The organism is Mammaliicoccus sp. FSL K6-3158 (assembly GCF_038005105.1).
Lineage (GTDB): Bacteria > Bacillota > Bacilli > Staphylococcales > Staphylococcaceae > Mammaliicoccus > Mammaliicoccus sciuri.
In genome coordinates this window covers 1,499,455-1,960,827 of sequence record NZ_JBBOSL010000001.1, presented here as the reverse complement: position 1 = coordinate 1,960,827, position 461,373 = coordinate 1,499,455, and the positions used below count along the sequence as shown (strand labels likewise).

The following is a 461,373-nucleotide window of genomic DNA, read 5'->3' as shown; positions in this document are numbered from 1 at the left end:
GATGTGCCCTGAATACGAACTTGTGACTAAATTACATCCAAGCATTACTTCACATGATTCAGATCCGAGAGATATACAAGATCTAGTTGAAATGGCAGAAATCATCATTACAGATTATAGTTCATTAAGTATTGAAGCCGCACTATTAAATAAGACGATTATTTTCTATAGTTATGATGAAGCAAAGTATGATGAAATGAGGGGACTCAATCAACACTATTATGAAATGACGAAAGAGAACAAAGCTTATGATTTAGCAACACTTTATAAACTTGTGAATCTGAATAAAATGAATAATAAAATTAAACCAATGTGGCATCAGTATACAAACTTTGATGCAACTCAAAAGTTAGTTGATTTTATAAACAAAGGAGCTTAACAATATGGAAGTAAGTGTTATCATCCCTATTTATAATGCAGAAAAAACAATAGAGCAAACCATTGAATCAATTAAAAGTCATTATGAGCATGAAATCATTTGTATTAATGATGGATCTAAAGATAATAGTGCAGAAGTTATTAGCAAAATTAATAATCCTAATATTGTACTTGTAAATCGAGAAAATAAAGGTGCTGCGGCAACGAGAAATGAAGGCATTAGTATCGCAAAAGGTAAATATATTATGTTTTGTGATGCAGATGATAAATTAGGTGAAGGTATTATCGACAAGATGATTGATGCGATAAAAAGAAATGATACAGATATCGTTGTCGGTAAAGTTTCTCATTTAATTGGTGATCAGATTAGGCCGATTCAAACTTACAATGATTTAAAAGCTGTGGATCATACGACATTAAACTTAACACCAGAAGTTACGCAGTCTATAGGTCCTTATGGTAAATTGTATAAACGTGAGATATTAGAAAATATTAGATTTGATGAAGATATTACTTTTTGTGAAGAGCATACCTTTAATTTAAAAGCTTGGTCAAAGAGTCGTATTACAATATTAGATGATCCAGCTTACTTATATAACATAGGCATTGAAGATTCTATAGTAGCGACAAGTTACAAAAATATTGAAAAATATTTAAATGATGCCATTGAAGTTAGAAAAAGAACAATGGACATTTTAAATGGTTTAAAAGAAAAAGTGAGTAACTACTATAGTTATAGAATGGATTATCTCATCATATACTTTTTAATTCGAAATAATTTTATGAAAGTAGAGAACTTAAATCATGTTATTGATCCAGCGATAAAGTATTTAAAAGTCGTTCAACAACTTCAAACGAATAGTGTGATAGACTTGAAAGAGCTCGTATTAACAATTGCTGCGAATTACAATTATGAAAGATTTAAAGAAGTGGCAAGTAATTTAGATGTGCAAATTGATAAAAAAGCTTATCGTTCTTATAAATTTAAGCTACTGAAACTAAAGACAAAAATGAACTTAAGAAATATCAGAAATAAAAGTAAAAAAATATCTCATTAAATATTATAAAATTTTAAAAACTACTAACAACTGTAAAATGTTGTTAGTAGTTTTTTGTATTATGTATATGAATTTATAATTAAAATCAATATTTACACTAATTAAATATTTGTTACGCATACTTTACATCGGTTAATTGTTTGATATAATTTATAATTGCATATCACACTAATATAAGATGGAGTTTAAAAATGAATAAAAATATGATTGATATAGAAAGAAAATTTAGACCTGAAATTGAAGGTTTAAGAATTATTGCGGCTTTATTAGTCGCTATTTACCACATTTGGTTTGGTAAAGTATCTGGTGGGGTAGATGTTTTCTTTGTTGTATCTGGCTTCTTGATTACAACATCTATTATATCTACAATCAATAAAACTGGAGAATTTAAGTTTTGGCCATACATATCTAAATTAATGAAGCGGTTATTTCCACTAGCATTTATCATTATATTAGTCATATTGGTATTAAGCATATTCTTCTTACCATCAACCATTTTTGATAAGACAATGAAAGAAGTCGTTTCATCTATGTTCTATTATCAAAACTGGCAATTGGCATTGAGTAATACTGATTATTTAGATGCACAGCAAATGAAAAGTCCACTTGAACATTATTGGGCAATGTCTATTCAAGGGCAATTCTATATCATTTGGTTCTTATTATTTACAGGTGTATTGTTCCTAATAAAAAGATATGATTTATCAAATGGCAAAAAGTTAGTCAATTACTTACTTGGTTTTATATTTGTTGTGTCATTTGCATACTCAGTTTATTTAACTGCTGTAAATCAACCTTTAGCATATTTTATTACGTTTACAAGAGTGTGGGAATTTGCATTAGGTGGTTTACTTTGTATTAACTTAAGCAGAATTAAAATTAGTAATTTAACAGCTGAAATTATTGGATGGATTGGTCTTATAGGGTTAATTTTAACAGGAGCAATATTTGATGTATCAACGATGTTTCCTGGTTATATCGCTTTATGGCCAATGACTTGTGCATTACTGATTATTTTATCAGGTAATAAAGATACTAAATACGGTGTTAAGAACTTCTTATCTATGCCGATCATGATTAAACTTGGTGGGGTTTCATTCGGAATTTACTTATGGCACTGGGTATTACTATCATTCTATAAATACAATATTTCAGAAACACCAGGTATTATTTCAGGAGTGCTCATTATTGCATTATCTATTGCACTTTCATTCATTACGACAAAATATATTGAAACACCAATTAGAAGTGCAGAATTAAATAAAGTAGCATTCAAGAGAATTGGTATCATTGCACTAGCTAATATTATTCTAATCGCTGGTTTAGTTTCTCATAATGCCTATGTAAAAATGTCTGACGACAAAGCGCTAGCATTGAAAGATTATCCAGGAGCATTAGCTGCAACTTCAAAACAAAAAATTAAAGAAAATGATCCTAAGCCTGAATTCGCCAATGTGTTTGATGATTTGCCACAATCACACATAGACGATTCTAATCAAGGTTTAAAAAAATCAGATTTAAAAATTGGTACTTATGGTAAGAAAAAGGACTACAAAGCAACAATCGCTTTAGTAGGTAGTTCACATTCTGAACATTGGTTAGGAGCAGTTATTGAAGCGGCTAAAGAGCATGATTACAGAGTGATTAATATCACGAGATCAGGTACAAGATTCTCTACTGGTTATGATGATAATTCATTAAAAGGACAATGGGTTAAAAATGTGGAAAACTATTTAAAGAAATCTGATGATATTGATTTAGTGTTGTCACATGTTACAGCAGCTGACTCAAATAGCGATAAGATTCAACAACAAATGGTAGATGAATTATTAAAAGTTAAATATGATTATAATATTGAAGTAATGGCAATAAGAGATATTCCGAGATATGAGTTTAATGTTTCAGAAGAACTAGAAAAATCTGGTGAAAAAGAAACAATTAAACTTATGAATAAAGGAAATAATCAACAAGACTCTTCATATTGGAAAAAACTATCAGAAACAAACAAAGATTTACCAAAATTCGATCCATCTGAATACTTTAAAGTGAATGGTGAATATAGACCTATTATAGGTAATATTGTCGTGTATCGAGATATGGACCATATGACAAATACTTATTCAGAAACTTTCGGACCTATTTTAGGTAAAGAAATTAAATCTGTCGTTAAAAAATAGAGAGTGGACTTTGTCCACTCTCTATTTTTACATTTTTTGTTTAAGTATATCTTTAAAAATATGCTTTAACATGTTCTCCGTATCACTTTGATAATGATCTTTTAATACATTACTTGCAATTGAAATGATATATTGATCGTTAGAGTATGTCACAAAATCATTTTGAAAGAATATACCTCTATATCTTTGATGATTAGGATATCTGTAAAATCCATATCTATAAGAACTTGGATATATATGTGTATCAATTTGTGAAAGTAAAATATCAGTAGATGATTCATTTAATATTTGTTTCATTTTGAATTGATTAACAAGCTTTGCCATATCATCTGTAGAAATGTATATATTTCCAGCACCATCGTATTTATCGAGAGTTGCTGGATAGAAATATTTGTATTGATTATTTTTTAATTTATAACCTTTTACCATATACTGTTGGTGGTTATTAGAGTCATAACGAGCTGTATATTTTAAATGAACTTTCTTAATAATAAGTTCATTAAGATTTTGCTTAAATGATTTATGCGTAGCATTTTCTATAACTTTAGCAATCGTGATATAGTTTGCATCGTTATAAAAATATTTATGATAATTTTGAGGTACAACACCATTAAACTTAATACGCTCTATAGCACCATTTAAACCTTTAACAGTAGGTGGGAAGTTTGCTTTAGCTAAACCACTTCTATGTAACATTAAGTCTTTAATAGTGATAGGATATACATTCTGGAAATTAGGTATATATTTATTTACATTGTCATTTATATTAATAACGCCTTGTTCTTCTAACTCTCTCAACATTAAGCCTGTTACAAATTTGTTAGCTGATCCAAGAAGATACATTGATTTATCATCATTTTCCACACCATTTTCAATATCTCTAAAACCATATGCTTTACTCATTACAGAGTAGTTATTTTTGTAAATAGTTATATTGCCATTAAAGCCTTTAGATTTTAAGTATTTATCTATCTCATCGAATTCGTTAAAATCATTAGTTAATGTTTGTTTCTCATGATTTTCTTTATTCTGAATTTGCTTTTTATGGATATGAGTCTCTGTATGTTCTTTTTTATAGTATCGTATTTGATATAAATCTTTAAATATGACTAAAAGTAAAGCAACGATTATGCATAATATAAGTTTATATATGTTCTTCATGATCTTCTCCTGATGTTTTTTACATTATATTACCATGAATGCAAAAAAATTACATTTAATGTCATAAAAATAGAACACATATTTGTGTCCTATTCATTACCGTAAAGCTCTTTTTTAATTTGAGTTGTTGAAATACCCTCAGTTCTCTTAAGATATATCACTTCACAATGATCTTTTAGGAAGTCAAATTCACCTTCCCAATCGTGACCCATTAAAAATGTATCTACTTTAAAGTTCTTTACATCATCTGTTTTTTGTTCCCAATTATTCTCTGGAATAACTAAGTCAACATATCTAATAGATTCTAACATCATTTTTCTTTGTTCATAATTATAATATGACTTTTTGTTTTTTAACTTATTGAATTCATCTGTTGATAAAGCAACAATTAGATAATCTCCATATTGTTTAGCTCTTCTTAAAAGCTCAATATGACCATAATGCAGTAAATCATATGTTCCATAAGTAAGTACTCTACGCATTTCTTCACCTCATTATTTTATATGTTTAATCTTAATATATATAGGAACTATTGTAAATAGTTTGAAAAGTTTGTAAATTCAACTTAAAGGGTGATGGTATAAAAATTAATTTTAAAAGCTATTTTACAACATGTTGTATAGTCATTAGTTTAAATTTATAAATCAGTAGTGTATTATAATAGAATATGTTAATTTAGTGTAAATTATGAATTAGAGGAGTATTTATGGAAGATAAATTATTTCTGATGACAGAAAACTCATTTAAAAGTACGATTACATATTTTAATAATAAGGAAGAAATTGATAATACAAATAAAGAGAAACTACTTTTTTATTTTAACAAAGTTTTCAATCCTCTATTTCCTTATAAATTTGACTTTATACTAAAAAATAGAAATGGTTTGTCAATTTTGTTAAAAAAAATTAATTATAATACATCTAAAAAAAGTGTATTTCAATATATGGAGATTAAAGCTATGAAGCGTGGGGAATATAAATATAGTTATATGATTTCCCAATTTCGTAAACATTTATCTACAATTCGTTCTAAACATTATACTTCAGATATATTCTCAAGCAAAATAGAAAAAACAATTGTATATGAATCGTTTAATGGTAAATCATTTACAGATTCTCCGAGAATGCTTTATTTATACTTAAGTGAAAATCTACCTAATTATGAGCATATTGTAGTAACTGACAATCAGCAATTAGACAAAGAACTAAGAGCTTTAAATATTGCTACTGTTGAGAAAAATTCAAAGCAATATTTCAAAATCTATCAAAAAGCTAAAGTGTGGATTGCCAATACGAGATTGTCATCACAGATAGAAAAGAAAGATAATCAACTATATATTCAAACATGGCATGGTACACCTTTAAAGAAATTAGCTAATGATCAAACGGTTATTTCAATACCAGATGTCACGCTAGAAGAGTATCTTTATGGCTTTAATAAAGAAACAAGTAGATGGGATTTCCTCATATCACCAAGTGAAACTGCAACTGAACGATTTAAATCTGCATTTAATTTAAAAGAAGAACAGATGTTGACTTTAGGTTATCCAAGAAATGATGATTTAGTTCAGTTAAATGATGAAAAATATATTAAGCAGCTCAAACAAAAATATGATATTCCCTCTAATAAAAAAGTAATACTGTATGCGCCAACATGGAGAGATAATGATCGTACAGATGTTGGTAAATACAATTTTAAACTGAAGCTTGATTTAGATGCTTTTAGTAAAGAGTTATCGAATGAATATGTATTACTCATTAGAGCGCATTATTTAGTATCAGAACATCTAAACCTAGAAGATTATAAAAATGTGTATGATTTATCAGATGCTAATGACATTAATGAATTATTCTTAATGAGTGATGTATTAATCACAGATTATTCGTCTGTTTATTTTGATTATGCGAATCTACGAAGACCAATCTTATTTTTTGCATATGATAAAGATGAATATGCAAATGATATTAGAGGATTCTATTTACCATATGAATCAGACTTACCAGGACCTGTCTTTGAAACAAGTGAAGCACTAATTGATTATATTAAATCAATGCAATATGAAGACATACCTCAATCAGATACTTATAAAACATTTAATCATAAATATAATCATCTTGATGATGGAGAAGCAACTAAAAGAGTAAGTGAAAAAATCATTCGTACTCTAGATAAAGAAAAGGAGTTTCATGAACTATGAAAATATTAAATATTTATCAAGAAAGTGAATTATTAATCTTCGAGTTTGATCAAACATTAGATAATATTAAAAATGTTTATATAAAAAATGAATTTGATGAAATAATGGTTCCACAATCAAATATCAAAAATCAATTTAAAATTAATTTAAATGAAGTCTTGGAGAAATTTTCACAATATGATAGAGAAACAATCTTTATTCTACTTGAGCAATCTGATGGTATTACGCAATCCATTCAAAAAATAAACATAAAAAAATATGAATATTATATTCAAAACTTCGAAACAATCATTAATGGTGAAACGACTATTACCCCGTATATTACTAAAAATGGCATTATTCAATTTACATTAAAGCCAGAATTGCCAGTTTCTACTTATTTTGCTAGAAGACATATAGATAAAATTGTCATAAATAATAAACAAGCCTTTTTAAAAGGAAAGTTCTCGATTCAAAATTCAACACTCGAATATGCTCATTTAAGAATCACTTCAAGGTTAAGTGAAAATGTAATTGAGATACCATTAGAGCCTACTGTATTTAATGTATATCAGAAACTAAACTCTACAAGTTATGATTTTGAAATTGATATTTTAAATGAACTTAAGCAGTATTTAGCAAATGACTTTGACTCAGAAGATATTATTGATATCTTCCTAAATATAAAAGTAAAAGAATTTAAAAATGTAATTGATGTAAAACTAGGTAATCCTAGAATTATGGTAGAAAGGTTTGCTAAAGGCGAAGTATCAATTGATCTTGGTCAAACAGTAAAAACAGCTATACCATATTTCACTATGAAGGGTAGAAACTTATCGTTTAGAATTAATGAATACGCAAAAGAAGATTATGAAGCATATAAAAAATTAATGAACGACTATCCAACATTAATCAAAAATAATCTGAATAAAAATAAAGTTTGGGTAATTGGTGAAAAATCATATAAAGCTCAAGATAACGGTTATCACTTCTTTAAATACATGAGAACTGAGCATCCTAACGAAGAAGTATATTATGTTATTGATAAAAATTCTGAAGAACGAAAAAATGTAGAACCATACGGAAATGTTATTGATTTTAAATCAAAAGAACATTTCGAAGTTATGATCAAAGCAGATGTAATTTGCAGTACACATCACACAGAATTATTATTCCCAAGTCACGAAGCAAGTTATGTAAAAAAAATTAGAGCTAAACGTGTCTTCTTACAACATGGCGTGTTAGGTGCTAAAAACTTAACGCAAATTAATGGTAAACAACTGAAAGACTTTAACGTTGATATGTTTATAACAAGCTCTAATCGAGAAAAGCAAATCGTTAATAGAGATTTATTATTTGATTCGTATCAAGCGAAAGTTACGGGTCTATCAAGATTTGATGAATTATTTAAGGAAAACGTAGAAGTTAAAAATCAAATCTTAATTATACCTACATGGCGTGACTGGATAACAAATATTAATAGTCTTCTAGAATCAGATTATCTACAAAATTATAATGACTTATTGAATAGACCAGAATGGAAAACAATTGCCCAATCAAAAAACGTAGACATCATATTCTGTTTACATCCAAATATGCAAGCATTTGTTGAGTATTTTGATATACCTGATTACATTAAAGTCATTAGACAAGGTGAAGTAGATGTTCAATTACTTATTAAAGAAAGTAAATTGATGATTACAGACTATTCAAGTGTTGCATTTGACTTTAGTTTCTTAGAAAAACCAGTTATTTACTATCAATTTGATAGAGATAGATTTATCGGTAAATTACCATCACACTTAGATCTTGATAAAGAACTGCCTGGTAGAATTGTTGATAATGTAGAAGCTGTAATAGAAGCTGCAAGCCATTATGTTGATAACGGCTTCAAGAACGAACAACAAATTATCAATAAAGCTAATAACTTTGTAGCATATAAAGATACAAACAATTCACAGCGTATATATGAAGAAGCTAAATCATTTAAACGCAGAAATATCATTAAAGATGCATTGAAATATGACATTCTTTCACAGCATGTATTTAAACGATTCAGAAGACATAAAAAATACTTTGATATTATGTCTTATATGAATAAATTCCTTGTAAGATTCGGAAAGATGGATGAAAAATTAATCGTGATAGAAAGTAATTTAGGTAAACAAGTTACAGATAGTCCTAAAATGATTTATGATCAAATTAAAGCGCTCGATAAAGGTTATAAAATTGTTTGGGTATCTAATAAAATTTACCCATTCGATGATGAAAATGTTATAACAGTGAAACGGTTAAGCCCTAGTTATTATAAATATTTATCAATCGCTAAATATTGGATTAATAATCAAAACTTCCCTCATTATATTGAGAAAAAGAAGAACACAACATATATTCAAACATGGCATGGTACGCCATTGAAAAAAATGTTAAATGATGTCGATGACTTTAAAGGTAGAGATGAAGGCTATATTGACAGAATTAATCGCTCAGTTTCACAATGGGACTATTTAGTTTCACCAAGTCCATACGCAACAAGTTGTTTTAAATCTGCATTTAATTTTAAAAAAGAAATGCTAGAAGTGGGCTATCCACGTAATGATATCTTCTATGAAAATGAAAGTGATATTGAAGAAAAACAACACATTATTAAACGTAAACTTTCAATTCCTAAAGATAAAAAAGTGATATTGTACGCGCCAACGTTCAGAGATGATGAAGTATCATCTGCGAAAAAACATTTAATTAATTTAAAATTAGATTTACATCAAATGAAAGAAAAACTTGGAGACGAGTATGTACTTCTCTTAAGACCTCATATCATTATTAGTAATAATATTATTATCGATAAATCATTAGAAGGTTTTATTTATAATGTTGCGAGCTATGAAGATATTAGTGACTTATATTTAATTAGTGATATTTGTATTACAGACTATTCATCTGTAATGTTTGATTATGCTAATACTCAAAAACCATTACTCTTCTTCACATATGATTTAGAGCATTATAAAGATAATTTAAGAGGATTCTATATGAACTTCGAAGACGAAGCACCAGGACCATTATTAAAAGACAATGAAAGTTTAATTGATGCTATTCAGAATATAGAAACGGTTAATGAATCATATAAAGATAAATATGATAAATTCTATGAAAAATTCTGCTCATTTGAAAAAGGAACAGCAACGAAACAAATAGTCGATAAATTATTTTAAATAAACAAAAAGCAGAACTGACGCTGTAATTGTGTATCAGTTCTGCTTTTTTTATTTATTTGTTAACTTTAAAGAAAGGTTTCCATTTATAGTAGGGTAGAAAATACCATTTTTATCTGTTAAATTGATTTTTTTGTCATAACCAAATTTAATATTTAAATGCTTAAATCCATCATATACGATGATACAGTTGTAAATTGCTGCTGGTTTATTATTGATTTCAATTTTAGGTATTGAGATGGTTAAGAGGTTATCTTGTACATCTATATTCTCAATAACGATATCATCTTTGTAAACTTTTCGAGACATAAGAGACAAGTTACATATTTTGTCAGTATCAACACCGTCTATTTCAATTTGTATTTTAATGGATTTGTCTAATTCAACTATATTTAATAACGTTGACTGTTGAAATGGTATTGTGAATCTTTCATTAGCATCAGTTAATAATGTCTGTTTTTGTTGCTTTTGAATGATTTTAGGTTGTTTTTTCAGCCAAGTAAAGAATTTCATAAATGACTCATAATCATTATTTTGAATAAACTTAATTGCGTCTGTATATTCTTGACTGATTGTTTGAATGATATCAGCTTTTATATATGATTGATTGAAAAGTTCATTCAGTTGTTTAAAATAATGAACTTGTTGCTTTTTATCACTATTTAGGAATACATGACTATTACAACTTTTCAGTAGATCATATTCTAAAAAACGATTTAACAATCGAATGTTTTTAGAGTTTGATTCTTGTTCTAGTAAATGATGAATAATTTCTAAATCTGAAGCACGTTTTTCATAGAAATCTACACCTCTTGTAAGTGACTCATTAGATGTTGTTCTGTCAATGATTGAACAATTATCTGTCAACGTAGATACATTATTAATATAAGGACTTAAATATGTGAAAAACATTTTGTCTTCCCCAAAATGTAAGTTTTCTGGGAACTTTATATTGTGTTTTTTAATATGACTCAGTTTAATAAATTTTGATGGCGGACCAAAGTGATTATATATATATGGGATGTCATTGATGTTATAATTATAACGATTATTATTACTCATAAATCTGGCATGTACTGTTAAAGAATGGTCATTTTGGCGTAATGTTCTACCAACAATCATGTCTGATTTAAGTAGTTTATCGTCATTAGCAATTCTTGCTAATATATCTGTTGCTAAATAATCATCTGCATCTAGAAAATAAATATATTGACCTGTTGCTTCTTCAATACCGATATTACGAGGTTTTGAAGGACCACCTGAATTTTCATCTAAAATGATAAATTTGATATTTTTAGCTTCATAGTTTTGAATTAAGTTTTGAGTATTATCTGTAGAATGATCGTCTACAATGATGATTTCGTAATATTTTTTATCTAGTGATTGATTTAATATTGAATCAATTGCACGTTCTATTTTATCTTCATTATTATATGATGTGACAATAATAGAAAAAAGCTTTTTACTTTTGAATAACATAAGTTAACTCCATTCGTTAAAAAATCAAATTGTATAAGCAATGTGGCATATTTGTCTCACATTGTTTATATAATGTAATATGAATAAATAAAGAAGTCAATTTATTGTATTAACTTAAAATATATGAGGTGTAAAATGATTAAAATTATAAATATTCATGACCAGCATAATTTGGAAAAATATATAATTGCAGAATGTCGTGAAGAAAATCATATTATTTTAATAGATAGATATACGCAAGTTAGGGAAGAAGTGTTGAACAATTTAGAGTTGGATAACCAATCTTATATGGTTGATTATACAAACAGCGGTTATTATACAAACGATAGTAGATATATGGGGAAGGCATTTATTACTGTTGCTGATTGGTTTAATAATATTACGCTTCAACCAAATATTATTTTTAAGAAAGATGAGCTATTATGGCTAATTTCTAATTATAAGTGGGAAACAATATTTGATATTACATTGAACGCAATTTTCCACTTGGATGAAATTAAGATTGATCCTCACGTTATTTTTGATTATGTTCATCAAAGTAAACCAAGTGCAAATTGTTTAGCAGCATTTAAAAATGAAAGTCTCAGTTATGAAGAAAAATTCTATTTAAACAAATTTGCACTTTTAAATGGTATAACGCCATTATTTAAGGCGAAAGAGACAAGGCTTCCTTCTATCGCAAGAACAATTGATAAAGTCATGTTAAAATCACAATTTCAATTACCTAAAATTGCGTATCAAAAATTAAATCATACGGCACTACAAAAACAAATGAAGGCAATTAATATTTATGACAAAGATCAAACGAAAATAAAGCCACATATTGTATTTTTAGGTTTCGATTATGGTTACAGAGGTAATTCAAAATATTTATTTGAGTATTTAGTAAAACAACACCCTAAATATACTGTTTACTTTATTACGGACCAAGAAAAGGGTGATCACTTTGTGTCACCATCTCATTCTGATACGAAACAAATTATAGAAGAAGCTAATGTAGTGATACTTGAAAGCTACTTGCCAGATGATTTTAAACCTAATGGTACGATCATTCAGTTATGGCACGGTACACCTTTAAAACGACTATTTTTAGATAGCAAAGAACCTAAACAAAATATTGATATTTATAATTATAGAGCACGTAAATATAATAAGTTAATTAAACAAGATTATTTTATAACAGATGTAGAATCTATAAATAATGTATTTAAATCTGCATTTCCATTGGAAGAAACAGAAATTGTTGCATGTGGTTATCCTAGAAATGAATATTTATTAGAGCAACACTCAAATTCAAATGAAATAAATAAAATCAAACAGCAGTTAAATTTAAATACTGAAAAGGAAACAATTCTGTATACGCCGACTTGGAGAGATAATCAAGAAGAAGAATTTTTATTAGAATTTACAGATGAGATGAAAGCGAAATATAACATCATTTATAAATATCACGAAGAAGATCATGCTAATAAACAGCATAATTATATCGATACAAGACAGTTTGAAACACAACAATTACTACTTGTTTCTGACATTGTAATCAGTGATTATTCTTCAATAGTATTTGATGCATTAACTATTGATAAAAAAGTGTACTTATATACACCAGATTTTAATAATTATGATTATAACCGTGGTTTGTATAAAGAAGTTTATGAAACTATCAATGATAATCAATATTTTGAACAGTCATTATTGTTTAATGCAATTATGAATGACGATTATCATACGATTAGTGATCAATTTATCAACAAAAATAATCAGTCATACGAAACTATCACGCAATTGATAGAACAAGCTATGGACTGAAAAGGGGGATTTATATGAAATCTTTTACATTTTTAGTGCACAATATTTATCATATGGGTGGGACGACGAAATCGATTTCTAATCTGGCAAATAAATTAAGTGAAAAAGGTCACTCTGTTAAAATATTGTCAGTATTTAAAGCGAGTGATGAACCTTATTTTAAGTTGCATGAAAATATTGAAATTCAACCCATTATTGAATATAACAAAACTATCAAAGGTTTAAAAAATATATTTGTAAATAGAATCAATAAATATACACCTTTTTTGAGTCCTAAAATTATTCATCCGTCTGAACCTGGACTTCATCAATTTTCAAGTTATATTGAGCAACAAATTGTTAAAGCCATTCAGAATGTGAATGCAGATATTATTGTAGGTACACGTGCAAGTTACAATATACTTGTTAGTAAATATGCAAGTCAGTCGGTATTTAAAATTGGTATGGAACATATGTATTTACATGCACATGATGAGCATTATCAAAAAGATTTACTTAAAAGTTATGAACAACTTGATTTAGTTACGACATTAACTAAAGAAGACCAACAAGATTATCAACAAGGTTTAACTCACACTAAAGTAATCATTGTTCCAAATATACTAAAAGAAACTCAATATAACGTAGATAAGCAAAATACAATTGTTGCTGCAGGTAGATTTGAGCATGAAAAAGGGTTTGATTTGTTACTAAATAGTATCAATTTAATTCAAGACACAATGCGAAAATACCAATTTCAATTAGAATTATATGGAGATGGACAAGAAAAAGAACAATACCACCAATTGATCAATCAATATAATATTCAAGATATTGTGAAACTTAAGCCTACTACAAACGCATTATCACAAGTATTAGCTGAAAGTAAGATTACGGCTGTTCCATCTAGAGTTGAAGGATTTGGACTTGTTATATTAGAGGCTATGTATCAACGAAATGTAGTTATCAGTTATAAAGGATGTTATGGTCCTGAATTTCTAATTGAAAATGAGAAAAACGGTTATTTAGTAGACTATCAAGATGCTAAACAATATGGAGAGCAACTTGCAAATGTCATTAAAAATTATCATCATCATGATGTTCAAAATGTCATTCAAAAAGGTATAGAAAGAAGTAACGATTTCGACGGTGATGTCATTTATGAGCAATTCATGAAAGATTTATACAAGCACTTTAAATAAGATGCAATCTCAATCTCTAACAAGCTAATTGTTAGGGATTTTTTAATAGGGTGTTAAGATATTGTAAATATTAATTAATTGTCTTTCTTATAAATATCCTTATATATATACTTACAACTGTATAATACTTAAAGGAGATTTTAATATGCAGACAAATCCTATTAATCTAGACAAAAAATTTAGACCTGAAATTGAAGGGCTAAGAGTCATTGCAGCATTATTAGTTGCAATATATCATATTTGGTTTGGGAAAGTGTCTGGAGGCGTCGATGTATTTTTCGTTGTTTCAGGATTCTTAATTACTACTTCCATTATTTCAAAATACAATAAAACAGGGTCATTTAAATTTATACCTTACATAACAGGATTAATTAAAAGATTATTTCCTTCTGTTATAACAGTTTTACTTGTAACAGTTATCTTAAGCTTTTTCTTATTACCAGAGTCAATACTAGGCAAAACGATAAAAGAAATCATTGCTTCATTATTTTATTATCAAAATTGGCAACTCGCTTTATCGAGTACAGATTATTTAAATAAAGATCAAATGAAGACACCAGTTGAACATTTTTGGGCAATGTCGATTCAAGGTCAATTCTATATTATTTGGTTTGTCATCTTTAGTTTGATTTTTATGTTATATAAAAAATACACCAACTTAAAAATTATTAATGTAATTAACCTTTGTTTAGGTACATTATTTATCGTTTCGTTGTCGTATTCTATTTATTTAACGCACGTCAATCAACCTTGGGCATATTTCCATACATTTACAAGAGTTTGGGAATTCTCACTCGGCGGATTATTAGCAATCAATCTTAATAAAATTAAAATTAACCGTTTAGTAGCAAGTTTGATTGGATGGTTAGGTTTAATAGGCTTGATCTTAACAGGTATTATTTTTAATGTATCAACAATGTTTCCCGGGTTTATTGCATTATGGCCAATGTTATGTGCCGTATTTATACTTGTTTCCGGTAACTATGAAACTAAATATGGTGTTAAGGAATTCTTAGGCTCGTCTATCATGGTAAAGGTTGGAGGATTGTCATTTGGTTTATATTTATGGCATTGGGTGATTTTATCATTTTATCAATATCATAATAATGAACGACCTGGAATTGTATTAGGTATTTGTATGATTTTACTATCATGGTTATTATCATATTTAATGACACGTTATATTGAAAAACCAATCAGATCAGCATCTTCTAATAAAATTGCATTCAAAAAATTAGGCATTGGATTAGCGATACAGTTATTGGCAATCGCATCTTTATATTTCGTTATTTTTAATAATCCTTTTGAAAAAGAAAAGGTAGCATTGAGTGAAAATTATCCCGGTGCAATGGCAGTAGAAAAGCATGTGAAAGTTAAAGAAGATGTAGAAGCGATACCAGAGTTTTCAAAAATCAGAAATGAATCACCTGATTCTACAAGAGACAAAGTTCATCAAAAAATAGGTGAATCAAAAGTTCTAGTAGGAGAGTACGGTAAAAAAGAAAACTATGATAAGACAATTGCCTTAGTAGGGAGTTCTCATGCACAACATTGGTTAGGCGCACTACAAAAAGCAGCTGAAGAAGGAAATTATAGAGTATTAAGCATGACGAAAAGTGGCTGTGTATTAACAACGAAAGACAGTGACCAAGATTGTACCGATTGGAATAAAAATTTAATTAAAGAACTTGATAAGCAAGACGTTGATTTAGTTGTAACAACTGCAGATTCAAGTACAGATGTAAATGGACAAATCGATCCATTACAATTAAAACAATATCAAAACATTACAAATACAAAAACACCGATTATGGCAATAAGGGATAATCCAAGATATGAGTTTAATGTCCCAGAAACTTTAGATAAATTTGGAGAACAAGAAACGATTCAGAGGATGAATGCTAAACAACACTTACCAAAAGTATCTAAATGGGAACAACTTGATCAAAAGCCAGAAGATACTAAATATGTAGACTATACATCGTATTTCAAAGTAAATGGGAAATTTGCACCAGTTATTGGTAATGTAATCGTATATATGGATAAAGGACATATATCTAATAGTTACTCCAAAACATTTGGTCCTAAAATAAAGCAAGATATCGAACAATACTTTAAAGAACTCAATCATTAATAAAAAAGTACCTTAATCATATGATTTTATATGATTGAGGTACTTTTTTACAAGAAATATTGAGCAATTGTAAATAATGATAAAAGAGTGTAAACCCTTCCTTAAGTATCTGTTAAACGACTGTTTATTGTATTCATAGAAGTTACAATATATTTAACATTACGAAAGTAATAGCTTAACAATTAATTATTAAAGGATGGATATAATATGAAATTAACTACTATTGGTTTAGGATACATTGGATTACCAACATCAATTATGTTTGCGAAACATGGTGTAGATGTTGTAGGTGTCGATATTAATAAAGAAGCAGTAGATAAATTAAATAATGGTCAAATTCATATTGAAGAACCTGGTTTACAAGAAGCTTATGAAGAAGTGTTAGCTAAAAATAAATTTAAAGCAAGTATGCAACCTGAAAAAGCCGATGCATTTATCATAGCAGTTCCAACACCAAATAATGATGATCAATACGAATCATGTGATATTTCATTAGTAATGGGTGCAGTTGAATCCATCGTACCATTTTTAGAAAAAGGTAATACTGTAATTGTAGAATCTACGATAGCACCAAGAACAACGGATGACCATGTTAAACCATATCTTGAAAGCCAAGGATTTGAAATTGGTAAAGATATATTCTTAGTACATTGTCCTGAAAGAGTGTTACCAGGAAAAATATTACATGAACTTATTCATAACAATCGAATTATTGGTGGTATAACGCCAGCATGTGTTGAAGCAGGTAAACGTGTATATGGAACATTCGTACAAGGTGAAATGATTGAAACAAATGCTAAGACAGCAGAAATGAGTAAGTTAATGGAAAATACTTACCGTGACTTGAATATTGCGCTAGCAAATGAACTTGCGATGGTATGTAATCATTTAGATATTAACGTATTAGAAGTTATTAAGATGGCGAACAAACATCCACGTGTGAATATTCACTTACCAGGTCCAGGTGTTGGTGGTCACTGTTTAGCAGTTGATCCATACTTTATTATCGCTAAAGATCCAGAAACAACGAGTCTCATTCAAGAAGGTAGACGTATTAATCGTTCAATGCCTCAATATGTGATTAATGAGTCTAAGAAAATATTAGAAACTTTAAATGGTCATAAGGTTGTTGTATTTGGATTAACTTATAAAGGTGATGTAGACGATGTCAGAGAATCACCAGCATTTGATATTTATAATGATTTGAGAAAAGAAAATGATATTCAAGTAGAAGCATATGATCCACATGTTGAGCTAGGATTTGTCCAAAAAGATATTCAAAAAGCAGTTAAAGATGCGTCTCTTGTATTGATTTTGAGTGACCATTCAGAATTCAAAACTTTAGTAGATCAAGATTTTGAAGGTATGAAAGACAAAGTCATTTTCGATACGAAAAATGTTGTTCAATCACAATTTGAGCAAGTTAAATATTACAACTACGGTAATTTATATACTTTCGGAAAAGATATTGCACTTTCATTTAATAAGTAAAGATTGAGGGGTCTTCATATGATAGACGTTAAAAGTCCAATTATTCAAAGCGGATTGAGCTTTCAAATTATTTTAAGAGAACCAGAAAATCAAGAAATATTTGATGTAGATGATGATGAACTTACAGTCGGCTATGCGTCTGACTATTTAAATAAAGCATTAAAAGTTATTTCTGTAAAAGTGATAGAAAGTGAACTTTACGGATTAATTGTGAGAGGTACGAATATTATAGGATGGACAAGATTAAATCATTCTATCAAATTAATTTCGAAACCTATTGATACGATAAGAGTGGATTTACGTCATTTCTCTACACCACAAATTAATAGAGAACTAGGATTTAAAGTTGATTATAACTTGTTGTTTAAAGAAAAGAACTTTTCATCTAGAGCATTGTATTTAATTGAAGGTGAAGTGTTAGAAGCTGTATTTAATAAAGGAACATTTACAGGGTTTGTGCCTACGAAAGATATAGATAGAGCAATTCCTATTAATAAAAAAGTATCAATAGAAGAATCTACAGTCTTTTATCAAGATAGTGCATTGCACAAATCAATCGATTTATCATTGGATGAAGAACAATTTGATTTCAATAACGTCTCGATTGATATGGTGTTCTTAAAGGCAGAATCGGTAAGGATCATTATTAAAAAGAAAAAATATTGGATTAGCTTAAATGATTTAGAAGATAAAAGTATTATTAAAGATTTAGAAGCTAAGCAATATGAAAATTATAACGAGTTAACACTAGAACAGCTGGATATGATTACAAACTTTCAAGAAGAAAGAAAAGAGTCAAAATCTGCAATTGTTCGTTTGATAAACGAAAATATCTCATTACAAAAAACAAATAAAAAAGAAGAAAAAGCGCAGTATGAAAGACTATATATGAATTTGAAAAATTCTAAATTAGGAAAGATTCAAACGAAATACTGGAGTTGGAGAAATAGGAGGAAATCATAATGTCTTCAAATATGCCAACAAATATCAATCAAAAAAGTAATATCGAATCCACTAAAGAGGCGTTAGTTAATTTTGATGATAAAACAAAAGTTGAACAATTAGAAGAAGTATTAGATATTGTTGAACAAGATTATATGTATGGACTATATAAATTAAAAAAGGTTAAAGATCATACAAATCATCATAATTACTATAAAAAAGTAGCAGAAGAATCCAAATTAGATTTCCTTGAAAATCACCAACAACATTTATCAAAACTTGTGAATTCTGATACGTCACGTGTATTTATTAAAAATAAATACAAAGTTGGTCTCATTGCTGATGAATTTTTATATAACTCATTTAAAGATATAGGTAATATCGTTTATTTAGATAGTGAATTTACGGATTTAAGTAGAGATATGGATGTTGTGATTGTTGCGACAGCATGGAGAGGTATAGACGGAAGTTGGACAGGGTTAGCTTCAGTAAATAGTGAGAAGCGAAGAATGCTTATTGAAGGCATTCAAAAGGCTAGAAAGTTCAATATACCAATCGTCTTTTATTCTAAAGAAGACCCTGTCAATTTCCATTTATACAAAGATATCGCGACAGAATGCGATATTATCCTGACATCTGCTGCTGAAGTGGTAGAAGATTATAAAGAATATTGTCAAAATGATAAAGTACATGTACTTCAATTTGGTATTAATCCTCATTACCATAATCCAGTAGGTACGAGAAGTCCATATAATAAATCATTTAAAAACGATGTTATTTTTGCAGGAAGTTGGACTGAGAAATATCCTGTTAGAAACCAAGAATCTGCAAGAATCTTTGATGAATTGATTAATAATGAAAATGACTTAACAATTGTCGATAGAAACTTACCGTTAAGAAGAAGACGTTATCAATTCCCAATGAAATATATCCCATACTTAACAATGCCAATTGATCACGAAGAACTAATGAAATTGCATAAAGTATATAGATGGGCTGTAAATGTCAATTCAGTAAAATATTCAGAAACGATGTTTGCGAATAGAATATTTGAATTGCAGGCTTTTGGGAATTTAATCTTATCTAACTATTCAGTAGGTGTTAATAATCAATTTCCAAATGTATTTATGATTAATCATAAAACAGATGTGGCACCAATCATGAACCAATATCAAGAATATGAAATAGAAGATATGCAGGCTAAAAGTATACGTAGTGTGATGAGAAATTGTACGACGTATCATCGTTTAGATGAAGTCCTATCATATATTGGCATTAAACCGACTCAAAAAGCATCACAAATTCTCGTAATTGTTGATGCATTAACGGATAAAATGAAAGACATTCTATATCGACAATTACATGTTCGGTTTGATGTTATAGAAGCTCAAGATACAATAGAAGATGTATCACAATATGATTTTATAACTTATATGAAAGATTCAATTGAATATGAGGAATACTATTTAGAAGATTTATTAACAGCATTTAAATATGTAGATGTTGATTTTGTTACGAAAGATAAACAGCATGAAGCACATCAATTTATTGAAAATGCACAAGATAAATATGTAACATTGTATCATAAAAATATATTCGATTATCAATTGAATATCACACAGTCTCAAAATGGCTATAATTTAGATCAATCAGAAATTTATGATGTATCTTTATATGGTCAAAATAACCGCAAGAAAAAATTAAGTGTTATTATCCCAATTCATAATAATGGCACTTATTTAGAAGACAAGTGTATGAGAAGTTTAAGAAGATCTTCAATATTTAAAGAAATGGAAATTATATTCGTAAATGATGGTAGTACGGATTCTGAAACGATATCTATTATTAATCGATTAAGAAGACGATACCCAGATATCGTTTACTATGCATATGAAGAAGGGTCAGGCAGTGCTTCAAGACCAAGAAATAAAGGTGCTGAACTTGCCTCTACAGATTATATTACTTATTTAGACCCTGATAACGAAGCTACTGGTGATGGATATGCAACTTTATTAGAAGAAATCGAATCGAATAAGGATGTCGATATGGTTGTCGGTAATATTATTAAAGAAGATAATAAGCGCAGAGCATTGTTTAATTATGCTGGTACAGTGATGAAGTATAACGACGGAAAATTATTAATTGAAGATCCTAAAAAATATATGAAAAAATGTGGTTTACGTGCTCAAAGTATTCAAGCTTTAATTATTAAATCACAAATTATTAAAGATAATCATATTCGAATGATTGAAGGTGCTGCTGGCCAAGATACTTTATTCTTCCAAGAATTAATGATTCATTCTAAAAAAGTACAAGCTGTAACAGATGTTATTCATATGTATTATGCTGCTGTGTCTGGATCAGTTACAAATTCGATTTCTAAGAAGCTATTTGATAAATATTACACGTTAGAAATTGAAAGAATTCCATTTTACGAAAAACATGGATTACTAACATCCTACTTAGAACATAGATTTAATTTTTACGTTAAAGGCTGGTATTTACCAAGATTAGAAAAAGTAAAACCGGAAGAAAGAAAAGAAGCGGTAGAACGATTTTTAGAAATATATAGTTTGTATGATCAATATAAACGTCCAGAAGACCATGATTTAAATCAATATGTTGAACACCTAAAACAAGAGGTTCAGCAATAATTACGTGATTGATATAAGGGGGTGTGTATGATGGATAATATATTCATAAATTTTAACAAAGCATATATGATCGTTCCTCGACAAATTTCAATTGAAGATAAAAACTATCGTCAATATGTTCAATTCACTGACTTTACGATTTATTTTTCAAATGATTTAAGTTCTTATGTGTATACAAAGAATGACATCAAAGTAGTCATATTAGGTCATTTTGTGCATACGAAACATGTCGACTTGAAATATCCTGAAATATGCGCCCAATTATTATCTCACGAAATAGATTCTTATGATTTTCTTGAAGAGATGAGTTTTTATAATGGCAGGTATGTTATGTTGATAGAGTATAATGGACGTTTGCTGCTGTATAATGATGCAACGTCATTTTTATCATTGTATTATCATGCGTCTCATGATTTATATGCTAGTCATTCTGAATTAGTGAATCAACTCGTAAAATTATGTTTTGATATGACTTGTGAAAGAATCGCACATAAGTCATATGGATTTTTAGACTATAGTAAATATAAAGATGTTTATAAATTCAATGCCAATACAAGATTTAATATAACAGACCATTCAATTAAAAGAATTTATCCAATCAACCCATGTGTTAAGAAATCAGCAGAAGAAGTATATAGAATCGTTAACCATGAAATTGAAGCAGCGGTTGATTATTTATTTCGATTTAATCAAAAAGTGATTTGTTCTATCACTGCTGGTCATGATTCTAAAGTATCATTATCTTATATTAAAGAACATATCAATGATGTGAATTTCTTTACTTATACAAAAAATATAGATGAATTAGAACATGAACAAGCTGCACATATTTATCGTATAGATGAATATATTTCTCAAAAAATGGCATATAATTTAAATTTAAAGCATACGCTTTTTAATATGGATCAACTAACAGTCAATTCAAATTTGATTGATAGATATCATTTATATGAAACAGATCATAGTATTCATTTAATCAATTATTATCATGAGAACAGGTCGTTTAATCATTGTATACATTTAAAATCTACTATCTTTGAACTTGCTAAAAGTATTATTCCGAAGCGGATACAAAGAGCAGACTCATTTTTACCGTATGAAAATGCAATCAAAAAATGGGCTAAAGATTTTCCAGTGGATCAATTATCTCACGATTATTTATTAGAATTTGTTAAAAGAAATGAGCTCTATAAGACCATTGAATTAGGTTATCATCCTTATGAAACGTTGTATTTTGAATCTAGAATGAACGGTTGGCATAGCTGTATTGTTCAAGAAAGTGATGATTATTTAGATGTGTTTAGCTTAATCAACACGAGGCATATCTTATTTGAATTCATGAGTATTAATCAGGAAGATAAACAAAATCAAATGTTACATAAGTTGATGATTAAACATCATTGGCCAATATTAAATTATTTTCAAATCAATGAAATTAACACTTTAGAGGATCGATTAATTCAATTAGAAGAAGATACAAATAGGGATGTTGAGAGTTTGACTCACGTTATGATTCAAACTGAAGATTTCTATCAAATTATACAAAATGAAAAAAAGTTATTTCGTGCATTAACGCCTAAATTTAGTTATGACAATCAAAAGAAAATGATTTTGACGAATACTGAGGATTACAAGATTAAACTTGAATTGAGAACATTTTATCATAATAAAAATGGCAGAGATACAGTGTATTTTGATATAGAAAGTGAGTCAATCGACTTAGTAGATTTGAGTAAAAACAATTTAGAATTGACGATAGAACCACAAACATCTATTACAATTTCTGTCTATGCAAGTAAAAAAATTGAGAAAACATCATGGATCAGCGCTTCACAATTTGAACTTATTGAAAAATAAAAATCAAGTAGGTCGTTATATATGAAGATAGTTACTGAAATCTTTAAAGAACAATTTAATAATTTACCTAAAATTTTTAAACTTGCAATTTATAATATGAAAAGTCAATATGCCAATCATTATCTTGGTGTATTTTGGAATATATTACAACCCATCTTACAAGTTGCTGTATATTATCTTGTGTTTGGTTTAGGGTTAAGAGGAGATGCAAGTGCACAAGTAGTAGGGGTACCATTTTTAGTACATCTTATTTCAGGTTTGTTTCCTTGGTTGTTCATATCACAAGGGATCAATACAGGTGCATCTGCTATTCAAGGCAATGTAGGACTTTTATCAAAAATGAAGTTCCCATCTTCAATATTTATTTCTATAGCTTTAACAAATAATATGATTAATTTAATGATCACATCAGCCATTTTATTTGTCATATCTGTCATTAATGGATATGTACCATGGTGGCATTACTTTTGGTTTATATACTTTTTAGTCGCATCTTATGCAATTATTTTTGGTATTTCATTAATTATGAGTACATTAATTATTGTTATTCGCGATACTAAAAATTTACTACAAAATGTTATAAGAATGCTATTCTTTATGACACCTATCTTTTGGGCGATGGAAGAAGCACACGGTATTTTACAAAGGTTAGCAAGCTTAAATCCATTTGCATATTTAGTAGGTGTTTATCGTACAGCGTTTGTGCATGGTAATGTTTCCGTGTACGGACAATGGCATGATCATTTATATTTTTGGCTTTTAACAATTATATTATTATTAATAGGTTCATTGGTTCATTCAAGGTTTAAACGAAAATTACTAGACTACTTATAGGGTGTTCATAATATGACAAAGAAATTATTAATGATTTCACAAAATTTTTATCCAGAACTTGGGTCTGCCGCAAATCGAATGAAAATGATGTTCAAAGCTTTTCGTTCAAGTGGTTCAGACCCGACAATGTTAACGACCGAGCCAACATATCCTAACCAAAGTCTATTTGAAGATCAATCTTATTTTACAGATTCATTTTTAAATAAATTAGAAAAGAAGAAAATTATTCGAATGAAAATGCATGGTAATAAGCAAAATAGTAATTTTATCATGAGGTTAGTATATTATATAGAACAATATGTCAGATTAAGAGTCTTCTTGAAAATGCATAATGACGATTATGATATTGTGTATGTTTCTAGTCCAAATATATTTCTAGCTTGGGCGACGTTATTTTTTAAAAGTGCGAAACATCCGACATATGTGTTAGAAATTAGAGATTTATGGCCAGACAGTGTAAATGGATTAAAGCATATTAACATAAGTTTATTTATGCCACTATTAAAATATTTAGAGAAGAAAATGTATAATTCTGCAGATAAAATTGTCATTAATAATGAAGCATTTAGGTCACATATTCAGAAGCGATTACAGCGAAAAGTACCCATATTTTATTTGCCAAATGGCATTTCAAGAAATGAACTGATAACTGAAGAAAAATATAATGATTTTAGTGTTATTTATACAGGAAATATTGGGTATGCCCAAGATGTAGATAAACTTATTTCAATATGCTTAGCTTTAAATGATAAACAAATCAATGTTACAGCGATTGTTTATGGTGTGCAAGCTGACAAGTTTAGAAAAGCTGTGAGAGATTGTAAGTATATTCAAGTGAAAAAACCGATGGATCGAACAGCTTGTTTAACTGAAATATCTAAACATCATATTTCACTTTCAATTTTAGAATCTTCAGATGTGTTTATGAATGTGATGCCTGGAAAAATTGTAGACGCAATTGGGGTTGGAACACCTCCTATATCTAATATTAGTGGTCCAACTGAAGCAATCATTCAAAAATATAATCTAGGATTTGCAAGAAAACAAGCTTCAATAGATACAATCGTAAACGAAATTGAATCATTAAAATATGATGAACAAGCTTTATCCATTAAAGCAAGAAATGCACGTGAATATCGTGATGAACACCTTATATGGGAAGATAATATTGAAAAGCTTATGACATTTTTAAGAAAAGGTGATAGAGATGACAAATAATTATAAAATAAAATGTGAAAATGTCTCGAAAGTTTACGACTTAAATGTAAACAGAAAAGATAAGCTGCTATCTTTATTTACTTTTGGATTAAGTTATAAATCTAAACCTTACTATGCATTACATGACATATCATTTGAAGTAGAAGAAGGGACATCTGTTGGCATAATCGGATTGAATGGGTCAGGTAAATCAACTTTATCTAATATTCTAGGTGGAGTCGTTGAACCTTCTTCCGGAACAGTTTATACAAATGGTAAGCCGTCGCTGATTGCTATTGGCGCAGGGTTAAATCCTGAATTTACAGGTGAAGAAAATATTCATTATAAATGTTTAATGCACGGTATGACACAACGAGAAATAAATGAAAAATTTGATGATATTGTTCAGTTTAGTGAACTTGATGAATTTATTTATCAACCTTTAAAATCGTATTCTAGTGGTATGAAATCAAGATTAGGCTTTGCAATTGCAATTCATACAGATCCAGATATTCTTATTGTCGATGAAGCATTGTCAGTAGGTGATGAAACTTTTTCTAATAAATGTATAGATAAAATGCACGATTTACAAGAACAAGGTAAAACAATATTTTTTGTATCCCATTCAGCAGGACAAATTAAAAAAATGTGTAAAAAAGCGATTTGGATACATTACGGTGAGATGGTAGCGTATGGTGAAGTCAATGATATCGTGGCTAGGTATGTTAATCTCATTCAGAAAGTAAAAAAGAAATCGAAAAAAGAACAATTAGAATATAAACGTATTAAAATCCAACAACAACGTAATAAAGAAGTTGATGATTCAGTCATAAAAAAAGAAAAAAGACCAACAAGTTTATTAGCGATGATTGGGATAATGAGTGTGGCTTGGATATATATACTGCTATTCCAAGTAGGGATACTATAAATTGCATGGAATGAGGTTATCAGATGAAAAAGGTCACAATGTTTGTATGGAATCATTTTACGAATGATGCAAGAGTCAATAGAGAGTGTACAACTTTAGCGGATAATGGTTATGACGTAAATTTAATTGCGATAAATGACCCAAAAAATACTGCTATTTCAGCTTATGAAGAAATATCTAATACATTTAAAGTTCATAGAGTGAAGAGATATCCATGGTTATTGCAAGCTTATCAAGATCATGGCAAGAAATTCTTATTAGTAGTAGCTGGTGTCCAAATTGTTATTATACCAAGTCTTTTCTATATAAGTTTCACATTAATGGCAGCTTATCTGTTATCACTCGTGGTTGCTGCAGGTATGATAAAGTTTAAAAAAATAAGAAAATGGTTTATAAATGGTGCAATTATTACGAGAATGATTGTAAAAGGTTATATACAAAATGCTGATATATATCATGCAAATGATTTAAACACATTACCTCAAGCTATCGTATGTTCTAAATTACGCTTAAAACCAAAACCTATAATTTATGATAGCCATGAAGTTCAATCAGACAGAACGGGTTACAATCCAAAGACAATTAAGCGTATTGAGTCGTTCATGTTAAAATTTGTAGATCAAATGATTGTAGAAAATCATACAAGAGCAAAATACAATGAAGATATATATGGATTCTATCCAAAAACATTGTATAACTACTCAGAGAAATACAATATTGAAGAAAAGCCACAAATCAATTTACATAAGAAAATAAGCATCAATGAAGATGAGAAAATTTTACTTTATCAAGGCGGACTCCAACAAGGAAGAGGTCTTGAATTACTTATTGAAGCAATGGATGAAATTGAAAAAGGACATTTACTATTTATCGGTGGAGGGAAGTTAACACAGACTTTAAAAGAACAAGCCGAAGCTTCCAAACAAGCTGATAGAATTCATTTCTTAGATAAAGTACCATTTCAAGAATTACCATCATATACTCGTGAAGCATACCTTGGATTCCAAGTGTTGCAGAATATTTGCTTCAACCACTATTCAGCCAGTTCAAATAAATTGTTTGAATATATGATGGCTCACGTACCTGTTATTAGTTGTGACTTTCCAGAAATTAAGAAAGTAGTAGAAGAAACCAATACCGGTTTAGTTGTGGATTCACATAAAGCTTCAGAAATAGCTAATGCTGTGAATCAACTTGTAAAAGATACAAGCTTAAGAAATCAATTAAGTGAAAACACTAAACAAGCAAAAGAAATCTATAATTGGAATAATGAAAAATCAAAATTACTCGAAGTTTATAATCAATTTGTTCCAATAGAGCATCCAATAACTCAAGTTCATACAAAATAAAGAATGGTCTACCATGCCACGGCATCGTAGACCTTTTTCGTTGTTTGAAGTAGTTACCATTTATATTTAGTAACTTGTTTTTTGTAAATATTGGGATTACAATAATATAATTAAGATAGTAACGGTAAAAGGAGTAATTCTAAGATGTACATTAAAAAGAGTATAGAGCGGGTAAGCAATTTTATTGAAGTAGGTAATGAACGAGAAGCAATGATGTTACTAAGAGATTTAGAAGCAAATGTCGTGAGATATGATTTTGAAATTATGGGAGACGGATTCAACAAATTTGCTGAATTATACGTATCACAAAAAAATAGGAAAAAAGCAATCGAAATGTACCAAAAAGCAATCCTATATTATAGAGAAGTCGGAAACCAAGAAAAAGTATCCCAAGTCAGTCGTAACTTTGAAAACCTGATCTTGTAGTGTTGGTTGAGGTAAGTAAGGAAAAAACTACATATATCTTTAATGAAGGAGCTTATATGGAAAAGCAAATATTATTTCTTTCTGGTTTAGGCAGTCATAGATTATTTTTGAAAGATTTAAATAACCAATTGATAATATGAATTTAGTTCAAATTGATCTGCCGGGTCATGGTTTGAATCTAGATGTTATCGTTAATGATTTAAATGAATTAGTAGAGTGGTTTAAAACAGAGATAAAAATTTATGATAATGAAGAACTGACAATAGTTGGGCATTCATTAGGGGCGGATTTATTATCATATATAAGTATCAAGGTTCCACAAATTAAAAATCTTATATTATTAGACGGTGGATTATTTAATCTTGAAGACCTAGAATACAGTAGTGAGATTGAAATTAAAGATACTAAAAATCATTTAGAAAACTTTCAATTCAAGAACTTGGACGACTTTATAGAATCAGAAAAAGATGCATATAAAACATGGAATCAATATTTATTAGAAGCATCAACTACAAAGATGACTTTCAATTTAAATAAACAAGTTTATGAACTTAATATTAATGAACATTCAATCCTAAAATTATTGAAAATAAGAAGACAAATCAACTTACCGACCTTCAATCAATTACTAGACAGAAATATATTGGTTTTATTACCACAAGAACAGGAACAATTCATATTAGACATGAAAATTAAGAATATACCTTCACATATACACTGTAAAACAATCTCTGACAGTGGCCACGATATTTATATAGATAACCCTGTAAAAGTAGGAAAAGAAATAAAAAGTTGGCTAAGTACTATAAATGTATGAGGGAGGTAATTAAATGATAACCGATTCATTTGATATACAAGGGAAACCAATTGTACATTTGAGTGACTTCTATGGTGAACAACAATTCAAAGTTGAAGTATGCTTAATTACATATTCTAAAGAAATATACGATGCTATTTTAAGAGAAAATAAATGTGAAAAAATAGGTGAAATCAATGCCTCTAATGGAGCATTTCCTATATATCAGTTCATTTATAAAGGTAAAGCAGTAGCATTTTATCTATCTGCAATTGGTTCAACGCTTGCTTCTCAATATTGCATGATATGTAATTGGGTAACTGGTGCTACAAAATTTGTAATGTTTGGATCAGCAGGTAGTCTTGATAACGAAAGAACTTTTAATAAATTTATCATACCTACACATAGCTATAGAGATGAAGGAATGTCATATCATTACGCCCCTCCGTCAGACTATATTAAAGTGAAGAATGCTAATAAAGTAACTGAAGTATTTAATAAATTAGCATTACCATTTATTGAAGGTAAAGTTTGGACAACTGATGCTGTACTTAGAGAAACAAACATACAGTATAATAAAAGGAAAAAAGAAGGATGTATTGCAGTAGATATGGAGCTTGCTGGAGTACAAGCAGTTTGTGACTTTCATGGATTTGAACTATTTAGTTTTATAGTAACTGGTGATGTACTCTCTGAAGGTACATATAATGTTGATGGGTTAAAAGAAGCAAATCATAATATAGATAAATTTAATATTGCTTTGAATATTATAGAAGAACTTAACTTATAATATATGGAATATTACTAGCGCAATTAGGTTAAATCCCCCCTTACTTAAATTTTTAAGTAAGGGGGGATTTTATTTAGCAAGATAGGTGAAACAAGATAAATAGAAGGTCTGTATTTATCAAGACAGGTGAAACAAGATAAATAGGGGGTTTGTATTTATCAAGACAGGTGAAACAAGATAAATAGAAGCGTTGTATTTATCAAGACTGGCAAAACAAGATAAATAGGAAGATCGAACATTGCAAGTGGAGCGTGACTAGCAATATTGGAGTGTTGAACATTGCAAGTGGAACATGACTAGCAATATTGGAGCGTTGAATATTGCAAGACAGCCATGACTAGCAATGTTGAAGCCCCGAATATTGCAAGACAGCCACGACTAGCAACATAGAGCCCCGGAATATTGCAAGACGACCCAAACAAGCAACATAGCCCCTCAATAAAATCCCTAACCAACGAACCAGCCAACCAACTCTCAACTAATTCACACTCCATACCATTAATTCAATCTATCCAAAATAAAAAAGCTGTTAATAAAGTCTCTGACTTTATTAACAGCTTTAAATATATATAGGTTTTACATATGGGCGCTGTGTCCGCCAACCATAACCCAATAAGTACCGATTATTACTAATAAAGTAATAATTACTGCGAAAAGTACTTTGAATGCAGTTGCGCGTCCATCTGGTCCTTCTGTTAAATGCATGAACATTAGTAATTGAACTAATGCTTGTAAGAAAGCAAATCCAATAATGATTGATGTTCTTACTTGCAGTGACATGCCAGTGTATAACATGACATAAACAGCTACTAATGTTAGTACAATTGAGAATATTAAACCGACTGTATGTGTAACGACTGTTTTATTCATGATCCACTCACCATCCCTACAAGATAAACTAATGTAAAGATAAAGATCCATACAACATCAAGGAAATGCCAGTATAAACTTCCGATAAATACTTTAGGTGCATTGTGTTCATTTAATCCACGTGTAAGAATTTGGATTAATACACCTGAAATCCAGAATATACCTACAGTAACATGGAGACCATGCGTACCTAATAGTATAAAGAATGAAGACCAGAATGATCCTAATTGAGGTGTAACACCTTCATGTACATAGTGAGTAAATTCGTAAACTTCAAATCCTACGAATCCTGCACCTAAGATAAGTGTGATAATCATCCATACCATCATCATTTTGACATTTTCTTTACGCATGTAGTAAACACCGATACCACAAGTGTAACTACTTACAAGTAATAGGAATGTCATAATCATAACTAACGGTAATTCAAATAATTCTGGTGTAGTGAAACCACCGTATGAACCACTTTTCTGTAATACTAAGAATGTTGCAAATAATGTACCGAATAACGCAACCTCAGCAGTAAGAAAGACCCAAAATCCGAGTTTATTTAATTGGCCTGTTTCATTAACAGTATCAATTGTATTGTGGTGTTCATTACTCATCTTTATTGTCCTCCTTTTCCTGTAATTCTTGTTCACGTAATTCGCGTAATTTTGCTTCATTTTCTTCTAATTCTTCAGCATGAATATGGTAGCCGTAGTCTTTTTCGAAACTTCTCCAAACCATACATGCTAATACACCAACACCAAAGATAATTGCTGGTATATATGTTTCGAATACTAGGAAGAATCCACCGAATAAGAAACATACTGCCATCCAGAATCCGATATGTGTATTGTTAGGCATATGAATATCTTTATAATCTCTATCATCTAAATAGTGTTTACCATTTTGTTTCATTTCTACAAATGTTTCAGTATCATACCATTTTGGTGTAATAGCGAAGTTATAGTGTGGTGGCATAGCTGAAGCAGTAGCCCATTCTAATGTTCTACCTAAGCCATTCCAGTTGTCACCGTTTGCTTCACGTTTCGCTTTACCAAAGCTGTATACAACGTTCCATACTAGAGCTAAGAAACCAATACCCATCAAGAATGCACCGATTGTAGAGATGAAGTTTAATGAGAACCATCCATCTGCTTGAGTGTATTTATATAAACGACGTGGCATTCCATCTAAACCTAATAGGAATTGTGGTAAGAAACATAAGTTGAATCCTAAAGTAAATGTCCAGAATAACCATTGATTAATTTTTTCATTTAATTTGTGACCAAACATTTTTGGATACCAGAATATTAAACCTGCGAAACATGCGAATACAACACCAGCGATGATAACGTAGTGGAAGTGTGCCACTAAGAAATAAGTATTGTGATATTGATAGTCCGCTGCTGCCATAGCAAGCATAACACCTGTAACCCCACCTAATGTGAAGTTTGGAATAAAGGCTAATGAGAATAACATTGGTGATTCAAATGAAATTCTACCTTTATATAAAGTTAATAGCCAGTTGAATATTTTAACACCTGTTGGTACGGCGATTAACATTGTAGATATTGAGAAGAATGAGTTAACTAATGCACCACTACCCATAGTGAAGAAATGGTGAACCCATACGATAAAACTTAAGAATGCAATACCACAGATCGCCCAGACCATACTTTGATGTCCAAATAATCTTTTTCTAGCAAAAGTAGGGATAATTTCTGAGTAAATACCGAAAGCCGGTAATACTAGAATATAAACTTCAGGGTGACCCCATACCCAGAAGAAGTTAGCCCATAACATTGGCATACCACCATTAGCAACTTCAAAGAAGCTTGTTCCCATTAAACGATCAAACGTCATTAAAGCAAGTGCGACAGTTAAAATAGGGAAGGCTAAGATGATTAATAATGATGTAATTAATGTTGTCATTGAGAACATTGGGATTTGCATAAATTTCATTGATTTAGTACGTAATTTTAAGATCGTAACAAAGAAGTTAATACCTGTCATTAACGTACCAATACCAGCGATTTGAATTGCAATTAAGTAATAATTAATTCCTGTACCTGGACTGAAGTCAGTTGCAAGTGGCGCATAGTTTGTCCAACCAGCAGCTGGCGCACCACCAAGTACGAATGAAATATTAAATAATCCCATTCCTGCAGCAAATAACCAGAAACTTAAGTTATTTAACATAGGGAATGCAACATCTCGAGCACCTAATTGTAATGGTACAACAACGTTCATTAAACCGATTAAGAACGGCATTGCCATGAATATAATCATGATTACACCATGTGTTGTAAAGATTTCATTATAGTGCTGAGATTTAAGTAATGTATTATCAGGTGTCATTAATTGTAAACGGATAAGAAGTGCATCTACACCGCCACGGAAGAACATAATGATTGCAGATATAATATACATTACACCGATTTTTTTATGGTCAACTGAAGTTAACCACTCTGTATAAAGCCATTTCCATTTTTTATAATATGTTAGACCACCAACAACGCATATACCTGTTAATACAAGCATTACTTGCGCCATTGTTATCATCCAGTCACTTTGAACGATAAATTCATTCCATGGAAAATTCATTACTTGTCACCTCCATGGTTTTTATCTGAAGATTTTTCATCATCAGTTTTTGCATCTTCTTGCATTTTTTCCATTTCATCCATATGATGTTTCTCTTCTTTTTTGAAGTCACTGTCATATTTTTCGTTATTTTTAAGAATCATAGGTTTCATTCCATGACGGTCATAGTTAGGGTTTGTAACAGTCACTTTGCGTGCAGGTAATACTGGTTTTTCTGTTACACCTTCACTTTCATCATAGAAGTTTGGATCTTTTGGTTCATAGCGGAAACGTTTATAAGCATGGAAAATATATTCAGGATCCGCAGCAGGATCTACGTATGCTAGATGTGTTCCACTAAAAGTAAGTTCCTCATTCTTAGTTGTAGGTAAAATTTGATGATCGAATGTGTCTTGATCAATAGTTTTACGTTTTTGAGATTTAGAGACCCATTTATCATAATCTTTATTGCTTACAGCGTTAACATTAAATGTTTGTCTAGAGAAACCTTCACCATTAAAGTTAGAGTTTCTACCTTTAAATGTACCTGTTTCATTAGCTTGCAATGTCCAGTCCATTGTCATGCTTGTCATAGCGTACTTCTGTCCACCTAATTGAGGTACCCAGAAACTTGTCATTGTATCCATAGATTGTAATTTAAACAGAACTGGTCGACCTTCTGGAATCGTTACATGATTGACAGTTTCGACTTTCTCATCTGGATAACTAAAGAACCACTTAAAGCCTGCACTTGTTGCATAAATAACAACTGGATCTTCTTCTGACTTAGGTGCTTCTTCATAAGAATAAAGAGATTTAATTGTTGGTATAGCTAGAATCACAAGTATGATTACTGGAATAATAAACCATACAGCTTCTAAGACGAAGTTGTGATGCATCGTACCTGATGTTTCATTTTTTGTTTTTCTATATTTAATAATAAATATTAAAAACAAAACGGAGACCACTACAACTATTAAGACCATCATAATAATTGAAAAGATAATTAAGAAATGTTGATCTTCTGCCATAGGGCCTTTGGGGTTTAATACTTCTAAATTTGAACAACCACTAAGTAACATACCTAATGTTGACATGAGAAGTATTGACTTTAACTTTGCCACGTTTTTTACCTCCCAATTTTCTATATACCTATATATATGGCTAGACCTTAATTTTAAAGGATTTAAACATATTTACAAGGCTATAAAATAGGGTGTAAGCGTTATAATATAAAAATGTATTTAATTAACTTTGATATGACGGGTTTTTTCCTAATTGTTAAATTTTTGTGTACATTTTAAAAATATTTAAAAAAACGAAAAAACATCTTTAAATTGATAAAAACATTGAGTTTTCAGGTTATTAAGAATAGTTTAAAATATTTTTAATGTTCTTTAATGAGTGCTTAAATGAAATGAAAATTTAAAAATTACACTTTTGATAAATATAAAAAACAAACCAAATGAATGATGTCATTTGGTTTGCTAAATTATGATTATTTTACTGTAATTGTTCTTCCTTCAGCTGAGATATGACCGTCAGTATCTGATACGGCATAGCCAACTTTATATTTACCAGGTTTATTTGTATCTACTTCACCACTTGTAACAATATCAGAAGTTAAATCTTTACCTGATTTGTCTTTAGCTTTTACATCTTTTAATAAGTCAAATTCTTGACCTTTTTTAATTGTAATGTCTTTAATACCTGATAATTCAGGATTAGGTGCTAAATCAGCATCATTTACGTAAACGCCTCTTTTGTATGTGTAGTAGTAGCCATCAGAATCTTTAACGTGATAAGTGATATATTGTAAACCAGTTTTAGAAGTATCAATATCACCTTTAACAGTTACTTTATCAGTGATGTCTCCGTCTTTTTTGTCAGATGCTTTAACACCTTTCATCGGATCGAAGTGGTCACCTTGATAAACTAAATCTTTAGTTGGCACTGTAATAATTGGCATATTTTCATCTAAATCTTTAGTAGATGTCTTTTTGTTAGATGCTACTTCAGCTTTAGATTCATCTTTATCTTTCGTATCGTTGTCTTTAGAACCATTTAATGAACCTTCTTTGACAACATACACGTAATGCCATTTCGTTCTATACGCGCCATCAGAATCTGTAACTTTATATTGTACTTTGTATTTCCCTAATTTAGAAGTATCAACGTCACCAGTTACTTTAATCTTATCTGTTAAATCTCCATCTTCTTTATCATATGCTTTTATACCTTTTAATGAATCGTAGTCAGCACCTTTTTCTACAACGTCACCTTCGACACCTTTAATTTGTGGTAGGCTGTTTCCTGTAGCACTCGCAGTTAATGAAGGTGTCACAAGTGAAGCAGAAACACCAAGTACTGTAAGAGATTGTAATATTTTATTCATCATTTTTTATGTACTCCTTTGTTGTAAGCTATAAGGAAAGAATAACATGTCTCGTTTTTCATTTCCTTACTAAATGATATATTATCGTAATATTTTCACATTTACATCGACCTTTAGACCGATTTCCTGACTTAAAGTGTGTAAAGAGTGTCTTTTAGGGTGTTTTTAGGGATGATATCACTTAAATAATATTGATCAAGGGTACGTAAGTATTCAGTTAAAGCATGATTGAGTACACTTTTTAGTCCACAATTTAATGCTATTGGGCACGTGTTTGTTTCCATATTAAAGCATTCTACTAATTCAAAATGATCTTCAGTTTGTCTAACAAGTTTACCGATATTAATGTCGTTAGGGGACTGATTGAGGATTATGCCACCATTTCTTCCTCTTATAGATTTTAAATATCCTAACTTAACAAGTTGATGTACGACTTTCGTTAAATGATTTTTTGATATGCCATAAAAGTTTGAAATCTCTTCTATTTGAGATTGTTTATTTTGTTGGGCTAAATACATGAGGACACGTAAGGAATAATCCGTGTATTGGGTGAGCTTCATAAAGTTCAACCTCCTTATAATATATTAATTATACTTAATATGAGGGTTAAAAAACAATCAATCAATATATGTATTTTTGAAAGAGTGACAACTTTGTAAACTTTTTGGGAACTGTATTGAAAAACATTGTGAATTTTTTTACAATTAAACATGTATTTAAAATATATCTTTTAGAGGGGGACTTCTGATGTTATCAGAACAAACTAAAGAAATCGTAAAACAAACAGTACCAGTATTAGAACAATACGGAAATGAAATTACAAAAGTCTTTTATCAAAGAATGTTTGAAGCACATCCAGAATTATTGAACATATTTAATAAATCTAACCAAAAACAAGGTAAACAACAAACAGCTTTAGCACAAACAGTTTTAGCAGCAGCTAAACATATCGATCATTTAGAAGCAATCGTTCCTAACGTAAATCAAATTGCACATAAGCACCGTGCATTACAAGTTAAAGAAGAACATTATCCAATTGTTGGTGAATTCCTATTAAAAGCAATTAAAGAAGTTCTAGGCGATGCAGCTACAGATGATATTATGAATGCTTGGGAAGAAGCATATGGTGAAATCGCAGGCGTATTTATTCAAATGGAAAAAGCAATGTACGAAGCAGCAGCTTGGGATGACTTTAAATCATTTAAAATTACAAATATTGAAGACCAAGGTACTTCAATGAAATCATTCGAAGTTGAACCAGTAGATAACATTAAAGTTCCTGAACTTGTTGCAGGTCAATATATCACTGTACGTATTAAACCAACTAACGATGATAATTTAGCATTAAGACATTACTCAATTTACTCTGTAAAAAATGACGGTAAAATAAGATTTGCTGTTAAACGTGAAGGAGAAGGCGAGAAAAAAGGTCTAGTCTCTCATGATTTACATGATAAATATTCAATTGGAGATACTATTGAACTTTCAGCTCCAGCAGGTGATTTCAAAGTAGAATCAGATAAAGATAAAAAATTATTACTATTATCTTCCGGAGCAGGTGTTACACCAATGTTTGCTATGTTAGAAGATGAAGCATATAAAGGTAGAAATGTTCATTTCATACATGTAAATGAAGCAGAAAAAGACGTACCATTTAAAGAAGAAGTAGATGCATTAAACGCAATGAATGAAAATGTAGAAGTTACTTATCATTTAAAAGAAAAAGATGGATATTTAACAAGTAATGAATTAAGCAATTGGATTAATGAAGACGTCGACATCTATTTATGTGGTGGTATCACATTTATGGATACAATATTTGATGAGCTAGAAAAATTAAATATTGGCCAAGCAGATGTTCACTTCGAACCATTTGGTCCAAAAATGAGTATTACAAACGTATAATTTAAGTATTTAAAACACCATTCCGTTATGATCAGCATAATGGAATGGTGTTTTTTTATGTATAATGTTTTTCGAAGAGGTGATCATTTTGAAAAGTACAGGTGTTATACAAAATATCGAAATGGTTGATGGTAAGAAAGTAGATATTTTAATTGAACAAGGGATTATAAAGAAAATTGCTACACCAAATTCAATTGATGGCGAATTGTTGTTTAATGGTGAGCATTCATTTATTTCTTCAGGATGGATTGATTTGCATGTACATGGTTTTTCGGATTTTTCTCCTTATGGTGACAACATCGACGACATCGGTATTAAACAAGGTGTGACGACAATTGTTGATGCGGGAAGCTGTGGTGCAAATAGAATAGATGAACTATATTACAGAGCTCAATCGAGTAAGACGAATGTATTTTCATTTTTAAATATTTCAAGAATTGGTTTGGAAAGAATAGATGAGTTATCTAATTTAGATTGGATTAATGTTGAAGCATGTCATGATGCAGTTCATAAATACAAAGACATGATTATTGGATTGAAAGCTAGAATTAGCAGTAGTGTTGTAAAAGGTAATGGCATTACACCATTACAGAAAGCAGTTGAAATTGGTAATGATTTGAAATTGCCGATTATGACGCATATAGGATCTGCACCTCCTAAAATTGAAGATGTTATACCTTTACTTAGGAAAGGAGATATTATTACACACTTTTTGAATGGTAAAGAAAATAATCTTTTTGACAATAATGGCAATCCTTTAAATGTTTTAAAAGATGCAATTTCTAGAGGTGTGAATTTAGATGTCGGTCACGGTAATGCAAGTTTCTCATTTGAAGTTGCAAAATTAGCTCAAAAGCAAGACATTCATTTTAATACGATAAGTTCTGATATTTATAAGAAGAACAGACTAGAAGGACCTGTATTTAGCTTATCTAATGTTTTATCAAAGTTTATTAATTTAGGTTATTCATTAGAAGAAGTTATAAATGCAGTAACTATTAATCCAGCACATATCATAAATAAACCATATTTATCAGACTTCACTGAGGGTCAAGTTGCTAATTTGACAATATTTGATGTGATGGATAAAAAAGTAGATTTAATCGATTCAGATAGAAAAATATTAAAAGGTACAAAACTCATTAAAGAAAGAGGCGTATTAGCAAATGGAGCGTTCATTAAATTATAAATACGGATTAAAACAAGTCATTAATGCTAGTGGAAGAATGAGCATATTAGGTGTTTCATCACCAACAGATACGGTCATGGATGCTATGAAATTTGGTGGACAGAATTATGTTGAAATAGCTGATCTAGTAGACAAATCTGGACAGTACATTGCACAAAAAATAAAGGCAGAAGATGCTGTTGTCGTAAATTCAGCCTCCAGTGGAATAGCGTTATCTGTTGCTTCTGTTGTAACAAAAGGAGACAAAAGAAAAAGTCAACGCCTGCATAATCAAAGTATTGAGCAAAATGAAATCATCTTATTTAAAGGACATAATGTTCAATACGGAGCACCAATAGAAACGATGGTTTATTTAGGAGGTGGAGCTTTAGTAGAGGTTGGTTATGCAAACGAAGGAAAAGAAGAGCATATAGAGTCAGCTATTAATCAAAATACTGCAGCGATATTATTTGTTAAATCTCATCATGCAGTACAAAAAAATATGGCATCAGTTGAAGAAATATATGAAGTTGCACAAAAAAATAATATTCCATTAATTGTCGATGCAGCTGCAGAAGAAGATTTGGAAAAATACATTCAGCATTCTGATTTAGCAATTTACAGTGGGTCAAAGGCGATACAAGGACCAACAACGGGAATCGTTGCAGGTAAAAAAGAATGGATTAATTTTGTAAAAGTACAGTTACATTTTATTGGCAGAAGTATGAAAGTAGGTAAAGAATCTGTATTTGGCTTGTTACAAGCGATAGATGAATACTATGAAAAAGTTGATCATTCAAAAGTAGAGAAAGAAACGTTAACAAAATTAGATGCTTTAAATCAATATGATGGTATTAACGTCAGTATTGTACAAGATGAAGCGGGTAGAGAAATTTATAGAAGTCGCATAAAAGTAGATGATTCAATGATTAATTTAACTGCTGAAGAAGTTGTGAATAAATTAAAAAATGCTGAAACTGCAATTTATACAAGAGATTATGGTGTAAAACAAGGTCATTTTGATATAGATCCAAGACCATTAAAAGAAAATGAAATAGATACGATTTACAATACAATGGTACAAATTTTGGAAGGGGAAATATAATGAAAATACTAGATAGATTTTATAAAAATCGCGTTTCTTTAAACGTCTTGGCTAAAGGAAAAGAGAATATAGAAGAAATATATAAAACGGCAGAAGGAAATGTTGTAATCGGTGTATTATCAAAAGACTTTGATAATGTAAATGATGCTGTTAATGTAATGAAAGACTTTGGAAGCAATGTAGAAGATGCTATTTCTATTGGATTGGGCGCAGGCGATAACAAACAAGCAAAAGTCGTTTCTGAAATTGCGAAACATTACCAAGGATCACATATCAATCAAGTATTCACAAGTGTTGGCCAAACATTTGCTAATTCTGGTAATACAACATGGGTGAATTCATTAGTATCTCCTTCTGGCAAACCTGGATATGTAAATATATCTACTGGTCCAATTAGTGGTGCAGGTAAAGAACAAGCTGTCATTTCAATTAAAGCAGCAATTAATTTAATAAAAGATATGGGAGGATCATCTATTAAATTTTTCCCTATGAATGGATTGCAAACAATTGAAGAGTATAAAGCTGTTGCAAAAGCGTGTGGTGAAGAACAATTTGGACTCGAGCCAACTGGTGGCATCACATTAGAAAACTTTGAAGAAATTTTAGATATCGCTTTAAAAAATAATGTACCTAAAATCATCCCACATGTTTATTCATCAATTATTGATAAAGAAACAGGTATGACAAAAATAGAAGATGTTGAATGGTTAAATCATAAAATTAAAGAAAAAGTTGATTCTTATGAATAAAAAAATTGCTGCGTATGGTGAAATCATGATGCGGTTAACAGTCCCGGACCATCTTCTATTAAGACAAGCTGATAGATTAAATTACAGTTTTACTGGAACAGGTGTAAATGTTACTGGTTTAATGGCGCAATTTGGATATGAAACGAACTTAATAAGTGCTGTTCCCGATAATTCAGTTGGGACAGCTGCGATTAGTGCGATTAGAAGACTTGGAATAGATAGTCATTTCATATTAAAAAGAAATCAAAATCTTGGAATGTACTTTTTAGAAGAAGGATTCGGTAATCGTTCAAGTAGTGTGACATATACAAATAGAACTAAAAGTAGTTTCAATACAGTAAATATTTCAGACTATCCATTAGAAGATATTTTTAAAAATATAGATGTTCTTCATATTTGTGGCATCTCATTAGCAATGAACGAAATGATGCGACAGAACATTCTTGAGATCGTAAAAGCTGCTCGAGAACACAAGATACAAATCGTTTTTGATTGTAATTTTAGACCATCTCTTTGGGGTGAAGGTGGAAATGAAAAAGCTAAACCATATTATGAGTCGATTTTACATGAAGCGGATATCGTTCTCATGAATGAAAAAGATGCAATTAATACATTAGGTATGACGACAGATAAAGAAATAAAAGCAGAACAACTAGAGGATATATTACCTAAAGTATCAGAGAAATATCATATACCTATTATTGCAGGTACAAACAGAATCGTTAATAGTAGCAATCATAATACCATCAAGGGATATTTATTTAAAAATAATCAAATGTTTTATTCAAAAAATTATGAAGTCACAATATTAGATAGAATTGGAACTGGTGATGCATATACAAGTGGGCTTATTCATGCCGAATTAACTAACATGAGCCCACAGGATGTAGTAGATTTTTCAGCAGCTTCTTGTGCTCTAGCACATACAATATCAGGGGATACCCCTTTATATAATGTAGATGATATAATAAAAGTCATGAAAAACGAAATTAACGATATTGAGAGGTAATCATTTATGACGGTACTATCATCAGAAAAAGGACCATTATATTTACAAATTAAGCAAATAATTGAAGATAGAATTATTCATGGTATTTATACTGTTGGAAATAATATCCCTACTGAAACAGATTTTGAAAAAGAATTTAATGTGAGCAAAGTTACGGTAAGGGCAGCAATCAAAGAATTAGTTGCATTAGGTTATTTAGAAAAGAAAAGCGGTAAAGGTACGCGCGTTATTAGTCATAAACCATTTAATAAAGTTACAAAAAATAAAAACTTTACAGAAAAATTGGTTGAAGAAGGTAACGAAATTAAAAAAGTTATTAAAGATATCGCTGTCGTATCAAATTTAAAAAATAGTGAATTATATAACATGTTTGGCGAAAATGCCTACAAAATTACAAGAGTTTACTTATTAAATAATAGACCATATATATTATTCAATCATTATTTACCATATCCACTTCATAGTTTGAATGAATATGAAAAGCAAAAACAAAATAATGATTTGTCTATATATAAAATAATAGAAGAAGCGAATATAGAAATTATCAATACTGAAGATTCATTTTCAGTGAAAAAAGATATTACGGCTTCGGAATATTTAAAACTTGATCCATCTGTATCACTACTTGTTAGAGAACGTCAATCTTTTAATAAAAACAGTGAAACAGTTGAATATAGTATTGGTTACTATAATAGTGATTTGAAAAAGTATAGCATCAGCTTAAACAATTGATGCTTTAACTTTTGTGATTTAATGGTAGCGCTAACATTATAGGGGGAAAATAATGGATTCAAATATATATTTATTAATCATTACGCTACTGTCAATTATAATTGTTATTTTAGGAGTTGCTTTATGGAAATGGCATGCTTTTATTAGCTTAACTGTTGCTGGATTATTCTTAGCAATAATGGCAGGCTTGTCCCCAGAAAAAATTGTTACTGCTTATGAATCAGGAGTGGGTGATGTCCTTGGTCATTTAGTTGGTATTCTAGCATTAGGGACAATTTTAGGTAAATTAATGTCAGATTCAGGTGCAGGGATGCAAATTTCAGATTATCTTATAAAAGTATTGGGACCTAAGAAATTACCATGGGCGATGATGTTGTCTGGTTTTATTATTGGGATACCCGTATTTTTTGAAGTTGGAATTGTTATTTTATTACCGTTAGTCATATCTATTCACAAGACGACAAAAACAAATATATTATTGATTGCTATTCCTTTATTAGCCGGATTATCAATCGTTCATGGTATTGTACCACCACATCCAGGTGCCATGACAGCTATTGGAATTTATGATGCAGATTTAGGGAAAGTATTATTGTATGCACTCATTATTGCTTTACCAACTGCAATTATAGCTGGACCAATATTTGGTAAATTTATAAGCAAGAGATTAACTCCTGAAAATTCACCAAACATTTTAAAAGTCAATAATGAAACGACGAGTTTACCAAGTGTACCTGTATCATTCTTTATCATCGTACTACCAGTATTACTAATGCTATTATCAATCATCACACCATATTTAGGTAGTTTACCAAGCTTATTAAGAAACACCTTATTATTTGTTGGTAGCCCTGTCATTGCATTGTTAATTTCATGCTTTGTAGCTTTCTATTTATTAGGATTTAAGCAAGGTATGAATAGAAATACAATCAAAAGATTAGTAGAAGACTGTATTTTACCAATAGGTTCAATCATTCTAATAATAGGAGCAGGCGGAGGATTTAAAGAAATTCTTATTGAAACTGGTGTAGGAGAAACGATTGCTCAAATGACAGAAAATCTATCACTTTCTCCATTACTATTAGCATTTTTAGTTGCAGGTTTAATTAGAGTTGCAACAGGTTCAGCAACCGTTGCATTAACGACAGCAGCTGGCATAGTTTCGCCAATTATTCAAAATTTATCAGGAGTAAATTTAGAGCTGTTAGTAATTGCAACAGGTGCAGGATCATTAATGTTGTCGCATGTTAACGATGCAGGCTTTTGGATGGTAAAAGAATATTTAGGACTTAATGTGAAAGAAACTTTCAAGACATGGACCGTAATGGAAACGATGTTATCCGTAGTTGCCTTCTTAATAGCTTTCGCACTAAATAGTATCATATGAGTATTTTAATCGGAAAAAGTAGATGCTAAGATTGTGTTGTTAGGGATAAAATTCTGAGAAATGTCCCTTAATGAGTACCCTCTAATTACCACAAGTCAGAATAATGGAAGTTAGCACATTCCATCTTCCACATAAAACAAAAGCGGAACCGTCATCGGGTTCCGCTTTTTTCTATATTATCATTTTATTCAAGTCCGTTTTTCCATTTTTCAGCTAATAATGTATTATTCAATACCATAGTGATTGTTAATGGACCGACGCCGCCTGGTACTGGCGTGATTGCACTAGCTACTTCTTTAACGGCTTCGAAATCGACATCACCTTTTAATTTACCATTCTCATCTGGTGTGTTACCTACATCTATAATGACTGCTCCTGGTTTTACTAAGTCTTTTGTAACGAGGTGTACGCGTCCGACTGCACTTACGATTACATCTGATTGTTTTAAAACTTCTTCTGTATTTGTTGATTTTGAATGTAATAAAGTAACTGTTGCATCTTGATCAGTTAATAATTTACTGACTGGTTGACCAACAATATGGCTTCTACCGATTACAGCTACGTTTTTTCCTTTTAAGTCAATATCTGCATGTTTGAGAATTTCCATAATACCTAGTGGGGTACATGGGATAAATGTTCTTTCTCCAGTATATAATCTACCAATATTTATAGGATTAAATCCATCTACATCTTTGTCAGGATTGATTGCTTCTAATACTTTTGCTTCAGAAACTTGTTTTGGAAGTGGAACTTGGACTAATATACCACTTACTGAATCGTCATTATTTAATCTATCGAGTTCAGATAATACTTCTTCTTCAGTAGATGATTCATCCATATGTACAATTTCAGAAATCATACCAATCTTTTCAGCTGCCTTTTTCTTAGAATTAACATAACTCTGACTTGCGCCATCATTACCAACGAGTATAACGGTTAATTTAGGTATGATGTTATGTTCTTTTAACTTTTCTACTTCTGCCTGAAGACCCGCTCTATATGTCTTCGCTATTTCTCTACCGTCTAATATCTTAGCTACCATGAAAATTGCCTCCTATTAATAATCGAACTATATTGATTGATACAATGAAAATTATGCCCTTAATACGAACATAAATCAAACTTTTTTGTAAAAAATATATAAAATGTTCGTTTTTTTCATTGAAAATAGCATGATCAATTGTTATGCTATATCTGTAATATACACAGAAAAGATTAAATATTTCAACTATTTGAAAGGGTGACCTACATGAAAGTGGCAGTTATAATGGGTAGTTCTTCAGATTGGCCAATCATGAAAGAAGCATGTGATATGCTTGAATATTTTAATATCCAATATGAGAAAAAGGTCGTTTCTGCACATCGAACACCATTAGAAATGGTTGACTTTGCTAAAAATGCTACTGATCATAATATAGATATTATTATTGCTGGAGCAGGTGGGGCAGCACATTTGCCAGGAATGGTAGCTTCATTAACAACAGTTCCAGTGATTGGTGTACCTATTGAATCAAAAAGCTTAAAAGGTATGGATTCATTGTTGTCGATAGTACAAATGCCTGGTGGGATACCAGTTGCGACAACTGCAATAGGAAAAGCCGGATCTAAAAATGCTGGTATTTTAGCCGCAAGAATGATTGGTATGACAGATGAAAATGTAAGAAAACAACTCGTTAATTATGAAAAAAGTTTAGTCGATAAAGTGGAGGAAATGCAAAATGACTTATTATAACCTAGAATCAGGTGACATGATAGGTATTGTCGGTGGAGGTCAATTAGGTAAAATGATGGCTCAATCTGCTCAAAGAATGGGATTTCAAGTTGCCATTTTAGACCCTGACGAAGATTGCCCTGCAAGATTTGTAGCACACCAATTTATAAACGCTCAATTTTCGGATATAGATGCACTCAATCAACTTGGTGACATCTCTAAAGTTGTAACTTATGAATTTGAAAATATAGATGCAGAGCAGTTAGAAAAACTTTCCAACCAATTTAATATTCCTCAAGGGAGCCAAACAGTTGCTTTGTTACAAGATCGCTTAACTGAAAAACAAACATTAGAAAGTGCAAATGTTCAAATTGTACCGTTTATGGAAGTTAAGTCAACAGAAGACTTGAATGAAGCTATTGAAACAATTGGCTATCCATTTATTATAAAGACACGCTTTGGTGGTTATGACGGTAAAGGTCAGCTTGTCATTCAATCTAAAGAAGATTTAGATGAAGCTAAAAAATTAATTACTGATACACCATGCGTAGTTGAAAAATATCTCCCTCTATTTAAAGAAGTATCCATAACAGCTACACGTGATCTATATGATCATACAGTTTATTTTCCATTACAAGAAAATGAACATAGAAACCAAATTTTATATAAGACAGTTGTTCCAGCTAGAGTAGATTTAGAAGTACAAGCTATTCAAGAAGTCCAAAAAATTATGACGAAGTTACACTTTGTAGGAACGTTTACAGTTGAATTTTTTGTAACGGAAGAACATAAACTATATGTGAATGAAATTGCGCCAAGACCACATAATTCAGGACATTACTCTATCGAAGCATGTGATTACTCGCAATTTGATACACATATACTTGCAGTTGCAGGATGGCATTTACCGAAAAAGATTACTTTATTACAACCAGCAATCATGATGAATTTGCTAGGACAAGATGTGTTGAATTTACAAGAATTATTTAGTGAGCATCCTGAATGGCACGTTCATATTTACGGTAAAAAGGTCAATAAAGTAAATCGTAAAATGGGACATATTACAAAATTATCAACAGATTTAAATAAAGATGAAAACAAATTTAATCAATTATTTGAAGGGCGGAACGATTAATATGTCATTACTTTATGAAGGCAAAGCTAAAAGAGTATTCAATACGGAACAAGAAGGTATTTTGAGAATCGAATATAAAGATGAAGTGACGGCTGGAAATGGTGCTAAAAAAGATAAAATGCTTGGAAAAGGTCGTTTAAACAATTTAATCACATCGAAAATATTTGGAATATTGCGACAAAAAGGCGTTGAAAGCCACTTTGTAGAACAAATTTCTGAAACAGAACAACTTGTTAAAGCTGTAGAAATTTTCCCATTAGAAGTTGTCGTAAGAAATGTTGCAGCAGGCTCAATTTGTAAACGATTAGGTTTTGAAAAAGGACATGAATTTAAAGAACCTTTATTAGAACTATTCTATAAGAAAGATGAGTTAAATGATCCACTTATCACTGATAATCACGTGTCATTATTGAATATTGCCTCATCAGAAGAATTAGCAACCATTAAAAAAGAAGCATTAAAAGTAAATAAAATATTAAGTGAAATTATGGATGACATGAATTTAATACTAGTAGATTACAAAATCGAATTTGGCATAACATCAGATGGTGAAATTTTATTAGCAGATGAAATTTCTCCAGATACATGCAGAATTTGGGACAAAGAAACAAATGAAAACTTTGATAAAGATGTATATAGAGAAGATACAGGCTCATTAATCGATACTTATGAAACTTTCTACAAAAAATTGGAGGAACTATAAAATGAAAAAGATTGAATTGCATATTACGTTACAAGGTCAAGTATTAGATACACAAGGACAAGCTTTAAATAGAGCGGTACATGATTTAGGTTATGAACAAGTCAATGATATAAGAGTTGGTAAAGTTATTTACATGACTGTTGATGAAACAGATGATAATTCAATCAAGAATGTCGTTAATACTTTAAGTGAGAAGCTATTTGCCAATACGGTTATTGAAGAATATAGTTTTAAAATCTTAGAAGATAAGGAGAACGCATAATGAAATTAGCTGTATTAGTATTTCCAGGATCTAATTGCGATCGTGATATGTATAATGCTGCTAAACGTTCAGGTGTCGAAGCGGCATATGTAGACTATAGAGAAACTTCTCTTGAAGGTTTTGATGGTGTATTAATACCTGGAGGCTTCTCATTTGGTGATTATTTAAGATCAGGTGCAATGGCACGCGTAGCACCAATTATTAGTGAAGTGAAAAGACTTGCAAGTGAAGGTAAACCAGTACTTGGCGTATGTAATGGATTCCAAATCTTAACAGAGGTTGGTTTGTTACCAGGTGCACTGTTACATAACGACAGTCATTTATTTGTAAGTAGAAATGAATCGTTAACAATCGTGAATAATGAAACGAAATTCACACATCAGTATGAAAAAGATGAAACTGTCATTTATCCTGTTGCGCATGGTGAAGGTCACTATTATTGCACAGATGTATTATACGAAGAACTTGTTAATCATAATCAAATTATTTTAACTTACAATGATAATCCTAATGGTTCATACAAAGATATAGCTGGAATTACGAATAAAGAAGGAAATGTTTGTGGGATGATGCCTCATCCAGAACGTGCCATGGAAACATTACTTGGTTCAGATAGTGGCGTTAAATTATTTCAATCTATGATCGAAAGTTGGAGGGAACAACATGTCTAAGTTTTTAGAACCTAGTATAGAAGAAATTGAAAAAGAATATTTATATAGAGATATGGGTTTAACTGACGAAGAATATCAAAAGGTCGTAAGCATTTTAGGACGCAAACCGAACTTTACTGAAATAGGTATATTCTCGGTAATGTGGAGTGAACATTGCTCATATAAACATTCTAAACCATTTTTAAAACAATTCCCTACTTCTGGAGAACATGTCTTAATGGGTCCAGGTGAAGGTGCTGGTGTTGTAGATATCGGTGATAATCAAGCAGTCGTGTTTAAAGTAGAATCTCATAACCATCCTTCAGCAATTGAACCTTATCAAGGTGCTGCAACAGGTGTTGGCGGTATAATCCGCGATATCGTATCAATCGGAGCAAGACCTATTTCTTTATTAAATAGTTTAAGATTTGGCGAATTATCAAATAAGACAAACCGTAGATTGTTTAGTGGTGTTGTAAAAGGTATCGGTGGTTATGGAAACTGTATCGGTATACCAACAGTAGCAGGTGAGATTGAATTTGATGAAAGATATGATGGTAATCCACTTGTTAATGCAATGTGTGTTGGTATTATAGATCATGACAAAATTCAAAAAGGTACTGCTAAAGGTATTGGAAACCCAGTTATCTATGTTGGATTAAAAACGGGTAGAGACGGTATTCACGGTGCAACTTTTGCATCTGAAGAGCTAAGTGAAGCATCTGAAAGTAAAAGACCTTCTGTACAAATTGGGGATCCATTTGTAGGTAAAAAATTAATGGAAGCAACTTTAGAAGCAATTACTTATCCTGAATTAGTAGGTATTCAAGACATGGGAGCAGCAGGATTAACATCATCTTCTTCTGAAATGGCAGCTAAAGGTGAAAGTGGTATTCATCTGCATTTAGAGAAAGTACCAACAAGAGAAAAAGGCATCTCACCATATGAAATGATGCTTTCAGAAACACAAGAGCGTATGTTATTAGTAGTTGAAAAAGGTACAGAACAAAAATTCTTAGATTTGTTTGAACATCATGAATTAGATTCTGCCGTAATAGGTGAAGTAACGGATACAAATAGATTTGTCTTGTCTTATGAAGATGAAATATACGCTGATATTCCTGTGGAACCGTTAGCTGATGAAGCACCCGTTTATATTCTTGAAGGTGAAGCAAAAGAATTTGATCAAAATGATAATCAATATGATGAAATCAATGTTGAAGAAGTTTTCCAGAAATTAATCAATCATCCAACAATTGCATCTAAGCATTATGCATATGACCAATATGACCAACAAGTTGGTGCCAATACAATTATCAAGCCAGGTATTAGTGCTGGAGTTGTGAGAGTGGAAGGTACAAATAAAGCTATTGCTTCTACTATAGATGGAGAAGCGAGATATGTTTATAACAATCCATATGAAGGTGGAAAAATGGTTGTTGCAGAAGCATATAGAAATTTAATTTCTGTAGGTGCTAAACCATTAGCAATGACGGATTGTTTAAACTATGGTTCTCCTGAGAAGAAAGATATTTATCAACAACTTGCAGATTCTACTAAAGGAATGGCAGAAGCTTGTGAGGCTTTAAATACCCCTGTCGTATCAGGTAATGTTTCTTTATACAATGAAACAAAAGGGACATCAATTTTCCCTACACCTGTAGTCGGTATGGTTGGTTTAATTGAAGATGTGACGTATTTAAATGATTATCAACCACAAGTAAATGATCGTGTATTTATTGTTGGAGAAACAAAAGATGACTTTGGTGGCAGTCAGATTGAAAAGTTATTATTTAAAGAAGTTAATCATGAACCAAGTTCAATTGATTTATCAACAGAAGTAAAACGTGGAGAACAAATTAAAGATGCTATACGTTCAGGCAAAATTTCACATACGCAAGCAGTAGGTAAAGGTGGTCTTGCTATTGGACTTGCAAAAATAGCGACACACTTTAACTTAGGATTAGATGTGACGTTACCAGTAACAAATGCTCAATTATTTAGTGAAACTCAAGGTAGATATATTGTTGTCGTTAAAGAAGGACAATCTATAGATATTGATGATGCCGTTGAAATAGGTCGTGTTACTGATAATGCTCAATTTACGATTAAAAATGATGCTGCTCAAATTAAATACAATGTATCTGATTTGAACGAGCAATTGAAAGGGGCAATAGCTCAATGCATGATATCAAGAGTTTAAATGAAGAATGCGGCGTATTTGGTATATGGAATCATCCCGAATCTGCACAACTCACATATATGGGTCTTCATAGTTTACAACATAGAGGTCAAGAAGGTGCAGGAATTGTAACTTCAAACGGTTTCGAGTTAAAAGGTGAAAGAGGATTAGGTTTATTATCTGATGCCATAACGGATACACAATTAGAAGGTTTTAAAGGGAATCAACATGCAATAGGGCATGTAAGATATGCAACTTCAGGCAACAAAGGAATTGAAAATATTCAACCATTTTTATATCACTTTTATGATATGAGTGTTGGTGTTTGCCACAATGGTAACTTAGTCAATGCACAAAGTTTAAGAAAAGAACTAGAACAAGAAGGCGCAATTTTCCATTCTTCTTCTGATACAGAAGTGATTATGCATCTTATAAGAAGAAGTAAGGCTCCTACTTTCGAAGAAGCATTGAAAGAAAGTTTGAATACAGTTAAAGGTGGTTTCACATTTGCTTTATTAACTAAAGATGCATTATATGGCGCTGTTGACCCAAATGCAATAAGACCTTTAGCAGTCGGTAGAATGAAGACGGGTGCTTATATCATTGCTAGTGAGACATGCGCAATTGATGTACTTGGTGCAGAGTTTGTAAGAGATATTCATGCTGGTGAGTATATTGTTATAAATGATGATGGTATAAGAGTTGAATCATACACAAAGGAAACAACGACTGCAATTTCAGCGATGGAGTATATTTACTTTGCAAGACCCGACTCAACAATTGCTGGTAAGAACGTTCATGCAGTTCGTAAAGCATCAGGGAAAAAATTAGCTCAAGAAAGTCCGGCTTTAAATGCTGATATGGTAATCGGTGTACCAAACTCTTCACTTTCAGCAGCATCTGGTTTTGCAGAAGAAAGTCATTTACCTTATGAAATGGGTCTTGTAAAAAATCAATATGTCGCTCGAACATTTATCCAACCGACACAGGAATTAAGAGAACAAGGTGTACGCGTGAAATTATCAGCTGTAAAAGATATCGTACATGGTAAAAATATCGTGCTTGTTGATGATTCTATTGTGAGAGGAACTACGAGTAAACGTATCGTTAGAATGTTAAAAGACGCTGGAGCAAATGAAGTGCACGTACGTATCGCATCACCAGAATTCATGTTTCCAAGTTTCTATGGTATCGATGTGTCGACATCTGCTGAACTAATTTCTGCACATAAATCACCTGAAGAAATTAGAGATTATATCGGTGCAGATTCACTTGCATATTTATCAGTTGATGGCTTAATACGATCAATAGGGTTAGATAAAGACGTACCTTATCATGGGCTATGTGTAGAAAGCTTTACTGGTGACTATCCAGCAGGTCTTTATGACTATGAAGAAAGATATTATCAAAATTTAAGTCCACGTCAAAAAGCTTATTTAGCTAGTAATAAACAATACTTTGATAAAGAGGGTAATCTTAATGTCGAAAGCATATAAAGCATCTGGTGTAGATATTGAAGCTGGTTATGAAGCGGTCAATAGAATAAAGTCACATGTTCAAAGCACGATGAGAAAGGAAGTACTAGGTGGTTTAGGCGGCTTTGGTGCTGCATTTGATCTGTCACAATTAAATATGAAGAAACCAGTTCTTGTTTCTGGAACAGATGGTGTTGGTACAAAGCTTAAACTTGCAATTGATTATAACAAACATGACACAATTGGTATCGATGCCGTTGCGATGTGTGTGAATGATATTTTAACGACTGGTGCAGAACCTTTGTATTTCCTTGATTATATTGCGACGAATAAAGTAAATCCTGAAACGATTGAAGCGATTGTTTCAGGTGTATCTGTCGGTTGTAAAGAAACGAACTGTGCATTAATTGGCGGAGAAACTGCAGAAATGGGCGAAATGTACCATCAAGGAGAATATGATATCGCAGGATTTTGTGTTGGCGCTGTTGAAAAAGATGACTATATAGATGGCAGTGAAGTTGATGAAGGTGACGTCATAATTGGTATTACATCAAGTGGTATACATTCAAACGGCTACAGTTTAGTTAGAAACTTAATTAAAGAAAGTCAAATTAACTTAAATGATGCATTTGATGATGAGAGAACGTATTTAGAAACTTTTCTTGAACCAACAAAGTTATATGTTAAACCTGTTCTTGCGGTATTAGATAAAGTAAAAGTTAAAGGTATGTCACACATTACTGGCGGAGGATTTATTGAAAATATTCCAAGAGCTATTCCAGAAAATAAAGATGCACATATCGATGTTCAATCATATGAAGTACCACAAATATTCCAATGGTTAAAAGAGCAAGGAAAGATTGAAGCACAGGAAATGTATAATGTGTTTAATATGGGCATTGGCTTTGTACTTATCGTCAATAAAGAAGATGCACAAGAAACTTTAGATATCTTGAAAGCAAAAAATGAAGAAGCATATGTAATAGGTGAAATTTCAAACGGAACAGGTCAGGTCAAATTGACGGGGGTTCAATCATGATTAAAATAGCAGTATTTGCATCAGGAAATGGATCGAACTTTGAGAAAATAATGGAAAATATCGAAGCAGGTTATTTAGACCATATAGAGGTAACAGCATTGTATACAGATAACCCTAATGCTTTTTGCATAGAAAGAGCAAGACGATTTAATTTACCAGTTTATATCATTGATCCAAGAACTTACGATAGTAAAAAAGAATATGAAGAAGCACTACTCACAAGATTAGCTCAAGATCGTGTAAGTTGGGTTATTTTAGCAGGATATATGAAAATTGTCGGTCCTACATTATTAAAACAATATGAAGGTAAAATGTTGAATATTCATCCATCAATATTACCAAGTTTTCCTGGTAAGGACGCTGTTGGGCAAGCATTAGATTACGGTGTACGTGTTACAGGAGCAACTGTTCATTACGTTGATAGTGGTATGGATACTGGCGAAATCATCGATCAATTAAGCTGTAAAGTATATCCAGATGATACGAGAGAGACATTACAATTAAGAATACAGAACTTAGAATACGAATTATATCCACGTGTTATGAAAGAAATTATTCAATAAAGGAGTCTTTACAAAATGAAGAATGCAATATTAAGTGTGTCAGATAAAACAAATATAGAAGATTTCGCAAGCAAATTAATAGAAAATGATTATAAAATCTTTTCAACTGGTGGTACTAAAAAGGCACTTGAAAATGCTGGGATTGAAGTATATTCAGTTTCAGAGTTAACAAACTTTCCAGAAATAATGGATGGAAGAGTCAAAACTTTACATCCAGGTGTACATGGAGGGATTCTTGCAAATCGTTCTATTCCTGAACATTTAACAGCATTAAAAGAACAAGACATCGACTTAATTGATTTAGTAGTCGTAAATTTATATCCATTTAAAGAAACTGTCAAGAAAGAAGATGTAACAGAAGATGAAGCAATTGAAAACATCGATATCGGTGGACCAACTATGTTACGTGCAGCAGCAAAGAACTTCAAATTTGTTACAACAGTCGTAGATCCTGCTGATTATAACGAAGTCATTGAACGTATTGCTTCTGACAAACTTGATGAAAATTATCGTAAATCATTAATGGTTAAAGTATTTAAACATACAAATGATTATGACAATGCGATTGTTGAATTTTTTGGAAATACGTCAGAAACATTAAGATATGGTGAAAACCCTCAACAAAATGCTACTTTTGTAAAGACTTCAAATGAACCAAATACATTAGCTGGCGCTAAACAATTACATGGTAAAGCTTTAAGCTTTAATAACATTAAAGATGCTGATGCAACTTTATCACTTATTAAAAAGTTTGAACAACCTGCAGCTGTTGCAGTGAAACATATGAACCCATGTGGTGTTGGTGTAGGCGCATCAATTGAAGAAGCGTACGATTATGCATATGAAGCAGATTCACAATCTATTTTTGGTGGTATTGTCGCTTTAAATAGACCCGTTACAAAGGAATTAGCTGAAAAATTACATTCTATTTTCTTGGAAGTCATTATTGCGCCAAGCTATGACGAAGAAGCTTTAGAAGTCTTAACAGCGAAGAAGAATATTAGATTACTAGAAATTGATATGACTGAAACGCAAGACGAACAAGAATTTGTATCCGTATCAGGTGGATATTTAGTTCAAGATAAAGATAATGCAACATTAACGCGTGAAGAAATGAAAGTCGTTACAGATGTTGAACCAACTGAAGCACAATGGAAAGCGTTAGAACTTGGATGGAAAGTTGTCCGCTCAGTTAAAAGTAATGCTATTGTACTAGCAAACGATCACCAAACTGTTGGTGTAGGTGCTGGACAAATGAATAGAGTTGGCTCTGCAAAAATAGCAATTGATCGTGCAATTGAAATGAATGAAAATGTAGCATTAGCCTCAGATGGATTTTTCCCAATGGGTGACACTGTAGAAACAGCAGCAAAAGCAGGTATTAAAACAATTATCCAACCAGGTGGGTCAATTAAAGATCAAGATTCAATAGATATGGCAAATAAATATGGAATCAGTATGGTATTTACTGGAATGAGACACTTTAAACATTAGGAGGTCAATATGAAAGTACTTGTTATAGGATCAGGTGGAAGAGAACATGCGTTAGCTCAAAAATGTCAATCGTCTAAATTAGTAAATGAAGTCTTTGTCATTCCGGGTAATGATGCAATGGAAGAAGTTGCGACAATTGTATCGGATATTCAAGAAAATGATCATTTAGCTATAAAATCTTTTGTAGAACAAAACAATATTGAATGGGTAATAATTGGACCTGAACAACCTTTAATAGATGGTTTAACAGATGTATTAGAGGAAACAAATGCTAAAGTCTTCGGACCAAATAAAGAAGCAGCACAATTAGAAGGTTCTAAAGAATTTGCGAAAAAGATTATGGAAAAGTATCATATTCCAACTGCAGAATATAAGACAATCACAACAAAAGAAGAAGCAATCAATTATGTTGAGCAGTGCAAAATACCTATTGTACTTAAAAAAGATGGACTTGCAGCCGGTAAAGGTGTAATCGTTGCTTTAACACGTGAAGAAGCAAGGGAAGGCGTAGAAACTTTATATCAAACACCTCATGAAAAAGTAGTATTCGAAGAGTTTCTTGATGGAGAAGAATATTCAGTTATGACATTTGTGAATCAATCATATGCAGTTCCATTTGATTGTATCGCCCAAGATCATAAACGTGCATTCGATGGTGATAAAGGTCCAAATACAGGTGGTATGGGCGCATACTGTCCGGTACCACATATTACGGATGATGTATTGGAAGAAACGAATCAAAAAATCGCACAACCTATTGCGGATGCTTTGGTGAGTGAAGGCATTAACTATTTTGGTTTGATTTATATTGGCGCAATTTTAACAAAAGAAGGACCAAAAGTAATTGAATTTAATGCAAGATTCGGTGATCCAGAGGCACAAGTATTATTGACTAAATTAGATTCTGATTTTATTGAAATATTAAACAAGGTGTATCATAAAGAACCCATAACATTAGAATGGAAAGATGAAAGTGTTGTTGGTGTCGTATTAGCATCTAAAGGATATCCAGGTGATTATGATAAAGGATATTCAGTTGAAGGTTTAGAGCATGTAGATCAATATTTTGTGAGTGCTTTGAAGAAGAATTCAGCAGGCAAGTATGAAAATAACGGTGGACGTGTCATGATAGTTATCGGTACGGGTGATAATATTGAAACGGCTCAAAAACATGCATATGAACAAGTCAAACATATTAAAAGTGAACAATTATTCTATAGAAATGATATTGGGCATAAAGCATTAAAAGCATATAAATTATAATTAAAGGCTGAGACAACAAAGTTTGTCTCAGCCTTTTCATTGCGCTATATTTCATTCTTTTAGGGAAAGGTATGGTCAAATATAACGCAATGTTATCGAATATCTGAAATGTGTGTTATAGGTAAATAAATATTTAATAAATATGCAACAGCAACGAGTGCAATCGTCATTAAAATGAAATATGAATCATTTTTAGTGAAAGGTACCTTATAATAGAAAGTTCTTTTGCCGTTTGTGAATCCTTTTGCTTCCATTGCAACAGCTAACCTATGAGATTTTCTTATACTTTGACTTAACGTTGGAATGAGCAAATGGTGTATCCATTTTAAGGCTTTGCGGTTACTTTTATCTATAACTGCATAACGCATCTTTAAAGCTTGTCTTAACTGCATAAAAGAGCTAAACATAAGAGGTATCATGCGTATAGAAGCCATGAAAGCATATGCAATTTTAGGTTTGACTTTTAAATGTTGCATGAAACTATAAAACACATAAATGATTTGTGAAGTAAATGGTATAACCATGCCGTAAAACGAAATAACAAGTGTACGCATGGTTACGTGAATACCTCTTAAAAAGCTTTCTTCAGTAATATGAATAATGCCGAACTTGAAAATTGTTTCGCTTCCTTCACCATAAAAAATCATAAATAAGGAAGAAGTGAGTCCGAAAAATAAAGTGATTACAATGAGGATTAATAGTGGTAACCATCTCACACCGCTCATGATGATTAAATAAAGGAACATAATAATCGTTAAATAGAGCATGAAATCAAATTGATGAATAAATATCGCATAGAAAAATAGAGCGATACCTAATATAAGTTTCGTTAGAATATTGACATCATCAATAAATGTAGAGTATTTCTTCCAATTAGTTAACATGAGATTCACCACCGCTTACATGTAATTGCTCGTCTTTGATCGTCAATCTTCTAGTAGCATAACGATTAATGATCTCATTTTCATGTGTAATCATTAAGATAGTTTGACCATTTTGTACACGCTCATGAAATAATTTGATGAGTTCAAAGGTGTTGTGACTGTCTAAACCGAATGTTGGCTCATCCAGTAAAATAATTTCAGAATTTGTACTTAATGCAGTTGCGACACTTAATCTTTTTTTCTGTCCTATTGATAATTCAAAAGGGTGTTGGTCTTTCACATGATTAAGTTTTAGTAACGTCAACATGTCTTGAGTCTTGTCATGAGCTGTCTGTTTATCTTGATAAGCATAATTGATAAATATTTCATGATAAACAGATGTTTCGATGAATTGTAATTCTGGATTTTGATAAACGAAATACATATGTTTAGAAGCATCTTTTACTTTTTTGATGTGTTTATTCTTATAAAGTATTTGACCATTATATTTAATGAGCTGCATCATCGTTTCTAAAAATGTTGTCTTACCTGTTCCATTTGGTCCAGTTATTGTAAGCCATTCGCCACTTGAAATCGTTAATTCATCTATACTAAATAGTTTTTTGGAGCCACGTAGTACATCTAACTCCTCTATATTTAACAACGGATTGTGCTCAGTAGTCTGTTTAGTTAATTTTGGGGCATATCGCCATGAGTTAGGGTGCCATACACCGTATTCATTTAATATGTCTGTATGATGATCTAATATATCTTGAGGTGTACTATCATGTGTGATTTCACCATTTTCATTCATCACGATGACTCTATCAACATAATTCCAAATATAATCAACTTTATGTTCCACGATTACAACGGTTTGATTTGTCCAATGCTCCATAATCAAATCCCATAGTTGAGTCGTTGATTGATGATCAAGCATTGCTGTCGGTTCATCAAGAAATAACGTATTTGTATCTTGTAATAATATAGAAGCAATCGCTAATTTTTGTTTCATACCACCACTTAAACGATTGATTTTTAGTGAAGGGTCAGCATTTAAATTTACCTGTTTCATGGCATTTTTTATAAATCCGTCCATTTTATCAGGTTCGATGTTCATATTCTCAAGCACAAATGCTAATTCTTCTTTAATCTCAGGCATACAAAACTGCGTATCTGGATCTTGGAAAATAACACCCGGAAGTGAATCGATATTGATTGAATCTACTTTCATCGGTATGTCCATCGATCTCGGTATAATACCACTTAATATATTTAATAATGTACTTTTACCAGATCCACTTGGACCTAGTAACAGAACTTTTTCTTTATCATTAATATTGATGTTTAAATTTTTAAATATAATGCGTTCATCATCAGGATACTTTAGTCTTAAATTTTTTAGTGATAACAATTGAATAACTCCTATAATAAGTCATAATCTTTTTTAGATGCTGGTCTGAACAATTTCGTAACACCAGTTTGGTCAAGTGCTTTTACAATTGCATAGCCTAATGCACCCGCAACGATTGCACCACTTAAAATTCTAATCGTAAACATTAAAATAACATTCCATAAAGCAACGTCACCTAAGTAATTATAGAACCAATCAATTGGTAACGTAATAATACCTGCAGCCATTCCAGCTATTACTGCAACTGATAATTTTCTTGATTGATATCGAACAGCTAGGAAGATGATTTCACAAGCTAAACCTTGTAATAATGCATATATAAATGTTGGAATATCGAATTGCCCCATTACAATTGTTTCTCCAGCGCCAGCAGCAAATTCAGCAAGAATGGCAACACCAGGCTTTTGAATAATTAAATAAGTGACAATTGCTGCAATAAACCATACACCATATACAGATTGTTCTAAGTGTAGACCAAGTGGTTTTAAAATTTCATAAGGTATCCATAAGAACTTATAAATGATTGCAAACAAAGCACCAATTAATACAGTTACTAAAATATCTGATAACGTTAATCTTTTTGACATGTTAAATTCTCCTTTTATATAAAAAAATGTGCACTCCTATATCTAAATAGAAGCGCACAAAAATATTGTTATCATTTAAAAATGAATATTATATGATTTACGAACACTTTCCTACGCTAGTATCATCTAGATCAGGTACAAAGGGTTCAGACCTTTTCATGTCTGTCTCAGTTTCAAAACACCCCTAGTGCATTTATTAATTTGTTATCCATACGATAAGTCTTATTAATCTTTTTGTCAATAGTAAATCATAAAAATAAAATTAATTTCTTAAATAAATGATTTGTAAGTCATTAAAATAAATTCAAAATAAAATCGGGAGCGAAATCGCAAATTGTGATTTCGCTCCCGACTAGGCACGATAATGAAATTTATTTATTCGAATGTGTCTTGTATATTTTCTTTTGTTTCATCTTGACCTTTGTTGTTGTCTTGCTTATTTTCTTGTTCTTTTTTCTTAGCTTTTTCTGCTTCTTCTTTATGCTTATCATTATGAGTCATAATAACACTCCTTTAAAATTTATGATATTATTATATACCCAACTACATATAAGTTTTAAACTTCTTGCTAGTACTTGGGACTGATTTTCAATATAATTAAAGACAATTGAAAATGAAACAATTATAATGTTCAATGAGGTGAAGAACATGGCTATAAAGAAAAAAAGCTGGGAAGTTCATTTTAGTCGAATTATAGGTATATTTATTTTGATTACTGGATTACTTATACTTTTTAATGCACCACGTATTAAAGATTATAATATCAAGGATTCAAGTAATATCCATATCAATAATATTTGGGACTTTTTTGTAGCTTTTTTTGATGAATTAGTAAGAATATTACACCATTATATCGGTAACTTTCCAGTTATCGCAGCAATTATAGTATTGCTATTTGGTGTGTTTGTATTATTAGTAGGACGTACTTTAAGAAGAACGACGCATTACGATTATGATATTTCTATATTTTATATCGGACTCACAATTATTTTAATGATTGTTATTATGATGACCATGTTCCAAGTATATAGTTTTGCATCTTTCTTATTTATTATTCCATTTGCAATTCATGTGGGATATGTCGTTTATAAAAATGAACTGAATCCAATGCATCGGAAGAAACATTATTTATGGATTATTATTTCATATGGATTATGTTATTTCATTTCACAATTTGCAATGAACCATAATATCGATACTCAAAATGTAAAACCTATAGACGTTATGAGTGTAAACTTATTCTTCATACTGTTATGGTGTCTGAGTCAAATGTCAGTATGGATTAGTTTATATTTAAGAAGATCATTACCAGTAAGTGATGAAGACATTGAACAATTTCATGAAGAAAGATATTCAAGAGTTAAAAATAATCGCTTAACAAGAAAAATATATACTTTAGCAGAAGGTTTTTACCAAAAATTACAGAATTTCAAACAGGCTACTTTAGAAAAATTCAATTCTGAAGAGGCAATCGCTAAAAGAAAACGACGTAATGAAAAATGGAAAGAGATTATTAAAATCGAAGAAGACGATATTCCAAGATGGATGAGAAGACCGAAATGGTTAAAGAAAAGTTATATAGAATGGATAAGTACTGTAGTTTTATTCTTATTTACATTTATAGAGTTTAATAACCGTAATGGTTTATTCTTATCAGGTGAATGGAAATTATCTCAAATTCAATACGTTTTTGAATGGTTAACATTATTTATTTTGATGTTATTGATTATCTTATATGCATACTTCAATTACACGACAAATTATAAGAATAAAAATAATTTTGGCAAGTTGTTTGTCATTTCAGCATTATTCTTTGAAATTGCAACGACATTCTTTGTATCAGCAATTCAAACTTCACAATTTTCCGTGTTTATCACACCAATTTCATTTTTACTATTATTATTTGTGACACCTGCATTTATCATTCACTTGAAAAAATCATTTTAATATCATACACAAGATAGTTAGACACTTTATTGAGCAATATGCGCTTAATAAAGTGTTTTTTATTTTATAATTTACGTGAGCAATTGCTGTATTTAAAAGTTTAAATATGTAATAAGTAAACTATTTTAATGAATTTATTCAAAAAATGTATTGCGTGGAATAATCTTATCCTTTATACTAACTTTAGTAAGCGTTTACATATAAGGGGATCAAAACTTTCTGGGGGAAATTTTGATTAATAAAATTCGGTTAACAGAGTATTCTAAAGGGGAATACTCTGTTTTTTGGTGTTTTGAATAATATACGTTATAATATGTGAGACATTTCGAAAGGATGGCTAATATATAATGAAACAATTAATGCTCAAAAAAGGAAAAGAAGATAAATATTTAAGAGGATATCCACTAGTTGAAAAAGACGACGTTTTTGATATGCCTAATATGGATGAAGGTGAATTAGTCGCACTTGTTGATGCGGGTAAAAGATTTATTGCAACTGCATATTATGGTGAACAAAATAAAGGTATAGGCTGGGTATTATCATTAGACTCAACTGAAAAGATTGATCATAACTTTTTTGTAAAGTTATTTGATGAAGCAAAAAATGATAGAGCATATTATGAAAATGTAGATGGTATCAATGCATATAGATTATTTAATGCTGAAGGTGATGGAATTGGTGGACTGACAATTGATCATTATGACGGTCATTTATTAGTTCAATGGTACTCAGTAGGCATATATCGATTGAAAGATAGAATATTACCTGCAATTAAAGAAGTCTTTGATTATAAATCAATTTTTGAAAAAAGAAGATTTAAAGGCATGGAAACAGCGTCAGACTTCGTAACGGGTGAAGCACCAGAATTTCCGTATGTCATTGAAGAAAACCATATGTTCTATAATATTAATCTTGATGATGGACCTATGACAGGTATTTTCTTAGATCAAAAAGATGTTAGAAAAAAGTTAAGAGATCACTATAGTCAAGATAAAGATATATTAAATCTATTTAGTTATACTGGTGCATTTTCAGTTGCAGCAAGTGAAAATGCTCGATCAACTACAAGTGTGGATTTAGCTAATAGAGCTAGACCATTAACTGAAGCAAACTTTGGTTTAAATACAATGGATCTTAATCAGAACCACATATTTATTATGGATGTATTTGATTATTTCAAATATGCTTTAAGACATGGTTTAAGTTATGACGTTGTCGTTATTGATCCACCAAGTTTCGCACGTAATAAGAAAAAGACTTTTAGTGTTCAGAAAAACTATCCTGAATTAATTGAAGGTGCATTAGAATTATTAAACGAGAATGGTAACTTAGTGTTAAGTACAAATTCAAGTGCTTTCCCACAAAAAGCATTCAAAAAAATGATAAATCAAACATTAGATCAATTAGGTGTTGATTATACAATCTCTGATGTAATGGGATTACCAAAAGACTTCAAGAGTCATCCTCACTATAAACCAAGTAAATACTTGAAAGTCGTATTCGTACAAATAAATGGTTAAAATTTCCTAGTTCGGGTATATATTATTATAATAATGATTGAATATAATCGAACTGTGAGGAGAATGGAAACAATGGGAATTTTCGATAAAATTACGACAAAAGCAGGCAATAAAGCATTTGGTATACAAGAAATAAAGAAGCGTTCTGAATTACCAACTTCACAAGAAGAATTGTTAGAACGTAGAAAAAAAGCTAAAGAAATTATTCATAAGAAGTCATTAATGTCTTCAGCTGCAAATGTAGTACCAATCCCAGGACTTGGTGTTGGTATGGATATTAAATTAATGGGCGATATCATTGAAGATATTAATAAAATTTATGGATTAAGTCATAAGCAAGTTAATAAAATGCAAGATGATCTAAAACAAAAAGTTTTAACATCTGCTGCAATGAGAGGTAGCCAGTTTATTGGTCAAAAAGTAACGAATGCAATGGTAAAAGTTATTTTTAGATCAGTCGTAAAAAGAGAAGCGGCAAAACAATCAAGATGGGTACCATTAGTTGGACAAGCAGTTGCTGGTTCAATAAGTTATTATTTAATGAAAAAAATGGGCGAAGATCACATTAAAAAATGTGAAACAGTCATTCAAGACTTTATAGGTGAATAAAATTTTGATACGAAGCTAAGGCATTTTGTAATGTCTTAGCTTCTTTTTGTGTAATTTTTTTATGTTATATTTGCAATTATTCTGAAAACGCTTTATAATTAAAAATGTAAACTAAAGTTCGAAAAATAAACAAATGTTTGCGAGGTGAATTCAATGAATGAAAACGAAAAATTAATTCTTAACTTAATAAAAGAAAATCCTTTTATATCCCAACAAGAGTTATCAGATAAAGTTGGTTTGTCTAGACCTGCAGTTGCAAATATTATTTCAGGTTTAGTTAAGAAAGAATATGTTCAAGGGAAAGCATATGTATTAAATGAACAAAATCCAATTGTTTGTATTGGTGGGGCTAACATAGATAGGAAATTTCATATTACAGACGAATTAGTAAAAGGTACTTCAAATCCAGTTACCTCTGAAACTTCTATTGGTGGTGTTGCTAGAAATGTTGCTGAGAATTTAGGACGTATCGGTGAAGATGTTCTGTTATTAACGACTTCAGGTAATGATGCAGAGTGGCAACATATTTCAGATTTATCATCACCATTTATGAATGTGGATTATGTAGAGAAAATCTCTAGCGAATCAACGGGAAGTTATACAGCATTGTTAGATCAACATGGCAGTATGACGATGGGATTTGCAGATATGTCAGTATATGACAAAATTACGCCGGAGTTTATGATTAAGAACACATACTTACTTAATAAATCTAAATGTATTATTGCAGATTTAAACTGTCCTAAAGAGACGATAGAGTTTTTATGTTCATACGCTGAGAAGAAAAAGATTAAATTAGTCTTGATTGCAGTATCTGGACCTAAAATGAATCGTCTACCTCATAACTTACATGCGGTTGATTGGCTCATATTAAATAAAGATGAAGTTGAATCTTTCGTAGGTAAAGATGCACAAACAGAAGCGGAATTAATTCAATACATTGGTGAAATTAGATCACTTGGTGTGAAGAACTTAGTTGTGACATCAGGTAAAGATAAAATTATTTATGATGGTGATGAAGGACAACGTCAATTTGAAGTTAAAAAAGTAGATAATGTCGTTGATGTAACAGGTGCTGGTGATGCTTTTACGTCAGGTTTAATTTATGGATGGTTGAAATCATTTGAAATCGACAAAATTATTGATTTGGCAAAAGCAAATGCATCTAAAACAATTCAAACAGCTTATACAGTGAGACAAGATTTAGATAAAAAACAATTAATTAAGGACATGGAGGCTTTATAATGGAAAACTATATTCAATTTTCAGAAGAAGTAGAAAAAGCAAAAGAGGAAGGTAAAGCAATTGTTGCTTTAGAATCTACAATTATTTCACATGGTATGCCTTATCCTCAAAACGTAGAAATGGCACAAAAAGTAGAACAAATTGTAAGAGATAATGGTGGGGTACCAGCAACAATCGCAATTATTGATGGAAAGATTAAAATTGGATTGAGCGAAGATGAATTAGAATTATTAGCAAGTGCAGAAAATGTATCAAAAGTTTCTAGAAGAGATATCGCTGAAATATTAGCAACTAAGAAAATTGGTGCAACAACAGTGGCTTCAACAATGATTTGTGCGCAATTAGCAGACATTAAATTCTTTGTTACTGGTGGTATCGGTGGTGTTCATAAAGGTGCTGAGCATACAATGGATATTTCTGCAGACTTAGATGAACTTTCTAAAACGAAAGTAGCTGTCATTTGTGCTGGTGCTAAATCAATTCTAGACTTAGGCAAAACATTAGAATATTTAGAAACAAAAGGAGTACCTGTAGTTGGATATCAAACTGATGAACTTCCAGCATTCTTTACAAGAGAAAGTGGTCTTAAATTAAATACAAGAATTGATGAAGTAAGTACAATTGCGAAACTAGCAGAAGTGCAATGGGATTTAGGTTTAGAAACAGGTATTGTTGTAGCTAACCCAGTTCCAGAAGAGGATCAACTAGAACCAAGTTTCATCAATGGTATTATTGACAAAGCAGTTGCTAAAGCTGAAGAAGAAAGTATTCATGGTAAAGATTCTACACCATTCCTATTAGGTGAAATCGTTAAGCAATCTGAAGGTAAATCATTAGAAACAAATATTAAACTTGTTGAGCATAACGCTAGAATTGGTACACAAATAGCAGTTGAATATACGAACCTTCAAAATTAAAGAATAATCAGCTCAAATAATTGCATACTTATGTAATATGATTGAATTGTAAGTGGTTTTTTGATATTCTTTAATCGTATAGATAAAATTTGATTTTATACAAATTTAATATAGGTATCAGAAGGAGACAATAAAAATGGAACAAAATTCATACGTAATTATTGACGAAACGGGTATTCATGCTAGACCAGCAACAATGTTAGTTCAAACTGCATCTAAATTTGATTCAGATGTACAATTAGAATATAACGCTAAAAAAGTTAACTTAAAATCAATCATGGGTGTAATGAGCCTAGGTGTTGGTAAAGATGCTGAAATTACTATCTACGCTGAGGGTAGTGATGAGAAAGAAGCTATCGAAGCAATTACTGAAGTATTATCTAAAGAAGGATTAACTAAATAATGTCTGAAATATTAAAAGGTATAGCTGCATCTGATGGTGTGGCTATTAGTAAAGCATATTTATTAGTTGAACCTGACTTATCGTTTTCAAGCGAAAATATCAGCGATGTAGACGGCGAAGTTGAAAAGTTTAAAGCGGCTGTTAATCAATCAAAAGTTGAATTAACTCAAATTCGTAATAATGCTGAAAAACAACTTGGTGCAGATAAAGCTGCGATTTTTGATGCCCATTTATTAGTATTAGAAGATCCAGAATTATTAAATCCAATTGAAGAAAATATTCGCAATAACAAAGTAAATGCACCTACTGCATTAAATGAAGTATCAACAAACTTCATTACAATTTTTGAAAATATGGATAATGAATATATGAAAGAACGTGCAGCGGATATTCGCGATGTTTCTAAACGTATTTTGGCACATATTTTAGGTGTAGAATTACCAAACCCTAGTATGATCAATGAAAGCGTTATTATTGTGGGTGAAGATTTAACACCATCTGATACTGCGCAACTTAACAAAGAGTTTGTTAAAGGTTTTGCGACAAATATCGGTGGAAGAACTTCACACTCAGCAATAATGAGTCGTTCATTGGAAATTCCTGCTGTTGTAGGTACTAAAGATATTACAGATCGCGTAAACCATGGTGATAGTTTAATCATTGATGGTTTATCTGGTGATGTAATCATTAACCCAACAGATGACGAAGTTCAAGCATACGAACAAAAACAGAAAAACTTCTTAGCTGAAAAAGAAGAATTAGCTAAACTTGTTAATGATGAATCTGTTTCTAAAGATGGTGTTCATGTTGAATTAGCTGCGAATATTGGTACACCTAATGACTTAGAAGGTGTTAAAAATAACGGCGCAGAAGGTATCGGTTTATACCGTACTGAATTCTTATACATGGGTAGAGATAATATGCCTTCAGAAGAAGAACAATTTGAAGCATATAGCAAAGTTTTAAAAGAAATGGACGGCAAACGTGTTGTCGTTCGTACTTTAGACATAGGTGGAGATAAAGAATTATCTTATCTAAACTTACCTAAAGAAATGAACCCATTCTTAGGATATAGAGCGATTCGTTTATGTTTAGATCAAACTGAAATTTTTAGAACACAATTAAGAGCTTTATTACGTGCATCTGAATTTGGTAAGTTAAATATCATGTTCCCTATGATTGCAACTATTAAAGAATTTAGAGATGCTAAAGCAATCTTACTTGAGGAAAAAGAAAAATTAGTTTCTGAAGGTGTTAACGTTGCGGATGATATCGAAATCGGTATTATGGTAGAAATTCCATCTACTGCAGCACTTGCAGACATCTTCGCTAAAGAAGTTGATTTCTTCAGTATTGGTACGAATGATTTAATCCAATATACAATGGCTGCTGACCGTATGTCTGAGCGTGTTTCTTACTTATACCAACCATATAACCCTGCAATTCTTCGCTTAGTTAAGCAAGTAATTGAAGCTTCTCATAAAGAAGGTAAATGGACTGGTATGTGTGGAGAAATGGCTGGAGACAATACAGCAATTCCATTATTACTTGGATTAGGTTTAGATGAATTCTCTATGAGTGCGACAAGTATTCTAAAAGCTAGAAAACAAATCAAACAATTAGATCAAAAAGAAATGCAAGAATTAGCGAACAAAGCAATTAACTGTGCAACAGAAGAAGAAGTTGTAGAACTCGTTAATCAAATTCTTTAAAATATAAAAACAGAGCGATTATCTCTTAACTTTAAGTGATAATCGCTCTGTTTTTATATGTTATGCTTTCTTTCAGACATTAATGAGATTTCAAGGTGAATATCGCAATTTCAGGTGAGCAAAAAATTCTAATAGGAAGTCTTGTCATGCCTATACCTTGATTAACGTAAAGAAATTGTCTAGTTCTAATTTGATACAAACCTTGTTTATATACTTTTCCATAAGTTGGTGTATAAATAGCGCCAATCTTAGGAAGTCGAACTTGACCACCATGAGTATGTCCAGAAAGTACTAAATGGATGTTTGGATCTAATAATTTAACTTTATCTGGTTCATGTACGAGTCCGATTCGAAAGTTTATATGACAATTTGGTAATTGGAATGAACTGCTAAAATTAGGCAGACCAAAACATAAATCGTCAATGCCATTAATCTGAATATTACCGTCAGGTGTGTTTACGACGTAAGAACTGTTTAACAAGACTTCAAAACCGGATTTATTCATGATATCTAATACTGTATGAATGCCGTTTGAACCGTAATCATGGTTGCCTGGAACAAAAAACTTTCCATATTTTGATTGAACTGTACGAAATAAAGGTATAACTAGATAAGGGTCAAAAGAAATTTGAGCAATATCATCAAAACAATCACCTGTGAAACAAACAATATCTGCTTCTTGCTCATTGATAAGACGTACAAGTTGATATAAATTTTCTAAATTAGAATAATAACCTAAATGCAAATCTGTTATATGAATAAGTTTCAGATTTGATTTTAGGTTTGTATCAATAGAATGTTTGGTGATTTTAATTTTAGAGCTTGGAAATTGAATCTTCATTAATGAATGCCCAATGCTTTATTAAAAGATTCTATATCAACTTGATAAAAAACTTTTCCATTAATGAGAACAGTAGGTGTTGAAAAACTGTCTAGATCGATAAGTTCATTTTTAAACTGTTTGTTTTTTATATTTTTTTCTGTAAATGGAATTTCTTTTTCAGTAAAATATTGTTTTACAAATTGGCAAGGGGGACATTGGTCTTGTGTATAAATTGTAACTTCACTCATAGCTTTCACCTCAACTTTATATAGACATATTATAAATGATTTTTTAAAGCGTTCAACGATTAAGTCCTATTTTGCCATTAATTTGTCATTACTTTGTAAATGTTAAACATTTCACAAATGATTAAAGTGTTGTATAATAAGATTAAATTGTGATGTATATCACAAACGTTGAATGGAGGAATATTATGGATGCAGTAGTTATAAGTCGTTTACTAACTGCTATGACATTGGGGTTCCATATCATTTTTGCAACAATTGGTGTGGGTATCCCATTAATGTTTGCAATTGCTGAATTCATAGGTATTAAGAACAATAATCCTATGTATATTGCGATGGCAAAACGTTGGTCTAAAGGTTATACGATTACTGTAGCGGTCGGAGTAGTTACGGGAACAATTATTGGTCTACAATTATCATTATTGTGGCCATCATTTATGCAATTAGGTGGTCAAGTTATTGCACTACCATTATTTATGGAAACATTCGCCTTTTTCTTTGAGGCTATTTTCTTAAGTATTTATTTATATACGTGGGATAGATTCAAAGGTAAATGGACGCACTTTTTAATTACGTTACCAGTCATTATTGGTGGTACATTTTCAGCGTTCTTTATAACATCTGTGAATTCTTTCATGAATACGCCAAATGGATTCGATTTTATCAATGGAAAATTGATGAATATTGATCCAGTTGCAGCGATGTTTAATGCATCATTCGGTATTAGATCATTTCACGTTGTATCGACTGCGTTTATGACAGCTGCATTTATTTTAGCAAGTATAGCAGCATATCGTTTAATTAAGAATAAATTTATAGACGATAAAGAATATCATAAAAAAGCACTCAAACTTACGATGACAGTCGGTTTAATTGCGAGTTTACTTGCGATGTTAGCAGGAGATTTATCAGCTAAGTTCTTACATCAAGAACAACCTGAAAAATTAGCAGCTATGGAATGGCATTTTGAAAGTGAATCAAAAGCAGACCTTGTATTATTTGGGGTAGTAGATGAAGATAAACAAGAAGTAAAAGGTGCTATTAAAATACCTGGCGCTTTAAGTTTCTTATCTGATAGTAATTTTAATACTGAAGTTAAAGGATTAAACGAATTTAAGAGTGATGAAACACCACCACTTATCATTCACTATTTCTTTGATTTGATGGTATTCTTTGGTGTTTATTGTTTTGTCGTTTCAGCTTTATTTATTGTATTAAAATGGGTGAAAAAATGGTCACAATATAGTAAACCAATCTTATATTTAGCAGTATTAACCGGACCACTTGCAATGCTTGCAATTGAATTTGGTTGGTTCTTAGCCGAGATGGGTAGACAACCTTGGATATTAAGAGGTTACTTAAAAGTTGCACAAGCTGCAACAAATGCTGACGGACTAGCACTCGTATTCATTGCATTTGCAATACTTTATTTAGTTCTTGGTATTTCATCAAGTTATGTACTTATTAGAATGTTTAGTCACAGTAAAGCGACTGATGATGTAAACAAAATAATAGACAGAAAGGGTGAAGTATAATGGATTATCAACATATAGGTATTACAGTGCTTTGGCTCTTTCTGTTTGGTTACATTATTATTGGTGCGATTGACTTTGGTGCAGGATTCTTCGCATTTCACGCGAAATTAACGAAACAGGATCATATTATCAATAACTTAATTTCTAGATATTTAAACCCTGTTTGGGAAGTAACAAACGTATTCTTCGTATTCTTTTTTGTAGGAATAGTTGGATTCTTCCCAGATTCTGCTTATTATTTCGGGTCAACATTATTAATACCTGGGAGTATTGCATTAATTCTACTGACCATTCGTGGTAGTTTTTATGCATTTGAAAACTATGGACAAGATAGTAAGTTATCGTGGTTATTCTTATATGGTGGAACAGGTTTATTGATTCCAGCATCATTATCAACAATTTTAACAATTGCTGAAGGTGGCTATATAAAAGAAACAAGTGATGGTGTTCACCTACAATGGGTTGATTTATTATTAAGTCCATATGCATGGGCAGTCGTATTTTTAGCAATTATTTCTGTGTTATATATTTCATCAGGATTTTTAACATTTTATGCAAACAAAGCTAAAGATTCTGAAGCATATCATTTATTGAGACAGTGGTTCCTTATATGGGCAATTCCAATGATCATCATTTGTCAGTTCGTTTTCTTATCTTTAAGACAACATAATGAAACGCATTTTAATAATGCAGTCGGCAGTTATTGGTGGTTATTCGGTTTAAGTATTATATTCTTTCTCATTGCTGTTGGATTAATATACTTTAAAAAAGCACATGGTGTTGCTTTTATTATGATATTATTACAATTCGGTACAGCGTTCTTTGGATATGGTGTAAGTAAATTACCATATATATTAGATCCGTTTATTAATATTGATAAAGCAGTTGTGAACGATCAAATGGCATTAATGCTTGTAATCGTATTTATTTTAGGTTTACTTTTACTCGTGCCATCGCTTATATTATTATTAAGATTATTTATCTTTGATGCTGATTACGTTAAAGGTAAAAAATAAGATTATAAAGTATGGAGGCATATCATGAGTAGGGAGTATGTAGTTATAGGTTTAGGCCGATTTGGCGGAAGTATTGTAAGAGAGCTCAATGCTTTAGATATGGATGTAATGGCCATTGATGCAGATGAAGCAAGAGTGAATGAGTTCAGTGATATCGCCACACATGCGGTGATTGCAGATACAACAGATGAAGCGGTCATGAAAAGTTTAGGTATACGTAATTTCGATCATGTAATTGTTGCAATAGGTGAGAATATACAAGCGAGTACATTAACAACCTTAATTCTTAAAGAATTAGGTGTTAAAAAAGTTACCGCTAAAGCTCAAAACGATTATCACGCTAAAATTCTCAATAAAATAGGTGCGGATACTGTTGTCCATCCAGAAAGAGATATGGGTCGTCGTATCGCACATAATGTTGCTAGCGCATCTGTACTAGACTACTTAGAACTCTCTGATGAGTATTCAATTGTAGAAATTAAAGCAGGGGAAAGACTTGCTGGTAGTTCTATATTAGAATTGGATGTACGTGCAAATTACGGTATAAATATCATTGCTGTTAAAAGAGGTAAAGATATCATCGTAGCACCAGATCCAAATGAAAATATTGAATTTCATGATATTTTAATCGTGATAGGTCATGACAATGATTTAAATAGATTTGAGAAGAAACTTGTAAATGAGTAAAAAAACACCCGTAATTTTTAGAAATTACGGGTGTTTTTATGTTTTATTTAATTTTCATGATAATTGGTAAAATCATTGGTTTACGAGCTGTTTTTTCGTATAAATAAGGTTGTAAAGCTTCAGTAATTGTAGATTTAACGTGATGCCATTCTACTTTATCATTATTGTTTAGCTTTTCAATAACAGCTTTTTTGATTAATCGTTGTGCATCGTAAATTAAATGACCTGATTCTCTCATATATACAAATCCTCTAGAGATGATGTCTGGACCTGAGAGTAGTTGTTTCGTTTTGAAATCTATACTTACAACAACTATTACAAGACCTTCTTCTGAAAGGACTTTACGGTCTTTAATTACGACATTACCGATATCTCCAATTCCGCTACCATCAACAAATACATTTCCTGATGGAATACGGCCAGCATATCTTGCAGAATCTTTAGTAAGTGCGAGCACATCACCAATTTCATATACGAATATATTTTCTGGATCTACACCACAGTTTACACCAGTTTCACTATGTTTCTTAAGCATTCTATATTCACCATGAATTGGCATAAAGTATTTAGGCTTAATTAAACGTAACATTAATTTTTGTTCATCTTGTGAACCGTGACCTGAAGTATGAATGTTTGATAATTTACCGTGAATAACATCAGCACCAGCTTTGTATAAAGCGTTGATTGTTCTATTTACACTCTTCGTGTTACCTGGAATAGGTGATGAACTGAATACAACTGTATCATCTGGAATAATGCTGATTTGTCTATGTGTACCATTAGCAATTCTTGATAATGCTGCCATTGGTTCACCTTGAGAACCTGTACATAAAATAAGAATTTCATGTTTTGGAACGGTATTAATTTTGTTTGGTTCAATAAATGTTTCAGGTGGTACTTTAATATAACCCAATTCTGTACCAATTTTAATATTGTTCTCCATTGAACGACCGAAGACAACAATTTTACGATTGTATTTAACGGCTGCTTCAACAGCTTGTTGAACTCTATAAATATTAGAAGCAAATGTTGCAAAAATAATTCTACCTGAACACTTACGGAAAATCTCATCTACGTTTTGTCCAACTTCCTTTTCACTTAATGTAAAGTTAGGAACTTCGGAATTTGTAGAGTCTGATAACAAACATAATACGCCTTCTTCACCAAGTTGAGCCATTTTGGCAATATTTGCAGGTTTACCAACAGGTGTGAAATCAAATTTAAAGTCACCTGTATGAACAATTTTACCTTCTGGTGTATCTGCAATAATCCCGTATGCTTCTGGAATACTATGAGTTGTTAAATAAAATGAAATCTTGAAATGTTTAAATTCAAATACTGAATCTTCATCAATTTCATTTAATTGAGCAGTCTTCAATAAATTATGTTCTTCCAATTTATTTCTAATAAGACCTAAAGCAAGTGGTCCACTATAAATCGGAACATTCATTTGTTTTAATAAAAATGGGACACCACCGATATGGTCTTCGTGTCCATGAGTGATAAATAAAGCTTTCACTTTATGTTTATTTTGAATTAAGTACGTATAATCTGGTATCACGTAATCGATACCAAGAAGATCGTCATCAGGGAATTTAATACCTGCATCAATGACAATGATTTCATCTTGATATTCGAGGGCGTACGTGTTTTTACCAATTTCACCGAGACCACCCAGTGCGTATACGCCTACTTCATTTTTTTGTAAAGGCTTCATTTAGATTGTCTCCACATTAAAGTGATCAGATTTCTTTTCATATTCTAAATGAGCGCCCTCTAATTTTTGGACAAATTCGATATTGTAATTACGGTCAGATAAATATCTTCTTACTTGTTCTTCAGTTTGTCCTTCGAAATATTTTGTTTGTGTACTTTCACGTACGATTACTTCACTTTTGTCTTCTTGAAAAAATACTTTAAATACTGCCATTTATATAAATCCTCCTAGGTTAATTAACATAAATAAAGCCCTAGTTTTTAAGTCTAGGGTTTGTCAATTTCAAAATTTGATTCCCGTACATTTTTAAAAGTAATTATATGAAAATATATAAATACCTTTTTAATAAGTTCATTTTACATGAAAATTAGAGATAAATAAAGATATTTAACTAAATCTTTCATATATATTGATTATCAACTAGAATAGAGACAAGGAGGCGATGAAAGTTGAATAAGAAATTAATATTTTTTGATATAGATGGTACAATCTATGATGAAAACAAAGAAATTCCAGAATCAACTATTAATGCGATAAAAAAATTAAAAGAAGCTGGCCATATCGTCGCAATTGCAACAGGTAGAGCACCGTATATGTTTAAAGAAGTTATTAGAGAAACAGGTATTGATACTTTTGTTTCGCTAAACGGACAAATTGTTGTATATAATGGAGAAATTATTAGTAAATATCCATTAAATAAAGAGGAACTTACCAGTATAGTAGACAAAGCACACGCGAATAATCATCCACTAGTATTCTTCGGCGAAACAGCAGTGTATGCAAATGTAGAAAGTGATAACGACATTTCTGAAAGTCTTGGTACATTAAAGATGGATTATCCAGAATATCACAATACATATTATCTTGATCACCCAGTTTATCAAGCACTTATTTTCCATGCTGACGATGAAGATGACAAGTACGATAATCAATTCAATGCGTTGAAATTCTATAGATGGCATCCACTAAGTAGAGATGTAGTGCCAAATGATCGTTCTAAAGCAGAAGGCATAAAAGAACTCAGTGATAAATTAGGATTCCCATTAAGCGAAGTAGTTGCATTCGGTGATGGACCAAATGATGTAGAAATGATTACTGAAGTAGGGTGTGGTGTATCAATGGGTAATGCCGTTGACGCACTAAAAGAAGTTTGTGATTTTGAAACGAAACATGTAAGTGAAAATGGTATATACTATGCATGTATAGAATTAGGATTGATAGATGAATAGGATGTGAATTTTATGGATAAGGTCGAACGCATCATCAAAACAATCGATGCAGAAAAAAATAGATCTGACAAACAATTTAAAGGAATAGAATTTAATATTCGAAAAAATGAAGTTGTTATGATCTATAACTATGATGAAATGATTAATAACGTTAAACAAGATCCACATTACATTCGACATAACAAAGATCCAGAATGGTTAAGTTTGGATGAATTAACCGCTATTCAAAAAGCACTAAAAGAAAAAAACATTCATTTCATCGAACGAAGAGATGAATTTATGTAATGAATAAAATCATGAGACAGAAGAACAGTAATCTACAATTGGAAGATTGAGATTACTGTTTTTTATTGATAAAATAGAAATCATCGGGTGTGTAAGTTAGGGACATAATTCTGAGAAGTGTCCGTAAGAGGTGCAGTTAGGGACATAATTCCGAGAAGTGTCCGTAAGAGGTGCAGTTTCTAATTACCACAATTCAGAATAATGACATTAAAAAGAGCGAATACCGACTGAATGGTATTCGCTCTTTTGTCATCATACTTATTTAATTAATTTCTACTGCATCATCGAGTGGTTTGAATGGATCTTCTTCGTTAATATAGTCATAGAACATGATGCCATTTAAATGATCGATTTCATGTTGCAATACGATTGCTGGATATCCTTTGAATCTTTTCTTAAATGGATTTCCTTCTATATCATATGCTTGAATCGTTACTTTATAATTACGATGTACGAGTCCTGGTTTTGATTCATCTACACTTAAGCATCCTTCGCCACCATTTAAATATGCTTTTTGTACACTATGGCTTACGATTTTAGGATTGATAAGTTGAAGTTCGATTTGGTTTCCTTTTCCGTCATCTTGAATATATACTGCTAACATTTTTTTAGAAACATTGATTTGTGGAGCGGCAAGGCCTACGCCAGAACGTAATTTGTATTTTTTAGCAAGTTCTTCATTTTGAGAATTCTTTAGGAATTCCATCATTTCATTTAATGTTTCTTTATCTTCAGTCGATACTGGTAATTCTACTTCTTCGGCTCTCTTTCTAAGTGTTTCGTGGCCGTCACGAATAATATTTTCCATCGTTATCATTTACATGCACCTTCCTCATATAAAATATTATCAAAAACTGGTCATTTTTACATCTATTATTAATTGTATAAATAAAAAAAACAGAGTAACATATTGATAGGATTAAAAGGAGGAATTACGAATGATTGGCAAGAAATTTGTGACATTAACATTAGCGACTTCATTAATTTTAACAGCATGTGGTCAATCTAAAGAATCACTTGAATCTTTTTATAACAAAGTTGAAAAAGCAAATAAAGAAGAAAAAGTTATTGTTGATTTAAATGAGAAAATGACTAAGGCAGAAAAAGACAAAGTTAAAAAAATCGAAGCATTAAATAAAGCTAAAAATGATGACTTTAAAACAAAAGCGCAAGAATTAACTGACGGCATTAAAGATAGAGAAGAAATCGTAAAAGATGAAACGTCAGCAATGAAGAAGTCTAAAGATATTTATGAAACGTCTAAAAAGGACTATAAAAATATAGAAGATGAAGAACAATTAAAAGAAGCTAAAGAATTAAAGAATGCATTAGACGAAAAGTATAAGTTACATAACGAAGTGATGGATGCATATAAAGAGGTATTAAAAACGGAAAAAGATTTATTTAGTTATTTATCAAAAGACAATGCTACGCAAAAAGGTGCAAATGATCGTTCTTCTAAATTGACAGAAGTTAATAAAAAGACTGAAAAAGTTGTAACAGATTATCAAAATACTTTAAGAAAAGTCCAACAAGAAAAGAAAGATGTTTCAGCTATTTTAGATAAATAATTTGTATTAGTACAGCTAATATTATGTTTTAGTACAGTTACATAAAAACCTTTAATTAGTGGGGTTTTTAAGATGTTAGTATTTTTTATTTAACAGTAAAACAGTTTTGTGTTAGAATGATTAAGAAATGATTATTTAATATAGGGAAAGGTATGGTGAATTGAATGGCTCCGAGAAAAAAAGCCCAATTCGATGCAGTAGCGACTTTAAATGAAATAGAGTCTAAGTTTGAAATGGTTCAAGTTTTAGATGAAGAAGGAAATGTCGTAAATAGTGACTTGTTACCGGACTTATCTGACGAAGAACTTGTTGAATTAATGGAAAGAATGGTTTGGACTCGTGTTCTTGATCAACGTTCTATTTCATTAAATAGACAAGGACGTCTAGGTTTCTATGCACCAACAGCTGGACAAGAAGCTTCACAATTAGCTTCACATTATGCGTTAGAGAAAGAAGACTATGTATTACCTGGTTACCGTGATGTGCCACAATTAATTTGGCATGGTTTACCATTAACAAAAGCTTTCTTATTCTCACGTGGACACTTTATTGGAAATCAATTTCCAGAAGGTGTTAATGCTTTAAGTCCACAAATTATTATTGGTGCACAGTTTATCCAAACAGCTGGTGTAGCATTAGGTCTTAAAAAACGTGGTAAGAAAAATGTTGCAATTACTTACACTGGTGATGGCGGTTCTTCACAAGGTGACTTCTATGAAGGTATCAACTTTGCTTCTGCTTACAAAGCACCTGCAATTTTCGTTATCCAAAATAACAACTATGCGATTTCAACACCTCGTGACAAACAAACGGCTGCTAAAACTTTAGCTCAAAAATCAGTAGCAGTTGGTATTCCAGGTGTATTAGTAGATGGAATGGATGCATTAGCAGTATATGCAGTAACTAAACAAGCGCGTGAACGTGCAGTAAATGGTGAAGGTCCATCATTAATCGAAACATTAACTTACCGTTACGGTCCACATACAATGGCTGGTGACGATCCAACTCGTTATAGAACTTCTGATGAAGATTCTGATTGGGAAAAGAAAGATCCATTAGTACGTTTCAGAAAATATCTTGAAGCGAAAAACTTATGGTCTGAAGAAAAAGAAAACGAAGTAATGGAAAAAGCTAAAGAAGAAATTAAAACAGCTATCAAAGAGGCAGATAATACGCCTAAACAAAAAGTTACAGACTTAATGGAAAACATGTATGAAGAAATGCCTCACAATTTAGCTGAACAATATGAAATTTACAAAGAGAAGGAGTCGAAATAAGTCATGGCACAAATGACAATGATTCAAGCGATTAACAATGCGCTTCAAAACGAATTAAAAAGAGACGAAGATGTTCTATTATTCGGTGAAGACGTTGGTGTAAACGGCGGTGTATTCCGTGCTACAGAAGGTTTACAAAAAGAATTCGGTGAAGATCGTGTATTTGATACACCTCTAGCTGAATCAGGTATTGGTGGTCTAGCTTTAGGTTTAACGCTTGAAGGTTACCGTCCTGTCATGGAAATCCAATTCTTTGGTTTCGTATTTGAAGTTATGGACTCAATTGCTGGTCAAATAGCTCGTCACCGTTTCCGTTCAGGTAACTCAAAAGTGGCTCCAATCACAATCCGTGCGCCATTTGGTGGTGGTGTTCATACACCAGAATTACACGCGGACAACTTAGAAGGTTTAGTAGCACAATCTCCTGGTTTGAAAGTTGTTATTCCTTCAAACCCATATGATGCTAAAGGACTATTAATTTCTGCAATCCGCAGTAATGACCCAGTTGTTTATTTAGAACACATGAAGTTATACCGTTCATTCCGTGAAGAGGTACCTGAAGAAGAGTACGAAGTAGAAATCGGTAAAGCTAAAGTTAAACGTGAAGGTACAGATTTAACAATCATTACTTATGGTGCAATGGTTCAAGAATCATTAAAAGCTGCTGAAGATTTAGAAAAAGATGGTTATTCAGTTGAAGTTATTGACTTAATCACTGTTCAACCATTAGATGTTGAAGCAATTGTTAAATCAGTAGAAAAAACAAACCGTGTAATCGTAGTTCAAGAAGCTCAAAAACAAGCAGGCGTTGGCGCAAGTGTTGTAGCTGAAATCTCTGAAAGAGCTGTTCTTTCATTAGAAGCTCCTATTGCACGTGTAGCAGCTGCTGACACTATTTATCCATTCACACAAGCAGAAGGTGTTTGGTTACCAAACAAAAAAGATATCGTAGCGCAAGCTAAAGAAACATTAGAGTTTTAATGCGCATTAAAATACGGATTTAATATTTAGGAGGAAAAAATCGTGTCATTCGAATTTAAATTACCAGATATCGGTGAAGGTATCCACGAAGGTGAAATTGTAAAATGGTTTGTTAAAGCAGGAGACGAAATTCAAGAAGACGATGTATTATGTGAAGTACAAAATGATAAATCTGTCGTTGAAATTCCATCACCTGTTGCAGGTAAAATTGAAGAAGTTATGGTTGAAGAAGGTACAGTATCTGTTGTTGGTGATACAATTGTTAAAATTGATGCACCAGACGCAGAAGGCTTACAATTCAAAGGTCATGACGACGATGAAGAAGAAACTAAAGAAGAAGCACCAGCTGAAGAAGCTAAAGAAGAAGCAACTACTGAAACTCAATCAGAAAATGTTGATGAGTCTAAACGTGTAATTGCTATGCCTTCAGTTCGTAAATTTGCTCGTGATAACGATGTAAATATTAAAGCTGTTTCAGGTTCAGGTAAAAATGGCCGTATCTTAAAAGAAGACGTTGAAGCATACTTAAATGGTGGGACTACTTCAGAGCAACCAGCAAAAGAAGAAGCTCAAACTACATCTGAAGATACACAAGCAGTACAATCTCCACAAGTACCAGAAGGAGAATTCCCTGAAACTCGTGAGAAAATACCAGCTATGCGTAAGGCAATTGCTAAAGCAATGGTTAACTCTAAGCATACTGCACCTCACGTAACATTAATGGATGAAATTGATGTTCAAGAATTATGGGATCACCGTAAAAAATTCAAAGAAGTTGCTGCTGAGCAAGGTACTAAATTAACATTCTTACCATATGTTGTTAAAGCATTAGTATCTGCACTTAAGAAATACCCAGCATTAAATACTGAATTTGATGAAGAAAATGGTGAAATTGTTCATAAACATTACTATAATATAGGTATAGCTGCGGATACTGATCGTGGTTTATTAGTACCAGTAGTCAAAAATGCTGATCACAAATCAATGTTCGAAATTTCTGATGAAATTAACGAATTAGCTGTTAAAGCACGTGATGGTAAACTACAAGCTAACGAAATGAAAGGCGCAACATGTACGATAAGTAATATCGGTTCAGCAGGTGGACAATGGTTTACACCAGTAATCAACCATCCTGAAGTTGCTATTTTAGGTATCGGTCGTATTGCTCAAAAACCTATCGTTAAAGATGGAGAAATTATTGCTGCACCTGTATTATCACTATCATTAAGTTTCGACCATAGACAAATTGATGGTGCTACTGGACAAAACGCAATGAACCATATTAAGAGATTATTAAATAATCCAGAATTATTATTAATGGAGGGGTAAAAATGGTAGTTGGAGATTTTCCTATTGAAACAGATACTATTGTAATTGGAGCAGGTCCTGGTGGATATGTTGCAGCAATTCGTGCAGCACAATTAGGACAAAAAGTAACAATCGTTGAAAAAGGCGAATTAGGTGGTGTATGTTTAAACGTTGGTTGTATCCCATCTAAAGCTTTATTATCAGCATCACACCGTTTCCACAATGCTCAACATTCAGAAGATATGGGTGTTGTAGCTGAGAAAGTAGCATTAAACTTCGAAAAAGTTCAAGAGTTCAAAAATGGCGTAGTTAAAAAATTAACTGGCGGCGTAGCTGGACTAATGAAAGGTAACAAAATCGATGTTGTTAAGGGAGAAGCATACTTTGTAGATGAAAATAACTTAAAAGTTATGACTGAAAAAGCATCTCAAACTTATACTTTCAAAAATGCAATTATCGCAACTGGTTCACGACCAATTGAAATTCCTAATTTCAAATTTGGTAAACGTGTCATTGATTCTACAGGTGCATTAGCACTTCAAGAAGTTCCTAAAAAATTAGTAGTAGTAGGTGGCGGATACATTGGTTCTGAGCTAGGTACTGCATATGCTAACTTTGGTTCTGAAGTAACAATTCTTGAAGGTGCTAAAGACATTTTAGGTGGATTTGAAAAGCAAATGACTCAAATCGTTAAAAAAGGTCTTAAAGCTAAAGGTGTAGAAATCGTTACAGAAGCGATGGCTAAATCAGCTGAAGAAACTGACAACGGCGTTAAAGTTACTTATGAAGCTGGCGGAGAAACAAAAGAAATCGATGCAGACTATGTATTAGTTACAGTAGGACGTCGACCAAATACTGATGAATTAGGTCTTGAAGAATTAGGTCTAAAAATGTCAGATCGTGGTTTAGTTGAAGTTGACGAACAAAGCCGTAGTTCAATCAGCAATATCTATGCAATCGGTGATATTGTTGCTGGACCTCCACTTGCTCATAAAGCAAGTTACGAAGCTAAAGTAGCTGCTGAAGCAATTTCTGGTGAAAAATCAGCTGTAGATTACTTAGGTATTCCAGCAGTATGTTTCACTGAACCAGAATTAGCAACAGTAGGTTACACTGAAGCTAGCGCTAAAGAAGAAGGTTTAGAAATTAAAGCTGCTAAGTTCCCATTTGCTGCAAATGGTCGTGCATTAGCATTAAATGAAACTGCTGGTTTCGTTAAACTTATCGCTTTAAAAGAAAATGGTCTTCTAATTGGTGCACAAGTTGCTGGTACAGGCGCTTCAGATATCATTGCTGAATTAGGTTTAGCAATTGAAACAGGTATGACTGCTGAAGACGTATCATTAACAATTCATGCTCACCCAACATTAGGTGAAATTTCTATGGAAGCTGCAGAAGTAGCATTAGGAACACCTATCCATACAATGTAATCATAAAAATATAAGGCTGAGACATATTTATGTCCCAGCCTTTTTTTGTAAAGGAGTAGAAAATATGGAGTATAGTTATCCAATAGATGTGGATTGGTCGCAAGAAGAAATTCTTGAAGTGATGGCATTTTATAATCTTATAGAAGATGCATATGAAAGTGAAGCAAATGTAGAAGAATTAGATAAAGCTTATAAAAACTTTAAGAAAATTATTCCTGGTAAATCTGATGAGAATAATTTTTATAAAGCTTTCAAAGATGAGAGTGGCTATGATGGCTATAAAGTTGTTAAAGCTTTAAAAGAGAATAAAGAAGCGACAACGATTTCAGTTAAATAATATTATAAAATCCCCCAAAAAAGTGTTGAACTATAAAATGATTTCTGTTATTTTATTAAAGGTACTAAACTTAATGTTTAGTAAAAGTAAACTTTACACTTTCTTGGGGGATTTATGAATATAGGAGAAAAACTTAAAAATTTAAGGTATCAAAAGAACCTAACACAAGAAGAACTTGGAGAGCGTACAGATTTATCTAAAGGGTATATTTCGCAATTAGAAAGAAATTTATCTTCACCATCTATGGAAACATTTTTGAATATTTTAGATGTATTAGGGGTTGAGCCTAGTGAGTTTTTTAATGAGAAATTGTATCAAGCCCGTATACATTATCCTGAACAAGAACACACGATATATGATGAATATGATTTAGGTTACAAAATCAAATGGCTCGTTCCAGATTCAAATGAATTTGAAATGGAACCTGTTATTATCACTTTAAAAAGTGGATCTAAATATAAAGCATTTAGCCCATCAAATTCTGAAACATTTGCATATGTAAAAAAAGGATTCATAACTTTAAATATAGGGAATCAAACATATACTGCTAAAAGTGGAGAATGTTTTTATTTTAAAGCGCATGAAACGCATCAGTTTTTAAATCAATCTAACAAAGATGCTGAAGTATTAATCGTAGCTACAGAATCGTATTTATAGGAGGTAAGGTATGAAACAACCAATCATAAAGTTCGAAGGCATTTCAAAGAACTTTAACAACACGCAAGTATTAGATGATGTCAGTTTTGAAATTGAAGAAGGTAAATTTTATACATTATTAGGTCCATCAGGATGTGGTAAAACGACAATTTTAAAATTGATAGCAGGATTTGAAACACCAACAAAAGGTAATATTTTGTTTAATAATAAAATTATAAACAAAGTGCCAGCAAATAATAGGAAAGTTAATACAGTGTTCCAAGATTACGCGTTATTTCCTCATTTAAATGTATACGACAATGTAGCATTTGGACTAAAAATAAAAAAGTTAAATAAAAAAGATATTCAAACTAAAGTAAAAGAAGCATTAAAATTAGTGAAGCTTGAAGGATATGAACAACGTAAAATCACTGAAATGAGTGGCGGTCAAAAGCAACGTGTCGCAATTGCTAGAGCAATTGCGAATGAACCTGAAATTATCTTGCTTGATGAGCCATTATCAGCTCTAGACTTAAAGTTAAGAACAGAAATGCAATATGAATTACGTGAATTGCAACAACGATTAGGTATTACGTTTATATTTGTCACACATGACCAAGAAGAAGCATTAGCAATGAGTGATTACATATTTGTTATGAAAGACGGAAAAATTCAACAAAGTGGTACACCTGTAGACATATATGACGAACCGGTCAATAAATTCGTAGCAGATTTCATTGGAGAATCTAATATTGTTACAGGTGTCATGAAACGTGATTATGTTGTTGAAATGTACGGAATTCCTTATGAATGTGTAGATGCTGGATTTGAGAAAGATGCTAAAGTTGACGTAGTGATTCGTCCAGAAGATATCACGATTAAATCGGAGAATGAAGGTCGTATCTCTGCAGTTGTAGATTCTCAATTATTTAGAGGTGTTCATTATGAAATCTGTTGTTATGATGCACAAGGTAATGAATGGATAATCCAAACGACGAAAAAAGCAACAATCGGTGAAACAGTAGGACTTGATTTTGATTCAGAAGCGATTCATATTATGTTGCCAGGTGAAACAGAAGAAGAATTTGATCGTCGAATTGAAAGCTATGAGGATGAGGAACATGCATAAAATAAAATCATTATTACTCGTACCTTACATGATATGGATAGTATTATTTATTATCGTTCCAATTGCTATGATTTTTTATGCATCATTACTTGATATTCATGGGCACTTTTCATTCGAGAATTACCAGAACTTTTTTACAAGTAGTTATTTAGAAATGACTTTAAGTTCAGCATGGTATGCATTAATTATTACTTTCTTTTGTTTGCTAATCAGTTATCCATTAGCGTTAACACTTAGAAATGCTAAACATAAAGATATATTATTATTACTCGTTATCTTACCTACATGGATTAACTTGTTACTTAAGACGTATGCCTTTATTGGTATCCTCAGTCATGATGGTTTATTAAATAAAATTTTAAGCATATTTCACGTACCATCAACAGAATTATTATTTACAAGTACAGCATTTATCATCGTTTCGGTTTATATTTATATTCCTTTTATGCTGTTACCAATCTTTAATTCAATGGATGAAATACCAGAGAATTTATTACAAGCTTCAAGAGACTTAGGTGCAAATAGTTTTACAACATTTAAAAATGTCATCGTGCCTTTAACATTAGAAGGCGTGAAAACGGGTATCCAAATTACATTTATACCGGCATTATCTTTATTTATGATTACGCGTTTAATCGCAGGTAATAAAGTTGTTAACTTAGGTACAGCTATACAAGAACAGTTTTTAGTTACACAAAATTATGGTATGGGTTCTACGATAGCAGTGTTCTTAATATTAGCTATGGCTCTGATACTCATTATTACGAAATCTAAATCAGAGAATAAGGAGGTATAGTATGAAATTAACAGGAAAACTTTATTTTACACTTATACTTATATTTCTATACTTGCCTATCTTTTTCTTGATATTTTATTCATTTAATGGTGCGGGTAATATGACGCATTTTAAAGGATTTACATTTGATCATTATACATCGGTGTTTCAAAATAAGCGCTTGTTAGTGATTATCGTGAACACCATTGCGATCGCATTGTTGGCAGCAAGTATCTCTACTTTAATCGGCATATGTGGTGCAATAGGTATCTACTACTTAAGAAATAAAAAATTAAAAGTGGGATTACTAACGTTGAATAATATCTTAATGGTAAGTTCTGATGTTGTTATTGGTTCGTCATTTTTACTGTTATTTACAGTTATTGGTCATTATACAGGTATGGGACTCGGTTTCTGGTCAGTATTAATTTCTCATATAGCATTTTGTGTACCAATAGTAGTGCTTCTAGTGCTTCCTAAACTTTATGATATGAATACATCAATGATCGATGCAGCTAAAGATTTAGGTGCAACTTCATGGCAAACACTTATTAAAGTTGTGATACCTCATATTCTACCGGGTGCAATTGGTGGATTCTTTATGGCACTTACGTACTCGTTAGATGACTTTACAGTGAGCTTCTTTGTGACAGGTAGTGGCTTTAGCGTATTATCTGTTGAAGTATATTCTATGGCTAGAAAAGGTATTACGATGGAAATCAATGCGATTTCTACATTGCTATTTGCTTTAGTCATGATACTGATTTTAGGATATTATTTCTTAAAAAGAGGCCAACAAAAAAGACTTGAAAAAAGAGGGGGCATTATAAGATGAAACAATTAATGCAGTTAGTCGGCATTTCAATTGTTGTAGGGGCATTGTTAATGTTATCTACTAAATTAATTGATCCGCCTCCTTCTAAAGGAAAAAAGAATGTCATTTATGTATATAACTGGGGAGAATATATTGACCCAGATTTGACGAAAAAATTTGAAAAACAAACAGGTATTAAAGTCGTATACGAAACGTTTGATTCCAATGAAGCGATGATGGCTAAAATTAAAAACGGTGGTACAGCATATGATGTTGCTGTGCCGAGTGAGTATACTGTTGAAAAAATGAAAAAAGAAAAGTTATTAATACCGATTGATCATAAAAAAGTACCGAATTTAAAAAATATTGATAAAGATTTTATGAATTTACCATTTGATCCAGGTAATAAATACTCCGTACCTTATTTTTGGGGAACAGTGGGTATTTTGTATAATCCTGAAACAACAAAAGGTATCAATTTTAATACATGGAATAGTCTATGGGATAAACGTCTCAAAGATGATGTATTAATCGTTGATGGTTCAAGAGAAGGTATTGGATTTGCATTAAATAGCATGAATGAAAGTTTAAATGAAACGAATAAGCAAAAACTGAAAAAAGCACAAGATAAATTAATTAAGTTATCACCTAATGTTCGAGGTGTTGTAGGTGATGAAATTAATACAATGATGGTTCAGAACGAATCAGATGTAGCCGTTGTTTGGAGTGGTATGGCAGCTGATATTATGACTGAAAATGATAAATTGGATTTTGTCGTACCTAAAGAAGGTTCAAACTTATGGTTTGATAATATCGTTATACCTAAGACAGCTCAAAATGTTGATGGCGCACATAAATTTATTAACTTCTTATTAGAAGAGAAGAATGGAAAACAAAATGCAGAATGGGTTGGATATGCAACACCAAATAAAGCTTCTTATAATCTTTTAGATAAGAGTGTTAGAGAAGACGAGCGTTTCTACCCTGATTCTTCAGTAAGAAATAAACTTGAAGTTTATGAAGATTTAGGAAAAGAAAATATTGGAGCGTATAATGAAGCCTTTTTAAAATTTAAAATGTCGCTTAATTAGTCAATATAAAGGGTCTTTGTGAGAAACAAAGCCCTTTTTTTGTTATAATTAAAACCAATTCATTATTAGGAGGTAAACATGATGAATTCATATGTAGAACATGTGAGACAACCAGTTGGTAGAGGTGTAGAAAAATTTCTCGGCTGGTTTGCTTGGATTATATTATTGGGCATAACAGCCTTATCTTTATTTGCTGCACTTGTCGTATTAAATAATCCAGAAAATATAAATAGGCTAGAAACTTTAATTAATAGACTAAATATTAATATTACGACTAATGGACAATTAATGTCTGCTAGTGAAGTAGCGTTCAATATTCAAAATGGTATTTGGTTATTTATAATTTACTTGATTATTGTTTTAATATTTTCATTTATTGGTTTAGTTTTAATGAGATGGAGAATATTTTCGGCTTTTGTATTTTTACTATTAGCAATTATTACAATTCCATTATTTATTGTGCTTGTACCATTATTTTTCTTTATTGTATGTATTTTATTATTCGTAAGAAAAGATAAAATATTACCAGTTCAAGGTATGGCACCACAACAACCTTATTATGAAAATCAACGAGAAAATATTCAACCACAGCCAAGAGAACGTCAACGAGTTGAACCTAAAAAGCAATATCGAGAAGAACATGTAGAAGAGTCATCACATGAGAAAGAACGTTCAGCACAAGTTGATTCAGTAGAACAAACTGAAACTACTCATAGTGAGGAAGTGCTTTCTCGTAGTAAAAAGCATCAAAATAAAAAACAACGAAATCAACAAGAAGAAACAAAGGTTGAAGACTTAGATGATGCAAATCAGTCAGATATTAATCTGCAAGAGGATATTGGTCAAAGACATGAAGATCCATACAATTATGAAACAACACAATCAGATGAGTATCAAGTTCAACCTGATAAACTGAAAAAAGAAAAGAAACCTAAAAAAGTAAAACCTAATGCAACGATTGAAAGAAGAAATAATTACGAAAAAAGAATGCAACAACAGAAAAAATATTTTGAAGAAAAAAATAAAGACGAACAAAATATAGAAAAAAACGATAATAAACTTGATAAATAAAATTTAGATTGAGATAATAATAATTGACAAATTTTAGGAGGGTTAAAATGAAAAGAACAACAGAATATATATTACTTGTTATAGGTGCAGTATTTTCATTAATTGGAATTGTATTGGCATTTATAACGAAATCTGTTTCAAACACTGCTCAATTTAAGATGGAATTTGAGCAACAAATACAAAATAATCCAGAGTTACAAAATGAAATATCTTCGGATCAATTGTCATCTGTTATGAGTAGCTTTACAAATTATGCACTTATCGTTCTAATCATTAGTATTGGATTAGCGATAGTGGCATTAGTATTTGTTAAAAAACAGAGAATTTTATCTGGTATATCAGCTATACTTGGTGGTATTGTTTCAATACTTATCTTTAACATCATTTCATTCCTTGTATTAATTATTGCGGGTATTATGTTATTAGTGAGAAAAGAAAAAAATCATCAATTTGAAGATGTGAATTTCCTAAATGATCATAATCATTTAGACGATAACAATCATCAACAAAATCAGTTTAATTCAGAAGATAAAAAGAAAAAAGATGACGATCCATATATTTATTAATCAATATATAAGTAACAGCCCTTCAGTTCAATACTGAAGGGCTGTTATTTTAAATATTAACTATAAAATTTGATTAATTCATCAAATGTTTCATCTAAAAATGCAGTAAATGATTTATCTGTTTTTAACACATCAGACTTAGGATCTAAAGTACGTGCTACAAAGAACTCAGCTTTTTTAATATCTTTAAGTCTTTTAATATGATGTTTCAAATCTTCTGTAGATAATGAATCAATAGGAGACTTATCAATATTATAATGATCGAAACATAATGAATAATCACTTGGTAAGTCTTCTAATAAGTTAAAGTTTTTATTTAAAAAGTCAGCCATTTGATCTTTGTTTTTATTTTCATGCATGACACCAAACATTATAAATAATTGTGATTCAAATAAGCCAATTTGAAAATGTGGTAACATTTTATATCCACGTTGATTAGTCGCAAAGGCAACCCATGTATCTTTAGGGGGATTAACAGTTCTTCTTGCATGTTTTGCAACATGGTAATGGAATGTATCTCCAGTTTGTTCAGTTAAATATTTTGTATATCTTTCACCTAAAGCATGTAATTGTGGTCTTACTTGTTCATCTAGTGCTTGCATCCTATTTTCTAAACCTTCAACACTAAAAACTTTAAAATCTTTTTGTTTAAACGTATACTTAGTCATAGTTGTCCTCCTTATAACTGTGGTACTTAACAATAGTTTATCATAAATTTTTTTGAATATATAAAGAACAATGCTAATATAAAAATAACATAGGAGGTTTTGTCATGGAAATATACAAATTTGCTTATCAAATAATACAAGAAGCGGGTCAAATTATTCGTGATTCAATAGATGACGATATTCAAATTGAAACAAAGTCAAACCCTAATGATTTAGTGACAAATATAGATAAAGAAACAGAAGAAAGATTATTTAATCAAATTAAATCTACATATCCAGAACATCGCATTTTAGGAGAAGAAGGTCACGGCACGGATATTGATAATACAGAGGGCGTCCTATGGATTGTTGACCCAATAGATGGCACGCTAAACTTTGTACATCAACAAGAAAATTTCGCCATTTCAATCGGTATTTTTATTGATGGTGAAAAATATGCAGGATTTGTATATGATGTGATGAACGATAAAATGTATCACGCCATAGCTGGTAAAGGTGCATGGTTAAATAATGAACAACTTAAACCTTTAGAAGACACTGATTTGAAGACCAGCTTAATTTCAACAAATCCATTATGGTTAACAAAAGAAAAATTAGCTAAAATCTACATGCCAATTGTTGATCAAGCAAGGAGTACAAGAGCATACGGATCAGCAGCATTAGACTTTGCTAACGTTGCAAAAGGCAATACAAGTGCATATTTAACAATGCGATTACATCCATGGGACTTTGCAGGAGGCTTAATAATTGCTGAAGAAGTAGGCGCAGTTGTAACAAACCAATTAGGAGAACACTTAAATATATTAGAAGCGAATTCAATACTAATAGGCAATAAAAAAATTCACCAAGAATTATTGAATGAATACTTCTTACCATACAAGACAATGTTAGAACAAATTCATACAGAAAGATTTAAAGGAAAGTAGAGTGCAAGGCATAAACAATTATTGTTTAAGCCCTTTTTTATAAAGGCATAATTCAGAGAAATGTCCGTAAGAGTGGTCTATCTAATTACCACAATTCGAAATAATGAAAGTTAGATCCTAATTAATATCATCAACTTTATACACCTAACCTTAATACAAAAAAGCATATCACGATAACGTTTCGTTAAGTGATATGCTTTTTAATTGATGTCGTATGATGTTTATAGCCAACCGTTTTCTCGGTATTTCTTTTTAAGTGTAAAACCAAATCCCATAGTTGCAACGATTAACAATACTGCTAATAACATAAACAACATAGAACCTTCTGCTAATGCAAAGCTAAACACTAAAAGGAGACATGTTACAATTAAAGCAAGTAGTACGAATATTGCTTTAGATTTCTTCATTTATATCCATCCTTTAACCGTTTTCATTATTTTATTATGCTTCACATTTAAAGAAAAATCAACCTGTTGATTAAAACGCTATCAAATAAAAAATATGGAAATTTGAGTAAATCTGTTCAATAATAGTTATTTTTCAAACGATTTATGTTATAATTATCAAGTTATAAATTTAAGTCGAATAAATGTCGATTAATTTAAATCGGAGAGGAAAATTTTTTGCATGACTAATTTAAGAGAAAATGTACGTAACATTGCGATTATTGCCCACGTTGACCACGGAAAAACAACTTTAGTAGATGAATTATTAAAGCAATCTGGTATTTTTCGTGAAAATGAACATATAGCAGAACGTGCGATGGATTCAAACGACCTTGAAAAAGAACGCGGTATTACGATATTAGCTAAAAATACGGCAATTGACTATAAAGATCACCGTATCAATATACTAGATACACCTGGACATGCTGACTTCGGAGGAGAAGTTGAGCGTATTATGAAAATGGTTGATGGTGTTGTATTAGTAGTAGATGCTTATGAAGGAACGATGCCACAAACACGTTTCGTACTTAAAAAAGCATTAGAACAAAATTTAAAACCAGTAGTAGTTGTTAATAAAATAGATAAACCTTCTGCAAGACCAGAACAAGTTGTAGATGAAGTATTAGATTTATTTATTGAATTAGATGCAAATGATGAGCAACTTGAATTCCCAGTTGTATATGCATCTGCATTAAGTGGTACTGCTAGTTTAGAATCTGATAAACAAGACGAAAACATGCAATGTCTATATGAAACAATTTTAGAATATGTACCAGCACCTATTGATAATAGAGATGAGCCCTTACAGTTCCAAGTTGCATTATTAGATTATAATGATTATGTTGGACGTATTGGTGTAGGGCGTGTATTCAGAGGGACAATTAAAGTTGGACAACAAGTATCATTAGTTAAGATTGATGGTACTGTTAAAAACTTTAGAGTTACAAAAATCTTTGGTTTCTTTGGTTTAAATCGTATAGAAATTGATGAAGCATACGCTGGTGACCTAATCGCTATTAGTGGTATGGAAGATATTAACGTAGGTGAAACAATTACACCTCAAGATCATGTTGAAGCTTTGCCAATTTTAAGAATTGATGAGCCAACATTAGAAATGACATTCTCAGTTAATAATTCTCCATTCGCTGGTAAAGAAGGTACTTACGTAACAGCTCGTAAGATTGAAGAAAGATTAGAAACACAATTAGAAACGGATGTATCTTTACGTGTAACACCTACCGATTCACCTGATGCATGGGTTGTAGCAGGACGTGGGGAGTTACATTTATCTATCCTAATTGAAAATATGAGACGTGAAGGTTATGAATTACAAGTTTCTAAACCTCAAGTTATTATCAAAGAAATAGATGGCGTTAAATCAGAGCCTTATGAACGTGTTCAAATTGATGTTCCTGATGAATATACAGGTGCAATTATTGAATCTTTAGGATCACGTAAAGGTGAAATGGTTGATATGCAATCTAACGAAAATGGACAAACTAAATTAATCTTTATCGTTCCAGCTCGTGGATTAATTGGTTACACTACTGAATTCATGTCAATGACTCGCGGTTATGGTATCATTAACCATACATTCGATTCTTACCGTCCAAGAATTAAAGGACGTATTGGTGGAAGAAGAAATGGTGTTCTTGTATCAATCGATAAAGGTGTAGCAAGTACTTATGCTATCTTGAACTTAGAAGATAGAGGTGTAAACTTCATGGAACCAGGTACTGAAGTTTATGAAGGTATGATTGTTGGTGAAAACACTCGTGAAAACGATCTAACAGTTAACATTACAAAAGTTAAAGCAGCTAACAACATCCGTTCAGCTACTAAAGAACAAACAACAACAATGAAAAAACCTAGAATTTTAACTCTTGAAGAAGCGTTAGAATACTTAAATGATGACGAATTAGTTGAAGTAACACCTGAATCAATTCGTTTAAGAAAGAAAATTTTAGATAAAGCAGAAAGAGAAAGAGCTCAGAAGAGACAAAAAATGGCTGAACAAGAAGAGGAGTGATATAGATGCTCTTAGTTGCTAAAAATGTAAGTGTCAATCCAACAGAAAGGCTTTCATTTTTTGGTAAGTTATTTAGAGTAGATGAGAACCCAGAGCTTGGTATGTGGCTTTTATTATTAACGATTTTTGTATTAAGTGCGATTGTTTATAATTTAGGGTTTGCAAGAAAACTAAAGTTTTGGCAAAACATTATTATCTATATATTACTGTTTTTAGGTTGTTTATTATTAACATTTCTAGCGGTATTCTTGCCAGTAGGAGAAAGTTTAATAATTGCAGCAATTGTCTTAGGTCTATATCGTTACAGACTTCATAAAGAACGAAGTAGCGGTAAACAACAATAAAAAAAGGCGGCTCATGAGAGCTGCCTTTTTTATTTTATTCTGATTTAGGTTTATCAAGTCTTGCTTTACAATCATCGCACATAAACGTACGTATTGGGTGATTTCTTAATCTTTTTGCTTCTTTAGATTTAGAATCTAAATTAACGACAGAATCACAAATAATGCATTTCACTTTCATAATCATGGTTAAACAACCTCTATGTCAGAAACATAACTGAATTTATTTTGGTAACCATTTTCTTGATCATAAGTAAAAGCGTCGATTTTACCATCTTTATATATCATTTTTCCTTCTTTAGAGAATTGGAAAAATAAATATGGCCATTGTTCAATTGGAATATCAATTGAATCTTGATCATTTTTTAAGACTACTTTTGTAGCGCTCTCATTTGGTTCAGCATTTTTGATGAAAGGCATCGCACTTATAACATAAGTATCTTTTAAAAATGAACGTCTTTTATAAGTTGTTTCACTATTTAATGTTGGAGGATTTGTCGCACCTTCAAGGATTGCACGGTTCCATGCAACATTATTTTTAAATTCAATTGGCTTTTCGCCATTAAAGATACCTTGCTCTAAATCTTCAATTTTTACTTTGCGATCATCAAAAATCCATGTTGTTGCATCTAACGTAATATTAAACTTCGTATTTCCTTTAATTTGTATCAATTTTTTCACTCCTATCAATCTCACAATTCAATTTTAACATATTTGTAATTAATAACCTTCTGTTTTCGCTTGCAATTTTCAGATTTGTAGGCTAAAATTTTATAAGTATAGAAACTTAAAAAGATTAAGGGGGAGTATGTCATGCATTACGATTCAGAAATTTGTCAAAGGGCATATGACCAATTATATAACGATTCTGAAAAAATCCTTCAGTTAATAAAGGTACAAATGGACAACTTAACAATGCCACAATGTCCTTTATATGAGGAAGTTTTAGATACGCAAATGTTTGGTCTTCAAAAGGAAGTAGATTTTGCAGTACAAATTGGACTTGTTGATAGAGAAAAGGGTCAGACACTTATGGCAAGTTTAGAAAAGGAACTATCTAAATTGCATGATGCTTTCACAAATGCTTAAATTATACAAAGTCTAGAGAGGAGAAATCTTTCTTTAGACTTATTTTTTTAGAATTGGAATGAGTCGATGGAATATATTAAGAGGTTTTTCCAGTACATTAAGAATTACTCAAAATACATAGATTTTACATTGTTAATTACTTATATCATTTTATCATTCATTGGCTTAGTGATGGTATACAGTGCAAGTATGGTTGCTGCTACAAAAGGTACTTTAACAGGTGGTATTCCAGTATCGGGAACTTACTTTTTTGTGAGGCAGCTACTATATTGTATAGTTGGATTTTTTATTGTATTTTTTATGTCGTATTTTATGCACATCAACATTTTAAAGAATAAAAGAGTACAACAAATTGTCATATTCACAATATTTGGTTTGCTCGTGTTAACGTTACTTGTTGGTACGACGATTAATGGTGCGAAAAGTTGGATTAACTTAGGATTTATGAACTTACAAGCATCTGAAATATTGAAAGTTGCAATGATTTTATACTTATCTTTCATTATTGATAAAAGGCGAAATCGACTTAAACAATTTAAACTTGCACTGATGATGCCTTTATTCTTAATCGGTACTTGTATTGGATTAGTCTTATTACAAAATGATACTGGTCAAGCGTTGATACTATGTATGATCGTATTATGTATATTTGCGTATTCAGGAATTGGTATTAAAGCCATTATAAAATGGTCTGGACCAATATTTGCAGGTGTAGTATTACTGATTATCTTTAGTATAGTGTTTAAAGGTGGCATTCTGTCACAACACCAAGCAGACCGATTTCATGTACTTGAAAATCCTTTCAACTACGAAAGCGGTATTGGATATCACTTAGCTAATTCATTATTAGCAATCGGTAATGGTGGACTCTTTGGTAAAGGGTTAGGTAATGGTATTATGAAATTAGGTTATTTACCTGAGCCGCATACAGACTTTATCTTTGCAGTTATTGCTGAAGAATTAGGCTTAGTTGGCGTGTTATTTATAATAGGATTACTTGGCTTCATTGTATATAAAGGTTTCTTATATGCAGCACTTACGGATTCATATTTCTTTAAATTAGTGTGTGTCGGTATTTCAAGCTATATTGGTATTCAAACTTTTGTCAATTTAGCTGGTATTTCAGGAACAATTCCTTTAACAGGTGTTCCATTGCCGTTTATGACATTTGGAGGATCTTCTATGTTAAGCTTAAGTATCGCGACAGGTATACTATTATTAACGGCTAAACAAATAAGAATTGAGAGTCGTCAAAGCACGAGGTAAATGCATATTTAATCAATCAAATTAATAAATTATATAAAAACTGCGGATTATAGTAGAATATAATCCGCAATTTTTATATAATGGACTAATATATTGTTTTTAGAAAATTCAAATACATTGAGGGGAGCCTCCAAATATGAGCAAAATAAACAAATTATTAGTAGCCAACCGAGGCGAAATTGCAATCAGAATTTTTAGAGCAGCTACAGAGTTAGATATTGAAACGGTAGCAATTTATTCTAATGAAGACTTAGGCGCATTGCATAGATATAAAGCAGATGAGTCTTATTTAGTAGATGAAAACCTTGGACCAACTGAAAGTTATTTAAATATAGAAGCAATTATAAAAGTTGCAAAAAAAGCAGGCGTCGATGCGATTCATCCGGGCTATGGCTTTTTAAGTGAAAATGAAACATTCGCTAAGAGATGTGCTGATGAAGGCATTAAATTTATCGGACCAGAACTTAAACATTTAGACATGTTTGGGGATAAGGTAAAAGCAAGAGCGACAGCTATAGCTGCAGATGTTCCAGTTATTCCAGGAACTGATGGCGCGGTTGAATCATTTGAGGAAGTAGAAGCATTTACAAAAGAACACGGTTTCCCAGTTATCATCAAAGCTATTTCTGGTGGTGGTGGTAAAGGTATGCGTATTGTAAATAATGCGAGTGAATTAGAAGATGCATATCAAAGAGCTAAATCAGAAGCGGGAAAATCTTTTGGTAATAGTGAAGTTTATGTCGAAAAATACATAGATCAACCAAAACATATTGAAGTTCAAATCATAGGTGATGAGCATGGAAACTTAGTTCATTTATATGAAAGAGATTGCTCAGTACAACGTAGACATCAAAAAGTTGTAGAAGTTGCACCATCTGTTTCATTAGGTGATGAATTAAGACATCGTATTTGTAATGTTGCATTAGACTTAATGAAGAAAATTGGATATGTCAATGCAGGTACGGTTGAGTTCTTAGTATCTGGTGACGAATTCTACTTTATTGAAGTTAATCCACGTGTACAAGTTGAACATACAATTACTGAAATGGTAACAGGTATCGATATTGTTAAGACACAAATTCTAGTTGCAGAAGGTGAATCATTATTTGGTAACAAAATTGAAATGCCTCAACAAGAAGATATTACTACTTTAGGTTTTGCAATTCAAAGTCGTATCACAACTGAAGATCCTTTAAATGACTTCATGCCAGATACAGGTAAAATTATTGCTTACCGTTCAAGTGGTGGCTTTGGTGTAAGACTGGATGCTGGTGATGGATTCGAAGGTGCAGAAATTTCACCTTATTACGATTCATTATTAGTGAAAGTTTCAACACATGCTATGTCATTAAGACAAGCGACTGAAAAAATGCTACGTTCGCTTAAAGAAATGAGAATAAGAGGTATTAAAACCAATATTCCATTCTTGTATAATGTGGTAAATCACGAGAAGTTCGCAAAGGGTACATATACAACTAAATTTTTAGAGAACAACCCAGAGCTTTTTGATATTACACCGACTAGAGATAGAGGTACAAAGACGTTACAATATATCGGGAATATTTCGGTAAATGGATTTCCTGGTGTTGAAAAACGAGAAAAACCACACTTTGAAAAGTTCAAATTAGAAGAAGTATCTAATGAAGAAATTGCATCATTATCAGGTACGAAACAAATTCTAGAACAACATGGACCTGAAGGCGTAAGTAAATGGTTAAAAGAACAAGAAGAAGTACTATTGACGGATACGACGTTTAGAGATGCACATCAATCATTATTAGCTACTCGTATGAGAACATACGACATGTTACAAATCGCACCTGAAACAGCTAAATATTTAAATGACGCATTTTCTTTAGAAATGTGGGGTGGTGCAACATTTGATGTGGCATATAACTTCTTAAAAGAAAATCCATGGGAACGTTTAACACGCTTACGTAAAAAAATTCCAAATGTGTTATTCCAAATGTTATTAAGAGCATCAAATGCAGTTGGATATAAAAACTATCCTGATAATGTGATTGAAAAATTTGTTAAAGAAAGTGCTGAAGCTGGAATCGATGTGTTTAGAATATTCGATTCATTAAACTGGTTAGATCAAATGAAAGTCGCAAATGAAGCGGTACAAAAATCAGGTAAAATCTCTGAAGGTGCAATTTGCTATACAGGCGATATCTTAAATCCTGAAAGATCTAATGTATATACGTTAGAGTATTACATTAATCTAGCTAAAGAATTACAACGTGAAGGTGTACATATTCTTGGCATTAAAGATATGGCCGGCTTATTAAAACCTAAAGCTGCTTTTGAATTAATTAGTGAATTGAAGACACAAATTGATATTCCAATCCATTTACATACTCATGATACGAGTGGTAACGGATTACTTGTTTATCAAAGTGCGATTAGAGCAGGTGTCGATGTGATTGATACTGCAGTAGCAAGTATGAGTGGTACAACATCACAACCTTCAGCTAACTCTTTATACTATGCATTAAGTGGTAATGAAAGAAATGTTAGAACAAATATTGATGGACTTGAAAGGTTATCTCAATATTGGGATACAGTTAGAAACTATTATTCTGATTTTGAAAGTGATATTCGTTCTCCACATACTGAAATTTACCAACATGAAATGCCAGGTGGACAATATTCTAACTTAGGCCAACAAGCTAAAAGTTTAGGATTAGGTGAAAGATTTAATGAAGTTAAAGACATGTATAAACGTGTTAACTTATTATTTGGTGATATCGTAAAAGTTACACCTTCTTCTAAAGTAGTTGGGGACATGGCATTATACATGGTTCAAAACGATTTGGATGAAGAAAGTGTCATTAAACGTGGACGTTCACTAGATTTCCCTGAATCAGTTGTCTCATTCTTTAAAGGCGAAATTGGCCAACCAGTAAATGGCTTTAATAAAGAATTACAAAAAGTCATCTTAAAAGGGCAACAACCAATTGAAAAACGACCAGGAGAATTATTAGAGCCTGTTGATTTTGATGCATTGCGTGAAGAACTACAAGCTAAACAACAAGAGGAAGTAACGGAACAAGACTTAATCAGTTATGCCATTTATCCTAAAGTTTACGAACAATATATTAAGACATATGAAAGTTTCGGAAACTTATCATTGTTAGATACACCTACATTCTTATTCGGTATGAAGAAGAATGAAACGGTTGAAATAACAATTGATAAAGGTAAGATCTTAATCGTTAAATTACTTTCTATCGGTCATGTATACGAAGATGGTCATCGTTGGGTTTACTATGAGCTGAATGGTCAGCCTAGAAAAGTATACGTTAAAGATGAGCATGTTAAAGTATCTGAGGCAGTATTACAAAAAGCAGACTTAAGTAATGAATCTCATATTGGTGCTCAAATGCCTGGTACAATTTCAGAAGTGAAAGTGAAACAAGGTGATGAAGTGAAACAAGGTGATGCACTTATCATTACTGAAGCAATGAAAATGGAAACAACAATACAAGCACCATTTGATGGAACGGTAAGCAATATTTACGTTTCAGCTGGTGACAGTATTCAAACACAAGATTTGATTATTACAATCGATAAAGCATAATAAAAAAAAGCCGCTGAAATCATCAAATGATTCCAGCGGCTTTTTGAATGTTAACTTCGATGTTTAGAACGTGATATTAGCATGATGAAGTAACATAACAATCCAAATAACATTGTTATAAATAATGCATGGAAGAGTGCGATAAATAAGTTAACACGTGTAATAACTGATAAAGCACCTGTCGTTACTTGTAAACAAACAAGTATAAAAGCTAATGTCCAACCGTATTTAATTACACGGTATTGTGTATAATTTTTGAATGCATGAATGAAAATATATAATATCCAAATAAATATAATGAATGCTAAAGTTCTATGAGACATTTGAACCCATTCATAAAAGTTTTGAGGTAATCCGACTTCACCGTTTCTACATAATGGCCAACTTAAACATGCTAAACTTGCATCTGCATGTCTTACAAGTGCGCCTGAATAAATCACAAAATATATAAATAATGTAACAGCATAAGTGTGGAACTTTAAGTGTTTATCTATTATTAAGCTTGTAGCTTCGAATTTTTGATCAACTTCATAAATAATTAATGTTAATAATAAAACTGATGCGAAGCTAATGAGTGATATTCCGAAATGTAGAGATAAAATAAAACTATTTTGTTGCCAAATTACAGCTGCTGCACCAATTAAAGCTTGAGCAAAGATAAATGCAATGCTTGTAATACAAAGTGGTTTAACTTCTCTTATATGTCCAAGTTTGACCCAACTTATATAAGTAAGTAGGCAAACAAGAATAAGTGCTAATCCAGATACGCCTCTATGGGCTAATTCTATAATCGTTTCTACTGGCCAATCTGTAGGTATAACAGAGCCATGACATAATGGCCAAGAGTTTCCACAACCATCAGCAGACCCAGTCTTAGTAACTAAAGCGCCACCTAATTGGACAAAGAGCATCACAATTGTCGCTATAGTTGATAGCCATTTTAAAAATTTATCACTAAACAATTCGAACACCTCAAGTAAAATTAAAATTGATATTTATAGTACTATAAAATGAGTTTTATTCTAAAATAAACCTTATTTATATGTCAAAATATGATAGAATTTAAGAGAACAACGTATTAACAATTATTCTTACTTTAATACGATTCTAATTTAAACACTAATATCTATAGTATAACAATGAATGTGCATTGTAAATGTTACACAATAATGACTTTTTATGCGAACAAACGATAAGTAATAAAATGTCAAAATTTTGTTTCAAAAATGTATAGATTATGTGACAATTTTCATATATCATTGAGTTATATGTGAAAGATAATGGAAGGAGGGACAAAATTGCAACAAAATCAATATAGTGTGACTTCTGAGAAAGAAATTGAAACTGGACGTCTCACTTTGTATGAAATTAAAGCCATCATTAAAATGGGTCTTGTTCAAGGAAATCTGATCCCAACATTTGCGGGTGCGTGGCTTGCAATAGTATTTGGTGGATTTAACTTCTTCCACAGTTTACCGGTTGTTCTATTAATGATGGTAGGATCAACCCTTATTATGGGCGGAGCATGTGCTATAAACAATTATTACGACCAAGATATCGATTCTATCATGCCTTCTAAACAAAAGAGACCTACAGTAAATGGACGTATTAGTAATCGCCACTTAATTCAATTAAGTTTCGGATTAATGGTTGTGGGTGAAATTTTATTATTCATGATAAATATTCCAACTGGCATAATTGGATTACTTGGTATATTTGGATATGTTGTACTTTACTCAATATGGTCAAAAAGACATACTGTTTGGAATACAGTTGTAGGAAGTTTTCCAGGTGCAATACCGCCGTTAATTGGTTGGGCGAGTATTGATCCATCATTAAGTCCATTAGCATGGACACTATTCTTAGTGTTATTTGCATGGCAACCTGCTCATTTTTATGCTTTAGCTTATCGTCGTAAAGATGAATATACCTTAGCTAATATACCAATGTTACCGTCAGTCAAAAGCTTTAATAGAACGCGTTTAAGTATGTTGTTTTGGGTAGTTCTTTTATTACCGATACCGTTCTTAATGACACAACTTGGTACAGTGTTCGTTGTTATTGCAACACTGCTCAATTTAGCATGGATGTTATTAGCTTTATATGGATTTAAAAAAGAAATAAACAAATCAAAATGGGCTACGAGTATGTTTGTTTTTTCTTTAAATTATCTTGTTATTTTCTTTGTCATGACAGTTATCGTAACTGTTATACAATTAATATAATTAATTATGAATGAATGCATGAAAGAGGGGTTAAACGAATGAAGACACGTTTAAAAAACACGAAAATGTTCGGTTTGCTTGCTACTTTGCTGTTTGTATTAGCAGGTTGTGGACAAAAACATTTATCAGTTCTTCACCCAGCTGGTGAAGTTGCTGATAAACAATTCTTTTTACTAATGCTTTCAATAGGCATTATGTTGCTAGTTATTGTTGTAGTTGTTGTTATATTCTTATTTGCAATGATTAAATTCCGTCGTAAAAAGTTAGGTGAAGATTATGTACCTAAAGACGTTGAAGGAAATCATAAATTAGAATTGGTTTGGACAATCATCCCAATTATTTTACTTATTATTCTAGCAATTCCTACTGTTATGCTTACGTTCTCACTTGGAGATACTAAAGCAATCGATAAAGTAGATGAAAAAGGTAAAAGTAAAGAACTTGTTATTGATGTAACTGCTAACCTTTATTGGTGGGAGTTTAGTTATCCAAATGAAAAAATTGTTACCAGCCAAGAACTGGTTGTACCAACTGATAAAAAAGTTTACTTCAGATTACATTCAGCTGATGTTAAACACTCATTCTGGGTACCAGCAGTTGGAGGGAAATTGGATACAAACGTAGAAGGTATTAATAAATTCTACTTAAAATTCGATGATAAAAGAGCTAAAGAAGTCAAAAATCTATTCTATGGTAAGTGTGCTGAGTTATGTGGACCATCACATGCTTTAATGGACTTTAAAGTGAAAGCCCTACCACAAGATGATTTTGATAAATGGGTTAAAGATATGAAAGATGTTAAAAAACCTGTAGCCGCTACTTCTAGCCAAGCTAAAGAGGGCGAAAAGGTATTTAACAAATCATGTGCAGGATGTCACGCTGTTACACCAACTGGAGACGGAGCTAAAGGTCCTAACTTAACAAACTTTGGTGATCGTGATTTAATTGCAGGTTACTTAAAACATGATGAAGAAAATCTTAAAAAATGGATTAAAGACCCAGAAAGCGTTAAACCTGGTAATAAGATGACTGGTCAATATAAAGTTTCTGATGAAGACATTGACGCTTTATCTGCCTACTTAATGGAAAGAAAAGTTGATAAGTAAGAATTGAAAGGGAGGTTACTCTAGTGTCTACTCAAAGTAAAAAGGGGTTTGGATCGACTATTTGGGACTATTTAACAACAGTCGACCACAAAAAAATTGCTATTTTGTATTTAATTGCTGGAGGATTATTCTTTGCTATCGGTGGTATCGAAGCAATGTTAATTCGTATCCAGTTAGCAGTTCCAGAAAACGACTTTGTTACAGCTGGACTGTTTAATGAAATTATCACAATGCATGGTACAACGATGATATTCTTAGCCGCAATGCCTTTATTATTCGGTTATATGAACGCAGTTGTTCCATTACAAATTGGTGCACGAGATGTTGCATTTCCATTCTTAAATGCATTAGGTTTCTGGTTATTCTTCTTTGGTGGAATATTCTTAAACTTATCTTGGATTTTAGGTGGAGCGCCTAACGCAGGTTGGACATCTTATGCAAGTTTATCTTTAGAATCGGCAGGGCATGGTATTAACTTCTATGCTCTAGGGCTACAAATTTCTGGTGCTGGTACATTAATTGCTGGTATTAACTTTGTAGCTACAATCGTTAACATGAGAGCACCTGGTATGACGTATATGCGTATGCCACTAATGACTTGGACAACATTTGTTGCTTCTACATTAATCGTATTTGCATTCCCACCATTAACTATCGGTATTTTCTTATTAATATTCGATAGAATGTTTGGTACATCATTCTTTGTTGCTTCTCAAGGTGGTAACACAATTATTTGGGAACATTTATTCTGGATCTTTGGACACCCAGAAGTTTACATTTTAGTATTACCAGCGTTTGGTATATTCTCTGAAATTATACCTGTATTCGCTAGAAAACGTTTATTCGGTTATTCAGCGATGGTATTCGCTACAGTATTAATCGGTTTCTTAGGATTCATGGTTTGGGCTCACCACATGTTCACTGTAGGTTTAGGTCCAGTAGCTAACGCGATTTTCGCTGTTGCAACAATGGCAATTGCTGTTCCGACGGGTGTGAAAATATTCAACTGGTTACTGACTGTATGGGGCGGTAGCGTAGAATTCACAACACCAATGTTATATGCATTATTCTTTATTCCATCATTCGTAATGGGTGGTGTAACAGGTGTCATGCAAGCATCAGCACCAGCTGACTATCAATTACATGACTCATACTTTATCGTTGCTCACTTCCACTACGTAATTGTTGGTGGTGTAGTATTCGCTTTATTAGCTGGTTTACATTATTGGTTCCCGCTAATAGCTGGTAAAATGTTAAGTGAAAAATTAGGTAAAGTAACATTCTGGTTATTCTTTATCGGTTTCCATTTAACATTCTTAATTCAACATTTCTTAGGACTATGGGGTATGCCACGTCGAGTATTTACATACTTACCTGGTCAAGGATATGACATACCAAACTTAGTATCAACAATTGGTGCACTCTTCATGGCAGTAGCTGTTATTACTGAAGTTATCAATGTAATCATGACATTGGCTAAAGGTGAAAAAGTTGGAAAAGATGCTTGGGGAGACGGTCGTACTTTAGAATGGGCATTACCTGTACCAACACCTCATTATAACTTTGCACAAACACCATTAGTTCGTGGACTAGATGCATTATGGATTGAAAAAACACAAGGCGACGGAAAAATTCTTCCAGCTGAATCTTTAGATGAGATTCATATGCCAAACAATTCATTTATTCCATTCATGCAAGCGTTCGGTTTATTCGTAGCAGCTTTTGGTGCTATGTATTTTGCAGATGGTAAAGAATGGGCTCTAGATGCAGTTAAAGATTTACATGAAAAACCATGGGCGGTTTACGTATTGATTCTTGGTTTAGGTATTACTGCAGGAAGTATGATTGTGAGATCACTTAAAGATGATCATGGTCACCATATTTCTAAAGAAGAGTTATTAGAGTATGAAAGGGGTGAGCGTTAATGTCACATGAAGAAGCAAAATTTACAGCTGACAATTGGCCAAACCATCCTGAAACAGCATCTATGGAAGGTAAGAATAAACTCGTAGGATTTTGGGTGTTCTTAGGTGGAGAGGTTGCATTATTCGCATCACTATTCGCTACTTACTTAGCATTAAAAGATGCAGTGCCAAGTGAAGATCATTTATTAGCTAAAGATTTATTCCATTTACCATTAGCGTTCGTAATGACAATGTTATTATTAACATCATCTCTAACAAGTGTATATGCTTTATACCATATGCGTAATTTCAATGCTAAAGGATTATTCCTTTGGATTGGTATTACAATACTGTTAGGCTTAGGATTCTTAGGATTAGAAATTTATGAATTCGTAGAGTATGTACATCAAGGTCATACATTCCGTTCAAGTGCGTTTGGTAGTGCCTTCTACTTCTTGGTAGGAACACACGGATTCCACGTACTTATAGGACTAGTATGGTTAACATTACTCATCTTCCGTAATAGAGGTAGAGGATTAAGTATTTATAATGCACATAAATTTAATACTGCTGCTTTATATTGGCACTTCATTGACGTTGTATGGGTGTTTATCTTTACAGTAGTATACTTGATGGGAGCGTTAGGATAATATGAGTCAACAAATAAATCATGACGCACAAGCACTTAGAGAGTATAGAAAGCGTAAAAGTACAAAAGAAATGCGTATGCAAGTTACAAACTTTGCTATTATGATTTTTGTTACTTTTGTTGCTTTCGCGTTAGTTGCTGCTGAACTTCCTAAAGAGTTCGTTATTCCAGTTATTTTAGGATTAGCAGTACTACAAGTTGTATTACAATTCTATTATTTCATGCATATGAAAGCTGAAAAACATGGCATATCAAAATTATTCATGATTACGGGTGTATTCTTCGGATTATCGTTCGTCGTAACGTTTATTTACATCGTATGGTTAGGCGATCCGTTATTCGTAAAAACGAAATAATTTATAAAAGACTCGAGAACTTTGTTATATAAGTTCTCGAGTCTTTTTATCTTTCATAATTGGTCATATCATTGTCATAACTATTTACATTGTTGGGTTGTTTAACGGTGGATTAAATTTTATAATGAAAGTAATGACTAAGTGGGGAAGTGTAAAGAGATGGGTAACTTAACCTCAATATCTATATTCGGTTTTTGGGCAAACTGGACGCCATTCTTCTTTGTAGGCGTATTATGTGTAATAATCTTATACTTTTTAATTTGTGGAAAATGGTATAAAGATATACCAGGTGGAAGACCTTTAAGAAAAGGTGAAGCAACACTTTTCGTTATCTTAATGTTAACGATATACTTTTTAGAAGGTGGACCTATTGATCTGCTTTCACATATCATTTTTAGTTTCCATATGTTGCAAATGGCTTTGTTATTTTTAATTGTCGTCCCGTTACTGTATTTTGCTATCCCAGAGTACATCATCAAATATGTGGAAGAGCTACCCGTAATTAATAAGATTGTTCAATTATTTACAAAGCCGATATTAGCAATTTTTCTTTTTAACGGTTTATTCTCTGTATATCATATACCACTTGTGTTAGATACTTTAAAACAAGATCTTGTTTTGCATGAGTTATATACGATTATTTTATTCATTAGTGCATGGTTTATGTGGCATCCAATATTTAATAAACATATTCCTGAAGAATTGCACATGAGTAATATTAAGAAAATCTTATATATCTTCTTTATCGGTGTACTGTTAACACCTTCATGTGGACTTATCATATTTAGTGGAACTGCAATGTATGAAACATACACATCAGGTAAAGCATGGCTTGGTGCGATGACTTTATGTGTACCTGCTGATACGTTAAATACAGTCGTACAAGGAACAGGGTTATCTGGTCCAGAATACTTTACGAATTTCACACCTTTAGAAGATCAGCAAACAGGTGGCGTCATCATGAAAGTTATGCAAGAAATCGTGTTTGGTATTTATTTATATATTATTTTCATGAGATGGTTTAGATATGAGAGGAAAAATGAAAAGCAAATCACTGAAGATAGCTTGAGAAAATTACAAGAGCAAAAAGCATTATATAATCAATTTAGATAGGATGTATGAAAATGAATTTACCAATTTTACCGACAATAAGTACAACTTTCATCGTATTAAGCGCAATTTTAGTTGCTATTGGATGGTACTTTATTGCACAACGAAAAATTGAAACACATAAAAAATTTATGATATCTGCTGCAGTTGCTGCAGTCGTATTCTTTACCATTTATGCTAGTAGAACAGTATTTATTGGAAATACTTCATTTGGTGGACCGGATAATATTAAGATTTATTATACAATTTTCTTGATTTTCCATATAACGCTAGCGACTGTCGGGGCAGTGATGGGGATCTATACGATTTATTTAGGTTGGACGAATAAACTGGATAGACACCGTAAATTTGGGCCAGTAACATCTATTATTTGGTTCTGTACAGCTATTACAGGTGTTGCCGTTTATTTATTATTATATGTGTTCTATCACGGTGGAGATACAACATCTATGATAAAAGCAATTTTAGGACATTAAATTAAAACCTCTCAATCTGCTTATAACGGATTGAGAGGTTTTTTGCTCATATTATATTTTAAAGTCTGTTTTGATAAGACCAGATTCTAGTATCGTTTTGATGACAATTAAGAATAATGGTCCGATAAAGAATCCAATAAAGCCGAGTAATTTTAAACCGATAAACATGGATATTAAAGTGGGTAATGGAGATAAACCGACACCCGTACCGAATATTTTAGGTTCTAATATTTTTCTTTGAACGAGTAAAATAACAGATAGAATAATCAGTTGGATACCGAGTGTCGAATCTCCAACTATATATGCGTAGATTGCCCACGGAATTGTAAAACCTGTCGCACCAATAATCGGTAAGATGTCTATAAACCATATAAATAAACTGATGACAAACGCTGAGTCAACGCCGATAATCAATAGACCAACATAAGTAAATAACCAAGTTATAAAGCTTAATACAACAGTAGCAGATATCATCCCGATAATAGAATGACCTATTTTATTGTATATTTTATAAACTTCATGATAAGTCGACGGATAAAGATGTTGCTTTATAAATTTATGAATATTAGGTATTTCTAGCATAAATAAGAATAATGCTACAAGAAATACAACAAGGCTTATAATGAAACCTGGTAAAGAAGATACAACTTCTGTTATGTTTTCAACACTTAAATAATTTGCGATTGAATCTCTCAATGAAGCAACAAAATTCTGTAGTTCTTTGTTGATTGTTACTGCCATTTCATCGGGTAATATAGCTTTCATTTTGTCGTTATATTGTTCAATTACAGTGATGAGAATATTAATTTTATTAGGTAAATCTTTAATAAATAGTACAATCTGGTCTATTAATTTTGTTAAAAATAAAAATATAATAAATCCTGTTATTGTGAGGAGTAACGTATAAATAATCGTAACGCTCCATTTTCGGCTTTTAATTTTATGTGCTAATTTATTAACAAGTGGATTGAGCGCTAATGCGATAACAAGTGCTGTTATTAAAGGAATTGATATCGGTAAAATGAAATAAATAAATAGAATAGATAAAACTATAATGATGAATATGCTTATGTTTCGTTTGTTTATCCATTTTTTCATAATGATAACCTCTTTGCTCATTTATATAAAAATAAAGAGACGTGAAATATCACGTCTCTACTCTGTTAGTATTATTTTAATTAATGCGTACCTAATGTATTTAATGCATTAATATCTGATGTGATACGTTCAATTAGTAAGTTACAATGTGCAACTAAATTATCTGGGTAAACTTCATCATCTCCATATTCTACACCTGTTGGATAGTAGTGTTTACCGAGATATGGATCCATTAATTGAATTGTTGCGTTATTGGCACCGATGTCCCCTTTAAGTGCATAACCAGGAATTCTTAGGTAATAGACGCCTTCACTTATTTCATATTTAAAATCATAAGTGATACGTTCATAATCCCAATGTCCTCCAGCAATAAAACCATGTTTATTCATAACATCTTTTAATAGCTCTTGTTCTATGATAACCTTTTCAAGACCTGTATTATCAAATACCATGTATTTTTCCTCCCTCTAAGTACCTTTAAGTTTATTTTATGATAAAAGCGCCAATGTTGCAATGTACATTTATATTTAACAAATATGACAACATTTCGATTGATTTAGGTAAATGTTTTCCTGTAAAATGATATAATTGAATATAGGAATAAATGAGGAGGTAAATAGTTGAAAAATATTATCATAAAAGTTGTAGCAATAACTATTTTAATCATTGTACTCTTTTATTTATTCTATTCACCTAAATTAGAATTTGATGTTTTAAAGAATCCTAACTACTCTCATGATAAAGCAAATGAGAATTATTATGAGCAGCAAGCTGAAAAATCAACTGGTAATGCAAAGTTGAAAGAAGGCGTAGGTACATATGTCTATAAAAATATTAAAGAAGTTATAAATGATTTAGGACAACCAGATAGGGTATATAAGGCAGAGCACGGTCGAAAGAATTATGTCTTCAAAAATAAAGAGCATTATTATTTAATATCTACTAAAAATGATAAAGTCTCTTCAGTATTTGCTACAGGAAATAAAGTGAATGTTTCACCGATTAAAATGAAACAAGATGCAACAAAGATTTTCAATGGTACAAATATAGATATGGAACCAGTTATTGAAAGTACATATGGAAAATATCAATTAGAGTTATCTGAACGTGATATTAAGACACAATTACTGATTAAATATGGTAATGTTTATACACAGGTCTTAATTGATAGTGAAACAAATGAAGTTATGGGTGTACAGTTTATGGATTCAGATGTTGTTATTGAAAATGCACCTTTTTCAATGTCTAAAATAAATGGTGATAAAGATAACAAACTAAAGAGAACAGACAAACAAGACTTTCAAGCTCATATAAATAAAGATTTATCACTTCTTGAAATCGTTAATGAAATTAGAGAGATGAAAGATGTCAAACCATTACAGATTAATGATCAACTTACGTATATAACACAAATGGAAGCAGATTTAATTGAAGATGATATCAATGAGGAAGAAGCAGTTAAATCATTAGAAGATGGCATTACAAAACATATCAATAATCAAAAGATTGAATATGAATCCATTAACCAAAATTTAGCTTACAATTTCTATGATGTACCAACACTTATTAATAGCTGGTTAAACAACAACACCTATAGAGAAAAGTTATTAGGTAGTCAATATGATGAATTTGGTGCTGGTAATTCTCGCGAATACTATTCACTTGTTTTCAAAGAAAATAAAGAATAAGGGGGAATCATATTATGTTTACTGCAGAAACAGTTGATATACTTGATCAATCAGATGAATTAAGCGCATGTATTAAGGATTCATATATTTATCAAGAATATCTCGAAGCAAAACATCAACTTGAAACAAATTTTGAAGTTAAAATATTAAGGCAAAAATTTGATCAAATTAAATCACATTATGATGATTGTTTAAGATTTGGTAGATATCATCCTGATTACAATAGAGTAATGAAAGAAACAAGACAACAAAAGAGAGCATATGAAATGCATCCAGTTGTTTCTGAATTTAAGACTAAAGAAACTGCGTTACAAGATTTATTAGATGAAGTGATTAGCATTGTTTCTTATTCAGTTTCAAGCAATGTTAAAGTGGATACGGGTAATCCATTCTTTAGTAGCGAATCACACGGTGGCGGTTGTTCTACTGGTGGATCTTGTGGCTGTTCAACATAACATAAAAAAAGCTTTCCATTTGTCATTAGACAGATGGAAAGCTTTTTAAATTAGTAGTGTTTTTTAATTAAGAAGTGCGCAGTATCTGGGCGATCAGTTACAATCGTATGTGCACCTTTTTGGATTAAATCGTCCATTGTATCGATTTGATTTACAACCCAATAAGCAACAGATATATTAAGTGATGTTAAAAATTGAATGAAACCTTCAGAGTCTAACGGAAGACCTTTAGCTTGTGTTGGTATTTGGAATGTATCAGATTTAGGTTGATACGTATGACCATATCCTGATTGATAAGCTAAGAAAGCTTTTGCTACTTCGCTTTGTCCTGTCCCCAACGCAATAGAATCTTGAGCATATAAATTAAAGCGATCAATTTGTTCATCATAGAAACTCGTAATATTAACACGATCTTCAGCTTTAAGTTCTGTAATTAAACGGTATAAGTGAGAAGGTGCTAAACTACCGCTATATGACTCAGGATGATCTTTAATATCTATATTTACTAAGACATCTGGATATTCAGTTAATAGCTCTTTTAAAGTGACGATTTTAGCTTTTGCATCTCCTCTATAAGGATGCTCGTTATTAATATCTTTGAAGTGGTAACCGAAATCTAATTGACGTAGTTCTTCTAATGTATGATCACCTATATACCCTGAACCGTTACTTGTACGATCAACAGTATTGTCATGTGTTACGACAAGTACTTCGTCTTTAGTAAGTCGAACATCTACTTCAAATCCAGTTACTTCGTATTTTAGTGCATGATCAAAAGCTAAGCGTGTATGTTCTGGTCTTAATGCCATGCCTCCACGATGAGCGAATACATAAGGAGCTGGTTGTGTAAAGAATGGTTTAATTGTACGAGGTTTAACGTTTGATGTTGCTTTTGTCACAATCCAAGAACCTGCAACAATGCCTCCGATAAGACCTGTTGTTTTTAATAAATTAATTTTTGACATGTTATCCTATCCTTTCGAAATGCAAATAAAGACTTATATATATTCTATCAAATTGATTTAAGATAAGAAAGCAAGTCACATACGCTTGAAGTTATCTTCTTTCATCATTTTATAGAAAGTGCTAATATAAAAATAAAAAGCGTTAGGAGGTTATTTTGATGGAATTAGTAGAACGAATAAGTATTGTCGTATATTTAAAAAATATGAAACACGAACGACAATTACGCAAGTTTGGTAATATATACTTTGCACATAGAAAAGAACAATACGTCATGTTATATACAAATGAAGATAAAATAGATGACACTGTTCAACATTTAATGAAACTAAAATATGTTAAAGATGTAAAAGTCTCACCATTTAAATATGTTAAAAGAGATTACTCTAATTCGAATACGGACAAAAAAGAGTATTTAAACTTTTAACTATTGAAGCGGTGGCAAGTATCTTTCAAGTCTTAATACACCTTTTAAATAGGCGAAGTAAAGTTCATCTTCAGCGAAATCAGCACGAGATTTAACATCTAGACCTTTAACTTGTATGTGATATGCATTTGCCCATTTATTGATTAAATCAAACTTCTTATTTGAATCAGGGTAAGGATATTTTATACCTTCCATTATCATGTAAATCGCTTGGAAATGTTGACCTTTAGTAGGCTTCATAATGATACAAGCTGAAGATAGTTTCTCTTTAGATAATGGTGTATGTAACATAATAATGTCGGAAATACGTTCATGGTTATATTCGATTAACGTTTGAAATTCAAATAAATCAGTTAGACCATGACCGATGACGATAAATGATTGTTTCATTTTTATAAACCTCGTTTTCGTTTAAATACTATATGGATAAGTATAAATAATAATTAATAATAAAGAAAGTGATGATTAACATTGAGAGTAATAGGTGGAAAATACAAGAGACTTCATATAAAAACAATAGATGGTCAATCAACGAGACCGACAACAGATAAAGTGAAAGAGAATATCTTTAATGGCCTTCAAGATTTAGAAGGTATTGGGTTAGATTTGTTTGCTGGCAGCGGTGGACTTGGTATCGAAGGATTATCTAGAGGTTTAGATAAAGTGATTTTTGTGGACGGTAATTTCAAAGCGACTAAAATGATAAAAGAAAATTTAAATACATTACATATATCTGAAACTCAATACGAAGTTTATAAAAATGATGCAATTAGAGCGTTAAAAGCTTTAAATAAGCGCGACATTAAGTTTGATTATATATTTCTAGATCCACCATATAGGAAATCGCTTATAGATCAATCATTAGAAAAAATTCAGGCGTTTGACTTATTAAATGTAAATGGTACAATAATTTGCGAATTTGATAAAAGTGAAGACATAGATACGGGTGCGTTTAAAGTTCTTAAAAAGTATGAATATGGACTGACGCATGTTATGTTGCTAACAAAAGGAGAAGACAATGACTAAGAGAATAGCAGTTGTTCCAGGTAGCTTTGATCCAATAACATTAGGACATATTGATATTATTAAGCGTAGTGCTAAAATTTTTGATGAGATTCATGTTTCTGTATTGAAAAATGGTTCTAAAAAAGGCTTATTTAGTACAGAAGAACGTGTTGAATTGATTAAAGAAGCGGTACAAGATGTACCAAACATAGTGGTTCATTCATTTCATGGTTTACTTGTAGACTTTTGTAAAGAAATAAATGCTAACACGATTGTAAGAGGATTAAGAGCTGTTAGTGACTTTGAGTATGAAATGCAATTGACATCTATGAATAAAAAATTAGATGACGACATTGAAACATTATATATGATGACAAATAATCATTATTCATTTATAAGTTCAAGTGTTGTGAAAGAAGTTGCTCAATTTGACGGCGATATTTCGGAATTTGTTCCTGAAAATGTGAATAAAGCATTGAAAGAAAAAATTAAAAATAAAGAGTCATAATAAAAAACGCATGCATATGTCATGCGTTTTTTATTATGACTGGTTTATTAAAATCAGTATCAGAATCACCTGAAATATATTGATATAAATCTGTTGCTTTTATTTCATTTGTGAAGTGAATAGCAGTTTGTTTATTAACATTTGTGACGATAGGTAATGGACATTCATCTTTAATAGATTTTAAATAAGCTTGTCCTTTTTTAGACATTGCAAGTACACGTATCGCAGTTGGATTATAATCAGAAACTTGTTCATTCGTAACGTTTAACAAAATTGCGGTTAACAAGCGTTGTATTCTTGTCCACGTATATCTTTTAGATTTGAGTTTTTGTACAAACATTTCAAAGTTCATACTATCTTTAATTTCTTTTTTTACTTTGAATTCTAATCCTTCAGTCATCATATATATGTTTCTCAATTCTTCATGAGTAGCTCTTAATAAGGTCCATTTTAAAAATGGGAAAAAGTGATCCCAGTTGACTGCATGAGCGTGCTTTAATATATTTGAACTTGTTGTCGGTAAACTTAATTGATATGTATCGTCATGTTTGAAATAGGCGTTACGTATAGAAGTCGCACTTGAAATGTGTGTGGTTTCGTTTAAGTGAGCATCTAAATACATATTGTCTTTTCTTTTAATTGTTGTCGGTTCTATTGCTAAGTTATGTTGCATAATATGTTTCACATATTCAATTGCGAGTAAATTATTTGAACCTTTAAGCATTTGATTATGAGGTATTAATTCTGAAATGATTCTAGGATGTGATTTACCTTCTTTAAGCATATGCTTATATTTATCACTTTTAGATACTTGGTCTATTTCGTGTATGACCTTTTTAATATCATCAATATTTCCTGATTCACTACCGAAAGATAATGTGTTACATCCAAGTTGTTCTGCTATTTGAACGCTGCCTTTAGCAAATAAATCACCAGATGATATGGCATATACAAGAGGCAATTCAATGACTAAATCTACATATTGAATAGCCATTTCAGCCCGCTTGAACTTACTTAAAATTGCTGGTTCTCCACGCATTGTAAAAGAACCACTCATAATAGAAATAGCAACATCACTTTCTGTTAATTTTCTAGAAGATTCTGCGTGATATACATGCCCATTATGAAATGGATTATATTCTGTTATTAAAGCAACACTTTTCATTTGCATTTCCTCCCATTTCACTTCATCATAAGTATTGTATCAGATAATGAATGTTAAGAAAAAATCTTGACAAACATTGTCGTTAAGGTTACAATAATTTTTGTGTTTGTAAGAGGTGAACCCAGATGAAGTGGTCAATAACACAACTTAAAAAATACCAAAACGAACCATTTACTTTTGATAAAGAAATCGATATGAAATACCTTATTGATAGGGTAGATGAACTTATCGATATATCTCCAATAAAAGTAACAGGAGACGTTCAAGTGCGAATGCATGAGATAATTGTCAATCTTGACATTAATGGTGTATTGACGTTACCATGTGCCCGTACTTTAAAGCCAGTAGAGCTACCATTTGATACTACATCAGTAGAAATATTTGAGCTAGATGAATTTAGTGAAAGTAATAATGATGATGACGAATTGAGACATAAACTCGAAGGCGGCATGATTAATTTATTACCAATCATTGAAGAACTTGTTATTTTAGAGAAACCGTTACAAGTATTCTCTGAAGGTAGCGAAGATATTTCAATGGCAGGCGATGGTTGGGAAGTTATTGGCGAAGATCAAATTGAGTCAACCGAAGATTCAGAACAAGAAACTGAAAAGAAAGTTGATCCAAGACTTCAAAAATTACAACAATTCTTCGATGACGAAAAATAATCGGAAAAGTGTTTATAAAATTTAAGGAGGAATAAGACATGGCAGTTCCAGCTAGAAGAACTTCAAAAACAGCTAAAAGAAAACGTCGTACGCATTTCAAAATCTCAGTACCAGGTATGGTAGAATGTTCAAACTGTGGAGAAATGAAATTATCTCACCGTGTATGTAAAGCATGTGGATCATACAAGGGTAAAGAAGTCGTTTCTAAATAATAATTAATATTTAAACACCTAAACTAAGGTGCTTAAGACTGTCATCAATGTCTTTGACTTTGTTGGCAGTCTTTTTTCGTTTATAATAATTTTATATCATAATGAGAAGATGAGGCGTTACTATGGAAGAAATTACTTCAGTTCAAAATAATAAAATTAAACAAATGAATAAATTAAAAAAGAAAAAAGAACGTGTTAAACAAGGACAATTTCTTATTGAAGGCTTTCATTTAATCGAAGAAGCTTACCATAGTCAACTGACTATCGTTACGTTATTAGCAGTAGATTATGCAAGAGTTGATGAGAAAATTGTTGAATATGCAAAGGAAGTATATGTCATTAATTTTAAAGTAGCGGAATCATTATCAGACACAACGACACCTCAAGGTATATTTGCGGTTGTTGAGATGCCTACATATGAAACGAGTAATTTTAAGCAAGTCCTTGTATTAGATAGAGTTCAAGATCCAGGTAATATGGGCGCATTGATTCGTAACGCTGACGCTGCAGGTATGGACGCTGTTGTTTATTCAAAAGGTAGTGCAGATCCGTATCAAGATAAAGTATTACGTGCTTCACAAGGTAGTGTCTTTCATTTACCAGTTGTTGAGGAAGATATATTTGAATTTATGGAACAATTTGATGGCGAAACTTATGGAACAAGTCTTCAAAATGCAGTTGAATATCGAGAAGTAAAAAGTCATTCAAACTTTGCATTAATTATGGGTAATGAGGGGGCAGGCGTTGATTCAGCAATACTTGAACAAACGACCAAGAATCTTCATATACCGCTATATGGCAAAGCTGAAAGTTTAAATGTCGCTGTTTCTTGTGGTATCTTGCTTTATCATTTGAAAGGTTGACCAATTATATAATATTTAATATAATGATTTCATAATCAATATGAGCTTACAAAAGGACGTAAATTAATGTTTACACATGACAAGGGAATGGATTCGAGACTGAAAAATCCTATGTTGTAACTTAATTTTTTTCATCTTTTTAGCTACTTAAAGAAATTTAAGTCGGAATGTAGATCCGTTATCAACATATAAGTGTATGCATAACTATGTATAAATTTGGGTGGTACCACGGAAGACTTCGTCCCTCTATATTTGAGGAGGCGAAGTCTTTTTTTCGACCAAAATAGGAGGATATATATGTCATTACGAGAAAAGTTATCTGAATTAAGACAAGATGCGCTTGTAAGAATTAATGAAGCAAAAGCAGAAAGATCATTACAAGACGTGAAAGTAAATTATTTAGGTAAAAAAGGCGTTATTACAGGCCTTATGAAAGAAATGAAAGAATTACCTAAAGAAGAAAGACCAGAATTCGGTCAACTTGTGAACGAAGTACGTAAAGCTGTTGAGAAAGAAATCGAAGCTAAACAAGTACTTTTAGAAGAGGAAGCATTAAACCAACAATTAGAGAATGAAACAATCGATGTAACGTTACCTGGTAGAAAAGTAAGTTTAGGTGCGAAACATCCACTAACTAAAATCAATGAAGATTTAGAAGATTTATTTATTGGTTTAGGTTATGAAATCGTTGAAGGTTATGAAGTAGAATCTGACTATTATAACTTTGAAGCACTTAATTTACCAAAGTCTCATCCAGCGCGTGATATGCAAGATACTTTTTATATTTCAGAAGAAATCTTAATGCGTACACATACATCACCTGTACAAGCGAGAACTTTAGAAAAACGTAATGGTGTTGGACCAGTTAAAATTATCTGTCCAGGTAAAGTTTACCGTAGAGACTCTGATGATGCGACACACAGTCATCAATTCACACAAATTGAAGGTTTAGTCGTAGCTGAAAATATCAAAATGAGTGACTTAAAAGGAACATTAGAATTATTAGCACGTAAATTATTTGGTAAAGATCGTGAAATTAGGTTAAGACCAAGTTTCTTCCCGTTCACTGAACCGTCAGTTGAAGTAGATGTGTCATGTTTCAAATGTAAAGGTAAAGGATGTAACGTTTGTAAACAAACAGGTTGGATAGAAGTTCTTGGTTCAGGAATGGTACATCCAAATGTATTAGAAATGGCAGGATTTGATTCAAATAAATATTCTGGATTTGCTTTTGGTTTAGGACCAGACAGAATGGCAATGTTGAAATATGGAATTGAAGATATTAGACATTTCTATACAAATGACGTGAGATTTTTAGAACAATTTAAGCCTGTAGAAGATGGTGGTGAAGCATAATGTTAGTAAGTAAAGAGTGGTTAAGTGAATATATAAATATAGATGCTAATACTGAAGATTTAGCGGAGAAAATTACAAGAAGTGGTATTGAAGTTGATAGTGTTACACATTATGGAGACGATATTAAAAAATTAGTCGTTGGATATGTGCTTTCTAAAGAAAAACATCCAGAAGCAGATAAACTGAATATTTGTAAAGTGGATGTAGGTGAAGAAGACCCCGTACAAATCGTTTGCGGTGCACCAAATGTAGATAAAGATCAATATGTCATCGTTGTAAGAGTAGGTGGCCGTTTACCTGGTGGCGTTAAAATTAAAAGAGCTAAATTACGTGGTGAAGTATCAGAAGGTATGATTTGTTCATTACAAGAAATAGGTATCGATGCAAATGTGATGCCTAAAAAATATGCAGATGGCATTTACGTCTTCTCAAACGAACCAACGCCTGGTAGTGATGCACTAGAAGCATTATTATTAAATGACGATGTATTAGACTTTGATTTGACACCAAATAGAGCAGACTGTTTAAGTATGCTTGGTGCTGCGCATGAAGTAAGTGCATTATATGGCAATGACATACAATACCCAAATACTTCTTTAGATGAATCTGAAGAACAAGCTAGTCAATCATTATCAGTGACTGTTCAAGATCAAGAAGGTGTTCCATTTTATGCAGCGAGAGTTGTTAAGAATGTAACAATTGCTGCATCACCATCATGGATGCAGTCTAGATTAATGAAAGCTGGCATCCGTCCAATTAACAACGTGGTAGATGTTTCGAATTACGTACTTTTAGAGTATGGTCAACCGTTACACATGTTTGATCAAGATCAAATTGGGTCAGATCAAATTGTTGCACGTTACGCACATGAAAATGAAAAAATCACGACATTAGATAATGTTGAGAGAGAACTACTAACTTCAGACCTCGTTATAACAAACGGTGAAGAACCAATTGCAATCGCTGGTGTAATGGGTGGCGATTTCTCAGAAGTTACAGAAAACACTCAAAATGTCGTAATCGAAAGCGCATTATTTAATGCTACAAATGTTAGACAAACATCAAGACGATTAGGCTTAAGAAGTGAAGCTTCAAGCAGATTCGAAAAAGGTATTGCGAGTGAAAGAGTACTTGATGCTTTAGATAGAGCAGCAAAATTATTACAAGATATTGCTGGTGGAACTGTGTTAAGCGAAGTAGTATCAGACGGTACTTTACCAGAATGGTCTCGTACGATAGACATTACGACACAAGATGTTAACCAATTAATCGGTTTCGATCTTTCTACAGATGAAATTAATACAATATTTAATCGTTTAGGATTTGAAACGATTGTATCTGAAGATGCCTTTAAAGTAGAAGTGCCATCAAGAAGAAATGATATTTCGATTAAAGCGGACTTAATCGAAGAGGTTGCGCGTATTTATGGATATGATCAATTACCTTCGACATTGCCAAACTTTGATAATGCAACTGCTGGCTATTTAACCGATAACCAATTGAAGACACGAAAAGTTAAAGAAATTCTTGAAGGTGCTGGATTAGACCAAGCGATTACGTATTCATTAGTTCATAAAGATATCGCTCAAAACTATACTATAGAACAACAAGAAGTTGTAGAACTTATGATGCCTATGAGTGAAGATCAAGCTGTATTACGTCAAAGTTTATTACCTAGACTTGTTGACGCTACACGTTATAATGTAGCACGTAAAAATAAAAACGTTGCTCTATATGAACTTGGTAAAGTGTTCTATAGTAACGCAAAAGATCAATTACCAACAGAAATTGAATTTTTAAGTGGTATTTTAACAGGACAATATACAGGTAACAAATGGCAACAAAAAGATGAGCCAGTTGATTTCTTCTTAGTAAAAGGTATTGTAGAACGTATTGCAGAACAATTAAACTTAACGTTCACATATGAAGCGACGACATTAGACTTATTACATCCAGGTAGAACAGCATACGTTAAATTAAATGAAGAAGTTGTTGGTTTAATAGCAGAGCTACATCCTAAAGTTGAAAAAGAAAACGACTTAGACCGCACTTATGTGTTTGAATTAAACTTCACAAAAATCTTAAAACAACCTGTCGGCAAAATTGAATACGAAGCTATTCCAAAATTCCCAGGAGTTTCAAGAGATATTGCACTTGTTGTTAACACAGAAGTTACGGCAGCTACACTTATTCATACAATCAATGAAAATGGTGCAGATATATTAAATCACGCAGAAGTATTTGACGTTTATGAAGGTGAACATATGGAACCAGGCAAGAAATCGGTCGCAATTCGCTTAGATTATTTAGACGTTAATGAAACACTAACAGAAGATAAAGTTTCAGCAGTACACGAGCAAATCTTAACAGCATTAGAACAAAATGGTGCTACATTAAGAGCATAAGAGATATAAATAAAAAACACAGCAATCTGAAGATTCATATCGGGTTGCTGTGTTTTTATATTATTTTTTTCTTTTGTTTGTTGAATTTGTAAGTTGTTTACCGATAAACCAAATTAAATAGCAAATAATGATTAGGGTAAGAATGACTTGCCAACTGAATGTGATAAGTAACATATTAATTTCTCCTTTTTCGATTAATAAGGTCTAATACTTTATCTCTATTTTTAAAATGTGTTTTCGTAATTTTATCTAACTGTTGCATGTCATATTTTTGGACGATTTTTGCTGCTTCTAGATCTACTTTATTACTTGCACCTTTAGGAATAATGACATTTAAAGATTTTGCTAATTGATCCATGTGTTTAACAAATGCATATCTTGCGATAATACTTGCTGCTGCAATTGCGATTGATTTTGATTCACCTTTTGTTTCAAAGTGTGTAATGTCTTTACGTGGCATTTGACCAATAATATATCGCTCATATGTGCTTGCTTGCACGAACTGATCAATCACAATTTGTTCTAATTCTTGTTCGTCTATTCGTGAGATGACATTTTTAATAGCTTGATTGTGAAGGACTGCTTTCATCTTAACTTGGCTCCAACCTTCTGATTGCTTTGTATTGTAGTTGGGATTATCAAGTACAATTAGAGAATGAGGGCATATTTGTATTATTTGTTCAGCTAGTTCTACAATTTTAGGGTCAGTTAAAGACTTGGAGTCCATCACACCAATTTCTTTTAAAATTTTAGCGTTTTGTTTAGATACGTATGTTGCACATACTGTGAGTGGTCCAAAATAATCGCCACTTCCTGCTTCATCACTACCAATTGTATTATGTATATCAAATTCATATTTTTTTGTAACAGTTGTTGCTTTAGATGGTGATGACGTAATGTTTTGTTTAAGCACTTCACTTGCTACTTGTTCTGCATCTTTACCTTGAAACATTATTTTTTTTGAACGGTATATTTGGACTTGTGTACTTTTTATTTTCTTGCGGGCTAAAGTGCCAGTTGGTAAGTTCTTTGTTTCCATATTATATTGTTTTATAAGTTGATTGATTGTATTGGAGTCAATTGTTTTTACGATGTTTGCCACTTTTAAGTCCTGCCTTTTTAATTTTTCTATAAATAGAGTAGCATAAATTTATGATATAAACGAATTTTCTCATATCAAGTTGGTGGATATTCATACACAAATGAACTTATGTCATGTATAATATAGTATGATTACATATATAGAAATCCATTTATAATTTGAACAGGGGTAGTATAATGAGTGAAAATAAAAATAGAGTGACAGTGGTTATAAATGATCAACATTATACAATTATTGGTGAAGACGATCCATCACATATTCGATATGTAGCTGGTAGAGTGGATGAAAAGTTGCAAGCGCTCGGGCAATTAAATGCAGGCTTGGATACAACGCGTAAATCTGTTCTTACAGCTGTTAATGTTATGCATGAATATGTTAAATTAGAAGAAGAAAATGAAAAGTTAAGAGAAGAAATCAAACAATTAAAAAATAAAGGACATTTAGAATGATAACATTACTTATATTTTTATGTTTAATTATAGGTGTCATCATTGGATATAGACGTAGTTTAGTATTACAATCATTACATTCTATCGGCACGATTAGTTCATTGGTGATTGCCAGCATTTGTTACGCACCATTTAGCAAGCAATTGCATTTAATATTACCTTACCCGAGTGCGTCTACAGAAGGTAAGAATGCAATATTTAATAATATTAATAATGAGAATGCATTTTATAATATTATGGCGATTCTCATTTTATTTGTTTTCACTAAAATAATTTTACAAATTGTAGCAACAGTATTTGATTTTTATCATCAAATGGAATTTGGGGGTAAATATGCAAGGTACTTTGGTATCGTACTTGGATTTATAGAAGCGTATTTAGTTGTGATTATCATATTAGCAGCATTTGCAGTTATTCCTGTAGCACCTTTTATAGATGCATTGCAACAGTCTTCTATTGGAAATGCAGTATTAACAAAGACACCATTCTTATCTGAACAATTAGTAAAATGGCTTTCAAATTAAATGAATTCATATTGAAAAAAGTCATGGGAGAACCTATGACTTTTTTTACGGAGGAATAGACATGTTAACAAAAAAAGATATCGTAAAAATGTTAGAAACAATTGCAATATACATGGAAATTAAAGGTGAGAATCCATTTAAAGTATCAGCATACAGAAAAGCGAGTCAATCATTAGAAACAGATGAAAGAACGTTAAATGAAATTGAAGATGTGACATCTTTAAAAGGAATTGGTAAAGGTGTAGGCGATGTCATAAATGAATATATTGATAATGGGACACAAAGTTATTTAGATGAGTTAAAACAAGAAATTCCAGAAGGACTCATTCCATTACTAAAAATACCTGGATTAGGTAGTAAAAAAATTGCGAAATTATATAAAGAATTAGATATAAAAAATAAAGAAGATTTAATCAAAGCGTGTGAAAATAATCAAGTGTCTGAATTACCAGGCTTTGCGAAAAAGACTGAACAAAAACTTCTTGAAGAAGCGAAAGTGTTAGGTCAACGACCTGAAAAATATTCAATCAATACTATGATTAAAGCACATGAAGTTATTAATCAATTTTTAGATAATATTGAAGACATTAATCAATATCAAGTTGCAGGTAGTTTCAGAAGAATGAAAGAAATGAGCAAAGACTTAGATTATATTATTTCGACTGAAGAACCTACAAAAGTACAACAAGCTCTGCTCGAGTTTCCAGATATTAAAGAACAAATTGCTGTTGGACAAACGAAAGTTTCACTAGATTTACAAATTGAAGATGATGTTATTGGTGTTGATTTTAGACTGATTCAACCAGAAGCTTTCTATCATACATTGCAACATTTTACAGGTTCAAAAGATCATAATATTAAAATTAGACAACTTGCTAAACAAAAAAATGAAAAAGTAAGCGAGTACGGCATAGAAGAAGCAAATGGTAACATCATCACTTATCAAAGTGAAAAGGAAATTTATGATCATTTTAACGTGTCATATATACCACCAACAATGCGTGAGGATGGTACAGAATTTGATAAAGATATTCAAGATATCATTCAGTTAGAAGATATTAACGGTGATATTCATATGCATACAACTTATAGTGATGGTGCTTTTAAACTTGAAGAAATGATTGAAGCGGCAATTGAACGTCAATATCAATTTATTTGTATTACAGACCATTCTAGAAGTTTAGCAGTAGCAAATGGATTATCTATTGAACGTTTATTGGAACAAAACGAAAAAATTAAAAAACTGAATGAATCGTATAAAGAAATTGATATTTATAGTGGTACAGAAATGGATATTAAACCAGATGGTAGTTTAGATTATCCAGATGACGTATTGAAAGAATTAGATTATGTTATTGCAGCAATTCATCAAAGTTTCAATCAATCTGAAGAAGAAATTATGAATAGACTTAGAACTGCATGTGAAAATCAATATGTGAGACATATTGCACATCCGACAGGTAGAATTATTGGTAGAAGAAAAGGATACCGTCCTAATATTGATGAACTTATTAAAATGGCAAGAGAAACTAATACAGTATTAGAACTGAATGCTAATCCACAACGATTAGATTTAAACGCTGACGTATTAAAAAATAATCCTGACCTAATGATTACAATCAATACAGATGCCCATCATATTGATCATTTTGATTTCATGAAATATGGTGTTGGGACGGCTCAAAAAGGTTGGGTTAAAAAATCACAAGTGATTAATGCTAAATCACGTGAAGCATTTAAAAAATGGATCCAATCAACAAAATAAAGTATTAAAAGAAGAGGGAAGATAATATGAATGAGAAAACATTAAAAGTTCTTGAATATCCCTTAATTATTCAACAATTGTCTACTCATGCGACAAGTGATATTGCTGAACGTATTATTAACGAACTTAAACCAAGTGATGAACTTGAAACAGTTCAGCAAAGCATAAATGAAACAGACGAAATGACTCAAATTTATAATAAACATAGAGTACCTGGTTATTCAGGCCTAAAAGATATTAAGTCTTATGTAAGACGTGCAGAAATTGGCAGTTTGTTAAACGTTGAAGAATTAAACCAAATTAAACGTAATATTCAAGTTCAAAATAGATTCAAAACATTTTACGCAAGTATCGTTGATGAAGATGAAGCAATCCTTTATCCAAATATCGATGGTTATGTAGCGCAATTGCCAGTTTTAAGTGAATTGCTTAATCAAATAAATGAACAGTGTGACGAACACGATTTGTTTGATACGGCAAGTCCGAAATTAGCTGAATTGAGACATCAAATTAAAAAAACGAACGATCGTATTAAATCGAGATTAGAGCAAATGGTTAGATCTTCAGCTAATCAGAAGAAATTATCGGATTCAATTGTAACGGTTAGAAATGATAGACATGTACTTCCGGTTAAAGCAGAGTATCGTCAAGATTTTAATGGTATCGTACATGATCAATCAGCATCTGGACAAACATTATATATTGAACCAAGTGCAATTGTTGAAATGCATAATCAAATCGCTCAAGTTAAAGCTAAAGAAAAAGAAGAAAAAGATAGATTGTTATATATTCTGACAGAACAAGTTAGCGAAGTAGGCTATGAATTAATTTCAAGCACAGAAGTTATGGGGCATTTAGACTTTGTAACAGCAAAAGCTAAATTTGGTGCAATTATTAAAGCTACTAAACCAATCATATCTGAAGATAGAGCGATATATTTACCTAAAGCAAGACATCCTTTAATTAATCAATCAGAAGTGGTTAGCAATACGATTGAATTTAAAGAAGATATTAATGCTGTTATTATTACAGGTCCTAATACAGGTGGTAAAACAGTTACTTTAAAAACAGTTGGTCTAATCACGTTAATGGCACAATCTGGTTTGTTAATTCCTACATTAGATGGCGCAATTATAACGATATTTAAGAAAGTATTTTGTGACATTGGTGATGAACAATCTATTGAACAATCGTTATCGACGTTTTCATCACATATGAAAAATATCGTCAATATTATTGATCAAGCGGATAAAGACTCATTAATATTATTTGATGAATTAGGAGCAGGGACTGATCCTAGTGAAGGTGCAGCATTAGCAATGAGTATTTTAGATTATACGATTGAAAGAGATGCTTTAATCATGGCTACAACACATTACCCTGAACTTAAAGCATATAGCTATAATCGAGAGAAAGTGATGAATGCGAGTGTTGAATTTGACGTTGAAACTTTAAGACCAACTTATAAATTATTAATGGGCATACCAGGACGTTCAAACGCATTTGAAATTTCTAAAAAATTAGGGCTTAAAAATGAACTCATCAATCATGCAAAATCACTGATTGGTCAAGATGAAAAAGAAATCAATGTCATGATAGAATCACTTGAGAAAAATGCTAAATCTGTTGAAAATGATCGTATTGAAGTTGAAAAATTAAAACAAGAATCTATAGACTTGCATCAATCATTAACACAGGAATTACAACGATTTGAAAACTTCAAAACACAATTGATGGATGAAGCGAGAAATAAAGCCAATCAAGAAGTTAAACAGAAGACTGAAGAAGCGGAAACAATCCTTCAAGAACTTAGAGATATGCGAGATAATTCAGCTGCAAATGTAAAAGAGCATGAACTCATTGAGCGAAAGAAACGACTTGATAATCAATATACATCTCAATCTCTGAAACAAAATGTTAAGAAAGAACGTCACGATAAGATTGAAAAAGGTGATGACGTTAAAGTATTATCATACGGTCAAAAAGGTGAAGTTATCGATGTAATCAGCGATGAAGAAGTAGTAGTTCAGATGGGTATACTCAAAATGAAAATAGAAGTAAAAGATTTAGAAAAACTAGATAAAAAGAAACAACAACCAAGTAAAGTTGTTCCTAGAACGAATCGATCTACTATAAAAATGGATTTAGATTTACGTGGTTACCGATATGAAGATGCTATGTTAGAATTAGACCAATATATCGATCAAGCAGTACTTTCTAATTACGGTACAGTAAACATTATTCATGGTAAAGGTACAGGTGCATTACAAAAAGGTGTAGCTGACCATCTTAAAAAACATCGTTCTGTAGATTCATATCGTACAGGTATGCCTTCAGAAGGTGGATTTGGTGTTACAGTTGTAACATTGAAATAAGGAGGAAACATATTGGATAATTTTGATATGTATAAACTAGCTAAAGTATTACTCGTTATTTCTGCTTTAACATTTATAGCAGGTATTGCATACTTAATATTTTTATAAGGAGGAATTTTCTTGATAAATACAAATGTTGAAAACCACGTTCTTTATATACAATTAAATCATGGCCCGGTAAATGCTTTAAATGAGGCAGTATTAAATAGCATTATTGAAGCAATTGAAACAGAAGGATTCGATGAAGATGTGAAAGTCATCGTTATAAAGGGTAATGAAAAATGTTTCTCTGCAGGTGCAGATATTAAATCATTCCCAGAACTAACTAAACATGAAAGATTAGATTTAGCTTCTACAAGTGCTAAATTATTTAGATTGATTAAGACATGTCATAAGCCAGTTATTAGTTCAATTCATGGTGTTTGTTTAGGCGGTGGCTTTGAACTTGCTTTAGCATGTGATATGAGATTAATCACGAAAGATACAAAAGTAGGATTACCTGAAATTAATTTAGGTATATTCCCAGGCTTTGGCGGTGTTAGACGATTATCAGCTATGGTAGGTCAACATAAAGCATTACAAGCTGCGTTAACAGGTGAGAATATCAATTTAGATGAAGTTAAACATTTATTTAATGAAATAGTAGAAGATAAAGAAGCACTAGAACAGGCTACTGAAAAATTAGCTAATACTATCGCTTCTAAATCTTTAGACTCTATTAAAGTCATCAAGCAAATGTCTAATTTAGATTTATCATTAGAAAGTGATCAAATTGAAGAAAGGCATTTCGTTGATATTATTGAAAGTGACAATGCAAAAGAAGGTATTGATGCATTTATGAACAAAAGAAAACCTGAATTTAAGTGATTGCTAATATAGTTCATATCAAGTACAATACACTTTGAGCAAACAACATGCATTGCAAAATAAAGCGTGCTATACTCTCATTATCATAAGTTAACAAGGAGGATTTTTCCAATGGCATTATTAAAAGCAACAGATGCAAATTTCGATGAACAAATCAAAGAAGGCGTTAGTTTAGTGGACTTCTGGGCACCATGGTGTGGACCTTGTAAAATGATCGCGCCAGTATTAGAAGATTTAGCTAAAGACGTTGAAGGTAAAGCTAACATCGTTAAATTAGACGTAGATGAAAACCAAGCAACAGCAGCTAAATACGAAGTTATGAGTATCCCAACTTTAATCGTATTTAAAGATGGCGAAGCTGTAGATAAAGTAGTAGGTTTCCAACCTAAAGAACAACTAGAACAAGTATTATCTAAACATTATTAATCGTTATAACCTATGATTAATCCAAACTGTCTACAAAGCATATGACTTTGTAGGCAGTTTTTGTGTGATGATAGATATTTATATAGAACGTATGTTTTGGTCAATGTAAATTTTATTGATATAATGAATTTAAAAAGGTAGGTGATAAAGGTGGAAGACTACCAAAAGAAAATTAAGCAAAAACTTGATGTATTACCAACGGAGCCTGGATGTTACATCATGAAAGATAGACAACAAACGGTTATATATGTTGGAAAAGCTAAACGATTAAGAAACAGAGTTCGCAGCTATTTCACAGGTGCACATGATGAAAAGACAACTCGGCTCGTAGGTGAGATTAGAGATTTTGAATTTATCGTGACTTCAAGTGAAATAGAATCTTTATTACTTGAACTTAACTTAATCAAAAAACATCAGCCACGCTACAATATATTATTAAAAGATGACAAAAGTTATCCATTTATAAAAATTACAAAAGAAAAACACCCTAGACTTATCGTGACGAGAACTGTAAAAAAAGATTCGGGTAAATACTTCGGACCATACCCAAATGCTTATGCTGCACATGAAACGAAAAAATTACTAGATAGAATTTATCCATTAAGAAAATGTGTCACAATGCCAAATAAAGTATGCCTGTATTATCATATTGGACAATGTTTAGGACCATGTGTATATCCAGTCGAACAAAGTCAGTATCAAACGATGATTAAAGAAATTACTGATTTTCTAAATGGCGATGACAAAACGATTGTCAATGATTTGAATGAGAAGATGAATCAAGCGAGTGAAGCATTGAAGTTTGAGGAAGCAAAAGAATACCGTGATTTAATACAACATATTGAAATGTTAAATTATAAACAAAATATGATGTCAGCCGACATGACGATGAGAGATATATTTGGCTATTCTGTAGATAAAGGGTGGATGTGTATTCAAGTATTCTTTATTAGACAAGGCAAACTAATTGAAAGACAAGCATCTATGATACCCATTATTCAAACAGCAGAAGAAGAATTCTATACATTTATCGGTCAATTCTATTCTTTAAACCAACATTTAACACCAAAAGAAATTCATATCCCGAAGAATTTAGACATAAAAACAGTTGAATCAGTTGTTGATTCAAGAGTGATTCAGCCTAAAAGAGGTCAGAAGAAAGAAATGGTGGATCTTGCTATAAAAAATGCGAGCATCTCACTTAAAAATAAATTCGAATTAATTGCGAAAGATGAATCTAGAACTGTCAAAGCTATCGAGAACTTAGGTGAGGCAATGGGTATTCAAACACCGATTAGAATTGAAGCATTTGATAATTCTAATATTCAAGGTGTGGATCCAGTCTCTGTTATGATTGCTTTTGTGGATGGTAAACCAAGTAAAAAAGACTATCGTAAATATAAAATTAAATCCGTTAAAGGGCCAGATGATTACAAGTCTATGCAAGAAGCAGTTCGAAGAAGATACACAAGAGTATTAAAAGAAGGTCTACCAATACCTGATTTGATTATTGTCGATGGTGGTAAAGGTCATATGTCTTCAGTTAGAGATGTATTAGAAAATGAACTAGGACTTGATATACCCATTGCAGGGCTAAGTAAAAATGATAAACACCAAACCTCAGAATTATTGTATGGATTACAAGCTGAAATTATACCACTAAAGAAAAATTCACAAGAATTCTATTTACTTCAACGAATTCAAGATGAAGTACACCGATTTGCAATTAGTTTCCATAGATCAACACGACAAAAAACAACACTTAAGTCAGCTTTAGATGAAATAGAAGGTATTGGACCAAAACGTAAACAAACCTTATTGAAACATTTCGGTTCAATTAAAAAAATGCGAGAAGCACATTTAGAGGATTTTGTGAAAATTGGTGTTCCTAAAAAGGTTGCTCAAAATCTAGTAGATAAGCTTAGTAAATAAATGGTAAAATTACAACAAAAAATCTATATATTTGGGTGTGAGAATAATTCTCATGCCCAAATTCATACTTAATGATGTTACAATATACATGTAAATGCTCATCGAATTTTTTTTGGGATGTATGTAATCGTTTTCAGATTACTATGTTCTTAATATAACGATAGGGCCATAGATTAAAGTTAGGGGGGACTTCTTTTGGCGTCAAGCGAAAAACAGTTTATTTTACGTCGTATTCATTCATTATTAGGTGTAATTCCTATAGGAATATTCTTAATTCAGCATTTAGTTATTAACCATTTTGCAACGATAAGTCCAGAGGCTTTTAATAAAGCATCAGATTTTATGTGGCACTTACCATTTAAAATTGTATTAGAAGTTGTAGTTATCTATATTCCTATACTATTCCACGCTATTTATGGATTATACATAGCGTTTACAGCTAAAGAAAACGTAGGAAGACATTCACTATTTAGAAACTGGATGTTCTTATTACAACGTATAACTGGTATCATATCATTTATTTTCATAGCTGTTCATGTATATCAAACACGTATTCAAGCTGCATTAGGACATCACGTTGACTTTGATATGGTTTCAGATATTTTATCTAATCCAATTTCTGTAACGCTTTATGTTATTGGTGTATTAAGTGTTATATTCCATTTCTCAAATGGTTTATGGTCATTCTTCATCACTTGGGGAATTACACAATCACCAAAATCACAACGTATTATGACTTATGTGACTTTATTTGTATTTATCGTAATTAGTATCATTGGCTTAAGAGCTATTTTTGCATTCGTATAGGATTTATACTTTTTAGGGGAGTGACAATTTTTATGGCAAACAACAAAATCATTGTTGTCGGTGGTGGTTTAGCTGGACTAATGGCAACTATTAAAGCTGCTGAACAAGGTGCACAAGTTGATTTATTCTCATTAGTTCCTGTTAAACGTTCACACTCTGTTTGTGCTCAAGGTGGTATTAATGGAGCTGTCAATACTAAAGGTGAAGGTGACTCTGTTGACATTCACTTCGATGACACAGTGTATGGTGGAGATTTCCTTGCTAACCAAACACCTGTAAAAAATATGACTGCAGCAGCACCTAGTATCATACATTTATTAGACAGAATGGGTGTTATGTTTAACCGTACACCAGAAGGTCTTTTAGATTTCCGTCGATTCGGTGGTACTTTGTATCATAGAACTGCATTCGCAGGTGCAACAACTGGACAACAATTATTATATGCATTAGACGAACAAGTTAGAAGTTTCGAAGTAAAAGGTTTAGTTACGAAATATGAAGGTTGGGAATTTTTAGGGATAGTTAAAGATGAGGAAGATGCTGCACGCGGTATTGTGGCTCAAAACTTAACTGACTCTAAAATCGAATCATTTGGTTCAGATGCTGTTATTATGGCAACAGGTGGACCAGGTATCATATTTGGTAAATCTACAAACTCAATGATTAATACAGGTTCAGCAGCCTCAGTTGTTTATCAACAAGGTGCTAAATATGCAAATGGTGAGTTTATTCAAATCCATCCAACTGCAATTCCTGGTGATGATAAATTAAGATTAATGAGTGAATCAGCTCGTGGTGAAGGTGGACGTATTTGGACGTATAAAGACGGTAAACCTTGGTATTTCTTAGAAGAAAAATATCCTGATTATGGTAACTTAGTACCTCGTGATATTGCGACTCGTGAAATATTCGATGTTTGTGTGAACCAAAAACTTGGTATCAACGGTGAAAACATGGTTTACCTTGATTTATCACATAAAGATGCACATGAGTTAGATGTTAAGCTTGGTGGTATAATAGAAATATATGAAAAATTCACTGGTGACGACCCTCGTAAAGTCCCAATGAAAATTTTCCCAGCAGTTCATTATTCAATGGGCGGTATCTGGGTAGACTTTGATCAAATGACGAATATTAAAGGTTTATTCGCTGCTGGTGAATGTGACTATTCACAACACGGTGGTAATAGATTAGGTGCAAACTCATTATTATCAGCTATTTATGGTGGTATGGTTGCAGGACCAAATGCGGTTAAATATGTTAAAGATATCGAAAGATCATATACAGAAATAGATGAAGAAATTTTCCAAAAACGTATAAATGAAGAACAAGAAAAATTCGATCATTTATTACAACTTAAAGGTACAGAAAATGCATATAAGTTACACAAAGAATTAGGAGAAATTATGACTGCCAATGTTACAGTTGTTCGTCATAATGATAAACTTCTAGAAACAGATAAGAAAATTGTTGAGTTGATGGAAAGATATCAAAATATTGATATGGAAGATACATCTACTTGGAGTAACCAAGCTGTATTCTTTACGCGTCAATTATGGAATATGTTAGTACTAGCAAGAGTTATTACGATTGGTGCTTATAATCGTAACGAATCACGTGGTGCGCATTACAAACCAGAATTCCCAGACCGTAATGATGAAGAGTGGTTAAAAACAACGATTGCTCAATATAGAGGACCTAAAGAAGCACCAGAATTTTCATATGAAGAAGTGGATATTAGTCACATTAAACCTCGTAAACGTGATTACTCTAAGAAATCTAAAGGAGGTAAATAATTATGGCAGACACTCAAACAGTTGAAAACAATGCACAAGGTCAAAACCAAGAAAACAAAACGATTTCTATCATTATCAAACGTCAAGAAAATGATAAATCTCAACCTTATGAAGAAAAATTTGAAATTCCATATAGACCAAATATGAATGTTATTGCAGCTTTAATGGAAATCCAAAGAAATCCGATTAAGTCAAATGGTGAGAAGACGACACCAGTAACTTGGGATATGAACTGTCTTGAAGAAGTTTGTGGTGCATGTTCTATGGTTATTAACGGAAAAGCACGTCAATCATGTTCAGCTATTATTGATCAATTGGAACAACCAATTAAACTTGAACCAATGAAGACCTTCCCAGTTATTCGTGATTTACAAGTTGACCGTTCTCGTATGTTCGATAACTTGAAAAAAGTTAAAGCATGGGTACCAATTGATGGTACTTATGACTTAGGACCAGGGCCACGTATGCCTGAGAAGAAACGTCAAACAGCATATGAACTTTCTAAATGTATGACATGTGGTGTGTGTTTAGAAGTTTGTCCGAACGTAAACGTGAATAATAATTTCATGGGTGCTCAAGCAATTTCTCAAGTTCGTTTATTCAACTTGCATCCAACTGGAAGCATGACTAAAGATGAACGTATTAAAGCACTGATGTCTGATGGTGGTATACAAGAATGTGGTAGTTCTCAAAACTGTGTAAATGCTTGTCCGAAAGGTATTCCTTTAACAACATCAATCGCAGCAATGAACAGAGAAGCTACTTTCCAAATGTTTAAATCATTCTTCGGTTCAGATCACGAAGTAAACTAATAAAGATATGAAAGAGGCTGGGACATAATTTTATGTCCTAGCCTCTTATTTGTTTATTTATAAAACTTAAAGGCCAATTCATTAACTGCATATAAGCGTATGTGTTATTATTATTAATATAAGTTTGATGAGAAAAGAGGTACAAACAACTATGGAAGAAATTACAAAACAGATTGAATATTCGTTAAGACATATAGTAGAAAGAACGAAATTAAAATCAAGAGGACAATTAAAGGTTTATGATATCACACCACCTCAATTTATAGCTTTACAATGGCTCAATGAGCATGATCAAATTACAATTGGTGAATTATCTAAACGTTTATTTTTAGCGTATTCTACTACTACAGATATAGTAGATAAACTCGAAAAAAAAGAACTCGTTCAACGAATTCAATCTGAGAAAGATAAAAGAGTATTCCACGTCAAGTTATTAGAAAAAGGCATGGCACTTATTGACGAAGTTGTTCAAGCGAGACAAATTTATACTGAAGATCTTCTTTCTATTATGGAAGATAAAGATAAAATAAAATTTAATGAAGCTTTAGAAATTATGTTAAAAAGAATGCGAAGTGAAGATGAATGAATAAACCAATTGGTGTAATTGACTCAGGGATTGGTGGTTTAACAGTTGCTAAAGAAATCATGCGACAATTGCCAAATGAGACGATATTTTATTTAGGTGATATTGGAAGATGTCCATATGGCCCGAGAACAAGAGAAGAAGTTAAATCATTTACAATTCAATTAGCTAACTTTTTAGTTGAAAAAGATATTAAAATGTTAGTTATCGCATGTAACACAGCTACTGCGGTTGCTTTGAAACCTTTGCAAGAAATGTTATCAATACCCGTGATTGGTGTTATTGATCCAGGTTCAAGAACAGCAATTATGACAACTAAAAATAATCGAGTGCTTGTTCTTGGTACAGAGGGAACAATTAAATCTGAAGCATATAGACGAAGTATTAAATCTATTAATCCTCAAGTAGAAGTTAAAGGAGTTGCTTGTCCAGGATTCGTTCCTTTAGTTGAACAAATGAGATATAAAGATCCGACGATTACGAGTATTGTTATCCATCAAACTCTTAAACAGTGGCGATATGATGATTCTGATACAGTTATATTAGGATGTACACATTATCCATTATTATACGATGCGATTCATCAATATTTTGATGATGGCAAGACAATCATATCTTCAGGTTTAGAAACAGCAAGAGAAGTAAGTGCATTATTGACTTTTAGTAATGAGCATTCATATTATACACCAAATCCGAAACATCAATTTTTTGCAAATGGTGATGTTGAACATATCACGAGAACGATAAAAGAATGGCTACATATAGAAGATGCTCAAGTTGAACGAATAACATTGTAAGGAGAGATAAATATGAAAGATATTATTATTGCATCAAACAATCAAGGAAAGATAAATGACTTTAAAACAATTTTTCCAAAAGCAAATGTTATAGGTATTTCTGAAATTGCACCAGATTTTGATGTAGAAGAAACAGGTACAACATTCGAAGAGAATGCGATTTTGAAAGCAGAAGCGGCTTCAAAACAATTAAATAAAATCGTTATTGCAGATGATAGTGGGCTATCTGTAAAAGCTTTAAATGGTGAGCCAGGTATTTATTCAGCAAGATATGCAGGTACACAAAAAAATGATCAAGATAATATAGAAAAATTATTAACAAACTTAAAGGGTATAGAAGATAGAGCAGCAGAATTTGTTTGTGCAATTGCTGTAAGTGAGCCTGGAAAAGAAACTGTTACATATGTAGGTAAAGCACCTGGTGAAATAATAGATGAACCACGAGGCGAAAACGGATTTGGCTATGACCCGATTTTCTTCGTACCTTCACAAGACAGAACGATGGCAGAACTAACTGCTGCAGAAAAAAGTGCAATTAGTCACCGTGGAAATGCAATTAAATTAATGAATGAAGATATAGGGGAGCGATTCCAATGAAATGGGTAATTGTTAGCGATAATCATGGCGAACAAGGTATACTTCATGAAATATACGAAAAATATAAAGACGCAGATTTATTTTTACATTTAGGTGATTCTGAATTTGACTACGATGATACAGAACTAAGTTTGTATCAAAGAGTTAAAGGAAATTGTGATTTTGATCCACAATTTCCAATAGAAGAACAAGGTGAAATAGAAGGTATTGGTTATTTCTATACACATGGTCATAGATATGATATTAAAGGATCTAGAGAAGTATTAAGTGCTCATGCAAAAAATAATCATGCTAAATTTGCATTTTATGGACATAGTCATGTTGCATTATGTGAGACAATAGATGGCGTTTATTGTATCAACCCAGGAAGCATCTCTCAAACAAGAGGTCAATGGGAAGAAACATATGCAATCATTGAATTCGATGAAGCATTAAATAATGCAACTTTAACATATTTAAATAGAAATAATGAAGAAGTAGAAAAATTATCATTAGCAATTTAAATATATATTTTGCAAAACAAAAATGGCAAATAGATTTTATTTATTGAGGTATTCTTACGAATATCTCAATTTTATTAAAAAATTAGAATAAACTTTCAATTAAACAAAAATTGTTTTATAATTATGAATGTCGTTAATTTTATGTAAAAACTAATAAGTTATCATACATAGGAGGGGTAGAAATGGGCAGAACACACGTTACATCAGTTATTAATGATGATGAGTTTTGTATAAATAAAAACGAATATAACGACTTACATAAGAACGAAAACATATATGTATTAACAGCAAACGGACTTGTACATGCGAGTGTTATAGAAATATTTGAAGATAAATCTTTGTGTAAAGCCGAAAAAGCCAATACAGTTAAAGTTAATGACATTGTAATCACCGAATAAAAGTAAAACAAAATAACTAAACGTGTAATAATACTTCGAAAGCGATTTAATAAACCTTTTTCTTTTTAAAAAGTATTGATAAATCAGTATCTATTCGATATAATTATTCTTGTGTTGAAAATGTCCTGGTAGCTCAGCTGGATAGAGCAACGGCCTTCTAAGCCGTCGGTCGGGGGTTCGAATCCCTCCCAGGACGTAAATTACCAATATCCCGTTGTATCTCGTTACTTGTAACGTAGACATGACGGGATTTTTTTGTATATGAAAATGGCTTGTTAAATAGCGTAACTGCACCAAGATGTATAAATTACTTGTGATACTCTTAAGTAGCTTAATAAAAGTAAAGCAGGATGCATGTGTCAAATAAGTGTCAAAAATATAATAATGTACAACATGGATCATCATTGTGTAATTTAGATAGTTCTTTATTCTCCAACTCTGGTAATGAATTATAAAATTCTTTTATATGTATCATTGTTATCACCTATATTTTTGAAATGAATTATAGTCTGTATCCTTTTTTGTTTTGTAAATACCAATTTATAGCAAGCTTTTCAGTCCTTTTTACAAATTCATTTTTCCCATTTACATATTGTTCTTTGTCTCCGCAATACTTATTAATGAGCATCATTTTTAAATCTTCATATTCCTTAGCTACTTCTGGAAACTCAATTAAGAAGTCTCTAAAAGCGAGATGGCGAATAATGTTTTTATCATCTTTACAATCATAAATATGAACGTGGTAAAGTTTTCTATTAGTTTCTTTATCAAATTTAGTAAAGTATCTTCTATTAACTATTCCATATTCGCCATGCACATCATAATCAAACTTTTCAAAATCATGATTATATTTATCCACATTGTCTATATTATTAACGATAGGCATAATGTCTATAATTGGTTTTGCATATATATGTGGAATTGATGTACTACCTATATGATGGATTGAATGTAATTCATCACCAAATATTCTTTTTATATTGTTTGATTCTTTTGCAAAAAGATTTACCCAATAAGGATTATATTTTTCGATATTAACCTTCATTTTTATATCAGTCCTTTTTAAATTCATTAAAATAAGTGGTAGAGAACTTTATACTAATCAAAATTCAATTTCCATCATATAACCTTCATTTGTTACTTTGAAATTATTTTTAGTATAAAAATTGGCTGCTAATTCTCCGCCCGTTATTAGGAACATATTATTTATGTTCTCATTTTTTAATTCATCTTTGACAAAGTTCATTAATTGTTTACCTATACCGGAGCCTTGTAGGTTGGGAATGACATTAAATTCATCGATACAGAATTGATTAAAACCATTAAAATAATAGTCTATACGACCTAAACACATTGCAATAATTTTATGTTCATCTTCGATAACAAATCCTCTAGAATTAAATCCACTCATTGTAGCTTCAATTCTGAGTTTAGCTTCTTGTTCAGTCCATTTATTAAACCAAGGCGATCCAGCATAGGCTGCAACTAAATTGTTTGCGCATTGATTATAATCTTCAACTTTAATATTTCTTAAATTCATAACATGCCTCCTCGTTCTAGATAGTAGATTAAGTTTAACTTAATTGAGCAATTTAAAACAAATTATGTTCTTATTATTTTTAAGAAACCACTAAAAAACAATTGATATTAATTGATATATTTGGTATATTCTGTAAATGGAATGGAGGGTTGCTTATGACATATATAAATTTTTGGAAGCAAACATTCGATTACAAAAATAAATCAAGTTTTCGTGATCTGTTAGTATGCATGTTTGTAAATATTATCATTTTAGTGCTTATTATGGCGCTTGGTGTGATTGTGCCTATTACATGGGAAAATAGTATTGTTAATTTATATTATATTATTCTTGTTTTAATGATTTTTCCTATGATTGCACTGATTGTTAGAGTAATTAAAAATTATAAATAAATAGTATGAAATGTGAACGAAATGATGAATCTCATCATTTCGTTCTTTTTGTTTATATGAACAAAACAGAAAGTAAAATCAAACAATATAGAACAAAAACGCTAGACTATCATAAGATAAAAGTCTACAATTAATGTAAGTTTTCAAATTTTAATAAGGGGTGTTTAATTTGAATTTAAGTAATAAAACATTTGTATGGAGGAAAAAACTGTTTGTCGTTTCAATTGTTTCAGTTATGTTGTTAAGTTTATTTACACTGATGAATCATCATGTAGAAGCAAAAGTCAAAGGGGACGTATTAAAGAGTAATAAGATGAAAGTGAAGGTTGATAAATCGTTTCCAAGGGCTATTGAATATACTTTGAAAAATGGTAAAAAGATGGATGGCCAAGTTAAAGAGATTAAGACGATTAAAGTGAATGGTAAATCGGTTCAACCGAAAGTTAAGTATAAAAAAATTAATGCGCATGCAGCTCAATATCAATTAATTGCTTCTAATAAGGATAAAAAAATAGATGCTGAATTTACAATTGAGATGAAAGTTAAAGATAACCAATTGCATTTTGATATGAAGGATTACCAAAATAAGTTGGATGGTAAAAGTGATGATACTGTTATAAAAGATTTTGAGATACCTAATCATTCATTAGTTTCTGTGAATTCTAAACAGAAAAATGCTAACTTACAAACAACACGTATGTCTACAAATACGATGAAAAGTGGCGACAAAAACTTTAAAGTCAATAAAGATATTGAAGATGGTTTTAATTATCCAATGATGTATGGTTTTGTTTCAAACGATAAGACGAGTGCAGGTGTTTGGAGTAATTCACAACATTCTGAAGGAACAGGAGAGCTTGATTATACGAGAATAAATGCGACTTCTAAACAAGTAGATAAAGATAAATATGTCGGTTTATCTAGTTCTAACTGGATATTGCAGCCGGGTCAAAGTTATGAAAATGCTAAAGAACAACATTTAATGCCAAAAACAAAAGTTGTTATAACGGATGATGAAAATGGTGATGGAAAAACAGACTGGCAAGATGGTGCTATTGCATATAGAGCTATCATGAATCATCCGACAGGTTCAGAATCTGTACCAGATTTAGTTGCACACCGTATCGCAATGAATTTCGGTTCACAAGCACAAAATCCATTCTTAAAATCGCTTGATGGTGTTAAAAAAGTTAATTTAAATACAGATGGATTAGGTCAGTCAATTATATTAAAAGGATATGGTAGTGAGGGTCACGATTCTGGTCATCTTGATTATGATAATATTGGTCAACGTATCGGTGGCGCTGAAGATATGAAGAAATTACTTAAGAACGGTAAGAAATATGGTGCAAAGTTTGGTGTACATATTAATGCGAGTGAAACATATCCAGAGTCTAAAGCATTTAATCCTGACCGTTTAAGAAAAAATGAAGACGGTACGTATAATTATGGTTGGAATTGGTTAGATCAAGGTATTAACATTGATGCAAAATATGATATGTTGCATGGTAGAAAAGATCGATTAAATGCTTTTAAAGATAAAGTAGGTAAAGATTTAAACTTTATTTATGTAGATGTATGGGGCAATGGTCAATCAGGTGATAACCAAGCTTGGATGTCCCATCAATTAGCAAAAGAAATTCAAGATTTAGGTTGGAGAGTGGCTGTTGAATGGGGGCACGGTATGGAATATGATTCAACATTCCAACATTGGGCTGCAGATTTAACTTATGGTGGTTATGAAAACAAAGGTATTAATTCAAAAGTCGCAAGATTTATTCGAAACCACGAGAAAGACTCTTGGGTAGGTAATTACCAAACTTATTCAGGTGCAGCTGATTATCCATTACTCGGTGGATATGATATGAAAGACTTTGAAGGTTGGCAAGGTAGAAACAACTTTGATGAATACATTAATAATATTTTTAAAACAAATTTATCTACGAAATACCTACAGCACTTTGAAGTTACGAAGTGGGTAGATGGCAAGCCAGTCAAAATGACAGCAAATGACCAAACTGTTGATTGGACACCTGAAATGGAAATCCAATTAAAAAATGGTAAAGACAAAATAGTTATTAAGCGTAAATCTAATGATTATGAAAATGATAAAGAAAATTATAGATCTAGAACGATCACATTAAATGGTCAAAAAATATTGGATGGCAATAAATATTTAATTCCGTGGAACTGGGATGAAAATGGTAAACAATTAAGCAGTAAGAAACAAAAACTTTATCATTATAATGAAGATGGTGGAGAATCAACTTGGGAATTACCAAAAGGTTGGAACAGTAAGCATTTAAAATTATACCAATTAACTGAGCATGGTCGCCAATATGTTGATAATGTTCGTGTTAGAGATGGTAAAGTTACCTTAAGCAATGTCAAAGCGAATACACCATATGTATTGTATAAATCAAAACAACATAAAGAGAAAGTGAAATACGGAGAAGATATGCACATTAAAGATCCAGGATTTAATGCAGAAAATCTTAAAGATTGGAAAATTAAAGGATCTAAAAAAGCTGTTTCTATTACGAAATCAAACAGTAGCGACAATATGGTAACGATTAACAATCCGAAGAAAAATGTTGAATTGAAACAAAAATTAACAGATTTGAAACCAGGTAAACAATATGCAGTATATGTAGGTGTGGATAATCGAAGTGATCATAAAGCACGTATTAGAGTAGATGCAGATGGTACAACACATCAAAATTATACTACTAAATCCATTGCTAAAAATTATGTTAAAGCTAACACTCATAATACAACTAAAGAATCAGCAACTAAAGGTAACGATAGTTACTTCCAAAATATGTATGTGCACTTTAAAGCACCTAAAAATGGTAAAGCAATTTTAACAATTTCTAGAGATAAAGGCGAAGGTCTCACTTATTTTGATGACATTCGAATTTTCGAAAATGATCAACAATTATATTCACAAGATAAAGTGTTTAAACAAAATTTCGAAAAAGTACCTCAAGGCATATTCCCATTTGTTGTGTCTGATATTGAAGGCGTAGAAGATAATAGAACACACTTATCTGAAAAACATGTCCCATATACACAACGCGGATGGAATAATAAACGTATAAGTGATGTTATCGAGGGTACATGGTCATTAAAAATTAATGGTCAAGTAGAAAAGAATAAACTTGCTTATCAAACGATACCGCAAAACTTTAGATTTGAACCAAATAAGACATATGAAGTTTCGTTTGATTATGAAGCAGGATCTGATGACACATATGCTTTTGCTACAGGTAGCGACAGTATTGATAATCAAAAATACAAAGAAACACCATTGAAAGGTACTGTAGAAAGTAAGAAACATCGTCAATTTAAAACAAAAATTAAAGGTCATAAAAATGGTCAAACATGGATTGGCATAGCATCAACAGATAAAAAGGCAGACAATAAAGGTGTTAAAAATGAAGGTCAAGTGAACTTTGAAGGGACTAAAGATTTCGTATTAGATAATTTAGTCATTAAAGAAGTAAAAGAGGATTAAGTTAAAAATGGGTCTGGGACAGAAATGTTCTAGACTCTTTTCCATATTTTCAGAAATAGGGGTCTGAATATTGCAAGTGGGTTGCGACAAGCAATGTTGGGAGGCTGAATATTGCAAGACACCACAAACAAGCAATATAGAACCTAACGTTCACCTTGATTTTTCCATATAAAAAAGACTGGTACATTTTTTGTGCCAGTCTTTTACAGCTATTACATTTCAATTGGTTCTCGTTCTATTGTATAGTTCCATTGATGTATATCAGGAAGCTTACCTTGCTGAATAGATGTATAAGTTGTAAATAAATGTTGTGTAATAGGTCCGATTTTATTGTTATGAATTGTTAAAATATTGTCTTTATATTTGATTTCACAAACAGGAGTGATGGCATTCAATGTACTCGTACTAAATACTTCTGTTAATAATCCATCTTTATATGATTGAAGCACTTCTTCAATGCTAATTTGTCTTTCTTCTATTTGATAGCCTAATTCTTTTGCTAAATCAATAACTGATTGTCGAGTTACACCTGGTACTGTAATACCATCTAAAGCTGGCGTAATCAGTGTATGATTGATAACAAAGAAAATGTTCATATTATGTAATTCTTCTATATAAGATCTCTCTGTTCCATCTAGCCATAGTACATGGTCGTATCCAAATTGAGCTGCTTTAGATTTTGCAGCGTAAGAAGCGGCGTAGTTACCACCAAATTGTGTAAAACCAGCACCACCTGTAACAGATTTAACATATTCATCTTCTACGTGTGCTTTTATAAGTTCTGGTGTTTGGCAATTCAGCTTTTTAGGTAGTGGAGATAAGAACGTAATGAGTTCATATGTATCAGATTTACTAACACCTAATTTATTCTCTGATGCAAACATAACTGTTCTAATGTTAACAGGGTGATGTTCATGTAAATCGAATAGTTGACGTTCTTGATTAATAAGGTGTTGGATACCGAAAAGTAATGCGTTTTTATTTATAGCTGGCATTTCGATTCGGTTCAATGATTGATTGAACTTTTCAAAGTGTTCGAAAGGTTTAAAGATATGAATATTGTCATTGATTTGATAGGCAATCATATCTTCAAAAACAGTTTGACCATAATGAAGACATTGTGCACTTGGAGAAATAGTGATAGGTGCATAATCTTTAATGATAGGAGAAGACCATCCTTTTGATGCTTGATACGACATTGTTAACATTTTGTTACCAAAAGTGGATCCACATTCGTCCTTTGTTTGACTACTTGATGATTGATATTCCATATAAATTGCCTCCTATATTTAAGTAAGTAATGTGAAATAGTATATCAGCTATATTGACCTAATTCAATATTTATTTTGAAAATTCTGAAAATAATTTTATGTGTATCTTGTCGGTTATGATGATATACTTTGATTGTGAAAATAATAGGCTAGGAGGTGACGATGATGTTTGTTACGTTAGCATTTTTAATTTTATTTATAATTAGTTATATAGTGGATTTTAGACAATATAAAAATGTCTTCTTATTAGGACTATTCATTATCAGTTTAATGAGTACGATATTGATTGAAATCATTGTGCCAGCATTGGGTTTAAATCTAAATATTAATTATATAATCATAGCTAATATTATTTACTGTTTAATTGTTATTGTGGTAATGCTCTTAGCTTTATTAAATACTAGAAAACGAATAGCAAATGAAGGAAAAATTGTAACAAACATGATTGTCATTGGTTACGGTTCTTTCATCTTAATTAATTTTTTAATCATTATTTTTAAACCATATCTATTAGTAGAATTATGGAACGGATTAATATTAATTGCCATTTCAACTTTGTTTTACTATTTAAATTTAATATTTATATTGCATAACTTATATGCTTGGATTGTAAGTGGTATTTCAAAAAGAAAGAAACAAGATTTTATTATCGTATTAGGTGCAGGGATTATAGGCGAAAGAGTAACACCACTTTTGAAAGCGAGATTAGATAAAGCGATTAAATTAAAACGAAAAAGTTTAGATACTAAAATGATTGTAAGTGGTGGTCAAGGTTCGGATGAAGCAATCAGTGAAGCTGAAGCGATGAGACGATATTTAGTGGAACAAGGTATACGTAATGAAGAAATTATAATGGAAGACAAATCTACTAACACAGAAGAAAATTTAGTGTTCTCTATGAAGAAAATGGATACTTATAAAAAACATGCACTTGCAACAATTGTTTCTAATCATTTTCATATTTTAAGAGCAGCATTTTTATCCAAGAAAGTTAAAATGAACGCAAGCGTTACGGGTGGATCATCGAAATCTTATTTCTATCCAAATGCATACATTAGAGAATATTTAGCAATCATTTATATGTTTAAAAAGACGCATGCACTAATCATAATTATATTATTATTGGCAGTTACTTCCTACACATTGTGGGGAATATAAAATACTAAAAGTCCCGTAGAGCACAGACTCTACGGGACTTTTAGTATTTTATTTATCTGGTGTCCATATAACAATGTCTTCACCGGATTGATTTTGTTGCTCGATATCTTGGAAACCGTGATTTAAGAAGAAATCTTTGGATTGATTACGGGCAATACATTTGATTGGTAAATCGAAGCTTTTAGCATAATCTAATAATTGTTTGCCGTATCCTCTATCTTGATAATCTCTTAATACTTCTAATTTCCATAAAATGTGGTAATCATTAAATGCTGGGAAGTATGTTTTTTCTACTTCATCTTGTTTAAATAAACACATTCTTGCAACTAATTTGTCGCCAACATAAATACCGTAAAATGGTGAATCTGAACTAGCATCGATCATTTTTCCTTTTAATTCTTCAACCATATATAAACCTTCGTTTCCGAAGTTACGAAATTGTTCGAATGCTTCTTCAGTTTTGTAATTAATTTGTAAATGTTCTACTTTAGCCATGATAATCCCCCTTGTTCTTTCCTTAATTATACTTCATTTGAATAAAAATTTAAATTATAAGCCGTTAGATTGTTTTATTTATCTACAATCTTTATACTATTGATAGTAATTAATTTCGAAGGAGAAAGACTCGTATGGACTGTAAGAAGACTGTAATTGATCAACAAAATAGTTTTATAGAGAGATATACAAATCATAATACTGAAATTATAAACTTTTATGGATATAAACCAGGGGACCAATCTGAATTCGAAAAACGCTCGAATTTATCAGCTAATGGCAGAGAAGAAGCACTTTCAAAAGTCATATTTAATTATATGTCTCAATTAAATTTAACAGATAAACAACATGAAAATATTGAAAATTTAAAACATGGTCACAAAGTCATTATAGGTGGTCAACAAGCCGGACTCTTTACTGGTCCTTTATATACATTCCATAAAATCATTTCGATTATCGTTTTAGCAAACGAACAAAGTGAAAAATTAAATACGCCAGTCATTCCTGTTTTTTGGATAGCAGGCGAAGATCATGATTTTGATGAAGTGAATCATACATATGCGTATGATCGTATTTCAAGACAGTTAAATAAAGTAAAATATAGTACGTTAGAACCACCAGAAAAGAGTGTTTCTCATTATCATTTTGATAAAGCATTGATCAAAGATGCTTTAAACGACATGTTCAGTTCTATCGGGGAGACTGTTCACTCTAAAGATATTCAATTATTGATTCATAAAGCAATCGAGTCTTCTGAATCATGGAGTGAAATTTTTAAGGTTATGACACATGAAGTATTTAAAGAATATGGTTTGTTATTAATTGATGCAAATGATCCAGAACTAAGAACATTAGAAGTACCATTCTTCAAGGAAATTATTGAAAATCATGAAGCGGTAGATTCAGCATTTAGAGCTACACAAGACCAATTTGCTGAAGTTATTAAGAAGCGCATGATTTTAACCGATGGCAATGTTCACTTATTCTATGAGTATGACGATAAAAGACAGCTCATTATGTGTGAAAATGAAAAGTTCTATTTAAATAAAGATACAGACGTAACTTTTACAAAAGATGAATTGCTTAGTCTTGTAGAAGAACATCCTGAACGATTTTCTAATAATGTCGTAACAAGACCTCTAATGGAGGAATATTTATTTAATACATTAAGTTTCATTGGTGGGCCAAGCGAAATTGTTTACTGGGGTGAACTGAAAGGTGTATTCAATTTATTTAATATTGAAATGCCTATAGTTACACCTCGTATGCGAATTAGTTATTTAACGCAAGAAGCAAAAAAATGTATCGATAACTATAACTTAAATCTAGATACTGTTTTAGTAGATGGTATTCAAAACGATAAAGAAAAATTTATTAGAGCAAAAGCTTCTGATGAAGTATTAAGAGAAATTGAAGAAATGAAAGAAAGCCAATCTCAATTTCATCAAAAACTGATTAAAGAAATTGGCGATGATTATCAAAACAGAAAATTAGTCGAAAAAAATAATCAAATACATCAGCACCAATATCAATATTTAATAGATAGATATTTATTAAATGTCGAAAGAGAAAATGAAATCAGTATGAGACATTTTGAAATAGTGGAGCATACATTACATCCTCACCACGGATTACAAGAAAGAGTGTGGAGTCCTATTCAAGTAATGAATCAATTTGGGATTACTATGTTCAGTCCCTCCACTTATCCACCACTTCGTTACACTTTTAAACATATAACGCTTGAACTATAGTCATAACAAGGATTAACACCCAATTTACGAAATCGTAAATTGGGTGTTTTTTTTACTATTTACACAAATTTTAAGAAATCTTGTATAAATAGTGGAGGATTGTGGGGGATTGTGGTAAATTATAAATAAGGTGAGGTGAGATAAAATGTTCATGGGTGAATATCAACATCAATTGGATACTAAAGGGCGTATGATTGTGCCTTCTAAATTCAGATATGATTTGAACGAACGTTTTATTATCACTAGGGGCCTAGATAAATGTTTGTTTGGCTACACACTTGAAGAGTGGGCGCGCATCGAAGAAAAACTCAAAACCTTACCTATAACAAAAAAAGATGCCCGTAAATTCATGAGAATGTTCTTCTCAGGTGCGATTGAAGTAGAACTAGACAAACAAGGACGTATTAACATCCCTCAAAATTTAAGAAGTTACGCTAATTTAAGTAAAGAATGTACTGTTATTGGTGTTTCTAACCGAATTGAAATATGGGATCGTTCTACGTGGAATGAATTTTATGATGAATCTGAAGACAATTTTGAGGACATTGCGGAAGATCTCATTGACTTTGATTTTTAGGAGTGAATTAAATGTTTCATCACGTATCCGTACTATTGAAAGAAACAGTAGATAAATTAGACATAAAACCAGATGGTACTTACGTTGATTGTACATTAGGTGGAGCTGGTCATAGTTTGTACCTAGTTGAACAATTGAATGACCAAGGCCGACTTATAGCAATCGATCAAGATGAAACTGCGATTGAACATGCTAAAGGTATCTTAAAGGACCATATGCATAAAGTAATTTTTGTACAAAACAACTTTAGAAATTTAGAACATATATTAGAAGAACTACATATTAGTAAAGTAGATGGTGTACTTTATGACCTTGGTGTATCCAGTCCACAACTTGACACACCAGAACGAGGATTTAGTTACCATTATGATGCTAAGTTAGACATGAGAATGGATCAATCACAATCTTTATCAGCATATGAAGTGGTAAATGAATGGTCATATGAACAACTTGTCAAAATCTTTTTTAGATATGGTGAAGAGAAATTTTCAAAACAAATAGCTAGAAAGATTGAAACAAGAAGAGAACAAGCACCTATAGAAACGACTTTCGAACTAGTGGATTTAATTAAAGAAGGTATTCCAGCAGCTAAACGTAGAAAGGGTGGACACCCTGCTAAACGTGTCTTCCAAGCGATTAGAATAGCAGTTAATGATGAATTAGGTGCATTTGAAACATCTATTGAAGCAGCAATACAACACGTTAAAGTTGGCGGAAGAATTTCAGTTATTACATTCCATTCTTTAGAAGATCGTTTGTGTAAACAAGTCTTTCAAGAATATGAAAAAGGCCCAGATGTACCAAGGGGATTACCGGTTATACCGGAAGCGTACAAGCCGAAACTAAAAAGAGTAAACAAAAAACCAATTATTTCTGATGAACAAGAACTTGAGCATAACAATAGAGCGAGAAGTGCAAAGTTAAGAGTTGCGGAAATTTTGAAGTAAACAGAGGAGTGGCAATTGAATGGCAGTAGAAAGAGTATATCCGAATTATAGACCTGATGAGTGGCAAGAGCCACAACTCGAACCACAAAAGAAAAAAGTAAAAAAGACCAAGGTAGTAGGAATATCGAGGATCGAAAAAGTCGTATACATATCATTAATAACTATGATTGCGTTGATAAGTATTTATATGCTATCTTTAAAAATGGATGCGTATAATAACAAGACACAAATCGCAGAATTAGACAGTAAAATTGAGCAACAACAAACAACAAACAGTGATTTGAAGACGGAATCAATGAAACAATCGTCATACGAACGCATCTACGAAAAAGCTGAAGACTACGGTCTAAAGTTGAATAATGACAATGTAAAGGTAGTGCGTAGTGATGCCCAAAATTAAAATAAAGAAAAATAAAATAGGAGCAGTCCTCTTAGTAAGTTTTTTCGGACTGCTCTTTTTTATATTGGCCGTAAGATATTCGTATTTAATGATCAGTGGTCACTCAGCTGGTGAAGATTTAGCGTACAGGGCAAGTGAAAAATATTTAAGACAAACAGTTGCAGAACCTGAACGTGGGAAAATTTACGATCGCAATGGTAAAGTGCTTGCCGAAGATACAGATAGTTATAAATTAGTGGCAATATTAGATAAAAAAATGAGCGAAGGTAGCGATAAGCCTCGACACGTAAAAGACAAGAAAAAAACAGCTAAAGCATTAGCTAAAATTCTTGATATGGATGAAGATGATATTTTAAGTAAACTTAAAACTAAAAATGCCTTTCAAGTTGAGTTTGGTCAAAAAGGTAAAGATTTAACTTATAAACAAAAAACACAAATTGAAAAGCTTAAATTACCTGGACTGACTTTTGAAACGGAGAAAAAAAGATTTTATCCTAATGGTAACTTCGCATCTCATCTTATCGGTTTAGCAGATAAAGATCCAGATACCAACAAATTAAAAGGTGTATCAGGTGCTGAAAAAGTATTTGATAGCTATTTAAAAGGAAAAACGGGTAAAAACTCTTATAAGCAAGATATATGGGGTATGCTCGTTCCGAACAGCGAAGATAGTATTAAAGCTCAAAATGGTGATGATGTACATCTTACGCTAGACTCTAATATTCAAGTCTTTGTTGAAAATGCACTTGACGAAATGGTAGACCGCTATGAACCTAAAGATTTATTTGCGGTTGTAATGGATGCAAAAACTGGTGAAATTTTAGGTTACAGTCAGCGACCTACGTTTAATCCTGATACGAAAAAAGACTTCGGGAAAAAATGGGCAAATGATTTATATCAAAATACTTATGAACCAGGTTCTACATTCAAAACATATGGTTTAGCTGCAGCAATTGAAGAAGGTAAATTCGAACCAAACAAGAAATTTAAATCTGGTCATAGAGAAATAGATGGATTTAAAATTTATGATTGGAACGATGATGGTTGGGGAAATATTCCTATGACAACTGGTTTTACATATTCTGCGAATACGCTAATGATGAAACTTCAAGATTTAGTTGGCGCTGATAAAGCTAAGGCATATTATGAAAAATTTGGTTTTGGTAAGAAAACAGGTGGTTTATTTGATAGTGAAGCACCAGGGAATATTGCATTTGATAATGAACTTCAAAGAAAGACGTCTTCATTTGGTCAGTCTACTACTGTTACACCAGTCCAAATGCTTCAAGCTGAAACAGCAATTTTAAATCAAGGTAATATGCTCGAACCTTATTATGTAAAATCGATTCAAAACAAAGAAAGTAACGAAACGATTAAAAAAGGCGAGAAAAAAGTAGTCGGTAATCCAATATCTAAAGATACAGCCAAGAAGACGATGACAGAATTAGATAAAGTAGTAAATAGTAAAGAAAGTCACGCTACAAACTATAAAATAGATGGATACCGAGTTGCAGGTAAAACTGGTACGGCTCAAGTGCCAGATACTAAAAACGGTGGTTATGTAGATGGTGCAAATCCGTATTTCGTAAGCTTTATGGGCTATGCGCCTGCTAAAGATCCTGAAGTAGTTGTTTATGCTGGTATGTCACTTGCACAAAAACGTGACCTAGAGGCTTATGAATATGGTGTGTCAAGAGGTTTCAATCCGATTATGGAAAATACATTAAAATATTTAGATGTAGAAGAAACTGAAGGCAAAGCTAAAACGAATGCTTCAGATGTACCAGATGTTGTTAATATGAGTACACAAAAAGCAACTGATGCAATAAAAGGTAAAAAACTTGAGCCAATTGTAGTTGGTAAAGGTGATAAAATTAAGAAACAAATACCGCTTAAAGGTAAAAATGTCCAAGATAAAGAAAGGGTTTTACTTGTTACTGACGGTGAAATGACGATGCCTGATACTGAAAATTGGACAAAACGAGACTTATTAAAATTACAAGAAGCGACAGGTATTGAAGTAGAATCAGAAGGTTCTGGTTATGTTTCTGAGCAATCTGTCAGTCAGAACCAAACAATTAAATCTGGTACTAAAGTTAAGTTTACGCTTTCTAACAATCATCCGAATGGTGATGATTCAATAGGACAAGTTCCAGATGATGAAGAAACATCTAAAGATGAAAGCAAAAGTAAAGATGAAAGCAAAAGTAAAGATGATAAAAAAGATGAAAAAGAAGAAAAAACATCTAGTGAATCATAAATCACAGGATGATAGATAATATACAAAAGAAAAGGTGAACAATTATGAATTTTACGCTACCTGTCATTGCGTTTTTATTGACTTTGATACTTGTACCCGTTTTAATTCCAACACTTAAAAAATTGAAATTTGGCCAAAGTATTCGAGAAGAAGGACCTAAGAGTCATATGAAGAAAACAGGAACACCAACTATGGGTGGATTAACGTTCTTATTAGCAACAATCGTTGTAACAATCATCGCGTTATTTTATGTTGAGCAAGTAGGTCCGCTCATTCTGTTATTATTTGTAACACTTGGATTTGGACTTATTGGTTTTATAGACGATTATATTATTGTCGTTAAGAAAAATAACCAAGGTTTAACAAGTAAACAAAAATTCTTAGCTCAAATTGCGATAGCCGTTGTATTCTATATCGTAAGTGTTATATTACCAAACTATGAATTTGAAACAGCGATTAACATACCGTTTACAGATTGGTCATTGCCATTGTCTGTTTTCTATATTATATTCATAGTATTTTGGCAAGTTGGATTCAGTAATGCTGTCAACTTAACAGATGGATTAGATGGTCTTTCAACTGGATTATCAATCATTGCATTTGGTTTTTACGCGGCACTATCATTTATTCTTGATAAACCAGAAATTGGGTTATTCTGTTTAGTGATGCTTGCAAGTTTATTTGGATTTTTAATTTACAACAAGTACCCAGCAAAAGTGTTCATGGGAGATACTGGAAGCTTAGCGCTTGGTGGTATTTTCGCAACGATTTCAATCATGCTTAACCAAGAAATAACATTATTATTAATCGGTTTAGTATTTGTAATTGAAACATTATCAGTGATGATACAAGTAACATCGTTCAAGCTTACAGGAAAAAGAATATTTAAAATGAGCCCATTGCATCACCATTTCGAACTAGTTGGTTGGAGTGAATGGAAAATAGTATTAGTATTCTGGGGTACAGGTATCGTTACTGGTGCAATTGGTTTATGGATAGGGGTAATGTAAAATGAAAGCATATGATGCATTAAAAGAGAAACCTGTTCTTATTTTAGGTTTAGCAAAAAGTGGATATGAAAGTGCAAAGTTATGCCATAAATTAGGTGCTGATGTAACTGTCAATGATGGTAAAGATTTATCATCTGATCCCCACGCACTTGAATTAGTGCAGCAAGGAGTACGTGTGATCGGTGGTGAACACCCATTGTCATTACTTTATAATAAACCGTTAATCGTAAAAAATCCTGGTATACCTTACAATATTCCACTATTGCAAGAAGCGATGAATCAAGGGTTGGATATCATTACAGAAGTTGAATTAAGTTATTACATTTCAGAAGCACCTATTATCGGTATTACAGGTACAAATGGTAAAACAACAGTGACTTCTTTAATAGGTGATATGTTTGGTAATAGTAAAGTAAATGGTCAAGTTTCCGGTAATATTGGTGTAGTTGCATCAAAAGTTGCGCAAGAGGTTACGAAAGACGATTATCTTATTACTGAATTATCTTCATTCCAACTTTTAGGAACAATACATTATCGTCCGCATATCGCGATTGTTACAAATATTTATTCAGCACATTTAGATTATCATGGTAGTTTAGAAGAATACCAGAATGCTAAGAAAAATATTTTTAAGAATCAAACCGAAGACGATTATTTAATTTTCAACTATGAACAAAGACATTTAATTAATACAGATGATATTAAATCTAAAATATTATATTTCTCAACTAATCAAAAAGTGAATGGCATTTATATTGAAGATGATTATGTCGTATATAACGGCATAAGAATTATCAATACGCACGATATTGTATTACCTGGTAAACATAATTTAGAAAATGTACTTGTAGCTGTATTAGCTGCATTATTATCAGGTGTTGACGTGAAGTCAGTTGTACATACTTTAACAACGTTCTCAGGTATTAAACATAGACTTCAATATGTTGGGAACAACAGAGGCAACAAGTATTATAATGATTCTAAAGCGACCAATACTTTAGCAACACGATTTGCCTTAAGTTCATTTAATTCTCCAATCATTTGGTTATGTGGTGGATTAGATAGAGGGAATGACTTTGATGATTTAATACCTTATATGGATAATGTCCGTTTGATGGTTACATTTGGTGAAACAAAAGATAAATTAAAAGCGTTAGGTGCGAGTCAAGGTAAAGAAGTCTTGCAGGCAAATGACGTTAAAGATGCCGTTAATTTGATTCAGGATTATATACAATCTAACGATGTTGTCTTACTATCACCAGCGTGTGCGAGCTGGGATCAATATGATACATTTGAAGCTCGTGGCGACGAATTTATTGAAAGTTTCCAAAAACATTTACCAACATTTTAGAAATTGTGAAAAAAAGGAGTGACAACCGTGAATAAAAGTTCTGAAAACAATGATGATATATTGCAATTTGAAACGACTACGGAAGATGAACGATTAGAAATTTTAAAGAAGAAAAGAAAACGTAGACGTCAAATTCAATTAGGTGTATTCATAGGTGTTATACTCCTTGTTATCTTAATTTTACTGTATATGTTTACAGACATCAGTAAAGTTGATCAAGTGGACATTAAAGGTGAAGAAATCGTATCTAAAAACGATATTGAAAAAGCTTTAGATATCAAAAAAGATTCTAGAATATACAATATCCCTGTAAGTGATATGAAATCGAAAATCGAAGAAATTGAGGGCGTTAAAAGTGTTGAAATTAAACGTCATTTTCCAAATGACTTAACGGTTAATGTAAATGAGTATGAAACAATTGGATTAGTTAAAGAGAAAAAACATTACGTACCGTTATTAGAAAATGGGAAAACAATTAAAAATTTATCAACAGATTTACCAATTGATGTTCCGATTTTGAATGACTTTAGTTCTAAAAAGTTAAATAAAATGATTCCTGAATTGAAAAAGGTTAAACCTAAAGTTAAATCAATGATATCGGAAATAAATTATAAACCTGGTGAGAACAATCAGAATAGAATCCAACTATTTATGACAGATAATGTGGAAGTTGTAGGAGATATTCAAACTTTTGCGAATAAAATCAACTATTATCCGAGTATTTCTGATAAATTAGAGAGAGACAATTCTGGTGCGCTCAAAACACCTGGATTTTTAGATTTACAAGTTGGTGTGACATTCTTACCATATGAAACGGAAGAACAGCAAAAAGAGCGTTCAGAAAAAGAAACAAAACAAGATGAAAGCACGAAAACAGAACAGAAAAAATTAGACCAAGCATTACAAGATTTATCTAAAGAATTGGATAAATCTGGAGAAGAACCAGAATCAACTGAGAAATCAGAAGAATAAGTAAAAAAATCAATAAATAAACCTATAATTAGTTCACATTAAATCAAGTATCATGTAAACTAATAATAGTTTAAATTTGATTATCATGTGTTAGAGGAGGTGCCTATCGATGGAGGAACATTACTATATTAGTTTAGATATAGGTTCATCGAGTGTAAAAGTAATAGTAGGAGAAAAATTTCATAATGGCATTAACGTGATAGGTACAGGGCAAACTTATACGAATGGTATAAGAAATGGTTGTATAGATGATTTTGATATCGCTAAACAAGCAATTAAAGATACAATCAAAAAAGCAGCAATTGCATCTGGAATAGATATTAAAGAAGTATTTTTAAAAATGCCTATCGTGAATACAGAGATTTACGACGAAAAATTTGAAATACCTTTTGATGGTACAGAAACTGAAATAAATGGCAGTCATATAGAATCAGTATTAGAGGGCATTAGGGAATTAAATGATGTTCCGGAAACTGAAGTCATTGGTGTATTCCCAATGAAATTTATTGTAGATGACTTACATGAAGTTTCAGATCCTAAAGAAATGGTTGCAACACAATCATTAAAAGTAGAAGCAGGTGTTATCGCAACATCAAAATCATTATTAATCAACATCATTAAATGTGTTGAATCTTGTGGAGTAGATGTTTTAGAAGTATTTTCTGATGCTTATAACTATCAATCTATATTATCTCCAACAGAAGTTGAACTTGGTGCTTGCGTCATTGATATTGGTGAAGATTTAACGCAAGTAGGTTTTTATGAGAGAGGCAATTTAGTTGATGCCGATACGATTGAAATGGCAGGTAGAAGCATAACAACTGATATTGCGAAATCATTAAATACTACATATGACAATGCCGAGAAGATTAAACAACAATATGGACATGCATTCTACGACTCTGCATCTGATCAAGATGTCTTTAGTGTTGAACAAATTAACGAAGATGGTCATGCACAATTCACTCAAAAAGAATTAAGTGAAATTATTGAATCAAGAGTAGAAGAAATTTTCTTTGAAATATTTGATTTATTACAAGATATGGGTATTACAAATGTTAACGGTGGATTCATCGTAACAGGTGGTACTTCAAACTTACTTGGTATTAAAGAATTATTACAAGATATGGTTAATGAAAAAGTACGTGTACATACACCATCTCAAATGGGTATACGTAAACCTGAGTTTACTTCTAGTATATCTACTATATCTAGTGGAATTAACTTTGATGAGCTACTAGATTATGTTACAATGAATAATTATGACGTTGATAATGTCGAAGAAGAAACATATGAAGAAGAAACTCAAGAAACTAAAGCTAAACCATATGAACAATGGTTTAAAAAGAAATCAAACAAAAACAATGACGCAAAAGCTTCAAATTCTGAGCATGACAGAGTCTCCGAAGCAGAATATGATTCGGAAAGTCAAGAAGAGAAGCCAAGTGTATTAAAAAAATTAATGAAATCGTTATTTGATTGATGGGTCATAAAGATTAGGAGGATAATAAATGTTAGAATTTGAGCAAGGGTTTAATCATTTAGCTACTTTAAAAGTAATTGGTGTTGGTGGTGGCGGTAATAACGCTGTTAACCGTATGATAGATCATGGAATGAACAATGTAGAATTTATTTCTATTAATACAGATGGTCAAGCTTTAAACTTATCTAAAGCTTCATCTAAAATTCAAATTGGTGAAAAATTAACACGTGGTTTAGGTGCAGGTGCAAACCCAGAAATCGGTAAAAAAGCTGCTGAAGAATCACGTGAACAAATAGAAGATGCTATTCAAGGCGCTGACATGGTATTCGTTACTGCTGGTATGGGTGGCGGAACTGGTACAGGTGCTGCACCAGTTGTTGCTAAAATCGCAAAAGAGATGGGTGCATTAACAGTTGGTGTTGTTACACGTCCATTTAGCTTTGAAGGACGTAAACGTCAAACTCAAGCTGCTGCCGGTGTAGAATCTATGAAAGCTGCAGTTGATACATTAATCGTTATTCCTAATGATCGTCTTTTAGATATCGTTGATAAGTCAACACCTATGATGGAAGCATTCAAAGAAGCAGATAATGTATTACGTCAAGGTGTACAAGGTATCTCAGACTTAATCGCTGTTTCTGGTGAAGTTAACTTAGACTTTGCTGACGTTAAGACTATTATGTCTAACCAAGGTTCAGCATTAATGGGTATCGGTGTATCTTCTGGTGAAAATAGAGCAATCGAAGCTGCTAAAAAAGCTATTTCTTCACCATTATTAGAAACCTCAATCGTTGGCGCACAAGGTGTCTTAATGAACATTACAGGTGGAGAGTCACTTTCACTATTTGAAGCTCAAGAAGCAGCAGATATTGTTCAAGATGCAGCAGACGAAGATGTTAACATGATATTTGGTACAGTTATTAACCCAGAATTACAAGACGAATTAGTTGTTACAGTAATTGCTACTGGATTTAATGACAAACCTTCTAATGCTCGTAAACCACAAGGTGGCGGTGCATTTGGTGGAACTACAGAAGAACCTGCTTCTAAAAGAGAAGAAGGAGAATCACTAGGAAGAAAAGCTTCATTTGAAAATAAATCAACAAATGAATCAACTGATGATAGTGATATTCCAAGTTTCATTCGAAATAGAGAAGATAGACGTTCTAGACGCTCTAGACGATAAATGAACTTAAAAAGTCATCAGGCTAAGTCCTGATGACTTTTTTTGTTAGGAGAGATGAAATGAAAGAGATTTTTAATCAACATAATCATTATTTATCATATGAAGCCGATGACAAAAGTGATTTAACGATAGGTATTACAACTCGTCAAGGTGGTTATAGTCCATATCCAGAGAATGCTTTTAATATGGCAAGATATATCAATGACGATCCAGATAATATTTCAAAGCATCAGCAAATTTTAGCCAATGAAATCAACTTCAGTTGTGCCAATTGGGTATTTCCAATTCAAACACATGAGAATAAAGTTCGAGAAGTATCTTCAAAGGATAAAGGTACAAATATCAATGCACTAACTGAAGAACTACATGGAATAGATGGACTTTATACTTATGAATCTGATCTATTATTAACGATGTGCTTTGCAGATTGTGTACCAATCTATTTATATGATACTCAAAATGGTTATATTGGTCTTTGTCATGCTGGATGGAGAGGCACATATTCCCAAATTATTAAAGAGATGATTGAACAATATAAAGGTGACGTTTCTAATTTAAGAGTCGTTATAGGTCCATCCACATCTGACAGTTATGAAATTAACGAAGACATTTATCAAAAGTTCAAAACATTACCGATAGACTCTGAAACATACATTGTGCAAAGAGGACAAGATCGATACGGCATAGATTTAAAACAGGCAAATGCATTACTTGCCATACATTATGGTGTTAGTCCTGAACATATTGTAAAGACGAATCATTGTACGGCTAGTGAAACAGATTTATTCTTCTCATATAGAGTAGAAAAAGGACAAACTGGTAGAATGCTTGCATTTATAGGTAGAAAGTAGGTATAGATTTGAAATCAGTAAAAGAAAATTTATTAGAAATCAATTCACAAATTTGTAACAGTAGCGAAGAATCAGAATTTAATACGGCGCCTCAAGTGATTGTTGTGACAAAATATGTTACAATAGACCGAGCTAAAGAAGCTTATGAAGCTGGCTTGAAAAACTTTGGAGAAAATCGTATTGAAGGATTTTTGGAAAAGAAAAAGCATCTTCCAGATGATGCTATCATGCATTTTATTGGATCATTACAAACAAGAAAAGTAAAAGACATCATTAATGAAATTGATTATTTACATGCATTAGATAGATTAAAATTAGCTAAAGAAATTGAAAAACGTGCAGAACATGTTGTAAAATGCTTTGTTCAAGTGAATGTTTCGGGAGAAGAATCAAAACATGGTATGTCGCCTGATGATGTTATCCCATTTATTCAAGAGCTTAAGGATTTTAAACATATTGAAATAGTTGGTTTAATGACTATGGCACCATTAACTGAAGACAAAATAAAATTAAGACAATATTTTAACCAACTAAGATTATTGAAAGAGAAAGTACAATCCTTAAACTTATCATATGCACCTTGCACTGAATTATCTATGGGCATGAGCAATGATTTTAATGAAGCAATATTAGAAGGTGCTTCTTATATAAGAATTGGTACAAAATTAGTTGGCGAATAGGAGTGTAAATTATGGCAATTAAAGATGTATTTAAAGGCTTTTTCGTAGTTGATGAAGAAGAAGAAGTATACGAAGAGCCACAAAGAGAACAAACGAAAGCACCACAACAAGAATCATCCATACAAGAACAAAAACCAAAACAACAATCTTTAAAAAGTGTACCAACACAAAAATCAAATACTACTAGATACCAATCACAACGTTCTCGTGATTTCAAAAAACCTGAAAGGAAAGAGGCTATGACTGAGAAACGTACAAATTCATCTCAAACGAATGTCGTTAGTATGAGCGGGAATATGGATTTTGCGCAAAGTTCAAAAATGTGCTTATTTGAACCAAGAGTATTTTCAGATACGCAGGATATCGCTGATGAACTTAAAAATAGACGTACAACATTAGTGAACTTACAACGCATTGACAAAGTATCAGCTAAAAGAATTATAGACTTCTTGAGCGGTACTGTTTATGCAATTGGTGGAGATATAAGACGCGTGGGAACAGACATCTTCTTATGTACACCTGATAATGTTGAAGTAGCAGGATCAATTACTGAACAATTAGAACAAGTTGAACCTTACCAAGAATAGAGGAAATTAAGATATGGATAGTGGACTATTAAGTACGATATTAGGCTTTGTATTATTCGTCGTTAAAATTTATCAATATGGTATGATCGTTTATTTCCTTACATCATGGTTACCAGGCGTTAGGGAAGGCGCATTTGGACAATTTTTAGGGAAAATATATGAACCATTTTTAGAACCATTTAGAAGAATTATCCCACCATTAGGTATGTTAGACATATCATCAATCGTGGCATTTATAACGTTAAGTTTATTCTATGTTGGTTTAGTCAATATATTTAATATGATTGTACCTGTAATGCCAATATTATAATTAAACGATAAATGACAGTAGGGTGAGACGTAATGTCACATCCTATTTTTTATTGAATTAGAGGTGTCAAAATGGATATATATCAACACTTTAGAAAAGAAGAAAAAGAGATTATTGATTTATTTTTAAATAGATGTGAAGTTGCTGAACGAAATTATCAACCAGTGCTTACAGAATTTCTAGACCCTAGAGAACAATTTATTTTACAAACAATCGTGGGTGGCTTCGATGATTTAAATGTACATTACTTTGGTGGTAATGAAGAATCAGAAAGAAAGCGTGCAATAGTTGCACCTGATTATTTTGAACCGACTGAAGCGGATTATGAGATGGTGCTTATTGAACTTACTTATCCTTCAAAATTTGTTAAATTGACGCATCGTAATGTATTAGGTACGATCATGTCGCTAGGGATTGATAGAAATCAACTAGGGGATATTATTGTTAATGACCGTATACAGTTTGTTTTGACAAAGAGATTTGAATCGTATATTATGATGGAATTAACAAAGATTAAAGGTGCAGGAATCAAATTGAGTTCTATTCCATTCCAAAATATGATACAATCAAGTGAGAATTGGCAGACACATGACGCAACTGTAAGTGCATTAAGACTGGATGTAGTCATTAAGCACCTTACAAATACGAGTAGAACAATTAGTAAGAAATTGATTGAAAGTAAACGCGTTAAAGTCAATCATAGAGAAATCGAACAAGTAGACTTTATAGTCGAAGAAAATGACTTGATTTCTATTAAAGGATATGGACGTGCGATGATCATTCAAAATAATGGAACTTCAAAAAAAGGCAAGATAAGAATAGCTTATCGAACATTGTTTAAATAGTGCTGAGGAGGAAAACTTATGGCATTTACCCCAGAGGAAATCAAACAAAAAGAATTTAGTAGAGTTCATAAAGGATTAGATGAAACTGAAGTGCGTGGATATCTACAAACTTTAAGTGATGAAATTGAAAAATTAAAATCAGATAAAGCGCATTTGCAAAGTATTATAGATGATAAAGAAGAGAATATTAGTCGATTCAAAGCAGTCGAAAATACAATCTCTGACGTATTATTACAAGCACAAAAAACAAGTGAAGAAACGAAACATACTGCTGTTTTAAAAGCAGATGCTATTATTAAAGAAGCAGAAGGACGTTCTGATCAAATCGTTAATGATGCACTTCAAAAAGCGCGTCATATCAGTTTCCAAACTGAAGATATGAAACGTCAATCAAAAGTCTTTCGTTCACGTTTCCGCATGTTAGTTGAAGCGCAATTAGATTTATTGAAAAATGAAGATTGGGATTATTTACTGAACTATGATGTCGATCAACAAAAAGTTACTGAAGAAAATATTGACATTTTGAACAAAGAAGAAGAAAATAATCAAGAACAGATAAATAATCAAGCAGTTAAAAGTGAAGAGGACAAGTCTGAAGAATAAACGAATTGAAAAGCGAGTTAGGGATAGTGAGAGCCTAATAAATTCATTTCTTTAGGTATCACCTGTTTGCGAATAAGATATATGTTTAATGAGTGAACTCTAAGTTGAGTTAATAAGGGTGGTACCGCGATGTATGTCGTCCCTATTATTTCAGCTTAGAGTTTTTTTATATTATTTTTATTAAGAAGGAGATTAAGACTTATGGATTACAAAGATACGTTACTTATGCCTAAAACAAGTTTTCCAATGAGAGGTGGTTTACCAAATAAAGAACCACAAATTCAAGAAGAGTGGAAAGAGAAAGATCTATACAATAAAATTTTAGAAAAAAATAAAGGTAATACACCATTTATACTTCATGATGGTCCTCCATATGCTAATGGTAATTTACACATGGGTCACGCTTTAAATAAAATTTTAAAAGATATCATCGTTAGACAAAAAGCAATGTCTGGATATTATGCACCATACGTGCCAGGTTGGGATACACATGGTTTACCAATCGAGCAAGCTTTAACAAACAAAGGTGTTAAAAGAAAAGAAATGTCAGTTGCTGAATTCAGAGAAAAATGTAAAGAATTTGCATTAGAACAAATTGAATTACAAAAAGCTGATTTCAGACGTTTAGGTGTAAACGGTGATTGGGATAATCCATATATTACGTTAAAACCTGAGTTTGAAGCGGCACAAATTAAAGTATTCGGTGAAATGGCTGCTAAAGGTTTAATCTATAAAGGTAAAAAACCAGTTTACTGGTCTCCTTCAAGTGAATCTTCATTAGCTGAAGCTGAAATTGAATACCAAGATAAAAAATCACCTTCAATCTATGTAGCATTTAATGTAGTAGATGGTAAAGGTGTTGTAGATGAAGATGCAGCATTTATTATTTGGACAACAACTCCTTGGACAATTCCATCAAACTTAGCAATTGCTGTTAATCCTAAATTAAACTACGTACAAGTAAATGTAGAAGGCAAAAAATACGTTGTTGCCCAAGCACTTCTTGATTCAGTTTGTGAAGCATTAGACTGGAATAAAGAAACAATTACAATTGATAAAGAATTCAGTGGAGCTGAATTAGAATATGCAACAGCGCAACATCCATTTATCGATCGTACTTCATTATTAATTTTAGGTGACCACGTTACAACTGATGCAGGTACAGGTTGTGTTCATACAGCACCAGGTCATGGTGAAGATGACTATATCGTAGGTCAAAAATATGGTCTTGGTGTGCTAAGTCCAATTAATGATAAAGGTGTATTCACTGAAGAAGCAGGAGAATTTGAAGGTCTATTCTATGATAAAGCTAATAAAAATATCACAGAAAAATTAGACGAAGTTGGCGCATTATTAAAACTTACATTCTTCAAACACTCATATCCACATGACTGGAGAACTAAAAAACCAGTTATTTTCAGAGCTACTGAACAATGGTTCGCTTCAATCAGTAAAGTAAGACAAGATATTTTAGATGCAATTGATGATACGAAGTTTAAAATCGATTGGGGTAAAACACGTCTTTACAATATGATCAGAGATAGAGGAGAATGGGTAATCTCTCGTCAAAGAGTATGGGGTGTACCTCTACCAGTCTTCTACGCTGAAAATGGCGATATTATCATGACTGAAGAAACAATTAATCATGTTGCAAATCTATTCGAGCAACACGGTTCAAATATTTGGTTTGAAAGAGAAGCGAAAGACTTATTACCAGAAGGCTTCACACATGAAGGTAGCCCAAATGGTGAATTCACTAAAGAAACAGATATTATGGACGTATGGTTCGATTCAGGTTCAACACATAGAGGTGTGTTAGAAACACGTCCAGAATTATCATACCCAGCTGATATTTATTTAGAAGGTAGTGACCAATACAGAGGTTGGTTTAACTCTTCAATCACAACATCAGTAGCAACTAAAGGTATCTCACCATACAAAATGTTACTTTCTCACGGTTTTGTAATGGACGGAGAAGGGAAGAAAATGAGTAAATCATTAGGTAACGTAATCGTTCCTGATAAAATTGTTAAACAAATGGGTGCTGATATCGCAAGATTATGGGTAAGTAGTGTAGACTACTTAGCTGACGTACGTATCTCAAACGACATCTTAAAACAAACTTCTGATGTATATCGTAAAATTAGAAATACATTCCGTTTCTTATTAGGTAATGTGAATGATTTCAATCCAGCAACAGATAGTGTGAAATATGAAGATATGCTTGAAATCGATCAATATATGCACAATAGATTAAATCAATTTATTGGCCGTACATTATCTCACTATGAAGCATTCGACTATCTAGATATTTATCAGGATATTCAAAACTTCATTAATGTAGAATTAAGTAACTTCTACTTAGACTACGGTAAAGATATCCTTTATATCGAACAAGTAGATTCATTAAAACGTCGTAGTATGCAAACAGTGCTTTATGAAACATTAGTTAAATTAACTAAAATCTTAGCACCAATTATTCCACATACAGCTGATGAAATTTGGGGACATATTCCACATGTTGAAGAAGAAAGTGTTCATTTAACAAATATGCCAAACCCACATGAAGTTGATACAGGATTAGTGGAAAAATGGTCTAAACTGATGAAATTAAGAGACGATGTTAACAGAGCATTAGAAGTTGCACGTAATGAAAAAGTAATCGGTAAATCATTAGAAGCACACATCACATTATCAAATTCAGAAGACTTTGATACAGTTGAATTCTTAAGTCAATTCCAAGACTTACAACAACTCTTCATTGTATCTAAAGTAGATGTCGTTGATGAATTAACAGACGGTGAAGAATATGAATATGTGAAAGTTAAAGTGAAACACGCTGACGGAGAAAAATGTCAACGCTGTTGGAACTATTCAGACGAACTAGGTTCAGTAGGCGAATTAGATAACCTATGCCCACGCTGTCAAACAGTTGTTAAAACTTTAGTATAAAATAATCAATCATAAAACGAACTCACGAGATAAAAATCTCGTGAGTTTTTTTGTGGAAAAAAGTATGTCTAACATATTTTATATCAGTAATTATTTAATATGAAATATGTAAAAAAATATTGAATGGTAAAAATTTACATTGTATAATATCCTTAATTAATCTGATGTATAAATTTCTTCAATACAGATAAAATATAGGTGATAAAAAAATAAACCAAAATATAAGAAAGTTATATGAAGGTTAAAAATTTAAAATACTTTATTTGTATTCAAAAGGGGAGAAGTTTATGTTAAAGAAAATATTACTATCAACATTAATATGTACAACACTTTCTACACCAGTTATTGGTAAAGTTAATGCAGAAGAAGTGAAACAAGATAAACCAGTTAAATATGTGTTCAAATCTGGTGGAGAAGCTAGTCCTATTTATATTAATTCTGATGGATCAATGACTATACCTGAAAAAGAAATATTAGAAGTTTTCATTGAGAGACCTAGTGATTATTATGTTGTTAAAAATGGGGTTAAAACATATGAAGTTACTCCAAAGTATAAACATATAAAGGATCAATGGGCATACTATGATTTTTATGCATCGAAAGGTCGAACAGCTGACCTATTTGTAGGTGAACATCCTAGACCATTAGATGGTGTAACATTTGTTCCTAAGTCTGATAAAACTTCTGATGATAAAAAAGTAGATGATCAAAAAGTTGAACCTAAATCTGATCAACCAAAAGATCAACCAGAACCTAATAGAAACACTACTGACAATCAGTCTACATCAGACCAACCAAAACAAAATGATTCTGCTAAAGTAGAACAACCGACTAAAGATAATGTGAAAGTTGATAGTCAGAGTAATGTAGTTGATAAGAAGGATGCTACTGATCAAAATAAATCTGATACAAATAAAGATAATAAAGTTGTAGCTAATAATAAATCTGATAAGCAAAATAAAGTGGCGATGATTAATCATAAGTCTGAACCTCAATCTTCTGATGTTTCTAAAAAAGTTGATGTGAAAAAAGAAGATAATAATAAAGATGTAAAGGCTAAGAGTACTGATAGTAAAGCTAAAGCTGCAGATAATAAATCAGATAAACAACAAAAAGAATTACCTAAGACGGGTGAAAGTGAAAATCCATGGATACAAGTAGGATTATTATCATTAGTTGGCTTATCATTAATTGGCCTTTATACAATAGATCGTAAATCAAAAGCATAATTTTCTTAGTTATAAATAATTAAGGGGAGAAGTTCATGTTAAAGAAAATACTTTTATCAACATTGTTATGTACAACAGTAACAACACCTTTAATAGGTAAAGTTAATGCAGAAGAAATGGAACAAGACAAACCTGTGAAGTATGTGTTTCACAACGGAGGAATGTTATATCCTATCAGAGTAAATTATGATGGTTCAATGACTGTACCTGAACAAGGTGGTGAAATATTAGAAATTGATGCAAAACCAGTAGATTTTTTTATTTATAAGGATGGTGTGCCTACGAATGAATTAAATCCTAAATATAAGCACATTTGGGATCAATGGGGATATTATGATTTCTATAAATCTAAAGGTAAAGTAAATGACCTTTTCGTAGGAGAACACCCTAGACCATTAGATGGTGTAACATACGATCCTAAGTCTGATAAAACTTCTGATGATAAAAAAGTAGATGATCAAAAAGTTGAACCTAAATCTGATCAACCAAAAGATCAACCAAAAGATCAAACAGAGCCTAATAAAAACACTACTGACAATCAGTCTACATCAGACCAACCAAAACAAGATGTTCCTACTAAAGTAGACCAAACGGCTAAAGATAATGCTAAGATTGATAAAAAATCTGATAGTCAGAGTAATGTAGTTGATAAGAAGGATGCTACTGATCAAAATAAATCTGATACAAATAAAGATAATAAAGTTGTAGCTAATAATAAATCTGATAAGCAAAATAAAGTGGCGATGATTAATCATAAGTCTGAACCTCAATCTTCTGATGTTTCTAAAAAAGTTGATGTGAAAAAAGAAGATAATAAAGATGTAAAGGCTAAGACTACTGATAGTAATGCTAAGGATGCAGATAATAAATCAGATAAACAACAAAAAGAATTACCTAAGACGGGTGAAAGTGAAAATACATTATTCCGTACTTTGTTATTTACTTGTGTAGTTATATCATTATTAGGTATTTATAGAATAACTCGTATGTCTAATGTATAATTTAATTAATATAAGAGATTAAGCAATTTTTGTTGCTTGATCTCTTTTTATTTTGTTTAATTTTAAATTGGTTATGAAAGAAAATATATGTGATGAGGTGTTTGAATTAGATGTGTAATTTAAAAGATCATATTAACAATTAGGTCGTGTTATGTGGTAAAATAATCAAGATTGGAGTGGAAAGTAGATGCGTAAAGGTTACAATGTACCGATTTGGAGTACTTTTATTATTATATTAATCGCGCTTGATCAACTTACTAAATTTTTAATTGTTAAATCTTTAGAAGTGGGTGAGTCTATAAAGGTTATCAGTAATTTTTTATATATTACATCTCATAGAAACCAAGGTGCTGCTTGGGGGATTTTACAAGGAAAAATGTGGTTATTTTATATCGTAACAATTGTCGTGCTTGTTATTTTATTTATGTTCTTTAAGAATGAAGGATACGGACGACCTGATGTTCAACTTGGACTAAGTTTATTAATTGCAGGGTCAATTGGTAACTTTATAGATCGTTTGTTTAGAGGAGAAGTTGTTGATTTTGTTGATACATATATTTTCAGCTATAATTTCCCGATATTTAATGTAGCAGATGCTGCTTTAACGTTAGGTGTCATTGTATTGATAATTGTGATTTTATTTGAGGGCAAGGAGGAAAAAGCTTGAATACATTTGAATTTAAGATAGAGACAGAAAATGAAATTGGTGTAAGAATTGATAAATTATTACCTGATTTGAATCCAGATTGGTCAAGAAATCAAATTCAAGATTGGATTAAATTAGGTTTAGTTGAAGTAAATGGTAAAGTCATTAAAGCAAATTATAAGACGAAGCTTAATGATGTTATTGTTGCGACTGAAAAAGTAATAGAAGAAGTTGATATTGTCGCAGAAGATTTAGGTATTGAGGTTTATTATGAAGACAAAGATGTAGCGGTCGTTTATAAACCTAAAGGTATGGTTGTGCATCCAGCACCTGGCCATTATACAGGTACGTTAGTAAACGGATTAATGTATGTGATTAAAGATTTATCTGGTATTAACGGTGAAATTAGACCCGGTATTGTGCATCGTATAGATAAAGATACATCCGGTTTATTAATGATTGCTAAGAATGATATTGCACATAGAGGATTAGTTGAACAGTTAGTTGATAAAACTGTGACTAGAGAATATACAGCTCTTGTACATGGTAATATACCTCACGAATTTGGAACAATTGAAGCACCAATCGGCAGAAATCCTAAAGAACGTCAAGAAATGGCGATCGTTGATGATGGTAAAGAAGCTGTCACGCACTTTAATGTAATTGAAAAATTCGAAAAATATACATTGGTTAAATGTCAGTTAGAAACTGGTCGTACTCATCAAATCAGAGTGCATATGAAACATATTGGTTTTCCTTTAGTAGGTGATCCTAAATATGGACCGAAGAAGACATTGAACATTGGTGGACAAGCTTTACATGCTGGATTATTAGGATTTGAACATCCAGTTACTGGTGAATATATTGAAAAAGAAGCACCATTACCAGAGTATTTTGAAACATTATTAGAGAAATTAAGAAATCGAGAAGATAAAAAATAAGTACAACGTGTAATAATACTTATTTAATTTTATTTAAACTTTGACATCATATTAAAAAAACGATATTATTGTTTTAACAATTAAAGCGTCTTTAACAGACAGTCCAGAGAGGCTGAGAAGACATAATATGAGCGTGTAGACCATCTTTGTATGGTACTAGTGTATACTCATGTCTTCTAAAGACGTGAGTATTTTTTTGTGGAAGGAGATTGAATATGGCTGAGAGGTTAATCATGGATGCTGCTGCTGTAAATAGAGCATTAACAAGAATGTCACATGAAATACTTGAAAAGAACAAAGGTACTAAAGATATTGTCTTGTTAGGCGTAAAGACAAGAGGTGTATTTCTTGCGAACAGAATTGAGCAGAAAATCCAAGACATCGAACAAGTTCAAGTACCAACTGGAGAAATTGATGTTACACATTATCGTGACGATGTTCAGAATCAGCAAGGTACGATTAAAGTAAAATCATTTAATATCGATGTAGATATTAATGATAAGCATGTCATTATTGTCGATGATGTCCTTTATACAGGAAGAACTGTTAGAGCTTCATTAGATGCTATATTAGATCACGCAAGACCACGAAAAATAAGTTTAGCAACTTTAGTCGACAGAGGTCATAGAGAACTTCCGATTAGAGCAGATTATGTAGGTAAAAACGTTCCAACATCATCTAATGAATCAGTTGTCGTTGAATTAGAAGAGTTCGACCAACAAACAGCAGTAAAATTAAATTAAATAAATCCTTTTAAATCAGTACGAGAGACTGGCAAAGGAGCATATATGGTTACAGGAGATAACTATACCTTTATAGGTATCACTGTATACATAGATCCCTTTGCATATCTTGTGAAGGGATCTTTTTTTGAATAGGAGAATGGAAATGTCACAAAATGAAGAAATGTTTAAACGAACAGTAGAACCCATACTAGATGTTAATGATAAACCTAAAGCATCACAATGGTTCTTCTTAAGCTCACAGCATTTATTTGCAATGTTCGGAGCTACGGTACTTGTACCATTTCTAACAGGTTTACCTGTTTCAGCAGCACTCATTGCATCAGGTTTAGGAACGCTACTTTATATACTGATAACGAAAGGAAAGATACCAGCTTATCTCGGTTCGAGCTTTGCATTCATAACACCGATTATTGTCGGGCTCAAGACACATGACCTCGGTGAAATGCTTGTTGCATTATTTATGAGTGGTGTTCTTTACGTCATTATCGGATTGATTATAAAGGTTACTGGCACGAATTGGTTGCTTAATCTTTTACCACCAGTCGTAGTAGGACCTGTCATCATGGTTATCGGACTTGGATTAGCACCGGTAGCAGTTAACATGGCGATGTACACAGATTCAAATGCAATGAAAGGTTATAGTGGCATATACATTACAGTCGCACTCATCACATTAATTACAACAATTATCGTTTCAGTATTTTTCAAAGGATTCTTATCAATTATTCCTGTACTTATCGGAATAATTGTTGGATATATATCTTCATTATTATTTGGAATTGTAGACTTAGCGCCAATTTCAAAAGCGAAATGGATCCAAATGCCAGATATTTACTTACCGTTTCATGATTACACACCATCTCTACAATGGGGGCTGATCTTAATCATGCTGCCAATCGTTTTTGTAACGGTTAGTGAGCATATTGGTCATCAAATCGTCATCAATAAAATTGTCGGTAAGAACTTCTTCAAAGATCCAGGTTTACACCGCTCATTAATTGGTGATGGGGTATCAACGATGATGGCTTCAATTATTGGTGGGCCACCAAGTACGACATACGGCGAGAACATTGGTGTACTAGCCATTACAAGAATTTATAGTATTTGGGTAATCGGAGGTGCAGCAGTACTTGCACTAATCTTAGGATTTGTTGGTAAATTCACAGCGATGATTTCAACAATACCAACACCAGTTATGGGTGGTGTTTCCATACTATTATTCGGAATCATTGCTTCAAGTGGTTTGAGAATGTTGGTGGAGAACAATATCGACTTCGGTGACAACCGTAACTTGATTATTGCTTCTGTCATTCTCGTATTAGGAATCGGTAAAGCACATTTAGACTTCACAGGTATTGGTATACATTTAAACATTGAAGGTATGGCTTTAGCAGCAACAGTAGGTATCTTGCTCAATCTTATATTGCCAAAGAAAATAAAATAATTCTCAGGAGGCGTGTCATATGAAAAATTTATTAACAATGACTGATTTAACTAAAGACGACATCATGAAAATTATAACGAAAGCACAAGACATTAAAGAAAATGGTGCAGAAACTTTTGGTAAAGGCATGACGGTCGCAAACTTATTCTTTGAAAATTCAACACGAACAAAATGTAGTTTTGAAATGGCTGAAAGAAAATTAGGTTTGGAAGTCATTCCTTTTGAAATAAGTACTTCATCTGTTCAAAAAGGTGAATCTTTATATGATACTTGCAAAACTTTAGAATCCATTGGTGTAGACGCATTAGTCATTAGACATAGCGAAAATGCATATTATGACACATTACAAGGGCTTAATATTCCAGTATTAAATGGTGGAGATGGTAGTGGCCACCACCCGACGCAAAGTCTTCTAGATATTATGACAATATATGAGGAATACGGTTACTTCGAAGGATTAAAAATTTTAATCTCAGGTGATATAAAAAATTCAAGAGTAGCAAGAAGTAATGCAGATGCTTTAACGAAACTTGGTGCCGAAGTGATGTTCTCAGCACCGGAACAATGGAAATGTAATTTTTCAGATGTACCATATGTAGAAATTGATGATGTGATAGATGAAGTAGATGTATGTATGTTGTTAAGAGTGCAAAATGAAAGACATGATTCAGGTACAACGTTTAGTAAAGAAGACTATCACAATGCATACGGACTGACGATAGATAGATATAACAAACTTCATGACAATGCAATCGTCATGCATCCAGCACCAGTCAACCGAGGTGTTGAAATAGATACTTCACTTGTAGAAAGTTCGAAATCAAGAATTTTTAAACAAATGGAAAACGGCGTGTTCATTAGAATGGCATGTATACATGCTGTACTTAATCACAAGGAGGAAAAAGTAAAATGTCACTTATAATCAAAAATGGAAAAATCTTATTAGAAGGTCAATTAGTTAACAAGGAAATTGAAATTGAAGATGGCAAAATTAAAAAAATAGATGATTATATAGAAGTAGAGAATCAAGAAGTTATTGATGCGAAAGGACATTTTATTTCAGCAGGATTTGTTGATGTACATGTACATTTAAGAGAACCTGGTGGCGAACATAAAGAAACAATTGAAACAGGTACTAAAGCAGCAGCCAGAGGTGGATTTACAACAGTTTGTCCAATGCCTAATACAAAGCCTGTCCCAGATTCAGTTGAACATTTAGATCGTCTTCACAAAATCATTGATGAGCATGCAGTGGTAAGAGTTTTACCTTATGCATCAATTACAGTAAGACAAGCTGGTAAAGAACATGTTGATTTCAAAGCATTAAAAGATAGAGGCATGTTCCAATTTACTGATGATGGTGTAGGTGTACAAACAGCTTCAATGATGTACGAAGCTATGAAAGAAGCAGCTAAAATTGATAAAGCAATCGTAGCACACTGCGAAGATAATTCATTAATTTATGGTGGTGCAATGCATGAAGGTAAACGAAGTGAAGAACTTGGCATTCCAGGTATTCCTTCAATTTGCGAAGCGGTACAAATTGCTAGAGACGTGTTATTAGCTGAAGCAGCAAATTGTCATTACCATGTGTGTCACGTGTCTACAAAAGAAAGTGTACGTGTCATAAGAGATGCTAAAAAAGCAGGTATTAAAGTAACAGCTGAAGTTACACCACATCACTTATTACTTACAGAAGATGACGTACCAGGTGACGATGCGATATACAAAATGAATCCACCTTTAAGAGCGAAAGAAGATAGAGATGCTTTAATCGAAGGTTTAATAGATGGAACAATTGATTGCATCGCAACAGATCATGCACCACATGCTAAAGAAGAAAAAGAAGTGTCAATGATTGATGCACCTTTCGGAATTGTAGGAAGTGAAACAGCATTCCAATTATTATATACACACTTTGTGAAAACAGGTAAATTCACATTAGAACAACTTGTTGCATTTTTAACAACGAAGCCAAGTGAAACATTTAACTTACCTTATGGTCGATTAGAAGAAGGAAGCTACGCTGACTTAACTATCATAGACTTGGAAACAGAAAGACCGATACGAGCAGAAGAATTTGCTTCTAAGAGTACTAACACACCATTTATAGGAGAAGTCGTTTCAGGATATCCAATTTTAACAATTTGTGATGGAGAAATCGTCTTCAAGGAGGAAGTATAAGATGAAAAATAAAAGATACTTAGTATTAGAAGATGGAACAACATATAAAGGTTATGCATTAGGTTCAGATGATTTAACAGTTGGAGAAATTGTTTTTAATACAGCAATGACAGGTTATCAAGAAACCATTTCAGACCCATCTTATACTGGACAAATCATTACATTTACTTACCCGCTTATTGGTAACTATGGGATAAACAGAGATGACTTTGAATCATTAACACCAACTTTAAATGGTGTTGTCGTGAGAGAAGCGTGTGATTACCCAAGTAACTTTAGATCAAGTAAGTCTTTAGATGAAACGTTAAAATTCTATCATATACCAGGTATCTCAGGTGTTGATACAAGAAGTTTAACACGTAAAATTAGAAAATTCGGTGTCCTTAAAGCTGGATTTACTGATAATGCTGATGAAATAGAAAGTCTCGTTCAACGCTTAAATACTGAATCGTTAAGAACGGACGAAGTTGAACAAGTTTCATCAGTTAGACCATACATTTCAACTGGCGATGGCTATAAAGTTGTATTAATTGATTACGGTAAAAAAGAAAATATCGTGAGAGAACTTAATAGAAGAGGATGTGATGTAACAGTCGTACCATACCAAACTTCATTTGAAGAAATACTGAATATCTCACCAGATGGCATAATGGTTTCAAATGGACCAGGGAATCCTGAAAGTGTACAAGAAACCATTCAAACAATTGAACAATTAGTCGGTAAAATACCATTCTTCGGCATTTGTTTAGGACATCAATTGTTTGCATTATCTCAAGGTGCAACGTCTTATAAGATGAAATTTGGTCATAGAGGTGCCAATCATCCAGTACAAAATCTACAAACTGGAAAAGTAGATTTAACAAGTCAAAACCATGGTTATGCAATTGATGAAGCGTCTATTGCACAAACTGATTTAGAAGTGACGCATATCGCATTAAATGATAAATCAATTGAAGGATTAAGACATAAAAAATATCCAGCATTTTCAGTACAATATCATCCAGAAGCATCACCTGGACCGCACGATTCAAACTATTTATTCGATGAATTTATTGAAATGATCAAATTACATAAAGCGAAGGAGCGTACAATCAATGCCTAAACAAACTGATATAAAATCCATCTTAGTAATTGGTTCTGGCCCAATCATTATAGGTCAAGCTGCAGAATTTGATTATGCAGGCACTCAAGCATGCTTAGCACTAAAAGAAGAAGGTTACCGTGTTATTCTCGTAAACTCTAATCCAGCAACAATTATGACGGACACTGAAATAGCAGATACAGTATATATTGAACCTTTAACTTTAGACTTTGTGAGTCGCATTATTCGTAAAGAACAACCAGACGCATTGTTACCAACTTTAGGTGGACAAACTGGTTTGAACATGGCAATTGAATTACACGAAAATGGTGTATTAGAAGAAAATAACGTACGTTTATTAGGTACACAACTATCTTCAATCGAACAAGCTGAAGATAGAGATTTATTCCGTACACTTATGAATGAATTAAATGAACCAGTACCTGAAAGTGATATCGTGAACGATATTGAAGGTGCTTTAAATTTTGCGAACGAAATTGGCTACCCGCTAATTGTGCGACCTGCTTTTACAATGGGTGGTACTGGTGGCGGAATTTGTCACGATGAAAAAGAACTAAGAGAAGTTGTTCAAAATGGTTTGAAATACAGCCCGGTAACACAATGTTTACTAGAAAAATCCATCGCAGGTTACAAAGAAATTGAATACGAAGTGATGAGAGATAAAAATGATAATGCGATTGTAGTTTGTAACATGGAGAACATCGATCCAGTTGGCATTCATACAGGTGACTCAATCGTAGTTGCACCAAGTCAAACATTATCAGATGTTGAATATCAAATGTTAAGAGATGTATCACTGAAAATTATTCGTGCTTTAAAAATTGAAGGCGGATGTAACGTACAATTAGCACTTGATCCAAAATCACTAGATTACTACATAATAGAAGTTAATCCTCGTGTATCAAGGTCGTCAGCATTAGCTTCAAAAGCAACAGGTTATCCAATTGCGAAGCTAGCAGCTAAAATAGCAATCGGTATGACTTTAGATGAAATGTTAAACCCTGTAACTGGCACATCTTATGCAGCATTTGAACCAGCACTAGACTATGTTGTTTCTAAAATACCAAGATTTCCTTTTGATAAATTTGAAAAAGGCGAACGTCATCTCGGTACACAAATGAAAGCAACTGGGGAAGTCATGGCAATAGGTAGAACGTATGAAGAATCATTATTAAAAGCGATTCGTTCATTAGAATATGGTGTGCATCACTTAGGTTTACCAAATGGCGATGAATTTGAATTAGATTTTATTGAAGAGAGAATTAAAGCACAAGATGATGAAAGATTATTCTTTATTGGTGAAGCCATTAGACGCGGTACATCACTTGAAAGAATACATGAATTAACACAAATTGATTATTTCTTCTTGAATAAATTCAAACACATCATCGAAATTGAACATGATTTAAAAGAGAAAAAAGGCGATTTAGACGCATTATTATGGGCAAAACAATACGGCTTTAGTGATAAAGTCATTGCACATAGATGGGAACAATCAGAGCGAGACATATATGATTTAAGACAAGAACATGGTATTAACCCAGTTTACAAAACAGTAGATACATGTGCTGCAGAATTCGAATCAGAAACACCATATTTCTACGGTACTTATGAAGAAGAAAATGAATCTATAGTCACTGAAAAAGAAAAAATCATCGTATTAGGATCAGGTCCAATTAGAATTGGACAAGGTGTGGAATTTGATTATGCTACTGTACATGCTGTATGGGCTATTCAAGAAGCGGGTTATGAAGCAATTATTATTAACAACAACCCTGAAACAGTTTCAACAGACTTCTCGATATCTGACAAGTTATACTTTGAGCCACTGACTGAAGAAGATGTGATGAGTATCATTAATCACGAACAACCTAAAGGCGTAGTCGTTCAATTTGGTGGACAAACAGCAATCAACTTAGCAGATAAAATTGCACAAAAAGGTATTCAAATATTAGGTACGACGCTTGAAGATCTTAACAGAGCTGAAGATAGAAAAGAATTTGAAGCTTTATTACAAAAAATTGATGTACCACAACCATTAGGTAAAACAGCGACTTCAGTTCAAGAAGCGATAGATAACGCAAATGAAATTGGTTATCCGGTTGTTGTAAGACCTTCATATGTACTAGGTGGAAGAGCGATGGAAATTGTATATGCTGAACCTGAATTGAGAAATTATATGGAACAAGCAGTTAAAGCAAGCCCAGAGCATCCAGTACTGATTGACCGTTATTTAACAGGTAAAGAAATTGAAGTAGACGCAATTTCAGATGGTGAAACTGTTGTCATCCCAGGTATTATGGAACACATTGAAAGAGCGGGTGTCCATTCAGGTGATTCAATTGCCGTATATCCACCTCAAACGTTAACGGATGAAGAAATTAATTTATTAGTCGATTACACAACGAAATTGGCAAAAGGCTTAAACATAGTAGGACTTATCAATATTCAGTTTGTGCTTTCTAAAGGAGAAGTATTTGTACTGGAAGTTAATCCAAGAGCGAGTCGTACTGTACCATTCTTAAGTAAAATTACTGAAATTCCAATGGCAAAGATTGCTACTAAAGCAATTGCAGGCATCACTTTGAAAGAGCAAGGATATGAAAGTGGTTTAGCGCCATATAAAGAAGGTGTATATGTTAAAGCACCAGTATTCAGCTTTAATAAACTTAAAAATGTTGATATCACATTAGGACCTGAAATGAAATCGACAGGTGAAGTAATGGGTAAAGACAGTACTTTAGAAAAAGCATTATATAAAGGTTTAACAGCAAGTGGTTTAAAAGTACAAGATCAAGGTACAGCATTATTTACTGTAAGTGATAAAGATAAAGCTGAAGCATTAACAATCGCTAAGAGATTTCATGAGATTGGTTATAGAATTTTTGCAACAGAAGGTACGGCACAATACTTTAAAGAACATGACATCCCAGTGTATACGGTTGGTAAAATAGGCGGCGAACATGACTTGCTATCTGTAATACAAAAAGGTGAAGTACAACTTGTGGTTAACACAATGACAAAAGGTAAAGTCTACGAAAGAGACGGATTCCAAATTAGACGTGAATCAGTAGAAAATGGTATACCATGTTTAACATCACTCGATACGGCAAATGCTTTAGCAGATGTAGTGGAAAGTATGACATTTAGAACTGAACAAATGTAGTGGGGGGATTATAATGTCCGAGATAATGACAGTTGTATCAAATAATCAAATAGCAGATGCTATTTTTGAATTAAAAGTACGTGGAAATCTTACGAAAAATATGAAAAAACCTGGACAGTTTGTTCATATTAAAGCTGGTACAGGAACTGAACATATGTTGAGAAGACCAATTTCAATTTGTGAAGTGAACCGTGAAGAAGAAACATTTACAATGCTTTTTAGAAGAGAGGGACACGGTACAGAATTGATTTCACAATTAAAACAAGGTGATCCAATTGATGTGATTGCACCTTTAGGGAACGGATTCCCAGTTGATGAAGCGCAAAATACTGCCTTACTAGTTGGAGGTGGTATTGGCGTGCCACCTATGTACGAATTGTCTAAACAGCTCAATGCTAGAGGTATAAAGACAATTCACGTATTAGGTTTTCAAAGTGCTAAAGATGCATTTTATATAGACGAATTTAGTGCGCTAGGTGATACGTATGTTGCAACTGCAGATGGAACGCTTGGTACTAAAGGATTTGTTACAACTGTTATTGAAAATTTAGACACACCCTTCGATATTTTTTACAGCTGTGGACCAAAAGCAATGTTGAAAGCTTTAACACTTCAATTAAGTGATGTGAAAGGTTATATTTCACTTGAAGAACGTATGGGTTGTGGCATCGGTGCTTGTTATGCATGTGTATGCCATACTGATAATGAAGCGGGGTATGTCAAAGTTTGTACAGACGGTCCCGTATTTGAAAAAGGAGCTGTCATCATATGAGTCGATTAAATGTATCGTTACCAGGATTAAATTTGAAAAATCCAATCATGCCAGCAAGTGGATGCTTTGCTTTCGGAAAAGAATTCAGTCAGTTTTATGATTTATCAGAACTTGGCGCAATCATGATTAAAGCAGCAACTCAATTTGCAAGATACGGTAATGAAGCACCACGTGTCGCTGAAACGGCAAGCGGTATGATTAATGCGATTGGCCTTCAAAATCCAGGTGTTCACCATATTATGGAGCATGAATTGAAATACCTTGAACAATATGATGTACCCATTATTGCTAATGTAGCAGGATCTACTGAAGAAGAATATGTTTACGTCGCAAAACATATCTCACAAGCATCAAATGTTCATGCACTAGAATTGAATATTTCATGTCCAAATGTTAAAGAAGGTGGGATTCAATTCGGTACTGTTCCTGAGGTGGCTAAAGAACTGACGAGAAAAGTAAAAGCTGTTTCAGAAGTGCCTGTGTATGTAAAGTTATCACCTAATGTGACGAACATTGTAGAAATGGCGAAAGCTATTGCAGAATACGCAGATGGTATAACGATGATCAACACTTTAGTAGGATTAAGAATCGATGCGAAGACCGGAAAACCAATCATAAGCAATGTTATAGGCGGACTAAGTGGTCCAGCAATCAAGCCAGTTGCATTAAGAATGGTATACGAAGTCAGTCAACACGTTGATATTCCAATTATCGCAATGGGTGGAGTGAGAACGGCTCAAGATGTCATTGATTATATTTCAGTTGGTGCTGATGCAGTAGCAGTTGGAACAGCAAACTTTGAAAATCCAACAGTATGTAAAGATATTATTGATGAATTACCTACATTACTCGACAAATTAGGTGTTGAACATATTACAGAACTTAAAGGTAGAACTTATAACCAACAAGGAGTTGTCAAATAACATGAAAAATACACCGATAATTGCATTAGACTTTGCAACTCTAGATGAAGTTGATCAATTTTTAGATTTATTTAATGAACCCCTATTTGTAAAAGTAGGTATGGAACTTTATTTGCAAAATGGTCCTGATACAATCAATCGAATTAAAGAAAGAGGTCATGATATCTTTTTAGATTTAAAGTTACATGACATTCCAAACACTGTTAAAGGCGCATTAAAAGGATTAGGTAAACTCAATATCGACTTAATCAATGTGCATGCAGCAGGTGGTAAAAACATGATGGCTGCTGGACTTGAAGGTTTACGTGAAACAAATCCTAATGCTAAGTTAATTGCTGTAACTCAGTTAACTTCTACTACAGAACAACAAATGAAAGATGAACAAAATATTCAATCATCCATCAATGAATCAGTCGTGCATTATGCGAAAATGGCACATGAAGCAGGACTTGATGGTGTCGTTTGTTCACCATTAGAATCTACTTTAATTCAAGACCATATCGGTGAAACATTCTTGAAAGTGACACCAGGTATACGTTTAGAATCTGATAAGACACATGATCAACAACGTGTGACAACGCCAGAAGATGCTAAAAAATTAGGCTCAACACATATAGTAGTAGGTCGTTCAATTACGCAACATGAAGCTCCAGTAGCAAGATATCACGAAATATTACAAAGATGGGAAGGATAATTCATATGACTCAAAATATTGCACAATCATTATTAGAAATTAAAGCTGTAACACTTTCACCTGACGATCAATATACATGGAGTTCAGGCATAAAATCACCGATTTATTGTGATAATAGAGTGACATTAGCATATCCTGAAATTAGAGAAAATATTTATCAAGGTTTAATTCAAATGATTAAAGAACATGCTCAAGATGTTGAAATTATTTCTGGTACGGCAACAGCAGGTATTCCGCATGCAGCATTTGTTGCGGATCAACTAAAATTACCGATGAGCTATGTGAGATCTAAAAGCAAAGGTCATGGTAAAGGGAATCAAATCGAAGGTGCTTTAAGCAAAGGGAAAAAAGTAGTTGTAATTGAAGATTTAATTTCAACAGGTGGCTCATCAATTAATGCTGTGGAAGCTTTAATTGAAGATGGCGCGGAAGTATTAGGGGTATTTGCAATCTTTACATATGGTATTAACAAAGCAGAAGAAGCTTTCAAAGAAATCAATGTTCCATTCTATACTTTGTCTAATTATGATGAACTGATTTCAGTAGCTGAAAAAGAAGGTTATATCGAAAATAAAGATATAAAGACTTTAAAAGCTTGGAAAGATACTTTATAATAAAGTCAAGATAAGGGGGGTCTTTATGGAAAGCCAACATAAATTATCTGCTGCAGAAGAACAAGAGCAGATAAAAAAATGGGGACATATTAATGATTTTCTTAAAAAAGATTCTAATGCGAAACCTGACTTTAATCACTATGAAGTAAGAGACGAAAATATGTACGAACGTACCGGTTATTCAAATAACACAAACGTGAATAGACAGAGAAGATATGATTTAGGCGACAAAAATATATTCAAAAGTATCAAAAAAGAATTAGAAGCAAAAGGATTCTTTGATGATCAACATGAAGAAAAGTAAAAAACTGCTGAAAAATTGATATTCAATTTTTCAGCAGTTTTTTTATATATAACCATGAATATTCAGAAAATTGTATGAATTGCATAAAACCTTTGTTAAAATGTAAACGTATACACTTTTAAAGGGGGCGAAAATTATGAATAAACATGACAATAAGTTTACGAATCAACTTTGGAAAGAAAGTGGACGTACGAAAGAAATGTTAAAATTCTTTTCTGCGGATGCAATGAAAAATCAAAATAAGCCAGATCCTGAATTAAAAGCTTACAATACTGCGCAACTTATCGGATTAATACTAGGACCATTACTATTTTTAGTTGTGTTATTATTTTTTAAAGCAGATGGATTAAGTCAAAATGGTGTCTACGTTATGGCAGCTACTTTATGGATTGCTGTATGGTGGATTACTGAAGCGATTCCTATTCCAGCAACAAGCTTAATGCCTTTATTCCTTTTTCCTTTAGGCGGAATTATGGATAGCGCGACCGTTTCAAGTGCATATGGAGATGATATTGTATTCCTATTCTTAGGAGGTTTCATTATTGCTATTGCGATGGAAAGATGGAATTTACATACAAGAATTGCACTCGTAATTATTAAAAGTATTGGTACGAGTACAGGTAGAATTTTATTAGGGTTTATGATTGCGACTGGTGCTTTGTCGATGTTTGTTTCAAACACAGCAGCCGTAATGATCATGATTCCAATCGGTATGGCAATTATTAAAGAAGCGAATGAATTAACAGCTGAAGGCAATGACAATCACAATTTATCACAGTTTGAAAAATCTTTAGTACTCGGTATCGGTTATGCAGGTACTATCGGAGGATTGGGTACTTTAATTGGGACACCGCCACTTATTATTTTGAAAGGTCAATACGAAAAGATTTTCGGAGAAGAAATTGGCTTTGGTCAATGGATGGTTATGGGTGTACCTACAGTCATTATCTTACTCGCAATAACTTGGGCATATTTAAATTTCGTAATATTTAAACATGATATGAAAGAACTTCCTGGTGGAAGAGAAATTATCACAAGAGAGTTAAAGTCTTTAGGTAAGACGACTTATGAAGAAAAAGTTGTATTCACACTATTCTGTTTAGCAGCATTTTTATGGGTATCTAGAGAATTTTTATTAACACAATTACCTTTTACAGAATTAGTTAAAGATGGCACTATTTCAATGTTCGTAGCAGTAATTCTTTTCTTAATTCCAGCAAGACGCAAATTTGCTAGAATTCTTGATTGGTCAATTGCTAAAGATTTACCGTGGGGCATTTTATTACTATTTGGTGGTGGTTTAGCAGTAGCTTCTGCCATTACAGAAAGTGGATTAGATAAATGGATGGGTAAACAAATTTCAGGATTAGATGGCGTCAATATCATCTTAATTATAGGAATTGTTACGCTGTTTGTATTATTCTTAACAGAAATTACATCTAATACTGCAACGGCTACAATGATCTTACCAATTTTAGCTACAATTGCAGTTGGTATTCATGTTCATCCACTAGCATTAATGATTCCAGCAGCAATGGCTGCAAACTGTGCATTTATGTTACCAGTTGGTACTCCACCAAATGCGATTGTATTTGGTACAGACAAAGTAACCATTCGAGAAATGGCGACAGCCGGATTTTGGTTAAACTTAATCAGCTGTGTGATTATCGTCGGATTTGTATGGTTCATGGTTCCATGGTTATTTGGAATAGATTTAGTAGCAAGTAAATAATTGAAATATAATAAAAAAGAAATGCTTGGACGTTGTTCCAAGCATTTCTTTATGTTGTATTTTAATCCATAAATAGTTTAATAAATATATATCCGACAATGATGATGGCTAACATAATAACGATCGGTAACAATAATGAAAGTGACATAAAATCTCTCCTTTGTCTTTAAAGCTTAATAAGATTATACTAAATAATATACGATTTAAAAAATGATTAAAATCTGTTGATGGAGTGTTTATTCAATGATACCAAAAATTACGACATTTTTAATGTTTAACGGTGAAGCTGAAGAAGCGATTAATTTTTATACGTCTATTTTTAAAGATAGTGAAATTTTAACAATGGTTAAGTATGGTGAAGAAGGACCTGGTGAACCTGGGACTGTTCAACATTCTATATTTAAAATAAATGGACAAATATTTATGGGAATCGATCAAACAAATGGTGTTGAAATTGAGATGAATCCTGCAATGTCATTATATGTAACGTGTGAATCAGCAATGGAAATGGAACATTTATATTCTAAACTTAAATCTGGAGGCGCGATTCTCATGCCGAAAACAGAATTACCACCAACATTTAGAGAGTTTGCGTGGGTTCAAGATAAATTTGGCGTGAACTTCCAACTTGCTTTACCTGAACAACAGTCATAAATGCAATATATAATAGAAAAACTTTCATAACTTATCAGCCTTTGAAAATCATTTCTGGCCAATCAAGTTATGAAAGTTTTTGTTATTTTTTAAGTAATTTTTTAATGTCGTCATAATCAGTCGTGACATAAAGTGTTGTTTGACTGTCGTAAGTGACAAATCCTGGTTTAGCACCACTCGGTTTATGGACATTCTTTATAGCAGTGTAGTCAACAGGGATTTGACCTGATTGACTTGCTTTAGAATAATACCCAGCAATCATTGCCGCTTCTTCGATTGTTTTTTGTGTTGGTTCATCTTCTTGTATGACAACATGTGAACCTGGTATATCTTTCGTATGGAACCATAATTGATTTTTTCTTGCGACACGATGCGTTAAGTAATCGTTTTGTTTATTATTTTTACCTAATAAAATCGTTTGACCATCTGTAGAAATAAATGTCGTTAACGTAATTTTGTTAGAATTTTTCTTTTTCTTATTTTTACGTTTCTTCACAAAACCTTGATCTTCTAATTCTTCTCTAATGTCATCAATATCATCAACAGAAATATGAGCAAGTTGTTGTTCTAATGATTCGAAATATAAGATATTAGATTGTGTCAATTTGATTTGCTTATCTAATTCTATTTCACGTGTCTTAAGTCTGTTATATTGTTTGTAATAATATTGTGCATTCATTGAAGGTGATTTTGTTGGATTTAAAGGTATCGTAATAGGCTCATTGTTATAATAATTAATAGTTTCTAACGATTTGTCGCCTTGTTTAATTTGATACATATTTGCCGTTATTAATTCTCCAAATAATTGTTGCTCATCTTTGTTACGAGCCGCTTCTCGCTCATTAATTAATTTCTCTAGTTTATGGCGATTTTTTTGAAGATGTTGGTCAACAATCTTAACTAAATCTAATGCACGTTGTTTAACACGCTCTCTTTCACCACGTGATTCATAAAATCTATCTAAACATTCATGTAAACTATTAAAGGACATATAGTCATTCCCATATGAATGTAACGGCATAAAATAGAAAATTTCTTTTCCAGTCGAATCATCACTATAAATAACAGGTTTAGGTGATTGTTGTACTTCGTCCATCACTTCATTAAAAGCTTCTACTAATGTTTCTTGATTCATAAATGGTCGTCTAGATGTAATTTCTTTCGTTATAAGTGGACTAAAACCTTCAAATTGTTGAAGGAGCTGTCGGTCAATTTTACCCGAATTAAAATCAATATATTTATTGATATCATCCACTTCGAATGGATTTAATTTCTTAACAGTAGGTGGATATTCATATTTGAAACCTGGCATAATTGTACGAGCGGTATTGGTATTAGGTGTATGATGTTTAAAGCCGTCGATAATTTTACGGTCTCCATCAATTAAAATGATATTACTATGTCTACCCATAATTTCTAATACAATTGTTCGTTTTCTTAAATCACCAATTTCATCTCGAGAATGAACATCGATTTCTACTAATCTGTCATTACCAATTTGTGTAATACTTTGAATAATACCGCCATCTAAATGTTTACGTAGTACTCTAAGAAACATAGGTGGATCGAAAGGATTATCAAATTTTTCAGCAGTTAAGTGAAAACGACTGAAATTTGCATGTGTTGACAATAGTAATTGTTTATTTTTTCGTTCACTTCGAATTGTTAATATAATTGTGTCATTACTCGGTTCAGTAATTTTATGAATTCGCCCAGTTACGAGCGATTGTATATCTTCAACGATCTTTCTAGTAAATAAGCCATCAAAAGCCATTTGCATTCACACCTTTATCAAAAGTCAATTTATTGTAACATGTAAGGGATTAAATGAGTATAATTCTGTTTAATCTTTAAACGTCTCTAGCCATATAGAATTGAAATATGGTAAGATATAAAAAAACAAAATGATAATAAATCGTAAGTATTCATTAGGAAAGGTCGTTTGACATGAACATAGAAAAAGGGTTACTGATAGTGCTCTCTGGCCCATCTGGAGTTGGTAAAGGAACAGTACGTAAATCAATATTTGATGATCCGAGTACGGATTTTAAATATTCTATCTCTATGACTACTCGAAACATGCGTGAAGGAGAAACGGATGGCGTAGATTATTTCTTTAAATCAAGAGAAGAATTTGAAGCTTTAATTGCTGATGACCAATTTATAGAGTATGCTGAGTATGTTGGTAATTACTATGGTACGCCAGTACAATACGTAAGAGATACGATGGATAACGGTTATGATGTATTTTTAGAAATTGAAGTAGAAGGTGCGAAACAGGTTAGAAAGAAATTTCCTGAAGCATTATTTATTTTCTTAGCACCACCGAGTCTTGAGCATTTAAAAGAAAGACTTGTCGGTCGTGGAACTGAATCAGATGAAATCATACAGAACCGTATTCTTGAAGCACGTAAAGAAGTTGAAATGATGAACCTTTACGATTATGTTGTTGTAAACGATGAAGTTGAATTAGCGAAAGAGCGTATTCAAGCCATCGTAGAAGCTGAACACTTAAAAAGAGAACGCGTTGAAGCACGTTACAGAAAAATGATATTGGAGGCAAAAAAATAATGTTATACCCACCACAAAACGAATTAAAAGACAGCATCAATTCTAAATATTTAGTTGTAACAACTGCAGCTAAGAGAGCACGTGAACTACAAGAAAACCCTGACAGTTTATTATTAGATGAATACCGTTCACTAAAAAATGTAGGTCAAGCACTAGAAGAAATAGCAGCACATAAAGTATATGCTAAATTAGAAGACTAATCATTTGAATTAACGAAAGACCTTTTATGTTTGGACGACCAATCCATACATGAAAGGTCTTTTTATTGAATATGTATATTGGAATTTAGATTCATGACAGTCTTTTTTAAAGAATGTATAATAAGTATAAAGTTTAAGAATCGAATTAATCGGAGGACTACACAAATGAAGAATATACTTCTAGCTGTAACTGGGGGAATAGCTGCCTATAAAGCTATAGATTTAACGAGCAAATTAACACAAAGCGGCTATCAAGTGCGCGTCATGTTAACTGAACATGCGAAACAATTTGTGACACCATTGGCATTTCAAGCTATAAGTCGCAATCACGTTTATACAGATACTTTTGACGAAAAAGATGTCAGTGAAATTCAACATATTACGTTAGCTGACTGGGCTGATGCAGTCATCGTTGCACCTGCAACAGCTAATACAATTAGTAAATTAGCAAATGGCTTAGCAGATAACATGGTGACTTCAACATTACTCGCTACGACTGCTCCTGTTTTTATCGCACCAGCAATGAATGTGCATATGCTTGAACATCCTTCTACCGTTGAAAATATGTCTCGTTTAAGAAATTATGGTTATAAATTCATTGCGCCTGGGGAAGGTTATTTAGCTTGTGGTTATGTTGCAAGAGGTAGAATGGAAGAACCGATTACCATTTTGACAATTATTGATGATTATTTTAAAGAACAAGCACAACCACAAACTTTTGCTTTAAAAGGTAAAAATGTACTTGTAACTGCTGGACCAACAGTTGAAAAAGTAGATGCTGTACGCTATTTTACAAATCGTTCAAGTGGAAAAATGGGTTATGCATTAGCTGAGGCTGCAAGAGATTTAGGGGCGAACGTTACGTTAGTAAGTGGAGAAACGAATTTAACACAACCTGTTGGCGTAGAGTTTGTTCAAGTAACAAGTGCTGAAGATATGTTCCAAGCTGTTAAATCGCGTATGAATGATATGGACATGATTATTAAAGCAGCAGCAGTCGCTGACTATACACCAGTTGAAACTTCTGAACATAAAATGAAAAAGAAAGATGGCGACTTACAGCTAACATTTAAAAGAACGGCAGATATCCTTAAATATTTAGGGGAACATAAAGATAAGCAATATTTAGTTGGATTTGCGGCTGAAACGGATAATGTTGAAGAATATGCGATGGGTAAATTGAAAAAGAAAAATGCAGACGTCATCGTCGCAAATCACGTCGCGAATGAGGCAATTGGCTTTAGATCTTCAGATAATGAAGTAGATATGTATTTTGCAAATGGTGATAAAGTACCAATTGCTAAAGCTTCTAAACAAAAAGTTGCCATTAAGATTTTAAATGAAATTACTAGTAGGTGGGAAGATTGATTGCAAATGTAGTCGTAGATATTCCAGCTAAAAATGTCGACAAAATATTTGATTATTTAATTCCGCAAGATATTGTAGATATCGTCAAAGTCGGTGTTAGAGTTGAAGTGCCTTTTGGTCCACGTAAAATTCAAGGATTTGTCATTGGCATAAGTGAAGAATTAACAAGTGACATTGATCAGTCTAAATTAAAATCAATCATTCGTGTTAAAGACTTTAAACCAGAGCTAACAGCGGAACTCATTGAATTGAGTGAATGGATGTCTAACTTTCACTTAGTTAAGCGTATCTCTGCTTTAGAAATTATGTTACCGAGTGCTGTCAAAGCTAAATATCAGAAAGTATATTGTGTTGCTGAACCAGAAGGAATTCCTGCACAATATTTAAATCTTTTTAATAAAGAAGGTATTTTAACATTTGAACAAGCGCAACAACTTCAAATTGTTTCTATTTTAGAAGAATTTGTAGAAAATGATGCGATTATAAAAGATACAATTGTAGGTCAACAACTCACAAGAAAATATGTAACTTGCGTAAGAATCGTACCTACAAATCGATTAGATGAGATTTTAATGTCATTGAGTAAAAAAGAAAAACAACTTGATGTCATGAACTATTTAATTGAGCATAGACGAGAAGATGTCATGCTCAGAACATTAAAAGAAGAAGGCTTCTCAGAATCGAGTATCAATACACTTGTTAAAAATCAAATATTAGAAAAATACGATGGCATCATGAATAGAGATCCGTATGAGCATCGTATTTTTGAAAAAGAACATAATAAAGCGTTGACTGAAGCCCAACATGAAGCTTTTACACAGATTGATGAAGCGGTTCGTAATAATGAATCGAAGACGTTTCTTTTACATGGTGTGACGGGTTCAGGAAAAACAGAAGTATATTTACAAACTATTGAGAATGTACTCAAAAAAGGCGAACAGGCGATTATGCTTGTGCCTGAAATTGCATTAACACCGCAAATGGTTAACCGATTTAAAGCGCGCTTTGGTGATGAAGTAGCTGTATTACATTCCGGTTTATCTAAAGGTGAAAAATATGATGAATGGCAAAAAATAAGAGATGGTAAAGCAAGTGTTTCAGTCGGTGCGAGATCAAGTGTGTTTGCACCATTTGAAAAATTAGGTCTTATTATAATTGACGAAGAGCATGAAGCAACGTATAAGCAAGAAGATTATCCGAGATATCATGCAAGAGAAATCGCGATATGGAGAAGTGAATATCATAAATGCCCAGTCGTATTAGGATCAGCTACACCAAGTCTTGAAACATTTGCACGTGCAGAGAAAAATGTTTATCAATATTTAGGATTGCCAGAACGTGTGAATCAACAGAAAATGCCTGAAATTGAACTAATTGATATGAGGGAAGAACTTCAAGAAGGTAATCGTTCGATGTTCTCTAATGACCTGACAAAAGCCATTCAAGATCGCATTGATAAAGGTGAACAAATTGTATTGTTCTTAAATAGAAGAGGGCATTCATCATTTGTATTATGCAGAGATTGCGGACACGTACCACAATGTCCAAATTGTGATATCTCGCTTACATATCACAAAACACATGATGATTTAAAATGTCATTATTGTGGATACAGTGAACCTATGCCTCAAAGATGTCCAAGTTGTGAAAGTGAACATATACGACAAATGGGTGTTGGCACGCAGAAAGTCGAAGAAATTATTTACGACACATTCGACCGCGCTAAAGTCATTAGAATGGATGTCGATACAACTTCGAAAAAAGGTGCCCACGAAAAATTATTAACAGCTTTCGGAAACCAAGAAGCAAATATTTTGTTAGGAACACAAATGATTGCTAAAGGATTGGACTTTGAAAATATTACATTAGTAGGCGTACTTAATGCAGATACGATGTTAAACTTGCCAGATTTCAGATCGAGTGAAAAGACATTCCAATTACTGACTCAAGTGGCAGGTAGAGCAGGTAGACACGAGAAACAAGGCGAAGTCATGATTCAAACATATAACCCGGATCATTACGCTATCTTAGATGTCACAAGTAATGACTATCTGTCCTTTTATCAAAAAGAAATGAAATTTAGACAAATTGGTAAGTATCCACCATATTATTATCTTGTGAATTTGACCATTAGTCATACAGATATTAAAAAGGTATTAAAAGCATCTAAGCATATACATGGCATATTGTTGCAACACGTTACAACACAATCCTTTGTATTAGGACCATCACCAAGCCCGTTATCACGTATTAATAATAAACATCGATTCCAGATATTAATTAAATTTAAGAACGAACCAGATTTATTAACAGCCTTACAATATTTAGATGATTATTATCATGAGCAATATTTAAAAGATAAACTATCACTAGAGATAGATATTAATCCGCAGATGATGATGTAAATAGAAAGAAACCCGTGAAATGTGAAAACTTCACGGTTTTTTCTTATGATGAGAGCAAATACTAGTTCTCTTTTCTAATTTTACTTATATGAATATCCCTTGAAATTGCAATCAACGGACGAATGAGCATTTGGAAACTACCAATTACAAATAGAACAGTTCCTGCAAAAGTAGTCGATTCATTAAAAAATAAAAAACTACCCGTTATAAATATCATCGCAAGAATGATATCGTTAATTTGATATAGAAATTTATAAAAAGTAACAACTTTAACATCAATATTGAAAATCGTGAATTCTAATTCATTTTTATTTTTAGTGTGCATAATCCTCACCTCAAGTTGATAATATCAATAAATAGATTAAATTCAAGAGATTGATGTATGTGGGGGAATTTTGTTTTATAAGCCGCCCATTATGAACAAGTTTAGCCAGAAGTGTTCATAAGACCATCGTTATGAACAAGTTTGACGAGAAGTGTTCATAAGACTCGCGTTATAAATAGAATTTTTTATTACGAAGTTTCTCAGACTTAAAATGATTATTACAAACTCTTTTTATAGTGTGTGACCTAACTGGATAACACCACTGGATGGCTTCTTCAAATGTAAAGCCGTCTCTTTTTAAATAATAGAGTTCTTTCAAATTGTACAGGACGATTTCTTCGTATTTAATCTTAGAGTGACAGTACATGCAGTTAGAGTAGATTTTATTTTCTATTATTTTGATTGTGTGCATTTTTCTACAACTTGGACATTTTACACCTGCTAAACTGAGATCGAAGTATGGTGTGATTTCTTTTTGATAATAAGTTGAGTGGATTTTCTTGTGTTGTAATAAAAAGTTTAATAGTGCGGGGTTAAACTTTGATGAATGGGATTGTAAGATTTCTTTGATTTGGTTCAATTGATTGAAATAGATAATATTCTGATTATGTGGCCAGGTTCCAACTGGGATAAAATGAGGATTTGTAAAAATGATAAAAGTTTGAATATTTATATGTATACCATTTTGATACAGTAATTTTTCTAATTCGAATTTCATAAATTTTGTTTGTTTAATGGGGGATTTCGTAGTTAATCCGTAACTACTTTTTAAGTAATCTTGTTCGAAATGCCACTCGTCTCTATAATGTTTAATTTCAAATAAGAAAAGTGTATTGTCTGTTGCGACTAAATAATCAATTTGGACATGATGTTGATTACCGAATTCGAAATCGTAAATATAGCTGATGTTAGGTATCGTGTTTAAAAACGATTTGAAATAGCGTTCGCCTTCTTTGCCGTTGTAATATGTGAGAAGATTATTCCTCTCATCTTTCGTTAAAGTCTTCCGAGATTCAAGTGCGAGTAAATATTGATAGTAGTCGGATACGTTCATATAGTATTCCTTTCTGTTATTTATTGGTAACTCAATTTTACTTCGATTACTCAAAAATTTCTATCAAATCAATGTAAGCGACTGTAGATGAATTTTCTCTGTCGCTTTTTATATTGATTTACGTTATAATTATACGATGAGTTTTTAAAAAGGAGCGATAGATATGGCTGTAAAACCACTTGTTACGGTACCAAATCCAATGTTAAATAGAGAAGTTAAAGATGTTGTGACTTTTGATGAGTCTTTAAAAGCATTAATTGCTGATTTAGAGGATACAATGTTTGAAAATGATGGGGTGGGTATAGCTGCACCTCAAATTGGCGTTGATCTTAAAGTTGCGATTGTTGATATGGAGCAAGAAGGTATTTTGCAGCTGATCAATCCAACGATTGTTTCTCAATCTGAAGAAACTGAAGCTGATGTAGAAGGTTGTCTCAGCGTACCTGGTGTCTTTGGAGAAGTGAACAGAAGTAAAATGATTGTCGTGAAAAGTAATGATTTAAATGGTAATCAAGTTGAACTAACTGCATATGATGATATTGCACGAATTATTTTACATGAAGTAGATCATTTATATGGTGAGTTATTCACGGATAAGATGACGAAAGAAATTAGTGAAGAAGAATTAGAGGAGATGTATAAGGATGAGTAAAATTGTATTTATGGGTACACCAGATTTTTCTACAGGCATTCTTGAAATGTTAATCGAAGAACATGAAGTGATTGCAGTTGTTACTCAACCTGATCGTCCGGTAGGTAGAAAAAAAGTACTGACACCACCTCCTGTTAAAAAAGTAGCAGTTGAACATAATATTCCAGTATATCAACCTGAAAAATTAAATCATTCACCAGAATTAGAAGAGATTATTAATTTACAACCTGATTTAATCGTTACTGCAGCATTTGGGCAGCTATTACCAAAATCATTATTAGATGCGCCAAAATATAAAGCAGTTAATGTACATGCTTCATTGCTACCTAAATATCGCGGTGGTGCTCCGATTCATTATGCAGTTATGAATGGTGAGAAAAAGACAGGCGTAACAATTATGTATATGGCAGAAAAATTAGATGCAGGTAATATTATTAGCCAAGATGAAATCGACATTAAAGAGAACGACACAGTAGGAGATGTTCATGATCAACTAGCAGTACTCGGTACAGCATTATTGAAACGAACTTTACCTACTATTTTTAATGGAACAAATGATAGCATTCCTCAAGATGAATCACTTGTAAGTTTTGCTTCTAATATTTCAAGAGAAGATGAAAGAATTGACTGGACACAAGATGCTGAATCAATCCATAACCATATAAGAGGATTATCACCTTGGCCAGTTGCTTATACAACGATGAATGATAAAAATATGAAATTGTGGCGCAGTGAAATTGTAAGAAATGTTAAAGGTAATCCAGGAGAAATTGTTGAAACAACTAAATCAGCTATTATAGTAGCAACAGGCAGTGAAGATGGTGTTGCTTTAACTGAAATACAATTAGCAGGTAAGAAACGTGTGCAAACACGAGATTATTTAAGCGGATTACAATCAAAAATTGATGGGACTAAATTAATATGATGAAAAACAATGTAAGAAACGTTGCATTAACGATTCTAGATGATGTACTGACAGGTGAAGCATATAGTAATCTACAACTTAATGAAGCGATAAAAAACGAAGCCGTATCTAAAAAAGATGTTGGATTATTAACGGAACTTGTATATGGTACTTTACAAAGAAAAATCACTTTAGAATATTTAATTGAGCCTTTTATTAAGACGAAGTTAAAAGGTTGGATGAAACGTCTATTAATCATGAGTGCATATCAATATGTATATTTAGATAAAGTTCCAAATCACGCGATTATCAATGAAGCTGTTAATATTGCTAAAGTACGCGGTGATTTACACAATAGTAAAGCAATCAATGCGATTCTTAGAAATTTCATGTCTACACCATTAAGAACATTAGATGAAATCAAACATGATGATAAGAAACTTTCAATTGAGGGTAGTGTACCTTTATGGTTAACAAAACATTGGATTACACATTTTGGATATGAAAAGACGAGAGAAATGTGTTTACTCAGTTTAACACCGCCAGATACAACAGTAAGAGTGAATACAACACGCATATCTGTTGAAGATGCAGTTGAAAGATTACAAAGTAATGGTTATACTGTCGAAATAGATAAAGACATAGAAAGATGTTTACATGTTAAAGGTGAAGCTATTGTAAATGATAGATTATTTAAAGATGGTTTATTATCTGTACAAGATAAGAGTTCAATGTTTGTAGCAGAAATTTTGAAACCGAAACCGAATAGTACAGTGTTAGATACATGTAGTGCACCAGGTGGTAAGGCTTGTCATATCGCTGAAATCATGAATCAAACTGGTCATGTTGATGCATTTGACATTCACCCACATAAAATAGATTTAATTGATTTTAATATCAAAAAATTAAGACTTAAAAATGTAACAGCAGCTGTACATGATGCCACTCAGCCTTTTGATCAAACATATGATTACATCCTTGTAGATGCACCTTGTAGTGGATTTGGTGTCATGAGAAGAAAGCCTGAAATTAAGTATGACAAGACGTCAAAGGATGTTGAATCATTGTGGCACTTACAATTAGAAATCCTTGAAAATGCAAGTAAATCTCTCGCACCTAATGGAGAACTTGTGTACTCAACTTGTACAATCGAACAAATGGAAAATGAAAATGTTGTTTATTCATTCTTAAAAGCAAATCCAGAATTTGAATTCGCACCATTTATAGATCCAAGAACAAATCAAGAAACTAAAACATTACAGCTACTACCTCAAGATTATAATTCAGATGGTTTCTTTATTACTAAAATTAAGAGAAAGGAAAGTTAATATGCCAGCGATACAGAAAAAACGCAATAAATTTATGCCAAACTTCGAAAGACCTTCAATATATTCATTACAATTAGGAGAATTAGAAGATTGGTTGATCGATCAATCAGAACCAAAGTTTAGGGCTAAACAAATTTTTGATTGGTTATATGTTAAAAGAGTAGACGCTTTTAGCGAAATGACAAATCTTTCAAAAGAATTGAGAGAAAAACTTGTACAATCATTTGAAATTACAACGTTAGAAGTAGCTGTTAAACAAGAAAGTAAAGATGGAACAATCAAGTTTCTTTTTGAATTACAAGATGGATACACGATTGAAACAGTATTAATGAGACATGAATATGGGAATTCAGTTTGTGTGACAACTCAAGTTGGTTGTCGTATAGGTTGTACGTTCTGTGCCTCATCAATCGGTGGTTTGAAACGTAACCTTGAAGCGGGTGAAATTGTTGCACAAGTATTAACAGTTCAAAAAGCTTTAGATGCTACGGATGAGCGTGTCAGCCAAGTTGTTATTATGGGTATTGGTGAACCATTTGAGAACTATGATGAAATGATGGGATTCTTAAAAATCATTAATCATGATAAAGGTTTAAACATCGGAGCACGTCATATAACAGTTTCTACATCAGGTATAATCCCTAAAATTTACGATTTTGCTGATGAATCCCTACAAATAAACTTTGCGTTAAGTTTACATGCAGCTGATAATGAAACACGTTCAAGATTGATGCCTATAAACAGAGCTTATGATTTAGATAAATTAATGGAAGCTATTGAATACTATGTCAATAAAACGAATAGAAGAATCACTTTTGAATATGGTTTGTTCGGAGGTGTAAATGACCAAGTTCATCATGCAAAAGCATTGGCAAAACTAATTAAACATTTAAACTGTCACGTGAACTTAATTCCAGTTAACCACGTACCAGAACGTGACTATGTAAAAACATCAAAAGAAGATATCTTTAAATTTGAAAAAGAATTAAAAAGAAACGGGATAAATGCTACAATAAGACGTAATCAAGGTGCAGATATTGATGCTGCATGTGGACAACTAAGAGCAAAAGAGCGAAAAGAAGAAACGAGGTAACAAATCATGGAAGCACGGTTTTTTACAGATGTCGGTCAATTTCGAGAACAAAATGAAGATGCAGGTGGTATCTATACAAATCAAACGGGTCAAGTTTTATTAGTGATTTGTGATGGTATGGGTGGACATGCTGCAGGTGAAGTTGCAAGCCAATTTGTGAATGATTCACTTAAAGCTAGATTCGAAGATGAAAATTATATTGAATATGATCATGCAGAAGATTGGTTACAATCTAACTTAGCTGATATAAACAGACAATTATATAACGAGTCTATGAACAATGAGATGTATAGAGGAATGGGTACAACTTGTGTTTGTGCTTTAGTCTATGAAAAAGACATCGTTGTAGCTAATATAGGTGATTCACGTGCTTATTTGATGAACAGTCGTGAAATGATGCAATTAACAAATGATCATACATTTGTTAATCATCTTGTTACGATTGGAGAAATTACGAAAGAGGAGGCTTTCACGCATCCTCAAAGAAACATTATTACAAAAGTTATGGGAACAGATAAACGTGTTAACCCAGATATTTTTTACTACAATACAAAATTTTATGATTATTTGCTTTTAAATTCAGATGGTTTAACAGATTACTTACATGAAGATGACGTTCAACAAATTGTGATGTCTCATAAAGGTACGGTTGATGATATTGGTGAAACGCTTATCGAAGAAACAATCGAAGTCGAAGGTAAAGATAATATCTCGTTAATATTATATCCATTTGAAGGTGGAAAAATATGATAGGTCGCATAATCGCCGGTCGCTATGAATTTGTGAAGTATCTTGGTGGCGGTGGTATGAGTAACGTCTATTTAGCGAAAGATAAGATCTTGAACCGTGATGTAGCAGTGAAAGTAATCAACATACCGCCTTATGAAAAAGAAAAAGCAGTTGAACGATTCGAACGAGAAGTTCAAAATACGACGATTTTAAGTCATAGTAACGTTGTGAATGTACTTGATGTAGAAGAAGATGATAATTGTTATTACCTTGTTATGGAATATATAGAAGGACCAACATTAAAGGAGTATCTATGTAAAGAAGGTAAGTTATCTGCAGATGAAGCGGTTGAAATGACGCTTCAAATCTTAAAAGGTATCGCACATGCTCATCATCATCGAATTATTCATCGAGATATTAAACCGCAAAACATTCTCATGACTAAAAATGGGACTTTAAAAATATTAGACTTTGGTATCGCAAGGGCATTAAGTGAAACAGCTTTAACAGAAACGAATCATGTTATGGGTTCTGTTCAATATTTATCGCCTGAACAAGCTAAAGGTCAATCAACAGATGAATCATCAGATATTTATTCTATTGGTATTGTATTGTATGAATTATTAACAGGACACCCGCCGTTTAATGGGGAAACGCCTGTAAGTGTAGCCATTAAACATATTCAAGAAGAGTTGCCATCTATTAGAAAAGAACGACCATCTATACCTCAAAGTATAGAAAATGTCATTATGAAAGCAACTCGTAAAGAAAAATCACTAAGGTACCGTGATACAAATGAAATGTATTATGACCTTTTAACAGCATTGGACGATGAACGTAAAGATGAATTACCTAGGTATGAGTCTGATTCAGATACTAAAACAATGCCCGTTATAAAAGCTGATGAAGAAGAAAGTGATACAAAGACTGTTCCAATTGCAACGACGCAACAAAATGCTAATGCACAACAGCAAAATATGGAAACAAATAAACCTAAACGTAAGCGTAATAAATGGTTAATCGTTTTTGTACCCATTTTACTATTATGTATGTTAGTAGGTGCAATTGGTTTTGCCTTAACGGCTCCTAAATATGTAGACGTGCCTAACTTATTAGGTAAATCACGTGGTGAAGCCTTAGCTTTAATAGATGAAAAAGGTTTAAGCAAAGGTAAAATAACAGAAGCCTATAGTAATAGTTTTAAAGAAGGCGAAGTTATGAAAGTAACACCTAAAGTAGGTAGTAAGGTTAAAGAAATGACTAAAGTTGATTTAGTGATATCTCAAGGTGTTAAGACGTTTACCATAGAAGATTATGTTGGAAAATCAGCAGACAAAACGAAAAAGCAATTAGAAAAACAAGGCTTTGAATCTGTCCGTATAAAAGAACAGTATGATAAAGCGACGAATGGCACAGTGATTAATCAAAATATCGAACCAGGTTCTAAAGTTGTACCTAAAGATACGATGATTATTTTGACAAAATCAATCGGCGTAAAACAAGAATACGTTAAAGATTATACAGGTGAAGAAATTAGTAAAGCAACTTCTGAACTTGAAGCGCTTGGATTTAAAGTAGAACAATCTGAAGTTGAAAGTGATGAACCAGCAGATACAATCGTTAAACAATCATTTAAAGATGGACAATTGCCAGTCGAATCAACGATTTATTTTGATGTATCTAAAGGTGAAGATAAAGACTCTAACTCAGATAAATCAGATGATAAAGATAAAAAAGATGACAGTGATGATAACGCAAGAGATAAAACATATACACAATCCGTTTATATACCATTTACAGGTTCTGATAGTAAAAAAGGTCAGAAAGTAGAGATCTTTGTTAAAGATAAATCAAATGATATCAAAAAAGTTGCAGATTCCTTTACGATTAAAAAAGATACAACAAGAAGCATTAATTTCACGATTCCAAAAGGCGAATCAGCTGAATATCGCGTTGAAGTAGATGGTAAAGAGGTTGAAAGTAACACAATTGATTACGATGATTTCTAAATATATGAAAAGTATATAGCTATTTGAGGGGCTGAAACATTAAACAGTGTTTCAGTCTCTATTTTTATACACTATTGATTTAATGTTTAGTTCTTAGTAAAATTTAGAAAATGAGTCTGGGGTGAAAAATATGCTTCCTTATGTGTCTTTATATGAATATGTATATCGTCAAACAGAACATGCTATTGTAGATGCTGATCAAAAGCACGCTATTTATGAAGAGTATAAAAATATTGTGACCTCATCTCATCTGTCTGATCAAGTCTTTATAGAAGTTATGAATAATTTCTTTTATGATATAGGCTTGTTGAGTACGTCTATTAAGGCATTGAAAATTCCTGACAAACAAGTTGGAATTAAGGTAAGAGCTACTAAAGATGCTTTAGTTGTTACGAAAGTGCTGGATGATATACGCTTTGTTGTTGGTGATGAAATTACACAGTTATCAGGGGATTCTATTGAATATTGTAGAATGAGATATCATCGTTTATTAAAAGATGAACCATACCATAGAGAAGAATGGGGACATATTTTAACTTTCCAAAATGAAGTAGAAGTAAAAAGAGCGAATCAAACTTATCACTTTGAATTGAGACATTATCCGGTGAGTACAGAACATACGATTGATGTGACGGTTAAGGATGATGTACCAATATTAGAATTTAACGGTGATATTCGTTTTGAACAAGCTGTTGAAGCGTTATACAAATTATCCAAAATTCAAGCATCATCTAAAAAAGTCATTTTTGATTTTAGAAATGCACAATTTAAAAATTTGAGTATCGCAGAGTTTCTTATGCCTTATTTTTATGAGATTGGCAATCAAGAAACAATATTAACGAAAGACACACAAGTAAAGGTTGAGCGAGAGCGTCATAAGTCGTTATTTAAGCAAAAATTAGAACGTTTGTATAAAGCATGCAGTGAAATGAATGAACAAGCTTTTTATCAAAATATTTTAGATCAACCTGTTGGTGATTGGAAATTCTTTGATGATGATAAAATTGATTTTATCGGATTAAGTCGATTTGAAGAAATTGTGATCTTGATTGATAAAGATACATCTTATGCAGCTGAATGGCTCGTTTATAAAGTAGTAAAATCGGGAATAGTCAATCTTGTCGGAAGACCAACGAATGGAAATCTAGCGTTTTTTAATATTGTTGATGAAATTATTGATCAACGATTTATACTCAGTTTTCCAGTTGAAAATCTAAATCAATCGATTCAAGATGATGTCGTTTATCCAGATACGCTAATTGAGTGGTCAAAAAGACATGCATTAGTTGACAAAGATATTAAATTTTCAATTGATAATAGTAGTTGATTGATTATTTTCACAGAAAATGAAATAATATGTAAGTATATGAAATTTACAAAAATTCTAGGGGGCATTAACTTTATGGGTAAGCAAATACCAAAAGATAGAGGTCTAGACAGTACATTTAAAGTTTTGAAAGAAGGCTATAAATATGTACCAAATAGACTTGAGAAATTTGATACAAATATTTTTGAATTAAGAGCATTAGGCGGAAGAAGAACAGTTGTAATCAGTGGTAAAGAAGCAGCAGAGCTTTTTTATAATAACGATTTAATTGAAAGACAAGGTACGTTACCAAAACGTGTTGTTAATACTTTATTCGGTAAAGGCGCTATACATACTACTGGTGGTAAAAAACACATAGACCGTAAAGCTCTATTTATGTCATTAATGACTGAAGAAAATTTAGAATATTTGAGAGAACTTACACGTAGTACTTGGTTCATGAATACTGAACGTATGGAAAGAATGGACGAAGTTAACGTTTATAAAGAATCTATTATCTTATTAACTAAAGTTGGATTTAGATGGGCAGGCGTTATCGCGTCTCCTGAAGAAATTGAAAGCTGTGCCCAAGATATGGACACAATGATTGATTCATTTAAAAATATCGGTACTGCATTCAAAGGGTATAGAGAAGCTAAAAAAGCAAGAGATAGAGTGGAAACATTCCTAGAAAATCAAATTATTGCAGTACGTGAAGGTAAATTAACACCTCCACAAGGTACAGCATTACATGAATTTAGTCACTGGGAAGATTTTGAAGGTAATTTAATGGATTCTAGATTGTGTGCGATCGATTTAATGAACGTTGTGCGTCCTCTAGTCGCGATTAATCGTTTTATTAGTTTCGGTGTGAAAGCATTACATGATTATCCAGGAGAAGCAGAAAAAGTCTTCAATAATGAAAATGACTATGCTTATAAATTTGTACAAGAAGTTAGAAGATTCTATCCATTCGTACCTTATTTACCTGGTAAAGCAGCAGTAGATATCGAATTTGATGGCTATACGATTGAGAAAGATACTTTCTTAGTATTAGATATTTACGGAACATTGCATAGAGACGGCTTATGGGAGAATCCAGAAAGGTTCTATCCAAACCGCTTTAGCGATTGGGACGGAAGTCCATTTGATTTAATCCCTCAAGGTGGTGGCGATTATTATACAAACCACCGTTGTGCTGGTGAGTGGATGACAATTATCATCATGGAAGAATCTATGAAATACTTCGCTAGAAACATTTCATATGATATGAAAAAAGACCAAGATCTATCTGTTAATTTAAATAAATTACCAGGTCGTGTCGTAAGTGGTACAATCATTGAAAATGTAAATGCATTAGTAAACCGTAACGTAGAATCAGTTTAATCATGAATTGATTCATTATAATAATATTATTCAGGCTGAAATTTCATTCGAAATTTCAGCCTGAATTCATGTATATATGAAAATTCTAAAAGATATTTGGTATCATAGGTAAAGAGGTGATGACATGGTAACTTGTTTAGTTGTAGATGATGATAAATTTATCTTAAATGATTTGAAGCGAGAAATTGAACGTGAACATATAAATGTTATAACAAGTCTCAGTGGTGAGGAAGCTATAGAAGTTGTAGAGCATAAATATATTGATATTGCTGTTGTAGATATTATGATGCCAGGTATGGACGGCTTTGAATTGTGTCAAATACTTAAGGATAGTTTTGATATTCCAGTTATCATGTTAACGGCAAGAGATGAGTTGAGTGATAAAGAAAATGCATTTCTCGCTGGAACAGATGATTATGTGACAAAACCATTTGAAATTAAAGAGTTAATATTTAGAATAAAAGCTGTTCTACGCAGGTTTAAAATTAATTCATCCAATGAACTTCAAATAGGTAATACACATATCAATAGTGTTGATATGGAAATAACGATTAATCAGAAAACAATGCTTTTACCAAAGAAAGAATTTGCATTACTAGATTATTTAATGCGTAACAAAGATAAAGTAATACAACGAGACAAAATTATTGAAGTTGTATGGGGTATTGATTTCGAAGGAGACGAACGAACGCTTGATGTACATATTAAACGTATTAGAAAGCGATTAGAAAAGTTAGAGAGTGATGTCTTGATTAAAACCGTCAGAGGCGTTGGTTACAAGGCGGTGCTTGCTCATGAGGTTTAAGTCTTTAGCTCAACGAATAACGATTTATACAATAGTTGTGATGCTCGTAAGTGCTATTTTAGGTTTTATTCTTACAAATATTTATTATCATATAGATTTAAAAGAAAAAAATGACCACAAAGTGTTTAATACTTTAAAAGATGTTCAAGATTATATTGATCATGATAATGAAATGTCGTTGGATAATTATTTAAATCACTTAAGCGAGCTACATTATCAAGCTGTATTGTATAATGATAAGTTGAAACCGACTTATTATGGTGATAACTTTAGAAAATATAATTTAGACAACCAAGCTGTTGAAGATGTATTAGACGGTAAAACGTATCATGGTATTAAGAATAGACCGTTTAATATTTTTATTACAGGATTCTTTGATAATGAAACGAGAAACACTGTCGGTATAAAGATTCAACATCAAGGTGCTGAGTATGCGTTATTCTTGAGACCTAGTGTGGGTTCCATGTTAGGCGAATTTAGAATATTTTTAGCGATATTGCTTGTATTGCTAGTCGTAATTTCATTAGTACTCGTGCTCTTCTCAAGTTATTCATTAGCAAACCCAATTAGACGACTTATGAAGACGACTGAATCATTAAGAAAAGGTGACTTTGATGTCGATATCAAAGTAACACGTAACGATGAAATAGGTATATTACAACACCGATTTATTAAGATGAGAGATGAACTTAAACAGCTAGAAATGATGAGACAATCCTTTGTTCAAAATGTATCTCATGAAATTAAATCTCCGCTTCAGTCTATTTTAAGTTTATTAAGAGAACTTGAACATGAACAAGATGAAAATAAAAGAACACAAATTATAGAAGATATATATGCTAGGGCATATCGTTTGAGTAATTTAACGAAACAATTATTGTTGTTATCTGAGTTAGATAATAGTGAGCATTTATCATTTAATGAAACAGTACATGTTCAAAAAGTCGTTAAAGAAGTCGTTCAAAATCTGAATTTCTTATTAGAAGACAATGAAATCTCAGTTCTATTTGATATGGATGATTTAACTATTAAAGGTAATCATAAATTACTTTATCAAGCACTTTATAATATATTAAGTAATGCTATTAAATACTCACCAGAACATAGTATGATACAAATTGATCTAAAAGAACAAAATGAATTTGTACAAGTTTCGATTATTGATGAAGGTTATGGCATGACTGAGAAACAGCTGAAACATATTAAAGATCGATTTTATAAAGGTGATCAATCTCATAATGTACATGTTGATAGTAACGGTCTAGGGTTATCGATTGTTGATTCAATTATTGAACATCATGATGCTCAAATCTTCTTCGAAAGTGAAGTCGATAAAGGGACAGAAGTAACGATTTTGTTTAAGTAACATAAATAATTGATTATTTAAGCAGTATGATTTGGTATAATTAAAATAAAATGAGGTAGGTGTTATATTGAAAACTGGTCGTATTATTAAATCAATAAGTGGAGATTATTCAGTACAAGCTGACGATGGTATATATATTACGAGAGCTCGAGGATTATTCAGAAAGAAGAAAACATCTCCAGTTGTCGGAGATATAGTTGATTTTCAAGTTGAAAATCAAACAGGTGGCTATATTCAACATATTCATGAACGTGAGAATATATTACTAAGACCCCCTGTTTCAAATATTCATAAAGTTATCGTCGTGATGAGTGCATCAGAACCAGCATTTAGTCAACAATTATTAGATAGATTTCTCGTAGTCGTTCATTCATACAATATTACACCTATAATATGTGTAACTAAAAAAGATCTCGCGACTGATGATGAAATTCAACAAATACAAGATAAATTAGCGCAATATCAATCAATTGGATATGAAACATTATTTATAGGTGATGATGATGATGTATCAAATGCGATTAAACCTTTAATTGACGGTATTATCGTGTTAAGTGGACAATCTGGTGTTGGTAAATCCACGATTATGAATAGATTGTTCGACGATTTGAATTTAGAAACGAACAAAATCTCAAAAGCACTTAATCGTGGTAAACATACGACAAGACATGTTGAATTGTATGAGTTAGAGGGTGGTTATTTAGCTGACACACCAGGATTTAGTGCATTAGACTTTTCACACATTGAAAAGGAAGATCTCGCAGATTTATTCCCAGAATTTGAAGCCATTAAATCACAGTGTAAATTTAGAAATTGTACGCACATTAATGAACCTAAATGTGCAGTAAAAGAACTAATTCAAGATAATCATTTTTATCAGTTAAGATATAAGCACTATTTGACATTATTCGAAGAAATTCAAAATAGAAAGGTAAGATATTAATGTTAAAAATAGCACCTTCACTTTTAGCTTGTGATTTTGCAGAATTAAAACAAGAAGTAACACGCGTTAAGGAATCTGGCGCAGACATTTTACATTTTGATGTAATGGATGGTCAGTTTGTACCAAATATATCGATTGGATTACCTATTTTAGAATCATTAAGAAAAGTAACAGATATGACGATTGATACACATTTAATGATCGAGAACCCAGAACAAATGATTGATGCGTTTTGTAAAGCGGGTAGTGACATGGTATCTGTTCATTACGAGGCGACACCACACATTCATAGAGCGATACAACAAATCAAAGCGCATGATAAATTAGCAGGTGTTGTTATCAACCCTGGAACGCCTGTAGAATCATTATCGCAAATTTTAGGAGACGTGGACTTTGTTCTAATTATGACTGTGAATCCAGGATTTGGTGGTCAAAGCTTCATAGAATCTACGTTAAATAAAATTACTTGGTTAGACGAATATAGAAATGAACATGACTTAAACTTTGAAATTGAAGTTGATGGTGGTATTAATGAAGAAACAGGTGCGTTATGTAAAGCACAAGGCGCAGACATATTAGTTGCAGGATCTTATTACTTCAAACATGAAGACTACAAAGAACCTGTACATAAATTAAAGGGTGATTAATCGTGAAAGTAAATCTATTATGTAGTATGCGTCATATCAATGAACATATACTTCAAGATGAAAAACACATTGATTGGATAGGTGTAGATAGAGGAACAATTGAATTAATTAAACATGATATTAAGCCTGTTGCTGCAATAGGAGACTTTGATTCGGTATCAGATGAAGAGTATCAACAAATCATTGAACATATCGATATTGATCCGGTTAAGAAAGAAAAGGATGATACCGATCTTGCATTAGCGGTTAACTTAGCAGTTGAACTCGGATACGAAGAAATTAGAATATATGGTGCGACAGGTGGCAGATTAGATCATTTTATGGGTGCTGTTCAAATATTAACGAAACCAGAATTTCTGGAAGATAATATTCAAATCACGCTCTTAGATAAGCAAAATGAAATTACAGTATTAAAAGCAGGAAATCATCGAATTTCACAAGTAGAAGGTATGAAATATGTGTCCTTTATTCCGTTAAGTACGAATATTAGAATAAAATTAGAAGAATTTAAATATGATTTACCATTTACAACTTTGGCGCAAGGCTCAACGTTAACGATTAGTAATGAGTTTAAAGAGGGGCGTGAACATCCATTAGTGACAGTTGAACTTGGCAATATATTGATGGTACAAAGTAAAGATAAATAAAAAAAGAGAACCTTCCACACAAAGGTTCTCTTTATTATATGTGACTTATATTCATTAAACGCGTGTAACTTTACCTGATTTAAGCGCACGAGCTGAAACCCATACACGTTTAGGTTTACCGTCAACTAAGATTCTAACTTTTTGTAAATTAGCGTTCCAACGACGTTTGTTAGCATTTAATGCGTGAGAACGGTGGTTACCAGTTCTAGCTTTACGACCTGTTACGAAACATTCTTTAGCCATAAATATCCTCCTTTAATGAAATATAAATACATATTTATTTACGTTTACACACTTTAATAATATAACACGCACTTATAATTTATTCAACGGATTTTTTGTAAATTAGCGAAAAAATAATAACAAATTTCGCAAAAAGTATTTTAAAGTTCAATTTATTTGTTATAATAATATCTTGTGAAAACGTTGTATAAAAAACGTGATTAAAATGATGAATTCTTGCGATGTGAATGTGATATTAAGTATAATTAAACAGAACATATAAAAGTAGTTAATAAAACGAAAAAATTTAAATGTGTAGGAGGGACGTAATCATGACTTTAGAAATTACAAATGAGTATGGAAGTATCGATATTTCAAATGACGTTATTGCAACACTTGCTGGCGGAGCTGCTGTAGAATGTTATGGTATCGTTGGTATGGCAAGTAAACATCAAGTTAGAGATGGCATTGCAGAAATTCTTGGGCGTGATAATTATGCCAAAGGTGTTATTGTATCTCAAAACGAAGGTGTTCTTGATGTAGATATGTATATAATTGTGAGTTATGGTACGAAAATCTCAGAAATAGCAAACAATGTCCAATCTGCTGTTAAATATACTTTAGAACAATCATTAAATTTAAAAGTCAACGCAGTCAACATATATATCCAAGGTGTTAGAGTTATTAATGATGATGAGGAAGCATAGGGAGGCAAATACAGTATGAATAAGATTGACGGCAAATTGTTTGCTGATATGATCGTTCAAGGATCAGATAGTTTATCAAACAATGCAGATTTTGTAGATTCTTTAAATGTGTTTCCTGTACCAGACGGTGATACAGGAACAAATATGAATTTATCAATGTCATCAGGTGCAGCAGAGGTTAAATCTCATAGTAATGCACATATCGGTGAGGTTGGTAAAATATTTTCTAAAGGATTGTTAATGGGAGCAAGAGGTAACTCAGGTGTTATCTTATCTCAATTATTTAGAGGATTCTCAAAATCGATTGAGAATGAACAAGAAATTGATGCTCAACAATTCGCTAAAGCATTCCAATCAGGTGTAAATACAGCATATAAAGCTGTTATGAAACCAGTTGAAGGAACGATTTTAACAGTTGCGAGAGTAGCTGGAGAAGCGGCGGTTAAAGCTGCTGAATCAACAGAAGATGTTATTACAGTTATGGAAGCTGTAATTGAAGAAGGTCAAAAAGCATTAGAAAACACACCAAACCAACTACCAGTACTTAAAGAAGTAGGTGTAGTGGATAGTGGTGGACAAGGTTTAATGTTTGTTTATGAAGGCTTCTTAGCAACATTAAAAGGCGAAAAAATTCAACCAGCTAAAGAAAAAGTAGATACAGATGAATTTATCAATGATGACCACGATTTCGGTGGCGTTATGAATACTGAAGATATCGTCTACGGCTACTGTACAGAAATTATGGTTCGCTTTGGAAAAGATAAAAAAGCATTCGATGAAGAACAATTTAGAGAAGATATGAGTCAATTCGGTGATTCATTACTTGTAATCTCTGACGATGAAATTGCAAAAGTACATGTTCATTCTGAAACACCAGGCGAAGTATTATCATACGGAAGCCAATATGGTGAACTGATTAAAATTAAAATCGAAAACATGCGTGAACAACATAGAGAAGTACTTCGTAAAAGCGCAGATAAAAAAATAAAACAAGAACAGCAACAAGAACAAGAAACAATTGACACAGCAGTTATTACAATTTCAATGGGTGAAGGAATCACGACATTATTTAAATCACTTGGTGCAACACATGTCATCAGTGGTGGTCAAACAATGAATCCTTCAACAGAAGATATCGTAAAAGTTGTAAAACAATCAGGTTGTAAAAATGCAATCATCTTACCAAATAATAAAAATATTATTATGGCAGCTGAACAAGTTGAACATTTAGTTGATATACCTGTAGCTGTTGTAGCATCAAAAACAGTATCTCAAGGTCTGTCAGCAATGTTAAATCTTAACTTAGAGCAATCAATCGAAGAGAATAAAGCGCAAATGGAAGACGCAATGCGTTTTGTTAAATCAGGTTCCGTAACGTATGCTGTTAGAGATACAAATATAGATGGTATTACAATTAAAAAAGGTGAGTTCATGGGTATCCATGAAAGCAGCATTAAAGTAAGTGATGCTGACCACATAACAGCTAGTAAAAAGCTTATCGATGAAATGATTGATGAAGACAGTGAAATTTTAACTATTATTAAAGGTGAAGACGCTACTGATGAAGAAGTCGATCAATTAGTATCATATGTTGAAGAAAACTATGATGAAGTTGAAGTAGAAGTACATCAAGGTGACCAACCAATTTACTCATTCTTATTCTCAGTAGAATAATCTCAAGATAAAAGACAACAATGTTAAACAAAAGCGTTGTTGTCTTTTGTGTTGTAAAACGCTTACAAAACGAACGAAAGTTGTTATAATGGTATGGTGAAATTAAAAGAGAAACGAGTGATTATTGATGAAATATAGAAGTGTCTTTGACATTATTGGTCCAGTAATGGTCGGGCCATCTTCATCACATACTGCTGGTGCAGTAAGAATTGGATTAATAGCTAGAGGTTTATTTGATGGTAAACCAGAACATATTGATATATATTTATATGGGTCTTTCATGGAAACTTATAAAGGACATGGTACAGATGTTGCGTTAGTCGGTGGTATTTTAGGCTATGATACAGATGATGATCGAATCAAAACAAGTCTTCAAGATGCTGAGCAACAACAGATTGATGTAAACTTTATCGAAATGTTTGAAGAGCGATCACATCCAAACACTGCAATTATCAACATGAGAAATAAAGAAATGGAAATCTCAGTAGAAGGTATTTCAATTGGTGGCGGTAAAGTTGAAATCGTTGCGATAAATGGATTTCAAATTGCCATTAGTGGGAATTATCCTGCGTTACTTGTTTTTCATAAGGATACTTTTGGCACGATCGGGAAAGTGACCAATGTCTTTGGTGATTATCGTATTAATGTTGGTAGTATGCAAGTGGCCCGTAAAGAGAAAGGTGAACTTGCATTAATGACGTGTGAATTAGATGATGATATTCCACAAGAAGTCTTAAATAAAATTAAAGAAATTGATGGTGTACAAACAGTCACATTAATGGGGGAATCATAAAAGGAGGGTTATCATGTTTCAAAGTGTAAAAGAACTTATTGAAATTTGTGAAAGAGAAAATAAAAAAATATATGAAGTCATGATTGAACAAGAAATGCGCGTGTCTAAACTCTCTAAAGAAGAAGTTTATCAAAATATGGAACGTAATTTAGATACAATGGAAAAAGCCATTGAACGTGGTATCAATGGTGTAACTTCAACAACTGGTTTAACTGGAATGGATGCTGTACTTTTACAAGATTATTTAGAAAGTGGTCAATCACTTTCAGGTGATTTAATGATTGATGCAGTCAGTAAAGCTGTTGCGACGAACGAAGTGAATGCAGCAATGGGTAAAATATGTGCAACACCAACTGCCGGTTCCGCAGGGGTTGCACCAGGTGTGTTATTTGCGCTGAAAAAAAGACTAAACCCAACTAGAGAAGATATGTTACATTTCTTATTTACAACAGGTGCATTTGGATTTGTTGTTGCGAATAACGCATCTATATCAGGTGCGGCTGGTGGTTGCCAAGCTGAAGTAGGTTCAGCAGCTGCGATGAGTGCTGCTGCAACAGTAGAAATGGCTGGCGGTACACCTCAACAATCTGCAGAAGCATTTGCAATTAGCTTAAAAAATATGTTAGGACTTGTTTGTGATCCAGTTGCAGGTTTAGTAGAAGTACCTTGTGTTAAGAGAAACGCTGCAGGTGCTTCAAATGCAATTATTTCAGCTGATATGGCTTTAGCAGGTGTGAAATCAAGAATTCCTACTGATGAAGTAATAGAAGCTATGTATAAAATTGGCCAAACAATGCCTTCAGCACTACGTGAAACAGGTCGTGGTGGTCTAGCAGGTACGCCAACAGGTGAAAGATTAAAACAAGAGATATTTGGAAATTAACGAAAACATCAACATAAAGGCTGGGACATAATTTATTGTCCTGGCCTTTATATTTTTGTATAAATCTCATTTTGGTGAATTCGATTGGTTTATATCATATATTTGTTCTATAATTAGAGTATTAATAAATATAGGTGATAAAAATGAATAAGCAACATCTGATATATACAGAGCGAACTTTGCAAGAACTTAAAGGTGTTGGACCAAAAAGTTTACAGTTATTAAATGAATTAAATATCTATACATTAGAAGATTTAGTGTTGTATTTACCAACACGTTACGAAGATGAATCTGTCATTAATTTAAATGAAGCTACTGATGGTGATGTTGTCACTGTTACTGGAGAAGTGTATTCTAGTCCGACTGTTGCATTTTTTGGTAGGAATAAATCTAAATTAACGTGTCACATGCTAATTGATCAAATTGCCGTTAAAGTCACTTTCTTTAATCAACCTTATTTGAAAAAAAGGCTCGTAATGGGTGAATTAGTTACAATCAAAGGTAAATGGGATCAAAAGAAACAAATTATTGCTGGTCAAAAAGTAATGGCTGAAAAAGAAGACGGTGGAAATACGTTAACACCTATATATCGATTAAAAGAAGGCTTAAAACAAAAACAACTTAATAAATACATTGAACAAGCATTGCAACTTGTTGAAATTGATGAATGGTTATCACCAAGTTTAATGGATAAGTACAAATTAATGCCATTAAAAGATGTCATTCCAATTTTACATAAACCACTTCAATTTAATCACCTTAAATTAGCACGACGAACATTTTCATTTAATGAATTATTCTTATTTCAGTTAAAGATGAAATGGTTAAGCAAATTAGAAAAAGAGTCTAATAAAATAGAAGGTTTAAATTATGATGTCAATGCGGTAAAATCTTTTATCGAAACATTACCATTTGAATTAACATATGCTCAGAAAAACAGTGTGAATGAAATTTTTAGAGATTTAAAAGCACCTATTAAAATGCATCGATTATTACAAGGTGATGTAGGTTCGGGTAAAACGGTTGTTGCAGCCATTGCGATTTATGCAATGTTTAATGCTGGTAAGCAAAGTGCGCTTATGGTTCCGACAGCTATATTAGCTGAACAACATGCGATCAGCTTAGATGAGTTATTTGGTGGACAATTGAATGTCGCTTTATTAACAAGTTCAGTTAAAGGTAAAAAAAGAAAATTATTACTTGAACAGTTAGAAGCAGGAGAAGTTGACGTCATTGTAGGTACGCATGCACTTATACAAGATGACGTGGCATTTAATGACATTGGATTAGTTATCATTGATGAACAACATCGATTTGGTGTAAATCAGCGTAAGAAGTTGCGTGAAAAAGGTGCAGATACAAATGTCTTGTTTATGACAGCAACACCAATACCGAGAACATTGTCTATCTCTGCATTCGGTGAAATGGATGTAACATCGATTAAACAAATGCCTAAAGGTAGAAAAGAAATTTTGACGTCATGGGCAAAACATGAAGAAATTGATCATGTATTAAATCAGCTAAATGGAGAAATATTAAAAGGTCGACAAGCATATGTCATTTGTCCATTAATAGAAGAAAGTGAAGCGTTAGATGTTCAAAATGTGGTCGCAATCTATGAGCAATTACAGTTACGTTTCGGTGCTGATAAAGTTGGACTTGTACATGGTAAAATGAATGCAGATGAAAAAGATGAAATCATGAATAAATTTAGTAATAATGAAATCGCGATATTAGTTTCTACCACTGTAGTTGAAGTTGGAGTGAACGTACCTAATGCAACATTTATGATTATTTATGATGCCGACCGCTTTGGTTTATCTACGTTACATCAATTAAGAGGTCGTGTTGGTAGAAGTCATCATCAAAGTTACTGTACTTTAGTAGCATCACCCAAAACTGAGAGTGGTGTAGAACGTATGCACATTATGACTGAATCCACAGACGGCTTTTATTTATCGGAACGAGATTTGGAAATGAGAGGACCTGGTGACTTCTTTGGCGTTAAACAAAGTGGTTTGCCTGATTTCAGAGTTGCAAATATCGTAGAGGATTATAGAATGTTAGAAGTCGCAAGAGATGAAGCGAGTGAATTAGTTCAATCAGGTGAATTTTTCAAACCTGAATATGATAAATTGAGATTATTAGTACAAGAATCTATGTCAGAACAAAATTTTGATTGACATTGGTACACGTATTGTATAAATTTGAATTACCATATTTTGAGAGTAGGTTAGAAACATGAGATGGTTATATAAAATTATAGGTATCTTATTAATCATGACGGCAATATCTATTTTCTTCTGGAATGATATTAGAACTTATTTTACAGACCGTGTTAATGATAAGGTCATCGAGTCGTATGTAAATCATGATGACAGCGTTAAAATAAATCCAATAGAATCATGGATTACTAAAACAGAAACAGATAACTTAAAAGTAAATGAACATATGGTTGGTTATTTAAAAGTACCAGCAGCAGATATATCAGAGCCAATATTTAAAGGGCCAGCAACAGAACAAAATTTAAAAAATGGTTTGTCATTAGTAGATGAGAATGAACAGTTAAGTGAGCAGAATGTCGCAATAGCAGGACATCGTGTAGAAGGCGCAGGAATAAGATTTAACTATCTCGATCGCGCAAAAGTTGGCGATAAAGTAGAACTCATCACATTAAAAGGTAAAAAAACATATAAAATTAAAAACATTAAAAATGTTAAACCAAATCAAGTGGAAGTATTAGATGAACATAAAGGTAAACCGAATCAATTAACGTTAATAACATGTGATAATTATAATCCAGATACATTATTGTTCGAAGAGCGCATGATATTTACAGCAGTAGAAGAAAATGCAGCATAACTTTGAGGGGGAAGAGCAAAATTTGAAATTTTGCTCTTTTTTTGTTGGAAGAAATGAGTTGGATGAATTGGATATGAGAGGTCGGAGGGAGGATTCAAGATTTTGGTGTGGAGGATTCGAGATATAGTTGGATGGATTCGTGGGGAGCGAAAGGAGAATTTGAGATATTCTAAAAGATGTGAGTTAAAGAAGTAATAAACTCACATCTTATCAAAAATTAAATGATTATTTAGAAATGAACATTTTTGATTACATAAAAAATCGTCCAAGTCGTAGCTCAACTTCTTAATAAAGCCAAGAGATGGACCAAGTCATAGCTTAACTACTAAATAAAGCCAAGTCATGGCATAAGTCTTGCATTAAGCCATGAGTTTATCCAATCCAATCCCCTCGAATCCAAGGTCTAATCACCCCCAATACCTAAACAATCCCGACCTCCCCAATTTCACTCATTCCACCTAGTCTTTACATCTTATTATGTAAGTCTTATGACCGAATTTGTAAATTTCGTTCTTTTTTATTGTATAATTTGTTGAGTATATTGTTATACCCGTGTTAGTATAAGTAAGGTAGGTCATGATAGCAGGTGCTAATTTTAGCTATAAGTACATAATAGAATGGATTTGGATGAAATGAAATTATCAAAAGCAGATCGCCAGAGGGAATTAACAAATCGTTTGAAAGCTGAACCTTTCATAACTGACGAAACTTTAAGTGAATATTTTAAAGTAAGCATCCAAACTATTAGACTGGATAGAATGGAGCTAGGTATTCCAGAATTAAGACGCCGCATCAAAGATGTAGCAACACAAAATCATGATGAAATTAAATCATTACCCATTGAAGATGTCATTGGGGAAATTATAGATATTGAACTAGATAAATCAGCAATATCTATTATAGATATTAAGGAAGAACATGTTTTTACACGTAACGGTATTGCTAGAGGACACTATTTATTTGCCCAAGCTAACTCATTATGTGTAGCATTGATTAATGATGAATTAGCATTAACAACTAAAAGTAATGTTCAATTCAAAAAATCAGTAAAACTAAATGAAAGAGTCATTGCTAAAGCTACTGTGATTCATAAATCGAAACATATAGCTAAAGTAGATGTCACAAGCACTGTTCATGGAGAAACTGTTTTCCAAGGACAATTTGAAATGTATTATTCGAGCGAGGGTGAAAATAATGGTTAAGATTGCGATAGATATGATGGGCGGAGATGACGCGCCAGGTATCGTAATAGAAGCGGTTAAACAAGCAGTTAATGATTTTCCAGATTTAGAGATTTTGTTATATGGTGATGAAAAACAATTTGATTACAAACATGAACGTATCACTGTTTATCATACTGATGAAAAGATAACAATGGATGACGAACCTGTTAGATCAATTAAGAAAAAGAAAAATGCTTCAATGGTTTTAATGGCAAATGCTGTTAAAGAAGGTAAAGCTGAAGCATGTGTATCAGCTGGTAATACTGGTGCGCTAATGAGTAGTGGTTTATTTATTGTCGGCAGAATAAAAGGTATTGAAAGACCCGCATTAGTTGCGACTTTCCCGACAGTGACAGGTAAAGGATTTGTATTTTTAGATATTGGTGCAAACTCAGATGCTAAACCTGAACACCTTGTGCAATATGCTAAAATGGGTGAAATTTATGCCAAACAAATTAGAAGTATTGAAAAACCTTCATTAGCACTTTTGAATATTGGTACTGAAGAATCAAAAGGTAATGCTTTAACGAAAAAGACTTATCAATTACTTAAAGAAGAACAATTTGATAACTTTATTGGAAATGTTGAAGCAAAATCTTTATTGTTAGATGCATGTGATGTCGTTGTATCAGATGGTTATAACGGTAACATGGTGTTAAAAACAATCGAAGGAACAGCGACAGGTATATTTAAAATGTTAAAAGAAGCGATGACTGCTTCAACTAAAAACAAACTTGCTGCACTTACTTTGAAAAAAGATATTAAAAAGATTAGCAATAAAATGGACTATGCAGAATACGGTGGTTCAGTCCTATTAGGATTAAATGGTGTTGTTGTTAAGGCACACGGATCATCAGATCAACGTGCATTCTATAATGCAATTAAACAAGCTAAGCTAGCTGCAGATACTAAAATAGTAGATAAAATGAAGAAAGCAGTAGGTGAAATAAATGAGTAAAGTTGCAATCATGTTCCCTGGTCAAGGGTCACAAAAAGTAGGAATGGCAGAAGATTTATATCAAGAAGAAATTAATGCAACATCAATTCTAGAAAGAGCAAATGAATCTTTATCATTTGATTTACTTGAAATTATGTTTAAAGATCCAGAAGAAATTCTTGGATTAACTGAATATACACAACCAGCATTGTTAACGCATAGTTCAGCTTTAATGAATGCTTTAAAAGATTTAAATTATGACTACGCATTAGGACATAGTTTAGGTGAATATTCAGCATTAGTATCAGAAGGTGTATTAAAGTTTGAAGATGCCGTTCAAATCGTACATAAACGTGGTACATTAATGTCTGAAGCTTTTCCACAAGGTGTAGGTTCTATGGCTGCGGTATTAGGTTTAGACATTGAAAAAGTGAGAGAAATCTGTGAACAATTATCAACAGAGGACAAACTTATTGAACCAGCAAACATCAATTGTCCAGGTCAAATCGTTGTATCTGGTCATACAGAACTCATTGATAAACTTGCAGCTGAAGGTAAAACACTTGGTGCTAAACGTGTTATGCCATTAAAAGTTTCAGGTCCATTTCATTCTTCAATGATGAAAACTATAGCAGATGATTTTGAAAACTACATTAATCAATTTGAGTGGAAAGATGCTGAACACCCAATTGTACAAAATGTATATGCTAAACCTGAAACAGATCATGAAGTTATTAAAGCGAACATGGTTAAACAATTATTCTCACCAGTTGAATTCAGTCAATCTGTTGAGTATTTAATTGATCAGGGTGTAGATCACTTTATCGAAGTCGGTCCTAACAAAGTATTATCTGGGTTAGTTAAAAAAATTAGTCGTGATGTTAAAATAACATCAATTCAAACAATTGATGATATTAAAGGATGGAATGAATAATGACAAAAACAGCTATCGTTACAGGTGCTTCTAGAGGTATTGGTCGTAAAATTGCATTAGAACTTGGTAAAGAAGGTTACAATGTAGTTGTGAACTATGCAGGAAATAAAGAAAAAGCAGAAGAAGTCGTTTCTGAAATTAAATCATTTGGTGTAGAATCATTTGCATTTCAAGCAAACGTAAGTGAGCAAGATGAAGTTAAAGCTATGATTAAAGAAACAACATCTCAATTTGGTACTATTGATGTATTAGTCAATAATGCAGGTATTACAAGAGATAATTTATTGATGCGTATGAAACAAGACGAATGGGATGACGTGATCAATACAAACTTAAAAGGTGTATTTAACTGTGTTCAAGCAGTAACTAGACCTATGTTAAAACAAAAATCTGGTCGCATCATTAACTTATCAAGTGTTGTAGGTTCACTAGGAAACGCAGGACAAGTGAACTATGTAGCAACTAAATCAGGTGTTGAAGGTATGACAAGAACATTTGCTAGAGAATTAGCATCTAGAGGCATTACTTGTAATGCAGTTGCACCAGGATTTATCGTATCGGATATGACAGATCAATTATCTGATGAATTAAAAGAACAAATGAAGTCACAAATTCCACTTGCACGATTTGGAGAAGATAGTGATATTGCACATACAGTAGCATTTCTTGCAAGTGATAAAGCAAGCTATATTACTGGCCAAACAATTCACGTTAATGGCGGAATGTATATGCAATAAAAGCTACTTTTATAGTAGAATAGGATAGTAAGAGAAATTGAATTTCTTATTATATAAGATTTAAATCATTTAAAGGAGGTGAATGGAATGGCAAGTTTCGACAAAGTTAAAGACATTATTGTAGATCGTCTAGGTGTAGACGCTGAAAAAGTAACGCCTGAAGCTTCATTTAAAGATGATTTAGGTGCTGATTCTTTAGATATCGCTGAATTAGTAATGGAATTAGAAGATGAATTTGATATGGAAATCCCTGATGAGGAAGCAGAAAAAATCAACACAGTTGGTGACGCTGTAAAATATATTGAATCATTAGAAAAATAATTCATATTACAAAAGCCCGTATACCAATGGTTACGGGCTTTTTATTATGGTTTTTTATGAAAAGGGGGCAAAAAGGGGGCAAAATCTATACAATATTAATATTTTCTAACTTATTTACTAACTCTTTAGACATTTTCTCAGATACATGTGAGTATATTTTTAAAGTAGTATCATGATCATTATGACCAACTCTATCCATAGTAACTTTTAAAGGAATACCCATTTCAGCTAAAAGAGTTATATGTGAGTGTCTGAATATATGAGTAGTCACTTTTTTATTGATTGAATCAATTTTATCTACAGCTTCTTCTAATATTTTATTTATTTGAGAAATAAAGATAGGGTTTCCTTTACTTGTAGTGAAAATAAAACCTCGATTAATATATGATTTATTATAAAGTTGTAATTTTTTATTTTCATGGATAAGTGTTTTTAATATTTGGCAACTTCTAATATTTATATTAATTTTACGAGTACTATATTCATTTTTAGTTGTATCTTTAACACCATATCCACCATTGGACTTTTTCCAGTTAATAGTTCCTTCTATCATTAATTTCTTTTTATCAAAGTCTATGTTTTCATTTTTAATAGCTAATAGTTCTCCAACCCTCATGCCATTTAAATACATAAATTCAATAATATAAGCAGTTACAAAACGAATTCTTTTACTATCTAATCTATTAAGTGCCTGGTAATCTTCTAGTATTTTATTAATTATCAATTTAACTTCTGAATTTTCCAAGAAAAATGATTGTTTATTTCTAATTTGTTCTATAGATAAACTTTTTCGTGGTAGAGTAATGTTATCAATGAAAGATATGTTTTCTAGGTTATAAAATTTATTAACGTAACGCATTATGTTTTTAAATAAGGATAATATCTTATAGCTATATTCATGAGCAATGTTTAATTCTAGAATTTTATCAAATTGTTTTTGAGTATATGATAAATTTAACTTTTGAACTAGCACATCACTATTAAATAATTTTTTTAATACTTTGAGTTCGCTTTCTTTACTCAAAAATGTATTGTATTTATTACCTGAAGTCGCTTTGTAGTGTTTAAAATATTCATCACAGACTTCGAAAAAAGTTAAAGTACTTAATTGTTGTGTATTACTATTTGAAATAATAGAATTTATTTTTTTACCTAGCAATAACACAGCTTCATTTTTAGCCTTTTTTGTACATGTATTCATACTAATACTTACTTTTTTACTTTTATTAGTTAGCGGATCTTTATATCTTTCGTAAAATTTATAAGTTGTTTTACCGTTTTTTAAAATCCTTTCCTCATACCACATTTTCTATACCTCCTTAAAACATCAAATCGATTTAATACCAACTAATCGATGCGATTTACTTCTGTTTATTAACATTTCTAGTCTTTTATATGCTTCTAAATATGTTACTTTAAAATAATGTACTATCAGTTCAGCGGTCCATAACTCATTTGTAACAATTAACCTTTCTGGCATTGAACAAATTCAAGAGAATCATAAAGTACACCTTAAACAAAAACCTCTATAATATGACACGGACTTAAAAGTCGTGAAGTTAACAGAATCACATCCAATTATGAATGTACCTGTTGAAATAGAATTTAGTAACTCACGTAAAGATATTGTGCAGATACAACAACTCATTAATCGTAATGTGCGTAATGTCAAAAGTGCACTCAAGTATGGTAGTGGCACTGCTAACAATGTAGGTAATGGCACTAGTTGGGTTTCAACTGGGGTGGTGACGGTTGATGAGTAGAGATGTAGAAATCAAAATGGCGCGTGATCAAAGTGGGGAACAATTCTATACAAGAGCACATGTTGATGGTTTAGATGGTTTTGAAGAATACTATCAATGGCAATTAGACCTACAAAATAGTATTTACGATTTAGCGACATCTATTAGAGATTCAGGGTGGATTGAGTATCAAGTAGGTCCCCCTAAAAATGGCTTATATGCTACTGACGGATTTAGTTGTGGAATTCGAGAAATCGTACATCAATATGGTGAACGTGGCGAAAAGAGAATCACAAGAAAAATGATACGTGTTAATATACGTAATTTTACAAACGGTGAACAGATTGCACAGTTACCTACTGGATTTATGAAATATACGCAAGTTTTTTATTCTAGATCAGGTAGTGGTAGACAACCTATCATGGTTGAAATCCGAGGGAATGGTGCTTTGAATGTCTATATCGATAGCTCAAATCAATCTGGAAGTAGCAACAGTAACTGGATATATGCACAATTTGAATGGACAGAATAAAGGAGGGTTTAAATGAAACGATATAATGACAACTTCCCTAGAGAAATCAATGATCGATTCCGAGGGAATGTGATTGATAATGCGAGAATGTCTCAAAAAGACAGAGAAGTATTATATAACATGGTTAAAGAATACCGACAATCTAAAAAATCTAGTGATATTAAACATGGAAATTCTACGGTTGAAAAAGAAATTAAGAAATTAAACAATAGAGTAAAAAACCAAATAATCGGTGCCAATGGTAACGCGACTGCTGAAGTAAAAGATATGCGTGTTGATACACAAGGGAACTTACATGAACTTGCACAAGATAGACTCAATGAAGACTTCGGACGAATAGATGACATTGCAAGTACTGCTAAACAAACAGCTGATACGTTAGAAACACAAATGAATACGGGTGCTTATTATAATGAGGTATCTCATTTTAGAGGACGCAAATTTGATACAACCTATTATATTACGCATATTCCACATTTAGACAGTCAAGGTAATATCATTAAGTTAAAACGTGGTTTATATGGTAATAATCCTAATAAACCTGCACATATGACACCTTCAGACTTTGCGCGTAAAACGAAGGCTACTTTTGTAAGTAATGCTAGTACTGGTAGTGGTAGTCAATTGAAAATGCACGGTCAACAATTATTTGAAGGGCAAATATTAGATAGTGTTAAGGGTGATGAGTATCCAGCATTAAATGATAGATGGACACTTGCGATTGGTGACGATAATACATTGACTTCATTCCCTCCAGACATACAAGCTAGTGAGATAAGAATTAAAGGCTATAACAATACAGTCAGTGGATTTGGTCCCATTATTTCAGATGGCAAAATCATTGTGAAAGATGGTGACTATAGTCCAAATACCATTGTAAGTCATCCTAGACAAGTTATCGCGCAATTACCTAATAAAGATTTAATTTTCTTTAGTTGCGATGGTCGTGAAAACAATACACATACCATGGTTGAAAAGGGTATGACACTTAAAGAAGTGGCTGAAACATTACTAGATCACTACGATATTCAATTTGCCTACAATATGGACGGTGGTGGAAGTACAGCATCAGTTGTACGTTCGCATAAACTTAATCGTTCAATGGACGAAAACAAAACAACTGAACGTAAAGTGCTAGATTTCTTATATGTTGGAAAAGAAGGCGTACAGTTACGTGACCAAGATTTACAAAATGCTTACCAAGATATCGGTGAAGTGAGGGATATGGTACAAGAAGTTAGAGGTATGTTATACAGTCTTCGACGTATTAGTGGTAAAGAATTCGGTACTACTGGATATGATGGATATACAGGGTTGTTAGCATTTGATGATGAAGGTAATCCTCGTAAGAAAATTTATCAAGGACCAGAAGGTTGGCGTTTTTGGGATTATGATGTATCTCGTACGATATTTAGAATTCAAGAAGATGAATTGCAATTTAATAATAGAGCATTGGCTCGTATGTTTAGTGCGCCAGAATCAGTTACTGATATTAATTCAGTCAATTATGGTGGCTTTTATCATGTACCAAATACAGCAAAAGGTTCACCATACCCAAAAGTTTCAAGTGCAATGGTCTTACATTTAAATGTAAGTAGAGCCGATTTTGATGATGCGAGTACTGCATTCCAAATGGCGATTCCTTTCGGCAGAAGCAACAACTTTAAAATCAAAAGAAGAACATACGCTCAAGGCGCATGGTCACAATGGTTTGAATCATAAGGAGGGATTAAATGTATAACAAAGAAGGTCGAATAAAGCTAGAAACAACAGCGCATATTCAAAATAGATTAGATACAAACATACAATTTTATAATACTGATGTAGGGACTGCTGATCTAGTGTTTGACGTAACTAGAAACGGTAGTCCTTTATTAGTGAGTTCAGAAAACGTAGATGTATTTTTAATATTAAAAAATGGCGAAAATTATATCGTTGATAATGTTGAACCAATAGACCCTATGAATGGACGAATGAAGTATACAATTCCAAATGCATTCTTAGGATTAACAGGCAAAGTAAACGGTCAGTTATATATTGCAGTTCATGGTAAAGAGGATATTGTCACAGAAGTAGAATTTAGTTTTACAATTAAAGATAGTATTATCAATACCATTCCCGCAGTTGATAAACTCAATGAAATTAAAACATTTGAAGAGTGGCGACAACGTGTTATTGCAATTATTGAAGATATTCAAAGTGGTTACGAAGATATGAACCAACTACTTGAAGAAGTGAATAGTACCCTAACAAGTGGTCTGAAATCAATCAATGATAGAAATGCAGAAGTTATTAATGAATTAAATAATTTATTAAGTGGTTCAAAGTTTGAGATAACAGATTTGAAAAATAACACAATGTCTGAATTAGAAAGTAAAGCTAACCAAATAAAATCAGATGTTGAGAAATTGAATAAGTATGATACAACAACTTGGCAGAAGACTAAATTAACTGGTGACGATGGTTTTGCTAGAACAATAAGTCAACCTGATTTAGCTAATCCAGATGGATATTTCAACAAAACTGAATATGTATATGTCACAAATAGTATTAATGCGCCATTGGGAGAAAATACAAATGGTTTCATTTCAGTCGTATTTAGAAGTGCAAACTATGCGTTATTAACTTATCAGGCTTATAACTCAGACAAAATATTTATGAAACGAAGAGTTAACTCACCAACTTGGACTGATTGGGTGTTATTAAACCCTGATACTAACAAACGTAAATGGTTGGGTACTATTGGACAAGAAGGCAATACTTATACTGATGTTCTGAAATTACCAGGCGGTAAATATGAATGTACCATCCCTTCTGATGCTTTTAGTGTTAATGCGCCACAAGACCCTAATGGTGGTTCTTATATTGCCGAAATAGATGTAACAGAGTCTGAAAATGGACGTAAACAGTTAAGATTAATAGCGAATTATAGAAATAACGAATACAGAGCAACTGTTCATACTAATAATGTATTCAGTGGCTGGAAACGAGTACAAAATGCTGAAGAGTTTGAAGCATTAAATAACGATACAGGTTGGATAGATTGGGAAATTAAAAATGATGCCACTAAACGTCAAACAGATGACCCTAACGCTCTACAATGTCAATATCGAATTAGAATGGTTAATGGCATAAAGATTGCGCATTTAAGAGTGAACGTCAACAATCTTGTAACTCAAACTGCATTTGGTTCAATTCCTTCGCATATGGTACCAAAAATAGAACATTTTTATGCTAGAACACCTGTCACAATGAATCCAGCAGTCGTATTAGTGGATGTAACAGGAGATTTGATGTTTTATGTTAATGAAACAGATAAAGCTAAATGGCTACTAGGTCATTATATTGTTGGCGAATTCAGTTGGATAATAGACGAAGTAGGAGGGAATTAACCATGGCAAAAACCGTATATTTGTATGATGGCACACCTAGAACAGTTATAAGTGATTGGGATTATCCTAATGAACCTTATACTGAAATTCCACCATATGAAGGCATATGGCAACCGTTTAAACATTATTACAATGGTGGTAAAAAAACAACGTGGAAATGGTCTGGTAAAGCGACAGCTAAGAAAGGTGTATCTCCAATCGCAGCTAAGAAGAAACCAGGTTTAAACGAACCAGCATTACCATCGTCAAATAATATTTTGGCTGGTCAATATATCAACTTCTTCTCAGTAACTAAAAAAGATGGTTACTGGTGGGCAGAGTTTGAATACCCAACTAATCCGAAAGCCGGACGTTTTTACTGTGCATTAGGACCTATTACACACAAAGATGAGAAGTTAGAAAAAGAAACAAAATTATGGTTTGACTTGAAGATTACAAGTAAGAAGTAGTGTTATATATTTACTTTATTTAGTTTACCAGCTAGGTAGTTCATACACACAAACCCCATTCTTATTTGTAGAGTGGGGTTATTTTTGCATTATAGTAAATATTTGTAAATTGTGTAGATTTTTTGTCTATATTATGTATATAATAATTAAAGAATAAGGTTAATATACATAAATCATAATTATAAACCTTATCAAATTTAAACAGAGATGATTATTATGTTGAGAAAGTTAATTTTGATTAGTGTTTCATTTATTTTATTACTTAGTATTTTCGGTGTAATAAATAATGAAGCTCAAGCTACAGAGCAAGAAGAATTAAGTTTAGATGAATTACCTATAGAAAGTCAGCAATTTTTTATTGAAAATGGTTTTGATGAGAATGATTTATTTTATAAGACAGATTATATAGAAAAAGAAAATACTGTTAGTAACGAAATCACAACAAGAGCGAAAGGTGGAGTAAACGTAGTATCGATGGTAGGAGCATCTAAAAAAGTCTCTAGTACTAAAGGTAAAGTAGTTTTACATTTAACATCATTTAGGAAAAATTTTAAAAGTGCAAATGCTAGCGTAACTTCTAAAGGTAAAAGGTGGACTAAAAATAACATTAAAGGTAGCGGTAAATCAATGGGTATTACAATACCTGTAAGTTATACAGGCAAGAAAGACTACTTTGGCTTCCGAGCTAATGTTCAATATGTTACGACAGCTGGTGCAGGGAATATAACAAGCCCTACAGGAGGACTTACACTTGGAAGATAAACAATATGTTGAATTTTATATAGATTGGTATTGTATGTTTTTTCATTTATATGATTATGAAGTGAATTTCGGTTCTGATTTATATGGCGATTTTAAAGAAGAGTTTCAAAACTATTTTAATAATGTACATTTGAATGGAAAACATACTACTTTTTTTCGTGCTAAAAAAGAAAAAGCCGAAGAAAGGGTTGAAATCATAAGTAATGATACAAATCATTGCTTAAATGAATTGTATCAGGCTTTAAAACACAAAAAGATATATGATTTATTATTTGCTCCAGAAGAACGTTTTATTGAATTTCAAAGTAATCAATCAAGCTATTGCAATAGAGTATTACATGACTTAGTAAGTGATTATTTTAATAGCGAGCCTTATTATCCTTATTCTGAGATACTGAACGTGCCTGTAACAGATGCAGACAAGGAAATCATTGATATCTATAGAAAAGTTTTTGCAGGGATTGATGTAAGGACTTATCTCTCCATAGATGTACATACGAACAAAACATATGAATTACATGTTACTCTAGATAAAAGAGAAGAAAGCTATGAAAAAATGAAAGCTTATGAAAAAGAACATAATGTAATATTATAAAAGACTGGTTTATTAAAACTCCATTACTTGCCCTGTCACTTTATGTGATGGGGTTTTAGTGTAGTTGATAGAACCTAATTTAATAAATGTGAAAAAATTCAACACAAATTCTATTCACTTTTTGTCCAAAATGGTATAATATATCAAGATGTAATGTATAGGTATCCCGATGTAATTAAATATTATCAACCGGTAGCTAGTAATAAAGTAATTAGTAAAAGAGAACAACAGTTAGCACATCTACAGCATTATGGTATGAAAACTAGCTTGGTAGATATTACAGAAAATCCTTATATCGCTCTTTTATTTATGGTTTCTGATACAAGTAAAGATAAATTCAGGAATGCAATTATTGATTTTTACGCTATAAATCAAAGTCTTCATACAGAATATAATATATTTAGTAGAGTGAAGATGTTAAAATCTAATTCAAGATTAATTGCTCAAAAAGGTGCGTTTTTTAATTTTGATAAAATTGCGTTAAGGAATTTACCAACTCAAACTACTAAAATCCCTTTAGTAAGATTACAGTTGAATTTTAATTTTCAAGAACTTGAAAGAGCAAAAAAATTACATGAAAAGAGCAATTATGATCTTCAAATATTAACAAAAAAAATTAACGAAAATGGGAAGAAAGATGATATTAATATAGATGACTTGTCGAATTTATTCGATAAACAAAAGATTGTAAGAAAATTAGAACAGGAAATAGAATCTTTGGATGAATATTTCAAGGATATCCTTTTGGATTCAATTAGATATCAAATAAAGAGTAAACTATCAGAATACCAATACGTTGAAAGTGAACTATTTCCAGACCTATATAAATATATAGGATATACTCAGGCAGAATATGATTCAGAAAAGAATATTAAAAAGCCAAATCTTGAAAATTGTGATAATAAAAGTGCTAATATCAAAGAAAATTTATATAATTTACTTAAAAATAAAACTGAAAATTAAAAAATACTTCCCTCTAAAATACTTGCTTATTTTAAAGGGATTTTCCTATGTTTTTTTATTATAAATATAGAAAGAAATGATAATACTTAAATAATTAACTGTTGCGACGGCTACCTCTTTTTTATTCTTCAATTATTTCGTCAATATCTTCAATCTCATTAACATCCACAATTTCTTCTTCAATAATCGAATCTAATCTTTTATGAATCTCATCTTCAGTCCAACCTGTTTCTTTAAGTGGTTTACTAATTTTCATGATGTATTCTCCTTAGTTTGATAATTCATTATACACTAAAATGACTAGATTAATCTGGATTATTAATTATATTACAAATATTAGTATTCGATATACATTGCAGGTGTATTCTTTTCAACATATTTAAACCCATATTTTTCATATAAAAAATTTGCAGGTGTTTCAGAAATTAAGTTGACATAGGTGCCCTTGAAACTATTTTCTTCTATATATGACATGATATGATCCATAACTAATTTTCCAAGTCCTTGCTTTTGATAGTTTGGATGAACAGCAATATCTACTATGTGAAATACCGTAGCACCATCTCCAACCACTCTTCCCATTGCAATTAGTTTTGATTGATCATAAATTGTGATATTAAATAATGCATTTTGCAGACCAACTTTTACAGCTTTCTCATCCTTAATAATTAAATCGCATGCTTCTATAATATCAATGTAATCCTTAACTAAAGGCTTTTGAAAAGAAATATTGTATTTCAATTTAAAACACTCCTATCATATTAAATACATACTGATTATATACTTGATTAAAGAAAATGTATAAAAAATTGTATTTTATTATAATTCTATCTCCAAAATATAGTCCATATATTTAAAACGTTAAACCCACCTTAATTGGTGGGCTTTTTTATGTTATTATTTTTTATAAACAATTTTAGTTTTTGAAAAGTCTCTTCTAGGTATTACTGACAAACTATTCTTTTTACCAGTTGCTGATAAATGAGCCCAGCCCATACCATATCCAGCATAAGCTTTTTTCTTAACAATTTCAAAGTTGTTTTTATTACCTAAATATTGCATTAAAATACCTTGAGGTACACCAGTAAAGAGTGGTCCCACTCCAATAACTAAAGAAGCCCAACCCATTCTTCCTTTTTGCTTATCTACGTACTTCACATACTTTCTTAACTGTGCATTAGTCATATAACCTTGCTTTTTAACATATTTGCCAGTCTTAATTGTTTTAGTACCTTTTTTTGCTGCGTATAAACTTAAACCATTCTCTTCATTGCCGTGAGTGTATGTTTCCATTGGTAAGAATTCAGTATTTTCAAAACCTGGTAAAGAAGAAGCTTCTTGTGTGTTTTGAATATCTACTTGATTTTCTTCAGCAAACGCTTCACTTGCATAAGGAGTTATAATACTTGTTGTAAGTACTAATGATAATGCAATTTTATGTGATTTCTTGAATTTCATAGATATTAATCTCCTTTATATGTATAATTAAGGTACAACCTATTATTATCATATTTTTACAAAAAAAGGAAGTGTAATTTTGTATTTATCAAAAAGAATTATAATATTTAACTTTATTTTTATATTTTTAATAGCATGTTTTATAAGTTATGTAGGTTTAACTAAAACATTTGATTTATCATTTCAAGTTTCATCTATAGGCGGATTATTATTTGGTTACTCAATATTAATGCCAATCAGACTTTATGCTAAGGATTCAAAATACAAAGGTAAAAATTAAAAATATATAGTAAAAAGCACCTGTTGATTATACGGGTGCTTTTTACTATATACACAATACAATCCATATTTTTAAATGTATAAACCCACCTAAATGAATAGGTGGGCTTTTTTTATGCTATAATTTAATTAGGCGGAAGAGGTTGAGAATATATAGCCACCCATATTACAGGGTGGTTTTTTTATTACTATTTTTCTATTTTTAGATTATTTAGGTCACCAAACCATGGTTCCCACAAGTCTATTGAATATTCATCTACAAGTCCCTTTTTCCAAAATGGATCTTGCTCTATTAATTTAAGTAAAGAAACTTTATCTTGAATATTAAATATGAGAAATGCTTCATTTTGATTTGATAAATCATTTTCAATGGGTCCAGATGCAACTATATGCCCGTTCTCTACTTGTCTATTTAAGTAATCTATGTGTTCTTCAAGAAAGTTTTTCCAACCTACTAAATCTTTATGAACATATTTGACTATATAGTATTTCAATTCTATCACTCCTTTAATATAAAAATATTATATCTATAAAGAGGTTAAGCGGACAAAACATTTGCCTAATGAAATTAAGGACTCATTCCAAGCACTATTTATTTTTTTAATACATTGACTTTTAAACTTGTAATAATCATAACTATTAGGCTTACTACAAAAGTGCATAATGCAATAAAAATAATTCCAAAACCTATAGGTAATAAGAAGAACCATTCATGTAATACCTCTTGAGAATCAATATATTCAGGAGTAAAGCTTTTTGATACAATTGTTATAGCACCTATAATAAAGAGAACCAAAGATACAATGTTTAAATTTTTCATTTTATTCATCCTTTTTTTGTTTAAATGTTTTTTACTAGTTATTATTGCGATGAATTTTTAATATATGCTTTCAAAGATTTTGGTATTTTATCTTTACTAATTTCTTTTTCTTCAATAATTGTTCGGTTTACTTCTGTTGTTTTCACACGGACGTAATCACCACTTTTATAATTTGCTTTAGGTTGCAGTTCATAATCTTCAATTGAGCCGTCCTTACTAATTAAATTCTCGACAGTTCTATTATCAGAGGAAATAACACCATAATACGTTTCTACCTTATTAATGAAGAAAAATGGTATTACAAAATATCCAATTACTAATGCAAAAATTGATGATATTACTAAGATGATTAATTTTTTCATAATTTACTCCTTTTAATTGAATTGAAATATAATAGTAATATAAGTAAAAATTTAGGTCATCAGTCTGTGGAAGTATTTTAATAAAGTGTTAATGTATTTTCTACTCTATCTCCACAATACAAACCATACTCAATAAAACTTTCTCACCATTCTCCAATACCTCTAACTTGTTACGTTCACTATCAAACTTATTTATCTCACATTCAATCGTTTTGTAATAACCATCTTCCCAATACTTAATTGTTGCTGGTGGATCATAAAATAATTTTTGTGCTAACACATCGTTCAAATCACGTAACGCCAATTCATCAAACACAGGTTTATCAACTTTGTTTTGGTCTTCGATAAATCCTTTTATCGTTTCATATTGTTGTGGCATCGTTGCAAATGGTGCCCATTTAATCATCTTACGTCCTTCTGGGATATAGAGGCTTTAAGAAAATAAAGATAATGCCTATATCTCAATTAAAATAAAAAAAACGATTGATATAGGAGCGCATAAATATGAAGAATATTGATAATCGTAATAAGTTAGTAGAGCAGCCATTTACGTTTAATATTACTAAAAAGAAAACGATAAGAATTTTTTATTTTGGTAAGCCAGTAACTATTTTAAAAAATTATAAAGCAGAGCAATTAATTGGTAGAATGGAAGATATAGATTATGATGATTTTGAAGTTCAACTTTTATTAGCAAAAGCTACTGGTAACTTTAAACGTGGTAACGAAAAAAATAATAAGCGTAAATGACGATATTTAAGTTATATGCAATAAAGGATCTGATTTAATTCTCAGTTATTTAAATGGATTTGTTAGTTCGATAAATGATGTTCATAGTAAAGGCCACTGTATACTTTTAGTGGTCTTTTTGTAATCAATACTTAATCTTTATAACCTATCCAGTATACTTTATATATGATAAAATGTTTTAATATATTATTTATGAATATATATAATACATATTTATTAGGGGGATGTATGAAGATTAAAAGCAAATTATTGTTAGCTATTGCATTTACGAGCTTGACTGCATTGAATTTGAATTTGCATGCTGACGCTAAAGATGGCGGCGGTAGCGATACATCTAAAGATAAGACACCTAAGATACAGAACGTAGAGGTTGAACATAGAGATTATGATAAGAAATCGAGCAAGGTCCAAAAAGAAGTTGCGAAATCTTCAACGGCTGCCATGAATTATGTTTATTCATTGGAAGGCAAGGGTTGGGATTTTGATGGCTACTACGGTTGGCAATGTTTTGATTTAGTGAATTATTATTGGAATTATTTATATGGTCACGGTTTACACGGTGATTATGCAAAAGATATTCCAACTGCTAATAATTTTAGTGGTGAAGCAACAGTGTACAAAAATACACCATCATTTGTAGCACAACCTGGAGACGTTGTTGTATTTAATGAAGATTTCGGATCAGGTGCCGGACATACAGCGATTGTGTTAAACGGTAATGCGGACGGCAACGTGATGCAATTTACAAGTTTAGATCAAAACTGGTATGGTGGCGGCGCTGACAAGACAGAAGTTGCACAACGTATCACGCATGATTATGAAACTGAAATGTGGTTTATAAGACCAAATTAAGCAATCAATGATGATTACATAAAGTGAAATAGACGTCTGAACAATGCAATTTGTTCAGACGTTTTATATATTGTGTCAATGGATATTGTCGTTTATGATAATATTCTTTTTTTTTTATGAAATATAACGTAAAATAGATAGGAAACATAATATTAGGGAGGACAGGCATGGTTAAAAATAAAGCACAAATCATAGCACAATTTAAAGCTCAATTCGATGCGTTTATGAAAGAAATAGATATCGAATTTGAACAATATGATATTTATGTTCAAGCATTCTCGCATTCAAGTTTTATTAATGACTTTAAATTAGATAAATTAAGTCATAATGAACGTTTAGAATTCTTAGGAGACGCGGTGTTAGAATTGACGGTGTCACAGTTTTTATTTAAGAAATTTCCATTACTTCCAGAAGGTAAGCTCACTAAACTGCGCGCATCAATTGTATGTGAACCATCACTTGTAACATTTGCAATGAGTTTAAATATGAACGAATTACTTTTACTTGGTAAAGGTGAAGAAAAAACAGGTGGTCGTGAACGTCCATCATTAATCGCCGATGCATTCGAATCATTTATTGGTGCTTTGTATTTAGATAAAGGACTTGAAATTGTAGAGCAATTTTTAGAAAAAGTTGTATTTCCACATGTCGTTGATGAAAATTATACTGCAAATCGTGATTATAAAACAGAATTGCAGGAATATATGCATCGTCATAATAAAGGTAATATTACGTATCATTTATTAGATGAAAGTGGTCCAGCACATCACAAGATGTTTACTTCTGAAGTACTATTAAATGGCAAACCTTTAGAAACAGGAAAAGGTAGAACGAAAAAAGAATCAGAACAAAATGCTGCTAAAAAAGCGTTGAATAATGGTCAATAAGGGGTAGTTTATGGTTTATTTAAAATCAATAGATGCATATGGATTTAAATCTTTTGCTGAACATACACATGTAGACTTTGATAATGGTGTGACAGCTATTGTAGGCCCAAATGGTAGTGGTAAAAGTAATATTACGGATGCTATAAAATGGGTTCTCGGTGAGCAATCAGCAAAAAGTTTACGTGGATCTAAGATGGAAGATGTCATCTTTAATGGGTCGAAAGAACGTAAAAAGTGCCAATATGCAGAAGTAAAATTAACATTGGATAATCATTCAAGAAAATTAAATATAGATGAAGATACAATAACAGTTGAACGCCGCTTATATAGAAATGGTGACAGTGAATATTATTTAAATAAAGAACGAACACGCTTAAAATCAGTCCTAGATCTATTTTTAGATTCAGGTCTTGGTAAAGAAGCTTTTAGTATTATTTCTCAAGGTAAAGTTGATGAAGTATTAAATGCTAAACCTAGTGATAGAAGATATCTCATAGAAGAAGCAGCTGGCGTATTAAAATATAAAAAACGTAAAAAAGAAGCGACACAAAAATTAGACGAAACAGAACAAAATTTAAATCGTGTTGAAGACATTGTATTCGATTTAGAGGCAAGAGTTGAGCCTCTAAGAGAAGAAGCTGCGATTGCTGAAGAGTATATTGCTTTAAAAGAAGAAATGAAAAAGAGTGATATTACTGTAACGGTATATGATATTGAAAGTTTAAATAAAGATTTTAAAAAGCTTGAACAAGAGATCGAGCATTTTCAATATCAAAAAGAACAAAAAACAAATGAATTAGACGCTATGACATTTGAATTAAATGAAAAGAAAAAATCGAGAGATCAGATTTCTAATCAAATTCAAAATGATAACAAGGCATTAGTTGAAGCGACTGAATCATTAGAAAGATTTACTGGTCAATTAGAAGTCTTAAAAGAACGTCAAAAAAATAGTGATGCGACAAATGAAAGACTAGAAGAAGAAAAGCAAGCTTCTCAAATGAGAATTAACAAAATTACGGAGCAAATTAAAGAAATAGATGTGGAATTGAAAGAATTTAAAGATAGATATCAAGCATTAGTGCAAGAAATTAATGGACTTGAAGGTCAATTATCGAATCAAGAAGGTACATTTGAAGAGAAAATTGAACAATTGAAAGATCGTTATTATCAACTCATGACAGAACAATCAGACATTAATAATGATATTAGATTTTTAGAAGACAAATTAGCAACACATCAAGAAAAACAATCAAGATTAGATGGCAGACAAAAAGAAGTATACGAAGAACTTCAACGTGTTTGGGAAGATAAATCGACTTATACAGAAAAGCTACAATCTGTTGAAAAAGAACTTCAAGAAACAACTGAAAAATATAAATCTGATCATAAGTTGTTGAAAAGTAAAGAACAAGCATATAAAGATACGGAGTCAAAACTGTATCAAGCGTACCGTTATACAGAACAAATGAAGACGCGTATTAATACGTTAAAGAGTATGCAAGATGAATACTCTGGATTTTATTCTGGTGTGAAGCATGTGCTGAAAGAAAAGTCACTCAATGGTATAGAAGGTGCAGTTGCAGAAATTATCGATACACCCTCTAAATTAACAACAGCAATAGAAATAGCGCTAGGTGCTTCTTTACAACATATTATTGTAAAAGAAGAAAAAGATGCACGATTAGCGATTAAATATTTAAAAGATAAAAAGCTAGGCCGTGCTACATTCTTACCAATGAATGTGGTTAAAAAACGATTTATACCACAATCTGTTATCGAGCAAATTAATGATCAACAAGGTTTCATTACAGTAGCTTCTGATGGCGTTAAATATGACGAGAAATATCGAAATATTGTAGAGCATTTGTTAGGTAGTACAATTATTGCTAAAGATTTAGAAACTGCCAATCAACTTGCGAGGTTAATTCAGTTCAAGCATAGAATTGTGACACTTGAAGGTGATGTGATTACGCCTGGTGGTGCTATGACCGGTGGTGGCAAAGAAAAGAAAGCAAGTTTGTTATCACAAAAAGATGAATTGAAAACGACTGAAGATAAGTATCAGAACTTTATGCAACAAACAACTCAAATCGAAGAGAATGTCAAAGCATTAAAACAAGAAGTTCAAAATATTGAACAGTCCTTAACTGAAACACAAGAAAAAGGTACTGAATTAAGATCTAAAGAGCATGAAGTAACGTTACAATTAGATGCAGTATTAGCTAAAGAAAAACGATTAAAAGACGAAAATGAAACGTTTGAATTTGAGAAGAATGATGGCTATAGCTTTGTGAAAGGTCAAAAAACATTACAAGAAAAGCAAAATAAACTTGTAAATATTAAACAAGATATAGAGAAAATTGATAACGAAATTAATCAATTAAATGCATCTCTTTCACATAGTAAAGATAGTGAAAAAACAATTCAAAATACATTAAATGAAAAGCGTTCAAATCTTGCAGTTGAAAAAGAACGAAATCGTTTGAAAGAACAAGACAAGAAACGACTTAAAGAAGATTTAAACGAATATGAACATACGTTAACTAAGATTAATGACCAAATTGAATTAATCAATTCCGATGATTATATGGGTAGTGGTCAATTTGAAAAAGTCGAAAGTCAAATTCAACTGTTTACAGATAAAAAGCAAGAAATAGAAACGAAAATGATGGATAATCAAAATAAATATAAATCTATTCAAGAAGAAATTGAGCAAATTGAGCGCGATACGCAATCTATGCATCAAAGCATTTCTGGTTTAGAAACAGGCTTACAAGATATGGTGAGTAAGCACTCTAAAATAGATATTATGATTGAGCATCAATTGACACACTTAAATGAAACGTATCAATTAACTTTTGAAAAAGCACAATCATTGTATGAAATGCCAGAAGATATTTCAGAAGCAAGAAAAACAGTTAAATTAACGAAAATGTCTATAGATGAACTTGGACATGTAAATTTAAATGCGATTGAACAATTTAAAGAAGTTAATGAAAGATATACATTCTTAAGTGACCAAAGAACAGATTTATTAGAAGCAAAAGAAACATTAGAACAAGTCATATTAGAAATGGATGGCGAAGTATCTACTAGATTTAAAGAAACCTTTGATGAAGTGAATCATCATTTTGGAAATGTGTTTAAATCACTCTTCAATGGTGGACGTGCTGAGTTACAACTTACAGATAAAGATATTTTAGATGCTGGTGTTGAAATTGTCGTACAACCTCCAGGTAAGAATCGACAATACTTATCGCTACTTAGTGGTGGAGAACGTGCGCTATCTGCAATCAGTTTACTCTTTGCAATATTAAAAGCACGTACAGCGCCTTTTGTAATACTAGATGAAGTTGAAGCTGCATTAGATGAACAAAATGTGATAAGATATGCAGAATATTTAGATCAACTTAAATCAGAAACTCAATTTATCGTCATTACACATAGAAAAGGCACAATGTCATACGCGGATAGCTTATATGGTGTTACAATGCAAGAAGCAGGCATTTCTAAACTTGTGAGTGTTAACTTAAAATCAATTAAAGAAGAAGAATTGGAGGCATTACAATCATGAGTTTTTTTAAACGATTAAAGGATAAATTCTCTCCTAGTGAAGAAAAAAACAAAGAAATTGAAAACCAAGAAGAACAACCAGTCCAAGACTTAGAACCTGAGTCTAATGAAAAAGAAAATCCTGAAGCGGTTCAGTTTGACGATGGATTAATGTCATTAGATGAGTTTGAAGAATGGGAATCAGAACAACTTGGTGCTAAGTTCAAACAAGGATTAGAAAAATCTAGAGAGAACTTCCAAAATAAATTAAATGATTTATTAGCTGTTTACCGTAAAGTTGACGAAGATTTCTTTGAAGCATTAGAAGAAATGTTAATTCAAGCAGATGTTGGATTTAACACAGTTATGGAACTTGTTGATGAATTACGTATGGAAGCAAAACGCCAAAATATTAGTGAAACATCTGAATTAAGAGAAGTCATCGTTGAAAAAATAGTCGAAATATATGTGCAAGATGATGAAGATATTGATCAAATGAATATTGAAAATGACCGATTAAATGTTATATTAATGGTTGGTGTTAATGGTGTCGGTAAAACGACGACAATTGGTAAATTAGCACACCGTTATAAGCAAGAAGGTAAAAAAGTCATGTTAGCAGCTGGAGATACTTTCCGTGCAGGTGCTATTGAACAATTGAAAGTATGGGGAGAACGTGTTGGCGTAGAAGTGATTAGTCAAAAAGAAGGTTCTGACCCAGCAGCAGTTATGTATGATGCTGTAAATGCTGCTAAAAATAGAGGTGCTGATATTTTAATTTGTGATACAGCAGGACGATTACAAAATAAAGCAAACTTGATGAATGAATTACAAAAAGTTAGAAAAGTTATTGATCGTAATGTACCTGGAGCACCACATGAAGTATTATTAGCATTAGATGCTACAACTGGTCAAAACGCATTGTCACAAGCTAAATCATTTAAAGAAGTGACACAAGTAACAGGTATCGTATTAACGAAACTTGACGGAACAGCAAAAGGTGGTATCGTGTTAGCAATACGTAATGAATTACAAATTCCAGTTAAATTTGTAGGACTCGGTGAAAAACTTGATGACTTACAACCATTTGATGCAGAAAGCTATGTTTATGGATTATTTGCAGATATGATAGATGCGAATGAATCTGTTGAAAATACTACTGAAGAAGCTGATCAAAATGACGGAAAATAATGAACTTATAAAAACAATGAGAATGAATTACTTATTTGATTTTTATCAAGGGTTATTAACTGAAAAACAACGCAATTATTTAGAATTATATTATTTACAAGATTATGCACTAAGTGAAATTGCAGAGACATTTCATGTGAGTCGACAAGCAGTATATGATAATATAAAACGAACAGATGAATTATTAGAAGAGTACGAAACGAAATTACAGCTCTTTAAAAAATTTAAAGAAAGACAATCTATTATTGATGAATTAAAAAGATTGTCAGGAGATAATCAAGAACTTAATCAGGCGATAGAACGCTTAGAAATTCTTGAATAGGAGGAGAAATTTATGGCATTTGAAGGGTTATCCGAAAGACTTCAAGCCACGATGCAACGCATCAAAGGTAAGGGTAAAGTTACAGAGCAAGATATTAAAGCAATGATGCGTGAAGTACGATTAGCATTATTAGAAGCAGACGTTAACTTTAAAGTTGTTAAATCTTTTGTAAACACAGTATCTGAGCGTGCGTTAGGTGCAGATGTTATGCAATCTTTAACACCTGGACAACAAGTCATCAAGATTGTTCAAGATGAATTAACAACTTTAATGGGTGGAGAAAATAGTAAAATTAACATGAGCAGTAAACCACCTACTGTTGTGATGATGGTCGGTTTACAAGGTGCAGGTAAAACAACAACTGCAGGTAAATTAGCATTATTAATGAGAAAAAAATATAACAAAAAGCCATTACTTGTCGCATGTGATATTTATAGACCAGCTGCGATTCAACAGTTACAAACGGTTGGTAAGCAAATTGATATACCTGTATATACTGAAGGCGATCAAGTAAGTCCAAAACAAATTACTGAGAATGCGTTGAAATATGCACGTGAAGAACATTTAGACTTTGTTATTATCGATACAGCAGGTCGTCTGCATATTGATGAAGCATTAATGAATGAGCTTGTAGACGTTAAAGAAGTATCTAAACCAGATGAAATTATGCTTGTTGTAGACTCTATGACAGGTCAAGATGCTGTAAATGTTGCAGAATCATTTGATAATACATTAGATGTAACAGGTGTAACATTAACTAAATTAGATGGTGACACACGTGGTGGTGCAGCACTTTCGATCCGTTCTGTTACTGAAAAGCCAATTAAATTTATTGGTATGAGTGAAAAGCTAGATGGACTTGAATTGTTCCATCCAGAACGTATGGCATCTAGAATTTTAGGTATGGGTGACGTATTAAGTTTAATTGAAAAAGCCCAACAAGGTGTCGATGAAGAAAAAGCTAAAGAATTAGAAAAGAAAATGAGAACATCTTCATTTACGTTTGATGATTTCTTAGAACAATTAGAACAAGTTAAAGGTTTAGGTTCGTTAGATGATCTGATGAATATGATTCCAGGTGCTAACAAAATGAAAGGCATGAAAAATGCTAACATGGATCCTAAACAAATCGATAATGTTCAAGCGATTATCCGTTCTATGACTTTAGAAGAAAGAAATAATCCTGACATTTTAAATGTTTCTAGAAAACGTCGTATTGCTAAAGGTTCAGGTCGTTCTTTACAAGAAGTAAATAGATTGATCAAGCAATTTGGCGATATGAAGAAAATGATGAAACAATTTACAGGTAGCAATAAAAAAGGTAAAAAAGGTAAGCGAGGCGGAAATCCATTCCAAGGAATGAACTTACCGTTCTAATAGAAGTATGATACAACTTTAATATAGAGCAAAGTTATGGCAGCAATCTTTAAGGGATAATGCCAGCTTTGCTCTCTTATTTTGTATGAAATTTAAATTGGTAAAGAGAAAACACTTTACAAACAATTTATATCCTGTTATAGTATTTACTTGTAGAAAAGAAATTATAAATGAGTAAGGAGTTTTTTAAACATGGCAGTTAAAATTCGTTTAACACGTAAAGGGTCAAAAAGAAACCCATTTTATCGTATAGTAGTAGCAGATGCACGTTCTCCACGTGATGGTCGTATTATCGAACCAATCGGTACTTACAATCCAGTTGCTAAACCAGAAGCAGAAATCAAAGTTGACGAAGAGTTAGCTTTAAAATGGTTAGCTGACGGTGCAAAACCTACTGATACAGTTCGTGATATCTTATCAACTCAAGGTATCATGGAGAAATTCCATAATTCTAAACTTTCTAAGTAGTAAAGCGTAGATTATATTGGAAAAATTAATACAAACAATTATAGTACCGCTCGTAGATTATCCGGAGAACATCAATATATCTAAAGATGAACAAGATTCTAGCATTACGTTCAATATAGACGTTCATGAAGAAGACATTGGCAGAATTATTGGTAAGAAGGGCAGAATGATTAAAGCAATTCGTACAATTGTGTCTGGTTCAATGAACGAGCAAGGCAAGAAAGTGTTTGTAGAAGTTAATTAAGAGTACCTAATTGGTGCTCTTTTTTAATGTTAATAATTAATGAAACAGTTGAGGAGGCACAGCTCAATGAATGTTGAAATAGGCAAAATTGTTAATACACATGGTATTAAAGGTGAAGTGAAAGTATTATCAGATTCTGACTTTACCGATGAACGATTTCATAAAGGTCAACTTATTACAGTTAAGAAAAATAATGAATCATTTTCATTTACTATAGCATCACATAGAATGCACAAGAATTTTCATCTTTTAACGTTTGAAGGTATTCATAACATTAATGATATCGAACATTTAAAAGGTTCTAAAATTTACCAAGAACAATTAAATGAAGCGATTGAACTTGAAGAAAATGAATATTATTATTCAGATATTATTGGTTGTACAGTGTTCGTTGATGAAGAAGCGTTAGGTAGAGTAATCGAAATAATGGAGACAGGTGCTAACGATGTATGGGTCGTTAAGGGAGATAAAGAATATTTAATTCCTTATATTGAAGATGTTGTTAAACATGTTGATGTTGATCTGAAGACTATTAAAATTGAACCGTTAGAAGGTTTATTAGACTGATGAAGATTGATTATTTAACACTGTTTCCAGAAATGTATGAAGGTGTACTCAATCATTCCATAATGAAACGAGCACAAGATAAAGAAATTGTTCAATTTAATACAGTGAATTTTAGAGATTTTGCGAATAATAAACATTCACAAGTTGATGATTATCCTTATGGTGGTGGACAAGGTATGGTCCTTAAGCCAGAACCTGTATTCAATGCGCTTCAATCATTAGATAAAGATGAAAACACGCGTGTGATTTTAATGTGTCCACAAGGTGATCCATTCACACAAGCGAAAGCGGAGTCTTTATCAGAAAGTGATCATATTATTTTTATTTGTGGTCATTATGAAGGATATGATGAGCGAATTAGAGAACATTGTGTAACCGATGAAATATCAATTGGAGACTTTGTATTAACGGGTGGCGAACTTGCGAGCATGACAATGACAGATGCAATCGTAAGACTATTACCAGGTGTTCTTGGCAATCAAGTATCACATGAAGATGATTCATTTTCATCTGGATTATTAGAACATCCTCAGTACACTAGACCAGCAGATTATGAAGGCTTAAAGGTACCAGATGTATTATTATCTGGGAATCATGCAAACATTGAAAAGTGGAGACATGAACAATCATTGTTAAGAACACAACAGAGAAGACCAGATTTGTTAGAAAGTTATCCATTAACAGAAGCGGATAAACGTTTCTTAAATGATAACAAAAAATAGATTGAATCAACTTGTACAATGTGATATATTAATATAAGTGTGTGAGCACAAATTCACTATGATCCGCTGCTAGCATTTATATGAAACAATTACATTGGGCAAGAACATAGTCAGAAGGAGAGAATATAATGAGTAATAATAAGTTAATCGAAGCAGTAACAAAAGACCAATTACGTACGGATATTCCAACATTCCGTGCTGGTGACACTTTAACTGTACACGTACGTATCGTTGAAGGTAGCCGCGAACGTATCCAAGTGTTCGAAGGTGTAGTTATTAAACGTCGTGGTGGCGGAATTTCTGAAACGTTTACAGTTCGTAAAATTTCTTACGGTGTTGGTGTTGAGCGTACATTCCCTGTACACACTCCAAAAATCGAGAAAATCGAAGTTAAACGTCGCGGTAAAGTACGTCGTGCGAAACTTTACTACTTACGTAGCCTACGTGGTAAAGCTGCTCGTATTAAAGAAATTAGATAATATAAACCTCGGCATTGCTTGCTAAGCGTTTAAGTGATTGGGACATATATCCCGATACAAAATAAATAAGCATATCACTGAACTGATTACTCAGTTGCTGGTGATATGCTTATTTTTTATTGACTAATAAGGGTCGAATATATTTAAGTTTGCAGCTTCCTATTCACTTTTCTTGTGAAGACGATACTTAAAATAATTGAAACAAATGAAACCAAAATCATCGTTTTAAAATAGGGTGGTTGATAAGTGATTTCTATATCTTTGTCTTGTTGTTCTACATCAATACCTGACATAATGTGATTGACTTTGTGAATGGCTTTGTCTTTACCGTCTACTTTAGCCTTTAAGCCTTCTCTATACGGTATATTGATGACTGCTGTTCCTTTTTTGTGTTCTTTTAAAGATATATTAATTTTCCCGTTTTTTTCATGGTAAGTATAACGTTTCTCTTTATGAGCTTGCTTCAACGTTTGATAATTTTCACCATATAAACCTTGTAATTGTAATTTATACCTCCCATTCGTTAATGAGATAAATATTTTACCATCTTTAGGTACTGGCACACGATAAAGTAAATCATCTTGATTCATGCGATATTTTGAATCTTGGAAGAGACGATTATTTGGATAATCATTTACTTGAATTGTATAGTTTGATTGAGGTAATTCCCGTTCTAAATGTAACATTAAATATAAATCTTGATATTGATTCGTTAACTTTTTAGGTAGCTGAATCGTTAAACCATCTCCATTTCGAGGCACGGTCAACATATTGTGTTGATAATCGGCATCACGTGTTGTAATGGTAGTTTGATTTAAAAGATTCGGTGCTTTGTTTATTTCTGAATTAACTTTATCTTTATCTGTTGTAACAACACCTTTAATCATGGCATGTTCAAGATCTAACGGTTTATGAATATTATTGGCATCATAATATTGATCGGTTACTTTAACTGCAGGTAACGGTTGCTCGTTTTCTAATATTTGATATTTGCCATCGTCTTGAATCAATTTAAAGTTTGCTGGCGATGATTTTTGATATGATTTCTTCATTATATACTTTGTTGACCAAAGGCTGTATAAGTTTGATCTATCTTGCATATCGCTATAACGACTTAACGATTCATTTTGTAGATTAACTTTTGCATCTTCAAAAAGATATTGATTTAAACCGCCATCAAAAATACTAGAGTATAAACTAAGACCTTTAAAATGTTGATACATAGGTGTATTGTCTTGTGTTAATACGCGCCATCCTAATCTTTCATCAGGATTCAATTGTTGATTAAAATGTGATACATGACTTCGTTGTAAACCACTATCAAACGTACTTGCTTGAATAAAGAATTTATTTGCACGTCTTTCATGATCTTCGTGATAGATTTGGTTCTTACTATGATCTTTTGAGACTAAGAAAGAAGTTAACAAAATCATTGTCGCAAATACAAGTGTTAATAAACGTGTAAAACGCTTTATGGTTAATACGAGCAATCCTATTACAAATAGAATAGGTACCATCCAAATCCAACTGACATAATCTTTAGTTACGTAATAACTTGAAAAAATGATAATAAAACCTGGTATGGCGGTGATGATATATTGCTTGATGCTAATCGATTTAAAGTAATATACGTAACTCGCAATTAAACCACTAGAGAAGAACGTTAATAAATAATGCCATCTTTTTTGTGGTGCAGAAAAGCCATTAAAAATACTATCTACATAAGGTATAAAGCTTGCAATCATTAAAATAATCGTAAAAATGCTAAATAATCTATAATAATAATGTTTGCAAAGCTTTATTGTTAAAAGCGCCTGAATGGCTATAAAAAGTACTACAATTAAATAATTGTCATAGAATATATTGTCATGTTTATTAAAGTTAGACAGTAATGGAATCGTTCCATTATAAATTGCACGATTATTCCCAATGAAACTATGGGCAGAGTGGAAGAAAATAAATAAACTACTTCCAAGACCAAGTATACTCGCTACTACAAGTAATTTAAGTTGTTGTATTCTTGGTACGATATCAGCCTTATGTTGAAAAATAAATCGATAGAAAAAGTAAATGAGTCCTGTTAAAAACTGATAGTATGCGAAATAAAAGTTATTGATAAACGTTAGGGCAACGATTACGATAAACATGCCAATCTTTTTATCTTTTAAAAATCTTTCAATACTGAATAATAATAATGGTAATAGCATAAAGACATCGCTAAAGAATGGCCAATATACAGTAAACCTAAAATAAATAGGAGAAACTGCAAATAGAAAAGCTGCAACTATTGAAGCAGTTCGATTTAAGCCAATCTTCTTAACATATAAAAAGGTAAAACTCATAATTAAAAATGACTTTACGATTGATATGACAATGGCATTCTGAGCCCAAAATAACATATGATCCGTATTAAAATGGAAGATAAATGAGGCTAACCAAACAAAAATGACATTGATAATGAACAAAATATTCGTAGAGAAGTAATAGGACAAATCCATAAACATATCTCCACCAAGACCTAAATCAGTTGAATAGAAAAATGTTCCATGTGTCCAATGTTCATATAAATACATTTGAATTGGTAACATTTGTTCGATACCATCATTTGGTCCAGTAAAGATAATACCATCTTTAAAATAGCGATAAAGTATATAAGTATGACCTAAAATGGCTAAAACACCGAAAAGCAAAATGTATTTGTAAATAGCGTTGTTATAAAAAAATTTTTTTATTTTATTTATCATTTGATTCACCTATATGTGTTATTCGTGAGATTTAAGGTTTGTTTGTTGAATAATATATTTTGGTCTATCTTTTGTTTCATAATAAATACGACCAATGTATTCACCTATAACACCTAAACTAAATAATTGAAGACCACCTAGGAATAAAATGGCGGAAATAATTGTGAAATAACCGGGTTCTTCGATGCCATGTATCATAATATTTATAAATGTAATTAAAATATATAGAAGACAGATAAACATTGTAATACCACCAAAATAAAAGCATAGTCGAAGCGGTTTATTATTAAAACTAACGATACCATCAATTGCGTAATCGATTAATTTAAAGTTGGAATATTTAGAACGTCCTTGATTTCTATCTAGATGATCATATGTAATAGTTGTCTTATTAAAACCAACCCATTCAAATATACCTTTAGAGAATCGGTTATACTCTGTCATTTTAATGATAGACTCAACAACTTCTTTAGATATTAATCGAAAGTCACCTTCACCACTTTTTAACTTAACATCAATCATATTTCTAGATAATTTATAGAATATTTTAGCTGGAATTCTCTTGAAAAATGACTCTTTGTCGCGATTGCGTAATGCGACAACTTGTTGATAGCCTTCAAGATGTAATTCAATCATTTGTGGGATTATCTCGGGTGGATGTTGAAGGTCTGAATCCATAATAATAACAGCATCGCCTATACTGTGTTCAAGTCCACAATACATAGCAGATTCTTTGCCGAAATTTTTAGAGAAAGATATGTATTTAACTTGATTGTCTTTTTCTGATAGTGATTGAATTAAATTCAAAGAAGCATCTGTAGAACCATCATCAACAAAAATGATTTCGAATTGATGCGGCAAATTTAAAAAGACGTTTGATACTTTTTCATGTAAAATAGAGATGTTAGTTTCCTCATTATAAAGAGGAACTATAATTGAAATAAACATAACAAACCTCCTATATAGATATGGTTAATATATCATATTTCGATAGTTTAAGATAAGAAAGGATAAATATAAATGACAATTCAATGGTTTCCAGGTCATATGGCCAAAGCGAGACGCGAAGTAACAGAACAATTAAAAATGGTAGATGTGGTATTCGAATTAGTCGATGCACGTATTCCGCTATCTTCAAGAAATCCGATGATTGATGACATTGTTAAACAAAAACCTCGTGTTGTAATACTTAATAAAAAAGACATGTCAAAACAAAGTGAGACAGATAAATGGACACAATACTTTAAAAATCAAGGCTTTTTCCCAGTTCAAATTGATTCGAAACATGGTAAACATTTAGGTGAGCTTATGAAAGCTGCACAAGCTGCCACTAAAGAAAAATTTGATAGAGAAAAACGTAAAGGTCTTCGTCCGAGAGCAATCAGAGCTATGATAGTTGGTATTCCGAATGTAGGTAAATCCACACTTATCAATAAATTAGCCAAAAAATCAATTGCTAAAACAGGTAATACACCAGGTGTGACGAAAAAACAACAATGGATTAAAGTAGGAAAAGAATTAGAATTGTTAGATACACCAGGTATTTTATGGCCGAAATTTGAAGACCAAACGATTGGTAAAAAGCTGAGTTTAACAGGGGCAATTAAAGACAGTATTGTACATTTAGATGAAGTTGCGATATATGGATTAAACTTTTTAATCGATCATGATCCAGAAAAATTAAAACAATTTTATCAAATTGAATTACCTGAAGACGGTGACGTCATTGGTTTGTTTGATCAAATTGGTAAAAGAAGAGGTATGTTAAAACGTGGTAACGAAGTAGATTATGAGTCTGTCACGGAGTTAATCATTAGAGATTTACGTAATGCTAAAATTGGTCATTACTGCTTCGATATATATGAAGAAATGAAGGATGGCATGCATGAAACAGAAGAGCATTAAAGAAATTGTTGAAGAGATTAAACAATATTTAACGATTCAAGAAGTTGAAGCATCACCTTATAACGAAGATGAACGTAAAGGTGTTCAAAGTGCATTAAGTAAGCGAATCAAGCAGTTAGAAAAAATAGAACAACTTCATGATAAATATATTCAAATGAATCAATATGAAAAACAAGTATTAGACTTAAACAAAGATGCTGTTATTTGTGGGATTGATGAGGTAGGGAGAGGTCCACTTGCAGGCCCGGTCGTAGCAAGTGCGGTTATTCTTGAACAAAACCATCAATATTTAGGCATTACAGATTCAAAAGCTTTATCACAAGCTAAACGTTCTTATTTCGAACAAGAAATATATAATCGTGCACGTGCAGTAGGTATTGGCATTGCAACGGTAGAAGAAATTGATGAACTCAATATATATGAAGCAACAAAGGTAGCGATGCAGCGAGCAATAGACCAATTGTTAATCAAACCAGACCACTTATTAATAGATGCGATGAAGTTAGATAATGACATTCCACAAACATCTATTATTAAAGGAGACTTAAATAGTGTCTCAATAGCAGCAGCGAGTGTGATTGCTAAAGAATATCGTGATAAATTAATGTCTCAATACCATATTGATTATCCTGGATATGATTTTGATAAAAACAAAGGATATGGAACAAAAGCACATTTAGAAGGGCTCGAAAATTATGGTATTACAACGATACACCGTAAAACTTTTGAACCTATCAAATCAAAAGTGAAATATTAGTCTAACAATTCGTAAAATTGGACTCTCCTTGTTTACAATAACGCTTACATTTTCTATAATTGAGAAGTAAGCAAACATTATTGTATGTATTAGGAGGATGGAGAATGAATATCCATGAGTATCAAGGTAAAGAGATTTTTCGCTCTATGGGCGTAGCTGTACCTAATGGTTCAGTGGCTTTTTCACCTGCTGAAGCAGTAGAAAAAGCGAAAGAATTAGATTCAAATGTATATGTTGTTAAAGCGCAAATCCATGCTGGCGGACGTGGTAAAGCTGGTGGCGTTAAAATTGCTAAATCAATTGATGAAGTACGTGAATATGCTAAAGAATTATTAGGCAAAGTACTTGTTACACATCAAACTGGCCCTGAAGGTAAAGAAGTAAAACGTCTTCTTATCGAAGAAGGATGCGATATTCAAAAAGAATATTACATTGGGTTCGTTATCGATAGAGCTACAGACAGAATTACTTTAATGGCTTCAGAAGAAGGCGGAACTGAAATTGAAGAAGTTGCAGCAGCAACTCCTGAAAAAATCTTCAAAGAAGTAATTGATCCTGTTACTGGATTAATGCCATACCAAGCTAGAAGAATAGCATTTAATATTAACATCCCTAAAGAATCAGTTAACAAAGCTGTTAAATTAATGATGTCTTTATATAATGTGTTTGTAGAAAAAGACTGCTCAATTGTTGAAATTAACCCACTTGTTACAACAGGAAGTGGTGAAGTATTAGCACTTGATGCAAAAGTAAACTTCGATGATAACGCTTTATTCAGACATAAAGATATCGTTGAAATGCGCGATTTAGAAGAAGAAGACGAAAAAGAAATTGAAGCTTCTAAATACGACTTATCTTATATCGCACTTGATGGAAACATCGGTTGTATGGTAAACGGAGCTGGCTTAGCTATGGCTACGATGGATACAATTAATCACTTTGGCGGTAATCCGGCTAACTTCCTTGACGTTGGGGGCGGCGCAACAAAAGAAAAAGTTACTGAAGCATTCAAAATCATCTTAGGTGATTCACAAGTTGAAGGTATCTTTGTAAATATCTTTGGTGGAATCATGAAATGTGATGTCATTGCTGAAGGTATCGTAGCTGCTGCTAAAGAAGTTGAATTAGACATGCCTTTAGTTGTAAGACTTGAAGGTACTAATGTTGAACAAGGTAAACAAATCTTAAAAGAATCTGGTTTAGCAATCGAGCCAGCATCTATCATGGCTGATGGTGCTCAAAAAATTGTTAAATTAGTTCAAGAACGATAAGAAAGGCGGAGAGTTACGTGAGTGTATACATCGATAAAAATACAAAAGTATTAGTTCAAGGTATTACGGGTGCAACAGCACTTTTCCATACTAAACAAATGCTAGAATACGGTACTCAAATCGTTGCTGGGGTAACACCTGGTAAAGGTGGGCAAGTGGTTGAAGGTGTACCAGTATTTAACACTATAGAAGAAGCAGTCGCTGAAACTGGCGCAACTGTTTCAGTTATATATGTACCAGCTCCATTTGCAGCTGATGCGATTATTGAAAGTGCAGATGCTGAATTAGACTTAGCTATTTGTATCACAGAACATATTCCTGTTATTGATATGATTAAAGTTAAGAGATACTTAGAAGGTAAGAAAACACGCTTAGTAGGACCAAACTGTCCTGGTGTGATCACTGCAGATGAATGTAAAATTGGTATTATGCCTGGTTACATCCATAAAAAAGGTCACGTAGGCGTAGTTTCACGTTCAGGTACATTAACATATGAAGCGGTTCATCAATTAACTCAAGCAGGTATCGGTCAAACGACAGCTGTTGGTATTGGTGGAGACCCAGTTAATGGTACAGACTTCATTGATGTATTAAAAGCATTTAATGAAGACGACGAAACATATGCAGTTGTTATGATTGGTGAAATCGGTGGTACTGCTGAAGAAGAAGCAGCTGAATGGATTAAAGCTAACATGACAAAACCAGTAGTAGGATTCATTGGTGGTCAAACAGCACCTCCAGGAAAACGTATGGGTCATGCTGGTGCAATCATTTCAGGTGGTAAAGGTACTGCATCTGAAAAAATCAAAACTTTAAATGACTGTGGTATTGATACAGCAGATACACCATCTGTTATCGCTGAAACACTTATAAACCGTATTAAAAAAGAAGACGGTTTATACGAAAAATGTCTAACAGTTAAATAATAACCATATATATAAGTACAGTGTCTTTCTTCAATAGAAAAGCACTGTGCTTATTTGGTGTTTAAATTTATATAGCCGCTAATGAACTAAATTTTAGTTTGTTAGTGGTTTTTTCGTGGACAATATTAAATGCATAAACTATAATATATGTAAAATATTAACAAACAGGAGTGAGGCATGAATCACAACTATGAAATAGCATATGTAAATGCACTAACATCAAGATTAAGTGAAGACTGTCATGATTCTGAAATCATGAATAAGTTTAAAGGTTATGAAGGCGAACAACTAGTAGAAAATCTACTAAAGCAACAACATCAAATTGTGTTTAGTCATAATCTTGAATTTGTATCTTCAAATGCAGTACAAATAGATTTTTTAATCATACATAATAGTCAAATAAGTATATTAGAAGTTAAACACTACTATGGTGATTTCGAAATCTATGACAACTATATAAAGAGTTCTTATAATAAACGTTACACATCACCATTTGTACAATTATACAAAGCTAAAAATACCCTCCAATCAATACTTCAAGAAATAAATCTAAATCTACCAATACATCACTATTTAGTATTTTCAAATCCCACATTTACACTAAGAAACCACATACCAAACCGCTCGCAAGTACTATTACGCTCAGAATTTTATAAATTTCCAAATATAAGAAACCAAAACAAGATCGTTAGCCGCCCGCCAAAAAATAGAAAAAATCTACATTATAAGAGGTGTATATTTATGAATGATTATCAACAATCAATTTTAAAATTAGTTTACAGTGGTTTTACGACTAATCAAATTCACAAGATGATTCGTTATGATTCTGAGTTAAATTTTCTTTCATATAGAACTACGTTTATTGATTTTGTACATAAAAGTGGTTTAAAAGAGAGAACAATATTAACGATGTATCACAAATATAATGATAGTAATATAGATAAAATACGTGCTTCATTAGAGAAAAGAAATATTCAAATGGTATTTTCTGATGAGGATTGTTATCCAACTTTACTAAAGGAAATTTACGATTATCCACTTGTACTTTTTGGAATGGGTAATATGTCGTTATTGCAAAATAAACAAAAATTGGCTATAGTCGGTTCAAGGAAGGCTACACAATATTCAGAACAAATTTGTGATGCTATCGTGCCAGAACTGGTTAAGTCGCATATTACGATTGTTTCTGGTATGGCGATGGGTGCAGATTATTTTGCGCATTTAAAAGCGATAGAGTATAGTGGTCAAACTATAGGTGTTGCTGCATTTGGTTTAGATTATCATTATCCTAAAGCGACACAATATATAAGTGAACTGATGCGTAAAGATCACCTCGTCATATCTGAGTATTATCCAACAACGAAAGTTCAAAAATGGCGTTTTCCAGAAAGAAATCGTATTATTAGTGGATTGTCACAAGGTGTATTAGTCACTGAAGCAAATGAACGGAGTGGTTCTTTAATCACGATAGACTTGGCATTGGAACAAAATAGAAATGTTTATTGTTGCCCGGGCACGATTTTTCAATCTTTAAGCAAAGGTGGCAATAATAGAATAAAAGAAGGTGCTAAGCTCGTACAAAATGCTCAAGATATCATTGAGGATTATTGTATATTTACTGAACAAAAATAAATTTTATAAAATGTTTTAATTGACAAAGCTGAATTTATCAGTTTATCATTTACATTTGTAATCAATAGAATAGCAAGGGGGACTTACTTTGGCAGAAAATCTTGTCATCGTTGAATCGCCCGCAAAAGCAAAAACCATTGAAAAATATTTAGGAAAAAAATATAAAGTCGTTGCATCTATGGGGCATGTTAGAGATTTACCTCGTAGTCAAATGGGCGTAGATGTTGAAAATAATTATGAACCTAGATATATTACGATTCGCGGCAAAGGGCCAGTTGTAAAAGATTTAAAACGCTATGCAAAAAAAGCAAAAAACGTTTATCTCGCAAGTGACCCCGATCGTGAAGGTGAAGCAATTGCGTGGCATTTAGCACATATATTAGATATAGATGAAAATAAAAAATCAAGAGTCGTATTTAACGAAATAACAAAAGATGCAGTAAAAGATAGCTTTAAGCATCCTAGAGAAATTGAACATGAATTAGTTGATGCACAACAAGCGAGACGTGTATTAGATAGACTTGTCGGGTATAACATTTCTCCAGTGTTATGGAAGAAAGTTAAAAAAGGTTTATCAGCAGGTCGTGTACAATCTGTTGCATTAAGACTCGTTATAGATCGTGAAAACGAAATTAATAATTTTAATCCAGAAGAATACTGGACAATCGAAGGTTTATTTAAACATAAAACTAAAACATTTAGTGCGAAGTTTTTACATGAGAAAAGTAAACCCGTTAAATTAAAAAATGAAAAAGACGTACAAAAAATTACAACACAATTAGATGGAGATAAATTTGAAGTTACACAAGTCACTAAGAAAGAAAAATTAAGATATCCTGCGAAATCATTTACAACTTCATCTTTACAACAAGAAGCATCACGTAAGTTGAATTTTAAAGCTAGAAAAACGATGATGTTAGCACAACAATTATACGAAGGTATAGATTTGAAAAAACAAGGTACTGTTGGTTTGATTACTTATATGAGAACGGACTCTACACGTATAGCTGATAGTGCTCAAGCTGAAGCAGCATCATTTATTGAAAAAGAGTACGGTCAAGAGTATTTATCTAAGGCAAAAGCAACAAAAGGTAAACAAGGCGCACAAGATGCCCATGAAGCAGTTAGACCGACAAGTGTGGAACGTACACCAGATCAAATGAAAACATTCTTATCTAGAGATCAATATCGATTATATAAATTGATTTGGGAACGTTTTATGGCAAGTCAAATGGCACCTGCTATTGCTGATACAGTTGCAGCAGATATTACACAAGGCGATTTAAAATTCAGAGCAAATGGTCAAACAATCAAATTTAAAGGTTTCATGAAAGTATATGTTGAAGCTAAAGATGATACTGATGAAGAAAAAGAAGGTAAATTACCACCGTTAGAAAAAGGTGATATCGTTACGGCTGAGAAAATCGATCCAAAGCAACATTTCACTCAACCACCACCACGATACACTGAAGCACGTTTAGTTAAAACTTTAGAAGAATTAAGAATCGGTAGACCTTCAACTTATGCACCTACAATCGATACGATTCAAAAAAGAAACTACGTAAAATTAGACCAGAAACGATTTGTGCCTACAGAGTTAGGAGAAATCGTACATGAGTCAGTTAAAGAATACTTCCCTGAAATTATCGATGTTGACTTTACAGTTAATATGGAAACATTGCTCGATAAAGTAGCAGATGGTGAAATTGAGTGGAAGAAAGTCATAGATATGTTCTATGAAAACTTTAAAATCGATGTAGCAAGAGCAGAAGAAGAAATGGAGAAAATTGAAATTAAAGATGAACCTGCCGGTGAGGATTGCGAATTATGCGGTTCACCAATGGTTTATAAAATGGGCCGATACGGTAAGTTTATGGCTTGTTCAAATTTTCCAGATTGTAGAAATACAAAAGCAATCATTAAAACGATTGGCGTTAAATGTCCTAAGTGTAAAGAGGGAGAAGTTGTCGAACGTAAATCTAAAAAGAACAGAGTGTTCTATGGTTGTTCAAGATACCCAGAATGTGATTATACATCATGGGATAAACCTTTAGATCGTTCATGTCCTAAATGTGAAACAGTACTTGTTGAACGTAAGAAAGGAAAATCAGCTCAAGTTATATGTCCAAATTGTGATTATAAAGAGCAAGAACAAAAATAGTTATCATACAGTGCAAAAAGTTATTTTTAACATAACTTTTTGCACTTGTTTTTTGATTTATTGTTTTAATAGTAAAACGTCACTAATTTTTAAAATTTATCATCACTTTATCATTTGATTAAATTCAGATTTGTTATACAATTCAATATGGAATAAAAAATTCGAAAATCAAGGAGGCATAAATAATGACTTCAATTAATGTTATCGGTGCTGGATTAGCAGGTTCGGAAGCGGCATATCAAATTGCCAAGAGAGGATTCAATGTTAATCTATATGAAATGAGACCGGTAAAACAAACACCAGCGCATCATACAGATAAATTTGCAGAACTTGTATGTTCTAATTCACTAAGAGGTAATCAATTAACAAATGCTGTCGGTGTCTTAAAAGAAGAAATGAGACAATTAGATTCATTAATTATAAAAGCAGCAGATAATGCGCGTGTACCAGCGGGAGGTGCACTAGCTGTCGATCGACATGATTTTGCGGGATATATTACAGACACGCTAAAAAATCATCCGAATATTACAGTAAAGAACGAAGAAATTACAAAGATACCTGATGGGCCAACAATTATTGCAACAGGTCCTTTAACGACAGAAAGTTTAACGAAACAAATTATGAACATTACGGGTGAAGAACAACTGTACTTCTATGACGCAGCTGCACCAATTATTGAAAAAGAATCTATTAACATGGATAAAGTATATTTGAAATCACGCTATGACAAAGGTGATGCAGCATACTTAAATTGTCCAATGACTGAAGAAGAATTCAATACTTTTTATGATGCACTTATAAATGCTGAAGTTGTGCCTTTAAAAGAATTCGAAAAAGAAATTTATTTTGAAGGTTGTATGCCATTTGAAGTTATGGCAGAACGTGGTAAGAAAACTCTATTATTTGGTCCTATGAAGCCTGTAGGTTTAGAAGATCCTAAAACTGGTAAAAGACCATATGCAGTTGTTCAATTAAGACAAGATGATGCAGCTGGAACTTTATATAATATCGTAGGTTTCCAAACACATTTAAAATGGGGCGCGCAAAAAGAAGTTATTTCACTTATACCTGGATTAGAAAATGTTGATATCGTACGTTACGGTGTGATGCATCGAAATACTTTCATTAATTCACCAAATGCTCTTAAAGAAACTTATCAATTAAAATCAAGAGAAGATTTATTCTTTGCTGGTCAAATGACAGGTGTAGAAGGATATGTTGAAAGTGCAGCAAGCGGATTAATTGCAGGTATTAATGCAAGTAAACTCGTTTCAGACCTTGATCCAATTGTTTTCCCTAGAGAAACAGTAATCGGAAGTATGGCTTATTACATTACACATGCAAATAATAATAAGAACTTCCAACCAATGAATGCGAACTTTGGTTTGTTACCTACATTAGAAAAACGTATTAAAGATAAGAAAGAACGGTATGAAACACTTGCAAATCGTGCATTAAAACATTTAGATTCATTTAAAGTAATGCTTTAGTAAATTATTTTAAGATTTTTTAGAATTGTGATACAATTCAGATAAAATGGGAGGAATGAGTTATGGTACATACAATTGAACAACAGTTTGTTGATATGTTAACTTATGAAAAACATTTTTCCACCCATACTTTAAATGCATATCAACTTGATTTGAATGAATTTAATGATTTTTTACAATCAGAACATTTATCCTTAGAATCATTTGAATATAAAGATGCAAGGAGATACCTTGCGTTTTTGTATGATAAAGGACATAAAAGGACGAGTGTTTCGCGTAAAATTTCTACATTAAGATCTTTATATCAATATTGGATGAGTGTTGATAGTGATATTCAGAATCCATTTATTCAACTTGTACATCCAAAAAAAGAACATCATTTACCAAGCTTTTTCTATGAAGAAGAAATGGAAAAGCTATTTAAGACACTAGATGATGGTAAAAAAACGAATATAAGAGATCGCGTCATACTTGAGTTGCTTTATGCAACAGGTATTCGAGTGTCAGAATTAGTTCATATTCAAATAAGTGATATTGATTTGAATTATGCATTTGTCAAAGTGCTAGGTAAAGGGAATAAAGAACGTATTGTTCCTTTTGGAGAGTATTGTCAAAGTGCAATCGTTGACTATATTGAACAATTTAGAAGTCAAATGCGTTTAGATCATGATTTCTTGATAGTAAACATGAGAGGTAAACCTATAACTGAACGTGGTGTAAGATATGCACTCAACGAAATCGTAAAGAGAACGCAAGGTGTGTATCATATTCACCCTCATAAATTAAGGCATACTTTTGCAACACATTTGTTGAATCAAGGAGCCGATATGAGAAGTGTTCAAAGTTTACTAGGACATGAAAGTTTGTCAACGACAAGTCAATATACACATGTTACAAAAGATCAATTAAGAAAAGTATACTTATCAGCACATCCACGTGCGTAAAGGAGATTTGATAATGAGTTCTTCATTACATGCTACAACTATATTTGCAATAAGACATAATGGTCATTCTGCAATGGCAGGTGACGGTCAAGTTACATTAGGTGAGCAAGTCATCATGAAACAAACTGCAAGAAAAGTTAGAAGATTATATCATGATAAAGTTGTTGCTGGTTTCGCTGGCAGTGTTGCAGACGCATTTACTTTATTCGAAAAATTTGAAGTTAAATTACAAGAATATAGCGGTAATTTAACGAGAGCTGCAGTTGAGCTTGCTCAAGAATGGCGTGGAGATAAAATGTTACGTCAACTTGAAGCGATGCTCATTGTTATGAACGAAACAGATTTATTAGTCGTAAGTGGTACTGGAGAAGTGATTGAGCCAGATGATGGTATCATTGCAATTGGTTCTGGTGGTAATTACGCTTTAAGTGCTGGTAGAGCGCTTAAATCATATGCACCTCATTTATCGGCTAAAGAAATTGCAGAAGCTTCACTTAATACGGCTGCAGATATTTGTGTATTTACAAACCATGAAATAAAAGTTGAAGAAATATAATTGGAGGGGTTTAAGGTTGTCACAAAATCAATTAAAAATGACACCGCATGATATCGTTGATCGATTAAATGATCATATCATTGGTCAACAAGATGCTAAGCGTAAAGTAGCAATAGCTTTAAGAAATCGCTATAGACGAAGTTTATTAGATGAACAACTTAGAAACGAAATCATACCTAAAAACATTCTAATGATAGGTCCTACAGGTGTAGGTAAGACTGAAATAGCTAGAAGAATGGCTAGATTAGTTGGTGCACCTTTTGTAAAAGTAGAAGCTACTAAATTTACTGAAGTAGGTTATGTAGGTAGAGATGTTGAAAGTATGATACGTGACCTTGTTGAAGTTGGTCGTCGACTTGTTAAAGAAGAAAAGAAAAAAGGCGTTCTTGATGAGGCAACTCAAAAAGCTAATGAAAAATTAGTGAAATTGCTTGTGCCAAGTATGAAGAAAAAAGCACAAAGTAATAGTAATAATCCATTAGAGTCATTGTTTGGTGGACAATTCCCGAACTTCAATCAACAAGAAGAAGTCGAAGAAACACCAACCGAAGAAATAAAAACAAAACGTGAAGATATTAAGAAACAATTATTAAACGGTGAACTTGAAGAAGAAATCGTCAAAATAAAAGTAGAACAAGAACAACAAACACTTGGCATGATGGGAATGGAAAACAACCCTCAAATGCAAGATATGCTTAGTCAAATGATGCCTAAGAAAAAAGTTGAAAGAAACTTGCCAGTTAAGTCAGCGCGAAAAATTTTAACAGATGAAATTGCGAATGAATTGATTGACCAAGAGTCCGTTAATGAAGAAGCGATTCAATTAACTGAACAAATGGGCATGGTATTCATCGATGAAATCGATAAAATTGCTGTGAGCAACAGTAACGGTGGTCAAGATGTATCTCGACAAGGTGTACAAAGAGATATCTTACCAATTGTTGAAGGTAGTGTCGTTCAAACGAAATATGGTTCAATTAATACTGAACACATTTTGTTTATTGGTGCAGGTGCGTTCCATATGTCTAAACCAAGTGATTTAATACCTGAGTTACAAGGTAGATTTCCAATTCGTGTTGAATTAGATAGTTTAACAACTGAAGATTTCGTTAAAATATTAAAAGAACCGAAACAATCACTTCTTGATCAATACAAAGCATTGTTGGAAACTGAAATGGTGACAATCAACTTTACAGATGAAGCCATTAATCGTTTAGCTGAAATTGCTTTTCAAGTTAATCAAGAAACAGATAATATCGGAGCAAGAAGGCTGCATACTATACTTGAAAAAATGCTAGAAGATCTTTCTTTCGAAGCATCGAATATGCCAAATGCAGTTGTAGATATAACACCTGAATATGTTAATCAAAAATTAGAATCTATTGCGACAAATAAAGACTTAAGCGCATTTATTCTATAAAAAAGGAGAAAAAATTAAATGAGTTTATTATCAAAGACAAGAGAATTAAATACGTTATTACAAAAGCATAAAGGTATTGCTGTAGATTTTAAAGATATGGCTAAGACTATCAGTGATGTAACGGTGACAAATGTATTCATCGTATCAAGAAGAGGTAAAATTTTAGGTTCAAGCTTAAATGAATTGTTAAGCAATGAACGTATTATCAAAATGTTAGAAGATAGACATATTCCTAAAGAATATACTGATCAATTAATGCATGTAGAACAAACTAAATCAAATATCGGAATTGAAGAAGTATTAACAGTATTCCCACCAGAAAACAAAGAGTTATTCGTAGATAGTCAAACAACTATTTTCCCAATTCTTGGTGGTGGTGAACGTTTAGGTACATTAGTTGTTGGACGTGTATCTCAAGATTTCAATGACAATGACTTAGTACTTGGTGAATATGCAGCTACTGTTATTGGTATGGAAATATTAAGAGAAAAACATAATGAAATTGAACAAGAAGCAAGAGACAAAGCTGCAATCAATATGGCAATTAACTCACTTTCATATTCAGAAAGAGAAGCAATTGAACATATCTTTGAAGAACTTGGTGCACCTGAAGGTTTATTAGTTGCTTCAAAAGTTGCTGATAGAGTAGGTATCACAAGATCTGTAATCGTCAATGCATTAAGAAAATTAGAAAGTGCTGGCGTAATTGAATCTCGTTCTTTAGGAATGAAAGGTACATTTATTAGAATTAAAAAAGAAAAATTCTTAGATGAGTTAGGTTTATCTAAATAAAATACTTGATGAACAGTATAAGATATGATATATTTGAAAACGGCTATAAAAGCCAAATTCACACATAATCACGGAAATTATGGATTGGTGCAACTTAAATAAGTTGTTTCTATAATAAGTGTTTATGGCGGAATAAAACCAATTAGGAGGAATTATCATGGCAGTTATCTCAATGAAACAATTGCTTGAAGCAGGTGTTCACTTCGGTCACCAAACACGCCGTTGGAACCCAAAAATGAAAAAATACATTTTCACAGAAAGAAACGGTATCTACATTATCGATTTACAAAAAACAGTTAAAAAAGTTGATGAAGCTTACAACTTTATTAAATCTGTTTCTGAAGAAGGCGGTAAAGTATTATTCGTAGGTACTAAAAAACAAGCACAAGAGTCAGTTAAAGAAGAAGCTGAACGTGCTGGACACTACTACATTAACCAAAGATGGTTAGGTGGTATCTTAACTAACTATAAAACAATCTCTAAACGTGTAAAACGTATTTCTGAAATTGAAAAAATGGAAGAAGACGGTACGTTTGATGTATTACCTAAAAAAGAAGTTGTAGAACTTAAAAAAGAATATAACCGTTTAATCAAATTCTTAGGCGGTATTCGTGATATGAAATCAATGCCTCAAGCATTATTCGTAGTAGACCCTCGTAAAGAGCGTAATGCGATTGCTGAAGCACGTAAATTAAACATTCCAATCGTTGGTATTGTTGATACAAACTGTGATCCAGATGAAATCGACTATGTTATCCCTGCGAACGATGATGCTATTCGTGCTGTTAAATTGTTAACTGGTAAAATGGCTGATGCTATTTTAGAAGGTCAACAAGGCGTTTCAAATGAAGATGTTGCTGAAGAGCAAAACATCGACTTAAACGAAACAGAACAAGCACCTAAAGAAGAATCAACTGAAACTACTGAAGCATAATTTCAAAAAGGTGATAAGGTTCTATAACTTATCACCTTTTTTTAGAAAGATTTAAGATAAACAATATATTATTTAAATAAATGGAGGAATTAGATTATGGCTATTTCAGCTAAACTTGTTAAAGAACTACGTGAAAAAACTGGCGCAGGTATGATGGACTGTAAAAAAGCTTTAACAGAAACTGATGGTGACATCGATAAAGCGGTAGATTACTTACGTGAAAAAGGTATCGCTAAAGCTGCTAAGAAAGCAGACCGTATTGCTGCAGAAGGTACTACTTTTGTTGCATCTAAAGGTAATGATGCAGTAATTCTTGAATTAAACTCAGAAACTGACTTCGTTGCTCGTAACGAAGGTTTCCAAAACTTAGTTAAAGAAATGGCTGATCATATTCTTGATGTTAAACCAGCTGACGTTGATGCATTAAACGCTTCAAAATTAGCTAACGGTCAAACTGTTGAAGAAAAAATGAACGAAGCTATCTCTACTATTGGTGAAAAATTAACTTTACGTAGATTTACATTAAAAACAAAAACTGATAACGATTCATTCGGTGAGTACTTACACATGGGTGGACGTATTGGTGTATTAACTGTTGTTGAAGGTTCAACTAATGAAGAAGCAGCTAAAGACGTTGCTATGCACATCGCTGCATTAAACCCTAAATTTGTTTCTCGTGACCAAGTATCTGATGAAGAATTAGCGCACGAAAAAGAAATTTTAAAACAACAAGCTTTAAATGAAGGTAAACCTGAAAATATCGTTGAAAAAATGGTTGAAGGTAGAATGCGTAAATATTTAGAAGAAATCTGTGCTGTTGACCAAGCATTCGTTAAAAATCCAGACCAAACTGTTGCTGAATTCTTAAAAACAGACGGTGGCGTGCTTGTAGATTTCGTTCGTTACGAAGTTGGGGAAGGTATCGAGAAACGTTCTGATAACTTTGCTGATGAAGTAAAAGGACAAATGAAAGGCAACTAAGATTGCTTTTTAGAAAGAAGACACGCTTTGTGTCTTCTTTCGTTATATATAAAGACCTAATTATAAGCATAGAGAGGGATCAAGATGACTAAGAATTCTAAATATAAACGCGTCGTATTAAAACTAAGTGGTGAAGCTTTAGCAGGAGATTCAGGCTTTGGCATTAACCCAGTCGTAATTAAAAGTATCGCTCAACAAGTGTCAGAAGTTGCTCAAATGGATTGTGAAGTTGCTGTAATCGTTGGTGGCGGAAACATTTGGAGAGGTAAAACTGGAAGCGATTTAGGTATGGATCGTGGAACTGCTGATTATATGGGCATGTTAGCCACTGTAATGAATGCTTTAGCATTACAAGATAGTTTAGAACAATTAGATTGTGATACTCGTGTATTAACTTCAATCGAAATGAAACAAGTTGCTGAACCATATATTAGAAGACGTGCGATTCGTCACTTAGAGAAAAAGAGAGTCGTTATATTTGCAGCGGGAATAGGGAATCCTTACTTCTCTACTGATACGACTGCAGCTTTAAGAGCAGCTGAAGTTGAGGCTGACGTTATCTTAATGGGTAAAAACAATGTTGATGGTGTTTATTCTGCTGACCCTAAAGTAGATCCTAAAGCAGAAAAATACGAAAGATTAACATATATTCAAATGTTACAAGAAGGATTACAAGTTATGGATTCAACTGCTTCATCATTCTGTATGGACAATGATATCCCACTTGTTGTATTCTCAATTATGGAAGAAGGAAATATTAAACGTGCTGTTCAAGGTGAAGAAATCGGTACGATTATTACAAAATAAACTTGAGGTGTAATTCCATGGCAGATGTTATTCAAGAAACGAAGTCAAAAATGAACAAAACTATTGAAAGTTTCAATAGAGATTTAGCTGGAATCAGAACTGGACATGCAAATGCAAATCTTTTAGAAAGAGTAAATGTTGAGTACTACGGTGTTCCAACACCTATTCAACAATTAGCAGGTATCTCAGTACCTGAAGCGCGTTTGTTAGTTGTTCAACCATATGACAAATCATCAGTTGAAGATGTACTTAAAGCAATAAATGCAGCTAATTTAGGTGTTAATCCAACAAGTGATGGTACAGTTATTAGAATTTCAGTACCAGCATTAACTGAAGAACGCAGAAAAGAATTAGTAAAAGAAGCTAAAAAAGAAGCTGAAAATGCTAAAGTTGCAATTCGTAATGTTCGTCGTGATTCAAATGAAGATTTGAAGAAACAAGAAAAAAATGGCGAAATTACAGAAGATGATTTAAGAAATCAAACTGAAGAAGTTCAAAACATTACAAATGATTTCATCAAACAAATAGATGATTTAACGACTCAAAAAGAAAATGACATTTTGGAAGTTTAAAGATAAGAGCTGTACCAAATCAGACTTTGGTACGGTTTTTTCTTTATATATAACAGAATGACTCTTTTTGTGATAAAATGTATTACGATATGTTTAATTAATTTTACATATAAATTCGCGTTTGTTTGATGGAGGACGCTATGATAAAAAAGTTTATAAAGCAAAAACAACAAATAAATAATCAAGACAATGAATTATCGATACCTGAACATGTAGCAATTATTATGGACGGAAATGGTAGATGGGCTAAAAATAGAAAAATGCCTCGCATAAAAGGACATTATGAAGGTATGCAAACGGTAAAAAAAATAACACGTAAAGCAAATGATTTAGGTGTGAAATATTTGACTTTATATGCTTTTTCTACGGAAAATTGGTCGAGACCAGAAGATGAAGTGAAATATTTAATGAAATTACCGGTTGATTTTTTAAAGACTTTTCTACCAGAATTGATCGAAAAAAACGTTAAAGTTACAACAATTGGTTTTACTGAAGCTTTGCCTAAGCATACTAAAAATGCAATTGAAGAAGCTATCGAAAAAACGAAACATAATACAGGACTCAATCTTGTATTTGCGTTGAACTATGGCGGTAGAGCAGAAATTCTAAATGCTGTAAAAGAACTTTACCATGAAGTTGAAGAAGGCAATTTAACAATTGATGATTTATGTGAAGATAATATAAAGAAATATTTATTCACTTCAGATATTCCAGATCCAGAGTTGCTCATTCGTACATCAGGTGAAGAAAGATTAAGTAATTTTTTAATATGGCAATCATCTTATAGTGAGTTTATATTTACTAAGACATTATGGCCAGATTTTGATGAACAATCACTGATAGACTGTTTAAAAATATATCAGTCGAGACAACGAAGATTTGGTGGGCTGTAAAGGAGATAAAAATGAAGACGAGAACAATATCGGCAATTGTTGCTATGGCTGTTTTTCTTCCAGTCGTTATATATGGTGGATTACCCGTAATAGCATTAGCGTATTTATTAGCGATTATTGCTTTAAAAGAAATTTTAAATATGAATAATTTATCAATTATTTCTATACCAGGTTTTTTGTCCGTTGTTTCACTATGTATAATATTATTGCCTCAAGAACTCATTAATAACGATATTAGTGTTCAACTTAGACTGCTAATCGTTATGAGTTTCTTAATGTTGAGTTATACTGTAATGTCTAAAAATAGATTTAACTTTATGGATGCCTCTTTCTGTGTCATGTCTGTTACATATATCGGAATTGGCTTTATGTATTTCTATGAGACAAGAGAACATGGCTTACAATTTATCTTATTCGCATTATTATTAGTGTGGTTAACTGATACGGGTGCATATATATTTGGTAGATTATTCGGTAAACATAAACTTTGGCCATTAATTAGTCCGAACAAAACGATTGAAGGATTTATTGGAGGAATTTTCTCAAGTTTAATCGTTGCAGTTATTTTTGGACAATATTTTGATATGGATGTATCATTATGGTTATTAATTCCATTAACGATGTTATTAAGTATGTTTGGACAATTAGGTGACTTAGTAGAATCAGGGCTTAAAAGACATTTCGGTGTGAAAGATTCAGGGAATATTATGCCAGGACATGGTGGTATATTAGATAGATTTGATAGCTTTATCTTTGTATTACCATTGTTAAATCTATTCCTATTTCAATTGTAAATTGGGGTGAAGTCTTTGAAAAATATAGCTATTTTAGGAGCTAGTGGTTCTGTTGGACAGCAAGCATTAGATGTTATAAGAGAACATGCATCACAATTTAATTTAGTTGCATTTTCAGTTGGTAAAAACATTGCTTATGCACAGAATATAATTGAAGAATTTCATCCAGAACTCGTATCTGTTCAAAATGTAGAAGATATAGATAAACTTAAACATTTAAATATTGAAATTGTACATGGGGACGCAGGTTTATTAGCAGTTGCAACTTGTCAAAATACTGATATATTATTAAATTCAATCGTCGGTAGTATAGGTTTACGACCTACTATTGCAGCTATAGAAGCTGGTATAGATATCGGTCTAGCGAATAAAGAAACATTAGTTGCAGCTGGTGAACTTGTGATGTCAAAAGCTAGAGAACATAATGTTAACATTCTACCTGTCGATTCTGAACACTCAGCAATATTTCAATGTTTAAATGGTGAGAAGAAAGAGCAGGTTAATAAATTAATCATAACTGCGAGTGGTGGATCATTTCGTGATTTAACACGAGCAGAATTAAAGTCTGTAACACGTGATGAAGCGCTCAACCATCCTAACTGGTCTATGGGGCAAAAGATTACGATAGATTCTGCAACAATGATGAATAAAGGTTTAGAAGTCATTGAAGCAAAATGGTTATTTGATTTAGATATTGACCAAATTGAAACTGTCTTACATAAAGAGAGTATTATTCATTCTATGGTTGAATTTAAGGATACAAGTGTGATTGCACAATTGGGTACACCAGATATGAGAACACCCATTCAATATGCATTTACATATCCAGAAAGATATACAAGAGATGCAGAGAAATTAAATTTAGCTGAAATTGGACAGTTAAATTTTAAAGAAATGGATTTCGAGCGCTTTAAATGTATACAGTATGCTTATGAAGCAATTAAAATAGGTGGTACAATGCCCGTTGTTTTGAATGCTGTAAATGAAGTAGCTGTAAATAAGTTCTTGAATAATGAAATAACATTTTTGGAAATTGAAGACATGATTGGGGAAGCAATGCAAAACCATGAAGTTATTGAGCATCCAGATTTAGAAACGATTCTAAAAATTGATGCTACATATAAATCTAAGGATTACGGGGTGTAGGCGTGATTTATACAATATTAGCATTTATTTTTGTATTTGGACTATTAGTGACAGTACATGAATATGGACATATGTTCTTTGCGAAACGTGCAGGTATCATGTGCCCAGAGTTTGCCATAGGTATGGGACCTAAAATTTATTCATATAAGAAAAATGAAACACTTTATACAATTAGACTACTTCCAGTAGGTGGCTATGTCAGAATGGCTGGAGATGGATTAGAACAAAATCCATTAACACCGGGTATGCATATCGCAATTAAATTAAACGATCAAAACGAAATAACACATGTTATTATGGACGATCAACATAAATTCCAACAAATTGAACATATTGAAATTAAAGATAGTGATTTCGAAAATGATATTTTCATAGAAGGTATTACAGCAAGCGATGAAGAAAGACATCATTTTAAATTAGCGAGAGAAGCTTACTTTGTTCAAGGTGGAGATTTAATACAAATTGCACCTAAAGATAGACAATTAATGTCTAAAAAGCCATATCAAAGATTCCTAACTTTATTTGCAGGTCCGTTATTTAATTTTATTCTTGCTTTTGTTATTTTTATTGGGCTTGCTTATTGGAATGGTGTACCAACGAATGAACCAGTATTTGGAGATTTAGAAGATGGTGCACCTGCACAAACTGCAGGTATTAAAAAAGGCGACGAAATTCTATCAGTAGACGGACAAAAAATTCAAAAGTTTACAGATTTACAACCTATTTTTAAAGAGAAGAAAACTGAACCTGTAGAAATCAAAGTTGATCGTGATGGTCAAGAAAAGACTTTCAAAGTAGCAGCTAAAAAAGATAAACTAGAAGTTAGTAAAGGTAAATATGAAACACGATACATTATCGGTGTTGCACAACCGACAGAACACACTGTGTTTGGTCCATTAATTGCGGGTATTGAAAAAACAATAGTGGCAGGTCAATTAATATTCCAAGCAGTTCTTGGCTTGATTACGAGCATATTCACGGGTGGATTCTCCTTTGATATGTTAAATGGACCTGTTGGTATATATAGCAATGTAGATTCTATTGTGAAGCAAGGATTTATTACATTGATGGGATACACAGCGTTATTAAGTGTTAACTTAGGTATTATGAATTTACTACCTATTCCAGCTTTAGATGGAGGAAGATTATTATTTGTTATTTATGAAATGATTTTCAGAAGACCGATTAATAAAAAAGCGGAAATGGTTATGCTTTCAATTGGTGCTGTGTTTTTAATATTTGTAATGATTATGGTTACATGGAATGATATTCAAAGGTACTTCATGTAGCTTATAGGAGGAAACTTATGAAACAGTCGAAAATATTTATACCAACATTAAGAGAAGTTCCTGCAGAAGCGGAAGCAATTAGTCATAAACTTTTATTAAAGTCAGGTATGATTAAACAAAATGCAAGAGGTATATATAGTTATTTACCAACTGCAAAGCGAGTACTTAATAAAATTGAGCAAATTGTACGTGAAGAAATGGAAAAAATAGATGGCGTAGAAGTACTTATGCCAGTGTTACAACAAGCTGAACTTTGGAAAGAATCTGGTAGATGGGATGCATACGGTCCAGAGTTAATGAGATTGCACGATCGTAATAAACGTGAATTTAGTTTAGGACCAACACATGAAGAAGTTGTGACTTCTCTTGTAAGAGATGAATTGAAATCTTATAAACGTTTACCAATCACTTTATTCCAAATTCAAACTAAATTTAGAGACGAACAACGTCCAAGATTTGGATTATTACGTGGCCGTGAATTTATTATGAAAGATGCTTATTCTTTCCATGCTAATGAAGATTCATTAGATGATACTTACCAAGATATGTATCATGCTTATCATAATATCTTTACAAGAGTAGGTTTAAACTTTAGACCAGTACTTGCAGACTCTGGTGCTATCGGTGGAGACCACACACATGAGTTTATGGCTTTAGCTGATATTGGTGAAGATACAATTGTTTATAGTGAAACAAGTGACTATGCTGCAAACATTGAAAAAGCTGAAGTAGCATACACACCTAATCATGAACATATACCATTAAAAGATATAGAAAAAGTGGAAACGCCTAATGTTACAACAGCACAAGCATTGGCAGACTTTTTAAATGTGACTTTAGATAAGATTATTAAATCAATGATTCTTAAAGTTGATGATGAATATGTCATGATATTAATTAGAGGACATCATGAAGTAAATGATGTTAAATTAAAATCATATTTCAAAACAGATAATATCGAAATGGCAACTGAGTCTGAAATCGTTAATATTTTAGGTGCTAAACCTGGTAGTCTAGGACCAGTTAACGTAGACCAAATCAAAATTTATGCAGACAATTTCGTTCAAGATATAAATAATTTAGCTGTTGGTGCAAATGAAACAGGTTATCATTTTATTAATGCGAACGTAGATAGAGACTTTAAGATTGAAGCATATGGAGACTTTAGATTTATTCTTGAAGGAGAAGCATTACCAGGTGATTTAGGTACTGCGAAATTCGCTGAAGGTATCGAAGTTGGTCAAGTCTTCAAACTTGGAACGAAATACTCTGAAAGCATGAATGCAACATTCTTAGATGAACAAGGTAAAGCGCAACCACTTATAATGGGTTGTTACGGTATTGGTATCTCTAGAACATTATCAGCAGCAATCGAACAACATCATGATGATAAAGGGATTATTTGGCCAAAAGCTATTGCACCTTATGAAGTACATTTAATTGCGATTAATCCTAAAAAAGAAGAACAACAAGCATTAGCAGATCAACTTTATGGACAATTGCAAAACAAATATGATGTCTTGTATGATGACCGTAAAGAAAGTGCTGGTGTTAAATTTAATGATGCAGATTTAATAGGTTTACCAGTACGCGTAATGGTTGGTAAAAAAGCTTCAGAAGGTATCGTAGAAGTAAAACGTCGTGATAATTCAGAAAGTAAAGAAGTCCATATTGATGAATTAAATGAAGTACTTGCTACTTTTTATGATGCAGTAAAATAGACTGATAAAAACAACTAAATCTGATATAATATAAGATATTTAAAGAGGCTATTTAATGATTAGCCTCTTTTTCATTTTGATGAAGGTGGTCGTATAAGTGTCAATGACAGGGAAAGAGAAATTCCAAACGCTTCTCACGCAAATGAACATGACAGATGAACTTGATAAAGATGTCGTAGAACAAGGCGAACTTACAAGAATTGATGTGTCTCAATCAAAAAGATTGTGGCATTTCTACATTAAGCTGCCATATTATTTATCAAGTGAAATGTATCTTGTTTTTACAAATCAACTGAAAAATACTTTTAGTAGTATTGCACAAGTTGATTGGACGATTGAAGTGACAACTAAAGAACAAATAGATGAACATATACTGAAATATATTCCACATTGTATTGAGGGTACTGAATTAAGTGATAAAGTAAAACATCAACTTAAACAAAAGCCTATTATATTTGCTGATGATATCGTGAAAGTTCAAGTGAACAATGATATTGAACGTGACTATTTCGATAAGCGTGTCAATGGTTCATTAGTAAAAGCGCTCCAAAAGTGTGGTTTTCAAATAAGTCGTGTTATATTCGAAACGATGGATAATGAAGAACAAATGAGAAGAGAACTTGAATCATTTGAAGCGCACATCCAACAAGAAGATGAAGAAGCAGCACGAATTGCATCAGAAAAAATGGAACGTATGAAGAAAGAAAAAGCAGAATCTAGCGATAGCGAAAATGCTGTATCACGATGTCAAATTGGTAAAGACATTCCTGTAGATTCTATTCGCAAAATAGAAGATATTATCGAAGAAGAATTCAAAGTAGCACTTGAAGGTGTTATTTTTGATATCGAAATGAAAGAACTGAAAAGTGGTAGACATATTGTCACATTAAAAATTACGGACTATACCGATTCACTTATACTTAAGATGTTTACGAGAAAAGGTAAAGATGACCTTGAACATTTTAAAGCTTTAAAAGTAGGTACATGGGTAAGAGCACAAGGTAGAATTGAACAAGATCAATTTATACGTGATTTAGTGATGATGATGACGGATATCCATGAAATTAAGAAGTCTCCTAAACTTGATAAAGCAGATGAAAAAAGAGTTGAATTTCACTTACATACATCTATGAGTCAAATGGATGGCATTACACATATCGGTAAGTATGTTGAACAAGCTGCTAAATGGGGACATAAAGCAATCGCGATAACAGACCATAATGGTGTTCAAGGATATCCAGATGCGCATGCAGCTGCCATGAAAAATGGTATTAAAATGATTTATGGTATGGAAGGTATGCTTGTAGATGATGGTGTGCCGATTGCGTACAAGTCACAAGATATTCCGCTTAAGACAGCAACGTATATTGTATTTGACGTCGAAACAACAGGACTTTCAAGTCAATATGATCAAATTATAGAATTAGCGGCTGTTAAGGTTAAAGATGGCGAAGTAATTGACACCTTTGAACGTTTTTCGGACCCAGGAGAGCGTCTATCGGAAACAATCAAAAATTTAACAGGTATTACAGATGAAATGTTACGTGGACAACCTGATATTGAAACAGTTCTAAAAGATTTCCATGAATGGGTTGGAGACGCAATATATATTGCGCATAACGCATCATTTGATATGGGCTTTATAGATACGGGATTTGAACGTATCGGACTTGGTGCTACGACAAATGGTGTCATCGATACACTTGAATTATCACGTACAGTTAATACTGAATATGGAAAGCATGGTTTGAATTTCTTAGCTAAAAAATATGGTGTAGAACTTACGCAACACCATAGAGCGATTTATGATGCGGAAACAACAGCACATATCTTTATTAAGATGTTGAAACAGTTAGAAGAACTCAATGTTCATAATCATAATCAAATAAACGAGAAACTATCAAATGACGAAGCATATAAACGTGCAAGACCTTCTCATGTAACGTTAATCGTACAAAACCAAGTCGGACTGAAAAATTTATTCAAAATTGTAAGTGCCTCATTAGTTGATTACTTTTACCGTACACCACGTATACCACGCTCGTTATTAAACAAATATAGAGAAGGTATTTTAGTAGGCAGTGCATGTGATGAAGGTGAAGTATTTACAACGGTTATGCAAAAAGACCAAGATGAAGTTGAAAAAGTTGCGAAATATTATGACTATATAGAGGTTCAACCAAAAGGGTTATATCAAGATTTAATTGATAGAGAATTGATTAAAGATAATGAAACGATGGAAGAAATATATAGTCGTATATTAAGTGTTGGTGAGAAACTTGATATTCCAGTTATCGCTACAGGAAATGCCCATTATTTATATGAGTATGATGCTGTTGCACGAAAAATATTAATTGCCGCACAACCAGGTAATCCATTGAATAGACAAACATTACCTGAAGCACATTTTAGAACAACAGATGAAATGTTAGACGAATTCCACTTCCTAGGTGAAGAAAAAGCATATGAAATTGTTGTTAAAAATACTAACGAACTAGCAGATAGACTCGAAACAGTGATACCTATTAGGGATGAATTATATACACCTAATATGGAAGGTGCGAATGAAGAAATTCGTGAAATGAGTTATGAGAATGCTAGAAAATTATATGGTGAAGACTTACCACAAATTGTAATTGATAGACTTGAAAAAGAATTGGAAAGTATTATCGGAAATGGTTTTGCGGTTATTTATTTAATCTCGCAAAGGTTAGTTAAGAAATCCTTGAATGATGGTTATTTAGTTGGTTCACGTGGTTCAGTCGGATCTAGTTTTGTTGCGACAATGACTGAAATAACTGAAGTAAATCCATTGCCGCCACATTATATTTGCCCATCTTGTAAAGAAAGTCATTTCTTTGACGATGGTTCAGTCGGATCAGGTTTCGACTTACCAGATAAACAATGTGAAAAATGTCATGTTGATATGATTAAAGAAGGACAAGATATACCGTTTGAAACATTCTTAGGTTTCAAAGGAGATAAAGTACCGGATATTGACTTGAACTTTAGTGGTGAATATCAACCAGTTGCCCATAATTATACGAAAGTACTGTTTGGTGAAGATAAAGTGTTCAGAGCAGGTACAATAGGTACTGTAGCTGAAAAAACAGCTTTCGGTTATGTTAAAGGATATTTAAATGATCAAGGCATTCATAAAAGAGCAGCTGAAGTTGATAGACTTGTTAAAGGTTGTACCGGTGTTAAAAGAACGACTGGGCAACATCCAGGGGGTATCATTGTTGTACCAGATTATATGGATATTTATGATTTTACACCAATCCAATACCCTGCCGATGATCAAAAATCACCATGGAAAACAACGCATTTCGACTTCCATTCTATCCATGATAATATTTTGAAACTGGATATATTAGGACACGATGATCCAACGATGATTAGAATGTTACAAGATTTATCAGGCATTGATCCTAAGACAATTCCAGTAGATGATAAAGAAACAATGAAAATCTTTAGTACACCTGAATCATTAGGTGTTACGGAAGAAGATATTCTTTGTAAGACTGGAACATTCGGAGTACCTGAATTCGGTACAGGTTTCGTTAGACAAATGCTTGAAGATACGAAACCAACTTCTTTCTCTGAGCTTGTTCAAATTTCTGGGTTATCACACGGTACAGACGTTTGGTTAGGAAACGCACAAGAGTTAATCAAAACAGGTACATGTGATTTATCAAGTGTTATCGGTTGTCGTGATGATATTATGGTTTACTTAATGTATAACGGTTTAGAACCATCACTTGCCTTTAAAATTATGGAAGCAGTTCGTAAAGGTAAAGGTTTAACAGATGAATTCGAAGAAGCTATGAAAGAAAATAATGTGCCAGATTGGTATTTAGATTCATGTAAAAAAATTAAATACATGTTCCCTAAAGCCCATGCAGCTGCATACGTTCTAATGGCATTAAGAATTGCATACTTTAAAGTTCATCATCCGTTGTTCTATTATGCAAGTTACTTTACAGTACGTGCGACAGACTTTGATTTAAAAACGATGACGAAAGATAAAGAGTCTATTAAAGCAACGGTGAAAGAATATTATAGCCGATTCCATGAATTAGCTAAAAAAGAGAAAGATGTATTAACAGTTTTAGAAATTACAAATGAAATGGCACATAGAGGTTACAAAATCCAGCCAGTAAGCCTAGAAAAAAGTGATTCGTTTGAATTCAAAATTGAAGGTGATTCACTTATTCCACCGTTTATCGCAGTACCTGGACTAGGTGAAAACGTTGCGAAACGTATCGTTGAAGCAAGAGAAGAAGGTCCATTCTTAGCTAAAGAAGATCTTAATAAAAAAGCAGGTGTATCACAAAAAATCATCGAATATCTCGATGAACTTGGATCATTACCAAATATGCCTGATAAAGCTCAGCTGTCAATATTTGATTTATAACGCATGTTCTTGAGCATAGCGCCATTATGTGATATACTGTTATTGCTTAAAATAATACTCTGACGTTTAAAGAGTGGGACCTTTCCCGCTCTTTTCTGTTTGTATTAAGAGGGAGGTCATTATGAGTAAAGTTGCAGCACACGTTGAGGAAATTATTCAACCAATACTTGAAGATTTAAATTATGAACTTGTAGATGTCGAATATGTCAAAGAGGGATCAGACTATTATCTACGTATTGCAATTGATAAAGACGGTGGCGTTGATTTGAACGACTGCACAATTGCCTCTGAAAAGATTAGTGAAGTTATGGACAAAGAAGATCCTATTAAAGAACCTTATTTCATGGATGTATCTTCACCTGGTGCAGAACGCCCATTGAAAAAAGAAAAAGACTATCAAAATGCAATTGAACAACCTGTATTTATCTCGTTATACGAACCTGTTGAAGGAGATAAAGAATGGTTAGGCGTTTTAAAAGAAGTTACTGAAACATCTATAACGCTAGAAGTGAAAATTAAAACAAGAACTAAGAATGTCACGTTGCCACGCAAGAAAATCGCTAAAGCACGTCGATCAGTAATGTTATAATATAAAGGAGGATACATTGTGAAAGGTAATGAATTATTACTTGCAATTGAATACCTTGAAAAGGAAAAAAGAATACCTCGTGAGGTACTTATTGATGCAATAGAAGCGGCTTTAATCACAGCTTACAAAAAGAACTATGACAGTGCCAAAAATGTTAGAATCGAATTGAATCTTGATGAAGGTACTTATAGAGTTATTTCAAGAAAAGACGTTGTTGAAGATGTTGAAGATTATAGAGATCAAGTAGCATTAGATACAGCATTAGTTACAAATCCAGCGTATGAAATTGGAGATGTCTTTGAAGAAGACGTTACACCTAAAGATTTCGGTCGTGTTGGTGCTCAAGCAGCTAAACAAGCAGTTATGCAACGTTTAAGAGATGCTGAAAGAGGCATTCTTTATGATGAGTTTATTGATAAAGAAGATGACATTGTAACAGGTGTTATTGATAGAGTCGATCATCGTTATGTATATGTTAATTTAGGTCGTACTGAAGCTGTACTTTCAGAAGCTGAGAGAAGTCCAAATGAACAATATTTACCAAATGAACGCATTAAAGTATATGTGAATAAAGTTGAACAAACGACTAAAGGTCCTCAAATCTTTGTATCACGTACACATCCTGGTTTATTAAAGCGTTTATTCGAGCAAGAAGTTCCTGAAATTTATGATGGTACTGTAATTGTTAAATCTGTAGCACGTGAAGCTGGTGACCGTTCTAAAATTAGTGTGACTTCAGAAAATGGCGATATCGATGCTGTAGGTGCATGTGTTGGTGCTAAAGGCGTTCGTGTTGAAGCAGTTGTTAATGAATTAGGTGGCGAAAAAATCGACATCGTTGAGTGGGACGAAGATCCAAAAGTATTCGTAAGAAATGCTTTAAGTCCTTCACAAGTTGTAGAAGTTATCGTAGATGAAGAAAATCAATCGACTACTGTTGTCGTACCAGATTACCAATTATCATTAGCAATCGGTAAACGTGGACAAAATGCACGACTTGCTGCAAAATTAACAGGTTGGAAGATTGATATTAAATCAGAAACTGATGCAAGAGAAGCAGGCATTATTTCAACTGAAGAATCATAAAGTGAGGTGCTTTTATTATGAAAAAGAAAAAGATACCTATGCGTAAATGTATACTTTCAAATGAAATGAAACCTAAAAATGATATGATTCGTGTCGTTAAAAATAAAGAAGGCGAAATAACAGCAGATGCGACAGGTAAAGCGCCAGGTCGCGGTGCGTATGTTTCTAAAGATTTAGAAGTTATCGAAATTGCACAGAAACAAGGAAAGTTAGAACGTTATTTTGACAGTAATAAAGAAACGCTTGAACCTGTCTATAAAGAAATTATTCGTTTAATTTACCGTGAGCGTATACCTAAATGAGTATAGAAAAGAAAGATCAAATTTTAAATCTTCTTGGTCTGGCAACAAGAGCTAGAAAGATTAAGACTGGCGAAGAAATTGTCATAAGTGAGTTAAGAAAAGGCAATGTAAAACTTGTCATTCTTTCTGAAGATGCTGCAGCAAATGTTACAAAAACAATAAAAAATAAATGTGCAACTTATCATGTAACACTTTTAACTTTTGCTACACGCTATGAATTAGGCTACGCAATTGGAAAAGAAAGCAGAGTGGTGTTGGGCATAACTGACATTGGATTTAGCAAAAAGCTAAAAACGATGATTCATGATTTTCATGAGGAGTGAGTATATGAGTAAAAAGAGAATATATGAGTATGCAAAAGAAATCGATGTAAAGAGTAAAGCAATCATAGACGAATTAAAAAAGAATAACATAGAAGTATCAAATCACATGCAAGCATTAGAGGAGAATGACATTAAAATTTTAGATAAAGCATTTAAAAAGCAGGATTCTGCTAAAAAAGACCAAACAACTACTCACGCAAATACAAATAAATCAAATAGCAACAAACAGAATAACAAACAAAACAATAAACCTAATCATCAACAAAAGAATCAAAAAAATCAAAAGAATAAAAAGCAAAATAACAAAAAACAACATAATCAACAACAGCAACAACCTAAACCGGAAGTTAAAGAAACACCATCTTTAATTACGTATGAAGAAGGTATTACAGTTGGTGAATTAGCTGATAAAATCAACAAAGATGCTTCTGAAATTATTAAGAAGTTATTCTTACTTGGTGTTGTAGCTAATATTAACCAAGCATTAGATACTGAAACTGTTGAATTAATTTGTGCAGATTATGATATTGAAGCTGAGTTAGAAGTACATGTAGATGCAACTGACTTAGAAAATTACTTTGAAGTTGATGAAAATGATGCAGACTTAATCGAAAGACCTGCAGTTGTTACAATCATGGGACACGTTGACCATGGTAAAACGACACTTCTAGATTCAATCCGTAATACACGTGTTACTGCTGGTGAAGCAGGCGGTATTACACAACATATTGGTGCATACCAAATTGTTAACAACGACAAGAAAATTACATTCCTTGATACACCAGGACATGCTGCTTTCACAACAATGAGAGCGCGTGGTGCTCAAGTAACAGATATCACAATTTTAGTTGTTGCAGCTGATGATGGTGTAATGCCTCAAACAATTGAAGCAATAAACCATGCTAAAGCAGCAGAAGTACCAATTATTGTTGCGGTAAACAAAGTTGATAAACCAACAGCAAATCCTGATCGCGTTATGCAAGAATTAGGTGAATATGGTCTTTATCCTGAAGACTGGGGTGGAGATACAATCTTCGTTCAACTTTCAGCAATTCAAGGTGACGGAATCGATGATTTATTAGAAATGATTGGTTTAGTTTCTGAAGTAGAAGAACTAAAAGCTAACCCTGACCGTGCTGCAGTAGGTACTGTAATCGAAGCTGAGCTTGATAAATCACGTGGACCTGCAGCTTCTCTATTAGTACAAAACGGTACTTTAGAAGTAGGTGACTCATTAGTAGTGGGTAACACATACGGTAGAGTACGTGCGATGGTTAACGACTTAGGTAAAAGAATTAAAACAGCTGGACCATCAACACCAGTTGAAATTACTGGTTTACATGATGTACCACAAGCTGGTGATCGATTTGTTGTATTCAAAAATGAAAAACAAGCTCGTCAAATCGGTGAAAAACGTCAACAAGAAAATATCTTAAAACAACGTCAAGATAGTAAGAGCGTTTCATTAGATAACTTGTTTGAACAAATGAAACAAGGTGAAATGAAAGATTTAAATATCATCATTAAAGGTGATGTTCAAGGTTCTGTAGAAGCTTTAGCAGCATCATTAATGAAAATAGACGTTGAAGGTGTTAATGTACGTATTATTCATACAGCAGTTGGTGCGATTAATGCATCAGACGTTACATTAGCAGCAGCATCAAACGGTATTATTATCGGATTTAACGTAAGACCAGATGCAGGTGCTAAACGTGCTGCAGAAGAAGAAAATGTTGATATGAGATTGCATCGTATTATTTATAAAGTAATCGAAGAAATCGAATCAGCTATGAAAGGTCTATTAGACCCTGAATATGAAGAACAAGTTATTGGTCAAGCTGAAGTACGTCAAACATTTAAAGTATCTAAAGTCGGTACAATCGCTGGTAGTTACGTAACAGACGGTAAGATTACTAGAGATGCAAGTGTACGTATTATTCGTGACGGCATTGTGATCTTTGAAGGTGAATTAGATACACTTAAACGTTTCAAAGATGACGCTAAAGAAGTAGCAGCTGGATATGAATGTGGTATCACAATTGAAAAATTCAATGATATTAAAGAAGGCGACATCTTCGAAGCTTTCAAAATGGTTGAAATTGAAAGAAAATAATTAAGCGTAGTTTGAAGTATGTATGACAATTACTCATACTATAAAAATTCAATGAACTCAAATCTCATTATTTAGCATAGGCTAAATAATGAGATTTTTTTATAAATTCATACCAATTACATAAAACTGTTAAAATGTTCGCTTTTAATCAAATTTTAATTTTTCTCTAATTGTATGTGAATCTTGTAAAGATAAATTATGGTTAAGCAAGAAATACGATATGAGGAGGAAATGAACATGAAAGTAGTGATTATTCCATCAGGATTTAAAGAAAGTTTAAGCGCAGAAGAGGTTGGAAAAGCAATTGCGAATGGTGTTAATAAAGTAGAAGGCAAACATGAAGTCACAACTATTCCAATGGTTGATGGTGGAGAAGGTTTTGTAGATACTATTATAAAACTTAAAGAAGGTAAAAAAATTGCAACGCAAGTAATGGGACCAATCGGTAAGCCGATTCATTCATACTTTGGTATATTTAAAGAAAGTGGTGTTAAAACAGCCGTAATAGAAATGGCAGCGATTGCTGGTTTAAGGCATGTACCTAGAAATATGAGAAATCCACTTAATACAACTACATTTGGTGTAGGAGAAACAATTATTAAAGCATTAGATTATGGTGTTGAAAGAATCCTAATTGGTTGTGGAGATTCAGGTACATCAGATGGCGGAGTAGGTATGGCTCAAGCAGTAGGTGTTAAATTTTTAAATAAAGAAGGAGAACCTATATTTATTAATGGAGGGGGAGAAATTAACCGTATTCATGGTGTTGATATGATATATATGGATCCAAGGGTACATCTTGTTGATATTGATGTAGCGGTAAATTGGATGAATATATTGTGTGGCAGTAAAGGAGTTGCAAGAGTATTTGGACCACAAAAGGGAGCATCAATTGAAGATGTAGAACAATTATCTTCCAACTTAGAACATCTTGCGAGACTAATTAAATCATTTAAAGGTGATGACTTATCTCTTATTAATGGTGGCGGAGCATCAGGTGGATTAGGAGCAGGTTTACATGGATTTTTAAATGCAAAGTTACATCCGCGCTTTGAAATTATAATGAAGTATATTAAAATTTCTGATGCAATTATTAATGCAGATTTAGTGATTACTGCTGAGGGGTGTATAGATTACCAAACACCAAACGGTAAAATTCCATCAGAAGTTGCAAGAATTGCGAAATCACACAATAAACCAGTTATCGCTTTTGCAGGAACAATTGGTTTAAATGCAAAAATTAATTATCAAAGTGGAATTGATGCTTTTACTAGTATAATCCCAGAACCAACAACTTTAGAAAATTCAATATCTGATGCAAAAGATTGGTTAGAAAATTGTTCTGAAAATGCATTTAGACATATTATGATAGGTATTAACCTAGGTAACCAAATGGTTGCTAAAGAGATGTGATCTAAATGACTAATAAGCAAATCATTTACTTATCTGTATATTTCATCTTTTCAATCTGTATTTTCTTATATACAGATATGAGTTATTTAGCTAAATTAAGTTTAATTGTATTCGTATTGTCATTAGGTCTCTATTTATTATCAAATATGCCAGCAGGTTTATCTTCGTTTATCGCGATTATGATAGGTATTCTACTTGGATTACCAGAAGGTGTAATGTTTCATTCAATGAATTCGCACGTAGTCTGGTTGATGATAGGCGCTTTTATTATTAGTGCGGCAATTGAAATAAGTGGTTTGTTAAACAGAATGATTAATTTTATAAATGTGAGATGTAAAACGAGTAGAAGTGTGAATATACTTTTATTTCTTATCATACAAGTGATTTCTGTTATCGTACCATCAACTTCAGGTAGAGCAGCAGCTATGTTACCAGTTTATAAAGCATTTGAAACACGATTCCCGACAAATAAGAAGTATTTTGCATTGTTCATACCAATTTTAATATTAATGGGTGCAAATTTAACTTTAATTGGTGCCGGTAGTCATCTGGTTGGTATAGGATTATTAGAAGGAAAAGCTAATGAATCTATTTCTTATAGTGAATTTTTATTATGGGGATTGCCCTTTGGTTTAGTAATTGGTTTAGTTACTTTTATAGTGACTAAAATAATGTATATGAATATAAGTGAAGACGTACTCTACCATCAAGAAAAATCGCATGAAGATCGAAAGCCTTTTACTCAAATTGAGAAAAGAGCAATTGTATATATCGTCATCACAATAACTTTATGGATGACTGAAAATATTCATGGTTTTGAAATTGCTTTTATTACTATGTTGATGGGTATTTGTATGATGTTACCTGGAATAGGTGTGATAACTTGGAAACAAGGTGTTCAAAATGTTTCATGGAGTTTAATATTCTTTGTAGCAGGTGCTACGACTTTAGGGAATTTGTTGGTCACTTATAAAGTAGTGGATTATATACAAGATCATTTGTTAAATTATTTATCTCAATTTCAAACTTTAAATGAATTCGCTATACTTAGTATAATAGTGATTATCACTGTTACTTCACATTTATATATTACAAGTCATACGACACGGGCAATTGTTTTTGTACCAGTATTTTTATTATTTAGTGAAATGTTTAATTTAAATCCAGTCGCAGTAGTGTTTATTACTTTAATTGGAACGAATTATTGTGTAACATTTCCAGTTTGCTCAAAAGCATTGCTATTATTTTATGAACAAGATGAAAAGCCATTTAAAAATCGAGATTTAATGAAAATAAGTGTTATATTAATGCCAACTTATATATTATTGATGATATTTAGTTATTATATATGGTGGCAATTTACAGGACTTTCACTTAGATAGGAGACAAAATAATGGAGAAAATATTAGTTGTCGAAGATGATGAAAAAATTGCACGTGTTATACAATTAGAACTAGAATATGCAAATTATAAAATTGATATTGCACACACAGGTAAATCAGCATTAGAACGTTTAGAAAATGAAAATTTCGACCTGATTTTATTAGATGTTATGATTCCAGAACTAAATGGATTAGAAGTATTAAGACGCGTAAGAGAACAAAATGAAGACGTTAAAATTATAATGCTGACTGCACGCGATGCAGTTATGGACAAAGTTAGTGGCTTAGATTCTGGTGCTAATGATTATATGACAAAGCCCTTTGAAATTGAAGAATTGCTCGCTCGTATTCGAGTTCATTTGAAAGAAAAAAGTACTTTAAAAGTACAAAATGAAGACGACAATGCATCTACTTATAGATATATATCAATTTATAAATCAAGACGTGAAGTCTATATTGATAAGGAACCAATTAATTTAACACAAAAAGAATATGACTTATTAATTTACTTTCTAAAAAATAAAAATCAAGTGTTAACGAGAGAGCAAATTATAGAAGCAGTATGGGGTTATGACTATTATGGCGATACAAATGTTATCGATGTTTATGTCCGATATTTAAGAAAAAAACTTGATATAGATACAGATTCTATTATAACTAGCGTTAGAGGAATAGGATATATATTAAAGGATTGATATTATGAAATTAGGAACAAAGATCCAATTATACACAACAGTAATGATTGTTATAGTAGTGATATTAATCAACTTAGTTGTATATTTTGTGTATCAAAAAATTTCATTAGATTCAGAAGTGACTCAATTAGAAAGTCGCGGAATAAATATAATGAAAGAATTACAAAATACAAATAGAGAAAATGTAAATACTGAAGCGGTATTACAATCTTATTTACTCTCTGACGGATATATTACTTTAGTAAACAAAAATGACAAAAAAATAATTCAAATTTCGACAGATGTAAACTACAAAAATATTGGCGAACCATTTAAAAATGAACAATATAAGAAAGTGGTAAATAAGAAAGGTAATCACTTTGCAATGGTATCACTACCGATTATTTGGAAAAACGGTGAAGTTAGTAATTTACAAATTTACGAAAATATTAATTTCAAATATGAAACCTTTGATATATTAAAAGGCATATTAATTGTAGCTACTTTTATTATACTAATTGTTATATTTTTATTAAATCGAATTATTACTCAGATTATATTGAAGCCGATTAATGAACTTATAACAAAGATGAATAAGACGAAAGAAACGAAACATTACACGACTATTGGTATTAATAAAGATGATACGAAAGAATTAAAAGAATTATCACAAACATTTAACGATATGATGCTTTATTTAAAAGATCATGATGAAAAGCAACAAGCTTTTATTCTAAATGCTTCTCATGAATTAAAAACCCCAATCACGGTTATTAGTTCATATAGTGAAATGTTAAAACGATTTGGGAAAACTCGTGAAGATATTTTAGAAGAGGGTATAGATACGATTAATGATGAAGCAAAACGTTTAAAATATTTAACTGAGCAAATGTTGGATTTAGCTAAGATAGAGAGAACGTATCATGATTTACCACTAGAGAAAATTAATTTATATGAAGAAATCTATATTTTAGTTAAACGCCTAATGGCAGTATATAAACGAAAAATTAATTTATCTGCTGAAAATCAACATATAGAAGGACTTGTGAATAAAGAAAGTTTCACACAAATTATGACTATATTTTTAGATAATGCATACAAATATAGTCAGAGTCATGTTGATATTAATATTTTAACAATTGAAGATCATGTTCAAATACAAATTAAAGACTATGGATCAGGTATTCCGGAACAAGATTTAGAGAAAATTTTTACGCGCTTTTATAGAGTTGATAAAGCAAGATCAAGAGAATCTGGTGGATCTGGATTAGGTCTTTATATTGCGAAAGAATTAGCATTGAAAAATCATATTGATATTAAAGTTGATAGTGAAATGAACAAAGGTACTCAATTTACACTTATTTTAGAGAGGGTGAAATAACTTGAAAATAGCAACAAAACACATCCTTGTTTTGTTAGCATCTACACTATTTATAGTATTAAGCGTCATTATTTATATGAAAGCAAATGAAAAATTAATGAAGAAAGAAGAAGTACAAAAGTTTGTTACTGATCGATATAAAGGGAATATTGAAGATATTTCGCTTTCTGATGATGAATCATTATTCCATGTTAATATTAAAGATAGTAATAAAGTGTATTCTTTAGACATTGATCGTAAGAAAGAGGTTATTAAAAACGTAAAATCAAAAACGATTAAAAATAAAGAGCAGTCTAATAATAAAGAAAAAAAGCAAAAAGAAAATCCTAGAAAAAAAGAAAAGAAATCATTAATCAGTGAAAAAGAAGCAAAACAAATCTCACATCAAAAAGTTGGCGGAAAATTTATAGATATAAAGAAAAATACAAATACAACGCCGAGTACGTATACAATAACTCAATATGTAGATGATGATGAAGGTGCGGTTGTAACTGTTAATGCAGTAAGTGGTAAAATAAATTCTGTCTCATGGTTTAATATTGAACAACCACAATTAGAATATAATGATCCAAAGACAGATGAAAGACAAGAAGCACAAACAAATAATGGATATTATTATGAACAAGATGATGACTTTGACGATGATTATGAAGATGATGATTAGATTTCTATTATAAAAACATTTGTTAAATATAATCTTGGTATATTTGATAGGAGGAATTGACGATAACCACTTTAGCAATCATTATTTTTGTATTAACACTGACTTTCGTTATTTGGCAACCGAAAGGATTAGATATCGGCCTAACAGCTTTTATAGGTGCATTAATTGCCATTATAACTGGTGTTGTACAAATAGGAGATATATTTGAAGTGACTAGCATTGTTTGGAATGCAACATTGACATTCATAGCGATAATTATCATTTCGCTTATTCTTGATGAAATTGGATTCTTTGAATGGTCTGCGATTCATATGGTTAAAGCCTCTCGTGGAAATGGTGTAAAGATGTTCGTTTATATCATGATATTAGGTGCAATTGTTGCTGCATTTTTTGCGAATGATGGCGCGGCTTTGATACTTACGCCTATTGTATTGGCAATGGTACGTCATCTAGGATTTAATAAGAAAATCATTTTTCCTTTTGTGATAGCAAGTGGATTTATAGCAGATACAACTTCGCTCCCATTTACAGTGAGTAATTTAGTTAATATTGTTTCTGCAGACTATTTTAATATTGGCTTTGTTGAATATTTTTTACATATGTTCATACCCAATATTTTCTCGTTATTGGCCAGTATTGCCGTATTGTGGTTATTCTTTAAATCGTCAATACCACGCACATTTGATGATCATCATTTAAAACAACCAAAAGAAGCAATTAAAGATTTGAAACTGTTTCATATGTCATGGGTTATACTATCCATATTACTCATCGGATATTTTATCAGTGAGTTTGTACACATACCCGTATCAATTATTGCAGGAATAGTAGCGATTATATTTGTATGGTTTGCTAGAAAATCTCCTGCAGTTCATACTAAAAAAGTACTCAAAGGTGCGCCATGGAATATTGTCGTATTCTCAATTGGTATGTATCTTGTTGTCTTTGGACTAAAAAATGTAGGTATCCTTGCAATTTTAAGTCATATACTAACAGACATTTCTCAACATGGATTATTTGTAAGTATTATGGGAATGGGATTTATAGCAGCATTTCTATCATCGATTATGAATAACTTACCAACCGTTCTCATAGATGCACTCGCTATCCATCAATCAGATGTTATTGGTCCCATTAAAGAAGGCATGGTTTATGCAAATGTTATCGGTTCAGATCTCGGTCCAAAAATTACACCCATCGGTTCATTAGCGACATTATTGTGGCTACATGTATTGTCACAAAAAGGTGTTAAAATACCTTGGGGCACATACTTTAAAACAGGTATTATCATAACGATACCTGTATTATTCATTACATTAGTAGGATTGTATTTAACTTTGTTAATCTTTTAAAAAACAGTTAAGATAGGAAGCTATCTTAACTGTTTTTCCGTTTGCGATATTGTAAGGGTGTCATAAAATAGAATTGCTTAAATACTTTGATATAATGTGATGTTGTTTTATAACCAACTTTTCTACTAATATCTTGAACTGTTAGTGTGTTATCAGCAAGTAGTGTGATACTTTTTCTAATTCTTATTTCATATAAATAATGCATAATGGTTTGTTGTGTTACTTGTTTGAAAAGTCTTGATAAATGAAACTTTGAACCGTGACATTGGTTACAAATTTCATCTAATGTAAGATTTAAATGATAATATCGATGAATGAAATTTTTTATTTGTAATACCCATTCTTCATCTTCTAATAATTGACCTGTTGGATTACACTTTTTACAAGGACGATAACCATTTTCTATAGCTTCGTGATAGTCTCGATATATTGAAACATTTTCTTTATTAGGTAATTTAGCATTGCATGAAGGTTTACAGAATATCATTGTCGTCTTAACTGCATATACAAAATCATCATTCGCTAATTTATTGTTTGTTTTAATGTCTTGCCATCTTTTCTCAGTTAAATACATTGCCAAATCTATCACCTCAAAAATATCATAACATATAAAAATATCCTTATATTGCTATCTAATTGTGATAACGACTATTTATATTGAGTTTACAAATAAATTCATTTAAACTTTCACCAAAGGAGGAAGACGATGAAAATAATTTATCATGGTATTCTTAAGCATCTTAATAAAAAACTCGATATTTATGCAAGTGATGAAGGTCTCGCATTTGTAGGCTCATTTGATAAAGAAAATGAAATACATCAATTTATTTCAAATATAGAAATCAAAGAAAATCAAGACAAAGTTAAACCATTTATCGACCAATTGAATGAATACTTTAATGGAACAAGAAATTCTTTTGACTTAAAAATAGATATAAATTCCAGCCCATTTAACGAAACCGTGTGGCAAGCATTGACTAAAATACCATATGGAGAAACAACAACTTATTCAGAGTTAGCCAATAAAATAAATAAACCAAATGCAGTTAGAGCCGTTGCATCAGCAATCGGTAAAAATCCATTAAACATTGTGATACCTTGCCATCGTGTAATAGGCAAAGACGGACAACTAAGAGGCTATAGAGGCGGACTTGAAATGAAGCAATCATTATTAGAGTTAGAATCAAGACACACCCATTTATCATAAATAATGAGGTGTGTTTTCTATTATCATTTCGTGTATGATAATAGAAAGAAGTGATTGGGGGTCAATATATGAGTAGTGATGATAATAGTAGGAAAGTCATTTTAGATTTAGCTGTTACATTAGATGGGCTTATCGAAGGTGAAAATGGCGAGATTGACTGGTGTATTATGGATCCTGAAATGAATTTTGATGATTTTTTAAATCAAGTCGATACAATCTTTTATGGAAGAAAAAGTTACGAAGCATGGGGAGATTTTCAACCGAGTTTAGAAGATTCAGAAGATGATAAATTAATGTGGAAAAACATACATGCCAAAGAAAAATATGTCTTTTCAAAAAAATTTAAGTTTGAAGATAAACATGTCAATGTTATTAAAGATAATATCGTAGAACATGTAAATGAAATAAAAAGTAAGCCAGGTAAAGATATATGGTTATATGGTGGATCTAGCTTAATCACGACATTTGTAAATTATGGATTAGTAGATGAATATAGGCTATCTATACATCCTATAGTTTTAGGAAAAGGTAAGCCACTATTTATAGATATTGAAGATAGACAACAACTTAAACTAGTACATTCAAGAAAATTTAAATCAGGTGTTATACAATTAATTTATCATAATGAATAGCAGGTGATGTTATGAAAACTGAACGTGAGGTATTGGAAGAAATTTTTAATAATGCTTCGATTGAAGATGATATTAGAGCAGTTTGCATGAATGGGTCTAGGGTTAATAAATTTATTGAACCGGATGAATATCAAGATTTTGATATTGCATTTATCGTAAAGAATTATGAGTCGTTTATTCAACATGTATCATTTATTAAAAATTTTGGAGAGCGTATTATTTCTCAGTGTAATAGAGAGCGTTCTGATAGTGGTATAAAGGATCAATTATTTTATATGGTGTTGTTTGAAAATCACATGCGAGTAGATTTCAGGTTTATACCATTTGAATATATTGAAGCATATAGATATGAAGATTATTTACTGAAGGTATTAATTGATAAGGATCATTATTTTAGTGATCAAAGTGAACCAAGTGATAAAAAATATCATATTATGCAACCTAACCAGAAGCGGTTTGATTTTGTTTGTAATGAATTTTGGTGGTTATCAACGTATGTTGTTAAAGGCATTAAAAGAGAAGAAATTTTTTATGCTATTGATCATTTAAATATGATGCGTGATTTACTTTTGACAATGTATGACTGGAAAGTCGGTAACAAATTTAATTGGCAAATCTCAACGGGAAAAAATCATAAATTATTAAAAAAATACATTTCTAAGTCTGAATGGAATAAATTGTTGGAATCATATCCACATGGTGAAGTTGTAGATATAACAAATTCATTATTAAGTATTACAGAGCAATTTTATATTTTATCAGTTGAAATAGCCAAAGATTTAAATATGGAACTAGAAACTGCGGAAGCAAATAAGGTTATTAAATATAATCATAATCAAATTACTGGATTTACTGACATGTAAATGGGAAGTATACCTTAGCTGGAGATATACTTCCCATTTTTGGAAGATAAGCACTTTTATTGTTGAGTCGAGAATACGGATTCTCTTCAAGTATATAAATATACTTGATATATATAGCATAACTGTTTATTGAGAAAAGTGAAATTTGTGTTATGGATGATGACTTGCTATGTGACAGTTAATGACATTCACTAAAGTACGAATCATTATTTTTGATGTATATTTACACTATAATAAGGGAATAGGTAAGTAAATAGATTGGATGCAGTAAAGTTAAACATGAACTACAAATATGACGTATTGGAGTGGTTCTTATGCAAACAATGATTGTTTATTTTGTCGGCTGCTTTATCGGATTTATTGTACATCGTATATTTCAAACTGAAAGTATGTGGATGAATGTCGCTCAATTTTCAATATTTTTTGCGTTTATGTATACATTTATTGGTAGATTTATGCCTTCTATTCGAAATTCTCTTATTAAAATGGTTCCGAGTAGTGTTCCGAATCCGAAAATGATTGTGTATGTAACAGGATGGTTAGAATTTGTCATTGCGATAAGTGTGTTTATTCCTAAACTTAATATGGTATTCAGTGTAATTGGTATTATTCTATGTTTTGTATTGTTTCCTGGCAATATAAAAGCACATGCTAAAAACATATCATTAGGTGACAAAGCACCAACAAATATTTATTTAAGAGCATTCTTGCAAATATTATTTATTGTTTCATTTATTATCATATTTAAGCATGCATAAGATGGTATTTAGTGAATTAATGATTGATAGTTTATGGAGTAAAAGTGAAGATGTTAAGAGGGGTTAAAATGGAACAAAATGCACTTGTAGGAAAATTACAAAAAAGAAGAAATGATTTAAGTGAATTAGAGAAGAGGGTATTGGATTTTATTTTGAATGATTATACGTCGATAGCAAATATGAACATAGATGATATTGCTGAAAAGTTGTTTGTGTCGACTGCAACTGTCAGTAGATGTTCTCAAAAATTAGGTTATCAAGGCTATAGAGAACTGAAATATGCCTTATTACAAAATCAACCTGATATAAATAAAGTAAACAATGTGCAAAATTTTGATGTTGAAATGGATGATTTTATGAATGAAAATTTGGCGAACCTCCAGAATACAATGAATGAGATCAATATCCAAGATATCGAAAAAGCAGTAGCCTTTATACGTGATGCACGTGTAATAGAAATCATAAGCGTGGGAGCAAGTTTAGTAAACGGGATTGATTTAAGTAGAAAATTAACATTTCTAGGTAAAGTAGCACATGCGAGAACTGATTGGGATGAATTAGAAGCGGTAACGCATAATTTAGATCAGGAAAGTTTAGCAATTTGTGTAAGTTCAAGTGGTGAAACCTCACATATTGTTCGTTATGCACAGCAGTTAAGAGATAACCAAGTACCAATTATTTCTATTGTTAGTAATAGGCATTCTAAGTTGGCACAGTTATCGACCATAACTTTAATCGCTAAGACAAATAGTATCTATATTGGAAATGTAGATTTAAGTTCGAGGCACGCAGCTATGTTTATGATAGATTTTCTATTAATGATGTATGGTAGACAATTATAATGTAACGACATTCATAAGATGAAAGCGCGTCCAAAATGATTATATACTATTGATGCCCCTTTAATACATTTGTATATTTAAATAACATAAATGTATTAAAGGGGTGTTATTGAGTATGAGTAAAAAGAAGAAGCAAAGTAATGTGTGGGATTTTCTTCAAAATATGGGGAAGACATTTATGCTTCCAGTAGCTTTATTAGCTTTTATGGGTTTGATTTTAGGGATAGGGAGTTCATTTACAAGTGAATCAATGATTGATGTCTTTCCATTTTTAGAGAATAACATGATACAGCTAGCATTGAAGTTCTTAGCAACAGTTGGGGGATTTGCGTTTACATATTTACCTGTACTATTTGCGATTGCTATACCAATCGGACTTGTTAAACATGAAAAAGGTGTAGCTGCCTTCTCAGGGTTTGTAGGTTATACAGTTATGAATTTAACGATTAATTTCTATTTAACTGAGACACATCAATTAGCAGATACAGATAAATTACAACAAGCTGGACAAAGTATGGTATTAGGTATTCAAACACTCGAAATGGGTGTGCTCGGTGGTATCATTTCTGGTCTTATCGTTTATAAATTACATAATAAATTTAGCTATACACAGTTACCTGACAGCTTTGCGTTCTTCTCAGGGTCAAGGTTTGTACCAATTGTAACGTCTCTCGTATTAGCAGTAGTCGGGTTAATTATTCCAATTATTTGGCCGTTCTTCGGTATGATCATTGGAAGTGTTGGGGCACTAATTCAACATTCTGGTGTATTTGGACCATTTTTATTTGGTGCTGGTGAAAGGTTATTATTACCTTTCGGATTACATCATATTTTAGTATCGATGGTTAGATTTACTGAAGTTGGTGGACATTCTATTATTGAAGGTAAAGATGTATTTGGCGCATTAAATATTTTTTATGCGCAATTACAAAATAATTTACCAATATCTCCAAATGTAACTGCATTTTTATCACAAGGTAAAATGCCGACATTTATGTTTGGTTTACCAGCTGCGGCTTTAGCAATTTATCACGCAGCGCCTAAAGAGAATAGGCATAAAATAAAAGGCTTATTAATTTCAGGATTTGTAGCAACATTTGTTACAGGTATTACTGAACCAATTGAATTTTTATTTTTATTCATTAGTCCATTACTTTGGATCTTCCATGTCATTATGACAGGATTAGGATTTATGGTTATGAATATTCTAGGTGTGACAATTGGTAATACAGATGGTGGCGTACTAGACTTTCTAATATTTGGTGTCATGCAAGGTAGTTATACGAAATGGTGGCTCGTCATAATTGTTGGATTAATATGGTTTGTTATCTATTATTTAGTCTTCAAGACAGTTATTTTGAAATTCGACTTAAAAACACCAGGTAGAACAGTTGAAAAGAACGATAATAATGAAAGTAATGCGACACAAAATCTTACAAATCAAACAGACGATATGGCTTCTGATATGCTTCGAGCGATTGGCGGTTCCAGTAATATTATAAGCATTGATAACTGTATTACACGTTTAAGATTAGTGCTGGAAGATGCGGAAATTGTTGATGATGAAAAGTTAAAAGAACTCGGTGCATTAGGTGTCGTACATTTAGACAAACAAAATGTACAAATTATCATCGGAACGAGAGTAACAACTGTCCGAAAACAATTAGATGCCATTATTTAAGTTAAGAAAGGATTTTTGTAATGTATAATTTTGATAAGGTGATTGATAGAACAGGGACAAATTGTACTCAGTGGGATTATGTCCAAGACCGTTTTGGACAAAGTGACTTGTTGCCATTCACGATTTCAGATACAGACTTCGCGCTACCAGATACAATTATGGAACATTTAAATAATCGTATGAAGCATCCTATATTCGGTTATACGAGATGGAATCATACAGACTTTAAATCAACCGTTACGAATTGGTATAAAAAACGTTTTAATACTGAAATTAATGAAGATTGGATTTATTATACACCAACTGTGATATATGCAGTTTCACAGTTAATTCATATGAAATCTAATTTGAATGATGGTGTGATTATTCAAACACCAGCATATGACGCATTTTACAATGTGATTAAAGAGAATCATCGTACAGTTGTGGAGAATCAACTTTTCTACGAAGATGGTTATTATACAATTGACTTTAAACAATTAGAGATGCAATTAGCGAAACCTGAAAATAAAATTTTGTTATTATGTTCTCCTCATAACCCAACAGGTAGAGTATGGACTGAAGATGAAATGACTACTATCATTAAACTATGTCAGGAACATCATGTTTATATCATTTCTGATGAAATTCATATGGATATCGTTCGAAAAGGAAACAACCACATTCCAATAGTAGATAAAAGTAAAAATGATATAGCAATTGTGACAAGTGGTAGTAAGACTTTTAATTTTCCGGGGTTACTTTTTGCGTATACTTTAATTCCAAATAAAGAAGATGGGGATATATTTTTAAATCATTTGAAAAAGCAAGACGGTTTATCATCACCAAGCATTATGGGGATGGAATCTACAATAGCAGCCTATGAAAAAGCGAGTGATTGGGTAGATGCTTTAAACGAATATTTAGATGACAATATACATGCAGTTCAATTATTCTTAAAAGAGCACATACCAGAAATTAAAGTTGTCTATCCAGAATCAACATATCTTATATGGTTAGATGTTTCAGATCTAAATATGACGATGGATGAATTGCAACACCGACTTATTAATATAGGCAAAGTTGCGATAATGGATGGTCAAACATATGGCGGTAACGGTCAGCACTTTTTGAGATACAATGTTGGATGCCCAAAGTCTAAAGTATTAGAAGGATTAGAGCGACTAAAGTTAAGTATTGAAACATAATATATTTATATCGAGTGATTATCTTTTTAAGCATTCAAGCATGTGCTATAATGTACTAATGTATATAGAGAGATGAGAATGTTAAGAGGTGAAATATATGAGTATTCGTTCTGAACGAGTAGGCGAACAAATGAAAAAAGAATTAATGGATATTATCAACAATAAACTTAAAGATCCAAGAGTTGGATTTTTAACAATTACAGATGTAGAACTTCCAGGAGACTTGTCTCACGCTACAGTTTATTTAACTGTATTAGGTTCTGATAAAGAAAAAGAAGATACATTTAAAGGTTTAGAAAAAGCAAAAGGCTTTATTAAATCAGAATTAGGTAATCGTATGAAATTACGTATTTTACCAGAATTGCATTTTGAATATGATGAATCAATCGATTACGGTAATAAAATTGAACGCATGATTCAAGATTTAAATCGTAATGATTAATCCAAATTTAGGCTAAGACACTATAAGGTGTCTTGGTCTTTTTTTGATTAGAGGGGCTGTAACTACCATTATTCAGAATTCTGGTAATAAGAAAGCTGTAACTACCATTATTCAGAATTCTGGTAATAAGAAAGCTGTAACTACCATAATTCCGAATTATGGTAGTAAGAAAACGTCTTCGTTAGGGACATTAATCGGAATTGTGTCCGTAAGCGCCCTTGTTAGGGACATTACTCAGAATTCTGTCCCCAATCACCCTCGTTATGGACATTTCTCGTAATTCTGTCTCTAACACCATCGTTTTTTTATGCGATTTGAGTTATTTCTTCTTTTTATGAATATTTTCATGTAAAATTAAAAAGAATAGAAACATTATGGAGGTCGTAAATTTGGATGGCATTCTAGCAATTCATAAGGAAGTTGGTATGACAAGTCATGACGTCGTATTTAAACTTCGTAAAATTTTAAAAACAAAAAAAGTTGGCCATACTGGAACTTTAGATCCTGAGGTAAGTGGTGTACTACCGATTTGTGTAGGGAAAGCGACACGTGTAAGTGATTATGTGATGGAAAGTGGCAAATCCTACAGAGCTGAAGTAACGATTGGTGTTAGTACAACGACTGAAGACCAAACTGGTGAGATAGTTGATCAGAAGCGTGTTGATCAAAATTTATGGGACAAAGATGAAATGATTGCGACTTTAAAACAATTAGAAGGTGACATTGAACAAATTCCACCTATGTATTCTGCTGTTAAAGTTAATGGTAAGAAATTATATGAATATGCTAGACAAAATATTGAAGTTGAACGTCCTGTCAGAAGAGTACATATTAACAGTATTGATTTAATTTCTGATATTATTTATGAGAATGATACTTGTAAATTTGAAATTGAAGTTGAATGTGGCAAAGGGACATATATTAGAACGTTAGCAACTCAAATTGGTGCGTTACTTAATTATCCTGCTCATATGTCTCATTTAATTAGGTTGAAAAGTGGCGGTTTCTCTTTAGAACAGGCTATTAAATTAGATGACTTAAGAGAAATAGTTGAGCAAGATAAGTTACAAGATGTGATTCTTCCATTAGAATATGGATTGAATGGTTTAACGAAAGTTACCGTACATGATAAAGATATCGTAACGCGTATTCAAAACGGACAAAAAATAGAAAAATCTTTAATAGATGAAAGTAAACATGATGGCGAATTTGTTGTTTGGTATGAAGACAAAGCAATTGCTATTATGGATACTTACGATAAAAATGAAACACTTTATAAACCGAAAAAAGTTTTTCTTTAAAGGAGTATATTGATGGAAGTTATAGAAATTACACACCCAATTAAATCTAAACAATTTGTAAATGAAAATATTGCTTTAGCTATCGGTTTTTTTGATGGCATACATTTAGGTCATCAACAAGTTCTTAAAAAAATGATTAAAGTAGCTAAAGATAAACATTTAAAAAAAGCTGTTATGACATTTGATCCTCACCCTTCAGTTGTCTTAAATCCTGAAAAGAAAAGAACAACGTATTTAACACCTATTGCTGATAAAATTGAAGCAATTGAAAAGTTAGGCGTAGATTACTGTTTCGTCGTTAACTTTTCATCAACATTTGCAGATGTGTCTGCAGATGATTTTATTGACCAATATTTTATTCAAAATCATGTGAAAGCTGTTATTGCAGGTTATGATTTTAGTTTTGGTAAATATGGAAAAGGTAATATGGCTTCATTACAAGAGAATGATTATCCATTTGATGTATTTGTCGTATCTAAGCAAACATTACATGAGGATGAAAAAATCTCAACTACGAATATTAGAACATCACTTGAACTAGGAGAAATAGAAGCTTGTAATTTAGCTTTAGGACGTCCATATGTTATTAAAGGTATGGTTGTTCAAGGTGAAAAAAGAGGGCGTACAATTGGTTTTCCTACAGCTAATGTTGAACCTAGTGATGACTATGTATTACCGAGAAAAGGTGTTTATGCTGTAACATTACTCATTAAATCAAGAGATAAGTCATATAAAGGTGTGTGTAACGTTGGTGTGAAACCAACATTCCATGATCCGTCTGTTTCTCAAATAAGTATTGAAGTTAACATCTTTGATTTTGAAGAGAGTATATATGGTGAACGTGTAGAAGTATATTGGCACCATTTTATTAGACCAGAACAAAAATTTGATGGCATTGATGCACTTGTTAATCAAATTAAGCAAGATAAAGAAGAAGCAAAAGCGTTATTATCACTTGAAAGAACATAAAGAGTTATGTATAATGATTTGAGTGCCTAATCCTTGGCTTATCGACACTCCGACGATCAGCTCAGGTTTACGGTGAATACAATTATAGGAGGGAAATTGACAATGGCAATTTCACAAGAAAGAAAAAACGAACTAATCGAACAATACCGCGTACATGAAACTGATACTGGTTCTCCAGAAGTACAAATCGCAGTTTTAACAGCAGAAATCACTGCTTTAAACGAACATTTACGTACTCACAAGAAAGACCATCATTCACGTCGTGGATTATTAAAAATGGTTGGTCGTCGTAAACATTTATTAACATATTTACGTGAAAATGATGTTCAACGTTACCGTGATTTAATTAAATCATTAGGATTACGTCGCTAATCGTAATTTCAATCGAAGGAAATCAATCAGATTTCTTTCGATTTTTTTATAAATAAATATAAAAAATATGTGTATAATGGTATGATATAAGAGATTAAGTGTATGAGAGGAGATTCATAAATGTCTCAAGAGAAGAAAGTCTTTAAGACAGAATGGGCAGGAAGTCCATTAATAATTGAAACGGGCCAATTAGCAAAACAAGCTAATGGTGCAGTATTAGTAAGATATGGGGATACAGTTGTATTATCAACAGCAACTGCATCAAAAGAACCTAGAAATGTAGACTTTTTCCCATTAATGGTTAACTATGAAGAAAAAATGTATGCAGCAGGAAAAATTCCTGGTGGCTTTAATAAACGTGAAGGTAGACCTGGTGAAGATGCTACTTTAACAAGTAGATTAATTGATAGACCAATTCGTCCATTATTCCCTAAAGGATACAGACATGATGTTCAAGTTATTTCTATCGTAATGAGTGTTGATCCAAACTGTTCACCAGAAATGGCAGCAATGATTGGTTCTTCAATGGCATTATCTGTATCAGATATTCCATTTGAAAGACCAATTGCAGGTGTGAACGTAGGTTTAGTAGATGGTGAATTTGTCATCAATCCTAATGTTGAACAAAGAGAAGTTTCTTTATTAGATTTACAAGTAGCGGGTCATAAAGATGCGATTAACATGGTTGAAGCGGGTGCTAAAGAAGTAACAGAAGAAACAATGTTAAATGCTATTTTATTTGGTCATAAAGAAATTCAAAGATTAGTTGAATTCCAAGAAGCTATTATTGGAGATGTTCAACCTGAAAAAGCTGAATTTATACCGGTTGAAATTGAAGCTTCATTTGAAGAAACAGTTCGTGCTAAAGCAGAAGCTTTAGATATTATTTCAGCAATCAGAACTGAAGAAAAACAACAAAGAGATATTAATATTTCTGCAGTTAAAGAAGAAGTTCTAAATGACTTTACAAACGAAGAAGATCCAGATAATGAAGAAGTACTCAAAGATGTAAGTAAAGTATTAGATGCACTTGTAAAAGAAGAAGTGCGTCGCTTAATTACTGAAGATAAAGTAAGACCAGATGGACGTAATCCTGAAGAAATCAGACCATTATCTTCTGAAGTTGGATTATTACCAAGAGCTCATGGTTCAGGTTTATTTACACGTGGACAAACACAAGCATTTTCAGTTGCGACTTTAGGTGCATTAGGTGAACATCAAATCATTGATGGCTTAGGTACAGAAGAACAAAAACGTTACATGCATCACTATAATTTCCCTAACTTCTCAGTTGGTGAAACAGGTCCAGTGAGAGCGCCAGGACGTCGTGAAATTGGTCACGGTGCATTAGGTGAACGTGCTTTACTACAAGTTATTCCAGATGAAAAAGAATTCCCTTATACAATAAGAGTTGTTTCAGAAGTACTTGAATCAAATGGTTCATCATCACAAGCTTCAATTTGTGGTTCAACTTTAGCTTTAATGGATGCAGGTGTGCCAATTAAAGCACCAGTTGCAGGTATTGCAATGGGCTTGATTACTAAAGATGATAACTATACAATTTTATCTGATATTCAAGGTATGGAAGATGCACTTGGTGATATGGACTTTAAAGTTGCAGGTACAGAAAAAGGTATCACTGCTATTCAAATGGACATTAAAATCGATGGTTTAAGTGAACAAATCTTAAAAGAAGCACTTGAGCAAGCAAGAATTGGTAGATTATATATCTTGAATCATATGCTTGAAACTTTAAGAGAACCTAGAGAAGAACTTAGCCAATATGCACCTAAAATTGAAATTATGCATATTAAACCAGATAAAATTAGAGATGTTATTGGACCTGGTGGTAAGAAAATCAATGAAATCATTGATGAAACAGGTGTTAAATTAGATATCGAACAAGACGGTACAGTATTTATTGGATCTAAAGATAAAGACATGATCGACCGTGCTAGACAAATTATTGAAGATATTACAAGAGAAGCTGAAGTCGGTGCAATTTATATGGCAACAGTTAAACGTATCGAAAAATTCGGTGCATTTGTTGAAATCTTCCCAGGTAAAGATGCACTTGTTCATATTTCTCAATTCTCTAACGAGAGAGTTAACAAAGTTGAAGATGTAGCTAAAATTGGTGACCAATTCTTAGTAAAAGTAACTGAAATTGACCGTCAAGGACGCGTAAACGCATCACGCAAAGTATTGTTAAACGAAGAAAAAGAACAAAAATAATAAATGAAATGATTCAGATAGGGACATTGACGTGTCCCTATTTATTTTGAGGTGAATAAATATGGCTGATTTACAACGACTGAATAATGGAACGACTGTGATTTTTGAAGAAATTCCAAACAGTGAAACAATTAGTGTAGGTGTTTATGTCAATACTGGAACGGGTGATGAAGGTGATTATCCGGAAGGTATTGCTCATTTTATGGAACATATGTTATTTAAAGGTAGTGAACACTATACAAGGCAGCAATTATCAAATGAATTTGATAAAATTGGTGGCTATAACAATGCATATACGACAAAAATGTACACTTGTTATTTCTGTAAGACATTAAAAAGATTTGAACATAAAGCAATTGATTTACTTATAGATATGGTTAAAAATCCACTATTTCTTGAAGAAGAAATTGTTCGTGAGAAAAAAGTCATTTTAGAAGAAATTAAAATGATTGAAGATACACCAGAAGAATGGTTAATGGATAAATTAGAACATGAAATTTATAAAGACCAACCATTAGGACGAATGATCCTTGGTACGCCTGATAGTGTCAATCAAATTGATAGAGATACATTAGTTGATTTCCATAAAAAGTATTATCAAAGTAATCGCTTAATTGTTTCAGTTGCGGGTGCCTATAGTGAATCTATGAAAGAAACATTGCTTAAGCAATTATCTGATGGGGTAGAAATACCGCTTAATCAACAAGAACAAAGCATGAATTTTATTGAGAAGAAAGAAACTTATTATAAAAACGAGCTAGAGCAAACGCATTTTATGAGAAGTTATGATGCACCAAGTTATAATGATGAACACTATTATGCAACGAATATATTGAACACGATTTTAGGCGAAACAATGAGCTCTAAATTGTTCCAAGTTCTAAGAGAAGAACATGGATTATGTTATAATGTTTACTCAGATTTCCAAAGTTTTCACAATGATGGTTTACTGACAATTTATGTAGCAACTGATAAAGAAAATGTTGATGCATCAAGTGAACTTATTACTGAAGTGCTCGAGTCATTATTAAATGACGGTATCACACAGAATGAACTAGATGATGCTAAAAGTCATATAATCACAAGCTTTTTAATGGCATCTGAATCTAACCAAAATAAAATGACGAGAAATGCACGTTCAATCATGTTTCATAATGAATTAGTTACGAATGAGCAGTTCGAGCACGAAATCAATCAAATCCAGTTAAATGATATTAAATTAGCTACGAAAAGATTATTGGATGCACCTTATTCTGAGTTTATTTTGACAGAGAAATCATAAAGTTATGACCTGATATAAAAATTATTGTCTTCCTTAATTTAAAATATGTATAAGACTGTTGTATGTGCTTGTATAATCGATTATATAAATGGTATGATTAAATAAATATATTATGGACGGGACTACATTTAGGAGGAACAATTTTGAGTTTAATAAAAAAGAAAAATGATAAAATTCGTATCATACCACTCGGTGGTGTAGGAGAAATTGCAAAAAACATGTATATCGTTGAAGTGGACGAAGAAATGTTCATGTTAGACGCTGGTTTAATGTTTCCAGAAGACGAAATGTTAGGTGTAGACGTTGTTATACCAGACATACAATATGTTATTGAGAATAAAGATAAACTTAAAGGTATCTTTTTATCACACGGACATGAAGATTCTATCGGTGCTGTAAGTTATATACTTGAAAAGCTTGATGCACCAATATACGGATCAAGATTGACGATTGCATTAGTTAAAGATCACATGAAAGCAAGAAAAATCAATAAAAAAGTACGTTATTATACAGTAAATAAAGATTCAGTCATGAGATTTAAAAACGTTAACGTGACATTTTTTAATACAACGCATTCAATACCAGATAGTTTAGGTGTATGTATCCATACATCATATGGTTCAATCGTTTATACTGGAGAATTTAAATTCGACCAAAGTTTACAAGGTGCCTATGCACCAGATATCGCTAAGATGACTGAAATTGGTCAAAATGGTGTATTTGCTTTGATTAGTGATTCAACAGAAGCAGAAAAACCTGGTTACAACGTTCCAGAAAATGTAATCGAAAGTCACATGGTCGATGAATTTGCAAAAGCAAATGGGCGCATTATCGTTTCATGTTATGCATCTAACTTTATTCGTATTCAACAAGTGCTGAATGCGGCTAGTAAATTAAACCGTAAAGTTTCATTCTTAGGACGTTCTTTAGAAAGTTCTTTCAATGTTGCACGTAAATTAGGTTACTTTAATATTCCAGAAAATCTTTTAGTACCCGTGCATGACATTAGTAAATATCCTAAAAATGAATTAATTATTATTGCTACAGGTATGCAAGGTGAACCAATTGAAGCATTAGGTCAAATGGCTCAACAAAGACATCCTATTTTAAATATTTTAGAAGGCGATAATGTTTATATTTCTACAACAGCTTCTGCTAATATGGAAGTGATTATTGGTCAGACTTTAAATGAATTAGTTAAAGCTGGCGCACACATTATGCCTAATAACAAAAAAACACATGCATCTAGTCATGGTTGTATGGAAGAACTTAAAATGATGCTTAATTTAATGAAACCTGAATACTTTATTCCAGTACAAGGTGAATTTAAAATGCAAATCGCACATGCGAAATTAGCAGCTGAAACAGGCGTAGATCCTGAGAAAATTTTCTTACTAGAAAAAGGTGACGTTGTTAATTTTGATGGCGAAAAAATGATTGCTAATGAAAAAGTTACAGCTGGTAACGTATTAATTGATGGTATCGGTGTTGGAGACGTAGGTAATATTGTTTTGAGAGACAGACACTTATTAGCTGAAGATGGTATATTTATAGCTGTTGTAACTTTAGATCCTAAAAATAGAAAAATCGTTGGTGGACCTGAAATTCAATCACGTGGATTCGTTTATGTTAGAGAAAGTGAAGAGTTATTAAACGACGCTTCAGAAAAAGTCCGTGAAATTGTTGAAGAAGGTTTACTTCAAAAGAAAATTGAATGGTCTGAAATGAAACAAAATATGCGTGATAAACTCGGTAAGTATCTATATGAACAAACGAAACGTCGCCCGATGATTATTCCAATTATTTCAGAAATCTAATGAATTGTTTTATGGATGATTTTTAACAGTCAAGAGATGAGATTAAATTCTATATCAATACAATGAGTTTTTCCATCTCGGCAAAGATGAACAAATAATGTGTCATACACGCTATTTGTTCATTAACTGCCTACATACTATATGAGGCTGAGACATCTATTTATGTCCCAGCCTCTTTTTGCATTATAGATAAGGAGGCTATTTCAAAAATGGTACAAAAGAAGAAGCCAGCAACACGTAAAAGAAAAACAACACGTGGCAAGAAAAAGCAAAAAGATAATACATTAAAATATGTCATACAGATGATTGTGTTGTTTTTAATCGTGTTAGGTATTTTTCAATTAGGATTTATAGGTTTAATGATTGATAGCTTCTTTCATTTCTTATTTGGATTCTCAAAATATTTCACCTATATACTGATAGCGATTATTTCACTATTAATAACAGTGAACGGCAAATTAAAATTCACAAGAAGAGTAAACGGATTGCTCGTCTTTCAAGTAGCATTGCTATTCATTATGCAGTTAGTATTATATTTCAAAGATCCATCGTTTAATACGTTTAAGACAACCTTGAGTGAAACATATTCAAGTTTAGAACGAAATGCATTTTACTTTAACGGTGGTGGTTATATTGGTTATTATGCATTTAATGTCATAAGCAAGCTTATTTCCGTCTTTGGATATAGTTTATTAACGATACTCGTTTTACTATCTAGTGTTATTTTAATCATGAAGAAAAGACATCGTGATATTACTAAATCAGCATTTGATATGGCGCAAAGTAAAACTAAATCAAAAATGACAAATCTTGAACAAAAAAGAGAAGAAAAAGCGAAAGCTAAAAAACTAGAAAAAGAAAAGCGTCAAAAAGAGCAGCCTAAAGACGTTTCACATTTAGAAGAAGTTGAACCAGTTCAAGAAATTTCTAAAATTGACAAACAACAAACTAATGAAGAAATTCCAATCTTTGAATCGCAAGAAAAGTTAGCATCCAAAAGAACACAACAACCTAAACAACCCGTTCAACAAGATCATGATAATCATGAATCTGAAATGAATGAATCAACTATAGATGAGACTGAGAATTTAAATTATAAATTACCACCGATTACAATTTTAAATGATCCACCTAAATCTCAATCAGTGTCTAAAAAGACAGTTCAAGAAAAAGGAAAACTACTTGAAGCTACATTAAGAAACTTTAATGTCGATGCGAAAGTGACTCAAATTAGGATTGGACCAGCTGTTACTCAATACGAAGTACAGCCAGCTCAAGGTGTGAAAGTAAACAAAATCGTTAATTTAAGTAATGATATTGCACTGAATTTAGCAGCAAAAGATATTAGAATTGAAGCGCCTATTCCAGGTAAGTCGGCAGTTGGAATTGAAGTGCCTAATGAACATATTTCAATGGTAACGCTGAAAGAAGTACTGAATGAGGCAAAACCAACATCAAATAAACTTGAAGTTGCATTAGGAAGAGATATTTCAGGTGAACCAATTACAGCAGAATTAAACAAATTACCTCACTTACTTGTAGCAGGTGCTACAGGGAGTGGTAAATCTGTTTGTATTAATGGTATTATCACAAGTATATTAATGAATGCTAAACCACATGAAGTAAAATTAATGCTTATTGACCCTAAAATGGTTGAATTAAATGTGTATAACGGGATACCACATTTGTTAACACCTGTTGTTACAAATCCTCAAAAGGCAAATCAAGCATTACAAAAAATTGTATCCGAAATGGAAAAAAGATATGACTTGTTCCAACACGTTGGTGCAAGAAATATTGAAGGATATAATCAATTTATTGAACGTACAAATCAAGAAATGGAAGAAAAACAAGCGCAATTACCTTATATTGTCGTCATTGTTGATGAACTTGCTGACTTAATGATGGTTGCTGGTAAAGATGTTGAATCATCCATTATGAGAATCGCACAACTTGCACGTGCAGCAGGTATACACTTAATTATTGCGACACAAAGACCATCCGTTGATGTTATAACAGGTAGTATTAAAGCTAATATACCTTCTAGAATTGCGTTTGCAGTAAGCTCTGCAACTGATTCTAGAACAATTTTAGATAGTGGTGGTGCTGAAAAATTACTAGGTAGAGGTGATATGCTATTCTTATCTAGAGACTCTTCAAAACCAACAAGAATACAAGGTGCATTTCTTTCTGATGGTGAAGTTGAATCAGTTGTTCAACATGTTGTTGGAGAACAAACAGCGAACTATGTTAAAGAGATGGAACCTGACGAACCGACAGAAGCAAATGAAATGGAAAGTGAAGATGCTTTATACAAAGAAGCATATTTATTTGTTGTAGAAGAACAAAAAGCAAGTGCGAGTTTATTACAAAGAAGATTTAGAATAGGTTATAATAGGGCATCTAGGTTAATGGATGATTTGGAAAGTAATGGTGTTATTGGTCCTCAATCAGGTAGTAAACCTAGACAAGTATTGGTTGATATTTATCAAGACGAATAGGGGGATATTATGTCTACAAATGCAAGTACAAATTTCGTTAAAAATTGGATATTAGATAAAATTCAAACAGCTGAACTTAAACCGGGAGATGCTATTCCGAATGAGTTTGAAATTAAAAAGTTGTTAAATATAAATTATGATGAAATCGAAAAAGCCATACATGAACTTGTCACGGAACAAATTTTATCTCAAAAAACAGGCGACGTAACAGTGGTGAAACCTACACAACCATATTATTATCCATTAGACGAATTAGTAAGTATTACAAAAATGATTGAAAAAAATGGTGAAGTTGCTGGAACAGAATTTATTAGTTTAGATGAAGAAGTTGCAACTTTAAAAGATATAGAAGTATTAAACTTAGAAAAAGATGCATCTATTTCGGTAATAGAAAGAGTACGTACAGCAAATGGTGAACCAGTCGTGTATTGTCTAGATAAAATTGCTACTGATTTATTTGCATGCAGTGACTATAGATCCAATTCATCTATTTTATCCGCAATTGAAAGTAAAGTAGAATTTAAAATTACACATGCTAATACATCTATAGAATCCATTAGTTATGAGCCGTATATTAGTGAAATATTGAACTCTGAGCCAGACGATGCAATGATGTTATTAACACAAGTTCATTATAACGAACATGGCACACCTGTACTTTATTCACTAAATTATTTTAAAAGCAGTCTTGTAAAGTTTCGAATTACAAGAAATAGGATATAATAAATATATTGAGAGAAACAAAGTAACAATTGTTGCTTTGTTTCTCTATATACATACATATAAGAGAGGTATCTATTATGATAACAACAGAACATATACAATTATCTTCAAATGACGTTTATGTGATACCAACTGAAAAATTTAAAACAACGACTATCGTTTTTAAATTTGTAGCACCTTTAAACAGTGAGACGATTACATCTAGGTCAATTTTAAGTAAATTAATTACACGTGTTACAAAACAATACCAAACTGATAAAGAAATGAATAATTTGCTTGCGGACTTATATGGTGCGCATTTATTTAGCTATGTCATTAAACAAGCTAATAATCATATCATGACAATTGGTATTGAAATCGTAAATGAAAAATATTTAAATAGTGAGTTTCCACTATTCGAACAAGCCGTTAAATTATTGCATGAAGTGATTTTTAATCCACTGATTGAAAATGGTAAATTTAACGAAAAATACACGAAGCAAGAAAAATCTTTATTACATAAAAAATTAACTGCAATTGAAGACAACAAATCTCAACGTGCATTTATTCAATTTATGAATCATATGTTTGAAGATGAGCCATATAAATATTTAGCATCTGGTCGACTAGAAGACATTGATAACGTAACACCTGAATCTTTAGTCAATACATACCATGATTTGTTACACGAGAATGCGATATCTACATATATTATTGGAAATGTTGAATTAGATGAAGTTAAATCATTGTGGCATGAATATTTTAATTTTGATCATAATAGTCAATTAGAAATCGAAACGACATTATTAAAAGATATTAAAGAAGTAAAAGAAATAGTAGATTATACAAAGATTGATCAAGCAAAATTAAATATGGGATATAGGTTCCCAATAACATTCCATTCTAAAGAATATTATTCGTTCTTAGTGTTAAATATGTTGCTAGGTGGAGATGCTTCTTCAATTTTATTTAGTGAAGTACGTGAAAAACAAAGTTTAGCCTATTCAATACATTCTCAAATCGATGCAAGAAATGGATTCTTATATATAGTTGGTGGCATCTCTAAAGATAAAGTACATGTCGCTAAAGAAACAATTTTAAATATTTTTAAAGATATTCAACAAGGTGAAATTGAAACAGAGAGACTGACGTTAGCGAAGAAAGTCTTAATTTCACACGCACGAGAAATGTTTGATAAACAACGACAAATGATTGACTTATTGCATACACATGCGAGATATCAATCCGTTTATAACTATGATGATTGGATTAAAGAAATTGAATCTATCACAATTGAAGATATTAAAAAGACCGCACAACTTGGACAATTAGATACAATATATATACTGACTGAAGGTGATAACAATGCGTAATCAATATTATAAACAGATTGATGAAACTGTATTCGAAGATACTTTAGAAAATGGTTTAAAAGTAGTTGTCATTCCAAAAGCAGGGTTTTCAAAGACTTTTGTGACATACACAACACATTTCGGTTCTCTTGATCATACATTTAAGCCACATGGCAAAGATGATTTTGTGACTGTTCCGGACGGGGTAGCACATTTCTTAGAACATAAATTGTTCGAAAAAGAAGATGGCGATGTCTTTACAAGTTTTGCTGAAAATGATGCACAAGTTAATGCATTTACGACATTTGATAGAACAAGTTATTTATTTAGTGCGACTGGAAATGTACACGATAATATTATTCGTTTATTAAAAATGATTGAAAGTCCGTATTTTACTGAGAAAACAGTAGAAAAAGAAAAAGGTATAATCGCTGAAGAAATTAAGATGTACCAAGAACAGCCTAATTATAAATTAATGTTCCAAACTTTAGGCGCACTCTATCATAATCATCCTGTACAAGTGGATATAGCAGGTTCTGTTGAAAGTATTTATGATATTACAGCTGAAGATTTATATTTATCATATGAAACGTTTTACCATCCAGCAAATATGGTGTTAATCATTGTTGGAGACGTCGATCCAGAAGAAACTATACAATTAGTACGCGAACATGAAGACAAAAGAAATATGCATGAAATGCCACCTATTACGAGAAAAGTAATAGACGAACCGACATCCGTCCATACACCATTTGTCGAAACGAAAATGGACATTGTTCAAGAAAAAACAATGTTGGCATATAAGTTCAAGCCTAATACTATTTCTGATAAAGTACGCGTAAAAAATGATATGGAAATGATGATTGCTTTAGATTTAATGTTTGGTGAACAAACTGAATTTTATCAATCAAATTTAGAAAAAGAAGTGATTGATGATACGTTTGGTTATCAATTTGCTAACGAAATGACATATAGTTATTTGATTCTAGCTGTGACAACTGATTATCATAATGAATTTAAAGAATCGGTTAAAGCAGAACTTAAAAAATATATAGAAAATGGTTTTGTTTTAGAAGAGTTAGAGAGAGTGAGAAAACAAACTTTAGGCGAAATTGTATCAAGCTTAAATTCTCCAGAATATATTGCAAATCAATATACTAAATTCTATTTCGAAGGTGTAGAACTATTTGAACTTGTAAACATTTTAGAATCTATAACAGTAGAAAGTGTACAAGAAACATTGGCTTCATTAATAGACTTCGATCATGTTGTAGAAAGTCGTTTGGTGAAACAAAATGGCTAGAACATTTATTGTTGGTGGTAGTGGTGACATTGGATTATCAATTGTTGATGAATGTTTATCACTAGGGCATGAAGTGATACTGCATTATAATCGATCTAATATTAATGAACTCAAACAAAGATATGGCGGACAACCTGTTACTTTTCTACAATTCGATTTAACAAACAAAGATAATTTACAGTCTTTAACTTCAATCGGACATATTGATCAATTAATATATGCAGCTGGGCAATCGTCATTTGGTGCAATTCAAGATTTTACAGATGATGATATTGATGTTCAATATAATTTGAATGTATATGCGCTTATAAAAATTGTTCAATTATTTGTTGATGATATTAGAAAGAGTGCAAATGGCAGAATAATCGTTATTTCATCTATTTGGGGTGAGACTGGTGCAAGTTACGAAACAATCTATTCAACAATGAAAGCTGCTCAACTTGGTTTTGTTAAATCTTTAGCAAAAGAACTTGCTTTAACATCTATTACAGTAAATGCTATATGTCCAGGTGTCGTTCATGGTAAAATGACAGATGAACTTGATGAAATTACACAAACACAATTAAAAGATGAAATACCACAAGGTCGGTTTGTTCAAACTAAAGAAGTTGCCGCAACGGTGGGATATTTATTAAATCCGTTATCTCAAAGTGTGACCGGTCAAGTCCTACGTGTAAACGGAGGATGGTATATTTAATATTGGGGTGGATATTATGGAAGAAGTCATTAAAAAAGAATGGTACTTAGAATACGATATACAAGTAAATAGAGCAGGTTTATTAGGGGATATCTCTAGTTTGCTTGGTATTTTAGGTATTAATATCATTACGATAAATGGTGTCGATCAAGGTCGAAGAGGATTACTCATTAAGACAGATGATATGAATAAAGTTAAACGCTTTGAAAATATTGTTAAAGAAATTGATGATATTACCATTAAAAAGTTACGTACACCAGGCTTAAGAGATCGATTAGCGGTAAGACACGGTAGATATATTAAACGAGATGTTGATGACAAAAAGACCTTTAGATTCGAAAGAAAAGATTTAGGTTTATTAGTTGATTTTATGGCAGAACTTTTTAAAGAGAACCGTCATAAACTGATTGGTGTGAGAGGTATGCCAAGAGTAGGTAAAACAGAATCTGTTGTTGCCGCTAGTGTGTGTGCCCATAAAAAATGGTTGTTTATTAGTTCGACGCTTATTAAGCAAACAGTAAGAAGCTCTTTATTAAAAGGTGAATATAGTGATGAAAATGTTTATATTATTGATGGTGCTGTAACATCTAAGCAAACTGATGAAAAGCATAAACAACTCGTTAGAGAAGTTATGAGTTTACCAACAATTAAAGTAGTAGAACATCCTGATCTATTTGTACAACGCTCTGAATATAGCCTTGAAGATTTTGATTATATTATTGAACTAAGAGAAACAGAAGACCAAGAAATTACATATGAGCAATTAAATAAAAATGATTTATTTACAAATGACAATATGGCATTTGGAGATGGATTTGGATTTTTTGAATAAATTGTTTGAGGTGAATATATTTGAAATATATTGGAGAAACGTTAAGAAGTAAAAGAGAACAATTAGGGATGACTTTAGTTGAACTTGAAGAAAAAACAAAGATACAACGACCATTTTTAATGATGATCGAAAAGAATGAATTTGAAAATCTACCAAATCCCGATTATACAAGAGGTTTCATAACGAAATATGCTTCTGCAATCAATATGAGTGCACCAGAATTAATTGATAAACATCAAAGTGAGTTGCCTAAAACAGCACCTTCTGCTAAAGAAGCTTTTAGACAGCTTACGCAAGAAAAAAGAAGCCAAACTGAAATATCAGAGAATAAAATGGTAGCTAAACTCATAACACAAATGGTTACATTCTTTGGTGTATGCTTAATCGGTTGGATATTATTAATAATTATCATTTAATTATATATAGTATTGATTTATAATAGTATTATTATGCAGTTGTAAGAAAAGAAGGAGAACGAATATGAATATTCCTAATCAATTAACAGTATTACGTGTTATTTTAATACCTGTATTTGTTTTATTTTTACTTGTAGATTTTAATATGGGTGACATGCATTTCTTATTTGGACAAGAAATGAGAATAGAACAATTTATAGCTGGTATTATATTTATTTTAGCTTCTGTTACAGATTGGTTTGATGGCTATTTAGCGAGAAAATGGGAACTTGTTACAAACATGGGGAAATTTTTAGACCCTCTAGCTGATAAATTATTAGTAGCGAGTGCATTAATTGCATTAGTAGAACTTGATAAAGTATCATCAGTTATTGCTATTATCATCATTGCTAGAGAATTTGCTGTAACAGGACTAAGATTACTTCAAATTGAACAAGGCTTTGTAAGTGCAGCTGGTCAATTAGGTAAAATTAAAACGGCTGTAACGATGGTCGCAATTGTATTTATCCTATTACAAGAACCATTCTCTACTTTATGGCAAATTAATCTTGGGCAATGGCTCATGTATATTGCTACTTTCTTTACAATTCTATCTGGTATAGAGTATTTTTATCATGGTAGAGATGTATTTAAAGGATCAAAATAATAACAACATTTAACCTACAACATTTCGTTTGTAGGTTTTTCTGTAGGAGGCAAAAATATGAAAGTTAGTATTTTAAGCGTAGGTACTGAAATTTTATTAGGACAAATTGCTAACACAAATGCACAGTTTATATCAAAAGTACTCAATGAACTCGGTGCAAGTGTTATGAGACACGTTGCTGTAGGCGATAATCCTGGAAGGTTAGAACGTACTTTTAAAGAAGAATTAGCGCATCATGACGTTGTAATTTTAACAGGTGGTTTAGGACCAACGAAAGATGATTTAACAAAACAAACTGTTGGTAAAGTATTAGGTAAATCACTAGAAACAAATAAACAAGCTATGGATCAGATTGAACAATATTTCAAAAATGAAAACCGTACGATGACGCCTAATAATAGACAACAAGCACTTGTTATTGAAGGTAGTGAAGTACTGAAGAATGACTTTGGTATGGCACCAGGCATGTATTTAGAAGTGGATGATAAAAAAGTCGTATTATTACCTGGTCCCCCGAAAGAACTTCAACCAATGGTCAATCAATATCTTGTACCATTTTTCTTAAATGAAGAACGTGTCATCTTTTCTGAGTCATTGAAATTTATGGGTATTGGTGAATCTAGTTTGGAAACAGAGCTGATTGATTTAATAGATAATCAATCCAATCCTACAATTGCACCACTTGCTGGTCAACATGAAGTATCACTCCGCATTACGGCTAATGCGAATACTAAACAACAAGCGATAGATTTAATCCAGCCTGTTAAAACAGAAATATTAAATAGAATAGGCGAATTTTATTATGGTAGCGATGATTTAACAGTTGAAGATGCTGTATTTAATGAATTAGATCAACCATTTGTTATATATGATGAAATTACAGATGGTGTATTAAATGCTCGACTTAAACTATCTAAAGATAGCGAACAATATTTAAAATCATATATTTTACAAAATTCATGGACAGATGAAATGTTGAATATTAGTCAAGATGAATCAGTTGAACAAATTGCTAACAAGTTAAAATCAACATTTAAAGTAGAGAGTGTTATTGTTTTAAAACAAGATCATAAAGAATCAACAGTATATATTTCACATATGCAAAAAAACGAAAAATTTATTTCGTCAATAAGTCAATCATATGCTGGAAGACGTGATAGAATAAGCAATATAGCACTTATAAAGTTTTTGAACCAATTAAGATAACTTGCGATAATTTATAAAATCGGTACTTATGTTCGCTTAATTTTAAAAAAAGCGTACAAAAACACGAACAAATATTCGCTTTATACTTGCATTTTAGAACAAAAGCATTTATAGTAATAATAGCTAATTAAACAAGTAAATTCATTATATATATATAGGAGGTTATCGCGTGAACGAACGTCAAAAAGCACTCGATACAGTAATTAAGAATATGGAAAAATCCTTTGGTAAAGGGGCAGTAATGAAGCTAGGGGATAATACAAGCAGAGAAGTATCAGCAGTTTCTAGTGGCTCAATCACACTTGATAAAGCATTAGGTGTTGGTGGTTACCCTAAAGGACGTATCATTGAAATATATGGTCCAGAAAGTTCTGGTAAAACAACAGTAGCTTTACACGCTATCGCTGAAGCGCAAAGACAAGGTGGCGTAGCTGCTTTTATTGATGCTGAGCACGCACTAGATCCTGTTTATGCTAAAAACTTAGGCGTAGATATTGATAACCTATATTTATCACAACCTGACCACGGTGAACAAGGTTTAGAGATTGCAGAAGCATTTGTTCGTAGTGGTGCAGTTGATATTGTTATTGTCGACTCAGTTGCTGCATTAACACCTAAAGCTGAAATTGAAGGTGAAATGGGAGATACACACGTTGGTTTACAAGCAAGATTAATGAGTCAAGCTTTACGTAAATTATCAGGTGCTATTTCTAAATCAAATACAACAGCTATCTTTATCAACCAAATTCGTGAAAAAGTTGGCGTTATGTTCGGTAATCCTGAAGTAACACCAGGTGGACGTGCGTTGAAGTTCTATAGTTCTGTTCGTTTAGAAGTACGTCGTGCTGAACAATTGAAACAAGGTCAAGAAGTAGTTGGTAACCGAACTAAAATTAAAGTTGTTAAAAACAAAGTTGCGCCTCCATTCAGAGTAGCAGAAGTTGATATTATGTACGGTGAAGGTATTTCACGTGAAGGTGAATTAATCGACTTAGCAGTTGAATTTGATATTGTAGATAAATCAGGTGCTTGGTATTCATATAACGGAGAACGTATGGGTCAAGGTAAAGAAAACGTTAAGACTTACTTAAAAGAAAATCCAGCTATTATTGAAGAAATTGATGGAATCTTAAGAGATCAATTAGGCTTTAACGGTAAGAAGAAAGAAGAAGCTAAAAAAGAAGATAAACCTAATGAACCTGAACAAGAAACTTTACTAGACTAAATAGTATTTTGTCATTAAATTAAACATTCTATAGATTACGTTTCATTGTGTAATCTATAGAATGTTTTTTTATAAAAATAGAATTAAAAATTAAAGTCCATGTCCTTGACACTTGTACAAATTTAAACGTACAATTGAGTTGTATGATTCCATAGTTTCATTTAATCATATTTTTGTATATATAAGACGTAGAACCTAGATAGAAGGAGGTGTTTATGTGGACTTATTAACCCTCTTACTCATTTTGCTAGGAGTTATTCTAGGTGTTGTTGTAGGATACTTTTTCGCACATAATAGCTTAACGAAAAAGCAAGATCAAGCTCGTCAGTCTGCTCACTATATTATAAGTGAAGCTAACAAAGAAGCTGAGAGTCTTAAGAAAGAAAAGTTGATTGAAGCAAAAGAAGAAAATCAACAAATTAGAGATCATCTTGATAGTGAAATTAGAGAGAGAAGAAGTGACCTACAAAAGCAAGAAGCAAGATTACTTCAAAAAGAAGAAAATTTAGAGCGCAAATCTGATCTTTTAGACAAAAAAGATGAAATTCTAGAAAACAAAGAAGCTAAAATTGAAGAGCGACAACAACAGGTAGATGCAAAAGAGAGTAATGTTCAAGAAATAATAATGAAACATGAACAAGAACTAGAACGCATCTCCGGACTCACACGTGAAGAAGCTCGTAAAGAGCAATTCTCACAAGTAGAAGAAGAACTGTCACATGATATTGCTGTACTTGTAAAAGAAAAAGAAAGAGAACTAAAAACAAATGTCGATAAAAAAGCTAAAGAACTGTTATCTATTACTGTACAAAGGTTAGCAGCAGATCATACTTCAGAATCGACTGTATCCGTTGTGAATTTACCAAATGATGAGATGAAAGGGCGTATTATCGGTCGTGAAGGTCGTAATATTCGTACTTTAGAAACATTAACAGGTGTAGATTTAATTATAGACGATACACCAGAAGCGGTTATATTATCTGGATTTGATCCAATTCGAAGAGAAATCGCTAAGACAGCCTTAACTAATTTAGTATCTGATGGACGTATACATCCAGGTAGAATTGAAGATATGGTTGAAAAAGCGAGAAGAGAAGTGGATGACCTAATGAGAGAATCCGGTGAACAAGCGACATTTGAATTAGGTATTCATAACTTACACCCAGAATTGGTTAAAATTTTAGGACGTATGAAATATCGTACAAGTTATGGCCAAAGTGTACTGAAACACTCAGTAGAAGTTGCACAACTTTCAGGAATGTTAGCAGCTGAACTAGGTGAAGATGTTACTTTAGCAAAACGTGCAGGTTTATTACATGATATTGGTAAAGCTATTGATCACGAAGTTGAAGGTAGCCATGTTGAAATAGGGGTAGAACTTGCAAAGAAATATCATGAACATGATACAGTCATAAATGCAATACACTCACATCATGGGGATGTAGAACCAACATCAGTTATTTCTATACTGGTAGCAGCAGCAGATGCGTTAAGTGCTGCAAGACCTGGAGCTAGACGAGAAACTTTAGAAAATTATGTGAAACGTTTAGAAAGATTAGAAGAAATATCAGAAGGTTATCAAGGTGTTGAAAAAGCATTCGCAATACAAGCAGGTAGAGAAATTAGAGTAATTGTTTCTCCTGAAGATATTGACGACTTGAAAGCACATAGAATAGCTAGAGATATTAAAGATCAAATAGAAGGCGAATTACAATATCCAGGGCATATTAAGGTGACAGTTGTCCGGGAAATGAGAGCTACTGAATACGCTAAGTAGAATAGTTCTCAAATTTTAAAACCCTAACCGAAAGCGGTTAGGGTTTTTTATTGTTATCAAAATGACTTTTGTATTATAGCTATTGAACTAATTCTATGATTTTAGTTATTTTGAGTATATAATGAATATATCTAATGAACATATTCGGCATATATGTTAAATAGGAGTGAAGTTAATGAAGTATAAATCACTTAAAACGATTTTTCATATGTTTGGAACAGATGTTATGCAAGAAGAATATGATATGAGAATCAGACATTATTCAAGTTACTTATTAGATATAAACATTAGTCCCATGCAAGATGAGAAACAATTACTCGATATACAATATCCATTATTTTATTCAATAAATAAAAGTCTGTTTAAGCAGTATGAAAGAATTCTATTAAATTCATCTAAAATCAAACAATTATCTGCTAATCTTCCTAGAATAGCAACGCATGCATATATTAACAAGTTATTAATTAACGAATTACAAAGTACGAACGAAACTGAAAATATTAAAAGTACTAAAAAAGAAATAGCTGAAGCATTAAATAATACAAGTAAGAAAGATAAAAGGTTTACTGGATTAGTGACTCAGTATTTAATGATGAAATTTGGAGAACTTGATCTAAATTCTGTTGCGGATTTTAGAAAAATATACGATGAAATTGTATCTGATGAAATCAAAAAGGATGAATATCCGGATGGTAAAATGTTTAGAGCTAGTAGTATAGGTGTATTTGATCATTCTAAAAATCAATGGGTTCATAGAAATGAATATAGTGAATCGAAAGTAATAGAATTATTAACAAAGCTTATTGATTATATAAAAAGTCATGAATCACCTGAACTTATTAAAATTTTAGCAAGTCATTATATTTTTGAATATATACATCCATTTTATGATGGGAATGGGCGTATTGGTAGATATATAATAGCTAGAAAATTAAACGATTTATTAGACCCATATACAGCACTTTCATTTTCGTATTCTGTAAATAATAACAAGTCTAAATATTATAAAGCTTTTGTTGATACTTCGAATTATTTCAATAAAGGCGAATTAACTAATTTTATTGATGATATGTTGAGTATTTTAATCGAAGGACAAGAAAATATAATCGACAATTTTGAAGAGAATATTAATATTATCAATAAAATACAACTAGCATTACACAACAAACATTATGATAAGTATGAATATAAAATATTATATATTTTGCTACAAGATAAAGTATTTGGCAGTAAATATTCAAGAATTACTTTGAAAGAACTACAAAAAGCTTCAGGTTATTCAAGAGGAAAGATTAATAATGTTATTTCTAGCCATGAAGAAAAATTAATAAAAATTAAAAGTAAACCTGTAATATATGAAATTAGTGATCAATTTATGTATAGTTTATTATCTGAGAATATAAGTAAGTAAAAAAACCCTTATGATTGATGTTTCAATTAGTCATAAGGGATTTTATTTATTTATGTTGCTCTACAATATGATTACTTGCATTTAAACCAACTTCAGGGACTTGTATTGCAGGTTGGTTATCGTGTTCATAAGTACCTGGTGTATGGTAAGCTTCTTCACTTGTTTCTATACTAACTTTAGAGTGGGGTGTTCTAATCCAAGTTTGTTGATTTGACCATGTAAATAAACCGAATAATTGTACGATAAAATCAGTTATCATAAACCATTGTAAAGATAGTACAATTTTGATTGGATTAATATTTCTAAGTTTTGCATAGACACTATACATTGGTAAAATGACGAAACTATAAATAATAAGTAATGCATTTAGCCCTGTAATATAGAACATATAATCATTCAATAAATGCAATGCGCCAAATATATTCAAAGCTGCTAAAGTTGATAGCAACAGGTGATGATGGGTTAATAATATAATATTAATGATTAGCACTATAAATATTAAGAATATATGAAATGCTTTACCCATACTCATTAAGAAAAATATTTTGTCTAAGTATTTAATGTTTAAAGTCATAATAAATCTCTTAGTTAAAGGTAAAATTTGTTTGAAAGCAACGTACCAATGACCTTTTATCCATCTATGTCTTTGTATCATACTCACTTTTGTTTCTTCTGGTTTTTCATCATAAATAGACGCATGGTCATTCCATAATATACGTCCGCCATCATTGATAATCTCAATTTCCATTTCTAAATCTTCTGTAAGTGAATCAAATTTGAATCCGCCTTTATCAATTAGCCAATCTGTTTTCACAAAAAAACCTGTACCACCAATTGAATTAGGTAAGTTTAATTTATATTTTGCTAATTGCATAAACCGATTGTTTGTCCAAAATACAACTGAGTAGGCTAAACTCATAAATTTAGAGTAGTTTTTACTATCAAGATAAGTTTGAATAGCTGTTGGTCTACCTTTAGTAATAAATTGTGAATTGACTTCTTTTAAAATATTTTTACTAACAAAATTATCAGCATCTAAAACCATAATCATGTCATATTGACGTTTAACATTTTCAAAACCTAATTTTCTAAGTGCGTATTGAATACCTGCTGGTTTACCAACACCTTCTCGTTCAAATTCATTTTTAATAGTATCTACAACAAGTACATTTTCATTCAAAGCAATTTGTGTTGTAAGATCAGTAGAGTTATCACTAACGATGCATATATCATATAAATTTTTATCGTAATTAATTTGTTTAAGATTTCTAATCGTTTCCCGAATCACACTTTCTTCATTATGAGCAGCAACTAAAATTAAAAACTTTGTTCTATCTTGTTTAATGAGATAATCTCTTTTTATGTTTTTAAATCCAAAAAATGAAACAATCATATTATATGAATATACAATTGTGAAATAAAATGATAGAAGCATTAATCCTATAAATATAATAACTAATAAACCTTGCCCTCCCCAAAGCATTGGTATAATAGTTATCAAAGCTAAAAAGCATAACCAAAATACATAATTTAATTTTTTCATAATTTGTCTCCTTAAAATAATAACTTTAGTAGTATACATTTGGAGATATGAACTGAGCAAGATAAATAAATTAATAAATTGTGGTTTATTGAATATATGAACACATTAAAATTTTATGAATATTATAAAGTCACTTAATGATGAATAAATAAACATGTATTTATTGTTAATACAAGAGGGTGAGTTTGAAAAATGAATTTATATTCGTTGTGTCTAAAATGTGACAAATTTAAAAAGTAAACTTTTAGAAGTAGGTATTAATTCTTAAGTCATAAAGTTAAAATTGTATGTATGTTAATATAATGATTAAGTTGAAATTAAAATTTGTACAAATCAAAACAATGGGGAAGATATGTAATGAATATAAAAAAGGTTTTTAATGAAGTTTGTTTAATAGAAAAAAATACAAATGATTTTTTAAAAATTAAAATGTTTGATAGCAAGGAATTTTTCTATATCACTTCAAAATATTTAGATTTGCGTGAACATGCCATTAAGAAGACTAATTTTGAAGATAATATTTTAATGATATTAGAAATCGATCAAAAGGCTTTGTATGTTCATATTAAGAATGGCATGATTTATATTTCACCTTATTTAAATGGTAACACGGAAAAAAGTTTAGATATTAGCATTGAATCATATTATGACAAATTCAAAATTCAAAAGACAAAATATGCTTATGAAGTATTAGATGAGAATAATAATAAATATGAATTAAATGAATCAATTTTTTTAAAGGGGTATTCAAAAATCGATTCATTAGAAAGAATTCGTTCTAATGAACCTTATATTTATTTAAAGATTAGATATCATCACATAGTGAGTTTATTAGAATATACGATTGCTAGAAAGGAATTTGCGATAAAAACGTCATATGTTCAGATGATAGATTTGGAAGGGCGCTCAGGTTTTAATTTGATATCTAACAACACCTTTGAACTTTCTAATTTATCAAATGAAGTCATAAAGATAAGCGAACTTATTAAAGAAAAACATTTAAAAATAAAATCAAAAACTGCTTTGCAAAATTTTAATCCTGTTATTGTTAAATTAAATAATAGACTATTTACTATTTCGTACAATCGTCCAGATTTAATAAATATAGAACAAGATCTTGTTGAACAACCGACTTTCAATGTTTCACATATTAATTCGAGTAATACAAGGCATGGAATTAAATTTAGAGGACATATAGATTATAAGTATCATTTTAATATTCTTTTTAATAACGTAGTGACAAGTGACGGACTTATCTTAGCCAAAATTCAATGGGAAGATAACGGGGATTTTGAATTTGAAGTTTCCAAATATAAACTAAAGGAATTAAAAGAAGTTCATAATAATTTATACTTTGCTTATAACGAAATCATGATACATCCGCTTATTGTAGATAAACCAGATGATTTAAAGAATACAGTATTATGTACAAAAAATCATAAAAAAACATCATATATTTCGAGAATAAGTGCAGTTGATAAAGCAGTTATTACGGCAATACCTAAATTACCTATTTATAATCAATTCAATCAATTTAAAATTCGCTTATCGAAAATGATTGCTGATTCTGTTTTGAAATTTAAAAAGAAAAATGTAAATTTGTATTTTGAAAAAGATGCCTCAAGTGCTTCTGAATCAGGATTTGTGACATTTGAAGCTATTAAAAAATTAGAGCATTTAAACTCAGTGAATAAATTTGTTATCGATAAGAAATCTAGTAGTTATGAAATTTTACGAAAGAAATATAAACATGATCTTTTAAAACGTTTCTCATTCAAACATTATTATTATGTGTTTATGGCTGATCATTTTATTTCAAGTGAACTTAGCAATCATGTTATAGCAACCAAAACTTTTGATAATTTACTTTCTAATAAAATAAAAAAGACACCATTGTACTTTTTACAACATGGTATTATGTTTGCCAAACCTGTAGAAAATCCACAAGGTAGGAGTTTTTATAAAGAAAATCAAAATAATAATTTAGTAAAGAGTGTTATTAGTTCTGAACTAGAAGCTTTAGAATTTTATAAAATGGGATATGATAAAGAGGATCTTATGAAAACAGGATTGCCTAAATTAGATCATGCATATCTTAATAAAAATGCAAACAAAATAGCATTTATGCCAACTTGGAGATATTGGGAAGAAATGTATGTTGTAAATAATGAGATAGAAAAAACTTCATACTATCAGTCAATTATTGAAGTAATCGATGCATTTGAAAAAGCAGGTTTACTCGATAGATTATTGATCGTACCTCATAATAAATTTGCCCAGTACTTTAAAGAAAACTTTAAAAAGTACGCTCATATTATTGATACTAATCCAACAGAAGCATTAAAAAATTCTATTATTTTTATTACAGATTATTCGTCGATTATATATGATGCTATTTATAGAGGTGCATATCCAATATTTTATTGGAAAGAAAAAGATTACTTAATCAAAAATTATAAAGCAACGCCACCCCTAAATGAATCAAATGCACCAGGACCAATTGCATACGATGAAGCGGAATTAATTGACGTGATAAACAAAGCAATTGATGGAAATTATATTCTAAATGAAGAACATAATCATAATTATGAAGAAATTAACGAATTTAAAGATAATCAAAATACTAAAAGAGTTATTGAAAAGTTGATTGAAGATAAAGTTTTATAAAATTAAACATTGGTTATTAAAAACATCGCATGTCATTCGTTAATGATTGACATGCGATGTTTTGTGATATTATATATTAATTTTTATAACCACATTTTTGTTAAAGTGTCTGCAAATCCTTCTGGTTTTTGAACATAACCTAAGTGTCCACCAGGTATGTCGACGATTTTTATACCTGTTTGTTCTTCTATATAGAAGTTTACGTCTTGTGGGAATGAACCTACTGAATCTGTACCGTTTAATAATGTGACAATATCTTTATGTTTTGATAAATCTTCTAATGTAATATCAGAATGTGTATATTGTCTGATTTCATAATTTGCCCAGAAAATCATACGTTCGTATTGTGCTTTTTGTGCTTCGTCGTCTTCTGAAACTGGTTTAGACATGTCTTTAGCGTCAATTGCTGAGATGTTTAATGTTTCTCCAAATGTTTGCATGCCTTTTTGTAATCCTTCAGATGCAATTTGCTCTACGATTTGATCATTTTTTTCTTTCCAATATTGACTATCTGGAAGGAAAGTATTGATTGGTGGTTCATGGAATGCAATTTGTTTAACAATTTCTGGATAATCTTTTAATACGTGCATTGTAACGATTGAACCAGAACTTGAACCTAAAATATATACTGGCTCATCACTTAAATGTTTCGCAAGTTCTGCGACGTCTTGTGCGTCTCGTTTAACACGATAGTCATCGTCTGGACTTTGTGCACGTTCTGGAAGTGGCTCTGTTAATTCACTTTGTCCATAATCTCTTCTATCAACAGCTACAACTGTAAATCGATCTTTTAATTGTTCAGCTAAAGGTAAGAATATATCGCCAGTACCATTAGCACCTGGGACAAGTATTAAGACAGGTCCTTCTCCAACTTTATAGTAATTTAAATTTGCGCCTTGTAATTTTAATTTATTCATTATATTTCCTCCATTTTTAAAGTTTTAATAATTTTTGTGCATTTTTAAAACTAATCTTTTCTTTTTCTTCAGTTGTTAAATCTAATTCATCTAAGAATGTACCTAATTCTTCAGGTTGTATATAAGGATAATCTGCAGAATATAATATATGATCAACACCAACAGCATTTTTAACCATTTCAAATTGAGGTTTAGTTAACATACCGCTTGGTGTAATAAAGAAATTATTTTTGAAGTAGTGACTTGGTTTATGTTTTAAGTTTGGTGCATGAATTGTTTCATCCATTCTTTCATAGAAGAATGGTGTGAATTCTCCCCAGTGTCCGATAATCATTTTTAAGTTTGGATATTTGTCCATAATACCACTTAAAATAATACGCATTGCATGGACACCGACATCAACATGCCAACCATAACCAAAACAAGCAAATGATCCAGCAGTAGCGTCTGAATATTGATCACTTTGATAATAAGCTTGATATGCTTCGTCACTTATTGGTGCTGGATGTAAATAAATAGGTACATCTAAAGCTTCTGCAGTTTCAAAGATAGTATGGAATTCAGGACTATCTAAGAACTTACCATTTGGACGACCAAAGATGAGCGCACCTTTAAAGTTGAGTTCATTCACACATCTTTTAAATTCTTCAGCAGCAGCTTGTGGCTCGTTAATAGGTAATGTAGCAAATCCTAGAAAACGATCAGGATATTGATCAATATATTTTTTTAAAGTGTCATTTGTATAACGACATAATTCGATTGCTTTATCACCAGAAAGTAAGGAAGGTGAACCATTACCATAAGACAACACTTGCATTTGAACATTTTGTTCATCCATAAATTTAATGCGTTGTTCATGTTGATTAATTTCATCTTCATTCGTAAAGCCAGTTTGGTGTTCAAGTGCTTCTAACATTGCTTTTAATGGCACACCGTTTTTTGATGGTTGAATAATTTGACTCATTTGTTCTTGAACTTCTTTTAATACAAAATGTTCTTCGAAATTAATACTTTTCATTGTTAGAACTCCTTTTAAAATTGATTGAAATATAATTTGTTTATCTTACCAAGGCATTGTTCCATTAGAATCTATAAATGTACCTGTAGGACCGTTTTGATCAATTGTTGCAAGTTCAATGATTGCTTTAGCGCCTTCAGAAACAGGTTTTGATTGGTTACTTGCATCTCCAACTAAATCTGTATTTGTTGAACCTGGGTCTGCTGCATTTATTTGAATATGTGGTAATCCTTTTGCATATTGTACCGTTAACATTGTGACGGCAGATTTTGAAGAACAATAAGCAAGTGAGTTAACTTTGGATTCCATCGTTTCTTTAATAGTAACCATTCCAAATGAGCCTAAACCGCTGCTAACATTGACAATAACAGGTTGTTCAGATTTCTCTAATAATGGAATGAATTGATTTGTCACACGTACGATACCAAATACATTTGTTTGATATACTTTTTCCATATCTTTAGGTTTAATATCTCTAACTTTAGTAAAACCACCTGAGATACCAGCATTATTAATGAGAATATCTAAATGTCCTTCTTGATCAAGAATTGTTTCTGCAGCAGATTTAACTGATTGATCGTCTGTTACATCTAATTGAACGTAATCAACACCAATATCCTCTGCTGCTTTTTTACCACGTGATTCATCGCGAGAACCGATATATACTTTATAACCTTGATTTTTCAAAACACGCGCTGTTTCAAATCCTAACCCTTTGTTTCCACCTGTAATAAGTACATTTCTCATTGTTAATCGTCTCCTTGGTAATTGTTATAAAATAATTGGACAAGTGCATTACGAAATTCTTCATTAGACATTTTCCTATTTTTTGTTAAAAATTCATAATTTTTAGTCGTAAGTGCATTTAATAGGATATCTACTTTGAATGTAATGAAGTATTCATTTTCTTCATAATTAAATAGGTTTGAATAATAATCATGCAACAACTGATAGAATTCAGTTTGTTTGAAATCTTTTTTACTTGTACTATTTTCAACACATTTCAGTAATGCTTGATGTTCTATTTTGAACTGTAAAAATCGATCGATTGACTGTATAAAAATCATTTTGTTTGACTTCTCTTTTTGTGAAATTGTATTTAAATCTGTCACGAACATTTCAAAATCATTTGAGATTAATTTGTAACAAAGAGCACTTTTATCTTCAAAATGTCTATAAAGTGTCCCCATACCTAGATTGAGCTTATTAGAAATTCGTTTCATGCTGATATTTTCAACACCAAATTCAGTAAAAAGTGCTTTAGCTTTGGTTTCTATACGATGTTTATTTTCTTCGGCATCTCTCCTCATGTTGACGCCTCCTTGCTTATAAATTGACAATCGGATACCTGTCCGTTTATTGTATAAAGTACAAAGTTAAAGTTCAAAGAATTTGAATTGAAAGAAGGAATATCATGTCTTTAAATAAAGAACAAAGAAAAGTTACGAGCAAAGAATTAATTGACCATTTTAAAGCATCTCATTTATCTGAGGAAACAATTGCTGATGCATTAAATGTAACAACTAAAGATATTCATAAAGCATTAAATATGGAAGCACCAAATGGATTAATGAGAAATAGATTAATGGATTTTATTCATTTAGTATGGGACGTTCGAGATTTTATAAATAAAGAAATTAAAGAACAAGGAAATGAACCGATTGAATATACGTATTTAAAAGTTAATAAAGAGAATTATAGTTTTTTACAAGGGAGAGGAAATTGATGATTCAAAGTATATTAGTAATAGGTTCTACAGGTAAGCAAGGTAGTGCGGTCGTTCGAGAATTACTAAGTGAAGGATGGAAAGTTAGAGCATTTACGCGTAACAAACATAATCAAAAATTAGCAAATATTAAAGATGATAATTTAGAAATATTTGAAGGTGATTTAAGTAATCAAAGTGATTTAAAACAAGCGATGAATGAACAATATGGTGTATATTGTGTTCAGCCAATTATACAGAATGATGTGGAACAAGAATTACAACAAGGTAAAGCTATTATCGATACAGCAGTAAAACAAGATATATCTTATGTTGTATACAGTACTGCAGGAGGCGTTAACAGAAATCGTACAGGTCCACACTTTGAAGCGTTAGCTAAAATTGAAGACATGCTCAGTGAATCTCCATTAAATTATACAATTATTAAACCATCATTTTTCATGGATAATTTTCTGCGCATTGCCAAAGTAGAAGCGGATAACATATATATTCCAGAATTTATTTCACCTGATATAAAATTTGCGATGATTCCTTCTGATGATATCGCAAAAATAACAGCTCAAATATTTAAAAATGTAGATGAATACAATCATCAATCTATTGAAATTGCTTCTGATGAATTAACCTTAAACGAAGTTGTTGATACATTTACATCTGTTACAAATAAAAAAACTGAAATAAAAGGTCAATTTTCTAGTCAAATTGCTGAAAAAAGTTGGCTAGAAGAAAAAGGATACGTTGTAGATTTTGAACAAATGGATCATATAAATCCAAATAGATTACGTTTGAATAAATGGATATCAAAAAAATTCAAATAATAATATTATGTTAACAAATTAATGTTGTTAAATAATTGTACAGTCGTGTCAGTTATATTCACATACATTTGTGTCATTGTATTCCTTATGTATACTAAATATAATTGAGGAGGATGGAAAGATGATTAGATTAGCAAAAGCAGAAGATTTAAAAGAAATCTTATATATTTATAATGATGCAATTAAGAATACAACAGCTGTATACACATATGATGAAACAACATTAGAAGAACGTCATAAATGGTTTAATACTAAAGTGGAAAATAACCAACCTGTTATTGTGTATGAAGTGGGTGGCCAAGTTGCTGGTTTTGCAACATACGGATCTTTCAGAGATTGGCCAGCATATCTATATACAATTGAACATTCTATTTATGTAAATCCAGATTTCAGGAGACAAGGTATTGCTTCAAAATTATTATTAGAAATTATTGATTTAGCAAAGAAAAATGGCTATAAAACGATTGTTGCAGGAATTGATGGTGATAATCAAGGTAGTATTGATTTACATAAAAAATTAGGATTTAAATATAGTGGTAAAATTGAAAAAGTAGGATATAAATTTGATAAGTGGTTAGATTTAGATTTTTATCAAATATTCTTATAAGTGATATACAACCATACTGAGACATTAAATATTGTTTCAGTATGGTTTTTTAATTTTTAAACTTCAGAAGTATTTCCCTTTTTTAATGATATTGTGAGTATTAATACTAATATTAACAATATCCCTAATATTTGAAATGGTAAAAACGCGACATTTAACCAAATAGCACTGCTTAATATTGCGATTACAGGTTCAATTGTTCCGAAAAATGCGGTTTCTTTAGCACTTAAATAATTCAAACTAGAAATAAAGAAAAAGAATGCGATTGTTGTACCTGCAATAATGCCAAATAAGAGATAAAAAATAGTTTGGCCATTTAATAGTTGAATATCAATATCCCAAATAGGCGCTTTAAAATTGATGAATATGCCAGATATGAGCATTGACCATCCAACGACGAGAACTGACGGATATTTTTTTAATAAATTACCAACATAAATCGTATAAAAAGCTAATGATAAACCAGATATAATTCCCCAAATAATACTACTTTTAGCAACCATTAAGTTGTAAATACTCCCATTAGTTAATAATAAAAAAGAACCAGCGATTGTTAGAATAATGGCTATTAAATCAAATGCTTTAAAAGTGTCTTTCTTTCTTAACACATACCAAATGATGATATAGACTGGCGCTATATATTGTAGAAGTGTTGCTACTGCTGCATTACCGTAATTGATGGATGCCATGTATGAGTATTGAACGAGAAACATGCCAAAAATTGAAAATAGTAACAACTGAATGATACTGGCCTTATCTTTAAATATACTAAACAAGCTATGTTGTTTATGCGTTAATTTAAACAAGCATAATAGTAATACGCCACTTATAAGCAGTCTTGCTGTTACATACCAATTCATATCAATATGTTGATGTTGAAATAAATAATCAGAAACTGTACCACCTAGTCCCCAAAAGCTTGCACCAACTATTGCTAAATTTATACCTTTAATGCGATTATACTTGTCCATATGTTTCACCTTCATTTTATAATTATATATTGATTATAGTGATTTAAAACATGATATAATACATAAATATTGTGTAATAATATCAAAATATTGAGGTGATTGTTGATTGTATACTGAAATTATTGTTGAAGAAACAAGAGAAGAATTAATTCAATATCCTTATAAAAATTGGCATCACATTATTTTACATACCGTTCTAAACAAAACGTTATATGGATACATCCCCATTCATTGGCACAGTGCTTTGCAATATGTTTATGTCATTAATGGTGAACTTAAAGTTGGAATAGGTGAAGAATTGATTTATGTTCCAAAAGGGCACGGGTTATTTATAAATTCTCAAGTTGTTCATGAAATAAATGAAAGTGTGTCTGATACAGAATATTTTTGTTGGAATATTGATCTCGCTGATATGTATAAACAGATAGAGATGGAATATTTAACGCAAGTATTAGAATTAGCACATAAAATACCTTATATTTACTTGTCTCCAAATCTATCCGAACATCAAATGCTAATTAATATCATTAAAGATGCAGGTGAAAAATTTATTAAAAAAGAACAACATTTTAAATTAGATATTTCAATTTACTATTATGAGTCATTGAAACACTTGATAAATATCATGTCGCAAATTGAAACAGATGCACATTACTATTTCGATCAACGTATCAAAACATTGATTAACTATATACAAGTTCATTATCAGTCTAAAATAACGTTGAATGATTTAAGTGACAATATCCATATGAGTAAACCTGAGACTGTTCGACTGTTTAGTAAATATGTTCATCAAACGCCATTTCAATATATCTTAAACTATAGATTAGAAAAAAGTGTGAGTTTATTAAATAAACATACAGATAAGTCTATTACAGATATTTCATACGTATGTGGCTTTTCAACAACGAGTTATTTTATACAAAAGTTTAAAGAAAGGTATGGCCAAACACCAAAACAATTTCTTAAACAAATAAAAAAGTAAACGATTCCTATTGAAAAACTATAATTATACCGATACAATATGATTAAACAGTTATAAAGTAAAGGGGATAATTAGATGGATATAAAATTAGTCGTCACAGATATGGATGGTACTTTTTTAGATGGGAATAGCGAGTTTGATAGAGAAGCATTTGGCATATTAAAAGAAAATTTAGATACACACAATATTAGATTTGTGTTCTGTACGGGGAAACAATGTGAAAGAGTTGAAAATATTGTAGGGGATTTAACGAAAGATACATTTATCATTGGAGATAGTGCAACACGTATAAAATATAACGGTGAATTTCTTTACACAGCAACGATACAAAATGAACTAGGATTAAATATTATTGATGCTTTAACAAAAATAGATCCAGAGCAAACAATTATTGCATGTACGGAAGATGTAGCATATGTTCTAGATACTGTTTATGAAGAAGAAAGAAAATTTGTACACGGTTCATATCAAAACGTTACATACATTAAAGATTTCACAGAAATTAAAAGTGATTTCTTGAAAATCACGGTTCATGACGCTTCAGGTAAATGTAAACAAACAGCACAACAAATTGATTACTTTAATAACGAAGTGTATATTATTGCATCTGAAGATTACTGGATTGATATTACGAAGTTAGGTGTGAATAAAGGAACGACTATTCATAAAATACAAAGCATATTAAACATTGATCCTGCTGAAACAATTGCTTTTGGAGACGGACTTAATGATATAGATTTATTCAAATCAGCTAAATATAAAGTAGCAATGGATAACGCATATCCAGAATTGAAAAAAGAGGCAAACCTCATCGCGATCAATCATAACGATAGTGGCGTTATTAAAACATTAAATTTATTGCTTTCATTCTGATATCATGAGTATGAGGTGATAAGATGAAACCGGAGAATCAATATGATGATCAAGCATTTTTTGATCAATATGCTAAAATGCCGAGAAGTCAGCACGGCTTGGAAGGTGCAGGAGAATGGGAAACATTACAAAGCAATTTACCTGACTTTAAAAATAAAAAAGTATTGGATTTAGGTTGTGGTTATGGTTGGCATTGTAAATATGCTGTTCAGCAAGGGGCTAAAGAAGTGGTAGGCATCGATGCTTCTAAAAAAATGATAGAGAAGGCAGAAGCGGTCAATCATGATTCTAAAATAACCTATTTGGTTGATCTCATTGATGAGTATTCTATGGAACCTAATACTTATGACGTAATATTAAGTTCATTAGTGATTCATTATATAGAAGATATTGAGTCACTGTTTAAGAAAGTATCAAAAGCATTATCACATAATGGAGAATTTATATTTTCAGTAGAGCATCCTATATTTACTGCTCATGGTTCTCAAGAATTGATATATAAAGATGGAGAAATTGAGCATTTCCCTGTTGATCATTATTTTGTAGAAGGGGAAAGAAATACGCATTTCTTAGGTAGCGAAATAAAAAAAAATCATCATACATTAACTTCATATTTTGCAGCGCTTAAAAATAATCAATTTATCATTGAAAATATTGTTGAGCCAATACCACCTCAACATATGATGAATATAGATGGTATGAAAGATGAATTAAGAAGACCTATGATGATCATATTTAAAGCGAAGAAGATAAACTAAATGTAATATAGTAATAATAAGAGTGGGATAGAAATCTAATTTATTTAAAAAGATTTCTGTCCCACTTTTTAGTTATGCATTAAAATCCAAATAATAGTAAATATCAAATTTACCTTTTTGTTGTGTGAATTGATATGATTTGGTATTTAATCCTCCAATTTCAAAGCCATATTTTAAATAAAAGCGATTAGCATTTAAATTATTGTCTTGAGCAATTGTATAAATCCCTTTCATTCCTTCATCTTTTGCTAATTCTATCGCTGCATTTAACAATGTTGATGCAACATTTTGACCGCGGTAAGAAGAAGAGACTTTTAAATCACTTAAATACAAATATTTATTCCAATACTTTTCAAAAATACCTAAACCAATACATTTGTTATCATCAAACGCACCTATTGCAAAACCTTTCTGATCAATTGAATCAAGCTGATAATCTTCATCAGGAAAAATCATCGTATCAGAATCCGTTAATACTTCATGATACTGCCATACATTAGCAGTTCTCGTAACGACAAGTTTACCGAACAGTTCAAATGCTTCATTAGGTAATTTAAGTTCATGCTCATTATTTTTAGTAATACGTTCAATCGTTATCATAAATTATGCCACCCCCATTTACACATCATAGCATAAGCGAAGAAAATGGTTTTAGACTATTCAATACTAACAATACAATCCATGCTTAATCGTACTTTCTTATCCTCTGCAATGACTTCTAACTTCTTATGTTCACTATCAAATTTATGAATTTCACATGCTATTTCTTTAAAATAACCATCTTCCCAATATTTAATAAGTGCTTGTGGATTATAAAATATTTTTTCTGCTAATACGTTATTCAAATCATTTAATGCAGTTTCTTCTAATATAGGTTTCTCTACTTTTGTTTGATCGGCTATAAACTGTTTAATCATTTCATATTGCTCGGGCATTGTTGCAAATGGTGCCCATTTAATCATACCTCTTCCTTTAGGAATATTACGTTGTAGATAATGATTAGGAATTTTGCGATAATCTGTCTCATATTTATAAGGTTCTGGTAAGTCAGGATTAATAATTTTCATATACAAGCTCCTTATTCATTTTATTTAAGCAATGGATTGCGTTATTCAAAGAAACGATCATCGTATTTCGTTGTGTTGAAGATGTATAAACATCACGATAAATGACGTGTAAAATCTTTAAATATCCCGTAAATAAAATGAACTTCTCAGTTCGATAATCAAATGATTGAAGGTAGCGTTCAACTTTGTTTATTTCTTTATAAATGACTTCACCATTTAAAAATATCGCCGTATCATTAGTCGGTTCAACGCTATCTAACATGTAAATGTAAGTTTCAAATTTATGAATCATTAAGTTAATATACTTATTCATCACAAACACCTCCCGTAGAATCTTTTCTTTTATTATACGAACAAGTGTTCGTATTTGTAAAGTGAAATGTGAGAGATAAATTTGACTAGATAAATGAAAATCTATTGAAAGCTTGCGTTATATTAAGCATACTTGAGAAAAATTCTTAAAATAAAGTAGGTGAATAAAGTGACAATTGTGATTGTTGGTGGATCGGGTATGTTGATGGATGCAACGAAATGGATTAAAGAACATTTTGATGATGATATTTGGTTGCTTTCTAGAAATCAAAATAAATACGCAGAGGACTTACTTCATTCGAAAAATATACATTTTAAACAATATGATTATGAAAATGATTGTGTGCTGAGTGATGAGAATATACGAGGTACTAATATTATGGTGAGTTGGGTACATAGTAATGGCTATTTTAATCATCTCAAGTTCATTGAGAAATATATAAGTGTGGATAAGCATGCTGAACCAATTTATGTTCACGTCGTCGGTACAAATAAATTTGATGATGCTGAGTTTATTAATAAGCTTAAGAATAAAGGCTTTAATGTATTCACAGTAAAATTGGGTCATCGAATAAATGATGATGGAACTAAACGTTGGCTTAATAATGAAGAAATTTCAAAGGGTGTAATTCAAGCTATACAATTCAAAAAAGATATATTAATAAGTGATTGATGAGTAAAAGAGCATGAATTTAATATTGTAAAATAGAAGATAATATAAAAATAGATTATCTTCTATTTTTATATTCAATAAAATTAATTATTTCCAACAAATAATTCTGTGTAAAATAATTAAAAATTGTGGAATAAGTATATAAGGAGTGTTAATATGAATGAAAATTTAATTATAAGATAAAAACAATTACAAAGGGGCGAGATTGAATGAAAATTAAAATTTTAGGGTTCAATCTTTTTGCTAAAGGTGGAACATCAAGAAGTAATATCAATTTAATTAAATCGTTTATTAAAGCTAATCATGAAGTTGTTTATTATAATTTTAAAACTTTTGATAAGACAGCGAAATTTAATACTATGATTAATGAACAATTATTTGATAAGCATTTAAGTTTCGAAGAATTTAGAACAAGTGAAGATTTTGTAAATGCAGATTTCGTTATACTAACGAGAGAAACCTTCTTTTATTTAGCAAGAGAAATAAAATCAATCAATCCAAATGCAATGGTCGTAGGGGAGATTCATGGACCATTAGCATATATTGATGATAATCAAGATTTAGCTTTTGATGCGATTGATGCTTATAGAGTGAGTTCTATTGATATTAAGCGTGATTTCATCGAACGTTATGGAAAAGAAAATGTCTTTAATCAATATGTCGATGCGTCACATATTATCGCGAATGAAGAACCTAGTGTGACACGAAGAAATTTATTAATTAAAGCAAGATTTGAAGATAATATAAAGGATATTTCATATGTTATAAAAATGATGAATCGTATCATCAATGTTAAGGGCTATGATAATATACATTTATATATCAAGGGGTATGGACCATCTGAAATTTTATATAAAAATTTAATTCATTATTATCAACTAGAGGAACATGTTCATATGAATGAACGGGAACCTAAAAACTATATTTATATATCATCTTCTCCATATGAAACATTAGGCTATTCTATATTAGAATCTATAGCTGAAGGTAATAAAACGTTTATTTATGCTGGAGAAGATGGCGTACTCAAACGTATATATGAACCGTATCATGCAGTACAATTTTTAGAGAAAGATATCCATGAAGATAGTAATCGTTTAATTGAGTTTATTGATGACAAATATACAAAGGAAGAAAGAGCTGAAGATGTAGCATTATTGAATGCAACATTTGTTGATAGAGACTATGCTTCTGATTTTATTGAAGCATCTAAAGGATGTATGGATGGTTTAAAAATAGGATCAGGAAGTAAGGCGAAAGTTACACAAAAAGTCCGCAAAAAATCAAAGCTAGAATATGGCAGAGATTTGTATGAACAATATAAGACTAAACCAGTTATTAGAACAGTGTTAAATAATGAGAGAGTCTTTAATTTTGCAAAAAAGAAATACGAAAAAAGGAAAATGGATAAGCTTAAACAGCAATACGACGCCATTACACCTTCGGAAAATAAAGTGTTCATAGAGTCGTTTCATGGGAACAATTTTAATGGAGATCCGAAATATATCGCACTATATATTAAAGAACACTTTCCTGAAAAAGAAGTGTATGTAAGTTCTAGAAATGCATTAGTAGATATGGAAATTAGAAATCACAATTTAATTCCTGTAAGGTTTGGTAGTAATATTTATAATCAAACATTTAGGTCGTGCAAATATATTGTGGTGAACGGCAATACTTTAGATAGGGTGTTTAAACATAAAGATCAAATATTTGTACAAACATGGCATGGCTTTCCTCTTAAAAGAATGTTGAATGATTTAGAAGACAAAACTGAAAGGAATGCTCAAGTAGCAGCGTTTAAACCAAGAATGAAGAAGTGGGATTACTTATTAACTTCTTCAGCAGTAAATACAATGTTACTAGAGTCATCATTTAATATTCAACCAGAGCAAGACTTACAAATACTTCAACTCGGTGCACCGAGAAATGAATATTTAATGAAGCATGATGAAACAGAGAAAGAACGTGTGCTTACGAAATATTTCTTTACTAAAAGTAATGATAAAAAATATATTTTGTTCTGTCCGACATGGAGAAAAGAAAAAAGAGCACTAATGTCAAAAATCAATTTAAACATCTTATTAGAACAATTACCTGAAGAATATGAAATTATTGTTAAACTACATCCTAATGAATCACATTTGAGAGTAACATATAGTGAATTAAGTGATCGAATTCATTGTTTTTATAATGAACTTGTAGACATTCAAGAACTATATTTAATTTCAGATGCCATGATTACAGATTATTCATCTACGATATTTGATTATGCACATTTAAATAAACCCATTTTCTTATTGCAAGAAGATACAGAAGTTTATTCAGAACAAATAGGCTTTTATTTTGATATATTCGAACTTGTCACGATAGAAATTGCGAGTAATGATGAACGCATACTGGCCAGACAATTACTAGAAAATAAACAACCAGATTATCAAAATATAACAGACCAACTATTACAAGATGATAAAATAGGTACCACTGAAAATATCGTGAATTATATATTTAAGTAAGATTTGTACAAAGTGTTGATTTTTATATAGTTATCTTAGAACTTGTGAGTTAATGAAGACATTAACACACAAGATTGGGTACCTCGTAAATTTTATCTTTAAGTAAGTATTCTACAAATCAAAAACCATCGCTACAGTCTATAGCGATGGTTTTTTGATATTAGTATTTTATAATAAATTTAACGTGTTAAGTTCAGTTCTAAATCTAATGCTTCTTTTAAAATGTTGGATGTTTCTTGTGAATTTACACCACAACTGCCATATTTTTCAGCGAGTTTGAATGCTGTAACGTATAGTTCTAAACTGTCTTTCGCGATATCTTCTGCATTTTCTTCTACGGATGGATTTGCTCTAACCACTAATTCTGCAAATTTTTCTGGTTGGATTTCAATTCCCATGTTTAAATAAACACTCCTATTAGATTTTGTAACGTTACTAAACTAATGTGTTTGAATAACGCTCGTATTATGTATACCCTAATAAAAAATTAATAATCATCTCTTTTAAAATTTTTTATTTTGAATTAGAATATAGAGTGAATAGAGAGGATGTCAATATTGAGAATTTTATTTATAGGTGATATTGTAGGCAAACTAGGAAGAGAGCAGTTAGAAACATATTTACCAAAAATTAAAGCAAGTTACAAACCAACGTTTACGATTGTGAATGCAGAAAATGCTGCACACGGTAAAGGCTTAACAGAGAAAATTTATAAAGATATTTTAAGAATGGGTGCCGACTTTTTAACGATGGGTAATCACACTTATGGTCAAAGAGAAATATATGATTTTATTGGACAAGCGAATAGAATGGTTCGTCCAGCGAATTTCCCAGAAGAAGCACCAGGTCTTGGTATGAGAATTATTAGAGTTAATGATAAAGATATCGCAATCATTAATTTACAAGGTCGTTCATTTATGCCAGTAATTGACTGCCCATTCAAAAAAGCAGATGAACTTATAGAACAAGCTTCAAAAATAACACCGTATATATTTGTGGATTTTCATGCTGAAACAACTTCAGAGAAAAACGCAATGGGATGGTATTTGAATGGTAGAGTAAGTGCAATGGTTGGTACACATACTCATATTCAAACATCTGATGAGCGTGTGTTAAATGAAGGTACTGCATATATTACTGACGTAGGTATGACGGGTTATTATGACGGCATACTAGGTATTAATAAAGATGAAGTTATTGAAAGATTTATAACAAGTTTACCGCAACGTCATAATTTACCTGATGAAGGTAGAAAAGTATTGTCAGGTGTTATTATTGACCTTGATAGTGCAGGTAAAGCTAAAAAAATACAACGTATATTAATTAATGACGATCATCCATTTGAATAGTATCGTCCATTAGACTGATTTTTATTAAAACCCTTTAATTTCATAGGATTAAAAGGGTTTTTTTGTTATGATATAACATGAGATATTACATGGGGAGGCCATAAAATGAAATCACAAATTTCATGGAAAGTGGGCGGACAGCAAGGCGAAGGAATTGAATCAACAGGTGAAATTTTTGCAACTGCTATGAACCGTCAAGGATATTATTTATACGGATATCGCCATTTTTCAAGTAGAATTAAAGGCGGTCATACAAATAATAAAATTAGAGTATCGTCAAAACCAGTAAGAGCTATTAGTGACGATTTAGATATATTAATTGCATTTGATCAAGAGACGATAGAAGTTAACTATCATGAAATGCTTGAAGGAAGTATTATTATTGCAGATGAAAAAGCGAAACCTCAAAATCCAGAAGATAGTAAAGCACAATTGGTTAGTTTACCATTCACAGGTGTAGCAAAAGAATTGGGCACTGCACTTATGAAAAATATGGTCGCAGTTGGTGCAACTTGTGCCGTAATGGATTTAGATACGAAAGTATTTGAATCATTAATAAAAGATCTATTCGGTAAAAAAGGTGAAAGTGTTGTAGATTTAAACATTCAAGCTTTAAATGAAGGATATCGCTTAATGTCTGAACAAATGGACGATTTACAAAGTGAACATACCATAGAACCAACTGACTCTGAAGGTCATTTATTTATGATAGGAAATGATGCAATTGGTTTAGGTGCTGTTACAGCAGGTGTTAGATTTATGGCAGCATATCCAATCACACCAGCATCTGAAATTATGGAGTATATGATTGATCGTTTACCAGCATTAGGTGGAACAGTTATTCAAACAGAAGATGAAATTGCAGCATGTACAATGGCTATAGGTTCAAACTATGCTGGTGTTCGTTCATTCACATCTTCAGCAGGTCCAGGTTTATCATTAATGATGGAATCAATAGGTTTATCAGGTATGACTGAAACACCACTTGTTATTGTAAATACACAACGTGGGGGACCTTCTACTGGTCTGCCAACGAAACAAGAACAATCAGATTTAATGCAAATGATTTATGGTACACACGGTGACATTCCTAAAATCGTATTGGCACCAACTAGTGCAAGTGATGCATTCTATTTAACTGTAGAAGCGTTTAACTTAGCTGAAGAATATCAATGTCCAGTTATTCTATTATCAGATTTACAATTATCATTAGGTAAACAAACTGTAGAATCATTAGATTATAGCAAAGTTGAAATTCGTAGAGGTGCATTGGTTGAAGGTGATTTAGAAAAACAAGAAGATAAAGCGTACTTTAAACGTTATGCTTTAACAGATTCAGGTGTATCACCACGTATCTTACCAGGTACAATAGGCGGAATCCATCACGTTACAGGTGTTGAACATGATGAAGAAGGAAAACCTTCTGAAAGTGCTGAAAACAGACAAAAACAAATGGATAAACGTATGCGTAAAACAGCTCAATTATTGATCAATGATCCAGTAGAATCTAATGAAAAATATGAAGAAGCGGATATATTATATGTTGGCTTTATTTCAACAGCTGGTGCAATCGAAGAAGCTATTTCAAGATTGGATCAACAAAATGTGAAAGTCAATCACATTCAAATTAGACAACTTCATCCGTTCCCTTCAGATGTTGTGCAAGAAGCATTTAATAAAGCTAAAAAAGTTGTTGTAGCTGAGCATAACTATCAAGGACAACTATCTAATATTATTAAGATGAATATTAATCATCAAAATAAAATTATTAACCAAACTAAATATGACGGTACGCCGTTCTTACCACATGAAATAGAAGATAAAGCTTTAGAAGTCGTAAGTAATATGAAGGAGTTGATTTAATTGGCAACATTTAAAGATTTTAGAAATAATGTTAAACCAAACTGGTGTCCAGGTTGTGGAGATTTCTCAGTACAAGCTGCAATTCAAAAAGCAGCAGCTAATGTTGGACTAGAGCCAGAAGAAGTTGCCATTATTACAGGGATTGGATGTTCAGGACGTTTAAGCGGTTATGTAAATTCATATGGCGTTCATTCTATACATGGACGTTCTTTACCATTAGCACAAGGCGTTAAAATGGCTAATAAAGATTTAACTGTTATCGCTTCAGGTGGTGACGGTGATGGATTTGCGATTGGTATGGGCCATACTGTTCATGCATTAAGAAGAAATATGGATATGACTTATATCGTTATGGATAACCAAATTTATGGTTTAACAAAAGGACAAACATCACCAAGTTCTGCTAAAGGATTTGTAACGAAATCAACTCCAAAAGGTAACATCGAACAAAATATTGCACCTTTAGAATTGGCGATATCATCTGGTGCAACATTTGTTGCTCAAAGTTTCTCTAGTGATATTAAAGAATTAACAAGTATTATTGAAGAAGCGATTAATCATAAAGGATTTTCATTTGTAAATGTATTTTCACCATGTGTAACGTATAATAAAATTAATACGTATGACTGGTTTAAAGAAAATTTAACAAAACTTGCAGATATTGAAGGTTATGATAATACAAACAAATCTCAAGCAATGCAAACTGTATTAGATGCTGAATCAATGATTACAGGAATTATTTATCAAGATAAAGATACACCATCATATGAATCACAAATTGAACAGTTTGATGAACAACCACTTGTTAAAAAGTCTCTTAAACTTGAACAAAATCAATTTGATGAACTTGTTTCTCAGTTTAAATAATTATATAATAATACCACTTTAAGCTCATAGATTTATCTATGAGCTTTTATACATAGAAAAGGGGGATTCGAAATGACAAATACATTAATGAGTATTCAAATTATTCCAGAACATCAACAGACAGGTGTTATTCCTCTAGTTGATGAGGCAATTAGTATCATCGATCAATCGGGTCTTAAATATGAAGTACATCCTTTAGAAACAACGATAGAAGGAGATTTAAATGCATGTCTTATTCTTATTGAACAAATAAATGAACGTATGGTTGAACTTGAATGTGACAGCATTATTTCTCAGATTAAGTTCTATCATGTGCCTGAAGGTATAACAATGGATACATTAACGGATAAGTATAAATCATAATTTCAAAATAATAAGATATAAGAAAAGGAGAATGTTATAGAAAAATATATTAAAGGGGATATGTAAATTGAAAACAGTACTTAAATTTATTAGGCCGTATAAATGGTTGTTTATACTCGGTTTAATATTAATGTTAGTAGAATTAGCGGTTGAACTTATTCAGCCCATTTTTATATCAGAAATCATTGATAACGGAATTTTAAAGAATGATTTGAATCACGTATATTTGTACTTAGTTATTATGCTAGTAACAGGATTAGTAGCCCTTTTATCAGGAATATGGAATAGTTTTGTTGCGGGGCATGTATCTCAAGCATTTGCTTATGATTTAAGAACTGAACAATTTAAGAAAATCCAGTCTTTTTCTTTAGCAACATTAGAGAGGTTTAAGACTTCAAGTTTAATTACGAGGTTAACAAGTGATGTAACCAATTGTGATCAAGCAGTATATATGTCAATTAGAATCATGTTACGAGCGCCTTTAATGATTATTGGGAGCATTTTTTTAAGTTTTGCAGTCGAACCGAAATTAGCGATTTATTTAGTAATAGGTTCTCCGATTATTTTTATTATTATATTTGTAATTGCTCGAAAAGGATCTAAACTATTCACAAAAATTCAAAGAAAATTTGATGAAATGAATAGATTTTTCCAACAGAATTTAGAAGCGGTCAGATTAATCAAAGCGAGCCAAACGAGCAAACAAGAAATCAATCAATTTAATGAAAAAATCAAAGATATTAGAAGCAATTATACATACGCATTACGCCTCATGGAATTTATCAATCCTTCATTATTATTGATTATAAATGGCAGTATATTAGCTGTTGTATGGTTTGGTTCAGATATGGTTGATCATTCTACTTTAGAAGTTGGTAAATTAGTTGCGATATTAAATTATGGTATGAGAATGCAAGGTGGATTTGGGATGCTTGCTTTCTTAATCATGACACTCAGTAGAATGAAAGCATCAAGTGAACGAATTGAAGAAGTATTAATTACGCCATCAGATGAAAAAGTGTTTAATAATGAAATTGAACATAAGCCCAATTATGCATATCCTATTCAATTTAAAGATGTTTCTTTCACGTATCCAAATAGTCATAAGCCTGTTTTAGAACATATATCATTTGAAGTGAAACCGAGAGAAACTTTTGCCATTATGGGGTCAACTGGTTCTGGTAAATCTACATTAGTCAGTTTGATACCTAAAATGTATAAAGCGACATCAGGAGAAATATTGCTTAACAATAAAAACGTAAACGATTGGGAAATTGAATCTTTAAGAGATGCAATTGGATACGTACCTCAAAAAGCATTGTTATTCTCAGGAACAATTTATGAGAATTTACAATTTGGAGATCCATCAGCTGAAAGTGAAATGTTAGAATTATCTTCAGAAAAAGCCCAAATACACCAATCTATCGAACGTTTTGATCATCAATATGATACGATGATTGGCCAACAAGGTGTGACGTTATCAGGCGGTCAAAAGCAAAGATTATCTATTGCTAGAGCACTTGTTAGGAAACCAGGTTTATTAATTTTAGATGATTCAACATCAGCATTAGATATTAAGACAGAATCTGCTTTATGGGATGCATTAGAAGATGAAGAAACGACTAAATTAATTGTGACACAAAAAATTTCAACTGCTCAAACAGCAGATCGAATTATGTTACTAGTCGATGGACGAATTGAAGCTATTGGGACACATGAAACACTATTAGAAACATCACCATTGTATAAAGAAATTGCAAGTAGTCAAGAAAGCGCGGTGAGTTCATCATGAGTCTAAGAAACCCTTATGGTCATAAATCAGTATTTGAAGATAAAAATCGTACTCAACATCCAACTAAAAAGAAAAAAAGAGCAAGAGATACGAAAGGTACATTATTAAATATATGGAAATTAATAGACGAAAAACGAATTCAATTAATTGTCGTGATTCTAATGATTATATGTTCATCCATATTAAGTTTAGTTGGACCGTTTTTAATCGGACATATCATTGATACGAAAATTATACCGAAAGAATTAAATGGACTACCTCAATATATTTTACTGCTTGCTATTGTATATATAATGCTTTCAGTTACATCATATATAGGATCATTTATGATGGTCAGTATTGCCCAGCGCACGGTATATTTATTAAGAAATCAACTTTTTGAACATTTTCAAACTTTGCCTGTCGCTTATTATGATCAAAAGCAACATGGTGAACTGATGAGTCGAATGCAAAATGATATTGAAAATGTATCTCAAGTATTAAATTCATCATTTATACAGTTTACTTCTAGTGTCGTTACACTCATTGGTACACTTTCAATCATGCTTTATTTGAGTCCTTTACTCACACTATTGACGATAATTATTATTCCAATCATGTTTATAAGTTTAAGATGGATTACAGCACGAACAAGTGTGTTATATGCTTTACGCCAAAAGCAGTTTGGTATTATGAATGGATATATCGAGGAAATTGTAAATGGACAAACAGTTGTTAAAGCTTTTTCTCAAGAAAAACATGTTATAGATACATTCAATGAAAAAGCGAAAGACGTGAGAGAATATAGTTTTTGGTCTATCACATTTGGTGGTTTAATACCAAAAGTAATGAACTATTTAAATAATTTAAGCTTTGCCATTGTAGCTGGTATTGGTGGTATATTAGCACTTAATCAAACTGCTGGTGTTACAGTAGGGGTGATTGTGATTTTTGCAGAATATGCGAGACAGTTTACAAGACCGTTATCTGATTTAGCAAACCAATTTAATACAGTATTATCTGCAATTGCAGGTGCTGAACGTGTCTTTGATATTATGGATGAGCCAAGTGAAAAAGATGATAAAGAGGCGCAAGATTATCAAAATATTAACGGTGAAATTGAATTTGAACATGTTGAATTCAAATATGATCCTAACCAAAAAGTACCGACTATAAAAGATTTATCCTTTAAAATTCATAACGGTGAATCTGTTGCATTAGTTGGTGCCACCGGTGCAGGTAAAACGACAATCGTGCAACTTATTCTACATTATTATGAAGTGAATAAAGGACGTATTCTAATAGATGGCATACCAATTAACAAAATAACACGTGAATCTTTAAGAAGTTCTATTGGTGTTGTGTTACAAGACTCCTATTTATTTGATGGAACGATTAAAGACAATATAATGTATGGAACGCCAAATGCTACATATGAAGAAGTTGTAGAAGCTGCTAAAAAAGCAAATGCACATGACTTTATAGAAGCTTTAGAAAATGGTTATGATACAGTGTTGAAAGGTGAATCTGGTTCATTATCTCAAGGTGAAAAACAACTTATTTCTATCGCAAGATGTTTACTTCAAGATCCTAAAATACTTTTATTGGATGAAGCAACAAGTAGTATCGACACAGTAACCGAAATTAAAATTCAAGAAGCGTTGGATACATTAATGCAAGGTAGAACGAGTGTTATTATTGCGCACCGTTTAAATACAGTTAAAAAAGCAGACTTAGTCTTTGTATTATCCCACGGTGAATTGATTGAATCTGGCTCACAAGATGCATTAATTGAACAACAAGGTATTTATTATCACATGTTAAATACAAATGATGATGAACAAATAAAAGAATTAAACTAAAAGGGGATACGTTTATGGAATTCAGAGAATTAGATAAAGATATTGAATCGTTATTCACAGAATATATAAATGAATGGTATGAAAACGAAGAACCGGTTGTTCCATGGGCGACTGATGTCCGTCAACATGGTGGATTTGACAAGATGTTGATCATGTTAGAAGAAGCAAAAGACCCAGTTGACGCAAACTTTGTAAAAGCAAAAACATATGTACTCATTGACGATGACAAAATTGTTGGCGCTGTAAATATTAGGTATGCCTTAAATGACTATTTAAATAAAAAGGGTGGTCATGTTGGTTACGGTGTTAGAAAAAGCGAACGTGGTAAAGGTTACGCGACAAAGTTGTTAAATTATGCAGTTAAGAATTTGAATAATGAGGGTGTAAATTCTGTTCTTGTAACTTGTGATGAATCGAATGATGCAAGTGCGAAAGTCATTATAAATAATAATGGTGTAGAAGATGAACCCTATAAATCAGATGAACAAGAAAATACGAGAAGATTTTGGATTAATCATCTTTAAAATTAAATAATGACTACATGAAATGAAAGTGCAAAAATGTCGGAACATTTTTGCACTTTATGTTGAACTCTAATATAATATATAGGTATAAATATATGGGCAGAAAGGGTTTTGAAATTGAATGAAGAGCAAAGAAAACATGGGGCTACAGCGAAGACAGAACCTAATTTAGAGAAGGATTATAGCAAGTACTTCGAACATGTTTATCAACCTCCAAATTTAAAGGACGCTAAACAAAGAGGGAAATCACAAATTGAATATCATGATGATTTTAAAATAGACGAACGACATAGAGGTATGGGGAAAGGTCGTAAATTCTATATTAGAACATATGGTTGCCAAATGAATGAACATGATACAGAAGTAATGGCTGGTATCTTACAGGCGTTAGGTTTTGGACCGACTAACTCAGTAGAAGATGCAGATGTGATATTACTTAATACATGTGCAATAAGAGAGAATGCTGAAAATAAAGTGTTTAGTGAAATTGGGAATTTAAAGCATCTTAAACAAGCGCGACCAGATTGTTTAATTGGTGTATGTGGATGTATGTCACAAGAGGAATCTGTCGTTAATAAGATTCTAAAATCATACCAGAATGTTGATATGATTTTCGGTACGCATAACATCCATAGATTGCCTGAAATTTTAGAAGAAGCATATATGTCTAAAGCGATGGTTGTTGAAGTATGGTCAAAAGAAGGCGACGTCATCGAAAATCTACCTAAAGTAAGAAATGGTAGAATTAAAGCGTGGGTAAATATTATGTACGGTTGTGACAAATTCTGTACGTATTGTATTGTACCGTTCACACGTGGTAAAGAGAGAAGTCGTATGCCTGAAGAAATTATTGCTGAAGTAAGAGATTTAGCAAGACAAGGATACCAAGAAATATGTTTATTAGGTCAAAATGTAAATGCATACGGTAAAGATATTGACGGTTTAAATTATGGTTTAGGTGATTTGTTAAATGACATCACTAAAATCGATATACCGCGCGTACGTTTTACGACAAGTCACCCTTGGGACTTTGATGATCGTTTAATTGAAGTGATTGCTAATGGTGGTAATATCGTACCTCATATACATTTACCAGTACAGTCTGGTAATAACCAAGTGTTAAAAATTATGGGTAGAAAATATACACGTGAAAGTTATTTAGAATTAGTTCAAAAAATAAAAGCAGCAATTCCAGATGTAGCATTGACAACGGATATCATTGTTGGCTATCCTAATGAAACAGAAGAACAATTTTTAGAAACAATAAAGTTGTATCATGAAGTTGGTTTCGAACATGCTTACACGTATGTATATTCTCCGAGAGAAGGTACGCCAGCAGCTAAGATGAAAGATAATGTGCCTGATAAAGAGAAAAAAGCAAGACTTCAAAGATTAAATAAAGTAGTTGGCGAATATGCTGCAGAATCATTGAAACCATATGAAGGACAAGAAGTATTTGTTTTATGCGAAGGTTCAAGTAAGAGAGATGAAGCAGTACTAGCAGGCTATACTGAAAAGAATAAATTAGTTAATTTTAAAGCACCAAAAGATGTAATCGGCAAAATCGTAAAAGTAAAAATTACTGAAGCAAAACAATATTCATTAAATGGTGAATTTATAGATGTTGTATCTAAAGAAAAGGTGGTACATTAAATGTATACAAAAGATGATATTTTGGAACAAGCGCGTAAACTCGGAAAAATGATGTCAGAAACAGAAGAAGTAGATTTCTTTAAACGTGCAGAAGCGCAAATTCATGAGAATCAAACAGTCAGAGAAAAAATGGCAAGCTTGAAATCTTTACAAAAACAAGCAGTTAATTTCCAAAACTATGGTAAAGATAAAGCTTTAGCTATGGTTGAAGAAAAAATAAAAAACATTGAAAAAGAATTAGATGAAATGCCAATTGTAAGTGAATTTAAAGAAGCGCAAGTTGAAGTTAATGAACTTTTACAAATGGTATCTCATTCAATTAGCCATACAGTTACAAATGAAATTATTGAATCAACAGGTGGTAATCAACTTACTGGTGAAACAGGTGCAGCAGTTAGAAATGCACCAAATACAAGTAGCTGTTCAAATTAAGATTTAATATATTGCACACACGGTGCCTAAAAAGGCTGAGAAGATACGTGTAGATTTGATCCAGGTAATACTGGCGTAGAGATTGTGCAACTAAAGATTATTTATGCTTTTAATCATTAGTCTGCCAATACGTAGACTAATGATTTTTTATTTGGAGGAAATATAATGAAGAAGACAAAATTAATGACTTTAACTGCAATATTAACAACGATAAATGTGGTGTTTAGTACTTTTATTACAATACCTATAGGCCCAATAAAAGCATTACCAATGCAACATTTCATTAATGTCATATCAGCTGTATTTCTTGGACCATGGTATGGCTTAGCACAAGCTTTGTTATCTTCGTTTATTAGAAACTTATTAGGTTTAGGCACGATTTTTGCTTTTCCAGGCAGTATGATAGGCGTATTATTAGCAAGTTTACTCTATAAATATCGTAAACAATTATCAATTGCATCTTTAGGAGAAGTCCTAGGCACTGGTATGATAGGTAGCTTCGTTTGTATTCCGTTAGGTTGGTTACTAGGATTAGGGAAAATTGCATTTTGGCCGTTATTTTTATCATTTTTCTTTAGTAGTCTAATAGGCGCTATCGCGAGTTATATGTTATTAAAAGCTTTTGAAAAAAGAGGCATATTAAAGAAATTAAAAAATGATACTTAAAGTTATATCATAAATTAAAGGGTGTGAAGCATATATTGCTATATCACGCTCTTTTTTTAATAAATAAACATACTCGTTTAATAGTAGAAATTTTGATAAAATAGATAAATCGAAAGTTAAAAAAAGGAACGTGAATAAAGATGTCTAAACCAACGCCGATGATGGCTCAATATTTAAAGATAAAATCTCAATATCAAGATACATTATTATTTTTCAGATTAGGTGATTTTTATGAAATGTTCTACGATGATGCAATTGAAGCATCAAGAGTATTAGAAATAACACTGACAAGAAGAGATGCTAAGAAAGATCCAATTCCAATGTGTGGGGTACCGTATCATTCTGCTTCTGGATATATCGAAAAACTTATTTCAAAAGGTTATAAAGTCGCGATTTGTGAACAAATGGAAGATCCGACACAAACTAAAGGAATGGTTCGTAGAGAAGTAGTGCAAGTCATAACGCCAGGTACGGTTATGGATCAAAAAGGTATGGACGAAAAAACAAATAATTATATATTAGGATTTATAAAAGAAGACGGAGAGTTTCATTTAAGTTACTGTGATGTCACAACAGGAGAATTAAAGGTAACATCATTTGTAGATGAAACAACTTTAATTAATGAAATTACAACGATTCACCCTAATGAAATTATTGTTAATAAAGTGTTACCAGATAATTTATATAAACAAATTCAACTCATAACTGAAACCATCACAGTTATTGATAGCTATGAAGAACGAGACTATGAAGTTGTCACAGGCACATCTCACGATCAAAAAAGGTCATTAAATTATTTATTAAATTATATTCATGATAACGGTAAACGCGATATGCCACATTTAGAAGAAGTTGTCGTATATAGAGCTTTAGATTATATGAAAATGGACTTTTATGCGAAACGAAATCTTGAATTAACAGAAAGTATCAGGCTTAAATCTAAGAAAGGTACATTATTATGGTTGATGGATGATACGAAGACACCTATGGGCGCAAGAAGATTAAAGCAATGGATAGATAGACCACTTATTAATCAAAGAGATATCGAACAAAGATTAGATGCTGTTGAACAATTAGTGAATGGGTTTATTGAGCGTGATGAACTTCGAAGCTATTTAAATATGGTATATGATATTGAAAGATTAGTCGGAAGAGTTAGCTATGGCAATGTGAATGCTAAAGATTTAGTACAGTTGAATTATTCAATAAAGCAAATTCCATATGTTAAAGAAATTATTGAAAGATTAGACTCAAAGTCTATAGATCGATTTAAAGATTTAGAGCCATTAAATGATTTAGAACGATTATTAGATGAAAGTTTAGTAGAAGATCCACCGATATCTGTTAAAGAAGGTGGCATATTTAAAAAAGGCTATAACGAAACACTAGATCAATATAAAGAAGCTTCAACAAATGGTAAACAATGGATTGCAGAATTACAATTAAAAGAACGTGAACGAACAGGTGTTAAATCATTAAAGGTAAGCTTTAACAAAGTTTTTGGGTATTATATTGAAATTACAAAAACTAATTTAAATCATATAGACACGGATGCTTTAGGATATCAACGTAAGCAAACATTATCAAATGCTGAACGATTTATTACTGAAGAATTGAAAGAAAAAGAATCTATCATTTTAGGTGCAGAAGATAAAGCAATCGAACTAGAATATCAACTATTCCTGGATTTAAGACAAGAAGTGAAAGCTTATACTGAAAAGTTACAAGCACAAGCTAAATTACTATCAGAAATAGACTGTTTACAAAGCTTTGCCGAAATTGCTCAAAAATATCATTATACACGTCCAATTTTTAGTGAAGATAAAACATTATCACTTAAATCATCGCGACATCCTGTTGTTGAGCGCGTAATGGATCATAATGATTATGTCCCAAATGACTGTTATTTAGATAAAGAAGGCTTTATTTATTTAATAACAGGACCAAATATGTCTGGTAAGAGTACGTATATGCGTCAAATAGCTATTATTAGTATTATGGCTCAAATGGGTGCATACGTGCCTGCAGATTATGCGCAATTGCCAATATTTGATCAAATCTTTACGAGAATTGGTGCTGCAGATGATTTAGTATCAGGGAAAAGTACATTTATGGTAGAAATGCTAGAAGCTGAAAAAGCTATGGTTGGTGCAACTGAAGATAGCTTAATTATATTTGATGAAATTGGAAGAGGTACATCAACATTTGATGGTCTAGCACTTGCTCAGTCTATGATTGAATATGTACATCATCATACAAAAGCAAAAACATTATTCTCTACACATTATCATGAGTTAACACATTTAGATGAAACGTTATCTGGACTTAAAAATATTCACGTTGCTGCACAAGAATATCAAGGAGAATTGATTTTCTTGCATAAAGTAAAAGAAGGCGCAGTTGATCAAAGTTATGGTATTCATGTAGCGAAGTTAACGGATTTACCTGATGAAATTATTGAAAGAGCACATACTATTTTGCAAGAACTTGAATCTCATACTAAAGTAGAAAAAGAAGCAGATAAGTATGAACAACCATCATTCCAATTATTTGAAGAACAAGGGCAATCTGAAATTGAAAAGAAACTGAAATCAATTGATTTAATGAACATAACACCTATTGAAGCATTATCAAAACTGCATGAATTACAAAAACAACTTAAATAGAAAGTGTGAGTGCATTGGGAAAAATTAAAGAGCTCGAATTATCTTTAGCCAACAAAATAGCTGCAGGTGAAGTGGTAGAAAGACCAGCTTCTGTTGTGAAAGAATTGTTGGAAAATGCAATTGATGCTCAAGCTACTCAAATTGATATTACGATTAAAGAATCAGGTATTCAATCTATTAGAGTCGTAGATAATGGAACAGGCATTGAAGCAGACGATATATCCAAAGCTTTTGGTAGACATGCGACAAGTAAAATTAATAACGATTATGATTTGTTTCATATTCGTACGCTTGGTTTTAGAGGAGAAGCTTTGGCGAGTATTTCATCAGTGAGTAGAGTGACGATGAAGACTTGTACAGATGGTATGCTTGGTCATGAAGTACGCGTTGAAAATGGTGAAATTACAAAAAAACAACCTGCTAAAGCTAAAAAAGGTACAGATATTCTTGTTGAAGATTTATTCTATAATACGCCAGCAAGATTAAAATATGTTAAAAGTTTGTATACTGAACTGGGTAAAATAACGGATATAGTGAACAGAATGGCAATGAGTCATCCAAATATCGCATTTAATCTCGTATCAGATGATAAAACAGTAATTTCAACAAATGGTTCAGGTAGAACAAATGAAGTAATGGCTGAAATTTATGGCATGAAAATTGCGAAAGACCTTGTACCAATTAATGGAGAAACAGATGATTACGTCGTAAATGGTTTTATTTGTAAACCTGAGCACACGAGAAGTAATAGACATTATATTTCTATATTTATAAATGGTCGATATATTAAGAATTTTGTACTTAACAAAGCGATTATAGAAGGTTATCATACACTATTACCAATTGGCAGGTATCCAATCGTTTATTTAAATATTGAAATGGATCCGATTTTAGTAGATGTTAACGTTCACCCGACGAAACTAGAAGTAAGACTTTCTAAAGAACAACTACTTTATGATTTGATTAATCAAAAAATTAAAGAAGCATTTAGAGGTATGTCATTAATTCCAGATACATCTTTAGAAAAGCAAAAACCTAAAAAATCACAAAAAGAAATTTTTGAGCAACAAAGAATAGATTTTGAAGCCAAAAGAAATCAAAATACAACTCAATATCAGCACATATCTGATAAAAATGAAAGTGTTGAAGAAATTGAAAACACAAAGGACTCTACTAGTAGAGAACCTTCATCTTCTTGGCAATTTAAAGATAAAATTGAACATCATTCGGTTATTCAAGAAGATACTATCAGTCAAGAAGCTAATAGAGATATAGAAGTTCTACATGATGAACCCGAGCAGGTAGAGAATAATGAAGAAACTTATGAAGTCCAAGATACAGTAGAACATGTTGATACACCATATCAAACACCAATTGAAGAAGAGCAAGTATCTGAAGGGCCACGTGTACCGTATATGGAAGTTGTAGGTCAAGTTCACGGAACATATATTGTGGCACAAAATGATACGGGCATGTTTATGATTGATCAACATGCAGCGCAAGAACGAATTAAATATGAATTTTTCAAAGAAAAAATTGGTGAAGTCACAAATGAAACACAAAGTTTATTGTTGCCATTAACATTTAATTTTTCTAAAGACGAGCACATGATTATTGAAAAGCATTTACAATCACTTGCTGAAGCGGGCGTATTTTTAGAACCAATTGGTCATCATGATTATATGGTCAGTGAATATCCGGTTTGGTTACCTAATGTTGATGCAGAAGAAATTATAAAAGATATGATCGATTACGTGTTAAATCATGAAAAAGTTGATATTAAAAAATTAAGAGAAGATGCAGCAATTATGATGAGTTGTAAAAAATCTATTAAAGCTAATCATTATTTAAGAAACCATGAAATGAGTCATTTGATAGATGAGTTACGAGAAACAACCGACCCATTTACTTGTCCGCACGGAAGACCAATTATTATTGAATTAACGACGTATGAATTAGAGAAATTATTTAAACGCGTTATGTAGGAGGATAAAATGAATAATCATATATTACCAGCTATTCGCTCTATGAAAGATATGGAAAAATTCTTTAAGATGGATTACGAGAGATGCGTTTTATTAGATACACATATCGGACATTTGCAAGGTATTTTAGAGCAAATGAAAAAGCATCAAAAAGAAGTGATGCTTCATATTGATTTAATAAAAGGTTTATCAAATGATGAAGCAGCTGTTGAATATGTTATACAACAATATAAACCACATGGCATCATATCAACGAAATCAAAAATTATTAAGCGTGCAAAAAAATTAAATACGTTAACCATATTACGTGTATTTATTCTTGATAGCACTGCGTTAAGTAGAAGTATTGAACTTATTAAACAATCAGACCCTGATCTAGTAGAGGTTCTACCAGGTGTTGCTACTAAAGTAATCAAAGAAATCAGTGATAAAACAGGTAAGCGAATTATTGCGGGCGGTTTAATTAATACTAAAGAAGAAATTGATTTAGCAATTGAAAGCGGTGCACAATATGTTACGTCTAGTGATATTACAATTTGGTAAATCTATTTGACAACGTTTTCATAAAGTATTATACTTCTAATTAAGTTAATATATGAGATGAGTAAATGAGACCCTCTACGAAAAGAAACTATGCGTTAAATTTGTATAAATTACTATATAAATATTATGTGTAGTTCAACGTAGGGGGATTTTTATGTATTAGCATATTTTATTTAGGAGGGTGTTTAATATGAGTGAATTTTTAGGAGAATTAATCGGTACAGCCATCTTAATATTGTTTGGTGGTGGTGTGTGTGCTAACGTCAATCTAAAAGGTACACTTGGTAAAGGTGCAGATTGGATTGTTATATCATTAGGTTGGGGACTAGCTGTTATGCTTGGCGTTTATGCAGTTGGAAATGTATCCGGGGCGCATTTAAACCCAGCTGTTACACTAGGCTTTGCAATTGATGGATCATTCCCATGGTCTAAAGTTGTTCCATTTATTGTGGCACAAATGCTTGGTGCTATGATTGGTGCTGCTTTAGTATGGGCTACTTATTTACCCCATTGGAAAAAAACTGAAGATCAAGGTGCTAAATTAGGTGTATTTTCTACTGGTCCATCTTATCCAAACTATGTAGCAAACTTTATGAGTGAGATTATTGGAACTATGATCTTAGTTATGGGATTATTATTTATAGGAACAAATAAATTTACTGATGGCTTAAACCCATTAATTGTTGGTTTATTAATTGTAGCAATTGGTTTAAGTTTAGGTGGTGCGACAGGTTATGCCATTAACCCAGCTCGTGATATCGGGCCACGTATCATGCATATGTTATTACCAATTCCGGGTAAAGGAAGTTCAAATTGGAAATATGCGATTGTACCACTATTAGGGCCTATTTCAGGCGGTATGTTAGGTGCTGCATTATTTAACATTTTCTTTAACGGGGTTGTAAACGGATTCGTTATTTTCTCAATCATCTTTACTGTGATTGTCGTATTGTCTGGTATTTTCTTAAATAAATCAATACTTAAAGACGAAGTTTCAGAAATTCTGTAATATACAAATTTATAGGAGTGTTTAATATGGAAAAATACATTTTATCAATTGACCAGGGTACAACAAGTTCAAGAGCAATACTTTTTGATAAAGAAGGTACTATCAAATTTGTGAGTCAAAGAGAATTTAAACAATACTTCCCTAAAGGCGGTTGGGTTGAGCATGATGCTAATGAAATTTGGACATCAGTATTAGCAGTTATTTCAAGTGTACTTAATGAAAATAACATTAGTCCAAAGCAAATCGAAGGTATTGGTATTACAAACCAAAGGGAAACTGCAGTTGTATGGGATAAAAACACAGGACGTCCAGTTTATCATGCAATTGTTTGGCAATCTCGACAAACTCAAGACATTTGTACAGAATTAAAATCTAAAGATTTAGAACCAATTTTCAAAGAAAAAACAGGTCTATTATTAGATCCATATTTCTCAGGTACAAAAGTAAAATGGATTCTTGATAATGTTGAAGGTGCTAGAGAAAAAGCTGAAAACGGCGATTTATTATTCGGAACAATTGATACATGGTTAATCTGGAAATTTACAGGTGACGTTCATGTTACAGATTACTCAAACGCAAGTAGAACATTAATGTATAACATTTATGACTTAAAATGGGACGAAGAATTATTAGAATATCTTGATGTACCGGCTTCTATGTTGCCAGAAGTTAAACCTTCTAGTGAAGTATATGGTTATACTCAAGAGCATCACTTCTTCGGTGAGAAAATAGCAATCGCTGGTGTAGCAGGTGACCAACAAGCTGCATTATTTGGACAAGCTTGCTTCGAAAGTGGAGAAGTTAAGAACACATATGGTACTGGTGGATTTATGTTAATGAACACTGGTGAAAAAGCTGTAAAATCTGAAAGTGGTTTATTAACAACATTAGCCTATGGTTTAGATGGAAAAGTAAACTACGCACTTGAAGGTAGTATTTTCGTATCAGGATCTGCTATTCAATGGTTAAGAGATGGTTTAAGAATGATCAAATCAGCACCAGCTTCAGAAGATTATGCTAATCGTGTTAAATCTACAGAAGGCGTATACGTTGTACCAGCATTTGTTGGTTTAGGTACACCTTATTGGGATGCAGATGCTAGAGGTGCAATCTTCGGATTAACACGTGGTACTGAAAAAGAACATTTCATTAGAGCAACTTTAGAATCATTATGTTACCAAACTAGAGATGTGTTAGAAGCAATGGAAAAAGATTCTGGTATTAATGTTGAAACATTAAGAGTTGATGGCGGCGCTGTTAAGAATAATTTCTTAATGCAATTCCAAGCTGATATTGTAAATACGCCAGTAGAAAGACCAGAAGTAAATGAAACAACTGCATTAGGTGCAGCATACTTAGCTGGATTAGCAGTAGGTTTCTGGAAATCTAAAGATGAGATAAAACAACGTTGGAAATTAGAAACAGAATTCAAACCTGAACTTGAAGAAGAAGAGCGTGAAAAACTTTATAAAGGTTGGAAAACTGCAGTAAAAGCCACTCAAGCTTTTAAATTAGATTAAGTTGTGTTATCATTAAGGTAAGTTAATATTTCGTAGAGACATGAGAGGCTTTGTTCGTACAATTTTTGTAGGGATAGGTCTCTCATTTTTTTACATTTTATAGGAGGAAATGGTTATGCAACAATTATCAGCATTAAATCGTAATCAAGTTAAAGATCAACTTAAAAATACTGAGTATGACGTAGTTGTTATCGGTGGAGGAATCACTGGTGCAGGTATCGCCTTAGATGCAGCGCAACGTGGTATGAAAGTAGCATTAGTTGAAATGCAAGACTTTGCACAAGGTACAAGTTCTAGAAGTACGAAATTAGTTCATGGTGGTTTACGTTACTTAAAACAATTCCAAGTTGGCGTAGTTGCTGAAACTGGTAAAGAAAGAGCAATCGTTTATGAAAATGGTCCTCACGTAACAACACCGGAATGGATGTTATTACCTTTACACAAAGGCGGTAGCATGGGTCCATTTACAACATCAATCGGTTTGAAAGTTTATGATTTCTTAGCAGGTGTTAAGAAAGCTGAACGTCGTACAATGTTAAACAGAGAAGAAACAATTAAGAAAGAACCACTTGTAAAACAAGACGGTTTAAAAGCTGGTGGTTACTATGTTGAGTACCGTACAGATGATGCTCGTTTAACAATTGAAGTTATGAAACGCGCACGTGAATTTGGTGCAGATATCATTAACTATGCTAAATCAAATAAATTCTTATACAACAAAAAGAAAAAAGTATCAGGTATCGAAGTAACTGATTTATTACAAAATGAAATTTTCGAAATTAAAGGTAAAAGAGTTATCAACGCGGCAGGTCCATGGGTTGATGAAGTACGTGGTAAAGACTATTCAACAAACAATAAACAACTTAGATTAACTAAAGGTGTTCATATTGTTATTGACCAAAGCGTATTCCCATTAGGTCAAGCTGTATACTTTGATACAGAAAATGATGGCAGAATGATTTTCGCAATTCCTAGAGATGGAAAAGCATATGTTGGTACTACTGATACAATTTATGATAATGATAAATCTTCTCCTAAAGTTACAGAAGAAGATCGTCAATATTTATTAGATGCTATTCACTATATGTTCCCAACTGTAAAAGTTGAAGATAAAGATATCGAATCAACTTGGGCAGGTGTTAGACCATTAATCTTTGAAAAAGGTAAAGATCCATCAGAAATTTCTCGTAAAGACGAAATTTGGGAAGGTGATTCAGGCCTACTTACAATTGCTGGTGGTAAATTAACAGGTTACCGTCATATGGCTCAAGATATTGTTGATTTATTAAGTAAACGCCTTAAAGAAGAATATAAATTATCATTCAAACCTTGTCGTACAAAGGAAACTTACATTTCTGGCGGTAACGTTGGTGGTAGTAAAAATTATGAATCATTCGTTGAAAGCAAAGTTAAAGAAGCTAAAAATTACAACTTATCAGAAGATGCAGCACGTTATTTAGCTAGAAAATACGGATCTAATGTAGATGAAGTATTTGCTATTGCACATGCTACACAAATTGCAGACGTTAATCTTCCAATCGAAGTATATGCTGAAGTTATATACAGCATTCAAAAAGAAATGGTTCATAAACCAACTGACTTCTTAGTACGTCGTTCTGGACGTTTATACTTTGATATTCAATATGTATTAGATCATAAAGATGCAATTGTTGAAGTAATGGCTCAAGTATTAAATTATGATAATGATACTAAACGTGTTTATAAAGATGAATTAGAACAAGCTATTAAAGAAGCGGTTAATCCAAATGATCAACCAGCTATTGTTAAATAATTTATAAATCATTTATTTATACCTACTGACAATTTTTTGTCGGTAGGTTTTTTTATATATTGTATGATTGATTTGTGAATATATTTTTAAGCGCTATAGATTTTGCTATAATGTCTTATAAGGGAGGCGCATGTCTTTGAGACGATTTAATCATAGAATTACATTATCTACAGAACAAACTTTAGAAGTTACAATTGATAAAACGGATGAAAAACCGTTTGGAATTATACATATACTGCATGGTGTGGCTGAACATAAAGATAGATATGATGCAGTAGCAGAATATTTATGTAAAAGAGGTTATCATGTTTTACGTCATAACCACAGAGGTCATGGTATGAACATAGAAGCTTCTTCAAGAGGTCATTTTAATGCATTACAAGATTTAGTCGACGACGTTAAAGAAGTAAGGGATACGTTTAAAAACGAACTGAATCCAGAATTGCCATTTATATTACTTGGACATTCTATGGGTTCGCTAGTAGCGAGGCAATATGTTCATGACTATCCTAATGATGTAGATGCTTTGATACTATCTGGGACGGTTGTTTATCCTAAAATTCAAGGTAATTTAAATTTATATGCATTAAAGTTTGTGAATTTATTTTTAGGAAGTCGCACAAAATCAAAGTTTATTAATAATATTGCTTTTAAGACAATGAATAGACAACATAAAGATTTAAATAAAGATCATAAATGGTTAAGTCAAAGTGATGAAAATCGTGAACAATATGAAAAAGATATGTATTCAGGATTTCCAATTTCTCATAAAGTACTACTAGAAACAGTTAAAGCGGCTGTACAAACTAAGAAAATCAGTTATATAAAAAAACAAAATATAAATATGCCTATCTTATTAGTGTCAGGTAAAGAAGATCACTTTGGTGGATTTGGTAACGGCATTAAACAATTAGCTTCTATTTATAAACGTTCTGGAGTCAAACATGTCACAGTACAATTATATAAGAATAAACGTCACGAAGTGTTATTTGAGACAAACCGTTATGCAGTGTATGAACATTTATATAATTGGTTGACGATACAAATTAAACAATTAGAAAAAGAGGAAATATTCAATGAATGAAAAACCATTAATTGCAATAGTAGGTCCTACTGCAGTAGGTAAAACAGAATTAAGCATTAAATTAGCCAAATCTTTAAATGGTGAAGTTATTAATGGTGATGCCTTTCAAATTTATAGAGGTTTAGATATTGGAACAGCAAAAGTAACTGAAGAAGAAAAAGAGGGCGTTGTTCATCATTTAATAGATGTTTATGAACCAGATGAACCATATTCAGTATATCAATTTAAACAAGACTTCGAAAGAATTGTTAAAGATATTCATGATAGAGGAAAATTGCCAATACTTGTCGGTGGTACAGGTTTATATGTACAGTCGGTTTTATATGATTATAACCTTGAAGAAGAGAGAATTAGTTCTGAAAAAATGGAAATTACAAAAAATAAATTAAATAAATTATCTAAATTATCAAATATTGAATTGCACAATTATTTACATGAGATTGACCCGAAAACCGCGTCATCAGTGCATCCAAACAACCGAAAAAGAGTGGAACGAGCAATTGAATATTACTTAAATACGAAAAAAACTTTAAGTGAAAGAAAGAAAAGCCAGACATTTACTGGAAAATATAGTACAATATTAATTGGGATAGAAATGTCGCGCGAAACATTATATCAAAGGATTAATATGCGCGTTGACATGATGTTGGAGCGAGGATTATTAAGAGAAGTGTCTAATCTTGTTGAGAAAGGATATCAAAATGCTCAAAGTATGCAAGCAATTGGATATAAAGAATTGGTACCAGTAGTAAAAGGAGAAATAGACATAGAAACCTCTACAGAACAAATCAAGCAAAATTCAAGAAGATATGCCAAACGTCAAATGACTTGGTTTAAAAATAAAATGAATGTGACTTGGTTTCAACGGGATAAACAGTCTTTAACAGAAATCGCAGACAACGTAATCCAATTATCCAAGTGAAGGGGAAAGTCATATGGCAGAGAAAGAAAATATTCAAGAAGTTTTACTTAAGAAATTCAAGTCAGAAGGAACTGAACTTACAGTATTCTTACTAAATGGATTTCAAATGAAAGGGAAAATTGTCGACTTTGACGACAAAGTTGTATTATTAGATATTCTCGGGAAAGAACATCTAATTTACAAACATGCTATCTCAACTTTCGTAGACGCTCAAGATGATTTAAATCAAGATAGCGAACAATAATTGTATTTGAAATTATAAGCGGCTAGGACATTATTATGTCTTAGCCGTTTATTTATGTGAATCTCACTATAATACTGCTTCTATTGAACTTCTTAATTGTTCAGGATTTTTTTGTGGAGAAAATCGATTCACAACTTCTCCGTCTTTATTCACTAAGAACTTAGTAAAGTTCCATTTAATTGATCCATTTAAAATACCTTTTTTAGCAGAAGTAAGATATTCATATAAAGGATGTTGTTCAGAACCTTTAACTTTTATTTTTTCATGCATTGGGAAAGTTACACCATAATTTAATTTACAATTTTGGTATGCTTCATAAGAGTCACCGGGTTCTTGATTACCAAATTGATTACATGGAAATCCTAATACCACGAAATCTTGATCTTTATAATCTTGGTATAAAGCCTCTAAACCTTCAAATTGAGGTGTGAATCCACATTCACTTGCTGTATTAACAATTAAAATTGCTTTTCCTTTATACTCAGATAATGAATATTCTTCACCGTTCGTTTTTGCAACAACGAAGTCATAAATTGACATTGCCATCACTCCTTTTCTTAATTCTATTATAATCAAAAATTTATTAAAGTCATATCAATTTGCATGCATGTTTATATGTTAAAATATATTTAAAGTGAGCGTGATAAAATGAAAAACGATATGAAGTCGACAAAACATGAAATAGAAAAAGTAATCCTGTTAGCAATTCATGATAAAAAAGATGATGAAGCAACATTCAAATCAACAGTTCAAGAATTGGAATCTCTTGCTGTCACAAGTCAACTAGAAGTAATGGAAGTCTTTACTCAAAAAAGAGAACGACCTGATCAACAATATTATTTTGGTAAAGGTAAAATAGAAGAAGTCATTGAATATATCGAATTGAATGATATTAAAGTGAATGCAGTTATCGCAAACGATGAATTGACAACTGCGCAATCAAAACATTTAGATGAATTATTTAATACAAAAATTATAGACCGCACGCAATTGATTTTAGAGATTTTTGCTCAAAGAGCTTCAAGTAGAGAAGGTCAATTGCAAGTTGAATTAGCACAGTTAGATTATTTATTGCCGAGATTATCTGGACACGGTAAAAGCTTATCTCGTTTAGGTGGCGGTATTGGTACGAGAGGTCCAGGTGAAACGAAATTAGAAACAGATAGAAGACATATTCGTACTAGAATGAATGAAATAAAACATCAATTAGAGACTATTGTTTCTCATCGATCACGATATAGAGAACGACGTCAACATAATCAAGCTTACCAAGTTGCATTAATTGGCTATACAAATGCCGGTAAATCTTCATGGTTTAATCAGTTATCAAATGATGAAACATTTGAACAAGATTTGTTATTTGCGACTTTAGATCCTAAATCTCGTGCAATTACGATAAATAACGGGTTTAACGTTATACTTTCTGATACAGTTGGGTTTATTCAGAAGTTGCCTACAACATTGATTGCAGCATTTAAATCGACTTTAGAAGAAGCGAAATATGCGCAACTACTCGTTCATGTAGTAGATGCAAGTCATCCACACTATATGGAACAGTATGAAACGGTTATGACTTTAGTCAATCAATTAGATATGGGCCATATTCCGATGTTAGTCGTATTTAATAAAAAAGATTTAGCACCTTCTAATCATTCGGCAATATCAGGACAATCTATATTTGTTTCAGCAAAAAATTCTAATGATAAAGCTATATTTAAAGAAAAATTAGTCGATATGATTAAAGAGACAATGGATTATTATGAAATGGATATATCATCAAGTGATGCTGACAAATTATATTGGCAAAAAACACATACTTTAGTTGAAAAAATGGATTTTGATGAAGAAACAGAAACATATCACATAAAAGGTTATAAACAGAAATAAGAGGTAAATAAATGGCACAGAAATTAAAAGAATTAATTATTGATGTAGAAAAAGAATTAAGACCATACTTTGATCAAATCGAACAAAATGCTTTAATCGCTCAAGAACATGTACTTGATGCATTTCACGAAGTGAAAATCACTGAATCAGACTTAATCGGTACAACAGGTTATGGATACGATGATATAGGTCGAGATCATTTAGAAGATGTTTATAGTAAAGTATTTAAAGCTGAAGACAGTTTAGTAAGACCACAAATTATTTCAGGAACGCATGCTATAACATTAGCGCTTAACAGCCAACTGAAATATGGGGAAGAATTATTATATATTACAGGAACACCTTATGATACGTTATTAGAAGTAATCGGTATAAATGGTAATGGTATTGGAAGTTTTATTGAACAAGGTATCGCTTATCGAGAAGTACCATTGAAACAAAATAAAATAGATATTCATTCAGTGTTAGAAAATATTAATGAAAATACTAAAGTTATTGCGATACAAAGATCAAAAGGTTATAGTTCACGACCTTCATTAACAATTGAACAAATTGAACAAGCAATCAAAGCGATTAAAGAAGTATATCCAGATAAAATTATATTTGTGGATAATTGTTACGGAGAATTTGTTGAAGGTAAAGAACCAATTGAAATAGGTGCAGATTTAATAGCAGGTTCTTTAATTAAAAATCCAGGAGGTGGTTTAGCTAAAATTGGCGGGTATATATCAGGAAAAGCTGACCTGATAGAACGTTGTGCATACAGATTAACGGCACCAGGAATTGGTAAAGAAGCGGGCGCATCTTTAGGGAGTTTGCCAGAAATGTACCAAGGGTTCTTCTTAGCACCGCATGTTGTCAGTCAAAGTTTGAAAGGTGCTTTATTTACTTCTCGCTTGTTAGAAAAATTAAATATGACAACGACACCACATTACCAAGATAAACGCACAGATATTATTCAATCTGTTACTTTTGAAACAAAAGAACAAATGATTGCATTTTGTCAGTCGATACAACACGCATCTCCAATTAATGCTCATTTTAGTCCGATGCCTAGCTATATGCCAGGTTATGAAGATGATGTCATCATGGCTGCAGGTACATTTATTCAAGGATCTTCAATAGAGTTAACAGCAGATGGTCCAATAAGACCACCATATGAAGCATACATTCAAGGTGGCTTAACTTATGAGCATGTTAAAATTGCGATAACGCGTGCTGTACAGCATTTAATCAAGCAAAATCTTGTTGAATTATAAAAGATGTAAGGTTTCCTGACATTCATTTGTTTTCTGAAAATTTATGTGCTAAATTTATAACAAGTTCTTACTAAAGGAGGCGGTCGTGCTGTCAAGAGACATAATCAGAAGAAACATGGCCGTGTTCCCGATTGGTGTCGTAATCAAGTTAACAGAGCTAACAGCTAGACAAATCAGATACTATGAAAGCAATGAGCTCGTTTCGCCCAAAAGGACTGAAGGTAATCAACGGTTATTTTCTTTAAATGACCTTGAACGATTACTGGAAATTAAAAATCTTATCGAAAAGGGATTTAATATGAAAGGCATTAAACAAATTCTTTTGGAAGAAGAAAATGACCTTTCTGATGAAGAACTGAAGATGAGAGAGCGGGTAATTAGAGGAACTTCTAAAACAGAGGGACCACTTAACCGTGGAGATTTATCAAGATTTTTTAATTAAAAACTGGAGGATAATCACATGGCTAAACAAACTTTTACAAAAGAAGATATTTTTCGTTTTGCTGACGAAGAGAACGTACGTTATTTGAGATTACAATTTACTGACATTTTAGGTACAATTAAAAACGTTGAAGTACCAATTGCACAATTAGAAAAAGTATTAAACAATGAAATGATGTTTGACGGTTCTTCAATTGAAGGATTCGTGCGAATTGAAGAATCGGATATGTATTTATGTCCTGACTTAGATACTTGGGTAATTTTCCCTTGGACAGCAGGAAAAGGTAAAGTAGCACGATTAATTTGTGATATTTACAATCCGGATGGCAAACCATTCCCTGGTGATCCACGTACAAACTTAAAACGTGTATTAAAAGAGATGGAAGAGTTAGGATTTACAGATTTCAACTTAGGACCTGAACCAGAATTCTTCTTATTCAAATTAGATGAAAAAGGAGAACCAACATTAGAATTAAATGATAATGGTGGATACTTCGACTTAGCTCCTACAGATTTAGGTGAAAACTGTCGTCGTGATATCGTTCTAGAATTAGAAGATATGGGCTTTGACATTGAAGCAAGTCACCATGAAGTAGCACCTGGTCAACATGAAATCGACTTTAAATATGCTGATGCTATAACAGCATGTGATAACATTCAAACATTCAAACTAGTTGTAAAAACAATTGCACGTAAACATAACTTGCATGCGACATTCATGCCAAAACCATTATTTGGTGTAAACGGAAGCGGAATGCACTTTAACGTTTCATTATTCAAAGGTAAAGAAAATGCGTTCTTCGACCCAAATGGAGAAATGCAATTAACGGATGATGCCTATCACTTTATTGCTGGTATCTTGAAAAATGCACGTGGATTTACAGCAGTATGTAACCCATTAGTAAATTCATACAAACGTTTAGTGCCTGGTTACGAAGCACCATGTTATATTGCATGGAGTGGTCAAAACCGTTCACCATTAGTAAGAATACCTGTATCTCGCGGGTTATCAACTCGTGTTGAAATTCGTTCAGTAGACCCAGCAGCTAACCCTTACTTAGCATTAGCTACTATCCTTGAAGCTGGATTAGATGGTATTAAAAATAAATTAACGCCACCAGAATCAGTAGATCAAAATATCTATGAAATGGATAGAGAAGAACGTGAAGCGGTAGGTGTACAAGACTTACCATCAACACTTTACACAGCTGTTAAAGCAATGAGAGAAAATACAGTTGTCAAAAAAGCATTAGGTAATCATATCTATCGCCAATTTATACAATCTAAATCATTAGAGTGGGATTATTACCGTACACAAGTATCAGAATGGGAAAGAGACCAATATATGAAGCAATACTAATTGCTATTAACCCTCAAAGCATAAGCTTTGAGGGTTTTTTGTGTTTGGATTTATGGGGGAGTGTGTGGTGGTGATTGAGAAGATAAAATATGGGGGAGAAGTTAATGACAAAAGTCAGAGGAATTGTAACTAAGGGTGCCTATAGTAACAAAAGTCGTAGGAATTGTAACTAAGGGCGTCTATAGTAACAAAAGTCATACGAAGTGTAACTAAGGAAGCCAGTATTTACAGAAGTAGACACAAGTGTAAATAACTAGAATGATATACCTGCAAATAGGCGTAGTAAAACTTGATTTGAAAATAAATATATTTTATAATAATATAAAATATAGAGAATAAAATATACTGATATATCGCTAGTTATCTCACACCACACTTAAATAATATTAACAACTAAGAGGTGATAAAAATGGACTTTGTAACAAGACCTGAATTTGAAGAACATAAAAATCATATGGACTCACGCTTTAATACACTCGAAGATAATATCAAGGAAGTAAAGCAAGAATTAACTACAACAAAATTAGAATTAAAAACAGATATAAATAATTTAAGGTCAGAGATTAAGGGCGATATAAATAATTTAAGGTCAGAGATTAAGGGCGATATAAATAATTTAAGATCAGAGATTAAGGGCGATATGAATAATTTAAGAACAGAGTTAAAAACTGATATAAAAGATTTGAAAGATGATCTTATATCTTTATTTGATGAAAAAGAAAAGGCAAATAAGGAAGAGATGAAACATACTCAAATAAAATGGTATATTGCCACAACTCTCATTATAATAGGATTTGTAGGAAGAATATTAGGATTTTATTAAAATAAGACCACCTACATAGAGGTGATCTTTTAAAGACTATGAATTTTCTATTGATTGTCGTTTTTTCTCATAATATTCTAATTTCATTTGATGCCATTTGTCATAATCAGAGCTTGTGATATGCTTAATGACTTTTGCTGGATTTCCACCTACGACTGTATTTGGTGGCACGTCTTTTGTTACGACTGCTCCTGATGCGATTACAGAGTTTTCTCCTACCGAAACGCCTGGTAATACGACTGCATTTCCACCAATCCATACATTATTTCCAATATTAATCTCATGACCAAATTCTAATTGTTCATTTCGTATTGTTGGATCAATTGGATGACCTGCTGTATATAAACTCACTCTTGGACCAAACATAACATTATCGCCGATATTGATATGATTCACATCTAAAAATATACAATCCATATTAGCATAGAAATTCTCACCAATATTGATATGTCTACCGTAATCAACATAGAGTGGTGGATGTAAATATATATTTTTACCTGTTTTACCAAAAAGTTCTTTTTCTAACTTAATTATCTCATCACTATTTTCAATAGGTGTATAATTAATTTTATCTGCTAGCATTTTTCCTTTTTTCGAACCATTAGATTCATGAATATCGTGCGCTATGTATAGTTCACCTTTAAGCATTTGCTTATAATCAAAATCATTCTGCATATCATAATTCCCCTTTATATGAATATGAACATATTATATCTTGTTAAACTTGTATATACAAGTTAAGAGGTAATAAATGATATGTTAGATAAATCTATGAAAAATTCTTTTTGCCAATTTTGAGTTTGACTAGCAGTTTTATTTAAAGGATTTTCCCAAGGTGGGTAAACTCTCATTGCCATTTTTCCCTTTATTTCATGATTACTAATGATTTTCTGCTTAAATAGAATATCTTTAGGAAAAATAAATAGCCCTTTTTTATTGTTATCTAATATAGCTATGATGAGTTTATCCGGTGTTTCTGAATATGTATAAGGTCTGTTTTGATCATTTTGATCTTTAACCCAAAATACGACAAAATAACCTTTTTTATTAGCTGTCTTTTTAGCTCGTCTACTTCTATAAGTAATATTTTGAATTTGAAAACTACAAGCTTCATATTTAATATTAAGTTCTTCAAGTTTGTAGTCTTCAATTGGTTCATCATTAAAATAGTTTTTTATTAATTCAATTGAATCAAACAATTGCAAACCTCCTTATATGACTTTTCATAATTGATTATAACAAAGATTGAACTATTAAATACGATGTTGAAATATTCTAGTATTCCCTTGCTTTTAAACCATTTTCATATTTTTTAGTTCTTAAAAAAGGTATAATGGAAGTAGAATATTAATGAGATTTTGACACTTTCTAATGTTTAGAAGGTGTTTTTATTTTATAAACATATTAAAGGGGATTCTATGGATATTACAATTTGGACACTCGTTATTTTTTCAATTCTACTGGGGGCAATGGTAAGAATTGTGTTTGGATTTGGTGAGGCTTTAGTCACGATGCCATTACTCGCTTTATTAAATTTAGATTTTAAATTGTCTATTTCTGTGGTGGCAATTGTTGGGTTATTAGTGTCTTTTCCTGTGTTTATTAGAAGCCGTGGCAATCTAGATTGGTCTATTATTAAACGTTTGTTAATTGGTTCTATTATTGGGACACCGATTGGAATCATAATTGTTAAATGGGCAAATGAAGATGTGATTATTAAATTTTTAGGGGTATTTATATTATTGTACGGTGCTATTAATCTTATTAATTATTATAAGAATATATACCAAGTTAAATTGAATATTCCAAAGTTTTATGACTATATTGCAGGTATTGTTTCAGGTGTTTTAGGTAGTGCATATAATAGTCACGGTGTACCGATTATTATATATGGAACTTTAAAAAAATGGCATGTAATAGATTTGAAAAATATTTCACAAGTACATTTTTTTATTACAGGTTGTTTTATTGTCTTTAGTCATGGTGTTTCAGGATTTTGGTCAATATCACTTTGGTATTTGTTATTGGCAATTTTACCACTTATAATCCTTACATTATGGCTGGGTCATATCATCAATACTAAAATTGATCAACGTGCTTTAATTAAATATATTTATATGTTATTGATTTGCTTCGGTATCATCATGATTGTTAAATAATGAGAGAGGAATTACGCAATGCAAATTTTTAGAGTTCATGAGAATCATCAAATAAGTGCAAAATTTTTAGATAACCGCCGTCTTTCTAAACAAGTATTAGAACTTTATCAAATCATTAATGTATGTTTAGCGAAGCTAGAATATATTGAAGGTAATACACGTTATTTAAGTCATCCTATTGTAAAGCATGTTTTTAATGATGGCTATCCGTATTTAGAGGACACTTATCACTTATTATTAGATATGGATAAAGAACATAGAAGAAGAGGTGGGAAAAGGTCTAAAGACTTTGAACATCAAATTTCTCAAATGGGTGATATGATAGATAAAGGTATTAAAGATGGCGCATTTTCTTCTGAAAAATTATCACCTATATTTGTTTATGGTGAAACGAAATTAATGAATGATCAAGCTTATTTAGAATATGAAAAATTATTATTTATGAAATGGACAGAAGATAAAATTGCACCTCGGTGTAATATAAGTAGGTGATAACATGCGTAAAAGGTCAGATATTGAAAAATTATGGAGACATGAAAAATATAATGTCATGATGCATAGTCAAAAGTCATATTTAGATATAAGAGAGTCTTTAAAGGGAGATATCTCATATGACGATTTACAAAGTATGATTGATGATGCTAAAGCCATTGTTCCGACTAAAGGATCAATCATCAACACTTATGATCATATGTGGGGGTATTTTAAGAAAATTGCTACTGAAGAAGAACGTAACCAATATTTGAAGTATAAATCTCAATATCAAGAAAATGAAATTCAATACCATTGTTTAATCACATTTATATACAAGCTTGCTATGAAATATAATCAAAAGTATTTATTAGAATCTACTATTTTACATTGATTTAACAATCAAAAGTTTAATGATGATTGTGTAACTTTGAAAAGGGTAAATATTATATAGAAAGTAGATTTTAAGGAGGCTGAATAAAATGGAAGAACGTGTATATCAAAAAATGTGGGACACTTTAAAAAAAGAAGTACAATTTAATATAGTGGAACTCGAACAAATGGAAGAAGAAAACGAATCTCCAGGATTAAAAAAAGCCCAGAACATGATGGATCATTTAGAGAAAGAGTTTATCAAAAATTCATAATCAATCATAATCATTTAAAAACATTTAAATTTGTTCTGTAAATCTATAAAATATATGTAATAACACATTATTAATAAGCATTTACATCAATTCCCTCTAGATTCGCTTAATATAGTTTTGTAGTATTTATATATTAAGTTTTTTGGAGGCAGTTATGTTTTTTGATAAAAAGATTATCGTATTTGAGAATTTAGAGAATAAATACAATCAAGAAGAAGCAAAAAATATATTTTTGAGACATTCCATTGATTATGACTTTATTACAATAAGTAGCCAATCTATTATTTTAGGTGGATTACAATATCCTTCAGCACAGAACAAAGATCAATTTATTGCTGATTTTAATGACTATTTAGGTAACTAATGCATTTAGCTGCCTCAAGTTTTAAAACTTGAGGCAGCTTTTTTATTGATAAGTGACAAAATTGTCATACTATTACTGATTTTGTTCGTTTATATTTGGGTAATATATCTATAGAGAGACTATAATAATATTTATAGTTGAAGGAGGGATATTATGCTCGTAAATAAATGGATTTATATCGCATTAGCTGTGTTATTAGGAAACTTTGGCGTTCATAAATTTTATGCTCAAAAACCAGTTGTTGGACTATTACACTTAGCATTCTGTTGGACAGGGATTCCACATGTTATCGCATTCTTCAGTGCTATATTTGCATTGTTTAGACAATCTGATGAACATGGTAATATTCAAGCATAGCATGTTGTGAAATGCTTTTATTAATTTTTTAAAACTCTAGATATCATTATAAATAATTTTTCGAAAAACCCGCTTCACTGTATATGTTCAGTGAAGCGGGTTTTAATTATTCATTATTCAAATCTACATAGAACAATTTAACTTGGTCACGTAATATTTTTATTTCAACAGGCGTTTCGAACAGAATTTCACCGTCTATATCTAATTTGGCTGATGGATCAGTAGATAACGTAGCTGCTTCACATGATATATGTTGTATGCTGTCACTAATCTCATTCCAATTCATGCTATCTTTTACTTTAAAGAAGTCATTGATGATACTGAAGTTTTGTTTATCGAAAATAAATATATTCATTTTACCATCAGTAGGGGATAAGTCTTCTAAAGGTATTCTACTACCACCTACATGTTGACCATTCGCAATCAAAATCATCGATGTTTCACCTGAATATATTTCGTTATCAGCTGTTAATTCATATTGATAAATTTCTGGGTTAGCTACCGTTTTTATAGTAGAAAAAATATAACTGAATTTACCTAATAATTCTTTTTGGTTGGATTCAACATTTTCAGCGTTTTGAACCATTAAACCAATACCTGCAAAGTTAAGTGCATAGGTACCATTGACATCTAATACATCAAATGACTTAATTTGACTCGATAATAAATCTTGAGAAGCTTGCATTGGTTTTTGAGATAAATTTAAAGTCTTAGTGAAATCATTGAATGTTCCACCAGGTAAGACACCAATGGGTATTTGGAGATTATTTTCTACGACACCATTTATTAATTCATTTAAAGTTCCATCGCCGCCTAGTACAAAAATAACATCATAAGTTTGTTCGTTTGTATCGGCAACTAATGTTTTACAATAAGAACGGATTTGTCCTTCTTCTTTACTTAATTTTATTGTTAATTCATCACAAAGCTGAGTTAAATTTTCTGTAACTTGTCCGAGTTCTTTATATATATTACCTTGGCCAGCTGCTTCGTGGTAAAATAAAATTCCTCTATGAAAATGTTGTGTCATAATCGTTATACCTCCTGTATTGTACCTTTTATTACAATACCATGTATAACGATTGATAAACAATTTTAAATAAAATATTTTAATGTGTTAAAATGAATAAAAGCATTGAAAAGGGGAGGATTATTATCGCTTCACAAAATGATTATATCCATTATGAAATGGACAAAAGAAAGCAACCTTTACTAGGTGTTGTGATCCATAACGATGCAAGTGAGTTAAATGCTAATGAATGGCGTGAAGTATTAATAGACGCACCTGAAGAAAGATATGTCCAAGGTATCGCGCATTATTACATCGATAGAAATCAACAATGGCAAGCGATTGATACTGAGCGTATTGCATGGCATACCGCTAATTCAATAGGTAATGAACAATATTTAGGTTATGAAGTATTAGAATCTCTCTCAAGTACGGATGAAGAATTTTTATTAAATGAGCAGGAAACATTAAGAGCAATCGCTTCAGATATGATTGATTATAATTTAACACCTAATCGTGATACTGTTAGATTACATTTGGAGTTTAGTGAAACTGAATGTCCACATCGTTCATTAGAAATTCATACGAATTGGAAGACAACATTAGATGGCATGCCAGATGAGTGGATTATAAATGAAATGAAAGATTATTTTATCGAACAAATTAAGCAATATATATTGAATTAAAAAAGCGTGTGGATGTGAAATCATTTGATTTCTATCCCACGCTTTTTAATTATTGTGCATATTGTTGTTGTATTTGAACTAATGCGTTATAGAATAGTTCAGGTTGTTCTGGACCATTGTATGTTCCTTTTTCTAATGCAGTTAATGAAGCTTTTTCAGGATTTGTTAATTCGCCTTCATATTTTTGTCTCCTTTCTGCTTTATAATGATTAATTTAAGCTAAAAGACTAAGTGTGTTTGTTTAGATTTTTCTGATAAATCTGTATAATGTTTATATGATTAGAATATGCAGGAGGAATTCAAATGACTAAAAAAACAATCGGTTTTGTAGGTACAGGCGTTATGGGAAAATCTATGGCAACACACTTAATTAATAAAGGCTATGAAGTAAACGTTTATAATAGAACGAAATCTAAAGCAGATGAATTGGTAGAAATCGGCGCGACTTGGTGTGACACTATTGCAGATTTATCTATGACTAGTGATGTGATTATATCTATAGTTGGTTATCCTAAAGATGTTGAATCTATTTATTTAGATGAAAGTGGGATTATAAACCATGCTAAAGAAGGCACAACTATTATAGATATGACAACTTCAAGTCCTGCTCTTGCAGAGAGGATTTATAATGAAGCAAAAACAAAAAATATTAACAGTTTAGATGCACCCGTATCTGGTGGTGATGTCGGTGCAAAAAATGCTACATTAACTATTATGGTCGGTGGAGATGAAGAAGTATTTAATCAAGTTGAAGATATTTTTAATGTTATTGGACAAAATGTCGTCTATCAAGGTAAAAGTGGCAATGGACAACATACGAAACTTGCTAATCAAATTGCAATCGCAGCAGGTATGTTAGGTGTAGCAGAAGCCATTATATATGCTGAAGAAGCGGGATTAAATATAGATAAAGTGTTCAGTTCTATTGAACACGGTGCGGCAGGTAGTTGGTCATTATCCAATTTAGGGCCAAGAATGGTTAAAGGAGACTATGCACCAGGATTTTATGTTAAACATTTCATTAAAGATATGAGAATTGCGATAGAAGAAAGTGAAAAAAGAGACTTATATATGCCTGGATTATTAAAAGCCAAAGAAGTATACGATGCACTAAGTGAAGCAGGTTTTGAAGATAATGGTACTCAATCTGTTATTCAATTATTAAAAGATCACATTAAAAAGGGGTAATACAATGGATTTAAATGAATATCAAAACCTTGCATCAAGAACAATGTCTGATGTTAAAAGAGATCCTGATAAAAGCTTGATTAATGGTGCATTAGGATTAACAGGAGAATCTGGTGAAGTTGCAGATGCTGTTAAGAAATACGTATTTCATGGTCATGAATTAGACAAAGAAGCATTAAAGAAAGAACTAGGTGATGTACTTTGGTATATCGCATGTTGCGCTTCTGCTCTTGATGTAGATTTAGATGAAATTGGTCAATTAAATATTGAAAAACTTAAAAATAGATATCCAAATGGATTTTCAAAAGAAGATTCACTAAATCGTAAAGAATAATAAACAATTATCTATTGGATAATAATGACAAAACTGTTAGAATGAAAAGGAGTGAAAACGCTTTCGTAGGAGGTAGCTATATTGGAAGGAAACGAACAATATTTATCTATAGATGAACTAAAACAGTTAATGTCTGACTATCCATTTCAATATATTGTTTGTGGACAAAGTGCGATTGATTTATTTTTAAATGAATATACGCACACTAAGGAAATCATGAGCATAACAGTAAGCAGAGAAGAGGTGCTTACTTTAGCAAACTACTTTTTAGAACGCCATTATCAAATAGTAGTTGAGACACCATTGAATGAACTAAAAGAAATTACTGTTGAAGAACTTGGAGAATATAAGAAATATTATATTTATAATCAGAAAAAGCAATGTAAGATTCTTAAAGTTTATATATATGAAACGAAAGATGAGAAATGGCAATTTAGTCATGATCACAATATAGAAGTGGAAGATTACAAAATATATTTCCATAGCTTAGAACATGATGTGAAGTATTTACGACCAGAAATTCAAATGATGTACAAGCTATATCATGAACTGAGACAAGATGATATTTATAAATATCAAAAGTTAATACAACATTTAAGTTATTACCAATTCTTTATGCTTAGAAAAGTGATAGGAAAAGAAAAACTTAATCAGATTATTTTATCAGATACATAAAAGAAGCCAATGATTAAATCATTGGCTTCTTTTAGTTATTATGCGAGTTGTGTTGTTTTATTTGCGAAATATTCATCATATATAGCTTGAACGGCTATATCAGAATATTGCTCATCAATACCAAACATCATAGAAATTTCAGATGAACCTTGGTTAATCATATTCAAGTTCACATTCCTCTTGCTGAGTGCTGCAGTTGCTCCAGCTGCTGTACCAACTGCTTTATTCATACCTTCTCCTACAATCATTAAAATAGCTAAATCATAATCAATTGTTAATTCATCTACTGGTATGTTTTCTCGAATTTTACTTAAAACTCTTTCTTCTTTTCCTTTAATTTGAGTCGATCTCATAATAATACTAATACTATCGATACCAGATGGGATATGTTCTATTGAAATATTTTCTTCTTCTAAGATACTAAGTACTTTACGTGTAAATCCAACTTCTCTATTCATTAAGTATTTTTTGACGTTTATAATTGTAAATCCTTTATCACAGCTAACGCCTGAAACGATATGAGATAAATGAGAGATGTTACGTTCACTCACAATGTAAGTACCTTTATCAGTTGGTCTATTTGTATTCTTGATGACAACTGGAATACGATCTTTATAAAGTGGTTCTAGTGCCTCATCATGAAATACACCAAAACCAGCATATGATAATTCACGCATTTCTCTATATGTGATTTCTGGAATCACTTCAGGTTGAGATACAACTGTTGGATTTGCTCTAAAGATACCAGATACATCCGTAAAGTTCTCATACAAACTTGCTTTAATACCTCTGGCTAAGATAGCACCTGTTATGTCTGATCCACCTCTAGGGAAGGTCACGATATCATCATTTTCAGAATAACCAAAGAATCCAGGAATAATTAATTTTTCATCATAATCACGTAATTTATAAATATTCTCATACGACGATTCTAATATCATAGCATTGCCTGGTTCATCTGTGACGATTATGCCAGCTTCTTTAGGTGATAGATAACGTGTAGGGTGGCCTAATTGATTATTATATTGTGCAATGAGTTGTGCATTAAAATCTTCTCCACAACTCTTTAAACCGTCTAATAAGCGTTCAGGTTTATCATGGTACACGTCTATCAAATTTAGTAAATGACGTTTAATTTCATCTAAAATAGAACGATCCATGTTGAGTTCAGTCACAATTTCTTCATAACGATCAACGATTTGATTGAGTTTGTTTGAATAATCTAATTGATTAATGACTTTTTCATATAAGCGTATGAGCAAATCCGTTGTTTTAATGTCTTCTTTAAATCTTTTTCCAGGTGCAGATACGACTACAATTTTTCTTTCATCATCAGAGTTAATGATGTTAACGACTTTTTTAATTTGCTCACTGTTAGCGACGGAACTTCCGCCAAATTTTGAAACTTTCATTTTATCAGTCCTTTTACTGGGGGGTAATGTAATTGTAGCTCTTTACAAAGCGAGAAATAATGATAATATTACTATTAATTCTAATTATTCAAACTTTACAAAAAACTTTAATGAATTTATACTATAATAAACTTGAGTCTATTTCAAGTAGACATTTGTATTTTTAACAAGAACAATATATTTAAGGTGAGTGAGGAAATGAAAGTATTAAATGTAGCAGTATTAGGTCTCGGCACTGTTGGAACAGGTGTCGTGAAGATTGTTGAAGAAAATAAAAAGCAAATAGAAGACACGATTGGGAAATCTATACATATTAAACATATTCTTGTGAGTTCTGTAAACAAGAAACGTGCAATTAATACTTCTAGCTATCATTTAACTGAAAATATTAACGAAATTTTAGAAGATGAAGAATTAGATATCGTTGTTGAAGTAATGGGTGGTATCGAACCAACAGTAGAATGGTTGAAAGCATTTCTTTCTAAAGGTATACACGTCATTACTGCAAATAAAGATTTATTAGCCGTACATTTAAGAGATTTAGAAGATTTAGCTGAGAAAAATAAAGTTGCACTCAAATATGAAGCGAGTGTAGCAGGTGGTATTCCGATTGTGAATGCGATTAATAATGGTTTAAATGCCAATAATATTAATCAATTTATGGGTATCTTTAATGGCACATCTAACTTTATTCTTAGTCAAATGACTCGTGAAGGAAAATCTTATGATGAAGCATTGCAGCTTGCAACAGATTTAGGGTATGCAGAAGCGGATCCAACTGACGATGTCGAAGGAATTGACGCAGCTCGTAAAGTTGTAATTACGAGCTATTTATCATTTAATAGAGTGATTTCGTTAAATGATGTTGAAAGAGTTGGTATTTCAGATGTTGAAATCGAAGATATTAAAGTTGCAGAAAAATTAGGCTATAAAATTAAATTAATTGGTCAAGGTAAATACGAGAATGGTCGTGTTATTTCAAGTGTTAAACCGACATTGTTACCAAATAGCCATCAAATGGCGCATGTTGAAGATGAATATAATGCAATATATGTAATTGGTGATGCTGTTGGAGACACAATGTTTTATGGTAAAGGTGCTGGTAGTTTAGCTACTGGTAGTGCTGTTGTTTCTGATTTATTAAATGTTTCATTACAATTTGAATCAGATTTACATACATTACCTCCACACTTTGAACTTAAAACAGAACGTACGAAAGAAATCGTTGAAGATGAAGTAGTTAAATTCCCACTGAAAAATAGTCATTTTATTATCGTTGAAAGTGACAAAGATGAAGATGTCTTAAGAGATGATATTAAAGCGACAATTGAATTTCATAGAAGTGTTAAAGTAGAACAACGTACTGAAAATACGTATGGTATTGTCATCAGAGGTATTGATGAATTACCATTTGATCAATTAAAAGAAAATGGCATTAATATTTTGAAATATTATCCAATTGAAGGAGATAAGTAATATGGGCAGATGGCAAGGATTAATTCATAATTATAAAGAATATTTACCAGTGAACGAAGGAACACCAGAATTGACTTTAAATGAAGGTAATACACCATTAATTCATTTACCTTATTTATCTGATAAATTGAACATTAATTTATTCGCTAAGTTTGAAGGTCTTAACCCTACAGGTTCTTTTAAAGATAGAGGTATGGTAATGGCAGTTGCAAAAGCGAAAGAAGAAGGTAAAAAAATCGTGATATGTGCCTCTACTGGTAATACATCAGCTTCAGCTGCCGCTTATGCTGCTAGAGCAGGTTTAAAAGCAATTGTTGTTATTCCTGAAGGTAAAATAGCACTTGGTAAATTAGCACAAGCAGTTATGTACGGTGCTGAAATTGTATCAATTAAAGGGAATTTTGATGAAGCATTAAATATCGTTAAAAAAGTTGCAGAAAAAGGTGAAATAGCACTTGTAAACTCTGTAAACCCATATAGAATTGAGGGGCAGAAGACTGGTGCATTTGAAATTGTAGAGCAATTAGATGGTAAAGCACCAGACTTATTTGCGATACCAGTTGGAAATGCTGGAAATATAACAGCATATTGGAAAGGTTTCAAAGAATATCATCAATTAAATCAATCAGGTCTACCTGTTATGTGCGGTTTCCAAGCTGAAGGTGCATCTCCAATCGTACAAGGTAAAGTTGTAACAAATCCAGAGACAGTAGCGACTGCGATTAGAATTGGGAATCCAGCTAGTTGGAAATTGGCCGAGGCAGCACGTGATGAATCAAATGGATTAATAGATAGTGTGACAGATGAAGAAATTCTTAAATCATACAAACTTATGACAAGTAAAGAGGGCGTCTTCAGTGAGCCAGCAAGTAATGCTTCAATTGCAGGTTTGTTGAAATTGCATGAACAAGGTAAATTAGAGCCGAATCAAACTGTTGTAGCAATTTTAACAGGAAATGGATTGAAAGATCCTGATACTGCTATTGATTTACTTGATTCGCCAATTACACCATTAGAAAATGACGAACAAGCAATTATTGATTATATTGAGCGTGCATTAAAATGAAGAAATTAAAGCTTAAAGTACCAGCCTCAACTGCTAACCTTGGGGTTGGTTTCGACTCAATCGGAATGGCTCTAGATAAATATTTAGAAGTAGAAGCGTATCTGTCCGAAGATGGAAAATGGCATTTTGAGCATGTTGGACCTCATCTGAAAGGTTTACCTGTTAATGAGGAACATTATATTACTAAAATTGCACAAACTGCTACAGAGAAATTTTCGAAAGAAATGCCAGCATTAAATTTAAAAATGTATAGCGATATTCCACTTGCGAGAGGATTAGGTAGTTCAGCATCTGCGCTCGTAACGGGGTTATTTCTTGCAAATTATTTTGCGAATTTAAAGTTATCTAAATATGAGTTACTACAACTTGCAACTGAAATTGAAGGACATCCAGATAATGTTGCCCCAACAATTTATGGTGGATTAGTCTTAGGGGTATATGATCCAGAAGCTAAACATACGGATGTATCATATATAGATATACCAAAAGTTGATGTTATTGCTACAATACCGGAGTATGAGCTATCAACAGAGAAAGCGCGTAAAGTATTACCAGAAACACTATCTTTAAAAGATGCCGTTAAATATAGTGCAATAAGCAACACGATGATTAGTGCATTAATTCAACATAATTATGAATTAGCTGGAAAGATGATGATGAAAGATGGTTTTCATGAACCTTATCGTCAACATTTGATCCCTGATTTTGAACGTATTAAAGCATTAGCTATAGAACATGGCGCGTATGCGACTGTTATTAGTGGTGCTGGTCCAACTGTATTAACGCTCGTCAAAAAAGAATTGAGTGGTAAACTTGTAAGGGCGTTACAAGATCAATTTGAAGATTGTGAATCAGAATTGGTAACCATTAATCGTTATGGTATTAGTCAAAAAATCATAAACTTATAAACAAAACTGAGATGCTTATATTCTATGTATGATAGAATATAAGCATTATTATATTTAAGGAGAACAACATGACATATAAATACATCGTAATGGATATGGATGATACACTTTTGACTTCTAAGAATGAAATAAGTGAAGTAACATATCAATACTTAATGGAGAAACAAAAAGAAGGCATGAAGTTAATACTTGCATCGGGGCGACCAACTGCAGGTATGATTAAGCATGCAGAAGTGCTAGATTTAAAAAGCTATGGTGGTTATATTGTAAGTTACAATGGTGCTTTTGTTATAAATGCTGAAGACCAAAGTATCCTATTTAATCAAACAATTAGTCAAAAAGATGCACACGATATTATTGATTATTGTAGAAGTCATAATTTCTTTTATTTAACATATTTAAATGACCAAATTATTCATGATACGACACATGATTATATGAACATTGAAAGTGAATTAACAGGTCTTCCAATGAGTAAAGTTAATAATATTAAAGAAGCTATTATAGGTGATGTTCCAAAAATAATGGGTATTGATTTCGAGGAAAATATTGCAAGTGCAAATGAAGCGTTGAATGGTAAATTTAATGACCAAGTGTCATCAACAATAAGTAAACCGTACTTTTTAGAATTCATGAATAGTGAAGTTTCTAAAGGGAAATCGTTGCAAAGATTGTTTGATCAAATTGATGCGGATTTCTCAGAAGTGATAGCTTTTGGTGATAGTTTAAATGATTCTGACATGTTAGAAAGAGCAGCAGTTGGTGTTGCTATGGGAAATGCGAACGATACGATTAAAGGTATTGCAGATGTTGTTACAGACGACCATGACCATGATGGTATTGTAACAGCGTTAGAAAAAATATTAAATGCATAAAAATAAAGCAGTTCAAACCTTAAATTTTTAAGATTTGAACTGCTTTTTATTATTCGTGACGATCTTCATTAAATGCGATTGAAGTCATTTCAATTACTAGAATTGATTTTGCCCCAAGAATTTTTAATTGTTGTACAATATCATCAATTTCAGTTTTATGTCTCAGTCTTTCAACAAATACGATGATTTGTTCGTACTGATCAATCTCTAAATTGTATAAATAATGTGTGATTGTTCTTTCCAATGGAGACATAAAGCTAATTTTTTTATTAGAGTGTCTTAATGTACTCGAATCAAAATTAAAGCGAGTAGTACCTTGTACACGTATTTCTTTACCAGGTAAATAACGAGCAATTTGAAGTGGAACGTATAAGAATTCTCCTATACCAATGACAAATTTAGGTGAATCATCTAAAAAGTCATTCAATAATTCTCCCATACGTTGAAATAGATCTTCAGATACTTGTTGTTCTTTACCATTTAAAGTGAATCTACCTGTTGAAATAAAATATGGATTATCGTGAATCGTACCATCACGCAGCATGTTTTGTGCTTTTACAATAAAATGATCATTTATGACATTTCTTAATGAGTAATATTGAACTTTCGTATCGTGTTTTTGATTATCTAGTAGTTCATTTTGAATTAAATCTTTCGTCTCATGGTCAATAGCTGTAATTTCTACATCAAACGACATAAGTGAAATGATGTTGATTTTAATATTTAAAGATTTTTCCAAACTTGAGAATGCTTCTTTAACACTTTGAGATCTTAAATCAATAGGTGTTAATACAGTGAATGTTTCTCTTTCAGGACATTTATCATAAATCTTTTTAATGAGATTTAGTACAGAATTACCATTTAATAAATGATTATCAATGATTGCGACACGTTCATCATTATCAAAGAAGTCTTTATCTTTCGTATAGAAATATAAACGTTCTTGAGGATCAACAATATCGCTATGATCTAATAATGGTGGATGAGAAATAATCTTATCTCGTGTAGAAGCTAAGAACATCACATCATCATCAAATAAACTAAAAATCGATTGTCCTAAATTGACAGCACGTTCACTTAAGCCTAAAAATCTTGTTGGTGGATAGTGACCAAGTTTATTAGATTCAACCATATTTAAGGCTTGAATCATTTTACTGCGATTTTTACTGTTAATAGCTTTAGCGATCGTTTGAATACGTTCATCCGTTTCGCCTGTTAACGACTCATGATATAAGAATCCTAATAATAAACCAACAAGTAAAGGATGCTCTGGATATAATCCTCTAGAATATCCTAAACAAGGAGATACTGGTATAAATGGAAATTCTGAATGTTCTTCTTGTGTAATTGCGAGCATTTCATCTATTTCAAAATCAAATCTATTTTCTTTAACTTTCACTTCAACTTGCTGTTCGTTATCTAAAGGAAAAACTTTACTTACTTGGGACATGTGATTACTCCTTTATTTACTTGTATGCGTCCATTCATGGCTGAATTTCTTTCTCTTAATATGCGCATAAATTTGGTCCGCTGCATAGTCTTGGTTCGTATAAACAGTAATATCAAAAAATGCTTGATTCTCTTCAAATGGTTCATTTAAATATAAATCTTTAAGATGAACAAATAATGATTGCATCTGTTCCCGAGTTAAACTTGTATATTCTCTAAGTGTCTTCTTAACGAGTTGAGCATGTGTGTCATAAATGCTTTGAACAACAATGACAAAGCGTTCATCTTGTTCCATAACATCATCAAATAAATTAGTTTGACCTGTCATATTTACACCTTCTTTATTCTAAAATTATCATTAATATTTATTATACTATATATATCGCGATATGAAAAAGTAGATTATAGTTAGCAAATTTTTATAAACGTTTTGAACAAGGGAGTTCGGGATTAGGGGAATGATATTTTGTGTAGGATTTATTGTTACAAAAGTAGGCAGAAGTGTATCTAAGGAAAGCATGCACGAACAAAATTTTAGATATAAATAACGCCACTCAAGTTGATTGAGTGGCGCTTTTAAAAATTATTTCTTATATTGGTGTTTTCTTAAATCAATATCTTCAAGTTTGATAATTTTTGATTTCGTTGTGAATTTATGAATAAAGTATACTACGAAACCTAATATAATCGGTAAGAATGATTCGATTAATACTGGGAAGTTCAATGTCATAATGCTATCAAATGATTGACCGATTAATAAGAATGCTATAACAGCGATTACGATGATTGGTCCTAATGGATATAAAGGTGCTTTATATTCAAGTGTATCTGTCGCTGATTTGCCTTGTTTCTTAATGGCCATCCTTAATCGAATATGACTGATAATACTCATTAGCCAAACTAAAGTAACAAGTGCGCCTAACATATTCAACAATCTATAATAACCATCAGCGTTAATCGTTGCATATACGATAGACACGAAAATTAATACGATTGTGACGCATAATGAAACGAACGGCATATTGTTTCTATTTAAGTTATTGATAAACTTAGGTGCTTGCTTATGTTGAGCAAGTGAGTAAAGTAATCTACTTGTAGCATATAAGCCTGAGTTACCAGCTGAAATAAGTGCTGTTAAAATAACTGCATTAATAATGGAAGCAGCAAATGCTATACCAACTCTATCAAATACGATTGTAAACGGACTTTGTGTTACAGTGTTTGATTTATTTAATAACAATGGATCAGTATATGGAATAATTGCTGCAATCACAGCGATTGCTAAAATATAAAATAATAAAATTCTCCAGAATACTTGTCTAATTGCTTTTGGCATGGATTCTTTAGGGTTTTCAGATTCACCAGCTGTTACGGCTACTACTTCTGTACCACCGAAGCTAAATCCAGCAACAAGTAGTACGCCTAAGAAACCAGAAATACCATTTACGAATGGTGCTTCTTTATAAGTGAAGTTTGATAATCCTAATGGTTCATTTCCACCTAATATTCCAAATATCACAAGAACACCAACTATTAAGAAGATGATAATAGTCGCAACTTTTATAAAACTTAACCAATATTCAGCTTCACCAAATGCTTTAACTGTAAAAGCATTTAATAAAAATAGAATGATTAAGAAAATAATGCTCCATACAAACGGGTTAATATTTTGGAATATATCCCAGTATGTAATGATTTTTGCTGCAGTTAATATATCGACGCTTGTTACCAGTGCCCAAATTACCCAATAAAGCCAACCAACAGTAAATCCTGCTGACGGATCTATAAATCTACTTGAGTATGCACTAAATGAACCAGAAACTGGATAAAAAGTTGCAAGTTCTCCTATAGCTGTCATTAAAAAGTAGAGCATAACACCAATAATAGAATAAGCTATAAGTGCACCACCAGGTCCTGCTTGAGTGATGACTGCACCACTCGCCATAAACAAACCAGTACCAATTGAACCACCAATGGCAATCATTGATATGTGTCTAGTCTTTAATCCTCGTTTCATTTCTTCCATATAATTCACCTTGCTTTCTAATAGTACAATTTATCTGTAAATAAAATATACATATTATTTTATTAGTATTTCAGTAAATAAGCAACAAAAACTTTTAACGCATAAATGCTTTAAAGTCATAAAGTTTCAATGTATAAAAATAGAAGTCATTTCAAATGTATGAATTGACTTCTTTGTCGTATATTTTCTTATAAAATAAGAAATTATTTAGTTTCGCGGTGTAAAGTGTGACGACCTAATCTTGGACAGTATTTTTTCATTTCAATACGTTCAGGATTTGTACGTTTGTTTTTAGTTGTAATATAATTTCTGTCGCCACATTCAGTACATGCTAACGTGATATTGACACGCATGTTCATCAGCCTTTCTATTCAGTAATCGTTACGTTTTATAATTTTAGCATAATACAAATGAGTTTTCAATGCAAAAATATGTGTATTATATAATTGCGATATGATGTGTAAAAGCGTATATTGTTATAATTAAAACAAATAATCATGTAGGAGTTAAAATATGAAAAAAATATATATTATAGTTGGTGCACTATTAATGATGGCGTTCATCCTTGCAGGTTGTAATAACCAAACATCAAAGGATGACAAAATTAAAATCTATGCTACAAACTTTCCATATGAAAGCTTTGCTAAACAAATTGGTGGCAAATATGTAGATGCCAATTCTATTTACCCAAGCGGTACAGATTTACATAACTATGAGCCAACTCAAAAAGAAATACTCAATATCGCTAAAAGTGATCTATTTATTTATTCTTCAAATGAATTAGATCCAGTAGCTAAAAAAATTAGTTCTACTATTAAAAGTGATGATCATAAATTAGAAGCGGTAGCTAATTTGAAAGAAAGTCATATTTTAGAACATCATCATGAGCATGATGAAGAAGAGCATGAACATGAACACGAAGAAAGTGCTAATGATCCACATATTTGGTTAGACCCAATTGTCAATAAAGAAGCGGCTAAATCCATTAAAGAAAAACTCATTCAAAAGGATCCAGAGCATAAAGATTATTATCAAAAAAATTATCAAGACCTCATTAAAGATATAAACGAAATTGATGAAAGTTTACAAAACATAACGAAAGATACAAAAAGAGATACAGTATTTATTTCTCATGATTCTCTAGGTTATTTAGCTAACAGATATCATTTTAAACAAAAAGGTGTCACAGGCATGAATAATGAAGAACCAACTCAAAAAGAAATATTAGAAATTATTAAAGATATTAACAATTCGAAATCTCCATATATTTTATATGAACAAAATGTTAGTTCAAAAATGACAGATATTATAAAGAAAGATACAAAAAGTAAACCGTTAAAATTTCATAATTTAGAAGTATTAACTAAAGATGAAGCAAAACAAAAAAATATTTCATATCAGTCTTTAATGGAAGAAAATATCAAAACTCTTGATAAAGCTCTAAATAAATAATATTTATAGTATTATTTCGTTTACTTTTACTACTTAACCATGTATAGTAACTAATGGATTATTATTAATAGTTGTGAAAGAGGTTATTGATATGAAAATTTTTGATTATGAAGATGTACAGTTAATACCAAATAAATGTATAGTAGAAAGCCGTTCTGAATGTGATACTACTGTAAAATTTGGTCCAAAGACATTTAAATTACCAGTAGTACCTGCCAATATGCAAACAGTCATGAATGAAGAACTAGCTGAATGGTTTGCTAGTAATGATTATTTTTATATCATGCATCGCTTTGATGAAGAAGGACGTATTCCATTTATCAAAAAAATGCAAAGCCAAAACTTATTCGCTTCAATTTCTGTAGGTGTTAAAGACAATGAATATACTTTTATAGAACAACTTTCTAATGAAGGGCTTGTTCCTGAATATATAACAATAGATATTGCACACGGTCATTCTGAGCAAGTTATTAGAATGATTAAACATATTAAACAACATATTCCTGAATCATTTGTAATTGCAGGTAATGTTGGTACACCTGAGGGTGTTCGTGAACTTGAAAATGCGGGTGCTGACGCAACAAAAGTTGGTATCGGACCAGGTAGAGTATGTATTACAAAAATTAAAACTGGATTTGGTACTGGTGGATGGCAATTAGCTGCAATTAACGCTTGTAGTAAAGCTGCTAGAAAACCAATGATTGCTGATGGTGGTATTAGAACTAACGGTGACATTGCTAAATCTATTAGATTTGGTGCAAGTATGGTAATGGTTGGTTCATTATTTGCTGCACATGAAGAATCTCCAGGTGAAACAGTTGAATTAGAAGGTAAACTATATAAAGAGTATTTCGGTAGTGCATCTGAATTTCAAAAAGGTGAGCGTAAAAATGTAGAGGGTAAAAAGATGTTTGTAGAACATAAAGGCTCTCTAAAAGATACGTTAATTGAAATCGAACAAGATTTACAAAGTTCTATTTCATATGCAGGTGGAAAAGATCTACATTCTATTACAAAAGTAGACTATGTAATTGTTCGTAATTCAATATTTAATGGTGACAGTGATCGCGGCTAAAACAAGAGAGGTGACGACTTGAGAAAAGTATTCTTTTTATTTATGTTGCTATTATGCTTAACACTTATCAAGCCAGTCCCAGAATCAGATTTGTCTAGACAAATTGGGCAAAAAGTATTGAATGTTCAACAAGGATTACAACACGAAGAATCAGCTAAAAAGGTTGAACTGAAGACACCAGATGACCAAGAATTTGCGATTAATAATATTCAAATCAATCAAACAAAAAGCGAAGTAGAAAAGAAACTTGGTAAACCTAAGCGTATAACGGTTAATGAATATAACGAGAAATGGCATGTGTATCATAACGACTATCATGAATTTGTGATGGTAAGTTATGATCATGACAAAGTAACTGGTTTATATACAAACCAAGACCTTATAACTTCTAAAAAAGGTATCACAAGTAAAATGAACAAAGATAAAGTTCGTTCTATACTTGGTGAGCCTGAGAAAGCAATAGAAAAAGAAAAAGTGAAACTCATACAAAATGATGAAGATTATGATGTTTTCAAATTTGATAACATCTATACAACCGTGTTTTATGATAAACATGAAAATAATCAAATTAAAGGTCTCATGCAGATTGCATCATCAACTGAAGATAAGCGAACGAATCAGTATCATGCAGCATCTGATGAATATAAAAAAGCTTTAGAATTACAAAACTTTGATCTTGTAAATGCCGAAAGAGTACAGTTTGGATTACCAACATTAACTTATAATGAACGTATTAGCGAAACTGCAAGAAAGCATAGTCAAGACATGGTGAATAATGATTATTTTGATCATAATAACAAACAAGGTATGTCTCCATTTGATAGATTAGATCGAGATGGTTTTAAATATGTAACAGCTGGGGAAAACTTGGCTTATGGTCAAATCAGTAGTATATATGCACATCATGGTCTCATGAATTCACTTGGACATAGAAAAAACATTTTAAATAAAGATTATAAAGAATTAGGTGTAGGTGTTGATATTGGTGAAGAATTACAGCCATATTGGACGGAGAACTACATCACGCAACAATAGAAAAGAGATAAATGATATTATCTTATCAACGTTGATATAATTAAATCGAGAAAAGTCAATATTTCATATTTCCTTAAATGTTTAACACATGTTGTTTCTAGTAATTTTGATTGGTGAAATAACATATAAAGGGGTAGTTTTACATGGAAAATAAAGAAATAAAACGAAAAGATTTAGATGTCTTAGAACGTATTAAAGAATTATTAAATAAAAAAGATGTATTATAAATATATGACAAGTAAAGAAAGAACTCGATAAAGGGAATATGAAAAAAGGAGATGCAAGCGCATCTCCTTTTTGTTATGTTACATTTCTCTAAACAATCCAACAACTTTACCCAATACTGTAACGTTATCTAAATAAATAGGTTCCATTGTATTGTTCTCTGGTTGAAGTCTATATCGCGTTTCCTCTTTGTAAAAACGTTTAACTGTAGCTTCATCATCTTCTGTCATTGCAACTATGATATCACCATTCTCAGCGATTGATTGACTACGTACGATTACTTTATCGCCGTCTAGTATACCAGCTTCAATCATACTATCGCCGACAACATCTAATATAAAGATATTGCTATTATGTGTTGATGTGAAATGTGCTGGTAATGGGAAGTATTCTTCTACATTCTCTACAGCCGTAATAGGTATACCTGCTGTAACTTTACCGATAACTGGAACGTGAATGGTGTTCTCTTGGTTAATGTTCTCTCCAACTGTTTCTGTGATTTCTATTGCTCGTGGTTTAGTTGGATCACGTTTAATGTAGCCCTTTTCTTCTAGTCTTGATAAATGACCATGTACTGTAGAGCTTGACGCTAAGCCGACTGCTAAACCAATTTCACGTACGCTAGGCGGATAGCCTTTCGTTTGTACTATATGTTTGATGAATTGATATATTTCAGATTGACGTTTAGTTAATTCTTTCATAGTCGCACGCTCCCAATTAATTATTTAAATTTATTATAGCACATACGTTTCCTTTGAACAAACATTTGTTCGTATTTTTATTGACTACGAACAGTTGTTCTGTTATTATAATAATACAAACAAACGTTCTAGGAGGAATTGAGTATGACAATTACAATTAAGAAGACAATATTAGTGTATATAGCAGTATTCTTAATGACTTTATTAATTGGATATTTATATTTAGCTCAGTCTAATGATCTTTATAATACAGAACAAACGTACGAAATGACCGATCACCAAATTAAACAACAAAGCGATAAACAACATAACCATATATCTGATTCCAATACATTAGTAGGGTCAATAGATTGAATTTAAACACGAGTAAATCCATTTGGATTTACTCGTGTTTTTTGGTATCTTTTATGTATAAAGAAAGTGGGGATATTATGCTAGATAAAGCAAAAATAGAAAGAATTAATGAATTAGCGAACAAAAAGAAATCTGAAGGTTTAACAGATAGTGAAGCTAAAGAACAAACAAAATTACGCGCTGAGTATTTACAAGCTTTCCGCGGGAATTTTAAAAATACAATCGAGAATACTAAAATCATTGATCCAGAAGGTAATGATGTAACTCCTGATAAGGTAAAAGAAATTCAAAAAAATAATAATATAAGAAAGTAAGTATAAATTAAGTAATAATAATTAATTTTTGAAAAAATTTCATGTATAATGAAAAGGGATTACAAGAATAAAGGAGACTACATTTATGTTTAATGAAAAAGATCAACTTGCAGTAGATTCAATCCGTGCTTTAAGTATAGATGCTATTGAAGCAGCTAACTCAGGACATCCTGGTTTACCAATGGGTGCTGCACCTATGGCATATGCATTATGGACTAAGCATTTAAATTTCAATCCACAATCTAAGAACTATTTTAATAGAGACCGTTTTGTTTTATCTGCTGGACATGGTTCTGCATTACTATATAGTTTATTACACGTTTCAGGTAGTTTAGAACTTGAAGAAGTGAAGAACTTCAGACAATGGGATTCTAAAACACCTGGACACCCAGAATTTAGACATACTGATGGTGTAGAAGTTACAACAGGACCTTTAGGACAAGGTTTTGCAATGAGTGTTGGTATGGCAATGGCTGAAAAACACTTAGCAGGTAAATTTAATAAAGATAAATACGATGTAGTAGATCATTACACATATGTTTTAGCAAGTGATGGTGACTTAATGGAAGGTATTTCTCATGAAGCAGCTTCATTAGCAGGTCACTTAAACCTTGATAAATTAATCACATTATATGATTCTAATGATATTTCATTAGATGGTGAGTTAAATAAAGCATTCTCTGAAAATGTTAAAGAAAGATTCACTTCATATGGTTGGAGCTATATCTTAGTTGAAGATGGTAATGACTTAGAAGCTATTGATAAAGCGATTACTAAAGCAAAAACATTAGAAGGCCCAACATTAATCGAAGTTAAAACAGTTATCGGTTATGGTGCGCCTAATAAAGCAGGTACTAATGGCGTGCATGGTGCTCCATTAGGAGAAGAAGAACGTGAATTAGCATTAAAAGCATACGGTTTAGATCCTTCTAAACGCTTTAATGTACCTCAAGAAGTGTATGATATCTTCAGTGAAACAATGCTTAAACGTGCAAACGAAGACGAAGTAGCATGGGAAAAATTAGTCGAAGCTTATACAAATGATTATCCAGAATTAGGACAAGCATTTAAACAAGCCATTTCTAATGAATTACCTGTTGATTATGATAAAGAATTACCAGTTTATGAAGCTGGAAATAGCAGTGCCACTCGTGCGGATTCAGGTGAAGTGATTCAAGCATTAAGTAAATCAGTACCTGCATTCTTTGGTGGTTCAGCTGACTTAGCATCTTCAAACAAATCAAATGTTAAAGATGAAGCTGACTTTAGTAGCGAAACTCCAGAAGGACGCAATGTTTGGTTTGGTGTTCGTGAATTTGGTATGGCTGCTGCAGTTAATGGTATGGCAGTACACGGTGGTGTTAAACCATATGGTGCAACATTCTTCGTATTCAGTGACTACTTGAAACCAGCTGTAAGACTTTCAGCAATTATGGGCATACCTTCAACATTTGTATTCACACATGATTCAATTGCTGTTGGTGAAGATGGCCCAACACATGAACCAGTTGAACAATTAGCTGGATTAAGAGCGATTCCTAACTTAAACGTTATTCGCCCTGCAGACGGTAACGAAACAAGAGTAGCATGGAAAGTAGCTTTAGAATCTGAAACGACACCAACAGCTTTAGTGTTAACAAGACAAAACTTAACAGCTTTAGATGTTGAAGAATCAGTGTTAGAAGAAGGTGTTCGTAAAGGCGGATATGTTGTATATCGTTCAGAAATCGAACCTGAATACTTACTACTAGCATCTGGTTCAGAAGTTTCATTAGCTGTTGATGCAGCTAAAGATATCGAAGCACAAGGTAAAGGTGTGCAAGTTGTATCATTACCTAACTGGCATGCATTTGATCAACAAGATGCTGAATATAAAGCATCAGTATTACCAACATCAATCACTAAACGTGTAGCAATCGAAATGGCATCTTCTCTAGGTTGGCATAAATATATTGGCATTGAAGGAAAAGTCATTACAATTGATACATTCGGTGCAAGTGCGCCTGGCGACTTAGTAGTTGAAAAATACGGATTTACAAAAGAAAATGTATTAAACCAAGTATTAAGCTTCTAAAGAATCTTAAAAAGCCTCATCCAAGAAACTTGGTTGAGGCTTTTTCATTTTAAACATTAAGTTTCATCTTGATAAAATGTAATGAATTTAGTAAACTTTTATAGGATACAGAAAGTGGGTGAAATAATGGCAACGTGGTTAGCAATATTATTAATCGTCGTGGCATTAATCGGTGGGCTTGCACTTGGATTCTTCCTTGCACGTAAATATATGATGGATTACTTGAAAAAGAATCCACCAATTAACGAAGAAATGTTACGTATGATGATGATGCAAATGGGTCAAAAACCATCTCAAAAGAAAATTAATCAAATGATGACAATGATGAATAAGAATATGGATCAAAAAATTAAATAATCTTATATTAATCATAAGTAAAAATAAAACGTATAACCGTGATATTTTTAAACGAGTCTCAGACGTACACAACAGTCTAAGGCTCGTTTCTTATTTTGTTTAAGTTTTCACTTATTGTTCAAATAAAGGTGTTTTAACTTAATTGTTATTTGATAAAATAGAATATGAGTGAGAGGGGGATCATTGTGGAAATCACAGTATTTGTAGCTTTTGGTGCAGGCATATTAAGTTTCGTATCTCCTTGCGTATTACCTATTTATCCAGCGTTTATTTCTTATATAACAGGCATGAGTTATGACGACATCAAAACTAAAGGACTTAGTCGTAATGCAATCCTACATACGATTATCTTTTTGCTTGGGTTTAGTGTTATATATATGATACTAGGAATGGGGATAGGATATATTTCTGGTATGCTGATTAATTACCAAACGTTAATCAGGCAATTAGGTGCCATTATTATTATTGTATTTGGTCTCATTATATTAGGTGTATTTCAACCACAATTTCTAATGAAAGACCGTAAAATAAATTTCAAGACGAAACCCACAGGTTATATAGGTACTTTTCTTATAGGTATGGCATTTGCTGCGGGATGGACACCTTGTAATGGTCCAATTATTGCAGCGATTGGTACGTTAGCTGCTACTAATTCATCACAAGCATTACTTTATATGTTGTTATATGTATTAGGATTCAGCATTCCATTTTTCGTACTGACATTCTTTATAACTAAATTACAAATTATTAAAAAGTACAATGTTGCTATCATGAAGTTTGGTGGTATAATTATGATAATTATGGGAATATTACTGTTCTTTGATTTATTAACGGAGATCACGATATTCTTCCAATCATTAGGTTTAAATTAAATATTATTGATATTTCGTACTTATAAGGGGTTTTAGATATGTATTTCCTTTTTTCATTTGTAATAGCAGCTTTAATGGGATTGGCAGTTATTGTTGTTAGAATGAAAGCACAAAATTATCCAACGAATGCTAAAAAGATCGTATTACCGCCATTTTTTATGGCTACAGGTGCATTGATGTATGTTGTACCGTACTTTAGATTAAATGGCAGTGAAATTATAGAAGCAATTTTAGTTGGTTTGTTCTTTTCTCTATTTCTTATCTTTACTTCTAACTTTGAAGTTAAAGGATCAGAAATTTATATGAAACGTTCTAAATTATTTCCGGTTATTTTAATATCGCTATTAATCATTAGATCAGTCGGTAAATTTTTCTTAAGTGATTCAATCGATCCAGGTCAATTAGCAGGTATGTTTTTCTTACTCGCATTTAGTATGATTGTACCTTGGAGAATAGCCATGTATGTAAAATATAAAAAATTAAAAGACCGTATGCCAATTGTAAATTAAAAAAACAACGCACATCTCAATTATTGAGTGTGCGTTGTTTTTGCATTTGAAATTTCTTCTCTATGATCAAATATAGAAAATTTATTCTTCTCATCATCAGCTAATTCGAACAATTTTAAATATGGTGTATAATCTATATTAAGTTCGGTTAGCTTTTTCTTCATGAATTTGTGATCTCTTTTTGGTGTTGCTACGATGTATCCTCTCATGATATGGTCAAGTTCGATTGTTGTGGCATGTTCTTCTAATGCAATTTTAGAGACACGTCCACCTATCTTTTCTTTCGCAACATCCCTAAATAATTCTGGAACAGGTGAAACGAGTTCGTTTAATAAACTACGTGCTTCATCATTCCATAATGGTAAAGCTTTATTAATGTAGTAGTCTTGCCAATCAAGTTCACTCATACCATTATCTTTAGGCATACGTTTTAAGAATTTACGAAACATAAAGAATCCACCGATTGCAAGTAACGAAATAAATACGATGCACCATAAAATAATAAAAAATATAAATGCGTTACTCAATGAAATCACTCCTTAGATTTAGTATAAATGAAGCATTTCAACCTGTCTAATAAATATTATAAAAGGAGCTTTAAAATGAAAATTTTACATACTGCTGATTGGCACATTGGTAAAACCATCAATGGTCAATCATTAATAGAAGATCAAAAGTTTATACTTTCAAAATTATTCGATGCAATTAAAGAACATCAACCAGATATTGTTGTCATTAGCGGTGATTTATACGACTTACACTATCCCAATAAAGAGTCGATGGTTGTTCTTGAAGATGCGCTTTCAACAATCAACTTAGAACTTAACACGCCAGTAATAGCTATAAGTGGAAATCATGATGGTAAAGAACGTTTAAACTATGGAGAGAGATGGTTCGAAAAAACAGGCTTAAAAATTATTACGGGATATGATCAGTTACTTGAACCTATTAAAGTGAATGATGTCAATATATACGTAATGCCTTACTTTACACCTGCTGATATTAGACATGTGTTTGAAGTAAAAGATATTCATACTCATCAGGAAGCGACTGAATTTATTGTTCATAAAATGAAAGAAGTTATAAAAGAAGATGAAACGAATATTTTAATAGGTCATTTATTCGTTGCTGGTGGTGAATCGACAGACTCTGAAAGACCATTATCTATCGGAACAATAGAGACAGTCAGTGCCGATACATTTGAAATATTCGATGCTGTATTATTAGGTCATTTACATCACCCGTTTGCGATAAAGTCCGATTACATATTTTATTCTGGAACACCAATGCAATATTCATTTTCAGAGGCTAATCAATCTAAAGGATATAGACTATTTGATTTTGGTTATAAATCATTTAAAGAGTCATTTATTCCAATAGAACCTAGAAGAGCATTTCAAGTGATACAAGCAAGTTATGAAGATGTCATACATGAAAAATTAGACATTAAACATCGTGAAGACTATTTTCACTTTAAATTGTCTGATATGGACCATGTGACAGATCCACTTATGAAGATAAGAAGTATATATCCTAATACACTTCAAATATCTAGGCAAGATTATGAAGTTGCAAATGATGAAATAGATGTGGATGTTCATACTTTGACGGATTTAGAAATTATTGAATCATTTTATGATCATGTAACGGGTGAAACGTTAGAAGGCATAAAAAAAGAAAAAATCATTGCATTGTTAGAAAATGATTTAAATAAGGGGGCACGAGAATAAGATGAGACCTTTATTATTAAAGATGCAATATTTTGGACCATTTATAAATGAGGAAGTTGATTTTACACATTTATCTAAATCACAATTATTTTTAATCTGTGGAAAAACGGGGTCAGGAAAGACGATGATCTTTGATGCGATGGTTTATGCTTTGTTTGGTAAGACATCGACAGAATCGCGTGAAGAAGTTGATTTGCGAAGCCATTTTGCTGATCCTAAGTTACCTACAAAAGTAGAATTTGAATTTGAAATTAAAAACGAGCAATATAGCGTCGTAAGAACTGTGAAATACATTAAAGAAGGTAATAAAAACCCAACGAATGCAACTGTTGAAGTATATAAAAAAATAAATGATAAGTGGTCATTAGAAACGAAAAGTATTAATACAAGCAATGATTATTTAAAAGCGTTATTACATATGAATGTTAAGCAGTTTAGACAAATATTGATTCTTCCACAAGGTGAATTCAAACAGTTTCTCGTTTCGAACAGCACAGATAAAAGAAGTATATTAAGAACACTATTCGATAGTAATCGTTTTGAGTCGTTACAAGAACAATTAGAACTAGAAATGAAGAAAGAAATCGCATTAATCGAAAGTCACTATCAAAAAATTACACAATATTTAAATGACATGCATGATTTTGATGACGAAGCGTTACAAGAACATAAACAAGTTGAAGGCTATCGTTATGAAGTGATTCAAGATGCATTAACGTCATATGAAGCGGTAGGACAAGAAAAGTTAAAAGAACTAACAAATTTGAAAGCTAAACAGCAGCAACAAGTTAGTGAAATTGAAAATGTCTTTGAACAGGAGAAAGCATTAAAAGGAAACTTTGAAACGTTACAAGTTAAAGAAGCAGAATTAAATCAGTTGAAAAGTGAAGAGAAAGAAATCAATGATTTAAAGAAACAAGTTAAATACTTAAAAAGTGTACAATCTTTAACATATCAATATCATCAACTTAAAGATAAAGAAACTAACCATACAAACGAATTAAAAAATGATGAAGTACTTCAAAAACAAATAAGTGATAATGCACAACAATTAGAATCAATTGTACAACAAATAAATGATCTGCATAAAGAACATAAACAAATCGAAGAATATAGAGCATTTGTTCAAAATACTAAACATATAAAAGTAAATATAGATAAATATATAGAAGCAGAACAAAACCTGGTAAAACATAAGGAGAAACAAAAAGCACTAAATAATGCAATTGAAGAAGACAAGAAGGAAACAGAGCAATTAAATAGTAAACTTGGACACATTACTTATGACGAAAAAGATGAGCAAAATCAATTAAAAGAACAAGAAACAATGAAGTTAACATTACAAGGTCTAGAAACAACACAAAAGCTGTATGCAGATAAACAAGCGTTGGAAGAGAAAATACAAGCATATAATCGTCAATTAGTAGAATATGAAAATGAAAAAACATCACTAGAACAACGTATTGATGCTGAAAAGGCGTTTGATATATTGAATGTGGAAGATGAAATATTAAAAATTCAAAAGCATGTTCATAAAGGTGAAGATTGTCCTATATGTGGATCAATCATAGAAACAATCAATGGCGATGTTGATTTTGAAAGCTTAAAACAAGAAAAAGCGAAACAATTAGAAGTTGAACAGCAGTTACAAGAAGTAAATCAACACATTACGACTTATAAAGAAAGAATTAATTTGACGAATGAACAATTAAACAAGTTAAGTAATGTATATGATGTACAAAAAGATATAGCATCATTAAACGAAAGTGTTGAACAAATTGTAAGTAAATTAAAAACTTATCAAGAGAATCGTCAGCATATTCAACGTCTAGAAAAAGAAATAAATGCTGTAGATAAACAGATAACAGAACACACATTACAATTAAATGATTTAAACCATAAAATATCTACATATGAAAATGATTTAGCGTACTTTAATAAAGAGACGGGGTATACTGAAGTATCATCATTTGTTGAACGAGTTAATACGTTAGAACAAACATTATCTAAGTTTGATCAAAGTATGAAAAAATTAAATGAACAACAAGAACAATATCAAAATGATAAGCAAACATTACAAATGCAACATGCTACGGTTAAAGAACGTTTATCTATGATTGAAGAACAAATTAAATCTACAAAAGACTATTTAAGTACTGAAATGAACAAACATGACATTTCTTTATATGCTCAGTTAGATGAGTTGTTATTACAAGTAGAGGATATTGATCGATTAGAAGAAAGTGTTCAGCAATATGACAAAAAGTATATAGAAGTTGAAGCGGTCGTTAAAGAACTTAGCAAAAAAGTAAGAGATCAAGAAATGCCTGATATTACTAATACGGAAGAACAATTAGTAAGTGCTAAAGATTCTCTAAACAATTTAACGAAACAATTGAATCAACTGCAATTAAAGGTTGAACAAAATGACCAAAAATCTAAAGCGATTCTTAACGTGATAGATAAGATTAATCAAGACCTTAAAGAACAAGAAGAAATGATTGATTTATCGAGAATTATGAATGGGAAGAATAGCCAGAAATTATCATTGGAGAATTATGTGCTGATTTATTATTTAAATCATATATTAGATAATGCAAATAGACATTTTCTTAAAATGACGAATAATCGCTATCAACTCGTGCGTAGAAAGGAAAAATCACAAGGGTTAAGTGGTTTGGAAATAGAAGTGTTTGATAGATTTTCAAATAGAACGAGACATATTACATCATTATCAGGTGGGGAAACATTCCAAGCTTCGTTGTCGCTAGCGATAGGATTGTCGAATGTTGTGCAGCAAGAAGCGGGTGCCATCCATCTAGAATCGATGTTTATTGATGAAGGCTTTGGTACATTAGATGCTGAAACTTTAGAAACTGCGCTCGATACACTCGTTAATATCCAAATGTCCGGTCGTTTAGTCGGTATTATTTCTCACGTATCTGAATTAAAGACAAGAATTCCAACCATATTAAATGTAAACAAGAATGGATTTTTAAGTACAACGGTATTTTCGAATAATTGAATGACACATCAAAGACATAAATAGATTAAATTACGTATTTAAGTTGAGATTTTTATTTGATATATTTTAACTAACAGAGTTATGGGAGTGTTAGGATGAAAAAGGGAATATTTCTAATATTGGTTGCAAGTATGATGATAATGAGTGCATGTAGTAATAATGCGATTGAACCAGACAGTCAATTTGGCAATAAAATGCAGTCATTCAATGTAACTGATCAAGATGGACATAAATTTTCACAAAAAGATATGAAAGGGAAAGTGTATATAGCTGACTTTATTTTTACGAATTGTGAAACAGTATGCCCACCAATGACATACAATATGAGTACTGTCATTGATCAACTTGAAAAAGATGGTGTTAAAAATTATGGGGTATTAAGTTTTAGTGTGGATCCAGCAAATGATACACCGAAAAAACTTAAAGATTACGTTAAACAATATAATGTACCAGATAATAAATGGACGCTATTGACGAATTACGATTTCAAATTTATTAAACAATACGCACAAGATAACTTTAAATCAATCGTTGCGCCACCACCTAAAGGTAGTACTCAAGTCACACATGGTACAAGTTTCTATTTAATAGATCAGAATGGAAAAATTATTAAATCATATAGCGGACAGGATGCTGGGGATAAGAAGTTCCCTAAATCTGAAATTGTAGCTGATGTTAAAACATTAGTAGAAGAAGGTCCAGTAGAAGATTAATAAACATTTAAAAAACCATCGATTATTGAACAATCAATAATCGATGGTTTTTTAAATATGTAAAACTTACTTTTCGCGTAAAGCGTCGCGGATTTCTGTAAGTAATACAGTTTGTTCGTCAACTTCTTCTTCTTCTTCGCCTTTTTTCATAATAGTATTTGCAATTTTAATGAATACAAATAGTGCGAATGCGACGATTAAGAAGTCAATGATAGATTGGATGAATAGACCGTACTTGATACCCATTAATGACCATTTTTCAGCGAAGTCTACTTCTCCAAAAATTAATCCAATAAGTGGCATTATGACGTTCTCAACTAAAGATGTAACAATTTTGTTAAAGGCAGCACCAATAACAACGGCGATTGCTAAATCTAAAACGTTACCTTGCAAAGCAAAGTCTTTAAATTCTTTTAATAATGACATATTAAACACCTCCTTATCGAATTTTATCATACATGAATATAGCATAAAAAGAAATAGTCAATTTGATTTTAGGTGTAATATTTGTTAAAGTGTTGAATGTTGCTGTTTTCATATAGCATTTATTTGAAAATATCACGAATAAAATTAGTTAAAACGGGAATACATAATTAAAAGTTTGTTATTTTGAAAGGAGTATGCAAATGTCAAATTCGCCAATTCAACCTAACGGCAGAAAATTATCAAATGTTTTTACAGCATCAGCAATTGTAATTGGTATTATCGTAGCAATAGGTGCGATTTTCCCTACAAAATTTGGTGATGTTACAAGTGATATCAGTAGTTGGATTTCTACATACTTTGGTTGGTACTACATGATTATCACAATAGGTATGGTGTTCTTCTGTGTGTTTATTATATTTAGTCCAATTGGTAAACTGAAATTGGGTAGACCACAGGATAAACCAGAGTTTAACACTGTATCATGGTTTGCAATGCTATTTAGTGCTGGTATGGGTATCGGTTTAGTATTCTACGGTGCTGCTGAGCCAATGTCACACTACTTATCACCACCAACAGCAAGTCCAGAAACAAAAGCAGCAATGACTGAATCTATGCGTTCAACTTTCTTACATTGGGGCTTCCATGCATGGGGCATTTATGGTGTAGTAGCTTTAGCACTTGCTTATGCACAATTTAGAAAAGGTGAACCAGGATTATTATCTAAAACTTTAAGACCTTTATTAGGTGATAAAGTGGATGGTCCTATTGGTACAATTATTGACGTGTTATCAGTATTCGCAACTGTTGTAGGGGTTGCCGTTTCATTAGGTATGGGTGCTTTACAGATCAATGGTGGATTAGAATATTTATTTGGTGTTCCAAATAACATTGTTGTTCAAGGTATTATCATCATTATCGTAACAATATTATTCCTTGCAAGTGCATGGAGTGGCTTAAGTAAAGGTATTCAATATTTAAGTAATACAAATTTAGTTTTAGCTTCATTATTATTAATTGTTACTTTAATCCTAGGACCTACAATTTTAATTTTAAACATGTTTACATCTTCAACAGGTGCATTATTCGATAGCTTTTTATTCAACAGTTTCGATGTAGCGCCATTAAGCGAACAAAAAAATACTTGGTTAAATTCTTGGACACTTTATTACTGGGGTTGGTGGATGAGTTGGAGTCCATTCGTAGGTATATTTATTGCCCGCGTTTCTAGAGGTCGTTCTATTCGTGAATTTATTCTAGGTGTTATGCTTGTACCAACAATCATTAGCTTTATTTGGTTCAGTGTATTTGGCGTAACAGGTATTGAAGTAGGTAAGAAAGCACCAGAAGTATTCAAAATGTCTACTGAAACGCAATTGTTTGGTGTGTTTAATGAAATGCCAATGGGTATCGCATTATCTATATTAGCTTTAGCGTTAGTATGTATATTCTTTGTAACTTCAGCTGACTCAGCTACTTTCGTACTTGGTATGCAAACAACTCATGGATCATTAAATCCATCAGGTATGGTAAAAGTAATTTGGGGTATCGCGCAATCATTAATCGCGTTTGTATTGTTATTATCAGGTGGAGATACTGGATTAAATGCACTACAATCAGCAGCAATTATTTCAGCATTCCCATTTAGTTTTATTATCATCTTGATGATAATTGCATTCTACAAAGATGCAAACCAAGAAAGAAAATATCTTGGATTATCGATTACACCGAATAAGCATCGTATGAAAGAATATGTAGAAAAATCTAAACGAGAATATGAACAAGAATTAAAAGAACAACGTCGTTTAGCAAGAGAAATGGAAGATTAATAAGTGATAGACTGAGACAAATTGATGTCTCAGTCTTTTTTTAAATTATAGTTGATAATCATTATCAATTAATAACTAAAAATTATGTATAATTAAAAATACATAAGAAAAACTTATAATATCCTATTATAAACTTGAATGATAAATATATTCATTTTTAAGCGCAATGTATTGTTTTACTAAAGTATTGATTATACAATTGTATATGAAGCATTAACTTGCACAATTTTAAAGGGGGAACTAATAATGAGCTCAAGTTTAAAAGAACAATCTAAAAAATCTTTTGAATTGAACGGCAAAACATACACGTTTTATAGCTTAAAAACATTAGACGAATTAGGTTTATCTAATGTTGATAAACTACCTTATTCTATTCGTGTATTATTAGAATCAGTATTAAGACAGTTTGATGGACGTGTCATTAAAGAAGAACATATTATGAATTTAGCAAAATGGGGTAAATCTAACGATGCTAATGCAGAAGTACCATTTAAACCATCACGTGTTATTCTACAAGACTTCACAGGTGTACCTGCAGTTGTAGACTTAGCTTCTTTACGTAAAGCTATGGATGATGTTGGTGGAGATGTATCTAAAATCAACCCTGAAGTACCAGTTGATTTAGTTATTGACCACTCTGTACAAGTAGATAGCTATGCATTACCAAATTCATTAGAAATGAATATGAAATTAGAATTCGAACGCAATATCGAGCGTTACCAATTCTTAAACTGGGCAACAAAATCGTTTGATAACTATCGTGCTGTACCACCAGCTACTGGTATTGTTCACCAAGTTAACTTGGAATACTTAGCAAGCGTTGTACACATTAGAGAAGAAGAAAATGAACTTGTAACTTACCCAGATACTTTAGTAGGTACTGACTCACATACAACAATGATTAACGGTATTGGAGTATTAGGTTGGGGTGTAGGTGGTATTGAAGCCGAAGCAGGTATGCTTGGACAACCTTCATACTTCCCAGTTCCTGAAGTTATCGGTGTTAAATTAACAAACGAATTACCACAAGGTACAACAGCTACTGACTTAGCTTTACGTGTAACTGAAGAGTTACGTAAAAAAGGTGTTGTAGGTAAATTTGTTGAATTCTTTGGTCCTGGTGTAGAAAAATTACCATTAGCAGACAGAGCAACAATTGCTAACATGGCGCCTGAATATGGTGCTACATGTGGTTTCTTCCCAGTAGATGATGAATCATTAAGTTACTTACGATTAACTGGACGTTCTGAAGAACAAGTTAATGTCGTAGAGAAATACTTAAAAGAAAACAATATGTTCTTCAATGCTGAAAATGTAGAACCAACATATACAGATGTTGTAGATCTAGATTTATCAACAGTTGAAGCATCATTATCTGGTCCTAAACGTCCACAAGATTTAATCAAATTAAGCGACATGAAAAAATCATTTGTTGATTCAGTGACTGCACCAGCAGGTAACCAAGGTCATGGTTTCGATAAATCAGAATTTGATAAATCTGTAGATATTGAATTACAAGATGGTACGAAGACTTCAATGAAGACTGGTGACATTGCAATAGCAGCCATTACTTCTTGTACAAACACTTCTAACCCATATGTAATGTTAGGTGCAGGTTTAGTAGCGAAAAAAGCAATCGAAAAAGGCTTAAAAGTACCAGATTACGTTAAGACTTCATTGGCACCTGGTTCAAAAGTTGTTACAGGTTATTTACGCGATGCTGGATTACAAGAGTATTTAGATGATCTTGGATTCAACTTAGTTGGTTATGGTTGTACAACTTGTATCGGTAACTCAGGTCCATTATTACCTGAAATTGAAAAAGCGATTGCTGAAGAAGATTTACTTGTTACTTCAGTATTATCTGGTAACCGTAACTTCGAAGGTCGTATTCATCCATTAGTTAAAGCTAACTACTTAGCATCACCACAATTAGTTGTTGCTTATGCATTAGCTGGTACTGTTGATATCGATTTACAAAACGATCCAATCGGTAAAGGATCTAATGGTGAAGATGTATACTTAAAAGACATCTGGCCATCAATTGAAGAAGTTAGAGACACTGTATTATCAGTTGTTACACCTGAATTATTTAGAGAAGAATACAAAACAGTATTTGAATCTAATGAAGTTTGGAATCAAATTGAAACGACAGATCAACCATTATATGACTTTGATCCAAGTTCAACATATATCCAAAACCCTACATTCTTCCAAGGTTTATCTAAAGAACCAAAAGATATTCAACCTTTAAGTGATTTAAGAGTAATGGGTAAATTTGGTGACTCAGTTACAACTGACCATATTTCTCCTGCAGGTGCAATCGGTAAAGATACACCAGCTGGTAAATACTTGCAAGACCATGATGTAGCAATTAGAGACTTTAACTCATACGGTTCTCGTCGTGGTAACCATGAAGTTATGATGAGAGGTACTTTTGCTAACATTCGTATTAAGAACCAATTAGCACCTGGAACTGAAGGTGGATTTACAACTTATTGGCCAACAGAAGAAGTAATGCCTATCTTTGATGCTTCAATGAAATATCAAGAAAATGGTATTGGTTTATGTGTGCTTGCTGGTAATGACTACGGTATGGGTTCTTCTCGTGACTGGGCAGCTAAAGGTACAAATCTTTTAGGTGTTAAAACAGTTATTGCTCAAAGTTATGAACGTATTCACCGTTCTAACCTTGTTATGATGGGTGTATTACCTTTACAATTTAAAAAAGGTGACTCAGCAGATAGCTTAGGCTTAACAGGTAGAGAAGCAATTTCAGTAGATATTCATGAAGGTGTTAAACCACGTGATATTCTTAAAGTAACAGCTACAAGCGAAGATGGTAAAGTTACTGAATTTGAAGCTTTAGCAAGATTCGACTCTGAAGTTGAAATTGACTACTACAGACACGGTGGTATACTACAAATGGTATTAAGAAATAAATTAGCACAATAATATAAAGCTAATTCATATAAGAGCAGTAGATATTCTTTGTAAATTGAATGTCTACTGCTTTTTATATAAACATTAAATATATGTATATAAAAGAATATAATCACAGGCGTAATTATATTTATGTTATGATTAGGTTAAGGAATTTAGAAAGAGGGATTGAATCATGATTTATAGTGAAACACCAATAGATGTTAGATATGCAGAGACGGATAAAATGGGCGTTGTTTATCATGCAAATTATGCCATTTGGTTTGAAGTAGCAAGAACAGACTACATTTATAAAGCAGGATTTAGTTACGCAGATATGGAAAATGCAGGTATTATTTCTCCTGTTGTTGATTTGAATATTACTTATAAAAAGTCTATAACATATCCAGAAAAAGTTATCATTAAAACGTGGATTTCTCATTATTCACCAATAAGATCAATTTATTCTTACGAGATATTAAATGAACAAAGAGAAGTTGTGTCAACAGGATCTACAACACATGTATGCTTGAAAAAAGGTTCAAACAGACCAATTAGACTAGATAAAAGTTTCCCTGAATGGCATAATGCATATTTAAAAATTCACGAAGAAACTGAACAAGGTGTAGACCGTAAACTATAATAAATAAGCAGATGTGTTTCGCTAAATACACGAAATACATCTGCTTTTATAGTTTATCTTGAAGCTTTGACTTCATATTTAATTTCTCCATTGTCATTTAAATCAATTACTAAGTCATTATCATCGAAGTACCATAAATCTTTTTCATCAATAAAAAATGGAATATCGTTTTTCACGTCTTTAAAACCAACTTCAGAAGAACTTAATTCTTCTACAGTAAATGCGGGTGAGAAGCCTTGTTTTAACTGAAATTCACCGCCATAACGAACGAAAAATCGTAAGGCTTGATCATCATTGAATTCTAATTCGTCTTTAAACCATTCGATAGCTTTTTCAGTAATTTCTAAATTCATAGTGCATTCTCCTTTACATCCATTTGATTTTTGGTTCTTGTCCTTTGAATATTCTTATAATATTTGATTGGTGTCTGACGAGTAGTATAACCAATATTGCAATAGATACGATTAAGAATGGTATATCACCAATGATAATAGCACCTATAAAACAACTTATACCCGCTACAATACTAGATAATGATACATATTTAGTTAAATATAGAATTACAAAGAATATAATAGCTAGTATAATTAATAGTATCGGATGTACACCTAGAACTGCACCTGCACTTGTTGCAACGGCTTTTCCACCTTTGAATTTTAAAAATATTGGAAATACATGTCCGACTACCGCACAAATACCTACAAATATGCTAGGAATATCTACATTAAACCATATTGGGAAGAAAACTACAATAAAACCTTTGAAGATGTCTAAAAACATCACGATAAATCCAGCTTTTTTTCCTAATACTCTAAATGTATTTGTAGCACCCAGGTTGCCACTTCCAAATTGTCGAATATCTTTTTTATAAAATAACTTACCTAACACAAGGCCACTTGGGAAACATCCAACTAAGTAGCTAAGTATAATAACAACAAATGTCATTATTGAAACACTCCTTTGATAGCAGGTACTAATAGTTTACCATAACTGTATATCGGTTACTATTTAAAAATATGATATTGTCATTACAATGTAAAGGGAAATTGTACCACAATTAGGGATAGGACTTGCATTTTCTAGGGATTTATAACAAAATAACTATTGTAAAGTAAAAGAAACGAACGTACGTTTGTAGGAGGAGAAATATTGAATAAACAAGCAAAAGTTCAATATGGTGAAGATTCAATACAAGTACTCGAAGGTTTAGAAGCAGTAAGAAAAAGACCTGGTATGTACATTGGTTCAACAGATGTCCGCGGACTTCACCATTTAGTATATGAAATAGTAGATAACTCTGTTGATGAAATTTTAAATGGCTTCGGTACGGAAATCGAAGTGACCATTCATAAAGATAATAGTATTTCTGTTTATGATAACGGTAGGGGGATGCCTACAGGATTACATAAGACTGGTAAACCAACACCTGAAGTTATATTTACTGTCCTTCATGCCGGTGGTAAATTCGGTCAAGGTGGCTATAAAACATCTGGTGGACTACACGGCGTAGGTGCTTCGGTCGTTAATGCTTTGAGTGAATGGTTAGAAGTAACGATTTATAGAGAAGGACATATTTATAAACAAAAATTCAAAAACGGTGGTGTACCTGTAACAACATTAGAGAAAAAGGGGAAAACACGTAAAACAGGTACGACGGTCCATTTCAAACCAGACTCTAAAATATTTAAAGCTTCAACACATTTTAACTTTGAAACGTTATGCGAAAGACTTCAAGAATCAGCATTTTTACTGAGAGCACTTAAAATAAAAGTAACGGATTTAAGGGGAGAAGAACCGAGAGAAGTATTTTATCATTATGAAGACGGTATTAAAGAATTTGTTAATTATTTAAACGAAGGCAAAGACGTGTTACATGATGTTGCTATGTTTAGTGGCGAATCAAATGGAATTGAAGTAGATATTAGTTTTCAATTTAATGACCAATATTCTGAAACAATTCTAAGTTTCGTTAATAATGTTCGTACTAAAGACGGTGGAACACATGAAACAGCTTTAAAGACAGCATTTACACGTGTGTTTAATGAATATGCTCGTAAAATCGGTGAACTTAAACAAAAAGATAAAAACCTTGATGGAAGCGATATTCGTGAAGGTCTAACAGCTATTATTTCTGTAAGAATTCCAGAAGATTTATTACAGTTTGAAGGACAAACTAAGTCTAAATTAGGTACAACAGAAGCACGTGCAGCTGTTGATTCTGTAATGTCAGATCAACTTCCTTTCTACTTAGAAGAGAAAGGTCAATTATCAAAAGCATTACTTAAAAAAGCGATTAAGGCATCACAAGCACGTGAAGCAGCGAGAAAAGCACGTGAAGAAGCTAGAAATGGTAAGAAAAACAAACGTAAAGAAACTTTATTATCTGGTAAATTAACGCCAGCACAAAGTAAAAATACAGAGAAAAACGAACTTTATTTAGTCGAAGGGGATTCTGCCGGAGGATCAGCTAAATTAGGGCGCGATCGTAAATTCCAAGCAATATTACCGTTAAGAGGTAAAGTTATTAATACAGAAAAAGCTAAACTTGAAGATATCTTTAAAAATGAAGAAATCAATACGATTATTCATACAATAGGTGCTGGTGTAGGTGCAGACTTTAATATTGAAGATAGTAACTACAACAAAGTGATTATTATGACAGATGCCGATACTGATGGCGCGCATATTCAAGTATTATTATTAACTTTCTTCTTCAAGTATATGAGACCGCTATTAGAAGCAGGTAGAGTATATATTGCATTACCACCTTTATATAAATTAGAAAAAGGTAAAGGTAAGTCAAAACAAGTTGAATATGCATGGACGGATGAAGATTTAGAAGTATTAATGAAGAAAATTGGTAAAGGTTTCACACTTCAACGTTATAAAGGTTTAGGTGAAATGAATGCCGATCAACTATGGGAAACAACAATGGATCCTGAAACAAGAACATTAATTAGAGTAAGTATTGATGATGAAGTACGTTCACAACGAAGAGTGACAACATTAATGGGTGACAAAGTTGAACCACGTAGAGAATGGATTGAAAGACACGTTCAATTTGGTATGCAAGAAGATCAAAGTATACTTGAAAGTGATGACATTCAAGTACTTGATGATGAAGTAGAATCATTAGAGGAGGAAGTTAAATAATGGTTGAACAAATTCAAAACCTTCCTTTAGAAGATGTAATTGGAGATAGATTTGGTAGATATAGTAAATATATCATTCAAGACCGTGCGCTTCCTGATGTACGAGATGGATTGAAACCAGTACAACGTAGAATATTATTTGCGATGTATAAAGACGGTAATACGTATGATAGAAACTTTAGAAAAAGTGCTAAAACTGTTGGTAACGTAATCGGTAATTATCATCCACATGGTGATTCTTCTGTTTACGATGCAATGGTACGTATGAGTCAAGATTGGAAATTGAGACATGTACTAATAGAAATGCACGGTAATAACGGTAGTATTGATAATGACCCTCCTGCAGCAATGCGTTATACTGAGGCTAAATTAAGTAAACTAGCCGAAGTGTTATTACAAGATATAGATAAAGAAACAGTTGAACATGTACAAAACTTTGATGATACAGCGATGGAGCCGATGGTATTACCAGCTAGGTATCCTAACTTATTAGTCAATGGATCTACAGGTATTTCAGCAGGTTATGCAACTGATATTCCACCGCATAATCTAGGAGAAGTCATCGATGCGACATTAAAGCTTATCGATAAACCAAGTACAACTGTAGATGAATTAATTGAACATATCAAAGGACCAGATTTCCCAACTGGCGGTATTATTCAAGGGTTAGATGGTATTAAGAAAGCCTATAAAACAGGTAAAGGTAAAATAGTTGTTAGAAGTAAAGTAGAAATAGAAAAAATTAGAGGCGGAAGAGAACAAATCGTCGTAACTGAAGTACCATTTGAAGTAAACAAAGGTACATTAGTTAAGAAAATTGATGAACTCAGAGCTGATAAGAAAATAGAAGGAATCGTAGAAGTTCGTGATGAAACGGATAGAGAAGGTTTACGAATTGCAATTGAACTTAAGAAAGATATTAATAGCGAAGGTGTTCTAAATTATCTATACAAGAACACAGACTTACAAGTGCTATATCATTTTAATATGGTTGCAATCAATAATAGAAGACCTGAATTATTAGGACTTAAACAAATTCTAGAAAGCTATATTGAACACCAAAAAGAAGTCGTAACAAGACGTTCTCAATATGAATTATCTCAAGCACAAAAACGCATGCATATCGTCGAAGGTTTAATTAAAGCATTGTCTATTTTAGATGAAGTTATTGAAACAATTAGAGCTTCTAAAAACAAACGTGATGCGAAAGAGAATTTAATTGCGAAATATGAATTTACTGAAGAACAAGCTGAAGCAATCGTGATGTTACAACTTTATAGATTAACAAATACAGATATTGTTTCTTTAGAAAATGAATTTGATGAACTCAAACAAACTATCGAACGCTTAAAAGATATTTTAGAAAATGAAAAATCATTACTTAAAGTCATTAAGAACGAACTTAGAGCTGTTCGAAAAGAATTTGCTGATGAACGGTTAACTGAAATCGAAGAAAAAATCGAAGAAATTAAAATTGAAAAAGAAATTTTAGTTCCGAGTGAAGAAACAATCGTTTCTGTCACGCATGATGGATACATTAAACGTACTTCTAATAGAAGTTATATCGCAAGCGGTGTTGATGAGGTAGGACTCAAAGACGGTGATTACTTATTAATGCACGAAAAAATGAATACACAAGATACGTTAATTGTATTCACAAATAAAGGTAATTACTTATTTATACCCGTACATGAAATTGTGGACTTAAAGTGGAAAGATCTTGGTAAACATATTTCACAAATGATTCCAATTGATGATGACGAACGTGTCATTTCTGTTAATAAAGAAACAGATTTCAAGCCATCGTCTAATTATATTATCGCGACGAAAAACGGCATGATCAAAAAGTCTACAAATGATAAATTTAAAGCGAGCAGAATTACAAAACCACTCGTTGCCATTAAACTTAAAGGTGACGATGAAGTTGTTTCCGTACTGAAAATAGTAAACGATGAACTTATAACAGTGATTACTGAAAAAGGTATGAGCTTAACTTATGATACAGATGAATTATCCGACATTGGTTTGAAAGCAGCAGGTGTTAAATCTATCAACTTAAAAGACAATGATAAAGTTGTAATGACAGATAAATTACCAAATAATCAATCTGTTTTTATTGTGACGGATCGTGGTTCAGTTAAAAGAATGAAAGCAGAACAATTTGTACCTGCTAAAAGATCTCAACGTGGCTTAATGATTTTAAAAGAACTAAAATCTAAAGCACATAGAATCGTATTTGCTAGAACAATAGCAGAAGATGAAACATGTGTGATGATTTCAGAAAAAAATCAAGTCAAAGTTAATACTAAAGACTTTAACTTTAGTGAACGATATACAAATGGTCGATTTGTTGTTGACGAGAATGACTTCGGTCACATAATTAATGCATATTTTGAAGAAAAAGCAATAGATTAAAAAATTATAGTCATAATGAATGGCACATGGTAAAATCATGATAGCGATTTATTATGACTATATTATTAGAATTGAGGGATTTCTTTGAAGGATTTTGATAGTTATATCCCAGGTTGGTTTCATAACTTTGTTCAATGGGGTAATGATTTAATTTGGACTCAAAACTTAATTTTCCTATTACTACTAGCTGGCGTATTTTTTACAATAAGTTCTAGAGTAGTACAACTTAGATGGTTACCAGAAATGTTTAGAGTCATTTTTGAAAAGCCTGAAACATTAGAGGATGGAAGAAAAGGTATATCTTCTTTCCAAGCATTTGCAATAAGTGCTGCTTCTCGTGTTGGTACTGGTAATATCGCAGGTGTTGCAACTGCGATTGTATTAGGTGGCCCAGGTGCAGTATTTTGGATGTGGGTTATTGCATTTATTGGTGCAGCAAGTGCATTCTTTGAAGCAACATTAGCACAAGTATATAAAGTAAAAGATAAAGAAGGTGGGTTCCGTGGTGGACCAGCATATTACATAGAACGTGGTTTAGGTCAGAAATGGCTTGGTGTTGTGTTTGCAATTCTCATAACTGTAACGTTTGCATTTGTATTTAACACAGTTCAATCTAATACGATTGCTGCTTCTTTAAATGAACAATATGAATTTTCAAATGTGATAACAGGCATTATCTTGGCTATTATTACAGCATTAGTTATCTTTGGTGGGGTAAGAAGTATTGCAACAGTATCTTCATTTATCGTTCCAATTATGGCAGTTGGATATATTGGTTTAGTTGGTTATATCCTATTTATGAATGTTGATCAAATTTGGCCAATGATTCAAAATATCGTAAGAAGTGCATTTGGTTTCCATCCTGCATTTGGTGGGGCAATGGGATTTGCAATTATGCAAGGTATTAAACGTGGATTGTTCTCAAACGAAGCAGGTATGGGTTCTGCAGCAAACGCAGCAGCAACGGCAGCAGTTAGCCATCCAGTTAAGCAAGGTTTAATACAATCATTAGGTGTATTCTTTGATACAATGATTATTTGTTCAGCAACGGCAATTATGTTGTTGCTTTACACAGATTTACAATTTGGAGCTGATGCGCCACAAGGTGTGGCCGTAACACAACAAGCACTGATAACACATGTAGGTGAATTTGGTGGTATATTCTTAACGCTAGCCGTATTTATGTTTGCATTCTCTTCAATAATTGGTAACTATTACTACGGTCAATCAAATATTGAATATTTAACTAAAAATAAATTTGTTATGTTTGTCTTCAGACTTTTAGTTGTAGCAATGGTCTTTGTTGGCTCAGTAGTACAAGTTCAAACAGTATGGGATACAGCAGATCTATTTATGGGATTAATGGCGATTATCAATATCGTAGCATTATTTGGTCTTGCAACTGTCGTATTTGAAGTTGCTAAAGATTATCGTGCACAAAGAAAGCGTAAGTTAAATCCGGTATTTAAGATTGAAAACTTAAAAGGTAACTTTAATAATATCGAAGCATGGGGTGAAAACCCTTATGCAACAATAAATAAAAAAGAAACAACAGAACAATCATCTGAAGTAAAAACAAAGTATGAAGAACCTAAAGAAGATACATTTGAAAATATTAAAGATGATGTTAAAGACGAAGATAAATAAAATGAAAACGCCATGGACACGTGTCCATGGCGTTTTCATTTTATTTAAATAAGTTTACAATTGAATTGAAGATATCTTTAATGGCATTTACAAGTTTATCCCAGAAACCTTCGTCTTGAAGTTTGTCTTTAATATCATTACCTAAATCTTCAGCTTTTTTCTTTGCATCTTTAAATTCATCAGATTTAACTAAATCATTAACATAATCTTTCGAGTTATTTATAAAATCTTTTGCATTTTCACCGCTAAAGACACCGTCTTTTTGTGCTTTATCAATAACATTAACAATCATATTAATTTGGTTATCATTAATAACGTTTGTTAAACCATTGTCTTCGATTTTTTGGTTAACGATATTTGTAATTTCATTGATTGTTACATTACCTGACTTTTCAGCTACTGCTTGTTTAGATTCTGCAATCGTTTTGTTTAATTGTGATTGAGAAAATCCTTCTTGACCTTTATTTTCTTCAGTTATTTGGTTAATTGTAGATAACTCTTCTTGAGCGACTTGTGTTCTATTTGAATCTACTTCTTCACCTTGTTCTTCAAATGCTTTGTATACACCAGCTAATGCACTTTCACCTGTAACATCTTCACTTGAAGCAATTGTTACATCAGCATCTTTAATACCAGCTGTCATTAATGCATTTTTATATGTGTCTTTTGTTACTTTTGTAATTTGACCTTGGTCTTGATTAATCGTTAAGTTAAGACCACTGCCTTTAGAAGTCTTTGTAATACGAATACTTGATTTTAAGACATCATTTGATGATTGCATATTTAAGTATTTATTTAAATCATCAGCAGTAACGTAAGTTGTCTTGTCACTGTTTTTAGTACCTAATAAGTTTGAAGTTGTATCTTTAGCACTTGTATTATTTTGTAATGCTGCACCGTAAACAGTAACGGCATTATCCCAAGCCTCTTCAGTTACCGCATGGGCTTGATGTTTCGGATATAGAATAGTAGATAATAATAAAACAGCAAGAACACTTATTATATATAGTTTTGTTTTTTTCATATGTTTGCACATCCTCAAATTTATTGATATAAAATATATCTATCATTATATTATCATCAAATGTATAATATGTAATAGGTCTTCAGAATGAGGTTTAAGATATGGGAAAATACATTATCGAAAAGGCATTAAATAATAATGTGTTAGTTGCTAATTATTATGATAAAGAAGTTATATTAGTTGGTAAGGGAATTGGTTTCGGAAAAAAACAAGGTGAAGAAATTAATACAGATTTAATCGAAAAGGTATATTTATTAGAATCTGAAAATGATAAAAATAAATATAAGCAATTATTAGATGGTACAAATGATGAAGTGTTTAGTATCGTTTTAGAAGTTGTAAATGGTATTGATAAACAGTTGGGTGGAAGTGTTAGTGAAAAGACATTAATATCTTTAACAGACCATATGTTATTTGCGATCAAGCGTATTAAAGAAGGTATACATGTTCATAATCCTTTTTTAAAAGAGACAGAACTGCTTTATCCGAGGGAATATCAAATAGCAGAAAAAGCTGTTAAAGCATTAAACGAAAAATTAAATTTACAGTTTATTGAATCAGAAGCAGGATTTATTGCTTTACATATTCACTCTGCAGAAGTGAATCATTCAATTCGTGATATACACAATATAAAAGCGATTATTCAAAAAGCAATCATTATAATAGAAGAAGGCCTAGAAGTTGATATTAATAAAAATAGTATTAATTATAGTCGTTTTGTTCGGCACCTTCACTTTGCGATTCAAAGAGTATTGGCAGATGAACGAATTCCAGATGCAACTAATATCGAAACACTATTGAAAGCGCAATATCCATTGTGCTATAATATATCCGTAAAGATAGTGAAGATGATGCAAACACAATTGAAGAAGCCAGTATATCAATCTGAGTTGGCATATTTAACAATGCACATCCAGCACTTTAATAATAACTTATAAATTGCGTGTTACTGATACGATCAGGCATGAGCAAATAGACTTTACCGTAATGGTAAGTTTCTTTGCTCATGCCTTTTTTCATGCCGTGATTTACGAAGTTAAACAATTAGGAGGGTATTAATTATGTTTAAAAAGTTCTTTGGACAATTGCAACGTATTGGTAAAGCATTAATGTTACCAGTTGCGATTTTACCAGCAGCGGGTATTTTACTTGCGTTTGGTAATGCAATGCAGAACGATCAATTCGTTGAAATTGCACCTTGGTTAAAATCTGATGTTATTGTCATGATAGCTTCAGTAATGGAATCATCTGGTCAAATTATCTTTGATAATTTACCATTACTATTCGCACTCGGGACAGCATTAGGTTTAGCTGGAGGAGATGGTGTTGCAGCATTGGCAGCATTAGTTGGTTACCTTATTATGAATACAACAATGGGAGTTGTTAAAGGTATTTCAATTGATGACATTTATAGTTATGCTGAAGGCGCTAAAACTTTAGGGCAAACTGCTAAAGATCCAGCAAACGCATTAGTTCTTGGTATTCCAACACTTCAAACAGGGGTGTTTGGTGGTATTATAATGGGTGCTCTTGCAGCATGGTGTTACAACAAATATTATAATATCAACTTACCACCATTTTTAGGATTCTTTGCGGGTAAAAGATTTGTACCTATCGCAACATCTGTAATAGCAATTATTGCAGGTATTATTCTTTCATTTGCATGGCCACCAATTCAAGATGGCTTAAATAACTTATCTACATTCTTATTAGATAAGAACTTAGCTTTAACAACATTTATATTTGGTATTATCGAACGTGCTTTAATTCCATTTGGATTACATCACATTTTCTACTCACCATTCTGGTTTGAATTTGGTAACTATGTAAATTCTGCAGGTGAATTAGTTCGTGGTGACCAAAGAATATTTATGGCACAAGTTAAAGACGGTGTACCATTTACAGCGGGTGCATTCACAACTGGTAAATATCCATTTATGATGTTTGGTTTACCAGCTGCAGCATATGCAATCTATCGTCAAGCTCGTCCAGAGCGTAAAAAAGTTGTCGGCGGTTTAATGTTATCTGCAGGTTTAACATCATTCTTAACAGGTATTACTGAACCTTTAGAGTTCTCATTCTTATTCGTAGCACCAGTATTATACGGTATTCATGTTATTTTAGCAGGTACATCATTCTTAGTGATGCATCTACTACATATTCAAATTGGTATGACATTCTCTGGTGGATTTATCGATTACGTATTATACGGTTTGTTAAACTGGGATCGTACAAATGCACTACTTGTTATTCCAGTAGGTATTATTTATGCGCTAGTTTATTACTTCTTATTTACATTTGCGATTAAGAAATTTAACTTAAAAACTCCTGGTCGTGAAGATAAAGAATCTGAATCACGCAATAGTTCAGTAGCAGAGCTTCCATTCGATGTATTAGATGCAATGGGTGGTAAAGAAAACATCAAACATTTAGATGCATGTATTACGCGTTTACGTGTTGAAGTATTAAATAAATCTGAAGTAAACAAAGATGAACTGAAAAGTTTAGGAGCATCAGGTGTACTTGAAGTCGGTAACAATATCCAAGCTATTTTTGGACCTAAATCAGATCAAATTAAACACGATATGGCACGTATCATTTCAGGTGAAATTACGAAACCTGATGAAACAACTGTTACTGAAGAAGGCGATCAAGAAAGTGCTGCTATTTTAGCTGAAGGTGGCGCAACAATTTATGCACCAATTAAAGGTGAAGTTGTTAACATCTCTGAAGTACCAGATAAAGTATTCTCTGAAAAAATGATGGGTGACGGCGTTGCAATTATTCCTGAAACTGGTGAAGTTGTTGCACCATTTGATGGTAAATTGAAAATGACATTCCCTACAAAACATGCGATTGGTTTAGAATCTAATGACGGTGTTGAATTATTAATCCACTTCGGTTTAGAAACAGTTAAATTAGAAGGTAAAGGATTTGAAATTTTAGCGGAAGCTGATACAGATATTGTTAAAGGTCAACCATTAATGAAAGTTGATTTAGACTTCATTAAAGAAAATGCTGATAGTACTATAACGCCAATTGTAGTGACTAATCTTGGTGATTCTTCATTAGAAGTATTAACAACAGGTACAGTTGAACAAGGTGATAAAATATTAGTCGTTAAATAAGACTTTTATGGATGAGAAGATACATCTTCATGGTGTATCTTCTTTTTATATTCTAAATTAAGCGTTTATAATATTATTATGTAAACTATAAATGTAAATTTTTGTTTTTAAAGTGATTCGATTAGGGTATAATAGATTATAAATCTTTAAGAGGAGGGCTTATTTTGGAAAAAGAAAAGCATTCCAATAATACTTTTAATAAAACAACACGTTTTATGCAGTTTTTCGGTGGACGTGATATTTATTTTATTTTAGGATTATTGATTTTGATAGGGTTAACAATATTTATTTTCCAACATGTTTCATTTGTTTTTGAACCTATCGTGACAATTACGACAACTTTAATTGGCCCAATTATTGTTGCATTTGTTGCATTCTATTTGTTTAATCCTTTAATTAATTTTATGGAAAGGTTTAACATCTCTAGATTATGGGGAATCATCATATTATTATGTGTGATTATCGCAGCATTTACACTAATTGTGACGTTATTAATACCTGTTGTACAACATCAAGTTGAGAGTTTATCTAAAAATTTACCTACATATTTCGATGAATTTAGTGATAAATTAAAAGAGCTTTCTCAAAATTCATTTGTAGCGGATTACTATACACAAGCTCAAAATTGGTTCCAACAGAACTTTAGCGATATTCCTAAGAAAATATCTAATTCAGTAGGAGATTTTAGTAATAAGTTCCAAACATTTGTATCTACAATTACACATGTTGTTGTGATCATTATTACATTCCCATTTGTATTATTCTTTTTACTTAAAGATGGCGCGAAATTCAGAAATTACTTTATTAGATTAATGCCACCAAAATTCAGAAAAGATACACATGATTTAATTGATAAGATGAATGTTCAAGTTGGTTCTTATATTCAAGGTCAAATGATTGTTGCTTTCTGTATTGGTGTATTACTATTTATCGGTTATTCAATCATTGGATTAGACTATGCTTTAACATTAGCAAGTATTGCTGCTGTGACTAGTGTTGTACCGTATTTAGGTCCAATTATCGCTATTTCACCAGCAATTATTTTAGCTGCAATTGATTCACCGTTCATGTTATTGAAACTTGCAATTGTTTGGGCTGCAGTTCAATTTTTAGAAGGACATTTTATTTCACCAAATATTATGGGTAAAACAATGCAAATTCATCCTTTAACAATTATCTTTGTATTGTTATGTGCAGGTAATTTAGCAGGTATACTAGGGGTTATTTTAGGTATTCCAGCATATGCTATTATTAAAGTAGCAGTGACACATCTCTTCACATTATTTAAACGTCGCTATAATAAGTATTATCAAGATGACTCAGGTCCATACGAGTTTAAAGATGAAGAAGTTGTACATGAAAAAGAATAAACTATAACTATAGACTGCCTTTAACTTTTTGAAGCTTAATGGCAGTCTTTTTTAAACATTTTAATTTGTATATTTATATGGTATTATTTGGGAGTATTACAAAATAAAAGAAGGTTAGAATATGAGACTATTAAATCGAAAGAAAATTTTGCCAATATTAAAAGTTTTATTTATATGTATCATATTATGCATCGTTGTCTTTGTATTGCATAATGAATTAGGAAAAATCGACTTTAAAAAGACAATCGTGCTTTTTAGAGAAATGAATACATTTTATTTTGTAGGCATCATTATATTAGGTGTACTTTCCGTTTCTGTTTTATCTCTATACGACATGATGCTAAAACAGTCTTTAAAAATTAGTTTACCAATACATAAAGTTTTATCCATTAGCTATATTATTAACACGTTTAACAGTATTTTAGGATTTGGTGGATTAATAGGTGCTGGTTTAAGAATTTATTCTTATAGAAATGACGTTGAAGATAAGAAAGATTTAGTTAAAAGTGTTTCATTGTTATTGTTATCCATGTTAAGCGGTTTAAGTTTATTATGTGTACTTATTGTATTTCGTGTTTTTAATGCGGATGCATTACTAGCTGATATTTCATGGGCTAAAATTGTCATATATATTGGCAGTTTGTTTCTTCCTTTATTTATAGTTGTGTCGTATTTGAAACCTTCTATAAGTCGAGACAGACTGCTTGGATTTAAATTTACAATTGTATCTGCACTCGAATGGATTGCGGCGAGCTACTTATTATTTGTCATTTTGAAAGCATTACATATTCATGTAGACTTTGCTCACTTAGTTGGGATATTTGTTGTTGCAGCCTTATCAGGATTAATTAGTATGATACCCGGGGGATTTGGTGCATTTGATTTAGTGATCTTATTAGGTATTAAGTCGCTTGGTGTACCTGAAGAAAAAGTATTATTAGCGTTGTTACTCTATAGAGTTGCTTATTACTTCTTCCCATTTATTATAGCACTTGGTTTATCTACATTTGAATTTGGTAGTATCGCTAAAAAATACATCGAAGAAAGTAAATTCTATACACCAGCAGTTGATACAACATCATTCATAAAGTCTGTACAGAGTGATTTTATGACCAAAGTACCAACATTGGCGCTAGGTTTGTTATCAGGTATTACAGGATTTGTACTTTATTTTAATCACATTTTAATCTTATATGATGCTATTTACTCACATCATTATACTTTTTATTCAATCTTATTAGCACTTCATACAGCTTCTACACTTATGTTACTTATTTGTGCTAAAGGCGTTATGTCTGGTACGATGCGATCTATTCTCATGAGCATAATTTCTGTCATCGTGATGTTAGTCGTATCTATATTAACGAATAGTACAATCATTGCATTTTTATGGTTAACGATACTATTAGTATTATTATTTATCGGCTACAAAAATGCGCTCGTTGTCAAAAAGATTGTTACACCTATGAAAATAGTTTTAAGTGGTATATTAATTTTAACAATGTTTATTTTCAATAGAATTGTCACTAAAAATTATTTGAATTTATATCCACATGAAGTCACTAAATTTGATAAATATGCTGTGTTTACAATGTTCTTAATTGCACTTGCGATCTTATGTTTAATCGGTATGTGCATAACATATATACTCTCAAAAAGATTCCAAAAAAGTTTATATACAAATGCTACATATGAAACGATACAGTCTATTATCGACCAAAATCAAGGTTCATATGTGAGTCACTTAGCATTTACAGGAGATAAATCATTTTATGTTAATAAAGATGAAGATGTCTTTATTATGTATCGACATAAGATGAATGCAGTTATCGTGTTAGGTGATCCAGTCGGTAACTCTGATAAATATCATGAAGTATTAAAAGAATTTTATGATCAAATGCATTTTTTAGGTCATGATATTATTTTCTATCAAGTACAAAGTAAATTACTTTCTTTATATCATGATTATGGAAATGTCTTTTTCAAATTAGGAGAAGAAGCACTCATAGACCTCGAAACATTCAGTTTATCTGGTAAGAAAAAACGTGGTATGCGTGCAACTCATAATAAAATGGCATCAGAAGGCTATCAATTTGAAATAATAGAAGCGCCATTTGCAAAAGATGATATTGACATGTTGAAATCTATTAGTGACGGCTGGTTAGGTGACAAGAAAGAAATGAGCTTTTCAGTTGGGTCATTTGATGAAGATTATTTAAATAAAGCACCAATCGCAGTTATAAGAAATGATGGCAATGAAATAGTAGGTTTCTGTTCATTAATGTATACAAATTATAATGATTCCATATCCGTAGATCTAATTAGATGGAACAAAGAAGTAGAACTACCAATGATGGACGCTTTATATATCCATATGTTGTTATGGGCACAAGAACAAGGCTACAAACAATTTAATATGGGAATGGCTACGTTATCCAATGTAGGACATAATCAATACGCATATTTAAGAGAAAAATTTGCAGCAAAAGTATTCGAAAATATGAATGGTTTATATAGCTTCCAAGGATTACGAAATTATAAACAAAAATTTTATCCAGAATGGGAACCAAGATATTTAGTATATCGTAAATATAGTTCACTATTATGGAATTTAATAAGAGTATCTTTAACAATTAATCATAAATAAAAACCCAAAACCACTTGTAAAAAAGTGGTTTTGGGTTTTGTTTGGATTTAATTAACACGTGTTTCTTTAATGCGTTTATACCATAAGTATAGGACGTATAGTACTGCAATCGCGATGATTACAATAAACACTTTAGAATACATACCTACATATATGAGAATTTGATGCCAATGATTGCCTAACATTTTACCGAGCATGATAAGAAATATATTCCACATACCTGTGCCGATTGCTGTTAAAAGTATAAATACGGGTAAGTTCATTTTAGTTATACCAGCTGGTAATGAAATGAGTGTTCTGACAATTGGGATAAAGCGTCCTAAAAAGATAGCCCAATGTCCATATTTATCTAACCATTGAATGGTCTTATCTAAGTCTTGTGTTTTGATACCTATATATTTGCCACGTTTATGTATAAATTTATATAAACGTTCTTCTCCTATAAGAGCACCAATGCTATATAATACAAGTGCTCCGAGTACGGCGCCTAAAATTGTAAGTAAACATACAATTATGATATTCAACTCTGACTGTGAAGTCATAAAGCCTGCAAATGTTAATATGATTTCAGAAGGGAAGGGGTGTATAACATATTCTAAAAATACGAGTATGAAGACACCGATATATCCATAATGCGTCATAAAATCAGTAATCCATTGTTCCATAATGTTCTCCTTTTATATCTTAAATACTGATAGATATTATATAAAAATAACAGTATAGCATAATTGTATACGATACTGTTATGCTATACTTGTTTATTTTAAACTTTGTCTAATTGTTTGTTCTTCTTGATATCTTTCAGGATTCTTCTTATAGAAATCTTGATGATAATCTTCAGCTTTGTAAAAAGGTTTATATGGTAATAATTTTGTAACGACTGATTTTCCTTCTGGTAATTCTTTATTTAATTGTTCGATATACTGTTCAGCAAGTTTCTTCTGATCATCATTTGTATAGAAAATAGCTGTTTCATATTGTGTACCTCTGTCTTGGAATTGTCCATGAGCATCAGTAGGATCAATAATTGCAAAATATATTTCTAGCAGTCTATTATATGAGAATAAAGCTACATCATATTGGATTTCGACAACTTCATAATGTCCGGTATCACCCTTTTTTACTTCTTCGTATGTTGGATTTTCAGTAGTTCCACCCATATAACCTGAAGTCACTTTATCTATTCCTTCATATTGGTCAAATGGCTTAACCATACACCAAAAGCATCCTCCTGCAAAATACGCTTTATTCATATTCATGATATTTTTACCATCCTTTATTCAGTCTCAAGTCTTATTTTTAAGTTAGCTTTGCAATTTTTCTTGATTTTTAGTATATAAATTGGTTAACTTAATGTATGAGTCTCATTATAATATAATTAGACTCAATTTTGAAGATAAAAGGTTGGTAACAATGACTTCGCATAATCAATCAGAAACTGAAGATAATCGTCAAACGAATATACCTACAAGAAGAAAAAAGCGTAGAATTAAAAAAAGACCTTTTATTTTCTTAGGTATCATCTTACTTTTAATTGGACTTGGATTTTACATTAATGCTTCTTATAAATCTGGTTTGAAAGTTTCATCAGATAATGGTAAAAAGCAGCAATTACATAAATTCAATAGTACAACGCGGAATGATGGTAAAGTAAATGTGCTCGTATTAGGTGAGGACCGCAAAGTAGATAATTCACAACCTAGAACAGACTCAATTATGATTGTTCAATACGATTACTTGAAAAAAGATCTCAAAATTGTATCTGTCATGAGAGATATTTATTCAGAAATCCCAGGTGGCTATCGTAATTATAAGATTAATACTGCATATTCATTAGGCGGACCTGAATTATTACGTAAGACATTGAAGAAGAACCTTGATATTGATCCGGAATACTATGCAATTATCGATTTTGATGGATTTGAAGAAATGGTCGATGAAATTGCACCTAAAGGCGTTCCAATCGATGTTGAAAAAGATATGTCTGCCAAAATTGGTGTTACTTTAAAACAAGGGCAACATAATTTAAACGGGAAAGAATTATTAGGTTATGCGCGCTTTAGACACGATGAAGAAGGTGACTTTGGTCGTGTTAGAAGACAACAACAAGTCATGACTGCACTAAAATCAGAAATGATGAGTGTAGATTCAGTTGTTAAAGCACCGAAATTAGCTGGTATTGCTAGAGGTTATGTTAATACCAATTTAGATGATCAAACAATTTACAAAACGGGAGCTAGCTTCTTAGCTAGAGGCGATAAAGATATTAAGACGTTAACAGTCCCTGTTAAAGGTTCTTATACAAATGAGAATGATATTGAAAATGGGGCAGTATTAAAAATCGACAAAGAAAAAAATAAAGAAGCAATTAAGAAATTTCTTAACGATTAATCATTAAGGAAACGAAAAAAGCAATAAATGGTCACTTTGACCATTTATTGCTTTTTATATAATTATATAGTTCTTATGAATCAGATTTACGTGTACCAGCAACACCGTAGTGTTCAGGTTTCATTTCTTCAATAATGACATGAATATTTTCTTTTGGTGCTTTTGCATTTTGATGAACAGCTTCTGTAACATCTTTTACAAGACCTTTCAATTGTTCATCTGATCTACCTTCAATTAATTTAATGTTTACGATTGGCATTATAAACGCTCCTTATTATATTGAATATTTGCTGAAGGACCACTATCTCCATTCCAGTCTGTTTGACCGTCATCTTCTATGAATTCAATGTTCACATCTTCAACATGAGATAAGTCTAACAATTTTAATATAATCCGTTTTCTGATATCTGACAACTCTTTAAGTGTATAATTGTGATTAACTTCTAATAAACATTCTATATGAAGTGCTTCTCCTTCTTTAATAACAGCAAGTCTTTTAATATCACTAATTGCTTTGTCGTCTAATATGACACGTGAAGCATGTATTTCAGATTCATGATCTGCAATACCAAGAACGCCTTGTGCATTTTCAATAAAGATAATACCCACAACTATAAACATCATCACACCAATGATGACTGAAGCAATACCTTCTAACATACCTAAACCTGTTAATCTTGCAATAATGATTGAAAGAACGGCAATAATACCACCGCCAGTTGCGACAGTATCTTCCATGAATACTAATTTTGTTGCAGGTTTAGCTTTACCAATCAGTAAATAACTTTTAGTAAATGGTGTCAGTAATCCTTTACTGCTTTCACCAGCTTCCTCTAAGATTTCTTTACCAGCTTTTCTTAAAACACTACCTTCTAAAATAATACCGATAGCTAAAACAGCAATATTAATCCAGAAAAATAATATTGGTCCACCAGTTTCATTTGGATGGACAATATGGTGGAAACCTTCTTTAACTGTCTCATAAGATAAAATACCTACAATAATAACAGCTATTAAACAAACGAGGTTAATTAATCTTCCATATCCAAGAGGGAATTTTTCATTCGGACTTCTTTTAGAAAATGCTGATCCTAAAAATACAAAAAGTTGGTTTGCTGCATCACCAAAAGAGTGCATCATTTCAGCAAACATAGCGATGTTTCCTGTAAAGATAAAAGCGAATAACTTTAAACAACCTAAAATAAAGTTAACAACTGCAGCAGAAAGCGAAGACTTGCTTCCTTTTTTTAGTAAATTAATGAAAGCTTTCATAAAAAACTCCTTTAAAATATTTTTGTTTTGATTATACCACTATAATACCCAATTTTATTATAATATAAGTATTTTTATGTAAATATCATAATAATATTATGTCAACTATAAAAGTTGGTTTAAATTTTTAAAACCTTCATTTAGGGAATGTGTTATACTATTTATATAGATATGTTAATTAAGTTATACTAATACTCGACTATTTTAATGTAACTTAATAATAAAGTTAACTTATTACACATTGTGCACTTGTTGTCACTTTTTAAATGAAAGTATAAGGTTTATAATAGTAGTAATACATAGATTAATTCATACAAATTATTCATTTGTATATTTTTTATGGACATATATTTAGTCGAAATGGTTAATATTGAAAGGGGCTCTGTAGTTAATTATGAATGCTTTACATAAGAAAACAGATGTAATATTAATTGGTGGAGGCATTATGAGTGCTACTTTAGGTACTATGCTTAAAGAATTATCACCAAATTTAGAAATTAAATTATTTGAAAAATTATCAAAACCAGCTGAAGAAAGTTCTAATGAATGGAACAACGCCGGAACTGGTCATTCAGCATTATGTGAATTGAATTATACTAAAGAAGAGGCGGATGGTTCAGTTAATATTGATAAAGCAATTCAAATAAATGAACAATTTCAATTATCAAAGCAATTTTGGACATATTTAGTAAATAAAGGTAGTTTAACAGATCCACAATCATTTATTCGTCCTGTACCACATATGAGTTTTGTGTATGGAGACAAAAATGTACAATTTTTGAAAAATAGATGTGATGCATTATCAAAAAATCCATTATTCACTGGTATGACGTTTACAGATAATTTTGAAACGTTAAAGCATTGGATGCCGCTTATGATGGAAGGGCGTTCTCAAGATGAAAGAATTGCCGCAACTAAAATTGAATCTGGTACGGATGTAAACTTTGGGAATTTAACGCGCTCATTATTAAGTGACTTAAAAGACCAAGGTGTTGAGTTAAATTATAATCATTCTGTTCAGAATATTCGAAGAAATGAAGACAATTCATGGCAATTAAAGATTTATAATGCCGAAACTAAAAAGGTTGAATACCATAATACTCAATTCGTGTTTATCGGCGCCGGTGGTGGTAGTTTACCACTTTTACAAAAGACAGGCATAAAAGAAGCTTCTAATATAGGAGGTTTCCCAGTTAGTGGTTTATTTATGGTATGTAATAATGAAGAAATTATTGCTAAACATGATGCTAAAGTTTACGGTAAAGCAAAAGTTGGAGCGCCACCAATGTCAGTACCGCATTTAGATACTAGATACATTGAAGGTAAACGTTCATTATTATTTGGACCATTTGCTGGATTCTCGCCTAAATTCTTGAAGACTGGCTCTAACTTAGATTTATTTGGTTCAGTGAAACCGAATAATATCTTTACGATGTTATCAGCTGGTTTAAAAGAAATGGGATTAACTAAATATTTAGTAGAACAAGTCTTATTGTCAGATGAAAAGCGTTTAGAAGAACTAAAAGAATTTATACCGACTGCGAAGTTAGAAGATTGGGATATCGTAATCGCTGGTCAACGTGTACAAGTCATTAAAGATACTCAAGAAGGCGGAAAGGGTACATTACAATTTGGTACTGAACTTGTAACAAGTGAAGATGGCTCTATTTCTGCGTTATTAGGTGCCTCTCCAGGCGCTTCTACTGCTGTACATGTTATGTTGCAGTTACTTGAAAACTGTTTCCCTAATGAATTTGTAAACTGGGAAGATAAGATTAAACAAATGATACCTTCATTTAGAACAAACTTATCTGATAATCCTGATTTATTTAATGAAATTAATTCATCAACTTCGAAAGCATTAGGTTTATATAAGTAAGGTTATTTTAAATATTGATGATTGTTAAAAAATTATCAACTATAATTAAAAAATTCTCTTTAATCACTTTAAATTTTAGTTTAATCGGGTTAAACTATCTTTAATGAAGATTAAGGGGGATTTGTATTATGTTTGAAAAATTACTTACCTCTATAGGTGTCGGTAATCTAACAATCGATACGCGTTTAGAAAAGATGACTTTTAATGAAGAAGAACCCATTAAAGGTAAAGTAATATTTAAAGGTGGGTCATGTGATTTAGAAGTTAAATATATCGAATTGTCCCTTATTGAACGTGTCAATAATCAAAATGAGGATAGTGATTTTTCGGAATTTGATTATGAATTGCATAAGCATAAAGTTAATCAATCCTTCTTGATTAAGAAGAAAGACCATCAAGAATATGAATTTGAATTTAAATTAGAACAAATTGAATTCAAAGGTGAACCAGATGAAATATATTTAAAGACACATGTTCATATCGATCAGTCAATTGGCGCTGATGATGAAGAAAAATTAAGTATAGTACGATAATTAATAATCAAGTCTTACAAAGCTGACCTATAAGAGGTTAAAGCTTTGTAGGGCTTTTTTATTTAGACAAATAAATCTCTTGAAATAGAACGTATGTTCGTATATAATGATGATACAAACAAATGTTCTGGGAGGTGATGTGATGTACAATTACAGTGATTTCCAAGAGAGATATATTTTATGTTTAAGTCTTCATAACTTTTTTGCGAATGTGTCATGTGTTTCTAAAGGTATTAACCCAAATGAAAATAAATTAGCTGTTATTTCCGATACGAAAAGGCAAGGCGCCATTGTTATTTCTGCTACTGAGCCATTACAAGAATTAGGAATCAAGACTGGTTCAAGACTATTTGAAATACCACATAGAAATGATATCTTTATCATCAATCCAAATATGAAACAATATATAAACTATGCAAATACTATTTATAAAGTATTGCTTAATTATGTACACGCAGATGATATCCAACAACATCGTGTAAATGAAATTTTCATTGATGTGACAGATTATTATAAACAATATTGTGATAAACCAAGTGAATTTGCTGCTAGAATTCGAGCCGAAATTGAACAAGAAACGCAATTGAATTGCCATATAGGTATTGGACCGAACATGTTGCTGAGCAAGTTGGCTTTAGATACAGAATCTTATCAACATGATCAATCAATTGGATTATTAAATTATAGCGATATAAGGGATAAAGTGTGGCCGATACATCCGTTGCATAAAGTATGGGGCATAAATGATCGATTAGAAAAGGAATTAAATGAGCTTGGTTTATATACTGTTGGAGATTTAGCACGTTATCCAGTTAATAAATTAACACAATTATATGGCACTATGGGTAAGGAATTGAATCTAATCAGCAATGGTATAGATACAAATATCGTACGCGAAACGCATAGTATTTATAATCCGGACATTAAATGTGAAGTAGCGTTTGAAAAACAATATCAATATTATGAAATGAAAGAAATTATACTTCAACAAGTGGAACGTTTAACGAAACAATTAAGATCTAGAAATTTATTAGTTAAGACAATAGCTTTTTCACTGAAAAGTAATGCCAATACAATATCTAAATCTTATACTTTAAAAGACGGCACAAATATTACGATGGATATATTTAGAGTAATCTGGAGTTTTACAGAACAGTTATGTGATAAACATGAGAAGTATTCAGCATTAAATATTTCACTTACACAACTCGTGCCAGAACGAGCTCGTGAACTGAATTTATTTATTGATACATTTGAGCGAGAATGTGATGAAGCATTAGCATTGCTTACAAATGAACAAAGTGACAATAACACGTATAGAAGACAAGATGAAAGTAGACAGAATCTAGTCGATTTTAGGTGAAATATAATAAATAATGACTATGTGTTAAAAATGTAAACTTTATTAACATTTGACAAATTCTTTGCACATTTATATACTTATTTTGATTAACAATCAAATATGGGGAGTGGTGCATGGTGATTAAACAAGTTACACCTTATCTTTACTTTAACGGAACTTGCGAAGAAGCATTAGCATTTTATAGTGAAGCATTAGATGGAAGTGTAAGAGAATCACAAACTTATGGTGACGCAGGTGTAGATGCCTCCGAAGATCCTAATAGAATTATACATGCACAATTAGAAGTTAATGGTCATTTATTTATGTTTTCTGATATACCAAATGACGATGATTCACTTCATAATAATCACAATATATATATTGTTTTAGAATTTGAGACAGAAGAACAAATTAATGAAGTTTATAATATTTTTAAAGAAGGTGGACAAGTTCAAATGGAACTTGGGCAAACTTTCTGGGGACAGACATATGCGAAAGTAATCGATCAATTTGGTATAGGTTGGGATTTAACTTATACACATCAATAAAATAAAGTATAAAGAAAAACCATAAACAATTTTTGAGTAAAGTTTATGGTTTTTTAATTTTCTCCATTATATTATTTGTAATCTTTTAATTTTAAATTTTTTCTGTAACATATAATTAGAACGAAATCAAAAGAAGGTGGCGTTATTCATGAAAGTATTAATTGCACCAGATTCCTTTAAAGGTAGTATTGATGCACTCAGTGCTGCACAAGCGATAGAACGTGGCATTTTAACAGTAGATCCTGATACTAAGACGTTTCTTCTTCCAATGGCAGATGGTGGAGAAGGTACGATGATTAATTTAGTGCAAGCAACTAAAGGAACAGTAATTGAAGTTAATAGTATAGATCCGTTATCAAGACCAATACAATCAAGTTATGGTATAACTGGCGATGGAAAGACAGCAATTATCGAACTAGCAACAAGTTCGGGGATTGATTTACTTAAACAAGAGGAACTTAATCCATTACATACGACCACTTATGGAACAGGCTTACTTATTAAAGATGCCATTGAAAAAGGCATTAAACATTTTATTGTATGCTTAGGTGGAAGTGCTACAAATGATGCAGGAATTGGTTTATTACAAGCATTAGGCTATCAATTTCTAGATAAAAATGGAGTAGAAATACCATTAGGTGCAGAACATATTCATAATATTGAAGCGATAGATCAATCAGATGTGATGCCACAAATACATGATGTGAAATTTGAAATCGCATGCGATGTGACGAATCCATTCGTTGGTAAACAAGGTGCAAGTTATATATTTGGGCCACAAAAGGGAGCAACTCCAGAAATCGTAGAGAGGCTAGATCAATCATTTATTCATTTTGCAGATGTTATTAAGTCATTTAAAGATAAAGAAATAAGCAATATAGAAGGTGCTGGTGCTGCAGGTGGAACAGCAGGTGGCATGTTAGCGTTCTTAAATGCAGAATTAAAAAGAGGTATCGAACTTGTAGTAGGTTTTGTGAATTTTAAAGATATTATTAAAGAAAATGAAATAGACTTGATTATCACTGGTGAAGGCAAAATAGATGGTCAAACTTCTGGTGGAAAAGTCATATCAGGAATTGCACAAATTGCAAAATCTTATGACATACCTGTTATCGCAATTGGTGGTACGGTAGAGATGCCATTATCAGCACTTCACGAACAAGGCTTAACTGCAGCATTTAGTATTGCAAATGGTCCAATGACTTTAGAAGATGCTATGAAAAATGGTGATAAATTCATTGAACAACAAACTGAACAAATATTTAGAGCGCTTAAAAGGAAATAATAAAAAGAAGTGGGATTAATTTCCCACCTCTTTTTAATGATTATACCGATATTTTTGAACTTGATTAATAATAAAGACACCAGAAATCATAAATAAGATAGCTAAAATGAGTGTGAATTTAAAATCAATCATACTTGTAATAAGTAATGCAATCGTTGTTACAATACCGTTAAATATTGCAATCGGTACTTGGGTCTTATTGTGATCTTTATGGTCAGCACCAGCACCTGTTGATGATAATATGGTTGTATCTGATATTGGAGAACTATGATCCCCAAAGATACCTCCAGAAATAACGGCTCCTATACAAACTGCTAACGAAATGTCTAAATGATATCCTAATGGAATTGCGAGAGGTAACATAATAGCAAATGTTCCCCAAGAAGTTCCGTTTGCGAAGGACATACATGCACCAACAAGGAAAATTAAAGCAGGTACTATAGCAGGTGGTATCGTGCCATCGATAACTTGAACGATATAGTTAGCCGTTCCTAATTTGTCCAATACACTTCCTAAAGACCATGCTAATACTAAAATAACTAAAATATCTGTCATATTTTTCATACCGGTAGTATAAATATTTAATGATTGGCTAATTGTCTTAACTTTATAAAATAACATTAATAGGATAATAGAAATAGCAGCAAAGAAATAAGATAAACTTAAAGCTATTCTGAAATCTTTACCCTCTACACTTTGGAACGGGAATCCTTTAGGTGCTAATAAAGTAAACAATGAAACAATTAAAATGACGATAGGTAACCAAATTAGAATGGGTTTACTTTTATTTTCTACATCTTTATCAACTTCTACACTTTCTCTTAATGGCTTCGCATTGTCCCAATAAATTTGACCAGTATTCATTATACGATCCTCAGCTGCTTTCATAGGTCCGAAATCTAATTTTAATAAAATAATAAGAGGGACGATTAATACCGCAAGGACTGGATAAATAAAGTAGGGTAATGAAACCATAAAGGCATCCCATGAGGACATATCTATACTTAATCGTTTAAATTCTGTATCAATTAAACCCATAATATAAACGCCCCAACCAATAAACGGTACCATTACAGAAACTGGCGATGCTGTTGAATCAATAATCCAAGCTAATTTTTCTCGTGATATCTTCGCTTTATCAAATAAACTTTCATAAATTGGACCAACAATTAAAGGTGTGCCCATTTCAGAAAAGAATATTATAATACCACTAAACCAAGCAGCAAGTTGGATTTTGATACGACTTTTTGCACCTGATATAAATCGATTCGCAAATGCTTTTGCACCGCCTGAGTTCTCAAGCAACGCCACAAATCCTCCGATAAACACTAATAAGATAAGTATGCCCGCATTATATTCATCAGCAACCGTGCTGTACAAATAATCTCCAAGTAATTTTTTTAAAGAAGATATTGGATGAAAGCTTGTTAACAAGAGTATACCTGAAAATAATCCTAAAAATAATGAAACAATAACACTTCTCGTAAGTAATACCATAATAATGGCTATAATTGGAGGAATAATCGACCAAAAGCCAAAATGATCCATAAAAATACCCCCTTCAAAATATTCTGAAATATGTAATTATTTAATCTTCACATATAATTATAAATAAGTAAATATGATTTTAATAAATTAACAATGATATGCATTCTTATACATAGAACAGTGACAATTATATATAACAAAATGACAACTATATTTGTCAATATGACTAAAGTCGTGTATATTGATAAATGTAGGTGGTGGTCAAATGAGAAATAGGGTAAAAGAGTTAAGAGCTCGGGAAGGATTTAATCAAACTGAATTGGCTAAAAGAGCAGGAATTTCAAGACAAACAGTTTCTTTGATAGAGCGGAATAACTTTATGCCATCAGTATTGACTGCTGTTAGAATAGCAAGAATACTCAAAGAAAATGTTGAAGATGTTTTCATATTCGAGGAGGATGAATTATGAAAAAGAATAAAATTATGTTAATTGGTAACTTAATATTATATATGCTGATCGGTGGTTTAGTAGGTGGCTTACTTACAAGTATTTTTAAAAAAGGACATGACTTTTTAGAAATTGAACTTACGACAGTGCAAACTGATATTACAGCCATTATTCTAGCAATTGTATTAGTTATATTAGTTATCATTTTATTGAGCGTTTATAAAAAAGCTGAAAAATATAGAAAATTTGAAACAAATCCTGAAAATGAAGATGAAATAGAAATACAGTTAGAAAAAACATTAATTTATCCACCCATATTGCTTGGTATCATTATGACAATAGCTTTAACAATACTAAATATCGTCATTAACTTAACAAAAGAACCAAGTATGCTGTCTTTATTAATTGCGATGATTTCATTAATAGCAACAGCACCAATATCATATATGCATTTATCTAAATTGAGAAAATTATACCCAGAGCGAAACTATCCTAAAGCAGGAGATAAAAAATTAAATGAAAAAATAATAGATATGATGGATAGTGGAGAACAATATATTACATTAATTGCACTACAAAAAACTTATACACTGAACCAACAATTAATAATCGGATGTATAGCATTATCATCAATATTCTCAATCTCATCAAACAATAATCAATTCTTTAGTGTGTCATTATTGATTATTTTATATTTAGTCAACACAATGTATTACTCTAAAAAAGTATCAGAAACAATATAAAAAACTGCCTTTTATGGGCAGTTTTTTGTTTGAATGAATGAGGATGTACAATTGAAGTGACCCAAGTCATGGCTTAACGACCTATTTAAGCCATGAGATGACCCAAGTCATGGCTTAACGCCTAACTTAAGCCAAGAGATAGCCCAAGTCATGGCTTAATGTCTAACTTAAGCCAAGAGATAGCCTAAGTAATGGCTTAATGTCTAACTTAAGCCAAGAGATGACTCAAGTCATGGCTTAACGCCTAACTTAAGCCAAGAGATCATCCACAATCTATTCCACTAATCAAAACAAAGCCAAGAGACATTCATTCTCTTGGCTTTGTTCCTAATCTCGATATTCGATATTACAATGTATACGTATCAAATGATTGTAAGGCTTCTATTGCGCGATCTCTGTCTGTACTTGACTTGAAACTTAATCTCAATGCACCCATAATATCTTCTCTAACTTCTAATATTCGAATATTTGTTATAGAGATGTGATTTTGTCCGAGTATTCTTGTTACTTCACTGATCATACCTGGTTTATCTGGGATATCGACATATAAATCAAATGTTGATGTTAAGGCACCTTGTTCTTTAATAGGGAGCTGGTCTCTATATGTTTTGGCTGATTGATAAAAATCATGAATTAATGCAGGATTTCCTTCTTCTATCATTTCTTTCGTATGTGTCATTTGTTCGATCCAATTTTCCATAAGTGTGACAAGATGTTCTTTATTTTCTAATGTGATGTCACGCCACATATCAGCATTACTACTCGCGATACGTGTGATGTCACGGAAACCGCCTGCTGCTAATGTTCTGACATATTCGGATATTTGTGTGTTTTCTTCATTCATATGAATTAAACTTGATGCGATGACATGTGGAAAATGACTGACGACACCAGTTACATAGTCATGTTCTTTTGCTGACATTTTGATGAATTTTGCTTTAGTAGGTACTAACAAATGTTTAACTTCACTATAAGCCGCTTCATTGTCTGCTTGATCATATATCAATACATAATAAGCATTCTCGAATAAGTGCTTTTTTGAATTCGTGACACCTGACTTATGGCTACCTGCCATTGGATGTCCACCGATTAAATGAATATCTTGTTCTAATAATTGTGATTCTAGTGAACTTAATCCTAATTTCGTACTACCTGTATCGGTAACGATTAATCCTGGTTTAGTATCAATTTCTAATAATCGCTTACCGTACTCAATAGATTGCTGTACGGGTGTGGCTAATATAATTAAATCTGCTTGACGAGCACTAGAATCAAAGTCCGTTGCAATTTCATCTATAATTTTCATAGATAATGCGATTTCTGAATGTTTTTCAAAATAATCGTAACCTGTTATATGTAAATTGGGATGATAAAATTTAATATTTTGTATTAAACTCCCACCAATTAATCCTAGTCCAACTATAAATACGCGTTGCATAAAATCCCTCCAATACTTTAATAGTTTAAAGTAAGTTAGTGTGAGAAAGCAAGTGTTATTGATTTATTTTTTTAAAAGTATAGAATGATAATAAATGTATAAGGAGTGGTTAGATGACAATTAACGTAAAAGAAACGATCGATACAATTAAAGAACTTGTTTACATTAATAGTCCGTCTGGATTTGCTGATCCAGCAGTTGAATATTGTAGAAAAGTTGCTGAGTCTTTAAATTATGATACGAGTGTAACACACAAAGGCGGATTATTTATCAACGTACCAGGAAAAAATGATGATGCACAACGTCTGATTACAGCACACGTAGATACATTAGGTGCAATTGTTAAAGATATTAAAGAAGATGGCAGATTACAACTAGATTTAATTGGGGGATTTAGTTGGAATGCGATTGAAGGGGAATATTGTACTATCACTACGCAAAGTGGAAAAGAAATAACAGGTACCATTTGTTTACATGAAACAAGTGTCCATGTATATAAAAATAATACTGAAATTCCAAGAAATGCCGAACATATGGAAGTAAGATTAGATGAAAAAACATTTAATCCAGATGATACAAGAGCACTAGGCATTGAAATTGGAGATGCAGTGAGTTTCGACCCAAGATTTGTACATACAGAATCAGGATTTGTTAAATCTCGTCACCTTGATGATAAAGCAAGTGTTGCGATGATTTTACAATTTTTGAAATATCTTAAAGAAGAAAATGTTGAACTACCACATACGACACAATTTTATATTTCGAACAATGAGGAAATTGGTTATGGTGCAAATTCAAGTATTTCAGATAAAGTTGTAGAATTTATCGCTTTTGATATGGGTGCATTAGGAGATGGACAAGCTTCTGATGAATACACAGTATCTATTTGTGTGAAAGATGCTTCAGGGCCATATCATGTAGGATTAAGAAATCATTTAGTCAATTTATGCAAAGAAAATGATATTCAATATAAATTAGATATATATCCTTATTATGTTTCTGATGCTTCTGCTGCTTTACATGCTGGTGCTGATATTAGACATGGATTATTCGGTGCAGGCATTGAATCTTCGCATGCTTTAGAACGCACACATGAAGATTCTATTCTTGAAAGTGAAAAGTTATTAAGAGCTTATTGTTTATCAGAAATTAAAAACTAATCAGAATTCAAGGGTTGACATTTAAAATTTATTCTCGTATAGTGATATTTAATTAATCCGAAGAAATCATTCGGAATTTGAAAGATGAGTATCTCGTGTTGATAGTAGCAAATAGAAAGCTAATGGTTGATGTAAATTAGCACTACACACAAAGAGAGAATTGGGCTTTCAAATCATCAATTAAATGAAATTTAGAGTGAACATGAAATTCAATGTTAACTAAGGTGGCACCACGGTAACGCGTCCTTACAGATAGCGTATACTGTGGTGTCTTTTTGTATACCTAAATCAGTGGTCATAAGTATAAATTAAAGCCTGTAGCAAATAGAAAGTTAGTGGTTGATGTAAACTAACACAGTTTAATTTAGAAATGGGGACCATGTAGACATAATTAAATATTTAATGAGTGAATAAGTTTTATACTTATTAATGAAGGTGGTACCGCGCATAAGCGTCCTGTTTGATTAGGATGTTTATGCGCGGTTTTTTTATTAAGGAGGATTAAGATGATTATTAAATTTAAAAAGTTAAATGCTGATATTACCCCAGAAACTTTAGGACAAATAAATCGTAAGAAAATGATTTTAGAAAGTGCAAGCACAGACCAAATGAAAGGTAGATTTTCAATTGTAGCGTTCGAAGCTGTTGGAAAAGTGAATTTATATGATGATTATTTACAAATATTTATAAATGAAGAAGAACAACTTGTAAATGAACGTCCATATGAATCACTAGAGGATTTCATCAATGATATGAAAGTTGACGAAGTTCCAGAAGTTTTAACACATTTACCATTTGTATCTGGCATGATCGGGTATTGTAGCTTCGATTTAATTAGATATCAAAATAAATTACTTAAGCAAATTGAATTGCAATCAGATATTCCAGACGCTTCATTTAATCTTGTTGAATCTGTATACGTATTTGATCATTTTAAAGAAGAATTGTTTGTTATCGCATCTAACTTATTTAGTCAGAATACGGAAGCACAAGTTGAGCATGAGCTCAATAAAATGGTTGAAACATTAAAAGATATTTCACTATTTCAAAATAAAATTGAACATACATCAAGAGGTGAACTTGAAACTAATATTAGTGAAGAAGATTTTATGAAAGAAGTCGAATATTATAAATCGCTTATTAGTCAAGGTGATATGTTCCAAGTCGTACCTTCAAGAATTTATAAATATAAACATTACTTTAATGAACAAAATAAAGATACTTTGAAACTTCAAATTTATAAAAATTTAAAAAGACAAAACCCAAGTCCATATATGTATTACATTGACGATGAAGAAAGAAGCATCATTGGATCTTCACCAGAAAGTTTCATTAAGAAACAAGGTGATATCATTACAACAAACCCAATAGCAGGTACTAATAAGAGGGGTCAAACAGAAGAAGAAGATAAACAAAATGAAGTTGCACTGATTACAGATGAAAAAGAATTAGCTGAACACCGTATGCTTGTCGATCTTGGAAGAAATGATTTAAATATGATTGCTCAAACAGGTTCAGTATATATGCCTAAGTTAATGACTGTTGAAAGATTTGAACATGTTATGCATATCGTCTCAATCGTCGAAGGTAAAATTAGACCAGAAATTACACCGCTTCAAATGATTACAGCTTTATTACCAGCAGGAACAGTATCTGGTGCACCTAAGACGAGAGCAATCACAAGAATTTATGAAAGCAGAAAAAGAAAACGCGGTATTTATGCTGGTGGTGTTGGCTATATTAATTGCAACCATGATTTAGATTTTGCTTTAACAATTAGAACGATGGTTGTTGATAACGAATATGTAAATGTAGAAGCTGGCTGTGGTGTTGTATATGATTCAAACCCACAAAAAGAATTAAAAGAAACGATGATCAAAGCAAAAAGTTTATTGGAGGTTACACCATGATATTAGTAATTGATAATTACGATTCATTCACATATAACTTAGTAGATTTAATTAAGCAACATGATGACGTCTTAATCTATCATCCGGATGAGGCACCGTTCAATTTAAATATTGATGGATTGGTTATATCTCCAGGACCTGGTCATCCTGATGATACAGAAGACTTAAAAAATTTAATAGAAGCATATAAAGATAAACCGATATTAGGTATTTGTTTAGGCGCTCAAGCATTAACGACTTATTACGGTGGAGAAGTTGTCGTTGGGAAAGAAGTTAAGCACGGTAAAGTTGATCAAATTGATATTATTGAAACTTCTAAATTGTATCAAGAATGCGAACAGCATTTTAATATTATGAGATATCACTCATTAATTAGTGATGAAAAAACATTTCCGAGCACTTTGAAAATTACAGGAAGAACGAGAGATTCCATACAATCATTTGAACATAAATTAGAACCACATTTCGGAATACAATTTCATCCTGAATCATTTGCTTCAGATCATGGAAATGAAATTATAAAAGCTTTTATCGATATAACAAGGGAAGGTGCAAATTATGAACACGTTAAAACAACTCATTCAGTATCATGATTTATCGCAACAAGAAATGAAATCATTTGTAGATTTAATGATGGATGAACAAGCAGATGTATCATTGAAGGTTGCACATTTAGTAGCATTAAGTATGAAAGGTGAAACATCAGATGAATTATCGAACTTAAGTCAAAGTTTAATCGAAACAACATATAAAGAAAGACCTTATTTAGAAGATAGTATTTGTGTTTGTGGCACGGGTGGAGACCATTCTGGCAGCTTTAATATTTCAACAACCGCTTCATTTGTTGTTGCGGCAGCTGGCTTGAAAGTTTTGAAACATGGTAATAAAAGTATTACATCTAAAACAGGTAGCATTGATATCTTATCTGCTTTAAATATTCAAACAACACCTATTAAAGATGCGACAGAAAAAGTAAACGAAACAAATTTAGCATTTTTAAGTGCAACTGAAACGTATCCGATTATGAAGACTGTTCAACCTGTTCGTAAATCAATACCAACACCAACAACATTTAATTTACTTGGACCAATGATTCATCCGTATCATTTAGATTATCAAGTGATGGGCGTTTATGATGAAACGAAACTTAAAATTATTGCTGAAGCAATTTATAAATTAGGAAGAAAACGTGCCATTATCGTGCATGGTGCAGGTGGCATGGACGAAGCAACTTTATCTGGTGACAACATTATATATGAAGTATCTCAAGATGAAGGCATTAAACATTATACTGTAAATGCTGAAGAATACGGATTACAATCAGCACCTAACGAATCATTAAAAGGTGGAACACCTGAAGAAAACAAAGTCATTACTTTAGACATATTAACAGGACAAGATCATGGTCCTAAAAGAGATGTCGTTGTATTAAATGCTGCTTTAGCGTTATATGCCGGTCAAAAAGTAGACTCTATAAAAGAAGGTATTACGATAGTAGATTCTTTAATAGATGATAAACATGCATTAAATATATTAGAAGCTGTAGGAGGAAAAGTTTATGACAATATTGGATGAGATTGTAGAATATAAAAAAACATTACTAAATAATCAATATTATGAACAAAAATTAAACACATTGGAGAAAGTGGATGTACAACACAAAACATCTTTCTTAAGTCGTACACAGCATGATAATAAGTTGAATATCATTGCTGAATTAAAAGCAAAAAGTCCTACAGTATCAGATATTCCGAAACGAGATATGGCTACTCAAATAAAATTATATGAACAATACGGTGCTTCTGCTATATCTATATTAACGGATGAAAAATATTTCGATGGTAGTTATGAGAGATTACAAAATTTAACAACTAAGACGACATTACCTGTTTTATGTAAAGATTTTATCATTGATAAAAGACAAATTGATTTAGCACATCATGTTGGTGCCTCTATTGTATTATTAATCGTGAATATTTTATCAAAAGAAGAACTCGAAACTTTATACGCATATGCAACAGAAAAAGGTTTAGAAGTACTTGTCGAAGTGCATGATAAAGAAGAACTCAATATTGCACATGAAATTGGTGCACAATTAATTGGCGTTAATAATCGTGACTTAAAAAGATTTGTCACAGACGTTAAACATACGAATGAGATCTTAACGCAAATTAAACCAGGTGTAACATACATTTCTGAAAGTGGTATTCGTACTTTAGATGATGTAAAAAGTATTATCAGCAGTGGTATTGATGGCGCATTAATTGGGGAGTCGCTAATGAAACATCCACACTTAGATGAATTTCTACCAAGTTTACGACTAGAAAAACAAGGTGAGCAACATGTTTATTAAATGTTGTGGCTTTCAAGATAAAGTTACTATAGAAACAGCTGTCTTAAATCATGTCGATGCAATTGGATTTATCACGTATCCAAAAAGTAAACGATATGTATCTGTTGAAGTAATAAAGTCATTAAGTAAAGACATTCCCCAAACGATTGATATCGTAGCTGTCGTTGTGAATTTAACGATGGTAGAAATTGATGAACTTATTCGAGAAACTTCTATTAATACACTTCAATTTCATGGTGATGAATCTGTATCATTTATACAAGAGGTTAAAGAAAAGTATCCGCATATTAAGATTTATAAAGCTTTACCCGCTAATGATCAATTACTTACTAAAATAGAAGCTTTTAAAAATGAAGTAGATTTATTTTTAATTGATACGCCTTCAAAAGATTATGGTGGTACAGGAGTATCTTATGACTGGTCTATATTAAATGCATTAAACAATATTCCGTATTTAATTGCTGGTGGTATTAATATAGATAAAATTAAACAAATTGAATCATTAAACTTTAACCATAATGGTTATGACATATCAAGTGGAATTGAAACGAATGGTCAAAAAGATAAAGAGAAAATTAAAGCATTACTAACATATGTAAAGGGATGATTGAATTGAATAAAAATATACAATTAGAAGCAGATGATTTAGGATTTTTCGGAGAATTTGGTGGACAATATGTACCAGAAACATTAATACCAGCTATACAAGAATTAAACGATACGTATCAACAATTAAAAAATGATCCGGAATTTCATGAAACATTAAATGATTATTTAAAGGATTATGTAGGTAGAGAAACCCCTTTAACATATGCTGAGCGCTATACAGAAGCACTTGGCGGCGCAAAAATATACTTAAAAAGAGAAGATTTAAATCATACTGGCGCTCACAAAATCAATAACGCATTAGGACAAGCGCTTATTGCAAAGAAAATGGGTAAAAGAAAGCTCGTTGCTGAAACTGGTGCTGGTCAACATGGTGTAGCGAGTGCAACAATTGCAGCGTTGTTTGATATGGAACTTATTGTATTTATGGGTGAAGAAGATATTGAAAGACAAGCATTAAATGTTTTCAGAATGGAATTATTAGGTGCTAAAGTTGTACCTGTAACAGACGGACAAGGTACGTTATCAGATGCAGTAAATAAAGCTTTACAATATTGGGTTTCACATGTTGAAGATACACATTATTTACTTGGATCGGCGTTAGGTCCTCATCCATTCCCAACTATCGTAAGAGATTTACAAAGTGTGATTGGTAAAGAAATTAAGAAACAAATATTAGAGAAAGAATCTCGATTACCAGATGCAGTTGTTGCATGTATTGGTGGCGGTTCAAATGCAATTGGTACATTTTATCCGTTTGTAAATGATGAATCTGTTAAATTATTCGGCGTTGAAGCTGCTGGTGAAGGTATAGATACTACTAAACATGCTTTAGCTATTGAAAAAGGGAAACCAGGTGTATTACATGGTTCTAGAATGTATTTAATTCAAGATGAAAATGGACAAGTCGAACTTGCGCACTCTATTTCAGCGGGATTAGATTATCCAGGTGTAGGTCCGGAACATAGTTATTATAACAATATTGGTCGTGTTCAATATCCGAATGCAAGTGATACTGAAGCGATGGATGCGCTTATTAAATTTACACAATTAGAAGGTATTATTCCAGCTATAGAAAGTGCACACGCGTTGAGTTACGTTGAGAAACTAGCACCAACAATGGATAAAGATGAAATTATTGTTGTGACAGTTTCTGGTAGAGGAGATAAAGATATGGAAACGATTAGAAAGTATATGCAAGAGAAGGGGGATCATCATGCGTAAATTATTTATACCATATGTCATGGGAAACAAAGATTTTATAGATTCAGTCAAGCTTATGGACGAAAATGGTGCAGATTATATAGAAATTGGTTTACCTTTCTCGGATCCTGTAGCTGATGGCCCAACGATTATGGCGGCTGGACAAGAAGCGATTAAACAAGGTATGTCTGTTAATAAAATCATTGATCAACTGATCGAACATAAAGATGAAATCAATACGCCATATTTATTTATGACTTATTATAATTTAATTGATGCTTATGGTGTTGACGCTTTTATAGAACGAATTGCTGAAGCGAATGTTTACGGTTTAATCATTCCAGATTTACCATTTGAACTTGGACAAAGATTTAAAAAGTATTTACAACCTAAAAACATTAAATTAATTTCTTTAATTGCGATGACTTCTAGTGATGAAAGAATTAAACAAATAGCCGAACTTGCGGAAGGCTTTATTTACACAGTGACAATGAATGCGACGACTGGTGATGGCAGAGGCTTCCATGAATCTTTAAAAGATAAAATTAAATTTATACAACAACACGCTAGTGTACCTGTTGTTTGTGGATTTGGTATTAGAACTGAAGAACATGCTAAAGAAATAAAGGCATTTAGTGACGGCATTGTAATTGGTAGCGAAATTGTTAAAAGATTAAAAAATGATTCAATAGAACAAACTCAAGCATATTTGCAAAGTATTAGAAAAGCATTAGATGAAGATTAAAAATGCATAACCCTTAATAGAAGAAAAAGAAACACACTTCATGTATAATCGACATTAACAAATGAAAAGGAGTGTTTCTAATGAGCAAAAAAGTTCTCATAGTTGTTACAAATGCATCTCAATTTAAAGATGGTAAACCAACTGGATTATGGCTAGAAGAAGCAGCAATTCCTTATAAAGTATTTATTAAAAATGGATTAGAAGTGGATATTGCATCTGTAAAAGGTGGCAGTGTTCCGATAGATCCAAATTCAACTCAAAATGACGAAGCTAAAGAATATCATGACGTATTAGAAAAGTTACAACAAACATATAGTATTAGAGACATCGTGTTTGAGAGTTATGATGGCATATTCTTACCTGGTGGTCATGGAACAGTATTTGACTTCCCAAATAATGAAGACTTGGAAGATATGCTAGCATATTATAGAAATAACGATAAGGTGATTGGTGCAGTATGCCATGGTCCAAGTGCATTTGTAGGCGCTAAGCTTCCTAATGGGAACTATTTAGTGGATGGTGTTAAATTAACTGCTTTTACAGATAGTGAAGAAAAAGCAATGAATTTAGAAAATGATGTACCATTTTTACTACAAACACAACTTGAAAAGCAAGGTGCTCGATTCGTTAAAGGTGCTGATTTTGAATCGCATACAGTTGCAGACGGTAAATTTGTCACAGGACAAAATCCAAATTCGAGTGAAGAGGTTGCCGAAAAATTTGTGAATGTATTAAAATAGTTAAGCAATATAAATAAAAACCTGCCATATGGTAGGTTTTTATTTATGAAATAATGGTATAGTAATGAGTATTATTTTAGAATAAAGACAAAATATTGTATAATTGTAACAAATACATAAAAATGAGATTGGGAGTATTGTATAAATGAAATTTACAAATTTAACAACTGGTGAATTTGAAGCTTTTACAAATAAAATGCCGTACGCGCATTTTACACAAGCAGTAGGTAATTATGAATTAAAAACATCTGAAGGTACTTCAACACATTTAGTAGGGGTCAAAGATAATCAAGGTGAAGTATTAGCTGCGTGTCTGTTAACAAGTGTACCAGTTATGAAGAAATTTAATTACTTTTACTCAAATAGAGGACCAGTAATGGATTATGACAACAAAGAACTTGTTGACTTTTTCTTTAAAGAAATCGTGAGCTATTTAAAAAGTTATAAAGGATTATTCTTTAGAATCGATCCTTACTTGCCATATCAACTAAGAGATCATGATGGCAATATTAAAAAATCATTCAACCGTGATGGCTTAATTAAACAATTTGAATCATTAGGCTATGAACATCAAGGCTTCACAACTGGTTTCCACCCAATACATCAAATTAGATGGCATTCTGTACTTGATTTAGAAGGTATGGACGAAAAGACGCTCATCAAGAACATGGACAGTTTAAGAAAAAGAAATACTAAAAAAGTTCAAAAAAATGGTGTTAAAGTTCGTTTTCTATCTAAAGATGAAATGCCGATATTCCGTCAATTTATGGAAGATACTACAGAGAAGAAAGATTTCAACGATCGTGGCGATGACTTCTATTACAATAGATTAAAATACTTTGAAAATATAAAGATTCCTTTAGCATATATAGACTTTGAAACTTACATTCCACAATTAGAAAAAGAACATGAACAATACAACAAAGATATTGCAAAAGCTGAAAAAGATTTAGAAAAGAAACCAGATAATCAAAAAACGATTAATAAAATAGACAACTTAAAACAACAAAGAGAAGCAAATGAAGCTAAATTAGAAGAAGCACGTCAACTACAACAAGAACATGGTGATACATTACCAATAGCAGCTGGTTTCTTTATTATTAATCCATTTGAAGTTGTATATTATGCAGGTGGTTCATCGAATGAATATCGTCACTTTGCAGGTAGTTATGCAATTCAGTGGGAAATGATAAAATACGCATTAGATCACAATATTGACCGTTATAACTTCTATGGTATCAGCGGGGACTTCTCAGAAGATGCACCTGATGTTGGCGTTATTAAATTTAAAAAAGGTTACAATGCAGATGTTTATGAATATATTGGTGATTTCGTTAAACCAATTAATAAACCAGCGTACAAAGCATATACAACACTAAAAAAAGTATTAAAAAAATAAATGATTTTCAGTAAGAGAGGAATTTAGATAATATGAAATTTACAGAATTAACGGTTACTGAATATGATGAGTTCGTATCTGATAGTCGATACGAAAGTCACTACTTTCAAGTAAAAGAAAACATCAAGACGAGGGAAAATGATGGTTTTCAAGTTGTATTATTAGGTGTTAAAGATGAGAATAACCAAGTAGTTGCAGCAAGTCTATTCTCAAAAATACCAACATTAGGTAGTTATGTGTATTATTCAAATCGTGGTCCGGTAATGGATTATAGCAATCTAGATTTAGTGACATATTACTTCAAAGCACTTGAAAAGTACTTAAAACAACATCAATGTCTATATGTTAAAGTCGACCCATACTGGATTTACAATATATATGATAAAGATATTAAACAAATTAAAGAAGATGGCGCTAATGACCAAATCGTTGATTTAATTAAATCACTAGGCTATGACCATCACGGCTTTACGACTAAATATGATCCATCAAGCCAAGTAAGATGGATGGGTGTCTTGAACTTAAAAGATAAAACATTAGCAGAAGTTAAAAAAGGATTCGACAGCCAAAGAAAACGTAACGTCAATAAAGCACATAATTACGGTGTTAAAGTACGTTTCTTAGAACGCGATGAATTAGATATATTCTTTAAATTATATAGAGAAACAGAAGAAAGAGCTGGCTTTATTTCTAAGACAGATGAATATTTCTTAAACTTTATTGATACATATGGTTCTAAATCATTAGTACCATTAGCATATATCGATTTAAATGAATATATTCAATCAACACAAGAGAATCTAAATGACTTAGAAACAAAACGTGACCAAATGATGGCAAAAGAAAACAAATCTGAAAAGCAATTAAAGAAAATTGCTGAAACTGATCGTTTAATCGACCATGCACAGAAAGAATTATTAGAAACTAGCGAACTTATTAAAACAGACGGCGAAATCTTAAACTTAGCATCAGGTGTATTTTTTGAAAATGCATATGAAATCAATTATTTCTCAGGTGGCTCAAGTGAAAAATACAATCACTTTATGGGTCCATATATGATGCACTGGCATATGATTAACTATTGTTTCGAAAATGGATTCGATAGATACAATTTTTACGGATTATCAGGAGATTTCACTGAAGATAGCGAAGATTACGGTGTATATCGATTTAAACGAGGATTTAACGTTCAAATCGAAGAATTAATCGGAGATTTCTATAAACCAATCAATAAGAAAAAATATTTCTTACACAATGTAATTCAAAAAGTACGATCTAAAATTAAAAAGTAATCAAAAAAAGCTGAAAAATGAATTTCAGCTTTTTTTGTGTTAAATATAGGGTTAGTGGCATATATCATATTTATTCGATTAATTAGTTTACATAATATATATTATAGGAAGTTAAGTGCATTGTCTTAGGGGACGCCTATTCTACATATATATCTAACTATTTATTGTTACATGTTTTATTTGTGACGATTTATCAATTGCATATAGATCTGGATTCTTTAAAGCTTTCCATTCATCAAAGTCAAATTGTTTATCAAAATGATTTAGTAATAATGACATGATGTTTCCATGTGTAACGATTAATGCATGTTCATTTACTGGTATCGACTTAAATACTTCTAAAATTCGCTGTTGAGCTTCTAAACTTGTTTCGCCATTATGTATCCGATAATTAAAGTCACTGAAAGTCATTTTAAGCTCAGTTAGCCAATTATCTATTGGTAAGTCACTTAATATGCGCTCATTTAAACGGCTATCATAAGTTAATGGTGTTTGGTATTTCGTTAAATATGGTTTGATTGATTCATATGTACGATTCGTTTCACTGACATATATATGGTCAATATTGAGATTAGCTAGTACAGTTACTAATTGTTTTGCTGACTTAATGCCATCTGTCGTTAAAGCTGCATTAAAGTCTTGTCCAGTAGCTTTGCAATGTCTTAATACATAAATCATTAAATCACTCCAAATAGATTTTAGGAAAGCATATCATACATCATTATAAATAAAAACTACTATAAATCGAAATAAATTCGATTTATAGTAGTTCATGCTATTGATTCATTTTGACATAACTTGCAATTGCTTTACTAGCAAATTGTGCGGTACCGTCACCAAATTTATTGATATTTTTAGTAAATCTTTCATCACTTACATACATATCACCGATACTACCAAATGCTTCTAAACTATACTCGCAATCAATATTAGAATTTAAATATGTGTACCATCTTTGTACAATTGATTGAGCAATTTCTGAGTCTGGAGATTCATTTCTGTTTGCTGCAAATGCTCTAAAAATATCATTCATTTCTTCTTCTTTTGAAGCTTTTTCTTCTTTAGACCAACTATTAATACGATTGTTCGCTTTATCTACAGTTTTATTCCCCCACTTTTCACGTGCCTCAGCTTCATATTCATTCTGATTAAACTCAAATCCTATAAATTTATCTTCATTCGTCATGTTAATTTCTCCTTTCATATGTTTAGTCGTTTGATCTATCGTTTGAATCATTTGATCAATTCTTGTTCTTTTATTGATGAGCATCTTTTTATGCATATTTAATGCTTCTTCTTTATCAAACGAAGGATCATCAAGAATTTCTTTTATCTTTTTGAGAGGAAAATCAAGCTCTTTAAAAAATAAAATTTGCTGTAATCTGTCTACATTCTCGTCTGAATACAATCGATAACCAGATGATGATACATTAGACGGATTTAGTAAATTAATTTCATCATAATGGTGAAGCGTGCGCACACTTATACCGACTAATTGAGCAATTTCTTTAACAGTCATTTCCATTTACTTAACCTCCTCATAACCCTACTATAAAGTCTTACGTTACGTTAGAGTCAACAATATAATCAAAAAAATAAATAAAGTCAATTTCGTACATGTTATAATACATATAGAATATCACGTAAGTCAGGAGTTTTATAATGAATAAAGAGATACAACTTGAATCAAAATTAGAAACATCTCGTTTAATACTACTAGCTGGAGAACAAGTTTTTTCATATAAAGAGACAATAAAGGACGAAATGCTTAACTCAGTTAATACATTGAAAGATTGGGTAGCATTCTTCAATTATCAATTCGATGAATATAAAGTGACTGATTTTCTTAATAAATCAACTGACCCACAGTATAACAAAGAATATTTTAGATATTTTATCTTTGAAAAAGATACGATGCAATTTGTAGGATCAGTTGTCCTTCAAGATATCGATTTAAGATTACCATCATGTGAAATTGGCTATTGGGCAGTCAATTCAGGTCTAGGCAAAGGTTATATAACAGAAGCTATTCAATATATTACACAACATGTTATAGAAAACCATGGATTTGTAAGAATAGAAGCATACATAGATGTTAAAAATATAAGAAGCATTAACACCATTGAAAGATGTGGGTATGAACGAGAAGGAACATTAAAGAACTCAGATTTAAGCGCAGACCAACAAAATATTATTAACGAAGCACTCTATGCAATCACGACACCTGTATATTTTAAATAAAGAAAGAAAAAGCGACTGGGATATATAGAAATATCTCAGTCGTTATTAGCAGTTTTGATAAGAAATGCAAATAACGAGTGTGTTAGTAACAGTTCGTCCAAGTTTTGTAACTATGGCTATCCTTAGTAACACTTCAGCTGAGTTTTGTAATTATAGCGGTCCATAGTAACACTTCGACCGACTTTTGTAACTATGGGTATCCTTAGTAACAGTTCAGCCAAGTTTTGTAAATAACGCCCCCGTTACGAACAAGATTGGCGAGAAGTGTTCACAAGAGCCCTGTTATAAACAAGTTTAGCCAGAAGTGTTGACAACGCCCGACCAATCAATCAAAAAAGTCTGGGACATAATGTAATGTCTCAGACTCTTCTAGTATCTTGGCAGTAGGTGTCTGAATTGAAAATGCGCTTGTACCAAGCTTTTTTTAATTCTAGTCATCCTTGCCGGGGCGGGACTACGAAATCTTTTTATCTAAATTAGATTTCTGTCCCGCTCCCTATTTATTACGTCTTTTTAATTCATTAAATTGACGTCCATCTTCTATTGTTTCATCTTGACTATGTTTTTCAGCTAATCTTTTTTGATTCTTTCTCATTAAGTACCATGTTAATAAGCATACAAATAAACTTACGATTGCCATAAATGCGGCATAGCCTAATAATGGTTCGTATGTAATATCATAAAAATTAGGTAATATAAATGCGATCATACCTAATACGACAAATGTCAAAATTGCACTGATGACGTGTTTTTTTAGTATTAATGATGATAATACAGAAAAAACAATAACGACGACAAATGAAATCCATAAGTAGTTTGGAAAATCAAAAATGTTCAAGATGCACGCCTCCTTTATCTAGTTGTACTGGTCTATACCCCTTTTATTTATGTTTAATTACATTATAGATAGAAATTTGATTTATTCATATAAATTTAATTGTACATTTGCAATTTTGTTTAAATTTTACGGACATAAGCGCACAATTATGACCATGATGAGCAAGATGAATTGTTCGAATGGTACGTTGTATCATATGACGTAGAAGATGTTTACATGTATAATATGTACATAAGTACATAAATAAGTAAATTTTAAAAAAGGGTGATTTGATGGGACAATTATTAAGAAGTGAAGTTCCTGTTCAAGAAACATGGGATCTTTCAAGTTTGTATCAAGACAATGATGCATTTTTTAGTGCATTAAATGAATTAGTTGAGAACGTTACAGCATTTAATAGCAAATATGTGAATCAGTTAAATGAAATATCAACGATTGAATCTGCTTTACGTGAACAAGCTGATCTTATCGTAAGTATTATTCACTTAAGTACATATGCAGAATTACTTTATTCGACTGATACGACAGATGAACAAAGTCAAAAAGTAGCTGCACAATTTTCTACTACATATGGAAAAGTAGCTGGTTTATTATCATTTGTAGAGTCAGAAATTTTGCAATTAGATGATGAAGCATTCAATGCTTTAATTAAGCAGTCTGAGTATCCTAAATATTTAACGTTGTTAAAACGTCAAAAAGAACATACATTACATCCTGAAGTAGAAAAAACGTTAGCAACCTTCTCACCTACTTTTGGTGCGCCATATGAATTATATGGTATTACGAAGATGTTAGATATTGAGTTTGGTACTTTTGAAGCGAATGGAGAAGAAATACCTTTAGATTATGTATCATTTGAAGGTGATTACGAAGTTGAGTCTAATACAGAAGTTAGACGTAATGCATTCAAGAAATTTAGTGAGTCGCTACGCCGATATGAAAATACGACTGCAGCAACATACAACGCTCATGTTCAAAAAGAAAAAATTGAATCTGAATTACGTGGTTATGATTCTGTTATTGATTTCTTATTAGAATCACAAGATGTAACGAGAGAAATGTACGATCGTCAAATTGATGTTATTTCAGAAGAATTAGCACCACATATGAGAAGATATGCGCAATTACTTAAACGTACAAATAACCTAGATAAATTGAAATTTGAAGATTTACGTATATCATTAGACCCTACTTATGAACCAGATGTATCAATTGAAGGTTCTAAAGAATATATTAAAGAAGCATTGAGTGTGCTTGGTGAAGATTATATGCAAATGGTTAATGATAGTTATGATAAACGTTGGATTGACTTCCCTCAAAACAAAGGGAAACAAACAGGTGCTTATTGCGCAAGCCCATACGGTGTTAACCCATTCATATTTATTTCATGGACAAGTAAGATGACTGAAGTATTTGTATTAGCACATGAACTTGGTCATGCAGGACACTTTAATTTAGCAAATGCACATCAAAATGTATATCAAGCTGATTGTTCTATGTATTTTGTAGAAGCACCATCAACAATGAATGAAATGTTAATGGCTAATAGTTTATTGAAGAAATCAGATGATCCGAAATTTAAACGTTGGGTTATTAGCTCAATTATTTCAAGAACGTACTATCATAATATGGTTACACATTTGTTAGAAGCTAAATATCAAAGAGAAGTTTATAGACACGTTGATAAAGGTGAGGCACTCACTGCCCCACTTTTAAATAGTATTAAGAAACAAGTTATTTCTGATTTCTGGGGAGACGAAGTAGAAATAACAGAAGGTGCAGAATTAACATGGATGCGCCAACCGCATTATTATATGGGCTTATATCCTTATACGTATTCAGCAGGTTTAACGATAGGAACTGCTATGAGTCAAAGAATTGAAAAAGAAGGACAACCTGCTGTTGAAGATTGGTTAAACGTTTTAAAAGCTGGTGGCTCTATATCTCCTGTTGAACTTGCTCAAATGGCAAGTATCGATATTACAACAGATAAACCACTTAAAGAAACAATCGCGTATATCGGTCGCTTAATTGATGAGCTAGAATCACTCACAAACGAAATTGAATAATATCTTATCTAAGATTAATGTAGAGACTAGGACATCTTATGGTGTCAGTCTCTACATTTTTATGTCATAAGCTATTCATGTCTAATATAAACATTCCTTATTAAATAACCGTATTATATATTATTCTAATTTTAATATTATTTGTGTTACAATATAATCAAACAAATTCGAACTTATTAAAAAGTTAATATATAGGAGGATCACAAGTGAAATTAAAAGTTGATAGGCACCGTTTTATAATGGATGAACTTAAAAATAATATGTCTGTGAAAGTATCTTCCCTTTCAGAGAAGATGAACGTTGCTGAAATGACAATAAGAAGAGATTTACAAGAACTAGAAAACAATGGTTTGTTAAATAGAATTCATGGTGGCGCTAAATTAATTGAAGATAACTTATATAATGAAAAGTCACATAAAGAAAAGCAAACCATCAATGTTTCTAATAAAATGAAAATCGCTCAAAAGTGTGGCGAACTCATTCATAATGAAGATATTATTTTTATCGGTTCAGGTTCTACAAATGAACTTATATTTGATTTTATAAAAGACAAGAACTTAAGCATATTTACGAATTCGCTTGATATATTCTTACAATATAAAGATTTATCAAACATTGATGTATTACTCGTAGGTGGTCGATTTAGATCCAAAACGGGTACATTTATCGGACACTTTGCGAACAAAATGATGGAAGACTTTCATGTAGCAAAAGCATTTGTCGGTGTTAACGGTATATATGGTCAGAAATTAACAACTGCTAATGAAGAAGAAGGCAAAGGCATTCATATCATTTTAGAAAATGCAAAGCTTAAATATATCACAGCAGACAGCACAAAATTTGGTGTTCAAGCATTATATAACTTCTATAATATTAACGATGTCGATGCTGTTATATCAGATGATGATGTAAGTGAAAAAATATTAAACACATATCCAAACAAGATTAAGTAGTTATAAAATGAATATTAAAAAGAAAAGCAATATAGAATAGCATAACGCTATTTTATATTGCTTTTTTTGTTGACAGAAAGTATGTTTGATTTTATATTATAATTAACAAAAACTAACAATTACAAACACAGGAGGATGTATATGAAAGTTTTTATTAATTGTATTCGTAAATCCAGCCCTTTAAAAGACAAGATTATTCAGGAACTATCTCATTCTAACATTGAATGGATTGATTTGTATGATGAAACACTTGAAGACGATGTGTTTGCTGTAACTGTAAATACTATAGAAGCAATTAAAAATAATGAAGATGCTAAGGCTTTAATCATCGATGATTATGGTATTGCACCTTTCATTATCGCGAACAAACATAAAAATGTAATTGCTGCTTCAGTTTCAGATGATCGTTCTGCTTGTATGACAGCACGTCACAACAATACAAAAATTATGATCCTTGCTTCTGATATTGTTGGCCCTACTCTAGCGGTTAATTGTGCTAAAGCATTTGGTGAATCATCTTATGATGCTGGCCGCCATCAAATCAGAATAGATATGTTAAATAGTTTGTGTTAAGGAGGAAGTTAAATGAAGATAGCTATTGGATGCGATCATATCGTTACGGATGAAAAAATCAAAGTATCAGATTTTATTAAAAGTATTGGTCATGAAGTGATAGATGTTGGAACTTATGATCATCAAAGAACACACTACCCTATTTATGGTGTAAATGTCGCAAAAGCTGTGACAGAAGGAAAAGCTGACTTAGGTGTTGTACTTTGTGGTACAGGTGTAGGTATTAGTGTTTCAGCAAATAAAGTACCTAATGCGAGAGTTGCGCTCGTACGTGACATTACAAGCGCTCGTTTAGCGAAAGAAAAATATAATTGCAATATTATCGGTGTCGGTGGAACGATTTCAGGCATTGATTTAATCAAAGATATCGTTGAGACCTTTATAAATGCAGAGTATATCCAAACAACGGAATCAGATCAATTAATAGAACGTATGAATCAATTATTAACAAACGACCAAGTTCAATATGATGCGAATCAGTTTAACAAATATATTGATAAATGGAATAAAGGAGAATATGTGGATGAGGTGAAACATTGAAATTATTAACAATTACATTAAATACTTCAGTGGATATCGCCTATCAGATAGACCATTTTGAATTGAACCGTACGAATCGCGTTAAAACTGTTATTAAAACGGCTGGTGGCAAAGGATTGAATGTTACGAGAGTGGCAAACATTTTAGGCATTGATCATTTAGCAACTGGCATTATCGGCGGTACTACTGGTGAATTTATTAAACGTGATTTAGATCAAGATCATATTAAACATGATTTTTATGAAACAAATATTGAATCGAGACAATGTATAGCGATTTTAAATGGAGCGCATCAAACAGAATTACTAGAACCGGGAGATTCAATTACGCAAGAAGATATTCAGTTATTGATTCAACATGTGACTGAACTCATTCAAGCGCATGACATGATTGCGATATCAGGTAGTGCTTTACCAGGCATGAACGTTGAAGCTTACCAGACGCTTATCGATATCGCTGTTAGTCATGGTAAGAAAGTATTGTTGGACGTTAATGGTCATACTTTAAAAGATTTATTAAATCATGAAGGTCAAAGCTTACCTTATTTAATTAAACCTAATATCGAAGAATTGGCTCAGCTTTTTAATGTGAAAGATCAAGATAATCATCAAGAGATTATAAACGCATTGAAATCCCCTCTTTTAAGCCAAATTTCATGTGTCATGATTTCACTTGGTTCTAATGGTGCACTATATAAATATCAGCATCAAATTTATAAAGTAAATATTCCTAAAATTAAAGCTGTTAATGCAGTTGGTTCTGGTGATAGTTCTATAGCAGGATTTAGTTATGGACTCATACATAAACAAGATGTTCACTATGCTGTTAAATCAGCAATGGCTGCTGGAATTGCTAATGCTTTAGAACAGAAAACTGGATTCTTAACGAAAGAGAATTTTGAGTATTATTTAGCAAAAATAAAAATTGAACAATTGGAGTGTTTTTAAATGGTTAAAAATTTATCAAAACTCACAAACGATTTAGGCCAAATTGCTGCACTTGCCATTGATCAACGCGGTGCATTAAAGAAAATGCTTGGTGAAAATGTAGAATCAGAAATGATAGAAGATTTTAAAGTACAAATATCTAAGACATTAACGGCATATTCTTCAAGTATATTATTAGATCCTGAGTATGGATTACCCGCTTCAAAAGAAAGACATCCTAATTGCGGTTTAATCTTAGCTTATGAAAAGACTGGCTATGATAAAGCGACACCTGGTCGATTACCTGATTTATTAAATACATGGTCTGCACATGCACTGAAAGAACAAGGTGCAGATGCCATTAAATTACTCGTTTATTTTGATATTGATGAATCACAAGAAATCAACGCACAAAAAGAAGCCTTTGTAGAAAGAGTCGGTGCTGAGTGTGTCGCATTGGATATTCCATTTTTCTTAGAAATCGTGTCATATGACGCAACAAATGATGATAATTTAAGCGAAGCATACGCAAAAGTTAAACCTCATAAAGTTATTGATGCAATGAAATTATTCTCAGAAGACCGTTTTAAAGTAGATGTATTAAAAGTGGAAGTGCCAATTAATATGAATTTTGTAGAAGGATTTGGAGATTATCCAGTATATACTAAAGCACAAGCTCAACAGTATTTTAAAGAACAATCAGACGCAACACATTTACCATTTATCTTTTTAAGTGCAGGCGTATCACCTACTTTATTCCAAGAAACGTTAAAATTTGCTTATGAATCAGAATCTAAATTTAACGGTGTGTTATGTGGAAGAGCAACATGGGCAGGCGCTACTCGAGTATATGTTAAAGATGGTGAACAAGGATGCAAAGCTTGGTTAAATAATGAAGGTATAACCAATATACAAAATTTAAATAAAATGATTGAACAATATGCAACAGCTATAAGTTAATTAAAAACCCCGCTTCTATTTAATCTAGAAGCGGGGTTTAATATAATTTTTTATTCTGTTTCTTTCTCTATTGACTCAGATAGTGCTTTATACCATAATGCACTTTTCTTGATATATCTTTTCTGTGTTTCAAAGTCTATATAGAATAATCCATATCGCTTATTATAACCATTAGACCAACTAAACATATCTTGCAATGACCAAACAAAATAACCTGCTACATTTACACCATCTTTAATCGCATCACTAATGCTTTCTATATGAGCAGCTATATAGTCTATACGTGGTTGATCATCGATGATGGTTTGTTCATCTATAAATTGATCTTTATACCCTAGTCCATTCTCAGTGATCAGAAGCTTTTTATAATTTGGATAGTCTTCTTTAATGCGCATAATCATATCATATAAACCTTTAGGATATATATACCAATCCCAGTCAGTCGTTGGAACGTCATGGTTTTTAACAATTTCAGCTATTTGTTTAAGTCTAAAAATCGAACTACCTTTATCCCCAGTACCATTATGATGTATTAAGCTATCCGCTTCATTTGATTTAACCCAATTACTTTGATAATAATTGATACCTAAGAAATCTTGTAATTGACTAGCTTCTTTAATGATTGTCATTTCCTCTTCCGTCAGATCTAATGAACCATCATATATATTGAGTAGATGATGAATGACCTCCATTTTCTCACTAGAATATTCTCCTAAAAATGTACCATCTAATAAAAGTCCATTTATAAATGTATCCTGTATTTTAGCAGCTTTTACATTTTCAGGTTGTTGATTAATTGGATATATTTGAGTTAAAGCATGTATAATACCGATTTCTCCGTTATAACCTTTCTCTTTATATAGTTTAACTACTTTACTATGCGCAACAATAAGATTATGTTGAGCTTGGAGACACTTGACGACTTGATATTGTTCACCAGGTGGAAACGCGCCTATTACATATTGACCTAAAGTATATGCGATAGGTTCATTAATTGTCATCCAATATTGAACATCCTCTTTAAATGTCTCAAAGCAAAATGCTGCATAGTTCACAAAATGCGTGATGTTTTCCTTACATAACCAATCCCCTTTTTTGAATAGTTCTTCAGGCGTATCAAAATGATGTAAAGTCACATATGGTTCGATATTATATTTACGACACGTCGCAAATACATTTTTATAATATTCTACCCCTTTTTGATTAACATCCCCATACCCTTTTGGAAATATGCGAGACCAAGCAATAGAAATTCTTAACGCTTTAATACCATGTTCTGAAGCTAATTTAATATCTTCTTCATATCGATTATAAAAATCACTTGCTGGATCTGGGCTAAATCGTCCTTGTCTCTCTAAAAATTCATCCCAAAGCACACGTCCCTTTCCATCTACTTTGCTTGACCCTTCGACTTGGTATGCTGCTGTTGCAGCGCCTAGTACAAAAGTTTTTGGTAATTCTAACATGCTTATACTCCTTTGTTTTATTTTTCTTCTGATAGTAGTTTGTATATCTTCTCTATTGCTGCTTCTCCATCCCTTGTAAGAACAATATATTCTTTACCTGTTGTTGTCATAAGAAGAGCATTATGTTGGTCAGTATATTTCTTCATTTCATTTTTCATTGAATTCATTTGAGGGGCTAATATAACAATGTTCATATCTTTAATTAAATCCATATCTTGACCATATGCCCTCGCAGTAGCATTTAAATGAATGTTTTGTTCTTTAGCAGCTTTATTTAACGAATTAGCGAGTATACCACTTGTACCACCACCAGCACATACGACTAATACATTGACGTGATCTTTAATGTCATATTGAACTATAGTATCAGTTGTTTCTAACTGACTATTTTCGTTTGACTCTGCATTTGATTGAGGCTGTACAATATTTTGACATTCAATCGTACCGCGTTCTTCACTCACTTTTATGCGATCGTACGCTTTAATAAATGGCATCCAAATCACAAAGTCGAGTATCATAATAACGGCAATTAATAATAATGATAATGGCGCGAAGTTAGATGCCATGTAAATACCTATAGGTCCTGGTGTCGGCCATGGTAAGAAATGCATGAAACCATTCATACCTAAATTCTCTACAAAGAATTTCAATACCCATGAGTTTAGAATTGGTGTAACAATAAAAGGTATCATGAATACTGGGTTTAAAATTATTGGTGCACCAAATAGTAAAGGTTCATTTACAGCAAATGTTGTAGGAATAAATGACGCTTTACCAACAGCTTTAAGTTCTTTAGACTTACACAAGAATATGAATATATATGGAACTAAGAATGTGGCACCTGTACCTCCAATAAGTGCTACAAAGTCTTGCGTACTTTGTGTTAATGCAATATGTGCATGTTGACCTTCTCTAAATAATCTTAAGTTTTCAACTTGGTTGTTATACATAATTGCAATAACAGCTGGACCTACTACAGATGGTCCATGTACACCAATAAACCAGAAGAAAGCAATAAATCCGAAGATAATCGCAAATCCTAAGTAACCATTCGCAGCAGTAAATAATGGTGACAGTATAATTGTCGCCAATTCTGCTAAGTTACCATTCGCAATTTGACGGATCGCGATATCAATAATCCAGAATAAACCGACAGAAGCGGCAAACGGGATCATATCTTTAAACGCTTGTGCGATATTACCGGGTACTTGAGGAGGCATCTTGATTGTGATATTTCTACCAATAAAGAATTTGTAAATATTTGGTATTACAAATGCTACAATAAATGACGCGATAAGTCCTTTAGTACCAAGCATGTCAATACTTATACCGTCTTTAACGGGGTTCATCGCTACAATTAGTAATGAAGATTCAGCAGCTACGAATGTTGAAATGACATTGATTTGGTTCGTTTTAGGTAATTTTAAGTTTTTATTGTCAGTTAATGATTTCGTAACGGTTCCTGCCATATAAAGTGCTAACATACCCATCGTGAATTGATACACTTTCATAATGGTTGTTTCGATATTTTTTGGCCAATGGAATCCCCAAACGTTCGGTACGTAAGCAACTAAAATAAATAATGATGAAAATAAAATAACTGGCATTAATGCAACGAAGCCATCTCTAATTGCCGTTAAGTATGGATTAGAAGCCACTTTCTCAAAAAATGGTTTCATCTTTTCAATAAATTTAATTATCTTATTCACAAGTATCACCCATTTTGTTTTAAAGTTTGAAGTTGTTCATAAATATCAATGATGTAATTTACAGAATCACGTAGTGCCATCGTTGTCATTAAGTGATCTTGACCGTGTACCATAATAAAACTTAAATCAGATGATTCACCACTTGCTTCTTGAGCTAAACATTGGGTTTGTTCTTTATGTGCTTCCGTTATATATGTATTTGCACTTTCAATATGACTACGTGCTTCTTCGAATAGTCCATTTTTAGCTTTTTCCATAGCCGCCATAACTTCTCTTCTTGCATCCCCAGCTATCGCAACAATGGTGAAACCTACCATCATATTTTCTTCTCTACTCATCTCTTGTTGTGCCTCCTTTTTGTGATGATAATATGCGTTCTATATGCAACTGAAAATAGAACAAGTGATGTTGATTAATAACAATATTGAACTTTCTTGATATGGCATGATATAAGTCTTTTGCGTACAAATAAGAATTTGGATAGTGTGTTTTTAAATGCTGTTGGAATGATATATCAACTTGTTGGGATAAGTCTTCAGAATAATCAAGAATGTGTTCTGTTAAATACTTTAAGTGCTGGATGAATCTATCATAATAATATTCATTGGACTTATTCCGAGTAATACCTATTTGATTTAAGCAATTGATTAAATCGTTCAGTTGAATATTTTTATTCTTATAAGCAGTTTGATTTTCGATACCTTCAGGTTGCTCAGCATTGATAAAATGTAATGCTAGATTATTTGCTTCATATGCTGGGAAAGAAATATTTAAATTTCGTTTAATAATCGTCAATGCGTATAAACTAGATTCAAATGCACGAGGATGAATGCTTTTAACATCAATAGAAAATGTCTGTATCTTTTGATTGTTTTGATGAATATTAACAGCGTGATGCAAATGGTGTGTTAACGTGACATAAATATAATCTTGAAACGTAAAATCAAATTTAAGTTGAACATCATTTATGATTTCACAACATGTCGTAATAATAGATACGGGGACATCATTAACTAAAGACTGTAAATGAAATCTCACTTCTTGATTATCGAGTCTAAATATTTTCTCGGGTGTTTGATGAGATAAGAAATCACCTTTCTTTTTTGAGAACACAATTCCTTTTCCCATCGCGATAACTTCTTCACCATTTTCAGTAATGGCAATAGCAACATTATTGTTAAGGACTTGTTTGATTATCATAGGCAGCAATACCTCCAATCATTTGAAATAAAAAATACCACAAGACTTAGAGGTGATTGATGCACCTCAAGAATTGTGGTTTTCGCCTAATTGAATAGTCACGATCCAAATATTTAATTGTTTATTAATGTTCGATATTGTTACATTTATAATTTACAACGCTTTTTAAATTATGTCAATATTGTAATTAAATGGAATATAAATGCATTAAAAAACCAAACCTACTTCATTTTGAAGTGTCGGTTTGGTTATATGATTAGTCTTCTTTTTTAACTTGAGCCCAACCTTTTTTGGTAATGGTAATTTTACCAGTCTCGATTGTGATCAGTTTTTGCTTGTATAATCTACCGATAGCACGTTTGAAACTTGCTTTACTCATATTAAAGACTTCTTTAATCGCTTCTGGGTTTGATTTATCCCAAAATGGTAATTCTCCGTCATATTCTACAAGTAAATCAAATATCACTTGGCCATCTTCATCAAGTCTTTCATGTGCCAATGGTAAGAATGAACCATTTAATTCACCGTTTTCTTTTACGCCGATGATTCTAACGTCCATTTCTTCACCTAGTCTTGGTTCATGTTTACGTTCTGATTCGTGTACAAAGATTTTATAACCATCTTCAGATAGGAGGAAAGTACCTACTCTTAATAAACGATATGGTCTTGCTGTTACATGTTGATGTAGTATAGATTCTTCAGCTGTTTTGTACATCGTATCAACGATTGTTTCAGTTGCTAATCTCGCAAACATTTGACTATTACTATCTATTCTAAGTGTACAGAATATCATGTCACCGTTTTGTGGCCATAGTTCTTTAACTTTAGGTAGATCTTCCCATGGAATGAGTACTTCTCTAGGTAATCCTACATCTACTGCAGCACCATCACGGTCTACTCTCAATACTTTTACCCAATCATAACGGTCTTTTGTAATAGTTGGCATGTTTTGTGTTGCAAATAATTCTCCAGATCGGCTTGGATATACAAAGAAACTATAATCTTCACCGATTTCTAATTGATCGTCATCTTCGACTTCTGAAGCATTCATTTTAATAGGTTCGCTATTTGGTCCAAGTAAATGATAAGTTGAACCTTCCAATCTATCCACTTTTAAAAAGTCTATGCGACCTACAAGCGTATCTTTTTCGTGTGCCATGTCATTCTCCATTCATATGTTTTTCGTTTATTCATTATAACATGCATTTTGCTTCGTGTAACGACTGTTCAAACTCTTGCCCATTTTTGTTTCATTTATGATATAATTCATCGGTAGAAGTATTAATGAAAAGGAGTCATTTAATGTTACAAGTTACGAATGTAAGTTTACGTTTCGGTGATCGTAAGCTTTTTGAAGATGTAAATATTAAGTTCACACCAGGTAACTGTTACGGACTTATCGGTGCTAATGGAGCTGGGAAATCAACGTTCTTAAAAGTATTATCAGGCGAATTAGATTCTCAATCAGGTCATGTTTCACTTGGTAAAGATGAACGTTTAGCAGTATTAAAACAGGATCACTTTGCGCATGAAGATGAAAAAGTGATTGATGTTGTATTAAAAGGTCATGAAAAATTATGGCAAGTTATGACTGAGAAAAATGAAATTTATATGAAACCAGATTTCTCAGATGAAGATGGTATGCGTGCAGCAGAACTTGAAGGTGAGTTTGCTGAAATGAACGGATGGAATGCAGAAGCGGATGCATCTGTATTACTTTCAGGTTTAGGTATTAAAGACGAATTACATGACAAAATGATGTCTGAATTAGAAAACAACCAAAAAGTAAAAGTACTTCTTGCTCAAAGTTTATTTGGTGAGCCAGATGTTCTATTACTCGATGAGCCTACAAACGGTTTAGATATTAAAGCGATTGCTTGGTTAGAAGATTTCTTAATTAACTTTGAGAATACAGTTATCGTCGTATCACATGATAGACATTTCTTAAACAATGTCTGTACACATATAGCTGACTTAGATTACGGCAAAATTAAACTATTTGTCGGAAACTATGACTTCTGGTATCAATCAAGTCAACTTGCTTCTCAAATGGCTCAAGACCAAAACAAGAAAAAAGAAGAACGCATTAAAGAATTACAAGACTTTATTGCTAGATTTAGTGCGAACGCTTCTAAATCTAAACAAGCAACAAGCCGTAAGAAAATGCTTGAAAAAATTGAACTCGATGACATTCAACCATCATCAAGACGTTATCCATTCGTTAATTTCACAATTGAACGAGAAATCGGTAACGACTTATTACAAGTTCAAGGTGTTTCAAAAACAATTGACGGTCAAAAAGTATTAAATAACGTTTCATTTACAATGAATCCAAATGATAAAGCTGTATTAATTGGAGAAAGTGAGATTGCTAAAACAACCCTACTTCGTATTTTAGCTGGTGAACTTGAACCAGATGAAGGAACAGTTAAATGGGGCGTTACAACAACACAATCATACTTACCAAAAGATAACTCAGATTATTTCGAAGGTATTGAAATGAACTTAGTTGACTGGTTAAGACAGTATGCACCACCAGAAGAACAAACAGAAACATTCTTAAGAGGATTCCTTGGACGTATGTTATTTAGTGGTGAAGAAGTTAAGAAAAAAGCAAGTGTCCTTTCAGGTGGAGAAAAAGTAAGATGTATGTTAAGTAAAATGATGTTATCAAACTCTAACGTATTATTACTAGATGAACCAACAAACCACTTAGACTTAGAAAGTATCACTGCAGTCAATGATGGCTTGAAGAATTTCAAAGGATCATTAATCTTTACTTCATATGACTTTGAATTTATCAATACAATCGCCAACCGCGTAATTGAAATCAAAGAAGACGGCGCAATTTCTAAAGAAATCAGTTATGAAGAATACTTGAGAGATCAAGGTGTTTATAACTAATTTTCATATAGAGAAGCTAGGACATTTTTATAAGTCCTAGCTTTTTTATATGGGGAAATGAGGTAATGTGGGGTGTTTTTGGCGTTCAATGTTGCAAGTGAGCGTCGACTAGCAATGTTCGAGTGTTCAATGTTGCTAGTGAGGGCCGACTAGCAATGTTCGAGTGTTCAATGTTGCAAGTGAGGGCCGACTTGCAATGTTCGAGTGTTCAATGTTGCAAGTGAGGGCCGACTTGCAATGTTCGAGTGTTCAATGTTGCAAGTGAGAGCTGACTTGCAATGTTCAGACCTCCTATTTATCAAGACTGATCAAACAAGATAAATACAATCCTACTTTTCTTATCAACATCCTCCAATCTTAAAAAATATATACACAGCCCCATTATCTTCTAAAATGAATATGAATGAATATTGATTTGTAGGGCTTATCGTCTAAATAGTAAGAACTTTTTGAAATTATCAGTTTTCTCTCTTTACATCAATATTCTTTGTATGTATAATGAATGCATACCAATTGAATATGTTTTTGATGAGGCGCATCAATCATTAGTAACTCCCCTACTGGACTGCAATCTTAAAGGAGTGAAAGGGTGCGATGCCGAAACATTGTATTTTTGCAGAAATATGGTGTTGGACATTTAGGTTAAGAGCTAGTTGTCTGTCATTATCTTAAGAATAATGGAGTGCATCACTTGTATATATAAATTAAAACAAGTTCGAATGCCGAACTTGTTTTTTTATTTATATTACAGCGTTCGTCTCCGATTTATAGGAGGAATTATTTTGAGTCAGAGTGTTTTAAAATTTGGCGGTACGTCCGTTGGTGATTTTGACAAAATTAAAAATATCGCACATATGTTGAAATCACGTGTTGATAATGGAGAACAATTAGTAGTGGTTGTAAGTGCTATGGGTAAGACGACAGATTCTTTACTTGAAAATATTAGTTCACTTACTTCGCAACCTAAAGATGAGCATTTAGCGATGCTTTTAACGACGGGAGAACAACAAACCATTTCATACTTATCAATGGTATTGAATGATATTGGTGTTCAAACGAAAGCAATGACAGGATATCAAGCAGGAATTAAAACGATTGGTCATCATTTGAAAAGTAAAATTGCAGAAATTGATGCACTACGTTTTGAAGAAGCTTTTGAAACAAATGACATTCTTGTCGTTGCAGGATTTCAAGGTGTGAATGATCATCTAGAAATTACGACTTTAGGACGCGGCGGTTCTGATACAACTGCAGTAGCCATTGCAGCAAGTATAGATACATCTTGTGAAATATATACAGATGTTGATGGTGTATATGGAACAGATCCTAGAATTTATAAAGAAGCAAAGTTACTCAATGAAGTTTCATATGAAGAAATGATGGAAATGAGTGCTTTAGGTGCTGGTGTATTAGAATCTAGAAGTGTCGAAATTGCAAAAAATTATAACATACCATTATATCTTGGTAGAACATTATCAAACGTGAAAGGAACATGGATTATGCCACAAACAGAGATATTAGAGAAAAAAGCAGTTACAGGAGTCGCACTTGATACACATATGATTCATGTTACTTTAACTTATCCGATGCAAAACTTTGCATTGTTACAGAAATTATTTGATTCATTAGAAGAACAATCAATGAATGTTGATATGATATCTCAAATTGAAAATCAACAAGGATTACAGCTTTCGTTTACGATTAAAGATTCAGACGTATATCAAATCGAACAAATCATTGAACAACTTACTGAGGAATACCCTCATTTACGTTATAAAATGAGAGATAACTACGCTAAACTTTCAGTAATAGGAACAGGTATGAGAGATATGTCAGGAATAGCTTCAAAAGCATTCCGCACTTTAATTAGTCATGACATTAACTTCTATCAAACAACAACTTCTGAGATTAGTATTTCTTATGTTGTTGATCGTGAATTAGGAGAAACTGCCGTTCGAATTTTAAGTGAAGCATTTAATATATAATGAATGATGGAGTGAACAAAATGACAAAATTAGCAGTTGTAGGCGCAACAGGTTTAGTAGGAGAAAAAGTATTAGAAGTATTAGATAGAAAAAAAGTACCATTTGATGAACTTGTATTATTTTCATCACCTAGATCAGCAGGCAAAAAAATCGAATTCCAAGGAAAAACTTATACGGTTGAAGCATTGACAGAAGAGAAAACTGATGGCAATTTCGATTACGTTATTATGAGTGCTGGAGGTGGTACAAGCGAGAAATTCGCCCCACTATTTGAACAACATGGTGCAATTGTAATCGATAATTCAAGTCAATGGCGTATGCATGAAGATATTGATTTAATCGTTCCGGAAGTGAATGTACCTAAATTAAATCGTAAAATTATTGCAAACCCTAACTGTTCAACAATTCAATCAGTTGTACCTTTAAAACCTTTATTAGATCAATTCGGATTAAAACGTGTTGCTTATACAACATATCAAGCTGTATCAGGATCCGGTTTAGCTGGTCGTGAAGATTTAGCTAATGGTGAAAAAGGAGAAGCACCAAAGAACTACCCTCACCCAATTTATAATAATGTGTTACCACATATAGATGTATTCTTAGAAGATGGTTATACAAAAGAAGAACAAAAAATGATCGATGAAACTAGAAAAATCTTAGATCAACCTTCTTTAAATGTAACAGCAACTTGTGTGCGTGTACCTGTTCAAGATAGCCACAGTGTGCATATCAACGTAACTTTAGATAAAGAAGCCGCTGTTGAAGATATTCGTAACTTATTTAATGAAGATGACCGTGTTGTCTTAGTAGATAACGTAGAAAATAATGAATATCCACTAGCGATTCATTCTACTGGTAAAGATGAAGTATTCGTTGGAAGAATTCGTAAAGATGATTCTTTAGACAATACATTCCACATCTGGTGTACTTCAGATAACTTATTAAAAGGTGCAAGTTTAAATGCCGTTCAAGTGCTAGAACAAGTATTAGAATTAAATAAAAAATAATGAGGAGTGTTCAGTATGTCACATATTTTTAACGGTGTGGGCGTTGCCCTTACAACACCATTTACAAATGAGGATGTAGACTACGAAGCCTTTGAAAATCATATAGAATTTTTAATAGATAATGGTGTTAAAAGTATTATTATTAACGGAACAACAGCAGAGAACCCTACCCTTACAACAGAAGAAAGAAATACGTTATTAGAATGTGGGATTAAAAAAGTCAATGGCCGTGTTCCAGTTATAGCAGGTACAGGTACAAACAATACGCAAGCTTCTATCGATGCTTCTATAAAAGCTAAAGAATTAGGTGCTGATGCGATTATGTTAATCACACCTTATTACAACAAGACGAGTCAGCGTGGATTAATCGCGCATTTCACAAAAATTGCGGATGAAGTTGCATTACCTGTTGTACTTTATAATGTCCCATCAAGAACAAATATGACGATAGATATTGAAACGGTGCTTAAACTAAGTGAAAATCCATACATCGTGGCTTTAAAAGATGCGACAGGAGATTTAGAATATGCAAAAACTTTAAAACAACAATTACCAAGTGACTTTGCATTATATAGTGGTAATGATGACAATATGTTGGATTACTATCAATTAGGCGGAGCGGGATTAATTTCAGTTGTAGCAAATGCTATACCACAAGAAACACAACAATTATATGATTATGTCGTTAATGATCAATTAGAACAAGCAAACACTTTAAATCGTGATATTACAGAATTACTTAATCACTTAAGTGTAGATGTTAATCCAGTGCCGATTAAGTTATTAACGTCTGAATTAGGTTTCGGTCGTTATGAAGTAAGGTTACCGCTTGTTACATTGGAAGAACAAGAAATAAAAGTTTTAAGTGAAGCATTTACTAAGTTTAAAGATGGTGTAAAACAATGAAGATATTATTAATCGGATATGGCGCAATGAATGAACGCGTCGCAAGATTAGCAGAAGAAAGAGACAACGAAATAGTTGGTGTTGTCGTGAAGGATTCAACTAAATCATATCCCTACCCTGCTTTTGAATCTATTTCAGAAGCGCCAGAAGCGGATGTGGCGATAGACTTTTCTAATCCTGAATTATTATTGCCATTATTAGAAGAAGACTTCACATTACCTTTAGTTATCGCAACGACTGGTGAAAAAGAACAAATCATAGAAAAGTTAAAAGAAAAATCTCAAAATATGCCTGTATTTTTCAGCGCAAATATGAGCTATGGCGTGCATATACTCAAAGAAATTATTCAATATGCAGTACCATTATTAGAAGACTTTGATATTGAAATGTTAGAAAAGCACCATAATAAGAAAGTCGATGCACCAAGTGGTACACTCGTTCAACTATATGATGCAATTAAAGAAAAAAGAGCACAATCTGTACCAGTTTATGATAGACATGAATCAACTACTAAACGTGAACCTGCAGAAATTGGCATTAGTTCACAACGTGGTGGTACAATTGTTGGAGAACATCAAGTATTATTTGCTGGCCATGACGAAACGATTGAAATCACACATCGTGCGCAGTCTAAAGATATCTTCGCTAATGGCGCAATTAATGTAGCAGATGTTCTAGTCAATAAAGAAAACGGATATTACACATATAATAATTTAAATGAGGAGAGAATTTAACATGGTTAAAGATTTTACGGCAGAAGAAATTATACAATATATTAGTGAGGCAGAGAAAGTAACGCCTTTAAAGGTTTATGTAAACGGCGCATTTGAAAATGTTGAATTCCCAGAGTCATTTAAAGTATTTGGTTCTGAAACATCTAAAACAATTTTCTGTGATGCTAAAGATTGGAAGAGCTTTTATGAAGCGAATCAATCAGCTATTACAGATTTAGAAATTGAACATGATCGTCGCAATTCAGCAATCCCATTAAAAGACTTAACAAATACAAATGCAAGAATCGAACCAGGTGCTTTCATTAGAGAACATGCAGTTATTGAAGACGGTGCGGTTGTTATGATGGGTGCTACAATCAATATCGGTGCTGTTGTTGGTGAAGGTACAATGGTAGATATGAACGCTACTTTAGGTGGACGTGCAACAACTGGTAAAAATGTACACGTTGGTGCTGGATCAGTATTAGCGGGTGTTATTGAACCACCAAGTGCATCACCTGTAGTAATTGAAGATGACGTATTAATCGGTGCAAATGCTGTTATCCTTGAAGGTGTTAGAGTCGGCAAAGGTGCAATCGTTGCAGCTGGTGCAATCGTAACTAAAGATGTTCCGGCTGGCGCAGTAGTAGCTGGTACACCGGCTAAAGTTATTAAACAATCAGCAGATGTTCAAGACGGTAAAAAAGAAATTGTATCTGCTTTACGTAATTTAAATCAATAATATCATTTTAGTCGGGGCGGGACTGCGATATCATTTTCCTTAAATGAAATTTCTATCCCGCTCCCTCTTTCTATACATAATACAAAGGATTGAGTTAAATGTCTGAATTAGAATTTGTGAAAAATACAAGAAGATACTTACATCAACATCCAGAGTTAAGTATGCAAGAATATGAGACAACTGCATACATTGAAGACTTCTTAAAACAATTAAATATTCCTTACGAACGCCCTATTCAAACGGGTATCATTGGTTATTTAGAAGGCAATTCGAGTCATACTATTGCGTATCGAGCGGATATCGATGCCTTACCTATTCAAGAAGTAAACGATGTACCTTATAAAAGTACGGTTGATCAAGTTATGCATGCATGTGGTCATGATGGTCATACGACAGCGTTAATGCTTTTTACGCAACGTTGTAAAGCTTTATATGATAAAGGTGAATTACCGCATAATGTAGTATTTATATTCCAACCTTCAGAAGAAACTGAAGCCGGTGCAAATCAATTAATCCAATCAAACGTGTTTGATAAATATCATATAGAGAAAATTTATGGCGTTCATATTATGCCATTTGAAGATGTTGGCACAGTAGCCTTTAAAAATGATGAAATTACAGCTAGTGCAACAGAGTATCGATTTTACTTAAAAGGAAGCTCGAGTCATGTTGCCAGTAAAGAAGATGGTAAAGCAGCATCAGAAGCGATGATGCATGTCCTTTCTCAAGTTACACAAATTCAGCAATTTCATTTAAATGGTTTAAATCGCAATATTGTTCATGTTGGACAGTTCAATGTTGGTGAAGCCATTAATACCGTTCCAGAGAATGGTTACTTAGAAGGTACGATTCGTACATATGATACGAATGATCTTGAAATTGTTAAAAATCAAATGCAAAAAATTGCAGAAAGTGTTGAATTGTTATTTGGTGTGACATGTACGGTTGATTTTGCTGAAGGGTATCCACCTACTACAAATGATGCACAATTATATGAGGGTGTTAAAGAAGCTTTAACGAGCCTAGACTTAACACTACATGAACTAGAAAAGCCTTATTTATTTGGTGAAGACTTTAGTTTCTATCGTCAATTAGCACCAAGTTATTTTGTCTTTTTTGGAACACGCAATGTTGAAAAAGATTATATTTATGGTCTACATACAAATAGACTCAATTTCGATGAAGAAGTATTAATCAGTGTCGCTGATTACTATACAGCACTATTAAATCAAGGAGCGGACAAATAATGGTAGCACGTATTACGATTGATGAACAAAATTTTATAAAAAATGCTAAAAATGTTATTAAAGATAACAAAGTTATGGCTGTCGTGAAAAACGATGCTTATCATTTTGGACTAGATTTCGCAGTTAAATCCTTTATTCAAGCAGGTATTCAAACATTCAGTACAACATCACTTCATGAAGCGGTAAGAATTCGTGAAATAGATAAACAAGTGAATATCTTTTTGATGAACCCTTCTATTGAATTTGAAACATTAAAGACACATAACATTGCGATGACGTTACCATCATTAACATTCTATCATGAACATATTGAAGATTTAGCGGGCATTAAATTACATTTAGAACTTGAAAATCTTTTACACCGTTCTGGTTTGAAAGACCAAGATGAAATGTTGCAAGTACTCAAACATAATGAAAGCTTACCTATTGCAGAGCAAGCGATTATGGAAGGTATTTGGACACATTTCGGATATGCGGATGAATTCGGTGGCGATGAATATGAAACAGAAAGACAAGCTTGGGTTAATTGTTTATCATTTATATTAGACCAAGGTTATGCCTTTAAATTTATTCATGCACAAAATAGTGCAAGTTATGTACGAGAAGACAGATTGTTAAATCAACATACGCACGCTCGTCTCGGTATTATACTTTATGGTTCAAGACCTTATAGTACCCTCCCTACTTCACTTACAGAACAAAACTTTACAGTCACAGCAAATGTGATACAAGTTCGCCCTATTAAAAAAGGAGAAACTTGTGGTTATAGTTTCCAATATAAAGCTGATAAAGATTGTAACATTGCTGTAGTTGATATTGGCTATGGAGACGGTATACTTAAGACAAGAGCGAAACATGATGCGCTTATTAATCAAAAGCGCTATCCAATTAGAGGGTTGATGATGAGTCACATGTTCGTTGAAGTAGATGATACAATCCAAAGTGGTGATCAAGTCGTTATGTATGGTAACGATATTAGGATTGATGAATTTACATTTAAAGGTGTTGGTGCAAATTCTGAGCAAATCAGTGCATTAAACCATCATTCATTAATAAAGGAGATTAGATAATGACAGTTAAATATAATGACCAAGGTGTTCTTACAATAGGCAATGTATCATTACAAACGATAGCTGCAAGTTTTGGTACCCCTACTATCGTATATGATGAGGAACAAATTAGAACACAATGTAGAAGATTCCATGAAGCATTTAAAGAAAGTGGATTATCATATAATATCTCTTATGCTTCTAAAGCCTTTAGTAGTATTCAATTGTTTAAGTTGATGGAAGAAGAAGAAATGGGTCTAGATGTCGTATCTGAAGGTGAATTATATACAGCTTTAGCAAGTGGATTTGATCCAAGTAAAATTCATTTTCACGGTAACAATAAGACGAATGAAGAAATTGAATATGCTATTGAAAGCGGCGTTGAATATTTCGTAATTGATTCTTTAGATGAAATCACACGTATTAATAGATTAGCTTCTAAGCCTATTAAAGCTGTTTTAAGAGTTAATCCTGGCGTTGAAGCACATACTCATGAATTTATCCAAACGGGTCAAGAAGATAGTAAATTTGGCTTGTCTATTAAACACGGTACGGCACTTGAAGGTATACGTGCTTTACAAGAATCAGATAAAATAGACTTCAAAGGTATTCACTTCCATATTGGATCACAAATTTTTGAAGCGGATGGTACAATCAACACAATCCAAATTGTATTTGAATGGTTAAAAGAACATGATATTGAGATTGATATATTAAATTTAGGTGGCGGATTTAGTATTAAATATACTGAAGCGGATAAAAGTTACCCTATTGAAGATGGTATTAAGTTGATTACAGATGCGATCAAAGAAAATAGTCAAAAATATGACATGGCTATTCCAGAAATCTCTATAGAGCCAGGCCGTTCAATTGTTGGTGAAGCGGGCGTTACGTTGTATCAAGTAGGAACGATTAAAGAGATTCCTAATGTTAATACGTATGTATCGATTGATGGTGGTATGAGTGATCATATTAGAACGGCACTTTATGATGCACAATATAAAGCGTTGTTAGTGAATAGAAATGATGAAGATACACATGAAGTCACAATTGCTGGTAAGTTATGTGAATCAGGCGACTTAATTGGTAGAGATATGAAACTTCCTAAATCTACAAAAATCGGAGATTATATAGCTGTATTATCTACAGGTGCTTACCATTACTCTATGAGTTCAAATTATAATCAAATGCTTAAACCTTCAGTTCTATTTGTTAAAGATGGAAAAGCAAGAGAAGTTATTAAGAGACAAACTTTAAAACAATTGATTATGAATGACGTAAAATAATAAGCTGAAATCATGAAATTTATTATTAAATAATAACAATATGATAACGCAAAAAGAAACCCTAACATCGTTAGGGTTTCTTTTTAGTCGTTCAAATTCATATATATTATAGTTTTACAACGTTTGCAGCTTGTGGGCCACGGTCGCCTTCAACTACTTCGAATTCTACTGCTTGACCTTCTTCTAAAGATTTGTAACCTTCTTGGTTAATTGCTGAGAAATGTACGAATACGTCATTTTCTCCTTCAATTTCGATGAAGCCAAATCCTTTTTCTGCGTTAAACCATTTAACTGTACCTTGTTTCATAATTGTGAAACCTCCAAGACTAAAATTCAATATGCGATATTCGCATATTACAAAAAACACAATTAATTAATAATGTTATTTGCAATATGGAATAACGATATTGCTATTACTTATTATACGTCACAGAATATTCAAATGCAATACCATTTAAGATATTTTCAGAATTTATTATTTTGGTAATGGTGTATAAATTGAATTGTCATTTAATATAAGAATACTATAAAATATTTGCATATCTTCTTCGCAGTCTTCACAGTAAGATAGATCACAATTATTATAGAAAGCATGTATGTTATGTTTACCTACAAGTTCATTAGTAAACTTCGTTTGATATTGATTAAGTAGATTATGATATTGATTGACCATTTCTTCATAGTCATGACATTCAATTTCTTTAATGATATAGTCTTTCCAATCGTCAAACAGCCACCATCCCTCATAATCTGTTCGGATTGTTACGATTTTATACATCTTAAAATCTCCCCTATTTAGAAAATTACCCTAGAGTTAATTTAAATCTTATTGATTATTAAATCAAGAAAATAGCTTGTCGATTTGTTTCTAATTATTAGTTTTTTTACACTGAACCCTTTATAATAAAGATATGAGGTGATAAATATGAACGGAAAACATATAAAAGTTTTTGGACGCGTACAAGGTGTTGGGTTTCGATTTTTCACTGCTCAACTCGCTAAGAAACATAAAATAGTTGGTACCGTTGAAAATGTCAGCGATTATGTAGAAATATACGCAAGTGGCGAAGAAAAACAATTATCACAATTTGTTAATGGTGTTATCCAGGGAGTAGCGCCAGCTTCAGTTGTAGAAAATTATACAATCGAAGATACCACTTTAGACGAAAAAACTAAGCATTTCAAAACGTTATAAATTAGGAAGATGACAATGAAATATAATTTATCATATGTATTAGGTGCTTTATTAGCAGTACCTATATCATTTATTGCTTTTTTATTTAGTGTTTTTCAATTAGATTTAAATTATCTTATCGATATGGCTGTATTTGCAGGTACTTACGTTATTAGCTTTTTACCAATACAATGGTATAGTTCACGACGTTATTTGAAAGAAATGGGTTTAACACGACGAGAATTTCATTTTATTAGAAAACAATTAAACGAAGCGCAACCAAAATTGAAAAGACTTTATAAAAATTATATGCGAATCAGATCATATAAAGAATTCAAGAACTTAAACGAAGTAGCTAAATTAGCACGTACAATTTATAACACAGTTAAACAGTCACCTGAGAAATTTTATAAAGTCGAAAGCTTCTTCTACTCTCACTTAGATAATACTGTGAATTTAATTGATAATTACACACTTTTACAACGTATGCCGAATAAATCTAAAGAAGAAAAAGCTAAACTTAAACAAACGAAGCTTACAATTGATGAAAATAAACGAACACTCGTTGCAGATTTAAAAGAATTAAATGAATCGAGTTATCATCAATTAGATATTGAAATGGAACTTGCTGATATTGCTAAACAAAGAAATAGCTATAGAAAAGGCATTCCAGAATCAACGAAAGAAAAAGTAAATTTAACAAAAACTCATAAAAAATATGAATATGAAATGGAGCGTAACAATGACTGAAACGAATAAGAACTTATTTGACGACCTTATTGATGACCCATTTAAAGATTCATCAGAAGCATTAACACCACAAACTTCAGAAATTACAGAACAACAGACCCCTTCTGATGTAACATCAACTTACGAAAAGACATTCTCAGATGAAGATCAACGTAAAATTGATGAAATTGCTAAGCAAATTAAACCATTAGATAATGATGGTCTTCTACTCTATGGTCAACAAGCACAAAATAAATTATCACAGTTCTCACATCAAATGCTTACACAAGTACAATCTAAAGATGTAGGACCTATTGGTAATTCATTAAGAAATTTAATGAATAAATTAAAAGAAGTAAATCCAGATGAATTACAAAAACAAAATCAATCTAGATTGAAACGCATTTTTAGAAGAGCTGAACGTTCTGTAAATGAAATGTTTAGTAAATATCAATCTGTTGGTGCACAAGTCGATCGAATATCTGTAGAACTTCAGAAATCACAAAATATGCTAATGAAAGATGTAGGCTTATTAGATCAATTATATGAAGAAAATAAAGCTTACTTTGATGCATTAAATATTTATATCGCAGCAGCAGAAAAGAAACGCGACGAGTTGAAACAACATAATCTTGTAGAATTAGAACAAAAAGTTAAAGCATCAAATAACCAAATGGATGTACAAGAACTAGCAGATTTACAACAATATATTAATCGACTAGAAAAAAGAATTTATGACTTACAACTTTCTAGACAAATCACATTACAATCTGCCCCACAAATCAGAATGATACAAAATATTAATCAAACTTTAGCAGAAAAAATTCAAAGTTCTATTTTAACGAGTATCCCATTATGGAAAAATCAAATGGCAATCGCGTTAACACTTTTAAGACAACAAGGCGCTTCAGAAGCTCAGAAAAAAGTAACAGATACAACTAATGAATTATTGCTGAAGAACTCTGAAATGTTGAAACAGAATGCGATTAGAACAGCTGAAGAAAATGAACGAGGCATCGTTGATATCGAAACATTGAAGACGACTCAAACTAATATAGTAGATACAATTCAAGAAACACTACGCATACAAGAAGACGGCACACGTAAACGTCAGCAAGCAGAACAAGAATTACAAAGCTTAGAACAAGACTTAAAAACAAAATTATTACAACTCAAAGACGAACAGCAGCAATTGAGAAATACATTTAAATCATAAATAATAGACCCACCAACAATTAAGTGCACCCCTAAAGTTGAACTAAAATTCAACTTTAGGGGTGTTTATTTATGAATTAAAAATATAGTTTAGATTTCAAATTAAAATTGATTCGAGAATATAAAAGTGGAAACGAAGGATATAATATCTTATCGAAAAAATACAATATAGATACTTCCTATATTAGAAAATGGCTATTTCAATACAATGATTTTGGAGTAGAGGTCTTGGCTTAAGTACCGAGTAAAGCCAAGAGATAGCCTAAGTTGTGGCTTAAGTACTGAATAAAGCCAAGAGATAGTTTTAGATCTGTGTTAAATCCCAACAAACTCACATCTCCTACATCACTCTACTTATCCCTACACCCTCTTACATAAATTGACTTAAGAAATACCCCATTAATGTTCCGACGTAATTTCCGATTACATAACCTAGAGTACCGATGATTAAAATGGGTCCTACTAATCCTTGCCACCCTTTAGAAATCGCTAATGCAGCTGCTGTTGTTGGTCCTCCGGCATTTGCATTACTAGCTAGTAACATCTCCTCAATATTGAATTTGAACAATTTACCGAAGCATAATGTTATAGATAAATTGAAAATCAAAATTACGGCGACGAAAATAAATAATAATGGTGCTGTTTTGATAATGATTGGTATAGATGCAGGTACACCTATTACGACAAAGAAAATATATATTAAAAATGTACCGAGTTCATCAGAAGCGTTTAAATTCTCAAAGAATTTACTAAACATAGCCACTGTAATAAGTGTTAATGTCGTTAACAATAAAAATTGGTCACCTATGATACTTACTAATATTTCCATAAAGTGATTGTTTTTAGGAATGTATTCATTAACAAGTTCTGAAATTTTAAAGCTAATCGCAACTAATACAAATGCTATGGAAATTGAATAAGCAATATCTTTTAAACTTATTTCATTTCGTTTCCAATATGCTTCTGCTTGATTACTGTTTGCATCATCGTTTGAATTATAAAGTCTTTTAAAATATTTTTTAATAAATGTCATATTAGGTAGCGTAATCAGTAGAATGAAGTAGAATGCCATTACACTATTATCGGCTACAACAGTTGCAGATACTAATTCGCCTGGTGTTTGGAATTTCGTGCTAAGTGCTGCAAAATTTACACCACCACCTATGTAACTACCAGTCATCATAGCACCGATTTTATCTAGTTCAGGTATGAATTGGTGAAGTAATAAAAATCCTGCTCCAACACCTACTACAGTACCTACTGAACTGATTAGGAATATGAATAAAAGTCTTCTACTTTCTTTCCAAATTTTAAATATGTTTGATCTAAATAAAAGTAAAGGTATTGCTAATGGAATGACATATTCCCACACTTGGTCATAGACAGGTGATTCAATCGGAATGATATTGAGATTGGATAATATCATCGCACCAACTAATGCAATGATAGCGCCTGTTAGTTTTGCTGCAAATTGATATCTCTGTTCTAAGAAGATACTAATGGCTGCAATACCTACTAGAATTGCCCACAAAAGCCATGTTTCATCTTTGTTTATGAATGCATTTAATATCATGAATACCAACCCCTTTTTATTTTGTTATCAATATGATGACATAAAAAATAAGAATCTTCAAAATAATTTTGAAGATTCTTATACAACTTACGAATATGTGATTGGTGCTTGATTCTTAACTTTACCGATTATAAATCCAATGATGAATCCTACGATTGCGAAAGGTATCCATTCCATTTGGTAAGTTGATAATGGTAATTGTTGAATAAATCCAATTTTAGCCCAACCCATTTGGTTTACAACTGATATTAATGAAATAATTGTTACAAGTGCTACTGATAATTGTTGAGCAATTGGTGGTGTTCCAACGTATTTAGCAAGAACAATTAATAATACAGCTGTAATTGCGATTGGATATAACACTAATAATACTGGTAGTGAACCTTTAATTACTGTAGTTAAACCTTGGTTTGAAAGGATGAAACTAATTAATGTAAAGATTGTTACAAACCATTTGTATGAAATTTTAGGTATAATTTCATG

General features: G+C 31.9%; 443 protein-coding genes, 1 tRNA gene, 2 pseudogenes and 3 riboswitches (2 of these 449 cut by a window edge). Of the genes and pseudogenes, 352 read left to right on the top strand and 94 right to left on the bottom strand.

Annotated features, from left to right (window positions below):
- The 3 genes from MHH94_RS09730 to MHH94_RS09720 form a co-directional block, all read left to right on the top strand.
- Positions 1-379, top strand: partial view of a CDP-glycerol glycerophosphotransferase family protein gene (locus MHH94_RS09730; protein ID WP_107609530.1) — the 3' end only. 677 nt of this gene lie to the left of the window's left edge; the window shows 379 of its 1,056 coding nt (coding positions 678-1,056); its start codon lies off the left edge, out of view; its stop codon occupies positions 377-379.
- 4 nt (positions 380-383) lie between these two features.
- Positions 384-1,436, top strand: coding sequence for a glycosyltransferase family 2 protein (locus tag MHH94_RS09725; RefSeq protein ID WP_107609529.1), 1,053 nt, complete (start codon positions 384-386; stop codon positions 1,434-1,436).
- A 191-nt stretch (positions 1,437-1,627) separates the two neighbouring features.
- Positions 1,628-3,613: an acyltransferase family protein gene (locus MHH94_RS09720; protein WP_119469783.1), complete on the top strand. Its 1,986-nt coding sequence runs from the start codon at positions 1,628-1,630 to the stop codon at positions 3,611-3,613.
- 27 nt (positions 3,614-3,640) lie between these two features.
- Here MHH94_RS09720 and MHH94_RS09715 read toward each other — a convergent pair whose 3' ends face one another.
- Both MHH94_RS09715 and tagD read right to left on the bottom strand, forming a co-directional pair.
- Complete coding sequence (locus MHH94_RS09715; protein ID WP_107603491.1) at positions 3,641-4,774, bottom strand: serine hydrolase domain-containing protein; 1,134 nt, start codon at positions 4,772-4,774, stop codon at positions 3,641-3,643.
- 89 nt (positions 4,775-4,863) lie between these two features.
- The gene (gene tagD, locus MHH94_RS09710) at positions 4,864-5,256 is read right to left on the bottom strand and encodes a glycerol-3-phosphate cytidylyltransferase (RefSeq protein ID WP_048542127.1); all 393 of its coding nucleotides are present in this window, start codon (positions 5,254-5,256) and stop codon (positions 4,864-4,866) included.
- Between the two features lie 476 nt (positions 5,257-5,732).
- Here tagD and MHH94_RS09705 point away from each other — a divergent pair, with 476 nt between their 5' ends.
- Together MHH94_RS09705 and MHH94_RS09700 are read left to right on the top strand one after the other, a co-directional pair.
- Entirely contained in the window at positions 5,733-6,971 is a 1,239-nt protein-coding gene (locus MHH94_RS09705; RefSeq protein ID WP_158259729.1) for a CDP-glycerol glycerophosphotransferase family protein, read from the top strand.
- Positions 6,968-10,165 carry a CDP-glycerol glycerophosphotransferase family protein gene (locus MHH94_RS09700; protein ID WP_232156516.1) on the top strand — a complete coding sequence of 1,066 codons (3,198 nt, stop codon included), beginning with the start codon at positions 6,968-6,970 and terminating at the stop codon, positions 10,163-10,165. The genes MHH94_RS09705 and MHH94_RS09700 overlap by 4 nt, the downstream gene beginning before the upstream one ends.
- Before the next feature lie 51 nt (positions 10,166-10,216).
- Here MHH94_RS09700 and MHH94_RS09695 read toward each other — a convergent pair whose 3' ends face one another.
- A complete protein-coding gene (locus MHH94_RS09695) occupies positions 10,217-11,644 on the bottom strand; it encodes a glycosyltransferase family 2 protein (RefSeq protein ID WP_232156514.1) in 1,428 nt (475 codons plus the stop codon).
- A gap of 135 nt (positions 11,645-11,779) precedes the next feature.
- Between MHH94_RS09695 and MHH94_RS09690 the strand changes: the two genes are divergently transcribed.
- From MHH94_RS09690 to MHH94_RS09625, 14 genes are all read left to right on the top strand, one after another.
- Positions 11,780-13,453: a CDP-glycerol glycerophosphotransferase family protein gene (locus MHH94_RS09690; protein WP_107609434.1), complete on the top strand. Its 1,674-nt coding sequence runs from the start codon at positions 11,780-11,782 to the stop codon at positions 13,451-13,453.
- 14 nt (positions 13,454-13,467) lie between these two features.
- Entirely contained in the window at positions 13,468-14,634 is a 1,167-nt protein-coding gene (locus MHH94_RS09685; RefSeq protein WP_107609433.1) for a glycosyltransferase, read from the top strand.
- 145 nt (positions 14,635-14,779) lie between these two features.
- Entirely contained in the window at positions 14,780-16,768 is a 1,989-nt protein-coding gene (locus MHH94_RS09680) for an acyltransferase family protein (RefSeq protein ID WP_078355635.1), read from the top strand.
- A gap of 207 nt (positions 16,769-16,975) precedes the next feature.
- Complete coding sequence (locus MHH94_RS09675) at positions 16,976-18,259, top strand: nucleotide sugar dehydrogenase (RefSeq protein WP_058591031.1); 1,284 nt, start codon at positions 16,976-16,978, stop codon at positions 18,257-18,259.
- An 18-nt stretch (positions 18,260-18,277) separates the two neighbouring features.
- The gene (locus tag MHH94_RS09670) at positions 18,278-19,222 is read left to right on the top strand and encodes a hypothetical protein (RefSeq protein WP_048542139.1); all 945 of its coding nucleotides are present in this window, start codon (positions 18,278-18,280) and stop codon (positions 19,220-19,222) included.
- On the top strand, positions 19,222-21,855 hold the full coding sequence (locus MHH94_RS09665; RefSeq protein WP_078355637.1) for a glycosyltransferase: 2,634 nt from the start codon (positions 19,222-19,224) through the stop codon (positions 21,853-21,855). Before MHH94_RS09670 ends, MHH94_RS09665 begins: the two co-directional genes overlap by 1 nt.
- Positions 21,856-21,885: 30 nt before the next feature.
- Positions 21,886-23,712: a hypothetical protein gene (locus MHH94_RS09660; RefSeq protein WP_119469659.1), complete on the top strand. Its 1,827-nt coding sequence runs from the start codon at positions 21,886-21,888 to the stop codon at positions 23,710-23,712.
- Between the two features lie 21 nt (positions 23,713-23,733).
- Positions 23,734-24,546: an ABC transporter permease gene (locus MHH94_RS09655; protein WP_048542142.1), complete on the top strand. Its 813-nt coding sequence runs from the start codon at positions 23,734-23,736 to the stop codon at positions 24,544-24,546.
- A gap of 12 nt (positions 24,547-24,558) precedes the next feature.
- Positions 24,559-25,764, top strand: a complete 1,206-nt coding sequence (locus tag MHH94_RS09650; protein ID WP_107609233.1) for a glycosyltransferase family 4 protein — start codon at positions 24,559-24,561, stop codon at positions 25,762-25,764.
- 64 nt (positions 25,765-25,828) lie between these two features.
- Positions 25,829-26,671 (top strand): ABC transporter ATP-binding protein, encoded by an 843-nt coding sequence (locus tag MHH94_RS09645; RefSeq protein WP_370622759.1) that lies wholly within the window; start codon positions 25,829-25,831, stop codon positions 26,669-26,671.
- Positions 26,672-26,694: 23 nt separating this feature from the next.
- Complete coding sequence (locus MHH94_RS09640; protein ID WP_107609231.1) at positions 26,695-28,020, top strand: glycosyltransferase; 1,326 nt, start codon at positions 26,695-26,697, stop codon at positions 28,018-28,020.
- A gap of 144 nt (positions 28,021-28,164) precedes the next feature.
- Positions 28,165-28,446 (top strand): hypothetical protein, encoded by a 282-nt coding sequence (locus MHH94_RS09635; protein ID WP_048542148.1) that lies wholly within the window; start codon positions 28,165-28,167, stop codon positions 28,444-28,446.
- Between the two features lie 136 nt (positions 28,447-28,582).
- Entirely contained in the window at positions 28,583-29,263 is a 681-nt protein-coding gene (locus MHH94_RS09630; RefSeq protein ID WP_107609230.1) for an alpha/beta fold hydrolase, read from the top strand.
- Between the two features lie 13 nt (positions 29,264-29,276).
- Positions 29,277-30,032 (top strand): nucleoside phosphorylase, encoded by a 756-nt coding sequence (locus tag MHH94_RS09625; protein WP_107609229.1) that lies wholly within the window; start codon positions 29,277-29,279, stop codon positions 30,030-30,032.
- Between the two features lie 576 nt (positions 30,033-30,608).
- On the opposite strand, the gene qoxD is transcribed toward MHH94_RS09625, so the two are convergent.
- The 7 genes and pseudogenes from qoxD to MHH94_RS09590 all read right to left on the bottom strand — a co-directional run bounded on the left by qoxD (position 30,609) and on the right by MHH94_RS09590 (position 36,428).
- The gene (qoxD, locus tag MHH94_RS09620; RefSeq protein WP_025905215.1) at positions 30,609-30,902 is read right to left on the bottom strand and encodes a cytochrome aa3 quinol oxidase subunit IV; all 294 of its coding nucleotides are present in this window, start codon (positions 30,900-30,902) and stop codon (positions 30,609-30,611) included.
- Complete coding sequence (qoxC, locus tag MHH94_RS09615) at positions 30,899-31,507, bottom strand: cytochrome aa3 quinol oxidase subunit III (protein ID WP_048542156.1); 609 nt, start codon at positions 31,505-31,507, stop codon at positions 30,899-30,901. Before qoxC ends, qoxD begins: the two co-directional genes overlap by 4 nt.
- A complete protein-coding gene (qoxB, locus tag MHH94_RS09610; RefSeq protein WP_058591023.1) occupies positions 31,500-33,494 on the bottom strand; it encodes a cytochrome aa3 quinol oxidase subunit I in 1,995 nt (664 codons plus the stop codon). The genes qoxC and qoxB overlap by 8 nt, the downstream gene beginning before the upstream one ends.
- A complete protein-coding gene (qoxA, locus tag MHH94_RS09605; protein ID WP_058591022.1) occupies positions 33,494-34,597 on the bottom strand; it encodes a cytochrome aa3 quinol oxidase subunit II in 1,104 nt (367 codons plus the stop codon). The genes qoxB and qoxA overlap by 1 nt, the downstream gene beginning before the upstream one ends.
- 374 nt (positions 34,598-34,971) lie before the next feature.
- Positions 34,972-35,565: an immunoglobulin-like domain-containing protein gene (locus tag MHH94_RS09600; RefSeq protein ID WP_241893168.1), complete on the bottom strand. Its 594-nt coding sequence runs from the start codon at positions 35,563-35,565 to the stop codon at positions 34,972-34,974.
- Positions 35,557-35,868: pseudogene (locus MHH94_RS09595) on the bottom strand (immunoglobulin-like domain-containing protein); the annotation flags it as partial. The pseudogene MHH94_RS09595 and the gene MHH94_RS09600, both read right to left, overlap by 9 nt.
- A gap of 131 nt (positions 35,869-35,999) precedes the next feature.
- Entirely contained in the window at positions 36,000-36,428 is a 429-nt protein-coding gene (locus MHH94_RS09590; RefSeq protein WP_058591021.1) for an RrF2 family transcriptional regulator, read from the bottom strand.
- A gap of 187 nt (positions 36,429-36,615) precedes the next feature.
- Between MHH94_RS09590 and MHH94_RS09585 the strand changes: the two genes are divergently transcribed.
- From MHH94_RS09585 to MHH94_RS09555, 7 genes are all read left to right on the top strand, one after another.
- Positions 36,616-37,773: a globin domain-containing protein gene (locus MHH94_RS09585; protein WP_058591020.1), complete on the top strand. Its 1,158-nt coding sequence runs from the start codon at positions 36,616-36,618 to the stop codon at positions 37,771-37,773.
- A 121-nt stretch (positions 37,774-37,894) separates the two neighbouring features.
- Positions 37,895-38,962 carry an amidohydrolase/deacetylase family metallohydrolase gene (locus MHH94_RS09580; protein WP_232156795.1) on the top strand — a complete coding sequence of 356 codons (1,068 nt, stop codon included), beginning with the start codon at positions 37,895-37,897 and terminating at the stop codon, positions 38,960-38,962.
- Entirely contained in the window at positions 38,940-40,046 is a 1,107-nt protein-coding gene (locus MHH94_RS09575; protein WP_058591018.1) for a DgaE family pyridoxal phosphate-dependent ammonia lyase, read from the top strand. The genes MHH94_RS09580 and MHH94_RS09575 overlap by 23 nt, the downstream gene beginning before the upstream one ends.
- Positions 40,043-40,795: a 2-dehydro-3-deoxy-phosphogluconate aldolase gene (dagF, locus tag MHH94_RS09570; protein ID WP_373421242.1), complete on the top strand. Its 753-nt coding sequence runs from the start codon at positions 40,043-40,045 to the stop codon at positions 40,793-40,795. The genes MHH94_RS09575 and dagF overlap by 4 nt, the downstream gene beginning before the upstream one ends.
- Entirely contained in the window at positions 40,788-41,804 is a 1,017-nt protein-coding gene (locus MHH94_RS09565) for a sugar kinase (RefSeq protein WP_058591016.1), read from the top strand. The genes dagF and MHH94_RS09565 overlap by 8 nt, the downstream gene beginning before the upstream one ends.
- 6 nt (positions 41,805-41,810) lie before the next feature.
- Positions 41,811-42,536, top strand: coding sequence for a GntR family transcriptional regulator (locus tag MHH94_RS09560; protein WP_058591015.1), 726 nt, complete (start codon positions 41,811-41,813; stop codon positions 42,534-42,536).
- Positions 42,537-42,588: 52 nt separating this feature from the next.
- On the top strand, positions 42,589-43,923 hold the full coding sequence (locus tag MHH94_RS09555; RefSeq protein WP_058591014.1) for a GntT/GntP/DsdX family permease: 1,335 nt from the start codon (positions 42,589-42,591) through the stop codon (positions 43,921-43,923).
- Positions 43,924-44,107: 184 nt separating this feature from the next.
- Here the strand turns inward: MHH94_RS09555 and folD are convergent, their stop codons facing one another.
- Positions 44,108-44,965, bottom strand: a complete 858-nt coding sequence (gene folD / locus MHH94_RS09550) for a bifunctional methylenetetrahydrofolate dehydrogenase/methenyltetrahydrofolate cyclohydrolase FolD (protein WP_048542174.1) — start codon at positions 44,963-44,965, stop codon at positions 44,108-44,110.
- 207 nt (positions 44,966-45,172) lie between these two features.
- Here folD and purE point away from each other — a divergent pair, with 207 nt between their 5' ends.
- Genes purE through purD form a run of 11 tightly spaced genes read left to right on the top strand, consistent with a single transcriptional unit; the run spans position 45,173 to position 56,400 of the window.
- On the top strand, positions 45,173-45,655 hold the full coding sequence (purE, locus tag MHH94_RS09545; RefSeq protein ID WP_025905207.1) for a 5-(carboxyamino)imidazole ribonucleotide mutase: 483 nt from the start codon (positions 45,173-45,175) through the stop codon (positions 45,653-45,655).
- Entirely contained in the window at positions 45,642-46,769 is a 1,128-nt protein-coding gene (gene purK, locus MHH94_RS09540; protein WP_058591013.1) for a 5-(carboxyamino)imidazole ribonucleotide synthase, read from the top strand. Before purE ends, purK begins: the two co-directional genes overlap by 14 nt.
- Position 46,770: 1 nt before the next feature.
- On the top strand, positions 46,771-47,472 hold the full coding sequence (gene purC / locus MHH94_RS09535) for a phosphoribosylaminoimidazolesuccinocarboxamide synthase (RefSeq protein ID WP_058591012.1): 702 nt from the start codon (positions 46,771-46,773) through the stop codon (positions 47,470-47,472).
- Position 47,473: 1 nt separating this feature from the next.
- Positions 47,474-47,734: a phosphoribosylformylglycinamidine synthase subunit PurS gene (gene purS, locus MHH94_RS09530; protein ID WP_048542179.1), complete on the top strand. Its 261-nt coding sequence runs from the start codon at positions 47,474-47,476 to the stop codon at positions 47,732-47,734.
- Entirely contained in the window at positions 47,734-48,405 is a 672-nt protein-coding gene (gene purQ, locus MHH94_RS09525; RefSeq protein WP_048542181.1) for a phosphoribosylformylglycinamidine synthase subunit PurQ, read from the top strand. The genes purS and purQ overlap by 1 nt, the downstream gene beginning before the upstream one ends.
- On the top strand, positions 48,398-50,587 hold the full coding sequence (gene purL / locus MHH94_RS09520) for a phosphoribosylformylglycinamidine synthase subunit PurL (RefSeq protein WP_058591011.1): 2,190 nt from the start codon (positions 48,398-48,400) through the stop codon (positions 50,585-50,587). Before purQ ends, purL begins: the two co-directional genes overlap by 8 nt.
- Complete coding sequence (purF, locus tag MHH94_RS09515; RefSeq protein ID WP_058591010.1) at positions 50,566-52,062, top strand: amidophosphoribosyltransferase; 1,497 nt, start codon at positions 50,566-50,568, stop codon at positions 52,060-52,062. The genes purL and purF overlap by 22 nt, the downstream gene beginning before the upstream one ends.
- Entirely contained in the window at positions 52,046-53,080 is a 1,035-nt protein-coding gene (gene purM, locus MHH94_RS09510; RefSeq protein ID WP_058591009.1) for a phosphoribosylformylglycinamidine cyclo-ligase, read from the top strand. Before purF ends, purM begins: the two co-directional genes overlap by 17 nt.
- Complete coding sequence (gene purN, locus MHH94_RS09505) at positions 53,077-53,643, top strand: phosphoribosylglycinamide formyltransferase (RefSeq protein WP_048542190.1); 567 nt, start codon at positions 53,077-53,079, stop codon at positions 53,641-53,643. The genes purM and purN overlap by 4 nt, the downstream gene beginning before the upstream one ends.
- A gap of 15 nt (positions 53,644-53,658) precedes the next feature.
- On the top strand, positions 53,659-55,137 hold the full coding sequence (purH, locus tag MHH94_RS09500) for a bifunctional phosphoribosylaminoimidazolecarboxamide formyltransferase/IMP cyclohydrolase (protein WP_058591008.1): 1,479 nt from the start codon (positions 53,659-53,661) through the stop codon (positions 55,135-55,137).
- Positions 55,138-55,146: 9 nt separating this feature from the next.
- Entirely contained in the window at positions 55,147-56,400 is a 1,254-nt protein-coding gene (gene purD / locus MHH94_RS09495; protein WP_048542194.1) for a phosphoribosylamine--glycine ligase, read from the top strand.
- Between the two features lie 92 nt (positions 56,401-56,492).
- Here purD and MHH94_RS09490 read toward each other — a convergent pair whose 3' ends face one another.
- From MHH94_RS09490 to MHH94_RS09475, 4 genes are all read right to left on the bottom strand, one after another.
- Complete coding sequence (locus MHH94_RS09490; protein ID WP_340840813.1) at positions 56,493-57,284, bottom strand: energy-coupling factor transporter transmembrane component T family protein; 792 nt, start codon at positions 57,282-57,284, stop codon at positions 56,493-56,495.
- A complete protein-coding gene (locus tag MHH94_RS09485; RefSeq protein WP_058591006.1) occupies positions 57,274-58,677 on the bottom strand; it encodes an ABC transporter ATP-binding protein in 1,404 nt (467 codons plus the stop codon). The genes MHH94_RS09490 and MHH94_RS09485 overlap by 11 nt, the downstream gene beginning before the upstream one ends.
- A gap of 11 nt (positions 58,678-58,688) precedes the next feature.
- Positions 58,689-59,264: an ECF transporter S component gene (locus MHH94_RS09480; RefSeq protein WP_048542198.1), complete on the bottom strand. Its 576-nt coding sequence runs from the start codon at positions 59,262-59,264 to the stop codon at positions 58,689-58,691.
- Between the two features lie 91 nt (positions 59,265-59,355).
- Positions 59,356-59,460, bottom strand: a riboswitch (TPP riboswitch).
- A 179-nt stretch (positions 59,461-59,639) separates the two neighbouring features.
- A complete protein-coding gene (locus tag MHH94_RS09475) occupies positions 59,640-59,765 on the bottom strand; it encodes a hypothetical protein (protein WP_255201038.1) in 126 nt (41 codons plus the stop codon).
- 147 nt (positions 59,766-59,912) lie between these two features.
- Between MHH94_RS09475 and auxA the strand changes: the two genes are divergently transcribed.
- The 7 genes from auxA to ptsP all read left to right on the top strand — a co-directional run bounded on the left by auxA (position 59,913) and on the right by ptsP (position 67,617).
- The gene (gene auxA / locus MHH94_RS09470; protein WP_048542200.1) at positions 59,913-61,211 is read left to right on the top strand and encodes a lipoteichoic acid stability factor AuxA; all 1,299 of its coding nucleotides are present in this window, start codon (positions 59,913-59,915) and stop codon (positions 61,209-61,211) included.
- Between the two features lie 347 nt (positions 61,212-61,558).
- On the top strand, positions 61,559-62,731 hold the full coding sequence (locus MHH94_RS09465) for a class I SAM-dependent rRNA methyltransferase (protein ID WP_048542203.1): 1,173 nt from the start codon (positions 61,559-61,561) through the stop codon (positions 62,729-62,731).
- 72 nt (positions 62,732-62,803) lie between these two features.
- Positions 62,804-63,340: a hypothetical protein gene (locus MHH94_RS09460; RefSeq protein ID WP_048542205.1), complete on the top strand. Its 537-nt coding sequence runs from the start codon at positions 62,804-62,806 to the stop codon at positions 63,338-63,340.
- Positions 63,341-63,493: 153 nt separating this feature from the next.
- The gene (locus MHH94_RS09455; protein WP_048542207.1) at positions 63,494-64,585 is read left to right on the top strand and encodes a carbohydrate kinase; all 1,092 of its coding nucleotides are present in this window, start codon (positions 63,494-63,496) and stop codon (positions 64,583-64,585) included.
- Positions 64,585-65,502 (top strand): pseudouridine-5'-phosphate glycosidase, encoded by a 918-nt coding sequence (locus tag MHH94_RS09450; RefSeq protein ID WP_340840806.1) that lies wholly within the window; start codon positions 64,585-64,587, stop codon positions 65,500-65,502. Before MHH94_RS09455 ends, MHH94_RS09450 begins: the two co-directional genes overlap by 1 nt.
- A gap of 136 nt (positions 65,503-65,638) precedes the next feature.
- Positions 65,639-65,905 (top strand): phosphocarrier protein HPr, encoded by a 267-nt coding sequence (locus MHH94_RS09445; RefSeq protein WP_016912884.1) that lies wholly within the window; start codon positions 65,639-65,641, stop codon positions 65,903-65,905.
- On the top strand, positions 65,905-67,617 hold the full coding sequence (gene ptsP, locus MHH94_RS09440) for a phosphoenolpyruvate--protein phosphotransferase (protein ID WP_048542211.1): 1,713 nt from the start codon (positions 65,905-65,907) through the stop codon (positions 67,615-67,617). Before MHH94_RS09445 ends, ptsP begins: the two co-directional genes overlap by 1 nt.
- A 79-nt stretch (positions 67,618-67,696) precedes the next feature.
- Here ptsP and MHH94_RS09435 read toward each other — a convergent pair whose 3' ends face one another.
- Together MHH94_RS09435 and MHH94_RS09430 are read right to left on the bottom strand one after the other, a co-directional pair.
- Entirely contained in the window at positions 67,697-68,458 is a 762-nt protein-coding gene (locus MHH94_RS09435) for a metallophosphoesterase (RefSeq protein WP_058592406.1), read from the bottom strand.
- On the bottom strand, positions 68,458-68,688 hold the full coding sequence (locus tag MHH94_RS09430) for a glutaredoxin family protein (protein ID WP_048542216.1): 231 nt from the start codon (positions 68,686-68,688) through the stop codon (positions 68,458-68,460). Before MHH94_RS09430 ends, MHH94_RS09435 begins: the two co-directional genes overlap by 1 nt.
- A 185-nt stretch (positions 68,689-68,873) precedes the next feature.
- Between MHH94_RS09430 and MHH94_RS09425 the strand changes: the two genes are divergently transcribed.
- Genes MHH94_RS09425 through MHH94_RS09415 form a run of 3 tightly spaced genes read left to right on the top strand, consistent with a single transcriptional unit; the run spans position 68,874 to position 71,923 of the window.
- Positions 68,874-70,220, top strand: coding sequence for a cytochrome ubiquinol oxidase subunit I (locus tag MHH94_RS09425; RefSeq protein ID WP_048542217.1), 1,347 nt, complete (start codon positions 68,874-68,876; stop codon positions 70,218-70,220).
- Positions 70,220-71,236: a cytochrome d ubiquinol oxidase subunit II gene (locus tag MHH94_RS09420; RefSeq protein ID WP_048542219.1), complete on the top strand. Its 1,017-nt coding sequence runs from the start codon at positions 70,220-70,222 to the stop codon at positions 71,234-71,236. Before MHH94_RS09425 ends, MHH94_RS09420 begins: the two co-directional genes overlap by 1 nt.
- A 24-nt stretch (positions 71,237-71,260) precedes the next feature.
- A complete protein-coding gene (locus tag MHH94_RS09415) occupies positions 71,261-71,923 on the top strand; it encodes a potassium channel family protein (protein ID WP_025905183.1) in 663 nt (220 codons plus the stop codon).
- Between the two features lie 43 nt (positions 71,924-71,966).
- On the opposite strand, the gene rnjA is transcribed toward MHH94_RS09415, so the two are convergent.
- Together rnjA and MHH94_RS09405 are read right to left on the bottom strand one after the other, a co-directional pair.
- Complete coding sequence (gene rnjA / locus MHH94_RS09410) at positions 71,967-73,640, bottom strand: ribonuclease J1 (RefSeq protein WP_058592405.1); 1,674 nt, start codon at positions 73,638-73,640, stop codon at positions 71,967-71,969.
- The gene (locus tag MHH94_RS09405; protein WP_048542221.1) at positions 73,641-73,853 is read right to left on the bottom strand and encodes a DNA-dependent RNA polymerase subunit epsilon; all 213 of its coding nucleotides are present in this window, start codon (positions 73,851-73,853) and stop codon (positions 73,641-73,643) included.
- A 236-nt stretch (positions 73,854-74,089) separates the two neighbouring features.
- Here MHH94_RS09405 and MHH94_RS09400 point away from each other — a divergent pair, with 236 nt between their 5' ends.
- Positions 74,090-74,869, top strand: a complete 780-nt coding sequence (locus tag MHH94_RS09400) for a Cof-type HAD-IIB family hydrolase (protein WP_058592404.1) — start codon at positions 74,090-74,092, stop codon at positions 74,867-74,869.
- A 12-nt stretch (positions 74,870-74,881) separates the two neighbouring features.
- Positions 74,882-75,154 (top strand): hypothetical protein, encoded by a 273-nt coding sequence (locus tag MHH94_RS09395; protein ID WP_025905179.1) that lies wholly within the window; start codon positions 74,882-74,884, stop codon positions 75,152-75,154.
- 262 nt (positions 75,155-75,416) lie between these two features.
- Here MHH94_RS09395 and def (MHH94_RS09390) read toward each other — a convergent pair whose 3' ends face one another.
- On the bottom strand, positions 75,417-75,971 hold the full coding sequence (gene def / locus MHH94_RS09390) for a peptide deformylase (RefSeq protein ID WP_049319348.1): 555 nt from the start codon (positions 75,969-75,971) through the stop codon (positions 75,417-75,419).
- Between the two features lie 121 nt (positions 75,972-76,092).
- Between def (MHH94_RS09390) and MHH94_RS09385 the strand changes: the two genes are divergently transcribed.
- The 13 genes from MHH94_RS09385 (at position 76,093) to MHH94_RS09325 (ending at position 88,140) form a co-directional block, all read left to right on the top strand.
- Complete coding sequence (locus tag MHH94_RS09385) at positions 76,093-76,725, top strand: YkyA family protein (RefSeq protein WP_048542228.1); 633 nt, start codon at positions 76,093-76,095, stop codon at positions 76,723-76,725.
- A gap of 164 nt (positions 76,726-76,889) precedes the next feature.
- Positions 76,890-78,002, top strand: coding sequence for a pyruvate dehydrogenase (acetyl-transferring) E1 component subunit alpha (gene pdhA, locus MHH94_RS09380; protein ID WP_048542229.1), 1,113 nt, complete (start codon positions 76,890-76,892; stop codon positions 78,000-78,002).
- Between the two features lie 3 nt (positions 78,003-78,005).
- Positions 78,006-78,983, top strand: coding sequence for an alpha-ketoacid dehydrogenase subunit beta (locus MHH94_RS09375; protein ID WP_058592403.1), 978 nt, complete (start codon positions 78,006-78,008; stop codon positions 78,981-78,983).
- A gap of 42 nt (positions 78,984-79,025) precedes the next feature.
- Positions 79,026-80,312, top strand: a complete 1,287-nt coding sequence (locus MHH94_RS09370; protein WP_058592402.1) for a dihydrolipoamide acetyltransferase family protein — start codon at positions 79,026-79,028, stop codon at positions 80,310-80,312.
- Between the two features lie 2 nt (positions 80,313-80,314).
- Positions 80,315-81,721, top strand: a complete 1,407-nt coding sequence (gene lpdA / locus MHH94_RS09365) for a dihydrolipoyl dehydrogenase (RefSeq protein ID WP_048542237.1) — start codon at positions 80,315-80,317, stop codon at positions 81,719-81,721.
- Positions 81,722-81,785: 64 nt separating this feature from the next.
- On the top strand, positions 81,786-82,058 hold the full coding sequence (locus MHH94_RS09360) for a UPF0223 family protein (RefSeq protein ID WP_048542241.1): 273 nt from the start codon (positions 81,786-81,788) through the stop codon (positions 82,056-82,058).
- Between the two features lie 114 nt (positions 82,059-82,172).
- Positions 82,173-82,715 (top strand): helix-turn-helix domain-containing protein, encoded by a 543-nt coding sequence (locus MHH94_RS09355; RefSeq protein ID WP_048542242.1) that lies wholly within the window; start codon positions 82,173-82,175, stop codon positions 82,713-82,715.
- Positions 82,716-82,725: 10 nt separating this feature from the next.
- A complete protein-coding gene (locus MHH94_RS09350) occupies positions 82,726-83,823 on the top strand; it encodes an ABC transporter ATP-binding protein (protein WP_025905170.1) in 1,098 nt (365 codons plus the stop codon).
- Positions 83,816-84,619 (top strand): ABC transporter permease, encoded by an 804-nt coding sequence (locus MHH94_RS09345; RefSeq protein ID WP_088592420.1) that lies wholly within the window; start codon positions 83,816-83,818, stop codon positions 84,617-84,619. The genes MHH94_RS09350 and MHH94_RS09345 overlap by 8 nt, the downstream gene beginning before the upstream one ends.
- 1 nt (position 84,620) lies before the next feature.
- A complete protein-coding gene (locus MHH94_RS09340) occupies positions 84,621-85,433 on the top strand; it encodes an ABC transporter permease (protein WP_049319340.1) in 813 nt (270 codons plus the stop codon).
- On the top strand, positions 85,430-86,503 hold the full coding sequence (locus tag MHH94_RS09335) for an ABC transporter substrate-binding protein (protein WP_048542251.1): 1,074 nt from the start codon (positions 85,430-85,432) through the stop codon (positions 86,501-86,503). The genes MHH94_RS09340 and MHH94_RS09335 overlap by 4 nt, the downstream gene beginning before the upstream one ends.
- Positions 86,504-86,581: 78 nt before the next feature.
- The gene (locus MHH94_RS09330) at positions 86,582-87,574 is read left to right on the top strand and encodes a DUF4064 domain-containing protein (protein ID WP_081047116.1); all 993 of its coding nucleotides are present in this window, start codon (positions 86,582-86,584) and stop codon (positions 87,572-87,574) included.
- Positions 87,575-87,621: 47 nt separating this feature from the next.
- The gene (locus MHH94_RS09325; RefSeq protein WP_340840788.1) at positions 87,622-88,140 is read left to right on the top strand and encodes a DUF4064 domain-containing protein; all 519 of its coding nucleotides are present in this window, start codon (positions 87,622-87,624) and stop codon (positions 88,138-88,140) included.
- Between the two features lie 56 nt (positions 88,141-88,196).
- On the opposite strand, the gene MHH94_RS09320 is transcribed toward MHH94_RS09325, so the two are convergent.
- Positions 88,197-88,808: a YktB family protein gene (locus MHH94_RS09320; RefSeq protein ID WP_078355661.1), complete on the bottom strand. Its 612-nt coding sequence runs from the start codon at positions 88,806-88,808 to the stop codon at positions 88,197-88,199.
- Between the two features lie 104 nt (positions 88,809-88,912).
- Between MHH94_RS09320 and MHH94_RS09315 the strand changes: the two genes are divergently transcribed.
- Complete coding sequence (locus MHH94_RS09315) at positions 88,913-89,734, top strand: inositol monophosphatase family protein (RefSeq protein ID WP_025905163.1); 822 nt, start codon at positions 88,913-88,915, stop codon at positions 89,732-89,734.
- A 221-nt stretch (positions 89,735-89,955) separates the two neighbouring features.
- Here the strand turns inward: MHH94_RS09315 and MHH94_RS09310 are convergent, their stop codons facing one another.
- On the bottom strand, positions 89,956-90,141 hold the full coding sequence (locus MHH94_RS09310; RefSeq protein WP_048542258.1) for a DUF5325 family protein: 186 nt from the start codon (positions 90,139-90,141) through the stop codon (positions 89,956-89,958).
- A 220-nt stretch (positions 90,142-90,361) separates the two neighbouring features.
- Between MHH94_RS09310 and typA the strand changes: the two genes are divergently transcribed.
- Both typA and MHH94_RS09300 read left to right on the top strand, forming a co-directional pair.
- Positions 90,362-92,209, top strand: a complete 1,848-nt coding sequence (gene typA / locus MHH94_RS09305; RefSeq protein WP_048542260.1) for a translational GTPase TypA — start codon at positions 90,362-90,364, stop codon at positions 92,207-92,209.
- A gap of 5 nt (positions 92,210-92,214) precedes the next feature.
- Positions 92,215-92,553: a YlaH-like family protein gene (locus MHH94_RS09300; protein ID WP_037587446.1), complete on the top strand. Its 339-nt coding sequence runs from the start codon at positions 92,215-92,217 to the stop codon at positions 92,551-92,553.
- 34 nt (positions 92,554-92,587) lie between these two features.
- Here MHH94_RS09300 and MHH94_RS09295 read toward each other — a convergent pair whose 3' ends face one another.
- Together MHH94_RS09295 and MHH94_RS09290 are read right to left on the bottom strand one after the other, a co-directional pair.
- Positions 92,588-92,734, bottom strand: coding sequence for a DUF2197 domain-containing protein (locus MHH94_RS09295; protein ID WP_075578086.1), 147 nt, complete (start codon positions 92,732-92,734; stop codon positions 92,588-92,590).
- Between the two features lie 5 nt (positions 92,735-92,739).
- On the bottom strand, positions 92,740-93,222 hold the full coding sequence (locus MHH94_RS09290) for a hypothetical protein (RefSeq protein WP_058592398.1): 483 nt from the start codon (positions 93,220-93,222) through the stop codon (positions 92,740-92,742).
- A 141-nt stretch (positions 93,223-93,363) separates the two neighbouring features.
- Here MHH94_RS09290 and MHH94_RS09285 point away from each other — a divergent pair, with 141 nt between their 5' ends.
- The 3 genes from MHH94_RS09285 (at position 93,364) to MHH94_RS09275 (ending at position 98,488) form a co-directional block, all read left to right on the top strand.
- The gene (locus MHH94_RS09285; protein ID WP_025904660.1) at positions 93,364-93,639 is read left to right on the top strand and encodes a YlaN family protein; all 276 of its coding nucleotides are present in this window, start codon (positions 93,364-93,366) and stop codon (positions 93,637-93,639) included.
- 66 nt (positions 93,640-93,705) lie between these two features.
- A complete protein-coding gene (locus MHH94_RS09280; protein ID WP_048542264.1) occupies positions 93,706-94,905 on the top strand; it encodes an FtsW/RodA/SpoVE family cell cycle protein in 1,200 nt (399 codons plus the stop codon).
- A gap of 136 nt (positions 94,906-95,041) precedes the next feature.
- A complete protein-coding gene (locus tag MHH94_RS09275; RefSeq protein ID WP_119650407.1) occupies positions 95,042-98,488 on the top strand; it encodes a pyruvate carboxylase in 3,447 nt (1,148 codons plus the stop codon).
- Between the two features lie 50 nt (positions 98,489-98,538).
- Here MHH94_RS09275 and MHH94_RS09270 read toward each other — a convergent pair whose 3' ends face one another.
- A complete protein-coding gene (locus MHH94_RS09270) occupies positions 98,539-99,450 on the bottom strand; it encodes a COX15/CtaA family protein (protein WP_058592396.1) in 912 nt (303 codons plus the stop codon).
- 357 nt (positions 99,451-99,807) lie between these two features.
- On the opposite strand from MHH94_RS09270, the gene cyoE reads away from it, so the two are divergent.
- The 7 genes from cyoE (at position 99,808) to MHH94_RS09235 (ending at position 106,314) form a co-directional block, all read left to right on the top strand.
- Entirely contained in the window at positions 99,808-100,713 is a 906-nt protein-coding gene (gene cyoE / locus MHH94_RS09265; RefSeq protein ID WP_049319430.1) for a heme o synthase, read from the top strand.
- Between the two features lie 38 nt (positions 100,714-100,751).
- Complete coding sequence (coxB, locus tag MHH94_RS09260) at positions 100,752-101,819, top strand: cytochrome c oxidase subunit II (RefSeq protein ID WP_037587457.1); 1,068 nt, start codon at positions 100,752-100,754, stop codon at positions 101,817-101,819.
- Between the two features lie 23 nt (positions 101,820-101,842).
- A complete protein-coding gene (ctaD, locus tag MHH94_RS09255; RefSeq protein WP_048542273.1) occupies positions 101,843-103,744 on the top strand; it encodes a cytochrome c oxidase subunit I in 1,902 nt (633 codons plus the stop codon).
- Complete coding sequence (locus tag MHH94_RS09250; RefSeq protein ID WP_048542275.1) at positions 103,744-104,373, top strand: cytochrome c oxidase subunit 3; 630 nt, start codon at positions 103,744-103,746, stop codon at positions 104,371-104,373. The genes ctaD and MHH94_RS09250 overlap by 1 nt, the downstream gene beginning before the upstream one ends.
- Position 104,374: 1 nt before the next feature.
- Entirely contained in the window at positions 104,375-104,728 is a 354-nt protein-coding gene (locus MHH94_RS09245; protein WP_048542277.1) for a cytochrome C oxidase subunit IV family protein, read from the top strand.
- A 159-nt stretch (positions 104,729-104,887) separates the two neighbouring features.
- The gene (ctaG, locus tag MHH94_RS09240) at positions 104,888-105,841 is read left to right on the top strand and encodes a cytochrome c oxidase assembly factor CtaG (RefSeq protein WP_048542279.1); all 954 of its coding nucleotides are present in this window, start codon (positions 104,888-104,890) and stop codon (positions 105,839-105,841) included.
- 11 nt (positions 105,842-105,852) lie between these two features.
- Complete coding sequence (locus tag MHH94_RS09235; protein ID WP_037587463.1) at positions 105,853-106,314, top strand: DUF420 domain-containing protein; 462 nt, start codon at positions 105,853-105,855, stop codon at positions 106,312-106,314.
- A gap of 51 nt (positions 106,315-106,365) precedes the next feature.
- Here MHH94_RS09235 and ytvI read toward each other — a convergent pair whose 3' ends face one another.
- Both ytvI and MHH94_RS09225 read right to left on the bottom strand, forming a co-directional pair.
- A complete protein-coding gene (ytvI, locus tag MHH94_RS09230; RefSeq protein ID WP_048542280.1) occupies positions 106,366-107,412 on the bottom strand; it encodes a sporulation integral membrane protein YtvI in 1,047 nt (348 codons plus the stop codon).
- Positions 107,413-107,492: 80 nt separating this feature from the next.
- A complete protein-coding gene (locus MHH94_RS09225) occupies positions 107,493-107,864 on the bottom strand; it encodes a YugN family protein (RefSeq protein ID WP_048542283.1) in 372 nt (123 codons plus the stop codon).
- Between the two features lie 168 nt (positions 107,865-108,032).
- Between MHH94_RS09225 and MHH94_RS09220 the strand changes: the two genes are divergently transcribed.
- Together MHH94_RS09220 and MHH94_RS09215 are read left to right on the top strand one after the other, a co-directional pair.
- The gene (locus MHH94_RS09220; RefSeq protein ID WP_048542285.1) at positions 108,033-109,100 is read left to right on the top strand and encodes a CAP-associated domain-containing protein; all 1,068 of its coding nucleotides are present in this window, start codon (positions 108,033-108,035) and stop codon (positions 109,098-109,100) included.
- A 14-nt stretch (positions 109,101-109,114) separates the two neighbouring features.
- Positions 109,115-109,555, top strand: a complete 441-nt coding sequence (locus MHH94_RS09215) for a YlbF family regulator (RefSeq protein ID WP_048542287.1) — start codon at positions 109,115-109,117, stop codon at positions 109,553-109,555.
- Positions 109,556-109,605: 50 nt separating this feature from the next.
- Here MHH94_RS09215 and MHH94_RS09210 read toward each other — a convergent pair whose 3' ends face one another.
- The gene (locus MHH94_RS09210; RefSeq protein ID WP_048542289.1) at positions 109,606-110,520 is read right to left on the bottom strand and encodes a glycerophosphodiester phosphodiesterase; all 915 of its coding nucleotides are present in this window, start codon (positions 110,518-110,520) and stop codon (positions 109,606-109,608) included.
- 158 nt (positions 110,521-110,678) lie between these two features.
- Here MHH94_RS09210 and MHH94_RS09205 point away from each other — a divergent pair, with 158 nt between their 5' ends.
- Positions 110,679-110,945, top strand: a complete 267-nt coding sequence (locus MHH94_RS09205; protein ID WP_037587474.1) for a YlbG family protein — start codon at positions 110,679-110,681, stop codon at positions 110,943-110,945.
- Here the strand turns inward: MHH94_RS09205 and MHH94_RS09200 are convergent, their stop codons facing one another.
- Positions 110,946-111,335, bottom strand: a complete 390-nt coding sequence (locus tag MHH94_RS09200; RefSeq protein ID WP_058592395.1) for a DUF7147 family protein — start codon at positions 111,333-111,335, stop codon at positions 110,946-110,948.
- Positions 111,336-111,416: 81 nt separating this feature from the next.
- Here MHH94_RS09200 and rsmD point away from each other — a divergent pair, with 81 nt between their 5' ends.
- Together rsmD and coaD are read left to right on the top strand one after the other, a co-directional pair.
- Positions 111,417-111,971, top strand: coding sequence for a 16S rRNA (guanine(966)-N(2))-methyltransferase RsmD (gene rsmD / locus MHH94_RS09195; protein WP_058592394.1), 555 nt, complete (start codon positions 111,417-111,419; stop codon positions 111,969-111,971).
- Complete coding sequence (coaD, locus tag MHH94_RS09190) at positions 111,964-112,458, top strand: pantetheine-phosphate adenylyltransferase (protein WP_037587476.1); 495 nt, start codon at positions 111,964-111,966, stop codon at positions 112,456-112,458. The genes rsmD and coaD overlap by 8 nt, the downstream gene beginning before the upstream one ends.
- Positions 112,459-112,477: 19 nt before the next feature.
- Here coaD and MHH94_RS09185 read toward each other — a convergent pair whose 3' ends face one another.
- The gene (locus tag MHH94_RS09185) at positions 112,478-113,623 is read right to left on the bottom strand and encodes a nucleotidyltransferase (RefSeq protein ID WP_058591324.1); all 1,146 of its coding nucleotides are present in this window, start codon (positions 113,621-113,623) and stop codon (positions 112,478-112,480) included.
- Between the two features lie 125 nt (positions 113,624-113,748).
- Here MHH94_RS09185 and MHH94_RS09180 point away from each other — a divergent pair, with 125 nt between their 5' ends.
- From MHH94_RS09180 to pheT, 5 genes are all read left to right on the top strand, one after another.
- The gene (locus MHH94_RS09180) at positions 113,749-114,291 is read left to right on the top strand and encodes a YceD family protein (RefSeq protein ID WP_025904639.1); all 543 of its coding nucleotides are present in this window, start codon (positions 113,749-113,751) and stop codon (positions 114,289-114,291) included.
- Between the two features lie 38 nt (positions 114,292-114,329).
- Positions 114,330-114,503: a 50S ribosomal protein L32 gene (gene rpmF / locus MHH94_RS09175; protein ID WP_025904638.1), complete on the top strand. Its 174-nt coding sequence runs from the start codon at positions 114,330-114,332 to the stop codon at positions 114,501-114,503.
- Positions 114,504-114,625: 122 nt separating this feature from the next.
- Entirely contained in the window at positions 114,626-115,366 is a 741-nt protein-coding gene (locus MHH94_RS09170; protein ID WP_058591325.1) for a TrmH family RNA methyltransferase, read from the top strand.
- 297 nt (positions 115,367-115,663) lie between these two features.
- On the top strand, positions 115,664-116,722 hold the full coding sequence (gene pheS / locus MHH94_RS09165; RefSeq protein WP_025904636.1) for a phenylalanine--tRNA ligase subunit alpha: 1,059 nt from the start codon (positions 115,664-115,666) through the stop codon (positions 116,720-116,722).
- Positions 116,722-119,127: a phenylalanine--tRNA ligase subunit beta gene (pheT, locus tag MHH94_RS09160; protein ID WP_058591326.1), complete on the top strand. Its 2,406-nt coding sequence runs from the start codon at positions 116,722-116,724 to the stop codon at positions 119,125-119,127. Before pheS ends, pheT begins: the two co-directional genes overlap by 1 nt.
- Positions 119,128-119,302: 175 nt before the next feature.
- Here the strand turns inward: pheT and rnhC are convergent, their stop codons facing one another.
- The gene (gene rnhC, locus MHH94_RS09155; protein WP_058591327.1) at positions 119,303-120,229 is read right to left on the bottom strand and encodes a ribonuclease HIII; all 927 of its coding nucleotides are present in this window, start codon (positions 120,227-120,229) and stop codon (positions 119,303-119,305) included.
- Positions 120,230-120,405: 176 nt separating this feature from the next.
- Here rnhC and zapA point away from each other — a divergent pair, with 176 nt between their 5' ends.
- The 16 genes from zapA to MHH94_RS09075 all read left to right on the top strand — a co-directional run bounded on the left by zapA (position 120,406) and on the right by MHH94_RS09075 (position 135,056).
- Positions 120,406-120,678 carry a cell division protein ZapA gene (zapA, locus tag MHH94_RS09150; RefSeq protein ID WP_025904633.1) on the top strand — a complete coding sequence of 91 codons (273 nt, stop codon included), beginning with the start codon at positions 120,406-120,408 and terminating at the stop codon, positions 120,676-120,678.
- Positions 120,675-121,202: a CvpA family protein gene (locus MHH94_RS09145; RefSeq protein ID WP_048542302.1), complete on the top strand. Its 528-nt coding sequence runs from the start codon at positions 120,675-120,677 to the stop codon at positions 121,200-121,202. The genes zapA and MHH94_RS09145 overlap by 4 nt, the downstream gene beginning before the upstream one ends.
- Positions 121,203-121,263: 61 nt before the next feature.
- Positions 121,264-122,967 carry a DNA polymerase/3'-5' exonuclease PolX gene (gene polX, locus MHH94_RS09140; protein ID WP_106417626.1) on the top strand — a complete coding sequence of 568 codons (1,704 nt, stop codon included), beginning with the start codon at positions 121,264-121,266 and terminating at the stop codon, positions 122,965-122,967.
- A 26-nt stretch (positions 122,968-122,993) separates the two neighbouring features.
- A complete protein-coding gene (locus tag MHH94_RS09135; RefSeq protein ID WP_058591329.1) occupies positions 122,994-125,342 on the top strand; it encodes an endonuclease MutS2 in 2,349 nt (782 codons plus the stop codon).
- A 120-nt stretch (positions 125,343-125,462) separates the two neighbouring features.
- On the top strand, positions 125,463-126,209 hold the full coding sequence (locus MHH94_RS09130; protein ID WP_048542307.1) for an enoyl-CoA hydratase/isomerase family protein: 747 nt from the start codon (positions 125,463-125,465) through the stop codon (positions 126,207-126,209).
- Positions 126,210-126,320: 111 nt separating this feature from the next.
- On the top strand, positions 126,321-126,635 hold the full coding sequence (trxA, locus tag MHH94_RS09125) for a thioredoxin (RefSeq protein ID WP_025904628.1): 315 nt from the start codon (positions 126,321-126,323) through the stop codon (positions 126,633-126,635).
- 150 nt (positions 126,636-126,785) lie between these two features.
- Positions 126,786-128,567, top strand: a complete 1,782-nt coding sequence (gene uvrC, locus MHH94_RS09120) for an excinuclease ABC subunit UvrC (protein ID WP_048542309.1) — start codon at positions 126,786-126,788, stop codon at positions 128,565-128,567.
- A 195-nt stretch (positions 128,568-128,762) separates the two neighbouring features.
- Complete coding sequence (locus MHH94_RS09115) at positions 128,763-129,374, top strand: succinate dehydrogenase cytochrome b558 subunit (protein WP_058591330.1); 612 nt, start codon at positions 128,763-128,765, stop codon at positions 129,372-129,374.
- Between the two features lie 32 nt (positions 129,375-129,406).
- Positions 129,407-131,170, top strand: a complete 1,764-nt coding sequence (gene sdhA / locus MHH94_RS09110) for a succinate dehydrogenase flavoprotein subunit (protein WP_058591331.1) — start codon at positions 129,407-129,409, stop codon at positions 131,168-131,170.
- Between the two features lie 2 nt (positions 131,171-131,172).
- Positions 131,173-131,982, top strand: a complete 810-nt coding sequence (sdhB, locus tag MHH94_RS09105) for a succinate dehydrogenase iron-sulfur subunit (protein ID WP_037587502.1) — start codon at positions 131,173-131,175, stop codon at positions 131,980-131,982.
- A 151-nt stretch (positions 131,983-132,133) separates the two neighbouring features.
- On the top strand, positions 132,134-132,568 hold the full coding sequence (locus MHH94_RS09100) for a MarR family winged helix-turn-helix transcriptional regulator (protein ID WP_048542315.1): 435 nt from the start codon (positions 132,134-132,136) through the stop codon (positions 132,566-132,568).
- Positions 132,565-133,362 (top strand): glutamate racemase, encoded by a 798-nt coding sequence (gene racE / locus MHH94_RS09095; RefSeq protein ID WP_048542317.1) that lies wholly within the window; start codon positions 132,565-132,567, stop codon positions 133,360-133,362. Before MHH94_RS09100 ends, racE begins: the two co-directional genes overlap by 4 nt.
- Before the next feature lie 12 nt (positions 133,363-133,374).
- On the top strand, positions 133,375-133,959 hold the full coding sequence (locus MHH94_RS09090; RefSeq protein ID WP_048542319.1) for an XTP/dITP diphosphatase: 585 nt from the start codon (positions 133,375-133,377) through the stop codon (positions 133,957-133,959).
- Positions 133,956-134,462: a metallophosphoesterase family protein gene (locus tag MHH94_RS09085; protein WP_058591332.1), complete on the top strand. Its 507-nt coding sequence runs from the start codon at positions 133,956-133,958 to the stop codon at positions 134,460-134,462. The genes MHH94_RS09090 and MHH94_RS09085 overlap by 4 nt, the downstream gene beginning before the upstream one ends.
- A gap of 182 nt (positions 134,463-134,644) precedes the next feature.
- Positions 134,645-134,860 carry a hypothetical protein gene (locus MHH94_RS09080; protein WP_037587508.1) on the top strand — a complete coding sequence of 72 codons (216 nt, stop codon included), beginning with the start codon at positions 134,645-134,647 and terminating at the stop codon, positions 134,858-134,860.
- Between the two features lie 122 nt (positions 134,861-134,982).
- A tRNA-Arg gene (locus MHH94_RS09075) sits at positions 134,983-135,056 on the top strand.
- A gap of 306 nt (positions 135,057-135,362) precedes the next feature.
- Here the strand turns inward: MHH94_RS09075 and MHH94_RS09070 are convergent.
- Both MHH94_RS09070 and MHH94_RS09065 read right to left on the bottom strand, forming a co-directional pair.
- Entirely contained in the window at positions 135,363-135,905 is a 543-nt protein-coding gene (locus tag MHH94_RS09070) for a GrpB family protein (protein ID WP_058591334.1), read from the bottom strand.
- Positions 135,906-135,962: 57 nt separating this feature from the next.
- Entirely contained in the window at positions 135,963-136,400 is a 438-nt protein-coding gene (locus MHH94_RS09065; protein ID WP_058591335.1) for a GNAT family N-acetyltransferase, read from the bottom strand.
- A gap of 155 nt (positions 136,401-136,555) precedes the next feature.
- Between MHH94_RS09065 and MHH94_RS09060 the strand changes: the two genes are divergently transcribed.
- Positions 136,556-136,792, top strand: a complete 237-nt coding sequence (locus MHH94_RS09060) for a hypothetical protein (RefSeq protein WP_058591336.1) — start codon at positions 136,556-136,558, stop codon at positions 136,790-136,792.
- Positions 136,793-136,961: 169 nt separating this feature from the next.
- Entirely contained in the window at positions 136,962-140,309 is a 3,348-nt protein-coding gene (locus tag MHH94_RS09055; RefSeq protein WP_232156502.1) for an endo-alpha-N-acetylgalactosaminidase family protein, read from the top strand.
- Positions 140,310-140,521: 212 nt separating this feature from the next.
- Here MHH94_RS09055 and MHH94_RS09050 read toward each other — a convergent pair whose 3' ends face one another.
- The gene (locus MHH94_RS09050) at positions 140,522-141,580 is read right to left on the bottom strand and encodes an aminotransferase class IV (protein ID WP_107603346.1); all 1,059 of its coding nucleotides are present in this window, start codon (positions 141,578-141,580) and stop codon (positions 140,522-140,524) included.
- A gap of 162 nt (positions 141,581-141,742) precedes the next feature.
- On the opposite strand from MHH94_RS09050, the gene MHH94_RS09045 reads away from it, so the two are divergent.
- On the top strand, positions 141,743-142,738 hold the full coding sequence (locus tag MHH94_RS09045; RefSeq protein WP_229412510.1) for a YdcF family protein: 996 nt from the start codon (positions 141,743-141,745) through the stop codon (positions 142,736-142,738).
- Between the two features lie 48 nt (positions 142,739-142,786).
- On the opposite strand, the gene MHH94_RS09040 is transcribed toward MHH94_RS09045, so the two are convergent.
- On the bottom strand, positions 142,787-143,233 hold the full coding sequence (locus MHH94_RS09040; RefSeq protein ID WP_049319203.1) for an N-acetyltransferase: 447 nt from the start codon (positions 143,231-143,233) through the stop codon (positions 142,787-142,789).
- Positions 143,234-143,367: 134 nt separating this feature from the next.
- On the opposite strand from MHH94_RS09040, the gene bshC reads away from it, so the two are divergent.
- The 34 genes from bshC (at position 143,368) to MHH94_RS08870 (ending at position 180,150) form a co-directional block, all read left to right on the top strand.
- The gene (bshC, locus tag MHH94_RS09035) at positions 143,368-144,984 is read left to right on the top strand and encodes a bacillithiol biosynthesis cysteine-adding enzyme BshC (protein ID WP_217843737.1); all 1,617 of its coding nucleotides are present in this window, start codon (positions 143,368-143,370) and stop codon (positions 144,982-144,984) included.
- A 145-nt stretch (positions 144,985-145,129) separates the two neighbouring features.
- Positions 145,130-145,561: a division/cell wall cluster transcriptional repressor MraZ gene (mraZ, locus tag MHH94_RS09030; RefSeq protein ID WP_048542420.1), complete on the top strand. Its 432-nt coding sequence runs from the start codon at positions 145,130-145,132 to the stop codon at positions 145,559-145,561.
- Between the two features lie 11 nt (positions 145,562-145,572).
- Positions 145,573-146,508 carry a 16S rRNA (cytosine(1402)-N(4))-methyltransferase RsmH gene (gene rsmH, locus MHH94_RS09025; protein WP_048542422.1) on the top strand — a complete coding sequence of 312 codons (936 nt, stop codon included), beginning with the start codon at positions 145,573-145,575 and terminating at the stop codon, positions 146,506-146,508.
- Between the two features lie 19 nt (positions 146,509-146,527).
- A complete protein-coding gene (gene ftsL / locus MHH94_RS09020) occupies positions 146,528-146,908 on the top strand; it encodes a cell division protein FtsL (RefSeq protein ID WP_037587528.1) in 381 nt (126 codons plus the stop codon).
- Positions 146,895-149,168: a penicillin-binding protein gene (locus MHH94_RS09015; RefSeq protein ID WP_232183169.1), complete on the top strand. Its 2,274-nt coding sequence runs from the start codon at positions 146,895-146,897 to the stop codon at positions 149,166-149,168. Before ftsL ends, MHH94_RS09015 begins: the two co-directional genes overlap by 14 nt.
- A gap of 44 nt (positions 149,169-149,212) precedes the next feature.
- Positions 149,213-150,178 (top strand): phospho-N-acetylmuramoyl-pentapeptide-transferase, encoded by a 966-nt coding sequence (mraY, locus tag MHH94_RS09010; protein ID WP_058591341.1) that lies wholly within the window; start codon positions 149,213-149,215, stop codon positions 150,176-150,178.
- 1 nt (position 150,179) lies between these two features.
- Positions 150,180-151,529 (top strand): UDP-N-acetylmuramoyl-L-alanine--D-glutamate ligase, encoded by a 1,350-nt coding sequence (gene murD, locus MHH94_RS09005; protein ID WP_084754792.1) that lies wholly within the window; start codon positions 150,180-150,182, stop codon positions 151,527-151,529.
- A 27-nt stretch (positions 151,530-151,556) separates the two neighbouring features.
- The gene (locus MHH94_RS09000; RefSeq protein ID WP_201260671.1) at positions 151,557-152,501 is read left to right on the top strand and encodes a cell division protein FtsQ/DivIB; all 945 of its coding nucleotides are present in this window, start codon (positions 151,557-151,559) and stop codon (positions 152,499-152,501) included.
- Positions 152,502-152,610: 109 nt separating this feature from the next.
- On the top strand, positions 152,611-153,984 hold the full coding sequence (gene ftsA, locus MHH94_RS08995; protein WP_048542432.1) for a cell division protein FtsA: 1,374 nt from the start codon (positions 152,611-152,613) through the stop codon (positions 153,982-153,984).
- A 28-nt stretch (positions 153,985-154,012) separates the two neighbouring features.
- Complete coding sequence (gene ftsZ, locus MHH94_RS08990) at positions 154,013-155,170, top strand: cell division protein FtsZ (protein ID WP_025904600.1); 1,158 nt, start codon at positions 154,013-154,015, stop codon at positions 155,168-155,170.
- A gap of 59 nt (positions 155,171-155,229) precedes the next feature.
- The gene (gene pgeF / locus MHH94_RS08985; RefSeq protein ID WP_058591343.1) at positions 155,230-156,021 is read left to right on the top strand and encodes a peptidoglycan editing factor PgeF; all 792 of its coding nucleotides are present in this window, start codon (positions 155,230-155,232) and stop codon (positions 156,019-156,021) included.
- 8 nt (positions 156,022-156,029) lie between these two features.
- A complete protein-coding gene (locus MHH94_RS08980) occupies positions 156,030-156,701 on the top strand; it encodes a YggS family pyridoxal phosphate-dependent enzyme (protein WP_048542436.1) in 672 nt (223 codons plus the stop codon).
- Positions 156,702-156,712: 11 nt separating this feature from the next.
- Positions 156,713-157,288 (top strand): cell division protein SepF, encoded by a 576-nt coding sequence (locus tag MHH94_RS08975; RefSeq protein ID WP_025904597.1) that lies wholly within the window; start codon positions 156,713-156,715, stop codon positions 157,286-157,288.
- A 13-nt stretch (positions 157,289-157,301) separates the two neighbouring features.
- Entirely contained in the window at positions 157,302-157,598 is a 297-nt protein-coding gene (locus MHH94_RS08970) for a YggT family protein (RefSeq protein ID WP_048542438.1), read from the top strand.
- 71 nt (positions 157,599-157,669) lie between these two features.
- Positions 157,670-158,443 carry a YlmH family RNA-binding protein gene (locus tag MHH94_RS08965; RefSeq protein ID WP_058591344.1) on the top strand — a complete coding sequence of 258 codons (774 nt, stop codon included), beginning with the start codon at positions 157,670-157,672 and terminating at the stop codon, positions 158,441-158,443.
- Positions 158,444-158,461: 18 nt separating this feature from the next.
- Positions 158,462-159,046: a DivIVA domain-containing protein gene (locus MHH94_RS08960; protein WP_025904594.1), complete on the top strand. Its 585-nt coding sequence runs from the start codon at positions 158,462-158,464 to the stop codon at positions 159,044-159,046.
- 201 nt (positions 159,047-159,247) lie between these two features.
- On the top strand, positions 159,248-161,998 hold the full coding sequence (ileS, locus tag MHH94_RS08955; protein ID WP_340840731.1) for an isoleucine--tRNA ligase: 2,751 nt from the start codon (positions 159,248-159,250) through the stop codon (positions 161,996-161,998).
- A gap of 287 nt (positions 161,999-162,285) precedes the next feature.
- Positions 162,286-163,227: an LPXTG cell wall anchor domain-containing protein gene (locus tag MHH94_RS08950; protein ID WP_340840730.1), complete on the top strand. Its 942-nt coding sequence runs from the start codon at positions 162,286-162,288 to the stop codon at positions 163,225-163,227.
- Positions 163,228-163,262: 35 nt separating this feature from the next.
- Entirely contained in the window at positions 163,263-164,228 is a 966-nt protein-coding gene (locus MHH94_RS08945; protein ID WP_340840728.1) for a hypothetical protein, read from the top strand.
- Between the two features lie 187 nt (positions 164,229-164,415).
- Positions 164,416-164,895 carry a signal peptidase II gene (lspA, locus tag MHH94_RS08940; protein WP_088592408.1) on the top strand — a complete coding sequence of 160 codons (480 nt, stop codon included), beginning with the start codon at positions 164,416-164,418 and terminating at the stop codon, positions 164,893-164,895.
- Positions 164,892-165,815 carry an RluA family pseudouridine synthase gene (locus tag MHH94_RS08935; protein WP_048542452.1) on the top strand — a complete coding sequence of 308 codons (924 nt, stop codon included), beginning with the start codon at positions 164,892-164,894 and terminating at the stop codon, positions 165,813-165,815. The genes lspA and MHH94_RS08935 overlap by 4 nt, the downstream gene beginning before the upstream one ends.
- Before the next feature lie 215 nt (positions 165,816-166,030).
- Positions 166,031-166,558 carry a bifunctional pyr operon transcriptional regulator/uracil phosphoribosyltransferase PyrR gene (gene pyrR, locus MHH94_RS08930; RefSeq protein WP_025904587.1) on the top strand — a complete coding sequence of 176 codons (528 nt, stop codon included), beginning with the start codon at positions 166,031-166,033 and terminating at the stop codon, positions 166,556-166,558.
- 145 nt (positions 166,559-166,703) lie between these two features.
- A complete protein-coding gene (locus MHH94_RS08925) occupies positions 166,704-168,005 on the top strand; it encodes a solute carrier family 23 protein (RefSeq protein ID WP_048542456.1) in 1,302 nt (433 codons plus the stop codon).
- 19 nt (positions 168,006-168,024) lie between these two features.
- On the top strand, positions 168,025-168,927 hold the full coding sequence (locus MHH94_RS08920) for an aspartate carbamoyltransferase catalytic subunit (RefSeq protein WP_048542458.1): 903 nt from the start codon (positions 168,025-168,027) through the stop codon (positions 168,925-168,927).
- The gene (locus MHH94_RS08915; protein ID WP_048542460.1) at positions 168,915-170,189 is read left to right on the top strand and encodes a dihydroorotase; all 1,275 of its coding nucleotides are present in this window, start codon (positions 168,915-168,917) and stop codon (positions 170,187-170,189) included. Before MHH94_RS08920 ends, MHH94_RS08915 begins: the two co-directional genes overlap by 13 nt.
- A 1-nt stretch (position 170,190) precedes the next feature.
- Complete coding sequence (locus MHH94_RS08910; protein WP_048542463.1) at positions 170,191-171,291, top strand: carbamoyl phosphate synthase small subunit; 1,101 nt, start codon at positions 170,191-170,193, stop codon at positions 171,289-171,291.
- Complete coding sequence (carB, locus tag MHH94_RS08905) at positions 171,284-174,457, top strand: carbamoyl-phosphate synthase large subunit (RefSeq protein WP_232202073.1); 3,174 nt, start codon at positions 171,284-171,286, stop codon at positions 174,455-174,457. Before MHH94_RS08910 ends, carB begins: the two co-directional genes overlap by 8 nt.
- A gap of 13 nt (positions 174,458-174,470) precedes the next feature.
- The gene (locus MHH94_RS08900) at positions 174,471-175,229 is read left to right on the top strand and encodes a dihydroorotate dehydrogenase electron transfer subunit (RefSeq protein WP_049319175.1); all 759 of its coding nucleotides are present in this window, start codon (positions 174,471-174,473) and stop codon (positions 175,227-175,229) included.
- Positions 175,226-176,152, top strand: coding sequence for a dihydroorotate dehydrogenase (locus MHH94_RS08895; RefSeq protein ID WP_058591353.1), 927 nt, complete (start codon positions 175,226-175,228; stop codon positions 176,150-176,152). The genes MHH94_RS08900 and MHH94_RS08895 overlap by 4 nt, the downstream gene beginning before the upstream one ends.
- A 1-nt stretch (position 176,153) precedes the next feature.
- Positions 176,154-176,846: an orotidine-5'-phosphate decarboxylase gene (pyrF, locus tag MHH94_RS08890; RefSeq protein WP_340840716.1), complete on the top strand. Its 693-nt coding sequence runs from the start codon at positions 176,154-176,156 to the stop codon at positions 176,844-176,846.
- Positions 176,847-176,851: 5 nt separating this feature from the next.
- Entirely contained in the window at positions 176,852-177,460 is a 609-nt protein-coding gene (gene pyrE, locus MHH94_RS08885; protein ID WP_058591355.1) for an orotate phosphoribosyltransferase, read from the top strand.
- A gap of 25 nt (positions 177,461-177,485) precedes the next feature.
- Complete coding sequence (locus MHH94_RS08880; protein ID WP_048542476.1) at positions 177,486-177,764, top strand: hypothetical protein; 279 nt, start codon at positions 177,486-177,488, stop codon at positions 177,762-177,764.
- A 136-nt stretch (positions 177,765-177,900) separates the two neighbouring features.
- Complete coding sequence (locus MHH94_RS08875) at positions 177,901-179,496, top strand: SLC13 family permease (RefSeq protein WP_171992071.1); 1,596 nt, start codon at positions 177,901-177,903, stop codon at positions 179,494-179,496.
- Positions 179,497-179,739: 243 nt separating this feature from the next.
- A complete protein-coding gene (locus tag MHH94_RS08870) occupies positions 179,740-180,150 on the top strand; it encodes a VOC family protein (protein WP_048542477.1) in 411 nt (136 codons plus the stop codon).
- A gap of 82 nt (positions 180,151-180,232) precedes the next feature.
- Here the strand turns inward: MHH94_RS08870 and MHH94_RS08865 are convergent, their stop codons facing one another.
- On the bottom strand, positions 180,233-181,924 hold the full coding sequence (locus tag MHH94_RS08865; protein ID WP_048542478.1) for an Rqc2 family fibronectin-binding protein: 1,692 nt from the start codon (positions 181,922-181,924) through the stop codon (positions 180,233-180,235).
- A 173-nt stretch (positions 181,925-182,097) separates the two neighbouring features.
- Between MHH94_RS08865 and gmk the strand changes: the two genes are divergently transcribed.
- From gmk to priA, 4 genes are all read left to right on the top strand, one after another.
- On the top strand, positions 182,098-182,721 hold the full coding sequence (gene gmk / locus MHH94_RS08860; RefSeq protein ID WP_025904573.1) for a guanylate kinase: 624 nt from the start codon (positions 182,098-182,100) through the stop codon (positions 182,719-182,721).
- Positions 182,721-182,921: a DNA-directed RNA polymerase subunit omega gene (rpoZ, locus tag MHH94_RS08855; protein ID WP_048542480.1), complete on the top strand. Its 201-nt coding sequence runs from the start codon at positions 182,721-182,723 to the stop codon at positions 182,919-182,921. The genes gmk and rpoZ overlap by 1 nt, the downstream gene beginning before the upstream one ends.
- A 165-nt stretch (positions 182,922-183,086) precedes the next feature.
- The gene (gene coaBC / locus MHH94_RS08850; protein ID WP_058591356.1) at positions 183,087-184,289 is read left to right on the top strand and encodes a bifunctional phosphopantothenoylcysteine decarboxylase/phosphopantothenate--cysteine ligase CoaBC; all 1,203 of its coding nucleotides are present in this window, start codon (positions 183,087-183,089) and stop codon (positions 184,287-184,289) included.
- Positions 184,286-186,694, top strand: a complete 2,409-nt coding sequence (gene priA / locus MHH94_RS08845; RefSeq protein ID WP_078355685.1) for a primosomal protein N' — start codon at positions 184,286-184,288, stop codon at positions 186,692-186,694. Before coaBC ends, priA begins: the two co-directional genes overlap by 4 nt.
- Before the next feature lie 61 nt (positions 186,695-186,755).
- On the opposite strand, the gene MHH94_RS08840 is transcribed toward priA, so the two are convergent.
- Together MHH94_RS08840 and MHH94_RS08835 are read right to left on the bottom strand one after the other, a co-directional pair.
- On the bottom strand, positions 186,756-187,019 hold the full coding sequence (locus MHH94_RS08840) for a YrhK family protein (RefSeq protein WP_037587587.1): 264 nt from the start codon (positions 187,017-187,019) through the stop codon (positions 186,756-186,758).
- A gap of 169 nt (positions 187,020-187,188) precedes the next feature.
- Positions 187,189-188,073 carry a nuclease-related domain-containing protein gene (locus MHH94_RS08835; protein WP_078355686.1) on the bottom strand — a complete coding sequence of 295 codons (885 nt, stop codon included), beginning with the start codon at positions 188,071-188,073 and terminating at the stop codon, positions 187,189-187,191.
- Between the two features lie 163 nt (positions 188,074-188,236).
- Between MHH94_RS08835 and def (MHH94_RS08830) the strand changes: the two genes are divergently transcribed.
- The 13 genes from def (MHH94_RS08830) to MHH94_RS08770 all read left to right on the top strand — a co-directional run bounded on the left by def (MHH94_RS08830) (position 188,237) and on the right by MHH94_RS08770 (position 201,888).
- Entirely contained in the window at positions 188,237-188,725 is a 489-nt protein-coding gene (def, locus tag MHH94_RS08830) for a peptide deformylase (protein ID WP_058591359.1), read from the top strand.
- The gene (gene fmt, locus MHH94_RS08825; RefSeq protein ID WP_048542489.1) at positions 188,718-189,650 is read left to right on the top strand and encodes a methionyl-tRNA formyltransferase; all 933 of its coding nucleotides are present in this window, start codon (positions 188,718-188,720) and stop codon (positions 189,648-189,650) included. The genes def (MHH94_RS08830) and fmt overlap by 8 nt, the downstream gene beginning before the upstream one ends.
- Positions 189,647-190,957 (top strand): 16S rRNA (cytosine(967)-C(5))-methyltransferase RsmB, encoded by a 1,311-nt coding sequence (gene rsmB / locus MHH94_RS08820; protein WP_177216323.1) that lies wholly within the window; start codon positions 189,647-189,649, stop codon positions 190,955-190,957. The genes fmt and rsmB overlap by 4 nt, the downstream gene beginning before the upstream one ends.
- A gap of 1 nt (position 190,958) precedes the next feature.
- Positions 190,959-192,050, top strand: a complete 1,092-nt coding sequence (gene rlmN / locus MHH94_RS08815; RefSeq protein WP_049319422.1) for a 23S rRNA (adenine(2503)-C(2))-methyltransferase RlmN — start codon at positions 190,959-190,961, stop codon at positions 192,048-192,050.
- Between the two features lie 3 nt (positions 192,051-192,053).
- Positions 192,054-192,800, top strand: coding sequence for a Stp1/IreP family PP2C-type Ser/Thr phosphatase (locus MHH94_RS08810; protein WP_025904563.1), 747 nt, complete (start codon positions 192,054-192,056; stop codon positions 192,798-192,800).
- Complete coding sequence (gene pknB / locus MHH94_RS08805) at positions 192,797-194,788, top strand: Stk1 family PASTA domain-containing Ser/Thr kinase (RefSeq protein WP_078355689.1); 1,992 nt, start codon at positions 192,797-192,799, stop codon at positions 194,786-194,788. Before MHH94_RS08810 ends, pknB begins: the two co-directional genes overlap by 4 nt.
- Positions 194,789-194,918: 130 nt before the next feature.
- The gene (locus MHH94_RS08800) at positions 194,919-196,115 is read left to right on the top strand and encodes a hypothetical protein (protein WP_119650281.1); all 1,197 of its coding nucleotides are present in this window, start codon (positions 194,919-194,921) and stop codon (positions 196,113-196,115) included.
- A gap of 75 nt (positions 196,116-196,190) precedes the next feature.
- Positions 196,191-197,480, top strand: coding sequence for a cytochrome P450 (locus MHH94_RS08795; protein WP_048542496.1), 1,290 nt, complete (start codon positions 196,191-196,193; stop codon positions 197,478-197,480).
- A 124-nt stretch (positions 197,481-197,604) separates the two neighbouring features.
- A complete protein-coding gene (locus MHH94_RS08790; RefSeq protein WP_058591363.1) occupies positions 197,605-198,285 on the top strand; it encodes a response regulator transcription factor in 681 nt (226 codons plus the stop codon).
- Positions 198,275-199,651 carry a sensor histidine kinase gene (locus tag MHH94_RS08785; RefSeq protein WP_078355691.1) on the top strand — a complete coding sequence of 459 codons (1,377 nt, stop codon included), beginning with the start codon at positions 198,275-198,277 and terminating at the stop codon, positions 199,649-199,651. Before MHH94_RS08790 ends, MHH94_RS08785 begins: the two co-directional genes overlap by 11 nt.
- 67 nt (positions 199,652-199,718) lie before the next feature.
- Complete coding sequence (rsgA, locus tag MHH94_RS08780) at positions 199,719-200,594, top strand: ribosome small subunit-dependent GTPase A (protein ID WP_078355692.1); 876 nt, start codon at positions 199,719-199,721, stop codon at positions 200,592-200,594.
- The gene (rpe, locus tag MHH94_RS08775) at positions 200,594-201,241 is read left to right on the top strand and encodes a ribulose-phosphate 3-epimerase (RefSeq protein WP_058591365.1); all 648 of its coding nucleotides are present in this window, start codon (positions 200,594-200,596) and stop codon (positions 201,239-201,241) included. The genes rsgA and rpe overlap by 1 nt, the downstream gene beginning before the upstream one ends.
- A gap of 2 nt (positions 201,242-201,243) precedes the next feature.
- The gene (locus tag MHH94_RS08770) at positions 201,244-201,888 is read left to right on the top strand and encodes a thiamine diphosphokinase (protein WP_340840701.1); all 645 of its coding nucleotides are present in this window, start codon (positions 201,244-201,246) and stop codon (positions 201,886-201,888) included.
- A 54-nt stretch (positions 201,889-201,942) separates the two neighbouring features.
- On the opposite strand, the gene rpmB is transcribed toward MHH94_RS08770, so the two are convergent.
- Positions 201,943-202,131 (bottom strand): 50S ribosomal protein L28, encoded by a 189-nt coding sequence (rpmB, locus tag MHH94_RS08765; RefSeq protein WP_017000124.1) that lies wholly within the window; start codon positions 202,129-202,131, stop codon positions 201,943-201,945.
- Positions 202,132-202,442: 311 nt separating this feature from the next.
- Between rpmB and MHH94_RS08760 the strand changes: the two genes are divergently transcribed.
- The 11 genes from MHH94_RS08760 (at position 202,443) to MHH94_RS08710 (ending at position 213,181) form a co-directional block, all read left to right on the top strand.
- A complete protein-coding gene (locus MHH94_RS08760) occupies positions 202,443-202,817 on the top strand; it encodes an Asp23/Gls24 family envelope stress response protein (RefSeq protein WP_016911554.1) in 375 nt (124 codons plus the stop codon).
- A gap of 15 nt (positions 202,818-202,832) precedes the next feature.
- A complete protein-coding gene (gene fakA / locus MHH94_RS08755; RefSeq protein ID WP_058591367.1) occupies positions 202,833-204,491 on the top strand; it encodes a fatty acid kinase catalytic subunit FakA in 1,659 nt (552 codons plus the stop codon).
- A gap of 127 nt (positions 204,492-204,618) precedes the next feature.
- Complete coding sequence (gene sdaAB, locus MHH94_RS08750) at positions 204,619-205,284, top strand: L-serine ammonia-lyase, iron-sulfur-dependent subunit beta (RefSeq protein WP_025904553.1); 666 nt, start codon at positions 204,619-204,621, stop codon at positions 205,282-205,284.
- Between the two features lie 13 nt (positions 205,285-205,297).
- Positions 205,298-206,167, top strand: a complete 870-nt coding sequence (gene sdaAA, locus MHH94_RS08745) for an L-serine ammonia-lyase, iron-sulfur-dependent, subunit alpha (RefSeq protein WP_058591368.1) — start codon at positions 205,298-205,300, stop codon at positions 206,165-206,167.
- 143 nt (positions 206,168-206,310) lie between these two features.
- A complete protein-coding gene (recG, locus tag MHH94_RS08740; protein ID WP_340840690.1) occupies positions 206,311-208,350 on the top strand; it encodes an ATP-dependent DNA helicase RecG in 2,040 nt (679 codons plus the stop codon).
- 58 nt (positions 208,351-208,408) lie between these two features.
- A complete protein-coding gene (locus tag MHH94_RS08735; RefSeq protein WP_048542520.1) occupies positions 208,409-209,029 on the top strand; it encodes a class A sortase in 621 nt (206 codons plus the stop codon).
- A 632-nt stretch (positions 209,030-209,661) separates the two neighbouring features.
- Positions 209,662-210,231, top strand: a complete 570-nt coding sequence (gene fapR / locus MHH94_RS08730) for a transcription factor FapR (protein WP_025905295.1) — start codon at positions 209,662-209,664, stop codon at positions 210,229-210,231.
- The gene (plsX, locus tag MHH94_RS08725; protein ID WP_078355695.1) at positions 210,224-211,210 is read left to right on the top strand and encodes a phosphate acyltransferase PlsX; all 987 of its coding nucleotides are present in this window, start codon (positions 210,224-210,226) and stop codon (positions 211,208-211,210) included. Before fapR ends, plsX begins: the two co-directional genes overlap by 8 nt.
- Complete coding sequence (gene fabD / locus MHH94_RS08720; RefSeq protein ID WP_058591370.1) at positions 211,203-212,123, top strand: ACP S-malonyltransferase; 921 nt, start codon at positions 211,203-211,205, stop codon at positions 212,121-212,123. The genes plsX and fabD overlap by 8 nt, the downstream gene beginning before the upstream one ends.
- The gene (fabG, locus tag MHH94_RS08715; RefSeq protein WP_048542526.1) at positions 212,123-212,860 is read left to right on the top strand and encodes a 3-oxoacyl-[acyl-carrier-protein] reductase; all 738 of its coding nucleotides are present in this window, start codon (positions 212,123-212,125) and stop codon (positions 212,858-212,860) included. The genes fabD and fabG overlap by 1 nt, the downstream gene beginning before the upstream one ends.
- Positions 212,861-212,947: 87 nt before the next feature.
- A complete protein-coding gene (locus MHH94_RS08710) occupies positions 212,948-213,181 on the top strand; it encodes an acyl carrier protein (protein ID WP_017000113.1) in 234 nt (77 codons plus the stop codon).
- An 85-nt stretch (positions 213,182-213,266) separates the two neighbouring features.
- On the opposite strand, the gene MHH94_RS08705 is transcribed toward MHH94_RS08710, so the two are convergent.
- Both MHH94_RS08705 and MHH94_RS08700 read right to left on the bottom strand, forming a co-directional pair.
- Entirely contained in the window at positions 213,267-214,487 is a 1,221-nt protein-coding gene (locus MHH94_RS08705) for a tyrosine-type recombinase/integrase (RefSeq protein ID WP_340840677.1), read from the bottom strand.
- Positions 214,488-214,508: 21 nt separating this feature from the next.
- Positions 214,509-214,661, bottom strand: a complete 153-nt coding sequence (locus tag MHH94_RS08700; protein ID WP_158259723.1) for a hypothetical protein — start codon at positions 214,659-214,661, stop codon at positions 214,509-214,511.
- 73 nt (positions 214,662-214,734) lie between these two features.
- On the opposite strand from MHH94_RS08700, the gene MHH94_RS08695 reads away from it, so the two are divergent.
- From MHH94_RS08695 to MHH94_RS08660, 8 genes are all read left to right on the top strand, one after another.
- Complete coding sequence (locus tag MHH94_RS08695) at positions 214,735-214,944, top strand: hypothetical protein (RefSeq protein WP_340840674.1); 210 nt, start codon at positions 214,735-214,737, stop codon at positions 214,942-214,944.
- Positions 214,937-215,455 carry a hypothetical protein gene (locus tag MHH94_RS08690; RefSeq protein WP_084756749.1) on the top strand — a complete coding sequence of 173 codons (519 nt, stop codon included), beginning with the start codon at positions 214,937-214,939 and terminating at the stop codon, positions 215,453-215,455. Before MHH94_RS08695 ends, MHH94_RS08690 begins: the two co-directional genes overlap by 8 nt.
- Positions 215,456-215,467: 12 nt before the next feature.
- Entirely contained in the window at positions 215,468-217,177 is a 1,710-nt protein-coding gene (locus MHH94_RS08685) for a phosphodiester glycosidase family protein (protein WP_340840669.1), read from the top strand.
- A gap of 11 nt (positions 217,178-217,188) precedes the next feature.
- The gene (locus MHH94_RS08680) at positions 217,189-218,847 is read left to right on the top strand and encodes a BppU family phage baseplate upper protein (protein WP_340840667.1); all 1,659 of its coding nucleotides are present in this window, start codon (positions 217,189-217,191) and stop codon (positions 218,845-218,847) included.
- Positions 218,848-218,849: 2 nt separating this feature from the next.
- Positions 218,850-219,296 carry a hypothetical protein gene (locus tag MHH94_RS08675; RefSeq protein WP_340840665.1) on the top strand — a complete coding sequence of 149 codons (447 nt, stop codon included), beginning with the start codon at positions 218,850-218,852 and terminating at the stop codon, positions 219,294-219,296.
- Between the two features lie 216 nt (positions 219,297-219,512).
- Positions 219,513-220,058: a hypothetical protein gene (locus MHH94_RS08670; RefSeq protein WP_142924503.1), complete on the top strand. Its 546-nt coding sequence runs from the start codon at positions 219,513-219,515 to the stop codon at positions 220,056-220,058.
- Positions 220,048-220,653 carry a hypothetical protein gene (locus MHH94_RS08665; protein WP_119650511.1) on the top strand — a complete coding sequence of 202 codons (606 nt, stop codon included), beginning with the start codon at positions 220,048-220,050 and terminating at the stop codon, positions 220,651-220,653. Before MHH94_RS08670 ends, MHH94_RS08665 begins: the two co-directional genes overlap by 11 nt.
- 153 nt (positions 220,654-220,806) lie before the next feature.
- Positions 220,807-221,616, top strand: a complete 810-nt coding sequence (locus tag MHH94_RS08660) for an FRG domain-containing protein (protein WP_340840661.1) — start codon at positions 220,807-220,809, stop codon at positions 221,614-221,616.
- Between the two features lie 121 nt (positions 221,617-221,737).
- Here the strand turns inward: MHH94_RS08660 and MHH94_RS08655 are convergent, their stop codons facing one another.
- The 3 genes from MHH94_RS08655 to MHH94_RS08645 all read right to left on the bottom strand — a co-directional run bounded on the left by MHH94_RS08655 (position 221,738) and on the right by MHH94_RS08645 (position 223,074).
- Positions 221,738-221,872 (bottom strand): hypothetical protein, encoded by a 135-nt coding sequence (locus MHH94_RS08655; RefSeq protein WP_259342258.1) that lies wholly within the window; start codon positions 221,870-221,872, stop codon positions 221,738-221,740.
- Positions 221,873-221,952: 80 nt separating this feature from the next.
- The gene (locus MHH94_RS08650; protein WP_340840657.1) at positions 221,953-222,357 is read right to left on the bottom strand and encodes a GNAT family N-acetyltransferase; all 405 of its coding nucleotides are present in this window, start codon (positions 222,355-222,357) and stop codon (positions 221,953-221,955) included.
- Between the two features lie 156 nt (positions 222,358-222,513).
- Entirely contained in the window at positions 222,514-223,074 is a 561-nt protein-coding gene (locus tag MHH94_RS08645) for a hypothetical protein (RefSeq protein WP_119650229.1), read from the bottom strand.
- A gap of 79 nt (positions 223,075-223,153) precedes the next feature.
- Here MHH94_RS08645 and MHH94_RS08640 point away from each other — a divergent pair, with 79 nt between their 5' ends.
- On the top strand, positions 223,154-223,354 hold the full coding sequence (locus MHH94_RS08640) for a hypothetical protein (protein WP_119650228.1): 201 nt from the start codon (positions 223,154-223,156) through the stop codon (positions 223,352-223,354).
- A gap of 187 nt (positions 223,355-223,541) precedes the next feature.
- Here MHH94_RS08640 and MHH94_RS08635 read toward each other — a convergent pair whose 3' ends face one another.
- From MHH94_RS08635 to MHH94_RS08620, 4 genes are all read right to left on the bottom strand, one after another.
- Positions 223,542-223,847, bottom strand: a complete 306-nt coding sequence (locus tag MHH94_RS08635; RefSeq protein WP_182683147.1) for a YciI family protein — start codon at positions 223,845-223,847, stop codon at positions 223,542-223,544.
- 98 nt (positions 223,848-223,945) lie between these two features.
- Positions 223,946-224,173, bottom strand: a complete 228-nt coding sequence (locus tag MHH94_RS08630) for a DUF3955 domain-containing protein (protein ID WP_182683146.1) — start codon at positions 224,171-224,173, stop codon at positions 223,946-223,948.
- A 41-nt stretch (positions 224,174-224,214) separates the two neighbouring features.
- A complete protein-coding gene (locus tag MHH94_RS08625; protein ID WP_340840652.1) occupies positions 224,215-224,535 on the bottom strand; it encodes a hypothetical protein in 321 nt (106 codons plus the stop codon).
- Positions 224,536-224,635: 100 nt separating this feature from the next.
- Positions 224,636-224,941 carry a YolD-like family protein gene (locus tag MHH94_RS08620; RefSeq protein WP_119650224.1) on the bottom strand — a complete coding sequence of 102 codons (306 nt, stop codon included), beginning with the start codon at positions 224,939-224,941 and terminating at the stop codon, positions 224,636-224,638.
- A gap of 98 nt (positions 224,942-225,039) precedes the next feature.
- Here MHH94_RS08620 and MHH94_RS08615 point away from each other — a divergent pair, with 98 nt between their 5' ends.
- The 12 genes from MHH94_RS08615 (at position 225,040) to rplS (ending at position 235,949) form a co-directional block, all read left to right on the top strand.
- Positions 225,040-225,285 carry a hypothetical protein gene (locus tag MHH94_RS08615; protein WP_340840650.1) on the top strand — a complete coding sequence of 82 codons (246 nt, stop codon included), beginning with the start codon at positions 225,040-225,042 and terminating at the stop codon, positions 225,283-225,285.
- Positions 225,286-225,513: 228 nt separating this feature from the next.
- Complete coding sequence (locus MHH94_RS08610; RefSeq protein ID WP_025905299.1) at positions 225,514-226,137, top strand: CHAP domain-containing protein; 624 nt, start codon at positions 225,514-225,516, stop codon at positions 226,135-226,137.
- Positions 226,138-226,304: 167 nt separating this feature from the next.
- Entirely contained in the window at positions 226,305-227,024 is a 720-nt protein-coding gene (gene rnc / locus MHH94_RS08605; RefSeq protein ID WP_048542532.1) for a ribonuclease III, read from the top strand.
- Between the two features lie 10 nt (positions 227,025-227,034).
- Entirely contained in the window at positions 227,035-230,601 is a 3,567-nt protein-coding gene (smc, locus tag MHH94_RS08600) for a chromosome segregation protein SMC (RefSeq protein ID WP_340840649.1), read from the top strand.
- Positions 230,598-231,770 carry a signal recognition particle-docking protein FtsY gene (gene ftsY, locus MHH94_RS08595; protein WP_048542538.1) on the top strand — a complete coding sequence of 391 codons (1,173 nt, stop codon included), beginning with the start codon at positions 230,598-230,600 and terminating at the stop codon, positions 231,768-231,770. Before smc ends, ftsY begins: the two co-directional genes overlap by 4 nt.
- Positions 231,757-232,092 (top strand): putative DNA-binding protein, encoded by a 336-nt coding sequence (locus MHH94_RS08590; protein ID WP_025905303.1) that lies wholly within the window; start codon positions 231,757-231,759, stop codon positions 232,090-232,092. The genes ftsY and MHH94_RS08590 overlap by 14 nt, the downstream gene beginning before the upstream one ends.
- Positions 232,093-232,104: 12 nt before the next feature.
- Positions 232,105-233,469: a signal recognition particle protein gene (ffh, locus tag MHH94_RS08585; RefSeq protein ID WP_049319125.1), complete on the top strand. Its 1,365-nt coding sequence runs from the start codon at positions 232,105-232,107 to the stop codon at positions 233,467-233,469.
- 192 nt (positions 233,470-233,661) lie between these two features.
- On the top strand, positions 233,662-233,937 hold the full coding sequence (gene rpsP, locus MHH94_RS08580) for a 30S ribosomal protein S16 (RefSeq protein ID WP_016910739.1): 276 nt from the start codon (positions 233,662-233,664) through the stop codon (positions 233,935-233,937).
- A 16-nt stretch (positions 233,938-233,953) separates the two neighbouring features.
- Entirely contained in the window at positions 233,954-234,181 is a 228-nt protein-coding gene (locus MHH94_RS08575) for a KH domain-containing protein (RefSeq protein WP_025905305.1), read from the top strand.
- Positions 234,182-234,247: 66 nt separating this feature from the next.
- On the top strand, positions 234,248-234,748 hold the full coding sequence (rimM, locus tag MHH94_RS08570) for a ribosome maturation factor RimM (RefSeq protein WP_058591375.1): 501 nt from the start codon (positions 234,248-234,250) through the stop codon (positions 234,746-234,748).
- Positions 234,748-235,470 (top strand): tRNA (guanosine(37)-N1)-methyltransferase TrmD, encoded by a 723-nt coding sequence (gene trmD / locus MHH94_RS08565; protein ID WP_058591376.1) that lies wholly within the window; start codon positions 234,748-234,750, stop codon positions 235,468-235,470. Before rimM ends, trmD begins: the two co-directional genes overlap by 1 nt.
- 128 nt (positions 235,471-235,598) lie before the next feature.
- Positions 235,599-235,949, top strand: coding sequence for a 50S ribosomal protein L19 (gene rplS, locus MHH94_RS08560; protein WP_025905308.1), 351 nt, complete (start codon positions 235,599-235,601; stop codon positions 235,947-235,949).
- Between the two features lie 143 nt (positions 235,950-236,092).
- Here the strand turns inward: rplS and MHH94_RS08555 are convergent, their stop codons facing one another.
- Positions 236,093-238,693 carry a YfhO family protein gene (locus MHH94_RS08555; protein ID WP_340840637.1) on the bottom strand — a complete coding sequence of 867 codons (2,601 nt, stop codon included), beginning with the start codon at positions 238,691-238,693 and terminating at the stop codon, positions 236,093-236,095.
- 18 nt (positions 238,694-238,711) lie between these two features.
- Positions 238,712-239,641: a glycosyltransferase family 2 protein gene (locus MHH94_RS08550; RefSeq protein ID WP_078355704.1), complete on the bottom strand. Its 930-nt coding sequence runs from the start codon at positions 239,639-239,641 to the stop codon at positions 238,712-238,714.
- 72 nt (positions 239,642-239,713) lie between these two features.
- On the opposite strand from MHH94_RS08550, the gene ylqF reads away from it, so the two are divergent.
- The 32 genes from ylqF (at position 239,714) to arsB (ending at position 277,380) form a co-directional block, all read left to right on the top strand.
- Positions 239,714-240,598: a ribosome biogenesis GTPase YlqF gene (ylqF, locus tag MHH94_RS08545; protein WP_025905311.1), complete on the top strand. Its 885-nt coding sequence runs from the start codon at positions 239,714-239,716 to the stop codon at positions 240,596-240,598.
- The gene (locus MHH94_RS08540) at positions 240,579-241,355 is read left to right on the top strand and encodes a ribonuclease HII (protein WP_078355705.1); all 777 of its coding nucleotides are present in this window, start codon (positions 240,579-240,581) and stop codon (positions 241,353-241,355) included. The genes ylqF and MHH94_RS08540 overlap by 20 nt, the downstream gene beginning before the upstream one ends.
- A 104-nt stretch (positions 241,356-241,459) precedes the next feature.
- Positions 241,460-242,626: an ADP-forming succinate--CoA ligase subunit beta gene (sucC, locus tag MHH94_RS08535; protein ID WP_025905313.1), complete on the top strand. Its 1,167-nt coding sequence runs from the start codon at positions 241,460-241,462 to the stop codon at positions 242,624-242,626.
- A gap of 17 nt (positions 242,627-242,643) precedes the next feature.
- Entirely contained in the window at positions 242,644-243,552 is a 909-nt protein-coding gene (gene sucD / locus MHH94_RS08530; protein ID WP_025905314.1) for a succinate--CoA ligase subunit alpha, read from the top strand.
- 177 nt (positions 243,553-243,729) lie between these two features.
- On the top strand, positions 243,730-245,184 hold the full coding sequence (gene dprA, locus MHH94_RS08525; protein WP_106417620.1) for a DNA-processing protein DprA: 1,455 nt from the start codon (positions 243,730-243,732) through the stop codon (positions 245,182-245,184).
- 88 nt (positions 245,185-245,272) lie between these two features.
- Complete coding sequence (gene topA, locus MHH94_RS08520; protein ID WP_078355707.1) at positions 245,273-247,345, top strand: type I DNA topoisomerase; 2,073 nt, start codon at positions 245,273-245,275, stop codon at positions 247,343-247,345.
- A gap of 185 nt (positions 247,346-247,530) precedes the next feature.
- The gene (gene trmFO, locus MHH94_RS08515) at positions 247,531-248,835 is read left to right on the top strand and encodes an FADH(2)-oxidizing methylenetetrahydrofolate--tRNA-(uracil(54)-C(5))-methyltransferase TrmFO (protein WP_058591381.1); all 1,305 of its coding nucleotides are present in this window, start codon (positions 247,531-247,533) and stop codon (positions 248,833-248,835) included.
- Between the two features lie 62 nt (positions 248,836-248,897).
- On the top strand, positions 248,898-249,779 hold the full coding sequence (gene xerC, locus MHH94_RS08510; protein ID WP_048542559.1) for a tyrosine recombinase XerC: 882 nt from the start codon (positions 248,898-248,900) through the stop codon (positions 249,777-249,779).
- A gap of 13 nt (positions 249,780-249,792) precedes the next feature.
- Entirely contained in the window at positions 249,793-250,335 is a 543-nt protein-coding gene (hslV, locus tag MHH94_RS08505; RefSeq protein WP_037560086.1) for an ATP-dependent protease subunit HslV, read from the top strand.
- Between the two features lie 37 nt (positions 250,336-250,372).
- Positions 250,373-251,755: an ATP-dependent protease ATPase subunit HslU gene (hslU, locus tag MHH94_RS08500; RefSeq protein ID WP_048542780.1), complete on the top strand. Its 1,383-nt coding sequence runs from the start codon at positions 250,373-250,375 to the stop codon at positions 251,753-251,755.
- An 18-nt stretch (positions 251,756-251,773) separates the two neighbouring features.
- Positions 251,774-252,547, top strand: a complete 774-nt coding sequence (codY, locus tag MHH94_RS08495; protein WP_025905322.1) for a GTP-sensing pleiotropic transcriptional regulator CodY — start codon at positions 251,774-251,776, stop codon at positions 252,545-252,547.
- Between the two features lie 157 nt (positions 252,548-252,704).
- Positions 252,705-253,481: a 30S ribosomal protein S2 gene (gene rpsB, locus MHH94_RS08490; RefSeq protein WP_048542565.1), complete on the top strand. Its 777-nt coding sequence runs from the start codon at positions 252,705-252,707 to the stop codon at positions 253,479-253,481.
- Between the two features lie 93 nt (positions 253,482-253,574).
- Positions 253,575-254,462: a translation elongation factor Ts gene (gene tsf, locus MHH94_RS08485; RefSeq protein WP_171992080.1), complete on the top strand. Its 888-nt coding sequence runs from the start codon at positions 253,575-253,577 to the stop codon at positions 254,460-254,462.
- An 84-nt stretch (positions 254,463-254,546) separates the two neighbouring features.
- Complete coding sequence (pyrH, locus tag MHH94_RS08480) at positions 254,547-255,269, top strand: UMP kinase (protein WP_025905325.1); 723 nt, start codon at positions 254,547-254,549, stop codon at positions 255,267-255,269.
- A 17-nt stretch (positions 255,270-255,286) separates the two neighbouring features.
- Positions 255,287-255,841 (top strand): ribosome recycling factor, encoded by a 555-nt coding sequence (gene frr / locus MHH94_RS08475; RefSeq protein ID WP_025905326.1) that lies wholly within the window; start codon positions 255,287-255,289, stop codon positions 255,839-255,841.
- A 140-nt stretch (positions 255,842-255,981) separates the two neighbouring features.
- Entirely contained in the window at positions 255,982-256,734 is a 753-nt protein-coding gene (locus MHH94_RS08470; protein ID WP_058591382.1) for an isoprenyl transferase, read from the top strand.
- A gap of 11 nt (positions 256,735-256,745) precedes the next feature.
- Positions 256,746-257,528: a phosphatidate cytidylyltransferase gene (locus MHH94_RS08465; protein WP_048542570.1), complete on the top strand. Its 783-nt coding sequence runs from the start codon at positions 256,746-256,748 to the stop codon at positions 257,526-257,528.
- Positions 257,529-257,543: 15 nt separating this feature from the next.
- Positions 257,544-258,674 carry a 1-deoxy-D-xylulose-5-phosphate reductoisomerase gene (locus tag MHH94_RS08460; protein WP_078355708.1) on the top strand — a complete coding sequence of 377 codons (1,131 nt, stop codon included), beginning with the start codon at positions 257,544-257,546 and terminating at the stop codon, positions 258,672-258,674.
- 2 nt (positions 258,675-258,676) lie between these two features.
- Entirely contained in the window at positions 258,677-259,963 is a 1,287-nt protein-coding gene (gene rseP / locus MHH94_RS08455) for an RIP metalloprotease RseP (protein WP_048542575.1), read from the top strand.
- Between the two features lie 17 nt (positions 259,964-259,980).
- Positions 259,981-261,684: a proline--tRNA ligase gene (locus MHH94_RS08450; RefSeq protein ID WP_048542577.1), complete on the top strand. Its 1,704-nt coding sequence runs from the start codon at positions 259,981-259,983 to the stop codon at positions 261,682-261,684.
- A 103-nt stretch (positions 261,685-261,787) separates the two neighbouring features.
- Positions 261,788-266,101 carry a PolC-type DNA polymerase III gene (locus tag MHH94_RS08445; protein WP_182679437.1) on the top strand — a complete coding sequence of 1,438 codons (4,314 nt, stop codon included), beginning with the start codon at positions 261,788-261,790 and terminating at the stop codon, positions 266,099-266,101.
- A 121-nt stretch (positions 266,102-266,222) separates the two neighbouring features.
- Positions 266,223-266,690 (top strand): ribosome maturation factor RimP, encoded by a 468-nt coding sequence (rimP, locus tag MHH94_RS08440; protein WP_037587791.1) that lies wholly within the window; start codon positions 266,223-266,225, stop codon positions 266,688-266,690.
- Between the two features lie 18 nt (positions 266,691-266,708).
- Positions 266,709-267,776 carry a transcription termination factor NusA gene (nusA, locus tag MHH94_RS08435; protein ID WP_037587793.1) on the top strand — a complete coding sequence of 356 codons (1,068 nt, stop codon included), beginning with the start codon at positions 266,709-266,711 and terminating at the stop codon, positions 267,774-267,776.
- Positions 267,777-267,793: 17 nt separating this feature from the next.
- Positions 267,794-268,078, top strand: a complete 285-nt coding sequence (rnpM, locus tag MHH94_RS08430) for an RNase P modulator RnpM (protein WP_048542581.1) — start codon at positions 267,794-267,796, stop codon at positions 268,076-268,078.
- Positions 268,075-268,401: a ribosomal L7Ae/L30e/S12e/Gadd45 family protein gene (locus MHH94_RS08425; protein ID WP_025905336.1), complete on the top strand. Its 327-nt coding sequence runs from the start codon at positions 268,075-268,077 to the stop codon at positions 268,399-268,401. Before rnpM ends, MHH94_RS08425 begins: the two co-directional genes overlap by 4 nt.
- A gap of 4 nt (positions 268,402-268,405) precedes the next feature.
- Complete coding sequence (gene infB / locus MHH94_RS08420) at positions 268,406-270,514, top strand: translation initiation factor IF-2 (protein ID WP_058591386.1); 2,109 nt, start codon at positions 268,406-268,408, stop codon at positions 270,512-270,514.
- Between the two features lie 237 nt (positions 270,515-270,751).
- Positions 270,752-271,927: a glycerate kinase family protein gene (locus MHH94_RS08415; protein WP_340840622.1), complete on the top strand. Its 1,176-nt coding sequence runs from the start codon at positions 270,752-270,754 to the stop codon at positions 271,925-271,927.
- Between the two features lie 5 nt (positions 271,928-271,932).
- The gene (locus MHH94_RS08410) at positions 271,933-273,309 is read left to right on the top strand and encodes an SLC13 family permease (RefSeq protein WP_084754738.1); all 1,377 of its coding nucleotides are present in this window, start codon (positions 271,933-271,935) and stop codon (positions 273,307-273,309) included.
- An 11-nt stretch (positions 273,310-273,320) separates the two neighbouring features.
- Positions 273,321-274,004, top strand: coding sequence for a response regulator transcription factor (locus MHH94_RS08405; RefSeq protein ID WP_325880219.1), 684 nt, complete (start codon positions 273,321-273,323; stop codon positions 274,002-274,004).
- Between the two features lie 4 nt (positions 274,005-274,008).
- Positions 274,009-275,364: a sensor histidine kinase gene (locus tag MHH94_RS08400; protein ID WP_340840617.1), complete on the top strand. Its 1,356-nt coding sequence runs from the start codon at positions 274,009-274,011 to the stop codon at positions 275,362-275,364.
- Position 275,365: 1 nt separating this feature from the next.
- Positions 275,366-276,028: a PepSY domain-containing protein gene (locus MHH94_RS08395; RefSeq protein WP_340840615.1), complete on the top strand. Its 663-nt coding sequence runs from the start codon at positions 275,366-275,368 to the stop codon at positions 276,026-276,028.
- A gap of 62 nt (positions 276,029-276,090) precedes the next feature.
- Positions 276,091-277,380: an arsenite efflux transporter membrane subunit ArsB gene (gene arsB / locus MHH94_RS08390; protein WP_340841580.1), complete on the top strand. Its 1,290-nt coding sequence runs from the start codon at positions 276,091-276,093 to the stop codon at positions 277,378-277,380.
- A gap of 25 nt (positions 277,381-277,405) precedes the next feature.
- Here the strand turns inward: arsB and MHH94_RS08385 are convergent, their stop codons facing one another.
- Complete coding sequence (locus tag MHH94_RS08385) at positions 277,406-277,954, bottom strand: Ada metal-binding domain-containing protein (RefSeq protein ID WP_232202127.1); 549 nt, start codon at positions 277,952-277,954, stop codon at positions 277,406-277,408.
- 132 nt (positions 277,955-278,086) lie between these two features.
- On the opposite strand from MHH94_RS08385, the gene MHH94_RS08380 reads away from it, so the two are divergent.
- The 26 genes from MHH94_RS08380 (at position 278,087) to MHH94_RS08255 (ending at position 307,036) form a co-directional block, all read left to right on the top strand.
- The gene (locus tag MHH94_RS08380; protein ID WP_106417514.1) at positions 278,087-278,587 is read left to right on the top strand and encodes a methylated-DNA--[protein]-cysteine S-methyltransferase; all 501 of its coding nucleotides are present in this window, start codon (positions 278,087-278,089) and stop codon (positions 278,585-278,587) included.
- Between the two features lie 68 nt (positions 278,588-278,655).
- Positions 278,656-279,219 carry a dihydrofolate reductase family protein gene (locus MHH94_RS08375; protein WP_048542593.1) on the top strand — a complete coding sequence of 188 codons (564 nt, stop codon included), beginning with the start codon at positions 278,656-278,658 and terminating at the stop codon, positions 279,217-279,219.
- 11 nt (positions 279,220-279,230) lie between these two features.
- Positions 279,231-280,082, top strand: coding sequence for an aminoglycoside 6-adenylyltransferase (locus MHH94_RS08370; protein WP_078355715.1), 852 nt, complete (start codon positions 279,231-279,233; stop codon positions 280,080-280,082).
- A 314-nt stretch (positions 280,083-280,396) separates the two neighbouring features.
- The gene (locus MHH94_RS08365; protein ID WP_058591393.1) at positions 280,397-280,840 is read left to right on the top strand and encodes a hypothetical protein; all 444 of its coding nucleotides are present in this window, start codon (positions 280,397-280,399) and stop codon (positions 280,838-280,840) included.
- Positions 280,841-280,908: 68 nt separating this feature from the next.
- Positions 280,909-281,682, top strand: a complete 774-nt coding sequence (locus MHH94_RS08360; RefSeq protein ID WP_340840610.1) for a MurR/RpiR family transcriptional regulator — start codon at positions 280,909-280,911, stop codon at positions 281,680-281,682.
- 115 nt (positions 281,683-281,797) lie between these two features.
- Entirely contained in the window at positions 281,798-283,363 is a 1,566-nt protein-coding gene (malX, locus tag MHH94_RS08355; RefSeq protein ID WP_088592394.1) for a maltose/glucose-specific PTS transporter subunit IIBC, read from the top strand.
- 20 nt (positions 283,364-283,383) lie between these two features.
- The gene (locus MHH94_RS08350) at positions 283,384-284,550 is read left to right on the top strand and encodes a MalY/PatB family protein (RefSeq protein ID WP_088592393.1); all 1,167 of its coding nucleotides are present in this window, start codon (positions 283,384-283,386) and stop codon (positions 284,548-284,550) included.
- Between the two features lie 97 nt (positions 284,551-284,647).
- Positions 284,648-284,992: a 30S ribosome-binding factor RbfA gene (gene rbfA, locus MHH94_RS08345; protein ID WP_048542606.1), complete on the top strand. Its 345-nt coding sequence runs from the start codon at positions 284,648-284,650 to the stop codon at positions 284,990-284,992.
- A 389-nt stretch (positions 284,993-285,381) separates the two neighbouring features.
- Positions 285,382-286,293 carry a tRNA pseudouridine(55) synthase TruB gene (gene truB / locus MHH94_RS08340; RefSeq protein WP_088592392.1) on the top strand — a complete coding sequence of 304 codons (912 nt, stop codon included), beginning with the start codon at positions 285,382-285,384 and terminating at the stop codon, positions 286,291-286,293.
- Positions 286,294-286,305: 12 nt separating this feature from the next.
- Entirely contained in the window at positions 286,306-287,262 is a 957-nt protein-coding gene (gene ribF, locus MHH94_RS08335) for a riboflavin biosynthesis protein RibF (RefSeq protein WP_025905353.1), read from the top strand.
- A gap of 102 nt (positions 287,263-287,364) precedes the next feature.
- Positions 287,365-287,634: a 30S ribosomal protein S15 gene (rpsO, locus tag MHH94_RS08330; protein ID WP_025905354.1), complete on the top strand. Its 270-nt coding sequence runs from the start codon at positions 287,365-287,367 to the stop codon at positions 287,632-287,634.
- Positions 287,635-287,754: 120 nt separating this feature from the next.
- Complete coding sequence (pnp, locus tag MHH94_RS08325; protein WP_106417750.1) at positions 287,755-289,869, top strand: polyribonucleotide nucleotidyltransferase; 2,115 nt, start codon at positions 287,755-287,757, stop codon at positions 289,867-289,869.
- A gap of 61 nt (positions 289,870-289,930) precedes the next feature.
- Positions 289,931-291,151 (top strand): M16 family metallopeptidase, encoded by a 1,221-nt coding sequence (locus MHH94_RS08320; protein WP_058591399.1) that lies wholly within the window; start codon positions 289,931-289,933, stop codon positions 291,149-291,151.
- Between the two features lie 143 nt (positions 291,152-291,294).
- Complete coding sequence (gene rnjB, locus MHH94_RS08315) at positions 291,295-292,968, top strand: ribonuclease J2 (RefSeq protein ID WP_058591400.1); 1,674 nt, start codon at positions 291,295-291,297, stop codon at positions 292,966-292,968.
- Between the two features lie 209 nt (positions 292,969-293,177).
- On the top strand, positions 293,178-295,469 hold the full coding sequence (locus MHH94_RS08310; protein ID WP_208182944.1) for a DNA translocase FtsK: 2,292 nt from the start codon (positions 293,178-293,180) through the stop codon (positions 295,467-295,469).
- 9 nt (positions 295,470-295,478) lie between these two features.
- Complete coding sequence (locus MHH94_RS08305) at positions 295,479-296,192, top strand: GntR family transcriptional regulator (RefSeq protein WP_058591402.1); 714 nt, start codon at positions 295,479-295,481, stop codon at positions 296,190-296,192.
- 77 nt (positions 296,193-296,269) lie between these two features.
- Positions 296,270-297,544, top strand: a complete 1,275-nt coding sequence (yfmF, locus tag MHH94_RS08300) for an EF-P 5-aminopentanol modification-associated protein YfmF (protein WP_208182945.1) — start codon at positions 296,270-296,272, stop codon at positions 297,542-297,544.
- Positions 297,537-298,826, top strand: a complete 1,290-nt coding sequence (gene yfmH / locus MHH94_RS08295; protein WP_208182946.1) for an EF-P 5-aminopentanol modification-associated protein YfmH — start codon at positions 297,537-297,539, stop codon at positions 298,824-298,826. Before yfmF ends, yfmH begins: the two co-directional genes overlap by 8 nt.
- Positions 298,819-299,523 carry an elongation factor P 5-aminopentanone reductase gene (ymfI, locus tag MHH94_RS08290; RefSeq protein ID WP_208182947.1) on the top strand — a complete coding sequence of 235 codons (705 nt, stop codon included), beginning with the start codon at positions 298,819-298,821 and terminating at the stop codon, positions 299,521-299,523. Before yfmH ends, ymfI begins: the two co-directional genes overlap by 8 nt.
- A 16-nt stretch (positions 299,524-299,539) precedes the next feature.
- Positions 299,540-300,355, top strand: coding sequence for a YmfK family protein (locus tag MHH94_RS08285; protein ID WP_025905363.1), 816 nt, complete (start codon positions 299,540-299,542; stop codon positions 300,353-300,355).
- A 20-nt stretch (positions 300,356-300,375) separates the two neighbouring features.
- Positions 300,376-300,771: a helix-turn-helix domain-containing protein gene (locus tag MHH94_RS08280; protein ID WP_058611059.1), complete on the top strand. Its 396-nt coding sequence runs from the start codon at positions 300,376-300,378 to the stop codon at positions 300,769-300,771.
- 64 nt (positions 300,772-300,835) lie between these two features.
- A complete protein-coding gene (gene pgsA / locus MHH94_RS08275; protein ID WP_037587820.1) occupies positions 300,836-301,417 on the top strand; it encodes a CDP-diacylglycerol--glycerol-3-phosphate 3-phosphatidyltransferase in 582 nt (193 codons plus the stop codon).
- A 57-nt stretch (positions 301,418-301,474) separates the two neighbouring features.
- The gene (locus MHH94_RS08270; RefSeq protein ID WP_058591406.1) at positions 301,475-302,623 is read left to right on the top strand and encodes a CinA family nicotinamide mononucleotide deamidase-related protein; all 1,149 of its coding nucleotides are present in this window, start codon (positions 301,475-301,477) and stop codon (positions 302,621-302,623) included.
- A gap of 211 nt (positions 302,624-302,834) precedes the next feature.
- Positions 302,835-303,848, top strand: a complete 1,014-nt coding sequence (gene recA / locus MHH94_RS08265) for a recombinase RecA (protein WP_048542786.1) — start codon at positions 302,835-302,837, stop codon at positions 303,846-303,848.
- Between the two features lie 217 nt (positions 303,849-304,065).
- Positions 304,066-305,625 (top strand): ribonuclease Y, encoded by a 1,560-nt coding sequence (gene rny / locus MHH94_RS08260; protein WP_048542634.1) that lies wholly within the window; start codon positions 304,066-304,068, stop codon positions 305,623-305,625.
- Between the two features lie 175 nt (positions 305,626-305,800).
- Positions 305,801-307,036 (top strand): Fic family protein, encoded by a 1,236-nt coding sequence (locus MHH94_RS08255; RefSeq protein WP_340840590.1) that lies wholly within the window; start codon positions 305,801-305,803, stop codon positions 307,034-307,036.
- Between the two features lie 46 nt (positions 307,037-307,082).
- Here MHH94_RS08255 and MHH94_RS08250 read toward each other — a convergent pair whose 3' ends face one another.
- Complete coding sequence (locus MHH94_RS08250; RefSeq protein ID WP_058591408.1) at positions 307,083-308,579, bottom strand: glycosyltransferase family 2 protein; 1,497 nt, start codon at positions 308,577-308,579, stop codon at positions 307,083-307,085.
- Positions 308,580-308,936: 357 nt separating this feature from the next.
- On the opposite strand from MHH94_RS08250, the gene MHH94_RS08245 reads away from it, so the two are divergent.
- Positions 308,937-311,246 carry a CDP-glycerol glycerophosphotransferase family protein gene (locus tag MHH94_RS08245; protein WP_232202089.1) on the top strand — a complete coding sequence of 770 codons (2,310 nt, stop codon included), beginning with the start codon at positions 308,937-308,939 and terminating at the stop codon, positions 311,244-311,246.
- Between the two features lie 83 nt (positions 311,247-311,329).
- Here the strand turns inward: MHH94_RS08245 and MHH94_RS08240 are convergent, their stop codons facing one another.
- Genes MHH94_RS08240 through MHH94_RS08225 form a run of 4 tightly spaced genes read right to left on the bottom strand, consistent with a single transcriptional unit; the run spans position 311,330 to position 314,491 of the window.
- Complete coding sequence (locus tag MHH94_RS08240) at positions 311,330-312,163, bottom strand: alpha/beta fold hydrolase (RefSeq protein ID WP_058591410.1); 834 nt, start codon at positions 312,161-312,163, stop codon at positions 311,330-311,332.
- A 16-nt stretch (positions 312,164-312,179) separates the two neighbouring features.
- A complete protein-coding gene (locus MHH94_RS08235) occupies positions 312,180-313,181 on the bottom strand; it encodes an amidohydrolase family protein (RefSeq protein ID WP_084754712.1) in 1,002 nt (333 codons plus the stop codon).
- 45 nt (positions 313,182-313,226) lie between these two features.
- Positions 313,227-313,928 (bottom strand): SDR family NAD(P)-dependent oxidoreductase, encoded by a 702-nt coding sequence (locus MHH94_RS08230; protein WP_153653346.1) that lies wholly within the window; start codon positions 313,926-313,928, stop codon positions 313,227-313,229.
- Positions 313,929-313,930: 2 nt separating this feature from the next.
- On the bottom strand, positions 313,931-314,491 hold the full coding sequence (locus MHH94_RS08225; RefSeq protein WP_340840584.1) for a TetR/AcrR family transcriptional regulator: 561 nt from the start codon (positions 314,489-314,491) through the stop codon (positions 313,931-313,933).
- Between the two features lie 104 nt (positions 314,492-314,595).
- Between MHH94_RS08225 and MHH94_RS08220 the strand changes: the two genes are divergently transcribed.
- The 3 genes from MHH94_RS08220 (at position 314,596) to MHH94_RS08210 (ending at position 316,332) form a co-directional block, all read left to right on the top strand.
- Positions 314,596-314,907 (top strand): DUF2316 family protein, encoded by a 312-nt coding sequence (locus tag MHH94_RS08220; RefSeq protein ID WP_058591414.1) that lies wholly within the window; start codon positions 314,596-314,598, stop codon positions 314,905-314,907.
- Complete coding sequence (locus tag MHH94_RS08215) at positions 314,907-315,725, top strand: NmrA/HSCARG family protein (RefSeq protein WP_340840581.1); 819 nt, start codon at positions 314,907-314,909, stop codon at positions 315,723-315,725. The genes MHH94_RS08220 and MHH94_RS08215 overlap by 1 nt, the downstream gene beginning before the upstream one ends.
- A gap of 121 nt (positions 315,726-315,846) precedes the next feature.
- On the top strand, positions 315,847-316,332 hold the full coding sequence (locus MHH94_RS08210; protein ID WP_153653354.1) for a GNAT family N-acetyltransferase: 486 nt from the start codon (positions 315,847-315,849) through the stop codon (positions 316,330-316,332).
- Between the two features lie 56 nt (positions 316,333-316,388).
- Here MHH94_RS08210 and MHH94_RS08205 read toward each other — a convergent pair whose 3' ends face one another.
- Positions 316,389-317,303, bottom strand: a complete 915-nt coding sequence (locus MHH94_RS08205) for a DMT family transporter (protein ID WP_232182924.1) — start codon at positions 317,301-317,303, stop codon at positions 316,389-316,391.
- Between the two features lie 106 nt (positions 317,304-317,409).
- On the opposite strand from MHH94_RS08205, the gene MHH94_RS08200 reads away from it, so the two are divergent.
- The 3 genes from MHH94_RS08200 (at position 317,410) to MHH94_RS08190 (ending at position 319,919) form a co-directional block, all read left to right on the top strand.
- Positions 317,410-318,288 (top strand): AraC family transcriptional regulator, encoded by an 879-nt coding sequence (locus tag MHH94_RS08200; RefSeq protein WP_232182923.1) that lies wholly within the window; start codon positions 317,410-317,412, stop codon positions 318,286-318,288.
- Positions 318,289-318,363: 75 nt separating this feature from the next.
- Entirely contained in the window at positions 318,364-319,161 is a 798-nt protein-coding gene (locus MHH94_RS08195) for a Cof-type HAD-IIB family hydrolase (RefSeq protein ID WP_058591419.1), read from the top strand.
- A gap of 23 nt (positions 319,162-319,184) precedes the next feature.
- Positions 319,185-319,919, top strand: coding sequence for a class I SAM-dependent methyltransferase (locus tag MHH94_RS08190; protein WP_340840576.1), 735 nt, complete (start codon positions 319,185-319,187; stop codon positions 319,917-319,919).
- Between the two features lie 72 nt (positions 319,920-319,991).
- Here the strand turns inward: MHH94_RS08190 and MHH94_RS08185 are convergent, their stop codons facing one another.
- From MHH94_RS08185 to MHH94_RS08175, 3 genes are read right to left on the bottom strand one after another with little or no spacing between them, the layout of a single operon-like run.
- Positions 319,992-320,519, bottom strand: a complete 528-nt coding sequence (locus tag MHH94_RS08185) for a GNAT family N-acetyltransferase (RefSeq protein ID WP_340840575.1) — start codon at positions 320,517-320,519, stop codon at positions 319,992-319,994.
- Positions 320,520-320,575: 56 nt separating this feature from the next.
- Positions 320,576-320,986 (bottom strand): YolD-like family protein, encoded by a 411-nt coding sequence (locus MHH94_RS08180; RefSeq protein ID WP_058591421.1) that lies wholly within the window; start codon positions 320,984-320,986, stop codon positions 320,576-320,578.
- Entirely contained in the window at positions 320,973-321,299 is a 327-nt protein-coding gene (locus MHH94_RS08175; RefSeq protein WP_049319020.1) for a hypothetical protein, read from the bottom strand. The genes MHH94_RS08180 and MHH94_RS08175 overlap by 14 nt, the downstream gene beginning before the upstream one ends.
- A gap of 168 nt (positions 321,300-321,467) precedes the next feature.
- On the opposite strand from MHH94_RS08175, the gene MHH94_RS08170 reads away from it, so the two are divergent.
- Together MHH94_RS08170 and MHH94_RS08165 are read left to right on the top strand one after the other, a co-directional pair.
- Positions 321,468-321,971: a hypothetical protein gene (locus tag MHH94_RS08170; RefSeq protein WP_058591422.1), complete on the top strand. Its 504-nt coding sequence runs from the start codon at positions 321,468-321,470 to the stop codon at positions 321,969-321,971.
- 209 nt (positions 321,972-322,180) lie between these two features.
- Entirely contained in the window at positions 322,181-324,487 is a 2,307-nt protein-coding gene (locus tag MHH94_RS08165; protein WP_217843821.1) for a CDP-glycerol glycerophosphotransferase family protein, read from the top strand.
- 179 nt (positions 324,488-324,666) lie between these two features.
- Here the strand turns inward: MHH94_RS08165 and MHH94_RS08160 are convergent, their stop codons facing one another.
- Complete coding sequence (locus MHH94_RS08160; protein WP_048542667.1) at positions 324,667-324,885, bottom strand: hypothetical protein; 219 nt, start codon at positions 324,883-324,885, stop codon at positions 324,667-324,669.
- A gap of 159 nt (positions 324,886-325,044) precedes the next feature.
- On the opposite strand from MHH94_RS08160, the gene MHH94_RS08155 reads away from it, so the two are divergent.
- From MHH94_RS08155 to hfq, 19 genes are all read left to right on the top strand, one after another.
- On the top strand, positions 325,045-325,836 hold the full coding sequence (locus MHH94_RS08155; RefSeq protein ID WP_084754702.1) for a TIGR00282 family metallophosphoesterase: 792 nt from the start codon (positions 325,045-325,047) through the stop codon (positions 325,834-325,836).
- A 105-nt stretch (positions 325,837-325,941) separates the two neighbouring features.
- Positions 325,942-327,699: a 2-oxoacid:acceptor oxidoreductase subunit alpha gene (locus tag MHH94_RS08150; protein ID WP_340840567.1), complete on the top strand. Its 1,758-nt coding sequence runs from the start codon at positions 325,942-325,944 to the stop codon at positions 327,697-327,699.
- Complete coding sequence (locus tag MHH94_RS08145) at positions 327,700-328,566, top strand: 2-oxoacid:ferredoxin oxidoreductase subunit beta (protein WP_340840565.1); 867 nt, start codon at positions 327,700-327,702, stop codon at positions 328,564-328,566.
- Between the two features lie 72 nt (positions 328,567-328,638).
- A complete protein-coding gene (locus tag MHH94_RS08140) occupies positions 328,639-328,929 on the top strand; it encodes a thiamine-binding protein (RefSeq protein WP_025905601.1) in 291 nt (96 codons plus the stop codon).
- A gap of 67 nt (positions 328,930-328,996) precedes the next feature.
- The gene (locus MHH94_RS08135; RefSeq protein ID WP_208182962.1) at positions 328,997-330,721 is read left to right on the top strand and encodes an ABC transporter ATP-binding protein; all 1,725 of its coding nucleotides are present in this window, start codon (positions 328,997-328,999) and stop codon (positions 330,719-330,721) included.
- Positions 330,718-332,562, top strand: a complete 1,845-nt coding sequence (locus MHH94_RS08130; protein ID WP_084754699.1) for an ABC transporter ATP-binding protein — start codon at positions 330,718-330,720, stop codon at positions 332,560-332,562. The genes MHH94_RS08135 and MHH94_RS08130 overlap by 4 nt, the downstream gene beginning before the upstream one ends.
- A gap of 14 nt (positions 332,563-332,576) precedes the next feature.
- Positions 332,577-333,086 (top strand): GNAT family N-acetyltransferase, encoded by a 510-nt coding sequence (locus MHH94_RS08125; RefSeq protein ID WP_048542675.1) that lies wholly within the window; start codon positions 332,577-332,579, stop codon positions 333,084-333,086.
- 117 nt (positions 333,087-333,203) lie between these two features.
- On the top strand, positions 333,204-334,739 hold the full coding sequence (gene miaB, locus MHH94_RS08120) for a tRNA (N6-isopentenyl adenosine(37)-C2)-methylthiotransferase MiaB (protein WP_084754698.1): 1,536 nt from the start codon (positions 333,204-333,206) through the stop codon (positions 334,737-334,739).
- On the top strand, positions 334,740-335,171 hold the full coding sequence (locus tag MHH94_RS08115) for a RicAFT regulatory complex protein RicA family protein (RefSeq protein ID WP_025905606.1): 432 nt from the start codon (positions 334,740-334,742) through the stop codon (positions 335,169-335,171).
- An 8-nt stretch (positions 335,172-335,179) separates the two neighbouring features.
- Positions 335,180-335,271: riboswitch (TPP riboswitch) on the top strand.
- A gap of 65 nt (positions 335,272-335,336) precedes the next feature.
- Positions 335,337-335,837 carry an energy coupling factor transporter S component ThiW gene (gene thiW / locus MHH94_RS08110; protein WP_084754696.1) on the top strand — a complete coding sequence of 167 codons (501 nt, stop codon included), beginning with the start codon at positions 335,337-335,339 and terminating at the stop codon, positions 335,835-335,837.
- Between the two features lie 140 nt (positions 335,838-335,977).
- Positions 335,978-338,503 carry a DNA mismatch repair protein MutS gene (gene mutS, locus MHH94_RS08105; protein ID WP_340840555.1) on the top strand — a complete coding sequence of 842 codons (2,526 nt, stop codon included), beginning with the start codon at positions 335,978-335,980 and terminating at the stop codon, positions 338,501-338,503.
- Between the two features lie 14 nt (positions 338,504-338,517).
- Positions 338,518-340,488 (top strand): DNA mismatch repair endonuclease MutL, encoded by a 1,971-nt coding sequence (mutL, locus tag MHH94_RS08100; protein ID WP_078355738.1) that lies wholly within the window; start codon positions 338,518-338,520, stop codon positions 340,486-340,488.
- A gap of 9 nt (positions 340,489-340,497) precedes the next feature.
- Entirely contained in the window at positions 340,498-341,031 is a 534-nt protein-coding gene (locus MHH94_RS08095; protein ID WP_048542689.1) for a glycerol-3-phosphate responsive antiterminator, read from the top strand.
- 190 nt (positions 341,032-341,221) lie between these two features.
- Positions 341,222-342,040, top strand: coding sequence for an MIP/aquaporin family protein (locus MHH94_RS08090; RefSeq protein ID WP_048542691.1), 819 nt, complete (start codon positions 341,222-341,224; stop codon positions 342,038-342,040).
- 26 nt (positions 342,041-342,066) lie between these two features.
- Positions 342,067-343,560 (top strand): glycerol kinase GlpK, encoded by a 1,494-nt coding sequence (gene glpK, locus MHH94_RS08085; protein WP_049318999.1) that lies wholly within the window; start codon positions 342,067-342,069, stop codon positions 343,558-343,560.
- Between the two features lie 115 nt (positions 343,561-343,675).
- Positions 343,676-345,352: a glycerol-3-phosphate dehydrogenase/oxidase gene (locus MHH94_RS08080; RefSeq protein WP_058591431.1), complete on the top strand. Its 1,677-nt coding sequence runs from the start codon at positions 343,676-343,678 to the stop codon at positions 345,350-345,352.
- Between the two features lie 136 nt (positions 345,353-345,488).
- Complete coding sequence (locus tag MHH94_RS08075) at positions 345,489-346,436, top strand: alpha/beta hydrolase (RefSeq protein ID WP_325957630.1); 948 nt, start codon at positions 345,489-345,491, stop codon at positions 346,434-346,436.
- A complete protein-coding gene (gene miaA, locus MHH94_RS08070) occupies positions 346,429-347,358 on the top strand; it encodes a tRNA (adenosine(37)-N6)-dimethylallyltransferase MiaA (protein WP_340840546.1) in 930 nt (309 codons plus the stop codon). Before MHH94_RS08075 ends, miaA begins: the two co-directional genes overlap by 8 nt.
- Before the next feature lie 13 nt (positions 347,359-347,371).
- Complete coding sequence (gene hfq, locus MHH94_RS08065) at positions 347,372-347,602, top strand: RNA chaperone Hfq (protein WP_058591434.1); 231 nt, start codon at positions 347,372-347,374, stop codon at positions 347,600-347,602.
- A gap of 66 nt (positions 347,603-347,668) precedes the next feature.
- Here the strand turns inward: hfq and MHH94_RS08060 are convergent, their stop codons facing one another.
- On the bottom strand, positions 347,669-348,142 hold the full coding sequence (locus MHH94_RS08060) for a glutathione peroxidase (RefSeq protein WP_048542702.1): 474 nt from the start codon (positions 348,140-348,142) through the stop codon (positions 347,669-347,671).
- A gap of 108 nt (positions 348,143-348,250) precedes the next feature.
- Between MHH94_RS08060 and hflX the strand changes: the two genes are divergently transcribed.
- The 5 genes and pseudogenes from hflX (at position 348,251) to MHH94_RS08035 (ending at position 353,372) form a co-directional block, all read left to right on the top strand.
- On the top strand, positions 348,251-349,489 hold the full coding sequence (hflX, locus tag MHH94_RS08055; RefSeq protein ID WP_075577914.1) for a GTPase HflX: 1,239 nt from the start codon (positions 348,251-348,253) through the stop codon (positions 349,487-349,489).
- A gap of 11 nt (positions 349,490-349,500) precedes the next feature.
- On the top strand, positions 349,501-350,748 hold the full coding sequence (locus MHH94_RS08050; RefSeq protein ID WP_217843826.1) for a methionine gamma-lyase family protein: 1,248 nt from the start codon (positions 349,501-349,503) through the stop codon (positions 350,746-350,748).
- Positions 350,749-350,833: 85 nt separating this feature from the next.
- Positions 350,834-351,071: pseudogene (locus MHH94_RS08045) on the top strand (MerR family transcriptional regulator); the annotation flags it as partial.
- 137 nt (positions 351,072-351,208) lie between these two features.
- Positions 351,209-352,549, top strand: coding sequence for a type I glutamate--ammonia ligase (gene glnA / locus MHH94_RS08040; RefSeq protein ID WP_048542707.1), 1,341 nt, complete (start codon positions 351,209-351,211; stop codon positions 352,547-352,549).
- A gap of 409 nt (positions 352,550-352,958) precedes the next feature.
- Positions 352,959-353,372 (top strand): DUF1640 domain-containing protein, encoded by a 414-nt coding sequence (locus MHH94_RS08035; protein WP_058591437.1) that lies wholly within the window; start codon positions 352,959-352,961, stop codon positions 353,370-353,372.
- 36 nt (positions 353,373-353,408) lie between these two features.
- Here the strand turns inward: MHH94_RS08035 and MHH94_RS08030 are convergent, their stop codons facing one another.
- The gene (locus MHH94_RS08030; protein WP_078355741.1) at positions 353,409-354,047 is read right to left on the bottom strand and encodes a sugar O-acetyltransferase; all 639 of its coding nucleotides are present in this window, start codon (positions 354,045-354,047) and stop codon (positions 353,409-353,411) included.
- Positions 354,048-354,109: 62 nt separating this feature from the next.
- The gene (locus MHH94_RS08025; protein WP_078355742.1) at positions 354,110-354,571 is read right to left on the bottom strand and encodes a MepB family protein; all 462 of its coding nucleotides are present in this window, start codon (positions 354,569-354,571) and stop codon (positions 354,110-354,112) included.
- A 219-nt stretch (positions 354,572-354,790) separates the two neighbouring features.
- On the opposite strand from MHH94_RS08025, the gene MHH94_RS08020 reads away from it, so the two are divergent.
- The 6 genes from MHH94_RS08020 (at position 354,791) to MHH94_RS07995 (ending at position 357,370) form a co-directional block, all read left to right on the top strand.
- Entirely contained in the window at positions 354,791-355,531 is a 741-nt protein-coding gene (locus MHH94_RS08020; RefSeq protein ID WP_119650400.1) for a sulfite exporter TauE/SafE family protein, read from the top strand.
- A gap of 18 nt (positions 355,532-355,549) precedes the next feature.
- Entirely contained in the window at positions 355,550-356,023 is a 474-nt protein-coding gene (locus MHH94_RS08015) for a pyrimidine dimer DNA glycosylase/endonuclease V (RefSeq protein WP_058591441.1), read from the top strand.
- A gap of 4 nt (positions 356,024-356,027) precedes the next feature.
- Positions 356,028-356,396 carry a YbgA family protein gene (locus MHH94_RS08010; RefSeq protein WP_078355743.1) on the top strand — a complete coding sequence of 123 codons (369 nt, stop codon included), beginning with the start codon at positions 356,028-356,030 and terminating at the stop codon, positions 356,394-356,396.
- 88 nt (positions 356,397-356,484) lie between these two features.
- Complete coding sequence (locus tag MHH94_RS08005) at positions 356,485-356,649, top strand: hypothetical protein (RefSeq protein WP_162841924.1); 165 nt, start codon at positions 356,485-356,487, stop codon at positions 356,647-356,649.
- A gap of 154 nt (positions 356,650-356,803) precedes the next feature.
- The gene (locus MHH94_RS08000; protein WP_048542719.1) at positions 356,804-357,013 is read left to right on the top strand and encodes a hypothetical protein; all 210 of its coding nucleotides are present in this window, start codon (positions 356,804-356,806) and stop codon (positions 357,011-357,013) included.
- Between the two features lie 153 nt (positions 357,014-357,166).
- Positions 357,167-357,370, top strand: coding sequence for a TM2 domain-containing protein (locus MHH94_RS07995; RefSeq protein ID WP_058591443.1), 204 nt, complete (start codon positions 357,167-357,169; stop codon positions 357,368-357,370).
- 106 nt (positions 357,371-357,476) lie between these two features.
- Here the strand turns inward: MHH94_RS07995 and MHH94_RS07990 are convergent, their stop codons facing one another.
- Positions 357,477-358,400, bottom strand: coding sequence for a diacylglycerol/lipid kinase family protein (locus MHH94_RS07990; protein WP_340840537.1), 924 nt, complete (start codon positions 358,398-358,400; stop codon positions 357,477-357,479).
- 92 nt (positions 358,401-358,492) lie between these two features.
- Between MHH94_RS07990 and MHH94_RS07985 the strand changes: the two genes are divergently transcribed.
- The 4 genes from MHH94_RS07985 (at position 358,493) to MHH94_RS07970 (ending at position 361,262) form a co-directional block, all read left to right on the top strand.
- The gene (locus MHH94_RS07985) at positions 358,493-359,065 is read left to right on the top strand and encodes an N-acetylmuramoyl-L-alanine amidase (RefSeq protein ID WP_153653375.1); all 573 of its coding nucleotides are present in this window, start codon (positions 358,493-358,495) and stop codon (positions 359,063-359,065) included.
- A 303-nt stretch (positions 359,066-359,368) separates the two neighbouring features.
- Complete coding sequence (locus MHH94_RS07980) at positions 359,369-360,253, top strand: NAD(P)-dependent oxidoreductase (protein WP_084754681.1); 885 nt, start codon at positions 359,369-359,371, stop codon at positions 360,251-360,253.
- A gap of 4 nt (positions 360,254-360,257) precedes the next feature.
- On the top strand, positions 360,258-360,587 hold the full coding sequence (locus MHH94_RS07975; RefSeq protein ID WP_119650398.1) for a nucleoside triphosphate pyrophosphohydrolase family protein: 330 nt from the start codon (positions 360,258-360,260) through the stop codon (positions 360,585-360,587).
- Between the two features lie 81 nt (positions 360,588-360,668).
- Positions 360,669-361,262 (top strand): hypothetical protein, encoded by a 594-nt coding sequence (locus MHH94_RS07970; RefSeq protein ID WP_058591447.1) that lies wholly within the window; start codon positions 360,669-360,671, stop codon positions 361,260-361,262.
- A gap of 38 nt (positions 361,263-361,300) precedes the next feature.
- Here MHH94_RS07970 and MHH94_RS07965 read toward each other — a convergent pair whose 3' ends face one another.
- Positions 361,301-362,674, bottom strand: coding sequence for an aspartate kinase (locus MHH94_RS07965; protein ID WP_058591448.1), 1,374 nt, complete (start codon positions 362,672-362,674; stop codon positions 361,301-361,303).
- Between the two features lie 198 nt (positions 362,675-362,872).
- On the opposite strand from MHH94_RS07965, the gene MHH94_RS07960 reads away from it, so the two are divergent.
- The 4 genes from MHH94_RS07960 (at position 362,873) to MHH94_RS07945 (ending at position 366,999) form a co-directional block, all read left to right on the top strand.
- Complete coding sequence (locus MHH94_RS07960) at positions 362,873-364,150, top strand: homoserine dehydrogenase (protein WP_058591449.1); 1,278 nt, start codon at positions 362,873-362,875, stop codon at positions 364,148-364,150.
- Between the two features lies 1 nt (position 364,151).
- The gene (gene thrC / locus MHH94_RS07955) at positions 364,152-365,216 is read left to right on the top strand and encodes a threonine synthase (protein ID WP_119650396.1); all 1,065 of its coding nucleotides are present in this window, start codon (positions 364,152-364,154) and stop codon (positions 365,214-365,216) included.
- Positions 365,213-366,124 (top strand): homoserine kinase, encoded by a 912-nt coding sequence (gene thrB / locus MHH94_RS07950; RefSeq protein WP_078355747.1) that lies wholly within the window; start codon positions 365,213-365,215, stop codon positions 366,122-366,124. Before thrC ends, thrB begins: the two co-directional genes overlap by 4 nt.
- Positions 366,125-366,192: 68 nt before the next feature.
- Positions 366,193-366,999 (top strand): Cof-type HAD-IIB family hydrolase, encoded by an 807-nt coding sequence (locus MHH94_RS07945; protein WP_058591452.1) that lies wholly within the window; start codon positions 366,193-366,195, stop codon positions 366,997-366,999.
- 49 nt (positions 367,000-367,048) lie between these two features.
- Here MHH94_RS07945 and MHH94_RS07940 read toward each other — a convergent pair whose 3' ends face one another.
- The 4 genes from MHH94_RS07940 to rpmG all read right to left on the bottom strand — a co-directional run bounded on the left by MHH94_RS07940 (position 367,049) and on the right by rpmG (position 370,827).
- Complete coding sequence (locus tag MHH94_RS07940; RefSeq protein WP_048542740.1) at positions 367,049-368,449, bottom strand: phosphoribosyltransferase domain-containing protein; 1,401 nt, start codon at positions 368,447-368,449, stop codon at positions 367,049-367,051.
- 12 nt (positions 368,450-368,461) lie between these two features.
- Positions 368,462-368,776 carry a hypothetical protein gene (locus tag MHH94_RS07935; protein WP_119650330.1) on the bottom strand — a complete coding sequence of 105 codons (315 nt, stop codon included), beginning with the start codon at positions 368,774-368,776 and terminating at the stop codon, positions 368,462-368,464.
- Between the two features lie 255 nt (positions 368,777-369,031).
- The gene (locus MHH94_RS07930; RefSeq protein ID WP_119650331.1) at positions 369,032-370,474 is read right to left on the bottom strand and encodes an amino acid permease; all 1,443 of its coding nucleotides are present in this window, start codon (positions 370,472-370,474) and stop codon (positions 369,032-369,034) included.
- Between the two features lie 203 nt (positions 370,475-370,677).
- Positions 370,678-370,827 (bottom strand): 50S ribosomal protein L33, encoded by a 150-nt coding sequence (gene rpmG / locus MHH94_RS07925; RefSeq protein ID WP_049318964.1) that lies wholly within the window; start codon positions 370,825-370,827, stop codon positions 370,678-370,680.
- A 160-nt stretch (positions 370,828-370,987) separates the two neighbouring features.
- On the opposite strand from rpmG, the gene MHH94_RS07920 reads away from it, so the two are divergent.
- The 3 genes from MHH94_RS07920 (at position 370,988) to MHH94_RS07910 (ending at position 374,036) form a co-directional block, all read left to right on the top strand.
- Complete coding sequence (locus MHH94_RS07920; RefSeq protein ID WP_107617007.1) at positions 370,988-371,926, top strand: metal ABC transporter solute-binding protein, Zn/Mn family; 939 nt, start codon at positions 370,988-370,990, stop codon at positions 371,924-371,926.
- A gap of 91 nt (positions 371,927-372,017) precedes the next feature.
- Entirely contained in the window at positions 372,018-373,001 is a 984-nt protein-coding gene (gene guaC / locus MHH94_RS07915; protein ID WP_025905892.1) for a GMP reductase, read from the top strand.
- Positions 373,002-373,019: 18 nt separating this feature from the next.
- Positions 373,020-374,036, top strand: a complete 1,017-nt coding sequence (locus MHH94_RS07910) for a CAP domain-containing protein (RefSeq protein ID WP_119650332.1) — start codon at positions 373,020-373,022, stop codon at positions 374,034-374,036.
- 305 nt (positions 374,037-374,341) lie between these two features.
- On the opposite strand, the gene lexA is transcribed toward MHH94_RS07910, so the two are convergent.
- Positions 374,342-374,962, bottom strand: coding sequence for a transcriptional repressor LexA (gene lexA / locus MHH94_RS07905; RefSeq protein WP_119650333.1), 621 nt, complete (start codon positions 374,960-374,962; stop codon positions 374,342-374,344).
- Between the two features lie 144 nt (positions 374,963-375,106).
- On the opposite strand from lexA, the gene sosA reads away from it, so the two are divergent.
- The 6 genes from sosA to MHH94_RS07875 all read left to right on the top strand — a co-directional run bounded on the left by sosA (position 375,107) and on the right by MHH94_RS07875 (position 379,442).
- Entirely contained in the window at positions 375,107-375,316 is a 210-nt protein-coding gene (sosA, locus tag MHH94_RS07900; RefSeq protein ID WP_058591456.1) for a DNA damage-induced cell division inhibitor SosA, read from the top strand.
- 77 nt (positions 375,317-375,393) lie between these two features.
- Positions 375,394-375,630: a DUF896 domain-containing protein gene (locus MHH94_RS07895; protein WP_025905900.1), complete on the top strand. Its 237-nt coding sequence runs from the start codon at positions 375,394-375,396 to the stop codon at positions 375,628-375,630.
- 85 nt (positions 375,631-375,715) lie between these two features.
- Entirely contained in the window at positions 375,716-377,704 is a 1,989-nt protein-coding gene (gene tkt, locus MHH94_RS07890; protein ID WP_119650334.1) for a transketolase, read from the top strand.
- 126 nt (positions 377,705-377,830) lie between these two features.
- Positions 377,831-378,061 carry a YneF family protein gene (locus MHH94_RS07885; RefSeq protein ID WP_025905903.1) on the top strand — a complete coding sequence of 77 codons (231 nt, stop codon included), beginning with the start codon at positions 377,831-377,833 and terminating at the stop codon, positions 378,059-378,061.
- A 185-nt stretch (positions 378,062-378,246) separates the two neighbouring features.
- Entirely contained in the window at positions 378,247-378,933 is a 687-nt protein-coding gene (locus MHH94_RS07880) for a cytochrome c biogenesis CcdA family protein (protein ID WP_078104443.1), read from the top strand.
- Positions 378,934-378,971: 38 nt separating this feature from the next.
- On the top strand, positions 378,972-379,442 hold the full coding sequence (locus tag MHH94_RS07875; protein ID WP_025905907.1) for a CcdC family protein: 471 nt from the start codon (positions 378,972-378,974) through the stop codon (positions 379,440-379,442).
- Between the two features lie 20 nt (positions 379,443-379,462).
- Here the strand turns inward: MHH94_RS07875 and MHH94_RS07870 are convergent, their stop codons facing one another.
- Entirely contained in the window at positions 379,463-379,969 is a 507-nt protein-coding gene (locus MHH94_RS07870) for a DUF2621 family protein (RefSeq protein ID WP_025905909.1), read from the bottom strand.
- 75 nt (positions 379,970-380,044) lie between these two features.
- Between MHH94_RS07870 and sbcD the strand changes: the two genes are divergently transcribed.
- The 3 genes from sbcD to MHH94_RS07855 all read left to right on the top strand — a co-directional run bounded on the left by sbcD (position 380,045) and on the right by MHH94_RS07855 (position 384,910).
- Positions 380,045-381,172 carry an exonuclease subunit SbcD gene (gene sbcD / locus MHH94_RS07865; protein ID WP_078355752.1) on the top strand — a complete coding sequence of 376 codons (1,128 nt, stop codon included), beginning with the start codon at positions 380,045-380,047 and terminating at the stop codon, positions 381,170-381,172.
- A 1-nt stretch (position 381,173) separates the two neighbouring features.
- Complete coding sequence (gene sbcC, locus MHH94_RS07860) at positions 381,174-384,197, top strand: exonuclease subunit SbcC (protein ID WP_084754671.1); 3,024 nt, start codon at positions 381,174-381,176, stop codon at positions 384,195-384,197.
- Between the two features lie 95 nt (positions 384,198-384,292).
- The gene (locus MHH94_RS07855) at positions 384,293-384,910 is read left to right on the top strand and encodes an SCO family protein (RefSeq protein ID WP_048543136.1); all 618 of its coding nucleotides are present in this window, start codon (positions 384,293-384,295) and stop codon (positions 384,908-384,910) included.
- 66 nt (positions 384,911-384,976) lie between these two features.
- On the opposite strand, the gene mscL is transcribed toward MHH94_RS07855, so the two are convergent.
- Entirely contained in the window at positions 384,977-385,336 is a 360-nt protein-coding gene (mscL, locus tag MHH94_RS07850; RefSeq protein ID WP_048543134.1) for a large conductance mechanosensitive channel protein MscL, read from the bottom strand.
- Positions 385,337-385,536: 200 nt separating this feature from the next.
- On the opposite strand from mscL, the gene MHH94_RS07845 reads away from it, so the two are divergent.
- From MHH94_RS07845 to menI, 3 genes are all read left to right on the top strand, one after another.
- On the top strand, positions 385,537-387,162 hold the full coding sequence (locus MHH94_RS07845; protein WP_048543133.1) for a glycine betaine uptake BCCT transporter: 1,626 nt from the start codon (positions 385,537-385,539) through the stop codon (positions 387,160-387,162).
- Positions 387,163-387,408: 246 nt separating this feature from the next.
- Positions 387,409-390,117 (top strand): aconitate hydratase AcnA, encoded by a 2,709-nt coding sequence (gene acnA, locus MHH94_RS07840; RefSeq protein WP_048543131.1) that lies wholly within the window; start codon positions 387,409-387,411, stop codon positions 390,115-390,117.
- Positions 390,118-390,280: 163 nt separating this feature from the next.
- The gene (gene menI / locus MHH94_RS07835) at positions 390,281-390,727 is read left to right on the top strand and encodes a 1,4-dihydroxy-2-naphthoyl-CoA hydrolase MenI (protein WP_058591322.1); all 447 of its coding nucleotides are present in this window, start codon (positions 390,281-390,283) and stop codon (positions 390,725-390,727) included.
- Positions 390,728-390,780: 53 nt separating this feature from the next.
- Here the strand turns inward: menI and MHH94_RS07830 are convergent, their stop codons facing one another.
- Positions 390,781-391,080 carry a HesB/YadR/YfhF family protein gene (locus MHH94_RS07830; RefSeq protein ID WP_048543125.1) on the bottom strand — a complete coding sequence of 100 codons (300 nt, stop codon included), beginning with the start codon at positions 391,078-391,080 and terminating at the stop codon, positions 390,781-390,783.
- Between the two features lie 13 nt (positions 391,081-391,093).
- Complete coding sequence (gene plsY, locus MHH94_RS07825) at positions 391,094-391,675, bottom strand: glycerol-3-phosphate 1-O-acyltransferase PlsY (RefSeq protein ID WP_048543123.1); 582 nt, start codon at positions 391,673-391,675, stop codon at positions 391,094-391,096.
- A gap of 201 nt (positions 391,676-391,876) precedes the next feature.
- Between plsY and parE the strand changes: the two genes are divergently transcribed.
- The 3 genes from parE to MHH94_RS07810 all read left to right on the top strand — a co-directional run bounded on the left by parE (position 391,877) and on the right by MHH94_RS07810 (position 397,941).
- Positions 391,877-393,880 carry a DNA topoisomerase IV subunit B gene (parE, locus tag MHH94_RS07820; RefSeq protein ID WP_058591321.1) on the top strand — a complete coding sequence of 668 codons (2,004 nt, stop codon included), beginning with the start codon at positions 391,877-391,879 and terminating at the stop codon, positions 393,878-393,880.
- Entirely contained in the window at positions 393,880-396,294 is a 2,415-nt protein-coding gene (gene parC, locus MHH94_RS07815; protein ID WP_106417741.1) for a DNA topoisomerase IV subunit A, read from the top strand. Before parE ends, parC begins: the two co-directional genes overlap by 1 nt.
- Before the next feature lie 84 nt (positions 396,295-396,378).
- A complete protein-coding gene (locus MHH94_RS07810) occupies positions 396,379-397,941 on the top strand; it encodes an alanine/glycine:cation symporter family protein (RefSeq protein WP_058591319.1) in 1,563 nt (520 codons plus the stop codon).
- Positions 397,942-397,981: 40 nt separating this feature from the next.
- Here the strand turns inward: MHH94_RS07810 and MHH94_RS07805 are convergent, their stop codons facing one another.
- Entirely contained in the window at positions 397,982-398,965 is a 984-nt protein-coding gene (locus MHH94_RS07805) for a DUF1002 domain-containing protein (RefSeq protein ID WP_058591318.1), read from the bottom strand.
- A gap of 101 nt (positions 398,966-399,066) precedes the next feature.
- On the opposite strand from MHH94_RS07805, the gene glcT reads away from it, so the two are divergent.
- The 4 genes from glcT to mprF all read left to right on the top strand — a co-directional run bounded on the left by glcT (position 399,067) and on the right by mprF (position 406,110).
- Positions 399,067-399,903, top strand: a complete 837-nt coding sequence (gene glcT, locus MHH94_RS07800; protein WP_078355759.1) for a glucose PTS transporter transcription antiterminator GlcT — start codon at positions 399,067-399,069, stop codon at positions 399,901-399,903.
- A gap of 123 nt (positions 399,904-400,026) precedes the next feature.
- Positions 400,027-402,093, top strand: coding sequence for a glucose-specific PTS transporter subunit IIBC (ptsG, locus tag MHH94_RS07795; RefSeq protein WP_106417810.1), 2,067 nt, complete (start codon positions 400,027-400,029; stop codon positions 402,091-402,093).
- A gap of 215 nt (positions 402,094-402,308) precedes the next feature.
- Positions 402,309-403,463 carry an AI-2E family transporter gene (locus tag MHH94_RS07790; RefSeq protein ID WP_078355977.1) on the top strand — a complete coding sequence of 385 codons (1,155 nt, stop codon included), beginning with the start codon at positions 402,309-402,311 and terminating at the stop codon, positions 403,461-403,463.
- 121 nt (positions 403,464-403,584) lie between these two features.
- A complete protein-coding gene (gene mprF / locus MHH94_RS07785) occupies positions 403,585-406,110 on the top strand; it encodes a bifunctional lysylphosphatidylglycerol flippase/synthetase MprF (protein WP_088592379.1) in 2,526 nt (841 codons plus the stop codon).
- Positions 406,111-406,157: 47 nt separating this feature from the next.
- Here mprF and MHH94_RS07780 read toward each other — a convergent pair whose 3' ends face one another.
- Entirely contained in the window at positions 406,158-406,775 is a 618-nt protein-coding gene (locus MHH94_RS07780; protein ID WP_048543107.1) for a DedA family protein, read from the bottom strand.
- 93 nt (positions 406,776-406,868) lie between these two features.
- Positions 406,869-407,369, bottom strand: a complete 501-nt coding sequence (msrA, locus tag MHH94_RS07775) for a peptide-methionine (S)-S-oxide reductase MsrA (protein WP_037587960.1) — start codon at positions 407,367-407,369, stop codon at positions 406,869-406,871.
- 154 nt (positions 407,370-407,523) lie between these two features.
- Here msrA and MHH94_RS07770 point away from each other — a divergent pair, with 154 nt between their 5' ends.
- Complete coding sequence (locus tag MHH94_RS07770) at positions 407,524-408,501, top strand: LCP family protein (RefSeq protein ID WP_106417866.1); 978 nt, start codon at positions 407,524-407,526, stop codon at positions 408,499-408,501.
- Between the two features lie 73 nt (positions 408,502-408,574).
- On the opposite strand, the gene MHH94_RS07765 is transcribed toward MHH94_RS07770, so the two are convergent.
- Both MHH94_RS07765 and MHH94_RS07760 read right to left on the bottom strand, forming a co-directional pair.
- Complete coding sequence (locus MHH94_RS07765; protein WP_037560206.1) at positions 408,575-408,760, bottom strand: 2-hydroxymuconate tautomerase; 186 nt, start codon at positions 408,758-408,760, stop codon at positions 408,575-408,577.
- Positions 408,760-409,773, bottom strand: a complete 1,014-nt coding sequence (locus MHH94_RS07760; protein WP_048543103.1) for a cation diffusion facilitator family transporter — start codon at positions 409,771-409,773, stop codon at positions 408,760-408,762. Before MHH94_RS07760 ends, MHH94_RS07765 begins: the two co-directional genes overlap by 1 nt.
- 394 nt (positions 409,774-410,167) lie before the next feature.
- Between MHH94_RS07760 and mqo the strand changes: the two genes are divergently transcribed.
- The 5 genes from mqo (at position 410,168) to MHH94_RS07735 (ending at position 415,360) form a co-directional block, all read left to right on the top strand.
- Positions 410,168-411,652: a malate dehydrogenase (quinone) gene (gene mqo, locus MHH94_RS07755; protein ID WP_058591313.1), complete on the top strand. Its 1,485-nt coding sequence runs from the start codon at positions 410,168-410,170 to the stop codon at positions 411,650-411,652.
- A 128-nt stretch (positions 411,653-411,780) separates the two neighbouring features.
- Entirely contained in the window at positions 411,781-412,185 is a 405-nt protein-coding gene (locus MHH94_RS07750; RefSeq protein WP_048543099.1) for a sporulation protein, read from the top strand.
- Positions 412,186-412,327: 142 nt separating this feature from the next.
- Positions 412,328-413,548 (top strand): Y-family DNA polymerase, encoded by a 1,221-nt coding sequence (locus MHH94_RS07745; protein WP_088592375.1) that lies wholly within the window; start codon positions 412,328-412,330, stop codon positions 413,546-413,548.
- A gap of 113 nt (positions 413,549-413,661) precedes the next feature.
- Positions 413,662-414,075: a VOC family protein gene (locus tag MHH94_RS07740; RefSeq protein ID WP_181294758.1), complete on the top strand. Its 414-nt coding sequence runs from the start codon at positions 413,662-413,664 to the stop codon at positions 414,073-414,075.
- Positions 414,076-414,223: 148 nt separating this feature from the next.
- The gene (locus MHH94_RS07735; RefSeq protein WP_106417679.1) at positions 414,224-415,360 is read left to right on the top strand and encodes a glycerate kinase; all 1,137 of its coding nucleotides are present in this window, start codon (positions 414,224-414,226) and stop codon (positions 415,358-415,360) included.
- 33 nt (positions 415,361-415,393) lie between these two features.
- On the opposite strand, the gene MHH94_RS07730 is transcribed toward MHH94_RS07735, so the two are convergent.
- Positions 415,394-416,908 carry a Na+/H+ antiporter NhaC family protein gene (locus tag MHH94_RS07730; protein ID WP_058591310.1) on the bottom strand — a complete coding sequence of 505 codons (1,515 nt, stop codon included), beginning with the start codon at positions 416,906-416,908 and terminating at the stop codon, positions 415,394-415,396.
- 205 nt (positions 416,909-417,113) lie between these two features.
- Between MHH94_RS07730 and MHH94_RS07725 the strand changes: the two genes are divergently transcribed.
- Both MHH94_RS07725 and MHH94_RS07720 read left to right on the top strand, forming a co-directional pair.
- Positions 417,114-417,317, top strand: a complete 204-nt coding sequence (locus MHH94_RS07725; protein ID WP_025905978.1) for a helix-turn-helix transcriptional regulator — start codon at positions 417,114-417,116, stop codon at positions 417,315-417,317.
- Entirely contained in the window at positions 417,314-418,039 is a 726-nt protein-coding gene (locus MHH94_RS07720; protein ID WP_084754655.1) for a DUF3169 family protein, read from the top strand. Before MHH94_RS07725 ends, MHH94_RS07720 begins: the two co-directional genes overlap by 4 nt.
- Before the next feature lie 346 nt (positions 418,040-418,385).
- Here MHH94_RS07720 and MHH94_RS07715 read toward each other — a convergent pair whose 3' ends face one another.
- On the bottom strand, positions 418,386-419,477 hold the full coding sequence (locus tag MHH94_RS07715; protein WP_058591309.1) for a prephenate dehydrogenase: 1,092 nt from the start codon (positions 419,475-419,477) through the stop codon (positions 418,386-418,388).
- 113 nt (positions 419,478-419,590) lie between these two features.
- On the opposite strand from MHH94_RS07715, the gene MHH94_RS07710 reads away from it, so the two are divergent.
- The 11 genes from MHH94_RS07710 (at position 419,591) to MHH94_RS07660 (ending at position 430,885) form a co-directional block, all read left to right on the top strand.
- Positions 419,591-420,637, top strand: a complete 1,047-nt coding sequence (locus MHH94_RS07710; RefSeq protein WP_106417678.1) for a M42 family metallopeptidase — start codon at positions 419,591-419,593, stop codon at positions 420,635-420,637.
- Positions 420,638-421,143: 506 nt separating this feature from the next.
- Positions 421,144-422,547 (top strand): anthranilate synthase component I, encoded by a 1,404-nt coding sequence (locus tag MHH94_RS07705; protein WP_048543079.1) that lies wholly within the window; start codon positions 421,144-421,146, stop codon positions 422,545-422,547.
- Positions 422,544-423,140: an anthranilate synthase component II gene (locus MHH94_RS07700; RefSeq protein ID WP_075577936.1), complete on the top strand. Its 597-nt coding sequence runs from the start codon at positions 422,544-422,546 to the stop codon at positions 423,138-423,140. Before MHH94_RS07705 ends, MHH94_RS07700 begins: the two co-directional genes overlap by 4 nt.
- Positions 423,106-424,122 (top strand): anthranilate phosphoribosyltransferase, encoded by a 1,017-nt coding sequence (trpD, locus tag MHH94_RS07695; RefSeq protein ID WP_106417677.1) that lies wholly within the window; start codon positions 423,106-423,108, stop codon positions 424,120-424,122. Before MHH94_RS07700 ends, trpD begins: the two co-directional genes overlap by 35 nt.
- Positions 424,106-424,900 carry an indole-3-glycerol phosphate synthase TrpC gene (gene trpC, locus MHH94_RS07690; protein ID WP_058591304.1) on the top strand — a complete coding sequence of 265 codons (795 nt, stop codon included), beginning with the start codon at positions 424,106-424,108 and terminating at the stop codon, positions 424,898-424,900. The genes trpD and trpC overlap by 17 nt, the downstream gene beginning before the upstream one ends.
- A complete protein-coding gene (locus tag MHH94_RS07685) occupies positions 424,890-425,507 on the top strand; it encodes a phosphoribosylanthranilate isomerase (RefSeq protein WP_106417676.1) in 618 nt (205 codons plus the stop codon). Before trpC ends, MHH94_RS07685 begins: the two co-directional genes overlap by 11 nt.
- 5 nt (positions 425,508-425,512) lie before the next feature.
- A complete protein-coding gene (gene trpB / locus MHH94_RS07680) occupies positions 425,513-426,730 on the top strand; it encodes a tryptophan synthase subunit beta (protein WP_106417680.1) in 1,218 nt (405 codons plus the stop codon).
- A complete protein-coding gene (gene trpA, locus MHH94_RS07675) occupies positions 426,723-427,454 on the top strand; it encodes a tryptophan synthase subunit alpha (protein ID WP_106417675.1) in 732 nt (243 codons plus the stop codon). The genes trpB and trpA overlap by 8 nt, the downstream gene beginning before the upstream one ends.
- Positions 427,455-427,534: 80 nt before the next feature.
- Entirely contained in the window at positions 427,535-428,194 is a 660-nt protein-coding gene (locus tag MHH94_RS07670; RefSeq protein WP_037587994.1) for a type 1 glutamine amidotransferase domain-containing protein, read from the top strand.
- Positions 428,195-428,339: 145 nt separating this feature from the next.
- Complete coding sequence (locus MHH94_RS07665) at positions 428,340-429,593, top strand: aminoacyltransferase (RefSeq protein ID WP_106417674.1); 1,254 nt, start codon at positions 428,340-428,342, stop codon at positions 429,591-429,593.
- A 32-nt stretch (positions 429,594-429,625) separates the two neighbouring features.
- Positions 429,626-430,885, top strand: a complete 1,260-nt coding sequence (locus MHH94_RS07660; RefSeq protein ID WP_084754649.1) for an aminoacyltransferase — start codon at positions 429,626-429,628, stop codon at positions 430,883-430,885.
- A gap of 153 nt (positions 430,886-431,038) precedes the next feature.
- On the opposite strand, the gene MHH94_RS07655 is transcribed toward MHH94_RS07660, so the two are convergent.
- Together MHH94_RS07655 and MHH94_RS07650 are read right to left on the bottom strand one after the other, a co-directional pair.
- Positions 431,039-431,563: a histidine phosphatase family protein gene (locus MHH94_RS07655; RefSeq protein ID WP_106417353.1), complete on the bottom strand. Its 525-nt coding sequence runs from the start codon at positions 431,561-431,563 to the stop codon at positions 431,039-431,041.
- A gap of 97 nt (positions 431,564-431,660) precedes the next feature.
- On the bottom strand, positions 431,661-432,410 hold the full coding sequence (locus tag MHH94_RS07650; RefSeq protein WP_058591298.1) for a MerR family transcriptional regulator: 750 nt from the start codon (positions 432,408-432,410) through the stop codon (positions 431,661-431,663).
- 137 nt (positions 432,411-432,547) lie between these two features.
- On the opposite strand from MHH94_RS07650, the gene MHH94_RS07645 reads away from it, so the two are divergent.
- Complete coding sequence (locus MHH94_RS07645; protein WP_058591297.1) at positions 432,548-433,126, top strand: GNAT family N-acetyltransferase; 579 nt, start codon at positions 432,548-432,550, stop codon at positions 433,124-433,126.
- Positions 433,127-433,622: 496 nt separating this feature from the next.
- Here MHH94_RS07645 and MHH94_RS07640 read toward each other — a convergent pair whose 3' ends face one another.
- Positions 433,623-433,964 (bottom strand): hypothetical protein, encoded by a 342-nt coding sequence (locus tag MHH94_RS07640; protein ID WP_025906054.1) that lies wholly within the window; start codon positions 433,962-433,964, stop codon positions 433,623-433,625.
- Positions 433,965-434,236: 272 nt separating this feature from the next.
- Between MHH94_RS07640 and pepF the strand changes: the two genes are divergently transcribed.
- The 6 genes from pepF (at position 434,237) to lacD (ending at position 439,985) form a co-directional block, all read left to right on the top strand.
- On the top strand, positions 434,237-436,033 hold the full coding sequence (gene pepF, locus MHH94_RS07635; RefSeq protein ID WP_106417352.1) for an oligoendopeptidase F: 1,797 nt from the start codon (positions 434,237-434,239) through the stop codon (positions 436,031-436,033).
- A 206-nt stretch (positions 436,034-436,239) separates the two neighbouring features.
- Positions 436,240-436,986, top strand: coding sequence for a DeoR/GlpR family DNA-binding transcription regulator (locus MHH94_RS07630; RefSeq protein WP_181294736.1), 747 nt, complete (start codon positions 436,240-436,242; stop codon positions 436,984-436,986).
- A 141-nt stretch (positions 436,987-437,127) separates the two neighbouring features.
- Entirely contained in the window at positions 437,128-437,559 is a 432-nt protein-coding gene (locus tag MHH94_RS07625) for an RpiB/LacA/LacB family sugar-phosphate isomerase (RefSeq protein ID WP_106417351.1), read from the top strand.
- Positions 437,560-437,571: 12 nt separating this feature from the next.
- Complete coding sequence (gene lacB, locus MHH94_RS07620) at positions 437,572-438,099, top strand: galactose-6-phosphate isomerase subunit LacB (protein WP_058591294.1); 528 nt, start codon at positions 437,572-437,574, stop codon at positions 438,097-438,099.
- A complete protein-coding gene (locus MHH94_RS07615; protein WP_106417350.1) occupies positions 438,096-439,046 on the top strand; it encodes a 1-phosphofructokinase family hexose kinase in 951 nt (316 codons plus the stop codon). The genes lacB and MHH94_RS07615 overlap by 4 nt, the downstream gene beginning before the upstream one ends.
- The gene (gene lacD, locus MHH94_RS07610; protein ID WP_106417349.1) at positions 439,047-439,985 is read left to right on the top strand and encodes a tagatose-bisphosphate aldolase; all 939 of its coding nucleotides are present in this window, start codon (positions 439,047-439,049) and stop codon (positions 439,983-439,985) included. It abuts the gene before it with no gap.
- Between the two features lie 50 nt (positions 439,986-440,035).
- Here the strand turns inward: lacD and lacG are convergent, their stop codons facing one another.
- The 5 genes from lacG to MHH94_RS07585 all read right to left on the bottom strand — a co-directional run bounded on the left by lacG (position 440,036) and on the right by MHH94_RS07585 (position 445,519).
- Complete coding sequence (lacG, locus tag MHH94_RS07605) at positions 440,036-441,451, bottom strand: 6-phospho-beta-galactosidase (protein ID WP_208182972.1); 1,416 nt, start codon at positions 441,449-441,451, stop codon at positions 440,036-440,038.
- Between the two features lie 17 nt (positions 441,452-441,468).
- Complete coding sequence (locus tag MHH94_RS07600; RefSeq protein ID WP_208182974.1) at positions 441,469-443,160, bottom strand: lactose/cellobiose PTS transporter subunit IIB; 1,692 nt, start codon at positions 443,158-443,160, stop codon at positions 441,469-441,471.
- A gap of 5 nt (positions 443,161-443,165) precedes the next feature.
- Positions 443,166-443,498, bottom strand: a complete 333-nt coding sequence (locus tag MHH94_RS07595; RefSeq protein WP_208182975.1) for a PTS lactose/cellobiose transporter subunit IIA — start codon at positions 443,496-443,498, stop codon at positions 443,166-443,168.
- Complete coding sequence (locus MHH94_RS07590) at positions 443,491-444,360, bottom strand: CAT RNA binding domain-containing protein (protein WP_078355777.1); 870 nt, start codon at positions 444,358-444,360, stop codon at positions 443,491-443,493. Before MHH94_RS07590 ends, MHH94_RS07595 begins: the two co-directional genes overlap by 8 nt.
- Positions 444,361-444,616: 256 nt before the next feature.
- The gene (locus MHH94_RS07585; RefSeq protein ID WP_048543042.1) at positions 444,617-445,519 is read right to left on the bottom strand and encodes a CvfB family protein; all 903 of its coding nucleotides are present in this window, start codon (positions 445,517-445,519) and stop codon (positions 444,617-444,619) included.
- A gap of 143 nt (positions 445,520-445,662) precedes the next feature.
- Here MHH94_RS07585 and MHH94_RS07580 point away from each other — a divergent pair, with 143 nt between their 5' ends.
- The 9 genes from MHH94_RS07580 to lysA all read left to right on the top strand — a co-directional run bounded on the left by MHH94_RS07580 (position 445,663) and on the right by lysA (position 456,199).
- A complete protein-coding gene (locus MHH94_RS07580) occupies positions 445,663-447,264 on the top strand; it encodes an ABC-F family ATP-binding cassette domain-containing protein (RefSeq protein WP_058591288.1) in 1,602 nt (533 codons plus the stop codon).
- Positions 447,265-447,784: 520 nt separating this feature from the next.
- Positions 447,785-447,960, top strand: a riboswitch (Lysine riboswitch).
- A gap of 86 nt (positions 447,961-448,046) precedes the next feature.
- The gene (locus tag MHH94_RS07575) at positions 448,047-449,249 is read left to right on the top strand and encodes an aspartate kinase (protein ID WP_107603269.1); all 1,203 of its coding nucleotides are present in this window, start codon (positions 448,047-448,049) and stop codon (positions 449,247-449,249) included.
- Between the two features lie 20 nt (positions 449,250-449,269).
- Positions 449,270-450,256: an aspartate-semialdehyde dehydrogenase gene (locus MHH94_RS07570; protein ID WP_106417344.1), complete on the top strand. Its 987-nt coding sequence runs from the start codon at positions 449,270-449,272 to the stop codon at positions 450,254-450,256.
- A gap of 15 nt (positions 450,257-450,271) precedes the next feature.
- Entirely contained in the window at positions 450,272-451,162 is an 891-nt protein-coding gene (gene dapA, locus MHH94_RS07565; protein WP_107603270.1) for a 4-hydroxy-tetrahydrodipicolinate synthase, read from the top strand.
- The gene (gene dapB / locus MHH94_RS07560; RefSeq protein ID WP_037588027.1) at positions 451,159-451,896 is read left to right on the top strand and encodes a 4-hydroxy-tetrahydrodipicolinate reductase; all 738 of its coding nucleotides are present in this window, start codon (positions 451,159-451,161) and stop codon (positions 451,894-451,896) included. The genes dapA and dapB overlap by 4 nt, the downstream gene beginning before the upstream one ends.
- A gap of 1 nt (position 451,897) precedes the next feature.
- Positions 451,898-452,617: a 2,3,4,5-tetrahydropyridine-2,6-dicarboxylate N-acetyltransferase gene (gene dapD, locus MHH94_RS07555; protein ID WP_048543030.1), complete on the top strand. Its 720-nt coding sequence runs from the start codon at positions 451,898-451,900 to the stop codon at positions 452,615-452,617.
- Positions 452,618-452,715: 98 nt separating this feature from the next.
- Entirely contained in the window at positions 452,716-453,864 is a 1,149-nt protein-coding gene (locus tag MHH94_RS07550) for a M20 metallopeptidase family protein (protein ID WP_107609214.1), read from the top strand.
- Positions 453,864-454,934 (top strand): alanine racemase, encoded by a 1,071-nt coding sequence (gene alr / locus MHH94_RS07545; protein WP_107609213.1) that lies wholly within the window; start codon positions 453,864-453,866, stop codon positions 454,932-454,934. Before MHH94_RS07550 ends, alr begins: the two co-directional genes overlap by 1 nt.
- The gene (lysA, locus tag MHH94_RS07540) at positions 454,934-456,199 is read left to right on the top strand and encodes a diaminopimelate decarboxylase (protein WP_107609212.1); all 1,266 of its coding nucleotides are present in this window, start codon (positions 454,934-454,936) and stop codon (positions 456,197-456,199) included. Before alr ends, lysA begins: the two co-directional genes overlap by 1 nt.
- A 106-nt stretch (positions 456,200-456,305) precedes the next feature.
- On the opposite strand, the gene cspA is transcribed toward lysA, so the two are convergent.
- Positions 456,306-456,506, bottom strand: a complete 201-nt coding sequence (gene cspA, locus MHH94_RS07535; RefSeq protein WP_016912585.1) for a cold shock protein CspA — start codon at positions 456,504-456,506, stop codon at positions 456,306-456,308.
- 168 nt (positions 456,507-456,674) lie between these two features.
- Entirely contained in the window at positions 456,675-456,977 is a 303-nt protein-coding gene (locus MHH94_RS07530; protein ID WP_048543023.1) for a DUF1033 family protein, read from the bottom strand.
- Between the two features lie 147 nt (positions 456,978-457,124).
- On the opposite strand from MHH94_RS07530, the gene MHH94_RS07525 reads away from it, so the two are divergent.
- The 3 genes from MHH94_RS07525 to MHH94_RS07515 are packed head-to-tail and all read left to right on the top strand — an operon-like array spanning position 457,125 to position 459,318.
- A complete protein-coding gene (locus tag MHH94_RS07525; RefSeq protein WP_058591280.1) occupies positions 457,125-457,394 on the top strand; it encodes an acylphosphatase in 270 nt (89 codons plus the stop codon).
- A gap of 15 nt (positions 457,395-457,409) precedes the next feature.
- A complete protein-coding gene (locus MHH94_RS07520) occupies positions 457,410-458,123 on the top strand; it encodes a 5-bromo-4-chloroindolyl phosphate hydrolysis family protein (protein WP_048543020.1) in 714 nt (237 codons plus the stop codon).
- Positions 458,116-459,318 carry a toxic anion resistance protein gene (locus MHH94_RS07515; RefSeq protein ID WP_058591278.1) on the top strand — a complete coding sequence of 401 codons (1,203 nt, stop codon included), beginning with the start codon at positions 458,116-458,118 and terminating at the stop codon, positions 459,316-459,318. The genes MHH94_RS07520 and MHH94_RS07515 overlap by 8 nt, the downstream gene beginning before the upstream one ends.
- A 369-nt stretch (positions 459,319-459,687) precedes the next feature.
- On the opposite strand, the gene MHH94_RS07510 is transcribed toward MHH94_RS07515, so the two are convergent.
- Positions 459,688-460,890, bottom strand: a complete 1,203-nt coding sequence (locus MHH94_RS07510; protein ID WP_340840419.1) for a DUF819 family protein — start codon at positions 460,888-460,890, stop codon at positions 459,688-459,690.
- 87 nt (positions 460,891-460,977) lie between these two features.
- On the bottom strand, positions 460,978-461,373 hold the 3' portion of the coding sequence (brnQ, locus tag MHH94_RS07505) for a branched-chain amino acid transport system II carrier protein (RefSeq protein WP_058591276.1). The gene runs 942 nt beyond the window's last position; the window shows 396 of its 1,338 coding nt (coding positions 943-1,338); the start codon falls outside the window, past its right edge; its stop codon occupies positions 460,978-460,980.

What these genes read in the sequence shown, in the direction of transcription:
- ftsY (WP_048542538.1), top strand. Translation starts at nt 230,598, where the DNA reads ATGAGTTTTTTTAAACGATTAAAGGATAAATTCTCTCCTAGTGAAGAA.
- MHH94_RS08970 (WP_048542438.1), top strand. Translation starts at nt 157,302, where the DNA reads ATGGATAGTGGACTATTAAGTACGATATTAGGCTTTGTATTATTCGTC.
- pknB (WP_078355689.1), top strand. Translation starts at nt 192,797, where the DNA reads ATGATAGGTCGCATAATCGCCGGTCGCTATGAATTTGTGAAGTATCTT.
- MHH94_RS07735 (WP_106417679.1), top strand. Translation starts at nt 414,224, where the DNA reads ATGAAAGTATTAATTGCACCAGATTCCTTTAAAGGTAGTATTGATGCA.
- hflX (WP_075577914.1), top strand. Translation starts at nt 348,251, where the DNA reads ATGAAAAACGATATGAAGTCGACAAAACATGAAATAGAAAAAGTAATC.
- MHH94_RS08925 (WP_048542456.1), top strand. Translation starts at nt 166,704, where the DNA reads ATGTCACAAAATGAAGAAATGTTTAAACGAACAGTAGAACCCATACTA.
- MHH94_RS07770 (WP_106417866.1), top strand. Translation starts at nt 407,524, where the DNA reads ATGACTTCGCATAATCAATCAGAAACTGAAGATAATCGTCAAACGAAT.
- bshC (WP_217843737.1), top strand. Translation starts at nt 143,368, where the DNA reads ATGGACTGTAAGAAGACTGTAATTGATCAACAAAATAGTTTTATAGAG.
- MHH94_RS09715 (WP_107603491.1), bottom strand. Translation starts at nt 4,774, where the DNA reads ATGAAGAACATATATAAACTTATATTATGCATAATCGTTGCTTTACTT.
- MHH94_RS08185 (WP_340840575.1), bottom strand. Translation starts at nt 320,519, where the DNA reads ATGATAACGATTGAACGTATTACTAAAAATAATGAGCATGAACTTAAA.
- MHH94_RS08020 (WP_119650400.1), top strand. Translation starts at nt 354,791, where the DNA reads ATGGATATTACAATTTGGACACTCGTTATTTTTTCAATTCTACTGGGG.
- MHH94_RS07585 (WP_048543042.1), bottom strand. Translation starts at nt 445,519, where the DNA reads ATGGCACACGAAAAAGATACGCTTGTAGGTCGCATAGACTTTTTAAAA.
- MHH94_RS07520 (WP_048543020.1), top strand. Translation starts at nt 457,410, where the DNA reads ATGAAATATAATTTATCATATGTATTAGGTGCTTTATTAGCAGTACCT.
- MHH94_RS09490 (WP_340840813.1), bottom strand. Translation starts at nt 57,284, where the DNA reads ATGTTAACTAATTGGAAGAAATACTCTACATTTATTGATGATGTCAAT.
- MHH94_RS09695 (WP_232156514.1), bottom strand. Translation starts at nt 11,644, where the DNA reads ATGTTATTCAAAAGTAAAAAGCTTTTTTCTATTATTGTCACATCATAT.
- MHH94_RS08115 (WP_025905606.1), top strand. Translation starts at nt 334,740, where the DNA reads ATGTATACAAAAGATGATATTTTGGAACAAGCGCGTAAACTCGGAAAA.
- ptsG (WP_106417810.1), top strand. Translation starts at nt 400,027, where the DNA reads ATGTTTAAAAAGTTCTTTGGACAATTGCAACGTATTGGTAAAGCATTA.
- MHH94_RS09670 (WP_048542139.1), top strand. Translation starts at nt 18,278, where the DNA reads ATGATAGACGTTAAAAGTCCAATTATTCAAAGCGGATTGAGCTTTCAA.
- infB (WP_058591386.1), top strand. Translation starts at nt 268,406, where the DNA reads ATGAGTAAAAAGAGAATATATGAGTATGCAAAAGAAATCGATGTAAAG.
- menI (WP_058591322.1), top strand. Translation starts at nt 390,281, where the DNA reads ATGATTTATAGTGAAACACCAATAGATGTTAGATATGCAGAGACGGAT.
- MHH94_RS08245 (WP_232202089.1), top strand. Translation starts at nt 308,937, where the DNA reads ATGAATATAAAAAAGGTTTTTAATGAAGTTTGTTTAATAGAAAAAAAT.
- MHH94_RS09360 (WP_048542241.1), top strand. Translation starts at nt 81,786, where the DNA reads ATGGAGTATAGTTATCCAATAGATGTGGATTGGTCGCAAGAAGAAATT.
- dapB (WP_037588027.1), top strand. Translation starts at nt 451,159, where the DNA reads ATGAAGATATTATTAATCGGATATGGCGCAATGAATGAACGCGTCGCA.
- MHH94_RS08005 (WP_162841924.1), top strand. Translation starts at nt 356,485, where the DNA reads ATGGAAGAACGTGTATATCAAAAAATGTGGGACACTTTAAAAAAAGAA.
- msrA (WP_037587960.1), bottom strand. Translation starts at nt 407,369, where the DNA reads ATGAATATGAATAAAGCGTATTTTGCAGGAGGATGCTTTTGGTGTATG.
- MHH94_RS09225 (WP_048542283.1), bottom strand. Translation starts at nt 107,864, where the DNA reads ATGGTATTTGATAATACAGGTCTTGAAAAGGTTATCATAGAACAAGAG.
- MHH94_RS08685 (WP_340840669.1), top strand. Translation starts at nt 215,468, where the DNA reads ATGAAACGATATAATGACAACTTCCCTAGAGAAATCAATGATCGATTC.
- MHH94_RS07705 (WP_048543079.1), top strand. Translation starts at nt 421,144, where the DNA reads ATGATTATTAAATTTAAAAAGTTAAATGCTGATATTACCCCAGAAACT.
- rpmF (WP_025904638.1), top strand. Translation starts at nt 114,330, where the DNA reads ATGGCAGTTCCAGCTAGAAGAACTTCAAAAACAGCTAAAAGAAAACGT.
- MHH94_RS07895 (WP_025905900.1), top strand. Translation starts at nt 375,394, where the DNA reads ATGCTAGATAAAGCAAAAATAGAAAGAATTAATGAATTAGCGAACAAA.
- MHH94_RS07930 (WP_119650331.1), bottom strand. Translation starts at nt 370,474, where the DNA reads ATGGAAGAAATGAAACGAGGATTAAAGACTAGACACATATCAATGATT.
- MHH94_RS09135 (WP_058591329.1), top strand. Translation starts at nt 122,994, where the DNA reads ATGAATGAGAAAACATTAAAAGTTCTTGAATATCCCTTAATTATTCAA.
- rsmB (WP_177216323.1), top strand. Translation starts at nt 189,647, where the DNA reads ATGATGAAAAACAATGTAAGAAACGTTGCATTAACGATTCTAGATGAT.
- MHH94_RS07515 (WP_058591278.1), top strand. Translation starts at nt 458,116, where the DNA reads ATGACTGAAACGAATAAGAACTTATTTGACGACCTTATTGATGACCCA.
- pyrR (WP_025904587.1), top strand. Translation starts at nt 166,031, where the DNA reads ATGGCTGAGAGGTTAATCATGGATGCTGCTGCTGTAAATAGAGCATTA.
- purD (WP_048542194.1), top strand. Translation starts at nt 55,147, where the DNA reads ATGAAAGTACTTGTTATAGGATCAGGTGGAAGAGAACATGCGTTAGCT.
- coaD (WP_037587476.1), top strand. Translation starts at nt 111,964, where the DNA reads ATGACTAAGAGAATAGCAGTTGTTCCAGGTAGCTTTGATCCAATAACA.
- MHH94_RS08350 (WP_088592393.1), top strand. Translation starts at nt 283,384, where the DNA reads ATGTATAATTTTGATAAGGTGATTGATAGAACAGGGACAAATTGTACT.
- MHH94_RS09415 (WP_025905183.1), top strand. Translation starts at nt 71,261, where the DNA reads ATGAGTAGGGAGTATGTAGTTATAGGTTTAGGCCGATTTGGCGGAAGT.
- rnpM (WP_048542581.1), top strand. Translation starts at nt 267,794, where the DNA reads ATGAAAAAGAAAAAGATACCTATGCGTAAATGTATACTTTCAAATGAA.
- MHH94_RS08705 (WP_340840677.1), bottom strand. Translation starts at nt 214,487, where the DNA reads ATGTGGTATGAGGAAAGGATTTTAAAAAACGGTAAAACAACTTATAAA.
- trmD (WP_058591376.1), top strand. Translation starts at nt 234,748, where the DNA reads ATGAAGATTGATTATTTAACACTGTTTCCAGAAATGTATGAAGGTGTA.
- MHH94_RS07990 (WP_340840537.1), bottom strand. Translation starts at nt 358,400, where the DNA reads ATGACACAACATTTTCATAGAGGAATTTTATTTTACCACGAAGCAGCT.
- MHH94_RS08230 (WP_153653346.1), bottom strand. Translation starts at nt 313,928, where the DNA reads ATGAGAAATGTACTTATTACAGGTGGAAACAAAGGGTTAGGATTTGAA.
- tagD (WP_048542127.1), bottom strand. Translation starts at nt 5,256, where the DNA reads ATGCGTAGAGTACTTACTTATGGAACATATGATTTACTGCATTATGGT.
- purF (WP_058591010.1), top strand. Translation starts at nt 50,566, where the DNA reads ATGCATGATATCAAGAGTTTAAATGAAGAATGCGGCGTATTTGGTATA.
- yfmH (WP_208182946.1), top strand. Translation starts at nt 297,537, where the DNA reads ATGCGTAATCAATATTATAAACAGATTGATGAAACTGTATTCGAAGAT.
- dapA (WP_107603270.1), top strand. Translation starts at nt 450,272, where the DNA reads ATGTCACATATTTTTAACGGTGTGGGCGTTGCCCTTACAACACCATTT.
- folD (WP_048542174.1), bottom strand. Translation starts at nt 44,965, where the DNA reads ATGGTAGCTAAGATATTAGACGGTAGAGAAATAGCGAAGACATATAGA.
- smc (WP_340840649.1), top strand. Translation starts at nt 227,035, where the DNA reads ATGGTTTATTTAAAATCAATAGATGCATATGGATTTAAATCTTTTGCT.
- MHH94_RS09280 (WP_048542264.1), top strand. Translation starts at nt 93,706, where the DNA reads ATGGAATATATTAAGAGGTTTTTCCAGTACATTAAGAATTACTCAAAA.
- MHH94_RS09040 (WP_049319203.1), bottom strand. Translation starts at nt 143,233, where the DNA reads ATGGCTAAAGTAGAACATTTACAAATTAATTACAAAACTGAAGAAGCA.
- rimP (WP_037587791.1), top strand. Translation starts at nt 266,223, where the DNA reads ATGAGTAAAGTTGCAGCACACGTTGAGGAAATTATTCAACCAATACTT.
- MHH94_RS08865 (WP_048542478.1), bottom strand. Translation starts at nt 181,924, where the DNA reads ATGGCTTTTGATGGCTTATTTACTAGAAAGATCGTTGAAGATATACAA.
- sbcC (WP_084754671.1), top strand. Translation starts at nt 381,174, where the DNA reads ATGAGACCTTTATTATTAAAGATGCAATATTTTGGACCATTTATAAAT.
- MHH94_RS08870 (WP_048542477.1), top strand. Translation starts at nt 179,740, where the DNA reads ATGATACCAAAAATTACGACATTTTTAATGTTTAACGGTGAAGCTGAA.
- plsX (WP_078355695.1), top strand. Translation starts at nt 210,224, where the DNA reads ATGGTTAAGATTGCGATAGATATGATGGGCGGAGATGACGCGCCAGGT.
- MHH94_RS08015 (WP_058591441.1), top strand. Translation starts at nt 355,550, where the DNA reads ATGCAAATTTTTAGAGTTCATGAGAATCATCAAATAAGTGCAAAATTT.
- MHH94_RS08125 (WP_048542675.1), top strand. Translation starts at nt 332,577, where the DNA reads ATGGAATTCAGAGAATTAGATAAAGATATTGAATCGTTATTCACAGAA.
- MHH94_RS09675 (WP_058591031.1), top strand. Translation starts at nt 16,976, where the DNA reads ATGAAATTAACTACTATTGGTTTAGGATACATTGGATTACCAACATCA.
- lacB (WP_058591294.1), top strand. Translation starts at nt 437,572, where the DNA reads ATGAAGATAGCTATTGGATGCGATCATATCGTTACGGATGAAAAAATC.
- MHH94_RS09650 (WP_107609233.1), top strand. Translation starts at nt 24,559, where the DNA reads ATGACAAAGAAATTATTAATGATTTCACAAAATTTTTATCCAGAACTT.
- pdhA (WP_048542229.1), top strand. Translation starts at nt 76,890, where the DNA reads ATGGCTCCGAGAAAAAAAGCCCAATTCGATGCAGTAGCGACTTTAAAT.
- purQ (WP_048542181.1), top strand. Translation starts at nt 47,734, where the DNA reads ATGAAATTAGCTGTATTAGTATTTCCAGGATCTAATTGCGATCGTGAT.
- MHH94_RS08235 (WP_084754712.1), bottom strand. Translation starts at nt 313,181, where the DNA reads ATGAAAAGTATTAATTTCGAAGAACATTTTGTATTAAAAGAAGTTCAA.
- purE (WP_025905207.1), top strand. Translation starts at nt 45,173, where the DNA reads ATGAAAGTGGCAGTTATAATGGGTAGTTCTTCAGATTGGCCAATCATG.
- ytvI (WP_048542280.1), bottom strand. Translation starts at nt 107,412, where the DNA reads ATGAAAAAATGGATAAACAAACGAAACATAAGCATATTCATCATTATA.
- purL (WP_058591011.1), top strand. Translation starts at nt 48,398, where the DNA reads ATGTCTAAGTTTTTAGAACCTAGTATAGAAGAAATTGAAAAAGAATAT.
- MHH94_RS09630 (WP_107609230.1), top strand. Translation starts at nt 28,583, where the DNA reads ATGAATTTAGTTCAAATTGATCTGCCGGGTCATGGTTTGAATCTAGAT.
- MHH94_RS09250 (WP_048542275.1), top strand. Translation starts at nt 103,744, where the DNA reads ATGTCACATGAAGAAGCAAAATTTACAGCTGACAATTGGCCAAACCAT.
- MHH94_RS08305 (WP_058591402.1), top strand. Translation starts at nt 295,479, where the DNA reads ATGTCTACAAATGCAAGTACAAATTTCGTTAAAAATTGGATATTAGAT.
- MHH94_RS09050 (WP_107603346.1), bottom strand. Translation starts at nt 141,580, where the DNA reads ATGGAATATCAATCATCAAGTAGTCAAACAAAGGACGAATGTGGATCC.
- MHH94_RS08370 (WP_078355715.1), top strand. Translation starts at nt 279,231, where the DNA reads ATGAAAACTGAACGTGAGGTATTGGAAGAAATTTTTAATAATGCTTCG.
- MHH94_RS08550 (WP_078355704.1), bottom strand. Translation starts at nt 239,641, where the DNA reads ATGTTTATTTCAATTATAGTTCCTCTTTATAATGAGGAAACTAACATC.
- MHH94_RS09245 (WP_048542277.1), top strand. Translation starts at nt 104,375, where the DNA reads ATGAGTCAACAAATAAATCATGACGCACAAGCACTTAGAGAGTATAGA.
- MHH94_RS09275 (WP_119650407.1), top strand. Translation starts at nt 95,042, where the DNA reads ATGAGCAAAATAAACAAATTATTAGTAGCCAACCGAGGCGAAATTGCA.
- MHH94_RS09635 (WP_048542148.1), top strand. Translation starts at nt 28,165, where the DNA reads ATGTACATTAAAAAGAGTATAGAGCGGGTAAGCAATTTTATTGAAGTA.
- MHH94_RS07965 (WP_058591448.1), bottom strand. Translation starts at nt 362,674, where the DNA reads ATGAAAGTTTCAAAATTTGGCGGAAGTTCCGTCGCTAACAGTGAGCAA.
- MHH94_RS07570 (WP_106417344.1), top strand. Translation starts at nt 449,270, where the DNA reads ATGACAAAATTAGCAGTTGTAGGCGCAACAGGTTTAGTAGGAGAAAAA.
- MHH94_RS08250 (WP_058591408.1), bottom strand. Translation starts at nt 308,579, where the DNA reads ATGAAAAAATTAAATTATGTATTTTGGTTATGCTTTTTAGCTTTGATA.
- MHH94_RS09720 (WP_119469783.1), top strand. Translation starts at nt 1,628, where the DNA reads ATGAATAAAAATATGATTGATATAGAAAGAAAATTTAGACCTGAAATT.
- MHH94_RS08465 (WP_048542570.1), top strand. Translation starts at nt 256,746, where the DNA reads ATGAAGACGAGAACAATATCGGCAATTGTTGCTATGGCTGTTTTTCTT.
- MHH94_RS09310 (WP_048542258.1), bottom strand. Translation starts at nt 90,141, where the DNA reads ATGAAGAAATCTAAAGCAATATTCGTACTACTTGCTTTAATTGTAACA.
- zapA (WP_025904633.1), top strand. Translation starts at nt 120,406, where the DNA reads ATGAGTGAAAATAAAAATAGAGTGACAGTGGTTATAAATGATCAACAT.
- qoxC (WP_048542156.1), bottom strand. Translation starts at nt 31,507, where the DNA reads ATGAGTAATGAACACCACAATACAATTGATACTGTTAATGAAACAGGC.
- MHH94_RS09320 (WP_078355661.1), bottom strand. Translation starts at nt 88,808, where the DNA reads ATGACTAAGTATACGTTTAAACAAAAAGATTTTAAAGTTTTTAGTGTT.
- MHH94_RS08790 (WP_058591363.1), top strand. Translation starts at nt 197,605, where the DNA reads ATGGTAACTTGTTTAGTTGTAGATGATGATAAATTTATCTTAAATGAT.
- MHH94_RS07790 (WP_078355977.1), top strand. Translation starts at nt 402,309, where the DNA reads ATGCAGTTTTTCGGTGGACGTGATATTTATTTTATTTTAGGATTATTG.
- MHH94_RS08195 (WP_058591419.1), top strand. Translation starts at nt 318,364, where the DNA reads ATGGATATAAAATTAGTCGTCACAGATATGGATGGTACTTTTTTAGAT.
- MHH94_RS09340 (WP_049319340.1), top strand. Translation starts at nt 84,621, where the DNA reads ATGAAATTAACAGGAAAACTTTATTTTACACTTATACTTATATTTCTA.
- MHH94_RS08375 (WP_048542593.1), top strand. Translation starts at nt 278,656, where the DNA reads ATGAGTAGTGATGATAATAGTAGGAAAGTCATTTTAGATTTAGCTGTT.
- MHH94_RS08030 (WP_078355741.1), bottom strand. Translation starts at nt 354,047, where the DNA reads ATGCAGAATGATTTTGATTATAAGCAAATGCTTAAAGGTGAACTATAC.
- MHH94_RS07580 (WP_058591288.1), top strand. Translation starts at nt 445,663, where the DNA reads ATGTTACAAGTTACGAATGTAAGTTTACGTTTCGGTGATCGTAAGCTT.
- MHH94_RS09590 (WP_058591021.1), bottom strand. Translation starts at nt 36,428, where the DNA reads ATGAAGCTCACCCAATACACGGATTATTCCTTACGTGTCCTCATGTAT.
- MHH94_RS08225 (WP_340840584.1), bottom strand. Translation starts at nt 314,491, where the DNA reads ATGAGGAGAGATGCCGAAGAAAATAAACATCGTATAGAAACCAAAGCT.
- MHH94_RS08590 (WP_025905303.1), top strand. Translation starts at nt 231,757, where the DNA reads ATGACGGAAAATAATGAACTTATAAAAACAATGAGAATGAATTACTTA.
- MHH94_RS07670 (WP_037587994.1), top strand. Translation starts at nt 427,535, where the DNA reads ATGAGCAAAAAAGTTCTCATAGTTGTTACAAATGCATCTCAATTTAAA.
- MHH94_RS08660 (WP_340840661.1), top strand. Translation starts at nt 220,807, where the DNA reads ATGTATAGGTATCCCGATGTAATTAAATATTATCAACCGGTAGCTAGT.
- MHH94_RS08895 (WP_058591353.1), top strand. Translation starts at nt 175,226, where the DNA reads ATGAGTCGATTAAATGTATCGTTACCAGGATTAAATTTGAAAAATCCA.
- yfmF (WP_208182945.1), top strand. Translation starts at nt 296,270, where the DNA reads ATGATAACAACAGAACATATACAATTATCTTCAAATGACGTTTATGTG.
- MHH94_RS08760 (WP_016911554.1), top strand. Translation starts at nt 202,443, where the DNA reads ATGACTTTAGAAATTACAAATGAGTATGGAAGTATCGATATTTCAAAT.
- MHH94_RS09430 (WP_048542216.1), bottom strand. Translation starts at nt 68,688, where the DNA reads ATGAGTGAAGTTACAATTTATACACAAGACCAATGTCCCCCTTGCCAA.
- MHH94_RS07980 (WP_084754681.1), top strand. Translation starts at nt 359,369, where the DNA reads ATGACTAAAAAAACAATCGGTTTTGTAGGTACAGGCGTTATGGGAAAA.
- rpsB (WP_048542565.1), top strand. Translation starts at nt 252,705, where the DNA reads ATGGCAGTTATCTCAATGAAACAATTGCTTGAAGCAGGTGTTCACTTC.
- recG (WP_340840690.1), top strand. Translation starts at nt 206,311, where the DNA reads ATGAATAAGCAACATCTGATATATACAGAGCGAACTTTGCAAGAACTT.
- MHH94_RS07875 (WP_025905907.1), top strand. Translation starts at nt 378,972, where the DNA reads ATGTATTTCCTTTTTTCATTTGTAATAGCAGCTTTAATGGGATTGGCA.
- MHH94_RS09480 (WP_048542198.1), bottom strand. Translation starts at nt 59,264, where the DNA reads ATGTCAAAAAGATTAACGTTATCAGATATTTTAGTAACTGTATTAATT.
- glnA (WP_048542707.1), top strand. Translation starts at nt 351,209, where the DNA reads ATGGCTAAACAAACTTTTACAAAAGAAGATATTTTTCGTTTTGCTGAC.
- MHH94_RS09085 (WP_058591332.1), top strand. Translation starts at nt 133,956, where the DNA reads ATGAAATGGGTAATTGTTAGCGATAATCATGGCGAACAAGGTATACTT.
- sosA (WP_058591456.1), top strand. Translation starts at nt 375,107, where the DNA reads ATGACAATTACAATTAAGAAGACAATATTAGTGTATATAGCAGTATTC.
- rplS (WP_025905308.1), top strand. Translation starts at nt 235,599, where the DNA reads ATGAGTAATAATAAGTTAATCGAAGCAGTAACAAAAGACCAATTACGT.
- MHH94_RS08840 (WP_037587587.1), bottom strand. Translation starts at nt 187,019, where the DNA reads ATGCACACTAAAAATAAAAATGAATTAGAATTCACGATTTTCAATATT.
- MHH94_RS07920 (WP_107617007.1), top strand. Translation starts at nt 370,988, where the DNA reads ATGAAAAAAATATATATTATAGTTGGTGCACTATTAATGATGGCGTTC.
- MHH94_RS09285 (WP_025904660.1), top strand. Translation starts at nt 93,364, where the DNA reads ATGCATTACGATTCAGAAATTTGTCAAAGGGCATATGACCAATTATAT.
- MHH94_RS09585 (WP_058591020.1), top strand. Translation starts at nt 36,616, where the DNA reads ATGTTATCAGAACAAACTAAAGAAATCGTAAAACAAACAGTACCAGTA.
- acnA (WP_048543131.1), top strand. Translation starts at nt 387,409, where the DNA reads ATGAGCTCAAGTTTAAAAGAACAATCTAAAAAATCTTTTGAATTGAAC.
- MHH94_RS08380 (WP_106417514.1), top strand. Translation starts at nt 278,087, where the DNA reads ATGAAAATAATTTATCATGGTATTCTTAAGCATCTTAATAAAAAACTC.
- MHH94_RS08050 (WP_217843826.1), top strand. Translation starts at nt 349,501, where the DNA reads ATGGCACAGAAATTAAAAGAATTAATTATTGATGTAGAAAAAGAATTA.
- parC (WP_106417741.1), top strand. Translation starts at nt 393,880, where the DNA reads ATGGTTGAACAAATTCAAAACCTTCCTTTAGAAGATGTAATTGGAGAT.
- MHH94_RS09015 (WP_232183169.1), top strand. Translation starts at nt 146,895, where the DNA reads ATGCCCAAAATTAAAATAAAGAAAAATAAAATAGGAGCAGTCCTCTTA.
- mprF (WP_088592379.1), top strand. Translation starts at nt 403,585, where the DNA reads ATGAGACTATTAAATCGAAAGAAAATTTTGCCAATATTAAAAGTTTTA.
- MHH94_RS08150 (WP_340840567.1), top strand. Translation starts at nt 325,942, where the DNA reads ATGAAATCACAAATTTCATGGAAAGTGGGCGGACAGCAAGGCGAAGGA.
- pgsA (WP_037587820.1), top strand. Translation starts at nt 300,836, where the DNA reads ATGAATATTCCTAATCAATTAACAGTATTACGTGTTATTTTAATACCT.
- MHH94_RS07975 (WP_119650398.1), top strand. Translation starts at nt 360,258, where the DNA reads ATGGATTTAAATGAATATCAAAACCTTGCATCAAGAACAATGTCTGAT.
- mraZ (WP_048542420.1), top strand. Translation starts at nt 145,130, where the DNA reads ATGTTCATGGGTGAATATCAACATCAATTGGATACTAAAGGGCGTATG.
- rpsP (WP_016910739.1), top strand. Translation starts at nt 233,662, where the DNA reads ATGGCAGTTAAAATTCGTTTAACACGTAAAGGGTCAAAAAGAAACCCA.
- rnc (WP_048542532.1), top strand. Translation starts at nt 226,305, where the DNA reads ATGGTTAAAAATAAAGCACAAATCATAGCACAATTTAAAGCTCAATTC.
- MHH94_RS08670 (WP_142924503.1), top strand. Translation starts at nt 219,513, where the DNA reads ATGTTGAGAAAGTTAATTTTGATTAGTGTTTCATTTATTTTATTACTT.
- MHH94_RS09385 (WP_048542228.1), top strand. Translation starts at nt 76,093, where the DNA reads ATGATTGGCAAGAAATTTGTGACATTAACATTAGCGACTTCATTAATT.
- thrC (WP_119650396.1), top strand. Translation starts at nt 364,152, where the DNA reads ATGGGCAGATGGCAAGGATTAATTCATAATTATAAAGAATATTTACCA.
- purS (WP_048542179.1), top strand. Translation starts at nt 47,474, where the DNA reads ATGAAAAAGATTGAATTGCATATTACGTTACAAGGTCAAGTATTAGAT.
- thiW (WP_084754696.1), top strand. Translation starts at nt 335,337, where the DNA reads ATGAAGAAGACAAAATTAATGACTTTAACTGCAATATTAACAACGATA.
- xerC (WP_048542559.1), top strand. Translation starts at nt 248,898, where the DNA reads ATGGTACATACAATTGAACAACAGTTTGTTGATATGTTAACTTATGAA.
- gmk (WP_025904573.1), top strand. Translation starts at nt 182,098, where the DNA reads ATGAACATAGAAAAAGGGTTACTGATAGTGCTCTCTGGCCCATCTGGA.
- MHH94_RS07985 (WP_153653375.1), top strand. Translation starts at nt 358,493, where the DNA reads ATGAATAAAAGCATTGAAAAGGGGAGGATTATTATCGCTTCACAAAAT.
- MHH94_RS07750 (WP_048543099.1), top strand. Translation starts at nt 411,781, where the DNA reads ATGTTTGAAAAATTACTTACCTCTATAGGTGTCGGTAATCTAACAATC.
- MHH94_RS08205 (WP_232182924.1), bottom strand. Translation starts at nt 317,303, where the DNA reads ATGGACAAGTATAATCGCATTAAAGGTATAAATTTAGCAATAGTTGGT.
- MHH94_RS08450 (WP_048542577.1), top strand. Translation starts at nt 259,981, where the DNA reads ATGAAACAGTCGAAAATATTTATACCAACATTAAGAGAAGTTCCTGCA.
- rpoZ (WP_048542480.1), top strand. Translation starts at nt 182,721, where the DNA reads ATGTTATACCCACCACAAAACGAATTAAAAGACAGCATCAATTCTAAA.
- MHH94_RS08285 (WP_025905363.1), top strand. Translation starts at nt 299,540, where the DNA reads ATGGAAGAAGTCATTAAAAAAGAATGGTACTTAGAATACGATATACAA.
- MHH94_RS07530 (WP_048543023.1), bottom strand. Translation starts at nt 456,977, where the DNA reads ATGTATAAAATCGTAACAATCCGAACAGATTATGAGGGATGGTGGCTG.
- MHH94_RS08735 (WP_048542520.1), top strand. Translation starts at nt 208,409, where the DNA reads ATGAGATGGTTATATAAAATTATAGGTATCTTATTAATCATGACGGCA.
- MHH94_RS09180 (WP_025904639.1), top strand. Translation starts at nt 113,749, where the DNA reads ATGAAGTGGTCAATAACACAACTTAAAAAATACCAAAACGAACCATTT.
- MHH94_RS08880 (WP_048542476.1), top strand. Translation starts at nt 177,486, where the DNA reads ATGGAAAGCCAACATAAATTATCTGCTGCAGAAGAACAAGAGCAGATA.
- MHH94_RS08540 (WP_078355705.1), top strand. Translation starts at nt 240,579, where the DNA reads ATGAAACAGAAGAGCATTAAAGAAATTGTTGAAGAGATTAAACAATAT.
- ymfI (WP_208182947.1), top strand. Translation starts at nt 298,819, where the DNA reads ATGGCTAGAACATTTATTGTTGGTGGTAGTGGTGACATTGGATTATCA.
- MHH94_RS09625 (WP_107609229.1), top strand. Translation starts at nt 29,277, where the DNA reads ATGATAACCGATTCATTTGATATACAAGGGAAACCAATTGTACATTTG.
- MHH94_RS09045 (WP_229412510.1), top strand. Translation starts at nt 141,743, where the DNA reads ATGATGTTTGTTACGTTAGCATTTTTAATTTTATTTATAATTAGTTAT.
- sbcD (WP_078355752.1), top strand. Translation starts at nt 380,045, where the DNA reads ATGAAAATTTTACATACTGCTGATTGGCACATTGGTAAAACCATCAAT.
- MHH94_RS08800 (WP_119650281.1), top strand. Translation starts at nt 194,919, where the DNA reads ATGCTTCCTTATGTGTCTTTATATGAATATGTATATCGTCAAACAGAA.
- MHH94_RS08795 (WP_048542496.1), top strand. Translation starts at nt 196,191, where the DNA reads ATGGGTAAGCAAATACCAAAAGATAGAGGTCTAGACAGTACATTTAAA.
- MHH94_RS07745 (WP_088592375.1), top strand. Translation starts at nt 412,328, where the DNA reads ATGTACAATTACAGTGATTTCCAAGAGAGATATATTTTATGTTTAAGT.
- fmt (WP_048542489.1), top strand. Translation starts at nt 188,718, where the DNA reads ATGAGTAAAATTGTATTTATGGGTACACCAGATTTTTCTACAGGCATT.
- thrB (WP_078355747.1), top strand. Translation starts at nt 365,213, where the DNA reads ATGAAGAAATTAAAGCTTAAAGTACCAGCCTCAACTGCTAACCTTGGG.
- MHH94_RS08130 (WP_084754699.1), top strand. Translation starts at nt 330,718, where the DNA reads ATGAGTCTAAGAAACCCTTATGGTCATAAATCAGTATTTGAAGATAAA.
- MHH94_RS08090 (WP_048542691.1), top strand. Translation starts at nt 341,222, where the DNA reads ATGAGTGAATTTTTAGGAGAATTAATCGGTACAGCCATCTTAATATTG.
- pyrF (WP_340840716.1), top strand. Translation starts at nt 176,154, where the DNA reads ATGAAAAATACACCGATAATTGCATTAGACTTTGCAACTCTAGATGAA.
- alr (WP_107609213.1), top strand. Translation starts at nt 453,864, where the DNA reads ATGGTAGCACGTATTACGATTGATGAACAAAATTTTATAAAAAATGCT.
- fabD (WP_058591370.1), top strand. Translation starts at nt 211,203, where the DNA reads ATGAGTAAAGTTGCAATCATGTTCCCTGGTCAAGGGTCACAAAAAGTA.
- pheT (WP_058591326.1), top strand. Translation starts at nt 116,722, where the DNA reads ATGTTAGTAAGTAAAGAGTGGTTAAGTGAATATATAAATATAGATGCT.
- MHH94_RS08960 (WP_025904594.1), top strand. Translation starts at nt 158,462, where the DNA reads ATGGCATTTACCCCAGAGGAAATCAAACAAAAAGAATTTAGTAGAGTT.
- MHH94_RS07995 (WP_058591443.1), top strand. Translation starts at nt 357,167, where the DNA reads ATGCTCGTAAATAAATGGATTTATATCGCATTAGCTGTGTTATTAGGA.
- MHH94_RS07525 (WP_058591280.1), top strand. Translation starts at nt 457,125, where the DNA reads ATGAACGGAAAACATATAAAAGTTTTTGGACGCGTACAAGGTGTTGGG.
- def (WP_058591359.1), top strand. Translation starts at nt 188,237, where the DNA reads ATGGCTGTAAAACCACTTGTTACGGTACCAAATCCAATGTTAAATAGA.
- MHH94_RS08620 (WP_119650224.1), bottom strand. Translation starts at nt 224,941, where the DNA reads ATGATTAAATGGGCACCATTTGCAACGATGCCACAACAATATGAAACG.
- ribF (WP_025905353.1), top strand. Translation starts at nt 286,306, where the DNA reads ATGGAAGTTATAGAAATTACACACCCAATTAAATCTAAACAATTTGTA.
- dprA (WP_106417620.1), top strand. Translation starts at nt 243,730, where the DNA reads ATGAATCACAACTATGAAATAGCATATGTAAATGCACTAACATCAAGA.
- MHH94_RS08215 (WP_340840581.1), top strand. Translation starts at nt 314,907, where the DNA reads ATGATTCAAAGTATATTAGTAATAGGTTCTACAGGTAAGCAAGGTAGT.
- glcT (WP_078355759.1), top strand. Translation starts at nt 399,067, where the DNA reads ATGGGAAAATACATTATCGAAAAGGCATTAAATAATAATGTGTTAGTT.
- MHH94_RS08615 (WP_340840650.1), top strand. Translation starts at nt 225,040, where the DNA reads ATGAAGAATATTGATAATCGTAATAAGTTAGTAGAGCAGCCATTTACG.
- MHH94_RS07650 (WP_058591298.1), bottom strand. Translation starts at nt 432,410, where the DNA reads ATGGAAATGACTGTTAAAGAAATTGCTCAATTAGTCGGTATAAGTGTG.
- MHH94_RS07710 (WP_106417678.1), top strand. Translation starts at nt 419,591, where the DNA reads ATGACAATTAACGTAAAAGAAACGATCGATACAATTAAAGAACTTGTT.
- MHH94_RS09575 (WP_058591018.1), top strand. Translation starts at nt 38,940, where the DNA reads ATGGAGCGTTCATTAAATTATAAATACGGATTAAAACAAGTCATTAAT.
- MHH94_RS08680 (WP_340840667.1), top strand. Translation starts at nt 217,189, where the DNA reads ATGTATAACAAAGAAGGTCGAATAAAGCTAGAAACAACAGCGCATATT.
- MHH94_RS09350 (WP_025905170.1), top strand. Translation starts at nt 82,726, where the DNA reads ATGAAACAACCAATCATAAAGTTCGAAGGCATTTCAAAGAACTTTAAC.
- hfq (WP_058591434.1), top strand. Translation starts at nt 347,372, where the DNA reads ATGGCAGAGAAAGAAAATATTCAAGAAGTTTTACTTAAGAAATTCAAG.
- MHH94_RS08095 (WP_048542689.1), top strand. Translation starts at nt 340,498, where the DNA reads ATGAATAATCATATATTACCAGCTATTCGCTCTATGAAAGATATGGAA.
- MHH94_RS08655 (WP_259342258.1), bottom strand. Translation starts at nt 221,872, where the DNA reads ATGAAAATTAGTAAACCACTTAAAGAAACAGGTTGGACTGAAGATGAG.
- ileS (WP_340840731.1), top strand. Translation starts at nt 159,248, where the DNA reads ATGGATTACAAAGATACGTTACTTATGCCTAAAACAAGTTTTCCAATG.
- MHH94_RS08415 (WP_340840622.1), top strand. Translation starts at nt 270,752, where the DNA reads ATGAAAGTAGTGATTATTCCATCAGGATTTAAAGAAAGTTTAAGCGCA.
- MHH94_RS07625 (WP_106417351.1), top strand. Translation starts at nt 437,128, where the DNA reads ATGAAAGTTTTTATTAATTGTATTCGTAAATCCAGCCCTTTAAAAGAC.
- MHH94_RS07665 (WP_106417674.1), top strand. Translation starts at nt 428,340, where the DNA reads ATGAAATTTACAAATTTAACAACTGGTGAATTTGAAGCTTTTACAAAT.
- glpK (WP_049318999.1), top strand. Translation starts at nt 342,067, where the DNA reads ATGGAAAAATACATTTTATCAATTGACCAGGGTACAACAAGTTCAAGA.
- MHH94_RS09355 (WP_048542242.1), top strand. Translation starts at nt 82,173, where the DNA reads ATGAATATAGGAGAAAAACTTAAAAATTTAAGGTATCAAAAGAACCTA.
- MHH94_RS08910 (WP_048542463.1), top strand. Translation starts at nt 170,191, where the DNA reads ATGAAAAATAAAAGATACTTAGTATTAGAAGATGGAACAACATATAAA.
- pheS (WP_025904636.1), top strand. Translation starts at nt 115,664, where the DNA reads ATGTCATTACGAGAAAAGTTATCTGAATTAAGACAAGATGCGCTTGTA.
- MHH94_RS08945 (WP_340840728.1), top strand. Translation starts at nt 163,263, where the DNA reads ATGTTAAAGAAAATACTTTTATCAACATTGTTATGTACAACAGTAACA.
- MHH94_RS08470 (WP_058591382.1), top strand. Translation starts at nt 255,982, where the DNA reads ATGATAAAAAAGTTTATAAAGCAAAAACAACAAATAAATAATCAAGAC.
- MHH94_RS08645 (WP_119650229.1), bottom strand. Translation starts at nt 223,074, where the DNA reads ATGAAATTCAAGAAATCACATAAAATTGCATTATCATTAGTACTTACA.
- coxB (WP_037587457.1), top strand. Translation starts at nt 100,752, where the DNA reads ATGAAGACACGTTTAAAAAACACGAAAATGTTCGGTTTGCTTGCTACT.
- ctaG (WP_048542279.1), top strand. Translation starts at nt 104,888, where the DNA reads ATGGGTAACTTAACCTCAATATCTATATTCGGTTTTTGGGCAAACTGG.
- lpdA (WP_048542237.1), top strand. Translation starts at nt 80,315, where the DNA reads ATGGTAGTTGGAGATTTTCCTATTGAAACAGATACTATTGTAATTGGA.
- rpsO (WP_025905354.1), top strand. Translation starts at nt 287,365, where the DNA reads ATGGCAATTTCACAAGAAAGAAAAAACGAACTAATCGAACAATACCGC.
- rbfA (WP_048542606.1), top strand. Translation starts at nt 284,648, where the DNA reads ATGAGTATTCGTTCTGAACGAGTAGGCGAACAAATGAAAAAAGAATTA.
- MHH94_RS08875 (WP_171992071.1), top strand. Translation starts at nt 177,901, where the DNA reads ATGAATAAACATGACAATAAGTTTACGAATCAACTTTGGAAAGAAAGT.
- MHH94_RS09325 (WP_340840788.1), top strand. Translation starts at nt 87,622, where the DNA reads ATGAAAAGAACAACAGAATATATATTACTTGTTATAGGTGCAGTATTT.
- mqo (WP_058591313.1), top strand. Translation starts at nt 410,168, where the DNA reads ATGAATGCTTTACATAAGAAAACAGATGTAATATTAATTGGTGGAGGC.
- MHH94_RS09560 (WP_058591015.1), top strand. Translation starts at nt 41,811, where the DNA reads ATGACGGTACTATCATCAGAAAAAGGACCATTATATTTACAAATTAAG.
- MHH94_RS07730 (WP_058591310.1), bottom strand. Translation starts at nt 416,908, where the DNA reads ATGGATCATTTTGGCTTTTGGTCGATTATTCCTCCAATTATAGCCATT.
- purN (WP_048542190.1), top strand. Translation starts at nt 53,077, where the DNA reads ATGATTAAAATAGCAGTATTTGCATCAGGAAATGGATCGAACTTTGAG.
- pgeF (WP_058591343.1), top strand. Translation starts at nt 155,230, where the DNA reads ATGAAAGAGATTTTTAATCAACATAATCATTATTTATCATATGAAGCC.
- auxA (WP_048542200.1), top strand. Translation starts at nt 59,913, where the DNA reads ATGGCTATAAAGAAAAAAAGCTGGGAAGTTCATTTTAGTCGAATTATA.
- sdaAB (WP_025904553.1), top strand. Translation starts at nt 204,619, where the DNA reads ATGAAATATAGAAGTGTCTTTGACATTATTGGTCCAGTAATGGTCGGG.
- codY (WP_025905322.1), top strand. Translation starts at nt 251,774, where the DNA reads ATGAGTTTATTATCAAAGACAAGAGAATTAAATACGTTATTACAAAAG.
- guaC (WP_025905892.1), top strand. Translation starts at nt 372,018, where the DNA reads ATGAAAATTTTTGATTATGAAGATGTACAGTTAATACCAAATAAATGT.
- MHH94_RS07685 (WP_106417676.1), top strand. Translation starts at nt 424,890, where the DNA reads ATGTTTATTAAATGTTGTGGCTTTCAAGATAAAGTTACTATAGAAACA.
- sdhB (WP_037587502.1), top strand. Translation starts at nt 131,173, where the DNA reads ATGGCAGACACTCAAACAGTTGAAAACAATGCACAAGGTCAAAACCAA.
- trxA (WP_025904628.1), top strand. Translation starts at nt 126,321, where the DNA reads ATGGCATTATTAAAAGCAACAGATGCAAATTTCGATGAACAAATCAAA.
- MHH94_RS08445 (WP_182679437.1), top strand. Translation starts at nt 261,788, where the DNA reads ATGACAGGGAAAGAGAAATTCCAAACGCTTCTCACGCAAATGAACATG.
- MHH94_RS07780 (WP_048543107.1), bottom strand. Translation starts at nt 406,775, where the DNA reads ATGGAACAATGGATTACTGATTTTATGACGCATTATGGATATATCGGT.
- MHH94_RS08180 (WP_058591421.1), bottom strand. Translation starts at nt 320,986, where the DNA reads ATGAAAATTATTAATCCTGACTTACCAGAACCTTATAAATATGAGACA.
- MHH94_RS09405 (WP_048542221.1), bottom strand. Translation starts at nt 73,853, where the DNA reads ATGGCAGTATTTAAAGTATTTTTTCAAGAAGACAAAAGTGAAGTAATC.
- murD (WP_084754792.1), top strand. Translation starts at nt 150,180, where the DNA reads ATGAAAGCATATGATGCATTAAAAGAGAAACCTGTTCTTATTTTAGGT.
- MHH94_RS08175 (WP_049319020.1), bottom strand. Translation starts at nt 321,299, where the DNA reads ATGAATAAGTATATTAACTTAATGATTCATAAATTTGAAACTTACATT.
- MHH94_RS07655 (WP_106417353.1), bottom strand. Translation starts at nt 431,563, where the DNA reads ATGATTTATGTATTAAGACATTGCAAAGCTACTGGACAAGACTTTAAT.
- MHH94_RS08385 (WP_232202127.1), bottom strand. Translation starts at nt 277,954, where the DNA reads ATGTATTTAACTGAGAAAAGATGGCAAGACATTAAAACAAACAATAAA.
- MHH94_RS08190 (WP_340840576.1), top strand. Translation starts at nt 319,185, where the DNA reads ATGAAACCGGAGAATCAATATGATGATCAAGCATTTTTTGATCAATAT.
- MHH94_RS07740 (WP_181294758.1), top strand. Translation starts at nt 413,662, where the DNA reads ATGGTGATTAAACAAGTTACACCTTATCTTTACTTTAACGGAACTTGC.
- MHH94_RS08400 (WP_340840617.1), top strand. Translation starts at nt 274,009, where the DNA reads ATGAAATTAGGAACAAAGATCCAATTATACACAACAGTAATGATTGTT.
- MHH94_RS09435 (WP_058592406.1), bottom strand. Translation starts at nt 68,458, where the DNA reads ATGAAGATTCAATTTCCAAGCTCTAAAATTAAAATCACCAAACATTCT.
- MHH94_RS07645 (WP_058591297.1), top strand. Translation starts at nt 432,548, where the DNA reads ATGAATAAAGAGATACAACTTGAATCAAAATTAGAAACATCTCGTTTA.
- MHH94_RS09090 (WP_048542319.1), top strand. Translation starts at nt 133,375, where the DNA reads ATGAAAGATATTATTATTGCATCAAACAATCAAGGAAAGATAAATGAC.
- MHH94_RS08080 (WP_058591431.1), top strand. Translation starts at nt 343,676, where the DNA reads ATGCAACAATTATCAGCATTAAATCGTAATCAAGTTAAAGATCAACTT.
- MHH94_RS08700 (WP_158259723.1), bottom strand. Translation starts at nt 214,661, where the DNA reads ATGCCAGAAAGGTTAATTGTTACAAATGAGTTATGGACCGCTGAACTG.
- MHH94_RS08915 (WP_048542460.1), top strand. Translation starts at nt 168,915, where the DNA reads ATGTCACTTATAATCAAAAATGGAAAAATCTTATTAGAAGGTCAATTA.
- MHH94_RS08240 (WP_058591410.1), bottom strand. Translation starts at nt 312,163, where the DNA reads ATGAATAAATTAAAATTACAAGGCGCAAATTTAAATTACTATAAAGTT.
- MHH94_RS07715 (WP_058591309.1), bottom strand. Translation starts at nt 419,477, where the DNA reads ATGCAACGCGTATTTATAGTTGGACTAGGATTAATTGGTGGGAGTTTA.
- MHH94_RS08555 (WP_340840637.1), bottom strand. Translation starts at nt 238,693, where the DNA reads ATGATAAATAAAATAAAAAAATTTTTTTATAACAACGCTATTTACAAA.
- MHH94_RS08975 (WP_025904597.1), top strand. Translation starts at nt 156,713, where the DNA reads ATGGCAATTAAAGATGTATTTAAAGGCTTTTTCGTAGTTGATGAAGAA.
- MHH94_RS09215 (WP_048542287.1), top strand. Translation starts at nt 109,115, where the DNA reads ATGTTTACTGCAGAAACAGTTGATATACTTGATCAATCAGATGAATTA.
- MHH94_RS07595 (WP_208182975.1), bottom strand. Translation starts at nt 443,498, where the DNA reads ATGAGTAGAGAAGAAAATATGATGGTAGGTTTCACCATTGTTGCGATA.
- MHH94_RS08785 (WP_078355691.1), top strand. Translation starts at nt 198,275, where the DNA reads ATGAGGTTTAAGTCTTTAGCTCAACGAATAACGATTTATACAATAGTT.
- MHH94_RS09655 (WP_048542142.1), top strand. Translation starts at nt 23,734, where the DNA reads ATGAAGATAGTTACTGAAATCTTTAAAGAACAATTTAATAATTTACCT.
- ptsP (WP_048542211.1), top strand. Translation starts at nt 65,905, where the DNA reads ATGTCTGAAATATTAAAAGGTATAGCTGCATCTGATGGTGTGGCTATT.
- MHH94_RS08270 (WP_058591406.1), top strand. Translation starts at nt 301,475, where the DNA reads ATGAAAGTTAGTATTTTAAGCGTAGGTACTGAAATTTTATTAGGACAA.
- lexA (WP_119650333.1), bottom strand. Translation starts at nt 374,962, where the DNA reads ATGAAAGAATTAACTAAACGTCAATCTGAAATATATCAATTCATCAAA.
- trmFO (WP_058591381.1), top strand. Translation starts at nt 247,531, where the DNA reads ATGACTTCAATTAATGTTATCGGTGCTGGATTAGCAGGTTCGGAAGCG.
- carB (WP_232202073.1), top strand. Translation starts at nt 171,284, where the DNA reads ATGCCTAAACAAACTGATATAAAATCCATCTTAGTAATTGGTTCTGGC.
- MHH94_RS09580 (WP_232156795.1), top strand. Translation starts at nt 37,895, where the DNA reads ATGGTTGATGGTAAGAAAGTAGATATTTTAATTGAACAAGGGATTATA.
- trpC (WP_058591304.1), top strand. Translation starts at nt 424,106, where the DNA reads ATGACAATATTGGATGAGATTGTAGAATATAAAAAAACATTACTAAAT.
- MHH94_RS08965 (WP_058591344.1), top strand. Translation starts at nt 157,670, where the DNA reads ATGGATATATATCAACACTTTAGAAAAGAAGAAAAAGAGATTATTGAT.
- MHH94_RS07510 (WP_340840419.1), bottom strand. Translation starts at nt 460,890, where the DNA reads ATGATATTAAATGCATTCATAAACAAAGATGAAACATGGCTTTTGTGG.
- hslV (WP_037560086.1), top strand. Translation starts at nt 249,793, where the DNA reads ATGAGTTCTTCATTACATGCTACAACTATATTTGCAATAAGACATAAT.
- rpmG (WP_049318964.1), bottom strand. Translation starts at nt 370,827, where the DNA reads ATGCGTGTCAATATCACGTTAGCATGTACTGAATGTGGCGACAGAAAT.
- MHH94_RS08165 (WP_217843821.1), top strand. Translation starts at nt 322,181, where the DNA reads ATGAAAATTAAAATTTTAGGGTTCAATCTTTTTGCTAAAGGTGGAACA.
- rimM (WP_058591375.1), top strand. Translation starts at nt 234,248, where the DNA reads ATGAATGTTGAAATAGGCAAAATTGTTAATACACATGGTATTAAAGGT.
- MHH94_RS08835 (WP_078355686.1), bottom strand. Translation starts at nt 188,073, where the DNA reads ATGAACGTATCCGACTACTATCAATATTTACTCGCACTTGAATCTCGG.
- qoxB (WP_058591023.1), bottom strand. Translation starts at nt 33,494, where the DNA reads ATGAATTTTCCATGGAATGAATTTATCGTTCAAAGTGACTGGATGATA.
- MHH94_RS09460 (WP_048542205.1), top strand. Translation starts at nt 62,804, where the DNA reads ATGGGAATTTTCGATAAAATTACGACAAAAGCAGGCAATAAAGCATTT.
- MHH94_RS09210 (WP_048542289.1), bottom strand. Translation starts at nt 110,520, where the DNA reads ATGTCAAAAATTAATTTATTAAAAACAACAGGTCTTATCGGAGGCATT.
- MHH94_RS08010 (WP_078355743.1), top strand. Translation starts at nt 356,028, where the DNA reads ATGCGTAAAAGGTCAGATATTGAAAAATTATGGAGACATGAAAAATAT.
- MHH94_RS09395 (WP_025905179.1), top strand. Translation starts at nt 74,882, where the DNA reads ATGGATAAGGTCGAACGCATCATCAAAACAATCGATGCAGAAAAAAAT.
- MHH94_RS07550 (WP_107609214.1), top strand. Translation starts at nt 452,716, where the DNA reads ATGTCTGAATTAGAATTTGTGAAAAATACAAGAAGATACTTACATCAA.
- lysA (WP_107609212.1), top strand. Translation starts at nt 454,934, where the DNA reads ATGACAGTTAAATATAATGACCAAGGTGTTCTTACAATAGGCAATGTA.
- MHH94_RS08310 (WP_208182944.1), top strand. Translation starts at nt 293,178, where the DNA reads ATGGTACAAAAGAAGAAGCCAGCAACACGTAAAAGAAAAACAACACGT.
- ftsZ (WP_025904600.1), top strand. Translation starts at nt 154,013, where the DNA reads ATGTTAGAATTTGAGCAAGGGTTTAATCATTTAGCTACTTTAAAAGTA.
- MHH94_RS09235 (WP_037587463.1), top strand. Translation starts at nt 105,853, where the DNA reads ATGAATTTACCAATTTTACCGACAATAAGTACAACTTTCATCGTATTA.
- MHH94_RS09330 (WP_081047116.1), top strand. Translation starts at nt 86,582, where the DNA reads ATGATGAATTCATATGTAGAACATGTGAGACAACCAGTTGGTAGAGGT.
- MHH94_RS09335 (WP_048542251.1), top strand. Translation starts at nt 85,430, where the DNA reads ATGAAACAATTAATGCAGTTAGTCGGCATTTCAATTGTTGTAGGGGCA.
- MHH94_RS08035 (WP_058591437.1), top strand. Translation starts at nt 352,959, where the DNA reads ATGGACTTTGTAACAAGACCTGAATTTGAAGAACATAAAAATCATATG.
- MHH94_RS08220 (WP_058591414.1), top strand. Translation starts at nt 314,596, where the DNA reads ATGTCTTTAAATAAAGAACAAAGAAAAGTTACGAGCAAAGAATTAATT.
- MHH94_RS08710 (WP_017000113.1), top strand. Translation starts at nt 212,948, where the DNA reads ATGGCAAGTTTCGACAAAGTTAAAGACATTATTGTAGATCGTCTAGGT.
- MHH94_RS09205 (WP_037587474.1), top strand. Translation starts at nt 110,679, where the DNA reads ATGGAATTAGTAGAACGAATAAGTATTGTCGTATATTTAAAAAATATG.
- fapR (WP_025905295.1), top strand. Translation starts at nt 209,662, where the DNA reads ATGAAATTATCAAAAGCAGATCGCCAGAGGGAATTAACAAATCGTTTG.
- MHH94_RS08410 (WP_084754738.1), top strand. Translation starts at nt 271,933, where the DNA reads ATGACTAATAAGCAAATCATTTACTTATCTGTATATTTCATCTTTTCA.
- MHH94_RS08140 (WP_025905601.1), top strand. Translation starts at nt 328,639, where the DNA reads ATGACAAATACATTAATGAGTATTCAAATTATTCCAGAACATCAACAG.
- MHH94_RS08360 (WP_340840610.1), top strand. Translation starts at nt 280,909, where the DNA reads ATGGAACAAAATGCACTTGTAGGAAAATTACAAAAAAGAAGAAATGAT.
- MHH94_RS09465 (WP_048542203.1), top strand. Translation starts at nt 61,559, where the DNA reads ATGAAACAATTAATGCTCAAAAAAGGAAAAGAAGATAAATATTTAAGA.
- rlmN (WP_049319422.1), top strand. Translation starts at nt 190,959, where the DNA reads ATGCCAGCGATACAGAAAAAACGCAATAAATTTATGCCAAACTTCGAA.
- MHH94_RS09080 (WP_037587508.1), top strand. Translation starts at nt 134,645, where the DNA reads ATGGGCAGAACACACGTTACATCAGTTATTAATGATGATGAGTTTTGT.
- pnp (WP_106417750.1), top strand. Translation starts at nt 287,755, where the DNA reads ATGTCTCAAGAGAAGAAAGTCTTTAAGACAGAATGGGCAGGAAGTCCA.
- MHH94_RS07845 (WP_048543133.1), top strand. Translation starts at nt 385,537, where the DNA reads ATGTCAAATTCGCCAATTCAACCTAACGGCAGAAAATTATCAAATGTT.
- MHH94_RS07805 (WP_058591318.1), bottom strand. Translation starts at nt 398,965, where the DNA reads ATGAAAAAAACAAAACTATATATAATAAGTGTTCTTGCTGTTTTATTA.
- MHH94_RS08625 (WP_340840652.1), bottom strand. Translation starts at nt 224,535, where the DNA reads ATGAAAAAATTAATCATCTTAGTAATATCATCAATTTTTGCATTAGTA.
- sucC (WP_025905313.1), top strand. Translation starts at nt 241,460, where the DNA reads ATGAATATCCATGAGTATCAAGGTAAAGAGATTTTTCGCTCTATGGGC.
- lacG (WP_208182972.1), bottom strand. Translation starts at nt 441,451, where the DNA reads ATGTTAGAATTACCAAAAACTTTTGTACTAGGCGCTGCAACAGCAGCA.
- MHH94_RS07940 (WP_048542740.1), bottom strand. Translation starts at nt 368,449, where the DNA reads ATGTCCCAAGTAAGTAAAGTTTTTCCTTTAGATAACGAACAGCAAGTT.
- MHH94_RS08405 (WP_325880219.1), top strand. Translation starts at nt 273,321, where the DNA reads ATGGAGAAAATATTAGTTGTCGAAGATGATGAAAAAATTGCACGTGTT.
- MHH94_RS08630 (WP_182683146.1), bottom strand. Translation starts at nt 224,173, where the DNA reads ATGAAAAATTTAAACATTGTATCTTTGGTTCTCTTTATTATAGGTGCT.
- MHH94_RS08920 (WP_048542458.1), top strand. Translation starts at nt 168,025, where the DNA reads ATGAAAAATTTATTAACAATGACTGATTTAACTAAAGACGACATCATG.
- rpmB (WP_017000124.1), bottom strand. Translation starts at nt 202,131, where the DNA reads ATGGCTAAAGAATGTTTCGTAACAGGTCGTAAAGCTAGAACTGGTAAC.
- MHH94_RS07855 (WP_048543136.1), top strand. Translation starts at nt 384,293, where the DNA reads ATGAAAAAGGGAATATTTCTAATATTGGTTGCAAGTATGATGATAATG.
- mraY (WP_058591341.1), top strand. Translation starts at nt 149,213, where the DNA reads ATGAATTTTACGCTACCTGTCATTGCGTTTTTATTGACTTTGATACTT.
- MHH94_RS07660 (WP_084754649.1), top strand. Translation starts at nt 429,626, where the DNA reads ATGAAATTTACAGAATTAACGGTTACTGAATATGATGAGTTCGTATCT.
- MHH94_RS09640 (WP_107609231.1), top strand. Translation starts at nt 26,695, where the DNA reads ATGAAAAAGGTCACAATGTTTGTATGGAATCATTTTACGAATGATGCA.
- miaA (WP_340840546.1), top strand. Translation starts at nt 346,429, where the DNA reads ATGAATGAAAAACCATTAATTGCAATAGTAGGTCCTACTGCAGTAGGT.
- tkt (WP_119650334.1), top strand. Translation starts at nt 375,716, where the DNA reads ATGTTTAATGAAAAAGATCAACTTGCAGTAGATTCAATCCGTGCTTTA.
- MHH94_RS09185 (WP_058591324.1), bottom strand. Translation starts at nt 113,623, where the DNA reads ATGAAAAGTGTTGCTTTAATAACAGAATATAATCCATTTCATAATGGG.
- lacD (WP_106417349.1), top strand. Translation starts at nt 439,047, where the DNA reads ATGGTTAAAAATTTATCAAAACTCACAAACGATTTAGGCCAAATTGCT.
- MHH94_RS08425 (WP_025905336.1), top strand. Translation starts at nt 268,075, where the DNA reads ATGAGTATAGAAAAGAAAGATCAAATTTTAAATCTTCTTGGTCTGGCA.
- MHH94_RS09705 (WP_158259729.1), top strand. Translation starts at nt 5,733, where the DNA reads ATGAAGCGTGGGGAATATAAATATAGTTATATGATTTCCCAATTTCGT.
- MHH94_RS07830 (WP_048543125.1), bottom strand. Translation starts at nt 391,080, where the DNA reads ATGAATTTAGAAATTACTGAAAAAGCTATCGAATGGTTTAAAGACGAA.
- rpe (WP_058591365.1), top strand. Translation starts at nt 200,594, where the DNA reads ATGTTAAAAATAGCACCTTCACTTTTAGCTTGTGATTTTGCAGAATTA.
- mutS (WP_340840555.1), top strand. Translation starts at nt 335,978, where the DNA reads ATGTCTAAACCAACGCCGATGATGGCTCAATATTTAAAGATAAAATCT.
- purM (WP_058591009.1), top strand. Translation starts at nt 52,046, where the DNA reads ATGTCGAAAGCATATAAAGCATCTGGTGTAGATATTGAAGCTGGTTAT.
- MHH94_RS09455 (WP_048542207.1), top strand. Translation starts at nt 63,494, where the DNA reads ATGAATGAAAACGAAAAATTAATTCTTAACTTAATAAAAGAAAATCCT.
- qoxD (WP_025905215.1), bottom strand. Translation starts at nt 30,902, where the DNA reads ATGAATAAAACAGTCGTTACACATACAGTCGGTTTAATATTCTCAATT.
- MHH94_RS09725 (WP_107609529.1), top strand. Translation starts at nt 384, where the DNA reads ATGGAAGTAAGTGTTATCATCCCTATTTATAATGCAGAAAAAACAATA.
- pyrH (WP_025905325.1), top strand. Translation starts at nt 254,547, where the DNA reads ATGACTAAGAATTCTAAATATAAACGCGTCGTATTAAAACTAAGTGGT.
- MHH94_RS08000 (WP_048542719.1), top strand. Translation starts at nt 356,804, where the DNA reads ATGTTTTTTGATAAAAAGATTATCGTATTTGAGAATTTAGAGAATAAA.
- mscL (WP_048543134.1), bottom strand. Translation starts at nt 385,336, where the DNA reads ATGTCATTATTAAAAGAATTTAAAGACTTTGCTTTGCAAGGTAACGTT.
- fabG (WP_048542526.1), top strand. Translation starts at nt 212,123, where the DNA reads ATGACAAAAACAGCTATCGTTACAGGTGCTTCTAGAGGTATTGGTCGT.
- malX (WP_088592394.1), top strand. Translation starts at nt 281,798, where the DNA reads ATGAGTAAAAAGAAGAAGCAAAGTAATGTGTGGGATTTTCTTCAAAAT.
- MHH94_RS09565 (WP_058591016.1), top strand. Translation starts at nt 40,788, where the DNA reads ATGAATAAAAAAATTGCTGCGTATGGTGAAATCATGATGCGGTTAACA.
- MHH94_RS07590 (WP_078355777.1), bottom strand. Translation starts at nt 444,360, where the DNA reads ATGATAATCAAACAAGTCCTTAACAATAATGTTGCTATTGCCATTACT.
- MHH94_RS08950 (WP_340840730.1), top strand. Translation starts at nt 162,286, where the DNA reads ATGTTAAAGAAAATATTACTATCAACATTAATATGTACAACACTTTCT.
- ftsA (WP_048542432.1), top strand. Translation starts at nt 152,611, where the DNA reads ATGGAGGAACATTACTATATTAGTTTAGATATAGGTTCATCGAGTGTA.
- MHH94_RS07935 (WP_119650330.1), bottom strand. Translation starts at nt 368,776, where the DNA reads ATGACAGGTCAAACTAATTTATTTGATGATGTTATGGAACAAGATGAA.
- MHH94_RS07960 (WP_058591449.1), top strand. Translation starts at nt 362,873, where the DNA reads ATGAAAGTATTAAATGTAGCAGTATTAGGTCTCGGCACTGTTGGAACA.
- MHH94_RS07700 (WP_075577936.1), top strand. Translation starts at nt 422,544, where the DNA reads ATGATATTAGTAATTGATAATTACGATTCATTCACATATAACTTAGTA.
- MHH94_RS07720 (WP_084754655.1), top strand. Translation starts at nt 417,314, where the DNA reads ATGAAAAAGAATAAAATTATGTTAATTGGTAACTTAATATTATATATG.
- MHH94_RS09700 (WP_232156516.1), top strand. Translation starts at nt 6,968, where the DNA reads ATGAAAATATTAAATATTTATCAAGAAAGTGAATTATTAATCTTCGAG.
- MHH94_RS08610 (WP_025905299.1), top strand. Translation starts at nt 225,514, where the DNA reads ATGAAGATTAAAAGCAAATTATTGTTAGCTATTGCATTTACGAGCTTG.
- ylqF (WP_025905311.1), top strand. Translation starts at nt 239,714, where the DNA reads ATGACAATTCAATGGTTTCCAGGTCATATGGCCAAAGCGAGACGCGAA.
- pyrE (WP_058591355.1), top strand. Translation starts at nt 176,852, where the DNA reads ATGACTCAAAATATTGCACAATCATTATTAGAAATTAAAGCTGTAACA.
- MHH94_RS09170 (WP_058591325.1), top strand. Translation starts at nt 114,626, where the DNA reads ATGGAAGAAATTACTTCAGTTCAAAATAATAAAATTAAACAAATGAAT.
- MHH94_RS09445 (WP_016912884.1), top strand. Translation starts at nt 65,639, where the DNA reads ATGGAACAAAATTCATACGTAATTATTGACGAAACGGGTATTCATGCT.
- MHH94_RS09345 (WP_088592420.1), top strand. Translation starts at nt 83,816, where the DNA reads ATGCATAAAATAAAATCATTATTACTCGTACCTTACATGATATGGATA.
- rsmH (WP_048542422.1), top strand. Translation starts at nt 145,573, where the DNA reads ATGTTTCATCACGTATCCGTACTATTGAAAGAAACAGTAGATAAATTA.
- MHH94_RS07725 (WP_025905978.1), top strand. Translation starts at nt 417,114, where the DNA reads ATGAGAAATAGGGTAAAAGAGTTAAGAGCTCGGGAAGGATTTAATCAA.
- MHH94_RS08675 (WP_340840665.1), top strand. Translation starts at nt 218,850, where the DNA reads ATGGCAAAAACCGTATATTTGTATGATGGCACACCTAGAACAGTTATA.
- purK (WP_058591013.1), top strand. Translation starts at nt 45,642, where the DNA reads ATGACTTATTATAACCTAGAATCAGGTGACATGATAGGTATTGTCGGT.
- coaBC (WP_058591356.1), top strand. Translation starts at nt 183,087, where the DNA reads ATGAAGAATATACTTCTAGCTGTAACTGGGGGAATAGCTGCCTATAAA.
- MHH94_RS09680 (WP_078355635.1), top strand. Translation starts at nt 14,780, where the DNA reads ATGCAGACAAATCCTATTAATCTAGACAAAAAATTTAGACCTGAAATT.
- MHH94_RS09300 (WP_037587446.1), top strand. Translation starts at nt 92,215, where the DNA reads ATGCTCTTAGTTGCTAAAAATGTAAGTGTCAATCCAACAGAAAGGCTT.
- ftsL (WP_037587528.1), top strand. Translation starts at nt 146,528, where the DNA reads ATGGCAGTAGAAAGAGTATATCCGAATTATAGACCTGATGAGTGGCAA.
- dapD (WP_048543030.1), top strand. Translation starts at nt 451,898, where the DNA reads ATGGTTAAAGATTTTACGGCAGAAGAAATTATACAATATATTAGTGAG.
- typA (WP_048542260.1), top strand. Translation starts at nt 90,362, where the DNA reads ATGACTAATTTAAGAGAAAATGTACGTAACATTGCGATTATTGCCCAC.
- MHH94_RS09070 (WP_058591334.1), bottom strand. Translation starts at nt 135,905, where the DNA reads ATGAAGGTTAATATCGAAAAATATAATCCTTATTGGGTAAATCTTTTT.
- MHH94_RS07885 (WP_025905903.1), top strand. Translation starts at nt 377,831, where the DNA reads ATGGCAACGTGGTTAGCAATATTATTAATCGTCGTGGCATTAATCGGT.
- fakA (WP_058591367.1), top strand. Translation starts at nt 202,833, where the DNA reads ATGAATAAGATTGACGGCAAATTGTTTGCTGATATGATCGTTCAAGGA.
- MHH94_RS09425 (WP_048542217.1), top strand. Translation starts at nt 68,874, where the DNA reads ATGGATGCAGTAGTTATAAGTCGTTTACTAACTGCTATGACATTGGGG.
- MHH94_RS09375 (WP_058592403.1), top strand. Translation starts at nt 78,006, where the DNA reads ATGGCACAAATGACAATGATTCAAGCGATTAACAATGCGCTTCAAAAC.
- purH (WP_058591008.1), top strand. Translation starts at nt 53,659, where the DNA reads ATGAAGAATGCAATATTAAGTGTGTCAGATAAAACAAATATAGAAGAT.
- MHH94_RS08255 (WP_340840590.1), top strand. Translation starts at nt 305,801, where the DNA reads ATGAAGTATAAATCACTTAAAACGATTTTTCATATGTTTGGAACAGAT.
- recA (WP_048542786.1), top strand. Translation starts at nt 302,835, where the DNA reads ATGGAAAAATCCTTTGGTAAAGGGGCAGTAATGAAGCTAGGGGATAAT.
- MHH94_RS09665 (WP_078355637.1), top strand. Translation starts at nt 19,222, where the DNA reads ATGTCTTCAAATATGCCAACAAATATCAATCAAAAAAGTAATATCGAA.
- MHH94_RS08210 (WP_153653354.1), top strand. Translation starts at nt 315,847, where the DNA reads ATGATTAGATTAGCAAAAGCAGAAGATTTAAAAGAAATCTTATATATT.
- MHH94_RS09450 (WP_340840806.1), top strand. Translation starts at nt 64,585, where the DNA reads ATGGAAAACTATATTCAATTTTCAGAAGAAGTAGAAAAAGCAAAAGAG.
- polX (WP_106417626.1), top strand. Translation starts at nt 121,264, where the DNA reads ATGTTAACAAAAAAAGATATCGTAAAAATGTTAGAAACAATTGCAATA.
- MHH94_RS09690 (WP_107609434.1), top strand. Translation starts at nt 11,780, where the DNA reads ATGATTAAAATTATAAATATTCATGACCAGCATAATTTGGAAAAATAT.
- racE (WP_048542317.1), top strand. Translation starts at nt 132,565, where the DNA reads ATGAATAAACCAATTGGTGTAATTGACTCAGGGATTGGTGGTTTAACA.
- MHH94_RS08160 (WP_048542667.1), bottom strand. Translation starts at nt 324,885, where the DNA reads ATGGGAATTGAAATCCAACCAGAAAAATTTGCAGAATTAGTGGTTAGA.
- MHH94_RS08690 (WP_084756749.1), top strand. Translation starts at nt 214,937, where the DNA reads ATGAGTAGAGATGTAGAAATCAAAATGGCGCGTGATCAAAGTGGGGAA.
- def (WP_049319348.1), bottom strand. Translation starts at nt 75,971, where the DNA reads ATGATAACGATGGAAAATATTATTCGTGACGGCCACGAAACACTTAGA.
- MHH94_RS09065 (WP_058591335.1), bottom strand. Translation starts at nt 136,400, where the DNA reads ATGAATTTAAGAAATATTAAAGTTGAAGATTATAATCAATGCGCAAAC.
- MHH94_RS09660 (WP_119469659.1), top strand. Translation starts at nt 21,886, where the DNA reads ATGGATAATATATTCATAAATTTTAACAAAGCATATATGATCGTTCCT.
- MHH94_RS08060 (WP_048542702.1), bottom strand. Translation starts at nt 348,142, where the DNA reads ATGTCAATTTATGACTTCGTTGTTGCAAAAACGAACGGTGAAGAATAT.
- MHH94_RS09315 (WP_025905163.1), top strand. Translation starts at nt 88,913, where the DNA reads ATGGAAATATACAAATTTGCTTATCAAATAATACAAGAAGCGGGTCAA.
- MHH94_RS08320 (WP_058591399.1), top strand. Translation starts at nt 289,931, where the DNA reads ATGGCTGATTTACAACGACTGAATAATGGAACGACTGTGATTTTTGAA.
- MHH94_RS09420 (WP_048542219.1), top strand. Translation starts at nt 70,220, where the DNA reads ATGGATTATCAACATATAGGTATTACAGTGCTTTGGCTCTTTCTGTTT.
- trpD (WP_106417677.1), top strand. Translation starts at nt 423,106, where the DNA reads ATGAACACGTTAAAACAACTCATTCAGTATCATGATTTATCGCAACAA.
- ffh (WP_049319125.1), top strand. Translation starts at nt 232,105, where the DNA reads ATGGCATTTGAAGGGTTATCCGAAAGACTTCAAGCCACGATGCAACGC.
- MHH94_RS09060 (WP_058591336.1), top strand. Translation starts at nt 136,556, where the DNA reads ATGACATATATAAATTTTTGGAAGCAAACATTCGATTACAAAAATAAA.
- MHH94_RS09555 (WP_058591014.1), top strand. Translation starts at nt 42,589, where the DNA reads ATGGATTCAAATATATATTTATTAATCATTACGCTACTGTCAATTATA.
- lspA (WP_088592408.1), top strand. Translation starts at nt 164,416, where the DNA reads ATGCGTAAAGGTTACAATGTACCGATTTGGAGTACTTTTATTATTATA.
- sdaAA (WP_058591368.1), top strand. Translation starts at nt 205,298, where the DNA reads ATGTTTCAAAGTGTAAAAGAACTTATTGAAATTTGTGAAAGAGAAAAT.
- trpA (WP_106417675.1), top strand. Translation starts at nt 426,723, where the DNA reads ATGCGTAAATTATTTATACCATATGTCATGGGAAACAAAGATTTTATA.
- MHH94_RS08365 (WP_058591393.1), top strand. Translation starts at nt 280,397, where the DNA reads ATGCAAACAATGATTGTTTATTTTGTCGGCTGCTTTATCGGATTTATT.
- cspA (WP_016912585.1), bottom strand. Translation starts at nt 456,506, where the DNA reads ATGAAACAAGGTACAGTTAAATGGTTTAACGCAGAAAAAGGATTTGGC.
- frr (WP_025905326.1), top strand. Translation starts at nt 255,287, where the DNA reads ATGGCAGATGTTATTCAAGAAACGAAGTCAAAAATGAACAAAACTATT.
- hslU (WP_048542780.1), top strand. Translation starts at nt 250,373, where the DNA reads ATGACACCGCATGATATCGTTGATCGATTAAATGATCATATCATTGGT.
- MHH94_RS09145 (WP_048542302.1), top strand. Translation starts at nt 120,675, where the DNA reads ATGATAACATTACTTATATTTTTATGTTTAATTATAGGTGTCATCATT.
- MHH94_RS08900 (WP_049319175.1), top strand. Translation starts at nt 174,471, where the DNA reads ATGTCCGAGATAATGACAGTTGTATCAAATAATCAAATAGCAGATGCT.
- sdhA (WP_058591331.1), top strand. Translation starts at nt 129,407, where the DNA reads ATGGCAAACAACAAAATCATTGTTGTCGGTGGTGGTTTAGCTGGACTA.
- MHH94_RS09475 (WP_255201038.1), bottom strand. Translation starts at nt 59,765, where the DNA reads ATGACTCATAATGATAAGCATAAAGAAGAAGCAGAAAAAGCTAAGAAA.
- MHH94_RS07760 (WP_048543103.1), bottom strand. Translation starts at nt 409,773, where the DNA reads ATGAAAGCTTTCATTAATTTACTAAAAAAAGGAAGCAAGTCTTCGCTT.
- MHH94_RS07765 (WP_037560206.1), bottom strand. Translation starts at nt 408,760, where the DNA reads ATGCCAATCGTAAACATTAAATTAATTGAAGGTAGATCAGATGAACAA.
- purC (WP_058591012.1), top strand. Translation starts at nt 46,771, where the DNA reads ATGTCATTACTTTATGAAGGCAAAGCTAAAAGAGTATTCAATACGGAA.
- pepF (WP_106417352.1), top strand. Translation starts at nt 434,237, where the DNA reads ATGGGACAATTATTAAGAAGTGAAGTTCCTGTTCAAGAAACATGGGAT.
- MHH94_RS09685 (WP_107609433.1), top strand. Translation starts at nt 13,468, where the DNA reads ATGAAATCTTTTACATTTTTAGTGCACAATATTTATCATATGGGTGGG.
- MHH94_RS09200 (WP_058592395.1), bottom strand. Translation starts at nt 111,335, where the DNA reads ATGAAACAATCATTTATCGTCATCGGTCATGGTCTAACTGATTTATTT.
- MHH94_RS09100 (WP_048542315.1), top strand. Translation starts at nt 132,134, where the DNA reads ATGGAAGAAATTACAAAACAGATTGAATATTCGTTAAGACATATAGTA.
- rnjA (WP_058592405.1), bottom strand. Translation starts at nt 73,640, where the DNA reads ATGAAGCCTTTACAAAAAAATGAAGTAGGCGTATACGCACTGGGTGGT.
- MHH94_RS07945 (WP_058591452.1), top strand. Translation starts at nt 366,193, where the DNA reads ATGACATATAAATACATCGTAATGGATATGGATGATACACTTTTGACT.